The sequence below is a fragment of the Micromonospora sp. NPDC047074 genome (assembly GCF_040643815.1).
Lineage (GTDB): Bacteria > Actinomycetota > Actinomycetes > Mycobacteriales > Micromonosporaceae > Micromonospora.
The window spans coordinates 338,430-694,373 of sequence record NZ_JBEYVB010000002.1; the positions used below are offsets into that span (position 1 = coordinate 338,430).

Annotated in this window: 311 protein-coding genes, 4 tRNA genes, 1 other RNA gene and 7 pseudogenes (1 of these 323 cut by a window edge); 193 read left to right on the top strand and 130 right to left on the bottom strand. The window is 71.8% G+C overall.

Annotated features, from left to right (window positions below):
• Window positions 1-483, top strand: partial view of an acyl-CoA thioesterase gene (locus ABZ809_RS05245; protein WP_357561124.1) — the 3' portion only. It extends 36 nt beyond the left edge of the window; only the last 483 of its 519 coding nucleotides appear in the window; the start codon falls outside the window, past its left edge; the stop codon is at window positions 481-483.
• Between the two features lie 206 nt (window positions 484-689).
• Complete coding sequence (locus tag ABZ809_RS05250) at window positions 690-2,663, top strand: acetoacetate--CoA ligase (RefSeq protein ID WP_357561125.1); 1,974 nt, start codon at window positions 690-692, stop codon at window positions 2,661-2,663.
• Between the two features lie 283 nt (window positions 2,664-2,946).
• On the opposite strand, the gene ABZ809_RS05255 is transcribed toward ABZ809_RS05250, so the two are convergent.
• Window positions 2,947-3,627 (bottom strand): TIGR03089 family protein, encoded by a 681-nt coding sequence (locus ABZ809_RS05255; protein WP_357561126.1) that lies wholly within the window; start codon window positions 3,625-3,627, stop codon window positions 2,947-2,949.
• A gap of 150 nt (window positions 3,628-3,777) precedes the next feature.
• Here ABZ809_RS05255 and ABZ809_RS05260 point away from each other — a divergent pair, with 150 nt between their 5' ends.
• Both ABZ809_RS05260 and ABZ809_RS05265 read left to right on the top strand, forming a co-directional pair.
• On the top strand, window positions 3,778-4,923 hold the full coding sequence (locus tag ABZ809_RS05260; RefSeq protein WP_357561127.1) for a glycosyltransferase family 1 protein: 1,146 nt from the start codon (window positions 3,778-3,780) through the stop codon (window positions 4,921-4,923).
• A 281-nt stretch (window positions 4,924-5,204) separates the two neighbouring features.
• Complete coding sequence (locus ABZ809_RS05265; protein ID WP_357561128.1) at window positions 5,205-6,296, top strand: sugar phosphate nucleotidyltransferase; 1,092 nt, start codon at window positions 5,205-5,207, stop codon at window positions 6,294-6,296.
• Here ABZ809_RS05265 and ABZ809_RS05270 read toward each other — a convergent pair.
• Window positions 6,265-6,882: an NUDIX domain-containing protein gene (locus tag ABZ809_RS05270; RefSeq protein ID WP_357561129.1), complete on the bottom strand. Its 618-nt coding sequence runs from the start codon at window positions 6,880-6,882 to the stop codon at window positions 6,265-6,267. The two genes, ABZ809_RS05265 and ABZ809_RS05270, sit on opposite strands and share 32 nt — an antisense overlap.
• Before the next feature lie 39 nt (window positions 6,883-6,921).
• Between ABZ809_RS05270 and ABZ809_RS05275 the strand changes: the two are divergent.
• Both ABZ809_RS05275 and ABZ809_RS05280 read left to right on the top strand, forming a co-directional pair.
• Window positions 6,922-7,947 (top strand): annotated as a pseudogene (locus ABZ809_RS05275) (hypothetical protein); the annotation flags it as partial.
• A 290-nt stretch (window positions 7,948-8,237) separates the two neighbouring features.
• Entirely contained in the window at window positions 8,238-9,242 is a 1,005-nt protein-coding gene (locus tag ABZ809_RS05280) for a winged helix-turn-helix domain-containing protein (protein ID WP_357561130.1), read from the top strand.
• Window positions 9,243-9,287: 45 nt separating this feature from the next.
• Here ABZ809_RS05280 and ABZ809_RS05285 read toward each other — a convergent pair whose 3' ends face one another.
• Complete coding sequence (locus ABZ809_RS05285) at window positions 9,288-10,376, bottom strand: coenzyme F420-0:L-glutamate ligase (protein ID WP_357561131.1); 1,089 nt, start codon at window positions 10,374-10,376, stop codon at window positions 9,288-9,290.
• Window positions 10,373-11,344 (bottom strand): 2-phospho-L-lactate transferase, encoded by a 972-nt coding sequence (gene cofD / locus ABZ809_RS05290; protein WP_357561132.1) that lies wholly within the window; start codon window positions 11,342-11,344, stop codon window positions 10,373-10,375. Before cofD ends, ABZ809_RS05285 begins: the two co-directional genes overlap by 4 nt.
• A 99-nt stretch (window positions 11,345-11,443) precedes the next feature.
• On the opposite strand from cofD, the gene ABZ809_RS05295 reads away from it, so the two are divergent.
• The 4 genes from ABZ809_RS05295 (at window position 11,444) to ABZ809_RS05310 (ending at window position 16,868) form a co-directional block, all read left to right on the top strand.
• Entirely contained in the window at window positions 11,444-12,385 is a 942-nt protein-coding gene (locus ABZ809_RS05295; protein WP_357561133.1) for a hypothetical protein, read from the top strand.
• Between the two features lie 150 nt (window positions 12,386-12,535).
• A complete protein-coding gene (locus ABZ809_RS05300) occupies window positions 12,536-15,031 on the top strand; it encodes a bifunctional FO biosynthesis protein CofGH (protein ID WP_357561134.1) in 2,496 nt (831 codons plus the stop codon).
• A 431-nt stretch (window positions 15,032-15,462) separates the two neighbouring features.
• Window positions 15,463-15,837, top strand: a complete 375-nt coding sequence (locus ABZ809_RS05305) for a hypothetical protein (RefSeq protein WP_357561135.1) — start codon at window positions 15,463-15,465, stop codon at window positions 15,835-15,837.
• Window positions 15,838-16,610: 773 nt separating this feature from the next.
• On the top strand, window positions 16,611-16,868 hold the full coding sequence (locus tag ABZ809_RS05310) for a WhiB family transcriptional regulator (RefSeq protein WP_088980572.1): 258 nt from the start codon (window positions 16,611-16,613) through the stop codon (window positions 16,866-16,868).
• Window positions 16,869-16,903: 35 nt separating this feature from the next.
• On the opposite strand, the gene ABZ809_RS05315 is transcribed toward ABZ809_RS05310, so the two are convergent.
• Window positions 16,904-17,353: a metallopeptidase family protein gene (locus tag ABZ809_RS05315; RefSeq protein WP_355606491.1), complete on the bottom strand. Its 450-nt coding sequence runs from the start codon at window positions 17,351-17,353 to the stop codon at window positions 16,904-16,906.
• Between the two features lie 153 nt (window positions 17,354-17,506).
• On the opposite strand from ABZ809_RS05315, the gene ABZ809_RS05320 reads away from it, so the two are divergent.
• Window positions 17,507-17,875: a DUF3499 domain-containing protein gene (locus ABZ809_RS05320; RefSeq protein WP_357561136.1), complete on the top strand. Its 369-nt coding sequence runs from the start codon at window positions 17,507-17,509 to the stop codon at window positions 17,873-17,875.
• A 34-nt stretch (window positions 17,876-17,909) separates the two neighbouring features.
• Here the strand turns inward: ABZ809_RS05320 and ABZ809_RS05325 are convergent, their stop codons facing one another.
• Entirely contained in the window at window positions 17,910-19,256 is a 1,347-nt protein-coding gene (locus ABZ809_RS05325; RefSeq protein WP_357561137.1) for an aspartate aminotransferase family protein, read from the bottom strand.
• 879 nt (window positions 19,257-20,135) lie between these two features.
• Between ABZ809_RS05325 and ABZ809_RS05330 the strand changes: the two are divergent.
• Window positions 20,136-20,309 (top strand): annotated as a pseudogene (locus ABZ809_RS05330) (Scr1 family TA system antitoxin-like transcriptional regulator); the annotation flags it as partial.
• Between the two features lie 60 nt (window positions 20,310-20,369).
• Here the strand turns inward: ABZ809_RS05330 and ABZ809_RS05335 are convergent.
• Window positions 20,370-20,882 (bottom strand): Lrp/AsnC family transcriptional regulator, encoded by a 513-nt coding sequence (locus ABZ809_RS05335; RefSeq protein WP_357561138.1) that lies wholly within the window; start codon window positions 20,880-20,882, stop codon window positions 20,370-20,372.
• 201 nt (window positions 20,883-21,083) lie between these two features.
• Between ABZ809_RS05335 and ABZ809_RS05340 the strand changes: the two genes are divergently transcribed.
• The 7 genes from ABZ809_RS05340 (at window position 21,084) to ABZ809_RS05370 (ending at window position 29,196) form a co-directional block, all read left to right on the top strand.
• Window positions 21,084-22,268 (top strand): spermidine/putrescine ABC transporter substrate-binding protein, encoded by a 1,185-nt coding sequence (locus ABZ809_RS05340; RefSeq protein ID WP_357561139.1) that lies wholly within the window; start codon window positions 21,084-21,086, stop codon window positions 22,266-22,268.
• Window positions 22,269-22,273: 5 nt separating this feature from the next.
• A complete protein-coding gene (locus tag ABZ809_RS05345) occupies window positions 22,274-23,443 on the top strand; it encodes an ABC transporter ATP-binding protein (RefSeq protein WP_357561458.1) in 1,170 nt (389 codons plus the stop codon).
• A gap of 13 nt (window positions 23,444-23,456) precedes the next feature.
• Complete coding sequence (locus tag ABZ809_RS05350) at window positions 23,457-24,371, top strand: ABC transporter permease (RefSeq protein ID WP_357561140.1); 915 nt, start codon at window positions 23,457-23,459, stop codon at window positions 24,369-24,371.
• Between the two features lie 52 nt (window positions 24,372-24,423).
• Window positions 24,424-25,227 carry an ABC transporter permease gene (locus ABZ809_RS05355; protein ID WP_357561141.1) on the top strand — a complete coding sequence of 268 codons (804 nt, stop codon included), beginning with the start codon at window positions 24,424-24,426 and terminating at the stop codon, window positions 25,225-25,227.
• Window positions 25,224-26,795, top strand: coding sequence for an FAD-dependent oxidoreductase (locus ABZ809_RS05360; protein WP_357561142.1), 1,572 nt, complete (start codon window positions 25,224-25,226; stop codon window positions 26,793-26,795). Before ABZ809_RS05355 ends, ABZ809_RS05360 begins: the two co-directional genes overlap by 4 nt.
• Window positions 26,795-27,997: a saccharopine dehydrogenase C-terminal domain-containing protein gene (locus ABZ809_RS05365; protein WP_357561143.1), complete on the top strand. Its 1,203-nt coding sequence runs from the start codon at window positions 26,795-26,797 to the stop codon at window positions 27,995-27,997. The genes ABZ809_RS05360 and ABZ809_RS05365 overlap by 1 nt, the downstream gene beginning before the upstream one ends.
• A 353-nt stretch (window positions 27,998-28,350) precedes the next feature.
• Window positions 28,351-29,196: a DUF559 domain-containing protein gene (locus ABZ809_RS05370; protein WP_357561144.1), complete on the top strand. Its 846-nt coding sequence runs from the start codon at window positions 28,351-28,353 to the stop codon at window positions 29,194-29,196.
• Window positions 29,197-29,427: 231 nt separating this feature from the next.
• On the opposite strand, the gene ABZ809_RS05375 is transcribed toward ABZ809_RS05370, so the two are convergent.
• From ABZ809_RS05375 to ABZ809_RS05400, 6 genes are all read right to left on the bottom strand, one after another.
• Window positions 29,428-29,850 carry a DUF779 domain-containing protein gene (locus ABZ809_RS05375; protein WP_357561145.1) on the bottom strand — a complete coding sequence of 141 codons (423 nt, stop codon included), beginning with the start codon at window positions 29,848-29,850 and terminating at the stop codon, window positions 29,428-29,430.
• Window positions 29,850-31,355, bottom strand: coding sequence for an aldehyde dehydrogenase (adh, locus tag ABZ809_RS05380; RefSeq protein WP_357561146.1), 1,506 nt, complete (start codon window positions 31,353-31,355; stop codon window positions 29,850-29,852). Before adh ends, ABZ809_RS05375 begins: the two co-directional genes overlap by 1 nt.
• A gap of 39 nt (window positions 31,356-31,394) precedes the next feature.
• Window positions 31,395-32,684: a GAF domain-containing protein gene (locus tag ABZ809_RS05385; protein WP_357561147.1), complete on the bottom strand. Its 1,290-nt coding sequence runs from the start codon at window positions 32,682-32,684 to the stop codon at window positions 31,395-31,397.
• 151 nt (window positions 32,685-32,835) lie between these two features.
• Window positions 32,836-34,722, bottom strand: coding sequence for a proprotein convertase P-domain-containing protein (locus tag ABZ809_RS05390; protein ID WP_357561459.1), 1,887 nt, complete (start codon window positions 34,720-34,722; stop codon window positions 32,836-32,838).
• A gap of 217 nt (window positions 34,723-34,939) precedes the next feature.
• Window positions 34,940-36,214, bottom strand: a complete 1,275-nt coding sequence (gene gabT, locus ABZ809_RS05395) for a 4-aminobutyrate--2-oxoglutarate transaminase (RefSeq protein ID WP_357561148.1) — start codon at window positions 36,212-36,214, stop codon at window positions 34,940-34,942.
• Window positions 36,215-36,245: 31 nt separating this feature from the next.
• On the bottom strand, window positions 36,246-37,682 hold the full coding sequence (locus tag ABZ809_RS05400) for a gamma-aminobutyraldehyde dehydrogenase (protein WP_357561149.1): 1,437 nt from the start codon (window positions 37,680-37,682) through the stop codon (window positions 36,246-36,248).
• 135 nt (window positions 37,683-37,817) lie between these two features.
• Here ABZ809_RS05400 and ABZ809_RS05405 point away from each other — a divergent pair, with 135 nt between their 5' ends.
• Entirely contained in the window at window positions 37,818-39,257 is a 1,440-nt protein-coding gene (locus ABZ809_RS05405) for an aldehyde dehydrogenase family protein (RefSeq protein WP_357561150.1), read from the top strand.
• 24 nt (window positions 39,258-39,281) lie between these two features.
• On the opposite strand, the gene ABZ809_RS05410 is transcribed toward ABZ809_RS05405, so the two are convergent.
• Entirely contained in the window at window positions 39,282-40,514 is a 1,233-nt protein-coding gene (locus ABZ809_RS05410; protein ID WP_357561151.1) for an SUKH-3 domain-containing protein, read from the bottom strand.
• Window positions 40,515-40,595: 81 nt separating this feature from the next.
• Between ABZ809_RS05410 and ABZ809_RS05415 the strand changes: the two genes are divergently transcribed.
• The 12 genes from ABZ809_RS05415 (at window position 40,596) to ahcY (ending at window position 55,229) form a co-directional block, all read left to right on the top strand.
• The gene (locus ABZ809_RS05415; RefSeq protein ID WP_357561152.1) at window positions 40,596-41,009 is read left to right on the top strand and encodes a YbaB/EbfC family nucleoid-associated protein; all 414 of its coding nucleotides are present in this window, start codon (window positions 40,596-40,598) and stop codon (window positions 41,007-41,009) included.
• Window positions 41,009-41,347: a hypothetical protein gene (locus tag ABZ809_RS05420; protein WP_357561153.1), complete on the top strand. Its 339-nt coding sequence runs from the start codon at window positions 41,009-41,011 to the stop codon at window positions 41,345-41,347. Before ABZ809_RS05415 ends, ABZ809_RS05420 begins: the two co-directional genes overlap by 1 nt.
• 18 nt (window positions 41,348-41,365) lie before the next feature.
• Window positions 41,366-45,676: a toxin glutamine deamidase domain-containing protein gene (locus tag ABZ809_RS05425; protein WP_357561154.1), complete on the top strand. Its 4,311-nt coding sequence runs from the start codon at window positions 41,366-41,368 to the stop codon at window positions 45,674-45,676.
• Window positions 45,669-46,121: a hypothetical protein gene (locus ABZ809_RS05430; RefSeq protein WP_357561155.1), complete on the top strand. Its 453-nt coding sequence runs from the start codon at window positions 45,669-45,671 to the stop codon at window positions 46,119-46,121. Before ABZ809_RS05425 ends, ABZ809_RS05430 begins: the two co-directional genes overlap by 8 nt.
• A gap of 194 nt (window positions 46,122-46,315) precedes the next feature.
• Window positions 46,316-46,966: a deoxyribonuclease V gene (gene nfi, locus ABZ809_RS05435; RefSeq protein ID WP_357561461.1), complete on the top strand. Its 651-nt coding sequence runs from the start codon at window positions 46,316-46,318 to the stop codon at window positions 46,964-46,966.
• 156 nt (window positions 46,967-47,122) lie between these two features.
• Window positions 47,123-48,307 carry a hypothetical protein gene (locus ABZ809_RS05440; RefSeq protein ID WP_357561156.1) on the top strand — a complete coding sequence of 395 codons (1,185 nt, stop codon included), beginning with the start codon at window positions 47,123-47,125 and terminating at the stop codon, window positions 48,305-48,307.
• A gap of 69 nt (window positions 48,308-48,376) precedes the next feature.
• Window positions 48,377-49,762 carry a phosphomannomutase/phosphoglucomutase gene (locus tag ABZ809_RS05445; protein WP_357561157.1) on the top strand — a complete coding sequence of 462 codons (1,386 nt, stop codon included), beginning with the start codon at window positions 48,377-48,379 and terminating at the stop codon, window positions 49,760-49,762.
• A gap of 62 nt (window positions 49,763-49,824) precedes the next feature.
• Window positions 49,825-50,010, top strand: coding sequence for a Trm112 family protein (locus ABZ809_RS05450; RefSeq protein ID WP_357082993.1), 186 nt, complete (start codon window positions 49,825-49,827; stop codon window positions 50,008-50,010).
• Window positions 50,007-51,203, top strand: coding sequence for an SIS domain-containing protein (locus ABZ809_RS05455; RefSeq protein WP_357561158.1), 1,197 nt, complete (start codon window positions 50,007-50,009; stop codon window positions 51,201-51,203). Before ABZ809_RS05450 ends, ABZ809_RS05455 begins: the two co-directional genes overlap by 4 nt.
• Before the next feature lie 43 nt (window positions 51,204-51,246).
• A complete protein-coding gene (locus ABZ809_RS05460) occupies window positions 51,247-52,260 on the top strand; it encodes a cation diffusion facilitator family transporter (protein WP_357561159.1) in 1,014 nt (337 codons plus the stop codon).
• 3 nt (window positions 52,261-52,263) lie between these two features.
• The gene (gene manA / locus ABZ809_RS05465; RefSeq protein WP_357561160.1) at window positions 52,264-53,427 is read left to right on the top strand and encodes a mannose-6-phosphate isomerase, class I; all 1,164 of its coding nucleotides are present in this window, start codon (window positions 52,264-52,266) and stop codon (window positions 53,425-53,427) included.
• Between the two features lie 302 nt (window positions 53,428-53,729).
• Window positions 53,730-55,229 (top strand): adenosylhomocysteinase, encoded by a 1,500-nt coding sequence (ahcY, locus tag ABZ809_RS05470; RefSeq protein WP_357561161.1) that lies wholly within the window; start codon window positions 53,730-53,732, stop codon window positions 55,227-55,229.
• Between the two features lie 73 nt (window positions 55,230-55,302).
• Here ahcY and ABZ809_RS05475 read toward each other — a convergent pair whose 3' ends face one another.
• The 4 genes from ABZ809_RS05475 to ABZ809_RS05490 form a co-directional block, all read right to left on the bottom strand.
• Window positions 55,303-55,461, bottom strand: coding sequence for a hypothetical protein (locus tag ABZ809_RS05475; RefSeq protein ID WP_357561162.1), 159 nt, complete (start codon window positions 55,459-55,461; stop codon window positions 55,303-55,305).
• Complete coding sequence (locus tag ABZ809_RS05480; protein WP_357561163.1) at window positions 55,458-56,330, bottom strand: tetratricopeptide repeat protein; 873 nt, start codon at window positions 56,328-56,330, stop codon at window positions 55,458-55,460. The genes ABZ809_RS05475 and ABZ809_RS05480 overlap by 4 nt, the downstream gene beginning before the upstream one ends.
• A complete protein-coding gene (locus tag ABZ809_RS05485) occupies window positions 56,327-56,770 on the bottom strand; it encodes a hypothetical protein (protein WP_357561164.1) in 444 nt (147 codons plus the stop codon). The genes ABZ809_RS05480 and ABZ809_RS05485 overlap by 4 nt, the downstream gene beginning before the upstream one ends.
• Before the next feature lie 85 nt (window positions 56,771-56,855).
• Window positions 56,856-57,968, bottom strand: coding sequence for an RDD family protein (locus tag ABZ809_RS05490; RefSeq protein ID WP_357561165.1), 1,113 nt, complete (start codon window positions 57,966-57,968; stop codon window positions 56,856-56,858).
• Between the two features lie 33 nt (window positions 57,969-58,001).
• On the opposite strand from ABZ809_RS05490, the gene ABZ809_RS05495 reads away from it, so the two are divergent.
• Window positions 58,002-58,961, top strand: a complete 960-nt coding sequence (locus tag ABZ809_RS05495) for a stage II sporulation protein M (RefSeq protein WP_357561166.1) — start codon at window positions 58,002-58,004, stop codon at window positions 58,959-58,961.
• A 93-nt stretch (window positions 58,962-59,054) separates the two neighbouring features.
• On the opposite strand, the gene ABZ809_RS05500 is transcribed toward ABZ809_RS05495, so the two are convergent.
• From ABZ809_RS05500 to ABZ809_RS05520, 5 genes are read right to left on the bottom strand one after another with little or no spacing between them, the layout of a single operon-like run.
• The gene (locus tag ABZ809_RS05500; protein ID WP_357561167.1) at window positions 59,055-60,365 is read right to left on the bottom strand and encodes a DUF58 domain-containing protein; all 1,311 of its coding nucleotides are present in this window, start codon (window positions 60,363-60,365) and stop codon (window positions 59,055-59,057) included.
• Window positions 60,362-61,354: a MoxR family ATPase gene (locus tag ABZ809_RS05505; protein ID WP_357561168.1), complete on the bottom strand. Its 993-nt coding sequence runs from the start codon at window positions 61,352-61,354 to the stop codon at window positions 60,362-60,364. The genes ABZ809_RS05500 and ABZ809_RS05505 overlap by 4 nt, the downstream gene beginning before the upstream one ends.
• Window positions 61,351-62,859: a DUF4350 domain-containing protein gene (locus ABZ809_RS05510; RefSeq protein WP_357561169.1), complete on the bottom strand. Its 1,509-nt coding sequence runs from the start codon at window positions 62,857-62,859 to the stop codon at window positions 61,351-61,353. The genes ABZ809_RS05505 and ABZ809_RS05510 overlap by 4 nt, the downstream gene beginning before the upstream one ends.
• Window positions 62,856-63,446 carry a DUF4129 domain-containing protein gene (locus tag ABZ809_RS05515; RefSeq protein ID WP_357561170.1) on the bottom strand — a complete coding sequence of 197 codons (591 nt, stop codon included), beginning with the start codon at window positions 63,444-63,446 and terminating at the stop codon, window positions 62,856-62,858. The genes ABZ809_RS05510 and ABZ809_RS05515 overlap by 4 nt, the downstream gene beginning before the upstream one ends.
• Window positions 63,443-64,285, bottom strand: a complete 843-nt coding sequence (locus ABZ809_RS05520; RefSeq protein WP_357561171.1) for a hypothetical protein — start codon at window positions 64,283-64,285, stop codon at window positions 63,443-63,445. The genes ABZ809_RS05515 and ABZ809_RS05520 overlap by 4 nt, the downstream gene beginning before the upstream one ends.
• Window positions 64,286-64,485: 200 nt before the next feature.
• Here ABZ809_RS05520 and mtrA point away from each other — a divergent pair, with 200 nt between their 5' ends.
• From mtrA to raiA, 5 genes are all read left to right on the top strand, one after another.
• Window positions 64,486-65,175: an MtrAB system response regulator MtrA gene (gene mtrA / locus ABZ809_RS05525; protein ID WP_357561172.1), complete on the top strand. Its 690-nt coding sequence runs from the start codon at window positions 64,486-64,488 to the stop codon at window positions 65,173-65,175.
• Window positions 65,176-65,187: 12 nt separating this feature from the next.
• Window positions 65,188-66,969, top strand: a complete 1,782-nt coding sequence (gene mtrB, locus ABZ809_RS05530; RefSeq protein WP_357561173.1) for an MtrAB system histidine kinase MtrB — start codon at window positions 65,188-65,190, stop codon at window positions 66,967-66,969.
• Complete coding sequence (locus tag ABZ809_RS05535) at window positions 66,966-68,762, top strand: LpqB family beta-propeller domain-containing protein (protein ID WP_357561174.1); 1,797 nt, start codon at window positions 66,966-66,968, stop codon at window positions 68,760-68,762. The genes mtrB and ABZ809_RS05535 overlap by 4 nt, the downstream gene beginning before the upstream one ends.
• Before the next feature lie 47 nt (window positions 68,763-68,809).
• On the top strand, window positions 68,810-69,472 hold the full coding sequence (locus ABZ809_RS05540; protein ID WP_357561462.1) for a ComF family protein: 663 nt from the start codon (window positions 68,810-68,812) through the stop codon (window positions 69,470-69,472).
• A 245-nt stretch (window positions 69,473-69,717) separates the two neighbouring features.
• Window positions 69,718-70,356, top strand: a complete 639-nt coding sequence (gene raiA, locus ABZ809_RS05545) for a ribosome-associated translation inhibitor RaiA (RefSeq protein ID WP_357561175.1) — start codon at window positions 69,718-69,720, stop codon at window positions 70,354-70,356.
• A gap of 81 nt (window positions 70,357-70,437) precedes the next feature.
• Here raiA and ABZ809_RS05550 read toward each other — a convergent pair whose 3' ends face one another.
• Window positions 70,438-71,547, bottom strand: a complete 1,110-nt coding sequence (locus tag ABZ809_RS05550) for a GNAT family N-acetyltransferase (protein WP_357561176.1) — start codon at window positions 71,545-71,547, stop codon at window positions 70,438-70,440.
• Window positions 71,544-72,707 (bottom strand): GNAT family N-acetyltransferase, encoded by a 1,164-nt coding sequence (locus tag ABZ809_RS05555; protein ID WP_357561177.1) that lies wholly within the window; start codon window positions 72,705-72,707, stop codon window positions 71,544-71,546. Before ABZ809_RS05555 ends, ABZ809_RS05550 begins: the two co-directional genes overlap by 4 nt.
• A 160-nt stretch (window positions 72,708-72,867) precedes the next feature.
• On the opposite strand from ABZ809_RS05555, the gene secA reads away from it, so the two are divergent.
• Window positions 72,868-75,789 (top strand): preprotein translocase subunit SecA, encoded by a 2,922-nt coding sequence (gene secA, locus ABZ809_RS05560; RefSeq protein ID WP_357561178.1) that lies wholly within the window; start codon window positions 72,868-72,870, stop codon window positions 75,787-75,789.
• A 152-nt stretch (window positions 75,790-75,941) separates the two neighbouring features.
• Here the strand turns inward: secA and ABZ809_RS05565 are convergent, their stop codons facing one another.
• Together ABZ809_RS05565 and ABZ809_RS05570 are read right to left on the bottom strand one after the other, a co-directional pair.
• On the bottom strand, window positions 75,942-76,544 hold the full coding sequence (locus ABZ809_RS05565; RefSeq protein WP_357561179.1) for an Rv3235 family protein: 603 nt from the start codon (window positions 76,542-76,544) through the stop codon (window positions 75,942-75,944).
• Window positions 76,545-76,645: 101 nt separating this feature from the next.
• Window positions 76,646-76,873, bottom strand: a complete 228-nt coding sequence (locus ABZ809_RS05570) for a helix-turn-helix domain-containing protein (RefSeq protein WP_089001884.1) — start codon at window positions 76,871-76,873, stop codon at window positions 76,646-76,648.
• A gap of 216 nt (window positions 76,874-77,089) precedes the next feature.
• On the opposite strand from ABZ809_RS05570, the gene ABZ809_RS05575 reads away from it, so the two are divergent.
• Window positions 77,090-77,599 (top strand): hypothetical protein, encoded by a 510-nt coding sequence (locus ABZ809_RS05575; protein WP_357561180.1) that lies wholly within the window; start codon window positions 77,090-77,092, stop codon window positions 77,597-77,599.
• Between the two features lie 47 nt (window positions 77,600-77,646).
• Here the strand turns inward: ABZ809_RS05575 and ABZ809_RS05580 are convergent, their stop codons facing one another.
• Complete coding sequence (locus ABZ809_RS05580) at window positions 77,647-78,807, bottom strand: hypothetical protein (RefSeq protein ID WP_357561181.1); 1,161 nt, start codon at window positions 78,805-78,807, stop codon at window positions 77,647-77,649.
• 405 nt (window positions 78,808-79,212) lie between these two features.
• Between ABZ809_RS05580 and pruA the strand changes: the two genes are divergently transcribed.
• The 8 genes from pruA to ABZ809_RS05620 all read left to right on the top strand — a co-directional run bounded on the left by pruA (window position 79,213) and on the right by ABZ809_RS05620 (window position 86,981).
• On the top strand, window positions 79,213-80,841 hold the full coding sequence (pruA, locus tag ABZ809_RS05585) for an L-glutamate gamma-semialdehyde dehydrogenase (RefSeq protein ID WP_357561182.1): 1,629 nt from the start codon (window positions 79,213-79,215) through the stop codon (window positions 80,839-80,841).
• Between the two features lie 384 nt (window positions 80,842-81,225).
• On the top strand, window positions 81,226-81,741 hold the full coding sequence (locus tag ABZ809_RS05590; protein WP_357561183.1) for a PadR family transcriptional regulator: 516 nt from the start codon (window positions 81,226-81,228) through the stop codon (window positions 81,739-81,741).
• A 222-nt stretch (window positions 81,742-81,963) separates the two neighbouring features.
• Entirely contained in the window at window positions 81,964-83,085 is a 1,122-nt protein-coding gene (gene prfB / locus ABZ809_RS05595; protein WP_357561184.1) for a peptide chain release factor 2, read from the top strand.
• A 118-nt stretch (window positions 83,086-83,203) separates the two neighbouring features.
• Window positions 83,204-83,884 carry a cell division ATP-binding protein FtsE gene (ftsE, locus tag ABZ809_RS05600; protein ID WP_089001878.1) on the top strand — a complete coding sequence of 227 codons (681 nt, stop codon included), beginning with the start codon at window positions 83,204-83,206 and terminating at the stop codon, window positions 83,882-83,884.
• Between the two features lie 64 nt (window positions 83,885-83,948).
• Window positions 83,949-84,824, top strand: a complete 876-nt coding sequence (gene ftsX, locus ABZ809_RS05605) for a permease-like cell division protein FtsX (RefSeq protein ID WP_357561185.1) — start codon at window positions 83,949-83,951, stop codon at window positions 84,822-84,824.
• Window positions 84,825-84,959: 135 nt separating this feature from the next.
• On the top strand, window positions 84,960-85,439 hold the full coding sequence (smpB, locus tag ABZ809_RS05610; RefSeq protein ID WP_357561186.1) for an SsrA-binding protein SmpB: 480 nt from the start codon (window positions 84,960-84,962) through the stop codon (window positions 85,437-85,439).
• 105 nt (window positions 85,440-85,544) lie between these two features.
• Window positions 85,545-85,920: a transfer-messenger RNA gene (gene ssrA, locus ABZ809_RS05615) on the top strand.
• A gap of 98 nt (window positions 85,921-86,018) precedes the next feature.
• A complete protein-coding gene (locus ABZ809_RS05620; RefSeq protein ID WP_357561187.1) occupies window positions 86,019-86,981 on the top strand; it encodes a hypothetical protein in 963 nt (320 codons plus the stop codon).
• 9 nt (window positions 86,982-86,990) lie between these two features.
• Here the strand turns inward: ABZ809_RS05620 and mdlC are convergent, their stop codons facing one another.
• Together mdlC and ABZ809_RS05630 are read right to left on the bottom strand one after the other, a co-directional pair.
• Window positions 86,991-88,586: a benzoylformate decarboxylase gene (gene mdlC, locus ABZ809_RS05625; protein WP_357561188.1), complete on the bottom strand. Its 1,596-nt coding sequence runs from the start codon at window positions 88,584-88,586 to the stop codon at window positions 86,991-86,993.
• Between the two features lie 115 nt (window positions 88,587-88,701).
• Window positions 88,702-89,505, bottom strand: a complete 804-nt coding sequence (locus ABZ809_RS05630; protein WP_357561189.1) for an S-methyl-5'-thioadenosine phosphorylase — start codon at window positions 89,503-89,505, stop codon at window positions 88,702-88,704.
• Window positions 89,506-89,656: 151 nt separating this feature from the next.
• On the opposite strand from ABZ809_RS05630, the gene ABZ809_RS05635 reads away from it, so the two are divergent.
• The 8 genes from ABZ809_RS05635 (at window position 89,657) to ABZ809_RS05670 (ending at window position 97,814) form a co-directional block, all read left to right on the top strand.
• Complete coding sequence (locus tag ABZ809_RS05635) at window positions 89,657-90,247, top strand: YqgE/AlgH family protein (protein ID WP_357561190.1); 591 nt, start codon at window positions 89,657-89,659, stop codon at window positions 90,245-90,247.
• A gap of 82 nt (window positions 90,248-90,329) precedes the next feature.
• Window positions 90,330-90,402 (top strand) — tRNA-Ala (locus ABZ809_RS05640).
• Between the two features lie 523 nt (window positions 90,403-90,925).
• Window positions 90,926-92,122 (top strand): cysteine synthase family protein, encoded by a 1,197-nt coding sequence (locus ABZ809_RS05645; protein WP_357561191.1) that lies wholly within the window; start codon window positions 90,926-90,928, stop codon window positions 92,120-92,122.
• Window positions 92,123-92,125: 3 nt separating this feature from the next.
• Complete coding sequence (locus ABZ809_RS05650; RefSeq protein ID WP_357561192.1) at window positions 92,126-93,070, top strand: hypothetical protein; 945 nt, start codon at window positions 92,126-92,128, stop codon at window positions 93,068-93,070.
• 10 nt (window positions 93,071-93,080) lie between these two features.
• Complete coding sequence (locus ABZ809_RS05655) at window positions 93,081-94,277, top strand: hypothetical protein (RefSeq protein ID WP_357561193.1); 1,197 nt, start codon at window positions 93,081-93,083, stop codon at window positions 94,275-94,277.
• Window positions 94,267-95,520 (top strand): MFS transporter, encoded by a 1,254-nt coding sequence (locus ABZ809_RS05660; protein WP_357561194.1) that lies wholly within the window; start codon window positions 94,267-94,269, stop codon window positions 95,518-95,520. Before ABZ809_RS05655 ends, ABZ809_RS05660 begins: the two co-directional genes overlap by 11 nt.
• Window positions 95,517-96,680 carry an ATP-grasp domain-containing protein gene (locus tag ABZ809_RS05665; RefSeq protein WP_357561195.1) on the top strand — a complete coding sequence of 388 codons (1,164 nt, stop codon included), beginning with the start codon at window positions 95,517-95,519 and terminating at the stop codon, window positions 96,678-96,680. Before ABZ809_RS05660 ends, ABZ809_RS05665 begins: the two co-directional genes overlap by 4 nt.
• A 192-nt stretch (window positions 96,681-96,872) precedes the next feature.
• Window positions 96,873-97,814 (top strand): phytanoyl-CoA dioxygenase family protein, encoded by a 942-nt coding sequence (locus tag ABZ809_RS05670; protein WP_357561196.1) that lies wholly within the window; start codon window positions 96,873-96,875, stop codon window positions 97,812-97,814.
• 19 nt (window positions 97,815-97,833) lie between these two features.
• Here the strand turns inward: ABZ809_RS05670 and mgrA are convergent, their stop codons facing one another.
• Window positions 97,834-98,823, bottom strand: a complete 990-nt coding sequence (gene mgrA, locus ABZ809_RS05675; RefSeq protein WP_357561197.1) for an L-glyceraldehyde 3-phosphate reductase — start codon at window positions 98,821-98,823, stop codon at window positions 97,834-97,836.
• Between the two features lie 81 nt (window positions 98,824-98,904).
• Between mgrA and ABZ809_RS05680 the strand changes: the two genes are divergently transcribed.
• From ABZ809_RS05680 to ABZ809_RS05700, 5 genes are all read left to right on the top strand, one after another.
• The gene (locus ABZ809_RS05680; RefSeq protein ID WP_357561198.1) at window positions 98,905-99,873 is read left to right on the top strand and encodes an aldo/keto reductase; all 969 of its coding nucleotides are present in this window, start codon (window positions 98,905-98,907) and stop codon (window positions 99,871-99,873) included.
• Between the two features lie 4 nt (window positions 99,874-99,877).
• The gene (locus tag ABZ809_RS05685) at window positions 99,878-100,375 is read left to right on the top strand and encodes a hemerythrin domain-containing protein (RefSeq protein ID WP_357561199.1); all 498 of its coding nucleotides are present in this window, start codon (window positions 99,878-99,880) and stop codon (window positions 100,373-100,375) included.
• A gap of 86 nt (window positions 100,376-100,461) precedes the next feature.
• Window positions 100,462-101,901, top strand: coding sequence for a magnesium chelatase (locus tag ABZ809_RS05690; RefSeq protein WP_357561200.1), 1,440 nt, complete (start codon window positions 100,462-100,464; stop codon window positions 101,899-101,901).
• Window positions 101,902-101,903: 2 nt separating this feature from the next.
• Window positions 101,904-103,859, top strand: coding sequence for a VWA domain-containing protein (locus ABZ809_RS05695; RefSeq protein WP_357561201.1), 1,956 nt, complete (start codon window positions 101,904-101,906; stop codon window positions 103,857-103,859).
• 339 nt (window positions 103,860-104,198) lie between these two features.
• Window positions 104,199-104,663 carry a hypothetical protein gene (locus ABZ809_RS05700; RefSeq protein WP_357561202.1) on the top strand — a complete coding sequence of 155 codons (465 nt, stop codon included), beginning with the start codon at window positions 104,199-104,201 and terminating at the stop codon, window positions 104,661-104,663.
• A 16-nt stretch (window positions 104,664-104,679) separates the two neighbouring features.
• Here ABZ809_RS05700 and ABZ809_RS05705 read toward each other — a convergent pair.
• Window positions 104,680-104,963: pseudogene (locus tag ABZ809_RS05705) on the bottom strand (DUF427 domain-containing protein).
• A gap of 81 nt (window positions 104,964-105,044) precedes the next feature.
• Between ABZ809_RS05705 and ABZ809_RS05710 the strand changes: the two are divergent.
• The 12 genes from ABZ809_RS05710 to ABZ809_RS05765 all read left to right on the top strand — a co-directional run bounded on the left by ABZ809_RS05710 (window position 105,045) and on the right by ABZ809_RS05765 (window position 117,790).
• Window positions 105,045-106,445: an FAD-binding oxidoreductase gene (locus ABZ809_RS05710; RefSeq protein WP_357561203.1), complete on the top strand. Its 1,401-nt coding sequence runs from the start codon at window positions 105,045-105,047 to the stop codon at window positions 106,443-106,445.
• Window positions 106,442-107,785 carry a class I SAM-dependent methyltransferase gene (locus ABZ809_RS05715; RefSeq protein WP_357561204.1) on the top strand — a complete coding sequence of 448 codons (1,344 nt, stop codon included), beginning with the start codon at window positions 106,442-106,444 and terminating at the stop codon, window positions 107,783-107,785. Before ABZ809_RS05710 ends, ABZ809_RS05715 begins: the two co-directional genes overlap by 4 nt.
• Before the next feature lie 88 nt (window positions 107,786-107,873).
• On the top strand, window positions 107,874-108,431 hold the full coding sequence (locus ABZ809_RS05720) for a helix-turn-helix domain-containing protein (protein ID WP_357561205.1): 558 nt from the start codon (window positions 107,874-107,876) through the stop codon (window positions 108,429-108,431).
• Window positions 108,424-109,290 carry an SRPBCC family protein gene (locus ABZ809_RS05725; protein WP_357561206.1) on the top strand — a complete coding sequence of 289 codons (867 nt, stop codon included), beginning with the start codon at window positions 108,424-108,426 and terminating at the stop codon, window positions 109,288-109,290. Before ABZ809_RS05720 ends, ABZ809_RS05725 begins: the two co-directional genes overlap by 8 nt.
• 276 nt (window positions 109,291-109,566) lie before the next feature.
• On the top strand, window positions 109,567-110,379 hold the full coding sequence (locus ABZ809_RS05730; RefSeq protein ID WP_357561207.1) for a CHRD domain-containing protein: 813 nt from the start codon (window positions 109,567-109,569) through the stop codon (window positions 110,377-110,379).
• A gap of 113 nt (window positions 110,380-110,492) precedes the next feature.
• Entirely contained in the window at window positions 110,493-110,726 is a 234-nt protein-coding gene (locus ABZ809_RS05735; protein WP_357561208.1) for a zinc-ribbon domain-containing protein, read from the top strand.
• Window positions 110,727-110,998: 272 nt separating this feature from the next.
• Complete coding sequence (locus ABZ809_RS05740; RefSeq protein ID WP_357561209.1) at window positions 110,999-111,484, top strand: hypothetical protein; 486 nt, start codon at window positions 110,999-111,001, stop codon at window positions 111,482-111,484.
• Between the two features lie 50 nt (window positions 111,485-111,534).
• Window positions 111,535-112,671: a hypothetical protein gene (locus ABZ809_RS05745; RefSeq protein WP_357561210.1), complete on the top strand. Its 1,137-nt coding sequence runs from the start codon at window positions 111,535-111,537 to the stop codon at window positions 112,669-112,671.
• A complete protein-coding gene (locus ABZ809_RS05750; protein WP_357561211.1) occupies window positions 112,668-114,164 on the top strand; it encodes a hypothetical protein in 1,497 nt (498 codons plus the stop codon). Before ABZ809_RS05745 ends, ABZ809_RS05750 begins: the two co-directional genes overlap by 4 nt.
• Before the next feature lie 143 nt (window positions 114,165-114,307).
• Window positions 114,308-116,497, top strand: a complete 2,190-nt coding sequence (locus ABZ809_RS05755) for a S1 family peptidase (protein ID WP_357561212.1) — start codon at window positions 114,308-114,310, stop codon at window positions 116,495-116,497.
• A 220-nt stretch (window positions 116,498-116,717) separates the two neighbouring features.
• Window positions 116,718-117,476, top strand: coding sequence for a MerR family transcriptional regulator (locus ABZ809_RS05760; protein ID WP_357561213.1), 759 nt, complete (start codon window positions 116,718-116,720; stop codon window positions 117,474-117,476).
• A 29-nt stretch (window positions 117,477-117,505) separates the two neighbouring features.
• On the top strand, window positions 117,506-117,790 hold the full coding sequence (locus ABZ809_RS05765) for an antibiotic biosynthesis monooxygenase family protein (protein ID WP_357561214.1): 285 nt from the start codon (window positions 117,506-117,508) through the stop codon (window positions 117,788-117,790).
• A gap of 259 nt (window positions 117,791-118,049) precedes the next feature.
• Here the strand turns inward: ABZ809_RS05765 and ABZ809_RS05770 are convergent, their stop codons facing one another.
• Complete coding sequence (locus ABZ809_RS05770) at window positions 118,050-119,573, bottom strand: gluconokinase (protein ID WP_357561215.1); 1,524 nt, start codon at window positions 119,571-119,573, stop codon at window positions 118,050-118,052.
• Window positions 119,574-119,746: 173 nt separating this feature from the next.
• Here ABZ809_RS05770 and ABZ809_RS05775 point away from each other — a divergent pair, with 173 nt between their 5' ends.
• From ABZ809_RS05775 to ABZ809_RS05795, 5 genes are all read left to right on the top strand, one after another.
• Entirely contained in the window at window positions 119,747-122,125 is a 2,379-nt protein-coding gene (locus tag ABZ809_RS05775) for an acylase (protein WP_357561216.1), read from the top strand.
• Between the two features lie 241 nt (window positions 122,126-122,366).
• Window positions 122,367-123,548: a hypothetical protein gene (locus ABZ809_RS05780; protein WP_357561217.1), complete on the top strand. Its 1,182-nt coding sequence runs from the start codon at window positions 122,367-122,369 to the stop codon at window positions 123,546-123,548.
• Between the two features lie 117 nt (window positions 123,549-123,665).
• Window positions 123,666-124,076, top strand: a complete 411-nt coding sequence (gene yidD, locus ABZ809_RS05785; protein WP_357561218.1) for a membrane protein insertion efficiency factor YidD — start codon at window positions 123,666-123,668, stop codon at window positions 124,074-124,076.
• Between the two features lie 269 nt (window positions 124,077-124,345).
• A complete protein-coding gene (locus ABZ809_RS05790) occupies window positions 124,346-124,834 on the top strand; it encodes a hypothetical protein (protein WP_357561219.1) in 489 nt (162 codons plus the stop codon).
• Window positions 124,835-124,934: 100 nt separating this feature from the next.
• Window positions 124,935-125,807 carry a hypothetical protein gene (locus tag ABZ809_RS05795; protein WP_357561220.1) on the top strand — a complete coding sequence of 291 codons (873 nt, stop codon included), beginning with the start codon at window positions 124,935-124,937 and terminating at the stop codon, window positions 125,805-125,807.
• A gap of 93 nt (window positions 125,808-125,900) precedes the next feature.
• On the opposite strand, the gene ABZ809_RS05800 is transcribed toward ABZ809_RS05795, so the two are convergent.
• Window positions 125,901-126,290: a MarR family transcriptional regulator gene (locus ABZ809_RS05800; protein ID WP_357561463.1), complete on the bottom strand. Its 390-nt coding sequence runs from the start codon at window positions 126,288-126,290 to the stop codon at window positions 125,901-125,903.
• A gap of 132 nt (window positions 126,291-126,422) precedes the next feature.
• Between ABZ809_RS05800 and ABZ809_RS05805 the strand changes: the two genes are divergently transcribed.
• Complete coding sequence (locus ABZ809_RS05805; protein ID WP_357561221.1) at window positions 126,423-127,658, top strand: multidrug effflux MFS transporter; 1,236 nt, start codon at window positions 126,423-126,425, stop codon at window positions 127,656-127,658.
• 27 nt (window positions 127,659-127,685) lie between these two features.
• Here ABZ809_RS05805 and ABZ809_RS05810 read toward each other — a convergent pair whose 3' ends face one another.
• On the bottom strand, window positions 127,686-128,063 hold the full coding sequence (locus ABZ809_RS05810; protein WP_357561222.1) for a hypothetical protein: 378 nt from the start codon (window positions 128,061-128,063) through the stop codon (window positions 127,686-127,688).
• 97 nt (window positions 128,064-128,160) lie between these two features.
• Window positions 128,161-128,730: a heme-binding protein gene (locus ABZ809_RS05815; RefSeq protein WP_357561223.1), complete on the bottom strand. Its 570-nt coding sequence runs from the start codon at window positions 128,728-128,730 to the stop codon at window positions 128,161-128,163.
• 186 nt (window positions 128,731-128,916) lie between these two features.
• Between ABZ809_RS05815 and ABZ809_RS05820 the strand changes: the two genes are divergently transcribed.
• The 4 genes from ABZ809_RS05820 to ABZ809_RS05835 all read left to right on the top strand — a co-directional run bounded on the left by ABZ809_RS05820 (window position 128,917) and on the right by ABZ809_RS05835 (window position 132,630).
• Window positions 128,917-130,044, top strand: coding sequence for a sensor histidine kinase (locus ABZ809_RS05820; RefSeq protein WP_357561224.1), 1,128 nt, complete (start codon window positions 128,917-128,919; stop codon window positions 130,042-130,044).
• Entirely contained in the window at window positions 130,041-130,673 is a 633-nt protein-coding gene (locus tag ABZ809_RS05825) for a response regulator transcription factor (protein ID WP_357561225.1), read from the top strand. The genes ABZ809_RS05820 and ABZ809_RS05825 overlap by 4 nt, the downstream gene beginning before the upstream one ends.
• Entirely contained in the window at window positions 130,670-131,353 is a 684-nt protein-coding gene (locus tag ABZ809_RS05830; RefSeq protein ID WP_357561226.1) for an ankyrin repeat domain-containing protein, read from the top strand. Before ABZ809_RS05825 ends, ABZ809_RS05830 begins: the two co-directional genes overlap by 4 nt.
• Before the next feature lie 110 nt (window positions 131,354-131,463).
• Window positions 131,464-132,630: an aminoglycoside phosphotransferase family protein gene (locus ABZ809_RS05835; protein ID WP_357561227.1), complete on the top strand. Its 1,167-nt coding sequence runs from the start codon at window positions 131,464-131,466 to the stop codon at window positions 132,628-132,630.
• Here the strand turns inward: ABZ809_RS05835 and ABZ809_RS05840 are convergent.
• Window positions 132,603-133,088 carry a macro domain-containing protein gene (locus ABZ809_RS05840; RefSeq protein WP_357561228.1) on the bottom strand — a complete coding sequence of 162 codons (486 nt, stop codon included), beginning with the start codon at window positions 133,086-133,088 and terminating at the stop codon, window positions 132,603-132,605. The two genes, ABZ809_RS05835 and ABZ809_RS05840, sit on opposite strands and share 28 nt — an antisense overlap.
• Before the next feature lie 127 nt (window positions 133,089-133,215).
• Here ABZ809_RS05840 and ABZ809_RS05845 point away from each other — a divergent pair, with 127 nt between their 5' ends.
• Window positions 133,216-133,515: a helix-turn-helix transcriptional regulator gene (locus ABZ809_RS05845; RefSeq protein ID WP_357561229.1), complete on the top strand. Its 300-nt coding sequence runs from the start codon at window positions 133,216-133,218 to the stop codon at window positions 133,513-133,515.
• A 44-nt stretch (window positions 133,516-133,559) separates the two neighbouring features.
• Here the strand turns inward: ABZ809_RS05845 and ABZ809_RS05850 are convergent, their stop codons facing one another.
• Together ABZ809_RS05850 and ABZ809_RS05855 are read right to left on the bottom strand one after the other, a co-directional pair.
• Window positions 133,560-134,456, bottom strand: a complete 897-nt coding sequence (locus ABZ809_RS05850) for a phosphorothioated DNA-binding restriction endonuclease (protein ID WP_357561230.1) — start codon at window positions 134,454-134,456, stop codon at window positions 133,560-133,562.
• The gene (locus tag ABZ809_RS05855) at window positions 134,453-137,527 is read right to left on the bottom strand and encodes a DUF3427 domain-containing protein (RefSeq protein ID WP_357561231.1); all 3,075 of its coding nucleotides are present in this window, start codon (window positions 137,525-137,527) and stop codon (window positions 134,453-134,455) included. Before ABZ809_RS05855 ends, ABZ809_RS05850 begins: the two co-directional genes overlap by 4 nt.
• A 246-nt stretch (window positions 137,528-137,773) precedes the next feature.
• Here ABZ809_RS05855 and ABZ809_RS05860 point away from each other — a divergent pair, with 246 nt between their 5' ends.
• Window positions 137,774-138,214, top strand: a complete 441-nt coding sequence (locus tag ABZ809_RS05860) for a cell division protein SepF (protein WP_357561232.1) — start codon at window positions 137,774-137,776, stop codon at window positions 138,212-138,214.
• Between the two features lie 95 nt (window positions 138,215-138,309).
• Entirely contained in the window at window positions 138,310-139,065 is a 756-nt protein-coding gene (locus tag ABZ809_RS05865; protein ID WP_357561233.1) for an SLATT domain-containing protein, read from the top strand.
• 178 nt (window positions 139,066-139,243) lie between these two features.
• Here the strand turns inward: ABZ809_RS05865 and ABZ809_RS05870 are convergent, their stop codons facing one another.
• Both ABZ809_RS05870 and ABZ809_RS05875 read right to left on the bottom strand, forming a co-directional pair.
• Complete coding sequence (locus ABZ809_RS05870; RefSeq protein WP_357561234.1) at window positions 139,244-140,101, bottom strand: aminoglycoside phosphotransferase family protein; 858 nt, start codon at window positions 140,099-140,101, stop codon at window positions 139,244-139,246.
• A 35-nt stretch (window positions 140,102-140,136) separates the two neighbouring features.
• Complete coding sequence (locus ABZ809_RS05875) at window positions 140,137-141,597, bottom strand: XRE family transcriptional regulator (protein WP_357561235.1); 1,461 nt, start codon at window positions 141,595-141,597, stop codon at window positions 140,137-140,139.
• Between the two features lie 180 nt (window positions 141,598-141,777).
• On the opposite strand from ABZ809_RS05875, the gene ABZ809_RS05880 reads away from it, so the two are divergent.
• Both ABZ809_RS05880 and ABZ809_RS05885 read left to right on the top strand, forming a co-directional pair.
• A complete protein-coding gene (locus tag ABZ809_RS05880) occupies window positions 141,778-142,254 on the top strand; it encodes a hypothetical protein (RefSeq protein WP_357561236.1) in 477 nt (158 codons plus the stop codon).
• A gap of 63 nt (window positions 142,255-142,317) precedes the next feature.
• Window positions 142,318-143,166, top strand: a complete 849-nt coding sequence (locus tag ABZ809_RS05885; protein ID WP_357561237.1) for a hypothetical protein — start codon at window positions 142,318-142,320, stop codon at window positions 143,164-143,166.
• A 29-nt stretch (window positions 143,167-143,195) separates the two neighbouring features.
• Here ABZ809_RS05885 and ABZ809_RS05890 read toward each other — a convergent pair whose 3' ends face one another.
• Complete coding sequence (locus tag ABZ809_RS05890) at window positions 143,196-143,888, bottom strand: poly-gamma-glutamate hydrolase family protein (protein ID WP_357561238.1); 693 nt, start codon at window positions 143,886-143,888, stop codon at window positions 143,196-143,198.
• A 395-nt stretch (window positions 143,889-144,283) separates the two neighbouring features.
• Here ABZ809_RS05890 and ABZ809_RS05895 point away from each other — a divergent pair, with 395 nt between their 5' ends.
• The 7 genes from ABZ809_RS05895 to ABZ809_RS05925 all read left to right on the top strand — a co-directional run bounded on the left by ABZ809_RS05895 (window position 144,284) and on the right by ABZ809_RS05925 (window position 151,588).
• Complete coding sequence (locus tag ABZ809_RS05895; protein ID WP_357561239.1) at window positions 144,284-145,366, top strand: FAD-binding oxidoreductase; 1,083 nt, start codon at window positions 144,284-144,286, stop codon at window positions 145,364-145,366.
• 95 nt (window positions 145,367-145,461) lie between these two features.
• Window positions 145,462-146,769, top strand: a complete 1,308-nt coding sequence (locus ABZ809_RS05900) for a VWA domain-containing protein (RefSeq protein WP_357561464.1) — start codon at window positions 145,462-145,464, stop codon at window positions 146,767-146,769.
• Window positions 146,766-147,593: a peptidase gene (locus ABZ809_RS05905; protein WP_357561240.1), complete on the top strand. Its 828-nt coding sequence runs from the start codon at window positions 146,766-146,768 to the stop codon at window positions 147,591-147,593. Before ABZ809_RS05900 ends, ABZ809_RS05905 begins: the two co-directional genes overlap by 4 nt.
• A 211-nt stretch (window positions 147,594-147,804) precedes the next feature.
• Window positions 147,805-148,044, top strand: a complete 240-nt coding sequence (locus ABZ809_RS05910) for a hypothetical protein (protein ID WP_357561241.1) — start codon at window positions 147,805-147,807, stop codon at window positions 148,042-148,044.
• Between the two features lies 1 nt (window position 148,045).
• The gene (locus ABZ809_RS05915; protein ID WP_357561242.1) at window positions 148,046-148,624 is read left to right on the top strand and encodes a sigma-70 family RNA polymerase sigma factor; all 579 of its coding nucleotides are present in this window, start codon (window positions 148,046-148,048) and stop codon (window positions 148,622-148,624) included.
• Window positions 148,621-150,747 carry a tetratricopeptide repeat protein gene (locus ABZ809_RS05920; protein WP_357561243.1) on the top strand — a complete coding sequence of 709 codons (2,127 nt, stop codon included), beginning with the start codon at window positions 148,621-148,623 and terminating at the stop codon, window positions 150,745-150,747. Before ABZ809_RS05915 ends, ABZ809_RS05920 begins: the two co-directional genes overlap by 4 nt.
• A 16-nt stretch (window positions 150,748-150,763) precedes the next feature.
• Window positions 150,764-151,588, top strand: a complete 825-nt coding sequence (locus ABZ809_RS05925; RefSeq protein WP_357561244.1) for an AAC(3) family N-acetyltransferase — start codon at window positions 150,764-150,766, stop codon at window positions 151,586-151,588.
• Window positions 151,589-151,615: 27 nt separating this feature from the next.
• On the opposite strand, the gene ABZ809_RS05930 is transcribed toward ABZ809_RS05925, so the two are convergent.
• Window positions 151,616-151,936, bottom strand: a complete 321-nt coding sequence (locus tag ABZ809_RS05930) for a GYD domain-containing protein (protein WP_357561245.1) — start codon at window positions 151,934-151,936, stop codon at window positions 151,616-151,618.
• Window positions 151,937-152,017: 81 nt separating this feature from the next.
• The gene (locus ABZ809_RS05935; protein ID WP_357561246.1) at window positions 152,018-155,290 is read right to left on the bottom strand and encodes an NACHT domain-containing protein; all 3,273 of its coding nucleotides are present in this window, start codon (window positions 155,288-155,290) and stop codon (window positions 152,018-152,020) included.
• A gap of 310 nt (window positions 155,291-155,600) precedes the next feature.
• On the opposite strand from ABZ809_RS05935, the gene ABZ809_RS05940 reads away from it, so the two are divergent.
• From ABZ809_RS05940 to ABZ809_RS05950, 3 genes are all read left to right on the top strand, one after another.
• On the top strand, window positions 155,601-156,470 hold the full coding sequence (locus ABZ809_RS05940; RefSeq protein ID WP_357561247.1) for a sugar phosphate isomerase/epimerase family protein: 870 nt from the start codon (window positions 155,601-155,603) through the stop codon (window positions 156,468-156,470).
• 33 nt (window positions 156,471-156,503) lie between these two features.
• The gene (locus tag ABZ809_RS05945; RefSeq protein ID WP_357561248.1) at window positions 156,504-157,838 is read left to right on the top strand and encodes an AAA family ATPase; all 1,335 of its coding nucleotides are present in this window, start codon (window positions 156,504-156,506) and stop codon (window positions 157,836-157,838) included.
• 176 nt (window positions 157,839-158,014) lie between these two features.
• A complete protein-coding gene (locus ABZ809_RS05950) occupies window positions 158,015-158,521 on the top strand; it encodes a peptidase inhibitor family I36 protein (protein ID WP_357561249.1) in 507 nt (168 codons plus the stop codon).
• A gap of 19 nt (window positions 158,522-158,540) precedes the next feature.
• On the opposite strand, the gene ABZ809_RS05955 is transcribed toward ABZ809_RS05950, so the two are convergent.
• Window positions 158,541-161,147 carry a hypothetical protein gene (locus ABZ809_RS05955; RefSeq protein WP_357561250.1) on the bottom strand — a complete coding sequence of 869 codons (2,607 nt, stop codon included), beginning with the start codon at window positions 161,145-161,147 and terminating at the stop codon, window positions 158,541-158,543.
• A gap of 249 nt (window positions 161,148-161,396) precedes the next feature.
• Between ABZ809_RS05955 and ABZ809_RS05960 the strand changes: the two genes are divergently transcribed.
• Window positions 161,397-162,323 carry an S-4TM family putative pore-forming effector gene (locus ABZ809_RS05960; RefSeq protein ID WP_357561251.1) on the top strand — a complete coding sequence of 309 codons (927 nt, stop codon included), beginning with the start codon at window positions 161,397-161,399 and terminating at the stop codon, window positions 162,321-162,323.
• Between the two features lie 143 nt (window positions 162,324-162,466).
• On the opposite strand, the gene ABZ809_RS05965 is transcribed toward ABZ809_RS05960, so the two are convergent.
• Complete coding sequence (locus ABZ809_RS05965) at window positions 162,467-162,667, bottom strand: hypothetical protein (RefSeq protein WP_357561252.1); 201 nt, start codon at window positions 162,665-162,667, stop codon at window positions 162,467-162,469.
• Between the two features lie 228 nt (window positions 162,668-162,895).
• On the opposite strand from ABZ809_RS05965, the gene ABZ809_RS05970 reads away from it, so the two are divergent.
• Window positions 162,896-163,801 carry a hypothetical protein gene (locus ABZ809_RS05970; RefSeq protein WP_357561253.1) on the top strand — a complete coding sequence of 302 codons (906 nt, stop codon included), beginning with the start codon at window positions 162,896-162,898 and terminating at the stop codon, window positions 163,799-163,801.
• Window positions 163,802-163,861: 60 nt separating this feature from the next.
• Here the strand turns inward: ABZ809_RS05970 and ABZ809_RS05975 are convergent, their stop codons facing one another.
• Window positions 163,862-164,761: a cellulose binding domain-containing protein gene (locus ABZ809_RS05975; RefSeq protein WP_357561254.1), complete on the bottom strand. Its 900-nt coding sequence runs from the start codon at window positions 164,759-164,761 to the stop codon at window positions 163,862-163,864.
• A 303-nt stretch (window positions 164,762-165,064) separates the two neighbouring features.
• On the opposite strand from ABZ809_RS05975, the gene ABZ809_RS05980 reads away from it, so the two are divergent.
• From ABZ809_RS05980 to ABZ809_RS06005, 6 genes are all read left to right on the top strand, one after another.
• Complete coding sequence (locus ABZ809_RS05980) at window positions 165,065-165,739, top strand: hypothetical protein (protein ID WP_357561255.1); 675 nt, start codon at window positions 165,065-165,067, stop codon at window positions 165,737-165,739.
• A gap of 15 nt (window positions 165,740-165,754) precedes the next feature.
• Window positions 165,755-166,015: a hypothetical protein gene (locus ABZ809_RS05985; protein ID WP_357561256.1), complete on the top strand. Its 261-nt coding sequence runs from the start codon at window positions 165,755-165,757 to the stop codon at window positions 166,013-166,015.
• Window positions 166,012-166,413: a hypothetical protein gene (locus ABZ809_RS05990; RefSeq protein WP_357561257.1), complete on the top strand. Its 402-nt coding sequence runs from the start codon at window positions 166,012-166,014 to the stop codon at window positions 166,411-166,413. The genes ABZ809_RS05985 and ABZ809_RS05990 overlap by 4 nt, the downstream gene beginning before the upstream one ends.
• A gap of 71 nt (window positions 166,414-166,484) precedes the next feature.
• On the top strand, window positions 166,485-169,763 hold the full coding sequence (locus ABZ809_RS05995) for an AAA family ATPase (RefSeq protein ID WP_357561258.1): 3,279 nt from the start codon (window positions 166,485-166,487) through the stop codon (window positions 169,761-169,763).
• Between the two features lie 75 nt (window positions 169,764-169,838).
• Complete coding sequence (locus ABZ809_RS06000; RefSeq protein WP_357561259.1) at window positions 169,839-170,363, top strand: SigE family RNA polymerase sigma factor; 525 nt, start codon at window positions 169,839-169,841, stop codon at window positions 170,361-170,363.
• Window positions 170,360-171,670 (top strand): hypothetical protein, encoded by a 1,311-nt coding sequence (locus ABZ809_RS06005; protein ID WP_357561260.1) that lies wholly within the window; start codon window positions 170,360-170,362, stop codon window positions 171,668-171,670. Before ABZ809_RS06000 ends, ABZ809_RS06005 begins: the two co-directional genes overlap by 4 nt.
• A gap of 54 nt (window positions 171,671-171,724) precedes the next feature.
• Here ABZ809_RS06005 and ABZ809_RS06010 read toward each other — a convergent pair whose 3' ends face one another.
• The 5 genes from ABZ809_RS06010 to ABZ809_RS06030 form a co-directional block, all read right to left on the bottom strand.
• Window positions 171,725-172,576: an ABC transporter permease gene (locus tag ABZ809_RS06010; RefSeq protein ID WP_357561261.1), complete on the bottom strand. Its 852-nt coding sequence runs from the start codon at window positions 172,574-172,576 to the stop codon at window positions 171,725-171,727.
• Window positions 172,573-173,583, bottom strand: coding sequence for an ATP-binding cassette domain-containing protein (locus ABZ809_RS06015; RefSeq protein ID WP_357561262.1), 1,011 nt, complete (start codon window positions 173,581-173,583; stop codon window positions 172,573-172,575). Before ABZ809_RS06015 ends, ABZ809_RS06010 begins: the two co-directional genes overlap by 4 nt.
• A gap of 22 nt (window positions 173,584-173,605) precedes the next feature.
• Complete coding sequence (locus ABZ809_RS06020; protein WP_357561263.1) at window positions 173,606-174,160, bottom strand: NAD(P)H-dependent oxidoreductase; 555 nt, start codon at window positions 174,158-174,160, stop codon at window positions 173,606-173,608.
• 166 nt (window positions 174,161-174,326) lie between these two features.
• Window positions 174,327-175,178: an aldo/keto reductase gene (locus ABZ809_RS06025; RefSeq protein ID WP_357561264.1), complete on the bottom strand. Its 852-nt coding sequence runs from the start codon at window positions 175,176-175,178 to the stop codon at window positions 174,327-174,329.
• 97 nt (window positions 175,179-175,275) lie between these two features.
• Window positions 175,276-176,232, bottom strand: coding sequence for a LysR family transcriptional regulator (locus ABZ809_RS06030; protein WP_357561265.1), 957 nt, complete (start codon window positions 176,230-176,232; stop codon window positions 175,276-175,278).
• Window positions 176,233-176,462: 230 nt separating this feature from the next.
• Here ABZ809_RS06030 and ABZ809_RS06035 point away from each other — a divergent pair, with 230 nt between their 5' ends.
• Window positions 176,463-177,398 (top strand): serine hydrolase, encoded by a 936-nt coding sequence (locus ABZ809_RS06035; protein WP_357561266.1) that lies wholly within the window; start codon window positions 176,463-176,465, stop codon window positions 177,396-177,398.
• Between the two features lie 154 nt (window positions 177,399-177,552).
• Entirely contained in the window at window positions 177,553-178,524 is a 972-nt protein-coding gene (locus ABZ809_RS06040) for an MBL fold metallo-hydrolase (protein ID WP_357561267.1), read from the top strand.
• A gap of 94 nt (window positions 178,525-178,618) precedes the next feature.
• On the opposite strand, the gene ABZ809_RS06045 is transcribed toward ABZ809_RS06040, so the two are convergent.
• From ABZ809_RS06045 to ABZ809_RS06055, 3 genes are all read right to left on the bottom strand, one after another.
• Window positions 178,619-179,158: a DUF1697 domain-containing protein gene (locus ABZ809_RS06045; protein ID WP_357561268.1), complete on the bottom strand. Its 540-nt coding sequence runs from the start codon at window positions 179,156-179,158 to the stop codon at window positions 178,619-178,621.
• Window positions 179,159-179,369: 211 nt separating this feature from the next.
• Window positions 179,370-179,867: a Rho termination factor N-terminal domain-containing protein gene (locus ABZ809_RS06050; protein ID WP_357561269.1), complete on the bottom strand. Its 498-nt coding sequence runs from the start codon at window positions 179,865-179,867 to the stop codon at window positions 179,370-179,372.
• A complete protein-coding gene (locus ABZ809_RS06055; RefSeq protein ID WP_357561270.1) occupies window positions 179,864-180,796 on the bottom strand; it encodes an AAA family ATPase in 933 nt (310 codons plus the stop codon). The genes ABZ809_RS06050 and ABZ809_RS06055 overlap by 4 nt, the downstream gene beginning before the upstream one ends.
• A 439-nt stretch (window positions 180,797-181,235) precedes the next feature.
• Between ABZ809_RS06055 and ABZ809_RS06060 the strand changes: the two genes are divergently transcribed.
• The 5 genes from ABZ809_RS06060 to ABZ809_RS06080 are packed head-to-tail and all read left to right on the top strand — an operon-like array spanning window position 181,236 to window position 185,128.
• Window positions 181,236-182,834: an AAA family ATPase gene (locus ABZ809_RS06060; protein ID WP_357561271.1), complete on the top strand. Its 1,599-nt coding sequence runs from the start codon at window positions 181,236-181,238 to the stop codon at window positions 182,832-182,834.
• A gap of 31 nt (window positions 182,835-182,865) precedes the next feature.
• A complete protein-coding gene (locus tag ABZ809_RS06065; protein WP_357561272.1) occupies window positions 182,866-183,318 on the top strand; it encodes a hypothetical protein in 453 nt (150 codons plus the stop codon).
• 29 nt (window positions 183,319-183,347) lie between these two features.
• Window positions 183,348-183,530, top strand: a complete 183-nt coding sequence (locus ABZ809_RS06070; RefSeq protein ID WP_357561273.1) for a DUF2997 domain-containing protein — start codon at window positions 183,348-183,350, stop codon at window positions 183,528-183,530.
• The gene (locus ABZ809_RS06075; protein WP_357561274.1) at window positions 183,514-184,449 is read left to right on the top strand and encodes a helix-hairpin-helix domain-containing protein; all 936 of its coding nucleotides are present in this window, start codon (window positions 183,514-183,516) and stop codon (window positions 184,447-184,449) included. Before ABZ809_RS06070 ends, ABZ809_RS06075 begins: the two co-directional genes overlap by 17 nt.
• Entirely contained in the window at window positions 184,442-185,128 is a 687-nt protein-coding gene (locus ABZ809_RS06080) for a 4Fe-4S single cluster domain-containing protein (RefSeq protein ID WP_357561275.1), read from the top strand. The genes ABZ809_RS06075 and ABZ809_RS06080 overlap by 8 nt, the downstream gene beginning before the upstream one ends.
• A gap of 58 nt (window positions 185,129-185,186) precedes the next feature.
• Here the strand turns inward: ABZ809_RS06080 and ABZ809_RS06085 are convergent, their stop codons facing one another.
• Genes ABZ809_RS06085 through ABZ809_RS06100 form a run of 4 tightly spaced genes read right to left on the bottom strand, consistent with a single transcriptional unit; the run spans window position 185,187 to window position 188,205 of the window.
• Window positions 185,187-185,738, bottom strand: a complete 552-nt coding sequence (locus ABZ809_RS06085; protein WP_357561276.1) for a heme-binding protein — start codon at window positions 185,736-185,738, stop codon at window positions 185,187-185,189.
• Between the two features lie 39 nt (window positions 185,739-185,777).
• Window positions 185,778-186,521 (bottom strand): hypothetical protein, encoded by a 744-nt coding sequence (locus ABZ809_RS06090; RefSeq protein WP_357561277.1) that lies wholly within the window; start codon window positions 186,519-186,521, stop codon window positions 185,778-185,780.
• Between the two features lie 2 nt (window positions 186,522-186,523).
• Window positions 186,524-187,312, bottom strand: a complete 789-nt coding sequence (locus tag ABZ809_RS06095; protein WP_357561278.1) for an ABC transporter permease — start codon at window positions 187,310-187,312, stop codon at window positions 186,524-186,526.
• On the bottom strand, window positions 187,309-188,205 hold the full coding sequence (locus ABZ809_RS06100) for an ATP-binding cassette domain-containing protein (protein WP_357561279.1): 897 nt from the start codon (window positions 188,203-188,205) through the stop codon (window positions 187,309-187,311). Before ABZ809_RS06100 ends, ABZ809_RS06095 begins: the two co-directional genes overlap by 4 nt.
• Before the next feature lie 133 nt (window positions 188,206-188,338).
• On the opposite strand from ABZ809_RS06100, the gene ABZ809_RS06105 reads away from it, so the two are divergent.
• Together ABZ809_RS06105 and ABZ809_RS06110 are read left to right on the top strand one after the other, a co-directional pair.
• The gene (locus ABZ809_RS06105) at window positions 188,339-189,592 is read left to right on the top strand and encodes a histidine kinase (protein WP_357561280.1); all 1,254 of its coding nucleotides are present in this window, start codon (window positions 188,339-188,341) and stop codon (window positions 189,590-189,592) included.
• Window positions 189,571-190,362: a response regulator transcription factor gene (locus tag ABZ809_RS06110; RefSeq protein WP_357561465.1), complete on the top strand. Its 792-nt coding sequence runs from the start codon at window positions 189,571-189,573 to the stop codon at window positions 190,360-190,362. The genes ABZ809_RS06105 and ABZ809_RS06110 overlap by 22 nt, the downstream gene beginning before the upstream one ends.
• Window positions 190,363-190,469: 107 nt before the next feature.
• On the opposite strand, the gene ABZ809_RS06115 is transcribed toward ABZ809_RS06110, so the two are convergent.
• Entirely contained in the window at window positions 190,470-191,255 is a 786-nt protein-coding gene (locus tag ABZ809_RS06115) for a D-Ala-D-Ala carboxypeptidase family metallohydrolase (protein WP_357561281.1), read from the bottom strand.
• A 305-nt stretch (window positions 191,256-191,560) separates the two neighbouring features.
• Here ABZ809_RS06115 and ABZ809_RS06120 point away from each other — a divergent pair, with 305 nt between their 5' ends.
• Window positions 191,561-192,202, top strand: coding sequence for a hypothetical protein (locus ABZ809_RS06120; RefSeq protein WP_357561282.1), 642 nt, complete (start codon window positions 191,561-191,563; stop codon window positions 192,200-192,202).
• A gap of 50 nt (window positions 192,203-192,252) precedes the next feature.
• Window positions 192,253-192,717 carry a PPOX class F420-dependent oxidoreductase gene (locus ABZ809_RS06125; protein ID WP_357561283.1) on the top strand — a complete coding sequence of 155 codons (465 nt, stop codon included), beginning with the start codon at window positions 192,253-192,255 and terminating at the stop codon, window positions 192,715-192,717.
• Window positions 192,718-193,067: 350 nt separating this feature from the next.
• On the opposite strand, the gene ABZ809_RS06130 is transcribed toward ABZ809_RS06125, so the two are convergent.
• Window positions 193,068-193,709, bottom strand: coding sequence for an NAD(P)H-binding protein (locus ABZ809_RS06130; RefSeq protein WP_357561284.1), 642 nt, complete (start codon window positions 193,707-193,709; stop codon window positions 193,068-193,070).
• A gap of 89 nt (window positions 193,710-193,798) precedes the next feature.
• Window positions 193,799-195,031 (bottom strand): serine hydrolase domain-containing protein, encoded by a 1,233-nt coding sequence (locus tag ABZ809_RS06135; protein WP_357561285.1) that lies wholly within the window; start codon window positions 195,029-195,031, stop codon window positions 193,799-193,801.
• 78 nt (window positions 195,032-195,109) lie between these two features.
• Between ABZ809_RS06135 and ABZ809_RS06140 the strand changes: the two genes are divergently transcribed.
• The 5 genes from ABZ809_RS06140 to ABZ809_RS06160 all read left to right on the top strand — a co-directional run bounded on the left by ABZ809_RS06140 (window position 195,110) and on the right by ABZ809_RS06160 (window position 197,840).
• A complete protein-coding gene (locus ABZ809_RS06140) occupies window positions 195,110-195,703 on the top strand; it encodes a pentapeptide repeat-containing protein (protein ID WP_357561286.1) in 594 nt (197 codons plus the stop codon).
• Window positions 195,704-195,763: 60 nt separating this feature from the next.
• Complete coding sequence (locus ABZ809_RS06145) at window positions 195,764-196,384, top strand: SGNH/GDSL hydrolase family protein (protein WP_357561287.1); 621 nt, start codon at window positions 195,764-195,766, stop codon at window positions 196,382-196,384.
• Window positions 196,385-196,497: 113 nt separating this feature from the next.
• Window positions 196,498-196,935, top strand: a complete 438-nt coding sequence (locus ABZ809_RS06150) for a nitroreductase family deazaflavin-dependent oxidoreductase (protein WP_357561288.1) — start codon at window positions 196,498-196,500, stop codon at window positions 196,933-196,935.
• A 117-nt stretch (window positions 196,936-197,052) separates the two neighbouring features.
• Window positions 197,053-197,397, top strand: coding sequence for a DUF1330 domain-containing protein (locus ABZ809_RS06155; protein WP_357561289.1), 345 nt, complete (start codon window positions 197,053-197,055; stop codon window positions 197,395-197,397).
• A gap of 116 nt (window positions 197,398-197,513) precedes the next feature.
• Complete coding sequence (locus tag ABZ809_RS06160; protein ID WP_357561290.1) at window positions 197,514-197,840, top strand: hypothetical protein; 327 nt, start codon at window positions 197,514-197,516, stop codon at window positions 197,838-197,840.
• A 38-nt stretch (window positions 197,841-197,878) separates the two neighbouring features.
• Here the strand turns inward: ABZ809_RS06160 and dacB are convergent, their stop codons facing one another.
• Window positions 197,879-199,462: a D-alanyl-D-alanine carboxypeptidase/D-alanyl-D-alanine-endopeptidase gene (gene dacB / locus ABZ809_RS06165; protein ID WP_357561291.1), complete on the bottom strand. Its 1,584-nt coding sequence runs from the start codon at window positions 199,460-199,462 to the stop codon at window positions 197,879-197,881.
• 328 nt (window positions 199,463-199,790) lie between these two features.
• Here dacB and ABZ809_RS06170 point away from each other — a divergent pair, with 328 nt between their 5' ends.
• Complete coding sequence (locus ABZ809_RS06170; protein WP_357561292.1) at window positions 199,791-200,072, top strand: adhesin; 282 nt, start codon at window positions 199,791-199,793, stop codon at window positions 200,070-200,072.
• Between the two features lie 7 nt (window positions 200,073-200,079).
• Here ABZ809_RS06170 and ABZ809_RS06175 read toward each other — a convergent pair whose 3' ends face one another.
• The 4 genes from ABZ809_RS06175 to ABZ809_RS06190 form a co-directional block, all read right to left on the bottom strand.
• Window positions 200,080-201,183: a hypothetical protein gene (locus ABZ809_RS06175; RefSeq protein ID WP_357561293.1), complete on the bottom strand. Its 1,104-nt coding sequence runs from the start codon at window positions 201,181-201,183 to the stop codon at window positions 200,080-200,082.
• Between the two features lie 144 nt (window positions 201,184-201,327).
• Window positions 201,328-201,885, bottom strand: coding sequence for a PepSY domain-containing protein (locus ABZ809_RS06180; protein ID WP_357561294.1), 558 nt, complete (start codon window positions 201,883-201,885; stop codon window positions 201,328-201,330).
• Window positions 201,886-202,038: 153 nt separating this feature from the next.
• Complete coding sequence (locus tag ABZ809_RS06185; protein ID WP_357561295.1) at window positions 202,039-203,313, bottom strand: HAMP domain-containing sensor histidine kinase; 1,275 nt, start codon at window positions 203,311-203,313, stop codon at window positions 202,039-202,041.
• On the bottom strand, window positions 203,310-204,005 hold the full coding sequence (locus tag ABZ809_RS06190) for a response regulator transcription factor (RefSeq protein ID WP_357561296.1): 696 nt from the start codon (window positions 204,003-204,005) through the stop codon (window positions 203,310-203,312). The genes ABZ809_RS06185 and ABZ809_RS06190 overlap by 4 nt, the downstream gene beginning before the upstream one ends.
• A gap of 103 nt (window positions 204,006-204,108) precedes the next feature.
• Between ABZ809_RS06190 and ABZ809_RS06195 the strand changes: the two genes are divergently transcribed.
• Window positions 204,109-204,609, top strand: a complete 501-nt coding sequence (locus ABZ809_RS06195) for a septum formation initiator (protein WP_357561297.1) — start codon at window positions 204,109-204,111, stop codon at window positions 204,607-204,609.
• Between the two features lie 288 nt (window positions 204,610-204,897).
• A complete protein-coding gene (locus ABZ809_RS06200) occupies window positions 204,898-205,290 on the top strand; it encodes a cupin domain-containing protein (protein WP_357561298.1) in 393 nt (130 codons plus the stop codon).
• A 67-nt stretch (window positions 205,291-205,357) separates the two neighbouring features.
• Here ABZ809_RS06200 and ABZ809_RS06205 read toward each other — a convergent pair whose 3' ends face one another.
• Window positions 205,358-206,551: a threonine synthase gene (locus tag ABZ809_RS06205; protein ID WP_357561299.1), complete on the bottom strand. Its 1,194-nt coding sequence runs from the start codon at window positions 206,549-206,551 to the stop codon at window positions 205,358-205,360.
• 16 nt (window positions 206,552-206,567) lie between these two features.
• Window positions 206,568-207,629, bottom strand: a complete 1,062-nt coding sequence (locus ABZ809_RS06210; RefSeq protein ID WP_357561300.1) for a DNA polymerase ligase N-terminal domain-containing protein — start codon at window positions 207,627-207,629, stop codon at window positions 206,568-206,570.
• A 96-nt stretch (window positions 207,630-207,725) separates the two neighbouring features.
• On the opposite strand from ABZ809_RS06210, the gene ABZ809_RS06215 reads away from it, so the two are divergent.
• From ABZ809_RS06215 to ABZ809_RS06225, 3 genes are all read left to right on the top strand, one after another.
• Window positions 207,726-208,514: an aldo/keto reductase gene (locus tag ABZ809_RS06215; protein ID WP_357561301.1), complete on the top strand. Its 789-nt coding sequence runs from the start codon at window positions 207,726-207,728 to the stop codon at window positions 208,512-208,514.
• Between the two features lie 187 nt (window positions 208,515-208,701).
• On the top strand, window positions 208,702-208,866 hold the full coding sequence (locus tag ABZ809_RS06220) for a hypothetical protein (protein WP_357561302.1): 165 nt from the start codon (window positions 208,702-208,704) through the stop codon (window positions 208,864-208,866).
• On the top strand, window positions 208,866-209,831 hold the full coding sequence (locus tag ABZ809_RS06225) for an N-acetylmuramoyl-L-alanine amidase (RefSeq protein ID WP_357561303.1): 966 nt from the start codon (window positions 208,866-208,868) through the stop codon (window positions 209,829-209,831). Before ABZ809_RS06220 ends, ABZ809_RS06225 begins: the two co-directional genes overlap by 1 nt.
• A 434-nt stretch (window positions 209,832-210,265) precedes the next feature.
• Here ABZ809_RS06225 and ABZ809_RS06230 read toward each other — a convergent pair whose 3' ends face one another.
• Window positions 210,266-211,405: a cellulose binding domain-containing protein gene (locus ABZ809_RS06230; RefSeq protein ID WP_357561304.1), complete on the bottom strand. Its 1,140-nt coding sequence runs from the start codon at window positions 211,403-211,405 to the stop codon at window positions 210,266-210,268.
• A 336-nt stretch (window positions 211,406-211,741) separates the two neighbouring features.
• On the opposite strand from ABZ809_RS06230, the gene ABZ809_RS06235 reads away from it, so the two are divergent.
• Complete coding sequence (locus ABZ809_RS06235; protein WP_357561305.1) at window positions 211,742-212,848, top strand: FAD-dependent monooxygenase; 1,107 nt, start codon at window positions 211,742-211,744, stop codon at window positions 212,846-212,848.
• Window positions 212,849-213,004: 156 nt separating this feature from the next.
• A complete protein-coding gene (gene ctaD, locus ABZ809_RS06240) occupies window positions 213,005-214,768 on the top strand; it encodes a cytochrome c oxidase subunit I (RefSeq protein ID WP_357561306.1) in 1,764 nt (587 codons plus the stop codon).
• Between the two features lie 351 nt (window positions 214,769-215,119).
• On the opposite strand, the gene ABZ809_RS06245 is transcribed toward ctaD, so the two are convergent.
• The 3 genes from ABZ809_RS06245 to ABZ809_RS06255 are packed head-to-tail and all read right to left on the bottom strand — an operon-like array spanning window position 215,120 to window position 219,695.
• On the bottom strand, window positions 215,120-215,701 hold the full coding sequence (locus tag ABZ809_RS06245; protein WP_357561307.1) for an isochorismatase family protein: 582 nt from the start codon (window positions 215,699-215,701) through the stop codon (window positions 215,120-215,122).
• Between the two features lie 15 nt (window positions 215,702-215,716).
• Complete coding sequence (locus tag ABZ809_RS06250; protein ID WP_357561308.1) at window positions 215,717-217,003, bottom strand: nicotinate phosphoribosyltransferase; 1,287 nt, start codon at window positions 217,001-217,003, stop codon at window positions 215,717-215,719.
• Between the two features lie 16 nt (window positions 217,004-217,019).
• Entirely contained in the window at window positions 217,020-219,695 is a 2,676-nt protein-coding gene (locus ABZ809_RS06255) for a LuxR C-terminal-related transcriptional regulator (protein WP_357561309.1), read from the bottom strand.
• A 202-nt stretch (window positions 219,696-219,897) separates the two neighbouring features.
• Here ABZ809_RS06255 and ABZ809_RS06260 point away from each other — a divergent pair, with 202 nt between their 5' ends.
• The 10 genes from ABZ809_RS06260 to ABZ809_RS06305 all read left to right on the top strand — a co-directional run bounded on the left by ABZ809_RS06260 (window position 219,898) and on the right by ABZ809_RS06305 (window position 227,801).
• Window positions 219,898-221,448 carry a hypothetical protein gene (locus ABZ809_RS06260; protein WP_357561310.1) on the top strand — a complete coding sequence of 517 codons (1,551 nt, stop codon included), beginning with the start codon at window positions 219,898-219,900 and terminating at the stop codon, window positions 221,446-221,448.
• A gap of 148 nt (window positions 221,449-221,596) precedes the next feature.
• Window positions 221,597-221,887: an ATP-dependent Clp protease adapter ClpS gene (gene clpS / locus ABZ809_RS06265; RefSeq protein WP_089001780.1), complete on the top strand. Its 291-nt coding sequence runs from the start codon at window positions 221,597-221,599 to the stop codon at window positions 221,885-221,887.
• A gap of 2 nt (window positions 221,888-221,889) precedes the next feature.
• The gene (locus tag ABZ809_RS06270; RefSeq protein ID WP_357561466.1) at window positions 221,890-222,384 is read left to right on the top strand and encodes a DUF2017 domain-containing protein; all 495 of its coding nucleotides are present in this window, start codon (window positions 221,890-221,892) and stop codon (window positions 222,382-222,384) included.
• Between the two features lie 53 nt (window positions 222,385-222,437).
• Entirely contained in the window at window positions 222,438-222,926 is a 489-nt protein-coding gene (locus tag ABZ809_RS06275) for a M67 family metallopeptidase (RefSeq protein WP_357561311.1), read from the top strand.
• A gap of 72 nt (window positions 222,927-222,998) precedes the next feature.
• Complete coding sequence (locus ABZ809_RS06280) at window positions 222,999-223,346, top strand: MoaD family protein (protein WP_357561312.1); 348 nt, start codon at window positions 222,999-223,001, stop codon at window positions 223,344-223,346.
• Between the two features lie 14 nt (window positions 223,347-223,360).
• Window positions 223,361-224,326 carry a pyridoxal-phosphate dependent enzyme gene (locus ABZ809_RS06285; protein ID WP_357561313.1) on the top strand — a complete coding sequence of 322 codons (966 nt, stop codon included), beginning with the start codon at window positions 223,361-223,363 and terminating at the stop codon, window positions 224,324-224,326.
• A 301-nt stretch (window positions 224,327-224,627) separates the two neighbouring features.
• Entirely contained in the window at window positions 224,628-225,374 is a 747-nt protein-coding gene (locus tag ABZ809_RS06290; protein ID WP_357561314.1) for an MBL fold metallo-hydrolase, read from the top strand.
• A 66-nt stretch (window positions 225,375-225,440) separates the two neighbouring features.
• A complete protein-coding gene (gene rph / locus ABZ809_RS06295; protein WP_357561315.1) occupies window positions 225,441-226,172 on the top strand; it encodes a ribonuclease PH in 732 nt (243 codons plus the stop codon).
• Window positions 226,169-226,786, top strand: coding sequence for an RdgB/HAM1 family non-canonical purine NTP pyrophosphatase (gene rdgB, locus ABZ809_RS06300; protein ID WP_357561316.1), 618 nt, complete (start codon window positions 226,169-226,171; stop codon window positions 226,784-226,786). Before rph ends, rdgB begins: the two co-directional genes overlap by 4 nt.
• A 91-nt stretch (window positions 226,787-226,877) precedes the next feature.
• Window positions 226,878-227,801 carry an AEC family transporter gene (locus ABZ809_RS06305; protein ID WP_357561317.1) on the top strand — a complete coding sequence of 308 codons (924 nt, stop codon included), beginning with the start codon at window positions 226,878-226,880 and terminating at the stop codon, window positions 227,799-227,801.
• A gap of 4 nt (window positions 227,802-227,805) precedes the next feature.
• On the opposite strand, the gene hutH is transcribed toward ABZ809_RS06305, so the two are convergent.
• The 6 genes from hutH to ABZ809_RS06335 all read right to left on the bottom strand — a co-directional run bounded on the left by hutH (window position 227,806) and on the right by ABZ809_RS06335 (window position 235,985).
• Window positions 227,806-229,344, bottom strand: coding sequence for a histidine ammonia-lyase (gene hutH / locus ABZ809_RS06310; RefSeq protein ID WP_357561318.1), 1,539 nt, complete (start codon window positions 229,342-229,344; stop codon window positions 227,806-227,808).
• Window positions 229,341-230,510 (bottom strand): imidazolonepropionase, encoded by a 1,170-nt coding sequence (hutI, locus tag ABZ809_RS06315; RefSeq protein ID WP_357561319.1) that lies wholly within the window; start codon window positions 230,508-230,510, stop codon window positions 229,341-229,343. Before hutI ends, hutH begins: the two co-directional genes overlap by 4 nt.
• On the bottom strand, window positions 230,507-231,865 hold the full coding sequence (locus ABZ809_RS06320) for a formimidoylglutamate deiminase (RefSeq protein WP_357561320.1): 1,359 nt from the start codon (window positions 231,863-231,865) through the stop codon (window positions 230,507-230,509). The genes hutI and ABZ809_RS06320 overlap by 4 nt, the downstream gene beginning before the upstream one ends.
• A 397-nt stretch (window positions 231,866-232,262) precedes the next feature.
• On the bottom strand, window positions 232,263-233,462 hold the full coding sequence (locus ABZ809_RS06325) for an allantoate amidohydrolase (RefSeq protein WP_357561321.1): 1,200 nt from the start codon (window positions 233,460-233,462) through the stop codon (window positions 232,263-232,265).
• On the bottom strand, window positions 233,459-235,117 hold the full coding sequence (gene hutU / locus ABZ809_RS06330; RefSeq protein WP_357561322.1) for a urocanate hydratase: 1,659 nt from the start codon (window positions 235,115-235,117) through the stop codon (window positions 233,459-233,461). Before hutU ends, ABZ809_RS06325 begins: the two co-directional genes overlap by 4 nt.
• A 16-nt stretch (window positions 235,118-235,133) precedes the next feature.
• The gene (locus ABZ809_RS06335; RefSeq protein WP_357561323.1) at window positions 235,134-235,985 is read right to left on the bottom strand and encodes a MurR/RpiR family transcriptional regulator; all 852 of its coding nucleotides are present in this window, start codon (window positions 235,983-235,985) and stop codon (window positions 235,134-235,136) included.
• Window positions 235,986-236,215: 230 nt separating this feature from the next.
• Here ABZ809_RS06335 and ABZ809_RS06340 point away from each other — a divergent pair, with 230 nt between their 5' ends.
• From ABZ809_RS06340 to ABZ809_RS06385, 10 genes are all read left to right on the top strand, one after another.
• Window positions 236,216-237,538 (top strand): hypothetical protein, encoded by a 1,323-nt coding sequence (locus tag ABZ809_RS06340; RefSeq protein WP_357561324.1) that lies wholly within the window; start codon window positions 236,216-236,218, stop codon window positions 237,536-237,538.
• A 329-nt stretch (window positions 237,539-237,867) separates the two neighbouring features.
• Window positions 237,868-239,148, top strand: coding sequence for an O-antigen ligase family protein (locus ABZ809_RS06345; protein ID WP_357561325.1), 1,281 nt, complete (start codon window positions 237,868-237,870; stop codon window positions 239,146-239,148).
• Window positions 239,099-240,574: an oligosaccharide flippase family protein gene (locus ABZ809_RS06350; RefSeq protein ID WP_357561326.1), complete on the top strand. Its 1,476-nt coding sequence runs from the start codon at window positions 239,099-239,101 to the stop codon at window positions 240,572-240,574. The genes ABZ809_RS06345 and ABZ809_RS06350 overlap by 50 nt, the downstream gene beginning before the upstream one ends.
• Window positions 240,571-241,680 (top strand): polysaccharide pyruvyl transferase family protein, encoded by a 1,110-nt coding sequence (locus ABZ809_RS06355; RefSeq protein WP_357561327.1) that lies wholly within the window; start codon window positions 240,571-240,573, stop codon window positions 241,678-241,680. Before ABZ809_RS06350 ends, ABZ809_RS06355 begins: the two co-directional genes overlap by 4 nt.
• Window positions 241,680-242,831, top strand: coding sequence for a glycosyltransferase (locus ABZ809_RS06360; RefSeq protein WP_357561328.1), 1,152 nt, complete (start codon window positions 241,680-241,682; stop codon window positions 242,829-242,831). The genes ABZ809_RS06355 and ABZ809_RS06360 overlap by 1 nt, the downstream gene beginning before the upstream one ends.
• Window positions 242,828-243,658 (top strand): glycosyltransferase family 2 protein, encoded by an 831-nt coding sequence (locus ABZ809_RS06365; RefSeq protein ID WP_357561329.1) that lies wholly within the window; start codon window positions 242,828-242,830, stop codon window positions 243,656-243,658. Before ABZ809_RS06360 ends, ABZ809_RS06365 begins: the two co-directional genes overlap by 4 nt.
• Window positions 243,655-244,827 (top strand): glycosyltransferase family 4 protein, encoded by a 1,173-nt coding sequence (locus ABZ809_RS06370; protein ID WP_357561330.1) that lies wholly within the window; start codon window positions 243,655-243,657, stop codon window positions 244,825-244,827. The genes ABZ809_RS06365 and ABZ809_RS06370 overlap by 4 nt, the downstream gene beginning before the upstream one ends.
• Window positions 244,828-245,176: 349 nt before the next feature.
• The gene (locus ABZ809_RS06375; RefSeq protein ID WP_357561331.1) at window positions 245,177-247,195 is read left to right on the top strand and encodes a S8 family serine peptidase; all 2,019 of its coding nucleotides are present in this window, start codon (window positions 245,177-245,179) and stop codon (window positions 247,193-247,195) included.
• Between the two features lie 174 nt (window positions 247,196-247,369).
• Window positions 247,370-248,635 (top strand): DUF1800 family protein, encoded by a 1,266-nt coding sequence (locus tag ABZ809_RS06380; RefSeq protein WP_357561332.1) that lies wholly within the window; start codon window positions 247,370-247,372, stop codon window positions 248,633-248,635.
• Between the two features lies 1 nt (window position 248,636).
• Window positions 248,637-249,899 (top strand): DUF1501 domain-containing protein, encoded by a 1,263-nt coding sequence (locus tag ABZ809_RS06385; RefSeq protein WP_357561333.1) that lies wholly within the window; start codon window positions 248,637-248,639, stop codon window positions 249,897-249,899.
• A gap of 8 nt (window positions 249,900-249,907) precedes the next feature.
• On the opposite strand, the gene ABZ809_RS06390 is transcribed toward ABZ809_RS06385, so the two are convergent.
• From ABZ809_RS06390 to rfbA, 3 genes are all read right to left on the bottom strand, one after another.
• Window positions 249,908-250,960 (bottom strand): LCP family protein, encoded by a 1,053-nt coding sequence (locus ABZ809_RS06390; protein WP_357561334.1) that lies wholly within the window; start codon window positions 250,958-250,960, stop codon window positions 249,908-249,910.
• 124 nt (window positions 250,961-251,084) lie between these two features.
• Entirely contained in the window at window positions 251,085-251,708 is a 624-nt protein-coding gene (rfbC, locus tag ABZ809_RS06395) for a dTDP-4-dehydrorhamnose 3,5-epimerase (RefSeq protein ID WP_357561335.1), read from the bottom strand.
• Complete coding sequence (rfbA, locus tag ABZ809_RS06400; protein WP_357561336.1) at window positions 251,705-252,592, bottom strand: glucose-1-phosphate thymidylyltransferase RfbA; 888 nt, start codon at window positions 252,590-252,592, stop codon at window positions 251,705-251,707. Before rfbA ends, rfbC begins: the two co-directional genes overlap by 4 nt.
• Before the next feature lie 85 nt (window positions 252,593-252,677).
• Between rfbA and rfbB the strand changes: the two genes are divergently transcribed.
• Together rfbB and rfbD are read left to right on the top strand one after the other, a co-directional pair.
• Entirely contained in the window at window positions 252,678-253,691 is a 1,014-nt protein-coding gene (gene rfbB, locus ABZ809_RS06405; RefSeq protein WP_357561337.1) for a dTDP-glucose 4,6-dehydratase, read from the top strand.
• Window positions 253,688-254,569 (top strand): dTDP-4-dehydrorhamnose reductase, encoded by an 882-nt coding sequence (gene rfbD / locus ABZ809_RS06410; RefSeq protein ID WP_357561338.1) that lies wholly within the window; start codon window positions 253,688-253,690, stop codon window positions 254,567-254,569. Before rfbB ends, rfbD begins: the two co-directional genes overlap by 4 nt.
• Before the next feature lie 45 nt (window positions 254,570-254,614).
• Here rfbD and ABZ809_RS06415 read toward each other — a convergent pair whose 3' ends face one another.
• Complete coding sequence (locus tag ABZ809_RS06415; protein ID WP_357561339.1) at window positions 254,615-256,096, bottom strand: sugar transferase; 1,482 nt, start codon at window positions 256,094-256,096, stop codon at window positions 254,615-254,617.
• A gap of 300 nt (window positions 256,097-256,396) precedes the next feature.
• Here ABZ809_RS06415 and ABZ809_RS06420 point away from each other — a divergent pair, with 300 nt between their 5' ends.
• From ABZ809_RS06420 to ABZ809_RS06430, 3 genes are all read left to right on the top strand, one after another.
• Window positions 256,397-257,230, top strand: coding sequence for a class I SAM-dependent methyltransferase (locus ABZ809_RS06420; protein WP_357561340.1), 834 nt, complete (start codon window positions 256,397-256,399; stop codon window positions 257,228-257,230).
• Between the two features lie 63 nt (window positions 257,231-257,293).
• The gene (locus ABZ809_RS06425; RefSeq protein ID WP_357561341.1) at window positions 257,294-258,118 is read left to right on the top strand and encodes an MOSC N-terminal beta barrel domain-containing protein; all 825 of its coding nucleotides are present in this window, start codon (window positions 257,294-257,296) and stop codon (window positions 258,116-258,118) included.
• 97 nt (window positions 258,119-258,215) lie between these two features.
• Window positions 258,216-259,181 carry an expansin EXLX1 family cellulose-binding protein gene (locus ABZ809_RS06430; RefSeq protein ID WP_357561342.1) on the top strand — a complete coding sequence of 322 codons (966 nt, stop codon included), beginning with the start codon at window positions 258,216-258,218 and terminating at the stop codon, window positions 259,179-259,181.
• Window positions 259,182-259,229: 48 nt separating this feature from the next.
• On the opposite strand, the gene ABZ809_RS06435 is transcribed toward ABZ809_RS06430, so the two are convergent.
• The 3 genes from ABZ809_RS06435 to bcp all read right to left on the bottom strand — a co-directional run bounded on the left by ABZ809_RS06435 (window position 259,230) and on the right by bcp (window position 260,493).
• A complete protein-coding gene (locus ABZ809_RS06435) occupies window positions 259,230-259,760 on the bottom strand; it encodes a GNAT family N-acetyltransferase (RefSeq protein WP_357561343.1) in 531 nt (176 codons plus the stop codon).
• A gap of 96 nt (window positions 259,761-259,856) precedes the next feature.
• Window positions 259,857-259,939: transfer RNA gene (locus tag ABZ809_RS06440), tRNA-Leu, on the bottom strand.
• A gap of 77 nt (window positions 259,940-260,016) precedes the next feature.
• A complete protein-coding gene (gene bcp, locus ABZ809_RS06445; protein ID WP_357561344.1) occupies window positions 260,017-260,493 on the bottom strand; it encodes a thioredoxin-dependent thiol peroxidase in 477 nt (158 codons plus the stop codon).
• 158 nt (window positions 260,494-260,651) lie between these two features.
• On the opposite strand from bcp, the gene ABZ809_RS06450 reads away from it, so the two are divergent.
• Genes ABZ809_RS06450 through ABZ809_RS06465 form a run of 4 tightly spaced genes read left to right on the top strand, consistent with a single transcriptional unit; the run spans window position 260,652 to window position 263,292 of the window.
• Complete coding sequence (locus ABZ809_RS06450) at window positions 260,652-261,368, top strand: energy-coupling factor ABC transporter permease (protein WP_357561345.1); 717 nt, start codon at window positions 260,652-260,654, stop codon at window positions 261,366-261,368.
• Window positions 261,365-261,757, top strand: coding sequence for a PDGLE domain-containing protein (locus ABZ809_RS06455; protein ID WP_357561346.1), 393 nt, complete (start codon window positions 261,365-261,367; stop codon window positions 261,755-261,757). Before ABZ809_RS06450 ends, ABZ809_RS06455 begins: the two co-directional genes overlap by 4 nt.
• Before the next feature lie 6 nt (window positions 261,758-261,763).
• Window positions 261,764-262,534 carry a cobalt ECF transporter T component CbiQ gene (cbiQ, locus tag ABZ809_RS06460; protein ID WP_357561347.1) on the top strand — a complete coding sequence of 257 codons (771 nt, stop codon included), beginning with the start codon at window positions 261,764-261,766 and terminating at the stop codon, window positions 262,532-262,534.
• Window positions 262,531-263,292 (top strand): ABC transporter ATP-binding protein, encoded by a 762-nt coding sequence (locus tag ABZ809_RS06465; protein ID WP_357561348.1) that lies wholly within the window; start codon window positions 262,531-262,533, stop codon window positions 263,290-263,292. The genes cbiQ and ABZ809_RS06465 overlap by 4 nt, the downstream gene beginning before the upstream one ends.
• Before the next feature lie 175 nt (window positions 263,293-263,467).
• Here ABZ809_RS06465 and ABZ809_RS06470 read toward each other — a convergent pair whose 3' ends face one another.
• The 4 genes from ABZ809_RS06470 to ABZ809_RS06485 are packed head-to-tail and all read right to left on the bottom strand — an operon-like array spanning window position 263,468 to window position 266,312.
• Complete coding sequence (locus ABZ809_RS06470; protein WP_357561349.1) at window positions 263,468-264,547, bottom strand: hypothetical protein; 1,080 nt, start codon at window positions 264,545-264,547, stop codon at window positions 263,468-263,470.
• Window positions 264,544-265,260, bottom strand: a complete 717-nt coding sequence (locus ABZ809_RS06475; protein WP_357561350.1) for a thioredoxin domain-containing protein — start codon at window positions 265,258-265,260, stop codon at window positions 264,544-264,546. Before ABZ809_RS06475 ends, ABZ809_RS06470 begins: the two co-directional genes overlap by 4 nt.
• Window positions 265,253-265,777, bottom strand: a complete 525-nt coding sequence (locus ABZ809_RS06480; protein WP_357561352.1) for a MauE/DoxX family redox-associated membrane protein — start codon at window positions 265,775-265,777, stop codon at window positions 265,253-265,255. Before ABZ809_RS06480 ends, ABZ809_RS06475 begins: the two co-directional genes overlap by 8 nt.
• Window positions 265,778-265,808: 31 nt before the next feature.
• Complete coding sequence (locus ABZ809_RS06485) at window positions 265,809-266,312, bottom strand: sigma factor-like helix-turn-helix DNA-binding protein (protein ID WP_357561468.1); 504 nt, start codon at window positions 266,310-266,312, stop codon at window positions 265,809-265,811.
• A 194-nt stretch (window positions 266,313-266,506) separates the two neighbouring features.
• Here ABZ809_RS06485 and ABZ809_RS06490 point away from each other — a divergent pair, with 194 nt between their 5' ends.
• From ABZ809_RS06490 to ABZ809_RS06505, 4 genes and pseudogenes are all read left to right on the top strand, one after another.
• Window positions 266,507-267,151 carry a zf-HC2 domain-containing protein gene (locus ABZ809_RS06490; RefSeq protein WP_357561353.1) on the top strand — a complete coding sequence of 215 codons (645 nt, stop codon included), beginning with the start codon at window positions 266,507-266,509 and terminating at the stop codon, window positions 267,149-267,151.
• 75 nt (window positions 267,152-267,226) lie between these two features.
• On the top strand, window positions 267,227-268,891 hold the full coding sequence (locus tag ABZ809_RS06495; RefSeq protein WP_357561470.1) for a copper resistance protein CopC: 1,665 nt from the start codon (window positions 267,227-267,229) through the stop codon (window positions 268,889-268,891).
• A gap of 17 nt (window positions 268,892-268,908) precedes the next feature.
• Complete coding sequence (locus ABZ809_RS06500; RefSeq protein ID WP_357561354.1) at window positions 268,909-269,652, top strand: YcnI family protein; 744 nt, start codon at window positions 268,909-268,911, stop codon at window positions 269,650-269,652.
• Window positions 269,653-270,319: 667 nt separating this feature from the next.
• Window positions 270,320-270,535 (top strand): annotated as a pseudogene (locus ABZ809_RS06505) (hypothetical protein); the annotation flags it as partial.
• A 455-nt stretch (window positions 270,536-270,990) separates the two neighbouring features.
• Here ABZ809_RS06505 and ABZ809_RS06510 read toward each other — a convergent pair.
• The gene (locus ABZ809_RS06510) at window positions 270,991-272,259 is read right to left on the bottom strand and encodes a glycosyltransferase 87 family protein (protein ID WP_357561356.1); all 1,269 of its coding nucleotides are present in this window, start codon (window positions 272,257-272,259) and stop codon (window positions 270,991-270,993) included.
• Between the two features lie 70 nt (window positions 272,260-272,329).
• Here ABZ809_RS06510 and orn point away from each other — a divergent pair, with 70 nt between their 5' ends.
• Entirely contained in the window at window positions 272,330-272,926 is a 597-nt protein-coding gene (gene orn / locus ABZ809_RS06515; RefSeq protein WP_357561358.1) for an oligoribonuclease, read from the top strand.
• Between the two features lie 111 nt (window positions 272,927-273,037).
• Window positions 273,038-273,110 (top strand) — tRNA-His (locus ABZ809_RS06520).
• A 50-nt stretch (window positions 273,111-273,160) separates the two neighbouring features.
• On the opposite strand, the gene ABZ809_RS06525 is transcribed toward ABZ809_RS06520, so the two are convergent.
• A complete protein-coding gene (locus ABZ809_RS06525) occupies window positions 273,161-274,450 on the bottom strand; it encodes an Ig-like domain-containing protein (protein WP_357561359.1) in 1,290 nt (429 codons plus the stop codon).
• A 249-nt stretch (window positions 274,451-274,699) separates the two neighbouring features.
• Window positions 274,700-275,962, bottom strand: a complete 1,263-nt coding sequence (locus tag ABZ809_RS06530) for an Ig-like domain-containing protein (RefSeq protein WP_357561361.1) — start codon at window positions 275,960-275,962, stop codon at window positions 274,700-274,702.
• Window positions 275,963-276,148: 186 nt separating this feature from the next.
• Between ABZ809_RS06530 and ABZ809_RS06535 the strand changes: the two genes are divergently transcribed.
• The 3 genes from ABZ809_RS06535 to ABZ809_RS06545 all read left to right on the top strand — a co-directional run bounded on the left by ABZ809_RS06535 (window position 276,149) and on the right by ABZ809_RS06545 (window position 278,666).
• Window positions 276,149-276,224, top strand: a tRNA-Lys gene (locus tag ABZ809_RS06535).
• Window positions 276,225-276,592: 368 nt separating this feature from the next.
• Complete coding sequence (locus ABZ809_RS06540; protein ID WP_357561362.1) at window positions 276,593-277,864, top strand: PIN domain-containing protein; 1,272 nt, start codon at window positions 276,593-276,595, stop codon at window positions 277,862-277,864.
• Between the two features lie 100 nt (window positions 277,865-277,964).
• Window positions 277,965-278,666 carry a toll/interleukin-1 receptor domain-containing protein gene (locus ABZ809_RS06545; RefSeq protein WP_357561363.1) on the top strand — a complete coding sequence of 234 codons (702 nt, stop codon included), beginning with the start codon at window positions 277,965-277,967 and terminating at the stop codon, window positions 278,664-278,666.
• Window positions 278,667-278,903: 237 nt separating this feature from the next.
• Here the strand turns inward: ABZ809_RS06545 and ABZ809_RS06550 are convergent, their stop codons facing one another.
• The 10 genes from ABZ809_RS06550 to amcA are packed head-to-tail and all read right to left on the bottom strand — an operon-like array spanning window position 278,904 to window position 287,356.
• Window positions 278,904-279,695 (bottom strand): aminoglycoside phosphotransferase family protein, encoded by a 792-nt coding sequence (locus tag ABZ809_RS06550; RefSeq protein ID WP_357561364.1) that lies wholly within the window; start codon window positions 279,693-279,695, stop codon window positions 278,904-278,906.
• The gene (locus tag ABZ809_RS06555) at window positions 279,688-280,341 is read right to left on the bottom strand and encodes a histidine phosphatase family protein (protein ID WP_357561366.1); all 654 of its coding nucleotides are present in this window, start codon (window positions 280,339-280,341) and stop codon (window positions 279,688-279,690) included. Before ABZ809_RS06555 ends, ABZ809_RS06550 begins: the two co-directional genes overlap by 8 nt.
• A gap of 14 nt (window positions 280,342-280,355) precedes the next feature.
• The gene (locus ABZ809_RS06560; RefSeq protein ID WP_357561368.1) at window positions 280,356-281,099 is read right to left on the bottom strand and encodes a phosphotransferase; all 744 of its coding nucleotides are present in this window, start codon (window positions 281,097-281,099) and stop codon (window positions 280,356-280,358) included.
• Window positions 281,096-281,911 carry a class I SAM-dependent methyltransferase gene (locus ABZ809_RS06565; protein ID WP_357561370.1) on the bottom strand — a complete coding sequence of 272 codons (816 nt, stop codon included), beginning with the start codon at window positions 281,909-281,911 and terminating at the stop codon, window positions 281,096-281,098. The genes ABZ809_RS06560 and ABZ809_RS06565 overlap by 4 nt, the downstream gene beginning before the upstream one ends.
• Before the next feature lie 24 nt (window positions 281,912-281,935).
• On the bottom strand, window positions 281,936-282,457 hold the full coding sequence (locus ABZ809_RS06570; protein ID WP_357561372.1) for a topology modulation protein: 522 nt from the start codon (window positions 282,455-282,457) through the stop codon (window positions 281,936-281,938).
• 51 nt (window positions 282,458-282,508) lie between these two features.
• Complete coding sequence (locus tag ABZ809_RS06575) at window positions 282,509-283,543, bottom strand: hypothetical protein (protein WP_357561373.1); 1,035 nt, start codon at window positions 283,541-283,543, stop codon at window positions 282,509-282,511.
• Entirely contained in the window at window positions 283,540-285,249 is a 1,710-nt protein-coding gene (locus ABZ809_RS06580; RefSeq protein WP_357561374.1) for a carbamoyltransferase C-terminal domain-containing protein, read from the bottom strand. The genes ABZ809_RS06575 and ABZ809_RS06580 overlap by 4 nt, the downstream gene beginning before the upstream one ends.
• Window positions 285,246-286,199 carry a thymidylate synthase gene (locus ABZ809_RS06585; protein WP_357561375.1) on the bottom strand — a complete coding sequence of 318 codons (954 nt, stop codon included), beginning with the start codon at window positions 286,197-286,199 and terminating at the stop codon, window positions 285,246-285,248. The genes ABZ809_RS06580 and ABZ809_RS06585 overlap by 4 nt, the downstream gene beginning before the upstream one ends.
• 18 nt (window positions 286,200-286,217) lie before the next feature.
• A complete protein-coding gene (locus ABZ809_RS06590) occupies window positions 286,218-287,189 on the bottom strand; it encodes an NAD-dependent epimerase/dehydratase family protein (protein ID WP_357561376.1) in 972 nt (323 codons plus the stop codon).
• Entirely contained in the window at window positions 287,186-287,356 is a 171-nt protein-coding gene (gene amcA / locus ABZ809_RS06595; RefSeq protein WP_357561377.1) for a multiple cyclophane-containing RiPP AmcA, read from the bottom strand. The genes ABZ809_RS06590 and amcA overlap by 4 nt, the downstream gene beginning before the upstream one ends.
• A 442-nt stretch (window positions 287,357-287,798) precedes the next feature.
• On the opposite strand from amcA, the gene ABZ809_RS06600 reads away from it, so the two are divergent.
• Window positions 287,799-289,130 (top strand): XRE family transcriptional regulator, encoded by a 1,332-nt coding sequence (locus ABZ809_RS06600; RefSeq protein WP_357561378.1) that lies wholly within the window; start codon window positions 287,799-287,801, stop codon window positions 289,128-289,130.
• Here ABZ809_RS06600 and ABZ809_RS06605 read toward each other — a convergent pair.
• The gene (locus ABZ809_RS06605) at window positions 289,127-289,783 is read right to left on the bottom strand and encodes an HAD family hydrolase (RefSeq protein ID WP_357561379.1); all 657 of its coding nucleotides are present in this window, start codon (window positions 289,781-289,783) and stop codon (window positions 289,127-289,129) included. The genes ABZ809_RS06600 and ABZ809_RS06605 overlap by 4 nt on opposite strands.
• Window positions 289,784-291,144: 1,361 nt before the next feature.
• Between ABZ809_RS06605 and ABZ809_RS06610 the strand changes: the two genes are divergently transcribed.
• The 4 genes and pseudogenes from ABZ809_RS06610 to ABZ809_RS06625 all read left to right on the top strand — a co-directional run bounded on the left by ABZ809_RS06610 (window position 291,145) and on the right by ABZ809_RS06625 (window position 295,186).
• Entirely contained in the window at window positions 291,145-292,032 is an 888-nt protein-coding gene (locus ABZ809_RS06610) for a replication-relaxation family protein (protein WP_357561380.1), read from the top strand.
• A 381-nt stretch (window positions 292,033-292,413) separates the two neighbouring features.
• Window positions 292,414-293,334 (top strand): DUF2637 domain-containing protein, encoded by a 921-nt coding sequence (locus ABZ809_RS06615; RefSeq protein ID WP_357561382.1) that lies wholly within the window; start codon window positions 292,414-292,416, stop codon window positions 293,332-293,334.
• Window positions 293,309-293,716 carry a hypothetical protein gene (locus ABZ809_RS06620; RefSeq protein ID WP_357561383.1) on the top strand — a complete coding sequence of 136 codons (408 nt, stop codon included), beginning with the start codon at window positions 293,309-293,311 and terminating at the stop codon, window positions 293,714-293,716. The genes ABZ809_RS06615 and ABZ809_RS06620 overlap by 26 nt, the downstream gene beginning before the upstream one ends.
• A pseudogene (locus ABZ809_RS06625) lies at window positions 293,713-295,186 on the top strand (tyrosine-type recombinase/integrase). The gene ABZ809_RS06620 and the pseudogene ABZ809_RS06625 overlap by 4 nt, the downstream one beginning before the upstream one ends.
• Before the next feature lie 45 nt (window positions 295,187-295,231).
• On the opposite strand, the gene ABZ809_RS06630 reads toward ABZ809_RS06625, so the two are convergent.
• From ABZ809_RS06630 to ABZ809_RS06650, 5 genes are read right to left on the bottom strand one after another with little or no spacing between them, the layout of a single operon-like run.
• Window positions 295,232-296,851, bottom strand: a complete 1,620-nt coding sequence (locus ABZ809_RS06630; protein ID WP_357561384.1) for a serine/threonine-protein kinase — start codon at window positions 296,849-296,851, stop codon at window positions 295,232-295,234.
• A 45-nt stretch (window positions 296,852-296,896) separates the two neighbouring features.
• Window positions 296,897-300,118, bottom strand: a complete 3,222-nt coding sequence (locus tag ABZ809_RS06635; RefSeq protein WP_357561386.1) for a type I restriction endonuclease — start codon at window positions 300,116-300,118, stop codon at window positions 296,897-296,899.
• Window positions 300,119-300,154: 36 nt separating this feature from the next.
• Window positions 300,155-301,477 carry a restriction endonuclease subunit S gene (locus ABZ809_RS06640; protein WP_357561387.1) on the bottom strand — a complete coding sequence of 441 codons (1,323 nt, stop codon included), beginning with the start codon at window positions 301,475-301,477 and terminating at the stop codon, window positions 300,155-300,157.
• Complete coding sequence (locus tag ABZ809_RS06645) at window positions 301,474-303,540, bottom strand: class I SAM-dependent DNA methyltransferase (RefSeq protein ID WP_357561388.1); 2,067 nt, start codon at window positions 303,538-303,540, stop codon at window positions 301,474-301,476. The genes ABZ809_RS06640 and ABZ809_RS06645 overlap by 4 nt, the downstream gene beginning before the upstream one ends.
• On the bottom strand, window positions 303,537-305,204 hold the full coding sequence (locus tag ABZ809_RS06650; protein WP_357561389.1) for an N-6 DNA methylase: 1,668 nt from the start codon (window positions 305,202-305,204) through the stop codon (window positions 303,537-303,539). Before ABZ809_RS06650 ends, ABZ809_RS06645 begins: the two co-directional genes overlap by 4 nt.
• Before the next feature lie 282 nt (window positions 305,205-305,486).
• On the opposite strand from ABZ809_RS06650, the gene ABZ809_RS06655 reads away from it, so the two are divergent.
• The gene (locus ABZ809_RS06655; protein WP_357561390.1) at window positions 305,487-307,145 is read left to right on the top strand and encodes a DUF6119 family protein; all 1,659 of its coding nucleotides are present in this window, start codon (window positions 305,487-305,489) and stop codon (window positions 307,143-307,145) included.
• 357 nt (window positions 307,146-307,502) lie between these two features.
• Here ABZ809_RS06655 and ABZ809_RS06660 read toward each other — a convergent pair whose 3' ends face one another.
• The 8 genes from ABZ809_RS06660 to ABZ809_RS06695 form a co-directional block, all read right to left on the bottom strand.
• Window positions 307,503-309,278 (bottom strand): ABC transporter ATP-binding protein, encoded by a 1,776-nt coding sequence (locus ABZ809_RS06660; protein WP_357561471.1) that lies wholly within the window; start codon window positions 309,276-309,278, stop codon window positions 307,503-307,505.
• Window position 309,279: 1 nt separating this feature from the next.
• The gene (locus tag ABZ809_RS06665; protein ID WP_357561391.1) at window positions 309,280-311,112 is read right to left on the bottom strand and encodes an ABC transporter ATP-binding protein; all 1,833 of its coding nucleotides are present in this window, start codon (window positions 311,110-311,112) and stop codon (window positions 309,280-309,282) included.
• Window positions 311,113-311,368: 256 nt separating this feature from the next.
• Entirely contained in the window at window positions 311,369-312,310 is a 942-nt protein-coding gene (locus tag ABZ809_RS06670) for a glycosyltransferase (protein ID WP_357561392.1), read from the bottom strand.
• Window positions 312,311-312,433: 123 nt separating this feature from the next.
• Window positions 312,434-312,970: a hypothetical protein gene (locus ABZ809_RS06675; RefSeq protein WP_357561393.1), complete on the bottom strand. Its 537-nt coding sequence runs from the start codon at window positions 312,968-312,970 to the stop codon at window positions 312,434-312,436.
• Window positions 312,960-313,346 carry a carboxymuconolactone decarboxylase family protein gene (locus ABZ809_RS06680; protein WP_357561394.1) on the bottom strand — a complete coding sequence of 129 codons (387 nt, stop codon included), beginning with the start codon at window positions 313,344-313,346 and terminating at the stop codon, window positions 312,960-312,962. Before ABZ809_RS06680 ends, ABZ809_RS06675 begins: the two co-directional genes overlap by 11 nt.
• A gap of 150 nt (window positions 313,347-313,496) precedes the next feature.
• Window positions 313,497-314,024, bottom strand: a complete 528-nt coding sequence (locus tag ABZ809_RS06685) for an aromatic-ring-hydroxylating dioxygenase subunit beta (protein WP_357561395.1) — start codon at window positions 314,022-314,024, stop codon at window positions 313,497-313,499.
• Entirely contained in the window at window positions 314,021-315,352 is a 1,332-nt protein-coding gene (locus ABZ809_RS06690; protein ID WP_357561396.1) for an aromatic ring-hydroxylating dioxygenase subunit alpha, read from the bottom strand. The genes ABZ809_RS06685 and ABZ809_RS06690 overlap by 4 nt, the downstream gene beginning before the upstream one ends.
• Window positions 315,349-316,515 (bottom strand): glycosyltransferase, encoded by a 1,167-nt coding sequence (locus ABZ809_RS06695; RefSeq protein WP_357561398.1) that lies wholly within the window; start codon window positions 316,513-316,515, stop codon window positions 315,349-315,351. The genes ABZ809_RS06690 and ABZ809_RS06695 overlap by 4 nt, the downstream gene beginning before the upstream one ends.
• Window positions 316,516-317,059: 544 nt before the next feature.
• Here ABZ809_RS06695 and ABZ809_RS06700 point away from each other — a divergent pair.
• The gene (locus ABZ809_RS06700; protein WP_357561399.1) at window positions 317,060-317,191 is read left to right on the top strand and encodes a transposase; all 132 of its coding nucleotides are present in this window, start codon (window positions 317,060-317,062) and stop codon (window positions 317,189-317,191) included.
• Between the two features lie 260 nt (window positions 317,192-317,451).
• Here ABZ809_RS06700 and ABZ809_RS06705 read toward each other — a convergent pair.
• Window positions 317,452-317,652: pseudogene (locus ABZ809_RS06705) on the bottom strand (transposase family protein); the annotation flags it as partial.
• The gene (locus ABZ809_RS06710) at window positions 317,646-317,873 is read right to left on the bottom strand and encodes a hypothetical protein (RefSeq protein WP_357561400.1); all 228 of its coding nucleotides are present in this window, start codon (window positions 317,871-317,873) and stop codon (window positions 317,646-317,648) included. The pseudogene ABZ809_RS06705 and the gene ABZ809_RS06710, both read right to left, overlap by 7 nt.
• 298 nt (window positions 317,874-318,171) lie before the next feature.
• Here ABZ809_RS06710 and ABZ809_RS06715 point away from each other — a divergent pair, with 298 nt between their 5' ends.
• Window positions 318,172-319,329, top strand: a complete 1,158-nt coding sequence (locus ABZ809_RS06715; RefSeq protein ID WP_357561401.1) for a PQQ-binding-like beta-propeller repeat protein — start codon at window positions 318,172-318,174, stop codon at window positions 319,327-319,329.
• Window positions 319,330-319,412: 83 nt separating this feature from the next.
• Here ABZ809_RS06715 and ABZ809_RS06720 read toward each other — a convergent pair whose 3' ends face one another.
• The gene (locus ABZ809_RS06720; RefSeq protein WP_357561403.1) at window positions 319,413-320,318 is read right to left on the bottom strand and encodes a glycerophosphodiester phosphodiesterase family protein; all 906 of its coding nucleotides are present in this window, start codon (window positions 320,316-320,318) and stop codon (window positions 319,413-319,415) included.
• A 294-nt stretch (window positions 320,319-320,612) separates the two neighbouring features.
• On the opposite strand from ABZ809_RS06720, the gene ABZ809_RS06725 reads away from it, so the two are divergent.
• Both ABZ809_RS06725 and ABZ809_RS06730 read left to right on the top strand, forming a co-directional pair.
• Window positions 320,613-321,005, top strand: a complete 393-nt coding sequence (locus tag ABZ809_RS06725) for a hypothetical protein (RefSeq protein ID WP_357561404.1) — start codon at window positions 320,613-320,615, stop codon at window positions 321,003-321,005.
• The gene (locus ABZ809_RS06730) at window positions 321,005-323,293 is read left to right on the top strand and encodes a DUF4132 domain-containing protein (protein ID WP_357561405.1); all 2,289 of its coding nucleotides are present in this window, start codon (window positions 321,005-321,007) and stop codon (window positions 323,291-323,293) included. The genes ABZ809_RS06725 and ABZ809_RS06730 overlap by 1 nt, the downstream gene beginning before the upstream one ends.
• A 111-nt stretch (window positions 323,294-323,404) precedes the next feature.
• On the opposite strand, the gene ABZ809_RS06735 is transcribed toward ABZ809_RS06730, so the two are convergent.
• Window positions 323,405-327,157, bottom strand: coding sequence for a S8 family serine peptidase (locus ABZ809_RS06735; protein WP_357561406.1), 3,753 nt, complete (start codon window positions 327,155-327,157; stop codon window positions 323,405-323,407).
• Window positions 327,158-327,401: 244 nt separating this feature from the next.
• Between ABZ809_RS06735 and ABZ809_RS06740 the strand changes: the two genes are divergently transcribed.
• Window positions 327,402-328,355, top strand: coding sequence for a hypothetical protein (locus ABZ809_RS06740; RefSeq protein WP_357561408.1), 954 nt, complete (start codon window positions 327,402-327,404; stop codon window positions 328,353-328,355).
• Window positions 328,356-328,493: 138 nt separating this feature from the next.
• Here ABZ809_RS06740 and ABZ809_RS06745 read toward each other — a convergent pair whose 3' ends face one another.
• The gene (locus ABZ809_RS06745) at window positions 328,494-329,360 is read right to left on the bottom strand and encodes a LysR family transcriptional regulator (protein ID WP_357561409.1); all 867 of its coding nucleotides are present in this window, start codon (window positions 329,358-329,360) and stop codon (window positions 328,494-328,496) included.
• 122 nt (window positions 329,361-329,482) lie between these two features.
• Here ABZ809_RS06745 and ABZ809_RS06750 point away from each other — a divergent pair, with 122 nt between their 5' ends.
• Window positions 329,483-330,346, top strand: coding sequence for a DMT family transporter (locus ABZ809_RS06750; protein WP_357561410.1), 864 nt, complete (start codon window positions 329,483-329,485; stop codon window positions 330,344-330,346).
• Window positions 330,347-330,400: 54 nt separating this feature from the next.
• Here the strand turns inward: ABZ809_RS06750 and ABZ809_RS06755 are convergent, their stop codons facing one another.
• A complete protein-coding gene (locus tag ABZ809_RS06755; protein WP_357561411.1) occupies window positions 330,401-331,213 on the bottom strand; it encodes a hypothetical protein in 813 nt (270 codons plus the stop codon).
• A gap of 193 nt (window positions 331,214-331,406) precedes the next feature.
• On the opposite strand from ABZ809_RS06755, the gene ABZ809_RS06760 reads away from it, so the two are divergent.
• Window positions 331,407-334,253 carry a BTAD domain-containing putative transcriptional regulator gene (locus tag ABZ809_RS06760; RefSeq protein WP_357561412.1) on the top strand — a complete coding sequence of 949 codons (2,847 nt, stop codon included), beginning with the start codon at window positions 331,407-331,409 and terminating at the stop codon, window positions 334,251-334,253.
• A 192-nt stretch (window positions 334,254-334,445) separates the two neighbouring features.
• On the opposite strand, the gene ABZ809_RS06765 is transcribed toward ABZ809_RS06760, so the two are convergent.
• Window positions 334,446-336,755, bottom strand: coding sequence for a S8 family serine peptidase (locus tag ABZ809_RS06765; protein ID WP_357561414.1), 2,310 nt, complete (start codon window positions 336,753-336,755; stop codon window positions 334,446-334,448).
• 238 nt (window positions 336,756-336,993) lie between these two features.
• Window positions 336,994-337,431: pseudogene (locus tag ABZ809_RS06770) on the bottom strand (protease inhibitor I9 family protein); the annotation flags it as partial.
• A gap of 179 nt (window positions 337,432-337,610) precedes the next feature.
• On the opposite strand from ABZ809_RS06770, the gene ABZ809_RS06775 reads away from it, so the two are divergent.
• Both ABZ809_RS06775 and ABZ809_RS06780 read left to right on the top strand, forming a co-directional pair.
• Complete coding sequence (locus ABZ809_RS06775) at window positions 337,611-338,606, top strand: hypothetical protein (protein ID WP_357561415.1); 996 nt, start codon at window positions 337,611-337,613, stop codon at window positions 338,604-338,606.
• An 11-nt stretch (window positions 338,607-338,617) separates the two neighbouring features.
• Entirely contained in the window at window positions 338,618-338,833 is a 216-nt protein-coding gene (locus ABZ809_RS06780; protein ID WP_357561416.1) for a hypothetical protein, read from the top strand.
• 95 nt (window positions 338,834-338,928) lie between these two features.
• Here ABZ809_RS06780 and ABZ809_RS06785 read toward each other — a convergent pair whose 3' ends face one another.
• Window positions 338,929-340,320 (bottom strand): MFS transporter, encoded by a 1,392-nt coding sequence (locus ABZ809_RS06785; RefSeq protein ID WP_357561417.1) that lies wholly within the window; start codon window positions 340,318-340,320, stop codon window positions 338,929-338,931.
• Window positions 340,321-340,413: 93 nt separating this feature from the next.
• On the opposite strand from ABZ809_RS06785, the gene ABZ809_RS06790 reads away from it, so the two are divergent.
• Window positions 340,414-340,998 carry a TetR/AcrR family transcriptional regulator gene (locus ABZ809_RS06790; RefSeq protein WP_357561418.1) on the top strand — a complete coding sequence of 195 codons (585 nt, stop codon included), beginning with the start codon at window positions 340,414-340,416 and terminating at the stop codon, window positions 340,996-340,998.
• A 170-nt stretch (window positions 340,999-341,168) separates the two neighbouring features.
• Complete coding sequence (locus tag ABZ809_RS06795) at window positions 341,169-341,399, top strand: MbtH family protein (protein ID WP_357561419.1); 231 nt, start codon at window positions 341,169-341,171, stop codon at window positions 341,397-341,399.
• Window positions 341,400-341,623: 224 nt separating this feature from the next.
• On the opposite strand, the gene ABZ809_RS06800 is transcribed toward ABZ809_RS06795, so the two are convergent.
• A complete protein-coding gene (locus ABZ809_RS06800) occupies window positions 341,624-342,565 on the bottom strand; it encodes a 2OG-Fe(II) oxygenase family protein (protein WP_357561420.1) in 942 nt (313 codons plus the stop codon).
• A 166-nt stretch (window positions 342,566-342,731) separates the two neighbouring features.
• On the opposite strand from ABZ809_RS06800, the gene ABZ809_RS06805 reads away from it, so the two are divergent.
• From ABZ809_RS06805 to ABZ809_RS06835, 7 genes are all read left to right on the top strand, one after another.
• Window positions 342,732-343,721, top strand: coding sequence for a helix-turn-helix transcriptional regulator (locus tag ABZ809_RS06805; protein ID WP_357561421.1), 990 nt, complete (start codon window positions 342,732-342,734; stop codon window positions 343,719-343,721).
• Window positions 343,722-344,029: 308 nt separating this feature from the next.
• The gene (locus ABZ809_RS06810) at window positions 344,030-347,041 is read left to right on the top strand and encodes an amino acid adenylation domain-containing protein (RefSeq protein WP_357561422.1); all 3,012 of its coding nucleotides are present in this window, start codon (window positions 344,030-344,032) and stop codon (window positions 347,039-347,041) included.
• Window positions 347,041-347,799 carry a hypothetical protein gene (locus ABZ809_RS06815; protein WP_357561423.1) on the top strand — a complete coding sequence of 253 codons (759 nt, stop codon included), beginning with the start codon at window positions 347,041-347,043 and terminating at the stop codon, window positions 347,797-347,799. The genes ABZ809_RS06810 and ABZ809_RS06815 overlap by 1 nt, the downstream gene beginning before the upstream one ends.
• A gap of 16 nt (window positions 347,800-347,815) precedes the next feature.
• A complete protein-coding gene (locus ABZ809_RS06820; protein WP_357561424.1) occupies window positions 347,816-348,556 on the top strand; it encodes an N-acetyltransferase in 741 nt (246 codons plus the stop codon).
• Complete coding sequence (locus ABZ809_RS06825) at window positions 348,556-349,605, top strand: methyltransferase (RefSeq protein WP_357561425.1); 1,050 nt, start codon at window positions 348,556-348,558, stop codon at window positions 349,603-349,605. Before ABZ809_RS06820 ends, ABZ809_RS06825 begins: the two co-directional genes overlap by 1 nt.
• 104 nt (window positions 349,606-349,709) lie before the next feature.
• Complete coding sequence (locus tag ABZ809_RS06830) at window positions 349,710-351,437, top strand: acyl-CoA dehydrogenase family protein (RefSeq protein WP_357561426.1); 1,728 nt, start codon at window positions 349,710-349,712, stop codon at window positions 351,435-351,437.
• A 3-nt stretch (window positions 351,438-351,440) separates the two neighbouring features.
• The gene (locus ABZ809_RS06835; RefSeq protein ID WP_357561427.1) at window positions 351,441-352,073 is read left to right on the top strand and encodes a hypothetical protein; all 633 of its coding nucleotides are present in this window, start codon (window positions 351,441-351,443) and stop codon (window positions 352,071-352,073) included.
• A 27-nt stretch (window positions 352,074-352,100) separates the two neighbouring features.
• Here the strand turns inward: ABZ809_RS06835 and ABZ809_RS06840 are convergent, their stop codons facing one another.
• Genes ABZ809_RS06840 through ABZ809_RS06850 form a run of 3 tightly spaced genes read right to left on the bottom strand, consistent with a single transcriptional unit; the run spans window position 352,101 to window position 353,950 of the window.
• Window positions 352,101-352,589: a pyridoxamine 5'-phosphate oxidase family protein gene (locus ABZ809_RS06840; RefSeq protein ID WP_357561428.1), complete on the bottom strand. Its 489-nt coding sequence runs from the start codon at window positions 352,587-352,589 to the stop codon at window positions 352,101-352,103.
• 3 nt (window positions 352,590-352,592) lie between these two features.
• Window positions 352,593-353,090 (bottom strand): YbaK/EbsC family protein, encoded by a 498-nt coding sequence (locus tag ABZ809_RS06845; protein WP_357561430.1) that lies wholly within the window; start codon window positions 353,088-353,090, stop codon window positions 352,593-352,595.
• Window positions 353,087-353,950: a 3-hydroxybutyryl-CoA dehydrogenase gene (locus tag ABZ809_RS06850; RefSeq protein WP_357561431.1), complete on the bottom strand. Its 864-nt coding sequence runs from the start codon at window positions 353,948-353,950 to the stop codon at window positions 353,087-353,089. The genes ABZ809_RS06845 and ABZ809_RS06850 overlap by 4 nt, the downstream gene beginning before the upstream one ends.
• 242 nt (window positions 353,951-354,192) lie before the next feature.
• Between ABZ809_RS06850 and ABZ809_RS06855 the strand changes: the two genes are divergently transcribed.
• Window positions 354,193-355,425 carry a cytochrome P450 gene (locus ABZ809_RS06855; protein ID WP_357561433.1) on the top strand — a complete coding sequence of 411 codons (1,233 nt, stop codon included), beginning with the start codon at window positions 354,193-354,195 and terminating at the stop codon, window positions 355,423-355,425.
• Window positions 355,426-355,944 lie beyond the last annotated feature (519 nt).

Here is a 355,944-nt window from a genome sequence, read left to right on the forward strand (position 1 = left end):
CCGACTGCGTACTCCCGGGTCACCCTCAGCCGGATCATGACGGCCGTCGACGTCAACCTCTACGGCACGGTGCACGGCGGGGTGCTGATGAAGTTCATCGACGACGTGGCGGGGGCGGCCGCCGCCCGGCACAGCGGCGGCACGGCGGTCACCGCCGCCATCGACGAGATCGTCTTCGCCGAGGCGGTCCGGGTCGGCGATCTGGTGCACGCCCACGCCCAGGTGAACTGGACCGGGCAGACCTCGATGGAGGTGGGGGTCCGGGTGGTGGCCGAGCGGTGGGACTCGGCCGAGGACGAGGCGGTCCCGGTGGCCACCGCGTACCTGGTCTTCGTGGGCGTCGACGTCGGGGGCGCGCCCCGGGCGATCCGGCCGGTGCTGCCGGAGTCCGCGGAGGACGAGCGCCGGTTCCGGGAGGCGGAGATCCGCCGCGCCCACCGCCTGGCCCGCCGCCGCGCCATCCAGGCCCACCGCGCCGGCTGACAGGTGTAAGGAAGGGACCCTTCCTCTACCGAATGCGTTAGGAAGGTGCCCTTCCTAACGCGGCACCACACAGAACGGCACCGGGGCATGTGGGTTCGGCACGTGCGCCGACGGAGGTCGGGTGCGGAGAATGTCGATTTGAGGTAGGGCAAGATGGCGCCACGGCCCATTTCACAGTGTCGTGCGGGGCCAGGGGAGGGTGAGCTGTGGGTGACGTGCTGTGGACGCCGCCGGCGGACGTACGCGAGCGGTCCCGGATCGGGAGCTACCTGCGCTGGCTGCGTGAGCACCGGGGGCTGGACTTCGCCGACTACGACGAGCTGTGGCGCTGGTCGGTCACCGACCTGGACGCGTTCTGGCGGTCGGTCTGGGACCACTTCGAGGTGGTCGCGCACACCCCGCCGACCGCCACGCTGACCGACCGGGGCATGCCCGGCACCCGGTGGTTCCCCGGCGCCACCCTCAACTACGCCGAGAACGTGCTGCGGATGCCGGGCCGGGCCGACGACGATCCGGTGGTGATCGCGTACGGCCAGACCCGGGCTCCGGTCACCCTGACGGCCGCCGAGCTGCGCGACCAGGTCCGCCGGGTGGCCGCCGGACTGCGCCGGCTCGGCGTCACCGCCGGCGACCGGGTCGCCGCCTACGCGCCGAACATCCCCGAGACGTACGTGCTGCTGCTCGCCACCAGCAGCCTCGGCGCGATTTTCTCCTCCTGTGCGCCGGAGTTCGGCACCCGCAGCGTGACCGACCGGTGGCAGCAGATCGAGCCCAAGGTCCTGGTCGCGGTGGACGGCTACCGCTACGGCGAGAAGCCGGTGGACCGCAGCGGCGAGGTGGCCGCGATCCGGGCCGCACTGCCCTCGCTGGAGCACACGGTCGGCATCTCCTACCTGGACCCGGCCGGCCCTCCGCCCGAGGGTGCGCTGGCCTGGGCGGAGCTGGCCGCCGACACCGACGAGCCGCTGGCCTTCATCCCGGTCGCCTTCGACCACCCGCTCTACGTGCTCTACTCCTCCGGCACCACCGGCCTGCCGAAGCCGATCGTGCACGGGCACGGCGGCATCCTGCTGGAACACCTGAAGATGCTCGCCCTGCACCACGACCTGGGCCCGGCGGACCGGTTCTTCTGGTTCACCACCACCGGCTGGATGATGTGGAACTTCCTGGTCTCCGGGCCGGCCGTCGGCGCGGCGATCGTGCTGTTCGACGGCAACCCGGGCCACCCCGACCTGGGCGCGCTCTGGCGGCTGGCCGAGGAGACCGGCACCACGTACTTCGGCACCTCCGCGCCGTTCCTGCTGGCCTGCCGCAAGGCCGGGCTGGTCCCGAAGGAGATCGCCGACCTCTCCGCGCTCCGCGGGGTCGGTTCGACCGGCGCGCCGCTGCCCGCCGAGGGCTTCACCTGGGTGTACGAGACGGTCGGCGACCGCCTCCAGCTCCAGTCGCTCTCCGGCGGCACGGATGTCTGCACCGGCTTCGTCGGCGGGGTGCCGCTGCTGCCCGTGCACGCCGGCGAGATCACCTGCCGGGCGCTCGGCGCCAAGGTGGAGGCCCGTTCGGCCGAGGGCACCCCGGTCATCGGTGAACTGGGCGAGCTGGTGATCACCGAGCCGATGCCGAGCATGCCGGTGGGCTTCTGGAACGACCCGGACGGCACCCGTTACCGGGAGGCCTACTTCGACCTGTACCCGGGCGTGTGGCGGCACGGCGACTGGATCACCGTCAACGACCGGGGCGGCTGCGTGATCACGGGCCGCTCGGACGCCACCCTGAACCGGGGCGGCGTACGCCTCGGCACCGCCGAGTTCTACTCCGTGGTCGAGGGGCTGGACGAGGTAGTCGACTCGGTGGTGGTGCACCTGGAGGACGACGAGGGCGGCGCCGGGGAACTGCTGCTGTTCGTGGTGCTCGCCGAGGGCCTGGAACTCGACGACGCGCTGCGGAAGAAGATCTGCCGCGAGCTGCGTACCGCGCTGTCGCCCCGACACGTGCCGGACGAGATCCACCAGGTGCGCGCCGTCCCACGCACCCTGTCGGCGAAGAAGCTGGAGGTGCCGGTGAAGAAGATCCTCACCGGCACGCCGGTGGACTCGGCGGCGGCCAGGGGCGCCCTGGCCAACCCGGAGTCCCTGACGGCCTTCGCCACCCTCGCCCAACGCCGCACCACCACCCCCTAACCCCCCACCCCCCGCCCCCTCACCCCCCGCGCCCCCCTCGCTCGCACGATCTTGCACTTCCTGCCCGGACAGTTGGAACAAACCACCCAAACCGAGGGCACAAACTGCAAGATCGCGGGGGAGTGGCGGCCTCGGTGGCGTCGCTCCGCGCGATCTTGCAGTTTTGGCCCCTTGTTTGCGGCATTCGCGGCCTTTGTCGGGGCGGGAAGTGCAAGATCGCCGGGGCGGGGCGGGGCGGGGCGGGGCGGGGCGGGGCGGGGGAGAGGGTGGGGGTGGGGCGGGGTTAGGGGAGGGTGTGGGTGATTTTTTCGGTTTTGGTGCGGGCGGGTTGGCGGGTCAGGTCCTGGTTGGCGCAGAGGACCGTGGTGGCGTTGGCCGTGAGGGGCGCCAACAGCCAGTCGACCGGGTCGGGGTACGTGGCCGTGTCGACCAGGACGCGGGCGTTGTGCGCGATGCCGAGTTCGTCGGCGCGTCGCCGCGCGCGTGCCACCAGTTCCTCCCCGCCGGAGGCGTACGGGGTGAAGTGGTCGCCGTGTGCGCGTACCTCTGACACGTAGTCGGCGAAGCCGGAAGGCACCTGGCGCATCGGTAGGGCGAACGGGTCGAGCGCGAGGACGTACCGCTCGCCGGCCGACCAGGCGCCCGCCTCGTCGACCCGTGCGGTGGCGGCGAAGAGCACCTCCGCGTCGCCCGGCGTGTCGGCGACGGTCAGCCCGGCCGACCAGCAGCCGAGCAGCACGGCGGCGGTCTGCCAGTGCGGCGGCAGCAGCACCGCGGCGACGTCACCGGGACCCGCGCCCACCTCGTCGACGAGCAGGTTGGCCGTCTTGGCCACCCAGTTCGCCAGCGTCGCACCGGAGAGTTCGGTCCGCTCGCCGGTGGCGTCGTCGTACCAGGTCAGCAGTGGTCGGGTCGGGTCGGTCGCGATCGCTTCGGCGAAGACCCGGGCAATGTTGTCGGCCATCGACGCGAACGATACGCCCCGCCGGCCAGGCCCGGTGGCGGCGATGAGTCGACGTACCGTCGGGTCGCAGTCAGCGTCGGCGGCGGGCACCGGCGTAGGCTTGCCGGAAGTGTTGTTCCCCACAGTCCCGCCAGTGCAAGGAGTCGCCCCGTGACCGCCGGTCGCCCGCCCCGCGTGCTCATCGACGCCACGAGCGTCCCCGCCGACCGTGGTGGCGTCGGTCGATACGTCGACGGCCTGCTCGGCGCCCTCGGCAAGGTGTGCGGGTCGGGGGTGGAGCTGGCTGTGGTCAGCCTCCGCACCGACCTGGAGCGCTACAGCCGGATGCTGCCCGGGGCGGAGATCATCCCCGCCCCGGCCGCCGTCGCGCACCGTCCCGCCAGGCTCGCCTGGGAGCAGACCGGCCTGCCGCTGCTCGCCCAGCAGGTCGGCGCGCAGGTGCTCCACTCGCCGTTCTACACATGTCCGCTGCGTGCCGGCTGTCCGGTCACGGTGACCGTGCACGACGCGACGTTCTTCACCGAGCCGGAGCATTACGACAAGTCGCGGCGGACGTTCTTCCGCAGCGCGATCAAGACGTCTCTGCGCCGTGCCAGCCGGGTGATCGTGCCGAGCAAGGCCACCCGGGACGAGCTGATCCGGCTGCTCGACGCCGATCCCACCCGGATCGACGTGGCCTACCACGGCGTCGATCACGCCGCCTTCCACGCGCCTGGCGAGGAGGAGAAGGCCCGGGTACGGGCCCGGCTGGGGCTGGGCGGCACCAACTACGTCGCCTTCCTCGGGGCCAAGGAGCCGCGCAAGAACGTGCCCAACCTGATCCGTGGCTGGGCCCGGGCGGTGGCCGACCGGGAGGATCCTCCGGCCCTGGTGATCGCCGGTGGCCAGGGGCACGACGACGACATCGACCGCGCGGTGGCGGAGGTCCCGTCGCACCTGCGGCTGCTCCGCCCGGGCTACCTCCGTTACGCGGATCTGCCCGGCTTCCTCGGCGGGGCGCTGGTGGCCGCCTATCCGTCCTACGGGGAGGGGTTCGGCCTGCCGATCCTGGAGGCGATGGCGTGCGCCGCCCCGGTGCTCACCACGCCCCGGCTGTCGCTTCCCGAGGTGGGCGGCGACGCGGTCGCGTACACCAGCGAGGCCCCCGACCAGATCGCCGCCGACCTGGCCGCCCTGCTCGACGACGAGCAGCGGCGGTTGTCCCTGGCCAAGGCCGGTTTCGACAGGGCCAAGGAATTCACCTGGGAGTCCAGCGCCGAGGTGCACATCGCGGCCTGGAGCCGGGCCCGGTCCTGACTGTCGGCAGGCGGTGCGGAAAGCCGGCCCCGGCCCCGGGGCCGGCAGCGGCGGAACCGGCCTCGAAGCCCGCGGTGCCCGGGGCCGGTAGCGGAAGGGACCGGCCTGGCGGACCCGCGGTGCCCGGGGCCGGTAGCGGAAGGCACCGGCCTGGCGGACCTGCGGTACCCGGGCCGGTAGCGGGAGGGAGCGGCCTCCGGGCTCGTGGTGCGGGAGGTCGGTTCCGGGGCCGGCAGCGCGAGAAGGCGGCTCCGGCCGGGCGAATCGGGCATGATGTGCGGGTGATTTACGCCGTCATCCCGGCGGGTGGCAGTGGCACGAGGTTGTGGCCACTGTCCCGTGCCGGCCACCCCAAATTCCTCCATCCGCTGACCGGCTCCGCCGCCTCGCTGCTCCAGGCGACGGTTGACCGGCTGGGCCCGCTGGCCAACCCCGAACACACCCTGGTGGTCACGGGCACCGCGCACGTGACGGCGGTCGCGCGCCAGCTCACCGGGCTGCCGGAGGAGAACATCCTGGTCGAGCCGTCGCCCCGTGACTCGTGCGCGGCGATCGCACTCGCCGCCGCGGTCATCGCGCGGCGCGACCCGGAGGCGGTGATGGGCTCCTTCGCCGCCGACCACCTGATCGGTGACCCGGAGCGTTGGCGGGAGGTCGTCCGGGAGGCGGTACGCGGCGCCGAGCAGGGCCTGCTGATGACGGTCGGTATCACGCCGACCCGGGCCGAGACCGGCTACGGCTACCTCCAGACCGGCGATCCAATCGAGGGTGGACCGCTGCGACCGGTCGCCGAGTTCAAGGAGAAGCCGAGCGCCGAGGTGGCCGAGGCGTACCTGCGTTCCGGGCGGCACCTCTGGAACGCCAGCATGTTCGTCTGGCGGGTGGACGTGTTCCTCGCCGAGCTGGCCCGCCAGCAGCCCGCCCTGCACGCCGGGATCGCCGCGATCGCCGAGGCGTGGGGCACCGAGGCGCAGGACGACGTGCTGGGCACGGTCTGGCCGACGCTGCCGAAGATCTCCGTCGACTACGCGGTGATGGAGGGCGCGGCGACCGCCGGCCGGGTGGCCACCGTGCCCGGCGACTTCGGCTGGAACGACGTCGGCGACTTCCACACCCTGGGCGAGGTGTTGCCGGCCGACGCCGACGGCAACGTGGTGCTCGGCGCCGACGCCAAGCCGGGAGTGCTGCTGCGGGACAGCAGCGGGCTGGTGGTGGTGTCCCACTCCGGGCGGCTGGTTGCCGCCGTCGGCGTGTCCGACCTGATCATCGTCGACACCCCCGACGCGCTGCTGGTCTGCCCCCGGGAGCGGGCGCAGGACGTCAAGAAGGTCGTCGACGAACTCAAGGAACGGGGCGAAGAGGGGCTCGTCTGAGCGTCGCCAGGGCCGGGGCGACCAGGTGTGCCGTCCCGCCGGCCAGCGGCTCCGGCAGCTGGTCCGGCGGGAACCAGCCCAGCGCCTCGGACTCCTCGCTGACCCGTTCCACCGCACCGGGCGGGGCGAGGACGGCGAAGCGGACGTCGTGGTGCAGCGAGCCGCCCTGGCAGGCCACGGGGTGGATGTCGACGTCGATCGGGACCGGGTCGATCCGCAGGCCGGCGATGCCGGACTCCTCGCCGGCCTCGCGCAGCGCGGCACCCGTGAGGGTCCGGTCGGCCGGCTCGCAGTGCCCGCCGAGCTGCACCCACCGCCGGAACTTGCCGTGCAGGCAGAGCAGCACGCGAGACCCGGTGGCGTCGAACACCAGCGCGCTCGCGGTGACGTGCCCGGGCCGGTGCGCCCGGCTCATCGCCACCGGTCCGGCGGCCAGCAGCGCCACCGTGCGGTCCCGGGCCTCGGCGGCGGCCGGGCCGGTCGGCTCCCAGCGGCTCAGCACCGCGACCGTGTCGGCGTGCAACGCCGCGTACACGTCGGGGTCCGGCAACGGTCGGCGGGCGGCGGCGGTGGGGGAGTCTGCCATGCCGACACTGTACGAGCCGACGCTTCGTACGCTGGCCGGGTGACCCTGCGACTGCTGGAGTTCGTGGTGGCCGGCAACGAGGCCAGCGACCTGCTGCCGGTGCGTTCCGAGCCGCTGCTGCGGGCGTACGGTGCCCGCCGTGGCTTCTGGACCGTGCTGGACGAGGGGCCGGTGGAGCACTGCCTGGCCCTGCTGCTGGAACGGGACGACGGCAGCTGGTTCGCCCACCACGTGAGCGCCGACGCCGGCGTGGAGAACGGCCGTACGGAGGACGGCGAGGCGCTCGCCCACCACGACGGCTGGGTGTACGTCTTCGGCTCGCACTTCGGCTCGAAGGCGGGGCCGTTGCGCCCGCGACGCGCCTTCGTGGCCCGGTTTCGGGAGGACGACGCGGCGACGGGTCGGCTGCCGGTGCAGGTGGTCCGCAACCGGTTCCGGCTGCACCGGGCCGTCAACGACGCCCTGCTGAAGGCGGCGTTCACCCCGCTGCCGCCGGGTGACCGGGTGCGGGCCCGGTTCATCGGGGAGACCGTCGCCCGGGGCACCGCCCGGTCGAAGGGCTGGGTCGACCGCCTCGTCCCCGACGACCTGCCGCTGAACGTCGAGGCGGCCGCCTTCACGCCGGCCGGCGGCGTTCTGCTCGGGCTACGCTTCCCGGTCACCGCCGAAGGCGAGCCGATCCTGGTCGAGCTGACCGGTGTGCCGGACATGTTCGACGCCGCGCCGAGTTGGCCGCTGGCCGCGGGGGCGTACGTCCTGACCGGGGTGACCCCGCCCGGCGCGCTGGCCGGCTTCCGGGCGATCGCCCCGACGGACGACGGCGGCTTCGCGGCGATCGTCGGGTCGATCGACGCGCTCGGCAAGGGTTCGGTGCTGCTCGACGAGCATCCGACCGGCGGCGACGTCACCTCCCGGCACGTCCGGTTCCGCATGCCCGGCGAGGGGCACCTGGTCCCCGGTGAGCTGGTGGCCGACCTGGCGCCGTTCCACCACGTGGAGGGGGTCGCCGAGTGGGAGGGGCAGCGGTTCTACGTCACCGACGAGGACCATCGGGTGGCGCTCTGGACCGACCTGCCGGAGCTGGACCGACGACCGGACGGTGCCTCTGCGGAACTGGGCCGCATACCCTCGTGACACCGGCCGGTCGTCGGTCTCTCTGTCCCCCCGGGCGCCGTGGCTCCGGGCATGTGGGGGACGCGCCCGCCCCCGTGTGCGGGCATTGGAAGCATGCCGAACAGTGCCGGGGAGCGTCGAGGTTTTTCAGCCCAGGCTTAAAGACGGAGATAAGTGCCAGCCCGGGTACAGTGCAAACGGTTGCCGGGTGCCCCCTCTGCCAGGCGACACGGGAGCTGTCCATGCTGAAGATCTACTTTTCCGCCGAGGACATCCTCCGGACCAGAGTGGCTCCGGCGGCGGATCCGATGTGGGAGCTGGTTCTCAGCCTGCACCTGCTGCCCGATCGGGGTGGGGACCCGCTGCTGGCGGGCTGGCGACGCGACGTGACCCGCGTGCTGCGTGCGGGCGGCGGCTCGGCGGACCTGAAGCTCCTCATGGCACTCAACCCGCCGCGCGGCTACTTTCCCGACTTCCTCACCCCGTACGAGAGCGTGTCGGGGTTCGAGGCCGGCCTGGAGGCGGTCCGGAGCACCCCCGCCACGCGGCTGCGACGCGACCTGGCGCGGTTCGCCGTCGGCACCCGCCTGCCCGCCGGCGCCGGGGCGCTGGCCCGGGGGGAGTCCGGCGCGGTGCGCGGCCTGACCGGGGCGATGGAGCAGTACCGGGGCCTGGCGATCGACCCGTACTGGACCAGGATCCAGGCGGCGGTGGAGGCCGACCGGGCACGGCGGGCCCGGGCCCTGCTCGACGGCGGGATCGAGGGGCTGCTGGCCAGCCTGCGGCCCGCCATGCGATGGGAGGGCGGGGTCCTGGAGGTCCGCGGCTACCCGTACAGCCGGGAGTTGCACCTCGACGGGCGCGGGCTGTTGCTGGTGCCGTCGTTCTTCTGTGCGGCCACCCCGGTCGCCCTGCTCGATCCGGCGTTGCCCCCGGTCCTGGTCTACCCGGTGGATCGGCTCGGCGGCCTGGTGCCGGCCCTCGGTGTCGGCGCCGGGCCGGCCACCCCGGATCCCGGGCGGGACGCGCTGGCCGCGCTGCTCGGCCGGACCCGCGCCGCCGTGCTGGCGGCGAGCGACGACGGCTGCACCACCGGCGAGGTGGCGCGCCGGCTGAACATCTCGCCGGCCGCCGCGAGCCAGCACACCACCGTGCTGCGCAACGCCGGCCTCCTGGTCAGCCACCGTGACCGCAACACCGTGCTGCACACCCTGACCCCGCTGGGGCGGGCGATGCTCAACTCCTGAGCACCGCCGCCGGCCGGGCGGCCGGGCCAGCCGCCCCGGGCGCAGTCACAGGGCCAGGCAGGCGCTGGCGGTGGTGCCCGGGGGCGGGGGGAGCAGGACGGAGGCGACACCCTCCGCGGCCAGGGCGGTGCGGAGGCGTTGCAGGTCGGCGCCGAAGCGGACCAGGTCGGCGGGGCCGGCCGGGGTGGCCAGGGAGCCGAGCACCAGTGAGGTCGCCTCCGCCGGCCAGCCGGGCACCCGGGCGATCAGCCCGGTGCGCAGCTCGTCGTCGGCGACCAGGGTGAAGACCGTGCCGGGCGCGACCACGCCGGCGACCGCGTCGGTCGCCCGGTGCACGGCCGCCGCGTCGGGCGGGGTCGGGTTGGGGCCGTCCGACAGGGTGGCGGCAGCGGCCATCCCGGCCGCCCGGGCCTCGGCGGTGCCGAGCGAGAACAGGTCCATCGAGGCGTCCCGGACCAGCGCCGCCGCGCCGTCGCCGTCGTCCGGCCGGAGCGTGGTGAGGTAGCCGCGGATCACCGCGACCGGCACCTGGTCGCACTTGCCCTTGATCAGCTCGCCCGCGCCGGCCAACTCGTCCACGACCGCCATCTGGGTGATCTGGAGCTCGTTGCCGTACGGGTCGACCTCGCCCCGGTGGTCGCGGATGGCGTCCATCCCGGCGACGCCGAGCGCCACGTCGGTGAGCCCGTTGCGCCAGGGCCGGCCCATCGTGTCGCTGACGATCACCGCGACGTCGACGTCGTACCGGTCGCGCAGGGCGGCGCGCAGCGCCCGGGCCGAGGCGTCGGGATCCTCGGGCAGCAGCACCAGCCGGGTCTTGTCGACGTTCGAGGCGTCGATGCCGGCCGAGGCCATCACGAAGCCGTGGTGGGTCTGCACGATCCGGGTCTCGCCCCGGGTGGCCACCACCCGTGCCGTCTCGGCGGCCAGCACCTCGTCGCGCGCGGCGAGGCGTTCCGGCCCGTCGGCCGGGACGTCGACCAGGCGGCCCTCCGCCTTCGAGACGATCTTGCTGGTCACCACCAGCACGTCGCCGTCGCGCAGCCAGGGCGCGGCGGTCGCGATCAGGGCGGCCAGGTCGTCGCCCTCGGACACGTGGCCGATGCCCGGCACCGGCAGGATCTCCAGCCTCACGTCAACTCCAGCGCGGCGCGGACCATGGCCGCCGTCGCCGCCTCGTCGGTCATCCGCAACGGTGCCGCGCGGACCGTCACCTCCGGCACCAGGGTGCCCGCGTCCTCCTCGGCGACGAGCCACCCGTCGAGCAGCCCGCCGGCCGACCGGCCGCCGTAGAGCCGGCCCACGCCGGCCGCGCTGCACTCCACCCCGAGCACCGCCAGGCAGCGGTCGGCCATGCCGCGTACCGGCGCGCCGCCGATGATCGGCGACACGCCGACCACGGGGGCGGGGCCGTCGGCGACCGCCTCGCGCAGGCCGGGCACGGCCAGGATCGGGGCGATGCTCACCACCGGGTTGCTCGGGGCGATCAGCACCACGTCGGCCCCGGCGACGGCCTCCACCACGCCGGGCGCCGGCTTCGCGGTCTCGGCGCCGACGAAGACGAAGCGGTGGGTGGGGATGTCGCCGCGGTGGCGCACCCACCACTCCTGGAAGTGGATCGCCCGCTGGCCGCCGTCGGGGCCGTCCGGGCCCGGACCGGGCCCGCCGACCACCACGTGGGTCTCCAGCCGGTCGTCGGTCGCCGGCAGCAGGCGTACGCCGGGCTGCCAGCGGGTGGCCAGCGCCTCGGTGACCGCGTGCAGCGGGTAGCCGGCGTTCAGCATCGTGGTCCGCACCAGATGGGTGGCGATGTCCTTGTCGCCCAGCCCGAACCAGCTCGGCTCGGCGCCGTACGCCGTCAGCTCCTGCTTGACCGTCCAGGTCTCCCCGACGCGTCCCCAGCCCCGCTCGGGATCGGCGCCGCCACCGAGCGTGTACATGACGCTGTCGAGATCGGGGCAGACCTTGAGCCCGTGCAGGAGCAGATCGTCGCCGACGTTGACCACGGCGGTCACCTCGGCACCGGCCTCGCGGGCATACGCCCGCACGCCGACCAGGAAACGAGCGCCACCGATGCCGCCCGTCAGTACCACGATGCGCATGCCGACCATCCTCGCCTACGGGCCGCCCGCAGGACGCGCGTGGGCCGGGAGACTAGGCTCACGTCGGCAACTGTCCGCATTCGCCCCGAGGGGGAACCCGTGACCAGCCCCGCCGAGCCCGCGTCGACCGACGCGACGCAGGCCAGCCAGTTGACCAAGCCGCTGCGCGAACTCGCCGCGTTCGCGCTCGTCGGCGCGAACGCCGTGTTCCTCTTCGTCGGCCTGATCCGGCTGGTGACGCCGACTGATTACAGCACGTTCGGCGGCCGGGCGGGCAGCGCCTTCTTCGCCTTCATCGGCTTGGAAGCGGTGCTCCTGCCGCTGCTGGCCGTGCTGCTCGTCACGCACGTACGCCCCCCGGCGCCGAAGGCCAAACTGATCACCCAGGTGGCGCTGGGCGAGTACGCCGTCAGCGCGCTGTTCGGCGGATTGACCTTCCTCTTCTGGACGGTCAGCCGGCTGGCCGACGGCGAGATCCTCGACGCCTTCCTGGGCCTGCTCACCCGGGTGGCCTGGCTGGCGCTGTTCGCGGTCGCCGCGTACGTCGTGTTCAAGATCTGGCGCACCCTCTACTACGTCCCCAAGCCGAAGCCTCAGCCCGGCGTGTACGGCCAGCCCCAGCCCGGCCAGCCGCAGCCCGGGTGGCCCCAGCAGCAGGGCGGCTACCCGGCTCCCGGCCAGCCGGTTCCCGGTCAGCCGGGTGGCCAGCCGGTCCCCGGTCAGCAGGGCGGCTGGGCGGCTCCGGGCACCTACGGCGCCCCGTACGGTCAGCAGGCCGCGCCCTTCGGCGGCCCGCAGCCGGGCTCGCCGTACAGCCCGGCGCCGCAGTCGGCCCCGCCGGCCAGCCCCGCGCCCCAGTTCGGGCAGCCGCAGAGCGCCCCGCCGTTCGGGCAGCCGCCCTCGGCCGAGCCGACCCAGGCGATCCCGCGCCAGCCTGTCGAGCACACGGAGGCCACCCAGGCGATTCCGCGTCCGACGGACGGCGAGGCCGACCGCACGCAGCGGTTCAACTCCGGCGACACCCCCGACGCCCCGCGCTGACGGGCGACACCTGGATGTAAGGAAGGGCCCCTTCCTATCGCGTACGCGATAGGAAGGGGCCCTTCCTTACACCAAGCGCGGCGGAAGGGGTGCGCTGGTTCACGGCCCGCGCCGGACGGGGCGGGCCGCGCGAGCGCTTAGGCTGGGCGGATGGTTGATCGAACCCTGCCCGGCCCGACCGAAGCGAGCGTGCGGCGGGCGCTGCGCCGGGCCGCGACGGGCCGGGCGCTCGACGTCGACGAGGCCGTCGCGCTGCTGGCCGCCCGGGGCGACACGCTCGACGAGCTGCTCGACGTCGCCGGTGCGGTCCGCGACGCCGGGCTGCGTGAGGCCGGCCGGCCGGGCGTGGTCACGTACTCGAAGAAGGTCTTCATCCCCCTCACCCGGCTGTGCCGGGACCGGTGCCACTACTGCACCTTCGCCACCGTGCCGCACCGGCTGCCGGCGGCCTTCCTCGATCGGGACGAGGTCCTCGCCATCGCCCGCGCGGGGGCGGCCCAGGGCTGCAAGGAGGCCCTGTTCACGCTCGGCGACCGGCCGGAGGAGCGCTGGCCGGCGGCCCGGCAGTGGCTCGACGAGCGCGGCTACGACTCCACCCTCGACTACCTGCGCGCCTGCGCGGTGGCGGTGCTGGAGGAGACCGGGCTGCTGCCGCACCTGAACCCGGGCGTGCTGTCCTGGTCGGAGTTGCAGCGGCTCAAGCCCGTCGCGCCCAGCATGGGGATGATGCTGGAGACCACGGCGACCCGGCTCTGGTCGGAGCCGGGCGGCCCGCACTTCGGCTCGCCCGACAAGGAGCCGGCGGTACGGCTGCGGGTGCTCGACGACGCGGGCCGGGTCGGGGTGCCGTTCACCACCGGCATCCTGATCGGCATCGGCGAGACCCCGGCCGAGCGGGTCGACGCGATCTTCGCGATCCGCCGGGCGCACCGCGAGTACGGCCACCTCCAGGAGGTGATCGTGCAGAACTTCCGCGCCAAGCCGGACACGGCGATGCGCGGGATGCCCGACGCGGAGCTGCGCGACCTGGCTGCCACGGTGGCGGTGACCCGGCTGCTGCTCGGGCCGAAGGCCCGGATCCAGGCCCCGCCGAACCTCATCGCCGGCGAGTACGACCTGCTGCTGCGTGCCGGCATCGACGACTGGGGCGGCGTCTCCCCGCTGACCCCGGACCACGTCAATCCGGAGCGCCCCTGGCCGCATTTGGACGAGCTGGCCCGGCAGACGGAGAAGGCCGGCTTCACCCTGCGCGAGCGGCTGACGATCTACCCCGAGTACGTCCGGGCCGGCGACCCGTGGCTGGATCCGCGCCTGTTGCCGCACGTCGGGGCGCTCGCCGACCCGGCGACGGGGCTGGCCGTCGAGGAGGCCCGGCCGGTGGGCCGGCCCTGGCAGGAGCCCGACGAGACGTACGGCGGCCGGACCGACCTGCACGCCACGATCGACACCACCGGGCGCACCGGGGACCGGCGCGGCGACTTCGACCACGTCTACGGCGACTGGTCCGAGGTGGCCGGCAAGGTCACCACCGGGGGTGGGGGCGGGACCGACCGCGACCTGCGGGCCGGGCTGCGGCTGGCCGCCGACGATCCGGCCGCGCTGCTGGAGCCGAGGCACGCCGACGCCGCGCTGGCGCTGTTCGCCGCCGACGGGCCGGCGCTGGACGAGCTGTGCCGGCTCGCCGACGACGTGCGCCGGGCGGCGGTCGGCGACGACGTGACGTACGTGGTCAACCGCAACATCAACTTCAGTAACGTCTGCTACGTCGGGTGCCGGTTCTGCGCCTTCGCCCAGCGGGAGCGGGACGCCGACGCCTACCGGCTCTCCGTGGACCAGGTCGCCGACCGGGCCGAGGAGGCGTGGGCGGTCGGTGCCAGCGAGGTCTGCCTCCAGGGCGGGATCGACCCGAAGCTGCCGGTGACCGTCTACGCCGACCTGGTCCGGGCGATCAAGGCGCGGGTGCCGGGGATGCACGTGCACGCGTTCTCGCCGATGGAGATCGTCACCGCCGCCGCGAAGGCCGGCGTGTCGGTGCGGGAGTGGCTGACCGGGCTCCGCGAGGCCGGCCTGGACACCATCCCGGGCACCGCCGCCGAGATCCTCGACGACGACGTGCGCTGGGTGCTCACGAAGGGCAAACTGCCGGCCGCCGCCTGGGTCGAGGTGGTCGGCACGGCCCACGAGCTGGGCATCCGGTCCAGCTCCACCATGATGTACGGCCACGTGGACCATCCCGCGCAGTGGCTCGCACACTTCCGGGTGCTGGCCGGGTTGCAGGACCGTACGGGCGGGTTCACCGAGTTCGTGGCGCTGCCGTTCGTGCACACGAACGCGCCCATCTACCTGGCCGGCATCGCCCGCCCCGGGCCGACCTGGCGGGAGAACCGGGTGGTGCACGCGATGGCCCGGCTGCTGCTGCACGGCCGGATCGACAACATCCAGTGCTCATGGGTGAAGCTCGGCGACGAGGGTACGGCGGCGATGCTGCGCAGCGGCTGCAACGACCTCGGCGGCACGCTGATGGAGGAGACCATTTCCCGGATGGCCGGTTCCGGTAACGGTTCGGCGCGTACGGAGGAGCAGTTGATCGCCATCGCGGCGGCGGCGGGACGGCCGGCGCGCAGGCGCACGACGGCGTACGGCTGACAGGCATTCGCCCCACCAGCGCCACCATCCGCCCACCCGCCCACCCGCCCGCCCCGCCGACGCGCGCCCCACTCCACACAAGATCGCGCTATTTCCAGGAAGTAGTGGCCTTCCGAGCCGGAGAGGCCACTACTTCCACGAAACAGCGCGATCTTGGGGTTCGGATCGCCCGCGAGACCCGCCGGCACGGTCGACTTCGGTGCCGGCGCGAAGATCGGGGTGAGCGAAAGAGACTACGGTGGTGAGCCGTCGACCGTTGCGTGCGCGGTCATCGACGGCGGCACACTCATGACGGCCTCGCCAGGCTGAGGCGCCGGGCAGCCCAGGAGGGCGACGTGATTCGGCTGGAATTCTTCGTCCCGGAGCCAGGGTCCGCCTGGCGGGAGACGTGGCGGCTCCGGGACGGGTGCGATCCCGCCACCGTCTCGGAGATGGATCTCCGCTACAAGTACTTCGGGGCGCAGGTGGACTTCGTCATCGACGACATGACGGTCATCTCCAAGGCGGGCCACGTGACGCTGGTCGATCTGGCTCTTTCCCTGTGGCACGTCGAGGGGCGGCTGGCGTCAGGAGAGGACGCCGCGTTCGGGTTCACCGAGGATCACGAGGTCATCCGGCTCACCGGCCCAGGTCTGGTCCTCACGGTCCAGTCGTCACTGCGACCAGGAAGCGCCCGGGCGCGGCGGCAGGCGCTGATTCCGGAGCTTGCCGCGTTCAGGGAGGCCGTCTACGAGCGGCTGGTCGACGAGGTGCCAGGTCTTGCCGGCAACCCCGTCATACAGAAAATGAGGTCGCCGGCGTCATGAGCGCGTCGGGCGGGCTGCCGATGGGTGGCCCGCCCGTGGCACCACCAATCCGCCAGGCATCCGAGGCTGGACATGGCCGCCGCCCGGCACGCCCTGCGTACGGCGGCCGAGGTGACACCGGTTGTCCTGGTGGATTCGTCCGGGCACGCTGCCGTAGCCCGGTCCACAGTGCTGCCACGCCGATTCGTCTTTGGTTTCCATACCGACTGATGGGACGATGTGCATGCGCCAGCGGGATTCCCGGAGCCGGTGGAGTGGCCGCCGAATTCGTTTGGCCGAGCAGCGCGCCGCCGGTTTCCGTCTGCCCAAAGCGGGCCGTCGCACGGCCCTGGCCGTCCACATGGTGGAAGCGGAGCCGGCGTCGCCGCCCGCTCGGCGGGCGGTCGGCGGCAACTCGCGTTAACCTGTGCCCCACCAAGATCAACGGATCGTGGTGAGGGACTTTCGCGGCTTCCGCCGGCCCGGCTGCCCGGGTCGGCGATGGAGCGCCACGGGAGAAAACTCGGGCAACTCGCCGGAGAGGGCGTTACTCGGCCGGGGTCTGAATCGATAGGGCAGGTTGCGAGGCCGGGTGGCCGGGTGGCCGTCCGGAGTGTTGTCGGGAGGGCGACTCCATTATCAAGTTTGGCTTGACGGCGCACGCATTACACGCGTGTAATTTGAATGGGGTTGTTCGCGCGGAACGCAACAAATCGGGACCGTACGGACCAGCACGCCTTTCGCGTGGGGGGTTGCAGCGGCGATGACGCCGGTGCGCGACAAGGAGGCATCTGATGGACGGCCAGCTTGAGGTGGCCGACCTGCTCGGAAACGCGCCGGAGTGGCAGGAGCGGGCGCTCTGCTCGCAGACCGATCCGGAGGCGTTCTTTCCTGAGAAGGGCGGCTCGACCCGTGAGGCGAAGCGAATCTGCTCGCGCTGCGAGGTGAAGACGGAATGCCTCGAATACGCTCTCGGCCACGACGAGCGGTTCGGGATCTGGGGTGGGCTCTCGGAACGGGAGCGGCGCAAGCTCAAGCGGCGGGTTGCCTGAAAGTCGTCGGGCCGGGGCGGTGGGGGCCGCCCGGCTCAGGCCAACTCGTCGGGATCGACACCGAGCAGATTGGCCACCTGCTCGATGATCACGTCGTGCACGAGATCCGCGAGGTCCTCGCGATCCATCGCCCGGAACTCCAGCGGCCGGCGGTAGAGCACGATCCGCGGCGGCACCTCCTGCCGGCCCGGCCGGCCGGGCAGCAGCCGAGCGAGCGGCACCTCGCCGTCCTCCAGCACGTCGGAGTCGTAGACGTTGAGGTCCGGCGGGACGTCCTCCACCGCGAACTCGACCCCGGCCAACTCCTTGGCGAACCGCCGTTCGAGGGTCTCGACGGTGTCCAGCACCAGGTCGTCGAAGATCTCCGCCTTCGTACGCGCCAGCGGCACCGTCGCCGGCACCAGCCGCCCGCGCAGACCGCGCCCGTGCCGGTCGCGGTGGGCGCGCCGGCCGGAGCCGGGGCGGCGGTGTTCCGGGCTCGTCATACGGCAAAGGTTAGCTCCCGCACCGACGTGGCCCGTGGCAGCGCCTGCGGCCCGGCGCGGCGCGGCCACACCGGCCGAAATGTGATCACCACTATGGGCGTGTCGCAACGCGAAGCGGTGCGCCGGACCCGGTAATGGAGATACCCTGCCGCCGTGAGGTCACCACGGCGCTGCTCCCGTAATGGCTGCCCCAGGCAAGCAGTCGCCACGCTGACCTATGTCTACAACGAGTCGACAGCCGTGGTGGGCCCGCTGGCGGCCTTCGCCGAGCCGCACACCTACGACCTCTGCGAGCCGCACGCGCGCAGCCTGACCGCGCCGCGCGGCTGGGACGTCGTCCGGCACGAGGGTGAGTTCGAGCCGCCGCCGCCCACCACGGACGACCTGGTCGCCCTCGCCGAGGCTGTCCGCGAGGCCGCGCGCCCGGTGGCCCCCCGCCCGCCCGAGGACGACCAGGCCGTCAACTCGACTCCCCAGACGGGCCGTCGGGGTCACCTCCGCGTCATCCCGCCCAACCACTGATCTCCGCTTTCTCGACCGGCCGCGCCGGCAGCCGTCACAGGCGGGACCACGCCTCGGTGAGCACGGCCCGCAGGATCTGCTCGATCTCGTCGAACTGCTGCTGCCCGGCGATCAGCGGCGGGGCGAGCTGCACGACGGGGTCGCCCCGGTCGTCGGCGCGGCAGTAGAGCCCGGCGGCGAACAGCGCCGTGGAGAGGAAGCCGCGCAGCAGCCGTTCGGCCTCGGCCTCGTCGAAGGTCGCCCGGGTCGCCTTGTCCTTGACCAGCTCGATGCCGTAGAAGTAGCCGTCACCGCGTACGTCGCCGACGATCGGCAGGTCGTGCAGCTTTTCCAGGGTGGCGCGGAACGCCGCCTCGTTGGCCCGGACGTGCCCGGTCAAATTTTCCCGCGCGAAGACCTCCAGGTTGGCCAGGGCCACCGCGCAGGAGACCGGGTGGCCGCCGAACGTCACCCCGTGGGCGAACATGCCGGTCTCGGTCAGGAACGGCTCCATCAGCCGGTCGCTGGCGATCATCGCGCCGAGCGGGGCGTAGCCGGAGGTGATGCCCTTGGCGGTGGTGATGATGTCCGGCTGGTAGCCGTACCGGACGGCCCCGAAGTACTCGCCCAGCCGGCCCCAGGAGCAGATCACCTCGTCGGAGACGAGCAGCACGTCGTACGCGTCGCAGATCTCCCGCACCCGGTCGAAGTAGCCGGGCGGCGGCGGGAAACAGCCGCCGGAGTTCTGCACCGGCTCCAGGAACACGGCGGCGACCGTGTCCGGCCCTTCCCGCTCGATCGCCCGGCGGATCTCGTCGGCGGCCCAACGGCCGAACGCCTCCGGGGAGTCGCCGTGCTCCGGGGCCCGGTAGAAGTTGGTGTTCGGCACCTTGACGGCACCCGGCACCAGCGGCTCGAAGTCGCTCTTGATGCCGGGCAGGCCGGTGATCGACAGGGCCCCCATCGAGGTGCCGTGGTAGGCGAGGTAGCGGCTGACGACCTTGTGCTTGGTCGGCTTGCCGGTGCGCTTGAAGTAGGCGCGGGCCAGTTTCCAGGCCGCCTCCACGGCCTCCGAGCCGCCGGTGGTGAAGAAGACCCGGTTCAGGTCGCCCGGGGTGAGCGCGGCGATCCGTTCGGCCAGCTCGACCGCCTTCGGGTGGGCGTACGACCAGAGCGGGAAGTAGGCCAGCTCGCCGGCCTGCTTGGCGGCGGCCTCGGCCAGCTCGGTGCGCCCGTGGCCGGCGTTGACGACGAAGAGCCCCGCGAGCCCGTCCAGGTAGCGGCGGCCCTTGGCGTCCCAGACGTACGCGCCGTCGCCGCGCACGATGGTCGGCACCTCTCCGGCGGAGTAGCTCGCCATCCGGGTGAAGTGCATCCAGAGGTGGTCGGTGGCGTCGGCCATGTCAGCCCCATCGGGTCTCGGGCCGGTCAGGGGTGACACCGGCCGCTCTGCCCTTGGTTATCCCACAGCCCGACGAGCGCGCGCAAGTGAGATCGACGGCCTGTGGGCAATATGGCGACGAATTCGGTAACCCTGACTCTCGGCTGCAACGGATTCCGCACAACCGATCGCGCCTTGCGGCGGCTCCGGCAAACCGTGCCCGGTCGACGCTGTCGAGCTGCCCCATCTATGCGCCCACGCTGCACGAGCCGTCGCGCGCCTGTCCGCCCGCACGCCACGCGTCCGTCCTCCGCGATCTTGCACTTTCGGCCCCGCCCGCGCGCCCCTCCTCGGCGATCTTGCACTTTCGGCCCCGACAATCTTCGCGGAACACACATAAGGTGGGCCCAAAGTGCATGATCGCCGCGCCTCGGGGCGCTTTGAGGCAGCGCGGGGCGCTTCGGGGCGGGGAAAGGGGCTCGCTTGCGCTCGCCCCGGGGAAGGGAGGGGGAGCCTCGTGGAGAGGACATCTTTGGGGTCTTTCCGGGGTTCTCGTGGCGCACTTGAGGTGCCCGGAACAGGTCCCGCATCGACACGCCAACAGGCGGCAGGCTCGGGCGCGAAGCGTGGTTATCGTGCGCCGGAGCGTGATGTCGCGATGGAAGGGGTTGGCGGGTGAACGAGGCGCTGCGGGTGGCGATGGCCGAGAAGGGTGAGACGGCCGAGTCGTTGGCAGGGAAGGTGGGAGTCGACGCGAAGACGGCGGGCCGCTCATCCTGCTCCAGCTCGGCCCACGGCCGGAACCACGGCAGGTCGCGGCGGCGGAACGGCTCGGGCCACAGCTCGGCGGCGTCCCGCCCGAGCACCTCCGCGACGGCGATCCGGGTCCGAGGGTGCGGGATGCGCCCCGAGTTGAGCCCGATCTCCATCCGGTCGTACCAGCCGTCGCTGGTGCCGGGCCTGCTTCAGACCGAGGCGTACGCCCGCGCGGTGCTGGCCACCGGCGGCCTGGTGCCGGCCGCCGAGGCGGACGAGATCGTGGGCGGCCGGCTGGCCCGGCAGGCGGGTGCTCCAGGAGCTCGTCGCCCAGGGCGGGTGCCTGCTCAGGGCGGTTGCCCCCGGGAGGGCGTCCGCTCAGGCGGTGCCCCAGGAATAGGTCTGCTTGCGCAGCTTGAGGTAGACGAACGCCTCGGTCGCCAGCACGCCCTCGACCGAGCGGAGCCGTTGCAGGATCTCCAGCAGGTGGTCGTCGTTGCGGCAGACCACCTCGGTCAGCAGGTCGAACGAGCCGGCGGTGATCACCACGTAGTCGACCTCCTCCAGTTCGGCGAGGCGGTCGGCCACGGCCTCCAGGTCGCCGTTCGTACGCAGCCCGATCATGGCCTGGCGGGGGAAGCCGAGCTGGAGCGGGTCGGTCACCGCGACGATCTGCATCACGCCCGCGTCGAGCAGTCGCTGCACCCGCTGGCGTACCGCCGCCTCGGAGAGCCCGACCGCCTTGCCGATGGTCGCGTACGGGCGGCGGCCGTCCTCCTGGAGCTGTTCGATAATCTGCTTTGCCACGTCGTCGAGCAGGGCGTGGCTGGCGCCCTCGCGGACGGCGACCCGCCGTGCCCCGTTGCCGCTGTCGTGCTGCCGGTTCGTCATCGACCGCTCCCCATGTTCGTTCCGGCTGAGCCTAGCGCCACCGCGCAGTCTGGCGTATTTCGTCGTGCATCGCTATTCACGCAACGGAATCCCTTGTAACAGAGGTTTCCTCATGACAGGATCAGTCGTCCCACCGCACCTGACCTCCCGCCGGCGCGCCCCCCGTCCCGCCCTCCGGCGATGACCTCTAGGAGTCGTCACATGCGAACTCCCTATCGGCCCCTGACCCGGCGCGGGTTGCTGACCGGCGCCCTGGGCTCGGCCACGCTGCTCGCCGCGGGCGGCGCGGTGGCCGGCTGCGGCACCAAGCCGGCCACCCAGACGGAGGCCGGATGCGTCAGCGAGGACCTGTCAGGTACGGAGAAGGCCCTGACGGTCTCCAACTGGCCGCAGTACATGGACGTCGACGAGGCCGACAAGTCCAAGCGTCCGACCCTCGACGCGTTCGTCGCCCGCAGCGGCATCAAGGTCGACTACACCGAGGACGTCAACGACAACAACGAGTTCTTCGGCAAGGTGCAGAACCAGCTCACGGGATGTCAGTCGACCGGGCGGGACGTCATGGTCTTCACCGACTGGATGGCCGCGCGGATGATCCGGCTCGGCTGGATCCAGAAGCTGGACAAGTCGAAGCTGCCCAACGTCGAGGCCAACCTGCTGCCCTCGTTGCGCGGCCGGTCCTTCGACGCGGAGAACCAGCTCGCCATCCCGTGGCAGTCCGGCCTGGCCGGCCTCGCCTACAACGCCAGGGTGACCAAGGAGATCCGGACGGTCGACGAGCTGCTCACCCGTCCCGACCTCAAGGGCCGGGTGACCGCGCTGTCGGAGATGCGGGACACCATCGGCCTGCTGCTCCAGTCGAACGGCCACGACCCGGAGAACTTTACCGCCGCCCAGTTCGACGACGCCCTCAACAAGCTGAAGAAGGCCGTCGACTCCGGTCAGATCCGCAGGTTCACCGGCAACGACTACGCGCCCGACCTCGCCAAGGGCGACATCGCCGCGTGCATCGGCTGGTCCGGCGACGCCATGCAGCTCGGCCTGGAGGACGAGAAGGTCAGGTTCGTGGTGCCCGACTCCGGGGTGCTGCTCTGGTCGGACAACGTGGTCGTGCCGAACAAGGCCACCCACAAGGGCAACGCCGAGCAGTTCGTCAACTACTACTACGAGCCGGCGGTCGCCGCCCAGCTCGCCGCGTTCGTCAACTACATCTGCCCCGTGCAGGGCGCCCAGGCCGAGATGGAGAAGATCGACCCGGCGTTGGCCGCCAACCCGCTGATCTTCCCCGACGACGCCATGCTCGCGAAGTCCGCGGTCTTCATGGCCCTGGACGAGAAGCAGGAACGCGAGTACGAGACCAAGTTCCAGCAGGTCATCGGGGCGTGAGCGGCATGGGTGCGGCGACCGCCGCGGGGCGCGACACACCGGCCGGCGACCTGCGGCTGGCCAACCTCACCAAGCGGTTCGGCGCCGTCATCGCCGTGGACGACCTCAACCTGACCGTCCCGCAGGGCTCGTTCTTCGCCCTGCTCGGCGCGTCCGGCTGCGGCAAGACCACCACCCTGCGGATGATCGCCGGCCTGGAGGAGCCGACCGCCGGGCAGGTGCTGCTCGGCGACCGGGACGTGACCCGGCTGCGACCGTACAAGCGGCCGGTGAACACGGTGTTCCAGAGCTACGCGCTCTTCCCGCACCTGGACGTCTTCGAGAACGTGGCGTTCGGCCTGCGCCGGCGGGGCATCCGCGGCGTCCGCGACCAGGTCGAGCGGATGCTGACCCTGGTGCAGCTCGAAGGGTACGGCCCGCGCCGCCCCGCCCAGCTCTCCGGCGGCCAGCAGCAGCGGGTCGCGCTGGCCCGGGCACTGATCAACCACCCGCGGGTGCTGCTGCTCGACGAGCCCCTCGGCGCGCTGGACCTCAAGCTGCGCCGCCAGATGCAGGTCGAGCTGAAGCGGATCCAGTCCGAGGTCGGCATCACCTTCGTGCACGTCACCCACGACCAGGAGGAGGCCATGACGATGGCCGACACGGTCGCGGTGATGAACGCCGGGCGGATCGAGCAGCTCGGTGCCCCCGCCGACCTCTACGAGTACCCGGCCACGGCGTTCGTGGCGAACTTCCTCGGCCAGTCCAACCTGCTCGCCGGTGAGGCCGCCGGCGCGGGCGGGGACGAGGTGGCGGTCTCGGCGCACGGCGGTCGCTTCTCGGTGCCCGCCGGCCGCGCGCGGGTCGCCCGGGGGCCGGTCCACCTCGGCGTACGCCCGGAGAAGCTGCACCTGGTCGACTCCGCCGACCAGGTCCCGGCCGGCTGCCAGCACCTCGCCGGGGTGGTCACCGACGCCTCCTACGTGGGGGTGAGCACCCAGTACCTGCTGCGCACCGGCTGGGGCGGCGAGCTGTCGGTCTTCGTGGCCAACAGCGGCACGGCCGGTCCGTTGCCGGTGGGCACGCAGGCGGTGGCGTACTGGGATCCCCGGCACGCCTTCCTGCTGCCCCGGGAGCCCGGCGAGCACGACCCGAGCACGCCGGCCCGCGACGAGCCGGTGGGCGCACCCTCGTGAGCGGGGCGGCGACATGAGTGCCCTCGCGCACCTGCCCACCGGGTCGGGGCGGAAGGCGGCACCCGCGCCGGCCCGTCCACCGGGGCGGTACCGGCTCCTGCCGTACCTGCTGCTGCTTCCCGCGGCGGCCTGGCTGCTGCTCTTCTTCGCGGTGCCGCTGGTCCAGCTCGCCGCCGCCAGCCTCTACGACCCCACCGGCTCGCTCGCCACCGGCTACGCGATGACCTGGGCGTTCGGCAACTATCCCGACGCGCTCGCCGCGTACTGGCCGCAGTTCGTGCGGTCCTTCGGCTACGCCGGGGCCGCGCTGGTGCTGGCGCTGCTGATGGGCTACCCGCTGGCGTACGCCATCGCGCAGAAGGCCGGCCGGTGGAAGAACCTGCTGCTGGTCTGCGTTGTCGCGCCGATGTTCACCAGTTTCCTCGTACGCACGCTGGCCTGGAAGACCATCCTGTCGGACAACGGCTGGCTCGTCGGGCTGCTGCGTGACGTGCACCTGCTCGCCCCCGACGGTCGGCTGCTCGCCACCCCGGTCGCGGTGGTGCTCGGCCTGACGTACAACTTCCTGCCCTTCCTGGTGCTTCCGCTGTACGCGAGCCTGGAGCGGCTGGACCACCGGCTGCTGGAGGCGGCCGGCGACCTCTACGCCAGCCCGCTGCGGACGTTCCGCCGGGTCACGCTGCCGCTGTCCATGCCCGGCCTGGTCGCCGGCACGCTGCTGTTCTTCATCCCGGCCAGCGGCGACTACATCAACGCCGAACTGCTCGGCACGCCCAACGACTACATGATCGGCAACGTCATCGACTCGGCGTTCCTGGTCCGGTTGGACTACCCGCAGGGCGCGGCGCTGTCGTTCCTGCTGATGGCGGCGATCCTCGCGGTGGTCTTCGGCTACCTGCGCCGAGCCGGCACGGAGGAAGTCCTGTGAGCGCGAGGAGTGCAGCGAAGCGGAGCCCCGCAGTCGCGAACGAGGAAGTCCTGTGAGCGCGAGGATCTCCCGCTGGCTGGCTGACCGGTGGGTGACGGGCGTGGCGCTGCTGGTGCTCGGCTACCTCCTCCTGCCGATCGCCGTGGTCGCCGCGCTGTCCTTCAACCGCCCCTCCAACCGGCTGTCGTACGACTTCGACGAGTTCACCCTCGACAACTGGCGCAACCCGTGCGCCACCTCCGACATGTGCGACGCGGTGGTGCGCAGCGTCCAGATCGGCTTCGTCGCGACCGTGGCCGCCACCGTGCTCGGCACTTTGATGGCCTTCGCGCTGGTGCGGCACCGGTTCCGTGGCCGCTCCGCGACCAACGTGCTGATCTTCCTGCCGATGGCCACCCCGGAGCTGGTCATGGGCACCTCGCTGCTCGCCCTCTTCGTCTCCGCCGGGGTGCCGCAGGGCTTCTGGACCATCGTCGTCGCGCACGTGATGTTCTGCGTGTCGTTCGTGGTGGTCACGGTCAAGGCGCGGCTGACCGGGATGGACACGCGCCTGGAGGAGGCCGCCATGGACCTCTACGCCAGCGAGTGGCAGACCTTCCGGCGGATCACCCTGCCGCTGGTGCTGCCCGGCATCGTGGCCGCCGCGCTGCTCGCGTTCTCGCTGTCGTTCGACGACTTCATCGTCACGAACTTCAACGCCGGCACCACCGTCACGTTCCCGATGTACGTCTGGGGTGCCGCCCAGCGGGGCATCCCGCCGCAGGTCAACGTCATCGGTACCGCGATGTTCGTGATCGCGTTGCTGCTGGTGCTGGCGAGCACCCTGGGCGGGCGGCGGACGAAGCGGGCGTCATGACGGCGGCCCGACGTCCAGGGCGTCGGCCTTCCACGCCGCCCACTCACCGGGCGCTCGCCGACGCGGCGCCCGTACCGTACTGGCTCGACCGCCCCGACCGCCCCGACCCGCTGCCGCCGCTGCACGGCGACACCGACACCGACCTGCTGGTCGTGGGCGGCGGCTACAGCGGGCTCTGGACGGCGCTGCTCGCCAAGCGCGACGACCCCGGCCGGGACGTGCTGCTGGTCGAGGCGGGCACCTGCGGCTGGGCGGCGTCCGGGCGCAACGGCGGCTTCTGTGCCGCCTCGCTCACCCACGGGCTGGCCAACGGCGTCGAACGCTTCCCCGACGAGATCGACGTGCTGGAACGGCTCGGCCGGGAGAACCTGGCCGCCATCGCGGCGACCGTCGAGGCGTACGACATCGACTGCGACTTCGAGCCCACCGGCGAACTGACCGTCGCGGTCGAGCCGCACCAGCTCGCCGGTCTCGCCGAGGACGCCGCGCTGGCCCGCCGGTACGGCCACGACGTGCGGCTGCTCGACGGCGTCGAGGTGCGCGCCGAGGTGGACTCGCCGACCTACCTCGGCGGGCTGTGGAACCGCGACCGGGTGGCCATGCTGGACCCGGCGCGGCTGGCCTGGGGACTGCGCCGCGCCTGCCGGGAGCTCGGCGTGCGGATCCACGAGCACACCCGGGTCACCGGGCTGCGCCGCGCGGGCGGCGCGCTGCTGGCCACCACCCTCGGCGGTCAGCCGCACGGGCGCGGTGACCCGGCTTCCGGGCGCGGCGATCCGGGCGGCCGTGGCGCTCCGGGTGGCCGTGGCGCTCCGGGTGGCCGCGAAGAGACGGGCGGCCACGGCGGGACAGGCGGCCACGGCGCTCCCGGCTCGGTGCGGGCGCGGCGGGTGGTGCTCGCCACCAACGCGTTCCCACCGCTGCTGCGCCGACTGCGGGCGTACCTGGTGCCGGTCTACGACTACGCGCTGATGACCGAACCGCTCACGCCCGGGCAGCGCGACGCGATCGGGTGGCGCAACCGGCAGGGCCTCACCGACACGGGCAACCAGTTCCACTACTACCGGATCACCGGCGACGGGCGGATCCTGTTCGGCGGCTACGACGCGGTCTACCACTACGGCAACCGGATGGCCCCGGCACTGGCCCAACGACCGGCGACCTTCACCGCCCTCGCCGCGCACTTCTCCACCACCTTTCCCCAACTCGCCGACCTGCGGTTCAGCCACCGGTGGGGCGGCGTCATCGACACCTGCACCAGGTTCAGCCCGTTCTTCGGCAGCGCGTACGACGGCCGACTGGCGTACGCCGCCGGCTACACCGGCCTCGGCGTCGGGGCGACCCGGTTCGGCGCCCGCGTGATGCTCGACCTGCTGAGCGGCGCCGAGACCCCGTTGACCCGGCTCGACCTGGTGCGCCGCAAGCCACTGCCGTTCCCGCCGGAGCCGTTGCGGGCCACCGGCATCAATCTCACCCGCTGGTCCCTGGCCCGCGCCGACGCGCGTGCCGGCCGGCGCAACCTCTGGCTCCGTACGCTCGACCATCTCGGTTTGGGGTTTGATTCCTGATGCGGATCCTGCTCGTGGGCGCCGGTGGCGTCGGCTCCGCCGCCGTAGCCATCGCTGCCCGCCGTACCTTCTTCGAGACCATGGTCGTGGCCGACCACGACCCCGACCGCGCGGCCCGGGCCGTCGCCGGGCACGGTGGCCGCTTCGTCGCCACCACCGTCGACGCGGGCTCCGCCGCCGCGGTCGCCGCGCTCTGCCGCGCCTACCGGATCACCCACGTGCTCAACGCGGTCGACCCGCGCTTCGTCATGCCGATCTTCGAGGGGGCCTTCGCGGCCGGCGCCGACTACCTCGACATGGCCATGTCGCTGTCCCACCCGCACCCGACCCGGCCGTACGCGGAGACCGGCGTCAAGCTCGGCGACGACCAGTTCGCCGTCGCCGACCGCTGGTCGGCCGCCGGCCGGCTCGCGCTGTGCGGCATCGGCGTGGAGCCGGGGCTGTCGGACGTCTTCGCCCGCTACGCCGCCGACGAACTGTTCACCGACATCGACGAGATCGGGGTACGCGACGGCGCCGACCTGACCGTCGACGGCTACGCCTTCGCGCCGTCGTTCTCGATCTGGACCACCATCGAGGAGTGCCTGAACCCGCCGGTGGTCTGGGAGGCCGGGCGGGGCTGGTACACCACTCCGCCGTTCTCCGAGCCGGAGGTCTTCGACTTCCCGGAGGGCATCGGCCCGGTCGAGTGCGTGAACGTCGAGCACGAGGAGGTGCTGCTCATCCCGCGCTGGGTCCCGGCCCGGCGGGTCACCTTCAAGTACGGCCTCGGCAGCGAGTTCATCGAGGTGCTGAAGACGTTGCGCCGGCTGGGCCTGGACTCGGCCGCCCCCGTCCAGGTCGGAGGCGTGTCGGTGTCGCCCCGGGACGTCGTGGCCGCCTGCCTGCCCGACCCGGCGGCCCTGGGCGGGCGGATGCGGGGGCGGACCTGCGCCGGCACGTACGTGACCGGGTCAGGGATCGACGGCCGACCCCGGAAGGTGTACCTCTACCACGTCGTCGACAACGAATGGTCCATGCGGGAGTACGGCCACCAGGCCGTCGTCTGGCAGACGGCGGTGAACCCGGTGGTGGCTCTGGAACTGCTCGCCACGGGCGCGTGGTCCGGCACCGGCGTACTGGGCCCGGAGGCCCTACCCCCACGCCCCTTCCTGGACCTGCTGACCGCCTACGGCTCCCCCTGGCACCTCCAGGACCGCTAACCCCCCGGCCCACCCCACCCCCCTCCCCCCACCCCACCCCTCCCCTCCCTGCCTCGTCGCGCCCTGCCTAGCCGCGTCGATCTTGCACTTTCTGCCCTGACAATCCGGGTGATCTGCGCATTATGAGGGCAGTAAGTGCAAGATCGCGGGGACGGGGGCGGGGGTGAGGTCGAGGGCGGGGGGTGAGGGCTGGGGTGGCCGTCGTGGGGGGAGGGGTGTCGTGGGGGAGCCGTGTGCGGGGGTGGTTAGCACGGGGGTGGGGGTGGGTGGGGGTTATCCACAGGGCGGGGGTTGTCCACAGGAGGCGTGGGCCGGGGCGGCTCTCGGGGCGGGGATTTCCCGATGCTGGGCGCATGTCTACTCAGTTGTGGCGTGCCGACGAGCTGCTGCGGGGGCTCACCGTGAAACGGATCCGTACCCGGGTCGGCAGGACGGAGCTGGTCAGGGTGCGGAGAGGTGTCTACGCCGACCAGCCCTGCGATGACGAGGACGAACTGCGCGCCCTCATGCTCTGCCTGCCCGACGAGGCCGTGCTGACCAGGCAGACTGCCGCCCGGCGGTACGGCTTCGGTGTGCTGCGGGAGAATCTGGTCCACATCCAGTTGCCCGCGGCGGTGCCGAAGCCCCGGCTGCCGGGGGTGGCCGTGCACCACTCGGTGCTTCCCGTGCGCCCTGTCGTCGTCCGCGGACTGCCCTGCGTGCCAGCGGCCCGGTGCGCCGTCGACCTGGCGCGTACCGTCAAGCGGCTGGACGCTCTGCCGGTGCTCGACGTAGCCCTCCGCGCGGGTGCTGTCACGCCGGACGAGTTGTCGGCGGAGGTGTTCGCCCATCGGGCGCTGCGCGGCGTGCGGCAGGCCCGGGAACTCGTGCCGCTCGCGGACGGCCGGGCGGAGTGCCGGCAGGAGAGCCAACTGCGGCTGATCCTCATCGACGGGCGGCTGCCGGTGCCCGAGCCGCAGCTGTGGGTGTACGACCGGGACGGCATTCCCCGCTACCGGCTGGACCTGGGCTACCCGAAGCGGAGGATCGGCATCGAGTACGACGGGGTGTCGCACCTCAGTCGCGATCACCTCCGGTACGACCGTGAGCGGGTGAACTGGCTCGACGCCAGCGGCTGGCGGATGCGCTACTTCACCGACCGCGACCTCTACCAGCGCCCCGCCCACGTGGTCGCCACCATCCGGGCCGCCCTCTCCTGACCACCCCCTGCCCCGCCCTCGCCCCAGCACCCCGCCCCGCCCCACTCGCCCCGCCCCACTCGCCCCGCCCCACCTCGCCCTCTTCACCCCACCCCGATCCGCGATCTTGCACTTAACGCCCCGACTATTAGTACATCGCGGATAAAAGGTGGGCCCAAAGTGCAAGATCGCGGGGAAGGGGCGGGGCGGGGCGCGGGGAAGGCGCGGGGAAGGGGTGGGGAGGGCGTGGGGTCAGGGGGGTGTCAGGTGGGAGCGGATCAGGAAGCGGACGCCTTCCGGGGCCTCCAGGGAGAAGCCGCTGCCTCGGCCGGGGACCACGTCGACCGTCAGCGTGGTGTGCTTCCACAACTCCCACTGGCTCGCCGAGATCCAGAACTCGACCGGCTCGGGTACCCCGGCCACGACGAGTGACGCGAGCCGGACGTCCGAGCCGCCGGTACGGAACTCGCCGGCCGGGTAGCACATCGGGGCGCTGCCGTCGCAACAGCCGCCGGACTGGTGGAACATCAGCGGCCCGTGCTGCCCCCGCAGCGACCGGATCAGCTCGGCCGCCGCGGGGGTGACGGAGACGGGGTCGCGCCCGGTCACGGGGACGGGGTCGCTCCCGGGCACGGAGACCGGGTCACCCCCGGTCGTGGAGGCCGGATCGCGCATCAGAAGAAGCCGAGCTTCTTGGGGGAGTAGCTGACCAGCAGGTTCTTGGTCTGCTGGTAGTGCTCCAGCATCATCTTGTGGTTCTCCCGGCCGATGCCGGACTGCTTGTAGCCGCCGAACGCCGCGTGTGCCGGGTAGGCGTGGTAGCAGTTCGTCCACACCCGGCCGGCCTGGATCGCCCGGCCGGCGCGGTAGGCGGTGTTCATGTCCCGGGTCCAGACGCCCGCGCCGAGTCCGTACAGCGTGTCGTTGGCGATCTTGACCGCGTCGGAGAGGTCGGCGAAGGAGGTCACCGAGACGACCGGGCCGAAGATCTCCTCCTGGAAGATCCGCATCGAGTTGTGGCCCTCGAAGATGGTTGGTTCGACGTAGTACCCGCCCGACAGGTCGCCGCCCAGGTCCGCCCGGGATCCACCGGTCAGCACCTTCGCGCCCTCCTGCCGGCCGATGTCCAGGTAGGACAGGATCTTCTCCAACTGGTCGTTGGACGCCTGCGCGCCGATCATCGTCTCGGTGTCCAGCGGGTGCCCCTGGCGTACCGCGCGGGTCCGGTCCACGGCGGCGGCGAGGAAGTCGGCGTAGTGGCCCTGCTGGATCAGCGCCCGGGACGGGCAGGTGCACACCTCGCCCTGGTTGAGGGCGAACATGGTGAAGCCCTCAAGCGCCTTGTCGAAGAAGTCGTCGCGGGACGCGCTGACGTCGTCGAAGAAGATGTTCGGGCTCTTGCCGCCGAGTTCCAGGGTGACCGGCCTGATGTGCTCGCTGGCGTACTGCATGATCAGCCGCCCGGTGGTGGTCTCGCCGGTGAACGCCACCTTCGCCACCCGGGGCGAGGACGCCAGCGGCTTGCCCGCCTCGACGCCGAAGCCGTTGACGATGTTCACCACGCCCGGCGGCAGCAGGTCGGCCACCAGCGACAGCCAGTAGTGGATCGAGGCCGGGGTCTGCTCGGCCGGCTTGAGCACCACCGCGTTGCCGGCCGCGAGCGCCGGGGCGAGCTTCCAGGTGGCCATCAGGATCGGGAAGTTCCACGGGATGATCTGCCCGACCACGCCGAGCGGCTCGTGGAAGTGGTAGGCGACCGTGTCGTCGTCCAGCTCGCCGAGCGAGCCCTCCTGTGCCCGGATCGCCCCGGCGAAGTACCGGAAGTGATCGATCGCCAGCGGGATGTCGGCGGCCAGGGTCTCCCGGACCGGCTTGCCGTTCTCCCAGGTCTCGGCGATGGCCAGCGACTCCAGGTTCTCCTGCATCCGGTCGGCGATCCGGTTGAGGATCAGCGCCCGCTCGGCGACGGGGGTGCGGCCCCAGGCGTCGGCGGCGCCGTGCGCGGCGTCGAGCGCCTTCTCGACGTCCTCGGCGGTGCCCCGGGCCACCTCACAGAAGTTCTGACCGGTGACGGGCGTGGGATTGGCGAAGTAGCGGCCGTGGTGCGGCTTCACGTACTCGCCGCCGATGAAGTGGTCGTAGCGGGACTGCCAGTGGGTGGGCGCGTCGTACCGCGTCATGGTTACCTCCGCCGTCCGTCTCGGGTGACGGCGGGGACGTTAGTGTCGGGGACGTTGCAGCAACGTTGCGCGCGGCAGCTCGTACTCCAGGGAGAGCTGGTGGATGCGCGCGAGGGCGAGCGGCCGGCGCGGCGCGCCCGGCGGCAACGCCCGGGCCAGCGCCTGCCAGGCGGCGAGGTCGTCGGCGCCGGCCGGCGTGCCGGTCCAGGCCGCGAGCAGCGCCGGGTCGCGGGCGGCCAGCACCGCCGCGCGGACCTGGCCGTCGACCAGGCGGCGCAGCCGCGTCACTCCCGGCGCGTCCGACCCGGGCAACAACGATCCGGCGTACGCGTCGAGCGCCCCCGCCGGATCACCGCGTTCCAGCAGTTCGCCGACGGCGCGGAAGTCGGCCCGGACGGTGCCGCGCAGCCGGTAGGGGCGGGAGTCGAGCAGCTCGGGGCCGAGGATGCGGCGCAGCCGGGACAGCTCGGCCCGCAGGGTGACCGGGTGCAGCCGGTCGTCGCCGTAGAGGTCGAGGCCGAGCTGCTCGCCCGTGCTGCCCTCGGGACGGTCGAGCAGCAGCACCAGCAACTCGCTGTGCCGCCGGCCGAGGCGGACCCGCCGCCCGTCGACCCGCACCTCGGCCTCGTCCCGGCCGAGCGCGGCGACGGTGACCACCCCGGGCTCGACCGGCCGGCCGGTGGCGAGCTGTGCCTCGGCGGCCCGGGCGGTGGCGCGGACCAGGGCGAGGCTCTGCGGGTTGGCCAGGTGGTCGCCGCCGGTGATGTCGACCGCGCCGAGGAGCCGCCCGGAGTCCGGGTCGTGGATCGGCGCGGCGGCGCACGTCCACCGCTGCACGGGCCGGCTGAAGTGCTCGGTGGCGAAGATCTGGACACTGTGGTCCACCGCCAGGGCGGTGCCCGGCGCGTTGGTGCCGGCGTGCGACTCGTCCCACCGCGCCCCGGGGACGAAGTTCATCCGCTCGGCGTGCCGGAGCACCCCCGGATGCCCCTCCACCCAAAGCAGCCGCCCGTACGCGTCGCAGACCGCCATCAGGTGCGCGCCGTCCTGGGCGATCCCGCCGAGCAGGTCGCGGAAGAGCGGCAGCACCCGGGCGAGCGGGTGCGCGGCGCGGTAGCCCTCCAGCGCGTCGTCGGCCAGCTCGATCGGCGGGGTGGTCTCCGGGTCGAGCAGCGCGCCCGCCGACCGCCGCCACGAGCGGGCGACGACGTCGCGCACCTGTGGTGGGGTCGCGCCGGCGCTGAGGAACGCCTCGTGGGCGGCGCCGACCTGCGCGATCCGTTCCGCCGGATCGACGCCGAACTCCAGGGCGAGCCACGGGTCGGTCATCGGTGCCCTCCTCGCGCCCATCGTGGCGCAGGTCACCCCCGTACGCCAAGGGCCCCTCGCCCGCGGGAAGCGGTGCGAGGGGCCCTCCGGTGCGACCGGCCCCGTCCGGGGCCGGGCCCGCCCTGACGCTCAGAGGGGCAGGCCAGGACGCCTAGAGGGTCAGGGTCCAGCCGTCGATGTAGCCGGTGTCGCCGGTCGCGGCGTCCTGGACCCGCAGGTTCCAGGCGCCGTTACGGGTCTCCGTGGAGAGGTTGACCGTGTAGGTCTGGTTGATGTTGTCGGTGGAGCTGCCGGTGCGGTTGTGCAGGACGTACGCGCTGCCGTCCGGGGCGACCAGGCTGACGACGAGGTCGCCGATGTAGGTGTGCACGATCTGCACCGCGACCTTGCTGGTCGACGGGGCGGTGCCGGTGCAGCCGGCGATCGTGACGGTGCTGGTCACCGTGGCGTTGTCGGCGACGGTCACGTTGTTGGCGTTGCTGCCGGTGCAGACCGCCGAGCCGCCGCCGAGGTTCAGCGTCCAGCTGTTCAGGTAGCCGGTGTCGCCGGCGCCCGAGTCCTGGACGCGCAGCTTCCAGGTGCCGTTGGCGACCTCGGAGGAGAGGTTGACGGTGTAGGTCTGGTTGATGTTGTCGGCGGAGCCGCCGGTGCGGTTGTGCAGCACGTAGGCGCTGCCGTCCGGCGCGACCAGGCTGACGGTGAGGTCACCGATGTAGGTGTGCACGACGTTCACGGCGACCGTGCTGGCGGCGCCGGCGTTGCCGGTGCAACCCGCGACGGTGATGGTGCTCTCCACCGTGGTGTTGTCGGCCACGGTCAGGTCGGTGCCGTTGGTCTGGGTGCAGCCGGTCGTGGGCGGGGGCGTGGTGCCGCCGTCGCCGAGGTTGAGCAGCTTGTTGGGCGAGCCGGTGCCCGGGCTGGTCACCGCGTTGCTGGTGGCGTCGGCGACGAGCTTGTCGCGTACCTGCTGCGGGGTGAACGCCGGGTTGGCGGCGAGCACGAGCGCGGCGGCGCCGACCACGTGCGGGGTCGCCATCGAGGTGCCGCTGATGCTGTTCGTGGCCGTGTTGCTGGTGTGCCAGGCCGAGGTGATCGAGCTGCCGGGGGCGAAGATGTCCAGGCAGGTGCCGATGTTGGAGAACGACGAGCGGGCGTCGGTGTTGGTGGTCGAGCCGACGGTGATGCCGGCGAGGAGGCTGGCCGGCGAGCTGTTGCAGGCGTTCGCGCCGTAGTCGTTGCCGGCCGCCAGGCCGTAGGTGACGCCGTCGGCGATGGAGCGGGCCACCGCGTCGTTGAGGGCCTGGCTGAACCCGCCGCCGAGGCTCATGTTGGCCACCGCGAGCTGGCCGGCGGCGTGGTCGCCGGTGACCCAGTCGACGCCGGAGATGACGCCGGCGTCGGTGCCGCTGCCCTCGCAGTCGAGCACCCGGACGCCGACCAGCGTGACGCTCTTGGCCACCCCGTAGGCGGTGCCGCCGACCGTGCCGGCCACGTGCGTGCCGTGCCCGTTGCAGTCGTCCGCGCTGCCGCCGTCGATCGAGTCGAAGCCGGTGACGGCACGGCCGCCGAAGTCGCCGTGGGCGAACCGGATGCCGGTGTCGATGATGTACGCCTTCACGCCCGAGCCGGTGTTCGGGTAGGTGTACGAGTTGTTCAGCGGCAGGGCGCGCTGGTCGAGCCGGTCCAGGCCCCAGGACGGGGTCGGGCTCTGCGTGCCGCTGATCCGGACGGTGTGGTTCTGCTGGACGTAGCTCACCGAGGGGTCGGCGGCGAGCCGCTTGGCCTCCGCCTCGGACAGCCGGGCCTCGAAGCCGCGCAGCGCGTTCTGGTAGGTCCGGTTGACCGCGCCGCCGTGCCGGCCGGCGAGGGCGCGCGCCTTCGTCGTGACGTCGGTCCGGCCCACCGTGGCGTCCTTGAACACGACGATGTACGAGTCGGCGACGGCGGTGGCGCCGCCCGCCTGGAGGATCTGCCCCTCGGCGGGGGCGGCCGTGGCGGGTGCGCCGAACGCCACGGCGGTGGCGACGGCGGCTGTCATGACACCGGCACGCCAGCGGCGCGCGGCGGGATAGGGGAGTGTCATCCCTCGGGTGTTCCTCTCGCTCCACGACGGCGGGTCACGCCATCGATCGCAATTGATCAAAGTGAGCAAGATCGTAGAACTTCCACGGGGAAATGTGGAGATGTATGGATGCCTGGAAGTGGCGGGCGAAGCGTGGTAATGCGCCGGGGCCCGGGCCGGGCGGTCCGCCTGGTCAGCTGCGGAAGGCCGCCTCCAGGAGGTCCGCCCCCCGGTGCAGCTCGGTGTCGGAGATCACCAGCGGCGGCAGCAGACGCAGCACGTTGCCGTACGTGCCGCAGGTGAGGGTGAGCAGGCCGGCGGCGTGACAGGCCGCCGCGATCGCCGCTGTGGCGGCCGGATCGGGCTCCAGCGTGCCGGGCCGGACGATCTCCGCGGCGAGCATGGCGCCCCGGCCGCGCACCTCGGCGACGCGCGGGTCCCGCTCGGCGATGGCGCGCAGGCGGCCGGTCAACGTCGCGCCGATCCGCCGGGCCGCCCCGGCCAGGTCCAGCTCGCGCATGAGCTCGATCGACGCGAGCGCGGCGGCGCAGGCGACGGGGTTCCCGCCGTACGTGCCGCCGAGGCCGCCGACGTGCACGGCGTCCATCAGGTCCGCCCGGCCGGTCACGGCGGCCAGCGGCAGGCCTCCGGCGATCCCCTTGGCCAGCGTGACCAGATCCGGCTCGACACCCTCGTGCTCGCAGGCGAACCAGTCGCCCGTGCGGCAGAACCCGGTCTGGATCTCGTCGGCGATGAAGACCACCCCGGTCGCCGTCGCCCACTCGCGCAGCGCCGGCAGGAACCCCGGCGCGGGTACCACGAAACCGCCCTCGCCCTGGATCGGCTCGATCAGCAGGGCGGCCACGTTCTCCCCGCCGACCTGCTTCTCCACCACGTCGATCGCCCGCGCCGCCGCCTCGGCACCGGACAGCCCCCCGTCGCGCAGCGGGTACGACACCGGCACCCGGTAGACCTCCCCGGCGAACGGCCCGAACCGGTGCTTGTACGGCATGTTCTTCGCGGTCAGCGCCATCGTGAGATTGGTCCGGCCGTGGTACGCGTGCTCGAAGACCACCACCGCCGGCGAACCCGTGGCGTGCCGGGCGATCTTCACGGCGTTCTCCACCGCCTCGGCACCCGAGTTGAACAGCGCCGACCGCTTCTCGAACCCGCCCGGGGTCAGGGCGTTGAGCTGCTCGCAGACCGCCACGTACGACTCGTAGGGCGCCACCATGAAGCAGGTGTGGGTGAAGCGCTCGACCTGAGCGCGGACCGCCTCGACCACCGCCGGCGCGGAGTTGCCGACGTTCGTCACCGCGATGCCGGCGGCGAAGTCGATCCATTCCCGGCCGTCGACGTCGGTGATGGTGCCGCCCGAGGCCCGGTCCACGTAGGACGTGATCGTGCTGCCGACGCCCCGGGCCACGGCCGCGCCCCGCCGCTCGTGCAACTCCGCGGACGATGTCATGGACTGTGCCTCCGATCCGTGCGCGGGTGGGTCAGCCCTCGATGTGGTGCATGACGTGCTTGATCCGGGTGTAGTCCTCCAGGCTGTAGACCGACAGGTCCTTGCCGTGCCCGGAGTGCTTGAACCCGCCGTGCGGCATCTCGGAGACGAACGGGATGTGGGTGTTCACCCAGACGCAGCCGAAGTCGAGCCGGCGGGTCATCCGCATCGCCCGGCCGTGGTCCCTCGTCCACACCGACGCCGCCAGGCCGTACTCGACGCCGTTGGCCCAGCGCACCGCCTCGTCCTCGGCCGTGAACCGCTGCACCGTGATCACCGGCCCGAACACCTCGTCCTGGATGATCTCGTCGGCCTGGCGCAGCCCACTGGCGACGGTCGGAGCGTAGAAGTAGCCGCGCTCGCCGACCCGGGCGCCGCCGGTGTGGACCTCGGCGTGGTCGGGCAGCCGGTCGACGAAGCCGCTGACCCGGGCGAGCTGGTTGGCGTTGTTCAGCGGGCCGTAGGCCACGTCCGCGTCGTCGGGCGCGCCGGTCCTTGTGTCGCGGGCCCGCTCGGTCAGGGCCGCGACGAAGTCGTCGTGCACGCCGGGACCGGCGAGCACCCGGGTCGCCGCCGTGCAGTCCTGCCCGGCGTTGAAGTAGCCGCCGAGCGCGATGGCCTCCGCCGCCGCCTCGACGTCCGCGTCGTCGAAGACCACCACCGGGGCCTTGCCGCCAAGCTCCAGGTGGGTCCGCTTCAGGTCCGGCGCCGCCGCGGCGGCGACCTCCATGCCCGCCCGGGTCGAGCCGGTGATCGACACCAGCTGCGGGGTCGGGTGCGACACCAGCGTACGGCCGGTGTCCCGGTCGCCGCAGACCACGTTGAACACGCCCGGCGGAAGGAACTCCGCCGCGATCTCGGCCAGCAGCAGCGTCGACACCGGCGTGGTGTCGGACGGCTTCAGCACCACCGTGTTGCCGGCGGCCAGCGCGGGGGCGATCTTCCAGACCGCCATCATCAGCGGGTAGTTCCACGGGGTGACCTGGGCGCAGACGCCGATCGGCTCGCGCCGCACGTAGGAGGTGTGCCCGGCAAGGTACTCGCCGGCCGACCGGCCCTCCAGCATCCGGGCCGCCCCGGCGAAGAAGCGGAACTGGTCCACCGCCGGGGGCAGTTCCTCCTCGGCGGTGAGCGTGCGCGGCTTGCCGGTGTTGCGCACCTCGGCGTCGACCAGCTCGGCGGCGCGCGCCTCGACCGCGTCGGCGATCCTGAGCAGCGCCCGCTGCCGCTCGGCCGGGGTCGCGTCCCGCCAGCTCTCGAAGGCCGTGGCGGCGGCCCGCATCGCCGCGTCGACGTCGGCGGGCCCGGAGACCGGGGCCTGCGCGAAGACCTCGCCGGTGCACGGGTCGGTCAGGTCGGCGTAACCGCCGTCGGTCGGCTCGACGTGTTCGCCGTTGACGAAGTTGCGCAGCTGCTGCTGGTCACTCATGGCGGGATCACTCCGGTGAGGGATGCGGTCGGCGGCGGTAATCGCAATCTTCATGCCATCTTCGCTACCGAATTCGCGGCAGACAAGGTCCAAGGCGACTGTTTTCGTGGCAGGTCATTCGTCTACGCTGCTTCCGTGGAGTCCGCAGCCTTCTACGTCGCCTCCCGCCCCGCCCACGGCGAGGGCGAGCTGACCGTCCACCACCCGTACGACGGGCGGGCTGTCGGCCGTACCACCCTCGCCACCGCCGACCAGGTCGACGCGGCCGTCGCGGCAGCCGCCGGGGTGGCCACGGCGGCCGCGGCCCTGCCCGCGCACGCCCGCGCGGCGGCCCTGGAGCACGTGTCCCGGCGGCTCGCCGAGCGGGCCGACGAGGTCGCCCGACTGGTCACCGCCGAGAACGGCAAGCCGCTCAAGTGGGCCCGCGCCGAGGTCGGCCGGGCGGTCTCCACCTTCCGCTGGGCGGCCGAGGAGGCCCGGCGGTTCTCCGGGGAGCTGCAACGCCTCGACAGCGACCCGGCCGCCACCGGGCGGATCGCCCTGGTCCGGCGGGTGCCGAAGGGGCCGGTGCTCGGCATCACGCCGTTCAACTTCCCGCTCAATCTCGTCGCCCACAAGGTCGCCCCGGCCATCGCGGTCGGCGCCCCGATCATCGTCAAGCCCGCCCCCGCCACCCCGCTGTCGGCGCTGCTGCTGGGCGAGCTGCTCGCCGAGACCGACCTGCCGGCGGGGATGTTCTCGGTGCTGCCGCTGCCCAACGAGCGCGCCGCCGAGCTGGTCGCCGACCCCCGGCTGCCGGTGGTGTCGTTCACCGGCTCCGGGCCGGTCGGCGCGGCGATCCGCCGCTCCGTGCCCGACAAGCACGTCACCCTGGAACTAGGCGGCAACGCCGCTGCCGTGATCTGCGAGGACTGGAACACCGACGAGGACCTGACCTTCGCCGCGCACCGCATCGCCACGTTCTCCAACTACCAGGCCGGGCAGTCGTGCATCGCCGTGCAGCGGGTCTACGTGCACGAGTGGCTCTACGACGCGTTCCTGCCCCGGCTGGTCGCGGCAGTGCAGGAACTGCGCACCGGCGACCCGTCCGACCCGCTCACCGACGTCGGGCCGCTCGTCTCGGTCGACGCCGCCCGCCGGGTCGAGGCGTGGGTGGACGAGGCGGTCACGGCCGGCGCCACCATCGAGCTGGGCGGCCGGCGCGAGGGCGCGACCTACCCGCCGACCGTGCTGTCCGGAGTGCCGGCGGACGCCAGAGTGTCGGCCGAGGAGGTGTTCGGGCCGGTGCTCGTGGTCGCCCGCGTCGAGCACGACCGGGCCGCGTTCGCCGCCGTCAACGACTCGGCGTACGGCCTGCAGGCGGGCGTCTTCACCCACAGCCTCCAGACGGCCTTCCTCGCCGGACGCGTCCTGGAGGTGGGCGGGGTGATCGTCGGCGACGTGCCGTCGTACCGCGCCGACCAGATGCCGTACGGCGGGGTGAAGGGCAGCGGCGTCGGGCGCGAGGGCCTGCGCAGCGCCATGGAGGACTACACCGACCCCCGGGTCATGGTGCTGACCGGCCTGTCGTTGTAGGGCGAACCGCCGTCGGTGTGGCGCTCACCAGGTGCCGTCGTCGCGGACCCGCGCCGGGGCCCGGCCGAGCAGCAGGGTGGTCAACGCGGCGTCGATGTCCTCGCCGAGGAACCACTCGCCGGCCTGGTCCAACGCGAAGACCCTGCCCCGCTCGTCAACGGCGAGGATGCTGTCCTGTCGCTCGGTGCCGATGGGAAAGAGCCGTACGCCCACAAGGGCGGCGAAGTCGGCCAGCGTGTCGGCGGTGTGTGCGACCTGACGCGGACGGATGTCGAACCGGGAGATCCACACCTGTTCGCCCGGACCGCGTCGGGCGCCCACCAGGCTGGGAAAGGCGGTGAGCGTCGACACGGCCGCAGGAAAGTCGGCGTGCGCGGCGGTCCTGCCCCGGGCGGCACTGACGTCCCTGATGGCGGACAGTGCCACGATCTCGTCTCCGAAGTGGGGCCGCCAGCCGGCCGCGACGAGGGCCTGCGCGACATCCGGGGGAAACCGGCCCGGATCAGGGTCCGACTGAGGATCCGGTTGCCACGGCATCGTGAACGCCCGATCGGACCAGGGCAGCAGATGGAACTCCACGAGCAGATCGACGCACGAGTCGCAGGGGCGGTCGGCGAGCCCGCCGTGCGGATCCTCCGGTTCCCGCACCCGGAACACCTCGAATCGGGCGTCCTGGAAGAGGGCCTGTGCGTCGGCCATGTCCAGTGGGGCGATGCCCTCGGCGGCGCGGCGGTGGTCGTGGTCGTGCAGGACGTCCGAGACGACGATCAACTCGGCGTGCCGGTCGCCGCCGCGTACCAGGTGGCCGGGGGGCAACTCGTCCAGGTAGGCGCGGACCAGCGGGTGGTGGTGCAGTGTCACGTCACCCTTGGCGCCCTGGGCGCGGAAGAGGCGCCCCTCGACCGTCAGGTGCGCGGCCGTTCCGGGGGTCGGCAGCCGGCGGATCTCGCGGAGCAGTTGGCTCGCCGGGTCGACCGTGCGGGGTGCGGCGGGGCCCGCGTGCCGGCTCCGGCGGTACATCTGCTCGACCACGTCGACCGGCACGCGCGGCCAGGTCGTCACCTCGCCGGTCAGCTTGTCCACCACTGTGGTCGGCAGGTCGCCCGGCACCGTCCTCGCCTCGACGGACACGGTGGACGTGATGACGTAGCCGAGGTCGAACTCGTCCACCGTCGGGCGGCACTCGAATCCCAGGCGCTGTGACTCGCGGCGGGCCCACACGGCGGCGAGCTGTTCGGCCTGCTGGCGATCGATCACGGTTTGAAACTACCGGACCCCCACGGGTCCGTGGCGCCCGGTATGGTTCGCCCTACCGACGGTAACCGGGGGAGGGTAGCGTTGGCCGAGAGTGTGGACCGGGACGCCAACCGCGCGCTGCGGGCGCGGTTCGACGAGGTGTACGGGGACTACCAGCGACTGAGGTCCGGGTTGGACGAGTTGCAGGGCCGGCTCGCCGAGCTGCGGGTGACCCGGCGCTCCGACGACGGCCAGGTGACGGCGACCGCCGGGGCCCGGGGCGAGCTCATCTCGGTGGAGTTGCACCCTTCCGTCTACCAGGACCGCGACGCGAAGGCGCTGAGCCGGAAGATCACCGCCACGGTGCACCGGGCCGGCGAGGCGGCGGTCGCCGTCACTCAGGAGCTCGTGGCCGGCTACCTGCCCGCCGGCTCCGGGGCGGCAGACTTCCTGCGTACGGGTGACTTCGGTTCGTTGCTGGGCCGGGCCGACGCCGTGCTGCGCCGGGGCGAGTGATGGGCGGTCAGCTCTGGCTCGACCCGCAGCGTGCCCGGCGCGGCGGCACCGACCTCTCGCTCTCCGGCGAGGCGATCGTGGCGCGTCGCCGGCAGGTGGGCGGCTCGATCGCGGCGGCGAGCGCGCAGTCACCCTGGGGCAAGGACGACATCGGGGCGGCGTTCGAGCAGAAGTACCGGGGCTTCGAGGAGTTGGTGCTGCGCGTGTGGGATGGCGTGGGCCGGCACCTGGAGGGCCTCGGCGCCGACGTGATCCGGTCGGTGGACGCCAACCTGCGGACGGACGCGGCGAGCGCGGGCCGCCTCGGCCGCGTCGGCGACCAGCACCAGCAGCGCTGATCCACGGAGGAGACCGGGATGAGTCTGTTGCCGAGCCCCATCCCGCACCCGCTCGACTACTCGCCCTGGCAGTTGCCGGGGTGGGTCTACGAGGCCCTCGACTGGGTCATCGGGGTCGAGTGGCCGGAGGGGAACGAGCGGGCGGTCTGGGATGTGGCCGACCAGTGGTACGCGGTGGCCACCGCACTGGCCGGGCCACGGGCCGATGCCGTCGCCGCCGCCGGTGAGGTGCGCGGTGGATACGGTGCCGTCGGGGCGGTGGCCGCCGCGTTCGACGACGCCTGGCGCCGGGTGGCGGAGGGCGACGAGGCACCGCTGCCCGTACTGCTCGTCGTCAGCACCGAGCTGGGCCGGCTGGTGGAGGAGTGCGGCTGCGACATCGAGGGCGCCAAACTCGAGGTCTGGATCGAGCTGGGCATTCTGGTGGTCGAGCTGCTGGCGTTGGCCGTCGCGGCCGTGCTCACCGCCGGCGCGGCCTCGCCCGCCGCAGGGGCGGCGATCACCGCCACCAGGCTGATCGTGCAGCAGATCTTCAAGCGGTTGATGGCGCAGTTGGCCCGCAAGTCGCTCAAGCAGGGGCTCAAGGAAGCCGGCGAGCGGGCGGCGAAGGAAGTCACCAAGGGCGGGATGCGCGGGTTCAGCCGCCGTGCGGCACTGAGCGGCGTGTCCGAGGCGGCCGAGGAGGGCGGCATCAACCTCGCCACCCAGGCGTACCAGAACTCGACCGGCCGGCGGCACGGCCTGGACGTCACGGAGCTGGGGACCACGGCGGTCGGTGGCCTGGCCGGTGGGGCGGTGGCGCCGCTGGCCGGACTCGGCCGGCACGCCACCGGTCGGGGTGCCCGGGTCGGGGAGCACTTCGGCCGCGAGATGGCCGGCGAGGTGATGGCCGACCAGGCCGCGAGCCTCGCCACCGGCCAGGGGCCGATCTCCGTGGAGGACGCGGCCCGCGCGGCCGCCTCCGGTGTCCGCGGTTCGGCCACCACCCAGGCCGACGCGGCGTTGCAGGCGCGGCTCAGTGGCCAGATGAGCGCCCTGGCCGGGATGCCGATGACGTCGGCTGGAGGCGTCGGGCTCCCGCCGCTTCCTGGTGTGCCGGCAGCGGACGCGCCCTCGGTTGCCCTGCCCAGTGGGGCAGCGGAGTCGGCGACGTACGGGTCCGGGGCGCCGGCGAGCGCGACAGGCGAGAGCCAACGGGGCACGACCGGTGCCGAGACGGTGCCGGCACCCCGGCAATCGCCGGAGGGGCAGGCAGAAGCGCCGGGGTCCGCGACAACGACCACTGTCGGCCCTGGTGGCACGGCCGATCCGGTGGCTACCGCTGGGAGCGAGCGGGCCGGCGGGAGCACCCCGGCCGCCTCGTCAGCGTCGGCAGAGTCCACCGGCAGCCCGACGCTCTCGTCGGTCACGACGACGGCGCCCGTTTCTGTCGGCGGAGGGCACCTGACGAGCCCGGACGTCCAGACGCCCGTCTCGGGGAGCCTGCCGGGCGGGGCGGGATCTGCCAACGTCCTGCCGGCCGCCGGCCCAGCGAACGCGCCGGCACCGGTCACGGCGAGCGGGCTGAGCGCGGGCATGGGCACCGCGACCCTCGGGCCGGCCCCCACCGCATTCCCTGAGCCGAAAGCGGGCGCGCCCGCTCTGGCCGTAGGACACGTTCCGCCGGTCACGGGTCCCGACGCCACTGGGAGAGGAGCCGCCGGAACGGCATCCGAACTGCCGCACCCGGCCCCGCCCACATCGCTGCCCCCGCGCAACGTGCCCGCACCCGGTCAGAACGATCCGGCCGCGCCCCGGTTCAGGACCCCCGAGTGGTACGCGTCGCAGTGGGCCATCGAGCAGGACGCATTCGAAAGACGCCGCTACCGCGGCTACTACGAGTCGCAGCGGGCGTGGTTCGAAGACAAGCGCCGCTTCGACGAGGCCGCGCGACTGAGGGCTCTTTCAGAGGAACACCGCCAGAGGTCGCAGGACTTCGCGGCCCACGCGCTTCATCTGCGCCGGGTGGGGCAGGCGCGCCAGGCCGACGGCTGGCTGTTGGCGGCGCACGATGAGACACAGGCGTCCGGGCAGTGCCTGGACTACGCGGAAGCTGTGCTGGCCGGCAGTGCCGTGCCGTCCGTCGTGGGTGTCGTCGGCCCCACGGACTTCCGACGGATCAACGACGACGTCGGTGATCTGGCGTACGGCGCGGTGGAGACCACCGACCGCTCGGCGTTGACGGGCGACGACCACCCGCCGCCGATCGACCGGTCGCGCAGCTACGGCCAGCCCCGTGGCCTGCGCCCGCCGCTGGCCCTGCACCAGACCGACATCGAACGACGGGTGCCCCGCGAGCCCGACGGAAGCGTGCGCCGGACCCCCGATCCCCGGCGGGGCGACTGGTTCGGTTTGGTCAACGACGGCGGGCCGCGGGCCGACCCGACACGCGGCATCAACTGCATCGACTGCACCCTGTCGTTGTTCGACACCTGGCTGCACGGCCGGCCCCGGGTGGCCGCTCCCCGCACCTTCGACGGCTACGTGGCAGGTGACGTCACCCGCCCCATCGACGGCGAGCAGGACGGCATGGGGCGGGTGGAGGACGTCACCGGAGGGCGCTTCCAGCGACTCTGTCAGCCGGCCGACGACATCCAGGGCGCTGAGCGAAAGTGGGCCATCGACACCGGGTACCGAAACCTCCACCACCAACTCAGGCTCGGCGGGCACGGCAGCTTCGCCTTCGTCGTCAACAGTTGGGAGCAGGGCGGCTCCCACATCTGGGTGGCCCTCAACCAGAACGGCACGATCCTCTACCTCGATCCGCAGACCGGGGCCGTGTCGGATGCGCCCCTCTACAGGCACTGCGGCACCCCGGACCCGTACAACGCCGTCGACACCGAGGTCCTGGTGGTCGGCCCCGACGGCAGACCGATGCCGCTGGGCGGCCTGCGCCGCGGCCTGTTCAGCCAGCGACCGGACCTGCCCGAGTACCCGCCCGTCGAGACAGACCAGGGGTACGGCGATCCGCACCTCGACCGCACGTACCTGCTCGGCGAACCGGGTTCGGCCCCGCCTGACGAACCGGTGCCAACAGGGTCTCCGCCGCAGCCAGACGCAGGACAGGAGGCCGACCGGAGCGACGTACCGCCCGAGGAACTGCGGCTGGCGAGGGAACGCGCGCACGCCGACCGGTTGTCGAGGGGCCTTTCGGTCAGCGACGTCGTGGCCGGCTCGTCCGACCTGGAACGGGCGTTCGCTGCTGGGGTGACTCCGGCCGAGGTGGCGGCTGGGCTCGACCCGTCGACGCTCCGGCGGCTCGTACCGCAACTCGACGGACCCGCAGCCCAGGACGTCGCCCGGTTGTTCGCCGATCCGCGCGTGCAGCGGATGCTGGACGAGACATGGCGGGAGCCTCCCAGGGGCGAGCCGATGCTCGCCGAGAGGCTCGTCCGGCAGTTGGCACAGCAGCCGGACCTGGCGCGAATGATCCTTACGACGCCTGAATTGGCGAATTCGTTGACGGCACGTCCGGTGACGTTGCATCACTTGGCGAGCCATCAGCAGGCGGTCGATGTTCTCGGATCCGTCATCGAAGAAATTGCGGACCGAGGAGCAGGGGCAGTTGCTGCCGCTCAGGTTCCCGCGCCGGAAACCACCCCTCTGAGTAGCGGGCAGCGGCTTCTGTCGTCGGATTTTTCGAAACAGAGCGGAAGGGCTGTTCAGCCAGGGTTCGACTTTTCTCGAAGTGAAGATCTGGAATACCGTAAGCGGTATCTTGATTGGCTCTATTCTCAAGCAGCCCGAGCGCAAGTTGAGGTTGTTGCTCTGGCTGAACGGCTCGCTTTCCGGGCGTCTTCTCGTGCGGTGGCGGATGGTCGGCCGGGGCCCAAGGATAGGCAGAGGGCTGAGGACAAGGTCGAGAAGTATGAGGGAGATGCATCCCTGCTGACGGACCTTGCCGCCGCAAAGGTGACCTTCGACAAAGTGTCCGGATTGTATGCTGCCCTTTCATTGATTCGGGAGGATCCGGCAGTCGACGTCATCGAGTTTGATGACCGAATCGTCGGACCGCAGCCGAGTGGCTATCGAGATGTTCAGATGATGATTCGCACTTCGATTGGTCATGTCGCCGAGTTTCGCCTCCATCTACAGGCGCTCGATGATGTCGCCGAGTGGGAGCACGCGGTGTATGAGGTGCGGCGGGACCTGAAGGCCATCGCCAAAGAGCGGGGCCGTAAGATGTCCGACATGGAGCAGGCGATCTTCAACGGGGTCCTATTGCGGGAGCAGGAGTACTTCTGGAATGCGTTGCAAGTAGCGCTTGATGATGGGCTGAACAATGTCTGAACTGCCCGGACTGGTTCTGCCCGCATACTTCAGTTACTTCAAATCCCCGGTGAAGATGGTCCGGTCTCCCGACGGGGGAATCGCTGCCTGGAGGCTGTCGAGGAAGACCGGCGGGTGGCTGCCTGCGGATGACATTGTCGGGGAGATCCTGGGCGCTGTCGGGGGAGAGATCAGCTCGCTCACCCTGGACTCCTTCATTCAATGGACTGAGCACGACCGTGGCCGATATCTCCAAGGCGAGGGTCCGGTTTTTGCGTTGTACGAGACTGTCCGGGCGATTGTGGAGACCGCAGAGGCGGAGGGGCGGCGTTTGACGTCGACGGAACTGGCGCTGGTGCGTGGCATAAGGCGCAAGACGTTCGTCATGTTCGAGGAGCAACTCCAGCAAGCAGGTGACGCTGCGGCTGACCCACTTCTGGGAGCCGAGGACCAGGGCTCTCGCTGACTCCGCTGCGCGGGAGGCCGACCTGCTCCATGAGCTGATCCACGGCTGGATCGGCCAGTAGGCGGCGACGCCAGCGCGATCCGGGGCGGCTCGTGGCGCCGGAATAGCATGGCGAGGTGGCTGAGGCAGGCGTCGACGGGAAACCGTCGGGCTCCGGGAGTTGGCCGTCCGGTGCCTCGGCGTGGCCGGGCAGCGTGGCGGAGGCGCTGGCCGTGCAGGAGCGGTTGCGGCCACTCGTCGACCTGGTCGGGCCGGGGCCGGCTGAGCCCGCGACGGTCGCCGGCCTGGATGTCGCGTACGCCGAGAGTGGTGACCGGCTCGCGGCGGCCGTGACCGTGCTGGACGCCCGGACGCTCGCGGTGGTCGACTCCGCGGTCAGTGTGGGTCGGCCCGCCTTCGAGTACGTCCCGGGGCTCTTCGCGTTTCGTGAGCTGCCCGCGCTGCTCGACGCGCTCGACCGGCTGACCGTGCGCCCGGAGTTGCTGGTCTGCGACGGGCACGGGCTGGCCCACCCGCGCCGGTTCGGGCTCGCCTGTCACCTGGGCGTGGTGACCGGCCTGCCCGCGATCGGCGTGGGCAAGACGCCGCTGCTGGGGGAGTGGACGCCGCCGGCCGACACGCGCGGCGCGTGGGTGCCGCTGCGCGACGGGGGTGAGATCGTGGGTCGCGTGCTACGTACCCGGGCCGGCGTGAAGCCGGTCTTCGTCAGCGTCGGCCACCGGATGAGCCTCGACAATGCGACCGCCCGGGTGCTGGCGTTGACGCCGCGTTACCGGCTGCCGGAGACCACCCGCACCGCCGACCGGCTCTGCCGCGACGGTTTGGCGGCCACCAGGGGCCTCTGACGGGGCCGGTCAGGTGCCGCGGGACGCGGGACCTGCGGGGCGGCGGTCGGGGTAACGCGGCGCACATCTGGAGCCCTCAATGGCCGAGCCCCGTCAGGGGGCGGTAGTAGCCTGACCGGCGGACCCCCGCCCAGGGGGAGGAACGGCGAGGTGATCATGGCGGTACGTCGGCACGTGGCGCGGTTCGCGACGGTCAGCGCGTTGCTGTGCGGTCTGGTGGCGCTCGGCGCGACGCCGGCGCTCGCCGCTGGCGACCTGGTCCGGGTGCGGTCGTCCGGCAGCTTCACCGCCGGCGGCTCCGCCGGGGGTGCCTCGATCGAGGTCCGAAAGCGCAGCGACGGGTGTGTGCTGCTGCGTACCGCGTTGGGGCTGCGCCTGGCGGGTCTGCCAGCCGACCAGGCCCGCGTGCAGGTCAGCGTGGGTGGCAGCTGGTTTCCGGTGCCGGTCTCCGGCTCCCGGGGGAGCGTGGCCACTGCGGCCACCTCGCCGCTGAACCCGAGGCTCTGCAAGGGCAAGAGCATCACTGTGCGCTACCGGGTGGCGTTCGCGTCGGGCGTGCCGAGCGGCCGGCTGACCGTGGTCGGCGCGGCCACCGACACGCGCGGGCGGTCCATCGGCCGAGCCGCCGTGGCGTCCAAGGTGGTCGGTGGCCGGGCCACGCCGTCGCCGTCGCCCTCGAAGAAGCCGTCGCCGTCGCCGAGCGCGACCGCCGGTGAGGCGCAGGCCGGCGGGCAGGAGCCGACCATGGCCGCTGTCGCCGGCCAGGGCGCGGGTGCCACCAACAACACCGCCGCGGAGGAGAGTTCCTCCGGCGGCTCGATGATCATGTTCTTCGGCATCGCCATGGTCCTCGCGGGGATTCTGCTCATCGTCCTGCTGTTCCGCCGTTCGCGCGGCGAGAAGGAGCCCGCCGACGACCTGGGCCACGTGCCGCTGCCCCGTAACCCCGGCGGCACCACCTACCGTTCCGGGCAGGGCCCGGCCGCCGCCCCCGGCCCACCCGGCCAGGTGTACGGCGGTCAGCAGCCCGCCACCGGCGGCCTGTACGGCGGTGGCCCGTCCGCCCCGCGCCCGGCCGGCGGCGTCTACGGCGGCCCTTCAGTCCCGGAGGCCACCCAGGTGGTGCCCGGTGCGCCCGGCGCCCCGCCGGTGCCGCCCCCGTCCGGCGCCCCGGCTGCGCCCCCGTCCGGCGCCCCGAGTGCGCCCCCGCCCGGTGCCCCGGGTGCGGTGCCACCGGCGCCGGGGTGGCACGCCCGGCCCCCGGCCCCGGGCAAACCCGGTGAGCCGCCGGAGGCCGGTGGTGGCGACCACACCGTGTACATGCCCCGGCTCCCCGGCTGAGCCGGAGCGCGCGGCGCCCCTCCGATACGCTCAGGCCGTTGACGACCTGCGGCGCGAGGAGCGAAACCGGTGTCTGATCTGTCCCAGATCGTGAAGGCCTACGACGTCCGTGGGACGGTGCCGGACCAGTGGGACGAACGTGTCGCCGGGGCCCTCGGCGCGGCCTTCACGCAGGTGCTGAACGGCTTCGGTGAGCACGGCGAGGCAGTGCTCGTCGCGCACGACATGCGTGCCACCGGCCCCGGGCTGGCCGCCGCCTTCGCCGCCGGGGTGCGCGCCGAGGGGCGCACCGTCATCGAGCTGGGCCTCGCCTCGACCGACATGCTCTACTACGCCTCCGGCGCGTTGGGGCTGCCCGGCGCGATGTTCACCGCCAGCCACAACCCGGCGCAGTACAACGGCATCAAGTTGTGCCGCTCCGGCGCCCGCCCGATCGGGCAGGACACCGGGCTGGCCGAGATCCGCGAACGCGCGCAGGCCCTGCTGGAAAAGGACGAGGCCGAGCCGGTGGGCGAGCCGACGGCGCCGGCCGAGCGCCGCGACCTGCTGGCCGACTACGCGGCGTACCTGCGCGAGCTGGTGGACCTCTCCGCCATCCGCCCCCTGAAGGTGGTCGTCGACGCGGGTAACGGCATGGGCGGCTACACCGTCCCGGCCGTGCTCGGCGACACCGTCCTGCCGGCGCTGCCGCTGGAGATCGTGCCGCTCTACTTCGAGCTGGACGGCACCTTCCCCAACCACGAGGCCAACCCGCTGGATCCGGCCAACCTGGTCGACCTCCAGCGCGCGGTGGTCGAACACGGCGCCGACATCGGCCTGGCGTTCGACGGCGACGCCGACCGCTGCTTCGTGATCGACGAGCGCGGCGAGCCGGTCTCGCCGTCGGCGATCACCGCCCTGGTGGCGGCCCGCGAGCTGGCCAAGCACCCCGGCTCGACGGTGATCCACGGCCTGATCACCTCCAGGGCGGTGCCGGAGATCATCCGTGAGCACGGCGGCGAGCCAGTCGTCGCCCGGGTCGGGCACTCCTTCATCAAGGCGGAGATGGCCCGGACGAACGCGATCTTCGGCGGCGAGCACTCCGCCCACTACTACTTCCGGGACTTCTGGTTCGCCGACACCGGCATGCTGGCCGCGCTGCACACCCTGGCGGCCCTGGGTGAGCAGTCGCTGCCGCTGTCCGTGCTGGCCGGCGAGTACGAGCGGTACGTGGCCTCCGGCGAGATCAACTCGACGGTGGCCGACCAGGCCGCCAGGGTGGCCGAGGTGCGGGCCGCGTACCCGCAGGCCGAGCCCGACGAGATGGACGGACTCACCCTGCGCTTCCCGGACGGCGCGTGGTTCAATCTGCGCGCCTCGAACACCGAGCCGCTGCTGCGGCTCAACGTCGAGGCCCCGACGCGGGAGCGGATGACCGCCCTCCGTGACGAGGTGCTCGACCGGGTTCGCCGATAAGATCGCCTGCGCCGGTCGGCACCGCCGATCGGTGAAACCGCATACGTGGAAGGAGCCGCGCCGTGGCCCTGGACCCGCAGTTGCTGGAAATCCTCGCCTGTCCGGACACGCATCACGCCCCGCTCGACTACGACGCGCAGGCGCAGACGCTGACCTGCACCGAGTGCGGCCGGATCTTCGAGGTCCGCGACGACGTGCCGGTGCTGCTGCTGGACGAGGCGCGCGGCGGCCCCGCGGAGCAGTCGTGATCGACGGTACGGCCGGGGTCAGCGGCCACCGCGAGCCCGACGAGGCGCTCCTCGACAACCCGGACGCGCTCGCCGAGCACGACCCGGGCGGCATGCTGCGGCACACCGCCTCCGCCGGGGCACAGGTCCGCGAGACGGCCGCACTGGCCGCCGAGGCCAACCTCCAGGTGCTCGCCGACGAGGGCCGCCCCCGGGCGGTCGTCATCGCCGGCATCGGCACCGCCGGGCGTACGGGCGACGTGCTGGCCACCGTCGCCGGGCCGCGCTGCCCGGTGCCGGTCATCCCGCACCGCAGCGCGGGCGTGCCCGGCTGGGTGGGCGCCGCCGACGTGGTCATCGCCGTCAGCGCGTCCGGCCGCAGCCCTGAGGCGCTCGGCGCCGCCGAGGCCGCGCACCGGCGGGGCGCCAGGCTGGTCGCCGTCGGGGCGCCCGACTCGCAGTTGCAGTCCGTGGCCGAGCGGGCCCGGGCGCCGTTCATCCCGGTGCCCCGGCGTGCCCCGGCCCGGGCCAGTCTCTGGGCGCTCACCGTCCCGGTCCTGCTCGCCGCCCGTACGCTCGGCCTCGTCAAGGTCAACGAGGCGGACCTGGCGGAGACCGCGGCGCGGCTGGACGCGGACGCCGACCGCTGCCGCTCGACGGCCGAGTCCTTCGTCAACCCGGCGAAGTCGCTGGCCCTGGGCCTGGCCGGCTCGGTGCCGATCGTCTGGGGGTCGTCGCCGCTGGCCACCGTCGCGGCCCGCCGGTTCGGCGACACCCTGTCCGCCAACGCCCGCTACCCGGTGGTCAGCGGGGCGCTCGGCGAGGCCGGGCGCGGGCGGGTGGGCCTGCTCGACGGCGTGTTCGGCGGTCTGGCCGAGGGGGAGCGGGACATCTTCGCCGACCCCGACGACGAGGCGCCGGGGGGCACCCGGCTGCGGCTGGTGCTGCTGCGGGACGGCGGCCTGAACCCGGAGGACGACGCCGACGAGCCCCTCGACGTCGAGGAGCGCCGCGCGGACGCGCTGCAGACCCTCGCCGAGCGGCGGGGGGTGCGCTGCGACGTGGTGACCGCCGAGGGCGGCTCCGCGCTGGAGCGGCTCGCCTCGCTGGTCGCCGTCCCGGATTTCGCCTCGATCTATCTCGCGCTGGCGCACGGACTGGACCCGATGGCCGTGCCGGCCATCACCGAGATGAAGGAGCTGGCAAACCAGTGAGCGATAGCAGGGAACGGGCCGCGCGGCGGAACGGAGCGACGGCGTGAGCGCCAACGGTGGTACGAAGGCGATCGTCGCCGCCCTGCTGGCCAACGCCGGCATCGCCGTCACCAAGTTCGTCGCGTTCCTGCTGACCGGCTCGTCGTCGATGCTGGCCGAGTCGATCCACTCGGTCGCCGACTCCGGCAACCAGGGCCTGCTGCTGCTCGGCGGGCGGCGGGCCAAGCGCGCGGCCACCCCGCAGCACCCCTTCGGCTACGGCCGCGAGCGCTACATCTACGCGTTCATCGTGTCCATCGTGCTGTTCAGCGTCGGTGGCCTGTTCGCCCTCTACGAGGCGTACCACAAGTTCTCGCACCCGGAGCCGATCACGAGCTGGCAGTGGGTGCCGATCACCGTCCTGGTGGTCGCGATCATCATGGAGACGTTCTCCTTCCGCACCGCGATCGTGGAGTCCAACCTCGTCCGCGGCAACCAGTCCTGGGTGAGGTTCGTACGGCGGGCCAAGGCGCCCGAGCTGCCGGTGGTGCTGCTGGAGGACCTGGGCGCGCTGGTCGGTCTGGTGTTCGCGCTCTTCGGCGTCGGGATGACGCTGATCACCGGCAACGGTCGGTGGGACGCCATCGGCACCGGGATGATCGGTGTGCTGCTGGTGGCGATCGCGATCATCCTCGCCATCGAGACCAAGAGCCTGCTGCTCGGCGAGGGCGCCGAGGCGCACGACGTCACGGCCATCGAGAAGGCGGTCACCGAGGGGCCCGAGTTCGAGCGGATCATCCACATGAAGACGCTCTACCTCGGCCCCGAGGAGCTGATGGTGGCCGCCAAGGTCGCCGTGCCGGCCGGCAACACCGCGGAGGTGCTGGCCCGCAGCATCAACACCGTCGAGACCCGGATCCGGGCGGCCGTACCGGCCGCGCGGGTGATCTACCTGGAGCCGGACATCTACAGCGTCGCCGCCGAGCGGGCGGGCACCGGGAGCGCGTCGCCGTACGCCGCGTCGGGCTCCGAGCCGGGCTCCGAGTCGGGTGAGGTCGCGGAGCGGGCCGGGAGCTGACCGGTGGAACTGCTGCACGGACCGATCCGGGACTACGCCTGGGGTTCCCGCTCGGCGATCGCCGAGTTGCAGGGGCGACCGGTGCCCAGCGACGGACCAGAGGCCGAGCTGTGGCTGGGCGCCCACCCGGGCGGCCCGGCCACTGTCGACCGCGACGGTGACCGGGTCAGCCTGACCGACCTGCTGCTCGCCGAGCCGGCACACTGGCTCGGCGAGCGGCTGGTCGGCCGGTTCGGCATCCGGCTGCCGTTCCTGCTCAAGGTGCTCGCCGCGGACGCCCCGCTGAGCCTCCAGGCGCACCCGGACGCCGAGCAGGCCCGCGCCGGGCACGCCGCCGACGTGGCCCGCCCCGAGGGGCAGCGCAACTACGTCGACCCGTACCACAAACCGGAGCTGCTGGTCGCGCTCTCGCCGATGGAGGCGTTGTGCGGGTTCCGGGAGCCGGCGGAGGCGGCGGCGGTGCTGGCCGCCTTCGGCGTACCCGGGCTGGAGCCGGTGCTGGCGGCGCTGCGCACCGGCCCGGCGGGGCTGCGGGACGCCGTACGGCTGCTGCTGACCTGGCCCGCCGACGGGCGCGACGCGCTGGTGGCGGCCGTGGCGTCGGCACCGGTCGCGGGGCCGGACGCGGAGCTGGCCCGGGAGTTGGCCGCCGCCTACCCGGGCGACCCGGGGGTGCTGGTGGCGATGCTGCTCAACCGGGTGCGGCTGGCGCCCGGGGAGGCGATCTGGATGCCGGCCGGCAACCTGCACGCCTACCTGCGCGGCACCGGCGTGGAGATCATGGCGGCCAGCGACAACGTGCTGCGCGGCGGGCTGACGCCGAAGCGGGTGGACGTGGACGAGCTGCTGCGGGTGCTGCGCTTCGAGGTGCTCCACGATCCCGTGGTGCCGCCGCTGGAGGTCGCCCCGGGGCTGGTCACCTGGCCGGTGCCGGTGGAGGATTTCGCGCTGCACCGGGTGACGGTGGGCGCGGGGCTGCCGGAGGTGACGGTCCCGGTGCCCGGGCCGCGGGTGGTGCTGTGCCGCGCCGGCGAGGTCTCCGTCGACGACGGGGCCGGCGGGGTGACGCTCGGGCCGGGGCGGGCCGCGGTCGGGACGGCGGCGGGTGGGCCGCTGCGCCTGGCGGGCGCGGGTGAGGCGTACGTCGCGAGCTGCGGCCTGCGCTGACCGGCGCGCGGACCAAAGGGCAAGTCCGACTTTCCCGGAATCACTTGACTCGACGTTGACTGAATGTGACTCTGTAAGTGCGCAGCGTTACCGCGACGACGGTCCGGGAACGCGCGTGGGGGAACCAAACCGGGGGGATGCACGGGGCGGGCGGCTGGTGGACGGGGGCTCTGTCCACGACCGACCGCCCCGTGCGCTGTCCATTGATGTCTTCGTGCTCTCTTCACCGGCCGGTCCTCGTGGCGGCGGTTCGCGAGCGTAAGGTGAATGGTCGCGCAGCACATCGTCCGACAGGAGATTTCATGACCAGCACCCTCCCGGCGTCCGCCAGCGGCACGCCGTCCGAGGCCCGGCCGAGCACTCTCGCCGAGGGCGACTACAAGGTGGCGGATCTGTCGCTCGCCGAGTTCGGGCGTAAGGAGATCCAGCTCGCCGAGCACGAGATGCCCGGCCTGATGGCGATCCGGCGCGAGTTCGCCGACGCCCAGCCGCTCGCCGGTGCCCGGGTCACCGGGTCGCTGCACATGACCATCCAGACCGCCGTCCTGATCGAGACCCTCGTCGCGCTCGGCGCGCAGGTCCGCTGGGCGTCCTGCAACATCTTCTCCACCCAGGACCACGCCGCCGCCGCGATCGTGGTCGGCCCGGAGGGCACCCCCGAGGCCCCGGCCGGCGTCCCGGTCTACGCCTGGAAGGGCGAGAGCCTGGAGGAGTACTGGTGGTGCACCGAGCAGGTGCTCGCCTGGCCCGACGGGCAGGGCCCGAACATGATCCTCGACGACGGCGGCGACGCCACGCTGCTGGTGCACAAGGGTGCCGAGTTCGAGAAGGCCGGCTCCGTTCCGCCGGTCGAGTCCGCCGACTCCGAGGAGTACGCGGTCATCCTCGGCGTGCTGCACCGCTCGCTCGCCGAGGACAACCAGCGGTGGACCCGGATCGCCGCCGGCATCAAGGGCGTGACCGAGGAGACCACCACCGGCGTGCACCGGCTCTACGAGATGCACCGCGCCGGCACCCTGCTCTTCCCCGCCATCAACGTCAACGACTCGGTGACGAAGAGCAAGTTCGACAACAAGTACGGCTGCCGCCACTCGCTCATCGACGGCATCAACCGGGCCACCGACGTGCTGATCGGCGGCAAGATGGCGGTCGTGCTCGGCTACGGCGACGTCGGCAAGGGCTGCGCCGAGTCGCTGCGCGGCCAGGGCGCCCGGGTCGTGGTGACCGAGGTCGACCCGATCTGCGCGCTCCAGGCCGCGATGGACGGCTACCAGGTCGCCACCCTGGACGACGTGGTCGAGCAGGCGGACATCTTCATCACCGCCACCGGCTGCTTTGACGTCATCACCAACGAGCACATGGCCCGGATGAAGCACCAGGCCATCGTCGGCAACATCGGCCACTTCGACAACGAGATCGACATGGCCGGCCTGGCGAAGCGTTCGGACGTCGAGCGGGTCAACATCAAGCCGCAGGTCGACCTCTGGAAGTTCGCCGACGGGCACGCGATCATCGTGCTGTCGGAGGGCCGCCTGCTCAACCTGGGCAACGCCACCGGCCACCCGAGCTTCGTGATGTCGAACTCGTTCGCCAACCAGACGATCGCCCAGATCGAGCTGTTCACGAAGACCGAGGAATACCCGACCGGCGTCTACGTGCTGCCCAAGCACCTCGACGAGAAGGTCGCCCGGCTGCACCTGGACGCGCTCGGCGCCAAGCTGAGCACCCTCACCAAGGAGCAGGCCAGCTACCTCGGCATCGCCGTGGAAGGCCCGTTCAAGCCGGACCACTACCGGTACTGACCGACCCCGCCCGACCGGGCCGGCCGCCTTCCGCAGGCGCCGGCCCGGTCGGCTTTTGCGGGCGGCCCGCCGGTCAGTCCGGGCGGGAGCGGCGGCGGCCCGGACGGACCCAGCTCCACACGCACCAGACGAGCCAGGCCAGCGAGACGATGGCGGCCAGCGTGGACAGGCGCAGCGCGTCGAGCAGCAGCACCACGGCGAGAACGGCCAGCCAGGGCCAGAACGCCCTCATGCCCGCCACCGGCCGAGCACCATCCGCCGGACCAGCGGCGGAGCGATCCACGACCAGACGCAGAAGAGCAGCCAGGCCAGGCCGAACAGGCCCGCGAGGACCTTCAGCCCGATGGCGTTGAGCAGCACGATCAGCCCGACCGCGAGCAGCCACGTGCGGAACATCCCCAGCCGGTAGAGCGGGCGCAACGGCAGCAGCAGCGGGTGCGCGTGTACCCGGGACTCCCAGGCCGCGTCGGCGTAGTCGGTGTCGGCCGGGGCCTGCGCCGTCGCCTGGCCGAAGGCGCGGTGCGCGGTGCCCACCCGGCCGCGCCGGGCGGCGGCGACACCGTGCAGGGCGAGCGCCGCGGGGTTGCCGGGCCACGCCCCGAGGAACTCCTGGGCGATCCGTTCGGCCGCGCGGTCGTCGCCCCGCACGTACGCGATCTGGAACCGGGAGGCGAACACGGCCGGCGCCTCCGGTGCGAGCGCCGCCGCGCGGGCCGCCAGGCGCTCCGCCTTGTCGGTCTGGCCCACGGCGGCGCAGAGATCGGCGTACTGGCAGAGCAGCCACGGGTTCTCCGGCTCGATGGCTAGCGCGTCGAGCAGCGCCCGCTCGGCGGGGGCGTGCTCGCGGCGGTGGCGCAGCGCCAGGCCGAGCCGCCCGAGCAGCTCGGCGTCGGGGCCGCTCTCGGCGAGCCCCTGCCGGGCGACGGTGACCACGTCGTCCCAGCGGTCGAGCACGGTCAGCGCCGCCGCCCGCAGCCGGAACGCGGCCTGGCTGGTGGCCAACCCGGCGGGTAGCCGGTCGACCTCCGCCAGGGCCTGCTCCGGCCGGTTCACCTCCAGCAGTTGGGCCACCCGGGCGAGCTGCGTCTCCGGCCCGGTCACGCGGCGGCCACCAGGAGGACCAGGATCGCCTCGGCGAACCCGAGCACGAGCACCGCCCCGAGGCCCGGCAGCCACAGCGACGCGGGCTCGCCGCCGCTCAGCTCGTACGCCCGGAACCGGCGCTTCTGCGTGGCGGCGGCCACGAGCCAGACCAGCCCGCCGGCCAGCGCCCCGACCAGCCGGACAGGACGGTCGGCCCCGTCGTCGAAGATCGCGAGCGTGACCACCAACCGGGCGGCGAGCCCGGCCGACCCGGTGCCGAGAACCGCCAGTTGCTCCCGGCGGGGCACCCCCAGCCGACGCCCGTTGAGCAGGGCCAGCACGGTGCCGGCCGTCGGGCCGCCGAACACGGCGGGATAGAGCAGCGACTGTGGTCGCCACGGCGGTCGGCGCGCCTCGGCGGCCGGCGCGATCGTGGGGGTGAACAGGTCGTCGGCCACTGTGGTCCCGTCTCGGTAGGGGCGAGCCGGATCCTGCCACAGCCGGCCGTCGTGCGCCTCCCCCGGCCGCCTCAGGTCCGGGCGCTCAGGCGCCGGGCGTCGGCCCGTCCTCCCGCGTCGACGCGGCGACTGCCGGTCGTACCGCCGGCCCGGTCTGCGCGGGCACTGCGGGCCCCGCCACCAGGGCGGGGTCGGGCACGGCCGGGCGGACCGGGCCGGCGGCCACCTCAGGCCCGGGAACGGCGGCGGGCGGCGGGGCCGCCCCGGCCGCCGCAGGTGGTCCGGCCGGAGCCGGCGGTGCGGGCGGTCCGGCCGGAGCCGGCAGCGTGGGCGGGCCGGCCGTCAGCTCCGGCCAGAGTGTCGCGGCGACCGCCCGGCCCCGCCCCAGCCGGTGCCCGGCCCGCCGGTGCCGCTCGCCGAGGACCGCGGCCAGGTAGACCGACTCGGGCATGCCCGGAGGCGGAGGCGGCGTGGTCACCGCGGAGATCTCGGCCCACAGGCCGCGCCCCAGCCGCCCGCGCGCCGGCTCCGCGAGCTGGTGCACCCGGGCCAGGTACTGCCGGGCGGCCAGTGCCAGGCCGTCGTCGAGCCGGCTCAGGTCCGCCGTCGACGCCCAGCCGACCAGCGCGGGCACCGCCGTCGGGACAGGCCGCCAGGCGGTCGCCGCCCGGGTGTGCACGACAAGCGTGCCCGCCACCAGGTCGCCCAGCCGGCGCCCGCGCCGGTCGGTCAGCATCACCGACACCCCGGCCACCCAGCTCAGCAGCGGCAGCACCAGGCCGGGCCACTCGACCGCCACGCCGACCAGCGCCCGGATCAGCGACTGCCGTGCCCCGACCGGGGCGCCGTCGGCGCTGACCACGCGCAGCCCGACCGCCATCTTGCCCAGCGTGCGGCCGTGGTTGAACCGCTCGCAGAGCACCGGGTAGCCGACCAGCACCAGGATCAGACCCACCGTGGCGAGCCCACCGGCCAGCGCCTCGTCGACCAGCCCCTCGGGCAGGCCGAGCAACGCGGCGCCGACGCTCACCGTCAGTGCCAGCATGAGGGCCGCCTGAGCCAGGACGTCGAGCAGCAGCGCGAGCACCCGGGACCCGATCCGAGCAGCCCGCACGTCCAGCTCCACGGCCTCCCCGCTGACCAGCCCGGCGTCGCCCCAGTGGGCGGGCCGCACCGGCGGTCGTGGTTGCGCTCTCACCCCGACAGTGAACACTATGATCGCCGGACGGGGGTGGTGGTGGATCTCGACGCGTACGTCGCGGAACACGGCGGCGAGTGGCGGCGGCTGGAGGAGCTCGCCGGCCGGGGCCGGCTCGACGCCGCCGAGGTCGACGAGCTGGTCGCCCTCTACCAGCGGGCGACCACCCAGCTGTCGGTGCTGCGCAGCCGCTCACCCGACCCGGCGCTGGTCGGCCAGCTCTCCCAGGTGGTGCTGCGGGCCCGGGCCCGGCTCACCGGCCGCCCGCGCCCGTCGTGGTCGGCGGTCGGGCGGTTCTTCGTGGTCGGCTTTCCCGGCGCGGTCTACCGCGCCTGGCCCTGGTGGTGCGGGGTGGCGACCGGGTTCAGCCTGCTCAGCTTCTTCCTGATCTGGTACGTCGCGGGCAACCCGGAGACGGCGGGAGCGTTCATCGGCGACGAGGCGGCCGCCGACCTGGTCGAGTCCGGCTTCGCCGGCTACTACACGGAGTTCTCCGCGCCGACGTTCGCCTTCCACCTGTGGACGCACAACGCCTGGCTCGCCGCCCAGTGCCTCGCCGCCGGGGTGCTGATCGTCCCGGTGCTCTACCTGCTCTGGCAGAACGCGCTCAACATCGGCGTGGTCGGAGGCGTCATGGTCGCCTACGGCCGGTCGGACGTCTTCTTCGGCCTGATCACCCCGCACGGGCTGCTGGAGCTGACCGGGGTCTTCGTGGCCGCCGGGGTGGGCCTGCGCATCGGCTGGGCGTGGATCGCTCCGCCGACGCAGCTCACCCGGGGGCAGGCGGTGGCCCGGGCCGGACGCGAGGGCGTCCTGGTCGCCGTCGGGCTGGTGGGGCTCTTCGCGGTCTCCGCCCTCATCGAGGCGTTCGTGACCCCCGCGCCCGTGCCGGTGCCGCTCCGCGTCGCGCTGGGCGCCGCCGTCTGGCTCGCCTTCGGAGCGTACGTGGTGATCCTCGGCCGCCGCGCCACCCACCCACCTAGCTCTCGTTGATCATGACGTTGTCGCCGTGACACGCCGGGTGGACGGGCGATAACGTCATGATCAACGGGAGCTGCCGATCGGGGGCGTGGGCGCGGGCGGGGGTCAGAGTTGGCCCAGGGACTTGAGGCGGAGGTAGGTGTCGGCCAGGGTGGGGGCCAGGCGGCCGGCTGGAGCGTCTACTACCGTCACGCCGTAGCGGCCCAGGGCGGCCCGCACCCGGTCGCGTTCGGCTAGGGCCCGCCAGGCCGCCGCCGCCGCGTAGGCGTCCCCGGGGCGTTCCGGGGTGGCCGTGGTGAGGGCGGTCAGCACCGGGTCGTGCGTCGCCGCGACCACCACCCGGTGCCGGGCGGCCAGCCGGGGGAGGACCGGCAGCAGCCCCTCCCCGATGGCGCCCGCCTCCAGCGCGGTGAAGAGCACCACCAGGCTGCGCTGGCGCTGCCGGCGCAGCAGTTCGCCGGCGATCATGTCGAAGTCCGTCTCGGCCAGCGTCGGCTGGAGCGGCGCGAGGGCGTGCACCACCCGGGGGAGCAGGGTCGGCCCGCCGGAGCCGGTCACCGTGGCCCGGACGGCCGTGTCGGCGGCGAGCACGTCGACCCGGTCGCCGGCGCGGGCGGCGAGGGCGGTGAGCAGCAACGCCGCGTCGATCGAGGTGTCCAGCCGGGGCTCGTCGCCGACCCGCACCGCCGACGTCCGGCCGGTGTCCAGCACGCACACCAGCCGTCGGTCCCGCTCCGGTCGCCAGGTGCGTACCAGCACGTCGGCCCGGCGCGCGCTGGCCCGCCAGTCGATCGACCGCACGTCGTCGCCCACCACGTACTCGCGGAGGGTGTCGAACTCGGTGCCCTGCCCACGCCCCCGGCTCACCTGGGTGCCGTCGATCACCCGCAGCCGGGACAGCTTCTCGGGCAGGTGCCGGCGGGAGTCGAAGCGGGGCAGCACGCGCAGCGTCCACGGTGGGGTGGCCGGCCGGCCGGAGCGCTGCCGGAACCCGAGCCCCAGCGGCCCGAAGGAGCGGACGGTGACCGCCACCGCCGGCCGGTCGCCCCGCCGCAGGGGGGTGAGCCGGCTGGGCAGCGCCACCGTCGCGCCCGGCTCGACGTGCACGAGCCGCGCCGGGGGCACGTCGGGGCGGGCGCCGGCGGAGGGCACCCAGGCGTCGCGGACGCGCGCCCGCAGCGTACGGCCGGAGGTGTTGTGCAGCAGGAGCGCGACGGTGGCGGTGCCGCCGAGCCGGACCGCGCGGTCCCCCTGCCGGGCGGCCGTGAGCGCGGCCGGCGGCGCGGCCAGCGCCCGGTCGAGCAGCACCAGCAGCAGCACCGACCCGGTCATCACCAGCAGCCCGGCGAACGGCGCCGGCCAGGCCGGCAGGGTCAGCGCGCCGACCGCCAGCAGGAGCGCCGCCCGCCAGGTCATCGGGGCGTCGGCACGGTGGCGAGCACCGTGTCCAGCACCGCGTCCACGCTGACGCCCTCCAGCTCCACCTCGGGGCGCAGCCGCAGCCGGTGCCGCAGCGTCGGCCGGGCGACCGCCTTCACGTCGTCCGGGACGACGTGGTCCCGACCGGCCAGCCAGGCCCACGCCTTGGCCGTGGTGAGCAACGCGGTGGCACCCCGGGGTGAGGCCCCCAGCTCCAGCGCCGGGGTGCTGCGGGTGGCCCGGCAGAGGTCGACGATGTAGCCGAAGAGCGGCTCGGCCATGTGCACCCGGCCGACCGCGGCCCGGGCGGCGTTCAGATCGGCCGCGCTGGCCACCGGCCGTACGCCGGCGGCGGTCAGGTCGCGCGGGTCGAAGCCGGCGTGGTGCGCGCGGAGCACGCCCAGTTCCTCCTCCCGGCTGGGCAGCGGCACGGTGAGCTTGAGCAGGAACCGGTCGAGCTGCGCCTCCGGCAGCGGATAGGTGCCCTCGTACTCGATCGGGTTCTGGGTGGCGGCGACGATGAACGGGTCGGGCAGCGGTCGCCGGTCGCCCTCGACCGAGACCTGCCGTTCCTCCATCACCTCCAGCAGCGCCGACTGGGTCTTCGGCGGCGTCCGGTTGATCTCGTCGGCGAGCAGCAGGTTGGTGAAGACCGGGCCCTCGCGGAAGGTGAAGGCGGCGGTGTGCGGGTCGAAGATCAGCGAGCCGGTGACGTCGCCCGGCATCAGGTCGGGGGTGAACTGCACCCGCTTGGACCCCAGGTCGAGGGCGGTGGCCACGGTGCGGATCAGCAGGGTCTTGGCCACCCCCGGTACGCCCTCCAGCAGCACGTGCCCGCGGCAGAGCAGGGCGATCACCAGGCCGGTGACGACCGCGTCCTGCCCGACGACCGCCTTGGCGACCTCGGCGCGCAGCCGGTGCAGGGCCGCGCGGGGGTCGTCGGGGCCGGTGGTCAGCGGCTCGGCGGTGCCGGCGGGTCGGGTCACCGGGGTTCTCCTTCGGGTCGGTGCGGGTACGGCGGGTCGGCCGGGGGCGGCCCGTCGGCGGCCTGCGGTGCGGCGGCCGGGGGCGGCCCGTCGGCGGGCTGCGGTGCGACCGCGTTGGTCAGCCGGTCCAGCGCGCGGGCCAGGTCCAGCAGTTCCTCGTCGGTCGCGGGCGCGCCGCCGTGGAGCGTCTCGTCGGCCCAGCGGGGATCGTCGCCGGTGCGGGCGGCTACGGCGGCGGCCACCTCGGCCGGCGGGGCGGTCGGCGGCAGGTGCAGCCGGGGCAGCAGGCGGTCCAGGGCGGCGGCCCGCAGCGTCCGCGCGGTCGCGTCCCGGGCACCGGCCTTCTCGTAGAGCCGGGCGCGGCCCAGCACCGTCTCCGTTGAACGGACCGTGACCGGCAGCGGCTCCGGTGCCGGAGGGCCCAGCCGGCGCGCCCGCCAGAGCGCGGCCACCAGGGCGGCCAGGGCGAGTTGGGCCAGCAGCGCCCACAGCCAGCCGGGGAAGGCGGACCAGAGCGGGTTGGGCGGGTCGGGCCGGTCGGCCGCCTGGTCGTCGGCGTCCTCGGCGTCGCCCTCGTCCTGGCTCTCGCCGTCACCGTCGGAGTTCCCGCCCGGGCCACCACGGCCGTCCGCGCCGCCGGGGCCGTCGCCGCTGCCGTCGCCCGGCCTGCCGTGCCCGGTGGAGCCGCCCGGCGTCGGCGACCAGCCCGGGCTGCCGTCGTCGCCGGTGCCGAAGGTCGGCGGGGGCGCCGGGCCGTCCAGATCGAGCCACACCACCCGGCCCGGCGTGCCGAGCAGGGCGGTGGCGAAGGCCCGGTTGTCCCACTCGTCGATCCGGTCGTTGCGGAACGGGTCGCTGGCGCCCACGACCACCACGCTCTCGGGAACCCGGAGCAGCCGGGCCAGCCCGCCGTCGAAGCAGAACTGCACGTGCGTCGCCCGGCCCGAGGTGACCGCGTAGCGTTGCAGCCCGACCGCCGCCCGCCCGAGCTGCGCCAGCTCGGGCAGCGGGCAGGGCAGACCCCGCGCGTCGGGCTCCACCGCCTGCGCGGCCCACCGCCGGCCGGTTGGCTTCACCGACAGCGGGATTGCCTCCAGCACCCGCCGTGGCGGGTCCACGAGCACCAGCCTGGTGGCCGAGGGCAGCAAGGCCAACGCGCCGACCGTGTCCGGGTGCAGCAGGGCCGGCGCGGGCACGAAGAGCGTGCCGGGCTCGTCACGGGCGGCCCGCAGCGCGGCCAGCGTGTCCGTCTCCCGTTGCACCGTCACCCCGCGTTCGCGCAGGGCGTCGGCGAGCCGGCTGCCGCCGTCGTCGCCGGTCGCGACCGGGGAGAGGAATCCCCGGTCGCCGGGATCGGGCTGGTCGACCGCGTGGGTGACCAGGGTGGTGGTCAGCAGCAGCGCGGCCAGGCCCAGCGGGATCAGCAGCCGGTGCCGGCGACGTCGCCGTCGGGGGGTGTCGCCCGTGCGTGGCGCCGGTGGGGCGGTGGTGGCCGGTGCGCTCATGGTCGTGGCCCCTCCTCGGGGTCCGCCGGGCGGCCGGTCAGCACCCGGTCCAGGTCGGCGGCGTGTTCCCGCATCCGGCGGTCGTGCTCGACGGAGGCAGGGCGCTGGCCGTACCACAGCTCGGAGAAGATCGCGGCGGCGGCGCCCAGCGGCGGACCGAGCTGCGGCCGGGCGTCCGTCGCGGCCCGCACCACCTCGACGACGGTCATGCCGGGCTGCGGCTGCACCAACCGTCGGGCGACCAGCTCCCGGACCATCGCGCGGAGCCGCTCCCGGACGGACTCGGCGTACCTGCCCTCGGCGGCCAGCCGGTCCGCGAGCGACACGTACGTGGCGGCCGGCAGCTCCGGCTCCGGCTCGCGGGGCGTGGGGACGGCCGGCGGCGGGACGGCCGGCCGCGTGCGCTCGGGGCGACGCCGACGCAGCCGCGGCAACCTGGGCAGCCGCCGGGGCACCCAGGCCGGGAAGGTGTACCAGCCGGCCGCGACCAGCACCGCCGCGAGCACCAGCAGCAGGGCGGCCAGGGGCAGCGGCACCCGGTCGCCGAGTGCCGCCGTGGTCTCGGTCCACCATCGGCTGAGGCTCATCGCCCGACCGCCAGCAGGACGGCCTCCGGCGTGCCCTCCCGGGCCCGGGAGAGCCGGATGTCCAGTCCCTCGGTACGCATCCGGTTCTCCAGGTGCAGCACCGCGTCCAGGCAGGCCAGGGCCGGGTAGGCGACGCTGTTCACGCCCGCCCAGATCGCCATCGACAGCCACCCGGCCCAGGCCCGGTCGACCAGGTCGAGTGAATCCAGCCCGGCGTAGACGCCGATGCCGAGGCCGAGGCGGACGATCCACCAGACCAGGTAGCCGAGCAGCCGGATCCAGCCGGCCCGGCCGCCGCCCCGGACGGCCAGGGCGGCGGCGCGCAACGGGGCGCGCAGCGGGTGCACCCGGTCGACGACGAGGGCCGGCGCCACGGCACCGAGCAGGGCGAAACCGACGATCCAGACCGGCCCGAACAGCGACACCCCGCACATCAGCACGCCCACCAGGGCGGCGAGCAGCCCGGTGGCACCCCAGCGGGCGCCGGCGGGGCGGAGCAGCTCGCGCGGGCCGACGGCGCGGCCGAACAGCGCGGCCCGGGCGGCCCGGGCGGCCGGGTTGCCGAGCAGCAGGACGATCGTCGCCTCGATGGCCGCGCCGACCGCCAGCAGCAGCCAGTACACCCCGAACCGCTCGGATTCCAGGAACCAGACCGGCGGCCCGGTGTCGGCGGCGAGCCGCAGCGGGTAGAGCAGGAGCTGCTCCGCCACGGTCAGCGCGAGGGCGACCGGGACCAGCACCCGGGCCTGGCCGCGCAGCAGCAGGACGGCGGAGTCCAACAGCTCGCCGACGGTGAGAGGACGGCGTGGGAGCACGGCGGTCGGGCCGGCGTCGGGCACGCGTACTCCCTGGGGACGGTCGGCGGTGGCGCCTGACGGCGCATGCGGGGATCATGGTGACATGCGAGGTCCGATCGGGTGGACCCGCACGCCGGGACGACGCCGCCGGGCGTCGGTTGCTGGGCGGCGGCGGCCCGCGGCAGTAGCGTGCCGGGTGACGCGGATCCCATCGAACTGAACGGGATGGAAACATTAACCCCATGAGAGCCCGGGTACTGGTGGTCGACGACGACCCCGCGCTCGCCGAGATGCTCGGCATCGTCCTGCGCAGCGAGGGGTTTCTGCCCTCCTTCGTCGCCGACGGGGAGCGGGCGCTGGCCGCGTTCCGCGAGAGCCGTCCCGACATCGTCCTGCTCGACCTCATGCTCCCCGGCATGAGCGGCATCGACGTGGCGCGGTCGATCCGGGCCGAGTCGGGCGTGCCGATCGTCATGCTGACCGCCAAGAGCGACACCGTCGACGTGGTGCTCGGCCTGGAGTCCGGGGCCGACGACTACGTGGTCAAGCCGTTCAAGCCCAAGGAACTGGTCGCCCGGATGCGGGCGCGGCTGCGCCGGGGCGAGGACGTCGCCCCCGAGATGCTGACCATCGGGCCGCCCGGCAACCAGATCACCATCGACGTGCCGGCGCACACCGTCAGCCGCAACGGCGACGAGGTGAAGCTCACGCCGCTGGAGTTCGACCTGCTGGTCGCGCTCGCCCGCAAGCCACGCCAGGTCTTCACCCGCGAGGTGCTGCTGGAGCAGGTCTGGGGCTACCGGCACGCGGCGGACACCCGGCTGGTCAACGTGCACGTGCAGCGCCTGCGGGCCAAGATCGAGCCGGATCCGGAACGGCCGGAAATCATCCTCACCGTGCGGGGCGTGGGCTACAAGGCGGGCACCGGATAGCCTGGTCGTACTGTGGCGACCTCCCCGATTCCGGACCCCCCGACGGCAGCGCCGCGCCGGCTCGCCGCCGTGCGGGAGCTGTGGCGCGGCGTACGCGACCGGGTCGCGCGCCTGCTCGCCGGGCTGCGCCAGGCCTGGCGGCAGTCGCTCCAGCTTCGGGTGGTGACCATCACACTTGTCGCGTCCAGCCTGCTGGTGGGTGGCTTCGCCTACCTGATCGCCGACAAGATCACCGGCATCCTGGTGGAGAACGCCGAGACCGACGTGCGGGTGCGGCTGGACAGCGGCGTGGACTACGCGGCGAAGCAGTTCGGCCTCTACAACCAGCCGCAGGAGACGCAGCTCCAGGCGACCATCGACGGCACGGTCAACTACCTGGCCGGCGGTGACCCGCAGCAGAAGACCGGCGTGATCGTGGCGCTCACCGCCGACAACCACGCGACCATCCAGCCCCGGTCCTCGCCCGCGGTCAACGTCCGGCCGTTGCTCAGCCGGGAGCTGCGCGAGACGGTGGCCGGGGGCAAGGTCGCCAGCCAGATCCGCACCGGGCGGCTCGACGGGGAGCCCGCCAAATACCTGGTCTACGGCTCGCCGGTGCCCACCCGGTTCGGTCAGGTGGAGCTCTACTACCTCGTGCCGCTGGCCCGGCAGGATGCCACGGCCGCCGACGCCTGGGCCACCGTGGCCGCCACCGGGGCGGCCCTGGTGGTCCTGCTCGGGCTGCTCGCCGGCCTGGTCACCCGGCTGGTGGTGACGCCGGTGCGGGTGGCCGCCCGGACGGCCCAGCGGCTCTCCGCCGGCCTGCTGGACCAGCGGATGGTGGTCAACGGCGAGGACGACCTCGCCCTGCTCGCCGCGTCGTTCAACCAGATGGCGACCAACCTCCAGCGGCAGATCCTGCGGCTGGAGGAGATGTCCCGGCTGCAACGGCGCTTCACCTCCGACGTCTCGCACGAGCTGCGCACTCCGCTGACCACGGTCCGGATGGCCGCCGACCTGATCTTCGCCGAGCGGGACGAGTTCGACCCGGCGGTGGCGCGCAGCGCCGAGCTGCTCCAGGCCGAGCTGGACCGCTTCGAGGAACTGCTGACCGACCTGCTGGAGATCAGTCGCTTCGACGCCGGCTTCGCCATGCTGGACGCCGAGCCGACCGACCTGGTGCCGGTCGTGCACCGGGTGGCGGACCGGCTGGCCGGCCTCGCCGAACGGGTCGGGGTGACCATCGAGCTGGACGTTCCGGGCACCCCGGTGATCGCCGAGGTGGACCCCCGGCGGGTGGAGCGGGTGCTGCGCAACCTGGTCGGCAACGCCGTCGAGCACGGCGAGGCCAAGCCGGTGCTGATCACCCTGGGCATGGACGAGACGGCGGTGGCGATCACCGTCCGCGACCACGGGGTCGGGCTCAAGACGGGCGAGGAGAAGCTGGTGTTCAACCGCTTCTGGCGGGCCGACCCGTCCCGCGCGCGGCAGACCGGCGGCACCGGGCTGGGGCTGTCGATCAGCCTGGAGGACGCCCGGCTGCACGGCGGCTGGCTGGAGGCCTGGGGCGCGCCCGGCCAGGGCGCCCAGTTCCGGCTCACCCTGCCGTCGCGGGCCGGCGACCGGCTGACCACCTCACCGCTGCGGCTGGTCCCGTCGGACGCCACGCTGCCCTTCGGCGGCCCCCGGGCGGGCGGGCTGCTGGCCATCGGGCCCGGCAGCGGGGGCGCGCTCACGATCGGCCCGGGGACCGACGGCGCGTTGGTCGTGGGCCCGGGGCCCGGCAGCGGGGGGCACGCGGAGGTGGGGTCGTGAGGCGTCGACTGCTCGCCGGCCTGCTCGGCGGCGCGCTGCTGGTCAGCGGCGGGGCCGGCTGCGGCATTCCGGAGCACACCGAGGTCCAGGTGGAGGGGCCGGGGCCGGCGGCGCAGGGCGGCTCGATCAGCGGCAGCCGGGGGGTGCCCCCGAGCCGGAGCGAGAGCGGCGGCAGCAACGAGCAGTTCGTCGAGAACTTCCTCTCCGCCGCAGCCGGCGAGCCGGACCGGGCCTACCAGCGGGTCCGGCAGTTCATCCAGCCGGCGGAGCGCGACCGTCTCCAGGCGAGGGAGGGCAGCGAGGTCGCGCTGACCGTCGTCCGGCTCACCGAGGATCCGGTGATCATCCCCTCGCCGAGCAAGACCGAGGTCACCCTCAACGTGCAGCAGGTCGGCCAGTTGCGGGCCGACGGCACGCTCGCCCCGCCCGAGACGAGCATCACGCAGTACTCGTTCGAGCTGACCAGCATCCAGGGGCAGGAGGGCCAGCCGGACGCGGGGCTCTACGTGGCCAACCCGCCGAACGTGCTGCTGCTCAGCGTCCGGGCGCTGGAGCTGTACTACCAGAGCCGGACGATCTACTTCTGGAACTCCGACCGCAGCCAACTCGTGCCCGACCAGCGCTACCTGCCGCTCGCCGTGCCCGACGAGCGGTTGGTCAGCGAGGTGGTCAGGTGGCTGACCGCCGGTCCCTCGGACTGGCTGCGTCCCCGGGTGAGCGGGTTGCCGGACGGCACCCGGCCCATCAACAACGCCACCCGTACGGGCGAGCGCTGGGAGGTGGACCTGGAGATGCCGGACGAGAAGTCCCGGGTGGAACAGCTCGGCGTGCAGCTCGCCTGGTCGCTCTACCACCTCGACGGGCCGCTCGAAATCAAGATCCGCGGCCAGCTCCGGAAGGAGATCCCCAGCCTGGACGTGCACCGGCGGGCCCACCCGGTGTACCAGCTCGGCGAGGGTTTCCAGCGGTTCTGCGTCTACGAGGGCGCCATCCACCCGTTGACCTACCCCGGTGAGCCGAGCGGCCCGGAGCCCGTGGAGGCCAAGGCGAACAAGAAGGTCGTGTCGGCCGGGCTCAGCCGCGCGGGAAACCAGGTCCTGGCGGCGCTGGTGGTCTCCGACGCCGACCGCCAGCGGCTCTCGGTCGGCGCGGGCCCCGAGCCGGTGGCCGTGTTCACGCGCAGCGCCAAGAGCTACACCGCCATGAGCCGGCCGGTCTGGCTGCGCTCGACGAGCCAGGGGCCGCCCACCGGCCTGGTGGTCGCCGACGGCGCCCTGTACCGCTTCGACGCCCGGGCGCAGCTCACCCCGGTGTCGCTGGGCGTGCCCGGCCCGGTGACGGCGGTGGCCACCTCGCTGGACGGGCACCGGATCGCCGTCATCGCCGGCGGCGCGCTCTACGTCGCCGCCCTCGACCCCGACGGCGCGGGGGTCACCCCGGGCCCGGCCCGCCAGCTGCCCACCCAGCTGACCGGCCTGTCGGCCGTCGACTGGTACGGCGAGAACACCCTGGTCCTCGCGGGCACCGTCGGGCGCCCGGCGGTCTACGAGGTCAGCGTGGACGGCGTCCGGGAGAGCCCGCTGGAGGACAGGATCGGGGCGCGGGTGACCCATCTGGCCGCGTACCCGGCGGACGCGGTGAACCGCCTCGGTGCCGCCATGTACGAGGCGAACGGGGTGGCGTACCGGGGTGGCCCGCTCGAGCGGATCCAGCCCGAGCAGGTGCAGCAGGCCTCCCCGCCGCCGGCCGGGAGCAGCGCCGGCAATCCGACCGCTCCCTTCTTCCTCTACTGACGCCCGTGCGGGACCTCGGCGGGCTCTGGACGGATCTCACCGACCTGGTGCTGCCCGTGGAGTGCGCCGGCTGCCGGGAACGCCGGCCGGGGCTGCGGCACGGCGTCTGCCCGGAGTGCGTGGCGGCGCTGGGGGCGCTGCGGCCGAGGGCGGCGAGCCCGACCCCGGCCCCGCCCGACCTGCCGCACTGCGTCGCCCTCGGCCCGTACGCCGGCCCGCTGCGGGAGATGCTGCTGGCGTACAAGGACCACGGCCGGCACGGGCTCGCCCGACCGCTGGGTGCGCTGCTCGCCGAGGTCGTGGCGGCGGGGGTCGGCACGGCCCGCCCGGTGCTCCTGGTGCCGGTGCCGGACACTGCCGCGGCGGCCCGCGCCCGGTACGGCGACCACCTCGGCCGGCTGGCCCGGCACTGCGCGGACCGGCTGCGCGGGGCGGGCTGGCCGGTGCGGGTGCGACGTCCCCTGCGGGCCCTGCCCCGCCCCGACTCGGTGACGCTGGACAGCGCGGGCCGGGCGGCGGCGGCCGAGTCCGCCTTCCGGGTCCGCCCGCGGCCCGCACCGGCGCCCGACGGGGCGGCGGTGGTGGTGCTCGACGACATCCTCACCACCGGCTCCACCCTCGCCGCGGTGGGGCGCGCGCTGACCGCGAGCGGGCTGTCACCGACGGTCGCGGCGGTGCTCGCCGCGACCGAGAAACGGCACCCGTCGTAACCGATCGTGTTTCCGTTTCACCCCTTGGTGTATGAGCTGTGAAAAATTTGTGGCCGTCACGGCGACGGGGGGTGACTGCCGGACGAACAGGAGTTAGCGTTTTCCTGTCGAGGGTAGGAGGTCTTCCCACCCGCTCTCGGCGGTGAAAGGAGGCGTAGCCGTACTGACCGGTCGACGCCGAGTGGGCCCTCCCCGCGGCGCGACCGGATGCCGGATCGAACGACCATCCGATCAAGGGAGGTCACATGGACATCGTGGTCAAGGGCCGTAACGTCGAAGTGCCGGATCACTACCGGGTGCACGTGGCGGAGAAGCTCGCGAAGATCGAACGCTACGACCACAAACTCATTCGTGTCGACGTCGAGTTGTTCCACGAGCGCAATCCGCGCCAGGCGGACCACTGCCAGCGCGTCGAGATCACCTGCGTCTCCCGTGGCCCGGTCATCCGGGCGGAGGCCTGCACCAACGACTTCTACAGCGCGCTCGACGCGGCCATCGCCAAGCTCGACACCCGGTTGCGCCGGGCGGCCGACCGCCGCCGCGTCCACCGGGGCCGGCACGCGCCGCTCTCCGTCGCCGCCGCCACCGCCGGCCTGCCGGTCGCCGACCTCGACGGGCCGCTGGGCGCGTCCCCCGACGGCGTCCGTTCCGGCACGGCCACCGCCGTCGCCGAACGGGTCGAGGAGGACGAACACGACCAGCCCTGGCACATCGCCCGGGAGAAGGCGCACCCCGCCGAGCCGATGACCGTCGACGACGCCCTCTTCCAGATGGAACTCGTCGGCCACGACTTCTACCTGTTCCAGGACAAGGAGTCGGGACGGCCGAGCGTCGTCTACCGGCGGCACGCCTACGACTACGGAATCATCTCCCTCGCCGTCTGATCCCTCCGTGCCGTGGCGGCGGCCGACGCCGCCACGGCCGGCCGGGCGTCCCGGCGTCGCCGGGCCGGGCCGCCGCGCGGGTCAGCGGAGTTCGTCGGGAAGCAGCCCGAAGACCAGATCGTCGAGCCGGCTGCCGGCCAGGCCCGGCAGCCGGCCGCGCAGCAGGCCCTCCCGGCGGAAGCCCACCCGCTCCAGCACCCTGTGCGAGGCGGTGTTCTCGGGCACGGTGCCGGCGGTCAGCCGGGCGATCCCGGCCGGGCCGAACGCCCAGCCGGCCAGGAGCCGCACCGCCCTGGTGGCGAGGCCGCGCCCCCGTTGGCCTGGCAGGAGCGCGTAGCCGACCGACCCCTCGCCGGCGTCCTGGTCGGTGACGTTCAGCCCGCAACTGCCCGCCGGCTCGCCGGTGACCGCATCGAGGATCAGCAGGCGGGCGAGGGTGCCGGTGAGCCAGCCGCTCTCGGCCGTCCGGCAGCGCCGCTCGATCGCCGCCCAGGCCGGCGGCACCGGCGGGGCCTGGTTCGCCACCACCTCCGGCCGCGTGTGCAGGCGGTGCATCACCTCCACGTCGTCCGGGCCGAGCCGGCGCAGGGTCACCACGCCGTCGGTGAGCCGGCCGTCGGGCAGGTCGGGCAGCAGCCGGGGGGCGGGGCCGGGCGGGTCGTCGGCGAGGCGTGCCCACGCGAGCAGGTCCGTCCGGCCGCCGCCGCGCAACTGGCCGGCCGCCCGGCGTACCCCCTCGTGGCGGAAGCCGGCGGCGAGCGCCACCCGCAGGCTGGCCGGGTTCTCGGCGTGGATCAACAGCTCCAGCCGGTCGAAGCCGTGCCGCAGCGCGGAGGCCGCCAGGGCCCGCGTCGCGGCGGTGGCGACCCCGCGCCGCCGCGCCCACGGCGCCACCCAGTAGCCCAGGTCCGCCTGCCGGCGCGCCGCCACGACCGGGCCGATGCCCGCGCCGCCGACCAGCCGGTCGGTGGCCCCGTCGGCGATGGCGTACGCGGCCCCGCCGGTGGCCCAGGCCGCCGGGGCGCCCTCGGCGATCCACCAGCGGGCGTCGGCCTCGGTGTACGGCTGCGGCATGCCGGGGTTGAACCGCAGGTTGACCGGGTCGCCGCAGCCGGCGGCCAGGTCGGCGGCGTCGCCGGGGCGGAACTGCCGCAGCCGCACCCCGTCGGCCTCGATCTCCTCGGGCGTCACGTCAGGTCCCCGGCGAGCAGCGCGCCGACCCAGACGTCCACCCGCTCGTCGCGATGGGTGAGCCCGTCCCGGGCGACGCCCTCGATCGTGAAGCCGGCCTTCTCGGCGACCCGGCGGGATGCGGTGTTGCCGACGTGGGCCCGCCACTCGATCCGGGCCAGGCCCAGCGCGGTGAAGCCCCAGGCGCTGAGCGCGGTCAGCGCGGCCGACAGGTGACCCCGGCCCCGGGCCGCGGGGGCGGCCATGAAGCCGACGTCGGCCACCAACGGGTCGGCGGGGGAGAGCCGCAGGTCGATCGTGCCGGCGTACCGGTCCTCGGCGTCGGCGACCACGAAGCAGGCGCTGCTGCCGCCGGCCCAGGTGCCTCGGCCGAAGTTCAGGTACGACTCGGCGTCCGCCCGCTCGTACGGGTCGGGCACGCTGGTCCAGCGGACGGTCTCCGGGTCCCGGCAGGTGTCGACGATCGCGGCCAGGTCACGCTCCTCCATGGGGCGCAGCCGCAGCTCGGTGCCGCCGGCCGTGGCGAAGAGGACGGGCTGGGGCCCGCCGAAGACGGCGGCGCGACGGGCCTCCAGGGTGCCCGGCCCGGCCGGACCGGTCTCCCCGGGGGCGGGCACCTCGCCGGGGAGCAGGGAGCCGATCCAGCCCTCCGCACTGCCGCCGGGGGCGGGGTCGGCGAGGCGCAGCCGGCCCTCGACGCGGAAGCCCGCCCGGAGCGCGACCAGGCGGGACGCGTGGTTGCCGACTCCGGCCTGCCAGATCACCCGACGCAGCTTGAGGGCGTCGAAGGCCCACCGGGCGACGGCCCGGGTGGCCCGGACGGCCACGCCCGTGCCCCGGGCCCAGGGCGCGGTCCAGTAGCCGATCTCGCCCGAGCGCAGGCCGGTGTCGATCGAGACCAGCCCGCAGGAGGCGAGCAGCTCGCCGGTGGCGGCGTCGCAGACCGCGAACGGCGTCCCGGTGCCCGCCGCCCAGTCGGTCGTGGCGACCTCGGTCACGAACCTGTGTGCGTGTTCGGGCAGGTACGGGCGCGGTACGGTGGTCCAGCGCTGGATGTCCGGGTCCTGGCACGCCCGGTGCACCGCGTCGGCGTCGGTCGCCCGCCAGGGTCGCAGCAACAGGCCGTCTTCGGTGATCTCCACAGGCTCCACCCGAGCCATCGTGCCGGAACGTTCGCGGACGGCGTAACCGGATTACGGCGAGGCGGTGCGAGTCGAGCGCGTTATGTCGGTTTCGCCGTCACCGAGGGCCGCCACCAGTGACCATCGCGCCGATGAAGCGCCTACGATGGTTCGAGACTGTCTAGGGGAGCGTTGATCCGTGTCGATTCTGGAAAAGGTCCTCCGCGCGGGCGAGGGCCGTATGGTGCGCCGGCTCAAGGCCATCGCCGCCGCCGTCAACTCGATCGAGGACGACTACGTCAACCTCACCGACGACGAGTTGCGCGGCATGACCGACCAGTTCAAGGAGCGGCTCGCTGACGGCGAGACCCTCGACGACCTGCTGCCGGAGGCCTTCGCGGTCTGCCGCGAGGCAGCCGCCCGGGTGCTCGGCCAGCGGCCGTACGACGTCCAGGTCATGGGCGGCGCGGCGCTGCACTTCGGCAACATCGCCGAGATGAAGACCGGTGAGGGCAAGACCCTGACCTCGGTCATGCCGGTCTACCTCAACGCGCTCTCCGGCGACGGCGTGCACGTCATCACGGTCAACGACTACCTGGCCCAGCGTGACGCCGCCTGGATGGGGCGGGTGCACGAGTTCCTCGGCCTCACCGTCGGCGTGGTGCTGCCCAACCGGCCGGCCACCGAGCACCGGGCCGCCTACGAGTGCGACATCACCTACGGCACCAACAACGAGTTCGGCTTCGACTACCTGCGCGACAACATGGCGTGGTCGAAGGAGGAGCTGGTCCAGCGCGGCCACAACTTCGCCGTGGTCGACGAGGTCGACTCGATCCTCATCGACGAGGCCCGCACCCCACTGATCATCTCCGGCCCGGCCGAGCACTCCGCCCGGTGGTACGGCGAGTTCGCGGGCGTGGTGGCCCGGCTCCAGTCCGGCAAGGACGGCGAGGGCGACTACGAGGTCGACCACTCCAAGCGGACCATCGCGGTCACCGAGCGCGGCGTGGCCAAGGTCGAGGACCGGCTGGGCATCGACAACCTCTACGAGTCGGTCAACACCCCGCTGGTGGGCTACCTCAACAACGCCATCAAGGCCAAGGAGCTCTACAAGCGCGACAAGGACTACATCGTCAGCGACGGCGAGGTCCTGATCGTCGACGAGTTCACCGGCCGCATCCTGCACGGCCGCCGCTACAACGAGGGCATGCACCAGGCGATCGAGGCCAAGGAGGGGGTGGAGATCAAGCAGGAGAACCAGACCCTGGCCACCATCACCCTCCAGAACTACTTCCGCCTCTACGCGAAGCTCTCCGGCATGACCGGTACGGCCCAGACCGAGGCGGGCGAGTTCAACAAGGTCTACAAGGTCGGCGTCGTGACCATCCCGACGCACCGGCCGATGGTTCGGCAGGACCGGCCGGACGTCATCTACAAGACCGAGAAGGCCAAGTTCAACGCCGTGGTGGAGGACATCGCCGAGCGGCACGCGATGGGTCAGCCGGTGCTCGTCGGCACCGTCTCCGTCGAGAATTCCGAGATCATCTCCCAGTTGCTGCGCCGGCGCGGCATCCCGCACTCCGTGCTGAACGCCAAGTTCCACGCCCGCGAGGCCGAGATCGTCGCCCAGGCCGGCCGCAAGGGCGCCGTCACCGTCGCCACCAACATGGCCGGTCGTGGCACCGACATCCTGCTCGGCGGCAACGCCGAGTTCCTTGCCGCCAACGAGCTGCGCCAGCGGGGCCTCGACCCGCTCGAGCAGGAGGAGGAGTACGCCAAGGCGATGGAGGAGGTCCTGCCCCAGTGGAAGCAGGCCTGCGACGCCGAGGCGGAGGAGGTCGCCGCCGCCGGTGGCCTCTACGTGCTGGGCACCGAGCGGCACGAGTCCCGCCGCATCGACAACCAGCTGCGCGGCCGGTCGGGCCGGCAGGGTGACCCCGGCGAGTCCCGCTTCTACCTCTCCCTGCAGGACGAGCTGATGAAGCGCTTCCGCTCCGGTGCCGTCGAGGCGGTCATGGAGCGCTTCAACATCCCGGAGGACGTGCCCATCGAGTCGAAGATGGTCACCAAGCAGATCAAGAGCGCGCAGGCCCAGATCGAGGGCCAGAACGCCGAGATCCGCAAGAACGTCCTCAAGTACGACGAGGTCATGAACAGGCAGCGCCAGGTGATCTACGCCGAGCGGCTGCGGGTGCTCAACGGCGAGGACCTCTCCGACCAGGTCCGCAACATGATCGACGACGTCGTCGAGGCGTACGTGCGGGGGGCCACCGCCGACGGCTACGCCGAGGACTGGGACCTCGAGCAGCTCTGGACCAACCTCAAGCAGCTCTACCCGGTGGGCGTGACCATCGACGAGCTGGAGGAGGAGGCCGGCGGCTCCCGGGCCGGCATCGACGCCGACTTCCTGCTCGCCCGCCTGAAGGACGACGCGCACGCCGCGTACGGCCGGCGCGAGGAGCAGCTCGGCGAGGAGGGCACCCGCCAGCTCGAGCGGATGGTCCTGCTCCAGGTCATCGACCGCAAGTGGCGTGAGCACCTCTACGAGATGGACTACCTCCAGGAGGGCATCACGCTGCGGGCGTACGCCCAGCGCGACCCGGTGGTGGAATACCAGCGCGAGGGCTTCGACATGTTCGCCACCATGATGGACGGCATCAAGGAGGAGACGGTCGGCTTCCTCTACAACCTCGAGGTCCAGGTCAACGAGCCGGAGCCGGAGGCCGAGGAGGTCCAGCTGCTCGACAAGCCGGTCGAGATCCGGGCCAAGGGCCTGGGCCGGGCGCCGCAGCAGCAGGGTCTCCAGTACTCCGCGCCGACGATCGACGGCGAGGCAGGTGCCGGTGCCGTGGCCGTCGAGCAGGCCGAGCAGCAGGCGCCGGCGCTCGGTGTCGGTCGCCCGGCCCCGGCTGCCCCCGCCGCGCCGGGACGGACCGCTCCGGCGGCGCCCCAGCGCCCGGCGGGCGGCCTGCGCGGCCCGGGCCTGCCGGCCGGTGGCGCCCGTCGGCCGGCACCGGGGCAGGCGGACGCCGGAAACGGCCCGTCCCGCAACGCGCCGTGCCCGTGCGGCTCGGGCCGGAAGTACAAGCGTTGCCACGGCGCCCCCAACGGCGGCGCGTGACAGGTGGTTGAGCGGGGCCGAGCCCCGCAGGCAGACACAAGCAGCCGAGCCGCGTTTCCTGGAAGGGAGCGCGGCTCGGCTGCTTTTCCGACCTGGCCAGGTGTTCCCGCTGCCGGGAACTCCCGCACGGCCTCGCGGCCGTGCCGGCAGGGTCAGAGGACCTGCAGGGCGGTGCAGAGCCAGGAGCCGCGGCGGTGCTCCAGGCGCAGCGCCATCGCCCAGGTGCGCCCGCCGGTGCCGGCGAGCACCGCGGCGACCTCGACGGCGGCGGCACGCGGCTCGCAGACCCGCAACCGCCGCAGCCGGACGGTCGGCCGGGTCGACCTGCGCCGCACCGGACCGGACCGGGCGGTGGCGCGGGCCAGCTCGGGCAGCATCCCGGCCGCGCGGGCCGGGTCGAGCAACGGCCGGAGCTGCCCGGGCGGGCGGTAGCCGTTGAGCACCTCCAGGCAGGTGCAGACGAAGCGGTGGGCGGCCCGGGTCGCCTCGGCGGTGGCGGTCACCAGCGCGCCCGGCGGCAGCGGATCGGTGGCGCGACGGCCGGGCCCGGCCGGGGACGGCGACACCCGCGCCCGGCGGGCGGGTGGACGGTCGTGGTCGCGCCGGGCCGGCTCGAACAGGTCGAGGGCGAGCTGGACATGCGCCGGAACGGGCCAGTGAGCGGTGTCGTCGTCGGCGAACGGCGGCTCGAACGAGGGCGCGGGGCGCAGTCGGACGGGTGGGCGCGTCGGCCCGGGACGTCGCGAGTCTGTCATCCGGACTCCTCTGATCTTGTGTTTGCCTTCGTTTGCCTTCGGTTGACTCCATTCTCGGGCACGGGAGAGCCGCCGGTCAATGCCTGTGAGCGCCGGAGCGACTACTCAGGGTCGCGTTCCGTCAGCGGGTTGCTCCGCACCCACTCGGCGGTCTCGGCGTACTTGCGCTCGATGTACTCCTCCAGGCGCGCCCGCTCGACGCGCCACTGGCCCCGCCCGCCGATCTTGATCGCGGGCAGTTCACCGCTGCGCACCATGTGGTAGACCTGCGAATCCGACACGTTCAGCTCGGTGGCCACGTCGGAGAGCAGCAGGAACCTCGGTTCCACGGAAACTCCTGGGGTCGGCATCGTTTGGCTCAGTTTGCCACCGACGGCCGACACCGCCCAGCCTCTGGGACGAACCCCGTGGCGACGCGTTCGGTGGACACGCCGGCCGGGAGTTTCCCGTCGGCCAGGTGCCAGGTGTATGACGGTCACGACGTACGGCATGATCGGCGTCGGACCGCCGGAGGCCGGCGGAGGACCTGAGCGGGGGAGTCGACGGTGACCGAGGAGCTTGTCCGGGTGTATGTCCCGGCCACCATCCCGATGCTGACCCTCCTGCGCGGCCCCGGGCTGCCCGTGGCCGCCGCCCACGCGGTGACCCCCACCCTCCGCGAGTGGTACGCCGAGGGCGACGAGGAGGAGCTGGAGTACGTCGCCTTCACCCGTGCCGCCCAGGACGCGCTGCAACTGATCCACGCCGATTCCGACGCGCCCCGTCGCCGGGTGGTCGTCTCGGTGGACCTGCCCGCCTCGAAGGTGGGCCGGGGCGACGGCGAACTCGGCTCCAGCGCCGTCGACCTGGGTGCGCCCGTGCCCGTCGCCGCCGTCGCCGCCATCCACGTGGACGGCGCCGACGCGGTCGAGGACGTGCTTGCCGCGGTGGAGGTGGTCACCGAGGCCCTCGCGGGCGACCCGGACGCGCAGTTCACGGTCGACGGGGCCGAGGACCACGAACTGGAGTGGTACGACGTCTCCGAGCTGGACATCCTGCTCCGCGCCACATCCTGACCGTGTAACTGGCCGGTGTCACCCGACACCGGGCCGCCGCGCCCGTGTCAGGGGGTTTCGACGGCCTCAACCGGGTCGTCGTCGGAGCGGGCCGGGCCCAGCGTGCGGCCGAAGGCGATCATGGCGGTCAGCGCGCCGACGAAGAGCACCCAGATCCCGTTGTCGATCCGGGAGGTGCCCAGCGAGGTCTGCGCCACCGCGTCCGCCTCGCTCAGCGCCCCGGCCAGGTCGAGCAGGGACCGCCCGCCGACCCGGATGATCACCTCGGCGAGGAGCAGGAACAGGCCCGGACCGGCCCCGGCCAGCAGGTACGCCGGCCAGCGCGGCGCGGACGCCGCCCCGTCTTCCCGGGCGGCCCGGCGCCGGGCCCAGGTCAGGTATCCGAAGGCCAGCAGACCGGCCACCAGGCCGGCGAGCAGCGACTCGGTGCGCGACACCCACTTGGCCGCGCTGAGCAGCGACTCCTGGGTGTCCCCGGCGCCGAAGAGGTCGAAGAGCGGGTCGCGGGCCTGGCTGAAGGCCACCACGAAGAGCAGCGTGCCGAGGGCGGCGGCGACCACGGCCCCGACCACGGGCGCGTTGCGGGCGCCGGCGATCGCCCCGCCGATGGTCGCGGCGGCGGCGGTGGTGCCGGCGATCACGTTGGTGGTCGCGTTGTCCGCGTACGTCAGGTTGATCGCGAACGCGGCGGCGAGCGCGATCAGCAGGCCGCTGCCGATCGCGGCCACGAAGCGCAGGGTGACCCGGTCGCTGCCCCGGCGGGCGAGCAGGTCGACGCCGAAGAGGGCGAACGCGGCACCGGCGACCAGCGCGGCCGAGATCACCCCCGGCAGGGCGAAGGCGGAGAGGCTGATGGCGGTGAGTCCGGCGGCCGCCGAGTTGATCACCTCGCGGGTCGACCACAGCATCGCGGCCAGCCACCCGAGCGCCAGCAGCGCGAGCAGCGGCGTGCCGGGCGCGACCGCCGGAGCCGAGTCCGACGCGTCGGTCGACCCGTCCTGCGCCTCGGTCGGCTGGTCTGCCGTGCCGGTCGATCCCCGCGCCGGCACGGCCGGGCGATCGGGTGCGAGGCCGTCGTCCGCCGCGGCCGTTGGCTCGGAGGCGCTCGTCAGCTCGGGGGCGGTGTCCTGCTCGACGGGCGGCACGTCGGCGGCCGGCGCCGGCCGGTCGGACTCCGCGGGGGCGGAGCTGCCGGGCTGCTTGGTCATCGTTTTCCCTCCGACGGACGCCCGGCCCCGACGGGGCCGGCAGTTCACCGGCCACCCAGCGTACGCGCCGTCCGACCGACCCCGCCTCCACCGCGTCCCACCCACCCCACCCCCGCGCGGCGTGCCCTCCCGCACCGCGCCCACCGCGCCGCCGAGTCCCGCGCGTCCGGCACCTCGGCGCCGCGTCCTCGGGCGCGGGCCCCGGGGGCGCCGGCCCGTCCCGCACCCGGGCAGCGACGGCCAAGGCGGTGGTGTGTGGGACGGGGTGCCGGCCGAGCCATGGGAGAATCGGGGCCGGTTCCCGCCGCCGTGACCGGTCATCCCGGCGCGGCGTCCGGTGCCGGTCGTCGGCCGGTGCCCGTGGGTCCGATTTCGCCACCGCTGTCGACATCGCCAGGAGCCTTGATGGACGCCGTGTTCTCCGTACCCGAGCCGCACAACGAGCCGGTGCACAACTACGAGCCGGGCAGTGCCGACCGCGAACGGCTCCAGCGGCGGCTGACCGAGCTGGCCGCCGAGCGGATCGACCTGCCGATGACCATCGCCGGCGAGCGGCGGATGGCCGGCGGTGAGTCGATCGACGTGGTCCAGCCGCACAAGCACGCCCACGTGCTCGGCGTCACCGCGCACGCCACCCACGACGACGCCCGCGCGGCGGTGAAGGCCGCCAAGGACGCCGCCCCGATGTGGCGGGCCCTGCCGTTCGAGGAGCGGGCGGCGATCTTCCTGCGCGCCGCCGAGCTGCTCGCCGGCCCCTGGCGGGACACGCTGAACGCGGCCACCATGCTCGGTCAGTCGAAGACCGTGATCCAGGCCGAGATCGACGCGGCCTGCGAGTTCGTCGACTTCCTCCGGTTCAACGTGCACTTCGCGCGGGGCCTGCTGGAGGAGCAGCCGTTGTCGTCGCCGGGGGTGTGGAACCGCTTCGACCACCGCCCGCTGGAGGGCTTCGTCTACGCGGTCACCCCGTTCAACTTCACGGCCATCGCCGGCAACCTGCCGTCGGCGCCGGCCCTGCTCGGCAACACCGTGGTCTGGAAGCCGGGCCCGACCCAGCAGTTCGCCGCGCACTTCACCATGCGGCTGTTCGAGGCGGCCGGGCTGCCGCCCGGCGTGATCAACATGGTCACCGGGCGCGGCGAGGAGGTCTCCGACGTCGTGCTCGCCGATCCGGACCTGGCGGGCATCCACTTCACCGGCTCCACCAAGGTCTTCCAGCACCTGTGGCGGACCGTCGGCGAGAACATCGCCCGCTACCGGGGCTACCCGCGGCTGGTCGGCGAGACCGGCGGCAAGGACTTCGTCGTCGCGCACCCCAGCGCCGACGTCGACGCCCTGCACACCGCCCTGATCCGCGGCGCCTTCGAATACCAGGGCCAGAAGTGTTCGGCGGCGTCCCGGGCGTACGTCCCGCGCTCGCTGTGGGAGGGCGGGCTGCGCGACCGGCTGGCGGCCACCGCGGAGTCCCTCACCTACGGCGACGTCACCGACTTCGGCAACTTCGGCGGCGCCGTGATCGACGCCAAGGCGTTCGACCGGCACGCGGCCGCGCTGGAGCTGATCTCCGGCGACGACTCCTGCCGGGTCCTGGCCGGCGGTACCGCCGACGACTCCGTCGGCTGGTTCGTCCGGCCGACGCTGTTCGAGTGCACCGACGCGGCGCACGAGACGTTCACCACCGAGTACTTCGGGCCGATCCTCGGCGTGCACGTCTTCGACGACGCCCGGTTCGACGACGTGCTCGCCCAGGCCGAGTCGATCGCGCCGTACGCCCTGACCGGCTCGATCTTCGCGACGGACCGGCGGGTGGTCGACGCGGTGGCCGAGAAGATGCGGTACGCGGCCGGCAACTTCTACATCAACGACAAGCCGACCGGCGCGGTCGTCGGGCAGCAACCCTTCGGGGGCGCCCGGGCCAGCGGCACCAACGACAAGGCCGGCTCCTGGCACAACCTCGTCCGGTGGATGTCGCCCCGGACGATCAAGGAGACCTTCGTCCCGCCGACCGACCACACCTACCCCCACATGGGCTGAGGTGTAGGGAAGGGCACCTTATTAACGTCTCCTGTATAGGAAGGGTCCCTTCCTTGCAGATGTGGCGCGGGCGGGGTGGGTGGCGGTCACTGTGACCGACTCCACTCCGCCTCGCACATCATGGACCTGGCCCGTGCCGACGGTTGGGCGGCAGGTCGGTACGAAGTCGGGCAAGGTGGTTGGGCCGGCGGGGCGTACCCGCCTTTCCGCCGGGCGACGGCCAGACGTGGCGACGCGATTTCTACCCGGGCTGTGGGAGCCGCGTCGCCGACTGTGACCGCCCCGGGCGGACTGTCTCGCGCCGACAGTGCACTTAGGAACCCGACCGGGTGGCGAAAATGCCAAATCCTGGACGCCGCGTCGGCAAAGTGGCAGCGTAAGGGCATGGCGGAATCCGGAGTCAACCCCACAGCGGCGGCCCTGCTCGGGCTGCTCCACGAGGGTCCCATGACAGGCGGCCAGTTGATGGCCGCCGCCGAGCGCCGGCTGGCGCCGTACTGGTCGATGACCCGCAGCCAGGTCTACCGGGAGTTGCCGGTGCTGGCCGAGCGCGGCTTCGTCCGGATGGGCAAGCCCGGTCCGCGCTCCAGTCAACCGTACGCGATCACCGCGTCGGGGAAGCGAACATTCTCCCGCTGGCTGGCCGAGGAGCCGGGGCGGGACACCATCCGCAACCCGATCGCCCTGCGGATCGCCTTCGGCGACCTGCACTCGGCCAGCCAGCTCAAGAACCTCCAGGCCGCGGCCAACGAATACCACACCGAGGCCCTGGCCAGGGTCCGGGAGCAGGTCAAGAACGCCAAGAAGGAAGGCGAGACGTACGACGCCAGCGCGCTGGAGTTCGCCGTCGCCTACCACAAGGCCGCCCTGACGTGGCTGAAGGGCGCCCCGGTCGGCTGATCGCCGGGGCCTCCCGACCCTGCCCGCACACCCACTCCGCCACGAGCGGGGGTCTTTTGGTTCGTGCTGCGGGGCTCGCAGGCTCACTCCTCGCACGAGCGGGGCTTTTTTGGCTCGTGCTGCGGGGCTCGCAAGCTCACTCCTCGCACGAGCGGGGCTTTTTTGGCTCGTGCTGCGGGGCTCGCAAGCTCACTCCTCGCACGAGCAGTACCCTTGTCTGTCGTGACCGCTGCCGATTACGCCGAACAGCTCAAGGGCCTCGACGCCACCCTGCGCAACATCGAGGCGGTGCTCGACATCGACCGGCTGCGCGAGGACAAGGCCCGCCTGGAGCAGGAGGCGTCCGCGCCCGACCTGTGGGACGACCAGGCCAAGGCGCAGCAGGTGACCTCCCAGTTGTCGTACGTCAACGGCGAGATCAACAAGCTCGGCAGCCTCCGGTCCCGGCTCGACGACGCCAAGGTGCTGCTGGAGCTGGCCGAGGCCGAGTCCGACCCGGGGGTGCTCGCCGAGGTCGAGACGGAGATCGCCGGGCTGGGCAAGGCCATCGAGGAGATGGAGGTCCGCACCCTGCTCTCCGGCGAGTACGACTCCCGGGAGGCGCTGGTCGCCATCCGGGCCGGCGCCGGCGGCGTGGACGCGGCGGACTTCGCCGAGATGCTGCTGCGCATGTACCTGCGCTGGGCGGAGCGGCACGGCTACCCGACGGAGGTCTACGACACCTCCTACGCCGAGGAGGCGGGCCTGAAGTCGGCCACCTTCACGGTCAAGGTGCCCTACGCGTACGGCACGCTCAGCGTCGAGTCGGGCACCCACCGGCTGGTGCGGATCAGCCCCTTCGACAACCAGGGCCGCCGGCAGACCAGCTTCGCCGGCGTCGAGGTGCTGCCGGTGGTGGAGCAGACCGACAGCATCGAGATCCCGGAGAACGAGATGCGGATCGACGTCTACCGCTCCTCGGGTCCCGGTGGGCAGAGCGTCAACACCACCGACTCCGCCGTGCGGATCACGCACATCCCGACCGGGATCGTGGTCACCTGCCAGAACGAGAAGTCGCAGTTGCAGAACAAGGCGTCCGCCCTGCGGGTGCTCCAGGCCCGGTTGCTGGAGCGCAAGCGGCAGGAGGAGCAGGCCAAGCTCCAAGGCCTGAAGACGGACGCCGCGGGCTCGTGGGGCGACCAGATGCGCTCGTACGTCCTGCACCCGTATCAGATGGTGAAGGATCTCCGGACCGAGCAGGAGACCGGCAATCCGACCGCCGTTTTCGACGGTGACCTGGACAAGTTCCTCGAAGCGGGCATCCGGTGGCGCAAACAGCAGCAGCTCGCTGGCGACGCTGCGTGATCGACCATGGGCGGAGCGCGTCGTCGATCTCTCCCGTACGCCCGAAATGGAGGACGCGACGCGCAACGGCGGGGCGTGGCGCTTGGCTCCCCGGTTACACCGCGTAGACTCACCACCCGTGATTCAGCTTGAGCAAGTGACGAAGACGTACCCGAAGGCGTCCCGGCCTTCGCTCGACAACGTGTCCGTCTCGATCGAGAAGGGTGAGTTCGTCTTCTTCATCGGTCCATCCGGCTCCGGCAAGTCCACCATCATCAAGCTGCTGCTGCACGAGGTCTCGCCCAACAAGGGCCGGGTCGTCGTCAACAGCAAGGACGTCACGTCGATGCGGTCCTGGAAGCGACCCCACTTCCGGCGTTCCATCGGCTGTGTGTTCCAGGACTTCCGGCTGCTGCCGAACCGCACCGCGTACGAGAACGTGGCGTTCGCCCTCGAGGTGATCGGCAAGACCAAGGCGGTCGCCCGCCGGGTCGTGCCGGAGGTGCTGGAGCTGGTCGGCCTCGGTGGCAAGGAGCACCGCTACCCGCACGAACTCTCCGGTGGTGAGCAGCAGCGGGTCGCCGTCGCCCGGGCGTTCGTGAACCGTCCGCTGATCCTGCTCGCGGACGAGCCGACCGGAAACCTGGACCCGGACACGTCCATCGAGATCATGCGCCTGCTGGACCGGATCAACCGCACCGGCACGACCGTCGTGATGGTCACGCACGACTCCAACATCGTGAACCAGATGCGCCGCCGGGTCATCGAGATCGAGAGCGGCCGCATCGTGCGCGACCAGGCCCGCGGCGTCTACGGCTGAGCCGACGCCACCCCCCTGCGCAGCCTGACGAACACCTCATGCCGGAGACCCGGAGGAAATCCCGATGCGCGTGAAATACGTCCTGTCCGAGGTACTGGTCGGACTGTGGCGCAACGTGACCATGACCATCGCGATGATCATCACGATGGCGGTCTCGCTGACCATGCTCGGCGCCAGCGGTCTCATGTACCGCCAGGTCGACGACATGAAGGACCTCTACTACAAGAACATCCAGGTCTCGATCTTCCTCAAGCAGGACGTGAGCCCCGAGCAGCGTGACGCGCTGAACGCCAAGCTGGGCGGCGACCCGCTGGTCAAGGAGGTCATCTACGTCAACAAGGACGAGGCGTACAAGCGCTTCCAGGAGATGTTCCAGGACGCTCCGGACCTGCTCAGCGCCGTCAAGGCGGACAGCCTGCCCGAGTCGTACCGGCTCACGCTGAACAACCCCGAGCAGTACAAGAACATCTACGACCAGTACAAGGACACCGAGGGTGTCGACGAGATCGTCGACCAGAGTCGCCTGCTGGACAAGATCTTCGACATCCTCACCGCGATCCAGAACATCGCCCTGGCCGCCGCGATCGTGATGGCTGTCGCCGCGCTGCTCCTGGTCGCCAACACGATCCAGGTGGCCGCGTACAGCAAGCGGCGTGAGGTCGCGGTCATGAAGCTGGTGGGCGCGTCGAACTGGTTCATCCAGGCGCCGTTCGTGCTGGAGGCCGTGGTCGCCGGCCTGATCGGCTCCCTGCTCGGCCTGGGGGCCCTGATCGCGGCGAAGTACCTGCTGTTCGACGGGTCGCTCCAGGCGCTGCAGGGCCTGCTCTCGCCGGTGAGCTGGGGTGACATCCTGGTGATCTTCCCGCTGATGGCCGGCGTCGGTGGCCTGGTCAGCGCGGTCACCGCCTGGGTGACGCTCCGCTTCTACCTGCGGGTCTGACGCCCGTACGGCTCGACCAGGGCCCTCCCGCGCCAGGAACAAACGGCTCGGGAGGGCCGTTGTCGTTCGGGTAGCATGATCTCCGCTCCGCGGCCGGCCATGTCGGCGCGGACCATCGGAAAGGGGGTGGCGCCGATGCCACGGGAAAAGGGGCGCAAGGTCGTCGCCTCCAACAAGAAGGCCCGGCACGACTACTCGATCCTCGACACCTACGAGGCGGGTATGGCGTTGACCGGCACCGAGGTCAAGTCGCTGCGGGCCGGGCGCGCGTCGCTTGTCGACGCGTTCGCGCAGGAACGCGACGGCGAACTCTACCTGCACGGGATGCACATCCCCGAGTACACGCAGGGCACCTGGACCAACCACGAGCCCCGGCGGACCCGCAAGCTGCTGCTCAAGCGGCTGGAGATCGACCGGCTGATCGGCAAGACCCGCGAGGGCGGCCTGACCATGGTGCCGTTGCAGGTCTACTTCTCCGACGGCTGGGCGAAGGTGGAGATCGCCCTGGCCAAGGGCAAGAAGTCGTACGACAAGCGGCAGGACCTCGCCAAGCGGGACGCGGACCGGGAGATCGCCCGGGTCGTCGGCCGGCGCGGCAAGGGCATGGACGACTGATTTGTCCGCCGTGTCTGGTTCGGTGCGCCGGCCAGGGGCTCGGGATGAAACCCGTTGCGGCAGGCGTTAGGCTTGTCAGTGCCGCCACACCCGGCGGCCCGTCGAGGGGGTGACTGGTTTCGACTTCGTACGCAGCGACAGGGGAAGCGAGCCGAGGAAGCCGACGTCGTCTCGAGAATCGTTCGTCGGAAACCAATAAGCGCCAAGAACAATCGCGCTGACTTCGCTCTCGCCGCCTGAGGCGAGTAGTGAGTCTGTCGGCCTGGGAGTGCCTTCGACCCAGTTAGCCGGCATCAGCTAGAAGGCTGGCCAACCGGACCCGGTCGCGGGGTCCGTGCGGCGAGATCAATCAGCGACTGGGCCCGTCACACCAACTCGCTCGCGTGAGCGGTGGGGCCGAGTAGAGGCATAGCGAGCTGCGCTCGGAGAAGCCCTGACAAACCGGCGAAGGACCCGGGTTCGATTCCCGGCACCTCCACCATCAGGCGATGCGCCCCGGTCCACCGGACCGGGGCGCATCGTCGTATTCCGGAAGACCGGGTGCGGGAACCGGCGGGGAACCACGGGCGTCCAACCGACATGCGCCGTACCGCCGCCCTGCTGGGCCTGCCGCTGTTGATGATCGCCGCCGGCTGCGCCCCGGCCGGCACCGATCCGGGCCCCGCCCCGGCCGGCGACGACCCCCGCCGGGACGCGTTCGGCATGCGGGCCACCGAGGTGGCCGAGGCGTGGCGACCGCTCCCGGCGTGGAGGACCGGCTACCTGCCGATGCAGGACGCGACGGTGCTGGTCGGCGACCCCGGCTTCACCGAGGAGACCAAGAGCGCCTTCCTCAGCGGCTGGTACCGGGAGCAGGTCGACCTGCCTGCCGGCAAGCCCGCCGACGGCACGATCCGGTTCCCGGACGGCACGCTCAGCGTCCCGCTGGTCAGTGCCGCCGAGGCGTACGGGCAACTCGATCAGGGTGAACCGCCGCCGTGCCCCGGCCGCCCGAAGGACCCCGCCGGGCCGAAGTTGCCCGGCGGGCCCACCGTCGAGCCGGGGCCTGACGGCCCGGTGAGCAGCAACCCGCAGACCGCCTGTGTCCCGCTGACGGTCACCGGGGTGACGCTGGGCACCGCGCCGGTGCGCACCAGCCGGGGCGAGGCGCAGGTGCCCGCGTGGCTGTTCACCGTGGAGGAGCTCGCCACGCCGGTGGCCCGCGTCGCCGTGGCCCCGGCGGCCGTCACCGCCCTGCCCGAGCCGAACGCGCCGGCCGGTCCGGCGCCGCAGGGCGTGGTCGGCGCCCAGGATCTCCAGACCGTCAACGGCGCCGAGCTGACCTGGCGACTGGGCGTGGGCACCTGCGACACCGCGATCAGGCCACTGGTGCAGGAACACGACGACGTCGTGGTGGTCGGCGGCGGCGTGACCCCCGCCACCGGCGTGTGCAACGCGATGCTGAAGCTGGAGCCGGTCACCGCCACGCTGAAGGCGCCACTCGGCGGCCGGCCGGTCCTCGACGTCCTCACCGGTGCGCCGCTGCGACTCGCCACGAGTTGACCGGGCGGTTCACAGCAGGCGGGGCACCTCGGTGCTGACGGGCACCGGCAGCACGGTCGGGCCGTCCGCCCGTAGGCCGGTGGACAGGGCGTCGCCGAGCTGGTCCGCCGCCTCCACGACGGTGGTCGCACAGCCGTAACCGCGGGCGATGGCGGCGATGTCCAGCCCGGGCAGGTCCAACCCGGGCACCCCGGGCGTGTCCTTGAAGTCGGCGAAGGCCTTCAGGATGGCGTACTGCTGGTTGACCGGCACCACGACGACCAGCGGCAGGCGCAGCCGCGCGGCGGTCCAGAGGGCCTGCACCGAGTAGTGGAACGAGCCGTCCCCGATGACCGCGACCACCGGCCGGCCCCGGCCGGTGTCGCGTTGCGCCAGCGCGATGCCGACGGCTGCCGGGAGGCCGTACCCGAGACCGCCGCTGGCCATCGTGAAGTACGACCCCGGGCGGGTGCTGCGCAGCCGGCGGCGCAGGGCCGGCAGGTTGGACGGCGACTCCTGGACCAGGATCCCGTCGGCGGGCCAGTGCCGGGCCAGGGCCGCGAAGAGCGCGTCCGGGGCCAGCGGCAGCCCGTCCGGCGGCGGAGGCGGGTCGGGGCGTGGCGGCGGTGCCGGCCGGTCGGTGGCCGGCAGCAGGTCGACCAGGGCGGCCAGGGCCAGCCCGGCGTCGCCGAGCAGGCTGTCGCCCACCGGGGCCCGGGCCGCCTCGTCCGGGTCGTCGGTGACGTGCAGCAGGCGGGTCCCGCCGGGCAGGTGGTCGCCCGGCACGTGCGGGTAGTAGCGGAACACCGGGGCGCCGACCACCAGCACGGTGTCGTGCCCGTCCAGCGTCTCCGACAGCGGGCCGATCGCGAACGGGAGCACCCCGCGGAAGTGCGGGTGGTCCTCGGGGAAGGCGGCCCGCTCCGGGGCGGGGGCCGACCAGACGGGCGCGGCGAGCCGCTCGGCCAGCGCAGCCGCCGCCGGCCAGCCGTCGGCCCGGTCCACGGCCGCACCGAGCACCAGCGCGGGCGCACGGCTGGTGGCCAGCAGGGCGGCGAACTCGCGCATCCGAACGGGATCGGGCGCGAACCGGGTGGCCACCGTCCGCACCGGCGGCGGGGGGTCGGCGGGCTGCGCCCAGTCGTCCAGGGGCAGCGAGAGGAAGACCGGCCCGGTGGGCGGCTGCACGGCGGTCGCGTACGCCCGCATGAGCGCCGCCGGGACGTCCTGGGCGCGGACCGGCTCGTGGCTCCACTTGACGTACGGCTGGGGCAGTTCGGTGGCCCGCCGGCTGGCCAGCCGGGGCTCGATCAGCAGCATCTCCCGGGTCTGCTGACCGGCGGTGACGATCAGCGGGGTCCGGTTGTGCCACGCGGTGACCAGGTTGCCCATGCCGTTGCCCGTGCCGGGGGCGGTGTGCAGGTTCACGTGCGCCGGCCGGCCGGTGGCCTGGGCGTAGCCGTCCGCCATGCCCACGGCCGACGCCTCGTGCAGGGCGAGCACGTAGTGGAAGTCGTCCGGAAAATCCCGCAGGAACGGCTCCTCGGTGGAGCCCGGGTTGCCGAAGACGGTGGTCAGGCCGAGGGCACGGAGCAGGTCGTACGTGGTGTCGCGGACCGTTGCCATCGCCCCCCAATCTATCGGGGCAGCCCGGGCATCCCGGGCCTTTCGCCGCGCTCCAGGTGTTAGGAAGGGCCCCTTCCTATACACAAAGCGATGGGAAGGTGCCCTTCCTTACACGTCAGGGGAGCGTGAGGGGCAGGGGGATGCCGTCCAGCGACCGACCGCAGGCGCAGTCGCGCTCGGCCGGCAACGCGGCTACCGCCGCCAGCAGCAGTCCGCGCAACCGGTCGATGTTCTCGCCGAAGACCCGGAACACCTCCTCGTGCGTCACCGGCTCGCCGCCCTCCACGCCCGCGTCGTGGTCGGTGACCAGCGCGATCGAGGAGTAGCAGAGGGCCAGCTCGCGGGCCAGGACGGCCTCCGGGTGCCCGGTCATGTTGACCACGGTGCCGCCGATCGAGGCGTACCAGCGCGACTCCGCCCGGGTGGAGAAGCGCGGGCCCTCGATGACCACCACCGTCCCGCCGTCCACCGCCGGCACGTCCCGGCCGGCCGCCGCGGCGAGCAGCGTACGCCGGCCCGTCGGGCAGTACGGGTCGGCGAAGGAGACGTGCACCGCACCCCGGTCGTAGTAGGTCTGCGCCCGCCCGCTGGTGCGGTCGATGAGCTGGTCCGGCACCACGAACGTGCCCGGGCCGAGTTCCGGCCGCAGGCCGCCCACCGCACACGGGGCGAGCACCTGGCGCACCCCGAGGGAGCGCAGGGCCCAGAGGTTGGCCCGGTAGGGGATCAGGTGCGGCGGGTGTCGGTGGTCCCGGCCGTGGCGGGGCAGGAACGCCACCCGTCGACCAGCCACCTCCGCGATCGTGACGGCGTCCGACGGCGCGCCGTACGGGGTCTGCACCTCGTGCTCGGTCGCGCCGTCGAGCAGCGCGTAGAGCCCTGAACCGCCGATCACCGCGAGTTCCGCCGTGGGACCCACCGGGTCTCCCTCCGTGTCAGTCGATCAACCGCCCGTCAGACCTTAACCACCGCACCTGGGGCAGGCTATGGTGCCAGTCATGGCGTTCACAGCGCGGATGACACCGGTGCCCCCGGGCGTCCCGGTCCGGTCGGTCTGACGGGTGTCCGGCATGCAGGGAGAGGGGCAGGCGATCGGCGGGCAGGCAACGGGGTCGATGACCGGGCAGTTGCTGGTCGCCACGCCGGCGCTGAAGGACCCGAACTTCGACCGTACGGTGGTGCTGCTGGTCGCGCACGAGCCCGGCGGCGCGCTCGGTGTGGTGCTCAACCGGGCCACCGAGGTGCCGGTCGCCGACGTGCTCGGCGACTGGAGCGACCTGGCCCGCGACCCGGCGGTGCTCTTCGAGGGCGGGCCCGTGCAGCCCGACTCGGCGATCTGCCTGGCCCGGATGCGCCACCCGGTGCGGCGGCTCAAGGGTTTCCACCAGGTCTCCGGTGCGGTCGGCACCCTCGACCTGTCGGTCGAGCCGGGAGAGATGCGGGAGGGCATCACCGGCATCCGGGTCTTCGCCGGCTACTCCGGTTGGGGCTCCGGGCAGCTGGAGCAGGAGATCGAGGACGGCTCCTGGTTCGTGCTGGACGCGCTCCCCGGCGACGCCTTCGTCGACCGCCCGGACGACCTGTGGCCCATGGTGCTACGCCGCCAGGGCGGCATGATGGCGGCGGTCGCGCACTTCCCGCCGGACGTGGCGCTCAACTGAGCCCGGGGTGGCCCCCGCGAGATGACCATGCGGCGGAGCCTGTGTATAGTTCTCTCGTGCCCGGGTGACCGGGACGAGGCAAGGGGCCGTGGCGCAGCTGGTAGCGCACCACACTGGCAGTGTGGGGGTCAGGGGTTCGAGTCCCCTCGGCTCCACCCTTGCAACCACAGGTCGGCGGCTTGGTCGAGAGAGATTCGACCAGGCCGCTGAGTTGTTTTCCGGCCCATCCGGCTCACGTTTTCCCGTCTGCGTCGCGGGTCACATCCCGGGCCGTGTCGATGGTCGCCGGTTGCGGTGATGTCCGGCTTGAGCGCCCCGGCCGGCGCCGGAAGATGGCGCCTGCCGGTTCCGCTGACCATGCGAACGGTCTGCCGGGGCGAACCCACCCGCGGGAGCAGTAGGCGTTGGTGGAGTCTCGCCGATGCTCAACTCCGCCAGCCGCCGAGCGCGGCGCATCCTTCGTGCCGACCGCCGGTGGACCTGACGAGGGGCGGACCGGGCGAGGGTGCACATCCACCATGGACTAATCGCCGGGTAATGAGGCGCCTATTAGTGGACAAATCCGGTCTGGCCTATCTCCCTGAGCATACCTACATTCAGGGACGCTGGCGAAGTTCCAGTCGGATCTCCCGAACTTCACATTACGCTGCGCAACACGACTGATGCGTGGAGATACCTATGTTGAACTGGTCGGAATCGCATTCATTGACAGGTCACAGGTCGAGGCGGCCCGAGGCGCCGGATCCGGTTGGCCGCCAATACGCTGCGGCCAACGGTCTGATGACGGCGATCAGAGAAACACCGAGCGTGTTCCTGTCGTGTACGCCACGCGAGGGGGACGCGCGACTGGTGGCCAAACTGGAGTCGGCCAACCCCGGGGGCAGCCTCAAGGACCGGTCGGCCTGGCACATCGTCAGGGAGGCCGAAAGGGTCGGAGCCCTCCGGCCCGGCGGAGTTCTCATCGAGTCGTCGTCGGGAAACTTCGGAATCGCGCTCGCCATGATCGGGGCGAGCCGCGGCTACCGGGTCATCGCGGTGGTCGACCCGAAAATCACGGAAGCCAACCTCGGGCTCCTGCGCGCATTCGGGGCCGAGATCGTCGTGGTTCACGAGCGCGACGATTCCGGGTCGTATCACAAGACGCGCATCGCTCTTGCGAACGACCTGCACCGGCAGATCCCGAACTCCTTTCGCCCGGACCAGTGTTTCAATGTCAAGAACGGCGAGGCGCACTACCTGACGACCGGCCCCGAACTGCTCGATCAGGTCGGAGAAGGCCTGGCCGCCGTCGTCTGCACCGTGAGTACCGGAGGGCAACTGGGCGGCATATCGCGGTATCTCAAGCAGGTGGCGCCGCAGGTGAGGATCGTCGGCGTCGACATCGCCGGCTCCACCGTGTTCGGAGGTGCCCCGCATGCGTACCTCACCCCGGGCATGGGTCTAAGCTGGACCCCAACGAATCTCGATGACCTGGGCCGGATCGACGAGGTCTACCTGCTCCATGACGAGGACAGTTTCGTCGGCTGCCGAGCCCTCGCCCGCAACGAGGGGATCCTGGCGGGCCCTTCCACGGGGGCGGCATACCTGGTGGCAACGAAACTCGCCATGAATCTGCCCGCGACTTCGAGCGTGGCCTTTCTGGCCAGCGACCGTGGCGAACGGTACCTGCAGACCGCCTTCAGCGACGACTGGATGAGGTCGAAGGGCTTCACCGTCGATGTGACAATCGACGCTCTCCGCGCCCGCGCGCAGAAGGTGTCTCTGCGATCCAGCAGTCCGGCTCAGGACTGTGCCAACTATGACGAGACGATCGCCGAGGCGCTCGGCTCGCCGACCGTCCTGCCGACGGCTCACTACGCGACCCAAGGAAGTTGAGCGATGACCCGACCCCTCATCGTGCTGCTGGGCAACGACTACGACGAGACGGACCACGCCGTCCTGTTTCCCGAGGTGCGACGTCGTGGCGCCGACATCGTCCGGGTGCATCCCGACGAACTGGTCACGGAGTTGACGGCAACGGGCGCGCGCTTCCACTTCGAGGGCGAGGAGATCGCTCCGGATCTGGTCGTCGGCTGGGTGTACGAGGACATCCTCTACCGGGGGATGTACCAGCTCGAAGCATTCGAGCGAATGGGCGTGCCGGTCCTCAACACGGCACGCACCCTGTTCTGCGGTCAGAACAAGTATCTGAACAGCGTCATGTTGCACGCGGCTGGCGTACCGCACATGCCCGTACTGAGCGGCCGAGACGCAAAGAGCCTGGGGCGGTGGGCGCAGACCCAGACGTACCCCCTGGTGCTCAAGCCTGTCGTCGGTTTCGGTGGCAACGGGCTGCGGAAAATCGAATCCATGGCGGAGTTGTCGGAAATCGTCGACACCCTGCCTCCCGACGAGCACTACTATCTCGTCCCGTTCGTCGACAATCCTGGTCGCGACATCCGCGTCTACTGCCTGAACTACGAGCCGGTGTACGCGCACTACCGTTACGCGCCCGAGGGGCACTGGATCACCAACTTCAGCGCGGGTGGATCCATGGCCCCGTGCGACCTGACCCCCGATCTCATCGACATCGCCGCCAGCGCCTCCCGCGCGGTCGGCGCGCGCATGTCAGGGGTCGACGTGGTGGAGGACCAGAGGACCGGGACCCTCCGGATCTTCGAGGTCAACACCTGCCCCAGCAACGAACCACCCGTGTTGCCGGACTTCGCGCAGTTCCTGGTCGAAGCAGCCACCGACTTCGACCGGACTCTGGCGAGTTGGAAGCCGGAGCACGTGTTGTACGAGCCCAAGCCCACCGACAAGCTCTTCCACGACTATGCGTGATTCGGGCGGCGTGCCCCGTAGGGTCCTGGCGCTCAACTACAGCGGCGACAACGACTATCCGGCCATGCTGCCGGAGATCGCCGACCGCCTCGTGGTGCTCTCCCAGGAGCCCCTGGAGAACGCCGAGGGCCTGGCGCACTACGAGCAGATCGACAACCTGGAGGAGTCGCCGCTCGGGGCGCAGCGAGCGCGCGCCCTGCACGCCGAGGACCCCTTTCACGCCGTCATAACCGACAACGAGTACGAGATCCTGCGGTGCGGGCAACTGCGGGACGAGTGGGGTATCGGCGGCCAGTCGGCCGCGTCGGCGCTGGCCTTCCGGGACAAGGTGGCGATGAAGGACGCCGCGCGACCCGCCATGGAGGTCCCGGCGTACGCCCGCGTGGGCTCGCAAGCCGACGTGGAGCGGTTCGCCGACAGGCACGGCTTTCCGCTCGTCCTCAAGCCCGTCGACCAGGGCGGCTCGCGGGGCATCCAGGTACTGCGAGATCGGCGCGACATCACCACAGCCTGTGCGACGCCGTGGACGTACGACATGGAGGTGGAGCAGTTCGTCGAGGGGGACGTCTACCACGTCGACGCGTTGGTGACACCCGGCCTGGAGTTCATCTCCTCGGCGCGCTACAGCGTTCCGCCGTTGAGATTCCTGCAGGGTGCGCCGATGGCACACGTCCTCATCGAGCCGGATGCCCCGATCGCCAACCGGCTGCGGGACCTGCTCCGGGCGCTGCTCGTCACGATGCCGGCGCCGGACTCGGCGGCCTATCACCTGGAGGTGATCCGCACGCCCGACGACCGGCTGGTCTTCTGCGAGATCGCCTGCCGGGTCGGAGGTGCGCAGATTCCGGATCTCGTGCATCGGACGTACGGCTTCGATCTCGTCGCCGCCTCCTTCCGGGCGGCCTGCGGACTGCCGGTGGGGCAGTCCCCGGCCTTCGGAGGAAAGATCTACTCGTCGTTGATCCTGCCGTCGCCCGGTGGAACGCTGAAGGACGCGCCGACGGAGCTGCCCTTCGACTGGGTGGACCGGTACACCTTCCGGCGGGCCGTCGGGACGACGATCCCCGCCAGCCGCCACTCCAATGATCACGTGTCGTGCGTGACCTACCAGGCCGAGGACCACGCGACAGCCCTCCGACGAGCCCGCATCCTGGAGGAGTTCCTGCTGCCCCGCATGATCTGGACGGCAGCGGGCAGTGGCACGTAACCCGCTGGCCGCGGACCTGGCCCTGTTCCCGGCACGGCTCAAGGCCCTGCTCGTCGCGGTGTTCCTCACCGGCGTGACGACCTTCATGCTGATGCCGTTCCTGGCCGTGTCACTCACCCGCTCAGGTCTGAGCATCGGCCAGGCAGGCACCTGCGTCGCGGTGCTCCTGTTCGGGCAGCAGGGCCTCGGCCATGTCGTCGGGATACTGGTCGACCGGTACGGGACGCAGCGGATCCTCACCGTCGGACTGCTGCTGCGTGTCGCGGCATTCGTCGGACTGATGTCGGTGAACGGGTTCGGGGCGCTACTCGTCGTGTGTGCCCTGATCGGTGCCGGCGGCTGTCTGGTGACGCTGCCGATCCGGGTCGAGTTCATCCAGCAGGACCCCGCGATCCGGCAGCGTAGCCTCGCGTTGCGCGGAGCGGCCGTCAACGGCGCGGCCATCCTGGGGCCACCCCTTGGCACCGTGCTGCTGGCGGCGGACTTCCGGTGGGTCTGTGTCGCCGCCATGTCGACCCAGATCGCCGTACTGACGCTGCTGTCCCGCCGGTCACTGCGGACCGGAGAGCACGCCGGGCAGCGGCACGGAGGCCTGCCGTCGACCGACCGGGACGCCGGTCAGGACCCTCGACCATCGGTTGTGGCCCTGCTCAGGGACCGGCGTACGGTGACGCTGCTGCTGGTCGCGTTCACGTTCTGGTTCAGCTACTCCCAGCTGAACACGACGGTGGCGCTGGCCACCATCACCGCCACCGGCTCGGAAGCGATCCTGTCCGCCCTGTTCGTCGCCAACGCCGCCATCGTGTTGACTCTCGAGTATCCCGTCATCCGGGGGCTGTCGGCGCGGCGACCGTCGTCCTACCTGCTCAGGCTCGGGATGATTGCGATGAGCCTGGCGTTCGCGGTCCTCGCGGCGGGCGTGTCGATCTGGGTCCTCGCCATCTTCATCGTGGCGTTCTCCGCCGCTGAGATCTTCTACAGCAGCTCGGTCGACGACGTGATCGGGCGCATCGCGCCAGCGCAGGGCGGCGGGCGTTACATCGGCGTCTTCAGCCTCGGCGACGCGGCTGGCAGCGTTGCCGGAAGTGCGGCTGGCTCCGCCCTGTTCGCTCTGGCGGACACGGGTGGCTTCACCCATGCGTACTGGTTGGCTGTGGCCGCGCTCGTCGGTGCGGCGACCGTTCTGTTCGTGATCGGCGAGCAACGACGTCCGCACCTGTCGAAGGTCGAGGTTCAGGTATGACCCGGAAGCCCGTCGTCGCGCTCATCGAACCCCGACCCGCCGTCACCGAGGCTCTTCGGACACTCGATGTCCGCTGCGTCGCTGTTCGGTCGGAAGCCTGCGAACCCGACGTCCACGCCGAGACGCTGCACGTGCGGTGGGACGATCCGGCCGAGTTCGAGCGAACCGTGGCCGCGATGGCCCAGGTGGCTCCAGCCGTCGTGCTGGGCTTCGGCGAGACGTCGGTCGCTGTCGCGGCCGCACTCGCCAAGCGGCTCGGTGTAGCCGGCCCGGGGGCGGATGACGTGGCGATCACGACGGACAAGTGGCTGTTCCGGCGGCGGCTCAGCGAATCCGGGCTACCAGCGGTGGCCCAGCGGATCTGCGACAGCGCCGAGGCTCTGCGAGCCGCTGTCGCCGAGCTCGGCACACCGCTCATCGTCAAGCCACGAAGCGGCGTGGGCAGCGAGGGCGTCCAACTGCTGGCAGATCCTGACGAGGTGGATCGCCTGGCTCACAAGCTCGACTACGGGCAGGGCCACGTCGTGGAGGAGTTTCTCGTAGGGCCCGAGTTCAGTGTCGAGTCCATCAGCCGTGACGGCGCGCACGAGATCCTCGGTGTCACCCGCAAGTCGACCTCCGGTCCGCCAGGGTTCGTGGAAACGGGACACGTCCACCCGGCCCCGGACGGACCGTACGACGAGTTGCGGCGAGCCGCTGTCGACGTGCTGGACGCGATCGGAATGACGACCGGGCTGGCGCACACCGAGTTCATCCTGACCGACGGCGGGCCACGTGTCATCGAGAGCCACGCCCGTCCGGGCGGAGACCGCATCACGGACCTGTTCCGCCTGGCGACCGGGCGGGACATGTTCGTCGAGGTCGCGGCGGCCCATCTCGGGATGCCGGTGCAACCATCGCGCCAGGCCGCCCGCTACGCCGAGATCCGGTTCCTCTCCGTGCCGCCGGGTACGGTCCGGGCCGTCACCGGCCTGGCGGAGGTGGCCGCGTTCCCATGGGTCCACGAGATCTCCCTCCCACTGGCTCCCGGCGACCCGGTGCGACCCGTCGTCAGTTCCGCCACCCGACCCGGTTTCGTCGTGATCACCGGCGCCACCCCGGCTGACCTCGCCGAACGGTTCGACCGGATCGGGGAGTTGTTGCTCGTCGACGTCGTGTGACAACGGCCCCGGAGCCTTCCGCTCTCCTGCGCCGGCTTCGTGCCGCCGGCCGCGGGGGTGACCAGAATAGGGGTCCCGTCCGGCGAATGAGGCGTTGTCGCCCATTCGGCCTCGTGCCACGATCGTCGCACCGGAGGCCTTCCCCGCCTGGTGGTAGGGCTCGATCCCGTACGGCGCACGAAGGAGCCGATGGTGGACCACCCCCACGCGTTGACGGCCGAGCAACTGGACCAGTTCCGGCGTGACGGGCACCTGATCCTGCGGGGTGCGCTCCCGGCCAGGATCCTGGACGGGCTGCACGGCTCGTTCAGCCGGGTCGTCGACCACCTCGCCCGGCAGTGGCAGCAGCGGGCCGGGATCACCGAGACGTTCGCCGACCTGCCGTACGACCAGCGTTACCTGCGCCTGATCGAGTCCAGCCCGGTCCGGGTGCCGGCCGCCTGGCGGCGGATCCTGGTGGGGCAACCGGTGTACGACCTGTGGCGCAGCCCGGAGCTGCTCGGTCCGGTGCGGAGCCTGATCGGTGACGAGGTCTACGCGCACGGGGTGTGGAACGCCCGCCCGCGCGACCCCCACGGCCGCACCCAGCAGGTCGCCTGGCACCAGGACGCCTACTACTACAAGGGCTGGGACGCCGCCGTCGGGCCGCTGCTGTCGGTGTGGATCCCGCTGGTGCCCGTCGACGAGGACACCGCCTGCCTCCAGTTCGTCACCGGCTCGCACACCCGGGGCTGGATCCCCCGTGACCGCCTCCCGAACGGCGAGTACGGCACGTCGGACGCGGCGCTCGGGGACGGCCCGGTCAGCACCGCCCGGATGGAACCCGGTGACGTGGTGATCTTCACGGACACCACCCTGCACCGCTCGACGCCCAACGTCTCGGACCGCATCCGGTGGAACATCGACATCCGGTTCGCCCCGGCGGTCGACCAGGTGATCCGGAACTCGCCGCGCGGCTACCGCTGCTTCAGCGGCGCCGACCCGACGCAGGTCGAGTCGTACGAGACGTGGGCCCGCCGCTACCGGTACGAGCCGGAGGAACTGCTCACGGAGCTCACCAACTTCGAGGAGGGCTACGACCTCGACGCGCTCAAGGCGTTCTCCCGCGCGTCGCCGTACGCGGACATCTACTGACCGTGCCGTGCCGGGGGCGTCAGCCGAGGTGGCGGGCGATCTCGGCCAGTTCCTCGGCGGTGAGGTCGAGGTCGTCCAGCGCCGCGACGTTCGTCTCCAACTGCGGCACGCTGCTCGCCCCGATGATGAGGCTGGTCATCCGCGGATCGCGCAGCGCCCAGGCGAGCGCGAGCTGGGCGAGTGACTGGCCGCGCCGTTCGGCGATCCCGCCGAGCGCCCGGATGGTGGCCATCTTCTCCTCGGCGAGGTCGCTCTCGTCGAGGAAGACGCTCGTGCGCACCCGGGAGTCCGCCGGGATGCCGCCCAGGTAGCGGTCGGTGAGCAGGCCCTGGGCGAGCGGGCTGTAGGCGATGCAGCCCGCGCCGACCCGCTCCAGGGTGTCCAGCAGGCCGTCGTCCTCCGTCCAGCGGTTGAGCATCGAGTACGAGGGCTGGTTGATCAGCAGCGGCGTACCCAGCTCGCGCAGGATCGCCGCGGCCCGCTCGGTCTGCGCCGAGTCGTAGTTGGAGACGCCGACGTAGCGTGCCTTGCCGGAGCGGACGGCGGCGTCGAGCGCGCCCATCGTCTCCTCCAGCGGGGTGTCCGGGTCGAAGCGGTGCGAGTAGAAGATGTCGACGTGGTCCAGCCCGAGCCGGCGCAGCGACTGGTCCAGCGAGGAGAGCAGGTACTTGCGGGAGCCCCACTCGCCGTACGGGCCGGGCCACATCAGGTAGCCGGCCTTGCTGGAGACGACCAGCTCGTCGCGGTACGCCCGGAGGTCGGTGGCGAGGATCCGGCCGAAGTTCTCCTCGGCGGCGCCCGGCGGCGGACCGTAGTTGTTGGCCAGGTCGAAATGGGTCACGCCGAGGTCGAAGGCGCGCCGGACGATGTCCCGCTGCCGCTCGAACGGCCGGTCCGGGCCGAAGTTGTGCCACAGCCCGAGCGAGATCGCCGGCAGCCGCAGCCCGCTGCGTCCGCTGCGCCGGTAGGTCATCTGGTCGTAGCGCTGGTCCGCGGCGAGATAGGTCACGAGCGAGACCCTAACCCCGCAGGCACCGGCCGTGCGCGGCGAAGCGGCGTGCCGTCGGGGACGCCGGGGTAGTTTCGGGACATGCGGTTCGTCCAGCTCGACACCCCGAAACCCCTGTCCAAGATCGGCCTCGGCACCTGGCAGTTCGGGTCCCGGGAGTGGGGCTACGGCGCCGACTACGAGCGCCTGGCCGCCGACATCGTCCGGCGGGCCGTCGAACTCGGGATCACCGTCTTCGACACCGCCGAGCTGTACGGCTTCGGCCGCAGCGAGCGGATCCTCGGCGAGGCGCTCGGCGACGACCGGCACAAGGTCGTGCTCGCCACCAAGATCTTCCCGATCCTGCCGGTCGCCCCGGTCGTGCAGCAGCGGGCGGTGGCCTCGGCCGCCCGGCTCGGCGTCACCCACCTCGACCTCTACCAGGTGCACCAGCCCAACCCCCTGGTCGCCGACCACACCACCATGCGCGGCATGCGCGCGTTGCAGGACGTCGGGCTGGTCGGCGAGGTCGGCGTCAGCAACTACAACCTGCGCCGCTGGCAGGTCGCCGAGGCGGCGCTCGGCCGGCGGGTGCTGAGCAACCAGGTCCGGTACAGCATGGTCGACCGTGGGCCCGAGCACGACCTGCTGCCGTACGCACGGCAGGCCGGCCGCCTGGTGATCGCGTACAGCCCGCTGGCCCAGGGCTTCCTGTCCGGCCGGTACGACGCGAAGAACCCGCCGAGCGGGGCGGTGCGCCGGGCCAACCCGTACTTCCTGCCGGAGAATCTGGAACGCGGCGCGACGCTGATCGAGACCCTGCGGCAGGTGGCCGACGCGCACGACGCCACCCCCAGCCAGATCGCCCTGGCCTACCTGCTGCGGCACCCGAACGTGCTGGCCATCCCCGGCGCCTCCAAGGTGGAGCAGGTCGAACGCAACGCGGCGGCGGCCGACATCGAGCTGGCCGACGACGAGTACGCCGCGCTGGTCCGTGCGGCGAAGGAGTTCCGCCCGATCACCGGGCTGGCGGCGGCGCCCCGCCTGCTCCGGGCCCGAGCCGGAAGGTGAGCCCATGGACGACATCACCGCGCTGATCCTCGACGACCACGCCGCCTTCCGCCGGGGCTTCGCCCGCCTCGACGACGCCCGCGACGAGCACGAGCTGCTGGCCATCTGGGACGCGCTGGCCCTGCACCTGGACGTGCACGCCGAGGCGGAGGAGGCGATCCTCTACCCGCACCTGGTGCGGCACGGCGACGACGGCGAGGCCGAGACCGTCGACGCGATCGGTGACCACAACAAGATCCGTGACGCCGTCGCCGAGTCCAAGCTGCACCCCGTGGGCTCCGCCGAGTGGTGGGCGGCGGTGCGTACCGCCCGCCGGGAGAACAGCGAGCACCTCGCCGAGGAGGAGGACGAGGCCCTGCCCGACTTCCGCCGGCACGCGAGCGACGAGCTGCGGGCCGAGCTGGGCCGCCGCTGGCTGACCTTCCACGGCGAGCACAAGAACGGTCGCGACCTCGCCTTCGCCGACAAGGACCCGCAGCGCTACGTCGACGAGCACCGCTGAGGCGTCCGTCGGTCGGTCCGCTTCGTCGGCCTGTCGGTTTGTGTACCCGGCCGACGGACCGGGCGTACCCGATTATGTGAGCTAGCGTGGATCGGGTGACTGCGCCTTCCCCGGTTACCCCGGTCCCACCGGCCGACCTGCCCGGCACGCTCGGCGCGCTACGGGCGGCCGGCCACGCGTACCGCACGGTCAAGCAGGAACTCCGCGACAACCTCCTGGCCCGGATGCGTACCGGTGCCGACCGCTTCCCCGGCATCGTCGGCTACGACGACACGGTGCTGCCCGAGGTCGAGCGGGCCCTGCTCGCCGGGCACGACATGGTGCTGCTCGGCGAGCGGGGCCAGGGCAAGACCCGGCTGATCCGTTCGCTGGTCGGCCTGCTCGACGAGTGGACCCCGGTGATCGCCGGCTCGGTGCTCAACGAGCATCCGCTGCACCCGCTCACCCCCGGCTCTCGGGCGCTGGTGGCCGAGGCCGGCGACGACCTGCCGGTGGCGTGGCTGCACCGTTCGATGCGCTACGGCGAGAAGCTCGCCACCCCCGACACCAGCGTGGGTGACCTGATCGGTGACGTCGATCCGATCCGGATCGCCCAGGGGCGTACGCTCGGCGACCCGGAGACGATCCACTTCGGCCTCGTCCCGCGTACCAACCGGGGCATCTTCGCCGTCAACGAGCTGCCGGACCTGGCCGAGCGGATCCAGGTGGCGCTGCTCAACGTGCTGGAGGAGCGGGACATCCAGGTCCGGGGCTACCAACTGCGGCTGCCGCTGGACCTGTTCCTGGTGGCCAGCGCGAACCCGGAGGACTACACCAACCGGGGCCGGATCATCACCCCGCTCAAGGACCGCTTCGGCGCCGAGGTGCGTACCCACTACCCGGTCGACCTCGACCTGGAGCTGGCCCTGGTCCGGCAGGAGGCCGACCTGGTCGCCGAGGTGCCGGAGCACGTGCTGGAGGTCCTGGCGCGGTTCGCCCGCGCGGTGCGCGAGTCGCCGTCGGTGGACCCGCGCTCGGGTGTCTCCGCCCGGTTCGCCATCGCCGCCGCCGAGACGGTCGCCGCCGCCGCGCTGCGTCGCGCCGGCCTGCTGGCGGCAGCCGAGGGGGCGGTGGCCCGGGTGGGGGACGCGGTGTCGGTGACGAGCACCCTGCGCGGGAAGGTCGAGTTCGAGAGCGGCGAGGAGGGACGGGAGGTCGAGATCCTCGGCCACCTGCTGCGGACCGCGACCGCCGAGACGTTCCGGACCCGGCTGGCGGGGCTGGACCTCTCCGGGTTCACCGCCCTGGTCGAGGAGGGCGCGGTGATCGAAACCGGCGAGCTGGTCGGCTCCGCCGAGCTGCTGCGCCAGGTGGGCACCGTCCCGGGGCTGGCCAAGGCCCTGGACCGGCTCGGGCTGAGCGACGCGCCCACCCCCGAGCAGGCCGCGGCCGGCGTGGAGTTCGTCCTGGAAGGGCTGCACCTGACCCGCCGGCTCGGCAAGGACGTCACCGACAGAGGCCGGACCCGCTACGGCGGCCGGGCCTGAGCATGGCCGGCAACCGGTTCCGGTACGGGCAGTGGCAGGGCGGCCCCGACCCGCTCGCGCCCCCGTACGACGTGCGGGGCGCGGTGGACGCCGTCGGCGCCGAGGTGCTGGCCGGCGGCAGCCTCCGGGAGGCGCTGCGCGATCTGCTGCGCCGGGGCCCCCAGGGGCGTGGCGGCCTCGACGACCTGGCCGCCCGGGCCAGGCGGCTGCGCCGGGAGGCGTTGCGTCGGGGCGACCTGGACGGGGCGGTGACCCGGGCCCGGGCCCTGCTCGACCAGGCGCTCGCCGCCGAACGCGACGAGCTGCGCGGCCGCGACGACGACGCCGCGCGGTTCGCCGAGGCGGTGCTGGACAACCTGCCCCGCTCGACGGCCCGCGCCGTGCAGGAGCTGGCCGGCTACCAGTGGGCCAGCGACGAGGCACGCGGGACGTACCAACGGATCCTCGACGGGCTCCGCGACGACGTGCTCGGTCAGCGCTTCGCCGGCCTGCGGGACGCGGTGCGCGCCTCGGCGGATCCTGCCGCGCAGCGGCGGCTGGCCGAGATGATGCGCGACCTGAACGACCTGCTGGCCCGGCACGCCCGGTCGGAGGACACCACCGACGCGTTCGCCGAGTTCATGCGCCGGCACGGCGACTTCTTCCCGGAGCAGCCCGCCGACGTCGACGAGCTGGTCGACGTGCTGGCCCGGCGTTCGGCCGCCGGGGAGCGGCTGATGCGTTCGCTGTCGGATCGGCAGCGCGAGGAACTGGCCGGCCTGATGCGGCAGTCGCTCGGCGACCGGCTCGCCGGGGAACTGGCGGCGCTGGACGACAACCTCCGCGCGCTCCGCCCCGACCTGCACTCCGGTCGCGGCGAGCGGGTGCGCGGCGACCGGCCGCTCGGGTACGGCGAGGCCGCCGACGCGCTCGGCGAGATCGCCGAGCTGGACGAACTGCTGGACCAGCTCGACCAGGAGCATCCGGGCGCCACCCTGGACGACGTCGACGTCGACGCGGTGGCCCGGACGCTGGGCCGGGACGCCGCCGACGACGTACGCCGGCTGCGGGAGCTGGAGCGGGAGCTGCGCCGGCAGGGTTGGGTGAGCCGGGACGCCGACGGGCTGACCCTGGCCCCGAAGGCGCTGCGCCGGCTCGGCGGCACGGCGCTGCGCCGGGTCTTCGCCGACCTGACCGCCGGGCCGCGCGGCCAGCACGACCTGCGCTCGGCGGGGGCCGCCGGCGAGGTCAGCGGCGGATCGAGGCCATGGGAGTACGGCGACGAGCAGCCCCTCGACGTGGTGCGGACGCTGACCCGGGCGGTCCGCCGCGCCGGCTCCGGCGTGCCGGTGCGACTGGCCGTCGAGGACTTCGAGGTGGTGGAGACCGAGCGGCGGGCCTCGGCGGCGGTGGCGCTCTGCGTCGACCTCTCCTACTCGATGATCTCCCAGGGCCGGTGGGGCCCGATGAAGCAGACCGCGTTGGCGCTGGCGCACCTGATGGCCACCCGGTTCCCGCAGGACGCCCTCCAGATCGTCGGTTTCGGTCGGGAGGCGCTGCCGCTGACCCAGCAGGAGCTGGCCGCCGTCGAGCCCGACATGCAGCAGGGCACGAACCTGCAGCACGCGCTGCGGCTGGCCGCCCGGCACCTGCGGCGGCACCCGGACGCCGAGCCGGTGGTGCTGGTGGTCACCGACGGGGAGCCGACCGCCCACCTGGATCCGGACGACGGGGAGGCGCTGTTCCACTGGCCGCCGCTGCCGGAGACGATCGCGGCGACCGTACGCGAGGTGGACCGGCTGACCCGGTACGGTGCCACGCTCAACCTGTTCATGCTCGGCGACGATCCCGGCCTGCGCCGCTTCGTCGACGCCGTGGCCCGCCGCTCGAAGGGCCGGATGTTCACCCCCGACCTGGAGGATCTCGGCGAGTACGTGGTCTCCGACTATCTCCGCTCCCGCCAGCCCCGCCGGCGCTGACCGGACGGATCCGACGGACCGCGCGGCTGCGCCTCCTGGCCCGGCTCGGCGCGGCGCGGCCGAGGAGTGGTATCGCCGCGGACGCTGTCGAGCTGCCCCATCGGTGGGACCACGGCCTGTGCCGATGGGGTCGGACCTGCTGCGAAGTGTCCCGTCGGCCGCCGTCCCTGGTCCTATTGGTGGGGCAGCTCGACAGCGCCCGATCAGTCCTTCGGCCTGCGGCGCCCCGGGGCGCTTCCGACCGGTGCCTTCCGCCGGTGCCTTCCGGCCGGTCCCTTCCGGGTGAACCGTCCGTGGGAACGCCGGGCCGGGCAGCGCGGGCCGGGATTGACTGGGGGCATGGACAGCGGGGCGTTGCGGGGGGCGTACGCGGAGGTGCTCGCGGAGGTCGAGGCGGGCGGGTTCGGGCCGCCGCCGGCCGGGCAGTTGAGCGCCGAGCAGATCGTCGCGCACCTCGCCGCCAACGACGAGTTGATGACGGAGGCCACCGAGGCGGTCCTCGCCGGTTCGCCGTTCGCGTACTACGACCTGGAGACCATCCACCGTCCCCAGGTGGACGCACTGGTCGCCGAGTGCGGTGGGCTGGACGGGCTGGCCACCCTGCTGCGGGCCACGAGCCAGAAGCTCTGCGCCCTGACCGATCGGCTCGGCCCGGCCGCGCAGACCCCGGTGGAGACCCACCTGCGCGAGGGCTTCGACCTGGTCGTGGACGAGCCGTTGCCCTGGGCCCGCACGTTGGACCTGCACACCCGGGTGCACCTGCCGAAACACCTGGCCCAGTTGCGCATGCTCCGCACCGGTTGAGCCGTCGGCGTGGGCGTCAGTCGACGACCCGGACGTCCTTCCAGAAGGCCACCCGGTCGCGGACCAGCTCCGCCTCGGGCTTCGGGTCCGGGTAGTACCAGACCGCGTCGGCGCTGGTCCGCCCGTCGCGTTCCAGCGTGTAGTAGGAGGCGGTGCCCTTCCACGGGCAGACGGTGCGGGTCGCCGACTCGCGGATCAGGTCGTCGCGCAGTGCGGACCGGGGAAGTAGTGGTTGCCCTCGACCAGCACGGTGTCGTCGCTCTCGGCGATGACCAGGTCGTTCCACACGGCTCTCGGCATTGCTCCACGCTATGCCGCCGGGGCCGGCGCGGCCACCGTCGAGGTCCCACACCTCGCGCTTCTCGCGCGTACAGTGATCGCATGTGTGCGGTCCGTGTGGATCATCATCCGGTCGACCACGACGACGCGGTGGCGCGCCTGCGGCGGTCCTACGCGGCGGTGCCCGCGGGTGAGCCGGTCCGGCTCGCCAAGCGCACCTCCAACCTGTTCCGGCCCCGGTCCGCCCCGCGCGCGCCGGGCCTGGACGTCGGCGGGCTCACCGGCGTGCTCGCCGTGGACCCGGCCGCCCGCACGGCCGAGGTGCAGGGCATGTGCACCTACGAGCACCTGGTCGACGCGACCCTGCCGCACGGGCTGATGCCGCTGGTGGTGCCGCAGTTGCGCACCATCACCCTCGGCGGGGCGGTGACCGGGCTCGGCATCGAGTCGACCTCGTTCCGCAACGGCCTGCCGCACGAGTCGGTGGTCGAGATGGACGTGCTCACCGGGGCCGGCGAGATCGTCACGGCGCGACCGGAAGGAGAGCACGCGGATCTGTTCGCGGCGTTCCCCAACTCGCTGGGCAGCCTCGGCTACGCCACCCGGCTGCGCATCGAGTTGCAGCCGGTGCGGCGGTTCGTGGGGCTGCGCAACATCCGGTTCACCCGGTTGGAGGCTCTCGTCGACGCGGTCGCCGAGGTCACCGCGACGGGCTCCTGGGCCGGGCAGACGGTGGACGCGATGGACGGGGTGATGTTCAGCCCCGGCGAGGCGTACCTGGTCCTGGGCACCTTCACCGACGACGCGCCACCGGCCAGCGACTACACGGGCCAGGGCATCTACTACCGGTCGCTGCGCCAGCGCACGCACGACGTGCTGACCGCGTACGACTACCTCTGGCGCTGGGACACCGACTGGTTCTGGTGTTCGGCGGCGTTCGGCGTGCAGCACCCTGTGGTGCGGCGGGTCTGGCCGGCGCGGTGGCGGCGCAGCGACGTCTACCACCGGCTGGTCCGGTGGGAGCACCGGCACGGGGTGGCCGCCCGGATCGACCGCCTGCGCGGCCAGCCGGCGCGCGAGCGGGTGGTGCAGGACGTGGAGATCCCGCTGGAGCGGACGGCGGAGTTCCTGCGCTGGTTCGCCCGCACCGTCGGGATGACCCCGGTCTGGCTCTGCCCGTTGCGGCTGCGCGAGCCGTCGGGCCCGGGATCGGCCCGGGCCTGGCCGCTGTATCCGCTCCGGGCGGCTGAGAGCTATGTGAACATCGGCTTCTGGGGCAGCGTGCCGATCGCGGAGGGCGCCGCCGACGGCGACGTCAACCGGGCGATCGAGCGCATGGTGTCGGAGTCGGGCGGCCACAAGTCGCTCTACTCCGACGCGTACTACGACCGGGAATCCTTCGACCGGCTCTACGGCGGCGCGACGTGGCGCGCGGTGAGGGACCGCTACGACCCGGACCACCGGCTCACCGGACTGTACGAGAAGGCGGTAGCACGAGAATGAGCCTGACCGATCGAGACCAGGGGGCGGCAAGCGCTCCCGCCACCCCGCCGGCGGGGGGCCGGCGACCGGGTCCGACCGTGGCGGACGTCGTCCGCGCGCTGACCACCGGGGCCCTCCCGGTGCGGGTCACCGGCTACGACGGCAGCGCGGTGGGGCCGGCCGACGCCGGGATCACCCTGTCGATCCGTTCCGAGCGGGGCCTGACCTATCTGCTCACGGCCCCCGGCGACCTGGGCATGGCCCGGGCGTACGTCGGCGGCGACCTCGCGTTGCAGGGGGTGCACCCGGGCGATCCGTACGAGGCGCTGCGGGTGCTGAAGGACGAGTTGCGGCTGCGTACGCCGTCGTTGGCCGAGGGGCTGGCCCTGGTGCGCGGGCTGGGCTGGGAGCGGCTGATGCCGCCGCCGCCCCCGCCACAGGAGGCGCAGCCGCGCTGGAAGCGCCTGATGAACGGGCTGCGGCACTCCCGCGTGCGGGACAGCACCGCCATCTCGCACCACTACGACGTCTCGAACGCCTTCTACGAGAAGGTGCTCGGCCCGTCGATGACGTACACCTGCGCGGTCTTCCGCGGGCCCGACGACACGCTGGAGCAGGCCCAGGCGGCCAAGTACGACCTGGTGGCGCAGAAGCTGGCGCTCGGGGCGGGGATGCGGCTGCTCGACGTGGGCTGCGGGTGGGGCGGCATGGTCCGGCACGCGGCCCGCGAGTACGGCGTGAAGGCGCTCGGGGTGACCCTGTCCCGGGCGCAGGCCGAGTGGGCCCGGGCGGCGATCGAGCGGGAGGGGCTGACCGGCCTGGCCGAGGTGCGCCACCTCGACTACCGGGACGCGCCGCGCGAGCAGTTCGACGCGGTCTCCTCGATCGGGCTGACCGAGCACATCGGGGTGCGCAACTACCCGGCCTATTTCGGCGCGCTGGCCGACCGGCTGCGGCCGGACGGGCGGCTGCTCAACCACTGCATCACCCGCGCCGACAACCGCGCGCCGCACCGTTCGGGCGCGTTCATCGACCGGTACGTCTTCCCGGACGGGGAGCTGGCCGGCCCAGGGCGGGTGATCAGCGAGATCCACGACGTCGGCCTTGAGGTGCAGCACGAGGAGAACCTGCGCCTGCACTACGCGCTGACGCTGGCCGCCTGGTGTCGCAACCTCGTGGCGCACTGGGATTTCTGCGTCTCCGAGGTGGGGGCGGGCACGGCCCGGGTGTGGGGCCTCTACATGGCCGGTTCCCGGCTGGCGTTCGAGCGCAACGGCATCCAGCTGCACCAGGTGCTCGCCACCCGCAACGGCCCGGAGGGGGCGAGCGGCTACCCGCTGCGCCCCGACTGGCTGCCCTGATCCGCGTCCGACATCCGCGCCGCCCCTCGGCGCGGATGTCGCCGTTCCTATTGACAAAGAAGTTTTGTACGTACAAACTGATTTTGCCATGAGAGAGATCCTGTACCTGGAGCAGATCGAGCAGGCCGAGGTCCTGCTCAAGCCGCAGCGCGTCGAGGTGCTGCGGCAACTGGCCGAGCCGCGCACCTGCACCGAGGTCGCCGCCCGGCTGGAGCAGACGCCGCAGCGCGTCTACTACCACGTCAAGCAGCTCGTCGTCGCCGGGCTGGTCGAGCTGGTCAGCGAGCGCAAGGTCCGGGGCATCACCGAGGGCATCTACCAGGCCGCCGCCCGGTCCTACTGGCTGTCCCCCCGGCTGGTCGGCCGGATCGGCCTGCGCCGCGCCCGCGACGAGCTGAGCCTCGGCTACCTGCTGGACCTGATGGAGGAGGTCCAGGAGGACATCGCCGGGCTCGACCGCACCGCCCCCGAGCTCCCCTCGGTCGGGGTGGCCGGCGAGATCCGGGTGCCGGCCGAGCAGCGCCAGCAGTTCCTGCACGACCTGCAGACCGCTCTGCAGGACCTGTTCACGCGCTACGGGGGTGCCGAGGGAGACGCCTTCAAGCTCGCCGTGGCCTGCTACCCGAAGGGGAAAGACCGTGACTGAACCCATGAAGCTGCCCGTCCGCCTCGCCGCGCCCGTCGCGACCGTCCGTCGCGCCCTGACCGACCCGGCCGAACTGCGCGTCTGGTTCGCCGAGCACGCCGAGGTCGAGCTGCCGGACCGGTACGAGTTCTGGGGCCGGCACACCCCCGAGGGCGACGCGCCGCACCAGCGCCTGCTGCAGGTCGACGACGACACGCTGCGCTTCGCGTGGCTGCTCGACGGGGTGGAGACCACCACCGAGTTCGTCCTGCGCGCGGAGGGCGCCGACAGCACGGTGCTGACGTTGACCCAGAGCCACTTCGACTTCGCCGAGGCGATGAGCGGCAGCAGCATCCGGGGCGTGCTCCAGACGTTCTGGAGCCTGTCGCTCGCCAACCTGGCCGCCCACCTGGCGGGGCAGTCGCTGCTGCCGAAGGTCGACTTCACCTCCGCCGAGATGCGCGGCGAGCTGCTGATCGACGCGCCGGCGGCGAAGGTGTTCGAGTCGCTGACCGACTCCGAGCAGGCCAGCGCCTGGTTCGGCTACCCGATCGGCATCGAGGCATGGGTCGGCGGCCGCTATGCCATGGGCGGCTTCGAGGCGGGCTACGCGGCGAAGGTCGTCGACCTGGAGCCGGGTCGGAAGCTGTCGGTGGACTGGGGGCCGACGGGCGTCAGCACCTGGGAGCTGGCCGAGTCGCAGGGCAAGACGAAGCTGACCTTCGTGCAGTCCGGCTTCGACGAGCAGAACCCGCCGTACGGGGCGTGGGCCGGGTCGGTCTCCTCGCTGTTCGAGCTGCGCCGGTTCCACGAGATGAAGGACTGGCAGCCGATCTGGCTGCCCGCGGAGGTGCCGGGCCTGGAGCCGCAGACGGCGTGACGAGCTGACGTCCGGAAAAAGGACCCCTGCCACCCGACCGGGTGACGGGGGTCCTTTCCTGTCGAAGTGCCCCAGGAGCGGGTGCCGGCTCCCACAGCTCGCGAAGGGCGCCTGACGGCCGGATCAGGAAGACAACAACGGCTCATAGGAAATATGGGACAATTTCATCATAGGGCGCTGACCTGGACGCGCCTTCCGCCTGCGCCCTCAACGGACGGTCGACAGCCGTCCGTGAGCCCGGGCCCAGGCATCCGCCTAGAAGGAGCAGCGATGATGATGAAACGTACCCGTTTGTGGGCAGTTGCGGTGGCGGCCAGCGCGGCGGTGGCGGGGGTCGCCGTGGGAAGCGCAGCCATGGGCGACGGGCGGGACGACTCGCGCGACCGGCACGACTCGCGCGAGGCGTCAGACTCCCGCGACTCGTGGGACTGGGACGACTCGCGGAACGGCGAGAAGGACACCGTACGGGCGAAACTCAGCGGCTACCAGGAGGATCCGCTCACGATCTCCACACCCGGCTCCGGCCGGTTCGAGGCGCACATCGACGAGCGGAACAAGGAGATCAAGTGGCGGCTGAGCTACGACGACCTGAATGACGTCGAGCAGGCGCACATCCACTTCGGCGGACGGCACCAGAGCGGCGGCGTCGCCGTCTTCCTCTGCTCGAACATCAAGGACGGGAAGGGCGGCGCCCCGAAGGGCGTCCAGTCCTGCCCCACCGCGCCGGCCAAGATCGAGGGGACCGTCAAGCCCGCCGACGTGGTGGGCCCCGCCGACCAGGGCATCGAGCCGGGCGAGTTCGACGAACTCGTCGACGCGATCGAGGCCGGCGTCACGTACGTCAACGTGCACACCAAGAAGTACCCGACGGGCGAGATCCGGGGCCAGCTGAAGAGCGACCACGATCGCGGCGAGGACAAGGGTCGCGACAACGGCGGCGACCAGGGCCGTGAACAGGGCGGCGACCAGGGCCGCGACAAGGGCGACGACTGGAACCAGGAGGCGAGCGACGCCGAATGGGAGAAGAGCGGCCACTGGAACCAGGAGGCGAGCGACGCCGAATGGGACCGGCAGATGAGTGACGACTGACGTCGACAGCCGCCCGAGGCAGGGGCATCCGCTCGTCCCCGACGAGCGGATGCCCCCTCGCGTATGCCGGGCCGGGTGGTGACTACGGGGCCGGTGGTGGGTATTGCCAGGCGATGTTCTTCATCTTCGGGCTTCGTACGAAGGTCAGCCGGTCGGGCGTGATGCGACAGGTGTGCCGCAACTGCGGCAACGACGTCGCACAGGTGATCACCCGTCGGTCGACGAAGTTCAGCCTGTTCTTCATCCCGATCATCCCGATCCGCACCCGCTACGTGCAGCAGTGCACCTTCTGCGGCGCCCAGTACGACATCGCCGCGTCCGACGCCCGCCGCCTCCCGATCGGCTGAGCGCCGGTGGCCCGGTTCCTCTGCTGGCTGATCGGCCGCCAGCCCGTCGCGCCCGCCCCGGCGCCCGTGCACACCGCCCCCCGGCCGCCCTGCACGCCCGGCCGTCGGCGTCGCCGCCAGCGCCGGCCGCTGGCCGGTGCGGCCCAGCCCCGCTCGCCCTGGAACCGCTCCGGCGGGCGCTGACCCTGCTCCGGACGAGGCCCCGACCTGGCTATTCCGTTCGTGGTCGGCAGACCCTCGGCAACGTCGCCGGGTCGTGCCAGGATGTGCCGGTGTCGTATCCCCCTCATCCGCAGTACCCGCCGGTGCCCGGCCCGGTGACCCCGATGATCGCCTACCCGCACCCGATCGCACCCCCGCCGGGCTACGCGGTGCTCGTCGTCTCGGTCAACCGTGGCCCGTACATCGTTCCGGCCCCCACCACGAGCAGGTTCAAGGTCAACGGTCAGGCGGTGTCGATCCCCGGCGAGGGCACCTGGCACGTGGCCGTCCCGGCGGGGCAGCACGACGTCCGCTACACCGACTTCATGGGCATCCCGCTGATCACCACCGCGCTCGTCGCCCACCCCGGCACGGTGCAGCACCTGTCGTTCCGCTTCGGCGGCTGGCGCAACCGCGTCCACGACGGGCAGGGCACCGACGTCACGAAGTTCGGCCTGTGGTCGAACTACAGCATCATGCTGGTCACGTTGGCCGTGGTCGGGCTGCTCTGCTGCGGCGGCTTCGGGCTCGTCGCCGCGCTCTCCACCTCGCCCTGACGGCGATTCCGTCCGGCGCGGCCGGCGGTGACCGCCTATCGTGGCGGATCGTGACGAGCAGCGAGGAGCGACTGGCCGCGATCCGGGGCGGTGTGCCACCGAAGCGGCACAACGCCCGCACCATCGCCGCCCTGACCGGCAACCCGGGCTGCACCCGGCGGGCCGTGCTGGACGGCGCCGGGGTGGACAAGCCGAGGCTGGCCGAGCGCATCGGGTTCCCCGCCGGGTTCGGGCAGTCCCGGTTCGCCATCACCCGGGGCAACGCGTTCGAGGCGCAGGTCAAGGCCGACGGCGGGGCGGAGCTGCTCCGGCTGGTCGCCGAGCGGTTGGGCGTACCGGTGCCGGCGGCGGCGACCTGGACGGACCTCGGCGACGGCGGCCCGGACGACACGGCCGCCCGGCACCGGCGCTCCGCCGAACTGCTGGCCGGCGCCGCCCCCGGCGACGCCACGGACGACGCCCCCGGCAGCGGGACGGACGCCGACGCCGCGCTCTTCGACCACCCGCTGCTGGGCCTGGACGTCGCCGGCCGCCGGGTGCACCTGGAACCGGACCTGGTCGCCGCGCGGCTCGCCGGCCGGTTCCACGTGGTGGAGATCAAGTCGTTCGCGGTGGTCGACGGTCAGGCCGACCCGGCCAAGGTGTCCGCCGCCGCGACCCAGGCCGCCGTCTACGTGCTGGCCCTGCGCGAACTGCTCGTCGCCGCCGGTCACGACCCGGAACTGGTGTCGCACGACGTGGTGCTGGTCTGCCCGCGCGACTTCGCCAACCAGCCGATGGCCAGCCTCGTGGACGTGCGCAAGCAACTGCTGGTGCTGCGCCGCCAGCTCGACCGGATGGCCCGGCTCGACACGCTGCTGGCCGCCGTGCCCGGGGACTTCACCGCCGACCTGACCGCCGAGCCCGCCGAGTTGCTCGCCGCGCTGGCGACGGTGGAGGCCCGCTACGCGCCCGACTGCCTGGCGGCCTGCGAGCTGGCGTACTTCTGCCGGTACGAGGCGCGCGGCCACACCGGGGCGCTGGGCCGGCCGGTCCGCGAGGCGCTCGGCGGGATCGCGGAGGTCGAGGAGGTGCTGGCGCTGGCCGCCGGGGAACGCACCCCGGAACCGGAGCAGGAGGAGGCCGCCGCGCTGCTGCGGGCCGCCGCCCGGCTGCGCGCCGACGCCCTGGCCGGGACCACCGCATGAGTACGCTGCGCGCGCTCGCCAGGGCCGAGGCGCTCGCCGCCGGGGTGGCCCGGCCGGTGGCGACCGTCCGGCACCTGCACCTGGCCGAGCGCCCGCTGGTGCTGGTGCCGCTGGCGATGGCCGGCGAGGCGAACGCCCCGTTGGCGGCGCTGGTCGGCGACGCCCCGGACGCGGCGCGGCTGCTGATCGTGCCGCAACCCCGCAACCGCGACCAGCGGTTCGCGTTCGCCGCCGAGCTGGCCGCGCTCGTGCTGCCGTACCTGGACGGGTTCCGGGGGGTCTCCGAGGCGGTGCCGGTCGACCGGGGCAGGGACGTGCGGTACCGCTACGTCGACGCGCCGCAGCTGCTGGTGCCGAACCCGGCCGGGGTCACCTTCCTGCGGCTGCTCGGCCGCTCCACCCGCTTCCGTCGCCCCGACGGGGACTATCCGGTGCACCCGTCGGTGCCGGTGCTCGGGCGCTGGCTGACCTTCTTCGCCGAGCGCGCCGAGCATCCGGGCTCGGCGGCGCTGGTGGCGATGACCGACGCACTGGCCCTGCACTGGGCCACGGGCCAGAGCGCGGTGGAGGACCAGCACCTGCCGGCGCTGCTCGGCTGGATCGGCCCGCCGGCCGGGCTCACCGGCGTCGAGGCGGCGGCCCGGGCCGAGGACCCGTCGGTCTGCCCGCCTGCCGGCCCGGCCACCGACCCCGACTTCGACAACCGGCGGCTCGCCCCGGCCATCGACGCGTACGTCGGTGCCGAGGACGACCCGGTGGCGCGCGCCGGGGCGTACGCGGAGCTGGAACGGCTGCTGCGCGACCAGGTGGCGCCCACCTGGGAGCTGATGTGGCGCGGCGTGGGGCTGCTGCGTGGCCTGCCCCCGGGCGCCCGGGCCGCCGGCCGGTGGGACGGCGATAAGGACGCCTTCACCGGCTACGCGGAGCACGTCGACAACGGGGGCGCGCCCCAGCCCCGGCGCGACGGGGCGGTGGCCGCCGCCCAGCGGCTGCACCGGCTGGAACGGGCCCTGACCTCCTACGCCGTGCAACGCGCCTACGACGACCCGCTGGTGATGGCGGAACACCGGCTGACCGGCGAGGCGTTCGTCGGCGACGTCACCCTGGCGGACCCGAAGCGGGTCGACGACACCGGTAAGCGGCCGGTGCTGCGCCCCCGCGTCCAGGTGGTCACCACCGAGCCGGTGCCGATGCCGGTGGGGGCGACGCTGTACTCGCCGGCCCGGCCGGCGCAGAAGGCCCGGGTGGTCTTCGTCACTCCCGCGCCGGACGGCAAGACCGAGGTGGTGCTGGAGCTCTCCGGCGGAATGGGCCGGGGGCTGACCGCCCCGCCGGGCAGCGTGCCCGAGGTGGGGGAGCGGCTCTGCTACACCACGCTCTCCGACGCGTTCCTGCCGGTCGGCGCGTTCCCGGCACCGGAGGAGACGCCCTGGACGCACGGCGGTCCGCCGGCCGTCGGTTCCGACAGCGATCCCGTACCGGAGCGGGACTGACGGCACCTTTGCGGTCCTCTTGTCCCTTCTCGGGCCCCTATGCGTGCAGGGGTCTTCCCCGTCTCCGGTGGCCGATAGCATCCACCGGAATCGAATCGACCTTGGTCTGATCGCGTGTCGATTCCTTATCCATGGGGGATGCATTGTCAGTTCACCGAACGCGTCGATGGGGTGGCGCCCTGCTCGCCGCCACGCTCGCGGCAGGCCTGCTGGGTGGCGCTTCCGCCCAGGCCGTCGCGGGGGCCCAGCCGGTACCGGAGGGCACCTACCGGTTCAGCGCCAAGGTCACCTTTGGTGACCTCCGTGCCTGCTCGGGCGCGCTCATCGACCAGAACTGGGTGATGACGGCGAAGAGCTGCTTCGCCGAGGGCAGCGCGCCGGTCGCCGCCGGTGCGCCCACCCGGCCGACCACGGTGCTGGTCGGCCGCGCGGACCTCACCGGCACCGCCGGTCACCAGCGCACGGTGGTGGCTGTCGCACCGCACCCGGACCGGAACGTCGCCCTGGTCCGCCTCGCCGCGCCGGTCACCGACGTGCCCCCGGTCGCGCTCGCCAGCACGCCGCCGTCGGCCACCGAGACGCTCAAGATCACCGGCTACGGCCGTACGGCCACCGAGTGGGTGCCGGACAACCTGCACCAGGGCTCGTTCACGGTGCAGGACGTCACCGCCACGTCGGTCGGCCTGCTCGGCGCCTCGGCCGGCGCGACCCTCTGCAAGGGCGACGCCGGCGGCCCGGCGTTCCGCGACGGGTCCGCCGAGCTGGTGGCGATCGTCAGCACCTCGTGGCAGAAGGGCTGCCTGACCGAGACCGAGACCCGCGACGGCGCCACCGCCACCCGGGTCGACGACCTCGGATGGTGGATCGACTGGCAGACCACCGACGTCCACCTCTTCGGCGTCACGCATCAGCTCATGCCGGACGCCACCGTGCAGAGGCGCCTCGTCTCCCACGCCGTCGACTCCGCCACCGGCGACGTGCGAACCCGCACCGCGGACGTGCCCCTGCCCTTCGCGCCCAAGTCGATGGCCACGCTCAACGCGGACACCATCCTGTTGACCAACGGGGCCGGCGAGCTGCACCGGGTGGATGTGGCGAACACGGTCGCACTGACCTACACCATCACGAAGATCGCCTCCGCCGACTGGGCCTTCGACGAGTTGGTCTACGACGGACACGGCTCGCTGTACGGCATCATCTCGGGCTCGCTGCGTCGCTACACCGTGACCAAGGTGAAGCCGGCGGCGGCCGACTTCACGGCCCCCACCACGATCAGCAGCGGGTTCGGCCTGCAGACGCTCGCCTCGCCCGGCCCCGGTCGGCTCCTCGGCACCACGACCACCGGCTACCTGATCTCCTACAAGATCAATGGCACCGGTTCCTGGTCCCGGTCCGACCTCTACCAGACCGGCTGGGACAGGCCCAGGGAACTGGTCTCGCCGGGTGGGGGCCTCTACCTCACCATCAACCCCAGCGACGGCCTCAAGCGCTACCGCGACGCCAACCCGCTCGACGGCCGAGGTGACGACATCACGCTGATCGGCGAGGAGCCGATGAACGGCGGATGGTTCCGCCATGAGCTGCTCTCCGCGCGGCCGTGGACGGGCGTCGTGTCGGTCTTCGGCACGGGGCCGGAGGGGCGGCTGTCCCACACGACCGTCGAGCCGGGGACCGGCGCCAAGCGCAGGATGGTCTCCGCGGCGACGCTCGGCTTCACCCCGAAGGCGATGGCCGCCCTCAACGCCGACACCCTGCTGGTGACCAACACCGACGGGAAGCTCTACCGGGTGGACGTCACCGGCACCGACCCGCTGGCCTTCACCACGACGAAACTCGCCGACACCGGATGGACGCAGGACCGGCTGGTCTACGACGGCAACGGCTCGCTCTACGGCATCAACGCCGGCTCGGCGCTGCGCCGCTACACCGTGACCAAGCCGAAGCCGGTCTACGCCGACATCACCAGCGCGAAGACGATCACCGGTAACTTCACGCTGACCTCGCTGGCCGCCCCCGGCCCCGGCCGGATCCTCGGCACGACAAGCACCGGCAGGTTGATGGCGTACGCCATCGACGCCGCCGGCGTGTGGACCTCCGCGGAGCTCGCCGCGACCGGGTGGGGCGACACCACGTCGCTGTTCAACCCCGGCGGCGGCCTCTACTACAAGCGGTTCGACTCCGGTCAGGTCGTCACCTACCTGGACGCCAGCCCGTTCGACGGCAGCGGGGCGGACATCCACCCCCACCTGCCCGACGCCCGGAACAACACGGGCTGGGACCCGATCCTCTCGGCCCGCCCGTACGACACCTGGCCGGACGGCCGCCGCTGGTGACCTTCTGACCGCCCTACCGCAGTGATCGTGCGGGCCGCCCGGACCGGGGCGGCCCGCACCGTCGTTTCCGGGGCGGCTCCCTGCCCACACCCGGCCTCCTGAGGCGGGCCGGATGGCCGGTTTCCCGCGCCCGGCCCGGCGGGGCGACCGGCGGCGCAGAATCGGGCTTGACCCTCACGTAACGGCAGGCGGGAGCCTGGTGCCCGGAAGGGAGGGAACCATGGCCTACACGGTGGGACAGGTGGCGAGGCTGGCCGGGGTGACCGTGCGGACGCTGCACCACTACGACGAGATCGGGCTGCTCTCGCCCAGCGGTCGCAGCGGCGCCGGCTACCGGCGCTACGACGACGCCGACCTGGAGCGGTTGCAGCACGTCCGCTACTACCGGGAGCTGGGGTTCCCGCTGGAGGAGATCGCCACGATCCTCGGCGATCCGGCGAGCGGCCCGTCGGCGCACCTGCGCCGCCAGCACGAGCTGCTGACCGAACGGATCAAGAGGCTCCAGGAGATGGTCGCGGCGGTCGAGTTCGCGATGGAGGCGAGCAAGTTGAACATCCCACTCACCCCGCAGGAACGGTTCGAGGTCTTCGGTGACTTCGACCCGGACGCGCATGCCGAGGAGGCGGAGCAGCGCTGGGGCGGCACCGACGCGTACCGGGAGTCGAACCGGCGCGTCGCGCACTACACGAAGGACGACTGGCTGCGGAACAAGGCGGAGAACGAGGACTGGTCGCGGCGGCTCGTCGAGGTGATCGCCTCCGGCGCGCCGGCGGACAGCCCGGCGGCGATGGACGTGGCCGAGGAGCACCGGCAGCTGATCAGCCGTTGGTTCTACGAGTGCAGCTACGAGATCCACACCGGGCTGGCCGACATGTACGTGGCGGACGAGCGATTCACCGCGTACTTCGAGAGGATCAGGCCGGGAGCGGCCGCGTACCTCAGCGAGGCCATCCACGCCAACGCGATCACCCGCGCCTGAGAGGGTGCGGACGTCCCGGGAGGTCAGCAGTGCTCATCGTCGCCGGCAGTCTCTACGTCGACCCGGACCAGCGGGACGCCTACCTGGCCGACTGCGTCGGGGTCGTCCGGCAGGCGCGCTCCGCGCCGGGCTGCGTCGACTTCGCGGTCAGCGCCGACCTGGTCGAGCCGGGCCGGATCAACGTCTACGAGCGCTGGGAGACCGAGGAGGGACTGCTCGACTTCCGGGGCTCCGGCCCCGCCGGGGAGCAGGCGGTGGCGATCCGCGGCGCTGAGGTGCACCGGTACCTGATCTCCGGGGTCGAGGCACCCTGACCGGCCGGCCGGCGGCCACGGCTGCCGCCCGGCCGTCCGCCGTCGCCGGCCCCGCGGTCAGCGCCGGCCCCGTTGCCAGCGCCAGCACGGTGACGACCGCCAGCGGTACGCGGACGCGCGAGCGCGGCCGGGTGCCGCCGGCCAGGGAACGCCGGCGCGAAGATGAGTGCCGCTTGTCTGTTTTCCTCACGTTTGCACCATATGAACGTGGTTGGTGCGGACGGCGGCCCCTCGGCGGTGTCACCCGTCCGGGCGGCGGTCACTCCGGCGGCAGGCCAGGGGAGAGCCGGCGCAGCGAGGTGAACGCGGGGACCAGCGCGTCGTACAGCTCGGAGAAGAGCGGCAGCAGCGCGGCGTAGGTGGCGGCGGCGGCCGGGTCGGGGCGCGCGGTCTCCGCGATCTGCACCAGGTCGGCGGCGACGTCGACGGAGGGGATCAGCCCCAGCGCCTCCAGGCCGAGCAGCGCGGCGCCGAAGCTGGAGCCCTCGCGCCCGGCGGGAAAGCGCACCGGCATGCCGAGCACGTCGGCGAGCATCTGCCGCCACAGCGGGCTGCGCGCGAAGCCGCCACTGGCCCGGATCTCCCGGACCTCGTTGCCGGCGGCCCGCACCGAGGCCAGCACCAGTGCCAACTGCTGGCAGACGCCCTCCAGCGCGGCCCGCACCAGGTGCGGGCGGCGGTGCCCGTGGGTCAGCCCCACGTACGCGCCGCGCGGCAGCGCGCTCCAGTGCGGCGCGCGCTCGCTGAGCAGGTACGGCAGCATGATCAACCCGCCGGAGCCGGCCGGGGCGCGGGCGGCCAGCGCGAGCAGTTCCTCCTCGGCGTGCTCACCCAGCTCAGGGGCGAGTGCGTCGCTGGCCCAGTCCAGCACGATGCCGCCGTTGTTGATCGCCCCGCCGACCACCCAGCGCTGTTCGGTCAGCGCGTAGCAGAACACCCCGCCGAGCGGGTCGACGCCCGGGCGCTCCACCATCACCCGCAGCGCGCCGCTGGTGCCGATCGTGCAGGCCATCACGCCCGGAGCGACCGCGCCGAGACCGAGGTTGGCCAGCGGGCCGTCCCCGGCGCCGACGACCACCCTCGTGTCCCGGGGCAGCCCGGTCGCGGCGGCGGCCTCGGCGGTGAGGCCGGGCAGCACGGTGGTGGTGGGCACCAGCTCGGGCAACTGCGCCTCGGTGATCCCGGCGATGCCGAGGGCCTCGGAATCCCAGGCGAGCTGGTGGACGTCCAGCAGCCCGGTGGCGGAGGCGACCGAGTGGTCGGTGACCAGCGCGTCGCAGAGCCGCAGCAGCACCCAGTCCTTGATGCCCACCCAGTACGCCACCCGGCCGAAGAGCGCCGGCTCCTGCTCGGCGAACCAGAGCAGTTTGGACAGCGGCGCCATCGGGTGGACCGGGGTGCCGGTGCGGCGGTGCAGCGCCAGCCCCGACGGGACGGCGCGCAGCCGCTCGGCCTGCCGGACGGCCCGGGAGTCGGCCCAGGTGATCGACGCGGTGATGGGGTCACCGTCGGCGCCCAGCCCGATCAGGCTGTGCATCGCCGTGCTGAAGGACAGCGCGGCGATCGGGCGGTCCAGCTCCGCCACGACCGCGCGGACCGACTCCAGCACCGCCGCGTGGATGTGCCGCGCGTCCTGCTCGGCGTAGCCGGGCTGAGGCTCGTCGAGCGGGTAGCCGACCGCGTGGTTGGCGATCCGGGTGCCGTCGGCGTCGTACGCGACCGCCTTGGTGCTGGTGGTGCCGATGTCGACGCCGATCACCAGCGGGTGGCGCGGGCCGGCCAACGCTTCCACCCCCTCGCTGACCTCGGGTGCCGCTGACGTTACCCAGCGTCCGGGTGGCCCGTAGGGGGAACAACCTGTTTCCCGCTCGGGTCTTCCTCAGCGCACCTTCGGGGCGTGAGAATGCCGGCCAGTGTGAAAATCCCACACGTTCATCCCGACGGGGAGGAAACTCGATGAGGCCAAAGCCAGCCTGTGCGCTGGTCGCCGCCCTCGCCACGGTAGTCACCACAGTGGTGACCGGCGTACCGCCGGCCGCCGCGCAGCACCGTGACGGCGGCTACTCGGCGGAGATCCGCCGGGCTTCGTACGGCGTCCCGCACATCACCGCCCGCACCTTCGCCGACCTCGGCTTCGGCGTCGGCCACGTCCAGGCCGAGGACAACATCTGCGTCATCGCGGAGAAGGTGGTCACGGTCAACGCCGAGCGGTCCCGCTACTTCGGGGCGGCCGGCCCGACGGACGCGAACGTGCGCAGCGACCTGTTCCACCGCAAGGCGATCGACGACGGCACCGTGGAGCGGCTGCTGCACGGGCCCCGCGACGGCGTGCACTCGCCGTCGAACGACGTCCGCGACCAGATCCGCGGCTTCGTCGCCGGCTACAACAACTACCTGCGCACCACGGGCGCGGCGAACCTCACCGACCCGGCCTGCCGGGCGAAGCCGTGGGTGCGCCCGCTGACCGAGCTGGACATGTGGCGTACGACCTGGGCCAGCATGGTGCGGGCCAGCTCGCGGGCGGTGCTCGACGGGATCGTGGCCGCCGCCCCGCCGACGGCCACCGGTCCGGCCGCCGTCCTCGACGCGCCGGGTGCCGCGGCCGTGGTCGCGGCCAGCGACGGCGCCCCCGCCGGGGTGGGCAGCAACGCGTACGGGCTCGGCTCGCGGGCCACCACGCACGGCGGCGGGATGGTGCTGGCCAACCCGCACTTCCCGTGGGAGGGCGCGGAGCGCTTCTACCGGATGCACCTGAAGGTCCCCGGCCGCTACGACGTGGAGGGCGCGGCGCTGGTCGGCGACCCGATCATCGAGATCGGGCACAACCGCACCCTCGCCTGGAGCCACACCGTCTCCACCGCCCGCCGCTTCGTGTGGCACCGCCTCGCGCTGGTCCCCGGCGACCCCACCTCGTACTACGTGGACGGCAAGCCCCGGAAGATGACCACCCGCACGGTCACCGTGCAGGTGCCCGGCCCGGCCGGCGGCACCGTGCCGGTCAGCCGTACGTTCCACGACACCCACTTCGGCCCCGTGGTCGTCGTGCCCGGCACCTTCGACTGGACCACCAGCGCCGCGTACGCGATCACCGACGCCAACGCGACGAACAACCGCGCCTTCGACGGCTGGCTCCAGATGGGCCGGGCCAAGACGGTCCGGGAGCTGAAGCAGGTCCTCGACCGCTACCAGTTCCTGCCCTGGGTGAACGTGATCGCCGCCGACGCCCGCGGCGAGTCGCTCTACGCCGACCACTCGGTGGTGCCCCGGGTCACCCACGAGCTGGCCGCCGCCTGCATCCCCGCGCCGTTCCAGCCGCTCTACGCCAGCAGCGGCCAGGCCGTCCTCGACGGCTCCCGGTCGGCCTGCGCGCTCGGTCGGGACTCCGACGCGGCGGTGCCCGGCATCCTCGGCCCGAACAACCTGCCGGTGCGGTTCCGCACCGACTACGTCACCAACTCCAACGACAGCTACTGGCTGGCCAACCCGGAGGCGCCGCTGGAGGGCTACCCCCGGATCATCGGCAACGAGCGCACCGAGCGCAGCCTGCGTACCCGGCTCGGCGTGGAGCAGGTGCAGGGGCGCCTCGCCGGCACCGACGGGCTGCCCGGGCGGGGATTCACCACGGCCCGCCTGTGGCAGACGGTCTTCGGTAACCGCGCGTACGGTGGCGAACTGCTCCGCGACGACCTGGTGGCGCTGTGCGCGGCACAGCCCACCGCGACCGCCTCGGACGGGACGACCGTCGACCTGCGCCCGGCCTGCGCGGCGTTGCGGGGCTGGGACCTGCGCGTCGACCTGGACAGCCGGGGGGCGCACCTGTTCACCGAGTTCGCCCTGGCCGGCGGCATCCGGTTCGCCGACACGTTCGACGCCGCCGACCCGGTGCACACGCCGAGCCGGCTGAACACCGCCGACCCGCGCGTGCTCACCGCGCTCGCCGACGCGGTCCGCAAGCTCGCCGGCATCCCGCTCGACGCGCGCCTGGGTGACATCCAGACCGAGCCGCGCGGCGACCGGCGCATCCCGATCCACGGCGGGCGCGCCGAGGCCGGCGTGTTCAACATGATCATCAACCCGCTGGCGCCCGGCGTCGGCTATCCCAAGACGGTGCACGGCTCGTCCTTCGTGATGGCCGTCGAGCTGGGCCGCGACGGCCCCTCGGGGCGGCAGATCCTCACCTACTCGCAGTCGAGCAACCCGAACTCCCCCTGGTACGCCGACCAGACCCGGCTCTACTCGGGCAAGGGCTGGGACACCATCAAGTACACGGAGGCGCAGATCAAGGCCGATCCGAACCTGCGCACCTACCGCGTGGGGGAGGGCCGCCGGCACTGACCCGCCCCACCCCGTCGCGCCCGCCCGGTCCACGGTGACCGGGCGGGCGCGACCGCGTACGGGCCGGTCTGCCGGCACCGACACGCCCGACGGAGGTGGGCCGGGTCGGCGAAACCCACCCATCGTCCGATTTGATCCGCCGTTCGGCCATTTTGTCCCCTCCGGCGTGTCCCCGTCGACCGCCGCCGCAGTTGACACCTGTGACACCCCGGTTGGTGGCCTGCGCGGCGAAGGAGTCGGCGTGGCAAAGACTGATTCGACGGGTTCCACGTGGCGGTACCGGTGGGTGCACCGGCAGAACGAACAACGGCGGCGCGTGTTCCGGAGCGCCGACCGGGCCTGGCGACGGCGCGACGACGAGCTGCGCCGCCTGCGTACCCTCGCCGAGGAGTTCCAGGGCTCGGCCTCGGCGGGCGCCGGGCTGCCCCTGGAACTCGCGCCCGACGAGGTGGTCTTCTGGGTGCTGCCGGCAGCGCAGCTCGTGGAGGTCCGGCACACCACCGTGCTCCCCGCGCCCGACCTGACGGTCGCCCCGGCGGCCACGCCGCCGCGGCCCCGCCGGCCCGACGGTGTCCGGGTCGCCGACGCCGGCATGGCGGTGATCACCAACCGCCGGCTGGCCCTGCTCGGCGGGCGCGGCCGGCGCGACTGGGCGTACGGAAAGATGACCGGCCTGGCCCACGACCCGCACGCGCCGGTCACCCTGATCCAGGTGCTGGACCGACGGCGCGCCTCCGGGCTGATGCTGCCGGCCGACGTCGCGGCCGACTTCCGGTTCAAGCTGACCCTGGCCTTCGCCGACGCCATCGAGCAGCGCGGCGCGGTGCTCGACCAGCTCGACGAGGCGATCGCCGAGCACGCGCAGCTCAAGCCCTTCCGGCCGCAGATCGCCACGCCGGCGCAGGCCCGGCCCTTCGCGTACGTGCCGGGCGGCCGGCGCACCGTGGCGGTCGCCGCCGGCATCGCCCTGCTGGTGCCCGCCGCGCTCTTCCACACCGACCCGTCCGACCCGACCAGCGCCGAGGTCGCCGTCGCCGCCACCCCGGCCCCGGAGGCCGGTTCCGCAGGCGTCCCCGCCGCCCCGCCGGCCGGCCTGCCGGCCCCGCCGACGAAGGTGCCGGCCCCGCCGACGAAGTCGCCGGCGGCGTCGAAGCCCCGACGCGACAGCCCGTCGCCCTCGCGGACGCCCGCCCGGGAGCGGCTCTGCGGCGCCCCGGACAACCCCATGGGGTACGACTTCTGCGGCGGGGAGCGCATCCGCCAGCCGGCCGTCGAGATCTGCGACTGGTTCGACTGCACGCCCGAGTTCTGGGCGGGCCGGGGCTACCTGGTGCAGTGCCGCGACGGCTCGGTGAGCCTCACCGGCGGGCGACGGGACGCCTGCGAGGCACACGACGGGGTACGCCGCACGGTCTGGAGCTGAGCCTCCGGCCCGCGCCCCGCCGTGCGGACGCCCGGCGGCGGGTGGCACGTGCCGGCGTGCGGTCCACGGTGCCCTCCGCATGCGGGGCGGTGGCGTGGCCGTCGCATCATGTTCCCTGTGATCTACCTGCCGAGCGACCGGCGTCGCAAGAAGAAGAGCCGCTTCGACAACTGCGACGCCTGCAACTGCGACGTGCCCTGCTGCGATCTCGGGCTCTTCTCGACCCTGCTCACGCTGGGGGCGCTGCTCGCCCGCCTCGTGGCGCCCGCCCGTCCGGCGGCACCGCCGAACCTCACCGTCGGACAGGCGCCGCTGGTCGACCGGGCCGGGCGGGCCGCGATCCTCGGCTACCGGCGTTGGCTGTCGCACCGCTGGCCGGGGCAGTGCCGCTATACCCCGACGTGCAGCGCGTACGGGCTGGATGCCGTGGAGCGGTACGGTCTCGCCGTCGGCGGGCGGATGGCGGCGGACCGGCTGCGTCGCTGTCGGCCCGAGGTGCCACGCGGCACGCACGATCCGGTGCACTGACGGGTTCCGCGGCGCCTGCTGGTCCCGTCCGGACAACTTCCTGGAAATAGTGGGCTCCCGCGTCGAGGAGGGGACTACTTCCGGGAAACAGTGCGATCTTGGTCGGCGCGGCGAGCAGCGGGGTGGTCGGGGGGCGCCAGGGTGGGCAGGGTTGGGGAGTGCGGGGGAGTGCGGGAGCGTGCGGGGAGCGCGGGGGAGGGGTTTGTCGGGGATTCGACCGGTAGGTGTTTTTTGCCCGTGTATTTAGCGGGTTCCGCCATGATGAGGGCATGGAGATCCGCTCCGACGACGGCGCCCGGGTGAGGATCCGCCCGGTGGGCTACCAGCCCGGGGTCGCGCCGCCCGACGACCCCGACGAGGCGACGGGCTGGGACGACTGGTTGCTCGTCGAGACCGATGCCCGCACCGCCGACGGTCAGGCGTGGTCGCACTTCACGCCCTGCCTGACGGTGTCGGAGGCGTACGCGTTGGCGGGCTGGCTGCGGCAGCAGGCCGAGACGACCGGCGACCCGGTGGAGTCCTCGGCGGTGACCCGCTTCACCGAGCCCAACCTGGCCTTCCGCACCCGGGTGCTGCGCCGCCGCCGGCTGGCGTTGACTGTCGAGTTCTCGTACGAGTTGCTGCCGCCGTGGATGCGGAGGCGACCGCTCAGCACGGTCTACCCGCTGACGCTCACCGTCTCCGCCGACGCCCTCTCCGTGGCGGCCGAACAGTGGGCGCGGGAGGCCGAGGCGTATCCGGGCCGCGCCCCCTGCTGACCGGCAAACCTTCTCGCAAGTGGACTTTCCCGGCTTACCGGCCACCAGGCCGGGCCGGTGGCGGCGACACTGGACGGTACGACGAGCCGCAGGAGGCGGGATGGCCGGTGAGGAGCGCACACGGATCCGGCGGCGGGTGCGCCTGGGCTGGCTGGTGGGGCTGTCCGGCGTCGGGCTCGCCCTCGCGGTGCTGGCCGTCGCCGTCCTCCTCGTCCAGTCCTCCGACGACGATCCGAGGGGCTCCTCCGGCCAGGTCGACTATCAGGCACGGATCCGCGCCAGCCGGTCAGCGCTCTTTCCCGGCACCCTCCACGTGGAGGCCGAGCGGCGGGTGCCGGTCGACAGGGAGAGCGTGATCGCGATCTGGGCGTGCGGCCCGGACAGCGCGGAGACCTGTCCCACCGGCACGCTCGGCACGGGCCCGGCAACGTCCGCCCCCGGCGCGTCGCCCACCGGCACCGGCCCGGCGACGCCCGGCGCGAGCCCGTCGGTCGCCGGCACCCGCCCGGCACCGGAGCGTCCGCCGGTGACGGTCCCGCTCGGCGCCCGGCTGCGGATCGACCTGATCGCCGGCGACTCCGAGGCGATCACGGTCCGATCGGTCGACGCGGCCGGGGATCCCGCCCAGCCCCTCACCGAACGCGACGACGTGGCCAACTGGTCCTGGTTCGTCCGCGCCACCCGGCCGGGCACCTATCCGCTGGTCGCGAGCGTGTCGGTCCTGGCGGCCGACTCGGAGACGCTGCTGGTGCCCCGGGAGCGGGTGGACATCGAGCTGACCGTGACCAGGACGGGCGCCTACACGGCGCGCGAGGCGACCCGCGGCGGCTGGGCGGTCACCCGGTGGGTCGTCGGCACGGTGATCGCGTTGCTGGGCACCGGGCTGATCACCACGGCGACACTCGCCGGGTGGCGGCGGCGCGGCGGCCGGGCCGGCCAGGGTGAGGGTCGGGCCAGCCGGACCGGCACCTGATCCGCCCACGCGGTGCTACCTGGCGTGTTAGGAAGGGCACCTTCCTATGCGGAAAACGATAGGAAGGTGCCCTTCCTTACACCCCACGTCCGGCTAGAGCTGTTCCGCCAGGCCGTCCGCGAGGCGGCGCAGCGCCGGCGCGGCGGTGAGCAGGGCCTCGCGGTCCGGCCCCTCCAGCGCGCCGAGCGCGGCGGTGAGCAGGTCGTGCCGGTGCCGCCCGTACGCGGCGATCCGCTCCCGCGCCGCGTCGGTCAGGTCCAGCCGGACCGTCCGCCGGTCGGCCGGGTCCCGTTCCCGGTGCAGCAGACCGGAGGTGGTCAGCTCGCCGACGAGCGTGCTGACCGTGTTCGGTGCGGTGCCCAGCCGCTCGGCGGCCTCGCGTACGCCGATCCCGGGCCGCCGCTCGACCAGCCGCAGCACCTCCACCTGGGCGTCTGGCAGGGCGACCGAGCCGGCGCGCTGGCTGGCCGCCCGGCGCAGCATCCGGTGCAGGTCGCCGAGGGCCCCGCTGAGCTGGTCGATCGTCTCTTTCGTCACAGGCACGCTCTCCATACCTCAAAAGCTCTGTAGCCAGAGCTATCGTGTGCGGGCTGAGCCGCCAGCGAGGGGACCATAATGCCGCACGCCACCGCGCCGCCCGCCCGTCCAGACGAACGGGTCGCCGCGCCGACGGGGCGGTCCGCCGTCGTGCTGGTGGCGTTGCTCGGCGCGATCACCGCGGTCGGGCCGCTCTCCCTGGACACCTACCTGCCGGCGTTCCCGGACATGACCGACGACCTGAAAGCCAGCCAGGCGCAGGTCCAGCTCTCGCTGACCACCTGCCTCGTCGGGATAGCCCTCGGTCAGCTCGTCACCGGCCCGCTCAGCGACCGCTTCGGGCGGCGGCTGCCCGTGCTGGTGGGCGTCGGCGCGTACACCCTGATGTCGTTGCTCTGCGCCGTCGTGCCGTCGGCCGGGACCCTGGCCGCGGCGCGGCTCGCGCAGGGTTTCGCCGGCGGGATGGGCGTGGTCGTGGCCCGCGCCGTCGTCCGCGACCTCTACTCCGGACGGGAGGCCGCGAAGTACTTCTCCCGCCTCACCCTGATCTTCGGCATCGCGCCGATGGCCGCGCCCGCCCTCGGCAGCCTGGTACTGCGCTTCGGGGACTGGCGTGCCATCTTCGTCACCCTCGCGGTGATCGGCGCGCTGCTCGCCGCCGCCGTCGCGTGGCGGCTGCCGGAGACGCTGCCCGCCTCGCGGCGCAGCACCGGCGGCCTCGCCGCCACGGCCGCCGCCGGCCGCGCGCTCCTCACCGACCGGGTCTTCCTGGGGTACGCGCTGGCGCAGGGCCTCGCCTTCGCCGCGCTGTTCGCCTACATCTCCGGTTCGTCCTTCGTCTTCCAGGACGTCTTCGGCGTCTCCGCCGACGCGTTCAGCCTGATCTTCGGCGTCAACGCGCTCGCGCTGGTCGCCGCCGGTCAGCTCAACGCCCGCCTGCTGGACCGCTTCGAGCCCCGCCCGCTGCTGGTACGGCCGCTGGGCGTGGGGGTGCTGGTCGCGCTCGTGCTGCTCGTGGGCGCGCTGCTCGGCAGCCTGCCGCTGGTGGCGGTGGCGCTGTTCGTCTTCCTCGGGTCGCTCGGCATGGTGATGCCGAACGGCACCGCGCTCGCGCTGGACCGGCACCCCGCCCGCGCCGGAACGGCCGCCGCGCTGCTCGGCACGATCACGTCGCTGGTCGGGGCGATCGTCGCGCCGCTGGTCGGGCTCGGCGGTGAGGGCAGTGCCGTCCCGATGGCGGTCGTGGTCGCCGGGGCGGCCGTCGCGTCCCTGGCCGTGATCGGCACCCTGACCCGTACCCGCCGGGTGCCGTGAGCGACCAACCGTAGACGGTGACCGCGGTCATCCGCGGACAAGCCGGACGGCGTGGTCGGTGGGGATCAACATGACCGGGCCTGCTCCGACGGGCGGCAGCCAGGTTGCCGGGTCGGCAAGGGCAGCCGCGACCTCGGTATCGGTCATGGGCGGGGCGTCGGGCGGGTCCGCGTAGCCGGTGGCGGTCACGAGCTGGACGAGGTCGCGGTCGATCATGTTCCGGACGATGGCGACGAAACGTGGGATCAGGGGTGCGATGGCCTCGGTGTCGTCGCTGAACCTCCAGCTGCCGCCATCGTCCCGGTGGCCGAGGTAGTCGCCGATGACCTGGTTGAGCGGGGCCTCTTCGAGCGCGTTGGTCAGGACGACGCGTTCCGCGCGGCTCAGTTCGTCCCAGATGTTCATGAGCTGATGGTCGCAGTCGGTGTGTTTGATTCGCTCACCTGTGCGGGAGCGCAGGGGTTGGGCCCGGGAGCCCAACCCCTGCGGCCGTGTAGCGGTCTCAGCGGAGCGTGGCGGCTCCGGCGTCGGCGTACCGCTCGTCGAGGTCGCCCGATGGCGCGCCGCCGACCCCGATGGCGCCGACGACCTGCTGGTCGACCGAGACCGGCACGCCGCCGGCGAGGAACAGCGTCCCGGGGATGTCGCGCAGGGTGGCGCCCGACCCGGTGACCCGCCCGGCGAGCGCCGAGGTCGGCTGGCCGAAGGAGACGGCGGTGAACGCCTTGCGGGTGGCCGAGTCGGCGGTCTGCGGGCCCGCGCCGTCGCCCTTGAGCTGCACCTGGACGGCGCCCGACCGGTCGAGGACGACGACGGTGACCCGCTGGCCGTCCTTCTCTGCCGCCTTCAGGGTCGCCTGGGCCGCCCGCAGCGCCGCGTCGATGTCGAGCGACGGGTTGGCGACGACGTTGCTGGCAGCGGCCGGTTTCGCTGCCGCCACCGGCACGGCGGGCTTCGCGACGGTCGCCGGCCCGGCGGCGGAGGCGTTGACGGCGACACCGGCGACGGCGACCAGGCCCAGGGCTCCGGCGCCCAGGCCGAGTGCCGCCCGGCGGCGGATGTTCTTGATCATGTGGGTTCCTCCGGTCGAGGCGTGCGGTCGAACTGGCACCACCCACCCTCGTCGCGCCGGACGGTGCCCACATGGCGCGCCCGATGCAACCCCGATACATCGGATGGTTGATTCACCCGCCCCGAAACTGCCGTACGCTGGACTTTGTCAAGATCATCTGATCGTTTCCGGTGGGAGGTGGACCCGATGCGGGAGGACCGGCTGCGCCCGGCGATGCGGTGGGGGTTCCTGCTCCTGCTGGCCGCCGCGACCTCCCGCTACGTCGTACGCCACGACTGGGACGACCGCACCGCCCTGGTCCTGGCGCTGACCGGGGCGCTGCTGGCCGCGTACGCCGTCAACGAGCTGGGGCGGGCCGCACCCGGAACGCGCTTCGCGGCGATGCTCGTCGCGTTCCTCGCGCTGGTGCTCGTCGCGCCCAGCTTCGCCCTCGTGTCGATCCCGCTGTTCTTCGTGGGCCTGCGCCAGCTCCCGCGTCGCGCGGTCTGGCCGCTGGCCGGGCTGCTCACCGGCGCGGTGATCGTCGCGCAGGTGCGGCTCGCCGACCGGTTCGACCCCAGCCTGGTGCTCGGGCCGGTGGGCGTGGCCGCCATCACCACAGTCGTCTTCCTCGAACTCGACAGGCAGAACCGGGCCCGGCAACGCGCCCTCGACGACCTCCTGGCCGCCCGCGACGAGCTTGACCGCAGCCAGCACGAGGCCGGGGCACTGGCGGAACGGGCCCGGCTCTCCCGGGAGATCCACGACACCCTCGCCCAGGGCCTGTCCAGCATGAACCTGCTGCTCCAGGCCGCCGACCGGGACTGGGACGCCGAGCCGGCGCAGGCCCGCGGGCACGTACGGCAGGCCGCCGCCACGGCCCGGGAGAACCTGGCCGAGGCGCGCCGCTTCGTGCGTGGCCTGGCCTCGCCGGCACTCGACGGCGCCTCCCTGACCGACGCCCTGCGCCGGCTCTGCGCCGCGACCGAACGCGACACCGGGACCCCCGTCCGGTTCGCCGTGACCGGCCCGGTCGCGCCGCTCGGCGTCGACAACGAGGTCGCCCTGCTGCGGGTGGCGCAGAGCGCCCTGGCCAACGTCCGCAGCCACGCGCACGCACGGCAGGCCGCCGTGACGCTCACCTACGGCGACCAGGAGGTGATGCTCGACGTGTACGACGACGGCACCGGCTTCGACCCCACGGGCACCAGCGGGTTCGGGCTGACCGGCATCCAGGAGCGGATCGCGCACCTCGGCGGCACCCTCGCCGTCGAGAGCGCACCCGGGGAGGGCACCGCCCTCGCCGTCAGCCTGCCGCTGCGGGACACCCGGTGACGCCCCCGCTGCGGCTGATCCTGGTCGACGACCACCCGGTCGTCCGCGCCGGGCTGCGCGCGCTGCTGGGCGGCCGGCCCGACATGACAGTGGTCGCCGAGGCCGCCACGGCCGGCGACGCCGTCCGGCAGGCCGCCGCGCTGCGCCCCGACGTGGTGCTGATGGACCTGCAACTCGGCGACGGGGTCGACGGCGTCGCCGCCACCACCAACCTCCTCGCGCTGCCCGACCCGCCGCGCGTGCTGGTGCTCACCACCTACGACACCCAGGAGGACATCGTGCGCGCGGTCGAGGCCGGCGCCACCGGCTACCTGCTCAAGGACTGCCCGCCCGACGACCTCTTCCGCGCCGTGCACGCCGCCGCGGCCGGGCAGACCGTGCTGTCCCCGCCGGTCGCCGCCCGGCTGATGGACCGGATGCGCGGCCCGCAGGACACCCTCAGCGCCCGGGAGGTGGAGATCCTTACGCTGCTCGCCCGTGGCCATGCCAACAAGGAGATCAGCCGACGGCTGTTCATCAGCGAGGCGACAGTCAAGACCCACCTGGTCCGCATCTACGCCAAGCTCGGCGTCGACTCGCGTACCGCGGCGGTGCACGCCGCCGTCGAACGGAAGCTGATCCGACTGTGAGACGCCGCGCCCTGCTCGCCCTCACCCTCGCCGCCCTGGCGGCGGCCGGCTGCACGCCGCCCGAGACCACACCCGCACCGGAGGACACCATGACCGCACCCACCGACCAGGACCTGCTCGCCGCCGCGAGCGCCGGCAACCCGACGACGGTACGCGCGGCGCTGGCCGCCGGCGCCGACATCGAGACCCGCGACGAACGACGGCGTACGCCCCTGCTGCTGGCCGCCGCGAACGACCACGTCGAGGCCGCCCGGACACTGGTCGAGGCGGGCGCGGACCCGAACGCGCTCGACGACCAGCACGACACCCCGTGGCTGGTGACCGGCGTGACCGGCAGCGTCGCGATGCTGGAGGTGCTGCTGCCCGCCAAGCCCGACCTGACGATCGTGAACCGCTACGGCGGGATCTCCGTCATCCCGGCCAGCGAACGCGGCCACGTCGACTACGTCCGGCGGGTCGTGCAGGCCGGCATCGACGTCAACCACGTCAACAACCTCGGCTGGACCGCCCTGCTGGAGTGCGTGATCCTCGGCGACGGCAGCAGGCCGTACCAGGAGATCGCGGAGATCCTCGTGGCCGCCGGTGCGCGCGTGCAGCAGCCCGACCGCGACGGCGTCGACGCGCTGGAACACGCCCGCCAGCGCGGGTACGCCGAGATCGTCGCCATTCTCTCCCGCTGACCGGGGCTCATTCCCGGCGACCTGCCGCGCTGGCCGGCGGTGCTCCCGGCCACGGGCTCAGCCGGGTTAACCGGTCGCCCGGGTTCGCGTGCCGGCGGTAGCGTGCCGGCGTGTCCCGCCTCGTGACCCTCGTCCTGGTCGACGCCGCCGGTGCCCCGCTGGGCGCACTGCCGCCGTTCGACGTCCCGTCCCCGTGGTGGCAGGAGGTCGCCCCGGTGGTGGCCGAGGCCCGCCGGCGGTACGGCGTCGAGGTGGCCGTCCTGCGCCTGCTGACCGGTGAGGCGCCGCAGCCGATGGGCGGCGCGGTGACGTACCTCGGGCAGGTCGCCTCTCCGCCGGGCGGGCCGCTGCTGCCGGCGCGCGTCCCACTCGCGGCGGACCCGCTGCGCGCGCCATACGCCGAGCCCGGCGGCCCGGCGCGCAGCCTCGCCTGGGCGACGGGGGAGTTGCGGCGGCTGGGCCGACCGGCGGAGAGCGCCGCCCAGCAGCGCACCTGGAACCTGTCGGCCGTCTGGCGGCTCGACGGCCCGGGCGGCACCGCCTGGCTGAAGCAGGTGCCGGTGTTCTTCCGGCACGAGGCCGCCGTGCTGCGCTGGCTCGGCCGCACCGTGCCCGGAAAGACCACGACGCTGCTCGCCGACGACGGCGACGGCCGGATGCTGCTCGACCACGTGCCCGGCGAGGACCGCTACGGCGCACCCGTCGCGGAGCGGCTGGCGATGGCCGCCGACTTCCACCCGGTGCAGGTGCGGTCCATACCCGACGTGGCGGAACTCGTCGCGGCGGGCGTGCCCGACCTGCGCGGCCCCGCCCTGCCGGGCTGGATCCGGTCCAAACTGGCCGGGTGGGACACCTCCTCGGTGGCGTCGCTGCTGGCGGGCCTGGAGGCGCGGCTCGACGAGGTACGCGGGTGTGGGCTGCCGGACACCCTCGTGCACGGGGACCTGCACCCCGGCAACGTACGCGCCGACGGCGGCCGGAACGTGATCATCGACTGGGGGGACGCGTTCGTCGGGCACCCGGCGTTCGACGCGCTGCGGCTGGCCGAGGGGCTTTCCGACGATGCCGCCGCTCCGGTGCTCTCGCAGTGGTGCGCGCGGTGGCGGGCCGAGGTGCCGGGGTGCGAGCCGGAGCGGGCCGTGGAGCTGCTGCAGCCGGTCGCGGCGCTGCGGATGGCGGCCGTGTACGCGATGTTCCTCGCCGGGATCGAGGCGAGCGAGCGGATCTACCACGCGACGGACGTCGACACCTATTTCGCGCACGCACTCGCGCCTTGACGCGCTGCTGGCGGCGGATACAGGGACACCTGTAGGTCGGGCAGGTCGGCGAGGGCGGCCTCGACGAGGGGCCGGACCTCGGCCCAGTCCAGGCCGCCGTGGCCGCAGCCGAGCGCCGGCACCGCCACCGAGGCGATGCGGTTGTCGCGGAGGACGCGGACCAGATCGGGCAGCCCGGCCGCGACGTCGGCGAGGCGGGACCGGGAGCGCCAGTGGCCCTTCGTCGGGAAGTTGATGACGTAGCGGTGCCGGCCCGGCGTGCCCGAGTCGTACACGAACATGTGCCCGAGGCAGACGGTGCCGGCGGCGCACGCGACCCGGTAGGCGGTGAAGTTCGCGGGGTGGGCCCGCTTGAAGGCGAGGGCGAGGCCCTTGCCCATCACGCCGACGGTGTTGACGGGGTTGACGAGCGCCTCGACATCCGCGTCGAGCAGATCACCGTGCCGAATGCTGATCACGGCGTCATGGCTACCAGTCGGCTACGACAAACGCTCTAGCAGCAGGAAAGGCTCAGATCAGGGAGCGAGACATGCAGGTGGTTACGCCATAGCATTCGCGCTATGGCGTGCACGGAGGGGCGGAGCGATGAGTGATCGCGTCGACTGGAACGACCTGCGCGACCGCCGGATGGCGGAGCCGGGAGCGGCCGAGACGTACGAGGCGACGCGTATCGCCTTCGAGCTCGGGCAGGAGATACGGCATCTGCGGGAGCGCAACGGCTGGAGCCAGACCCAGTTGGCGGGGGCCGCCGGCATGACCCAGTCAGCCGTGGCCCGGTTCGAGGCGGGCGGCACCGTGCCGACTCTGCCGGTCCTGGAACGCCTCGCGCGGGCGCTCGACATGCGGCTGGACGTAAAGTTCGCTCCGAACGCCGACGCCGCCTGAGCACGCTCACGCCTTACCCCGCCGACCTCGGCCTGTGCCGTCTACTACGCGGCGAGGGGTTCGCCCTTGAAGACTTCCCGGCGGTGCCAGGAGACGTGTTCGTCGGCGGGGACCTGCGTGCCGGGGCGTGGTCGCAGCGCCCTGCCGTGCAGGTCGTAGGTCGATCGGCCAGCCGGCGTACGCGCGGTGAAGGCGGCGGAGACGTGGATGCGCAGGTCGCCGTCGAGACCGAGCGCGCCGAAGTCGAAGAGCTTGTGGTGCAGCACGCAGAGCGCCAGGCCGTTGTCGGGGCTGTCCGGCCCGTCGAAGGCCCACCAGCGCACGTGCGCCGCCTCCACGCCGACGCAGGCGTGGCCGAGCTGGCCGTCGTACCCGCAGAACGCGCACTGCCGGTCCCAGGCCTGGAGCACATCCCTCCGCCAGGCGGCGTCCCGTCGCCGGGCGGGGACCGGGGTGACGCCCGGCGCCTGGAGGATGTCGTCGGGATCGAGACCGGCAGCGGTGAGCACGTCGGGCGCGATGGTGGGCGGGAAGTGCTGCTCCACCAGGGCGCGGGCGGCGCGCCGCACCAGCTCGGGATCCCGGCGCAGGGCCGACTCGGTGGCGGCGTCGAGGCGACCCACCACGTCGTGGGTCGCCAGCGGCCCGACCAGATCCATCGGTACGTCCCGGTTCAGCGTCCACACGCCGTCGCTGCGAAGCCGGGTGAACGGGTACGCGGCGCTCTGGGCCCGCCCGGTCTTCGACGCCGGGCCGAACTCGGCGATCAGATCGCTGAGCTGTTCCTGCGCCTGCGACCACGGCAGCTCGCTGGAGCCGTCCCGGGTGAATTGACTCAGCGCCAGCAACACCAGCAACGGCTTGTGCGGTGCACGCCGGCCCCGCTGCTGGTGCAGGCGCAGGGAGGTCAGCCGCTCCAGCACCTCCTGCCGGGTGCTCATGCGGCGATCGCCCGGGCGGTGGCGTACACATCGGCGGGCAGCTCATGTGTCAGCCGCCAGAGGATCCGCATGGGCCGGTCCCCGGTGTGCTCGCGGTAGGTCATCGGGCCGGCGTAGAGGTAGGCCGGCGCGCCCAGGTCGCGGTCGGCGACCCGGGTCTCCCGCACGAACAGGTGCACCGTCGAGCCGCGCGAGGCGTGGTGGACATACCGCTGGCCGGTCGCCGACGCCGACGACGTGGTGCTCTGCGACTCCCACTGGAACAGGGTGTCGGTGACGGCCCGGTCGGCGTACATGGTGGTGGGAGAGTAGTGCTGCTCCGACTTGACCAGGGTGACGAAGAAGAGGTCGGCTTGGGCGTCGGGCAGCCACTTCACCCCCTCCCGCAGCGAGCCCGGGTTCGGCATGCCGAAGGCGGCGCACGCCTCGTTGCGGCTGTAGCGGGCGTGCACCCGCAGCGGCACACCAGCCGACAGCGGCTGCGGCGTGACCCGGTGGATGCGTTCGCGTAGCACCTCGGCCACCTGCCGCAGCTCGTCGCAGCGGGCCGGCTCCGCCCAGAGCCGCGCCAGCCGCTCGTCCCGCGAGGTTAGCGACGCGTTCGGCCCCCAGAGGTCGAAGTGCAGCATGTCCCAGAGCCGCCCGGCGCCGGGCCGCTCGCCCGCTGCCACCCGGGCCAGCAGGTCCAGCCGGTCCGGGTCGTCGAGGTGCAGCATCCGCCCGATGGCCCGGCCCAACTCCCGGTCGTCCGAACCCGGCGTCGACGATTCCAGCCCGGCGAGCCGGCGCAGCCCCGTCCACCCGCCGATGGTCGCCGACCGGTACACGTCCTCGATCTCCACGCCAGTCTCCCGCAGGAACCCGGCGAGGCTCACGTCCCCGAGGTGCCGCAGCTCCGCCAGCAGGCCGTTCTTTGATGTCGGCATGACGGTACGCAGGTTGTCGAGCACGACCCTGCGGGCGACCGGGTCGAGCTGGATGTGGCAGCCGCTGGGCAGCGACGGGAAGTCCTGCTCGACGGCGTCCCTGATCGCCCGGCGGCTGACCCCGGTCAGCGCGCGCCAGCGCAGATCGAAGCGGAAGTTGGCGTGCTGCCCGCCGATGAAGTCGAGCACCGTCAGGCAGGGCTTGTCGTCGTCCAGGCGCAGCCCCCGGCCGAGCTGCTGAAGGAAGATCGTGGCGCTCTCGGTGGGCCGCAGCATCAGGATCGTGTCGACCATCGGCAGGTCGACGCCCTCGTTGAACAGGTCGACGGTGAAGAGCACCCGCAGCTTGCCGGCCCTGAACTCCCGCAGCATGTCCTGCTGCGCGGGCCGGTCGACGTGGGAGGTCACCGCCGCCGACGGCACGCCGCGCCCGGTGAACCACTCCGCCATGAACCGGGCGTGGGCGATGCTCACGCAGAACCCGAGCGCCCGCATCCGGTCCACGTCGACCGTGTCGCGTACCGCCTTCAGCACCAGCCGCGCCCGCGCGTCGTTGCCGGTGTAGAGGCCGCTCAGTTCGCCCAGGTCGTACCCCTGGCCGCGCTTCCAGCGCAGGTGCGACAGGTCCACGTCGTCGTGCAGCCCGAAATACTGGAACGGCGCGAGCAACTGCCGCTCCAACGCCTCCCACAGGTGCAGCTCCACCGCCACGCGGCCGTCGAACCACCGCCGCACATCGCGACCGTCGGCCCGGTCGGGGGTCGCCGTCAGCCCCAGCAGTACGCGCGGCCGAAGCCGCTCCAGCAGGCCGGCGTACGTCGGTGCCTCCGCGTGATGGAACTCGTCGACGATCACCATGTCGTACGCCTCGGGGTCGATCTCCCGCCGGTGCAGCGACTGGATGGAGGCGAAGACGTGCCGCCACCTGCTCGGGGTTCTGCCCCCGACAAGCGTCTCGCCGAAGCTGCCGTCGAGCATCACCTGCCGGAACGTCGCCAAACTCTGGGTGAGGATCTGCTCCTGGTGGGCGACGAAGAGCAACGAGTCGACCTGGCCGTTGCGGTGCAGGCGCCGGAAGTCCAGCGCCGCGACGACCGTCTTGCCGGTGCCGGTCGCCATCACCACCAGGTTCCGGTGCCGGCCGTGCACCTGCCGCTCCGCGTCCAGGTCGGCGAGAATTTCGGCCTGGTACGGGTACGGCCGCACGTCCAGGTTGGCGATCTGCGTCGGCGAGTCCTCGCGCCGCTCACCGCTGAGGGCGTTCCGCAGCCGTTCGGCGTCCCTGTCGGGGTCGTAGTCCTCGAACGCCGGGTCGTTCCAGTAGTCCTCGAACGTGGCGGTGAACGTGTCGATGACGTGCGGCTGCTCGACGTTGGAGACGCGCACGTTCCACTCCACGCCGTCGATAAGCGCGGTCTTCGACAGGTTGGACGAGCCGACGTACGCGGTGCTCATGCCGTTGCCCCGGCGGAACAGCCACGCCTTGGCGTGCAGCCGGGTGGTCCTCGTCTCGTAGGACACCTTGATCTCGGCGCCCAGCTCGGCGAGCCGGTCGAGGGCCCGCTGATCGGTCGCGCCCAGGTAGGTGGTGGTGATGACGCGCAGCTTGCGGCCCCGGTCAATCAGCTCGCGGATGGCGGGCTCGACGATGCGCAGGCCGTACCACTTGATGAACGCGCAGAGCAGGTCCACCTGCTCCGCCGACGCCATCTCGTGGGTGACCTCGTGGCCGATGCGGGGCTGGTGGCGCCCGTTGACCAGCAGCGCGCCGGTGGAGAGCGGGGTAGTGGGGCGCTGCGGGAAGGCTGGTTGCGCCGGTGGGGTGGGTGGGGCGGCGATGGCGTGCAGGAGGTGCCTGGCGTCGGTGACCTGGTCGTGTGCCGTCGACGCCTGTGGGCTCTCGGCGGCGATGGCGTCGGCGATGCGGTTGGCTAGCTCGATCTGGCGGTGGAGTTTGTCGTCGCCGGTGGGGACGGCGTGGAGGGCGCGGTGGGCCAGGGTGGCGATGTGACGGGCGAGGGCGTCGGGAGCGTCGGCGGGGTCGAGCTTGTGGTGCTGGACGAGGACGGGATCGACGTGCTGGAGGCGGGCGGCCAGCTCGCGCGTGACCAAGTGCTCATAGATGCCCTGCTCAAGATCCGTCACCCGGGCACGTTAACCGCCCCAGGCATTTGATGCTGCCCCTGCCATAAGACTCGAAGGCGTTGTCGCATTTAGGACACTTTTATTCGTGATCTTGATGGGCGGGCTTAGGTTGCCTGGCGATCGAGCTGATAGCTGTCCGGGACCAGTCGGCCAGATGTGCCTGGCATGAAAGACGTCGGCGATCGAGGGTCCCGCTGCCGGGGCTCTGTCGGTAATGTCGCCAGCGCGCCTTGTGGGGAGGTGAGGGTGTCAATCGACCTCGGACTTGTGCTGCTTTTTGTGGCAGTCGTGCTTGTCTTGGTGACGTACGTTATTGTCGACCGTCGTCATGTGGCACGCCCTCGCACGGAGCAAATATGGGTCGCTTGCCGTCGCGACCATTCGTCGGACCTTGAGGGGTCTATAGCTCTAGCTGTTCGGGCACATCAATATGAAGTCAGTGCCAGTCGGGCGTCGGGTGTGCGGCTGGATGCAGCCTTGCGTGTCGCGCCTCGCGAATTCGCTGCTGCCGCCGCCGAAATTGCGAATCTTTTGCAGTCTGGTCGGGTTGTTTCCATCGACTTATCTCTAATGGAGCGCTACGAAGCGGCTCGTCTGGTTGATTATTGCCACGGCCTGACAGCTATGGCGAACGGATGGGTATTCCGTTTGGCTCGCAGTGTGATTGTAATTACGCCTGGACCTTGATGGGGGACTCCTTGCCTACGCCCAACCAGCACGATCAAGTATTGCTACTGAATCACGAGATTAGGCAGACGGAGCACGCACTTACTTATGCGCGAATGCGGCGCAAGTGGTCGAACATTTCGACGGTCTTCGGGCCGCTGCTTCTCGTTGTTCTGTACGCTCTCTTTTGGCTGCCATGGTTAAGTGGGCACTCGAAAAAGGTCGTGCTCATTCCGGCCGCTATCGTCGCGTCTCTCTTTGGTGTGGCTGCCTTTATGCTGAAGCGGGATCCGGGCGGTCCTGTTCAGTTTTCTTCAGCGGGTGATCGGTCTTACCGTCTCACCGAAGGTGATCTGGAGCTTCAGCTCGCACGCCTCCGTGACGAGCGGAAGCTCGTTGTTGCAGGTGTCACCGGAGACCTAAAGGTTCGTCGAGTGGCCTACAAGGAGGACGCCTTCGCGGACATCGACCAGCTGAGGGAAGAAAGTAAGAGCTACAGGAGAGTAAATAATCTATTTCAAGGATTTCTGATCGTCGGCTCCCTGGCTGCTACTGGTATCGCTGGCATATCTGAACAGATGACCTGGGATAGGTGGACGATTCTTGGCATCACCTTCCTCGTCGGTACGGCGAGTGGTTTTATGGGGTACTTCAAATATAAGGAGCGAAGCTTCTATCTGCAGCAGACTGCTGATGCCATTGAGGCCGAGTGGGAGGCCGTTGAAGTGGGTGTCGGGAGATATAAGCGCATTCAATCAGAAGAGGAGCAGCTGGCTGAATTCGTTGAGGAGGTGCACCGACTGAAGTCGGAGCAGAAGAAGCGCCAGCAGAATCTCGAGCAGCCTCCTGAGTCTCGCAACCATAGCGATTAGTAACGGAACCCGCTGGGGTTGGAAGGAAGTTGGCCTAGATGCTGTGCGGCGGCATGTGCGTTGCCGCCATGTGGTGCAGTCGCTCGCGGATGCATGGAAGATTGTTGCTGCTCGGATGGTGTCTGGTATTGTTGTCAGTAATTAAGAAGCAGTCGAAGGGCTGTGGCGCCCATCGGTTTCACAGGTCGGCGAATGGAGTCCATCCAGCTACGTGATCCCCGCTGCGCACCGATTCGATTCTGTTGGCGAATTCGGCGACGTGCGAGGGTGAACTGGCTAACAATGGCACGGCGGCCACTATCATCTTCAACTCGCGCACGTCTCGCAGTATTGGCCATTCCGGGTCCGAGGTGACGTCAAAGCCGTACGCTTTGGCCAGCCTGCGGTGTGCTCTAGTGCCTCCGAACCGGGCCTCGCCAACGGCCACCGCTGCCAGGTCAACCTGCCATGGGCCAGCACTCGTGGCGTCGAAGTCACACATCACCACCCGTCGGGATGAGTATCGGAGCAGGTTACCGGCATGGGCATCGGCATGGATGAGCATGGGGTCGGTCCGCTCATTGAGCGCCGTAATCGGCGGATCGAGTCGGTCGCACCACTCTAGTAGGAAGTCTCGGTCATTTCTATTGATCCCCTCCGCGTCGGCCAGTCGTCGGCGCGCGTCGTGTATCGGATCCCATACGGGCATCGGAAAGGGAGGGAGTCCAAGGGCGTGAAACTCGCGCAACACCGAGCCGAGATCCTCCACCGCTGGGGCAGGCGAGCGTGGCGGAACGTACGTCCAGATCGAGGCGACCAGGTCGCCGACCTCAACCGGCTGCTCGACGCCGGGTGCCAGGCGGATCGTCGGCGCGTCGATCTCGGCGAACCAGCGCGCGAGCTGAACGACCTTGGTCACCCGGTCGCGGAGCCGATGGCTTCGCGCGATCCGGATGACGATCCCAGAGCGGGGCAGAGCGAAGACCGCGTTATTGGTCAGTTGTAGCAGTTGGGCGTCATCCGATGGCACGCCCAGGCCGGTGGCGGTCTGACGCATCGCCGTCCTCATCGCCTGTTCGGAGAACCGCCCGCTCACTTCGCTGCCAGAGCATGAGGGGTGAGGTGACGCTCGAACTCGGCGACCTGTGGCAGCCTTCGGTGCCGCCCCAAGTCGCGGCGCAGGTTCACGACTCTATCGATGACTCGCGTAGAACTCATTGTTCGGACTTGCTCCATCACGCGGGCACCCACGACGAGCGCCTGCTCGGGCTCGTCCGCGAGGAACAACGCGCTGCACAGCCCGACCTCGTTCAGTACCGTGCTCCGTACGTTCGCGGGGCCGAAGGTGGCAATAGCACTCTCGACCCAACGCACCGCCTCGGGTGCGTGTCTGCTGTCCTGCCGAGCCTTGTCCCGGTAGACACGGCCGTACTGGGCGAACAACTCGCCACGATCGTAGAAGCCCAACCAGCCCGGCTCGCGCTCGCTGCTGATGCGTTCGAACTGATCGCTCGCCTTGCCGAGGGTGGTCACGGCGGTCCGGTGGTCGCCGAGTGCCGCGACGGAGGCGGCTTCCGCGCCCCAGAGCAGGGCCTTGATCGCCGGGGTGGCGTGTGCCCCGAGCTGAGTGTGAGCGAGTTGCAGCGTTGCGAGTGCGTCCCGGTTGTGTCGGAGGTGTTGAAGCTGTTTGGCCTGCGAATACCGGATCATCGCGGCTAGCAGGACGTCCCCAGCGGTGAGGGCAGCTCGTTCGCCTGCGACGAAGTGCCGCTGCGCGTCATGGTGTCGACCCGCGTCGAGCGCCGTCCAACCGGCCAGTTGTCGTGCTGCAGCCACCGCAGCGACAAGCCTGGGCGTCAACCCAGCCGGATGCGACCAGTCGAGCATTCGGTACACCGACTCGGCGAACCGAGCCACCTCCTGGTGCAGCAGTCCGCCGCCGCATTCATAGTCCACCGAGCGGTAGAGCTCCAGCACTGCGTTCAGTCGAGCGACATCCGCCGCGCCGATTCGCCGGGGCTGGACGAGACCAGCGCCGCCGACGAGTCCCGCGCCTGCGGCGACGGCGGCGATGCCGGCCAGCAGTGCCCGCCGCCCCTCGTCCGGTCCCGAGGACTGCTGGTTAGGCAGAGGAGTGACATGTACCGCGTTGTTACCTGCGCGGTGGGTCTGGCCCGGCAACGCAAACCACAGATGTGCCAGGGGGATACGAAGCACCTTTGCCCAATGGGTGAGTCGGTCCATGTGCATGATCGGTGGCCCGGTCTCCACTCGGCTCAACTGCGCCTGGGTGATCCCCAGCCACCCCGCCACCACGGTCTGCGGCAGCGCGGCCCGTCCGTGGTACGGGTGGCACCGGTACGCCCGGATGACCCGCCCGAGATGCCGCTCCGCCAGTGCCCGCCGCACCGGCCTGTGCTCCCAGAAGCTCGCCGGCACCACCGGCGGCGCGCTCAGCCTGTCGCGCTCGGCGGCCTGGCACGGCGCGCAGCGCCCGCTGTCGTTGTCGCGGGCCAGTCGTCCGCCGCACCGGGGGCAGTTCGCGTGTGTCACCGGCAACCTCGCCATGCGCAGGTGGCTCCGTCCATCTCGCCTCGTCGAGCCTATCCATTCAAGCCACTCCGTGCAGGCTCGGTATACGCAGCGCGCATATCGATGATCCTCACGTCGTCATCCGCCGCCGAGCAGTCGGAACACGGTCTGAGCGCAGACCCGCTCTACGGAAGGAGCGCCATGCTGCTCATCGGCGACAAGACCCGCGCAGGCCGAACCCTCGTACCGGATGAGCTGTTCGACCGGCTGACCACCCGCATCGCCCACGACCACCCCGACCTGACCCCAGACCTGCCCGCCAGGATCCTGGACCAGGCGCTGGCCTTCCTCGGCGCGTGCGCCGTCAGCGCCGAGCCCATCGGGCCGACCGATCTGGTGGACATCGGCTGGCACACGTTCATCCTGCACACCCACGACTACGCCGAGTTCTGCGACCGTGTCGCCGGCCGATTCATTCACCATCAGCCCGAGCCCGTGCCCGACGAGAACCGCCCGTCGGTCCCGGAGCCGGTCGGCACCCCGATCTCCCGGGCGGTCGCCGCGATCACCGCCGCCGGCTTCGTGCTCGACGCGCCGCTCTGGGCGGTTCGGGCGGCCGACTGCAACTCGAAGTGCAACCAGTGCCACGCCGGCTGCCACGACAGCCCCAAGGAGTAGGCCGGTTGACCAGCGGTCCCGGGCATAGACTGCCCGGGACCGCGCCGCCGGAAGGCCCACCGCATGCCACGCCACCACTGGGATGAGCTTCCCGACGGGGTACGGCGTGACGTCGAGCGGCGCACGGGTCCGATCCGTACGGCCAGCCCGATCCCGACCGGCGCCGCCAGCGACATCGCCGTCACCCTCGACACCGCCGCCGGCCCCGTGTTCTGCAAGGGTGGGCAGGTCGACGGCCGGTTCGGGTGGCTGTACCGCAACGAGGCCCGGGTCAACGCGTCGCTGCCCCTGCTGGCGCCCCGGCTGCTCTGGGCCGTCGAGCGCGACGGCTGGCTGCTCCTGGGCTTCGAACACGCCGCCGGCCGCCATCCCGACCTGTCCCCGGGCTCACCCGACCTGACTCCGCTGGCGGCCCTTCTCGGCGACCTGGCGCGACAGCTCACGCCATGTCCGCCCGTCGCCGTGCCGTCCATCGCCGACCGGTGGCGCACGCTCATCGCCCCCGAACGGGTCGACGGCGACACCCTCCTGCACACCGACATGACACCCCGGAACTTCCTGATCGAGACCCGATCGGCTGCGGGGGAGAGCCCGTCCGTCCGGCTCGTCGACTGGTCCGGTCCCGCCCGTGGCGCCGCATGGATCGACACCGCTCTCCTGCTGCACCGCCTGATCCGTGCCGGCCATGATCCGGCTTCCGCCGAGGAGCGGGGCCGGCAGGTGCCCGCCTTCGCCGAGGCGCCCGAGCCGGCGGTGACCGCCTTCGCCGAGGCCCTGGTCGTGCTCTGGCAGCGCAAGCAGCGCGCCGCTCCGGCGTCCCACCACGGTCCGCTCGTTGACGCCGCCCGCCGCTGGGCCGCCCACCGATCCTGCCCTCATGGACGGGGCAGCTCGACAGCGCCGGTGGCCTGACAGGCAGGCGCGGCACCGCCCGTCTTCTGTCAGGCGTACACGCCCTGCACGGCTGCGACGAACGCCTGCCCAATCGTCGAGGGCGGCCCGTCCTTTGTCGGGAACAGCTCCATCCGCAGGTCGTACGTCAGCTCAAGCTGAACGCCGGCACCGTCGGCGTCCTTGTTGACGAAGTTCGCGGTCGACGTGCCGGCGATGTCCGCGGGCGCGGGCTGGACGACGCTGAAGCCGGCGGCGCTCAGGGCTGTCGCCAGCTCCGCGCCGGTGGCGGTGTCCCGCCCGCCGATGTAGACGACCTTGCCCGCTTTGGATGTGCCATGCACCGACAGTGCGTGGGTCCGCTGGGCAATCAGGATCAGGCACTCCTCGACGTCCCAGTTCTCACTCGTAACGTGTAGTCGCGGGAAGTTCTGGCCAGCCGGCAGCATGCCCTTGAACTGGCACTGGGTGTGATTGGTCCCCGCGATCGCGCTCGCGATCTCGCTGGTGCGTGATTCGATCGCGCCGCCGTGCGGGGCGACGACGATCAGCGGGGAGCTGGTGATCTTCCAGCTGAGCTCGTAGGCGACGCCCGCCTGTTCGACCTTGCGTAGCGCGGTCATCGACGGATACTCGGTCACGCTGCCCACCGGGGCGGCTGCCTGCGGCGTTGGCGCGTCGCCCACCCGAGCGATGCCGTATCCCGTCAGCAAGACGAGTGGAACGGCGAGGGCGCTGAGCATCCATCGCACATGTCTGTTCAAGGGGATTCTCCTTGTGGCCGCATCGATCTCGCCTCGTCGAGCCTATCCATCGAAGTCGCTCGGTGAGGGGCCAGCACGTGAAGCGACTCCGGCGCCGCCCTCGCGCCTGGCGCCGCCGCCGGGTCGTGAGTGACCATCCGAATGCACAGCGTGTATGGCTGTCACATCATCGCGGCATAGCAGGAGCCTCGTCCGGAGCCGAAGGTCGACCCATGGCCCGGGGCGGGTGCTGGCTCCGGAACTGCGTCGATCCCCGAACGACGCAGCTCCGCTCCCGCCCGCCCCGGCGCCACTCCACCTGTTAGCAAGGGGCCCTTCCTCTACCGAATCCGTTAACAAGGGCACCTTCCTTACATCCCCGGGAGGAGTTGGGCGTGAGCACCGTTGCTGCCTGGGAGGCGGTTGCCGACAAGGCTGTCGAGCGGGGAGCCGACGACTTCTGGTGCACGCTGGAGGACCGTCGCCCCGGGCTGCTGCCCGAACGGGTCGCGCCGCTGCTCTTCGCCGGGCTTGGCCGCCTCACGGTCGGCGGCGACGATCCGGCCGGGCGGGCGGCGCTGCTGGCGGTGCTCGGCCGCGCGTACCACCGGCACGGCCTGCTGCCGCACGCCGCCACGATCGGCGACGCGCTGCTCGCCGCCGTCGCCCGGCACGCCCGACCGGTATGGACGCCACGGCACACTGACGCCTGGGAGCGCGCCGCCCGCCGCGCCGCCGAGGCCGTGCGCCACGCCGCCGCCCGCGCCGGTGACGGCCCGGCGTGGTTGCCGGCCGAGGTGATCGGCCACGACCGGCCGTGCGACACCATCGCGATCCTGACCGTACGACCGGTGCGGCGACTGCCGTACCAGCCCGGCCAGGCGGTCCCGGTCTGCACGCCGCGCCGGCCCGGCCGCTGGCGCTGGCTCTCCCCGGCCAACGCCCCGCGCTCCGACGGCACCGTCGAGCTGCACGTCCGCGCCGTCGCCGCCGGCCGCGTCGCCCACAGCCTCGTCCACGACGTACGCCCCGGCGAGCCGCTCTGGCTCGGCCCGCCGCGCGACGTGGGCCTGTGCCTGGACCCGTCCGCGCGGCGGGACCTGCTGCTCGTCGCCGGGGGCACCGGGCTGGCGCCGCTGCGCGCCCTGGTCGAGCAGGTCGCCGCCGCGCCCGACGGCCGGCGGGTGACCCTGGTCGTCGGCGCGCGCCACTTCGCCGATTTGCACGACGCGGTCACCCTGGACCGACTCCAGAGCGCCCACGACTGGCTGACCGTCGTGCCCGCCTTCAGCCATGACCAGGGCGCGAAGCCCGCCGAGCAGGGCGACGCCCTCACCGTCGCCCTCGGCCACCACCGCCCCGATCATGACGTGTACGTCTGCGGGCCGCCGCCGATGCTCGCCGGGGCGCGGCCGCGGCTACTCGCCGTCGGGGTGCCCGCCGAGCGCATCCACCTGCCGGCGGAGTTGGTGCCGTGAGCAACGAGCGCTCGCAGGCACGAGACTCCTGAGTGGAGGGACGGGCCGCCGCCCGTTAAGTCGCGAGTGCGACGATCACTAGGATCTCCGCCGTGATGATCAAACGACGGATCCCGATAGTCCTGTTAGGACTGTCGGCCGCTCTCACGACACTGGGCGTGCCTCCCGCTCACGCCGACGAGCACGAGACCGAACCCGTCGAACCGCCCAAAGTGGAGCTGGTGCTCGACGTGAGTGGTTCGATGCGCGCCAAGGACGTCGGCGGGCGTTCCCGCATCGCGGTCGCCCAGGAGGCGTTCAACGACGTCGTGGACGCGCTGCCCGAGACGACGGATCTCGGCATCCGCGTCCTCGGCGCCACCTACGGCGGCGACGACAAGAAGCTCGGCTGCCAGGACACCCAGCAGCTCGTGCCGGTGGGCCCGGTCGACCGGGTGAAGGCCAAGAACGCCATCGCCACCCTGCGCCCGACCGGCTTCACCCCGGTCGGGTTGGCCCTGCGCGAGGCGGCCAAGGACCTCGGCACAGGCGAGACCACCCGGCGCATCGTGCTCATCACCGACGGCGAGGACACCTGCGCGCCGCCGGACCCCTGCGAGGTGGCCCGGGAGCTTGCCGCCCAGGGCACCCACCTGGTGGTCGACACGCTCGGCCTCATCCCCGACGAGAAGGTACGCAAGCAGCTCGTCTGCATCGCCTCGGCGACCGGCGGGACCTACACCTCGGCGCAGAGCAAGGAAGACCTGACCCGGCGGATCAAACAGATCGTGGAACGGGCCAAGGACACCCACACCAAGACGCCGGCGAAGGTGGCCGGCACCGACGTCTGCGCCAAGGCGCCCGTGCTCACCCCCGGTGTCTACACCGACCGGGAGCGCTTCGAGGAGCACCGGTGGTACCGGATCCCGGTCCAGCCGGGGCAGGAACTGCGGGCCTCGGTGAGCATCGGCCTGGACCGGCCGTTGAACCGGGACTACGGCGTACTGCTGCGGGCCACCGCCACCGACGGCCGGGAACTGGTCCGGGGCAACGACGCCGGCAGCGGCCGTACGGACGTGCTGTCGACCGGCCTGCGCTGGTCGGCGGCGGAGGACGACGAGGACGAGGTGGAGGACGACGACAAGGGCGGCCTCTTCACCGACTCGACCGAGAAGGCTCCCGAGCCCGCCGTCGTCTGCCTGGTGGTCAGCAACTCCTTCTCCGCGAAGGCGGGCGCCGGCCAGGCTCCGGGCATGCCGCTCGAACTGACCATCGACCTGGTCGACGCGTCGCCCGCCCCGAACAGCCCGGGTCTCGGCCGGGGCTGGGTGTTGTTGGGCGTACTGATCCTCGCGGGTCTGCTCAGTGGGTTGATCGTCGGTTGGCTGACCCGTTGGTGGGTAGCGGTCTGGAGGACCCGATGACGATGCCGAAGGCCCCGATCTCGGCCCGCCGGGCGGCGGTGCTGCTCGCCGCCGCCGGTTTTGCCGTCGCGCTGCCGGCCGCCGCCAGCGCGGAGACACCCACCCCGTCGCCGGGGGCCGCCACCGTCAACAAGGCCGGCACCTCGTTCCTCACCGCCGCCGGGATCAGCCCCGGCCAACCCGTACGCGTCGGTGCCTCGGTGGGCGACTACCTGTACTGGTCGTTCACGGCCGCCGCCGGAGACACCCATCATGTGGCGGCCACCGTGTCGCTGCCCGCCGCGGCGAGCCGGAAGGGCGACTCCACCTGGACGGTCGAGGTCTTCGACGGGCTGCGCCGCCGGCAGGCCTGTGTCGCCGGGGCGCAGACTCCGGTGGCGTCGAAGAGTGCCGCCACCGTCGAACTCGACTGCGAGCTGCGCCAGGTGCGCTCATGGGCCGAGCCGTGGTCGGGTGATCCGCTGCCCGGCACGTACTACGTCCGGCTGTCCGGCATCGAGCTGCCGGAGCAGGAGCTGGGCCTGCCGATCGAGGTGAGCCTGCTGGTCGGGGTGGAGTCCGACGGCGACACCGAGCCGGAGGGCGGCAACCTGAAGGAGCCCCTGGTCCCGGCGGTGAACCCGGGCAAGGTGCTCGCCGGCGACCCGACCGCCAGCACTCCGGACCCGGCGGCGGCCGGTGACGAGGAGGACGGCTGGTTCGACTGGGTCCGGTGGCCGAGCCTGTCGTCCCGCTGGTACTGGACCATCGGGGGCGGCATCCTGGCCGCCGTCGCTGGTGTGGTCGGCTTCGCCCTGACCCGCCCCCGCCAGCGCGTCGGCTGACGATCGCGCGGTTCCGGGCCCGGTGACAGCCGGCGCACCGGAGACGAACGGGATCGACGAAGACGGCGGGGCGGGCATGACTGAACGGGTCGTGCCCGCCCCGCCGTCATCCGTTCACGCACGATGTGACGTGGCGACCAAACGCCGGGAGAGGGTCGCCCGACAGTAGAGCGTGTTACCTACTCCTTCCCCATGGCACGACACGTTGACGGTGCTGGCCGCTCTGAGTGCGAGCACCCTGACCTGGCAGTGGGCCGTGCTGTTGGTGAGCCTGCTGGCCGTCCGTACCGCGCTGGGCCTGCTCGCCGAGTGGCAGGCGCGACGTGCACTGACCGCCCTTGTCCGAGCGGTCCCCGCCGGGCTGGTCACGGTCCACTGGGAGGCCCCTGGGACTGTCCGGATGGTGTGGGGTGTCGACTCGGACCAGCGCAGCCAGCAGCCAAGGACATGATGTGGGTTCCGCGGAGTCACGGCCGAAGCTCACCAAGGCGCAGCTCGACCAGATCGAGCACTTCTACCGGCAGGAAGCCGGGGACCTGTACAGGTATGCCTGTTCGCACTCAGCCGGTCGGGAATCCGAACGGTGGGACCTGGTCCAGACGACCTTTCACGAGGCGATCCGTGCCTGGCGGAAGGTCGGCCGGTACGGCCCGGACGAGCGGCGGAGGTGGCTGCGCCGGGTGCTGAAGAACAAGGCGATCGACCTCTGGAGAAGACAACACGTGGTCGACCTGTTCGCTGACGTCTCCCATCCGCACCCGCGCTCCGACGACACGAGCGAGCGCGCGGAGTTCGCGATCGCCCTGGCCAACTGCTGGCGGGTGATCGAACAGATGCCACCGGTACGGCGGAGCGTCGTCGCCCTGTTCTGGGGCGAGTCGTGGGCCCCCAACCGCGTCGCCGGGCATCTCGGGCTGGCGCCGAGCACGGTCCGCGGCCATCTGCTGGAGGCACGCAGACAGTTGCGGGCCAGCATCGGCCATCTGGTGCCGTTCATCGACGACGAGGAAGAACAGGAGTCAGCTTCATGAGCAACGACGAGGAGCGGGCTCCGCTCACCTTCGCCGAGGTCTACCGGCGTGCCCGCGCCGCCGGGGCCGGTGCGGTCCCGTCCTTCGACTTCGAGCGCGGGCTGGCCGACCTGGCGGCGTGGATCGACCGGGAGGTCGACGTCGTCGAGGAGACGGAACAGGACCTCGCCCCTGCGGTGGCGCACCGGTCGCCGACCGAGCTTCGAGGGCGCCAGGACCTCCTGGCGGAACTGCTGGCACTGGCGGAGCGGCCTGAGCACGGCCCTGCCGTGCTCGTCGGGCAGGCCGGTGCGGGGAAGTCCGCGCTGGTCGCCGCCCTGGCTGAGCTGATGCGGGGCTGGGGGCGGCAGGTCTGGTGGATCTCCGCCGCCGACCTGGCCGGTTTCTCCATGGGTGTCGCCCGAGTGGTACGGGATCTCGGCGGGTCACTCACCGACGTGGAATCGGTCACCAAGGGGGCGGCTGACGGCCCGGACCGGCTCTGGCGCCTGCTGGACCGCTCGCCGCTGGGGTGGCTGCTCGTCATCGACAACGCCGACGATCCCTGGACCCTCGCGGCACCAGGCGCGCCGGCGGGCGTGCAGGACGGCGCGGGCTGGGCGCGCGCGTCGAGGCACGGCCTGGTCGTGGTGACCAGCCGGGAGACCGACGACCGGATGTGGACCGGGGCGCGAACCATCGGCGTCGGCCATCTGGGCGTGGCCGACGCGGCCCAGGTCCTCCGCGATCTCGCGCCGCAGGCGGGTGACGAGACCGGGGCACGGGCCCTGGCGCGAAGGCTCGGCGGCCTTCCGCTCGCCCTCCAACTGGCCGGCAGGTACCTGCGCTCCGGGGTCGCGCAGTGGCCCACCTTCACGGAGTACGACCGGGCCCTCGGCGGCCTGGAGGGAACGATGGTGGACCGTGCCGCCGAGCTCTCCCTGGACGGGCTGGCCCGGCACGGCGTTCCCCAGGCCCGGGAGCTGATGCGGCTGGCCAGCTGCTATGCGCCCGACTCGATCCCGACCCGCATCCTGCCCACGACCGGCTTGCAGGAGGCGCTGGACGGGCTGAGCGGTGTGGGCCTCATCCAGGAGAGTCCCGCGTCGATCACGCTTCATCCCGCGGTGACCGACGCCAGCCGTGCTCACCTCGAAGGACCGGAGGTCTGGCAGTCCGCGATCGGGCACCTGGTGGGCGCGCTGCGGGAGCTCAGCTTCGGCCAGCCGGAACACTGGCCGCAGTACCGGCTGCTCGGCCAGCACCTGCTGGCCCTGCTCGACACCGCCGCCCATCGGGTGGGGCACGAACATCTTGCCCTTCTCGTGGAGGCCACCGCGGAGGTGACCAGAGCCCTCATCCACAGCGGCGCGGGCAGGGCGGCCGGCACGTTGGGCCAGATCGCCCTGGCGCGTTGCGCGGCACTGGGCGAGGAGCACCGTGCGGTGCTGCGCGTCCGGCACTATCTCGCCTGGGCGGTCGCCGACGCGGGGGACCTGGCCCGGGCGGAGGCCATCTACCTGGACGTTCTCGGCGTCCGGCGCCGGGTGCTCGGTGATTCCGACCCGGACACCCTCGACAGTCGCCACGAGCTGGCGTGGATCGCCAGTCGTCTCGGCAGGTGGGCCGAGGCCGAGCAGCGCTACCGGGACACCCTTCGTGATCGCCTGGTCCTTGCGGCACCGGATGTGCGGGAGACCCTGACAACGCGTCACGAGTTGGCCTACGCGATGGCCCGGCAGGGCCGTACCGAGGAGGCGCGCCGGGCTTTCGAGGACGTGCTGCGGGACCGGCGGCGGGTCCTTTCCGATCTGGCTCCCCAGACCCTCCAGACCCAGCACGCCATCGCCTGGATCACCGCCAGGCAAGGCAGGTGGGCGGAGGCCGAGGGACTCTACCGCGCACTCCTCGACCTGCGTTCCGTGCTGGAGACCGATCATCCCCACGTGCTGCTCACCCTGCACGAACTCGCCTGGACGATCGCGCGCCAGGGCCGTCGCGCCGAGGCGGAGGCCATCTACCGGCGGGTGCTGGAACGCCGCCGCCGCACCCTGGGCGACGACCACCCCGACACCGACACGACCCGGTGGGCGCTGCGCGAACTCCAGCGGGGCCGGATCGTCGACGCCGTCCATCCCGCCTGACCACGTGGAGGTCCACATGATCCTCGTCGAGAACCTCATCGCCGCCGTCGACGCCCTGCACCTCGCTGAGCGCCCCGTCATGCTGCACGCGTCACTGCGGTCCTTCGGCACGGCGGTCGACGGTGGCGCCGACGCGCTGCTCGACGCGCTGCTCAAGCGCGGCTGCACGGTGCTGGCACCCGCCTTCACGGAGCCACAGTTCGGGCTGCCCGCGCCTCCCGACCTGCGACCGGCACGCAACGGCCTCGACTACGCCGCCCCGCCCGCAGGGAGCACCTGCCAGGAGGGAGTGCCCTACCGCGTCGACTGCGGGCTGATCAACCCCCGACTGGGCGTGCTCGCCGCGGCGCTCGTCGGGCGCGCCGGCGCCGTACGCGGCAGGCATCCGCTCAACTCCTTCGCCGCCGTCGGCCCGCGGGCCGCCGACCTGATCGACGCCCAGAGCCCCGACGACGTGTACGGGCCGATCCGCGAGTTGACCGACCACGACGGCCGGATCCTGCTCGTCGGCGTGGGCCTGAACCGCATGACGGCACTGCACCTGGCGGAGCAACGGTCCGGCCGTCGCCTGTTCCGCAGGTGGGCGCGCGACGAGGACGGCGAGATCCGCATGGTCGAGGTCGGCTCCTGTTCCGGAGGGTTCCCGCGGCTCGAACCACTCCTCGCCCCGCTCGCCCGGAGCACCGTCGTGGGCGCCTCGCACTGGCGCGCCTACCCGGCCCGGCAGGTTCTCGCCGTCGCGAGCGCCGCCATCGCCGCCCGCCAGGGCATCACCCGCTGCCCCGAGCCCGGCTGCCTGCTCTGCCGCGACGCGATCGCCGGAGGCCCGGTGGTTTCCTGACGGATTCGCGTCGACCCCGGTGGCGGATCAGGCTCCCGGCGGTTGGTACGCGATGTGCATCCGGAGTGCCTCGTCCACCTCCTCGGGGGTCAGCAGGGGACTGACCCGGGTGTCCACGCCGCGGGCCGCCCGGATCGTGACGGCCAGCGCGGCGGCGGTCCGGTGGTCCGGGAGGTCGCAGACAAGGTAGGTGTCGTACTGGCCGAAGCCGAAGTACAGCGCCTCCAGCCGGCCACCGGAGTTCTCGATTAACGCCCGGATCACCTCGGTGCGTTTCGTCCCGCCGTCCTTCATCAGCCCGTTGATCCCCTCGACCGTGTAGGTCGAGGTGAGCAGGAACTTCGCCATCCCGGCACCACCTCCGACATCCGGCCCGCGGGTACCCGGGTCGACGGTGACTAGTCCTGCCCGCTCCTCGGCGGGGCCCGCTCACTTGCGCCAGGCGGGGGCCATCCGTTCGGACATCTCGCGCCAGAACGTCCGCAGCTCCCGGCGGTCGACGGCCTGCCAGTCCGCCCGTCCGGCCGGGCGGAACCAGTGCCCGACGAGGTCGATCTGGTGGGCGCAGAAGACCTCGTCCATCTGGTACGGCAGCTCGTCGCCCTTCGGCGGCAGCGGGCAGAGCCGGAAGGGGCAGTCGTCGACGCAGGTGGAGCCGGGCTGTACGTCGTGGGCCTGGCGGCGGCTCAGGGTGACCCGCATGGCGGTGCGGTCGATGGTGAGGCACGGGGGCAGCTCGGGTCGGCTGGCCCGGGTGAGCCGGCGCGCCCGTTCGGTGCTGTCCTGGCCCCGGTCGGCGAGGTTGAGCAGCAGCATCACGTCGGCCAGGAGCCGTTGGGCGCGCGGTTCCAGGACGGCCCAGCCGTGCGCGGGCGGCAGCCAGGAGTCCTGGAGCCGGCGGATGCCGGGCTGTGGGCTGACCGTGCCGACCCGCCCGACGATCTCCCGTTCGTCGACCCAGCAGTGTCGCTCGGGGTGGCGGTCGACGAGCGCCTCCACGCACAGGTCGGCGACCTTGCGGACGAGCGGGTGGTCGGTGCCGCTGTGGCGGTGCGGGGCGCGGTCCCCGCTGCCGGCGATCGAGGTCCAGAAGCCGACCAGCCCGCGTGGGTCGGATCCGTGGCCCCGTTCACGCAGCGTCTCACCGGGGTCGCGGGGCAGGGCGAGCATGGTGAGCGCCTGGATGAGCGCCAGGTGGGAGTACCAGAACCGGGAGTGCCGCAGCGCCTTCTCCGCCTCCTCGATCAGCAGGCTGCGGTGCGCGGGGTAGACCCGGCAGTTCGCCGCCAGCCGGAAACCCTGGGCGAGGGTCAGCTCGTAGACGCGGGCCCCGTCGGTGGCGTCGGTGGCCAGGCGGTGCACCCAGCGTTGCAGGTTCTGGTGGGCCCGGTGCTGCTGGTTCGCCTCGCCCGGCGCGTGCCCGCCGTCGGTGTAGAGGAACAGCGACGGCGCGATCCATGTCCGCAGTTCCTCCAGGCGCTGCCGGCCCGGGGTGTCGACCGCCTGCGGCGGCTCGTCGAGCAGGTCGCTGAGCGCGCGGACGGCCGCGTCACCGCCGGCGGCGATCTCGCGGGCCGCGGCCAGCCGGGGGAGGTACGACGCCTCGTCGGCCATCATCGAGAAGAGCTGGTCGTACTGCGGCGTGGGGTGCCGCGGCCGGAGCCCGGTGGGCGCGGGCGGCCGGGCCACGAGCTGCCGGGCGGCGTCGCCGTACCGATGCACGAGGGCGATCTTGGCGTCTTCGAGGGGGCGGTCGGTGACGGACCCGTCGGCCTGGTAGCGGCACCAGGCGCGACGGATGGCGTCGGCCAGTCGCCGGTGCGAGGGGTGCCCGGTGGCGGCGTCCATCTCCAGCGCGGCCGCGAACATCTCCAGCGCCCGGGTGCGGTTCCGGGTGCCGGTCGCCTCGTCGCAGAGCCGCTGGACGAGGGCGACCGACCGGTTCCGGGTGGCCTTCGCGTCCCGGTCCGCCGCCGAGAGTCCCACCCGGTGCCGGACGGCGTCGCCGAGCCGGGGCAGGGCGCGGTGCCGGGCGGTCCGTCGCCCGTCGAGCTGTTCGAACGCGCCTCCGCTACAGGCGTACAGCGTCAGGGCGGACAGCAGTTCCCGCCCCGGGCCGTCGACCCGGGTGAAGGCGTGGTCGAGGAAGTCGTCGTGGCGCATCGCGGCGGTGAGGAACCGGGCGCCGAGGTACGCCTGGATCACCCCGTGCTGGAAACGCACCCCGTCCTGTCGCTTCACCACGATGTTCAGCGCGTCTCCGGTGGTCTCGGCGAGCCCCACGTCCTGCGGGTTGTCGGCGTCGAGCTTGCGCAGCCGGGCCCGCAGCTCGGTGAGGATCCACCGCCGGCCGGCGTCGGTCGCGTCGTCGCCGGTGAGTTCCGTCGTCCGCACCGACAGCCGGTTGTTGCGCAGCCCCAGGCAGGCGAGGGCGGAGAGCACCTCGATCGCGTCGGACCGTTCGACCTGCGGCATGCCGTAGTCCTCGTACAGGTCGCCGGCCACGGTGGCGTCGCACCACTGCTCCAGCAGGCACCACCGCAGGGCGGCCCGGCCCGGGCCGACCGGCGCGACGCGGTCGAGCCGGTCGACCTCGTGGAGCTGCCCGATGATCCGCAGGTAGAACGGTGAGTCGGCGACGTCGGCGGCCTTGACCAGCTCGGTGACGCGGTCCCACCGCTGCCCCGCGTCCGGGCGGCGGCTGCGGGCCCGCACGTACTCCAGCGCGGCGCCCTGGCCGAGCGGGTCCAGTTGCAGCAGCAGCGCGTCCAGCCCGCGCAGCGGATCGTCGGGCCGCGACGCGACCACCAGGGGGAGGCCCACGCGGACCGCACCCCGGATGGCCTCCCGCAGCACGCTGTCCCGGTCGGCGGGTTGGGCGGCGTCGGCGAGGGCCTCCTCCAGGCCGTCGGCGAGCACCACGATGCGGTTCTCCAGCCAGAGCCGCCGCCAGATCCGGTCGGCCTCGCCGGCGGAGCGCAGCCGGCTGTCGATGGTGCGTTCGAACTGTTCGAGGGCGAGCTGGTGGAAGTCCAGCTTCTCCGGGTCGGTGACCGTCCGCAGGTCGATCCCGACCGTCGCGACGTTGGCGGCCATCAGCATCTCCGCGAGTCGTGCCAGGGTGGCCGTCTTGCCGGTGCCGATGCCGCCCACCAGCAGCAGCGGGCGACGGCTCGCCCGGTCGCGGAGCCGCTGGACGATCAGTTCGCACAGCTCGTCGCGGCCGACGATGTGGGCCGGGTCGAGGCCCCGCTCGGCGGTGGGCAGCACCATCCGGCTGTTGCGCTGCACGTTGCGCCGGTACCAGCGGCGGACCGGGATGTACCGCCAGACGAAGAAGAACGCGAGCCCCAGCGCGGCGACCATCAGGGGCTTGACGAAGCCCTCCACCTGCCCGCAGTAGTAGGCCCGCGGCTGGCCCCCCGCGCACCACTTCGCCACCGGGAGGAAACGGGGCTCGGTGTCGACGATCATCAGGACCAGGGAGAGGGCGGTCCAGCCGAGGAACACCCAGGCGGTGGCGAGGATCGTCCACCGCACCCCGCGGCGGTGCCGCCAGCCCACCCGGCGGCTGGCCCGTTCGTCCGTACGCCTGCGGCGGTCCCGCTCGGCCCGGCGTTCCCGCCGGGTGCGCCACCGGCGCCGGCGCTGGCGCAGCCACAGTCGGGCCAGCCAGACCGGCCCGCGCGTCGGCCCGCGCATGGGCACCCTCCATGATCACATGGTCGGTTGCCGGACGAGGCGCCCCGCCTCTCCTCATGCTCACGCTAGTGTCCGTTCGCGCAGCTCAGGTGCCAGTTCCGGCATCCTGGCCGGCCCTTCTCCCCGCCCTGCCGGCGGCACTCGACAGGGTCGACGGCGGAACCATCGCAGGGCCGCCCGTTTCATCCCGCACTGCCCGGCGTCGCGCGTCCAGTGGGGCCGCACCGGAGGCCCGGTCCCGGGCACCCGGCCGCGACCGGGTGCCCTCTACAGTCGACGGATCTATCGACCCGACGGCGAGAGGGCGCGGATGCGGATCGGCATCAACACGTGGGCCTGGGCGGCACCGCTGACCGACGAGGCGCTGGCCCGGCTGGCCCCCCGGATCAGGGCGTGGGGCTTCGACGCCGTCGAGCTGACCGTCCAGGCGCCGGGAGACTGGGATCCCGCGCGGGCCGCCGACCTGCTCGCCGGGCTGGAGTTGGCCCCCGCCGTCTGCGCCGGCCTGCTGCCCGGGCACGACCTGCTCACCGACGACGAGGAGGTCCTGCGGCGTACGGAGGATTTCGTGCGGCACTGCGTGCGGGCCGCGAGCCGGGTGGGGGCCGCCGTGGTGGCGGGCCCGCTCTACGCCCCGGCCGGCCGGCGGTGGCTGCTCGACGCGGACGCCCGGCGGGCCGCCACCGCGCGCCTCGTCCAGCGGCTCCGGCCGCTCGCCGACGAGGCCGCCGGGCAGGGCGTGACGATCGCCCTCGAACCGCTCAACCGGTTCGAGACGAGCCTGCTCAACACCGTCGAACAGGCGCTCGACGTGGTGGCGGGGGTCGCCGGCCTGGGCCTCGCGCTGGACACCTTCCACCTGAACATCGAGGAACGCGACCTGCCGGCCGCCATCCGGCTGGCCGGCGACCACCTCGCCCACGTGCAGGTGTGCGGCAGCGACCGGGGCGTGCCCGGCGGGGACCATCTCGACTGGCCGGCGCTGTTCGACGCCCTGGCGGAGATCGGCTACGCCGGTCAGGTGAACATCGAGTCGTTCCTCGCGGAGCCCCTGGCCGTGCCGATGTCCGTGTGGCGGCCCCTCGCCGCCGGCCCCGACGCGCTCGCCGTCGAGGGGTTGGCCTTCCTGCGCGGGCTGACCGGGGCACGGCGCCACCCGTCGGCGGCGGGGCAGGCGTAGGGTCCCGGTGACCCGGTGGGGGAGGTGAGGTCGGTGCGTACGAGGCTGGAGCTGCCGCCGGCGGTGGAGGCGGAGCGGGTCATCGCGGCCGTCCTGGCGGACCTGCGCTCCGGCGACCACCGTGGCGTCGTGGTCGACTCGCCGCCGGGGGCCGGCAAGTCGACCCTGGTGGTGCGCGCCGCCGTCGAGCTGGCCGCCGCCGGGGAGCCGCTGATCATCGTCGCGCAGACCAACGAGCAGGTCGACGACCTCATCGACCGGCTGGCGCGCAAGGCACCGGAGCTGCGTATCGGGCGGCTCTCCGCCGCCGACTACCGGCCGTCCGACCGGGTGAAGGGCCACGAGAGCGTCCGGGTCGCCGCCAAGGTCGCCGACCTCGGCGGTCCGGCCGTCATCATCGGTACGGCCGCCAAGTGGGCCACGGTCGCCGAGGGCTCCTGGCCGTGGGCGATCGTCGACGAGGCGTACCAGATGCGCTCGGACGCCCTGCTGCGCGTGGCCGGCAGGTTCGAGCGGGCGCTGTTCGTCGGCGACCCCGGCCAGCTCGACCCGTTCTCGACGGTGGAGACCGGGCGCTGGACGGGCCTGACCTGGGACCCGATGCAGTCGGCGGTGGCGGTGCTCCTGCGGCACAACCCGGAGCTGCCCGTGCACCGGCTGCCGGTGTCCTGGCGGCTGCCCGCCTCGGCGGCCCCCGTGGTGGCGGCGGCGTTCTACCCGTTCACCGGGTTCCGCGCCGGCACCTCAGCCCCCGACCGGTCGCTGTCCCTGCGCGAGCCGGGGCCGGGGGACGCGCTGGACCTGGTGGTGGAGCTGGCGGCGTCCACCGGCTGGGCGCTGCACGAGCTGCCCGCCCGGCACACCCTGCGTACCGACGGGGAGGCCGCCTCGGCCTGCGCGGCGCTGGCGCTGCGGGTGCTGCGGCGGGGCGCGGTCGCCGTCTCCGAGCACGCCCCGCAGGGCGCGCCGGTCACCGCCGACCGGATCGCCGTCGGGGCGGCCCACCGCGACCAGGTCGCGGCCATCCGCGCGCACCTGGGCCCCGAGGGGGCCGGCATCACGGTCGACACCGCCAACCGGCTCCAGGGCCGGGAGTACGACGTCACGGTGGTGCTGCACCCGCTCTCGGGGCGGCGGGACGCGACCGCGTTCCACCTGGAGTCGGGCCGGCTCTGCGTGCTCACGTCGCGGCACCGGCACGCCTGCGTCGTGGTGGCCCGGGCCGGGATCGGTGAGCTGCTGGACGCCCACCCGTCGACGGAGACCGTGCATCTCGACGTGCCGGTGAGGTTTCCGGACGGCTGGGAGGCGAACCAGACGATCCTCGCGCTGCTGGCCGGCGTGCGAGGCTCGCGACGTGCCATATGAGCCGTTGTCAACATGGTGCGCAATCGCTGTCGGGACATTGATGGCAATCACCGTCTGACGCTTCCTATCCTGACCATGGCGTCACCCGCCGCTGTCGGCCCGACCTGGGGCCTGCCGGCCACCTGACCGGCGGTCCCTCGCCCGTCCCCTGCGCGCCCACCATCGCGAGGTGTCGAATGGTCAGTGCACTGCGTCTCCGCGCCGCCCTCGCGGCGGTGCTCGCCTGCGTCCTGCTGGTGGTGACGACGCCGGCCTCGGCGTGGGCCGCCGTACGCGAGAGGGCCGCCGCCCGCGAGGAACTGCGGCGGTACCTGTCCACCCACCCCGGCGGCACGCCGATCAACGACAACGAGATCAGCTACGGCGGCGGCACGTTCGTCGTCACCCTCCGCGCCCCGGTGGGGACGTACGGCGTGGCGGACTGCCCGCTGGGCTGGTTCTGCTTCTACGAGTGGCCCAACTACGGCTATCCCCGGGGTCGCCTCTCCGACTGCGGCCGGCAGGGCCTCTTCACCTGGCAGTGGCAGTACCGCGTCGAGTCGGCCCACTACAACCTCGGCAGCGGCTCCGTCTCGTTCTACTACTACGGCACCCGCCTGTTCGACGTCGGCGCGGCGAGCCGGGTCCGCAGCGACGCGGGCCCCTACCGGAACTGGGCCAACTACGTCGAGCGCCGCTGCTGACCGGGCCGTGCGCCGCCGCTCAGCCGCAGCTCGGGCCGGAGAGCGTGTCGGTGCGACCCCGCTTGAGGAAGAGCTGGTGGCCCAGGACGGAGTTGTCCTGCACCCGGGTCGTCTCGTGGCTGAGCAGCTCGCCGCTGCCCGGGTCGACCAGCAGGGTCTCCCGGCGGCCCTCCCGGTCGTCGGCGCTGAACGCCAGCCCCGGCCGGTCGGCGCGGTCCCGGTAGGCGCCCCGTTCCTCGATGCCCGGCGTGTCGGCCAGCTGGTGCAGCAGCGCGGACCGTTCCGCCGGGCCGAGCGGGTGGTAGCGGTTCAGCCTCGCGATCTCCTGGAGGGTCCCGGCGGCACCGCGCCGCTCGGGGGCACCCATCTGCCGCGCGAGCTGGTCGCGCAGCTCCGCCGGGTCGGTCGACGGCCATGGCGGCACCTCGGTCAGGTCGCCCTCGCCGTAGGGGGTGGGCGGTGGGCTGCTCGGCGACGGTCGCCCCTCGGTGACCACGGTGACGGTCCGGCGGCCGGCCAGGCGGGAGTTCCACGTCAACCGCTCGTCACGGTAGCTGCGCAGGTCGGTGGTGCCGGACCCCTGGTTGTCAGGGGACCAGACCCGCAGGCAGACGAAGGCGTACGCCCCCTCGTCGCGCGGCTGCACCAGCCGGGCGACCGACTGCGCCAGGTCGGCCAACGGCTGCCGCGCGGACCCGTGCTCCTGGCCGTCGGGTGACTCCGGCGGGTTCTCCCCGGCGGGCGGGGCGGGTGGCTCCCGGCGGCTGAGCACCGACGAGGAGTGCGTGGTGATGGCCGGTACGGCCAGCCAGCCGAGCGCGACCAGCGCCCCGAGCAGGACGACGGCTCCCACCGCCCGCCCTGCCGTCCCCACCCGGTCCGCTGCCCTCACCCGGCTCGCCGTCCCCGCCCGGTCCGCTGTCGTCACCCCGTCCGCCGTCCCTACCCGGGCCGCCGTCGCTGTCGGGGCGGCCGGGAGGCTCTCGCCGCGAGGGGCGGGGCGGGATCGGGGCACGAACCGGCTGCGGGGCGCGACGAGATGGCGCGGTGCCGGCCGGCTGCGGAACAGCCGGGAGCCGCCGGACGCCGCCCGGGCGGGCGGGGCGGAGGCGTTGTCGCCGACGGGCCGGTGGTGGAACGCCGGCCGGTTTCCTCCCCGCTCGGGGAACAGCGTGCGGGTCGGTTCGGTGCCGAGCCGGGGTGCCGGGGCGGAGCCGGCGCCGTGCCAGGCGGCCGGTCCGGCCGCGGTCGGCGGCCCCACGGAAGGCGCGGCGCGCGGCGGCTGCCACGACATGTCCACCCGGGTGCCAACCACCTGCTCGCGGCCGGTGGGCTGGCCCGGCCGTCGTCCGGGCGGCTCGTGGCGGTACCGGTCGGCGTCGGGCGCCACGATCGTCGCCGGCTCGTTCCGGCCGCCCCTCCACCTCGACGTGGTGCCGGCCGGCGGCGGCTCGATGGGCGGGTGGAACTCGCGCCGGTACGCCTCCAGCGCCCACGCCGCCAGCACGAAACACCATCGTCGCGCGGCGGCCGGGACGTTGTCGTAGGTGCAGCAGGTCAGCGCCTGGCAGAGCAGCGAGAGCAGGTACTGGGCCCGCCACTCGGGAACCCAGTCGTCCCTGCGGGCGAACGCGTCGCCCACCTGGCGACCGGCCTCCACCAGATCGGCGAGCACCGGGGGCAGCCGTCGCGGGCGTTGGGGGGTGGTCGGGAAGATGAGGTGGCGGGTCAGGGCCTCCGCCTGGTCGGGTGGCAGGTCCGCGACGCGCCGCAGCACCGTGGTCAGCATCAGGGTGGCCAGGTCCCGGGTCAGCGGCGCGGTGTCGTCGAAGGTGTTGAGGTCCACCAGGCGGAAGTCGTCGGGCGTGAGGCGGCCCTCCGCGTCGCGGGGCACGAGGACGTTGCCGCCGTGCAGGTCGCCGTGGGAGTTGCCGTACAGGTAGTCGATCTCCTCGGTGTCGAACGGTGAACCCGGCTCGACCGTCTGGAGCGGATTGGGCAGCATCTGCTCGCCGGCCCACTCCAGCCAGGGCTCCTCGGCACCGGGCAGGCCGAGGTCGCGCGTCGCTTCGTGGACGGCGTCCAGCGCGTCGAGGGCGGCGAGTTCCCGCTGGACGTACTCGGCGACCGTGGCCTCGGCGGTCTGCCGCCCACCGCTGTTCCAGCCGTTGAGCATCCGGTCGTGCACGATGCGGATCACGGAGACGCTCTCCTCGTCGTCGAGGTCGTGCAGCGTCACCATGTCGTCCGCCCCGTTGGCGACCTCCTGGAACATCAGGTAGCGCCCGTCGGTCAGCGGATACGGGCGATAGGGCTGGCGGACGAGGTGACGCTCGGCGAAGGTGGGGCAGGACAGCAACGCCAACTCGTGCCGCGCGGGCTCCCGACGGGCGGCGCCCGCAGCCGGCAGCACCTTGACCAGCAGCTTCCGCCCGATCAGGCGCCCCGGGCCGCCGGGCACCTTCAGGATGATCGTGAACAGCAGCGCCGGCGTGTAGCCGCGGGCGCGTCGGGGCCGGCGGGGGCGCTGCACCGTGCCGCCCAGCAGCTCGGCCCAGTCCCGCAGCGCCGCCGCGACTGTCGCATCCGGCGCGTAGTTTTCGAGGTCGTCGAGACCGTCGCCCATGTCCGTCGTTGGACCTTCCACGAGGAGTGAAAGAAGGGGTTGGACGAGCGGGGTGGATCGTCCGAAAGGTGCGCTGGTGAGCGCGGAGGTCAAGTTACCTCAACTTTCGGGCGAACGGGGCACCAGTCTGCGTTCCATCATGTACTTACCCAAAGGTAACCGAAAGATCGCTTTCGGTAGCGATTGCCGTGCGGTGGGTGACATCTAGCGATCCGAATATAGAATCGGTCACCCGAGTGGGAGGCCGCGATGACGGAGTGCACTGATTCCCTGCTCAAGCGCCAGACTCGGCCCGAGATGATGGCCCTGCTCCGGGCGATGTCGGTCTGCCACACCAGGGCGCAGCGGCTGGACAACCTGCGTATGGGGCTCTCCGTAGCCCTCGGCGTGGCTGGGGCGGTGGTGGCCCTGACCGGCGTGTCGGCGGCCGCCGTCACCGCTGTCGGCGCGCTCTGGGCGCTGGTCAACGCGGTGGGTCTCGCCTCCTGGTCGCGTGGGCAGGTCCGGCGCGCGGCCGTCCTCCAGGAGATGTTCGACGTGCGTCTCTTCGGCCTGGAGTGGAACACCGTGGCGGTGGGTGATCGGCTCGGCGCCGAGGAGGTGAGCCGGCTGGAGCGGGCCTTCCCGGGCGACGAGCGGTATCTCCGTGACTACTACGAGATTCCGTCCCTGCCCCCGCCGTACGACGTGCTGGCCTGCCAGCAGCAGAACCTCGGCTGGGGCTCCCGGGTGCGCCGTCGCTACGCGTACGCGGTGCTGGCCGGTGTCGTGACGTGGACGGCCGCCGGCGTCGTGGTCGGGGTGGCGACCGGGCTCACGGTCGCCGATCTGCTGTCGCGGTGGTTCGTCCCGTCGCTGGGCGCGCTGCTCCTGGGCCTGGAGATCTATCGCGGGCAGCGGGACGTCGCCGCCGAGCGCGACCGAGCACTGGCCATCGTGCAGCGACACGTGGTCGCGGCGGCCTCCCGCGGCGACGAGGGCGCCACGGTCGACGGGTCGATGGTCCTCGCCCGACAGGTCCAGGACCTCATCTTCCACAGCCGGCTGGTGCAGGCGCGGGTGCCCGGCTGGTTCTTCCGGCGCTACCACCCGAGCGACCGCGTCGACTTCCAGGCCGCCATGGCCGGCCTGGTCGAGATCCTGGACACCCGCGACCGGGCCGCGAGAGCCGACTGACCCCGGCCGGCGCGGCGAGCGGGGCTCGGCGAGCTCCGTGAGCACCGCGTGCCGGGATCGTCGGCGGGACGGTCCCGGCACGGGTGGCTCGTCGCGGCCTGTGCGCTGGGCGGGGCCGCGACGAGCCCAGCACCCCCGGATGCCTAGAAGTCCGCGGCCACGGCCAGGTTGAACTGATCGATTGCCTCCTTCTTCTCCGGCGGGAGCGACTCGACGTCGATCCGGTCGGTCTCGCTCCTCCCGTCGTGGGTGTCGACACCGTTCTTGAGGTGTTCGACGATGGAGTCCGCCTCGTCGGTCGTGAAGCCTGCGTCGGTCAGGATGTGCAGCGGAAGATCACTCATGCCGGCCGCCGGTACCCGTCGTCGCCCGTCTTCACACGCCTTCGGGACCCCTTCCCGCATCGGTGGGGGGTGGCCGCTTTGACGATCGGTCGATTACTTGACGTAGTCAGTTTGGAGATAATGCCTGGTCGCTTGGCTACCTACCGTGAGCGTGTCAATCGCAACGCCTCGGCGCGACCCTCGATGTGTGCGGGCTGTCGCTGCCGGGGCGACAGGCAGGAGAGCCACATGTCAGCTCAGGCAACACCCCGCCGGCCCGGCCAGGGCGCGCTCAGGGTCGCCCTCGGGTTCGCCGTCGCGGCCGTGGTGGTCGTCCCGGCCGCCCCCGCGTCGGCTGCCGTTCCCGGCCTCGTCCGGATCTCCGCGGTGAGTGTCAGCAACTCCACCGACTTCCGCAGCGTCACTGCCACCTGCCCGGCCGGGAAGGTGCTCACCGGGACGGGCTACGAAGTCAACGGGGCGACCGGCGAGGCGGTGGTCGACGACCTCCGCCCCAACGGCGGTCCGGCCGCCGCGCCGACCGCCGTCACCGTCGGGGCGTACGAGGCGGAGGCGTTCGCGGGCAACTGGTCCGTCACCGCGTACGCGATCTGCGCCAACCCCGTCGCAGGACTGGTGCGGGTCGCGGCGACCAGCGCCAGCGACTCGAACGACTTCCGCAGCGTCACCGCCACCTGCCCGGCCGGGAAGGTGCTCACCGGGACGGGCTACGAGTTGAACGGCGTCACCGGCGAGGGCGTGGTCGACGACCTCCGCCCCAACGGCGGCCCGGCCGCCGCGCCGACGTCGGTCTTCGTGGGCGCGTACGAGGCGGAGGCGTTCGCCGGCAACTGGTCCGCGACGGCGTACGCGATCTGCGCCAACCCCCTCCCGGGTCTGGTGCGCAACTCCGCGGTGAGCGTCAGCAACTCCACCGACTTCCGCAGCGTCGTCGCGACCTGCCCGGCCGGGAAGGTGCTGACCGGCGCCGGCTACGAACTCAACGGCGTCACCGGGGAGGCCGTCGTCGACGACTTCCGCCCCAACGGCGGCCCGGCCGTCGCGCCGACCTCCGCCACCTCCGGCGCGTACGAGGAGGACGCGTTCGCCGGCAACTGGACCAATACCGCGTACGCCATCTGCGCGACGGCGTAGCGGGCCGGGCCGGCCGGTGGCGCCGCCCCGATCGGGGGGTCCACCGGCCGGCTCCACGGGTCAGGCGTACGTGTCGCCGAACTCGCGTACGCCGTCGACGTCGAGGGTGATCCGGCTGTTGTCGGTCCACTGGCCGGTCGCGGCGCGCCAGCTCAGGTCGTCGCGCTCGTCGATGTCGGTCCAGCCGTTCCGGTGGTGGCGGAGCTGGATCGGCCCGGACGACGCGCCGGGGGCGAGGATCCCGTCGGTGAAGGTCAGCTCCACCCAGCCGGGGATCGGCGTGCCCGGCAACGGGTACCGGGTCGGGGTGGGGGACGGGGCCGGCGTGGGCGGGCCGCCGGGCGGCAACGGCGGCGGGAAGTACGCGAGGTCGCGCCGGATCCGGTCGCAGCCCAGCGCCGCCCAGTCGCAGTTCAGCACGAGCGAGGTGTTGCCGCCCTCGAACACCAGGTGGTAGCGCACCCGCACGGTGGCGAGGTCGAGCGGCCCGGTGCCGGTGTTGGTGACCTGGAGAGCGTGCTGGATCTGGTTGTTCGTCGGCGACCAGTCGAGGTTGAGGTAACTGACCTTCGCCCGCCCGTAGGCGGTGCGGACCGGCGTGACCGCCGAGGGGTTCGAGTAGGCGTTGGGGGCGTACGCGCTGACGACGAGGCGGTAGTCGCTGCCCGGGGCCAGGTTGGTCAGGGTCAGGGTGGTGGCGGTCGTGCTGCCGAGGCCCCGGTAGACGTGCGGGCCGAGCTGCACCCGCACCTCGTACGTGATCGGGTCCTCGCCGGCCGGCTCGCCCACCCAGGTCGAGGGCGTCCAGGAGAGGGTGAGGCGGTGCGGCTCGTCGAGCACGACGACGGGGCTGCCGGGCGTGGTGAGGGCGGGGGTGTCGTCCGCCCGCGCGACGCCGACGGCGAGCATGCTCAGCGACGCGGCGACGGCGGCGACGGCGGTGATCCGACGGACACGCATGGTGTCGATGCTATGGCCGCCGATCCATGTTTATCAATCGTTAGGGCTCCGCCCGGAGCGCGGGCCCGGTTGCCGCCGGCTCGGGTGGTCCGGGTCGTGGTCCCACCGGTGGGGCGGCTCGACAGCGGCCGGAAGCGGACATTCGGCCCGTCTCCGCCGCAGGGTGACCGGCAGCACAGTGGCCGGAATCGCGCCGCCAGCAATCACCGGAATTGATGTCGGTCTACCGATAGAACGGCGGCCCAGATGATCTATATCGGTCGATAGCGTGTCGTGGCACAGGCCGTCCACGAAAGGCGGGCCATGAACGATTCCCATTCCCCACTGTCCCGGCGGCGGGTTCTGCTCGGTGCCGCTACTGCCTCGGCGGTCACGGTCACCGGGGTGACCGCCGCCCACGCCGCACCGGCCGGCGCGGCGTCGCCGACCCGGCACCTGGTCGCCCGGGACCGGATCGCCGCCGCCCGGCTGGTCGGCGGGCCGGCCCGTTTCCAGGCCGACTTCCACGAACGCCTCGACGCCTGGCTGGCCTTCTGGTCGGCCAACTCCCCCCACGCGTGGAGCGCACCCGTCGAGGTGGAGGGCGGGGTGAGCGGGAACGGCGACGTGTTCACCCTGCTCGCCATCCGGGTCGTCCGCGACGACCAACGGCGGGACGCCTTCGCCGCCGGGCGCTCGGACGCCGCGCACCTGGCCACCCTCGCCAGCCTGCACCACCACTTCCCGGCGGTCCGCGTCGAGGCCGGTGGCGCGTTGCGGGTGACCGACGGCCCCGCCGGTTGGACCGGCTCGGCCGAGCAGGTCGCGTTCGCGGTCACCGCCTGCCGCGAGCTGTGGGGGCTGCGCGACGCCGACGCGACGGACTGGCGGGAGCACCTCGGCCGGGCCGGGCGCGGGGCCGACCCGGTCTCCCGATCCGGCTGGGCGGCATTCACCAGGGCGGGTCTGCGGCGCGGGCTGCGGACCGATTCGTACTGACCACGGAGGTAGGACATGGCACGCAGCGAGTTCCGTTTCGTCGTCGACGGCGTCGACCTGACCACCGAACAACAGAGCCTCATCGCGAGTGAGATCCAGAAGGCGGGCCTCAACGCGCTCTCCACGGCCGGCAAGCGGCTGACCAACCCGCTCGCCGTCGGGCACGCCAACCTCAAGCTCCGCCCCGAGTGGTACGGCCTGTGGGTCATCGACGGCCCGTTCGCCGAGGAACTCGGCCACAAGATCAACGACCTCGGCTTCTGGTTGCAGCGGTGACGGAAGCCGTCCACCGGCCGGACCCGCCGGAGCGGATGTGCCCGAGTACCCCCGCGGCCAACGCCACGGTCTTCCTCGGCATGATCACTCCGGCGGGGCGGGTCGCCTACGTCACGCCGCCGCTCCCGGCCGAGGTCGCCCTGGCCCAGGCCGGCACGGACGCGCCGGTCGAGTCGCGGTACCGGCTCGCCGGCCCGTGCGTCACCGCGAGGTGCGGCTTCTGGACCGGCGAGCACTGCGGCCTCGGCGAGCGGCTGGCGGCGTCCTTCCAGGAGGCCGCCGGGCCGACCGAGGACGACCTGCCGCGCTGCGCGATCCGGCGCACCTGCCGGTGGTACGCCGAGCAGGGCCGGGCGGCCTGCGCCGCCTGCTCCCACGTGGTCACCGACGCCCGCTGACGGCGCCGGTACGGCGGCCCGGCACGTAATCGACTCGCGATGTCCCACCGTTCCGCTACCGTCTGGGCGTCATGGATCCGCGGTACGACGAGGCCGTCATCGGGCGGGAGCACCCCGCGGCCCTGCTGCGCGCCGAGATCGACCGGGTGACCGCCAGCCACGGCGGCCTCGTCCTCGTCGCCGGTGAGCCCGGCATCGGCAAGACGACGCTGGTCACGGCGGCGGCGGGCGAGGCCCGCCGCCGCGGCGCGCTGGTGCTCGGCGCCGCCTGCTGGGACTCCGACAGCGCGCCCGGCTACTGGCCCTGGGTCCAGGTGCTGCGTGGCCTCCGCCGCTCGCCCGACGACTGGGCGTTGGTCCGGGAGGCGGCCGAGCCGGGCCTCGCGGCCCTGCTGGGCGAGGCGGCCGGCGGCACCGGCGGTGCGCCCACCGGCCAGCCGACCGGCGACGACCGCGCGGATCAGGAGGAGTTCGCCCTCCACGACGCGGTGACCGCCACACTCGTCGCGGTGTCCCAGCGCCGGCCGGTCGTGGTCGTGCTCGACGACCTGCACTGGGCCGATCCCGCCTCGATGCGGCTGCTGCGGTTCGCCGCGCAGCACACCTGGTTCGAGCGGCTGCTGCTGATCGGCACCTACCGCGACGCCGAGGTCGAGTCGCCGGACCACCCGCTGCGCCGGCTGCTGATGCCGCTGGTGGCGAAGGCGACCACGCTCACCCTCAGCGGCCTGTCCCGCGACGAGGTGGCCGCGCTGATGACCCGCACGACCGGCCGGGCACCCGACGCCGGCCTCGCCGACGAGGTGCACCGCAGCACCGGCGGCAACCCGTTCTTCGTGGAGCAGACCGCCCGCATCTGGCACGCCGACGGTCGAGTGGGCACGATCCCGCCGGGCGTACGCGAGGCGGTGCGCCGCCGCCTCGACCAGCTGCCGGCGGCGGTGGTCGCGGCGCTCACCGCCGCCGCCGTGCTGGGTCGGGAGTTCCATCGCCAGGTCCTCGCGGCCGGCACGGGCGAGCCGGCGGCGCAGGTCGACCGGGTCCTCGACCGGGCGATCACCGCCCGACTCGTGGTGTCCCGATCCGGCGGCCGGTTCGCCTTCGTCCACGACCTCGTCCGGGAGACGCTCTACGACGCGCTGCCCGACGACGACCGGCGCGGCCGGCACGCCGCCGTCGTCCGGGCCGTCGAGCGCGATCCGGCGCTCGCCGAGCGGCTGATCCCCGCCGACCTGGCCCGGCACGCCCATCTCGCCGGTGCCCACCTCGATCCGTCCCGGGCCGTCGAGCTGCTGATCGCCGCCGCTCGGGACGCGGGCGGCCGGCTGGCCATGGACGAGTCGGTGATGCACTTCCGCCGGGCGCTGGAGGTCGCCGACGATCCGACCCGGCGCGTGAAGATCATGATCGAGCTGGGGCAACTGCTCTACCACGCGGGTGCGGGCGACGAGGGCCGAGGGCTGCTCGCGGAGGCCGCCGCGCTGGCCGTGGCGGTCGACGATCCGGTCGTGCTGGCCCGGGTCGCCCTCGTCGTCAACAGCCGCCACGTGGACGGCTCCGGTCGCGCCGCCGACCCCGAGGGCGTGCTGCGGGAGGCGTACCGGCGGCTGATCGGCGAATCCGCGGGCGCCGTCCCGGTCGGCACGCTCGTCGCCGACCTGATCGCCGCCACCGAGTCCCTCGCCCGGCGCGGCGACGACGCCGAGGCCCTCACCTTCAGCCTGTGGGCCCGCCACGACACCACCTGGGGGCTCGGCTCGGCCCGCGACCGGGCCGCGATCACCGCCGAGATCCGGGAGGTGGCGCGCCGCGGCGGAAACCGGGAGACCGCGCTCTGGGCGACCGCGCTGCGCTGGGTCGCGCTGGTGGAGCTGGGCGACCCCCGCTACCGCGACGAGCTGACGGCCTTTCTCACCGGCGCCCGCGAGGGCGACGCCCGGCACCGTGCCTCCGCCACCGTCGACGACGCCATCACCGCGGCGTTCCGCGGCGACTTCGCGCGCGCCGACGAACTGTTCGGCGAGCTGACCGGTTTCGGCGACTGGGGCAACTCCGACTTCGCCTTCATGCGCCACCACCTGCGCTGGTCGCGGCTGGCGTTGCAGGGCCGGTTCGACGAGGTCGACGCCCTGCTCGACGGGCTGACCCCGACCGACTACCCCCATCCGGAGCTGGTCCGGGGCATCACGGCGGTCGAGCGCGGCGACGTCGGGACGGCCGTCCGGCTGGCCGCCGGCATCGAGGCCGCCGGCACGACGTACCCGGGGGCGGTCTCGCCGCTGTGGCTGCGGCTGCGCGCCGGGGTCGCCGCCGCCAGCCGCGACCCCCGGCGCTGCGCCGAGGCCCGGGAGGCGCTTCGCCCGCACCGTGGGCAGTGGCTGTCCGCGCTGTTCGGCTGCGACCTCAGCGGCCCCGTCGACCACTGGCTGGCTCTCGTGGACGCCGCCCAGGAACGCTGGGACGACGCGGTGGCCGGATTCTCCGCCGCCCGCGATTCCGCCGACCGGCTGGGCGCCCGCCCGTGGTCGGTCCTCGCCCGCGAGGCGCTGGCCGACGCCCTGTCCGGGCGGGGCCGCCCCGGCGACGCGACGGCCGCCGCCACGTTGCGCGCGACCACCACGCGCGACGCTGCCGAACTCGGCATGAGCCAGGTGACCGCTCGCCTGGCCGACGCGTCGCCCACGTCACCCGACGTGTCGTCCGCCGACCTGCTGCGGGCCGGCACCCTGGCCTCCCGGCCGGATTCGGCGTCGGCCGTCACCGGCGGGCCGCACGGACCGCAGGCCGGGCAGCAACCGGCGCCGGCGCACGAGTTCCGCCGCGACGGCCCGGTCTGGCAGCTCGACTACGCCGGCGTGCTGGTGCACCTGCCCGACGCCAAGGGCCTGCGCGACCTGCACGTGCTGCTGAGCCGGCCGGGCGTCGACGTCCCGGCGGCGGAGCTGCTCGACCCGGCCGCCGGGCCCGAACTCGTCGCGGCCCGCCGGATGGGTGGCGACCCGGTCCTCGACGACGAGGCGAAGGCCCGCTACCGGCGGCACCTGGCGCGGCTCGACGACGAGATCGACCGGGCCGCCGAGCGGAGCGACGAGCGGCGGGTGGCCGTCCTCGACGCGGAGCGCGGCGCCCTGCTCGCCGAGCTGCGCGCCGCCGCGGGACTGGCCGGCCGCAGCCGCCGCCTCGGCGACGAGGCCGAGCGCGCCCGCAAGACGGTGACCGCCCGCATCCGCGACGTGCTGCGCAAACTCGACCAGCGCCACCCGGCGCTCGCCGCCCACCTGCGCGACACCGTCTCCACCGGCAGCACCTGCCGCTACCTGCCACCCGCGCCCGTGCCCTGGCGTCTCTAGAGCCGGGCCGACACGCGTCGGTAAACCTCGCGACCTCCCGTGGTGTCTTGCTGGGTGATGAGACCAGGAGGCCAGATGCGAGATTCGCATGGCGCGGAGTTCGACGACTTCGTCCGCACCCGGTCGGTGGCGCTGTTGCGGGTCGCCTACCTGCTGACGGGTGACCGGCACGCGGCCGAGGACCTGCTCCAGGAGGTGCTGGAGCAGGTGTACGTGCGCTGGCGGCGCGTCCGGACCTACCCGGAGGCGTACGCCCGGCGCGCCCTGGTCAACCGGTCGATCAACCGGTGGCGGCGGCGCGCCCGGCGGCCGGAGCGGGCGCTGGGTGACAACGACGGGGTCGCCCGGGACCACGCCGACGACATCGCGCTGCGCCAGGCGGTCGTCGCGGCGCTGCGTGTCCTGCCGCCCCGGCAGCGGGCCGCCGTCGTGCTCCGCTACCTGGAGGACCTGTCGGTCGCCGATGTCGCCGCCACGCTGCGCTGCTCCGAGGGCGCGGTGAAGAGCCACGCCTCGCGTGGGCTGGCCCGCCTCCGGGAGGCGCTGGCCGGATCGAGTCTCGTCGTCACCCTGCCGACCGACACCAGGAGTTCGCGATGACCATGGAAGAGAGCGACGTACGCACCGCCCTGCGTCGGGTGACCGACGACCTCACCGGCCCGCCGACCCTGCTCGACGACGTACGACGGGGTGGGCGTCGCCGGTTGCTGCGCCGCCGGGCCGTCCTGGCCGCCGTGTGCGCCGTCGTGGTGGCGGTGCCTGTGGGAGGCGCGCTGCACCTGTCGGGCGACGGGGCCGCAGTCGAGGTCGCCTCGCCGTTGTTCGACGGGCCCACCCGCGGCGACCTGGCCGGCGACGAGGCGTATCTGCGGCGGGTCCGTGAGGCGTGGCGGCAGCGGGCGAGGCAACTCGGGGGCGGCTTCAGGGGCGATCCGCACGTGGTCTGGGCGGGAGACACGCCGGCCGGGCCCGCCGCCTACGTCGCCCAGCGGACCGCCGACAACGCGGTCGTGTCCTGGCCGGACGGCGCACGCGAGATCGGCAAGGCCGCGTTCGTCGAGCCCACCGCCGCCGGGCCCCGGGTCATGACGACCGAGACCCTCGTCGACACTGGTACGGACGGCCACTCCCAGGCAGCGCTGCTCGGGCCGGCACGCGACGTGCTGGTCGTGCTCGACGCCGGGCAGCCGGTGGAGTTCTCGCCGACGTTCTGGTACACGGCCGACGGCCGGATCGAGCGCACCTTCCAGCGGGTGGAGTTCCGGGACGGGGCGGCCGTCCTGCCCGTGCCGGCGCAGCGCGACAGGCTGACGGTGGCCCTGGCTCGGACGCCGGTCAGCAGGGCGAACGTCGTCCACATCGCCAACGCGATGAACATCCTCTCCGACGGCGGGAGGGGCAGCACGTCGCCGCGACAGCTCACCCACACGTTGCCCGGCGCGGAGGGGATCTGGGGCGCCGAGCCGGCCGCACAGGTTGGCGCGATCGACCACGAAACGGGCCCGCTCGCCGCCTACTTCGACTCCGTCGGCGTCCACCGGGCGGGGGAGTCCCCCCAGTTGACCGTCTACGGGGCCACCCCCGACGGCCGAATGCTGCTGCTCAAGACGATCCAGTACGACGACGATCCCGCCCGTGCGGTCGCCCTGCTCGCTCGCGGCTACGCGCCCTTCGAGGCGGTGGCCAGCGGCTTCGTCGACCGGGCGGCGCCGCTGCCGGTGCGGCTGCGGCTGCCCGACGGGCAGGGGGTTCTCGTCGCCGCCGAAGGTGCGACGCTCGGTTACCGGATCGGCGCCGGGCGATGGCACGACGCCGGGCGGGACGCGGCGCTGCTCCCGGCCGCCGCCACCGAGGTGCGGGTGACCGCCGCCGGCGGCGCGGCCACCAGGGTCCCGGTCGTCCCCTGACCCGCCGCCGGGCACCACCACCTCCGTGGCGGTGCCCGGCGTCCAATCGGCAGTTCAGCGGCGGTTGTAGCGGTACATCGTGAGCGTGCCGAAGACCACCAGGAAGCCGGCGCTCCACGCCAGCGTCCACATCGTGGCCGACGCGTCCCAGCCGCTCGACATCACCGCGCGTACGGCGGCCACCAGCTGCGAGATCGGGTTGACGTTGACGAACGCCTGGAGCCAGCCGGGCATGGTCGAGGGGTCGACGAACACGTTGCTCAGGAACGTGAGCGGGAAGAGCACCATCATGCTCACGCCCATCACGGACTTCTCGCTGCGCAGGACGAGGCCGAAGAACGTCCACACCCAGGAGAAGGCGAACGAGAAGACCACCAGCAGGCCGATCCCGGCCAGCACCCCGGTCAGCCCGCCGTCGGGCCGGAACCCCAGCACCAGCCCGACGCCGAGGATGACCACGGCCGCCAGCACGTACCGCAGCACGTCGCCGAAGATCATGCCGACCAGCGGGGCCGGCCGCCAGACCGACAGCGTCCGGAACCGGTCGAAGACGCCCTTCTCGATGTCGGTGTTCAGCCCGACCCCGGTGTACATGGTGATCATCACGACGCTCGTCACCATGATGCCGGGCAGGAAGAACTGGAGGTAGTCACGCGGGCTGTCGGCGAGCGCCCCGCCGAACAGGTACGTGAACATCAGCACCATGATGATCGGGAACGCCGTCACGTCGAACAACTGCTCCGGCACGTGCTTGATCTTCAGCAGCGCGCGCCAGCCGAACGTGAGCGACGCCGACAGCGCGTTCGGCCTGGCCGGTCGCGCGCCGGGCGCGAGGACGGTGGACAGCGCCTCCGCCGACGGTACGTAGACGGACGGGGCCGGCCCGGTCGTGGTGGCGTTGGTCATCGGGCTGCCTCCAGCTGGTCGTCCCGCTCGTCGGCCGCGACGGCGGGGTGGTCGGTCAGGGCCAGGAAGACCTCGTCCAGGCTCGGCTGGCCGAGGGAGAAGTCGTCGACGACGATGCCGGCGCGGGCCAGGTCGCCGAGCGCGCGGGCGGCCTGCTCGCTGGCCTCAAGGTCGTTGCCCTGGCCGCCGACCCGGGCGGTCAGCGCGACCGGATCGGCTTCGAGCTGCACCGGCACGCCGAGCGCCGACCGGAGCAGCCGCTCGGCCTCGGGCCGCTGCCCCGCGTCGCGCAGCCGCAGGTGGACGGTGCCGGCACCGACCGAGGACTTCAGCTCGCCCGGGGTGCCCTCCGCGATCACCCGGCCGTGGTCCACCACCGCGATGCGGCCGGCGAGCTGGTCCGCCTCGTCGAGGTACTGCGTGGTCAGCAGCACCGTCGTGCCGTGCGCCACGACCGCCCGGACGATCTCCCACACCTGGTTGCGGCTGCGCGGGTCCAGCCCGGTCGTCGGCTCGTCGAGGAACAGCAGGTCAGGGGTGTTGAGGATGCTCGCCGCGATGTCGACGCGCCGCCGCATGCCGCCCGAGTACTTCTTGACCTGCCGGTCACCCGCCTCGGTCAGCCCGAACGCGGCCAGCATGCCCTCCGCCCGCTTGCGGGCCGCCGGCTTGCTGTGCCCGAGCAGGCGGGCGAGGAGCACCAGGTTCTCCAGCCCGGTCAGGTCCTCGTCCACCGAGGCGTACTGGCCGGTCAGGCTGACCCGGGAGCGCACGGCGTCAGCCTGCGTGACGACGTCGTGCCCGAAGACCCGCGCCCGCCCGCCGTCAGGGCGCAGCAGCGTCGCCAGCACCCGTACCGCCGTGGTCTTGCCGGCGCCGTTCGGGCCGAGCAGCCCGTAGACGGTGCCGGCGGGGACCTGGAGATCCACGCCGGCGAGCGCCTTGGTGTCCCCGAACGACCGGGTCAGGCCCTCGGCCTCGATGGCCAGGCCGGTGTTGCGTGTCATTGTCCCTACCTTCCTCACGTTTTCAGGAGACGTACGGGCGCGCGGCGCGGCCGTCGCGCAGGGCCAGGCCCCACCAGCGGAGCTGATCGAGCAGGACGTCGGCGTCCCGCTCGAACCGGTCCGTGGCCGTGGGTGACGGCTCACCGCAGAGCAGGTCGACACCGACGATGTCGCGCATCGTGACCGTGTGCAGCGCGGTGAAGACCGTCCGGAGCTGGTCGACCGCGTGCAGGCCGATGGAACCGCAACCGTACGACACGAAGCCGACCGGTTTGGCCTGCCACTCGTCGTACGCGTAGTCGATCGCCTGTTTCAACGAGGCCGGGAAGCTGTGGTTGTACTCGGGGGTGACCACGACGAACGCCTCCGCCCGCCCCACCTGTGCGGTGAACGCGCGCATCGCCGGGGTCGGCTCCGCCGGGTAGCCGACGGGGAAGTCGTAGTCGGCGAGGTCGACGACCGTCACCACCAGCTCGTCGCGCCGGGTCGCCCGGTCGACGAACCAGCGGCAGATGCGGTCGCCCGCCCGTCCCTCGCGGGTGCTGCCGATGATCACGGCGAGGCGCAGCGGCGTCATGGTGCCCCCTCCCGGCTCCGGTCCCACCCGTCTGGCGCGAGACGGCGGCCGGCGTCCGCCAGATCAGAACTAGCGGGGGCGCAGGGCGGCGGCGGAGGCCTGCCGGGGCGTCAGGGAGGGAGGCCAGCCGCCGGAGACGGCTGGCCGGGCGCGCCGGCGCGTTTTGCTACGCCGGGACGTAGTCGAAGGTGTCCGGGTCCGGGCCCTGCCGACCGGTCTCGCCCCTGTCCAGCCCGGTGATCCGTTCCATCATCGTGTCGTCCAGTTCGAAGTCGAAGATCCGGAAGTTCTCCTCGATCCGCTGCGGGGTGGTCGACTTCGGGAAGACGATGTCGCCGCGCTGCACGTGCCAGCGCAGCACCACCTGGGCCGGGGTCCGGCCGACCTGCTCGGCGATGTCGACGACCGTCGGGTCGGTGAGCACCTTGCCCTGCGCGATCGGCGACCATCCCTCGGTGAGGATGTTGTGCGCCCGGCCGTACGCGCGCACCTCCTCGTTGCCGAAGTACGGGTGCACCTCGACCTGGTTGACCGCCGGTGTCATGTCGGCCTCGGCGGCCAGCCGCTCCAGGTGCGGCACCTGGAAGTTCGACACCCCGACCGAGCGGGCCCGCCCGTCGCGCTGGAACTCCTCCAGCACCCGCCAGGTCGAGACGAAGTCCCCGTCGTAGCGGGTGGGCAGCGGCCAGTGGATGAGGAACAGGTCGATGTGGTCCGTACCCAGCGCGGCCAGCGTCGACTCGAACGCCGCGCGGGCGTCGTCGGGCCGGTGGAAGCCGTTGTTCAGCTTGCTGGTCACGAAGACCTCGTCGCGGTTCAGCCCGGACTCCCGGATCGCGCGCCCCACCTCGGCCTCGTTGCCGTACATCTCGGCGGTGTCGATGTGCCGGTAACCGACCTCCAGGGCCGTGCGGACCGCCGCGACGGTGTCCCCGGGGTCGATCTGGAACACGCCGAAGCCGAGCTGCGGGATCGTGTTGCCGTCGTTCAGGGCGATGTCGGGAATGGCGTACGCCATCGGGGCTCCTTCGCGGTCGTGCGGAAGCGCTTCCACCTCCGGCGGGCCGACCTGCGCGTACCCCTGATCCGGGGTCTTCCAACCGGTGATCCGGGACTCAGGCAGGCTCGTCGAAGAGCACCGGCCAGGGCCGGGGTGCCGGCCCCGGCGGCGGTGCCGGGGGCGCCGGCCCGTCGGCCAGCACCTCCGCTGCGAGCTGGCCGAACATCGGGGCGGCCGGGTGCGCGGCCCGTCGTGGCCAGGCCGCCGAGGTGCGCCTGACCAGCGGGGTTCCGACGATCGGCCGCCAGGCGATCCGGGGCTCCCGGCGGGCCGTCGCCGCCGGTTCGACGGCGACCCCGCCGCCGGCCAGCACCAGCCCGAAGAGGAACTCCGGGTTCCGCGCCGGGCGGACCCGCCCCGGCGCGAACCCGTGCCGGCGGCAGACCGCCAACAGGTGGTCGTGCCAGCCGGGCGCGGTGGCCCGGGGCGCGGTCACCAGGTCCAGCCCGGCCAGCGCCGCCAGCTCGACCTCCCGGCTCCGGGCCAGCGGCGAGGCGCGCGGCAGCAGCACCCCCAGCGGTACGTCGACCGCGGCGCCGAGACGCAGCCCGTCGTCGGCGACGGGGTGGTGGAGCAGGCCGACGTCCAGTCGCCCCTCGGACAGCATCCGTTCCTGCTCGCCGCTGGTCAGCTCGTGCAGGTCCACGTCGAGCCCGGGCGCGCGGTCGACCAGCCGGTCGAGCAGCTCGCGCAGGGTCACCGCGGGCGTCTCCGGCGGCACGCCGGCCCGGAGCACTCCCGACACCCCGTCGCGGACCTGGCGCATCAGGTTGCGCAGCCGGCCCTCCCCGGCGAGCAGCTCCTCGGCCTCATCGAGCAGCAGTTGCCCGGCGGCGGTGAGCCGCACCTGCCGGCGGGAGCGGTCGAACAGCTCGACCGCCAGCTCCCGCTCCAGGCGCTGCACCGACTGGCTCAGCGGCGGCTGGGCCATGCCGAGGAGGTCGGCGGCCCGCCCGAAGTGCAGCTCGTGGGCGACCACCACGAAGTGCCGCAGGTGCCGGAGCAGGTCCACGGCCGGGACCCTACGCCAGCGCCCGCCCGCGTCCGCAACCGCGAACACCTCCGCGACCGCGACCGCGAACACCTCCGCGACCGCGACCGCGCCGAGATCTTGGTAGCGAAGCGCCCCTCGGGGGGCACTTTGCTACCAAGATCTGGCGTCGGGCGTCGGGCGTCTGGCGCGGGCGGCGGGCGCGGGCGGCGGGCGGGGACGGGGACGGGGCAGCGGCTACCGTGCGCAGTGTGGTGGCGGAGCGGATCGTGGAGATCTTCGAGCAGGCCGGGGTCACCGGCTGCCTGCACGTCGTCGACCTCGACGCGGGTGTGTCGGGCGGGGACGGTGGGCCACCCGGCGGCGTGCCGGGGCGGCCCGGCAGCCTGCGGGAGGTGGCCGTCCGGGCGGACGAGCAGGTGGTGATCGCCTCGATCTTCAAGGTCCTGCTGGTGCTGGAGTTCGCCCGGCAGGTCGTCGCCGGTCAACTCGATCCCCGGGAGCGGGTGCTCGTCACCGAAGACGACCGCCTCGGTGGCTGGGGCGTCGCGGGTTGCGCCGACGACGCCGAGGTGTCGCTGCGGGACCTGGCGTACTTCGCCATGTCGGTCAGCGACAACACCGCCGCCGACCTGCTGCTGCGCCGGGTCGGGGCGGACGTGCCGTCGATGCTCGCCGCCGAGCTGGGGTTGCCGCGTACCCGGGTGGTGGGCGGTCCCCGGCAGCTGGTCGAGACGATGCTCGCCGACGTCGGCGCCCGCACCGAGGCGGACTTCGCCCGGATCTTCCCCACGCTGCCGCCCGAGCGGGTCCGGGCGATGCGGATGTTCGACCCGGCGCACACCACGTCGAGCACCGCCCGGGAGATCACCCGGCTGCTGGGCCTGATCTGGCGGGACGAGGCGGGCCCGCCGGAGGCGTGCGCGATGGTCCGGGGCTGGATGGCCCGGCAGCTCTTCTGGACCCGGCTGGCCTCCGGCTTCCCGCCCGGGGTGCGGGTGGCCGGCAAGACCGGCACCCTGCCGGGCCTGCACCTGGAGGCCGGCGTCGCCGAATACCCCGACGGAGGCCGGTACGCCATCGCCGTCTTCGCCCGCGCCCCGCAGCTCGCCACCCGCCGCATCGACGTGGACCTGGCAATGGGAGAGGCGGCCCGGGCGGCCGTCGAGGCCCTGCGCGCCGGCTGATTCTCCGGCCGCGCCGCGCCGCCCACACCCCCGCTGAGCTGGCCCGATATGCCGGCCGGTATCGGTCGTGTCGGCCAAGGATCTTGGACCGGGCCCCGAGCGGGCTGATTGGCTCGGCACCGACCGATCGGCACCACGACGGGGAGGACTCCGCATGCCCAATCTCGACCGCCGTCGCTTTCTCCGCGACGCCGCCGCCAGCACCGCACTGGTGTCCGCCGGTGGGCTTGCCGGCGCCGCACTGGCCGGCCCGGCGCACGCCGCGCCGGCCGCCGCCCCGGCCGGTGGCCGCAGCGGCCCGGTCAGCTTCCGCTGGTGGGGCACGTCGGCCTGGCGCATCGACATCGGCGCCCGGACGGTCCTGGTCGACCCCTTCCTCAGCCGGATCGACACCGGCCTGTTCAGGGGCGCCTTCAACCAGGCCACGAAGTTGGAGGTCCGCACCGACGTCGTCGACTCCCTGGTGGACCGGGCCGAGACGGTGCTCGTCACGCACACCCACTGGGACCACTACATGGACGTGCCGCGCATCGTCGAGCGCACCGGCGCCCGAGCCATCGGCACGCTGACCGCCTACCACCTCGGGCTGGCGTACGGGCTGCCGTCGGAGAAGCTCATCCCGGCCCGGGGCGGAGAGGTGCTGGACTTCGGCGCTTACACCGTGGAGGTGGTGAGCTCGCTGCACAGCCGCAACGCCTCGTACTCGATGGCCTTCCCCGGCGTACGGGTCAGCCAGCCGGCGAAGCCCGCCATCATCGCCGACCTGCCCGAGGGCGACACCCTCGCCTACCTGCTGCGGGTGGCCGGCGGCCCGTCGGTCTTCTTCATGGGCGCGAGCAACTTCGCCGAGCGGAACCTGACCGGGCTGGCCGCCGACGTGGCCATGGTGGCGTTGCCGAGCAGCACCGTCACCGCAAACTACGCCGAACGGCTGCTCGACGCGCTGGACCAGCCGAAGGTCGTGGTGCCGGTGCACTTCGACAACTTCGAGACCGAGCTGCGCAACCCGGTGCCCGTCGCGCCAGCCGACCGTGAGCGGCTGGACACGTTCGTCGCGGCGGTGCGCCGGGTCTCCCCGCGCAGCCGGGTGGTCGTGCCCGAATACCACACCGCGTACCACTTCTGACCGGCGCGGGAGGGGCCCCGGGCCCCTCCCGGCTCCGCCGTCGCCCATGGGTGGAGCCGGGCCCGTCGGGATGGGGGCGGCGGGCCCGACCGGGTCAGGGCCTCGCCAGCTCCGCGAGGGCGCGCACCGAGCGCCAGTTGCGGGTGGTGGCCACCACGCCGAGCTTCTTCTCCAGATGGTTGTTGGTGAACTTCGACCGGCCGTAGCCGCCGTCCGGATAGTGCAGATAGACCTCGCGCCCGGTGACCGTGAACGCGACGTTCTCGCCGTCCGGCGCGGTCAGGGCCGACACGGCGGACCGGTCGGGCGCGGTCGCGAGGAAGACCACCAGCAGCCGCGTCGGGTCGTCCTCCCGGTCGGCGTACGGGTTGCCGCCGGCCACCGCCGCCAGCTCGCGGGCGCTGCGCACCAGCACGGGCACGGTCAGCCCCAGCTCGTCGGCGATCGCCCGCTCGATGCCCCGGGCCAGCGCGTCGGCGTCACGCACGGTGCTGCCGAAGACCACGTTGCCGCTCTGCAGGTACGTCTTCACGCCCTCGTGGCCGAGGTCGGTGACCAGCCGGCGCAGGTCGGCCATGGCCACCTTCGCGCCCCCGACGTTGACCCCGCGCAGCAGCCCGACCCACCTGTCCATGCACCCTCCTCGCCCCGCGGCCCGACAGCCAGCCTAGGCGGCAGGTCCGACAGCCCCGCCCCCATGGCGTTGATCATGACGTTGGCGGCACCCACGGAGATCCGGATCGCCGTCAACCTCATGATCAACGCGCTTCCGTCGGGGCTGTTGGAGGGGGTGCGGTTGCGGGCGGCGGGGGAGGCCGGGCCAGGGTGCCGCGGCCGGGGGGTGTTCAGAGTTGGCGGATGGCGGTGGAGGCGAGCCGGTAGCCGATGGTGCGGTCGACGATCCGGTCGACCAGGTCCGCCTTGCGTAGCCCGGCGACGCCGCGCAGCTCCAGGCTCGCGGCGAGCGCCCGCAGGTCGCGGGTCGTCCAGCCGGAGAGGTACGCCGTACCGTCGGCGCGCCGGGACATGGCCGCCAGCGTCTCCTTCGCCCGGTCCGGGTCCGCCGGGGCGGGCTGCCTTGCCGCCCTGGTCCCCGCGCTCCGGGGCCGGTGGCCGGCGGCCTGTCCGGCGGGCGTGGCGGTGGCCCGGCCGGCAGGCGTGGCGGTGGCCTGCTGTCCGGCGGGCGTGACGGTGGCCCGGCCGACGGCCGGCGCGGCTGCGGGGGCCGGGTCGACCGGCACCACCGCCAGCCGGGCCCGTCCCTCGGCCAGGGCGTCGAGGTCGGCGGCGGACAGCCCCCGCAGCAGCGCGGCCACCAGGTCGGCGACGTCGCGACGGGTCACGCGGGCACCCGCTCGGGCTGGAGGTGTTCGAGGAACTCGGTGGCGAGCTGGCGCAGCTCGTCGGCGACCGCCGGGGTGGCGATCCGGTCGCGGAGCACCACGGGCACGCCGCGCGGGGTGTTCGTGGCGAACGCGGTGACGTTCTCCCGCAGGGCGGTGGGGAAGACCGGCAGGCCGAGCGCCCGGACCTGGTCCATGTAGCCCTGGTGCGCGGCGATCGGCCGTTGCGCCATGAGGTGGATCATCGTGAACAGCACGCCGGCGACGCCCGGGGCGACCTTGTGGTGCCGGCGGGTGGTGGCGAACCGGCGGGCGTCGGCGTTGTACTGGTCGACCAGTTCGCGGACGTTGCCGTGCAGGTAGTCGATGCCCAGCGTGGACAGGTAGTCCGCCTTCGCCGGGATGACCAGGTGGTCGCTGGCGATGATGGCCGACTGGGTGACCACGTTGAAGTTCGGCGGGCAGTCGATCAGCACCATGTCGTAGACGCCCAGCGCCTCGTCGTGCAGCCCCTCGGCGAGGGAGCCGCGGACCCGGAACAGCTCGGCGTCGTACTCGTCGCCGTTGGCCACGCCCCGGGCCAGCGCCAGGTCGATGTCGACGAGTTGGAGGTGGGACGCGATCAGGTCGAGCCGGCCGGCGCCGGTGAGCCGCGCGTTGGCCGGGCCGGGGGAGACGACCAGCTCACCCAGGGTCGTCGGCGGGTTGTCCCCGCGCAGGCCGTCGTACCAGCGTTTCACCGTCCGGCCGTCACGCAGCCGGTCCCGCCAGTCGTCGGGATCGTAGAAGGCGAAGGTCAGGCTGGCCTGCGGATCGAGGTCGATCAGCAGCACCTTCATCCCGCGGTTTGCCAACTCGGCACCGAGATTGGCGGTGACGGTGGTCTTGCCGACCCCGCCCTTGTAGTTGATCACTGACACGACGTACATCGATGGCACCTCCCCAGACGGGGAACGGTAGCGGGCCGGTGATCGCCGCGCGGAACCGCTCCGGGCGCCGGCGCGGTCCACCTCGACGACCAGCACTACGACTGGCAGTACGGCCGCACCGTCGACGACGCTCACGCCGTTCCCGGCCGAACGGGTGTTGCCGCTGCTGGCCATCCTCACCGCAGCCCGCCGCTGACCACCACCCCACACCCCCCGCCCGCCCCACCCCCACCCCTGGTATTGATCATGAGGTTGGCGGGGGGAAATGCCGGAATCCGTGCTGCCAACGTCATGATCAACGGTGAGGGGGAGGGGCAGCGACGTCGTGATCAACGGCAGGGGCGGGGGAGGGTGGGGCTGTTAGAGTCGCGCTGCTCTTTCGGGGTGCAGGGGCAGGGGCAGGGGGAGGGGCGCAGTGGTGGGGGCGTTTCGTGAGACGGTGTCGCAGCTGCTCAAGGCCCGCTTTCCGGTGCTCTACGTCGAGTCGCCCGAGGAGCAGCGGGTGGTGGCCGAGGTGTGTGCCGTCGCCCGGGACGCCACGGCCGTCCGTACGCCCCGGGCGGTGTGGACGTGGTCGCTGACGACCGGGCTCGTGCAGCCCGACGGTGTCGCCCGCAAGGGCACCACCGACCCCGAGGACGCGCTGGCCATGGCGCTGCGGGTCGAGCACCCGAGCGTGCTGATCTTCAAGGACCTGCACCCGGCGCACGGCAGCGGCGAGCGGCCCGGCGCCCCCGGGGTGGTACGCCGGCTGCGGGACATCGTGGCGGCGTTCAAGGCCGGCCCGGTGCCGCGCACCCTCGTCCTGGTCTCGCCGGTGCTGCACATCCCGGTGGAGCTGGAGAAGGACGTCACGATCGTCGACTTCCCGCTGCCCACCGAAGCGGAGATCCGGCGGGTGCTCGACGGCATCATCGCCGCGAACTCCGCCAGCGGCCGGATCCGGATGGCACTGGACGACCTCGGCCGGGAACGGCTCGCCAAGGCGGCCCTCGGGCTCACGCTGCACGAGGCGGAGAACGCGTTCGCCCGCGCCATGGTCAACGACGGGGTGCTCGACGGCAGCGACCTCGCGGTGGTGCACGAGGAGAAGCGACAGACCGTACGCAAGTCGGGGCTGCTGGAGTTCGTCGACGCGGAGGTCGACCTCGGCGACGTCGGCGGGCTGGAGAACCTGAAGCGGTGGCTGGCCAAGCGGGACGGTTCCTGGCTGGCCGAGGCGGCGGCGTACGGGCTGCCCGCGCCCCGGGGCGTGCTGATCACCGGGGTGCCCGGCTGTGGCAAGTCGCTGACCGCGAAGGCGATCGCCTCGGCGTGGGGCCTGCCGCTGCTGCGGCTGGACGTCGGCCGGGTCTTCGCCGGGCTCGTCGGTTCGAGCGAGCAGAACATGCGCACCGCCATCCGGACGGCCGAGGCGGCGGCGCCCTGCGTGCTGTGGGTGGACGAGATCGAGAAGGGCTTCGCCGGCGGGCCCGGCGACTCGGGCACCTCCGCCCGGGTCTTCGGCTCCTTCCTGACCTGGATGCAGGAGAAGACCCGGCCCGTCTTCGTCATCGCGACCGCCAACGACTTCGAGGGGCTGCCCCCCGAGTTGCTGCGCAAGGGGCGCTTCGACGAGATCTTCTTCGTCGACCTGCCCACCCGCGCGGAGCGGGCGTCGATCTGGCGCGTCCACCTCGCCCGGCGGTTGCGCAACCCGGTCGTGGCGGGCGGCCTGACGTTCGACGACGCCCTGCTGGGCGAGCTCGCCGGGCTCAGCGAGGGCTACTCGGGCGCCGAGATCGAGCAGGCCGTCGTCGGCGGGCTCTTCGACGCGTTCGCCGAACGGCGACCGCTGCGCCGCGACGACCTGGTCCGGGCCCTGGTCGGCATGGTGCCGCTCAGCGTGACGCAGGCGGAACGCGTCGACGCCGTGCGCGGCTGGGCCGCCTCCCGCGCCGTCGCCGCCACCGCCGCCGAGGACTGGGACCTCGGCGGACGCCCCGGCGGCGCCGGCCCCGGCCAGCGGGGGCAGGGAGGGCGGGCGATCGAGTTCTAGTGTGTGCGTCGACAGGAAGGGAAGGGCCCCGATGAGCGTCTCACTGATTCTCCTCCCACTGGCCGTCGCCGCCGTCGCCGCGACTCACGGCGCCACCGCCGGACGGGACCGGGAGGGGCACGTCGTCTGCGAGGTGCAGACCAGGATGCGGGACGAGACACTGCTCGTCGCCGCGCTGCGCGACACCGACGCGGCGGTCGTCGCCGAGCGGGGCGAGATCACCGCGGACTGGGCCGGCGTGTGCGCCGTGTTCCGGCGCGCCGAGGACGGCATCTGGTCGGCGCACTTCACGGGCGACGTCGACGAGCGGCGGGCCGTCGAGGCCGTCCGGGCGATCGACGCCGCGTACGGTCGGCAGGTCCAGCGGGCGGTGCTGGAGCGGTTGCGCGAGCAGGCCCCCGCCGCCGGGCTGCGGCTGGAGTCCGAACAGGTCACCGAGGACGCGGCCGTCCGCCTGGTGTTCGCCGTCGAGGGCCGCTCGTGATGGGCGGGCAGCCACGGATCGTGGTAACCGTGACCAGCGAGGGTGTGGTGAGCGCCGAGACCAGGGGCGTGTTCGGCGAGGACTGTCTCGACTACGTCGCCGTGCTGGAGGACCTGCTGGCGGCCCGCACGGTGCACAGCGCGTACACCGCCGACCGCGACCGCACCGCCGTGACCGGGCGGCAGGAACACCACGATGTCGAACGCGCCTAGCCCGGGCTGGCCGCACCCGGCCGCCCCTCGGCAGAGCGCGCTGTGGCAGGTGCTGCAGAGCTGGTGGTTGCTGCTGCCCGTCCTCGGGTGCAGCTGCCTCGGCGGCCTCGGTTTCCTCTACGTCGGCCTGCGGGCGCGGCGCGCGGCGTGGTGGATTCCCGGCATCGTCTACACCGCGGTGGGCTGGACGGCGTTCCTGCTCGTCGGGCGGTACGAACAGGACACCGCCGCCAACGACTGGGCGATCGGCACGGTGATGGCCGTGTGGATCGCCAGCATCATGCACGCCGCGCTGATCAATCCGGCATGGCTGCGCTGGCTCGCCAACTGCCGGGCCGGGTATGCGCCCGGCTCCCCGGCGACGCCGTGGGCCGGCGGCCCGTACCCGCTCGCGCCGCTGCCCGGGGCGGCTCCCGCCGGCCCGCCTCCCGGGTTCCACCCGAGTGCGTCCCCGGCGTACCCGCCCGTGTCGCCGGGCCTTCCGCCCGCGCCGTCGGTCGGATATCCGCCCGCGCCGCCGGTCGGGTTTCCGCCCGCGCCGGCCGGCGGGCCGCCGCTGGCGGCCGATCCGACGATGGTGCCGTACCAGCCGGTCGACCACTTCGGGACCGGGCCGGTCGCGGCCCCCGCGTCGCAGCCTCCCCCACCGGCCGGGCAGTGGCCGGCCGGCGGGCCGCTGGACGTCAACGCCGCCGGCCCGAACGACCTCGCGGCACTGCCCGGCTTCGACCCGTTGCGGGCCCGGCAGGTGCTGGCCGAACGCGACCGGCGAGGCGCCTTCGGCAGCCTGGCCGAGTTCGCCGCCGCCGCCAACCTGGCCCCCCACGAGTACGCGCGCCTGCGCGACGTCCTGGTCTGCGCTCCGCCCCCGGGGCCGGCGCCCGGGCAGCTGCCGCCCGGCCGGGTCCTCGATGTCTGACGACGCCCGGACGCCCCGCCGGCCGACCGGGGCGGAGGCGGTCGCGCTGGCCCGGTTCCTGGCCGCCACCCGGGCCGAGGGGCCGGGCGAGCGGACCGCGGTCTGGGTGCAGGGCTGCGCCATCCGCTGCCCCGGCTGCTTCAACCCGCACCTGTGGAGCTTCCGGGGCGGGGAGCTGGTCGCCCCGGCCGACCTGGCGCGCCGGGTGCTCGACGCCGGCACGGAGGGGCTGACCCTGCTGGGCGGCGAGCCCTTCGACCAGGCCGCCCCGCTGGCGGCCGTCGCCGCCGGGGTGGCCGCCGCGGGGCGCTCGGTGATGACCTTCACCGGCTACACGAGAGCGCAACTGGACCGGGCGGTCGACGCCGGCCGGGACGACGTCGCGGCGCTGCTCGCTGCGACGGACCTCCTCGTCGCCGGGCCGTTCCTGGCCGACCGGGTCGACAACCGGCGGCCCTGGGTGGGCTCGACCAACCAGGAGTTCGTGCTGCTCGGTGACCGCTTCCCGGGCCTGCTCGACGAGCTGTCGCAGAGCCCGGACCGGGTGGAGGTGACCGTCGACGCCGCCGGCCGGATCGCGGTGAACGGCTGGGCCGAGGTCGACGCCCTCGACGAGCTGCTGGCCGCCGTGACCCGTCCCCGGCCCCGGCGGGCGGGCGCCGAACCGGGGAGACCGTAGACCGCCGTCGCGGGCACCGGGCACCGGTGACCGTGGACCGGTGGTCCCGGCACCCGGGTCACTCGGCGACCGGCAGGACGACCTCGTTGTGGCGCAGGAACCATGGCTTCCACGGCGGGTCGAAGCGGGCGTAGCGGACGGCACCGGTCGGTCGCAGCCCGGCCGCGGTGACCGCCCGGCCCAGCGCCGTCGACCGCTGGTCGAACGCCCGCGCCGTCCACCGCCCCGCGAACCGCGCGGCGGCGGCCAACTGCTCCGGGATCTCCCGGGTGTGGATCCGGGGATCCGTCGGCTCGGGCAGCGTGGCGGAGGTGAAGCCCGCCGGCATCACCAGCCACGTCAGCCAGCGGCCCGGCCGGTCCCCCTCCTCCTGCACGAACGGCGGGGTCACCGCGATCGTCCCGGAACCCGCCTCCCGCGCCGGCAGGCCGGTGTCCCGCCGGATGCGGTTGGCCCCGCCGACGTACGCGGCCAGTGCCCGGAAGGCGTCCCGGGCCGCCTGCTCGAACGCGCCCTCCGCCCGGACCTCGGCGACCAGGTGCGCCGGGTAGCGGCGCAGCTCGAAGCCGGGATGCCGCGCCACCACCCGGTACGGCTGCTGCTCGGTCATCGCGCGCTCCCCGTCCCCCGGGCCCCGTCACGAGCAACGCTACCGTCCGTCGACCCCCGGCTCAGGGGAAGTGGCGTCCTCCGGCCGGGGCCGAGGGGCCGCCCGGGTCAGCCGCCAGTACTGCCGTTTGCCGTCGTCGCGGATCACCACCCCGGAGCGGGCCAGTTCGCCACGCAGCTCCCGGGCCTCACCGCCCTTGTCGGCGTCGAGCGCCCGCTGCCGGGCCCGCAGCAGCGCGTCCGCGCCGGTCGGCAGCCCGGGCAGGTCCGGCACCCACCGCCGGTACGCGTCCCGGTGCGGGTCGCCCTCCGCCCACGGCCAGCCGTACGCCTGGAAGGCGGCGCGCAGCCGGTCGACGGCCAGGTCCGACCGCTCCCGGACCAGCTCCTCGTCGTCCGGGCCGAGCAGCACCAGATCCTTGCCGTCGACGAAGACGGCCCGCACCGACCGCCGCTCGACGTTCCGGTCCACGCGGTCGCGGCGCAGCCCGACCCGTTCGGTGCCGACGGTGACGGCGAGCCGTTCGGCGGTGCCGACGGTGGCGACCAGCAGGCCGCCCAGCGTGCCGACCGCCGCGCCGCCGATGCCGACCTGCGGGTCGGGCAGCCCGTCGAGCAGCTTGAAGAGGCCCTGCACCGGTGCCCAGGGCAGCCCGGCGATCCAGCCGGCGCCGGTGGCGAGCAGCCATCCGGCGCCCGCGCCGAGCGCCGGGATGCCGCCCCAGAGCACCGCCAGCTCCGCCGCGCCGCCGTCGACGACGGTCGGAGCGCCGTAGCCGTCCACCGTCACGACACCTCGCGGCGCAGCGTGCGGACGAGCCCCGCGACCAGCGGTACGACCAGCCACACCAGCAGCGACACCGCGAACCGCGCCCACTGGTCGGCGGTCACGTCCGGGGTCAGCAGCGGTTCCATGGTGCGGCCGGTGTCCAGCCAGCCCGCCGGCTCGCGCAGCGGCCGGATCATCCCGCCGAGGATCGTCCAGAGCGTCGGCAGCAGCAGGAAGCCGACGATCGCCAGCGGCGTGTTGAGCAGCAGCAGGCCGAAGGCGGCGCCCATCAGCACGTTGGCCACCTGGAGCACCACGGCGTGCAGCAGCAGTGACGCCTCGAAGCGCCAGGTGCCGGCGCCGCCGGTGGCCCCGGCGACCAGCGTGCCGACGGCGGCCACGCCGAGGCTCACCAGCACCGACGCGAGGGCCGCCAGCACCATCGCGGCCAGCTTGGCGGCGACGACCCGCCCCCGCCTCGGGACCAGGGCGTACGTGGTCAGCGCCGTGCGTTGGGACCACTCCCCGGTGACCGACAGGATGCCCAGCACGGGCAGCAGCAGACCGATCGGCAGCATCGACGGGAGAAAGAAGTTGGCGAAGGTCTGCTCCGCGTCGGGCGTCCAGATCAACTGGACCACCGCGATGACGGCGGCGGAGAGCCCGATGGTGATCAGCAGCCAGAGCCCGGCCCGGGTGTCGACGAGCTTGCGCAGCTCGACCCCGGTGAGTCGGAGCAGCGAGGGCCGGCGGACGTCCGACCGGCGACGGGGGGCGACGGCGGGTGGGGTGGCGGTGGTGGTCATCGGACGGCCTCCTTGGTCGACGCGCCGGCGGTCAGGGTGAGGAAGAGCTGTTCGAGACCGCCGCTGCCGGCCGCCCGCAGCTCGGTGAGGGCGACGCCGGCATCGGCGGCGGCCTGCCCGACCGCCTCGGCGGCGGCGCGGACCAGCAGCCCGTCGGTGCCGTCGGTGACCGCCAGCCCGGCCCGCTCGAGCGCCCCGCGCAGCGCCGCGGCGTCCCGGGCGCGGACCAGCGTCCCGCCGCCGGCCAGCAACTCGTCCTTCTCCCCCTGGGCCACGATCCGGCCGCCCCCGATGACCACCAGCCGGTCCGCGACCGCCTCCACCTCGCGCAGCAGGTGGGAGGAGAGCAGCACGGTGCCGCCCCGGTCGGCGTAGTCGCGCAGCAGGCCGCGCATCCAGAAGATCCCCTCCGGGTCGAGGCCGTTGGCCGGCTCGTCGAGGATCAACACCCGGGGGTCGCCCAGCATCGCGTGCGCCAGGCCGAGCCGCTGGCGCATCCCCAGCGAGTACGCCCGCACACGGCGCTTCGCGGCGACCCCGTTCAGCCCGACCAGGTCGAGCTTGGCGGCCACCTGCCGGCGGTCCACACCCATCGTGGCGGCGGCCACGGTCAGGGCCTCCCGGCCGGTGCGCCCGGCGTGCTGGGCCGAGGCGTCCAGCAGCACACCCACCTCCAGGCCGGGGTTGGGCAGCTCCCGGTACGGCCGGCCGGCGACGGTGGCGCCGCCGCCGCTGGGCGGGGTGAGTCCGCAGATCATCCGCATGGTGGTGGACTTGCCGGCGCCGTTCGGCCCGAGGAAGCCGGTGACGGTGCCCGGCTCGCAGCGGAACGACACGTCGTCGACGGCGGTGTGCCGCCCGTACCGTTTGGTGAGGTGTTCCACGCTGATCATGCCGGTAACGCTGCCGGAGCCACCTGGTCGCCCGCTGCGGCCGACGGTCTTCGCCGGGGGCTACCTTGGTCGATGCCGGGGTCTCGACTTTGGTAGCTGGTCGCTCCGTCGGGCGGCTGCCTAGCATGGGTCCGTGACCAGTGCCGCCGTACCGGAGCACCCCTGGCTGCTGCCGGGGGCGCTGGGCGTCGACCCGGTGGCACGGGCGGGTCGGGGGCCGCGTCGCACCACCCGCGACTGGGTGGTGGACAGCCTCTGCTTCCTGCTCTCCCTCGTCTGGGTCCTGCTCGCCACCGCCGACGCGGCCTCGCCCGACCCGGAGTTCGCCACCCCGCTGCCGCACGACTGGATGGTCCCGGTCGACGCGCTGCTCGGGCTCGTCTGCTGCGCGCTGCTCTGGGTGCGGCGCCGGTGGCCGCTGGGGCTCGCGGTCGCGACGCTGCCGCTGACCGTGTTCTCGATGGCGGCGGCGATCCCGTCGCTGATCGTCTTCTTCACCGTCGTGGTGCACCGGCGCACGGCCGTCGCGCTCTGGATGACCGCCGCCGGTCTGGTCACCAACTTCGCCTTCTGCTACCTGCGCCCGGATCCGCACCTGCCGTACTGGATCGCCACCGCCTGGGGCGTGGTGATCAGCCTCTCCGTGCTGGCGTGGGGGATGTTCGTCCGGGCCCGGCGGCAGCTCGTCGTGTCGCTGCGCGAGCGGGCCGAGCGGGCCGAGGCGGAGCAGCAGTTGCGGGTGGCGCAGGCCCGGCACCTGGAGCGCACCCGGATCGCCCGGGAGATGCACGACGTGCTGGCGCACCGGATCTCGCTGCTCAGCCTGCACGCCGGCGCGCTGGAGTTCCGGCCGGACGCGCCGGCCGAGGAGGTGGCGCGGGCGGCCGGAGTGATCCGGGGCAGCGCCCACGCCGCGTTGCAGGACCTGCGCGAGGTGATCGGGGTGCTCCGCGCGGAGGCCACCGCCGAGGAGGCTCCGGAACGCCCGCAGCCCACCCTGGGCGACCTGCCCGCGCTCATCGAGGAGTCCCGGTCCGCCGGGGTCCGGATCGGTGTCCGCGAGGTGGTCGCGGCGGCGGAGGAGGTGCCCGCGGGGGTGGGCCGCAGCGTCTACCGGATCGTGCAGGAGGGGCTGACCAACGCCCGCAAGCACGCGGCCGGCGCCACGGTCACCGTGGACCTGGCCGGTGCCCCGGGCGACGGGCTGACCGTGGAGGTCCGCAACCGGTGGCCGGTCGGGGGTGTCGCCGGCCCGGAGATTCCCGGCGCGGGCACCGGCCTGGTCGGCATCGCGGAGCGGGTCAGCCTGGCCGGCGGCCGGCTGGAGTACGGGCGGGACGACTCGGGCGACTTCCGGCTCGCCGCCTGGCTGCCGTGGCCGGCGTGACCGGGCCGCTGCCGGGCGGGCCCGGGGCCACCTCGGGGTCGGCCCCGGGCAGGCCCGGTTCCACCTCCGGATCGGCCCCGGGCGGGCCCGGACCCACCTCCGACCGGCCGGTGCGGGTGCTGATCGTCGACGACGACGCGCTGGTCCGGGCCGGCCTGTCGATGATCCTCGGCGGGGTGCCGGACCTGCTGGTGGTCGGCGAGGCCGCCGACGGCACCGAGGTGCCGGCAGCCGTGGCCGCCTGCGCGCCGGACGTGGTGCTGATGGACATCCGGATGCCCCGGCTCGACGGGCTCGCCGCCACCGAGGCGCTGCGCGCGTCCCCCGACCCGCCGGAGGTGCTGGTGCTGACCACCTTCGACGCCGACGAGCAGGTGCTCCGGGCGTTGCGGGCCGGGGCCGGCGGCTTCCTGCTCAAGGACACCCCGCCGGCTGAGATCGTGCGGGCGGTCCACCGGGTCGCGGCGGGGGAGGCCACGCTCTCCCCCGTGGTGACCCGCCGGCTCATCGACCACGTGACCGCCCAGGGGGCGGTCGGCGGTCCCGATCCGCGCCGGGAACGGGCGCTGCGGCAGCTCGCCGGGCTCAGCGACCGGGAGCGCGAGGTCGCCGTCGCGCTCGGGCAGGGCCGGACGAACGCGGAGATCGCCACCGAGCTGTTCATGAGCGTCGCGACCGTCAAGGCGTACGTGTCGCGACTTCTGGTCAAGCTCGAACTGAACAACCGGGTCCAGGTGGCCCTGCTGGTCCACGACGCCGGCCTCGTCTGACCGGGGGACGCCCGGCGCGACAGGGCGACGCCGGCCGGGGCACGGATGAAACACCCGCGTCCCGGCCGGCGTGGCCGTGGACCGGCCCGGTCAGTCGGCCGACCGGCTCAGTCGCCGGTGCCGACCCCGCAGTTCGGCGCGGACCAGCTGGTGGTGTTCGGGGTGTTGTCGCGGTTGTTCTCCCGCCGCGAGTCGACGTGCACGTGGTCGCCGTGGTCCGGGTAGCCCGGCCCGTAGATCCCGCTGAAGCCCCGGTTGCGGGCGTCCCGGGCGATCTGGCACAGGGAGCTGTTGCCCGCCACGATGTCGGCGGCGTTGCCGTAGAGGTGTTGGCTGTCCGACGCCCCGCCGACCTGGCTGTTGCAGGTGCGGCTGCGGAACCCGCTGCTCACCCGGAGCGGCTCGTCGCCGAGGCTGTGCCGCATCGCCTCCAGCTTCCACATCGTGCGCAGCGCGTTCTGCTTGGTCTGGGCGGCGGAGAGCGGGCCGCCGGTCCAGCCCCCGATACCGCAGCCGTTGTCCATCTCGCTGAAGGTGAAGTGCCGCGGCGTGCAGTCGTCGTCCTGGAGGTTGTAGAGCTTGGCGTACGTCTCCGGGCCGGCGATGCCGTCGACCCGCAGCCCGTACGCGGCCTGGAACCGCTTGACCGCGGCGGCGGTCTTCGGCCCGAAGCGACCGTCGATCTCCACGATGTCCCGGTTGCCGGCCCAGCCGGCCACCCGGGTCTGCAACTGTCGGACGTCGTCGCCGGAGCGCCCCTGGTAGAGGTTGCGCTTCCACGTGTAGCAGCCGTCGGCATGGGCCGCTGGCGCGGCGACCACCGTGGCGACAGCGGCTGCCGGCAGCGCCAGGGCGAATGCGACAGCCGCTCGTTTCAGGGTGTTAACGCGCACAGAAGTCCTCCCGATAGGAGTACGAATGGGGTGGCTTCCGGGACATCGACCGGGGCGTCCCGTCATTTCCACCCTGGCAGGCGGACGGCCGTTTGGCGGCGGATAACGAGAATTGTCCTCACGATTCGCTGTTCCTGTGTCCTGCCTGGGAATTGGGGCACATTGCGAAACGCCCATTCGCCGGCAATCGGCGAGGAAAGCGCGAACGGCGCGGAAGGGCGCACCGTGCCGGGCCCCGAAGTGAGGTTCCCCCACAGGTCCGACCCCGGTAACCTCAGCGCCGGCGGGGACCGGGAGGAGGCGATGTGGCACGCGGTGGCGTCTTCTGCGTCGAGGGCCAGTGGCACCGGGACCTCAACGAGCGCGGCTCGGTCCTGCCCACTCTGGAACTGCTCGAACGGCTCGGGAAGATCCGCTTCATCCACAAGGACGCGGCGACCCGCGACGAACTCTTCTATTTCGTCGACCGCTGGTTGCTCAAGCAGTACGCCGACCACCGTGTCGGCTTCTTCGCGATGCACGGCGAGCCCAGCCGACTCTGTCTCACCGACTGGGAATCCGTCCCCCTCGCCGACGTCGCGGAGTTGATGGCGGGCCGTTGCGAGGGCCGCCGGCTCTATTTCGGCAGCTGTTCGGTGCTGCGCGCCTCCGACGCGGTGCTGCGGGAGTTCCTCGACGCCACCGGAGCGGCACTGATCTGCGGTTTCACCCGGGAGGTGGACTGGGTCGAGTCCGCCGCCTTCGAAACCGTCCTGCTCGACGTGCTGGCCAACGGTCAGCGCCACAACGCCGCCGAACTGCGGATGGGCTCCGCGCACTGGGCGCCGCTCGCCTCGTACCTCGGCTTCCGGGTGATCTACGCCAACGGCCGCGCCTGGCGGCCCTTGGTCCGCCCCCGGGTGCCCGCGCAGCCCGCTGCCGGCCGGGCCGCCGCGCGACCCCGGTGACCCGCCCGGTTGCGGTCGCGGCGAGCCGGGCGCGCTGGTAGGAACGAACGATGGCACGCAGCATCGCGACGAACACCCGGGTCGACCGGACCGAGCTGATCGAGTTCCTCCGGCCACGGCACCGGGTGGTGCTGATGACCAGCCGCGCCGACGGCCGGCCGCAGTCGTCCCCGGTCTCCGCCGGGGTGGACGGCGAGGGCCGGCTGGTGATCTCCACCTATCCGGAGCGGGCCAAGGTGGCCAACATCCGCCGCGACCCCCGGGTGTCGGCGTGCGTGCTCTCCGACGACTGGAACGGCCCGTGGGTGCAGGTCGACGGCACCGCCGAGGTGCTGGACCTGCCCGAGGCGCTGGAACCGCTCGTCGACTACTTCCGCAGCGTCTCCGGCGAACACCCGGACTGGGACGAGTACCGGGCGGCGATGGTCCGCCAGGGCAAGTCGCTGATCCGGGTCACCATCGCGGAGTGGGGGCCGGTGGCCACCGGCGGCTTCCCCGCCCGCCTCGCGGACTGACCCGGCGTCCGGTCTGCCCGGCGGGCGCCTGCGGTGCTCGGCAGGCGGACCGGCAGACCCGGGCCGGGGCCGGCGGGCCGGTCAGGCCTCGCGGGGCGTGCCACGACGGGACGAGGCCGGCGCCGATCCGCCACCTGCCCCGTCTACGCGACCGGGCACCGCCCGGGTGCTCGCAGCGCGCCTGCCCCAGGTATGCAACCGGGTACCGCCCAAGTGCTCGCAGCGCAGGCACTGTCGACCTGCCCCATGCATGCGACCGAGCGTTGCCCCACCGGTAGGGGCAGCTCGACAGTGTGCGCGGGTCGACAGCGCCCGCACCAGCACCGCGGCTGCCGGGCCGGTCGCGGCACTCAGTAGGCGGCCGTGAAACGGCGGTTCTCGTGCCGCGGCTCCTCGATCTCGTCGACGATCGCCACCGCCAGGTCCTCATAGCTGAGCACCGAGCGGCCCTCGCGGTCGGTAACCGGCTCGTCGCCGCCGGTGCGGTAGTGCCCGGTGCGCTCGCCCGGGTGGAACTCCAGCGGCGGCGGTGACACGTACGTCCAGGTCACCCCGTCGGCCGAGGAGCGGTAGAAGTCGAGGGCCTCGGCCTGGCCCATGGCCGACTCGCGGTACTCCTCGGGAAAGTCCGGCTCGTCGAGGTAGCGGGTGCCCTTCGGGGTCAGCAGCGTCGACCCGCCGCCGACGTGGATGATCCGGGGCGCGGCCGGCATCCCCCGTAGCGCGCCGACCAGGTTGTACGCCGCGGCGAGCCAGAGCCCGTGCTCGCCGCCGCCGATCGCCACCACCATGACGTCCGTGTCCGGCGCCAGCTCCCGTACGCTCCGCTCGCTGGTGGCGTCCCCGGTGACCACCGTGACCGCCGGCGGCAGGTAGGAGGTGGCCTCCGGGCGGCGCACCGCCGCGGTGACCCGGTGCCCCCGGCCGACCGCCTCGGCGGTGATCCGTGATCCCGCGGTGCCACCCGCGCCGAACACGACGATGTTGCTCATGGCCGACCACCTCCCGCCCCGCCCGACGTAGTCCGCCTCCAGGCTATTGACCCGGTCGGCCGGCCGGTGCCGTTACGGTGATCCCGGGCTCAGTCGACCAGGGCGGAGTAGACGAGCTGCCGCAACTGCGGCCGGATCGGGTGGGTGCTCGACGGCATGAGCTGGGTGAAGAACAGGGCCGTGACCTCCTCCGCCGGGTCGACCCAGAACGCCGTGCTGGCCACGCCGCCCCAGTAGTACTCGCCGACGCTGCTCGGCACCCGGCTCGGCACGGGGTCGTCGATCACGGCGAAGCCGAGCCCGAAGCCGATCCCGTCGAGGGTGGTCTCGGCGAAGCCGCCGACGGAGAGGGCGGCCAGGTCCCGCCCGCCGGGCAGGTGGTTCCGGGTCATGAAGCGCACAGTGCGCGGCCCCAGCACGCGTACCCCGTCCAGCTCGCCGCCGCGCAGCAGCATCTGGGTGAACCGGTGGTAGTCGGCGGCGCTGGTGATCAGGCCGCCGCCGCCGGAGAGCAGCAGCGGCTTCTCGTACGCCAGGGCGCCCAGCTTGTCGAACCGCGCCGCCCGGCCGGTGCGCGGGTCGGGCGCGTACAGCGCGGCGAGCCGGTCGGCGGCGTCGCCCTCGGCCCACCAGTGCGTGTCGGTCATGCCCAGCGGGCGGAAGATCCGGTCGGCGAAGAAGTCGTCCAGGCGTTGCCCGGAGACCACCTCGACCAGCCGGCCGAGCACGTCGGTGGCGACCGAGTAGCCCCACGCGGAGCCGGGCTGGAACAGCAGGGGCAGCTCCCCGAAGGCCTGGCAGGCCGTGGCGAGGTCGACGTCCAACGGCGGGTACAGGTCGTAGCCGGCGGCCCGGTAGATGCCGTCGACCACCGAGGTCTGCATGAAGCCGTACGTCAGGCCGGCGGTGTGGGTCAGCAGGTGCCAGATCCGGATCGGCTCGATCGCCGGCACCGTGTAGGGCTTGAGCGCCGAGCCCTTGGAGTAGACCCGGACGTCGGCGAACTCGGGCAGCCACCGGCTGATCTCGTCGGTCAGCTCGAAGCGGCCCTCCTCCCAGAGGATCATCGCGGCGACGGAGGTGACCGGCTTGGTCATCGAGTAGATGCGCCAGAGCGTGTCCGCCTCGACCGGCGCGCCCGCCTCGGCGTCGCGCAGCCCGTACGTGGACGAGTGGGCGATCTCGCCGCGCCGGGTGACCAGCACCTGGAATCCGGCGAGGCGGCCGTCGTCGACGTACCTGCCGAAGTGCTCGTCGATCCGCGCCAGCCGGGCGGGGTCGAAGCCGATCTGGTCCGGGTCGATGCTGCGCGCCACACTCACGCCGCCGAAACTACTAGTCGGTACGCCCCGCCGGAAGGGGCGGCCCCCGATGTCGGACCCGGCCGATAGCCTGGCCCGGTGCCTGAGCTGACCGAGGACGCGACGTTCCGCGACGAGGACTGGTACGGCGAGGAGCTGGCGGACCGGCGCTTCGTCCGCTGCTCGTTCCTCCACGTCGACCTGACCGAGGCGGTCAGCCGGGGCGCGGTCTTCGACGGGTGCACCTTCGGCAACGTGCGGTTCAACGCCTCCCGGCACACCGACTCGGCCTTCACCCGCTGCGCCTTCCGGCGGTGCAACCTCTTCGAGGCGGAGTTCACCGGCTGCAAGCTCGTGGGCAGCACCTTCGCCGAGTGCGACCTGCGGCCGTTGACGATCTCGGGTGGCGACTGGTCGTTCGTCGCGCTTCCCGGCGCCGACCTGCGCGGAGTCCGGGTCACCGACGTCCGGATGCGCGAGGTCGACCTGACCGGGGCCAACCTGAGCGGCGCCACGGTCACCGGCGTCGACCTCTCCGCCGCGCAGTTGCACCGCGTCCGGCTGACCGGCGCCGATTTGCGCGCCAGCGACCTGACCGCGCTCGACCCGACGACCGTGGAGCGGGCCGGGGCGATCGTCGACGCCACGCAGGCCATGGTGATCGCGCAGGCCCTGGGGTTCGAGATCCGCTAGTGCCGTGACCAGCGCATCCACGAATCTTGACAATTTCTCGCGGGCTCGTAGCCTGTGCCGGTGATCTTTCAGCAGGGGCAGCGTGTCGTGTTCATCGGCGACAGCATCACCGACTGCGGCCGGCGGGACCACGCGGAGCCCTACGGTGACGGATACATGAGCCTGGTGCGGGCGTTCGTCACGGCTGCGCATCCCGAACTCGGCCTGAGCTGGGTCAACCGCGGCGTCAGCGGCGACACCGTACGCAACCTCGCCGCACGCTGGCAGCACGACGTGATCGAGCAGCGGCCGGACTGGCTCAGCGTGAAGATCGGCATCAACGACGTGTGGCGCCTCTTCAAGGGCCGCCCGACCGAGGCGGTGCCGATCGGGGAGTACGAGTCCACGCTGCGGGCGCTGCTGACCGAGGCGGTGGAGCGTACGGGCTGCGGACTCGTCCTCGCTGATCCGTACTTCATCGAGTCTGATCGTGACGATCCGCAGTACGTCATGACCGGCGAGTACGCCAGGGTCGTCGCGGCGCTGGCGGAAGAGTTCGGGGCGCGGCACGTGCCGACGCAGGCCGCGTTCGACCGCGTGCTCGAGACGACCCGCCCGGACGACTGGGCCGGCGACCGGATCCACCCGAACCTGGCCGGGCACGCCGTCATCGCGCGCGCGTTCCTGGCGGTCATCGACTGACGGCGGGCACCGCCAGGAAAGCAGACGCCGGCTGTCAGCTTCGCCCGGCGTCCGGCCGGGACCGGGAGTAGCGTGGTCGGGGCGACCGGGTGCGCGAGCGAACGGGAGGGCCGATGACGTCGAGCGAGCAGGTGCTGGACAGCCCGCAGAGCTGGGTGGCCGAACACATCCGGCGCTACGTCGAGACCGACGGCGCCGAGGGGCACGAGTGGCGGCCCGGGGTCTTCACGCTGCTGTTGACCACCCGGGGCCGGCGCAGCGGCACGTTGCGGCGCACCGCGCTGATCTACGGCCGGGACGGCGAGTCGTACCTGGTGGTCGCGTCGCAGGGCGGCGACCCGAAGCACCCGGCCTGGTATCTCAACCTGCTCGACGAGCCGGTCGTCGAGGTGCAGGTGGGCGCCGAGCGGTTCAGCGCGCGGGCGCGTACCGCGACGGCGGCGGAGAAGCCGGCGATGTGGACCAGGATGGCCACCGTCTGGCCGGCGTACGACGACTACCAGGCGAGGACCGACCGGGACATCCCCGTCGTCGTGCTCGAACGTCTCTGACCGGGCGGCCGGGCGCCGTTACCCCACGGGTAATCGACGCCGGGCGGGTGCGCGCGTGAGACTCGGCGTACCGCTCCGGTCGTCCGGCCGGGCGGCCGGCTCTCCGGGGGAGGACCCATGCCCGCGTTCGCGCTCGCGCACCTGCACGACGTCCCGATCAACGAGGACATCCTCACCTATATCGAACGGATCCAGGCCACCCTGGATCCGTTCGAGGGACGGTTCCGGGTGCACGGCACGACGGTCGAGGTCCGGGAGGGGGACTGGCCCGGCACCGTGGTCATCATCGAGTTTCCCGACCTCGACCGGGCCCGGGCCTGGTACGACTCGCCGGCCTACCAGGAGATCCTGCCGCTGCGCGCCCGGCACATCCCAGGCTCGACCGTGATCGTCGAGGGGGTCGGCCCCGGCTACGACGCCCGTCGGACGGCGGCCCGGATCCGTGCGCAGGCCACCGGCTGACCGACGGCTCCGCCTGCGGAGTCCACGGGCTGGGACAGTTTGTCCGTCGCGCTGTGTCGCGGCTGCCGTAACTTTCTGCTGTCCACGTCCGACCATCCCCAGTGGAGGATCGACCGATGAGCAGCACCGCCACCCGCACCGTCCGTCCGGCCGTCCTCCGGGGCGCCGGGGAGCAGTCCGGGGAGGTGCTCCGGGAGATTCCGCTGCCGCCGTACGTCACCGCCGAGGACGCCCAGTTCGCCGTGCGGGCGGTCGTGGTGCACGCGCCCCGGATCTGGTCCGGCGGGACGGTCTGCCGCAACGACGCCAGCCCGCACCCGTGCCGGCTGCACCGCTGGGGGACCCGGGTGCTGGCGCGGCGCGGCCTGCGTCCCGCCGAGATCGCCGCACTGATCGAGCGCGGCGATCCGACAGTCGAGCCTCCGCACCGTCCCGGCGCCTGAGTGCCGGCGGGGCCCCCGCACCGGGCCCCGCCGGCCCGTCAGCAGGCGCTCGGCTTCACCCAGGAGCACTCCCGGCCCTCCGGGGCCAGGGGGGTGTCGGGCGCCGCCGGGGGCGCGACGCGCGCACCGGTCGGGCCCTGCTCGGTGTACGCGGCCAGCGCGATCGCGATCTGGTCCTCCAGGTTCTTCACCGACGAGGCGAGGTAGTTGTTGAGCAGGATCGAGAACGCCAGCAGCCGGCCGTCGGCGTCGGTGACGTAGCCGGAGAGCCCGGACACGCCGGTCAGGCTGCCGGTCTTGGCGTGCACGTTGCCGGCCGCCGGGGTGCCCCGCATCCGGCTGCGCAGCGTCCCGCCCACGAAGCGCTCGGCGTCCCCGGCGATCGGCAGGGCCGCGTACCAGGTGTCGAACCAGGGTTCCGCCCGCACGGCGGTGAGCAGGTCGACGAACTCGTCGGCCGGGATCAGGTTGCGCCGGGAGAGCCCGGAGCCGTCCCGCTGCCGCAGCGTGCCGGTGTCCATCCCGGCGTCGGCGACGTACCCGCTGATCTCGGCCAGCCCCGCCGACCAGGTGCCGGAGCCGGCGAGCACCCGGCCGATCTCCTTGGTCAGCACCTCGGCGTGCCCGTTGTTCGACAGCTTGAGGAACGGCACCATCAGCTCGGCCAGGGGCATCGAGCGGTGCCGCGCCACCTCGGCCGTGCCCTCGGGGGTCGCCCGGCCGAGCACCGTCCGGCCGAGCACCCGTACGCCGTGCCGGCGCAGCGCCGACCGGAAGACGTCGGCGGCGTAGCCGGTGGGCTCCCAGACGCTCACCCAGTCGCTCGTGGACGCGGCGCCGAGCGCGATCTGCCCGGTGACCACGACCGTGTTACTGCCGTGCCGGCGCTCGAAGGAGATGGAGGTCTGCCCACCGGCGACCGTCTCGGCCCGGTTGTCGATCTTCAGGTAGCCGGTGGCGGGGGCGGTGCTGACGACCGGGCGCGCGCCGACGCTGGCGCCGGGGGCGGCCTGCACGATGACGGTGCCCGCGTCGTAGTCGGTGTCCGGCGCGACGGTCAGCGCCGAGACCTGCGCGGCGTAGTAGTACGGCTCGTCGTCCCAGGTCCAGTCCGGGCCGAGGCGGGTGCTGTCGTAGCGGGTGTCGTCGGCCACCAGGTTTCCGGTGACCACGCGTACGCCCGCGGCGGCCACCTGCGCGGCCAGCGCGTCGTAGTCGGCGGCCAGCATGGTCGGGTCGCCGCCGCCGCGCAGGTAGAGGTCGCCGGAGACCAGGCCGGCGCGGCGGGTGCCGCCGGTCCGCACCTCGGTGCTGAACCGGTGCCCCGGCCCGAGCAGTTCCAGCGCCGCCGCCGAGGTCAGCAGCTTGGTGTTGGAGGCGGGCACCAGGCGGCGTTCGCCGTTGCGGTGGTAGACGGTCGCACCGGTGGACGCGTCCTTGACCACCACCGAGACCTGCGCCCCGTCGAGCCGGCTGTCGGCGAGGATCGCGTCGATGGTGGCGTTCAGGCGGGTCGCCGCGGGGGTCGGCGACTCGGCGGTGGCGGTGGGCGCACCCGCCGTGGCCGCGGCGGCGACCAGCGCCACCAGCGCGAGCGTCCGGGGGAAGAGACGACGATGCATGGGCTGATGCTGCCATGGAGATATCTGCCAGGAAAGACCGCCGGCAGAAGGAAACTTTCCAAACGGGCTGCGTGAGCGCAGGTACGCGGTGGTCGGTTACCCGTCTCCGGCCGGTTCACGCCCGACGGCTCGCCGGCGTACGCCACTGACCGGGCTCTATTTGACGGATCCCCCGGCAGGGGGCACCGTAGGCCGTGGAGGGGCCCTCAGCTGCCCCGGAGCGCGACCGCGACCTGCGGGTCGCCCTTCCGTCGCCTCCCACGTGTGCTCGTGCGCGGGCCGATCCCGGTCCGTACCGCGAAACCGAGAATCCACGAGGAGTTCCGCCATGCTCACCATGACCGACAACGCCGTAATGGTGATCCGAGACCTCGCCACCCAGCAGGACGTCGCGCAGGACGGTGGCGTGCGGATCGCCGCCGACACCGACGCGGGCTCGCTCACCGTCGAGCTGGTCGCCGAACCGGTCGAGGGCGACCAGGTGGTCGACAACCAGGGCGCGCGGATCTTCCTGGACTCCGACGCCGCCGACCTGCTCGGCGACGCGTCGGTGGACGCGAGCGTCGACGACGAGGGCATCGTGCAGTTCGGGTTCACCGAGAAGCAGTGATCGTGGGTCAGCCCGCCCGGCGGGTCTCCCCGGGCCGGTGCGGCCGGGTGGGACGGCCGCGCTCCGGGGGCGCCTGACCGGGCGGCCACGACCCCGGTCGGGACTCCCCGCCGGGGTGCGCGAGCGTGGCCAGCACGTGCGCCAGGTGGTGCGACGTGCTCCACGCCGCCCAGTTGCTGGCCGAGCCCGCGCCGGCACCCCGCCGGGCACGCCGGAAGATCTCGTGGTCGCCCCAGGAGAACGCCGCCCCGGTGGCGGGCCAGTGCGGCGCCGAGACGACCGTGCGGCACAGGTCCGCGAACCGGTCGTCGCCCCGCCCGCCCCGCCGCGACCAGCGGTACACCCACCAGGCGCCGTCCGTGGTGTAGCGGACGGTGGGCAGCCGGTCGCCCGGCTGGTCGGCGCCGGGCACCGCGGATCCGACGCCGTAGTCGCCGTACCCGACGCCGAGATCGGCCAGCCGCTGCCAGAGCTGCCAGTCCCAGCGGTCGAGGCGTACCGGTTCGTCGGTGGGCAGGCGGGACATCGCGCCGGGCATCCCGCCCGCCGCCACGCTCACCGAGTGCCAGGCGTGCCGGCGGGCCCACTCCAGCAGCCGGCGGATCCGGGGCTCGGCCATCCGCACGTCGGCCGGGCAGCACACGTCGCCCGCGTCGAGGAGCAGGTCGCACTGCTCGGGCACCAACCGGGCGAGCCGCCAGATCCGCTCCGCCGCCGCCGTGGCCGCGTCCGGGCCGGCCCGGTCCTGGCCGACCCGGAGCCGGACGACCGCCCGGTGGGTGTGGGCCCGGGCCGCGGCGCCGTGCGCCACCAGGCGCCGGTCGCCGTCCGCGAGCCCGATCACCGGCACCAGCGGTACGCCCCAGCGGACCAGCTCGGTCTCCGGGGTGTCGGGCAGGCCGGTGACGTCGACGGCCGTGAGCAGCCCGTCGGGCAGCCGGCCGAGCATGTCCAGGGTGAACTGGTCCAGGATGGACACCTGAAGGACCGGGGCGAGCATGGGCGCGACGACGTCGTCGAGATGACCGAGCGCCTCCAGCTCACCCCGCCGGTTGGCGAGGATGGGGCGGTAGACCGGTTCCGCCGCCCGGCCCCGGTGGGCGGGCACCATACCTCAATGTAGCCAGACATCGGCGCCGGTCACAGGGGCGACCGGTTCCCGTCGTCGCCCGGGTGGCCGCTCCCCGGCGTTCTCCCCCGGCGGACACGACGACGCCGCCGCCCACGGTGGGACGGCGGCGTCGCGGGGGACGGATCAGTTGTCGTCGTCGTCCGAGTCGTCGTCGTCATCGTCGTCGTCGCGGTCGTCATCGTCGTCGTCATCGTCGCGGTCGTCGTCATCGTCGTCGTCGACCGGCTCCTGCTCGGCCTTGACCACGGTGCCGTCGTTGCGGTCGACGTCGATCTCGTGCTCGGTCTGCCCGGCCACGATCTCGACGCTCCACACCGCCCGGCCGTCCTCCGTCTCGCGCTCGACCTCGACGATCTTGCCGCTGCCCACCCGGGCCAGCGCGATCTCGCCGGCCCGCTCGGCCGTCACGGCGTCGCCACCGGTGGCCGGGGTGCTGCCGCCCGACGGGGTGCTGCCCGTGGTCGGGGTGCCGCCCGTGGTCGGGGTGCTGCCGGTGGTCGGCGTGCCGCCCGTCGTCGGGGTGCCGGTGCCGGCCGGGGTGGTCGGGGCGGTGGTGGCGGCGGCCAGGGTGGTCGCCCCGCCCTTGCCGCTGTCGGCCGCCGCGACGCCGAAGGTCGCCCCGATCACGGCGAGTACGGCCGCGCCTCCGATCGACGCCAGCATCACAGACTTGCGCTCCATCTTGTTCACCCTTTCCTCGGTTGCCGGTCCAGGATCGCGCCCGTCGGGATAGCGCCACGCTGCCCGAACGCTAAGGCCGGGTTAAGCCTGGCGCCGGGCGTGGAAACGAGGCGGGCCACCGACCGCGACCGTCCCGGGGTTCCGGCGGCGAGGTCAGCGCGGGGGCGGGCCGAGTTCGAGGCGTACCTCCGCGCCTGTGGAGGGGACCGTGTGGAGGGTGAGACGACCACCGCTGGACTCGGCGGCGCGGCGGGCGATGTCCAGGCCGAGGCCGGTGGAGCCGGCGGTGCTGGTGCCCCGGTCGATCGTGCCGGGCGGCATGCCCGGACCCTCGTCCGCCACGGTCAGCACGGCCCGATCCGCCTCCGCCACCAGCCGGACGCCGAACGCGGTGCCGTCCGGGGTGTGCGCGAAGACGTTGCCGAGCAGGGCGTCCACCGCCGCCGCCAGCTCGTCGGCCGGTACGCCCACCGGCAGCGGCCCCGGTGCCAGGTCGAGCGTCACGGCCCGGCCGGTGTCCTCGGCCAGCACCGACCAGAACGCCACCCGCTCCGCCACCACGGACGCCGCGTCGGCGCTGGCCGCCCCGGCCGTCGGCGCGCGCCAGCGGGCCTGGCGGATCAGGCCGGTGACGGCCCGCTCCAGCCCGTCCACGGCCGAGGTGACCCGGGCCGCGTCCTCCGGGTCGCGCAGCGACTCCGCCTCCAGGCGCAGCGCGGTCAGCGGGGTACGCAGGCGGTGCGAGAGGTCGGCGATCTCCTCGCGTTCCTGCACCAGCAGCACCTGGATGCGGCCGGCGAGGTGGTTGAGGGCACCGGCCACCTCGCGCAGCTCGGCCGGCCCGGCGGGCGTGACGCGGGCGTCCAGCTCCGCGTTCGCCAGCCGGTGCGACACCTCGGACAACTCGCCGATCGGCCGGACCAGGGCACGCGCCAGCCGGTCGGCGACGGCCAGCCCGATCAGCACCAGCAGCACCCCGAGCAGGGCCAGGACCAGCCAGGACCGGGTCACCCCCGCGGTCAGCTCGGCGGTCGGCACCACCGTACGGATCACCCCGGTGCCGTCCGGCCGACCCAGCACCGCGATCACCACCTCCCGGCCCTGTTCCGACTCGGCGGTGAGACTCTGGCCCCGGGCCGCCAGCGCCACCGCGGCCGTACGCGGGGCCGGGGTGCCGAGCACGGTGCCGTCGGGCAGGAAGACGGTGACCGGCCGGTGGGACTCGGCGACGAGCTGCTCCACGGTCAGCCGGATCGTCGCCGGATCGGCGGTGCCGACGACGGTGACGAGGCTCTGCGCGTCGGCCGTGGCCCGCACGGTGGCCCGGTCCTCGGCGACGGTACGCACCAGCAGCGCCAGCGGCACCAGGAAGGCGAGGAGGGTGAGCACGCTGACGGAGGCGACCAGCAGGATCAACCGGGCCCTCACCCGGCGCTCCCCGGTGCCTCCAGCCGCACCCCGACGCCCCGCACCGTGTGCAGGTAGCGGGGTGCCTGGGCGCTCTCCCCGAGCTTGCGGCGCAGCCAGGACAGGTGCACGTCCACGGTCTTGTCCGCGCCGCCGTACGGGACCTGCCACACCTCGGCGAGCAGCTCCCGCTTGGTGACCACCTGGCCGGGCCGGCCCGCGAGGTGGTGCAGCAGGTCGAACTCCCGCGGGGTCAGCTCGACCGGCTGGCCGTCCAGGGTCACCTGGCGCGAGCGGGGGTCGACCCGCAGGGAGCCGACCACCAGCGACGCGTCCTCCGGGGCGGCGCCGGCCGGGCCACGGCGCAGCACCGCCCGGATCCGCGCGTCGAGCTGTGCCGCCGTGAACGGCTTCACCACGTAGTCGTCGGCCCCGGCGTCGAGCACCCGGACTATCTCCGTCTCGTCGTCCCGGGCGGTGGCCACGATGACGGGTACGGCGCTGACGGCGCGCAGCATCCGCAGCAGCTCCCGGCCGTCCAGGTCGGGCAGCCCCAGATCCAGCACCACGAGGTCGGGCCGGTCGTCCAGGGCGTCGCGCAGGCCGGCCATGGCCGTGGAGGCGGCGGCCACCGCGTGCCCCCGTTCTCGCAGCGCCCGCAGCAACGGCGTACGGATGGTCAGGTCGTCCTCGATCAGCAGCAGGCGGGCCACAGGAGGCAAGGCTAGCCGGCCCGGGGCGTACCGGCCCGGCCGTTGGTGGTGCCTTAACCTGGTCCAAGGGTCGCCTTAACCCGCGATCGGCGACACTCGGTGGATGCGTCGCCGTTCGTTTCTCGCCGTCGCCGGGTGGCTCGCCACCGCCGTGCTGGCCACCCTGATCGGGCTGGCCGCGATCCGGCTGGTGGGGGAGAGCATCGCCGGCACCCCTGGCGGGGTGCTCAGCCAGGACGAGATCGAGCACGCCCTGGCCTCGCCCGAGCCGAACGCCACCGCGCCCACCGGCCCGCCGCCGTCCGGGGCACCGCCGTCGCCGACCGCCTCCGGGTCCGCCGGGCCGGTGGCACCGTCCGCGACGGGTTCCGCGCAGCCGGGCGTACGCCGGGCCTTCGCGACCACCGGGGGCACCGCCGTGGCCGAGTGCGGGCCGGACGGGGTCCGGCTGGTCTCCTGGGCGCCCGCGCAGGGCTATCGGGTGTCGGAGTACGACCGTGGGCCCGACGACGACGTGGAAGTGACCTTCACCGGCCCGGGCGGCGAGTTCGAGCTCCAGGTGCACTGCGTCGGCGGCGAGCCCGTGGCGTCCGTCGACGACTGACCCCGGTGGCGGTGGCTTGACGATCCGGAAGGCCCGTTCGGGGGCCGGACACGAGCGCGCGGCGCCGCTCGGATCCGTCCGGATCGGAACGTCGCCGCGCTCTGGCCGTCTCCCACCACCGCAGCCATCCGGCGGTACGTCAGCGGGGACCTGGCTCGACCGGCCACGCCGTGCGCCGGTTAGTGACTCGATCCCCGGCCGGGGCGGATCCAAACCTCGGGACCGTGACGAGTTGCACCTTCTGCGAGTCCCGGCGTGGCGTCGGGCCGCAGCGGGTATGAGGGCGACATGGAGCATTTCACGATCGCGACCGTCGCCGAGAAGAGCCCGGACTTCCGGCGGGTGCTGTGGACCGGTGAGCACACCCAACTGGTGATCATGACGATTCCCCCGGGAGGTGAGATCGGCGAGGAGGTCCACGAGGGCATCGACCAGATCCTGACGTTCGTCAGCGGTACGGGCGAGGCCCGCGTGGCGGGGGAGAAGCGCGAGGTCGTGCAGGGCGACCTGGTGGTGGTGCCGGCCGGCACGAAGCACAACTTCGTCAACACCGGCCCCAACCCGCTGGTGCTCTACACGGTCTACGGCCCGCCGGAGCACGCCGACCAGGCGGTACACCACACCAAGGAGGAGGCCGACGCGGCGGAGGCCGCCGGCGAGGACGAGCCCCCCGGCTCCTGAGACGTCAGGAAGGGCACCTTCCTATCGTTATGTGTAGCGGAAGGTGCCCTTCCTAACGCCTGACACCTCAGGCCGGCAGCACCGGTACGTCGGTCACGTCCACCGTCTCCGGGTACTTCACGCCGGCCCCGGTGTTGAGCACCACCACCCGTTCGCCGGCCCGGATCCAGCCACCGGCGCGCAGGTGCCGGGCGGCGGTCAGGCAGGCGGCCCCCTCGGGGCAGAGCAGCAGCCCCTCCCGGGCGGCGAAGTCCCGCAGATCGGCCAGGATCTCGGCGTCGTCCACCGCGATCGCGGTGCCGGCGCTGGCCCGCAGCGCGTCGAGGATCAGCTCGTCGCCGAGCGGGGCCGGCACGGTGATGCCGAACGCCACGGTGTGCGCGTCGGCCCAGGGCCGGGCCCGCTGCTCCCCGGCGGCGAAGGCCCGGACGATCGGCGCACACCCGGTCGACTGCACCGCCACCAGGCGGGGCAGCCGATCCTCGATCCAGCCCAACTCGCGCAGCTCGTGCAGCGCCTTGTGGATGCCGATCAGGCCGACCCCACCTCCGGTGGGATAGATGATCACGTCCGGCACCTGCCAGCCGAGCTGCTCGACGATCTCGTACCCCATGGTCTTCTTGCCCTCGAGCCGGTACGGCTCGCGCAGCGTGCCGGCGTCGAAGATCGCGCCGCCGGAGTCGGCGACCAGCCCCGCCACGTGCCGCCCGGCGTCGCTGATCAGCCCGTCGACCAGGCGCAGGTCGGCCCCGGCGGCCACGCACTCCCGCCGGCAGATGGTCGGCGCGTCCAGCGGCATGACGATGGTCGCGCCCAGCCCGGCCCGCGCGGCGTAGGTCGCCCACGCCGCGCCCGCGTTGCCGTTGGTCGGCATCGCGATCCGCCGTACGCCCAGCTCACGGGCCCGGCTGACGCCCACCGCCGCGCCGCGCGCCTTGAACGAGCCGGTCGGGGTCAACCCCTCGTCCTTGACCAGCAGATCCGGAACGCCGATCTCGGCGCCGTAGGCCGGGGCGCGCAGCATCGGCGTCCAGCCCTCGCCCAGCGTGGTCGTGTGCCGGGGGTCGGCCACCGGCAGCAGTTCCCGGTAGCGCCACAGGTCGGCCGGGCGCAGCGGGAACCGCTCCGGGGTGAGCACCTTCGCCACCGCCGCCAGGTCGTAGCGGGCCAGCAGCGGGGAACCGCACTCGCAGAGGTTGGCCAGCCGGCCGGCGTCGTGCTCCCGCCCGCAGCGCGGGCATTCGAGATGGGTCAGGTACACGATGCTCCTCGCCGTCTCAGCTCGGGGGCCGGCTCGCGTCGATGCTCAGCCAGCGCCGGCTGCGCCGGCCCGGCTCGTAGACCGAGTCCAGCCGCTTCGCCACCACACCGGGCAGCCCCTGCTCCCGCCCGGTCCGCAAGGCCTCCCGGCCGGTGCCGGGGAACCACGGCGGAGTCTGCCAGTGCGGGCCGGCGAGCGCCAGCGAGTCGAGCAGCTCCCGGCGCTGCCCGTAGGGCAGGTCGGCGCTGGTCACGCCCTCCATCCAGAGCAGGTCGAAGATCAGGTACTGGGCGTCGGGGGCCCGCCGCCCGCCGCGTGCCGGCCGCACCCGGCCGGCGCGGTCGATGCGGACCAGGACCCCGTCCAGCACCGCCTCCGCGGGCGCCATCTCCTCGGCGAGCTCCCGCAGCCAGGGGTACGCCCCGGAGAGGTCCTCGTCGTCCTCGCCGAGCAGCCGCAGCCGACCGCCGGAGACGTACGCGACCGCGCGCACCCCGTCCCAGCGCAACTCGTAGCCCCACTCCGGCTCGTCTGCGGGCAGCTTCGCCACCGGGGTGGGGTGCATCGGGCGGACCAGCTCCGGCATGCTCGTCCAGCCCTCCGGCGGCGGGTCGGTGCGGCGGACCATCCAGTCCCGGCCGCCCTTCCCGCCGGTGGCGAAGAGCACGTACCGCCCGGAGGTGCGCTCGCCGTCGAGCACCACGATCACCTCGTCGGCGCGCCACTTCTCGCAGCGGTAGGTGCCCCGGTCGTGGACGGTCATCCGGCCGCCGCCGTACTCGCCGGCCGGGATCTCGCCGTGGAAGTCCAGGTATTCCATCGGGTGGTCCTCGGTGTGCACGGCGAGGTGGTTGCGGCCGGTGTCGCGGGGCAGCCCGCGCGGCACCGCCCAGGAGGCCAGCACCCCGTCGTGCTCCAGCCGCAGGTCCCAGTGCAGGCTCCGGGCGTGGTGCTGCTGGATGACGAACCGGGCCGCCCCGTCGGCGGGCCGTCCGCGCCGAGGGGGTCGCTTCGGCACCGGCTCCGGGGTGCGCGCCGAGTCCCGTTTGCGCCGGTATTCCTCCAGCGGGTCAGCCACACCCGCATTCTCCGGCAATCGGGCCCGGCCCGCCGGCCGCCGGCGGGTCCGGTTCACGCGGGCATGTCGCAGGTCGGCACGGGTATGGACGAGCGCATGGATCACGAGGACCAGCCCACCGTTCTGCTCCCGGGCGACGTGCGGATGCCGCTGCTCGGCTTCGGCACCTGGCAGGCCACCGGCCGGGCCGGGTACGACGCCGTGCTCGCCGCGCTCGACGCCGGCTACCGGCACGTCGACACCGCCACCATGTACGGCAACGAGAAGGAGGTGGGCCGCGCGGTGCGGGAGAGCGGCCTGCGCCGCGAGGACGTCTTCGTCACCACGAAGCTGCCGCCGGAACGGGTCGGTCGGGAGCGGGAGACCATCGAGGAGAGCCTGGCCGCGCTCGGCCTCGACCAGGTCGACCTGTGGCTGGTGCACTGGCCGCCGGCCGACCCCACGGACACCATCCCGGTGTGGCGGGAGATGCTCGCCGCCCGCGACGAGGGGCTCGCCCGCGCGGTCGGGGTGAGCAACTTCGGCACCGCACAGCTCGACGAGCTGATCCAGGCGACCGGGGAGATTCCCGCCGTCAACCAGATCCGGTGGAGCCCCTCGCTGTACGACGGTCGGCGGCACCAGGAGCACCGGGAGCGGGGCGTGGTGCTGGAGGGCTACAGCCCGTTCAAGACCAGCGACCTCGCCGACCCGGTGCTGGCCCGGATCGCCGCCGCGCACGACGTCTCCCCGGCCCAGGTGGTGCTCCGCTGGCACGTCGACCACGAGATCGTGGTCATTCCCAAGTCGGTGACCCCGGACCGGATCCGGACCAACGCCGACATCTTCCGGTTCGCCCTGACCGCCGACGAGATGCGGGAGATCGACGCCCTGGGCAACCCCTGACCGACCCCTCCCGGTAAGCCCGGATCGTGGGTCGGGCGGGGGCCGACCCGGACCGGTTTTGCCAATTTCCTTCAGCCTGAATAGGGGCGATGAAGGGTATCGACATAGATGCTCGTGACGATATAGCGTGCGCGTCACCAGTACATCGATGAGTCGGAACCCCTCCGCCCTTGTCTGAAGGAGCGCCATGAACGCGTCCGAACCCGCCCGCCTGCCACGCCGCGGCGTGCTGGGCATGTCGGCCCTGGTGGCCACCGCGGTCGTCGTCGCCGCCAAGCCCGCCGCGGCGAGCGCCGCGCCCCTCGCCGCGCCGAAGGCCGAGTGCCTCGCCGACCTGCTCGGGGAGTCCTGATGGCCACGATTCCCTGGCTGGTGGACGTGCTGCGGGGGGCGGGCGTCCAGGTCGTGACCCACGGCGACTGGGTGAACCGGATGCGCCCGGGCGACTTCAACCCGATCGGTGTGCTCTGGCACCACACCGCCGCCACGTCCAGCGCCAGCAACCCGCACCCGGCGCTCAACGTCTGCATCAACGGCCGCTCCGACCTGCCCGGCCCGCTCTGCCAGGCGCTCGTCGACTACCACGGCGTCTTCCACGTCATCTCCGCCGGCCGCTGCAACCACGCGGGCGTCAGCCGGGGCAGCGGGCCGATCCCGTCCGGCGACGGCAACACCCTGATGATCGGGTGGGAGATCGACTACAACGGGGTCAACCAGGAGATGACGGCGGCGCAGTACAACGCGTCGATCGCCGCCACCGCCGCCGTGCTCAAGCGCCTCGGCAAGGACGCCAGCTACGCCCGGGGGCACCGGGAGACGAGCACCACCGGCAAGATCGACCCGTCCTTCATCGACCTGAACACGATGCGCGCCGACGTCGCCGCGAAGATGGCGGGCGGCGGCACCACGTGGAGCTCGGTGGTGGACAACAGCACCGCCGGCCGGTTCACCGCCAGCGCCAACTGGGGCACCTCGTCGTACTCGGCCCAGCGCTACGGGACGGACTACCGTTTCGCGGAGCCGGTCGCCGCCAGTGACGCCGCCTGGTACAAGTTCAACGTCCCGGCGACCGCGAGCTACCGGGTCGACGCCTGGTGGCCGGCCGTCAGCGGCTACAACACCGCGACCCCGTACATCGTGTCCACCACCACCGGCAACCAGACGGTCATCGTCAACCAGGCGGCGACCGGCGGGCAGTGGCGCACCCTCGGCACCTTCACGCTGCCGGCCGGGGACGCCAACCGGGTCGCGGTCAGCCGGTGGAGCTCCGCCACCGGCCTGGTCATCGCCGACGCGGTCCGGCTCACCCGGGTCTGACCGTTCGACGTACGACGCGTGGGGGCGGCTCCGGTGACCCGGAGCCGCCCCGCGCCCGACGGCCGCCCCGCCGGTTCGCCGCTGCCCCGCGAGGCGGAAGAATGTGATCCGTGCTGGGTCCCGGTGCCGTTGCGGGGACAGAGATCACCCGGACCGTCGGTGATCCCGATCGTCATCCCGGTGGAAGCCGATAATGCGCCCGGAAGTGTCTCGAGCGGCCGTCGAGGAATCCCGACGAAGCGCTTTCCCCGCGGCAAGCACCCGTTCTGGGTGCCCACACCCGACAGGGGCGACCCCACCGACCTGTAGGTCGGCCGGTGCCTGCGTACCTCAGATGGGGGCCCGACCATGTCGGGCCCCCATCTGCCTGCCAAAGGGATCGCGGTGGGGGTGGAGCCTGGGGTGATCACGCCCAGGGTTGATGGTGCGAGCTGTCAGCCCCTGGCGCAGGTGACCCCGTTGAGGGTGAAGCTGGTCGGGGACGAGTACGCCCCGCTCAGCGTGCCCTGGTAGCCGAAGCTGGCCGTACCGCCCGGAGCGAGCGAGCCGTTCCAGCCGATGTTCCGCGCGGTCACCGCCGAGCCGCTCTGGCTCACCGTGGCGTTCCACGAGCTGGTGATCTGCTGCCCGGCGGGCAGGTTGTAGTTAAGCGTCCAGCCGTTGATCGTGCTCGTTCCGGTGTTGGTGATCTGCACGTCGGCGGTGAAGCCGTTGCTCCAGGAGTTCGGCGTGTACTTCACCGCGCACCCGGCACCGCCCGGCGGGGGAGTGCTCGGCGGAGGCGTGGTGGTGGGCGGCGGGGTGGTCGGGTTGCCACCGCCGTTGACCGCCGCCGAGAACGAGGTCACCGCGAGGCCGGCACCGCCCTGCCACGGCTCGAAGCCGGCCTGGACGCTGGTCAGGTACCAGGAGTTGGTGATCGCGCCCCGGTTGCGGGTGTCGTTGATGAACGCCAACAGGTTGAGGTTCGCGCTGGGGATGGCCGACGGCGCCAGGTAGGAGATGACGTTGTTGCCGCCGTTGTTGCCCCGCCAGACCTCCCAGCTCCGCCCGTCGATGGTGGCGGTGCCGACCGGGGAGCCGATGGGCTGGATGGGGCCCTGCCGGTTGAGCCAGATCATGATCTCCATCTGGTTCACCCCGTCCCGCTTGGGCGACGGGTCGAGCCAGATGTCGTACGAGGCGTTGTAGATGGCGCCGCTGACGTACCGGTAGGAGATGTTGCTGGTGGCGCTGCTGATCTGGCTGACCTGGATCGGCAGGTTGGTGCCGGGGGAGCAGTTGGTGTAGTGGCAGCCCAGGAAGACCGACGGGTACGCCGTGGGCGCGCCGTTGGTGGGGTTGCTGCCGTTCTGGGTGGTGATCTCGAAGCCGCTGTCGGTGACGTTGATGCACTGCTGGGCGGTGGTGCCCCAGCGGTTGTTCTGCACCACGTAGCGGCCCTGGATGGTGGTCGAGCCGTACTGCTCGCAGATCTGGGTGTCGGCGCTCGCGGTGCCGCCGAGGGCGACGGCGACGATCGAGCCGGCGGCCAGCACGGCGGCTGCCGCGAGGGCCCGGAGTGGACGTTTCATGATGCTCCTTGGCTTTCTCAGGGGGACGCCGGACGAGCGGCACGGGACGCCGGACGGGCCGGTCGGACGGTGCGGTCGGATGATGCGGGAGCGCTCCCACGCTCATTCGACACATTTACATCTCTGAAACCCTGGCGCAACGGTGTCGGGTTATTGGCGTTGTAAGTGAGGTTTGTCACGCCAGGGCCGGACGGTGGGCAGGTGATCCGCCGAAGCAGCGGCCGGCCTCGCCGAGGAATGTTTCTTCTGGGACGGTTGACTCTGGTGTGTGCCGATTGCGCCGAGTAGTGTCTTGCCTCCAACGCGTGCCGAACCCCTCCGGAGGCGTACACCACCATGGGTGGCTCTCCCCTGCGCATCCTCGTCGTCGGCGCGGGCATCGCCGGCCTGGCCGTGGCCCGGGCGCTGCGGATGGTGGGCCTCCGGCCCGACGTCACCGAGAGACTGCCCCCGGGCGAGAGGGCCGATGCCGGCCTCTACCTGCCCGGCAACGCCGCCCGGGCGCTGGGCCGGCTCGACCTCGACGGGCCCGTCCGTCCGCTCGGGCACGTCGTGCACCGGCAGCGGTTCCTCGACGCGGCCGGCGCGCCGCTCTGCGAGGTGGACCTCGACGCGCTCTGGTCCGGGGTCGGTGAGTGCCGGGCACTGCCCCGGGCGGAGTTGCACCGGGTGTTGCTCACCGGTGCCGGCGGTGCCGTCCGGCACGGCGCCGAGGTGTGCACCATCGACCTGCTGCCGCACTCCGTCGGGGTCACCTTCGTCGACGGCACCGCCACCGAGTACGACCTGGTGATCGGTGCTGACGGGCCGCGCTCCTCGATCCGCGCCCTGGCCGGGCTCGGCGGCCCGCCCCGGCCCGCCGGCCAGGTCGTCTACCGCGCCGTGGTGCGCGACGGCCCCCCGGTCACGGACTGGACCGCCCTGCTGGGCCAGCGCGCCGGCTTCCTGGTCGTGCCGATCGGCGGCGGCCGGCTCTACTGCTACGCCGACGAGGCCGGCGCCGTCCTGCCGGCCGACCCGGCGGCCCGGCTGCGCGAGGTCTTCGGCGACTACGGCGGGCCCGTGCCGGCCGTGCTGGAGGCGCTCGACCGGGTGCACGTCGGGTTGACCGAGGAGGTGGAACTGGGGCGTTGGTCCCGGGGCCGGGTGCTGCTCGTCGGGGACGCCGCGCACGCCACCTCTCCGACGCTGTCCCAGGGTGCCGCCATGGCGCTGGAGGACGCCGTGGTGCTCGCCGAGTCGCTCCGGGCGGCCGGCGACGTGGAGACGGCGCTGACCGCGTACGAGAGTCGTCGCCGCCCGCGTACGCGATGGGTGCGGGACCGGACCCGGGACCGCAACCGGACCCGGGACGTGCCGCCCGCGCTGCGCGACCCGCTGCTACGCGGGCGCGGCGGCCGGATCTTCGGCGAGCACTACCGGCTGCTGCTCGGCCCGCTGTGACGCCGGTCGTCGAGCGCCCTCCGCGCCGGGGTGGTGCAGGCTACCCGACCACCCCACGCGGCACACCCACCTGCCGGGGACTATCCTCCTTGCGGATGACGGCCCGCAGATAACCAGCGCGTGCCGAGCGGGACAACCCAGAACCGGAGGCCACTCGTGACCACCGTCGCACCCAAGCCGGTCGTGACCCGGCCCTGGCCGGTCCGAGAGCCGGTCAAGGGGTCGGCCATCGCGCGGCTGCTGCGTACCACGGACGCGAAGCAGATCGGGATCATGTACATGGTCACCGCGTTCGTGTTCTTCATGATCGGTGGCCTGATGGCCCTGATCATGCGGGCCGAGTTGGCCCGGCCCGGGCTGCAGTTCCTGTCGCCCGAGCAGTACAACCAGCTGTTCACCATGCACGGCACGATCATGCTGCTGTTCTTCGCGACGCCGATCGTGTTCGCCTTCGCGAACTACGTGGTGCCGTTGCAGATCGGCGCTCCCGACGTCTCGTTCCCCCGGCTGAACAGCTTCGCCTACTGGCTGTTCCTGCTCGGCGGCTCGATGACGATGGTCGGGTTCCTCACCCCGGGTGGGGCCGCCGACTTCGGCTGGACCGCCTACGCGCCGCTGAGCAGCGTCGAGCACTCCCCGGGCATCGGCGCCAACCTGTGGGTGGTCGGCCTGGTCGTCTCCGGTCTGGGCTCGATCCTCGGCGCGGTCAACCTGATCACCACGATCCTGACCCTGCGCGCGCCGGGCATGACGATGTTCCGGATGCCGATCTTCACCTGGAACATGCTGGTCACCAGCCTCCTGGTGATCCTGGTCTTCCCGCTGCTGGCCGCCGCGCTCCTGGCGCTGGCCGCCGACCGCCTGCTGGGCGCCCACGTCTACGACCCGGCGACCGGCGGGCCGATGCTCTACCAGCACCTCTTCTGGTTCTTCGGCCACCCCGAGGTGTACATCATCGCGCTGCCGTTCTTCGGCATCATCTCCGAGGTCATCCCGGTCTTCTCCCGCAAGCCGATCTTCGGCTACAAGGGCCTGGTCGCCGCCACCATCGCCATCGCCGGCCTCTCGATGAGCGTCTGGGCGCACCACATGTTCTCCACCGGCCAGGTGCTGCTGCCGTTCTTCAGCTTCCTGAGCTACCTGATCGCCGTGCCGACCGGTATGAAGTTCTTCAACTGGCTCGGCACCATGTGGCGCGGTCAGATCAGCTTCGAGACGCCGATGCTCTTCTCGATCGGCTTCCTGGTCACCTTCCTCTTCGGTGGCCTGACCGGCGTGCTGCTGGCCAGCCCGCCGCTCGACTTCCACCTGCACGACTCGTACTTCGTGGTGGCCCACTTCCACTACGTGCTCTTCGGCACCATCGTGTTCGCCGTCTTCGCCGGCATCTACTTCTGGTTCCCGAAGATGTTCGGCCGGATGCTCGACGAGCGGCTGGGCAAGGTGCACTTCTGGCTGACCATGATCGGCTTCCACACCACGTTCCTGGTGCAGCACTGGCTGGGCAGCGAGGGCATGCCGCGCCGGTACGCCGACTACCTGCCCGGCGACGGCTTCACCACGCTGAACATGATCTCCACGATCGGCGCGTTCATCACCGGCATTTCGACCCTGCCGTTCATCTGGAACTGCTGGAAGTCGTACAAGTCCGGCCCGGTGGTCGAGGTCGACGACCCCTGGGGTCACGGCAACTCGCTGGAGTGGGCGACCACCTCCCCGCCCCCGCTGCGCAACTTCGACCGGATGCCGCGGATCCGCTCCGAGCGGCCGGCGTTCGACCAGAAGTTCCCGGAGCTGGCGGCCGGCGGTCAGAGCCTGGCCGGCCCGCCGGAGGGTGGCGCCAAGCCGCTGACCAGCGAGTCCGACGGTGGCGCGAGCTACCAGGAGGACACCGCCTCCGACATCGACAGGCAGCACTGACCCCACCCGCACCACGCCACACGACGGGCGCCGCCCCCCACCCGGGGGCCGGCGCCCGTCGCCATTCCACCTTCACCCGTCGGCGGTAGGACACCCGCGATCTGCCCCGACAGGCCGCGATCTTGCACTGTGTCCCCCGACGGGCCGCGATCTTGCACTGTGTCCCCCGGCAGGCCGCGATCTTACGCTGTGTCCCCCGGCAGGCCGCGATCTTGCACTTTGTGCCCGGGCAAAACGGGTGAAGCCGGCAAGGCGGGGGCGGAAAGTGCAAGATCGCGGCCGGGGGCCGGGGGCCGGGGGCCGGGGGCCGGGGCTGGGGCTGGGGCGGGGACGAGTGGGCTCGCCCCCGCCTCATGCCGCCCTGATCACAGGCTCCCCGCGCAGGACGACTCCGGCGCCGTCCATCGCCCGCAGGGCCACGTCGGTGGTCGGCGGTGCGACAGCGGCGGTGAGGTTCAGCAGCACGGTGGTGGCGAAGCCCTCCCGGGCGGCGTCCAGCGCGGTCGCCCGTACGCAGTGGTCGGTGGCGATTCCCACCACGTCGACCCGGTCCACCCCGTGCCGGCGCAGCCAGTCGGCCAGGCACTCGCCGTCCTCGGCGTGCCCCTCGAAGCCCGAGTACGCCGCCGCGTACTCGCCCTTGCGGAAGATCGTCTCGATCCGGTCGGTGGCCAGGTCGGGGTGGAACTCCGAGCCCGGGGTGCCCACCACGCAGTGCCGGGGCCAGGAGTCGATGAAGTCGGGCGGGTCGCCGAAGTGGGCGCCCGGGTCGATGTGGTGGTCCTTCGTCGCCACCACGTGGTCCCAGCGGTCGGGCTCGGCGGCGAGCAGCCGGGTGATCCCGGCGGCCACCCCGGCCCCGCCGCCGACGGCCAGCGAGCCGCCCTCGCAGAAGTCGTTCTGCACGTCCACGATGATCAGTGCGTTGCTCACCGGGGTGCTCCTTTCTCAGTCGGCGGGGACGACCGTGACGGGGATGGCAGGGTCGCCGGCGGAGAGCTTCAGGCCCTCCCAGGGAATGGAGATGAGGCACTGTCGCAGGTGTTCCCGTGACTCGTCCAGCGTGGGCCGGTCCACCGGCTCGCCCCCGGCCAGGAACGAGTGCTGGAGCAGCCGGTCGTTGGGCCGGGGGTCCGGCACGCCCTGCGGCACGACGATCTCCTCGGTGGCGGTGCCGGTCGGCTTGTGCCGGCGTACGGCCACCTTGCGACCGCCGATGGTGGCCTTGTGCTCGGAGCGCTTGACGACCGGGCGCCCCTCGACCTCGACGAGCTTGTAGACGAGCCCGGCGGTGGGCGCGCCGGAGCCGGTGACCACGGCGGTGCCGGCGCCGTACATGTCGACCGGTTCGGCGGCGAGCGAGGCGATGGCGTGCTCGTCGAGGTCACCGGAGACAATGATCTTGGTTTCGGTGGCGCCGAGCGAGTCGAGCAACTCGCGGGACTGCTGGGCGATGACGGCGAGGTCGCCCGAGTCGATCCGCACCGCCCGCAGGTCGGGCCCCGCCACCGCGATCGCGTTGCGGATGCCCTGGCTGATGTCGTACGTGTCGACGAGCAGCGTGGTCTCCTTGCCCAGCGTGGCGACCTGCGAGGCGAACGCGGCCCGCTCGTCGGTGTGCAGCAGGGTGAACGCGTGCGCGGCCGTGCCGGCGGTCGGGATGCCGTAGCGCTGCCCGGCGGCGAGGTTGGACGTGAACCGGAACCCGGCCAGGTACGCCGCCCGCGCCGCGGCCACGGCCGCCTCCTCGTGGGCGCGCCGGGAGCCCATCTCGATCAGGGTCCGCCCGCGGGCCGCGGTGACCATCCGCGCGGCGGCGGCCGCGACGGCGCTGTCGTGGTTGAGCACCGAGAGCACGAGCGTCTCGAGCACCACGCACTCGGCGAAGCCGCCGGAGACGGTGAGGATCGGCGAGTTGGGGAAGAACAGCTCGCCCTCCGCGTAGCCCTCGACGTCGCCGGTGAAGCGGTAGTCGCGCAGCCAGGCGGCGGCCGCCTCGTCGACCACCCCGGTGCGCCGCAGGAAGTCGACCTCGTCGGCGTCGAAGCGGAAGTCGCGGATGAGTTCGACCAGCCGCCCGGTGCCGGCGACCACTCCGTAGCGGCGGCCGGCGGGCAGCCGCCGGGTGAACACCTCGAAGACGCAGGGACGGTCGGCGGTGCCGTCGCGCAGGGCGGCACTGACCATGGTCAGCTCGTAGTGGTCGGTCAGCAGCGCGGGGCGAAGGGTGCTCACCACCCCAGCCTAGAGTTCACCCGTTCTCGCCGCCGTCGTGGCCCGGGATCGCCCGCAGGGCGGCCCACAGCTCGGCCCGACTGGTCACGCCGAGCTTGCTGTAGATCCGCTGGAGATGGTTCTCGACCGTACGGGCGGAGAGGTAGAGCTGCTCCGCGACGGCCCGGCTGGTCACGCCCTCGGCGGCGAGCCGGGCCACCTGCCACTCGCGCTCGGTCAGCGCCGGAGAGCCGGCCTGCAACGCCGAGGTGCGGACCAGATCGCACCGGCCGAGCAGGGCGGCGAGGCGCTCCCGGGCCGTCGCCGCCGCCGGGGAACGCTGCCGGCGCAGCCGGTTCAGGGCGGAGGCGGTCGCCTCCGCCGCGTAGACGGTCAGCTCCAGCGCGTCGAAGCCGTCGGCCACCGCCAGCAACTCGTCGGCGGAGCCGCTCGCGGCGGCGCGGGCGTGCCTGGCGAGCAGGGGCGGCAGCAGCCCGTCGACCCGTTCGGACAGCTCGGCGAGTCGCTGCGCGACGGTGCGCCGGCTGCCGTCGGAGCAGGTCGGGCCGAGCCGGGCGTTCGCCTGGTCCAGCCGGACCAGGTCGTGCAGCACGTGCACCTCGTGGCCGGCGAAGCCGTCCGTGCGGAGCCGGTCGGCCAGCCGGGTCAGGTGCTTCACGGCGCCGGACACGTCGCCACCGGCGGCGAGCGCCGCGCCCCGGGCCTGTTCCAGCCACGGGTACAGCACGACCATGCCCGGGGCGTGGGTGCGGTCGGCCTCCGCCATGGCCTCGGCAGCCTGCGTGGCGTCGCCGCGCAGCGCCGCCGCCTGGGCCCGCTCGGCGTGGGCCAGTCCCGCGTAGACCCGGCTGGTGGCGAGCACCGCGCAGGCGCCGAGGCTGGTGGCCAGGGCCGCGTCGCTCTGGCCCCGCAGCCGGGCCGCGTACGCCTGGAGGATGGCCAGGTAGCCGGTGCCGAGCCGGAAGTCGCCGGCCCCGGCCAGGTCCGCGAACTCGGCCGCGACGATCGCGTCGATGCCGGTCAGGTCGCCGGCGAGGGCCAGCCGGGTGCCCCGGGCCAGTTCCAGGGCCAGTTGGAGGTACGGCATGTCGGTCCGCCACCGCCCGACCTCGGCCTGCACCTGGTTGATCGCGATGGCGCTGCGGTGCAACTGGCCCTGCGCCGCCTGTAGGTGGGCGATCGTGCTGCGGGCCAGCTCCCGGGCGGCGACGCTGGCCGCCGGGCGGTCCAGCACCGTCTGCGCGAGCCGCAACGCGATTCCGGTGTCCAGCCGGTGCAGCCGCATGATGGCCTCGAAGGCCAGCACCCGGGCCTCGTCGGCGGAGTCCGTCAGGGTCGACCGGCGGGCGGCGATCTCCTCCACCGTGGACTCCCGGCTCAGGCCCCAGTAGCTGACCAGCCCCCGCACCGTCAGCCACCTGCTGAGCCGCCGCTCACCCTCGATGTCGGCGGCGACCGCGTCGAGCACCTCGAGCGCCTCGTCCGGCCGGTCGGCGAACATCAGGATGGTGGCCAGCAGCTCCGCCGCGTCGAACCCGCCGCCCGCGTCGAGCGCCGCCCGGGCCAGCCGGGTCGCCAGTGGTACGTCGTAGCGCGCGAACGCCTGCCCGGCCGCGTCGAGCAGCAGGGAGAGGTCCTGCGCGGTGCCCGAGTCGAGCCGCCAGACGGCCACCCGGAGCAGGTCGTCGCGGCGTCGCTTGCCGACCTTCTCCAGCAACTCGGCGAGCTGGGCCTGCAACCGACGCGTCCGGCTGACCGGGCAGCGGCGGCGCAACAGCTCGCCGTAGAGCGGGTGGGCCAGCCGTACGTTCGCCCGTCTGTCGTCGTGGTCCACGGCGATCAGCCCGCGCTCCTCGGCGTCCTCCACGTCCGCCGGGTCAGCGGCCTGGTTGAGCAGGTACAGGCCGAGCGGCTCGCCGAGGGCGACCAGCTCCACCACCCCGCGCACGCCGGGGGTGAGCTGCCCGATCCGGACGTCGATCAGGTCGTTGAGGTTGGGCGCCAGCTCCAGCCGGCCGGTCCACTTCCAGATCCCGTACGTGCGGGTCAGCTCACCACGGTTGGCGGCGAACACCAGTTCGCGCAGCAGCAGCGGGTTGCCCTCGGAGAGCCGGCCGAGCCGGTCGGCGGAGGTGGCGTCGACCGGTCCGTTCAGGATCTCGGAGAGCAGCCGGGTGGTGTCGGCCGCCGCCAGCGGCTTCAGCTCGATGTGCTCGGCCAGGTCGTCGGTCCACAGGGCCCGGATCGGCAGCGGGAGCTGCTCTCCGTCGCGCAGGGTGCCGATCACCGTGGCGTTGTCGGCGCGGGCGACCAGGTGCACCAGCGCGGCCGACGGCGGATCGAGCAGGTGCGCGTCGTCGACCGCGAGCACGATCCGTCGACCGGCCGCCTGCTGTTGCAGCACGTCCACCGCCCACCGCAGGATGCCGGCGGGTGACAGGCCCTGCGGCTGATCGGTCGGGAGCACCTGGATCAGCCCGCCGAAGGGCATCGCGGCGGTGGTGGCGCTGGCCGCGATCGACCAGACGGCATATCCGTCGCGGGGGAGGGCCGCCAGTCCCTCACGCAGCAGGCGACTCTTGCCGATGCCCGCGTCGCCACTGAAGAAGATCCCCCGCCCCTCCGCCCCGGTCATTGCCGCCAGCAGACGGTCGAGCTCATCCGTTCGGCCGACGAAACCCCACCGACTCATCAGGGCAGCATATCGACCGGAATCCGTCCGCGTGCAGACCGTCACGCACCGAAGTTGAGTAGTCTCGTCGTTACTCCTAAGTATCCGAGTTGTTCCGGTCGGGGTCCTCACCGCCCGTACTCTTCCGGTCATCCGGTGCTGTCACCGGACATTTCGTTGCGGCCGGCCATTGCCGGTCGTCTGTCACGGGAGGACGCTTTCGATGAAGCCCGGTCCTCTCCCTGCCGTCGACGTGCCTGACGACATGGCCGGCGCCGCGGGGTTGCCCCGCTGGGGGCGGTTGCCCACCCGGCTGGGGGTGACCGAGCCGGGCCCGGAGGAGCCGCTGGCCGTGGTCGCCATGGGCCCGGCCGGCGCGGGGCGGCCGGAGGTGCTCGCCCGGCTGCTCCAGACCGATCCCGGCATGCTCGGCGTGCCGGCCGGCGGCTGGCTCGTGGTGCGCCACGCCCAGGTGCCGACCCGGGCCGCCTACGTGCCCGGCTACCGCCGGCCCCATTCGTACGGCGCCGACCTGCTGGCCGCCGGGCCGGCGCTGGCGCGTCCGCCGCGTCGGGTCGAGCTGAGCCTGCCCAAGCCGCTGCTGCGGCACTTCAGCCTCGTCGACACGCCGGACACGGATGTCCTCGGCGCGGCCGGCGGGCAGGTGCTGCGTGACGCGGCGGGCAGGGCCGGGGCGGTGCTCTTCGTGATCGCCGCCGACCAGACCTTCACCGCCGCCGAGCTCAACCTGCTCGCCGAGGCTGCCCGGGCCCGCGTCGAGGTCTTCTTCGCGGTCACCGCCGGTTCGGGCGGCTGGGCTCAGGTGCCCGACGGCACGGTGACGACGGAGGACACGGGGGTGTCCGTCGCGCCGGCCGGGGCCGCCGATCCGACCCCGGTGGACCCGGTGGCGGTCACCGTCGAGGCGCACCGGGCCGCACTGCTGGCCGCCGTTCCCGGGCTCGCCGACGCCCGCTGGTTCCCGCTCGCCGGAGGTGACGCGGCGGACCTGCGCCGGGCTCTGGTGGGCTGGGCCGCCGACGAGGGGCTGCGGCGGGCGAGCGCCGAGCCGCCGGTGCTGCCCGGGTCGCACGGCCGGGTGCCGGTGGTGGCCGAGCCGGGCGACTGGTCGGAGCAGCTCGACCGGCAGGCCCGCACCTACTCCCGGCGGATCCGACAGCATCTGGCCCTGGAGCTGGCGAACATCCACCTCCGGGTGGTGCAGGAGATCGTCTTCGGGGCCGGCTGCGCCGGCCTGCCGCAGGTGCTCGACCGGGAGATGGAGGCGCTGTCGCTGCTGGCCACGGCCCAGTGCGACCAGGCGGTGCGCCGGCTCGTCGAGGAGGCCGCCGGCCGGGTCTTCGGCACCCCGCTGCCGGCCGGTGTCGTCAGGCGCCTGCACGCCCCGATGCGCTGGGTGTTGGCCGACCAGCAGGGCGAGCAGGAACTGGACCGCGTCATGCTGGTCACCAGCACCGGGGGCGTGGCGGGGCTGGCCGGGACGGGTGCGACCGATGCCCTGGCGAGCTGCCCGGGCGTGGCGCGCGTCGAGGTGCTCCCGCCGATCGCCGTGGCGCTGTCGGGCGGCTGCTGGCAGCACTGGCGCAGCCCCGGCAACCACGATCCCAACGCCGCCCGGGCCTGGGCCCAGCGCGCGCTGCGCGAGATCGAACTCGAGCTGTCCCGGGAGGTGTCCCGGCGGTTCGAGGTGGTCCGCCTCTCGCTGGACGGGGTGCTCTCCGATGCTGTCGACCACGGCATCCTGCTCGCCTGACGGCGGTCCCGCCGCTGCCGTGTCCGGCCCCGCGCGGGGCCGGACACCACCTGTCGCCCACGCCGGTGACCAGGTCGAACGCGGTGATCCACGCCGGGCCGGCGTTCCGGTTCCTCGGTTCGCCGAATCCGGTGGCACGATGGGGGGCATGGCGGCTCCACAGGTTGCACCCGTCGAGACGCCGGACACCGACGAGGTGCCGGCGTCCGATCGACCGTGGGTGACCATCGTGTGGGACGACCCGGTCAACCTCATGACGTACGTGACCTGGGTCTTCCAGAAGCTCTTCGGCTACAGCCGGGAGAAGGCGGAGCAACTGATGCTCGACGTGCACCACAAGGGTCGCGCCGTGGTCTCCAGCGGGGCCCGGGAGCGGATGGAACACGACGCGTCGCAGCTGCACGCGTACGGGCTGTGGGCGACGGTGGACCGGTCGTGAGCATGTTCCGTCGCCAGGGCGACCGCTACGTCGCCACGTTCGCCGTCGACGAGGTGCGGGTGCTGCGGAAGGTGGCATCCGAGGTGGTGGGGCTGCTCACCGACGGCTTCGACCACTCCGACCCGGTGGTGGGCCGGCTGTTCCCCGAGGCGTACCCGGACGACCCGTCCGGCGCCGCCGAGTTCCGTCGCTACACCGAGGGCGACCTGAAGACCGCCAAGATCGACCAGGCCGGCGCCGTCCTGGCCGCGCTGCCCGACTCCGCCGGCGGCGAGGTGCGCCTCGACGCGGAGGCGGCCGAGGCGTGGCTGCGGGCGCTCAACGACGCCCGGCTGGCGATGGGCGTCCGGTTGGAGATCAAGGACGGCACCGACCTCGGCGAGGAACTGGACGACGCGGTCGCCGAGGATCCGGCCTCCAGCCGGGTGTTCCAACTGTCGGTCTACGCCTACCTCGGCTATCTCCAGGAGTCCCTGCTCAACGCCCTGATCGACTAGGCGTGACCGCTGCCACCTTAAGGTCGCGCCAGGTACGCGTTAGGCTGGAGCACGTGCTGAGCATCGACCGGTCGATCATCGACGCGATCGTCGCCCACGCCCGTCGTGACCACCCCGACGAGGCGTGCGGCGTGGTCGCCGGTCCCGCCGGCAGCGACACCCCCACCCGGCACATCCCGATGGACAACGCGGCCCGCTCCATGACGTTCTACGAGTTCGACTCGATGGAGCAGCTACGCGTCTGGCGCGAGATGGACGACCGGGACGAGGAGCCCGTGGTGATCTACCACTCGCACACCGCGACCGAGGCCTACCCGTCCCGGACGGACATCTCCTTCGCCGGCGAGCCGGGGGCGCACTACCTGCTGGTCTCCACCCGCGAGCCCGACGCGGAGGAGATCCGCTCCTTCCGGATCGTCGACGGCGTGGTGACCGAGGAGCCGGTCCGGATCGTCGACGCGGGGGTGGATCCGCACGCCGTGCAGTCCTACATGTTCGGGCAGAGCCCGGCGACGGTCGACTACGAGTGTTCCGGCCGCTGACCCAGCGCCGCGACACCCGTCCAGTCCCGTCACCTTCCGGCACACCCGATCATCTTCAAGGAGCACGACATCATGGCCATCGAGATTCGCATCCCCACCATCCTGCGCAGCTACACCGGCGGCGCGAAGGTGGTCGAGGGAGCCGGCGACACGCTGGGCGACCTGCTCACCGACCTGGACTCCCGGCACGCGGGCCTGCGGGCCCGGCTGGTGACCGACGCCGGCGCGCTGCACCGGTTCGTCAACGTCTACGTCAACGACGAGGACGTCCGCTTCCTCGGGGCGCTGGACGCCAAGCTCAACGACGGCGACAGCGTGACCATCCTGCCGGCCGTCGCCGGTGGCGCCTTCGGCTTCGCGGCGGCCGCCGCGATCGCCCAGCAGGGTGCCGCCGCGCGTACGGCCGTCGCCGCCCGCTGACGGCGGCGGTCACCATGGCGCGGTACGACAGCCTCCTCGACGCCAGTGGCGGCACGCCCCTGGTCGGGCTGCCCCGGCTCTCGCCGACGGTGCCCGACGGGGCGCCGCCGGTACGGCTCTGGGCGAAACTGGAGGACCGGAACCCGACGGGCAGCATCAAGGATCGGGCGGCCCTGTTCATGGTCCGTGCGGCCGAGGAGGCGGGCCGGCTCCGGCCGGGCGACACCATCCTCGAACCGACCAGCGGGAACACCGGCATCTCGCTGGCCATGGTGGCGAAGCTGCGGGGCTACCGGCTGGTCTGCGTGATGCCGGAGAACGTCTCGGCCGAGCGGGTGCAGCTGCTCCGGATGTACGGCGCGGAGATCATTTTCTCGCCGGCGGCGGGCGGCTCCAACCAGGCGGTGGCCACCGCCAAGCAGATCTCGGCCGAGCACCCCGACTGGGTCATGCTCTTCCAGTACGGCAACGAGGCGAACGCCCGGGCGCACTACGAGACGACCGGTCCGGAGCTGCTGCACGACCTGCCCACGATCACCCATTTCGTGGCGGGTCTCGGCACCACCGGGACGCTGATGGGCACCGGGCGCTACCTGCGCGAGAAGGTCGAGGGCGTCCAGGTCGTCGCGGCCGAACCGCGCTACGGCGAGCTGGTCTACGGGCTGCGCAACATCGACGAGGGCTACGTCCCGGAGCTCTACGACGCCGCCGTGCTGTCCCGGCGCTTCTCCGTCGGCACCCGTGACGCGGTGCTGCGCACCCGGCAGTTGGTGGAGGTGGAGGGCATCTTCGCCGGGTTCTCCACCGGCGCCATCCTGCACGCCGCCCTGGCGGTGGCGCACGAGGCCGTCCGGGACGGCCGGCGCGCCGACGTGGCCTTCGTGGTCTGCGACGGCGGCTGGAAATACCTCAGCACCGGCGCGTACGGCGGCACCCTCGCCGACGCGGAGGAGGCCCTGGACGGGCAGCTCTGGGCCTGACGTACCGTGGCCGGGGCCATCGACGCGTGTCGGTGGCCCCGCCGCGTGTCGGTGCCCCGTCGACGTGGCCGGCCCCGCTCACGCAGCGCTACCGGCAGGCCCCCCGGCTCGTCATGCGGGCCGGACGGGCGGTGCGGCGGGGCCCGGGGCGGGTGTCGCGTTCGTGACAACTTCCAGTGGATGACTCTTGCCGCCGCGCGCGCGAGCGTAGGCTGCCCTGCGTGGCGTACGCGTCGGTAGAGATCATCGACAGAGCGACCGTCGACACGGACGCTACGCAGGGTGACAGTGAGACAACTCGATGCGACTGACTGTCCTGGGCTGCGCGGGCAGTTTCCCCGGCCCCGAGTCCCCCTGCTCGGCCTATCTCGTGGAGGCGGACGGCTTCCGGCTGCTGCTCGACTTCGGCCCCGGCTCGCTGTCCAACCTCCAGCGCTACGCCGGGCTGCACGCCCCCGACGCCATCCTCCTGACCCACCTGCACTGCGACCACATCCTCGACGCCGCGTCGTACGTGGTGGTCCGCCGCTACGCCCCGGACGGCCCCTACCCGTCGCTCCCGGTCTACGCCCCGTCCGGTGCGCCGGACCGACTGGCGACGGCCTACGGGCAGGAGGGCAGCACCGTCGAGGACGTCTACCGGTTCTACGCACTCGAACCCGGCAGCTTCCCGATCGGCCCGTTCGCGGTCACCGTCGACCGGGTCAACCATCCCGTGGAGACGTACGGCGTCCGGCTGGAGCACGACGGCCGGGTGCTCTGCTACTCGTCCGACACCGCGCCCTGCGACGCGCTGCTCCGGCTGGCCCAGGACGCCGACGCCTTCCTCTGCGAGGCGAGCTACCTCGACGGCGTGGACAATCCGCCGGACCTGCACCTGACCGGCCGGGAGGCCGGCGAGGCGGCGACCAAGGCCGGCGTGGGGCGGCTGCTGCTCACCCATCTGGTCGCCGCCTGGGGCAGCGAGGCGCACACAGTCGAGTCGGCCGGCGCCACGTACGACGGGCCCCTCGAGGTGGTCCGGCCCGGCGCCAGCTACGAGATCTGACGGGCCCCGTGCCCGACGCGGGACACCCCGGGACGACCCGATCGGGTCACCGCATAAGGTTCAGGGATGGCGCGACCTGACGGGCGGCGACCCGACGAACTCCGACCTGTGACGCTGGCCCGGGGCTGGAGCACCCATCCGGAGGGCTCGGTACTCGTGGAGTTCGGCGGGACCCGGGTGCTCTGCACCGCCAGCGTCACCGAGGGGGTGCCCCGCTGGCGCAGGGGCTCCGGGCTCGGCTGGGTCACCGCCGAGTACGCGATGCTGCCGAGGGCCACCAACACCCGCTCCGACCGGGAGAGCGTGAAGGGGCGCGTCGGCGGGCGTACCCACGAGATCTCCCGACTGATCGGGCGGAGCCTGCGGGCGTCCATCGACCTGAAGGCACTCGGTGAGAACTCGATCGTGCTCGACTGCGACGTTCTCCAGGCCGACGGCGGCACCCGCACCGCCGCGATCACCGGCGCCTACGTGGCACTGCACGACGCGGTGACCTGGCTGGCCGGGCGCAAGGCGCTGGCCGGCAAGCCGGAGAAGGTGATGCACCGCTCGGTGGCCGCGATCAGCGTCGGCATCATCGACGGCGAGCCCCGGCTCGACCTCGACTACGCCGAGGACGTGACCGCCGAGGTCGACATGAACGTGGTGTGCACGGGCGCCGGCGAGTTCGTCGAGGTGCAGGGCACCGGCGAGGCCGGCGTGTTCGCCCGGAAGCAGCTCGACGCCCTGCTGGACCTGGCCGTCGCCGGCTGCGTGGAACTGGCCGAGGCTCAGCGAAAGGCGCTCGACAACTCATGAACAAGGTGCTGCTAGCGACCCGTAACCGTAAGAAGCTGGTCGAGCTCCAGCGGATCCTCGACGGCGCGCTCGGCGCGCACCGCGTCGCCCTGCTCGGGCTGGACGACGTCGAGGAATACCCGGAGCTGCCCGAGAGCGGCCTCACCTTCGGCGAGAACGCGCTGATCAAGGCGCGGGAGGGCTGCCGGCGCACCGGCCTGCCGACGATCGCCGACGACTCCGGGCTCGCCGTCGACGCCCTCAACGGCATGCCCGGGGTGTTCAGCGCCCGCTGGGCCGGCCGGCACGGCGACGACCAGGCCAACCTCCAACTGGTGCTGGACCAGATCGCGGACCTCCCCGACGAGCACCGGGGCGCGTCGTTCGTCTGCACCGTGGCGCTGGTGCTGCCCGGGGGCAAGGAGCACCTGGTCGACGGCCGGCAGACCGGCCGGCTGCTCCGGGGGCCGCGCGGCGACGGCGGCTTCGGCTACGACCCGATCTTCCTGGGCGACGGGCAGGACCGCACCAACGCCGAGCTGACGCCGCAGGAGAAGGACGCGATCAGCCACCGCGGCAAGGCGCTGCGGGAGCTGGCCAAGCTGGTCGCCAAGGTGCTGCCGCCCGCGAGCTGACAGGCCCCGGCACGAACTGGCCGTCCCGCCCGGGGCGGGCCTGGTCGACGCACGGGCCGATCAGCGCAGCGGCGACCAGGGGAGTGACGACGTGCAAGGGGTGCTGACGGGTTTCGCCGTCATCGGCACCGTCATCGCCGTCGGCTACGGGCTCGGCCGTGGCGGGGTGCTGGGGCCCGAGGCGGCCACCGTGCTGTCCCGGGTCGCGTTCTTCGTGGCGACCCCGGCGCTGCTGTTCGGGACCGTGGCCCGCGCCGACGTCCACGCGGTCATCTCGTCCGCCCTCGTCGTCACCGTGGTGAGCACCACCGCCGTGGCATCGGTGTTCGTGGCCGTCGCGAGGCTGCGCTGGCGGCGTTCCGTACCGGAGGCGACGATCGGTGCCCTGGCCGCCTCGTACGTCAACGCGGCCAACATCGGCATCCCGGTGGCGGTGTACGTCCTCGGCGACGCCGCGCTCGTCGCGCCCGTCCTGATGCTCCAACTGGTGGTGATGGCGCCGATCGCGTTCGCCGTCCTCGAGCTGAGCACGGCCGGGAGCAGGCCGTCGCTCGGCACGGTGCTGCTCCAGCCGTTCACCAACCCGATCACCATCGCCTGCGCGCTGGGCCTGGCGGCCAGCCTGGCGGGCTGGCTGCCGCCGGAACCGTTGCTGCGGCCGATCGATCTCGTCGCGGCGATGGCGGTCCCCGCCACCCTGATCGCCTACGGCATCTCCCTGCACGGCGCGCCCGCGCCCGGCTCCGGGGACACCGGGCGGGACGTCCGACTCGCGGTCGCGCTCAAGACGGTGGTCCAGCCCACCGTCGCCTACCTCGTCGCCCGCTTCGTGCTGGGGTTGCCGCAGAGCCTCGTGCTGGCCTGCACCGTCACCGCCGCCCTGCCGACCGCGCAGAACGTCTTCGTCTACGCGCTCCGCTACGGCAGGGGAGTGGTCCTGGCCCGGGACGCGATCCTCCTGTCCACCGTGGCCGCCGTGCCCGTGCTGATCGGCGTGGCGGTGCTGGCCGGCTGAGTCGTCAGGCGAGCGGCCCGATCTCCTGCTCGATCGCGGCCCGCAGCTCGGGCCCGGCCACCACGGCCCGGGCGGCCTCCATCAGCGGGGCCAGGAAGACGTCCGGCCCGGGCTCCCCGGCGATCCCGCCGAGCGCCGCGACGGCCGCCCGCCCGGCCGGCGACGGGGCGAGCGGGGCCCGTAGCTGGAGTCCGCGTACGGCGGCGAGCAGCTCCACCGCGAGCAGGCTGGTCAGGTTGTCCAGCACGGTGCGCAGCTTCTTGGCCGCGGCCCAGCCCATCGAGACGTGGTCCTCCTGCATCCCGCTGGTGGGCAGCGAGTCCACCGACGCGGGCGCGGCGAGCCGGCGGTTCTCCGCGACGATCCCGGCCGCCGTGTACTGGGCGATCATCAGCCCGGAGTTGACCCCGGCGTCGGGGGAGAGGAACGCCGGCAGTTCCCGGGACCGGGTGACGTCGAGCAGCCGGTCCACCCGGCGCTCGGCGATCGCGCCCACCTCGGCGGCGGCGATGGCCAGGAAGTCCGCGGCGAAGCCGAGCGGCGCCCCGTGGAAGTTCCCGGTCGACTCGACCCGCCCGTCGGGCAGCACCACCGGGTTGTCCACCACCGAGACCAGCTCCCGGTCGGCCACGGTGCGGACGAAGCCGAGGGTGTCCCGGGCCGCCCCGGCGACCTGGGGGGCACACCGCATCGAGTACGCGTCCTGCACCGCGTGCGCCAGGTCGTCGCGGTGCGAGTCCATCACCCGGGAGTCCTGGAGCAGCCGGTGGATGTTCGCGGCCGAGGCCGACTGCCCGGGATGCGGCCGGATGGCGTGCAGCTCCGGCAGGAACGGCCGCTCCGAGCCGAGCATCGCCTCGATGGCGAGGGCGGCGGTGACGTCGGCCATCGTGAACAGGTGCGCGGCGTCGTGGATCGCCAGCAGCAGCATGCCCAGCATGCCGTCGGTGCCGTTGATCAGTGCCAGCCCCTCCTTGGCGGCCAGCTCGATCGGCGCCAGCCCGGCCAGGCGCAGCGCGTCGGCGGCGGGGACCCGGTCACCGGCGGGGCCGAGCACCCACCCCTCGCCGAGCAGCACCAGCGCGCAGTGCGCCAGCGGCGCCAGGTCGCCGGAGGCGCCCAGCGAGCCGTGCTCCGGCACCCACGGGGTGACGTCGTGGTTGAGCAGGTCGACAAGCGCCTCGGCGACCAGCGGCCGGACCCCGGAGCGGCCGAGGGCCAGCGAGCGTACCCGCAGCAGCATCATCGCCCGGACCACCTCGCGCGGCATCGGCGCGCCCACCCCGGCGGCGTGCGAGCGGATCAGCGCGTGCTGGAGTTCGGCCCGCCGCTCCGGCGCGACGAAGGTGTTCGCCAGCGCCCCGAAGCCGGTGGAGACGCCGTAGACCGGCCTTCCGGCGGCCTCGATGCCGTCCACGATGGACCGGCTGGTGGTCATCGCGTCCACCGCGGCCGGATCGAGGACGACCTTGGCGGCGCCGCGCGCGACGGCGAGCACGTCGGCGGGGGAGATCCCGGTGGGCTGGATGGAAACAGGCGTCATCGCGGCACTCCGTTGTGCAGGACCCGGCGGATCAGTGGCACACCCGGCCGGTAGGCCAGGTGCAGGTGGGACGGGGCGTCGAGGATCATCAGGTCGGCCCGCGCCCCCCGGGCGAGCACCCCGACGTCGTCGCGGCGCAGCGCCCGCGCACCCCCGGCCGTCGCGGCCCAGACGGCCTCCGCCGGGGTCATCCGCATCTCGCGTACGGCGAGCGCCACGCAGAACGGCATCGACGAGGTGTACGACGAACCGGGGTTGCAGTCCGTCGCCAGCGCCACGGTGACTCCGGCGTCGAGCAGCCGGCGGGCGTCCGGGTACGGCGAGCGGGTGGAGAACTCGGCCCCCGGCAGCAGGGTGGCGACCGTGTCGGCCGAGGCCAGGGCGTCGACGTCGGCGTCGGTCAGGTGGGTGCAGTGGTCGACGCTCGCCGCGCCCAGCTCCACGCCGAGCCGCACGCCCGGCCCCGGGCCGAGCTGGTTGGCGTGCACCCGCACGCCCAACCCGGCGGCCTGACCGCAGGCGAGGATCGCGCGGGCGTGGTCGACGTCGAACGCGCCCCGTTCGCAGAAGACGTCGATCCAGCGCGCGTGCGGCGCGGCGGCGGCCAGCATCGGCCCGCAGACCAGGCCCACGTAGTCGTCGGGGCGGTCGGCGTACTCGGCGGGGACCACGTGGGCGCCGAGGAAGGTGGTCTCCTCGCTGACCTCGGCGGCGATCGCCAGCGACCGGGCCTCGTCGGCGACGGTGAGGCCGTACCCGCTCTTGATCTCCATGGTGGTGGTGCCCTGCCGCATCGCCTCGCCGCGCAGCCGGCGCACGGTGGCGCGCAGCTCGTCGTCGGAGGCGGCCCGGGTCGCCCCGACCGTGGTCCGGATGCCCCCGCCGGTGTACGGCTGCCCGGCCATCCGGGCGGCGAACTCGACGGCCCGGTCCCCGGCGAAGACCAGGTGGGCGTGGCTGTCCACGAAGCCGGGGAGCACCGCGCCGCCCTCGGCGTCGATCCGCCGGTCGGCGGCCGGCGCGTCGCGGGCCGGCCCGACCCAGACCACCCGCCCCTCCTCGACGAGAAGGGCGGCGTCGCGCCGGATGCCCAGCGGCCCGCCCTCGCCGCAGGTCGGGTCGTTGGTCACCAGCTCGCCGATGTTGTCGACCAGCAGACCGCTCAAGAGGTCACCTCCCCGATGGCCGAGGTCAGCTCGGCCGGCACGTCGACCGTCAGGTGGCGGCCGTCGCGCACCACCACCCGACCGTCCACGACGACCTGCGTGACGTCGGCGGCGCCCGCCGCGAACCACACCCCCACCGGCGGTACGCCGGCCGTGCGCGGACTGTCCAGCCGTACGGTCACCAGGTCGGCGCGGTCCCCCACGGCGAGCCGCCCGGCGTCGCGCCAGCCCAGCGCGGCGTGGCCATCCACGGTGGCCGCCGCCGCCAGCTCGGCGGGGCTGAAGTGGCCGCGTCGGCGGGTACGCAGCCGCTCGTCCAGCTCCACCGCGCGGGCCTCCTCGAAGAGGTCGACCACGGCGTGGCTGTCGCTGCCCAGGCTGAGCGGCAGGCCGGCGTCGGCCATCCGCCGGGCCGGGCCGATCCCGTCGGCCAGGTCCCGCTCGGTGGTCGGGCAGAGGCAGACGCCGGTGCGGCTGTCTCCGAGCAGCGTGAGGTCTCCGCTGGTCAGATGCGTGGCGTGCACGGCGGTCGTGTCCGGGCCGAGCGCCCCGTGGTCGGCGAGCAGTCCGGCCGGGGTGCGGCCGTGCACCGCCCGGCAGGCGTCGTTCTCGGCGGGCTGCTCGGAGAGGTGCACGTGCAGTGGCGCGCCGCGCCGGCCCGCCCACCCGGCCACGGTGGCGAGTTGCCCGGCCGGCACCGCGCGCACCGAGTGGATCGCCGCGCCCACCCGGGCGTGCCCGGCGGCGGGCCTGAACGCGTCGGCCCGCTCCGCCCAGCGCAGCGCGTCGCCGTCGCCGAACCGCCGCTGCGGCCCGGCGAGCGGCTGCCCGTCGACGGTGGCGGTGAGGTAGCAGGTGTCCAGCAGGGTGATCCGGATCCCGGCCTGCGCGGCGGCCTCGACCAGCGCCGCGCCCATCACGTTCGGCTCGGCGTACGGCGTGCCGTCCGGGTCGTGGTGCAGGTAGTGGAACTCGCCGACACAGGTGACGCCGGCCAACGCCATCTCGGCGTAGACCGCCCGGGCCAGGGCCAGGTACGAGTCCGGGTCCAGGCGGGCGGCGACCGCGTACATCCGGTCGCGCCAGGTCCAGAAGTCGCCGCGCCCGCCGTGGGTGTGCCCGCGCAGCGCCCGGTGGAACGCGTGCGAGTGCGCGTTGGCGAGCCCGGGCAGGGTCAACCCGGGCAGCCGGACCGCGTCGGCGAGCACCTCGACGCCGGCCGGCGGGCCGCTCCCGGCGGTCAGCGGCGTCACGTCGGTGATCCGCCCGTCCGCCGTCGCGATCAGCACGTCGGGGGTCGGCGCGGCGCGGTCGGGCAGCCAGGCGTACTCGGCCAGCCAGCGGGTCGCGGTCATGTCGTTCGCCCCCTGTCGAGCTGCCCCGTCCATAGGACCGCCGGATCCGACCGCCCGGGCGAGCGTCGCACGCCACGGTGGCCCCGCCCCGTCGGCGACGCCACCGTGCCCAACGAACCAGCCCGTCCCGGTCGCTGCCCCGTCCGTGCGGGCAGCTCGACAGCGTCCGCGGGACGGGCTGGATAGCGGTGCCCCATCGGTGCGGGCAGCTCGACAGCGTCCGCGGGACGGGCTGGGTAGGGGTGCCCCATCGGTGCGGGCAGCTCGACAGCGTCCGCGGGACGGGCTGGATAGCGGTGCCCCATCGGTGCGGGCAGCTCGACAGCGTCCGGCGGATGGACCGGGCAAGGGCCGCGTCCGGCGACTGAGGCAGACGTGCGAGCGGCCGGCCGGCCGGTCAGCGGCATGTCAGCTCCTCCAGCACCCGGGCCAGGGCGGTCACCCCGGCGGCGCAGTCGGCGTCGGTGGCCGACTCCGCGGGCGAGTGCGACACCCCCGTCGGGTTGCGCACGAAGAGCATCGCCGTGGGCAGGTGCGCCGCGAGCACCCCCGCGTCGTGGCCCGCCCCGGTGGGCAGCACCGGGGCGCCGAGCAGCGCGGCGAGCCGGTCGGCCAGGCCGCCGTCGAAGGCGACCAGCGGGGTGGCCGACTCCTCGGTCAGCGCCAGCTCCGTGCCGTCCCGGCGGGCCCGTTCGGCGGCCTTCGCGCGCACCGCGTCGACCAGCCCCGCCAGCGTCTCCGGCTCGGCGGCCCGGGCGTCCAGCCAGCCGGTCACCTTCGACGGGATCGCGTTGGTGGCGTTGGGTTCCACCGCCACCCGGCCGACCGTGGCGTGGGCGTCCCGCAGCCGGGCCTCCTTGTTCGCCGCCAGCACGGTGAAGGCGTACGTCAGCATGGGGTCGCGGCGGTCGGCCATCCGGGTCGTACCGGCGTGGTTGCCTTCGCCGGTGAACTCGAAGCGCCAGCGGCCGTGCGGCCAGATCGCGCTGGCGACCGCGACGGGCGCGTCGGCGTCGACCAGCGCGCGGCCCTGCTCGACGTGCAGCTCGACGAAGGTGGCGAAGCCGCCGAGCAGCTCGGGCCGGGCGCCCGCCGGCCGGGCGCCCAGCGCCTCGGCGAAGCTCACCCCGTCGGCGTCGCGCAACCCGGCCGCGCGGTCCACCGGGATCTCCCCGGCGAGCAGCCGCGAACCGAGGCAGGGCACGCCGAACCGCGCCCCCTCCTCCTCGACGAACGCGCCGACCACGAGGGGACGAGCCGGCACGACGCCGGCCGCGCGCAGCTCGTCGACGGCGAGGAACGCGCTGACGATGCCGAGTGGCCCGTCGTACGCCCCGCCGTGCGGCACCGAGTCGAAGTGGCTGCCGGTCAACACCGCGTCGCCGGCCGCCGGATCGCCCCACCGGGCGAACAGGTTGCCGTTGCCGTCCTCGGTGACCGGCATGCCCCGGCGGTCGGCCTGCGCGCGGAACCACTCCCGCAGCCGCAGCTCCGGCTCGGTCAGCGCGTACCGCAGGTAACCGCCGCTGCGGCCGTCCCGCCCGATCGGCGCGATCTCGTCCCACAGCCCCCGGAACCGGCCGGCGAGGTCACTCACGGGTTGTCCCCCTCCGCCATCGGCACCCGGACGCCGGTGGCCTCCGCGACCTCGCGGGCGGCGTCGTAGCCGGCGTCGACGTGTCGGATGACGCCCATCGCCGGGTCGTTCGTGAGCACCCGCTCGATCTTCTGACCGGCCAGGGCGGAGCCGTCGGCGACGCAGACCTGTCCCGCGTGGATCGACCGGCCGATGCCGACCCCGCCGCCGTGGTGGATCGACACCCAGGAGGCCCCGCTGGCGGTGTTGACAAGCGCGTTGAGCAGCGGCCAGTCGGCGACCGCGTCGGAGCCGTCGGCCATCGCCTCGGTCTCCCGGTACGGGCTGGCCACGCTGCCGCAGTCCAGGTGGTCGCGGCCGATCACCACCGGTGCGGACAGCTCGCCGGAGGCGACCATCTCGTTGAACCGCACACCGGCCCTGTCGCGCTCTCCGTAGCCGAGCCAGCAGATCCGCGCCGGCAGGCCCTGGAAGGCGACCCGCTCGCCGGCCAGCCGGATCCACCGGGCCAGGGACTCGTTCTCCGGGAACAGCTCCAGGATCGCCCGGTCCGTCGCGGCGATGTCGGCCGGGTCACCGGAGAGGGCCGCCCACCGGAACGGGCCCTTCCCCTCGCAGAACAACGGCCGGATGTACGCGGGCACGAAACCGGGGAAGTCGAAGGCCCGATCGAAGCCGCCCAGCTTCGCCTCGCCCCGGATCGAGTTGCCGTAGTCGAAGACCTCCGCCCCGGCGTCCAGGAAACCGACCATCGCCTCGACGTGCTTCGCCATCGACGCCCGCGCCCGATCGGTGAACTCGGCGGGCTTCGCCGCCGCGTAGTCCCGCGCGTCGGCCAGCTCCACCCCCTCCGGCACGTACGACAGGGGGTCGTGCGCGCTGGTCTGGTCGGTGACCACGTCGATGTCGACGCCCCGGCGCAGCAGCTCGGGGAAGACCGTCGCCGCGTTGCCCACCACGCCGACGCTCAGCGCACGGCGGTCCCGCCTCGCGGCCAGCACCCGCTCGACGGCGTCGTCCAGGGAGTCGGCGACCTCGTCGAGGTAGCGGTCGTGCACCCGACGGTCGAGCCGGCTGCGGTCGACGTCGACGACCAGGCAGGCGCCGCCGTTCATGGTGACCGCGAGGGGCTGCGCCCCGCCCATCCCGCCGCAGCCGGCGGTCAGCGTCAGCGTGCCCGCCAGGGTTCCGCCGAACCGTTTGGCGGCGACGGCGGCGAACGTCTCGTAGGTGCCCTGGAGGATGCCCTGGGTGCCGATGTAGATCCACGAACCGGCGGTCATCTGCCCGTACATGGTGAGGCCGAGCTGTTCGAGGCGGCGGAACTCCGGCCAGGTGGCCCAGTCGCCGACCAGGTTGGAGTTGGCCAGCAGCACCCGGGGCGCCCACTCGTGGGTGCGCATGACGCCGACCGGCCGACCGGACTGCACCAGCATGGTCTCGTCGTCGCGCAGGTCGGTCAGGGTACGCACCAGCGCGTGGTACGACGGCCAGTCCCGGGCGGCCTTCCCGGTGCCGCCGTAGACCACCAGGTCGTCGGGGCGCTCGGCCACCTCGGGGTCGAGGTTGTTCATCAGCATCCGCAGCGCGGCCTCCTGCGGCCAACCGCGGGCGGTGCGCTCGGTGCCGCGTGCGGCGCGGACGGGCTGGGTCATCTCGGGTCTCCTCCGGTCATCCGAGGAACAACTGGCGGCGGGCGGCGGAGGCTTCGAATGCCTCCAGCCGGCGCTGGGTCTCGGCCGGGGCGGCGTCGCAGATGGCCTGGAGCAGCACCATGGCCAGCGTCATCGGTGCGGTGTGCAGGTCGAAGACGAGCTGCGCGCCGACGGCGGCCGGCAACACCACGTCGGCGTGCTCGGTGGCCGGACTGACCGGCGAGTCGGTGATGGCGACCACGGTGAGGCCGGCCGCCCGGGCCTCGCGCAGCGCGTCCAGGGTCTCCCGGGGGTAGCGGGGCAGCACGAAGGCGAGCAGCGCGCCCGCCCCGGCCTCGGCGGCCTGTTCGAGGCGGTCGGTGAGCAGGCTGCCGCCGTCGTCGAGCACCCGCACGTCGGGGTGCACCTTGGCGGCGAAGTAGGCGAAGTACGCGGCGAGCGGGGCGGCGGCGCGCAGGCCGAGCACCGGCAGCGGGCGGCTGGCGGCCAGCAGCTTCCCGGTCTCGGCGATCCGGTCCCGGTCGGCGAGCTGCCCGGCGAGGTGGTCCAGGTTGCCGATCTCGGCGCGTACCGCCTGCTGGAGCTCGTTGCCGGAGCCGCTGGCACCGCCGGGGGCGCCGGCGGTCAGCTCGCGGAGCCGGCGGCGCAGCGCGGGGTAGCCGTCGTGGCCGAGCGCGATCGCGAACCGGGTGACCGACGGCTGGCTGACCCCGGCCAGCTCGGCGACCTCGGCCGCCGACAGGTACGCCGCGGCTGGCGCGTGCTGCACCAGGCAGTGCGCGATGCGGCGCTGGGTCGGGGTGAGCCGGACCCCCTGGAACAGGTCCAGCACCTGCTCGGGGGGTGCCACGTCAGCTCCCTCATTCATGCTGTGACCCTATGCATAAAAACTTTCAGACGGCAAGCCGTCTGTCGGAACACCGGCGGTGCGGCCGACGCGTCGCCCACCGGCACGTGGCGCGACTTGTCGTGGCGTCCCAGCAGGTGTCGGGCCCACGACGGGCGGGCGGAAGCGCTGGCGTCGGCTCTGTAGGATCCGCACGGCGGTTGAGCAGAGGAGTTCGCATGCAGCCGGGAGGTCCCTACAGGTTCACCCACATGCTGGGTGAGTCTCCGGTGGGTAAGGCGTGGGCGGCCATCGACGAGCAGGGCCGTTTCGTCACGGTGGCCGTCCTGGACGCCACCGTCGCCGCCGCCCCCGGTTGGCGGGAGGCGTTCGTCGGGATCGCGGACTCCCTGGCGCAGGCGCCGGACGCCGTGCCCTACGCCTACGCCGACTTCTCGGCAGCCGCGCCCTGGGTGGCCTACCCGGCAGAGGTGGGGCCGGGAGCGGAGAAGCTGTTCCGGGCGCTCGGTGTGGAGTACACCCCGGACCCGTCGGCCGCGCGGCCGGTCTCCGGGGTGCCCCAGCAGGTCAGCGGGGTGCCCCAGCAGGTATCCGGGATGCCCCTGCAGGTCTCCGGGATGCCCCAGCAGGTCTCCGGGGTCCCGCAGTCGATCTCCGGGCCGCCGCACCTGCCGTGGGCGGTACAGGCAACTCCGATCTCCGCCCAGCCGGGACCGTCGACCCCGGACCCGGCCTCGGCCCCGCCGGCGGCGGGCTGGGACGCGCCGACCACCGCGATGCCGGCGCAGCCGATCGCCAACGCGACCCAGACGCCTGCCGCCGCGCCGCCTGGCGTCCCGCCGTACGACCCGTTCGCCGCACCTGATCGCCGCATCACGCCAACCGCGACGCGCCGGCGCCGTGCCGGGCTCTGGGTGGGGATCGTCGCACTGGTGTTGGTCGTCGCCGGTGGTGCGGGCGCCTTCGTCTGGATCGGGCGCGAGGGCACGACCGAGCCGACGGCAAGCCCCTCTCCCACAGGTGTGGTCGAGTCCGGCCCGTCGGGCTGGTCACCGACCGCACGTCCGCAGCAGCCGGGCCTTGAGCCGCCCCGGCCGGGGGACTGGCCCAGGTGGCAGATCTTCGGCAGGGGCGACGCGGTACGAACGCTGAACCCGGAGGGCCTGGGCTTCGAGTTCGCGGCGCCGTCCGACTGGACGTGCACTCCCGGCGGCAGCACGGAGGGGCAGGTCAAGTACAACTGCGGTGCCTCGATCGGGGACAACTCGGAGATCGGCGGCGAGCTGATCGTCCGCAACTGTCCTGACTGCGACGAGGAGCGACGCGACGCCCTGCGCAAGGCGGAGGAGGCGTGGGGGCTGCAGTGGCGCAGCGGTGGGGAGTACGTCTTCCTGGCCGAGACCTTGAGACTGAACGGCACCGAGAAGTACGGCGTTGTCGTGGTCGCCTTCTGGCGTTCGGATCCGGACGGTGCGATCGACCGCCAGCTCGTGCTGCGAATGACCTCGCCGGTGGACTGGATGGACACCATTCGGCGCGTGGTCAACTCCATCCGTGACAACGCGCGCTTCTGACGCCACCTCTATGATGAGCGCGCGAAGCCTCGCTTCGCCCCGGGCCGATCCGCCATCGGTTCCGGACTCCGCCACCGAGGCGTGAGCGAGCCCCCCGCACGACGGCACGACCAGCGCAGCTGTGGCAGCGCCTGGCCGACCAAGGCTGATACGGAGATGTCATGGTCACCGGTACGGCCTATGGTCATCCCCAGGGTGATCCACGCCATACCCCGGCAACCTGGCGCAGCGGCGGTCAGCAGCCAGTTCGGACGTACGTCGACCCGGCTGCCGGCCAGGCCGGCAGGAGCCACGGAGCCCGTGGGCCGGGCCGTCATCGAGCCCCGAGCGTGTTCACGCGCCTGACCCGGGCCGGCCGGACGCTCGCCGAGGGCCTGCGGTCTGATCCGGATCAGCGGATCGTCGCCGGACTGGCGTTCCTGGTGGCGACGCTCGGGCTGGTGCCGGTCGCCCTTGCTCCCACCGAAGTCGTCATCTACTCCGGCGTGGCGACCGGAACGCCGACGCTGTACTCGTACACCATCGCGATCGCCGTGGCGTTGCTGTTGGTCGCGCTGCACACGCGTCGTCGACTCGTCCGCGCCCTCTTCCTGTGGGTGCCGTTTTTCGGCTGGCTGGCGCTGTTCGCCGTGGTCTCCTGGGAGACGTCCCTGCGTACCCTGAGCGGCCTGCTGCACTTCTGCCTGGCGGCAATCGTGTTCGCCATCGGCAGCGCGGCCGAGCGTGCGGACCGCCGGCACTCGATTCTGCTCTGGGCCTTCGCGGCCGTGGCGTGGCTGCAACTCTTCGCGATCACCGCGGCGGTCCTCGGTTTTCCGCTGCGGCGCGTCTCCGGGACACAGGCGCTCGACGTGCTCGGGCGTGCCACGGGCCTGACGAGCCATCCGGGCGAGCTGGCGAAGGTGCTGTTCTTCTGCGGCCTGTGCGCGCTGACCCTGCCGCAGCGGACGGTGCGGCAGCGGTGGGTGGCCTGGGCGACGCTCGGTGTCGTCCTCCTCGGCGTGTCCCTCACTCAGAGCCGCACGGTTCTCGCAGCCGTGGTCTCCATGATCCTCATCTTCATGTTGCTCGAGCTGATGACCGGGCGCTGGCAGAAGAGGTACTTCGTGGTCATCGGCCTTACCGGCGTGCTCGGCGTGGCGTCGCTACCGTGGCTGGTCGAGCGATTCATGGCAGACCCCGGTGGTGGCTCCCGGCAACACCTCATTTCGGTGGCGGTGGACGTGATCCGCTCGTATCCGTGGGCCGGGGTGGGGCCCAACAGCTACGTCGCCGTCGTCGGCACCATGGACAAGCTCACCGCGAGTGGTGTCCCGGTGCACAACGTGTTGCTGCTGAGTGTCGCCGAGGTGGGCATCGTCGGCGCGTTGCTCCTCTGGCTGCCGTTCGTGCGGACGGCGACGGCGGCCACCCGCTCCGTCTTTCGTGTGCGGACCTCGGAAGCGGCACCCAGGGTGCTGGTCAGCGCACTGCCGGGTCTTGTCCTTATCGGTATGACGGGCTGGGGACTGATGCAGGGGCCCTATTTTCTGATGTTCGCGCTCGTGGCGGGCTATTTCTATGCCCGGACGCGGTTCTCAGCCGTTGCGACTGGCAATGGTCGCGACTGAGGCCAGGACACCGGCGGGGCGGCGCACGTCCCTGACGGTCGTGTCGGGCCTGCTGGGGCTCTCCACCCTGGCCACGCGGTTGACCACCCTGGTGGTCATGGCCTTCCTGACCAGAGGCGCCGGCGTCGAGGCCGTCGGCTTCTACGGGATGGCCACGCTCTCCGCGTCCTTCGCCGCCGCCGCGCTCTCCCTCGGCCTGCCGACCTATCTGACCAGGGAAGTCGCTGCGGGGACCGTCTCGCCGCCCGTGGTCGCCCGGATCCACAGCGGCCGTTTCGCCGTGTTGATGGCGGCTGCCGCCGTCGCGTACGTGCTGATCGGCGTCCTGCTTCCCCCGGAAGCGCAACTCGCCTTCTTCCTCATCTTCGTCGCCAGCCTCCTCGAACAGTGGAACGAGACGGCGTGGGTCCTCATCCGGGGCACCCGTTCGGCCTGGGCCGAACCGCTGACGAACACGTCCACCGGCCTCCTGCTCGTCGGCGCGTGCGCGGTCGACGTGTGGCTGCTGGACGGGCTCACTCTCCATGACGCTGCCGTCTACTTCGTGACGACGTCCGTCCTCAGATCGGCTGCCGCAGTTCTCGTCGTGCGGATCCTGCCGTCGCTCCGTGCCTCCCGAGGTGTCCGCTCGGCCCACCACATCAGGCTGGCGCTGCCGTACTTCGCCTCCGACCTCCTCGGTCTCTTCTACTTCCGCGGCGACGTCTTCATCCTCGCGTTCTTCGTGGCCGCCGCGGAGGTCGGAGAGTACGTGTCGGCCGCGGCCATCATCGGACCGGCGATCCAGGTCGCGGCGTCCATGGGCATCGGCGCCCTTGCCTATGCCGCGCCACAGCGGGCCTCCAGGGCCGCCCAGGCGAACGACCCGCTCACGGTCTTCCAGTTCTTCGGCCTCGCGGGCCAGGGCGCCGCCGGCGTCATGTTCATCGGCATCCCGATCGCGACCGTGGTGCTGTTCGGCGACCAGGCGGGGCGCATCCCGGAACTCGCGATGGTGCTCACCCTGTTCCTCGCACTGCGATTCGCCAACTTCGGTCTGTCCGCCATTCTGCTCGCCCGGGGCCGTGCCACCAGCCGGTTGGTGGTGCTCGTGCTGAGTATCTGCGGCAGCGTCGGACTGAACCTCGCCCTCGACGGCAGGTACGGCGCTTACGGCGCCGCCTGTGCGATGGTGCTGAACGAGCTTGTCGTGGCCGGGTCGATGCTGTGGTTCCTGCGGATCAGAGAACTGGTCTGGCCGGTCCTCATGTCGGTCGGAAGCGTGGCGGCGGCGGCATGGGCGCTCGCCGGACTCCTGGCCGTAATGGAATCCGCCCCGGCGTCCTTCACCATCGGGGGCGTCATCCTTGCTCTGGCTACCGCCAGATTTGTGGCACAACGAAGGGCCGCAGGCCAACTGCGGGCTGCGACGACGGAGGACATGTGAGGGTCGGAATAGTCGGGTGGTTCGGATCGGACAATCTCGGAGACGAGATTCTTCTCCACTCGCTCATCACCTGCGTCCGCGCGGTCAAGGAGAACGCGTCGTTCGTGGTCTTCTGCCCCAACCCGGACCGGGTCGCCGAACTGCACGGCGTGCAGACGGAGCACATGCCCGTGCTGCGGGCCCGTGGCGCCTCGGAGCGCCAGGTCGCGGTGCAGCGCGCGATCAAGTCGTGCGACCTGCTCCTGCTCGGCCCTGGGACGGTCTTCCAGGAGCGTTCCCCCAACCTGGCCTGGCCGGGCACCCTGCCGATGTTCGGCAGGATCATCGCGATGGCCAAGTTGGCGGGAACGCCTGTTGCCACTGTCGGCGTGGGCGTGCGGGAGGGGGGAACGCCGCTGGGTCGTCAGGTGCTTCGGCTCATCGGTGCCTCCTGTGTCGCGGTCGGTGTGCGCGACGAGCGGACCGCGTCGCATTTCGGCTCCGGTGCGGAGGTGATCGGTGACATGGCGTACACCCTGCCGTTGCCCGATCTGGAGCCGGTCGCTCCCGGCCGCCGCTTCGCGCTGTCGATGCGACCGCTCGCGCCCGAACTCGAGAGTTCACTGGTGGTGGCGACCTCCGGATGTGCCGCCCGGCTCCGCCAGGACGGCTGGTCGGGCAGGTTCCTTCCGATGGCCTTCGGTCGTGGCGCGCACGGCGAGGACGACCGCGTCATCTACGAGCGCGACTTCCGCGACCTGCTCACCCTGGACTCGACCCCGTTGGACGGCAGCCGGCCTCTCGCCGGAGCCCTCCGCGACTGGTTGCAGTCGCTCGCGACGAACCAGCTCGTCCTCGGCACCCGCCTGCACGCGGCCCTCCTGGCGGTGGCGATCGGCGTTCCGACGGTGGCCATCGCGTACGAGCGGAAGGTCCATGACGCCTTCGTCGACCTGGGGCTCCGCGAGTACCTGGTGCCGCCGGACGTCGACGCCGAGACGCTCTACCGCACCGCGACCGCGGCTGCCGCGTCCGCCGAGCAGTTCCGGGAGGCCGCCCAGCGGGTCGCGGCCCAGGGACGGATCGCGCAGGGGTTCGTCACGGCGCTTGTGAAGCGGCTGGGCTGATGCGGGTTCTCCTGCTCACCCCGTTCGCGCCCAACGCGCACCACCACCATGCCGCGGCCGACACGATCGTGCAGCTCACACCGCGGTTGGCGGAACAGGTCGACCTCTTCGTCTACTCGCCGGAGCACACGGCGCCAGCCGAGCGGGACGACCTGAAGTACACCTTGTTGCCCGCCACGGCCACCGCTCGTCCGAGCCACCGGGACCGTTTCCGGGTCGAACCGGCATGGCTCCGCCAGGCGTGGCCGCGGGAAGCGACCCGGGAGGCCGCCGAGCTCATCCGCCGGATTCGGCCTGATGTCGTGCACTCGGAGTATCTGCAGTCCGCCGAGGTCGTCGGGATCAGCCCCGCGTCGGTGCTGGGCCTGCACGACATCACCGAGAAGGTGATGCTGGAGTCGTACCGGGCGTCGTCCGGCCTGGAACGGCCGTACCGTCTCGCCGAGCTGCTTCGGACGCGCCGGTTCGAACGCGCGGCGATCCGGCAGGCGGCCGCCGTCATCACCCTGTCCGACGCCGACTTCGCGGTCGCCGCGGCATACAACTCGAACACCGTGCTCGCCCGGCCGGGAATTCACGTCGATGAACGGTCCTGGTCGCCGCCGGCGGCGACGGAGCGACCGCGACTGGTGTTCGCCGGGGCGATGTGGCGACGCGCGAACGCACTGGTCGCCCAGTTCCTCGCGCGCGAGGTGATGCCGCTGGTGTGGCAGAACATGCCGCAGGCGGAGCTCAGAATCGTCGGGGCGGAGCCCTCCGCCGACGTGGTCGGTCTCGGCGAGAGCGACAGCAGGGTGGTGGTGACCGGTGCGGTGCCCGACATCCGGTCGGAGATGCTCGACGCCCACGCCGTCGTCGTGCCGTCGATCGTGGGCGGCGGAGTGCTGATGAAGGTGGCGCACGCCATGGCCCTCGGCTGTCCCGTCATCACGTCGAGTGGACCGGCCGAGTCGGTCCGTGGTGACGCCTCGATGTTGTACACCGCGTCGACGGCCGACGAGACCGCGGCGGCCGTCCGGGCCGCGGTCGAATCACCCGAGGACGCCGCGCAGCGCGGTCGGCGTGCCCGCGCACACATCGAGCGGGCGTTCCGTTGGGACGACACCGTCCGCTCGTACCTCGACGCCTATGGGATTGCGAGTCGACAGTGAAAACCGCAGCCATCATCGTCTCCTACAACTCCGCCCGGGAGCTTCCTGAGAGTCTGGGCTGCCTGGGCGCCCTGCCGGTGGACCACGTCGTGGTCGTGGACAACTCCTCCACCGACGACAGCGTCGAGGTCGCGAAGTCCTTCGGGTATCCGGTCATCTCGCTGCCGAACGTCGGCTTCGGCAAGGCGATCAACGCCGCCGCGGAGACCCTCCCCGATGCCGACGCGTACTTCCTGCTCAACCCCGACTGCCACATCGCCCCCGAGTCCTTCGCGCTTCTGGTGGAGGCCCTGCAGGCCGACTCGAAGTTGGGGGTGGTCGCGCCGCTGATGCGGTACCCGGACGGGCGGTTCGGAATCTCGGCGGGGCCCGAGCCGAGCATCGCGAAGGAGTGGCTGGCGGCGCTGAAGGTCGACCATCTGGTGCCGCGGGGCCTGAAGCAGTATCTGGCTCGGACGACCCTGTTGCGTAAGAAGTTCCAGATGCTCGAGTATCTCGACGTCGAACCGACCGGCGAGGTGCGCGGGGCCGCCTGGGTGTCCGGCTTCTGCATGCTCGTACGGGGTGATGCCTTCCGGTCCATCGGTGGATTCGACCCCGGCTTCTTCCTCTACTTCGAGGACGTCGACCTGTGCACGCGGCTGCACGCCGCTGGCTGGGGCGTCGCGTCGGTCGGGACGAGTGTCGCCGAACACAAGGAGAGCACCAGCACCGCTGCGGTCGGCAAGAACAACCTGTACCGGTCCGGCATGTATGTCTATTTCGCGAAGCATGGCACGCGGAGTCAGCGACTCCTCGCGTCGGCCCTGAGGAGGCTGCCGATTTGAAGATTCTGTTTGTAGCGCCATGGATCCCGGCGTCGGTTCGCCCGCGCAGCCTCGTGATCCTGGAGATGCTCGCCGCCGAGCACGACGTCCGCTTCCTTGGGCTGGTGCACGACGAGGAAGAGACGCGGCTGGCGGAGCTCCTGCCGGTCAAGGAGCGCAACCTCGTCCCCAACCCACGCGTCGGTTCCATGCTGCGCTCCGCGCGGGCACTCGGCACCGGGGTCTCGTTGCAGACGGGGTACGCGAGCCCGAAGGCGCTCACCGACGCGCTGCGGCGTGAGTTGGACGACTTCCAGCCGGACGTCGTGCACCTCAACGTCTTCCGTACCGTCCACCTGGTCGAGGCCTGTGGCTCGACGCCGGTCATCATCGACCTGGACGAGTTCCGCAGCGAGTACTACGAGCAGCTCGCCTCGCACGGGCCCAGCCCCGCCTGGCGGGCGTTGGGTCGCGTGGAGGCACCCCGGATGCGGGCCCGGGAGGACAAGCTGGTCAGCATGGGTGTTCCCCTGTTGCTCTCCGCTCCGTCCCTGCCCGGCCAGGAGCGGCCCAACACCTTCCTCGTCAGAAGCCCCTGCGACTTCTCCGTCCAGCGGCAGGCGGGTCCGGTCGCACCGACGGTCCTGTTCGTCGGTCGGCTCAGCTACGAGGCGAACGTCAACGGCCTCATGTGGTTCGTGCGTGAGTGCTGGCAGGGAATTCGTGACGCCGTTCCGGACGCCCGGCTCCGGATCGTCGGCACGGACCCGCCCAAGGCGGTTCAGGAACTGGTCGGAAACGGCATCGAACTGCACGCCAACGCGCCCGCGGTCGAGCCCCACTATGTGGATGCCGCCGTCGCCATCGCCCCGATCTTCCGGGGTACCGGCGTCCAGTTGAAGCTCATCCAGGCGATGTCGGCCGGCGTTGCGAGCGTGACGACCAGCATGGTGGCCGACCGCGCGGGCGTGACGGACGGCGTTCACGTGCGCGTCGCCGACGACCGGGCCGGCTGGATCGCGGCGGTCAGCGGGCTGCTGTCCGCGCCGGAGACCGCCGCGCAACTCGCCGCCAACGGACGGGAGTGGGTGGTGGCGCACCACAGCTCGGCGGCGGTTCGCCGGCAGTTGCAGGCGGCGTACGCCTCGCTTCCGACCGGCGCAGGGGTCGAGGCCGCACCTGGCCGGTGAGCCGAGCCGCGGATGCCGGATGAGGACGTTGCGCGTCGGCGGGCCCTGGCCCCCCGACGCGCAACATCTTGTCCGTACAGTTCGCGGGGGCAATAGGTCTGTCCCTCGCATTTTGAGTCAAGCTCGGTGGTAATCATCCGTCATATTCGTCGGCCGCCTGGTAATAGGGGCGGGAGGCGTACCCCTTTGGCATTCGCCACCAATTAGTCCGAACGGCTGAGCCGCCGCTGGCGCTCATCGACGAAGATGGGCTGCGTCTGTGCCGAAGGGCAACGTCGTCCGCTGTCCACAGCGGACGCTCATCGTACGGGGAGTCTGGGTGTTTCAAGCTCGTCGAGTTGGTCGGTCGGTGGCGGGGCTCGCGCTCGCCGCTGTCGCGACCGCCGCAACCCTGTCCAGCGGGAGTGCCGCGTACGCGGCTCCGCCGGACGACAAGAAGGTCGCGGGGATCCTGGGTGCCGCCGACCTGGGCGCCATCAAGGACAGCTACATCGTGGTGTTCAAGGACGGCAAGGCCACGCCGGCCGAGGTCGGTGCGAGCGCCACGGCGCTGACCAAGCGGTACGGCGGGTCGGTGTCCCGTACGTACACGCGCACGATCCGGGGTTTCGCGGCGCGCATGAACGAGGCGCAGGCGAAGCGGCTGGCCGCCAGCCCCGAAGTGGCCTACGTCAAGCAGAACCGCAAGGTGTCCAAGAGCGACACCCAGTTGAACACGCCGTCGTGGGGGCTGGACCGGTTGGACCAGATCTTCGCGCCGATGAACAAGCGGTACACGTACCCGAACACGGCGAGCAACGTGCACGCCTACGTCATCGACAGCGGCATCCGGATCACGCACCAGGAGTTCGGCGGGCGCGCCAGCAACGGCTACGACTTCGTCGACAACGACCCGATCGCGAACGACTGCGACGGGCACGGCACCCACGTCGCGGGCACCATCGGTGGCACCAACTACGGTGTGGCCAAGGCCGTGCAACTGGTGGGCGTGCGGGTGCTCGACTGCGAGGGCAACGGCACGGAGGCCGGTGTCATCGCCGGCATCGAGTGGGTCACGGCGAACGCGGTGAAGCCGGCGGTGGCGAACATGAGCCTCGGCGGTGGAGGCAGCACCGCGATCGACGCCGCGGTGGAGGCCTCCATCGCCTCCGGGATCACCTACGCCGTCGCCGCCGGCAACAGCCAGGACGACGCCTGCTCGTACTCGCCGGCCCGCGCGGCCTCGGCGATCACGGTGGGCGCCACGGACGAGGTCGACTTCCGCGCCTCGTTCTCCAACTACGGGACGTGTGTGGACATCCACGCACCGGGGCATCACATCCCGTCGTCGGTGGCCACCAGCGACACCGCGATCGACAGGTACAGCGGCACCTCGATGGCCAGCCCGCACGTCGCCGGCGCCGCCGCGCTGCTGCTGTCGGCGAACCCGACCTGGGAGCCCACCCAGGTGCGTAACGTCATCGTCTACGGCGGTACCCGGCGGGTCGTGCGGAACACCGCCACCTACAACACCAGCGACGTGATGCTGCGTATCGGCACCACCGCCGTGCCGCAGGTCACCGGCCTGCGGTCCCTGACCAACGGCAAGAACGTCTCGGTCGGGGCCGGCGGCACCCAGCCGCTGACCCCCAGCCAGCCCATGAACCAGATGGGCGACCTGGAGAAGTTCACCGTGATCGACGCCGGCAGCGGCTACATCGCGCTCTCGTCCTGGGCAAACGGCAAGTACGTCACCGCCACCGCCGGCGGCACCGGCGCACTGTACGCCAACGGCAGCACCATCACCGACGCCCAGCGGTTCCAGGTCGTCATGAACGGCGACGGCACCACCAGCCTGATTGCCAAGATCAACGGAAAGTACGTCACCGCCCCGTCCGGCGGCGCCTCGCCACTCATCAACAACGCCACCACCATCGGTGTGGCCGAGAAGTTCATCTGGGCCTCACCCGCTGCGGTCGTCGTGCTGCGGGCAACCGTCAACGGCAAGTTCGTGACGGCGGCGGAGGCCGGCAAGAGCGCCCTGATCGCCAACTCCACCACCGCGACCAGCGACTGGCAGAAGTTCGACATGCTCGACATGGGTGCCGACTCCATCGCGCTGCGGTCCCACGTCAACAAGCGCTTCGTCAGCGGGCCGTCGGGCGGCACCCGGCCGCTCATCGCCAACGCCACCGCGATCGGCGCGGAGCAGTCCTTCTGGCTCTACCACTGGGGTGACGGCAACCTGCTGTTCCAGGCCCAGACCAACTACAACCTGGTGCAGGCGCCGAACAACGGCAACTCAGCGCTGATCGCCAACTTCAATCCGTCCGCGGCCGAGCCTGGCCCCTCGACGATGTACACCTACGAGGTCTTGAAGGTCGGCTGACCACCAGCGACTGAGGGCCCCGTCCTGACGTGACGGATCCGGTGGGCCGCCGAGACGCGTGCGATGCGCGTCTCGGCGGCCCTTCCGCGTCACCACGACACTCCGAGCCGGAGCTGCTGGAGTACGGGGCCCCGGGGCTCGCCCGGGTCATCGGCTTCGCATACATTTGCTGGCATGGCCGACGTCTCGTTGCTCCTTCGCCGCGCCGGCTTCGGTCCCACTTCCGCCGAGCTGGCTGCTGCGAAGAAGGCAGGCTACGAGGCAACCGTCGCCGCCCTGACAGCGCCGACAGCGCCGGACGTGGGGGCGCTGGGGGCTCCCATGCCGGGACTCGGCCCGGATCCCTTCGCCGGGTTGCCGAACCCCACTCCCAGCCAGCGGAGCAAGGGGGATGAACAGCGCCGGGAGCAGACGAAGCGGCTCACCCAGTGGTGGCTGCACCGCCTTACGGTCGCGGACCACCAGACCCGCGAGAAGCTGTGGTTCTTCTGGCACGGGCACTGGGCCACGTCGGTCCGGAAGGTGATCCGCCCGCAACTGATGCTCCAGCAGCACAGGACCCTGCGCAGCTCGCTCGACTTCTCGGTGATGGCGCACCGGATGATCACCGACCCGGCGCTCGTCTACTGGCTCGACGGGCAACTCAACTCGCGGGCCGCCCCCAACGAGAACCTCGGCCGCGAGTTGATGGAACTCTTCATGCTCGGCATCGGCAGATACACCGAACGCGACGTGAAGGAGGCGGGCCGTGCGCTGACCGGCTGGAAAATCGACTACGACCGGGGCCGCGCTTACTTCAGCCCTGCCTCGCACGACGGTGGCAGGAAGACCATCCTCGGCGTGACGAAGAACTTCGACGCCCACTCGCTTGTGGATTTCCTGCTCAATCACGAGGCCTGCCCGGGGTTCATCGCCGAACGGTTGTGGTACCGCTACGCATCGTCGACCGAGGTGATTCCGAATTCCACCCGGGCCAACATGGTGCGCGCGTTTCCGGACTCGATGTCGATGCTGCGGACGCTCTTCGGGGACGACGCATTCCAGACCAGCGCCGGCAGGCTGGTGAAGCAGCCGACGGAATGGTTCGTCGGCGCGATGCGGCAATTGGGCCTGCGGCCGGGAAAGCTGTCCGACGACGTGCTGACGTACGCCCTCAACGCCCTGGAGCGGTTGGGGCAGTTGCCGTTCGCGCCCCCGAGCGTCGAGGGGTGGCCCGCGGGAGCGGAGTGGCTGACGGTCGGGGCGGCGCAGGTCCGCCTGAACCTTGCCGGTCGGATCGCCCAACTGGTCTCGGCCCAACGGCTGACGCCGGAAGACGTGGCACACGTCCTGGCGATCGAGACGTGGACCAACAGGACGTACTCGGCCCTGAAGGGCACAACCGATCCGCAGCGCTTGTTGACCCTCGGGTTGGCCAGCCCGGAATATCTGGTGACGTGACATGGACGCATTGACTCGGCGCAAGTTCCTGCTGGCTTCCGGCGTGGTCGGCGGCGGCGCCATCGCCGCCGGGGTCGGGGGACTGGGCCTGGCTGACCTCCTCAAGACCGCTAGTGACGCGGCCGCCAGTGAAGATCACCGCAAGACGCGCAAGCTGGTCATCGTCACGCTGTACGGCGGCAACGACGGGCTCAACACGGTCGTGCCCTACACGGACCGGGCGTACTACGCGGCCCGACCCGAGCTGGCCTACGAGCCTGAACGGGTGCTTCGGATCGACGACTCGCTCGGGTTGAACCCGGTGATGAAGGGCCTGAGTCGACTGTGGGGCGAGCAGCGCCTGGCCGTCGTTCTCGGGGCCGGTTATCCCAAACCGGACCGCAGTCACTTCCGATCCATGGACATCTGGCAGACCGCCTCACCGGGCGGTCCGGCCACCTCCGGCTGGGTCGGCCGATGGCTGGACGGCATCAAGGCCGTGCCGGAGGCCGCGGTGAGCTTCGAGCCCATGCTCCCGCCCCTGCTCGTGGGGGAGACCCGTACCGGGGCCTGCGTGAGTATCGGTGGGCTCAGGTTGCCGGCCGGGGTCACCACGGAAATGGTCGGGGTGCTCGGGCGGCGGGAACCGAACGAATCCGAGATGCAGGCACGGGCGGCGGACGCCTATGCGAATCTCATCAAGATCGACCAGCTCATCCAGGATGCCGAAGCGGTGGACGCCCGGACGGACGCCCCCGTCGCACCGGAGATCACGGCCACGGGCACGGGCGGGGCGAACGTCCTCTCCGAACAGCTCTCCCGGGTGGCTCAGTGCGTCGAGGCCGGGGTCCCCACCCGCGTGTACTCGGTGAGCCTCGGTGGATTCGACACGCACGCGGCGGAGAGGCCCGGCCACGAGCTGCTGTTGCGCCAGCTCGACCAGGCGTTGACCAGCTTCGCGGGCAGGCTGGCACAGACCGAGGCTGGTCGACGGGTGACCGTGGTCGTGTACAGCGAGTTCGGTCGGCGGGTCCGTGCGAACGCCTCTGACGGCACCGACCACGGCACCGCCGGGCCCGTCTTCGTCCTGGGTCCCCAGGTCGCGGGCGGGCTCTACGGGGAGCAGCCGAGCCTGACCGACCTGGATGACGGCGACCTCAAGGCGACGACGGACTTCCGCGACGTCTTCGGTACGTTGCTGGCCTCGGTGTTGGACGCGGATCCGGCACGCTATCTCGGCGGCGGGTACGAGCCGAAGATGCTGCCGCTCCTCGTGCGCGACTGACGCTCTCCCTACTTCCCGAGGCTCAGGATGTCGGCGACCTTGTCGCGGCGGACCGCGTCGTAGAACGGCTCGGTCTTCTCCGGATTCGCGAAGACCACGCTCTCGCTGCCGACCCGCCCGGTGCCCTTCGTCGGGCTGGTCAGGAACGTGAGGTTACCGCTGCGCAGGTTGCGCAGGTCGGTTGCCATGTCCAGCAGGGACATCTTCTCGTCGACCGACACGGCGTTGGACGACGCCTTGACGAACGAGTTCAGCCGCGCCGGGTTCGTGACGATGCCACCGGTGACCGCCCGATCCATGATCGCCCTGATCACCTGCTGCTGGTGCCGGATGCGCGCGAAGTCCCCGTCGGCGAACTGCTTGCGCTGTCGCGAGTAGTCCAGCGCCGCCTCGCCGTCCATCCGCTGCTTGCCCTGGTTGAACGTGCGGAACGGGGGGTGGATCGAGGTGAAGTTCTTCTCCACGTCGACTTCGATGCCGTCCAACGCGTCGATGATCTCCTTGAAACCGGCGAAGTCGACGATCATGACGTGGTCGATCCGTACCGAGGTGAACTTCTCCACGGCCTGCACCATCAGCGGGACCCCGCCCCAGGCGTACGCAGCGTTGATCTTGGCGTCCCGGCCGCCCTGGCTGCCGTCCTTCGACCGGGGCACCGGCACCCAGGTGTCCCGCGGGATCGAGATGAGCTGCGCGCTCGAGCGGTCCTTCGGCAGGTGCGCCAGGATGATGGTGTCGGTACGGGAACCGGTCGTGCCCTCCGGATCGCGGGAGTCACTGCCGAGGATCAGGATGTTCAACGCGTCCTGAGTCACCACCTGCGGACGGCTCTCCTCCGGGACGCCCTCGAAGGCGTCGACGCGTTCGATGCCGGATTCGACCGAGCGGAGGTAGAGCCCGCCCGCGATCATGCCGCCGCCGCCGAGCAATGCCAACACCAGGAAGGTGATCAGGACGACGCGCTTCCACCGGGGACGCCGCCGGTGGCGCTTGTCGCCAGGCTCCGGCTGGCTGCCGGGAGTCTGGGTCTCGGGCTCCGCGTACTGGTGGTGATTGGGCATGGCGTGATGCTACTGATTCTGGTTCCGAACCGAGTACCCCGTCCGGCCGACCCGGGCGTGAAAACGTCCACATCATCGGGCCCGGCCAGCGTTGGTGGACCGTTCCCGCCGGGAGACGGGGAAGCTATTCCCCGCTAAAGGCGGGACCAGTTCCCGCATCCGGGCCGGCGGTGAATGCACGGCAGGTCTGGTAATCCGGCAGCAGTCCCGATTCCCGCGCCTCGGCCAGGCTCGGCGCCGCCGCGTCCCGGGCCGACAGTTGCGGTGACTCCGTCGGCCAGTCGATCGCCAGCTCGGGGTCGAGAGGGTGCACGGCGTGCTCGGCGGTGGGGTTGTACGTGGTGGAGCAGAGGTAGCTCAGGGTGGCGTCGTCGGTGAGGGCGCAGAAGCCGTGGCCCAGCCCCTCGCCGACGTAGAGGGCGCGCCGGTCGACGTCGTCGAGGCGGATCGCCTCCCACTGACCGAAGGTCGGCGAGCCCACACGGATGTCCACGACGATGTCGATGACGGACCCGCGTACGCATGTCACGTACTTGGCCTGGCCGGGTGGCACGTCGGCGAAGTGGATGCCGCGGACCACGCTGCGCGCGGAGACCGACAGGTTGGCCTGGGCGAGTCGGAGTGGATGCCCGACCGCCGCAGCGAGCTGGTCGTGGCGGTACCACTCCATGAACAGCCCGCGCGGGTCGCCGTGCTGCTGGGGGTTGATCTCCCAGGCCCCGTCGATGCTCAGCGGTCGGATCTTCATCGGTGGGTGTCCCCCGGGTGGTGCTCGGCGAGCAGGCCGAGCAGGTAGTCGCCGTATCCGCTCTTGGTCAGGGACTGGGCGAGCGTGTGCAGGTGCTGGTCGTCGATCAGGCCGGCCCGCCAGGCGACCTCCTCGACGCAACCGATCTTCAGGCCCTGGCGTTCCTCAATGACCCGCACGAACTCGGCGGCCTGCATCATGGAGGTGAAGGTGCCGGTGTCGAGCCAGGCGGTGCCGCGGTCCAGCACCGTCACCGACAGTTCGCCCCATTCGCGGTAGGTCTCATTGACCGCCGTGATCTCCAGTTCGCCACGGGCGCTGGGGGTCAGCTTGCCGGCGATGTCCACCACCCGGTTGTCGTAGAAGTAGAGGCCGGGCACGGCGTAGCGGGACCTGGGGCGGGCGGGTTTCTCCTCGATCGACAGCACGCGCCCGGCCGGGTCGAAGTCGACCACCCCGTAGTCCTCAGGGTTGGCCACCGGGTAGGCGAAGATGCGCCCACCGACCAGGTCGCCGTCACCGGTGAGCTGCCGGCCCAGGCCGACGCCGTGGAAGATGTTGTCGCCGAGGATGAGCGCCACCGACTCGTCGCCGATGAAGTCCGAGCCCAGCAGGAACGCCTGCGCGATCCCCTCCGGGCTGGCCTGCGTGCGGTACTCCAACCGCAGGCCCCACTGGCTGCCGTCACCGAGCAGCCGCTGGAACTGGGACTGGTCCTCCGGCGTCGTGATGATCAGGATCTCCCGTACCCCTGCCATGATCAGGGTGGAGAGCGGGTAGTACACCATCGGCTTGTCGAACACCGGCATCAGCTGCTTCGACACGGCACGGGTGATCGGCCACAGCCGGGACCCGGTGCCACCGGCGAGAAGGATTCCGCGCACCGGGGGAGACTACCCGCACCGGCGGGCACCTGAGAACGGCCTCACGGTCCGGCTGTCCTGGTGTTTCGCGTACACTCTACGATCCGTGAGGATCCTCGTCACCGGCGGTGCCGGCTTCATCGGGTCGGAGTACGTTCGGATGCTGCTGGGCGTGCCCGGTGGTGATGCCGCAGGGGTGCCGGCCGTCGAGCCCACAGCGGTGACCGTGCTCGATGTGTTGACGTACTCGGGCAACCTCGCCAACCTCGCACCGGTGGCCGAGGACCCCCGGCTGCGGTTCGTGCAGGGGGACATCTGCGACGCCGCCCTGGTCGACGAGGTCGTTCCCGGCCACGACGTGATCGTGCACTTCGCCGCGGAATCCCATGTCGACCGGTCGATCGATGGCGCCGCCCCGTTCGTCACCACGAACGTGCTCGGCACCCAGACCCTGCTCGACGCCGCGCTGCGGCATGGCACCTCCCGGTTCGTGCACGTCTCCACCGACGAGGTGTACGGGTCCATCGCGGAGGGCTCCTGGACCGAGGACTGGCCGCTGGCGCCGAACTCGCCGTACTCGGCCGCCAAGGCCGGCTCCGATCTGCTGGCGCTGGCCTACCACCGCACCCACGGCATGGACGTCGTGGTCACCCGCTGCTCCAACAACTACGGGCCGTACCAGTTCCCGGAGAAGATCATCCCGCTGTTCGTCACCAACCTGCTCGACGGCGGCACCGTGCCGCTCTACGGCGACGGCGGCAACATCCGGGACTGGCTGCACGTGCACGACCACTGCCGGGGTATCGCACTGGTGCAGGGGAAGGGCCGCGCCGGCGAGGTCTACCACATCGGCGGCGGCACCGAACTCACCAACTCCGAACTCACCGGCCGGCTGATCGAGGCCTGCGGCGCCAGTTGGGACCGGGTCGTGCCCGTCACCGACCGCAAGGGCCACGACCGCCGCTACTCCCTGGACATCAGCAAGATCAGCACTGAACTCGGGTACGCCCCGAGCATCGACCTGGAGCGCGGCCTGGCACAGACCGTGCGGTGGTACCGGGACAACCGGGCCTGGTGGGAGCCGCTGAAAGCAGGCACCACGCCGCTGGTCACCGCGTGAGCCGGCTGCTCGTCACCGGGGCCGGCGGCATGCTGGGCCGGGACCTGGTGGCCGTCCTGAACTCCCGAGGCGACCTCTCCGTCAGGGCCACCACGCGCGCCGAGCTCGACATCACCGACCCGCAGGCGGTGCGAGCCGCCGTCACCGGGTACGACATGGTGATCAACACCGCCGCGTGGACCGACGTGGACGGGGCCGAGACGCAGGAGGAGGCCGCCACCGCCGTCAACGGCCATGCCGTCGCCCACCTCGCCGGAGCCTGTGCCGCAACCGGCGCGCGAATGATCCACATATCCACCGACTACGTCTTCTCCGGCGACGCCACCGAACCGTACGCGGAGGATGCCGCCACGTTCCCGAACAGCGCGTACGGGCGTAGCAAGCTCGTGGGGGAACTCGCCGTCACCCGGCTCCTCCCCGACACCGGTCACATCGTGCGCACCGGCTGGCTCTACGGCGAACACGGATCCAACTTCGTCGCGACCATGCTGCGGCTGGCCGGCCAGCGGGAGCACCTCGACGTGGTCGACGACCAGCGGGGGCAGCCGACCTGGTCGCACGAGCTGGCCGAGCAACTCGTCGCGTTGACCGACGCGGCACTCGCCGGCCGTGCCGCCCCCGGCGTCTACCACGGCACCGCATCGGGCCAGACCACCTGGTACGGCCTCGCCCGCGCCGTGTTCACCCTCCGCGGCCTCGACGCCGACCGCATCCGGCCGACCACCAGCGACCGCTACCGACGCCCGGCTCGCCGTCCCGCGTACAGCGTCCTGGCCCACGACCGCTGGGCGGCAGCGGACCTGCGGCCCCTGGCGGACTGGCGCTCGGCCCTCGCCCGGGCGCTGGACACCGTGTCGCCGGAGGCTTTCGGGAGGTGACCAGCGGCGGCGCGGCCGGTCGGGTCCGGTGCCGGCCGTGCCTGGTCAGCGACCCCCGCCGCGGAACACCTCCGTCACCGTTCGGAGCACGACCTTGATGTCCAGCCAGAGCGACCAGTTCTCGATGTAGTAGTTGTCGAACCTGGCCCGGTCGGAGATCGGCGTGTCGCCCCGCAGGCCGCTGACCTGCGCGAGCCCGGTGAGCCCGACGGGTGCCCGATGGCGCATCGCGTAGTTCGGGTACTCGGCCGAGAACTTCTCGACGAAGTACGGCCGTTCCGGCCGCGGCCCGACCACGCTCATGTCGCCGCGCAGGATGTTCCACAACTGGGGCAGTTCGTCCAGGGACGTGCGACGCATGAACCGCCCGATCGGGCTGACCCGCCGGTCGTGCGCGATCGACCAGTTCGTCTGGGACTCCGTCTCGTCGACCGGGCGCATCGACCGGAACTTGATGACCTTGAACGGCTTGCCGTACCGGCCGATCCGCTCCTGGTAGAAGAAGATGCCGCGGCCGCCGTCGAGGAACGTCGCGACCGCGCAGAGCAGGAGCACCGGGCTCAGCAGCAACAACGCCACCATGGCGAAGAGCGCGTCGGACGCCCGCTTGATGGCCCACCGTGGGCCGGACAGGGTCGTGTCACCGATCTTGACGATCGGGATGGCACCGATGTGGTCGGGATAACCGGCCTGGGACCGGGAACCCCAGAGGCGGGGCACCGCCCAGAGGTCGCAGCGCGAACTGCGGGGCTGGAGCAGGGTTTCCATCAGTGTGGACTCCGGGCAGTCCGGGTCGGCGATGACCAGGACGTCACACTCCAGCAGCCTGACGAGGTGTTCGAGGTTGTCGAGGGTGCCGGTCAACGGAAGCGCCCCGACCCCCTGCCGCGACGGGGCGTCGACACAGCCGACGAACCGCAGGCCGTACTGGGGGTAACGCCGCAGCAGCCGGGCGAGTTCCACGCCGATCGGGCCGCTGCCGATGATGATGGCGTTGTGCTCCACCCACCGGCGCTTACGCGCGGTGACCATGAGCATTCTGCTGACCGCCCGGCCGAGGATCACCAGTACGGCGGAGAGTACGACGCCGCGCATGAACCCGGCCACGTACTGCACCGAGGCGTGACGTTCGGCGGCGATGATGCCCACCACCGCGGCGGCGGCGAGAAGTCGTCCGAAGAGGCTCGGCAGTTCGTCCAGGATGCTGAGGTGACGGCGGGGCCGGTAGAGCCCGCCGGCCGCGAAGATGGCGATCGTGAGGCAGGCGTTGGCCAAGGTCCCGCGCCAGTAGTTCTGGGTCAGCAGCAGCGGGGCGAGCAGCGCGACGACGTCGATGGGAGCCGTCATCATCCAGGCGCGCAGGCCGCGGGTGCTCTTCGAGGCCCGGGAACTGGCGTACGGCAGCACCGCGGTCGTGTCGAGATCGGCGCGCGTCGCGGCGGTCTCCGTCGACTCGCTCGTCAGCCGGACGGAGGGGATAGCGCCGAACGCACCCCTGTCGCCGGTTGGGTGATGCTGGGGTGCCATCGCCTGCTGCGATGGTCCGCCGACGTGCGCGGCCGTTGCAGCCGGGTCACTTACCGTCGGTTGGCTTGACATGGTCGACTCTCCCCCGTGACAGCCCCTGGGCACATCTGACAACCCAGTGGGCGATCGCAGGCTACGACCGGGTTGGCCGCCCCGCCAGATCTGGACCGGCATTTCATGCTCCTACTTTACGGCGGTCAGGTGCATGGGCAGGCGTGCCAGGACGGCCGTGTCGGTCCGGGAGCCCTATCGAGAATCTTCACCGGCGGTTGCGCCCGGTCGCCTGGTAGAACCGTTCACGTGGACGCAACGAAGCTTCGACGGGCCATCGCCCGTACCCCCCTCGCTCCCGTCGCCGCCTTCCCCAAGCGGCTGGCCCGCGTCGCCCGCCACGACGCCAAGGTGCTGCGCACCTCGGTCCGCTGGCTGGTCACCTCCCGGGAGCACCACAACTACACGTACGAGCTGACCAAGCTGAGCCGCCACCACCTCGCCTGGTTCGTCAGCGTGGTCTGCGACGTGCCCGTCAAGCAGGTGCGCGCGTACTTCGCCGAGATCGAGTCGGACGACGCGCTGCGCCGGCACATCGAGTCCGCCACCATCGGTGCCGCCCGCCGGGGCCTGGCCGACAAGCAGGTCCGCTACGCCCGCCGGATCGGCTGGTACGCCATCGTCCGCGCCACCAAGCCGGCGCACGTGGTGGAGACCGGCGTCGACAAGGGACTCGGGAGCTGCGTGCTCGCCGCCGCGCTGCTGCGCAACGCCGCCGACGGGCATCCCGGCCGGGTCACCTCGCTGGACATCAACCCCGAGGCCGGCTACCTCGCCCGGACCGCGCCCTGGTCCGAGGTGGTCGACCTGGTCATCGGCGACTCGATCGCCTCCATCGCCGCCCTGGACCGCCCGGTCGACCTCTTCCTGCACGACAGCGACCACAGCCGGGCGCACGAGAAGCGGGAGTTCGAGGCCGTCGAGGCCAAGCTCGCTCCCGGCGCGCTCCTGCTCACCGACAACGTCACCACCACCAACGTCCTCGGCGAGCACGCGGAACGCACCGGCCGGCGGTTCCTCGCCTACCGGGAGACCCCCGCCAGGCACTGGTATCCGGGGGACGGCATCGGCGTGGCCTGGTGAGGCCGTGCGGGCCGGTGCCCTTCCGGGGCAACGGCCCGCTCCGGCGGGTGGCAGGGTGAGCTGATGCGGTTGAACGCTATCCACACGTACCCCGTGAAGGGCGGCCACCGGCGCGACCACGACGCCGTGGCCGTCGAGCCGTGGGGCCTGGCCGGCGACCGGCGCTGGATGGTCGTCGACGCCGACGGCCTCGGCGTCACCCAGCGGGAGACCACCCGCCTGGTCGCCCTGCGCGCCGCACCCCGCGACGGGGGCCTGCTGCTGCGCGCCGAGGGCCACCGCGACCTGGTTGTGCCCGAGCCGGCGGGCGGCGAGCCGGTCATGGTGCGGACCTTCCGCCACCGGAAGCTGCCGGTGCCCGCGCTCTCCGCCGGCCCGGCGGCGGACGCCTGGGTCAGCACGCTCCTGGGCCGCGCCGTCCGCCTGGTCTGGCTCGCCCGCCCGACCCGGCACATCCCGTCCGGCGACCGCGAGCACGACACCGGTGACCGGGTCAGCTTCGCTGACGCCTATCCGCTGCTGCTGGCCAGCACCGCCTCGCTCGACGCGGTCAACGGGTGGCTCGCCGAGGCCGGTGCGGAGCCCGTGCCGATGGCGCGGTTCCGCCCCAACCTGGTGGTCGAGGGCGCGCCGGCGTGGGCCGAGGACGACTGGGCCGGCCGCCCGCTGCGCGTCGGCGGCGTCCGCTTCCGCGCCGCCGGGCCGTGTGAGCGCTGTGTGGTGACCACCATCGACCAGGAGACGGGGGTACGGGGGAAGGAACCGCTGCGCGTCCTCGGCCGGTTCCGCAACATCCGGCAGAAGATCGTGTTCGGGCTGCACGTCGTGCCCGAGGAGACGGGCATGGTGGCGGTGGGTGACGCGGTCCTGCCCGATTCCCGCTCGTGAGGCGGGGGCGGACCCGGCCGTCGCCACCGGCTGCCCACCCGGGCTTTCGCCCAGCCTGCTTGTCCGACAGGGCGCCCGTGCGGCAGCATCGACCGGCGTGACCGACGGTACCGCTCCCACGGAGGGCCCGCGCGGGCCCGGACGTCGCCGCGCGCCCCGTCCGCGCGCCCGCCGGTGGCTCGCCGCCGGGGGCGTCGCGGGCCTCGCGGCGGTCCTCGGCCTGACGCTGGCCCTGCGTTCCGGTGCCGCCCCGGCCTGCGCCGCACTGCCCGCCGCCGCGCCACCCGCCGCCGGTGTGGTCCACAAGGGAAAGGCCACCTTCTACGACTCGAAGGGCGCCGGCGGGAACTGCTCCTACCCGTCCGCGCCCGCGAACCGGCTCTACGTCGCGCTGGGCCCGGCCGAGTACGCGACCGGCGCGGCGTGCGGCGGGCACCTCGACGTGACCGGTCCGAAGGGCACCGTCCGCGTGCTCGTCATGGACCAGTGCCCGGAGTGCCCGGCCGGGCACCTCGACCTCTCCCGGGAGGCGTTCGCCCGGATCGCCGACCCCGTCCAGGGCGTCGTCCCGGTCAGCTACCGCGTGGTGGTGGACCCGCCGCTGTCCGGCCCGCTCACCTTCCGGATGAAGGAGGGCTCGTCGCAGTGGTGGTTCGCCGTGCAGGTCGCCGGCCACGGCAACCCGCTGCGCGCCGTCGAGGTGCGGCAGGCCGGTGCCGGGGGCTGGCGGCAGGCGACGCGGGAGGAGTACAACTACTGGCTCGTCGCCTCCGGGGCCGGACCCGGACCGTACGAGATCCGGGTCATCGACAGCCGGGGGCACCGGGTCGTCGCCACCGGCGTCCGGCTGGCGCCCGGCCAGGTCCAACGCGGCACCGTCCGGATGTACGGCCGGGGCGCCTCCGCCGTCACCCGCGCGCCGTCGCCGACGCCCTCGGCCCGGCCCAGCCGCTCCGCCCGGGCGATCCCGTCGGCGACCACGTCCTCCGCCGGCCCCGTCGTGGACGCGGCGGTCGAGCCGCGCGCCGCCGGCTCCGCGTCAGCACACGACTGCGCGGGCTGAGGTCGCCCCAGGCCCGGCGCAGGCCGCCGGCGGGGCCGAGCCCGGTGGCTACCGTGGCGGGGCGGTCAGGTCCAGCCACATGAGGACCTCGTCGCGGTCGTCGCCGGGGGAGACCCGCAGCGCGCCGGGCAGCCGGCCGACCTCCCGGTAGCCGAGCCGGCGGTAGAACCGGTCCAGCCCCAGCCCGTCCCGTACGGTCACGTGCAGCGCCTCCCAGCCCAGTTCCCGGCCGAGGCGCTCGGCCTCACGCATCAACGCCAGGCCGTACCCGTGGCCCTGGGTGTCCGGGTGGACCATCACCCGCTTCAGCACGCACCAGTGCGCCTTCAGGTCGAACCGGTTGTCGGAGAAGATCAGCGCGGCGACAGGCCGCTCGTCCGCGTATCCCACCAGGAGCCGGTCCACGCCCTCGGCGATGCCGGCGAAGGTCGGGTCCGCCGTGCGCCGGACGTCGGCGACGGTGACCGGCGGCACGAAGCCGACCGCCCCGCCGGCGTTGGTGACGTCGACCCAGAGGTCGACGATCCGGTCACGCAACTCGGGGGTCAGCTCGGGGTCGAGGACGAAGCGCAGGGTCACGCGCCAATCCTGACGGGTACGGGTCGCGCCGACCCGGGATCGTGACGCGCCCGACAGGGCGCGCGACGAAGGCCGGCCGGCACGGCCCGGGCTCGGTGCGGGAGGGGGGATTCGAACCCCCACGTCCTTTCGGACAATAGGACCTAAACCTACCGCGGCTGCCATTACGCCACTCCCGCCGACCCGCTGAGTCTAGAGTGTCGGGCCGCGCCGGTGGTGGGCCGGCCGTACCGCCGGCCCCGCCGGCGCGGCGTCCTCAGTCGAGCCCGAGGTCCCGGCGCAGCTTGGCGACGTGGCCGGTGGCCTTGACGTTGTAGAGCGCGCGTTCGATCTTCCCGTCGGCGTCGATCACGAACGTCGAGCGGATCACACCGGTCACGGTCCTGCCGTACGACTGCTTCTCGCCGTACGCGCCGTAGGCCGTCAGCACCGCCTTGTCGGTGTCGGCGACCAGCGGGAAGGTGATGGCGTCGCGCTCGCGGAACTTCGCCAGCTTCTCCGGCTTGTCGGGTGAGATGCCGACGACCTCGTAGCCGGCCGCCTGGAGGGACGCCAGCGAGTCGCGGAAGTCGCAGGCCTGCTTGGTGCAGCCGGGCGTCATGGCCGCCGGGTAGGCGTACAGGACGACCTTGCGGCCCCGCAGGTCGGCCAGCGAGAGCCTCTCGCCGGTGTCGGTGGGCAGGCTGAACTCCGGCGCGGGGTCACCGGGGGAGAGGCGGTCGGGCGCGGTCATGGCACGACCCTACCGCCGGCCCCGGCCGCCTCCCGGCGGCACGCCGTCGGCCCGCTCCGACAGGCGTACGCCGTGTTGCCAGATATTGGCAACTACGAGCATGAGAAATAGGCTGACGTCACCGGCGCGGACTGGCCCGCCGACGCGTGGGAGGTCACGTGGAAACCCTGGCGATGCACATCTCGAACGGGATCATCGACGGTCCCGTCGCGGCGGTCTTCGCGGCGGTGGCGCTGGCCGCGATGGCGTTCTGCGTCCTGCGCGGCAGGCGCGACCTGGACGACCGGCTGGCCCCGATGGCCGGGCTCGTCGCGGCGTTCATCTTCGCCGTGCAGATGCTCAACTTCCCGATCTTCACCGCGGGCGTCAGCGGTCACCTGCTCGGCGGGGCGCTCGCCGCGATGCTGGTCGGCCCGTGGATCGGGGCGCTCTGCGTGGCCGTGGTGCTGGTCGTGCAGGCGCTGGTCTTCGGCGACGGCGGCGTGGCGATGCTCGGGCTCAACGTCACCAACATGGCGGTGCTCGGCACCGCCGCCGCGTACCTGCTGATCGCGCTGCTGCTGCGGGTGCTGCCCCGCACCCCGGCCGGCCTCGGCGTGACCGCCTTCGTCTCGGCGCTGGTCAGCGTGCTGGTCGCGTCGATGGGCTTCGTGTTCCAGTACTGGCTGGGCGGTACCACCGACCTGGGCGGCAACCTGGGCAGCCTGGCCGGGACGATGGCCGTGGCCCACGTGCTGATCGGCATCGGCGAGGGCGTGATCACCGCGACCACCGTGGTCACCGTCGCCAAGGTCCGACCCGATCTCGTCTACGCGCTGCGCGGGCTGCGGTCCGCCCCCGCGTCCGCCGTCCCGGCTGTCGGAGGTGCCCGGTGAGGAAGCGTCCCTGGGGTTTCGTCGTCGGCGGGCTGCTGGTGGCCCTGTTCCTCGCCGGGGTCGTCAGCAGCTTCGCCTCGTCCCACCCGGACGGGCTGGACTCGTCGCTGCGGGAGGGCTGCACCTTCGACGCCGACGACAACATCACCGGCGGCAGTTGCCCCGCCCAGCGGGAGAAGGAGCACGAGATCGGCGGCCCGCTGGCCGACTACGGCGTGGCGGGGATCGACAACGACCTGCTCTCCACCGGCCTGTCGGGCGTGCTCGGCGTGCTGCTCACCTTCGCCGTGGCCGGCGGCGCCTTCTGGCTGGTCCGGCGTCGCGGCCCGGGGGAGGAGGTCACGACCGACCGGCAGCCCGCTTCCCGCGGCGTGCCGGGCCGCGAGTAGCGACGGATGGGCGCCGGGCACGCGCACGTGCTGTACCGGGAGCGGACCTCACCGGTGCACCGGCTCCCGCCCGAGGTCAAGATCGCGGCGATGGTGGCCTTCACCCTCGCCGTGGTCGCCACGCCACGGGCGGCGTTCTGGGCCTTCGGCGCGTACGCCATCCTGGTCGCGGCGGTGGCGGCGCTGGCCCGGGTGGAACCCGGCTGGCTGCTGCGCCGGTCGCTGATCGAGCTGCCGTTCGTGCTGTTCGCCGTGGCGCTGCCGTTCCTCGGTGCCGGCGAGCGGGTCGACGTGCTCGGCCTGCGGCTCTCCTCCGACGGGCTGTACGGGGCGTGGAACATCGTGGCCAAGGGCACCCTGGGCGTGCTCGCGTCGCTCCTGCTGGCCGCGACGACGACGACCCGGGACCTGATCCTCGGGCTGGACCGGTTGCGCTGCCCGCAGATCCTGACCCAGATCGCCGCGTTCATGCTGCGCTACCTGGACGTGCTGGTCGGCGAGGCCCGCCGGATGCGGGTGGCCCGGCTGTCCCGGGGCGACGACCCGCGCTTCCTGTGGCAGCTAAGCGGCTTCGCCGCCGGCATCGGCGCGCTCTTCCTGCGCGCGTTCGAGCGTGGCGAGCGGGTCTACCTGGCCATGCTGTCGCGCGGCTACACCGGCCGGATGCCGGCGGTGTGGCAGGGCGCGGGCGTGGCGACGGCCGGCCAGTGGCTGGTCGCGGCGACGGTGCCGGCCCTGGCGGTCACCATCGCCGCCACCGCCGTCGTGCTGACATGATCGACGTCGTGCAGACCGCCGTCTCCCTGGACGTCCGTGGCATCCGGTACGCCTACCCGGACGGGCACGTCGTCCTGCACGGGGTGGACCTGAGCGTGCGGCGCGGCGAACGCGTCGCGCTGCTCGGCCCCAACGGCGCCGGCAAGACCACGCTGGTGCTGCACCTCAACGGCATCCTCACGCCGACCGAGGGGAGCGTGAGCGTCGGCGGGCTGACCGTCAGCCAGGACCGGGCCACGCTCGCCGAGGTACGCCGGCGGGTGGGCATCGTCTTCCAGGACCCGGACGACCAGCTCTTCCTGCCCACCGTCGCCGAGGACGTGGCCTTCGGGCCGGCCAACCTGGGGCTGCGCGGGGCGGAGCTGTCCGCCCGGGTGGACGAGGCGCTCGCCGCGGTCGGCATGGGCGAGCACCGGGACCGCACCCCGCAGCACCTCTCGTTCGGGCAGCGCCGCCGGGTGGCGGTGGCCACCGTCCTCGCCATGCACCCGGAGATCCTGGTCCTCGACGAGCCGTCGTCCAACCTCGACCCGGCGGCCCGTCGCGAGTTGGCCGAGATCCTGCGCGCCCTGCCGGTGACGCTGCTGATGGTCACCCACGACCTCCCGTACGCCCTGGAGCTCTGCGACCGCTCGGTCGTCCTCGACGCCGGCCGGATCGTGGCCGACGGCGAGACCCGGGACATCCTCGCCGACGCCGACCTCCTCTCCCGCCACCGCCTGGAACTCCCCCGAGGCTTCACCCCCACCCCGCCCTGAAACCCCTTCCCCTCCCTCCCCTCCCTCCCCGCCCGCCCCCGCCCGTGGCTGTCATCGTCGATCTTGCACTTGCTGCCCCGACAAACACCGCATACCGCCCAATCCGAGGGCCGAAAGTGCAAGATCGACGGCGCGCGGCAAGCGCGGGGCGCGCGGCGCGGGGGGAGGGGGAGGATCAGGGGTGGGCGGGGGTGGGGGTGGGGTGGCGGGAGGTGGCGTGGAGGCGGAGGGCGCCGGCCGCGGTGGCACCCGCACCCGCCACGAGGACGAGGGCGATCAGGATCCGGGCCGTCGTCGCCGGCCACGGCACGGGGGCGACGGCACGGGCGAAGACGGCGGCGTTGGCCACCCCGGCGAAGAGCGCCAGGCAGGCCCCGGCCAGCGCCAGCGCGAAGTCGGCGGCCGGGCGGCGGGCCAAGGCGAAGAACCCGGCCGCGATCGCGCCGAGCCCGGTCAGCAGCGCCCAGACCTGGCCGCCCAGCAGCCCGGTCAGCACCCCGCCGACGCCCCGCGCACCGGCGTCCAGCTCGCGGCCCACGGTGAACACCACCGCGGCCACCCCGCCGAGCACCAGCAGCCCGCCGAGCCCGGCCAGCGCCCGCGCGCCCGGCCCGGAACCGGCCGGCAGCAGCCCGAGGGCCCCCACGGCGAGCAGCCCGACCGTGGCGACCACCCACCAGACGTACGCGTCGGGCGGCGGCACCCAGTCGAGGGTGCCCCGGATCTCCCCCGTCTCGGTGCCGGCGCGCAGCGGCACCGCCCAGTCCCGCACCCGGTGCTCCCGGTCGGGGGCGGCACGCACCTGCGGCGGCGGCGCCGACTCCCGCCACAGCGCCCGCTGGTCGTGCCAGCGCGCCGTGGTGGAGCCGTCGACCCGCCGCCAGTCGGGGGCGGCAGCCGGGTCGACCTCGGCGGGCAGCCTCGTGTCCCCGGCGATGGTCCGGTTCAGGTACGTCGCGGGGGAGCGGGTGTTCTCGTACACGCCGTCGGGGCCGATGCGCAGGTAGGGCTCGCCGGAGTAGCCGATCACCTCGACGGGACGGTCGCCGGTGTTGGTCAGCTCCAGCCGGGCGCCCGCCTCCACCACCCGCACGGTAACCCCGGGCAGTCCCGGGGTTACCGCGCTCACCTCGGTGCGGTAGTCAGTGCCGTCGGGGGCGTCCGCCCCGTGCGCGGCGGCCGGCCCGGCGACCGCGACCGTCGCGGCCAGCGCACCAGCGAGCACCAGACCGGCACGGGCGAGGGTGCGGATCACTTGCCGGCCGCCTCCACCGCCGCCTTGATCCCCTCCGGGCTGCGGTCGGCGACGGGCTTGCCGTCGATGAGGATGGTCGGAGTGCTGGTGATGTTGGCCTTGCTGGCCTCCTCCGTGACGTGCTCGGTCCACGGCTTGAAGGTGCCCTCCCGCAGGCAGGAGGCGAACCCGTCCCGGTCGATGCCGGCGCCCGCCGCGATGTCGGCCAGCTCGCTGTCGCTGAGCCCCGCACCACCCTCGGGCGGCTGCCGCTCGAACAGCGCCTTGGCGTACTCCCGGTACCTGCCGCCCTCCGCCGCGCAGCCGGAGGCCGCCGACGACCGGGTCGAGTACTCGGTGGTGGAGAAGCGGTTCAGGTAAGCCACCGGGTGGTGGACGACCCGGACCTTGCCCTCGCTGATGAGCTGGTCGAGGGTCGGGCCGCTGAGCTGCTCGAACTGCTTGCACGCGGGGCAGAGGAAATCCTCGTAGACGTCCACCGTGACCGGGCCGGAGCCGGCGACGACCCCGGTGCCTGCCTCGTTCGCGCCGGTCGGCGCGGTGAAGTCGTCGGAACGCTGGCTGGAGTAGACGCTCCAACCGATGAGGCCGGCGATCACCAGGACGGCGACGGCGGCCACGGAGACCCAGAGCGTCCGCTTGCGCCGTTGCTCCCGGGCCAGCTGCTCGCGGACCACCCGGGCGGAACTCTTCTGCCCCTTGCGACTACTCATCCTCGTCCTCCACGGATGCGTTCCCCGCCAGCCAGCCGTCCACCGAGACGGGGGTGCGGGGCCAGATCAGCAGGAATCCGGCCAGTGCCAGGAATCCCAGGTCCCGGAGGATCTCCGGGAGGTAGCTCGGGTTCTGCCCCTCGGCGAGTTGCCCACCGGTGCCGAAGCAGCCGCAGTCGATGGCCAGGCCCCGGGTCCAGGCGGAGACGATGCCCACGATGAAGACCACCAGCAGCGCCGTGGAGACCCCGGCGGTCAGTCGGGTGGCGAGCCCGAGGAGCAGCAGCAGGCCCAGCGCCAGCTCGACGAAGGGCAGCGCCGCGCCGATCACCGTGGCGAGGTCGTACGGCATGACCTGGTAGGCGTTGACGGCGCGGCCGGAGGCGGCCAGGTCGCCGACCTTGCTGCCGCCGGCGATCAGCCACACGGCGGCCAGGCCGAGCCGGGCGGCGACACCGAGCCAGGGGCGGACGACGGGCCAGCGGGCGGCCCGGGTTGGCGGTGCGGTCACGATCATTAGTCGGTCCGCCGCCCGCAACGGTTCCCGCTCATCCGGCGAGGGCGTCGCCGACCGCCTCGACGAGGTCGTTGCGGGCCCGGGCCACCCGGGAGCGGATCGTGCCCACCGGCACCCCCTCCACGGCGGCGGCTTCGGCGTACGACAGGCCGAGCAGTTGGGTGAGCACGAACGCCGCGCGCCGCTCGGCGGGCAGCCGGCGGACCAGGTCGGCGGCGCCGAGCTGGCCGACCGGATCCGGGTGGGGGTGATCGGTCCACGCGTTGGCGGCGAGCCGCTCGCCGAGCCGCCGGCGGCGGACGACGGTGCGCAGGTGGTCGGCGCACGCCCGGCGGGCGATGCCGAGCAGCCAGGTACGCGCGCTGGACCGCCCCTCGAACGCCGGCAACGCCCGGAACGCCCGCAGATAGGTCTCCTGGGTCAGGTCGTCGGCGCTGTCCGGATCGACGAGCGCGGCGGTGAAGCGCCACACCTCGGCCTGGGTGGTCCGGACGAACGCGGCCTGGGCGACGGGATCCCCGTCGCGGGCGGTCAGCGCCCACTCGGTCGCCGGGTCCCGGCCGCCGGCGCCCGTGTCGGCGGGCGGGCTGGCGGCGGAGTTCTCGCGCGGGGCGGGGATCACGACAGTTCAGGTTACGCGGGGCGGCGCGGCCCGGCAGGGTCCTTCGGCCCTTCCATGGCCTGCGCCACGCCGGGAACTATTCGGGTACGCCGGCCGACTATCCCCACATGACATGCGACGACGTACGTGCGGCGCTGTCGGCGCGGCTGGACGGCGAGGATCCACAGGCGGCACCGGCGGTGCTGGACGCGCACGCGGAGAGCTGCCCCGGCTGCCGTGCCTGGCTGAGCCGGGCCGAGCGGGTGACCCGGCTGGTCCGGGTGCAGGCGGTGGCGGTGCCCGACCTGACCGCCTCGGTGCTGGCGGCGGTCGCCGCCGACCCGGTGGCGTCCGGCGGCGCGCGGGCGGCGGCCCGGCGTGCCCGCCGTCAGGTGCTGCGGGTGGCGGTGGCGGTCGCCGCGGTCGCCCAGTTGGCGATCGCGCTGCCGATCCTGCTCGCCGGGCTGGGCGTGACCGTCGACCCGCACACCAGCCGCGAGATGGCCTCCTTCGACGTGGCGCTGGCCGTCGGCTTCGCGCTGGCCGCCTGGCGGCCCGAGCGGGCCCGGGCGTTCGTGCCGGTGGCGTTCGTGCTGGCGGTCTGCCTCGCCGGCACGAGCGCGTTCGACATCGCCAACTCGACCACCGCCGTGGTGCACGAGGTCGGCCACCTCGCCGCGGTCGTGCAGGCGGGGCTGCTGTGGGCGCTGGGACGGGTCAGCGACGAGTCGGAGCGCCGGGCGTCGCCCGCGCTCCTGGCCAACCATGGCTGACGCCGGGCCGGCCCGGCGGGCTTCGAGGGGGACCGGCATGGTCGGAGTCGCGCCGGACGGGCCGCGTTCGAGAGCATTGCCGGCATGAGTGTCGCCAACCACCGTTGGATCGCCCGGCTGATCGCCACCGCCGGCCTGCTGGTCACCGTCGTCGCCCTGCTGATCGCCCCCGCCGGCCCCGCCAGCGCCCACGCGGTGCTGGTGAGCAGCAGCCCGATCGCCTCCTCGGTGGTGCCGAACGGGCCGGCGGAGGTCGTGCTGACCTTCAGCGAGTCCGTGCGCAAGGTGTCGGGCAAGATCCGGGTGATCGCCCCGGACGGCTCCCGCGCCGACCAGGGCGAGCCCACCTTCGAGGGCAGCGTGGTCACCATCCCGGTCGATCCGGACGGGGCGCGCGGCACCTACCTGGTCAGCTACCGGGTGATCTCCGCCGACAGCCACCCGGTCTCGGGCGCACTCACCTACTCCGTCGGCGCGCCCTCGACGCCCCCGACCGACAGCGGGGACGACAACCGCGCCGACCCGGTCGTCGCCAACTCGATCAAGGTCCTCAAGGCCGTCGGCTATGTCGGCCTGCTGCTGCTCGTCGGGCCGGTGCTGGTGCTCGCCGCGCTCTGGCCGCGCCGGCTGTCCCGGCGGGGTCCGGCGCGCCTGGCCTGGGTGGGGCTCGGCCTGCTGGCGTTCACCACCGTGGCGAACGTCGTGCTCCAGGTGCCCTACACCGCCGGCGGCGGGGTGACGGACGTGACCGGCGAGCGGATCAGCGACGTGCTGGGCACCTCCTTCGGCGCCGCGCACCTGGTCCGGCTGGGTCTGCTGGCCGCGGCGGCGTTCCTGGTCCGGCCCCTGATGGCGGGGCCGGTGGAGCGGAGCGACCTGGTCATCCTGGGCGTCCTCGGGGTGGCGGCGCTGGTGACCTGGCCGCTGGCCGGGCACCCGGCCGCCTCGCCCGCCCCGGCGGTCTCCGTCGTCGTCGACGCGGTGCACCTGGGCAGCATGGCGGTCTGGCTGGGCGGGCTGGTGATGCTCGCCGGCTTCCTGCTGCCCCGGGCCGACGAGCGGGAGTTGGGCGCGATCCTGCCGATCTGGTCGCGCTGGGCGGCCCTGGCCGTCTCGGCGCTGCTGCTGGCCGGCATCGTCCAGGCACTGATCGAGGTGGCCACCCCGGGCGCGCTGGTCAGCACCACCTACGGGCGGCTGGTACTGGCCAAGACCGGGCTGTTCGTGCTGGTGATCGCGGTGGCCGCGTACTCCCGGCAGTTGGTGCGCCGGCGCACGGCCGCCGGCCGCCCGACTCCCATGCGGCGGGCGGTCTGGGCGGAGCTGGCGATCACGGCGGTGGTCCTCAGCCTCTCCGCCGTCCTGGTGCAGACCACCCCGGCCCGCACCGCCGGCGCCGACGTGGCCGGGGTGACGGACGGCTACTACACCGCGACCCTGGACAGCCCGAACTTCTCGGTCCAGATCGAGCTGGATCCCGCCGAGCGGGGCAGCAACACCGTGCACTTCTACGCGTACACGAAGGACAACCGGCCCCAGCCGGTGGTGGAGTGGCGGGCCACTGTCGCCCTCCCGTCGGCGGGCATCGAACCCATCCAGGTCCCGCTGCTGCGACTGACCGACAACCACGCCACCGGCGAGATCAACTTCCCGGCGTCGGGCGAGTGGCAACTGCGCATCACCGCCCGTACGTCGGACATCGACCAGGCCACGGTGACCGCCGCCGTGCCGATCAAGTAACAGGAAGGCTCGCACCCATGATCCGTCACCGGCGTTCCGTAAGCGTCGCTGCCGCCCTGGCGCTCGGCGCCGTCGCCACCGCCGTCTTCGGCTTCGCGGCGCCCGCCTCGGCCCACGTCACGGTCAACCCGCAGGAGGCGACGCAGGGCGGGTACGGCCGGTTCGCCTTCCGGGTGCCGAACGAGAGCGACACGGCGTCCACCACCAAGCTGGAGGTGGTGTTCCCGGAGAACGCGCCGGTCGGCTCGGTGTCGACCATGCCGGTGCCCGGCTGGACGGTGGCGGTGGAGAAGCGCAAGGTCGACCCCCCGATCGAGGTGCACGGCAGCCAGCTCACCGAGGCCGTCGCCAAGCTCACCTGGACGGCCGCTCCGAACGCGGGGGTCAAGCCCGGGGAGTTCCAGGAGTTCCCGGTCTCGATGGGGCCGCTGCCGCAGGTCGACACGATGATCTTCAAGACGTTGCAGACCTACTCGGACGGCAACGTGCAGCGGTGGATCGACGAGCCGCTCCCCGGCGGTGAGGAGCCGGAGAGCCCCGCCCCGGTGCTCACCCTCGCCGCCGCCGCGCCGTCGGCCGCCCCCACCGGCCCCGCCGGTTCCGCAGCCCCCCGGGCCGACGATGACGACGACGATGACGCCGAGGGCTCCGGCCTGGCCACCGGGCTCGCCGTCGCCGGCCTGGTCGCCGGCGTCGGCGGCCTGCTGCTCGGCGGGCTCGCCTACTCCCGGACGCGGCGGGAGCCCACGCCGAAGGCCTGACCCCGCACCCGCCCACCGGCCCGTCGGAACATCCGGCGGGCCGGCTGCTTTCCGGGCCCGTGCCGTGGATATCCGCTGATCAGCCGCCCCGCGTCGGTAAGGTCGGCCGGGTATCCGGCCACGGAGGGAGACGAGGCGAATGCGGTTCGTGCGGATGCTTGCCGGAATGGTGCTGGTGACCGTCGGGATCACGGCGCTGCTTGCCGGCGGAGGGCTCGCGCTGCTCGCCCGGCAGGCCGACCCGGGAGGCGCCTTCAGCGCCCGCTTCGAGACCGTGCGTGCCCCGGGGCACGCGGTGGTCGTCCGGGACGTCGACGAACTGCTGCGGACCGAGGCGCCGTTCGCCCGCGCCGGGCAGGCCCGGCTCCGGCTGGATGCCCGGACGCCCGACGGCCCGGCCTTCGTCGGGCTGGCCCCCGCCGACGAGGTGCGGCGCTGGCTCGACCAGGTCCCGCACGCCGAGGTGCGGCGGGTGGCGCTGGCCCGGGGGCCGCTGCCGGTCCGGCTGGAGCAGGCCGGCCCCGCACCCGCCGCCGGCCCCGCACCCGCCACCGCGCCGATCGGCCAGCCCTTCTGGGTACGCGAGGGGATCGGCGCGCTGGAGTGGTCCCCGGCGGAGTTGGCCGACCGGCGGCTGAGCCTGGTGGTGATGCGGCCCGACGGGCGTGCCGACCTGAGCCTGGAACTGCGGGCGGGGCTGACTGCCGGCTGGACCGCCCCGACGACCGTGGGTCTGCTGGCCGGCGGGGTGCTGGCGGTGTCGATGGCCCTGCTCCTGCTCCGCCCGGTGCGACCCCGCGAGGTGGTCTTCGTGGTCGAGCCGGACCAGGTGCCGGTGCTCGCCGGCCGCCTGGGGGTGACCTCGCTCAGTGGTCTCGGTGCCCAGCCGACCAGGGACAGCGACCGCCCCCACGTCGCGCAGCGCCAACTCGCCTCGGTCGGCGTCGGCCCCGCGGAAGCCCGGCCCGCGATCGGGCACGCGCCCGCCCGCCGTCCAGAGACGCTCGCCGACCTCGCCGGAGCCGGTCCGGCGGTCCGGCCGCCCGAGGTGAACCTCACCCTGGCCTGGCCGCCGGTCGCCCCCGGGGAGGACGATGCCCGGGCCAGCGTGGATGCCCAGCGGCCTGTCGATCCGGTCCCGACGGAGAGCCGCCTCCGCCCGGCCGCACCCCGTGCAGACCACGAACCGTCCAACTGACCCCTCGTCGGGCGGTCGGTGCGGGGCCGGACGGCGAACGGCCCTCCGCGCTGCCGACGCGGAGGGCCGCCCTTCACCGGGGGATCGGTGCTACCCGAGAGACGTCTGAGGTAGTTGCACCAGATTAGCGGTGAAGGACGCTACTCGGGAAGACTGTCCTTTTGGCGCGATTTTTCCTCGCCTCGCCGCACCGGTAGGGCCACCAGCAGCAGCAGACTCAACAGCACGTACGTGTTGCGCACCAGGAACTCGTCCACCGAGTCGGTACGCACCGGGGCGACCCCCCAGTCTTGGAAGGTCACCACGCCGTACACGATGAGGGCCGACGTGCCGACGGCGAGCGCGGCCAGCCAACGCCGCCGACGGGTGCCCTCGCGGGTCGCGGGGTCGGCGCTCAACGCCGCGTCCACCAGCACCACGACGGCCGGGATGAACCAGTAGATGTGGTGGGTCCAGGTGATGGGGCTGACCAGCGCGCCGACCAGCCCGGTGAGGGCGAGCCCGGCGAGCGGGTCCCCGGCGCGGGCGGCCCGGGCGGCACGCCACAGCCCGTAACCGGCGACGACCGCCACCAGCAGCAGCCAGTACACCTGGCTCGGCTTCTCCGGCGCGGTGATCCGGCTGAGCAGCCCGAACAACGACTGGTTTCCCGTGTAGTCGGTGCGGCCGACCCGGTCGGTCGCCCACAGCTCGTGGGTCCAGAACCGCCACGAGTCCCGCGGCGCGACCGCGGCGGCGAGCAGCGTCGCGGCGGCGGCCGTCACGCTCGCGACCGCCGCCGCCCGCCACCGGCGGGTGGCCAGCAGGTAGACGATGAAGATGCCCGGAAAGAGCTTGAGCGCCGTCGCCAGCCCGACGCCCACGCCGGCCCAGCGGCTCGCCCGGGGTACGGCGAAGAGCAGGTCCGCCAGGATCAGCACGACCAGCAGCATGTTGATCTGGCCGAAGGTGATGGTCTCGCGGGTGCTCTCGACGGCCAGCACGAGCAGCACCGCCACGGTGAGGGTGAAGACCCGGGGCAGGCCGTGCCGGTCGATCAGCGGGGTGACCAGCCAGCGGGTGGTGACCAGCACCGCCAGCCCGGTCAGGACGGTGAAGATCGTGATGGTGGCGCCGAGCGGCAGCAGCGCGAACGGGCGCAGCAGCAGCGCGCTGAACGGCGGGTAGGTGAAGTAGAGCTCGCCCTGCACCCGGTCGGGCTGGACGTAGTCGTAGAGCGGGTTGCCGGCCGCCCACCAGTCCATCGCCCGCATGTAGATCTTCAGGTCGAAGAAGTCGTGCACCAGGCCGGGCAGGTAGAGCGCCGGCAGCACGGCGGCCAGCGCGAGGACGGCGACGACCCGACGGACCGTACGGCCGCCGGTGTCGTCGTCGGTGACGGCGGGCGGTGCGGCGGGTTCGGCTGGCACGGGGGAAACCCTAGCGGTCACCTCGCGTCGCGGTGCGCGGGCGCGCGGCCGGTGGGGCTGCGCGTAGGCTGTGCCGGTGGCTGATCTTCTCGTCTGGATCGACTGTGAGATGACCGGGTTGGACCTCGGCAGGGACAAGCTGATCGAGGTCGCCGCGCTCGTCACCGATCCCGATCTCAACGTGCTCGGGGAAGGCGTCGACGTGGTGATCCACGCCGACGAGGCGGCGCTGGAGGCGATGCCGGAGATCGTGGCGACGATGCACGCCAAGTCCGGGCTGACCGAGGAGGTCCGGCGCTCCACGGTGACCCTCGCCGAGGCCGAGGACATGATTTTGGAGTACGTCGCCAGCCACGTGAAGGATCCGCGTACCGCCCCGCTGTGCGGCAACTCGATCGCCACCGACCGGGGCTTCATCACCCGGGACATGCCCCGCCTCGACGCCCACCTGCACTACCGGATGATCGACGTGTCGTCGATCAAGGAGCTGTGCCGCCGCTGGTATCCGCGGGTGTACTTCGGCCAGCCGCAGAAGGGGCTGGCCCACCGGGCGCTGGCCGACATCCGGGAGAGCATCCGGGAGCTGGAGTACTACCGGCGGACCGTCTTCGTGCCGCTGCCGGGCCCGGACGTGGAGACGGCGAAGGCGATCGCTGCCGGACTCTGAGCCGCCGGGTGTAACCCGCTGGACGGGGCGGGCGGGGGTGGGGCTATTATTGGTCCGCACCCCGCCCGGGGCGATCGACCGGGTGTGGATTCATCGGGTGTGAACGGCATGGTGGCTGTAGCTCAGTTGGCAGAGCACCGGGTTGTGGTCCCGGTTGTCGTGGGTTCAATTCCCATCAGTCACCCGGTTACGAAGGCCCCCTCCTCGCGGAGGGGGCCTTCGGCGTTTCCGGGCTCAGTTGGTCGGGGTGACCGTGGGCTCGCCGGTCGGCTCCGGGTCGGCCTCGGTCGGCGGCTCGTACGGCAGGGCGCTGCCCTTGACGTACTGCTCCCAGCTCATGTTCCAGTCCGTCCAGCCGTTGCCGTTCTGGAGCTTGCGTTCGGTGCCCTTGACGGTGATCGGGTCACCGACGCGGGTGTTGGCGAACAGCCACGCCCCGTTGGCCATCGACACGTTCACGCAGCCGTGCGAGACGTTCACCCGGCCCTGCTGCCCCTCGGACCAGGGCGCGGCGTGGATGAACTCGCCGCCCCAGGTCAGCCGCTGGGCGTAGTCGATCTTCGTGCGGTAGCCCTCCTCGGGGCCCAGCTCCTCGAAGGTGTCGAAGACCGTCTTCCGCAGCTTCTCGATGACCACCATCGTGCCGCTGGAGGACGGGGTGCTCTTCTTGCCGAGGCTGACCGGGATGGTCTTGATCACTGAGCCGTCCTTCGTGACGGTCATCCGCTTGGTCTTGTTGTCCACCGTCATGATCACCGCCGGGCCGACCTTGACGTCGACGGTGAGGTCCGCCCGGCCGTACCAGCCGCCGCCCAGCGGCAGGCCACCCGCCTGGACCCGGTAGGAGACCGTGCTGTTCGCCTGCCAGAACTCCTTGGGGCGGTAGCGGATCTCGGTCGGGCTGACCCAGTGCCAGATGCCCTCCTGGGCCGGCGAGGAGGTGACCGTCATCCGGCTCTGCACGTCGTCGCGGTAGTCCTCGGGAACGGCCCGGCTGAACTTGACGATCAGCGGCATGCCGACGCCGACGACCTGGCCGTCGCCGAGGAAGCTGCTGATCCGGATCTGCTTGCCGGGCTTCGCCATGGTGGTGAAGGTGCTGGTCGCCGTCGCCGGTCGCCCGTCGTCGCCGGTCGCGGTCACCGTCGCGGTGTACGTCTCGCCGTACTTCAGCGCGCCGCCCGGCAGCCAGCTCTTGCCGTCGGCGGCCAGCCCGCCCTCGACGGCCTTCCCGGCGGAGTCCTTCAGCTCGACGCTGGTCTCCTGCGCGTCCTTCGCGGTGAAGGTGATGCCCGTCGAGGCGGGCACGTCCTTCGCGTCGGCCGCGGGCTCGACGATGGTGGCCGCAGCCTTCGGCGGGGCGGGCTGGTCACCGCCGTTCTGCCAGGCCGACGGCTTGCCCCCGTCGGTGCAGGCGGAGGCCAGCACGAGCGTCACGGCGAGCGCCGCCACCGCGAGCCCATGGCGGCGGCCACCCCGCCGGTCGCCTCGACGCCGGATCAGCTGGTCCTGGACAGCTCGCATGATTCCCTCACAGTCGTGGTTCCCCGATTGCCCATCGTCCCTCACTGACGCACGGGGACAGATACCCGTTCCGAGGGGTGAACCGAAACACGCCGAACGAGATGTCCGAATGCTGATAAAGCTCGGGGCCGTGTACGGGGCGCTCGCCGCGCACAGCCCTGGTCGGTGACGCTGGCCGGGCCGGTTCCGTCAGAAGGCCGACCGGCCCGCGGATGCGGACCGGTCGGCCTTCGTTGCGGTACGGCTTCCTCAGAAGGCCGGGGTCTCGCCGCCCTCGGGCACCGGCACGGCGCTGCCCTTGACGTACTCGGACCAGCTCAGGCTCCACGCCGTCCAGCCGTTGCCCGAGGCCAGCCTGCGCTCGGTGCCCTTGATCGTGATCGGGTCACCGATCTTGGTCTTCCCGAACAGCCACCTGGCGTTCGCCGTGGAGACGTTGACGCAGCCGTGCGAGACGTTCTGCCGACCCTGCACGTGCTCCGACCAGGGGGCCGCGTGGATGTACTCGCCGCCCCAGGTGAGCCGCTGGGCGAAGTCGATCTCCGTGACGTAGCGGTTCGCCGGGTCCGGGTCGTCGCGGGTGTCGAAGACCGTGGACTCCTTCTTCTCCATCACCACCATCGTGCCGCTGGAGGAGGGGGTCTTCTTCTTGCCCAGGCTCACCGGCAGGGTGCGGACCACCTGGCCGTCCTCGTAGACGGTCATCTTCTTGGTGGCGTTGTCGACCTTCATCTCGAACGCCCGGCCGATCTTCGCGGTGGCCGACCGGTCGACGTTGCCGTACCTGCCGTTGCTCAGCGGGATGCCGGCCAGCGCGATCCGGACGGTGAGCGTCGTGCCGGGCTTCCAGTACTCCGGTGCGCGGTAGTAGGCCTGCGTGCCGTTCTCCACCCAGTGCCAGGCGCCCGGCTGCGGCGGGTCGGACTGCACGAACATCCGCCTCTGCACCGCGGCCCGGTCCTTCTTCGGGATCCCCGGGTGGAACTCGGCGACCACCGGCATCGCCACGCCGTAGGTCTTGTCGTCGAAGAGGTAGAGGCCGGAGCTGATCACCGACTTGGGCTTCGCCATCGTGGTGAAGGTGCTGGTGCCCTGGCTGGTCGCACCGTCGGCGCCGGTCGCCGTGACGGTGGCCGTGTAGCGGGTGCCGTGCTTCAACGGCTTCGACGGCACCCAGGAGGAACCGTCGGCGCGCAGCCGCCCCTCGACCTGGTTGCCACCCGAGGTGGTCAGCGTGACGCTGGACACCTTGCCGCCGCCGGGCAGCTCGGCGCTGATCTCGGAGCTGACCGGCCTGCTCTTCGCCCCGTCGGCCGGGCTCACCGTCAGCGGTGGACCGCTCGGCGCGGCCGGGGTGGCGGACCCGTCCGCTGCGCTCGACGCCGACGTGGCCGGCGCGGTGCCGCCGACGAATTCCGCCTTCTTCTGCTCGCTGCCGCAGCCGGTCAGTGCCAGCGACGCGACCAGGCCGAGGGCGCCCACCATCGCCCCGGCCCGCGTGAACATGCCCATCCCCACCTCTGTTCTCGCGTACCTGGCGCACATCGTGCCGCATGGTCGCTTGTTCTCCGTGCCCCCGCGTCGCCGGCCGGCCTGCTTTGTCCCGGATGCCCGTTAAGCTCGACCGAAGGGGGGAGCCGGGGATCGGATTGGAACCCCGCTCGGAGAGCGTGCTAATCTTCTCCCCGTTGCCAGCGAGCGCCGCTAGCTCAACTGGCAGAGCAGCGGACTCTTAATCCGCGGGTTCGGGGTTCGAGTCCCTGGCGGCGCACCAACGATCAAGGCCCTGACCTGGTGGTTCACACCGGGTCTGGGCCTTTTTCGTGTCTGGTGGTGGTGGGTGGTCGCTCGGTGGGTGCTCGGGAGCCGGTGGACCGGGGTGGCGTTGGTGGGACGCGGCGCGGTACTCCGAGACGCCGGTCTGTGGCTGCTGGCGCCGGATGGTCGGGCGGCCGGGGTTGCGGCAGTCGGTGGTGCCAGATCGGTTCGGTGGGCGGTTCCCGGATGGGCTCGGAGCCGCGGTCCGGCGATCTTGGCCAGCCTCATCCTTGCCGAAACGTGCTGGCCCGCGCGCACCGCGAGATGTGCTGGCCTCGCTGCCGGCAAACTGACACTGCACCCGAGTTCTGGATCTGAGAAGGTGTGCCCGCACGAGTCGGACCTGCGTGGACGGAGCCACCGCCGTTGATCATTCTAGACACCAACATCCTCTGGGGCATGAAGCCAGACAGCAGCACCGCCGACCTCCTCCGGGCGCTCAAGGCAGCCGGAGTCCGCGTCGCTGTCCCGTGGGTGGTCTTGGAGGAACTGGCCTCACACCGGGCTCTCGCGTACGCCGAGGCTCACGCAACGGCGACTTCGGCCCTCAATGAGCTGAAGGTGCATGTTCCGTGGGGAGGAGTGCCCAGCCTCGGCCAGGTCGACGCGGAGCGGCACCGGATGCACTGGCGAAACATGTACCGGCAGATGGTCGAGGTCATCGAGCCGAGCGTGGAGGTACTGCGGACCGCGCTCTTCCGGGAGTCCAACGTCCTCGCGCCGTGCAAGCGGGTTGGCCAGAAGGGCCCTAAGACTGGTTCCCGGGATACTGCCATCTGGCTGACGGCCATCGAGTACGCACGTGGCCACGAGGACGAAACGGTCTACTTCGTTAGCGAAAACACGAAGGACTTCGGCGACGGCACGGAGTACCTGGAGCCGATGAAGAGCGACCTCGTGAGCTTGGAGGACCGCTTCTATCACCTCACCGCGCTGGACGCCGTGGTGGAGCGCTTCGCGAAGCCGGCCGAGGTCGACCCGGAATTCCTCCCTGCGCTGCTGGCAGCCAAGGACTCGATCGAACTACTCACGGACGCGCTGTCCGAACATCTGCCGACGTTCGCCCACAAGAACGACTCGGGATGGATGAACGCAGGTCTTGCCCACACCCGACTCGGGGACGGCGAGAACGTGGGGGAAATCCTTGCCGGGTCGAGGTGGCTCTTCTCGCCCTCAGTCACCTTCGGTGGTGTCTCGGACGTGACTGCCCACAGCATCGACGGACAGGACTGGTACATGGCCACCGTCCGGTTGATCGCGTCCGGCTTGATGGCGCTGCCCGGACCAAACCTCATCCCCGCGGCGAACGCTCTGGAGGCCCGCGTATTGGTGACCCAGGACGAGACTGGCGCACGCCCGTCGGTCCTGCGATGCAAGCCTCCCCGTGCACTTACGGCCGAGGAAGTCAGCCGGGTTCCGAGCACGGAGGTCAACCAAAGACGGGAGTTGGCAGCGCGATTCCTATCCAACCAGCCGTCAAGGCAAGCCTCCCCCGCGACATCAGAATTTCCGCAGCCCGGCTCGCCAATCGACCTTCTCTCTACTCTGTTCACGTGGGCCGTCGCTGCCTGGACGGTGCGGGATACGTTGAAGTAGCACCTTCCCATGGAAATCTTGGGCAATGTATCCATGGTGACCGATGTGTGGTTGAGGCTGCCGGACAGACTGGATGGCGGGTCGTTCCTATAGTGCAGTCATGCGATGCACAGCACCCAGTCGGGGCCACCGCACCTCCAGCGGTGCCGCCGCGTGTCCCGTCCATGGCCGATCGTCGTCCCGGTCCTACACGTCCTACCCGTCCCCGTCCAACTACGCTTCGTCAAGCTCGTCCCGCAGCGGAGGCGGAAGCGGGTCCTCTGCGGGTGGCGGTGGGGGTCGGTCGACGCGGCCTCGGTGGTCGCCAGCTAACTCGCCCGTTGCCTACACCTCGGACGAGGTCGCGGCGCTGGACCGCTACCGCAGCAAGGTCGAGGCGGTAGGACCTCGAGCCAAGTCGTACGACCTGTTCCTCTGTCACGCCTGGGACGACCGGCGTGGGACCGCGACTGAACTGCACAACCTCCTCGAAGCCGAGGATGTGTCGGTCTGGTTCAGCGAGAAGGACATAATCCTCGGCCAGCCGTTCATGCGGGAGATCGACAAGGGTCTGGCCAAGACGCGCATCGGTCTCGTGCTCATCACGCCTGCACTTCTCAGGCGCGTCGAGAGCGGCGGGGTGTCCGAGAAGGAACTCTCGGAACTGCTGTCGCGTGACCTGCTGATCCCTGTCGCGCATGGGGTCACTTACGAGGAGATTCGGTCGGTCAGCCCGCTCCTCGGCTCCCGCAACGGGCTGAGCACAGAGGAGGACTCCCTAGAGAGCATCGCCAAGAAGATCGCCGAACTGATCGCCGTGTAACGTACCGGCGCTACTGGACGAGTCTCCAGCATTGCCTTCATGTTGATCAGGACGCGGAGTGTCGTGGGTCGGGTCAGGACCGGGTTTGCGTATCGGCTGCGCGTGGGTGACTGGAGTCAGAGGGTAGCTGCTCCAACGGAACCACAGCGTTGCTGTATGAAGCCCTTCTTGCGCAATCAAATACATAGATAGTCTTGCATCGGAAGGATCGGGGTACCAGTCACGTGGCCGTTCGGCTCACGGTCGATGTGCATGTTGCGCCGAGCTTGTGAGGAAGTCGAGAGGGGCGCAGTGCTCCAATACTTCGTTCACGACCGCGCTGAGCTGGCCGTATGCATCGAGAAAGCTCGCGCGTAGGTCTGGGCGGTGGGGCCAGACCCGAGTGGCGAGTCGTACGAGGTCGCGGGCGGGTAGGTCGTAGCGGGTGTGCTCGAAGTCGATCAGCCTGACCACTCCGTCGTCGCCGTAGATCATGTTTCGGGGCATGAAGTCGAGGTGGCATGGAAGGGCGGGCAGCGGCGCCAAGTCTCGGAGGGCTCGCATGTGCGCGCGTAGCTCGGCCCTGCGGGCGGCGGTGATGCGGTCCCCGGCTCGGTGGATCCAGTACTCGGCGCGGTCTGCGAGCCAGGCCGTCCAGTCTGGTTCGAGGCGGGGCGGTCCAGCGGCGTGGAGTGTCTTGAGTAGCTGTCCTGCCTGCCGGTAGGCGCTCTGCTCAGCCTCGAGGTCGAGTTGCCGCTCGGTGAGCGCTGCTCCCGCTACCGCGGTGATGACGATGGCCGGTGGGTCGTCAGTTATCGCGAGCAGTCGGGGTGCCCTGTCTCCGAGGGCAGGAACCCAGGTCCGGTAGGCGTGGACCTCCTGGTGGTGTCGCTCCAGGCTGCGATGGATCTTGACAACGACGTCTCCATGAGCGGACGTCGAGGTGCGGAGCACGCGAGTGCCAGCGTGCCCGGGGTGCGAAGTCACGGGCTTGGCGTCGGCATCGAGGAGCCGTTGGCAGAGCGCGAGGTGAACGTTGACGTCAGCCATGGCGGGGTTGGAGGTGTCGGGTGTCGTTGTGGCTGACGAGTTGCCAGATGGTGCGGCCGAAACGGTTGGTCGGTCGCTGCCACCGGGCGATGGAGGCATGGTCGGAGACGAATCCGAGCCGCAGGCAGGCGTTCCGGGGGAGGCTGAGGAGCAGGTTGTGGGCCGCTTCGACGGTTTCGCCGTGAGCGGCGACGAGGATTCGTTCACCCTCGTGGCGGGCGAGGATCTTCTGCAGTGCTGTGGTCGCCCGGTAGAGGTACTCGTTCCATGTCTCGGATCCGGAAGCGTACTGGCGGTCTGGGCTGTGCTGAGGTGGCCCCTGGAAGGAAGTCTTGATGTCGACCCAGGGTCGGCCGTCGGCATCGCCGTGGTCAGGGCCGCGGAGGTCCGGGTCGATGGTGGCGGGCATGTGCAAAGCTTGAGTGATGATCTCGGCGGTCTGGGTGACGCGGAGTCGGGATGTGGCGTAGAGGGCAATGTAGGGCTGTTTGGCGTGTTCGGCGGCCAGGCGGGCGGCCAGTAGCTCCGCCTGGTACCGGCCGAGGTCTGTGAGGCCGGTGCAGCCGTGTTCACCGCCGACGATTCCGGCGACGTTGCAGGCGGCTTCGCCGTGGCGAGCAATGACGAATTCGGTTGTCGGGGCCATTCGGGGGTTCCTCCTCAGGTCGGTTCGGTGAGGAACGGGTCCGGCCAAGGCCGGACGGTGGGCCAGGGGTGCCGGTATCCGTTGCGGCCGAGATATCGCAGAGTCAGCAGGTGGTGCAGCTCGGCGTACCGTTTTAAGTCGGCCGAGCTGCAGATCTGAGGCGCGACAGCGACGCGGTAGGCGCGCAGACAGCGAGTGATCGATTGGTCAGCGAGGCGGCCGTAGGTCATGGATGCGGTGACCAGGAGGCCAGCCAGGTCGTAGCCGAAGGGAGCGAGTGTCAGGTCGTCGAAGTCGACGACAGCGAACTCGTTGCCGTTCGCGAGGTAGTTCCGAATATTCGGGTCCTTGTAGAACGTCACGGGAACCGCGGTTCTGTCGAGTACGGCACCAATGACCGATCCGTGGGTGCCCGCCGCGGCAGCGGCGCGGTGTAGCGCCGCCTGACGCGGGCTGGCGAAGTCGGGGATCACGAGTCCGGTCGAGGTGGTGTGAGGTCGGTCCAGGTGGGCGGCCCGAAGCTCATATTGGTGGGCGGCAGCGTGAAGACGGCCGAGTGCTGCAGCAGCTCGAGGAAGATCTCCGACGTCCGGTGCACGCCCCGACAGCCGTTCGAACACGAGATGCCGGGCACCCCGCGCGACGAGCGCGGGCAGGCGTACGCCGGAGCCCAGGCCGGCCAGCCAGGCGTGGTGGGCGGCAGCGGCGGCGCAGCGTTCCGGGTCGTCGTACCGCTTGACGAAGAGAGCACCACTCACGGCCGCACCGCCACGGCGAAGCTGACGGTGGATCGGGTTGTGTAAGGCGGTGCGGACAGGCGCTGCTGGAGGGCCGCGGCGAGAGTAGGGATCCCGCCGGTCAGGGTGATCCGGTATTTGGGTGTGGTGATGAGGTACCGGGCGAGGTGCGTGGCGTCCACGAACTGGAAGACGTGTTCCTCGTGCTGGACGTCGATGACGGTCAGGTTGGTGGCGACGATGGTATGCAGGTTGCCGCTGTGGAAGCTCTCGTAGAGGCTCGGTCGGCTGGTGACATGCGGGTCGAGTCCGGCGGCGTGGACCAGATGGTCGAGTTCGGCGTAGCTGTCCAGGGACTTGGTGACCAGGACGGCGGTGCCGCCAGGGCGTAGGCAGCGGGCAATCTCCGCTACAGCCAGATCCGGCGTCGGCGAGTGGTACAGGCAGAAGGCGGCAACCGCAGCGTCGGCCACGCTGTCCGGCAGCGGCAGGTGGTGGAAGTCAGCGCAGACCACTGAGCCCAACGGGCCAGCGTCGCCGAGGCGGTCGCGGGTGGTGCGGAGAAGCGCGGTCGAGGCGTCGACGGCAATGAGCCGGCGGGGCCGGAGCCGGTCAGCCAGGCGCAGGGTTGTGGTGCCGCGCCCGCAACCGATGTCGAGCACGGCTGCCCCGGCCGGGACCTGGGCGGCGAGCAGGTCGGCGATTGTGTCGGCAGCGTCGCTTCCGCTGATCTTGGCGCGATGCAGCGCGCGAGTTCGGTCGGCGAGCCGGCCGTCGCCCTGGTAGAGGTCGCCGTGGACCAGCGTGGGGTCAAGAAACGGGTTGGCCGACATTCGTCGCCTCCCGTTCCGCTGCGGTCAGGTCACGGGCTGATGCCCTTCGCGGACGCGTTTGATCAGTTGGGCGGCCTGACGGCGGCTGGTGAGGGTGATCAGGTGGACGTGTGGTCCGTGTTCTCGGATGAGGTTCTGGACTCGCGGGCGCATGGTGCGCCGGTAGCCGAGGATGTAGCGGACGAAGTTCCAGGTGATGCGGTCGTAGACGCCGTCCTGGTGGTGTTGCCCGCCCCGGTAGCGCCAGCGGCGCTGGGCGATGCCCCATAGGCAGGTTCTGGCCGGTAGGTCGAGGAAGATCACGGTGTCGGCGGCGGCAAGCCGAATCGGCAGGGTACCGGCGTAGTTGCCCTCGATGATCCATCGTTCGCCAGCGACGAGTTTCTCCTGCTGGGCGGCGAACTCGTCCTGCGGTAAGGGGCTCCAGTGCTCGTCGTAGTAGGTCGCGTCGAGGTGCGTCAACGGCGCGTCGAGGATCCGGGCCAGCTGGCGTGCGACGGTGGACTTGCCGCTGCCGCCGCAGCCGATGATGGCGATCCTGTCCATGCTTCTCCAGGGTAGAGGTGTGGTGCGCTCGTCCGGTGGTGACACGGTGGGTCATGACGGCACCGACCAGGGGTGATGTAGCAGGTAGGTGAGCACCTCGAGCTGGGTCGAGAGTCGGAACGGGTCGAGGTGCCTTAGGCACCCCGCGATCAGGTTGGCGTGGTCACCGGTGCCGGCGATCTCGCTGAGCCAGCCGATGCGGTGCCGCACGTCCGTGGCGTCGCGGACGATCAGTGACGAGGGAACAAGGGCGTCGGCGCCGCGGACGTCACGAGGCAGCAGGGGCACGCAGCCGGCGAGGACGGCCTCGAAGATCCGTTGGGTCATCTGTCCTGCTTCGGCGTACCGGGCGGGAAGCAGCAGGACGGTGGCGAGCGCGTCGGCGTAGATCGCGGACACTCTGGGGAACGGAACGCGGCCGATGAAGTTCAGATCCGGCCAGCGCCTGGTGTCGGCCCACTTGCCAGCGATCAGGTGGGGCAGTTGGGCGGCGGCCGGCGCGAAGTAGGTGTCGAACGCGTGGTCGCGGTCGTACTGGTTGCCGACGTAGACGAGCGGAATCCGGCGGGGCAGGGCCGCCAGCGCAGCGGGGTCAGCGGCGTCGATGGCCGTGTCGGCGACCGGGAAAAGCAGCGGTACCGCGCCCGGAGTGGGGTGCAGAGCGGGTTCACAGACCGTGGTGTTGCGGGCACGGCGGAGGAGGTCCGTTGCGGACAGCCGGCGGTCCTTGTCCCACAGGAGCGTCGGGGTGCCGGCCTGGTGGGTGTAGTGGTCAAGCAGTTCGACCTGTCGGTGCAGGTCGCAGGTGTGGCCTGGTCGCCCGCAAACGGTGGTGTTACGACCGGGAATGGGCCAGCGCCATTCGAGGAACAGTGCGTCGAGGTCGGGCAGGCCGACGTCCCAGCGGTAGTGGCCGGTGAGATCGTCGCCGGCCTCGCAGAGGTCCCGGTTGGGTTGAAGGAAGACGATGTCATGGCCGGCTGCACGTAGCCCGTCGACCAAGGTCTGGCGGTGGCTGCGACCTCCGTCCGGGGTGTCGGTGATGCCGGGGCCGAGGAATCCCCAGAAGCTGTAGCCAATTCTCACTTGGTCACCCACCAGCCTTCGATGAGCAGCGCGTCCAGGCCGGATTCTGTGAGGCAGTCCATAGCCATGTCCGGTGTGCCGCAGATCGGCTTGCCTTTGATGTTCAGCGAGGTGTTGATCAGCACGGGGTGGCCGGTGAGCTCGCCGAAGCGGGTGAGGACGTCGGCGAGGAAGGGGTGTTGCTCGCGGGTGACGGTCTGGACTCGGGCGGTGCCGTTGACGTGCACGATCGCGGGTAGCTTGTTGCGGGTCAGCTCGGTCACGGGAGCCGCGAGCGACATGTACGGCGACGGTTGGCGTAGCCGGAAGTAGTCGGTAGCCCTGTCGGCGAGGACGACAGGGGCGAAAGGTCGGAACGGTTCGCGGAACTTGACGGTGGCGTTGAGCCGCTCGACCACACCGGCCTCCAGGGGAGAGGCGAGGATCGATCGGTGCCCCAGTGCCCGTGGGCCGGCCTCCAGCGCGCCGGTGAACAACCCCACGATCGCCCCGTCGGCTAACTGCCGGGCCAGATGTTGGACAGGTTCGGCGGGTCGGCTCGCGTGGAGTCCCGTGCGCGGTGCTGCCGGTAGTGCCAGGTCGGGATAGGTGGGGCCGAGGTAGCAGTGGTGGCGGAGGCCGGTGGGTGGGCGGCTGGTCACGTCGAGCCAGGCGTGGGCGGCGGCGCCGATCGCGGTGCCCGCATCGCCGGGGGCGGGCGGTACGTGCACCACGTCGACGATGCCGGCCTGGGCGATGAGGCCGGCGCTGACGCAGTTCATCGCAACTCCACCACCCAGGCAGAGCAGCCCGGAGGCGGTCAGCCGGCGGGCCTGCGCGGCGAGATGCAGCATCACCTGCTCGGTGCGTTCCTGCAGCGCAGCGGCCAGGTCGGCGTGCACAGGCTCTACCGGTGCGGCCGGCGTGCGGGGCGGGCACGTTGCGGCGGTGAACGCGAGCGTGACCCGGCCGTAGCGGCTGGCGAGCACCCGCAGGGCGATCAGCGCTGGGTCGAGGGTGAACCCGTCGGTGGTGAGCTGAATCGCCCGGGACATCAGCTCTCGGAACCGGGTGGGGTCGCCGAGGGCGGCCAGCGCCATCACGGTGCCTTCCTCGTCGCCGCGGCGCCAGCCGAGGTGCTCGGTGACGGCACCGTAGGCGTAGCCGAGGGAGGCCGGGTCGTCGATCGCGTGCGCCAGGTCGAGGCTGAGCCGCGAGTTGCGTTGACGGGCGTGCCAGGTGGTGGTGGTCTGCAACTCTCCGAGGCTGTCGACGATCAGGACCGCCGCGTCGTCCACACCGGCGGCGGCAAAGGCGTACAGGGCATGCGCCCGGTGGTGCGGCACCGGTTGCAGTCGAGCGCGCGGGAACCGCGCGGCCAGGTCTCGCATCCGGGCCTGGTAGCGGCGGTGGACCGTGGTGAAGCTACGAGCCCGTGGTACGGCTCGAGCGCGGCTGGCCGCCTGCCGTAGATGACTCGGCAGTTGGCCCAGTGCTCCCAGGTAGCGGCGTCCATCGAAGTTGTACGCCACCGTGGTCACGTCCGATGGCGACAGGCTGGCCTCGCCGAGCAGCCAGGTGACACCGTGTGCCGGGTAGGCCTTGCTGTGCTTGACCCCGTCGAGCCGTTCTTCCTCGACGAAGCCGACGAGATGGCCGTCGACCAGCAGTGCCGCCGCCGAGTCATGCGTGTATGCGCACAGCCCGAGCACCACATCCGCGGTCATGCCAACTCCGTCGAGACGAGAGCCGGCCGCGTGAGGTGCTGATACCAGGCGACAAGGGCAGCGCCGAGCGGTCCCGGTGTGTCATGGGCGAGCTTGCGCGCCAGGTCCCGCTGGCCAAGCTTCCAGGTCCGGTAACTGATAAGCACTTGTCCGAACGTGTCCCACGGGGTGCCGTCGGACAGGTCGCCGTCGCCACCGATGATCTGCGCGAGGACGGCGTCCAGGCTGGGCCAGTCCACGCCGAGCGGATCCATCTCGGTGACGGTCGGCTCGTGGTGGAGGCACTCAGCGGCGGCCGGCGCGTGCTCGGCGTACAGGTGCAGTGAGTCAATGTGGTGGTGGTACTCGCCGACCTCGACACCGAGCCAGCCGGCCATGAGCTCCTGCAGGAGCGTGGTCGCGAAGATGTCGTACGGGAACCCGAGCCACAGGTCCTGGCTGCGCATGGTGGTGTGCATCTCGAGCCGGCCCTGCCGGATCAGGAACCGGTACCCGAGAGTGCACGGCACATCCCGGTAGCCGCGGTGGTCACGTCCCGGGTCATAGATCTGCACGACGGCCTGCCGGGAGTCCCGGTCGGCCGTCAGCTTCCGGACGACCGCGTCGAGCTGGTCGAGGCTGCCGCCCCACCGGCGGATGCGTGGCCCGTACGCGCCCTGCAGGACTCCGTCGTCCGCGTAGCGGCGCAGGTTGTCGTTGAAGTCGAAGATCCACGGGTCGTCCGAGCCGGAGAGGATCCACAAGGCCTCGGCGACGGCGAACGCCGGGTTGATGACGCGGGTGGGAGGCACGGAGACCAGCCGGCGCCGAGGGTTGGTCAGGCACAGGTGCGCGCCGATGACCTCGGTGGTCATCATGTCGCGCGGGCAAGCCATGCGACCGTTGAGGAGTACTGCCTGGCAGGCTGCGGTGAACAACTCGCTCGCGGAGTCCGCTGTCAAGACGATCATGAGAGGCTTCCTTCTAGGTCAGGAGGTGAAGGCCGCGAGCCGGTCACGGGAGAGATTGACCAGCCAGGAGGACTGCCGGGCCATGCCCTCATGCAGGCCGACGGTGGGCCAGTAGCCGAGCAGTCGGCCGGCAAGGGTCAGGTCCGCGGACGTGGCGGGAACGTCACCGGGCTGTGCGTCGGCCACCTGAACCGGAATGTGGCGTCCGGTAACCGTGGACGCCTCCTGGATGGCGCCGCGCATGGACACGCTCGCGCCACCGCCGACATTCACAACAGCGGAGCGTGTATCGATGTGAGCGGCGGCGATCGTCGCGGAGACCACGTCGGTGATGTAGGTGAACTCCCGCCGTTGGCTGCCGTCGCCGAACAGCGTGACCGGCAGGCCGGTATAGGCCGCGAACAGCAGCCGGCCGATGGCCATGTCGGGTCGCTGCCGTGGGCCGTACACGGTGTAGTAGCGCAGCGCCACGACGCTGAGTCGGCTGTCGGGGCGACGGGCGTAGGCCAAGCACAGTTGCTCGGCGGCGAGCTTGCTCACTCCGTACGGCGAGACCGGGCTGGTCGGGTCGGTCTCGCGGCTGGGTCGCTCCGCCGGGCCGTAGACGCTGGACGACGAGGCGTAGACCAACCGCCGTACGCCGGAGCGGGCGCAGGCGTCGAGCAGCCGGTGGGTACCGAGCACGTTGGACTGGGCGTAGTCGTGGAACTCTGTGCCCCAGGAGGGCCGGACCCCTGGCCGGGCGGCCAGGTGAAACACGATGTCGCAGCCTTCGAGAGTGTCATCAAGCCGGTCGGTGGCGAGATCACGGCAGAGCGGTGTGAACAGCGGATTGCCGGCTGCGGCCGATAGGTTTTCGTCCGCGAGGGCGTCCTGGCCGAGGCGGCGGCGGTCCAGGCCGACCACCTGTATGCCTCGGGCCAGAAGTGCGTCGACGACGTGCGAGCCGATGAAGCCGGCCGCGCCGGTCACCACCACCCGCGCCGTCACCGGCGGCCACCGGTAACAGCTGGTTGCGACAGCATGCGCTGCCACACGAAGGTGAGCAGGAGGGGCTCGGTCTGGGAGACCTTGGCCCGGCCGGTCGCCGGTATCCGGGGCTGCACCGTCGGACCGGGCCCGTCCATGGAGGCGTGCCGCGAGACGTACACGGTCATGGCTTCACCGTCCGACGAGTTGCGGTTGATTCCCGCTGGTCGGTCCAGTCGTGGCGGGCCCGCCGAAGCGCCGACGGGCCCACCGTGGTGAGGCGGCGGCTAGGAGCACCCCGCCGGTCACCCGTCCGCGCAGCCCCGATGGCAGCACGCGGGCGGGGAATCACCCTCACGACTGCACCTCCGGCCGCCGCTAGAACAAGCGGCGCCTGCTTGTTGATCGTCTTGTCCGACTTCTTCACCGTGAATCCCCTGGTGTCGATGACATTGGGTTGGTGAGCTGGAGCCGCCCAGCAGCGTCCGTCGATGCTCGTCAACAGCGAACCGTCCAGCGAGACCGATGGGTACCGTCCACGACCCGTCCGCTCGCAACCAGGTAGTGACGGCCCGTAGCGGAGATGGCTAACGTGACCGTCGTCAACAGAGGACGTACGGAGGTGCTGGCATGGCCGGACGGCGCTACCCCGCCAATCGGCGGCTAGCGTGGGAGAGGCTCCAGCGGGGCTGGTCCTACGAGGAGGTCGCCGAGCGCATCCGCACGGAGATGAGCCATGCCGGGGAGACCGATACCGGGCTCAACGCCAACACTGTGCGGCGGTGGGAGACCGGTGAGCGGTGGCCTGACCCGCGCTACCGCAAGCACCTCGTAGCCATCTTCGACAAGCCGGCCAGCCAGCTCGGTCTTCTCACCCCCGACGAGCTGGCGATGCGCCCGCAGGCGGAGACACTGCACGAGTTCAGGAGGTTGTGGGAAATGATCACCGGAGGCGACGACATTGGCTGGGACCGGGCAACTGTTCTGCGCGCGTTGTTCGGCGCCAGCATGCTTCCCCTGGTGGCACCCCTGCTGTCACTCGATCCGCAGGCCGCGTACGCCCAAGCCAAGGCCATAGATCCAGACGCGTACGCCGAGATCGTGCGGTGCCAGCGCACGCTGTACTGGACCAGCCCCGCCCGGCCGCTCTACGAGGCCGCGTACGCCCACACCCAGCTCGGTAGCGGACTCGTCCGTGCGGCCACCGGCACCAGCCGGGCGACCCTCGCCAGCGCTCTCGCCGAATCGGCGGTGCTCACCGCACGACTGGCGTTCTTCGATCTCAACCAGCCCGCCGTCGCGCAGCGCTGCTATGACGTCGCCCTCGCCGCCACCCGTGAGGCCGGAGACCACGCCCTGGCCGCCGCCGTCCTCGGCCACATGGCCTTCATCCCCGCCTTCGGACGCGATCCGGCCGCAGCCCGGTCACTGATCGACGCGGCGCTCCAGCACACCTGGCACGGCGTCAGCCCCGCCGTCCGCTCCTGGCTGCACTGCGTGGCCTCGGAAGTGGAAGCCCGCGCGGGTGCGGGAGCGGCGAGCCGCCACCAGATCGATCTCGCTGCCACCGCGCTCGAAGCGCGTCCCGAAGCGCCCGCATGGTTCGACTACTACGACACGGGCCGGCTGCACTGCTTTGCCGGCTACGCGGTCCTCGCCGCTGGCGACCATGCCGAGGCCGCGCGCCACCTGACCGAATCCCTCGCTGGCTTGACCGCGACAGGCGCCAAGCAGCGCAGCGTCGTTCTCGCCGACCTTGCCTTGGCGCACGGCAGCGACGGCGACCACGCCGCCGACTACCTCAACCAGGCCCTGGACGCTTTGCACACCGACTGGTACGGCACCGGACTGGAGCGGGTCAGAGCGGTCCGTCAGGTACTCGGCGACAGCCGGGCAGGCGGCCAACTCGACGAACGTATCGCCGCCCTGGCGACCAGCCGGGCGGCTCTTCCGGGGAGTTAAGCTGCCGACGCATTGTGCCTGCGTACCAGCTCGGGCAGCTCCGCCAGCGAGTCGAGCTGGAAGAGGCAGCGGTCGCTGACGGTCTTGTCGTCGAGGATGTGCCCCCATGGGCCGCGCCTCACCAGGGCCGTCGCGAGCCCGGCGGCCTGTGCCGGTCGGATGTCGTTGTCCAGCCGGTCCCCGACGTAGAGGACCTGGTCGGCGGGGCAGCCGGCTTCGGCGACGACGCGGTCGAAGAACGCGGCCGAAGGTTTCTCGACGTTCCAGCCGTCCGAGGTGCCGATCACGTCGACCGGCAGGTCCAGGGCGCGAAGGATGGTCTCGGCTCGGGCGGTCTGGTTGCCGGCCAGGCCGACCTGCATGCCCAAATCCCGTAGGGCCGCCAGGCAGGGCCGGGCGTCCGGGTAGAGGTTCTCCTCGGAGAAGTGTTCCGGCTGTCCGGCGTCGGTCCGGCGTTGCCGCTCCTTGGCCAGGTCGAAGCCGGGCTGGAACACCTGAAACGTCTCGCGGTAGTCCAGGCCGCGGCCGATGACGGCGCCGAAGACGGCCGAAAAGGTGTGCCGTGGGACGCCGAGCCAGTCGGCCCAGGTGCCGTACTCCCGGGACTCGTCGACGATCGTCTCACCTACGTCGAAGAACACGCTCGAGATCATCCTGGGATTGTGCCTCTCGGGCTCAGGCGGATCAACGTCGTGCCGCGGTGCGGCACGGGCGTGCGATTGCCATCCGACGCGAGGTCGTCGGCCGCCTCGTCGCATCGCGGAGCCAGGATGATCCGGCCGAGATCCATCTGTAGGACGTGATGACAGACCTCCCAACCACTGGCGTCGCAGGATCGCCCTGGCACTGATCGGACGATCTCTGATCTGTCAGAACCTCAGCTGGCTGAGGCTGACGGCGTCGGCGAGCATGAGGGCTTGTGTCCGTCATCACAAGGCGCTACGGAGAATGGTCTGCTTTCGGTCGAGGGCGTCCATATCGGCCGGCTCTCCGGTAGGTGTGTTCGACCGGGACGGTCGGGTCGTGGGGACGCTGGGAACCGTTATGGCAGGTAGCGGGCCGGCGAGGACGGTCCGGCACGGTGCCTTCTCGAGGGCGTGCCGAGGCGGTCGATCGTCGGGGTTGACTTGCTTGACAGCGTCGGTCTGGTCGAGAGGTACTGGAGAAACGTTCCCCTTGCGGCGAGCTTGTTCGCCGGGCCGACTGGTCGATGAATGGGCGCCCGTTAGGGCCCTTCCTCGTCGTTGTGGCCTGGTGCGCCGGTCCGGTCGTTGGGGTGCCGACCGAGTGACAGGAGGACCGCCATGAAGGATCTTCTCCCGGCGGGTTGAGCCGACGCCGGTCCGGCCGCAGCACGGTGTGCTGCGTGACCGGAGGGAGTGTCCCTGTCCGAAACGGTGCTCGGGCGGTTGCCGGAAGCGGATGTGAGCCCGCCGGTTCGCGTCCCCGTCGCTGTTCATCTTCGTGTCCACGATCGTGCCTGTCACGGTCGTGGCGATGACTGCTGCTCTGACCCGTCTTGGGCCCCTTCCATGCGCTGCACGGAATGTTCGTTGACACCTCAACAGCGATTAACAGCGCGACTTCCCTCGCGCGGTCCACCCTGCCGGACGAACCCGCGACCCGGCAGGCGACCATCGCCGGCCGACTTCGCTCCGGTGCGAACGCGATGCACATGGCGTCCGCGTTTTGCCACGAGCGCCGTGGTCCACGGCGCCGTTCAGATCTTTGCCAAGGAGTACCCGACGTGTTGTTCCACGACTTCCGCATCGCCTCGGGATTCGGCCCGGCGGCGGTGACAGTTTCCGGCTTGGCCCCCGTTCGAGGGTCGGGCTTGGCGTCAGCGTTGACGTCAGTCTTCAGCCGGACCCCCGAACCGACCCCCTGTTTCCTCTCACACCGCAGGTCAGCCCGGCTGTCAGCGCCGTTGGCTTGTCCTGCGACAGACCCTGCCTGGTCTCGGGTCTCTCCCCCCGGGGCTGGCATTACCTACGCGGGAAGGAGGTGGTAGCCGGTGGATGATCCGGTCCTTCGGGTGCAGTCCCAGTTGACCGGTCGTGACCGTGTGCTGCTGGGCTGGTTGTACGACCACGGCGTGTTGACGTCGTTCCAGCTCGCGACCGCCTTGTTCCCGTCGTTGGACTTCTGCCAGCGGCGGCTGCGGACCCTGTACCGGTTGCGGTTGGTGGCCCGGTTCCGGCCGCAGCGGGCCGATGGCGGCTCGTATCCGTACCACTACGTCATCGACCAGCTCGGCGCCGAGGTAGTCGCCGCGAGTCGGGACGAGCGTCCACCGCGGCGGGACCACGCCCGGGTGGAGCGGCGGCGCTGGACCTCGACCCGCAGCCTCGCCCACCGCCTTGGGGTGAACGGGTTCTTCACTGACCTGGCCGGGCACGCCCGTACTCATCCGGGTACCGGCTTGGTGGAGTGGTTGCCGGAGGCGGTGTGCCAGCGCGCCGGGACGTTCACCAGCCGGCAGGATCCGGGGCTGGTGCGGGCGTATCAGCCGCGGGTCCGCCCGGACGGCTACGGCCGGTGGGTCGAGAACGGTGTCGAGGTGCCGTTCTTCATCGAGTACGACACCGGCGCCGAGCAGTTGTCGATCCTGGCCGGCAAGGTGGACGGCTATCAGGAGCTGTTCGGCACGATCGAGCGGGCGTGGCCGGTGCTGTTCTGGCTGCACTCGGCCGCCCGCGAGCGCAACCTACGCCGCGTGCTGGCCGACGTGCCGCTGGCGGTGCCGGTCGCCACCGGGGCCCGCGACCACGCCGCGACGACGGGCCTCGGCCCGGCAGAGGCGGTGTGGGCCATGGCCGGCCGGGAAGGGCAGCGGCTGCGGCTGGCCGACCTGGCCAGGTACGCCGTTGACGTCTCCAGCCGGGCGGGTGAGGCCGCGTGACCGGCGACGGCACGACAGCGGGGGACAGTACCTCCGCGGCGGATCGGACAGCAACGGCCGGCGTCTGCCACGGATCTGTCGTGAGCAGCGCGGTCGGCGCTGACAGATTCCTGGGAGCACCAGTCGTTTGCTCCCGCAGCGGCGGACCACTTCTCGCTCCGGCGTCCGCGTCGGGCGGTCCGCGACCGGTGTCCGGCACCCGTCTCGACTGTTGTCCGAAGCCGGGTCGGTCCGCCATCCGGTCCCGCCTCCTGCGACTGACGGACGAACCGGAACCCCTGTCCGGGGTCGGGGAGGTGATGGGCCACGACAGCACCGATCCCTGACGCGGACACCAGTCCGCGCGGCAGTCGCGTCGAGGGCGCCGTCCAGGTCGTCATCATGCTGGCCATCGGCGGCGCAGCCGGAGCGGCCAGCTTCACCCACGTCCACAACGTAGCCGCCGCGCACGGCCAACCCGGCTGGCTGGCCTGGGCCGACGCGATCGTCCTGGAACTGATGTCCATCGCCTCCGGCCTGGAACTCCGACGACGCAAACGCGCCCACACCCCCACCGTCTTCCCCGCCACCGTGCTGGCCTGCGCCGTCACCCTGTCCCTCGCGGCGCAGGTCGTCGAGGCCGAACCCTCGATCATCGGCTGGGTCGCCGCCGCCGTACCCGCGCTCGGATTCCTCGTCATGGTCAAGATCGCCCTCGGACGGACCAGCACCGCCACGCCCGCCAACACCGCCTGGACGGTTGGGGACGGCCGACGGGATGAGGCCGGGCGGACCGTTCCGGACAGCGGACTGGACGAGGCGACCCAGTCCGCTGTCACGGCGGGGGAGCGGCGGTCCCGGACCCGGACCGTCCGCATACCGGATGCTCGTCGCCGACACGGCGGACGGAACCGGCAGCGAGCGGACCGGGGACGGTCCGCGCAGCCGTCCGGCGACGTGGCCGAGCTGCTGCCCGCAGCGCGCAAGGTCCGGGACCGGCTCTCCGCGGACGGGCAGGCACTGACCCGGGCGGCACTCGCCGAAGCCCTCCGCGCAGCCGGTCACACCGTGTCCAACACCCGAGTATCCGAACTCCTCAAAACCCTCAAGGTCGAGTCGTCGGCACCACCTGAGCTGATCGCGAGCCCGGCCGTGCCGACCAACCCGACGCCACCGCCTCTGTCACCGGAGCGGCGCAACGGTGGCGGAGCAGCCACCCCTACGCCGGTCGACCCCGACGGGAGCACCCCCCTCCTACCGCACAGCCATCCATCTCATAACCAGGAGAACCCTGATCATGAACAGCCCCACGAATCACGCTGACCAGACAACCCGCACCACGACCGACAACACCACCGCGCCCGGCATCGGGGAGGTGTGGACGATCGAGCGCATCCGTGCGCTCGGCGTGACCACCACCCTCGCCACCACCGCCTCGGTGCTCGGGATCAGCCGGTCCCAGGCGTACCGGCTCGCCGCCGCCAACCAGTTCCCCATACCGCTGATCCGGGCCGGCAGCCGCATCATCGTCCCGGTCGCCGGCCTCCTTCAGCTCCTGCTGGTCGAGGACCCCGCTTCGACCGACGACCAGCAACGACTTGAAGCCGACGCGAAGGTGAGCGTGGATGTGATGACCCCGCCACCAGCGGATTCCACCCGACACCGCCGGCGGCACCATACGAAGCATCCAGGAGACGATGAGTGAAGGGATCCACCTTCAAACGCTGCGGCTGCCGCGACAGCGTCACGGGCCGGCGACTGGGACGCTCCTGTCCCCAGCTACGCCGGCCCGGCGGCGGCTGGTCCCGCACTCACGGCCACTGGCACTGGCAGATCGAAATCCCCGCCCGCGCCGACGGCACCCGCCGCCCACTGCGCCATGGCCCCTACGCCACCCAGGCCGATGCGGACGCCGTCCTGGACCGCATCCGGGCTGCGCTCGCCGTCCCCGATCCCACCGACCCGCACACCACCGTCAAAGACCGGCGACCTGATCGAAACCGCCGTCAAGACCGGCGCGCCCGTTCCCACTCCGGACCAGGTCCGGCGGGCGCTGCACCTGGACATCACCCCGACCGAGTTGCCCACGATGGAGGCGTACCTGACCGACTGGCTCGCCGGGCGCAAAAACATCAAGGCAGGCACTTTGCGCTCCTACGAAGGGCACATCCGGCTGTACCTGATCCCGCACCTCGGCCACCTGCGCATCGACCGGCTCCGCCCCAGCCACATCGACGCCATGTACGACGCCATCGCCGACCGCAACACCACCATCGCCGCCCTGCGCGCCAGCCGCGACCCCGCCAAACGCGACCAGGTGAAGAATCAGCGGATCGTCGGGCCGAGGACCTTGCACGTCATCCACGCCACCCTGCGCAAGGCCCTCAACGACGCGATGCGCCGCCACCGCTACATCGACACCAACCCCGCCCTCATGGTCGAACTACCCACAGCCCGACCACCCAAGCCCACCGTCTGGACCGACCAACGCGTCAAAACCTGGCGCGACACCGGCAAGACCCCCAGCCCCGTCATGATCTGGACCCCCGAACACACCGGCAGATTCCTCGACCACACCCACGACGCCGGCGACCGGCTCTACGCCCTCTACCACCTCATCACCTTCACCGGACTGCGCCGAGGCGAAGCCTGTGGCCTGCACTGGGACGACCTCGACCTCGACGCCCACACCCTCACCGTCCGCTGGCAACTCGTCCAATACGGCTGGGCCACCGCCATCGACACCCCCAAAACCACCGACAGCGAGGCCGCGGTCGCTCTCGACACCGAGACCGTCGCGGTACTGCGCGCCCACCGCACTCGGCAAAACCGCGAACGTCTCGCCGCCGGTGCCGCCTGGACGAGGACCGGACTGGTCTTCACCACCCCGGCCGGCGGGCGGCTACACCCCGCCGACGTCACCGATCACTTCCACCACCTCGCCGCTCAAGCCGGACTGCCACCCATCCGACTCCACGACCTCCGGCACGGCGCCGCAACCATGGGCCTCGCCGCCGGAGTCCAGATGAAAGTCATCTCCAACCGGCTCCGCCACTCCAGCCCACACTTCACCGCCAAGTTCTATGGCGACGTTCTACCCGAGCTCTCCCACGCCGCCGCCGAAGCAACCGCATCGGTCGTCCCACGACGCCGTGCCGCGACAAAGGCGACGTAATCCGCAGGCTGTCTGGCCGTTATTGGCTGCGCTGACCGCAGCTAGTCAGTCGCTGAGGCGGCGGAGTCTCGCAATGAAGCCGTCGATCTCGGTGAGCTCCTGAGCTTGGTGGCCTCGGTATTGCCGCACCGCGTCACGGAGAACGATCGCGGCGGCGTACGCCTGAGGGAACCGTTCGGCCCCGGCCTCCAAGCGCATGATCCGGGCGAGCGCGTCGAGATGCCGATCGATAGCTTCCTGGTCATGCGCTTCTGGCTCGTGCCGTACATACGCGCCGAAAGCCGCAAGGGCCGCCGTGGACTCGCCGAGTTCCATGCGGCACTGCGCGGCGTAGTACCGGCATTCCTGGATCAACGTGTCGTCCGCGCCGTTCCGATCGCCCAGAGCCGCGCCAACCCGCTCGAAGAGGGTAGCGGCGCTACGGAACGACCCGCCCAGGTAGTACACGTGGGCAAGCGAGAGGCTCAAGTCCTGGGCTGCGGTATCGTCCGCCGCCCGCGCTAAGGCATCCCTGAGCAGGTCTGCCGCCTGCGCGAACTGACCCGCCTCTGTGAGATTCGCGGCGCGGTCAACTGCTTCATCGCATTGATCATCGGTCAACGAACTGCTCTCGGCATGAGGCTGAGCAGGGGCGACGGTGTCTCCTGCGGCGTGGTGTGCCCACCCGCCGAAGGGTCGGGTGAACGGCCGGCAGGGATCCAGGTCTCGGCCATCTGAGGCCAGGAGCGGCAGAGTGCCCGCCGGGGTGCCCTTGAGCGCGTACGGGAGCAGCGTCTCATAGACGGCCGCCGCTGCGAGCCGCTGCTCGGACTCCTTCGCCAACATGCTAAGCAGCATTCGCTCGATCTCTTTGGGCACCTCGGGGCGCAGCGCCCTGACAGGCGGCGGCTCACTGTGCACATGATGCCAGAGATAGGAGCGGTCGTCCGAAGCGGTGAAGGGCGTGCGTCCAGTGAACAGCTCGTAAAGCACGCATGCGAGGGCGTAGATGTCTGCAGCCGGGCCAACCGTGTTGGCGAGGCTCTGCTCCGGTGAGATGTATGCGGGGGTGCCGACCGTCATGCCCTCCTGCGTGAGGTGAGGGTTCGTCCCCGCGCCGAGGAGGGCGGCTACACCGAAGTCGAGGACCTTGACTACCCCTCCAGGGGTGAGCATCAGGTTCGCCGGCTTGATGTCGCGGTGCACGATGTCCCGGCGATGGACCTCGTCCAGCACAGAGGCGATCTGCGCGCCGATGGCTGCCACCCACACGAGTGGTAGCGGATCATAGTCGTAATCTGTGTCCGAGATCAGGGTTGAGATTTCACGCCCTTTCAGGAGTTGCATGACGATGTACAGCTGACCAGTCAGGTCATCGACGCCCGTGTCGTAGACGGCTGGGATCCCAGGGTGGTCGTGGAGATCGGCGGTGGTACGGACCTCACGCAGGAAGCGCTGGCGCCTCGTTTCCAGCGCCTCTTCCAGTCCCACCCGCCCAGCCGGGTACTGGAAGGACGACCGCTCGCCGCGCATCAACTTGACCGCGACGCGCCGGTTCAGCCGCTCATCGTAGGCCTGCCAAACATCGCTCATGCCGCCGGAGCCGATCGGTTCCCTGAATCGGTAGCGGCTGGCAAGCACCCTCACCGGCCCCGCGCCGTCCTGTACCGACGTTACGACCCCCATCGGTTTTCCTCTCGCGGCGAGCGATGCACTGATCGATTGTGAGGCCTACGGCATCGCCGGGTCTATAGGCCGGTGGACGCCGCTCTTCAGTTGGGCAGCGCGCTCGGCGGTCGCCCGCTGGTCGGCCGCCCGCCGGGCCGGGCGGCGGATGAGGTTGTATGACTGAGCCGTTGCCACCTTTCTGAACAGGCGATTGACATTTTCGTCGTCGAAGTAGCGGACCAACAAGGCGTCATTGGACTGCGCCTGCTTGATGACGAAGCCGTCCATGTCCTTGGCGAGCTCGCGGCCGTAGGTGTCCGAGTCTTGGGCCAAGGCCAGCTTTTGCATGTCCGGGTCCTCGGCGATGGTCACGACGAGCTGGCCGAGTAGGATCTGGTCCGCGGTGGTTAGCCCAGACCCGTGCTCCTCATTCAGCTCGTCAATGATTTCCATGAGAGGCCGCTCCTCGACCTCCGGCGGGGCACCCGCTGCCTCCGGCACCAGTCCAGGCAGAATCTGAGCCCCGACCGCCTCCAGTTTCAGCTCTGGGGTGCCCGTCTGCTGCACCCGCATGTGGCTGGGCACAGTCTCCCCTATGTCGGCAGCGGCTGTCCCAATACGGCGGGGCAGCCGCCTCAGCAGGAAACGCCCGTACTGGAAGAGCCGTTCGAGCTCCTTGCTGTCGAAGCCGATGACATGCGACAGCCAGCCGTATGCCTTGACATACGACTCCAGCGCTCGTCGGAACTCCTCAGCCTTGTCCGGCTCCTGGGCAACCAGCGCATTGAAGCGGTCCACGGCCGGGGCGGTGTAGTGGTACAGCTTGGCGTGTGCCTTCCTGACCTGCTCCTCGCTGGCCCGGCCACCGTCGAGAGCCTCGAAGTACGCCTTGACGAGGGCGTCCATCTCGGACTCGACGAGCAGCTGGTAGGCCATCACCTCGTCCTGCCGGTCGAAGAGCAGGTTGGGATCGGTCAGCTCGGTCAGCGACGCCTCGTAGTACTTCTGGAAGGCGTCTAGGATCACTTCAGGCTTGTTGGCGAAGTCCAGGACAAACAGGTCCTCCTGGGACTTGAGGGGATGAGTGCGGTTCAGCCTGGACAGTGTCTGTACGGCGGCAACGCCGGCCAAGGGCTTATCGACATACATTGTTGTTAGTAGCGGCTGGTCGAAGCCGGTCTGGTACTTTTCGGCCACGACCAGGATGCGGTACTCCGGCTTGGGCACGGTCGGGGCGTTCGGGTCGTCTGCGCGTACGTAGTCGAAGCGGCCCGGCAGCTCTTTCTCCGGGAAGCCATTGAGCTTGGACTCGGTGTACTCGATGCCGTCGACCTTGACTACATCTGAGAAGGCCACGAGAGTGCCGCAGTCGGTCAGACTTCGCTCCTCGACGTGGCTGCGGATGGCCTGGTAGAGACGTACGGCGTGCTCGCGGCTGGGAGTGACCACCATGGCCTTGGCCCGTCCGCCGAGCTTGGCCGCGGTGTGAGATCGGAAGTGGTCCACGATGATCTTCGCTCGCGAGGCCATCGAGGCGTCTGATAGCAGGGCGGCGCGCACCAGCTTGGCACGGGTTTTGCGCGGGTCCACCTGCCGTTCGGCCTCCTCGGCTGCCGCCTGCTGCAACTTGAAGTAGGTGGTGTAGGTGGCGTACGTGCCCAGGACGTCGAGGATAAAGCCCTCCTCGATGGCCTGGCGCATCGAGTACACATGGAACGGCCCGTACTCGTCGCTGTCTGGAACCGGGACGCCGAAGAGCTGGAGCGTCTTGGGCTTGGGTGTGGCGGTGAACGCGAAGAACGACATGTTCGGCTGCTGGCCGCGCGCCAGCGCCTCAGCGGTCAGCGGGTCGCCGTTCTCGTCGATAGTATTTGCGCCGAGGGCCTTCTTCAGCGCCCCTGAGCCGTCCCCGCCCTGCGAGGAGTGCGCCTCATCGATGATCACGGCATAGCGCTGGGTACCGAGCCCGCCGACCTTCTTCAGGATGTACGGAAACTTCTGCAGTGTTGTGATCACGATCCGAGCCGTTGACCCGGTGAGCGCCTCGGCGAGCTGAGTAGAGTCCTCGTCGATCCGCTGCACCACGCCCGGGGTGTGGGTGAACTGGTAGATGGTGTCCTGAAGCTGCTTGTCCAAGACGCGACGGTCAGTGATGACGATGACCTTGTCGAACACCGGCTCATTGGTAGCCAGCCCCTTGGCACGGGCGACCTCGCCTAGATGCGCCGGATCCTCGGGAGTGTGCAGGGAGGACAGTCCGTGCGCCAGCCAGGCGATGGTGTTGGACTTGCCGGAACCTGCTGAATGCTGGACCAGATAGTTTTCCCCGGCGCCGTGCTGAGCCGCGTGTGCGGTGAGCTGCCGCACAGCGTGCCACTGATGGAATCGGGGGAAGATCAGCGGCTGGGTGTGCGCGCTGCCCGGACGGTACGACGGAGCCTTTCCGGCCTTCGCCTGTGCGTCTTCGATATGCAGGAACCGTTCCAGCAACTCCAGCCAGTTGTCCCGCGCCCAGACCTGATCCCACAGGTACGACACCTGGTACGTCTCGTCGGTCCCGGCGCGGCTGGGGTTTCCTGCGCCGCCAATCTGGCCAGGCCCGCCGGAACCCATGTTGAACGGCAGGAAGCGGGTCTTCGTCCCTGTGAGCCTGGTGGTGAGGAACGCCAGTGTCGGGTCGATGGCGAAGTGCACCAGGGTTCGTTTGGCGAAGAACAGCTCCTTTGGGTCGCGGTCGGTGCGGTACTGGCGGATTGCGTCCTCGGCGGTCTGCGGGTGCGCAGTGGTGTGGTTCTTTAGCTCGGCGGATGCTAGCGGTAGGCCGTTCAGGAAGAAGGCCAGGTCGACGGACTTGGCCGGTGTCTTCGCGGAGTAGTGGAACTGCCGTACGACGGTGAGCCTGTTGGCGTTGTAGTTGTCGAGCGCGCCCACCGCGAGGGTGTGTGCCGGCCGGAAGTATGCCAGCTTGAACTTGACCCGTTGGTCGACGACGCCGTGGCGAAGCACATCGAGAACGCCGCGAGAGTCGATCTGCTGGGCGATCCGCTTCGCAAACCGCTGGATCGAGAGCTTCTCGCCAGCACCGTACTCCGCTTGAAGCCTCAGCCAGGCGTCGTTCTGTGCAGCGCCTAGGAAAACAGCGAGCTCGGAAGTGTCGATACCAAGCTCGTGGTTATAGGTGGTGGCCAGCCCTCGCTCCCAGCCACGTGCGAGGAGGCCGTCCTCGACGGCAATCTCAAAGGCCGCCTCGTCGTCAACGCGGCGCGGACGCAGGGTCAGGGTCACGGCGGGTTGCCTCCTTCGAAGCTGCGGGCAGGAGTTCTACGAACTTAAGGAGTTAGGCGGTCGTTGTACGGCGGCGCTCACATCGACCTGTCCGGTGACGGCCGCAGTGATGAGCGCCTGGCGGCGTTCATCAAGAAGCTCTCCCCGATTCCGCAACAGTGCTGATTGCCTCTGCCAGCGTTGCTCCTCTGCATGCAAGTTCTCCACAATGAGTCTTTGATGCTCTTCGTTCGGAATGGGTATCCTGAGTTGCCTGATGAGTTCCTGGCTGAGATTCGGCTGTCCTGCACCGACTGCTAGCGTGATGATGCCGTCTTTATGTCCCCGGAACCAATAGTGGGCAAATTCAACTGAGATTTCTCCGATGGGGATAAGTGCACAGCATGCCTGGTTCAGGCAGGCGTCAATGCCAAGGATGCCAACTCGACCTTTCGTGGCGCCTTGCCCGTAGAGGGCAACGATAAGTGATCCGGTCGGGTAAATATTCAGTGCGGAGAAATCGGCGAGCGCTTCCTCGGTGACGCTCTTCTCTGTGTGCGAGACGAGCCCATCGTTAAGATCTGCACTGTTTACCCATGAGTGCGGGCCGTTGAAGTAATTTTCGTTGCTCGACGTAGGTGTGGTTCCACTTCCAGTGCAAAACTCGTGACTGATCTTGCCTAGGCGCCACTCATGGTTCATTCTCGGCATCCAGACAACTCCGGTAGGAATGCTAGGGCCGATGCCAACTGTGGTCTCTTGGCGCACCAATTCCTTAAACCGCTCAGCCATAAGTGCGACCTGGCGAGCCGTCGCCTCGCGCATCCTGTCGATGCGGGTGGTCTCGGTGTCAAGGAAGTCGGCGATCCGACGCTGCTCTTCTAGCGGTGGTAGTGGAACTGGGGCATTGCCCAAACGGTCTCTGCTGAGCTCGATCTGGTTGGTTGCGCCAACAACGAGCGCCGCACTGGCATAATCCTTAAATGCTTTTGAAGCCAACCAATAGAAGGCGAACCGAGGATGCAGCTTTTTATCCGTCGCTCTGGCGACTGTGATGTGGCCGTCAGCCACGCAAGGAGAATCGTCTGGCGCACCGATGAAGTAGCCGACGCGGCCCAATGTGCCAGTGCCTGTGGAGTTGATGAGTACGTCATTGGGGAGCAAATATCCCTTGAGGTGCCTCGGGTCACCGTCGAACTCGTGGAATCGAGTCCGGTTCCAGTTCAGACCAGCCGCCTGATTTGCGGCCTGACCGATAACACGCACCTGACCGTCATCGACATACGTCGGCGCTGCCCCCCGGTTGAGCAGTGAAGTAACGTGTTTAAGGGGAGCGGACGACCATGATTTCGGAAGGGAAACACCGAGAACTGAACTCACTGCGTCACCCCACCCAGCAACGCTTGGATCTCGTCCTCAAGTGACTTTAGTTCCGCATCGATCTCCGCCAGGGGGCGCGGTGGCTCGTACACATAGAAGTGCCGCGTGAAAGGAATCTCGTAGCCAACCTTGTAGCGTTCGGTCGTCTTGCTCTTAGGGTCTTTGAGCTCGGCGATCCACGCGTCACTGACGTGCGGCTTCACCTCCGCCTCAAGGTATTCGTCGATGTCCTGCGCCAGCGGGACGTTCTCCGCGTCGCGCAGTTCAGGGTCGTGCTCAAGCTGCTTGCCCTTTGCGTACTGCACCTCGCCCTTGGGGTCGCGTACGCCGACCGCGTCTCGCAGCGCCTTCTGGAAGGAAGCCGCGGAGGGCCAGAGCAAGCCGGCGGTGTTGACGGCCTTGTGCAGGGCGTCCCACGCCTCCGCTTTCGTCCGCCACACCTGGCCGAGCAGCGGTTTGAGTGCGTCCGCAAACTCCCGCTGTCGCCTAACCAGTTCCGTCGGATCGGTCGTCTTCTCGCCGAGGACCTTCCCGAGGGCGGCTGAGTCGGCCAGCTGAGCCAGTGTGTCCTCGGTGACCTCGAAGCGGAGCTTGAGGGGACGGTCGACGGTAATGCGCTTGTAGCCGTACTCCTCGTTGCGGAGGATCTTAATTTTGGCGTGATCGGGGTGGTTCTCGTCCGCTGCGATCTGTTCGGCGTCTCGGTACATAGCGCAGACGTGGCGGATTTGCTCCTCGGAGATCTCTTTGCGCTTCTCGCCGAGTGATTTCCGGCGCTTGACCCACTCGCCCCGTGCGTCGAGGAGAATGACCTTGCCCTTACGCTGCTTGGGCTTGCGGTTAGAGAGGATCCAAAAGTACGTCGAGATGCCGGTGTTGTAGAAGAGTTGGTCCGGCAAGCCGACGATGGCCTCAAGGTAGTCCTGCTCCAGGATCCAGCGCCTGATTTCGGACTCTCCGGAGCCCGCGCCACCGGTGAACAGTGGGGAGCCGTTAAAAACGATTGCGATACGCGAGCCGCCGGTCAACTCGCCCTCCTCGGTCCTCGACAGCGGCTTCATTTTGCGAAGCATGTGTTGGAGGAAGAGGAATGATCCGTCATTGATGCGGGGCAGTCCGGCCCCGAACCGGCCGGCGTAGCCCTTCTCTTCGTGCTCGTCCCGCACCGCCTTCTCGGACTTCTTCCACTCGACTCCGAAGGGTGGGTTGGCCAGCATGTAGGTGAACTGCCTGTCTTCGAACCAGTCGCGGGTGAAGGAGTTGCCGAAGCGGATATTGTCGGCCGCGTGTCCCTTAAGGAGCATGTCCGAGCGGCAGATGGCGTACGACTCTGCGTTGACCTCCTGCCCGTAAAGGTTGACCCTCGTGTCCGAGTTCAGGTCTTTGATGTGTTCCTCAGCCGTAGCGAGCATGCCGCCCGTGCCACAGGCCGGATCGAGGATGTCGATGACCTGACCGGGGCGAACGAATACCTCATCGTCGGGCCCCAGTAGAAGTTCGACCATGAGCTTGACGACCTCGCGCGGGGTGAAGTGCTCGCCGGCGGTTTCGTTCGAGGCGTCCGCGAATTTGCGAATAAGCTCCTCGAAGACGTAGCCCATGTCCGGGTTTTTGACACGTTTCGGGCTGAGGTCGATTTCTGAGAACTTCTGCACCACCTGGTACAGCAGACCGGCGTCGTTCAGGCGGTCGATCTGGATGTGGAAGTCGTAGCGGTCGATGATCTCGGTAGCCTCCGGGGAGAAGCCCCGGATGTAGTCCTTGAGGTTGGTATAGACGTTCTTGTCATCGCTGCCGATGGACTTGAAGTCCTGTTTCGAGACGTTGTAAAAGGGCAGGCCGGCCGTGGCCCGGAGCAGTGCGTGCGGGCGCTCCCCCGTGTACGACTCGGCGCGGTCGCGGACCGCTTGGCGAGTTCCCCTCTCCTCCAGCACGCAGTCGAGCCGGCGTAGCACTGTGAGCGGCAGGATGACCTTGGCGTACTCGGATCGCTTGTAGTCCCCACGCAATAGGTCGGCCACCGACCAGATGAAGTCGGCCAGTTCCTGGTTGGTGTCGCTCACTTGCCACCTTCTTGTGTCACATCAGGCGCGAGAGCGCCGTTGGTCAGTCCGTCGTAGGCCAGCCGGGCAGCCCGGTCGACCATCTCGGCAACTTCTTTGATCCTTCGCTCGAGCTCGCCCAGCTCGCGGAAGACCCTTCCGTACAGGCGCTGCTGTTCGATATCCATCTGCGGCAGTTGACCGCCACGCAGGTCAGCTCGGTGCGTGCCAGTACCAGAGGTGTTGCGGCGAGTGTTGCTGGCGCTACGGAGGAATCCGCGCAGATAGTACGTGTCGAGCTGGTCGCTGGTGGAGATAGCCTCGCCGTCCTCCATGCCTACCAGCCCTGCCTGGACGAGGTCACTGACCTCGACGACGCTCAGCTCGTCCATCGTCCCCACGCCGGGGCCGGGGGGCAGGGCCGGGAGCAGAGCGGCAAGTTCGCGCAACTGCTGTTCGAGTGTCCGGCGCAAGTCTGCGTACTCGGCGGGGTAGTCGGGATGATCGGCGGTGACGTACGCGGTGGGGCTGAGGTCGACGTCATCGCGGAGCAGGTGGATCAGGGGAACGTCGGCGACTTGATCCGGAGCCGGGTCAAGGGGGCCATCGGGGTCATTGGCCGTGAGGTCAACCATGCGTACGAAGCAAACTTCGTCGCCTGACATGGCAGGGCGGCGGAGTTCCCACAGCAGTAGCGGCAGGTTGTGGCTGGTCGCGAGGCCAGCGGGGAGAGCGGTAACCGAGACGAGGAGGCCTCGGCGTACGAGTTCGGTGCGGATCCGGCGACCGCTCTTGCGGTAGGCGGCGGATGATGGCAGCGCGATAAGCGTGCGGCCTCCGGCCGCGGTGTGGAAGTAGCAGTGCTGGAGCCAAGCGAGGTCGCTCTCTGCGCGCGATGGGACGCCAAGTTCCCAGCGCGGGTCGAGCAACAGATCCTCGCGTCCCCAGTCGGGTTGGCCTAATGGTGGGTCACAGACGACCAGTTCGGCCTTCAGGTCTGAGACGCGGTCGTCGCGGAGTGAGTCCCCGGCCTCCAATCGGGCTGGGGGCCCGTCGGCGAAGCCGGTGCGCAGCCGGGCTAGGCGGAGTAGAGCGGGTTGGGTGTCTTGGCCGGCGAGCAGGGTCGTACGCGGGCCCGCCACTGCAAGCAGGAGGGAGCCAATACCGCAGGCGGGGTCGTACGCCTGGCCGTTTGCCGTGCCCGCGAAGTGGGAGAAAGCACGGACGAGTCGGGCCGAGGAGACGGCCTGAGCGCCGCTTCGGCCCACGGATGCGATGTACCGACTGATCAGGTCCTCGAAGAGCTGTGGCGCGGTTCGCTCATCCACGAGCCGGTCGACAACGTTGGACAGCTCCTCCGGCAGCACCCCGGACTCGGGCTCGCCTTCGTTCAGCTTGGAGCCGATGCGGGCGAGCGCCGCGGTCATGTCGTCGCCGTGAGCGGAGCGCAGGGACTGCCAGAGGGCGACTTCGGGTGAGGCACCGCGCCCTTTGCGCTGGCCCGTGAGCCACTTCTCCACCTCCGAAAGCGAGAACAGCGGGCCTGCCGCCGTTCCGCCCTGGGGCGTGGGGAAATCATCGTGGCGCCGTCGCCAGTTTGCGACGGCAGCCCTGGTTACACCCGCGAGTCGTGCGATCTGCGCGGCCGTGACCAGGGGCGCTGAAGCGGTGTCCCCGTCAGACATGGGAGCGAGAGTACACGGCCGCAATCGTTACGTAAAGCTGTGAACCTGTTGACAGTGCTAACGCTCTGATGTCACTCTTTAGTCGTCGCGGCGAGTGCTCGCTCCACGTGATGACCGCTGCGCCATTGGTTGTATCCCGTATGCCGTTTCCTGCCGCAAGTCGCCCGTGTGACCGCGGCCCCCATCGGCGGCACCTAGCGGGCCGCAACCTGACTTTGCTCCCCCTGCATGAGCCGCTCCACCCCATCGAAGATGCCGATGCTTCGGCGAAAGGTGACAGCCGTGGCCCGCAGCAAGAAGCCCCCCACCACCCACAAGGCATCCCTATACCGCATCAGGACCCCGGAGGGTCATGACCTTGATCTGCGCACCATCGTTGCCGAGCACTACCTGACCCGCGACGGATTCAAGGCCGCCCCTTTCGACCACGACGGTCTCCAGGGCCTCCTGGTCACGGGCACCATCGCCCGTGGCCGAACCAACTGGTGCGAGGTCGCCGAGTCACTCACAGGCCTCGCCGTTCACGAGGAGAATCGCACGGCTGCTGGACTGTTGCTGGTCCGCACTCGGCGATTCGTCTACGCCCTTACGTACGGCATGGGCCATCTCATGATCGAATCGGCCCGGTTGGACTCCGGCTTCGGCCTGGAGTTCGCCATCCGCTGCCTTGACGAGAACAGCATCACTCTGGTCCGTCACCACCTCATGGATGCCCGCGGTCGCACCGACGAGAACATTGCGACGCGCGGCGAGCACATCCGTGGCTTCGGCATCGAACGGTTCGGTGACATCGTCAGCAAGATCACCGGGACTGTCTCCGACATCCCCCTCACCTATGCCCAGGACGGCAGCCGTTCTGCTCGAATCACCGGAAGTGACAACTCCATCAAGCTTCCTCTCGCCCGCACCCCTGCGGAGCTCATGAGCGACCTCTACGCCATCGAGAACGTCTGTGACCAGCCCGAGCCGCTCCCCGGATTCGACCTCGTGGCCCGCGTCCGTTCTCTCAAGGGCAGAGGCAAGACCGAACTCGTGCGACGCCTCGATCTCAAGCTCGACGAGATGTTGGCCAACTCGGACACGCCACGCATGGCCCTGAGCGCGCCGAGCGAATGCCTCGACCGCTTCGGTTTCGCCGACGCCTTCACCATCTCCAAGGGAGCGACCACGGAAGCCGTCGAAGAGCTCGAACTGGACCACCTCCTGGCCTTCGTGCGCGACCTGCCTGCCGGAAGCCGCCTGCAGACGCTCAAGGACATGCGTGTGCAGATGTTCAGTGACCAGGCCGCCGAGGAGACGATCAGCCGCAAGGTCGCGGCGCACCGCTGGCTGACGGCGGAAGTCGTGGAAGCTCCTGCCCACTACTTCTACTGGCAAGGTGTCTGGTACGAGGTGGGAGAGGAATACCTCAACGCCTTGGAGGACGGCATCCAGGAACTCCTCGACCGCCCCACCGGGATCATCCTGCCGCCGTGGCCCAAGGGCGAGAATGAGGGCTGGTACAACGAGCAGGCTGCGAAGCAGCCCGGATATGCGCTGCTCGACAAGAAGACCGTTCGGACCAAGAAGTTCAGGGGTGGCGGGTTGGAGATCTGTGATCTCGTCGGCCCCGAGGGCCAGCTCATCCACGTCAAGAAGGCTGACACGAGCACCGCCGACCTCAACCACCTCTTCGCTCAGGGCCGAGTCTCCGTCGAGGCGCTCCGGTACGACGCGCAGGTACGCGAAAAGTTCCTCGCCCGTCTCGCCGAGACTAGGTCGCAAGGCTCGATCATGGATGCGCTCAGGGCACCTACCGTTGTCTTCGCGATCCTCCTCAAGGGCGGGAAGCCCATCACCGTCGACTCCCTCTTCGCTTTCGCCCAGGTCTCGCTCCTCCAGGCGGCTACCGCGCTCCAGGGCATGGGTGCCACGGTCGAAGTCGTCGCGATCAGACGCTAACCCCAATATCGGAATCACATACGGGTGCTCCGTGGGTGCTCGGTCGCCGTGGACAGGGTCTGCGTCGGATGGATCGTGCGGTACGTCCGGCCGGTAGGACCAGCCGAAACCTGCCGGTGCGTGGACCGATGGGACGCCCAGGGACTGCGAAGCATGGAGCAACGCCGGCTCTTAATCCGCGGGTTCGGGGTTCGAGTCCCTGGCGGCGCACCAGCAATAAAGGCTCTGGCCTGGTGGTTTCCACCCGGCCGGAGCCTTTTTCGTGTCTACGGCGATGGCTGGGTGCTCGTCGGATGCTCGGGAGCCTCCGCCCCCTCCTCCTCCCCGCGCGCGGCGACAACTGCGGAGCCTTGATGATCAGCGATATGCGGCCGCCTGCAGGCTGAAGAACTCGGCGTACATCCCGTTCAGCGCCAGAAGCTCGTCGTGGCTGCCGGACTCTGCGATCCGCCCGTCCGACACGACCAGGATCAAGTCAGCCATCCGGACGGTCGAGAACCGGTGTGACACGAAGACCGTGACGCCTCCGGTACGGATCCCCACGTCACGCGCCGCGTCGGAGTACCGATCGAACAGGGCATGCTCGGTCAGCGGGTCCAAGGCGGCGGCGGGCTCGTCGAGCAACAGCAGCAGCGGATCGTCGCGCATCATGGACCGGCTCAACGCGATGCGCTGCCACTGCCCGCCCGACAGTTCAGCGCCGTTGTCGTAGGCCTTGCCCAGGTAGGTCTCCAGGCCGTTCGGCAGCCGGTCGATCACCTCCTGCGCGTCTGCTCGCCGGACCGCCCGCTCCACCACGCCTGGTTCGTCGAGTCGAGGCAGGTCACCGAGGCCGACGCTGCTTCTGGCCCGCAGCTCCAGCCGGATGTAGTCCTGGAAGCTGGCGGAGATCCGTTGGCGCCATCCCAGCGGGTCGAGCCGCCGCAGGTCGGCGCCATCTATGGTGATCTCGCCCGCGGTCGGCCGGTAGAACTGGCAGAGCAGCTTGACCAGGGTGGACTTGCCGGCACCGTTGTCGCCGACGATGGCCACGATCGTGCCGGAAGGGATGCGCAGGCTGAGGCCTTGCAGCACGTCGGTATCGGTGCCGGGGTAGCGGAACGTGACGTCACGCAGCTCGATGCCGTCGGTGAGTACGGCGGGCGGTGTCTGGACAGCCGGCGGGCCGGGTTCCGGCGGCGTGGCATCACGGATCCAGCTCAGCCAGCCGAAGGCGCGGGCGTTGCGTTGCAGCGCCTGGGCGAGCGCGACGGCGCCGGCGGCTTGCGCGTTGGTTTGCACGGCCAGCGTGATGGCGAGGACAACGTCGCCGACGGTGCGCTCGCCGCTGATAGCGGCGCGGACGACCAGGACGATGGATCCGATGTACCCGAGCGCAAAGATCAACTGGCCGGTGAACCGCAGGGCCGCGCCGGCACATTCAGCCCGGCGCAATCGGCTGTCCACCTCGCGGCGGACCACCCCATGGCGGCGGCGGAGCTCTCCGCCGAGCCCGAAGAGCCGAATCTCCTTGGCAGCGATCGAGCTGAGGGCCAGATCGAACAGGTGCCAGCTCATGCGGGTGGACTCGGCGGTCAGGAGTTCGGCACGTTCCAGCCGCTTCTCGGCCAGCCGCCCGGCGATCAGCGGGGGGACACCGAAGACCGGCAGCAGGAGCAGCCACGGCTCGATGCGGGCGAGCAGCACAGCGGTCAGGGTGATCTGGGTGAGTAGCACCCCGATCGTCAGGACGGTCTGCACGCTCTGGCTCAGCGTCCACGACTGTTGTCGGAGCAGTTCGAAGCGATCTGCGGCGTCCCGCCGTTCGTGCAGCGCCAGCCCGACCGGCCCGTGCGCCAGGTCGCCGAGCTGACGTTCGGTATCCTGCTTGTGCAGATCACCGAGCTCGAAGAAGAAGATGTGGGCGAAGTGCTCCATCGTCAAGCTGAGCAGGACACTCACGGCGGCGGCGGCCGCTGTCCAGACCGCGACATCGGTCCGCCGGTCGAGGGCCGCGTCGACTGCCACCCCCAGAAAGAGCGCCAACAGGGGGCCACTCACGGCGCCGAGCATCATCAACAGGGCGGCGGTGATCAGCCTTCCCGGGCTGAGCCGCCACGCCGAGGCCAGCGTCGCGCCGACACTGCGCAGCATTCTATTCACTGCCTTCTCCCTCTTCCTCGGTGAACCGCGCAGCCTGAAGCCGAAACAGCTCCGCGTAGCGACCGTCGAGGGCGAGCAGCTCTTCGTGGGTGCCTTCCTCGACGACGCGACCGTGTTCCAGCACGACGATCCGGTCGGCACGGCGCACCGTGGAGAACCGGTGCGAGATGACCACGCTGGTGACTCCCCGTGTCAGGTCGAGAAACCGCTCGAAGAACGCCACCTCCGACCGCACGTCCAGGTTGGCGGTCGGCTCGTCGAGGACGAGAATGCTGGCGCCACCCTCGACGGCGACGAGAGCGCGGGCGATCGCGATGCGCTGCCACTGCCCGCCGGACAGCTCGGCGCCGCCGGCGTACCGCCGCGACAGTGGAGTCTCCAGGCCGCGGGGAAGATGATTGACGAATTCCGCCGCGCCGGCCTTCTCCAGGGCAGCCCGGACCACCTTGTCGGCACGCTCCGGCTCCGTGAGCATCTCGATCGCGCCGAAGGCGACGTTGTCGCGTACTGGCAGCTCGAAGTGGGTGAAGTCCTGGAAGATCGCCGCAACCCGGCGCTGCCACGCCGTGGCCGGGAAAGTCCGGATGTCGACGCCGTCAGCGGTGATCGCCCCGGCCGTCGGTTCGTAGAGCCGGGCCAACAGTTTCACGAGGGTGGTCTTGCCTGCGCCGTTGAGGCCGACGATCGCCAGCGACCGGCCCGCCTCGATGGTGAGGTCAAGGTCGTTCAGCACCGGTGGCCCGCCCGGGTAGGCGAAGGACACCTTGTCGAATCTCAGCACCGTCCTGGGCAGCCCAGCCGGATCGCCCCTGCCGCTCTCGGTGGCGCGGGCGTCGGCTTCGCTCATCCTCTCGATCCGCTCCACCGACCGGTAGGCATTGAGGCCCTGCTCGGTCGCCACATCGGACTCGGCGATGAACCCGCCGATCCTCATGGCGGCCAGGGACGCCTGGAATACGAGTATCAACCCGCCCAAGCCGAGCAGTCCGGCTGCCGTTGCTTGGGCCGCTCCCGTCAGCAGCGCGCCCAGCAGCACGAAAGCGACAAGAACATAGAGAATGTACGGGCCGTGGAACAGCCGACGCCGGGCCCGCCAGACCGGGAGCACGGCGTCCATGGCGGCCGACGTGTACTCCTGCTGCAACCAAGGTAGAAGGCCGAAGACCCGCAACTCCTTCGCCGCCGCGGGCTGGAGCAGCATGGTGCGGAGATATTCGCTGCGGCGCCGCAGCCGGGCGGTGCTCCGAAAGACCTCCGTGAACACCGACAGGCCGAGCCGGTAGCCGAAGCGGATCGTCAGGGCCGCGACGAGCAGAGCTGGCCCGGCCCACCACACGAAGGCGACCGACGTGATCCCAGCGGCGAGCACGGTCTGTAGGTACCGCGAGATCAGCGCGATCTGACCGGCGCCCGCGGCACCCGGCGACCACATTTCGGTCCGCAGCCGGTCCTTCGCGTCGGCGACGTGATCGAGCAGCTCTGGATTCTCCATGACGGCCACGCCGCCGCTTGCTTGGGAGGCCGCCATCAGCCGGTCACGGACGAGGTCGTCGAGGCGACGGCGGATCAGGTTGCCGAGCAGTTCCTGTACCGGCAGCAGCAGCTGCACTCCGAAGAACGCGGCCGCCGCGATGATCAAGTTGGTTCGAAGATCGCTCCAGGCCACCGACCCGAGCCCGCCGGATACCGCGTCGGGCACTCGGGCGACCACGGCTGAAGTGGCGAGGATGAACGCGACCGGCAGGATCCCCGCGGCGATCTGGATCATCACGGCGGACGAAACCAGCGGCCAGCCGGCATTGGGCACCAGGTGCAGGATTCTCATTCGCCCGTCAAGGCGCGACCTGTGGCCTTGAACAAGTTCCGCCCACACAGTTCTCTCGTGCATCGTCACCACCAGGCGCCTTCCGTGCGGCTGTGAACCCTATCGGCGCATGGCAAAGCCCTGCACGTGTCGTGCCGACCGAGGCCGGCAACATCGACGACTTCGGTTAGCGCATGCGACTTCATCAATTTCGTGACGTAGGGAGGTTTAGGCATAGACGTTCAGCGAAGCGTGTCGGAACCGTCCCCAGCTCTGCCTACGCGACAGGAGCAGGGAAATCGTCCTCAACCTGAACACGTGACCCAGTAAAGGCTGCGGGGGTCGACCTTGCGCACATCTCGAACTGCTCGTAGGTATCGGTCCAGTTGGCGCCGACCGCAGGGTTGAAGATCGGCGCAAGCATGGCCTGCAGGATCACCTCGGGAGCTTCCTTGTGCAGCGCGATGAACAGGCTCAAGTTCTTTAGCCAGCCCTCGTAGACAGGCTTGTTGGGGCTCAGAGGCGGCCCTTGATGGTAGGCGAAGCTTTCTTCGTCGAAGACGATCTGCGTGCCGGAGCGCCCCAGCCTGTACCCCAACTCGGAATCCTCCAGGCCCCATCCCCGAAATTCCTCGTTGAACCCGCCGACGCGCTTGTAGTCGACGCTCGGAACAGAGACGTTGCAGGTGAAGAACAGGTGCCACGATGTCTTCAGATCACCACCGAGATCGCTCAGGCGACCCAGCAGGTCCAGTCTGATGTCGCCCTTGATCAACCCGCCTAGGAATTCCTCGGCGCCGTCTTCCATGAAGCGATCGTCGAACGCTTCCGGAGCCCGCAGGTATTTTCTGAAGCCGATGACAGCCTTTTTCTCGGGCATGACCCGGTAGTGGCGGAGATGCCGATCGGCAAATGTGGGCGGAACCAGTTGATCGCCATCGACAAAAATCAGGATGTCGCCCGTCGCCTCTTCCGCACCGCGATTTCTCGCGGCACTTCTCGACGACGTCGCGGAACGAGGCAGATGCAGGTAGCGGAACCGGGAGTCGGCTGTCATGTGATACTGCACCGTCTCTGCTGTCGGGTCGGTCGATCCGTCATCGACGATGAGCACTTCGAGGGAATCGGAGACAGCCAGCTTCTGTGCGCGGAGCGTGCGAAGGCATCTGTCCAGCAACGCGGACGAGTTGAATGTCGGCACAACGACGGATGCCTTCATCGACGGTCTCCATTCCAGATCAAAAGCCGGAATTCCCAACGTGGAAGCCGAGCATCAAGTTGCTAGAAGTTCGATGTCGAACCGCCGGCCCGACAGCCGACGACCGACGGCGCTGCTGTCGGTTCAATCCACGGTTCCGCCGCGGTCAGGTGACCCGGTCGCGCCGTCCCCTGAAGCGTGCCGGGATTCCGCGCGCCAGGTGCACCCGTCGCCTGCCTGTTCGCACGACACCGTGACGTCCGATTCGACGTAGCGGGCGGCGATGGCGGTGTTGAGTTCCTGACAGTACGGACATGGTGACGCGAAAGTCAGTTTGACGCCGGCGCTGGCGGCCTGTTTGCGGTACCGCAGGATTCCACACTCGGCGTTGCGCAGGACGGTGCCAGAGGGCTGGGGCTCGCTGGTCACTGCCGAGTCGTAGAGCAGCAGTTGGCGCTGTAGCCGGGTCATGAAGTGGACGGTGGCAGACTCTCCGGCGGGCCGCTGCGATCGCAGTAGGTCCGCAGTGATGCGCGAGTTCGCCTGGATCCACGCGGACACGCCCTCATCGCCGTGCACGCCGAGGATGAACTCTTCGGCGGCCGCCTGGGCCTCGAAGAACCGCTGGCGCCAGAGATCGACCTTGACGGCGGGGTCGAGGGGCGCAGGGTCACTGGTCATGGTCGGTGTCCTTGCCAGCGTCGAGCTCGGCGAACACCTCTTGGGCGATGCGCAGCCCGTTGTTGGCGACCGGCCAGCCCCCGTAGTAGGCGAGCTGAATGATGATTTCGACGATCTTCTCTCGTGGCATCCCGAGGTGCAGGGCGGCACCGATGTGGCCGCGCAACTCCCAGTCGGTCCGGGCCAGGGTGACCGCGGTCAGCGCGATCAACTCGCGCTCCTCGACGCTCAGGTGCGGGCGGGTCCAGATCTCACCGAACAAGTGATCGATGGTGAGCTGCAGGAAGTCGGGGTAGGAGCCTGGGCGGGGTTCACGGCCGAAGACGTGCTTGAACATGGCCTCACCCCGCTCATGTCGGGCAAGCGACTGGTCCATCGATCACTCCTTCGTGTTGCCAGGTGGCCTGTCGGACAGTGGTGAATTCCTACGACGCCACGAAGGCGACGAGCAGCGGTACGGCGCAGCCAGAACCAGACCCACCCCTGCGCGCGAAGGCTGTGTGGAGGGCAGTGTCCCTGTCAGGTCTCAGAGGATGATGCTGAGCTTTCCGTGTTCGTAAAGACTCTCGTGGTCGAGCACCACGAGACGTCTCCGGACCCGGAACGACTCGCCCTCGACGGCGAGTTCGAGCCGGCATTTTCCGACGTAGGAGTCAGAGCGCCCGTGCCCGAACCGGTACACGACGACATTCGCCGTCACATCGAGGTGCGTGCCCCGATCAGCCAGAATCTCCACGTTGCTGATCATCCGATTCGTCCGCGACCGGGGATTCTCGCACCACACCTCGCCGTTGAGGAGTTGCTCGACCCGCTGGCGCAGCCGGGCGGCGTTGTCGTCGATGAGCCCGAGCGCATCGGTCGACCCGCCCCGGACGTCGGTAGCCGGCACCAGGTAGCGGATGTCGTCGGTCAGCATCTCGTCGTACCACTCGCGTAGGCGCCACTCGTCGAGCAGCCGCGCCTCACGGAAGAGGAACTGGCTCACCCGGTGCCATAGCCGCATCTGGGCCGTCTCGTCGACCGCCGGCTTGGTGTTGATCGTGTCGGTGGTCATCGCCGTTGCGCCCCTTGCCTCTCGGCCCGTTGAGTGACGTGGTGAGCTTCCTCGTGGTCGTCGTCGCCGTGGTGCATCAGCCGGTCCCACTGCCGCCAGAACTCGCGGGCCGGGAGTTCGTCGGTGGTCTCGGGGACATCCTTGGCCATTCCGCGTGACAGGTCGGAGTAGCGGAGCGTGCGATTGAGGTAGCCCCGTTGACAGGACTCGATGATCTCGATGTCGTCGGGGGTGGCGAAGCCGGCGGGACCGAGGAAGGTCAAGTAGTGACTCTTTCGTAGTTCCCGGATGTCCGGATCCTCGTCCTTGGGGGCCAGCGCGACTGAGGTGATGGACATCTGGCCGGCGCTGACCGGGTCGATCTTGCGGATGGTGATCCCGATCGCATCGATGATCATCAGATTCGGAAAGATCATCAACGCCCGATTGGCGCCGGTGATCCGTTGAGCGCGTTCGGCGCCGAACCGTTCGACGAACCGTGCGGCCGTCGCCTCCATCCGTGACCTGACCTCGGGGGGGAACATCGGCGTCCAGTAGGCGAGCGGTCGGGCTGCCGCCGGCACCAACTCATTGGCGCCATGCCCCCGCCCGAGAGCGCGGGCGGAGCCGCCTCGTCGTCGCGGTGCCATTGTCCCAAGCGACTCGATGTAGCCCACGTAACGCTTGTGCAGGGCGCGGAAGTGGTAGATGTCGACGCTGTTCTCCATCATGAGCTTCCAGTTGGCCCGAGCCCCGTGCAATTGCGCACCTTGGATCACCTCCATTCCCACTTCGGACTGGTCGGCGATCAGATCGAGGTACTCCGTCGCGCCCGCCAAATGCTCGGTCAAGGTGCGTGGCTGCTCGGGATCGAAGGTCGCGAACACGAAACCCCGGTAACTGTCGCTACGGTGCCGCGACAGGCCGAAGTCGGACTTGCGGAAGCCTGGGCCGTACCCGTCCGGGAGCGGAACTCCGACCAGGTCCCCCCGGTTGGAGAATGTCCAGTCGTGGTACGGGCACCGGAACGACCTGGCCTGCCCGGCTGACTGCGAGCAGATCAGAGCCCCGCGGTGCGGGCAGCTGTTGGCAAACACCCGAATCACCCCGTCGGAGCCGCGCGCCATGACCACCGGGCGCCCTCCGACGTCACGTGACACGTAGGAGCCCGGCGCGGGCACCTCCGATTCGTGCCCGACGTACAACCAGCAGCGATCGAAGATCTTGGTCATCTCCTGTGCGGCCACGTCGTCGTCCGTATAGGCCCGGCGGTCCACCCGGAACGAGAAACTCTCAGGATCATCGAAGACGATCCGATCGCCCACCGGCCGCTGCAGTTCTATCGTCACTGCTCCCCCTTTCGCTGTAGCTTCTCGCCCATGCTGATGACCAGTTCTGCCGTGCGCGCGGCCGAATCGCCGCACTCGGGCTGCGCCGCGCGCAGCCGCGCCCGGTAGTCCCGGCCCGGATCAAGCAGATTGGTGACAGCGTCAGCGACCGCATGTTCTGTGACGTCGGCCGGCTCCAACGCCGTCCCGAAGCCCGCGGTTTTCACGAAGTGCGCCTGAATAGGCTGATCCACGGCCAGCGGGATCACCAGCATTGGCGTCCCCGCCCGGATCGACTCCGCCACCGAGTTGTAGCCGCCATGGGTGATGAACACATCGGCGCGCTCAAGCACCTCACGTTGTGGCACGTACGGGGCGGTGAGTACGTCAGCGGGCAGCGCGAGTTCCTCAGCGAGATCTCCGACTGAGGCGATCACCTGCGCACCGGTCTTCACCGCCCCCATGATCACCGTGTGGAGGAGGTCGGGCCGCCTGAAAAAGATCGTGCCGAAGGAGACGAACACCAGCGGCCGGCCGGGGTCGATCTCCTCCAGGCCGGGAAAAGCGACCTCGTCGCCGCGCTCGCCTGCCGCACCCGGCAACCCGACCAGCTGCACACCATCGTCGGTGACCGCTTCATCCCCGACGAGCGAGGGAATCGTCGGCATCAGATTGAGAATCGGCGAACGCGCCGAATGGGTCCGGGTCGACCACAACACTCCGCGCTTGGTCAGATAATCGCCAACCTGTTCGTCGTACAGCCAGCGACCCTGCCGACGCTCCCTTGGGCATACTCCGCCCAGATTTGCCCATATCATTCCGTACGGCACACCGGACGCCTGCGCCCCGGCCATCGCTGCCGCCAGTACCGGCAGCGAATCGAGCAGCGCGAAGTCCGGCGCCGTCGCCCGCAGCGCATCAGCCACCTGGTCCGCCACCGGTGACGACTCGAGCATCGGACCGATCTTCGCTGGATCGTCGCTCCACGGCGCCATCTGGACCTTCCCGACCATGTGGACCTCCACCGGGCCCAGGGCCTGGCGACGCTGCTCGCCGAGTGCGCCACCGTCCGCAGACAACAGCAGCAGCACAACCTCATTGCCGGCGGCTTGGAGCGAATTGACCACCGGAATGTACGGGTTGAGGTGACCATGCTGAGTCGTGGTGAGGAAGGCGATGCGCACTAGATCTCCGATTCATGGGAAAACGAACGGGCGAACTCACGATCTGGCCTGGATCAACCGCCTCGGGCACGAATGCGACACCCGGCCTTCAGGGGCGAGTCGAGACCGCTACGCACGACTGGCAGATCTCCGCCACGCAGGCGCGCAGGCACGCGAGAGCCGCACGGCAGGCGAAGGATCCATCGATGACCAGATACTCGAACAAAGTTTTACGCTCTCCCCACGATCATTGTGGGGACGCGGCCCGATCTATGTATCCTGCTCGAAACAAACTTGCTACAAGGGGCTCACCGTCTGCGCTGAGGCGACTGCGGAAAGTGTGCCCGAAGGCTTGATCAATGTCAATGCTCTGATGTTGTCGGTGCGCCCGTAACGCCGCTGACTTTGCCCGGACTCCGCCTCGACCTGCGGCACGCGGGTCCGATTCCTCCATAGCGAAGGCGTGGAGGTCGTGGGCTTAAAGCCCTTCCGGCCGAGTCGCCGGATTTCATGCAATTTCTTCCCCCTCGTAACGTGGAGGCCAGAACTTGAGGGATAGAGGTTAATGGCTGAGACGAGACGCCGGTTTGATCCGGAGTTTCGCGCGGGCGCGGTCCGGATCGTGCGTGAGACCGGGAAGTCGATCGCGCGGGTAGCGCGTGATCTGGGGCTCAGCAGCGGCACCCTGGCCAACTGAGTACAGCCCGATCGTGCCGCTCGTGGCGAGGCCGCTGCCGGGCAGCTGGCCGAGGACGAGCGGGCGGAGCTGGCGCGGTTGCGGCGGGAGAACGCCGAGTCGGCGATGGAGCGTGATGTCCTCAAGCGACCCGTGGTCCTATGGGTCAAGGAAGCGACGGGCCGGTGAGCGTGGCCGCTTTCATCTCTTCCCAGAGGACCGGGCGTGCTGTGCCGCACGCGCTGGCCTGTCGGGGCGTTGGGGGTGTCCGATTCGTGGTTCTACAAGTGTCGGCGTACGAAAGAGTCTTTCTCATCCTGGTAGCGGTCGGATTCGGTGCGGTGCAGGACGAGGATCGCCTGCACGATCGCGATGGCTCGGCGTGGGCAGCAGCGCAACATGGCCAGGATCCTCCAGGTCTTGAGGGTGGCGATCGCCCGCTCACCGCGGGGGCGGATCTTCGCGTGGGCGCGGTTCACGGCCGAAGATCCAGAATGTCGGGTACGCCCGCCGCGCCGATTTCCCGTCGTCGGAGCAGGTTCAGCAGGTCCTCCTGCCTGGGCTGGCCGAACGCCAGCCGGTACATCACCAGGTCCGACTTCAGCCGGTCGAATTTCGCCTGATCGCGGCTGAGCGGGTACGGCAGGACGTGCCGCAGATTGCGGTGACCAACAGGAGGATTGCTGTATCGGCAGTGGCCCAATGATCAGGTGTGGAAGCTGCCCGAGGGCGGCATCGCCCGGCGGCTGGCCGACCTCGGTGCCTGATTCGGCTCATGCCTCCGATGCTGTGATGCACGTTGGAGTCAGGGTGCGATCAGTGCTGCCGGCCGGCACCTGCCGTGCTTCCATGCGCCGTCAGCGGGCAACCATGGACGTTGCTTGAGCCATATGATCAGCGGCACGGCGGCGCCGAGGCAGCAGGTACGCATCCGGCACGACGCAATCGAGGAAGGACAGGGGCGCGGGGTTCTGCAACGCCGCGCCAACGGGGAGGTACGGGTGAAGTACTCAGTGAAGGTGCTGACCGCTGCCGCGGTGCTCGCGGCGACGGTGGCGATTCCGGCGGCGCCGGCCGCCGCGGCCGGCACGGGCTGGTGGGCCATGTCCGGCTACCTGGCCAGCAACAGCGCATTCAATCCCAACGAGACAAGCGTGACGGTGCCGACCGTCCCGAACCTCAAACTCAAGTACACCGGCACCCCGGCCCGGACCGGCCAGCGTGCACCGGTCGTCGCCGACGGACTCGTCTACACCCAGGACGACCTCGGCGTCACGGCCACCGACGAGGAGACCGGCGCGCAGAAGTGGCGCTTCGAGCCCGAGAACTTCCGGTGGCCTTCGCGGCTCGTCCACACGGCCGGCCAGCTCGTCTTCTCGGTGGACGACAGCGGCCCCATGCCTGGCGCCGACTCCAGCCAGATCTTCGTGCTCGACGCTATGACCGGGGCGGTGGTCCGGGACTTCGACGACGATGGCCGGGTTGTGCAGATCCTCGTCGACCGGGGCGTCGTCGTGGTCTCCGGCGAAAGCCGCTACAGCAGTGACACGCGCGCGTACCGCATCGCCGACGGGCAGCTGCTGTGGCAGAGCGGCCTGTACATGAAACAGCCGGTTTCGGCGAACGGTCGCGTCTTGCTTTCCGGATACGATGGGAACGCCGGACCCCTGAGGAGCACCATCGTCGACATCGTCACCGGCGCGATCATCCACACGACTGAGCACCGTGAGTACCGGCCGCTCGCGGCGGACGAGGCGGGGACCAAGTTCTACGTCGGGTGGGGGCACAGCCTGCAGGTCCTCGACGCGACGACCGGCACCCTGACCTGGCTCGCGTCGGACCTGCTCCCGAGGTTCGCGGTGCTCACCCCGACCAGGCTGTACGTCACCTCCGGCGAAGGAACCGTCTCCGCGGTGAACCGCAGCACCGGTGCCACGATCTGGAGCCGGAGCATTCCGGAAAGCGAGTACCAGCGGGCGATCGTCGCGGGTGGTGTCCTGTACGTCACGGCCAAGGGCGACCGGGTGCACACTCTGAACCCGGTCGACGGTGCCCCGCTGAAGGCGCCGGCGTTCACCGGCGCGGTCGACCAGCTCGTGGTCACCTACGGCAGGGTGTACGTCACCGACGGCACGAAGCTGACCGTCTACGGCCTCTAGCAATGCGGTGCTGAACGGCGGTTGACCGGATCTCGCGGTCAACCGCCGTTGCTGTCTGCGCGGTGTGGACGGTGACCCGTCGGTCAGCGCGTGATCCGCACGATGTCGCGCATGACGGCCGGGTAGTCGGTGATGATGCCGTCCACGCCGAGGTTGACGAACCTGCGCATGTCCCGGCCGTTGTTGACGACGTAGGGATTGATGCTCATGCCGAGCTCGTGCACCCGGTCGACAAGAGCCTGGTCGGTGAAGGCATTGCCGGGGTTGATCTGGTCGGCCCACCGGCTGGCCTCGACCAGGACGTCGTCGGTGGGGCGCGTCTCGAACAGGAGGCCGACCGGCACGTCCGGCAGCAGCGTGTGGATGTCCCGGACGGCCGGGACCCAGAAGGACTGGATGACCAGCTTGCCCGTCGCCAGCGCCCACGGCAGGTAGCCGGGGATGGACTTCAGTTCCGCCACGATGTCGGCCTCGATGCCCGGGTACAGGAGCGAGCCCTTGATCTCGAGCAGCAGGCCGGAACGGCGCTTCAGCGCGTCGACGAACTCGCGCAGCGTCGGCACCCTCTCCCCGGTGAACTCCGGCGCGAACCACGATCCGGCATCCAGCTGACGAATCTCCGCCAGCGTGAAGTCGTGCACCCAGTACGGCGCCCGGTCGGGAAACACCTCCTCCACGTTTGTGGTCCGCGACAGCTTGTCGTCGTGCATCACGACCAACTCGCCGTCGGCTGTTCGGCGTACGTCTGTCTCGACGAAGGTGGCGCCCTGCGTGACGGCGAACCTCGCCGCGGCGATGGTGTTCTCCGGCGCGGAGCCGGACGCCCCGCGGTGGGCGTAGTCGACGACGGCCGGCCCCTTCCGCGAGTGGGCGGGCGCGGCCATGGCGGTCTCCGCCGTGGGCACGGTGGCCCCGCCGGGTACGGCGACGACGACAGCGGACACGGCTGCCGCGAGTACGGCGATGCCGACTCGGACGATGTTGCGCACAGGGTTCTCCTCAGGTTCGTGCGGTCCCTCGGCCAGCCATGCTGATCACCTGCGGTGTTGTGGGAGTGGCCGGAGGTTGAACGTCCGGCCATCGGGTAATGATCATCGAGCCGGCCGCGCAGGCACCTGGCCGCTGAGCGCTTCCGACCGGGTCTGCCCTGGCGGGATGGGCTGCACGGCCTCCGCCACACCTTTCGGGCGCGTTGCCACCCGATACCCCGCCATCCGCCTCTCGGTCTTCGGTCCAGCGGGACGAACGGTTCGTGTCAGTGCGGCTTCCTACACTTCCCCGCCATGGCGACGGTGAGTTTCGTGGACGAGACAACGGCAGGCGATCGCACGCGGGCGCGGCCTCTGAATATCTTCGAGGAACGGCTGGCGCTGCGTGAGGTGATCCGTCGCCGCGTCCTCCAGGAGGTCGCCGAGCACAACGCCCGACAGTCGCAAGTCTTCTGCGGGCTGGTGCAGCCGGGTGATGCCGAGCGGACGCTCAACGGCTGGCGGTTGCCCAGCCCTCGGCGGCTGGATGCCGATGAGCAGTTCGGGCGCGCCATCGACGCGTTCGGGCGGAACGGTTTCGTGGTGCTCGTCGACGACCGCCAAGTCGAGGAACTCGACGCCGAGATCGAGTTACGCGACGGCGTCGAGATCTCTTTTCTCAAGCTGGTCCCGCTGGTGGGTGGCTGATGCCCGCCGCCTCCGAAGACACCCGCTATCTGGGCATCCTGGCGTCCCGACTGCTGTCGCGGCAGCCACCCGAGAAGCAGCGGGCCGCCGCGACGGACGTCCACCGGTTCCTGGAGTCGCTGGGCCGATCGTGGTCCTGCTGGGAATGTGACGACTTCGCCGCGCTGCTCACGTTCGCTCGGCAGTCCGGTGTTCCGGTGCCGGCGGCCACGGTGGCGACCGCCCGACGTAGCGTCCTGCTGCACGAGTACCAGGCGGCGGGCCTGGCCGAAGCGGTGGCCGCGCTGGAGGGACCGTTGCTCAATCCCGGCGAGGCGTGGGCCGATGCCGTGCTGGACGCACTGACCGCCGCCGGCCCTGGCTGGCACCAACTGCTGGCGCACGCGCTGACCGCCACCGGCGGCAAGCCGACCTCCCGCTGGACGGCGCGGGGGCGGACCCTGCTGGCCGAGGTGGGCGTCGGAGCCTACCGGGAGAGGGTGGTCGGGTGGTTGGCGCTGGTCGGTCGGCAACGCACGCTGCCGGTCCAGGACGACTACCGGGGGCACGACATCGGGCAGGCGTACGACCCGTACAACGCCAACGCGCTGCGCGGTCTGGTCTGGCTCCTGCCCTCGGCCGGCGGCGCGGACGGCGCGGACGTGGCCCGGACGCTCGGCGCTCTGGTGGAGACGTCGCTGCGCAAGGTCGCCGGCATCGGGCCACGTAACCCGAAGATCGCCAACGCGGCCGTGCACGCGCTGGCCGACCTCGACGGTGAGCATGCGCTGGCCCAACTCGCCCGGCTGGCCGGCCGGGTCACCTACAAGGGAACGCTCAGCCAGCTCAACGCTGCCCTGGACCGGCGGGCGGCGGCCATCGGGCTGTCCCGGGAGGAGGTCGATGAGCTGGCGGTGCCCACGTACGGGCTCAGCGCGGTGGGTCTGCGGGTGGAGCCGGTCGGCGACGTCACCGCCGAACTGGCCGTCACCGGCCCCGCCGTGCGGCTGGCCTGGCGGACGGCGGCCGGTCGGTTGGTGAAGTCGGCGCCGGCAGCGATTCGCCGGGAACACCCCGACGCGGTACGCGACCTGAAGGCGACCGCCAAGGACGTGGAGAAGATGCTGGCCGCGCAGGCCGAGCGGCTCGACCGGCAGTTCCTCGCCCAGCGCACCTGGTCGTACGCGGCCTGGCGGCTCCGGTACCTCGACCACCCGCTGGTCGGCACGTTGGCCCGACGGCTCATCTGGCTGGTTGACGGGGACCCCTGCGGCTGGGCCGACGGCGCGCTGCGCACCGTCGATGACACCCTCGTCTCCCCGCGCGACGACGTGACGGTGACGCTCTGGCACCCGATCGGCCGCGATGTCGACGAGGTGCTGGCCTGGCGACGGTGGCTGGAGCGACACGAGATGGTGCAGCCCTTCAAGCAGGCTCACCGCGAGATCTACCTCCTCACCGCCGCCGAGGAGCGGACCGGCGTCTACTCCAACCGGTTCGCCGCGCACGTGCTGCGCCAACACCAGTTCCACGCGTTGGCAGCGGTCCGCGGCTGGCGTAACAAGCTGCGGCTGATGGTCGACGACACCTACCCGCCCGCCAGCCGCGCGCTGCCCGGCTGGGGGCTGCGCGCCGAGTTCTGGGTGGAAGGCATCGGTGACGAGATCACCGGAGCCGGCTCGTACCTGTACCTGAGCACCGATCAGGTGCGCTTCTATCCCGAATCGGCACCCGAGCACAGCACCCAGGCCGGCGAGGGCCGCTACACGCAGTGGGTGCCGATCGGCGAGCGCCCCGTCGACCCGCTGCCGCTGGACCGGATCCCGCCGCTGGTGTTCAGCGAGGTCATGCGCGACGTCGACCTGTTCGTCGGCGTGGCCAGCGTCGGCAACGATCCCGGCTGGCAGGACGGTGGGCCGGCCGGCAGGTACCGCGAGTACTGGCAGTCCTACAGCTTCGGGGAGCTGTCCGCCACCGCCGAGACCCGCCGCGAACTGTTGGCCCGGCTGGTGCCCCGGCTCGCCGTGGCCGACCGTTGCGCTCTGGACGGACGATTCCTGACCGTCAGAGGTGACCTGCGCACCTACAAGATCCACCTGGGATCGGGAAACATCCTGATGACTCCCAACGACGAGTACCTCTGCATCGTCCCGAAACAGGCCGTCGAACCCACCCAGGGGCCGGTATTTCTCCCATTCGAGGGCGACCGCATGCTGGGAGTGATCCTGAGCAAGGCACTACTCCTGGCCAGGGACGCCGCGATCACCGATCCGACCATCGTCTCCCAGATTCGGCGCAGGCTGTCATAGAGGTACTTCCGGTGCGGTTCGCGCAGAGGCAGCGAGGTCCACACGGCGGCCCGGCACGGCGGACGCTCCCACCCGGCGGACCGGGTGGGAGCGTCCGTGTGGCGCTACCTGTTACCGGAGCTGGTAGGCGCGGGTCACGGTCTGCTCGACGGTGTTGCCGTCAGCGTCGGTGGCCTGCACCCGCAGCGACACGAACCCGTTGGTCGCGGCCAGCTTCGGGTGCCGGATGGTGGCCTCGAACTGCCCCGTCCGGTCGCGGTCGACGTCGGCGGACTGCCAGGTCGCGCCGTCGTCGTAGGAGACCCACAGCTTCGCGTCCCGCACCGCCGGCCCGGCCAGCCCCTTCGGGTGCCGGACGGTGAGGCCGATGTCCATCCGGGAGTCGGCCCTGGCCCGGTTGTTGAGATCGACATCCACGTCGTAGTCGACCGACAGCATCGGCACGGCGTGCCGGGCGTCCGCCTGCTGCGAGTGGAACGTCCAGGCGGTGTTGACCCTGGTGGAGGTCGTCCACCAGGCGTCTTCCCGCGCCACGTCGAGCGCCACCCGGTACTCGGCCCGCTCCGGCACGGCCGGGAAGGCGAACGTGGCGAAGTTGGCGCCGCCGAGGAGTTCGCCGTTGCGGTGGACGGTGGTGCGGATCTTGTCGGTCTGGACGACGTGCGGGGTTTGCGTGTGGTCGGCTCCGACGTCGAGCAGCGCCGAGGCCTGGACCACCACCACGTCGCCGTCGCGGTAGGCCGCCTGCGCCACATCCGGCGGCAGCGCCGTACGGACCACGGCCTCGTTCCAGGTCCGGGACAGCCGCTGGCCGGGGCGCAGCACCGTGACCGCCTCGGTCTGCGCCGACCCGCCCACCTGCCACACCGGGCCGAGCTGCGTGGCCTGCCTGGTCTGCAGTCCGGTGCTGACGTACTCGGTCCGGGTCGCCGGCATGATCAGCCGGTCCGGGCTGCCGAACGCCGTGTACTGTCGCGGCGCCCAGATGTACCGGATCTGGCCGCCCTCGGTGCCGTTGGCCGAGGCGTGGTACGAGGTCCGCAGGGTGGCCAGGTCGTTCTCCCGGACCCGGTACCGCTGGTTCGCCGGCAGGCCGCCCTTCTCCACCTGGAGCAGCTCGTAGGCGTACGGGCTGACCGTGATCCCCTTGAACTCGACCGTGACCCGGTCGCGGCGCAGCCGGTCGAGCAGTTGCCCGCCCTGCGTACCGGAAAGGGTCATCGCCGGGATCGCGGTGGGGACACGGGTCCAGAGGTCGATCCCCCACCGCTCGGGGATGTTGTTGTAGATGATCACCGCCGCCGCGCCGGCGGCGACCGCGTTGGCGAGTTGCTGCTGGGGGGTGACGGCGGCGCTGCGCTTGACCAGCGCGGTCTTGCCCCGCACGGCGAGCCCGGCGTACTCCTCGGGGGTGCCGGTGCCGGCCGAGACCACGTCGAGCCGTCGGGTGCCGTCGAACCGCACCGATCCGCCGTTGCCGCCGAAGTAGGCGGCGTCCAGCGCGGTCGCGTTGCGGCCGACGATCCGCGCGGCCAGGTCGGGCGCGGTCAGCGTCAACCCGACGTACGCCTCCAGGTTGTCGTTGGTCTGCTCCGTGGGGATCGAGTACTGCGCGGTCTCGCCACCCGACCACATCTCGAGGCCGTACCGCTTCTGCTGGTCGGAGCTGTAGCTGTTGAATCCGAGCCGGGTGCGGTCGGTCTTGGTGGGCTTCGGCGTCCGCATGGTCACCGCGGAGGCCTTGCGCCCGTCGAAGGTGATCGTCCGGTCGCTCGTGATCGACACGTTCGGCAGGATGCCCTGGGTGTACTCCCAGACCCGGTTGTAGTCGGCGCTCGGGTCGGAGATCCCGGCGTGGAGGGTGTACTCACCGGCCGGCAGGGACAGCGTGATGTTCCCGTCCGGATCCGGGTACAGCACCTCGGGCATGGCGAGTCGCTGGAAGTCGAAGAGCCGCACCTCCGCCGTGGCGAGCGCGGGCGCCTTGCCGTCCCGACCGACGACCTTGACGTCGACCTTGAACCGTTCCACGTCCTTGACCAGGCCGACAGCCGTGGAGACCACCGTCGTGCCGTCGGCGGAGACACCGGCCAGGTGGGCGCTGTAGGTGCCGGTCGGCACACCCGTGGGGTTCATGGTCACCGGCACCGTGGCGGTGCCCTTCGCCGGTACGGTCACCGTCTCGGCACCGAGGCTCAGCAGCCCGGTGGGCAGGTCGGCACCCCGCAGGGACAGGGCCAGGGTGACCGGCTGGTCGCCGTCGTTGGTGTACGTCACCTGCTTGGCCACCGGCGTGGTGGCGTCCCACTGCACGGTGCCGTAGTTGACCACGCCGGTGCCGAACACGTGCTGCTTGACGGCCCGGGACACGTCCACCCGGCCCGCGCCCTGGCTGAACACCGGGGCGCTGGGGTGCGCCTTCGCCGTGCTGATGAGCTGGGCCTTGAGCCGCTCGGCGGTCCAGTCCGGATGCTGTTGGGCGAGGATCGCGGCAGCACCGGCGACGTGCGGGGTGGCCATCGACGTACCGCTGGCCGAGGTGTGGTGCTCGTCGACCACCGTGCCCATGTCGGTGCCGGCGGCCCGGGCGGCGACGATGGCCACCCCGGGTGCGGTGATCTCGGGCTTGATCGCGCCGTCGCCGAGGCGCGGGCCACGGCTGGAGAAGTCGGCGACCTCGTCCGCGTCGTCGACCGCACCAACGGTCAGCGCCGCGTCGGCCGTACCCGGGGAGCCGAGGGTGCGCGCGCCGTTGCGGCCGTCGTTGCCGGCGGCGATGGTGAACAGGGCGCCGGTCTCGGCGGTCAACTCGTTGACGGCCAGCGCCAACGGGTCGGTGCCGTCGGTGCCCGGGCCGCCGAGGCTCATCGAGACGATCTTGGCACCAGAGCGGGCCGCCCACTCCATCCCGGCGATGATCCCGGAGTCGTAGCCCGCACCGCCGTCGCCGAGCACCTTGCCGATCAGCAGTTGCGCGCCGGGCGCCACCCCCTTGTGCTTTCCGCCCGAAGCCGCGCCGGAGCCGGCGATCGTCGCGGCGACGTGGGTGCCGTGGCCGTGGCCGTCCTTGACCTCCTCACCGGAAACGAAGCTCCGACTGTCGACGATCTTTCCGGCGAAGTCCGGGTGGCTCGGGTCGATGCCGGTGTCCAGCACCGCCACCTTCACCCCGGTGCCGTCGAGGCCCGCCGCCCAGGCGCCGGGCGCGCCGATCTGGGGCACGCTCACGTCCAGCAGCGCCTCGGCCTTGGCGTCCAACCAGACCCGGTCGATGCCACCGGCGAGCTGCGTCCGCGCCGTCCCCGCCTGCGGGCCGTCGTCGTCGATGGCCTCCCAGAACGCCTCCGCCTGCTTCTTGTCCGCCGCCACCGCCGCGCCGTTGATGCTGGTCAGCGACCGGAGCACCTGGCCGCCCGAGGGGGCCGCCGACCGGGCGGCGACACCGTTGCCCCGGTACCGCACGATCAGCGGGATCGACCCGGTACGCGCGTCGTCGTACCCCTGCTCGATCAGGCCCGTCACGTTGAACAACCGGCGGTCCAACCGTCCGGCCGTGATCAGCGCCTGGGCCTCCTGGGGCAGGACGTAGATGTCCTCGCCGACGGTGGTGATGGTGGTCCGTCCGTTCGAACCCTCCTGCCCGTTCACCGCCACCGCGGTCGGCTGGTTCGCGCCGCGCGTCACCGTGACGACATCACCGGTGAGCAGGGTGACCTGGTTGATCGTCTGCGCGGACGGGGGGACGGTGGTCACACCGCCCTGAGCGGCCCGCGGCTGCCCCTGGGCCGCCGCACCCCCGCCCGTCGCGACGAGCGCGGCAGCGACGGTGACGCCCAGCAGCGTCCGTCTACGCCATACCCACATCTCAATGACTCCCCTCTACCGACGCCGTAGGGCGCCCGGTGATCGAACAGCCTGGTCAAGGTGCCGCCGGCAGCGCTACGGTGCAGCCTGGCGAGCACCAGACATGTCGGGTCCTCGCCACGGGGCGGTGCCTTCGCAGGGGGACCGTCCGGCTGCCCGATCCCACATGCCGAGTACCTGGTCAGCGGGCCGATGGCGGTATCCGAGACTGGTGCGGCGCACGGCGGCACGTGGGAGGGGCGAGATGCTGGGTGGGTTCGGCATTGACGAGCGCGAAGAGGCGGTCTACGTCGAGATCCTGCGCCGTCGTCAGACGACTGCCGCCGAGGTCTCGGACGTTCTGAGCATGGCTCCCGAGACCGTCGGTGACTGCCTGGCCAAGCTCGTCTCACTCGGCCTGATCACCGGTCACGACAACGGAATGCACACGGCGGTGGCCCCGGACGTCGGGCTCGGCGCACTGATCGTGCAGCGTCAGGCTGAGCTGCAACGGGTCCACGGCAGGCTGGCGGAGCTGGTCGCGGTGTACCGCACCGGGTCGTCCTGGCTGGCCGGTCAGGTGGAGGCGATCACCACGCCGGAGCAGCTCGCCACGTGGATCGACACGATGGAGCGGGGCGCGCAGACGGAGATCGTGGCATTCTTCCGACCGCCGTACATCCTGAATCCCGATCTGGAGACCTTCAGCAGGTTCGCGCCGACGTACCGCTACGTCTACGAACGCAGTGCCTTCGACGATTCCCGGGTGCCCGAGGAGATCAGCGGTTTCCTGCGGAGCGGTTACGAGATCAGGATCGCGGACGCCCTGCCGAACAAGATGATAATCATCGACCGGCAGGCCGTCCTCCTGCCGATGCGCTCCGACCAGACGCGTATGCACCCCGGTTTCCTGCTGATCCGTGGCGAGTCTCTGGTCCGGTTGCTCGTCGACCTGTTCGAGCGGGTCTGGGCGGTGGCAACACCACTGCGGGTCACCGCCGCCGGCCTGGTCGACGGCGTGCAGGTCATGGACGAGGTCGACATTCTCCTGCTCACGCTGCTGTTGTCCGGGCTGCCGGACAAGACGGTCGCCGGCCGGCTCGGCACCAGCGAACGCACGGTGCAACGCCGGCTCCGTCGCCTTATGGAGTTGACCGGTGCCAACAGCCGGATGCAACTCGGCTGGTACGCCGCCCGATCCGGTCTCATTCCACTCTGACGGTCACCCGCTCGGCTCGGCTGCGGGAAAAGGCCCGGGCCGAGGCGGCCGACGGGTGTCCAGCCGGGATTCGAGAAACAGTTCCGGCGTGACGAACAATCGAGTGTCGACAAACTGTCCGGGGCGCCGTGCGGGTGCTCACCTGCCAGATTCGGCGACGTCCAGCAGGGCCCGCACGGTGGCGTCGACGGGATCGGTGTCGGCGGGCACCAGGCGCAGGACGCGGTGCGCGGGTGGGGAGATCGGGATGGCGGCCAGCGCCTGGGCGCCGGTGAGGGAGAGTTCGGGAACGACGGTCACGCCGAGTTGCTCTCGGACGAGGGCCAGCAGGGTGGCCATGTCCCGGACCCGGCGGTGGGGACGCAGCGGCTGCCCGGCGGCGTCGTACATCCGGCGCAGCAGGGGTTCGCAGCCGTTGTCGGACATCAGGAAGGGGTCGTCGGCCAGGTCGGCCAGGGTGAGGGTCGGCTGGCCGGCCAGGGGGTGGTCGGGGTCGACGACCGCGAGCATGCGGTCGCGGTGCAGCACGACGCCGCCGCTGCCGGGGGCGGTGTCGTCGTCGAGGTGGGCGATGACACCGGCGTCGACGAGCTTGTCGTCGAGCCAGGCGCGGACCTCGGAGTCGCTGCCCTCCAGCAGGACCACCGTGACATCGGGTAGCTGCTGGGCGAAGGCCGCGATCACTGCCGGGAGCAGTTGGGCGGCGCTGGGGAACGCGGCCAGCCGCAGGCGGCGACGGTGCTGGTCGGTCGCCGCGACGGCGATCTCGGTGATCCGCTCGGTGCGCTGGACCACCTCGCGGGCGTGACCGATGATCTGGCGGCCGTGGGCGGTCAGGCGCACCCCGTCGCGGGTGCGGGAGAGCAGCGGCAGCTGTAGTTCGCGTTCCAGCGAGGCGACGACGTGACTGACCCCGGACTGGGTCAGGCCCAGTGTCGCGGCGGCCCTGGTGAATCCGCCGGTGTCGACGACCGCCACCAGCGCCCGCAGTTGCGCCAGGTTCATGACCCTGCCTCATGCTCGTACGCGTCATACGTGTTGGACTTGTTCACTGTCGCGCCCGCACAGTAGCGCCCGTGACAAGCTCCCGTCTTTCCGCCGCCAGGTCCAGGACCGGAGGTGCGCCGGTGCAGGACCTGCTGATCCTGATCGTGGTGGCCGCCCTGTGGGGCGCCTCCTTCCTGTTCATCCGTGTCGCGGTGCACGATCTCGGGCCGGTGGCGCTGATCGAGGCGCGGGTCGGGCTGGCCGGGCTGGCGCTGCTCGCCGTCGTGGCGATGCTGCGCCGGCGCCCGGCGTGGCGCGATCGGCGCCGCTACCTGATCCTCGGCGCCCTGTCGGCCGCGGCACCCTTCACCCTGATCGCCGTGGCCGAACTGCACATCACCGCGTCGCTGGCCTCGATCCTCAACGCGACCACGCCCCTGTTCAGCCTGCTGCTCTCCGTCGCGTGGCTGGGCGAACCGCTCACCCCACGCAGGCTGCTCGGCGTGCTGCTCGGCGTCCTCGGCGTGGGTGTGCTCGTCGGTCTCGGGCCGGTGCGTGTCGACCCTGCCCTGGTGGCGGCCGTCGCCGCGAGCCTGCTGGCGGCCCTGCTCTACGCCGCCGGCGGCATCTACGCCAAGCTCCACTTCGTCGATACCGCGCCGATGACGGTGGCCACCGGACAACAGCTCGCCGCCGCCGTCCTGCTGCTGATTCCCACGCTGCTGCTGCCGCCCCCGCGCGTACCCGATCTCCCGGTCGCCGCCGCGGTCCTGGCCCTGGCCCTGGCCTGCACGGCGTTGGGCTTCGCCCTGTTCTACCGGCTCGTCGCCAGGCTCGGCCCGACCGGCGCACTCTCGGTGACCTTCCTCGTGCCGGTGTTCGGCTCGGCCTGGGGCGCGCTGTTCCTCGACGAGGAGGTCACGCCCGGCACCGGTCTCGGCCTGCTCATCGTGCTGGGCGGCGTCGCCCTGGTCACCGGCGCCGCCGCCCGCCGCAAGCCATGAACACGCGCGGCCGGATCCGGGCTCTCCTCGCGAGCCGGACCGGAGACCGCCAGCTCAGCCCGTGCCCTCCGGCGGCGACACCTCGCCGTTCCAGGAGCGGACCACGTACCCGCCGGTGAGGTCCTGGAGATGCCCCTGCACCTCGATCAAGGTGTTGATCTCGTCGAGCACCTCGTCGAGATCGTCGAAGCTGACCTCGAACCGCCTGTCGAAGGCGGCCATCTCGGGCAGGTCGTACGCGTCGGCGACCTCGGCGGCCTCGGCGGCGACCTGCGGCCCCGCATCGAAGGTCACCAGCATTTCGGGACCGTCGGACCACCGTACGGTGAATCGGTCGTCCTCCTCGGCCACCACCATCGAACTCAGCTTCCGCACGGCGTCGACGAGGGTGGCCTGCCCGGCGAAGTAGACGTGGAAGTGCTCGGCGTCCAGGAACTGCGACAGCGTGAGCCTGGCCCCGTCGAAGACGGCGACCGCGGCCTCGACCCTGGACTCGGCGTCGACCAGCGGCAGGCCGAGTTGCGGGTCGTAGCCGGCAAGACCCGTCGCCTCCGCCACGACGCCTCCGATCCGGTACACGCTCCGGACCACCGACTCGGCCTGTGCGCCCGTGTACCAGTACGGCACATTGACGGCAGCCTCGCCCGGCTCGACGCGGACGGTGATTCCGCTGGCCTCGTGCGTCAGTGTGCGGGCGTTGCCGTCGGTGAGCACGACCACCTCGCCGACGACGTCCCGCACACCGGCGACGATCCTGTCCCACGCCTGGGAGTCGAGCGGCTCGTCGGTGGCCTTCCGCTCGCTGTCCAGCGCCTCCTTCCAGGTCTTGCCGACGGGCTCGGGTAGCAGAACGAGATCGAAGCTCATGGCCGCAGACTAGTGCTCCGACGCCGGTCGGCACCGCCCCTCGGGTCGCGGGGGCCGTCGAAGGGGTCGTTCCGGCGGCGCCGCCTGCGACGGCGGCGCAGATCGTGCAGGTTGCTGTCGGCGTGCAGGCGGAGCGGCGCTGGTCACGGCGTCCGGCGGGTGCCTGCTCCCGCTGTGGTAGAAACGCGCGGTGATGCGGTTTGTGCTGCTGGGAACGCTGGAGGTCCAGATCGCAGGCGTGCCGGTGGCACTCGGCTCGGTCAAGCAGCGACTGCTGTGCGCGGCGCTACTGCTCGAGGCGAACGAGGTGGTCAGCGTCGACCGGTTGGTGGACATGCTCTGGGACGAGCCACGACCCGCCTCCGCGATCGCAAACCTACGCACCTACGCGCACGGCCTGCGGCAGATCCTGCGCGATCAGCCCCACGGGCCGAGCCGGCTGCACACCCGCACGGGTGGATACCTGCTGGACGTACGCGACGGCGAGTTGGACCTTCACGACTTCGAACGGGCGGCCCGACACGGGCGCGACGCCCTGGTGGCCGGGCGGGCTGACGTCGCCGAGTCCAGCCTCGAGCGCGCGATCGGGATGTGGCGTGATCGGCCCCTGGCTCCCCTGGTGCTGTCGCGGGCGCTCGCGCAGCGGGTGGGCCGCCTGGAAGAGCAGCGCGTCCTGGTCGAAGAGGACTACATCCAGGTAAGACTCGATCGCGGTGTGTCGGCGGAGCTGATCGGCCGGCTCCGCGAGCTGCTCGACGAACACCGCTTCCGGGAGCGTAGCTGGGGCCAACTGATCACCGCGCTGCACCGGACCGGAGATGTGGCAGGCGCGGTGGCGGCATACAAGTCAGCCCGTCAGGCGTTGACCGAGCACACCGGATTGGATCCCGCGCCCTGGCTGGAGGCCATTTACCAGGAAATCCTGCACCGTGATGCAAAGCTGTCGGGGAGCGGACCGGGACCGGCCGCGCTGGCGGCACCGAGTCAGCTTCCGCCCGACACGCACCCGTTCGTCGGACGCGACGAGGAACTGGCAGGGCTCGCCAAGGCCCTGGAGGCCCGGCACGGATCGAACATCTTCGTCGTGACCGGGGCGGCGGGCGTGGGGAAGACGGCGTTCGCCGTGCGCTGGGCCCATCGCGTCTCGTCCGCCTACCCTGGCGGGTGCTTGTATCTGGATCTGCGTGGCTTTGATTCACGCGGGGCGCCCCCACTGCATCCCCTGGCCGCCCTGCGATATCTGCTTCGCTCGATGGGAGTGCCCGCAGCCGAGGCGCCGCATGACGTCGACGAGGCTTCCGCCATGCTCCGGACACTGCTGACCGAGCGCCCGACCCTGCTGCTGTTGGACAACGCCCACGATGCGGCGCAAGTGCGACCGCTGCTGCCCGGCACGGGGAGTTGTGTGACGGTGGTGACCAGTCGCAGGCGGCTGGCCGGTCTGGTGGCGAGCAACGGAGCGGCATCGGTGGAGTTGCCGTTGATGCCGGCGGCGGACGCCGTCCGCCTGCTCGAACGCATGTTGGGCGACCGGGTACGCCACCACCAGAGTGCCGCGCACCGCCTGGCCGCGAACTGTGCCTATTTGCCGCTCGCGCTACGCATCGCGGCGGCGAAGCTGCTGCGTGACCCGCACCTGAGCGTCGCGGACTATGCGGACGAACTCGCCTCTGGAGACACGTTTGCCGCGTTGGCCACGAGCGACGACGAGAATCGTGCGGTGAAATCGGCCTTCGGCGTGTCGTACCGTGACCTGCCGAATGCCGTCCAGCGACTGTTTCGCCTGCTGCATCTCACGCCCGGTGCGGACTTCGACCTCAACGCCGTGTCCGCGCTCGCCGGAGTCTCGAAGGCGGTGGCCCGCCGGCTTCTCGAGCAACTGTGTGAGGTGTACATGGCCGTGGAGTACCAGCGCGACCGGTTCTCGATGCACGGTCTGCTGCGGCACTACTCTCTCGAGCGGGCGCAGTCCGCCGACACTCCGGCCATGCTGGCACAGGCGGCACGTCGGCTGGTCGACTTCTACACGGACACCCTGCGTGCGGCCGGCCCGCTGTTCATGAAGCGTCGACACGAGTTGGCCCGTCGGTCGATTCATCCACCGCCGGAACCGTTGCGCTTTCCGGACCGCGACCGCGCCTTCGCCTGGCACGACCTGGAACGGCACAACTTCGCCAACGTCGTACGGAGCGCGGCGGCGTACGGGTGGCACGAGGCGGCGTGGGAGCTGGCTGACGGCATGCTGGCCTACTGCGTCGTCCGGAGGCACTGGCTGGAGTTCAAGTCCGCGGTCAGCATCGGGCTCAAGTCGGCGGAGGCGGTGGGCGACGACGACGCGGCCGCCAGCATGCACAATCTGCTGGGGATCATCGCCAAACAGAGCGGCCGATTCGGCGACGCGTTGTTCCACTACAACCAGGGTCTGCGGCTGGCGACGGCGATCGGCGACGGCCGCCTGGTCGCCGCGTTCCACGTCAACCTCGGCGGACTGGCCATCACCCAGGGAGACGCGGTGACGGGCGTCGAGAACCTGCGGCAGGCACTCGCCGACCCGGACTACAGCCACGATCCGGCTCACGCGACCATCACCTACCTCAACTACGGCTGCGCTCTTATCGATCTCGATCGGTTGGATGAGGCGTACGAGAGCCTGACGCGTTCGCTGCGGCTGGCCGAACAGGCCGGTGACGACATCAACGCCGGCTACGTCCAGCACAACCTTGCCGAGATCTGCCTACGCCGTCATGATCCCGTCGCCGCACGGTCACACGCCGAGGAGGAGTTGCGGCTCGCCGAACAAGCAGGTGATGTGCTGCGTCGGGCGGTCGCCCTTGACATGCTCGCCTCCTGTCGGCTGTTCGACGACGCACTGGTGTCGATCAGCCTGTGGAAGGAAGCGCTGGACACCTATCGCACTCTGCGTCACCGGCTCCAGGCCGGTCTCGATGACTGGATGAAACGCCTTCGGCTGGACATGCCGACGACCGAGGCGATTCGCCTCGACGCTCGGCGGCGTCGGCTCGCCCGTCGAATGATCTGAATCCAACCTCAGTGAGATTTTGCAACGGGTCCCGTGCCGGCTTTCCGAAGCTTGTTTCGACTACGGATGCGACCTCCGTACGAAAGGGCGGCCTGAGCAGCCGCCGCCAGCAGTCGCGCCCGGAGTCGGCCGACGGGGAGGAAGGGGCCCTCGCTGACGCGTAGCGTCAGCAAGGGCCCCTTCCTTACACGATCAGTTGATGCTCACCACTGTGCCGGTTCCGTTCGGGTACTCGATGTAGCCCGTGTGCCGCCCGGCGGGCACGCCCGACCAGTTGGCGGTGACCGTCAGCGGAGTCCCCGGGGTGACCTTGGGCTTGTCGGGGGAGACCGTCAGGTTGCCGACGCCCCCCGTCCCGGCGATCAGGTTCGCCTGCACGGTGAACGGCGTCTCCGTGGTACCCGGCAGGTTCTCGAAAGTGAGAACGTAGACGGTGTACACGCCGGGTACTGGCGCGGCAGTGGCGAACCGCTGCTCGGCGGATGGGAAGCCGGAGCTGTCCACCAGGCTCAGGACCCCGTCCGTCTCCCGCGCGATGAAGTACAGCAGGCCCGCCTGCGGGTTGTCCGAGCGTACGGTGAACTCCACCGCCTTCGTGCCGGCCGGCACCGTGACCGCGTACTGCTTACCCCAGATGTCCTCGGGGCGTACCGTGCCGGGCAGCAGCGGCCCCGCGACCATGCCGTAGGTCCTGATCGGGAACTTCGTGAGCGCCGGAGTCACCTCGAAAGAGGCGGAGCCGGCGGGGCCGGTGCCCCGGATCTCGGTCGGCGCGATCATGCTCTGCGGGGTCACCACGATCGGGCTGCGTACGGCGGTGCCGCCACCCGTCCAGGTCAGCGAACCGATGGTCGGCACGCCGGCGGGGGCCGTCCTGAGCTCCATGGAGACGGTGAACTCCTTGGTCTCGCCGGCCTTCTTGAAGTGCAGGGTGGAGGGGCTCACCTTGACCTTCAACCCGGGCAGGTCGACCTTGGCGTGGTAGTTGCCGGGGGTGACGGCGGTGACCCTACGGGTGACGGTGTGGGTGCCGAAGAGCTTGCCGACCCCGATGGACGGGTAGTTCAGGTCGCTGCCCCGGATCGGCGTGACGCCGGAACCCGTCCGGTAGCCCAGCCCTTCCAGGTAGCCCAGCCAGTCCTGCTCGGACGCGTCGTAGACCAGGCCGGGGTCGAGCATCCGGGTCGGGTCGACGTGGCCCGCGCCGTGGGCGAAGACGTCACCGCTCGGCGCCCCGGTCGCGGTCTTGGTGGCGAAGGTGGTGGTCATCATGGCGGACTTGACCCGCGCCGGCGACCAGTCCGGGTGCTTGGCGAGGTAGAGCGCCGCCAGACCGGCGATGTGCGGGGCGGCCATCGAGGTGCCGGAGTAGAAGTCGAAGTTCTTGCCCTCGGCGCCTGGCGGGGCCACCGCCGCGAGGATCGCCACGCCGGGAGCCGCGATGTCCGGCTTGAGCAGGTCGGCGTGGTTCAGCGACGGCCCGCGCGAGGAGAACGGCGCCACCTGGGGGTACGGCATGCTCGGGCCGGTCGGCAGCAGGGTGACCTGTGCGCCGGCGGTCGCCGCGTACTCCTGCACAGCCTGGGTGTCGGGCCAGTTGACGTGCACGGTGGGCACGCTGTGCAGGTCACCGCTGAGGTCCTGGTCGCTCGGGTTGGCCAGCACCATCCCGACGCCGCCGGCCCGCGCGACCTCGGCGGACTTGATCGGCCGCAGGACGACACCACGGAGACAGAGGACGACCTTGCCGGCGACCTTGGCCGGGTCCAGGCTGCCGGTCATGCAGTTGTCCGCCTCGACATCTCCGACGCCGGCGGCCCGCGCCGCCCGGGAGGAGATCAGCGGCTTGGGCCCGAACGGGGCCGCGACGGTCGTGCTGGTGCCGTTGAACCGGGCGCCGTTGCCCAGCTCCACGCTCGCCGGGTACGGCTCGAGGGTGCTGGCGGCCGTCGTCATCGCCCACGGCACGGTGTTGTCCAGCGTCGACGCGGATGGCCCGGAGTTGCCGGCGGACGCGGCGACGAAGACGCCCGCCGCCGCCGCGTTGAGGAACGCGAGCTGCGTCGGGTCGTCCGGCGACGACTCCCTCGCGGTGCCCACCGAGTAGTTGATGACGTCGACGCCGTCGGCGACGGCCTGGTCGATGGCGGCGACGATGTCCGACGTGTGCCCGTTGGTCGTGCTGTCGGTGGTGCCCTGCCAGAGCGCCTTGTAGACCGCGATCTTGGCGCCCGGCGCGACGCCGGAGATGTTTCCGAAGTCGACACCCTGCTCGGTGACCGGGACCGCGGTGTTCCCGGCGGCCGTGCCGGCGGTGTGCGTGCCGTGCCCCTGCGCGTCCCGGGGCGAGACGTAGTCCTTCCGCTGCGCGGGCGGGACGGCCCGCAGCCAGGACTCCCCGAAGTACCGGGCGCTGATGACCTTCTCGTTGCAGAGGGTCGCGGCGAACTGCTCGCCGGTCTGGCAGGTGCCGGTGAACGTGCTGCCGTCGGCCTTGTGCATGACGGTGGTGGTGCCCTGCAGGTACGGCCGGTACGGGGTCGGCCGCCGTGGGCGGGGTCGCGCCGAGAGCCGGCGCGGTGAACGACGTGCTCTCCGGCCAGATGCCGGTGTCGATCACGCCGACGACGACGCCCTTGCCGGCGTTGACCGTGCCGCCGAGCGTGGACCACACGCCCTTGCTGCCGGAGAGACCGAGGAAGTCAACGGAGTTGCGGTCGTTCGTAATCTTGTGCAGCTGGTCCGGGACCACGGAGACCACGCCACCCGTGACCAGCAGCCGCACCGCCTGCGCCCGGGTCAGTTCCGCGACGAAGCTGTTCGAGGCGACGGAGTAGCTCCGGAGCGCCTCGGCGCCCACGCTGCGCGCCACCCTGGTGTGCCTGTCCCTGAGGTGGCTGCGGTAGCGCTGGGCGTTGGCGGCGCCCACGTCCACCTTCCTGCCCTTGGCGGGCCTGGTGCCGGCGATTCCGGCGACCCCGCCCTCGTAGGTCGCCAGCGGCTTCTCGGCCAGGGTGACGATGTAGGTGGCGCTGCCGCCGGAACCCGAGGGCAGCAGGGTCGGCGACGGCGGAGGCACCGGCTGGGCGGACGCCGGGACCGGGCTGATCGTGATCGCGAGGGCCGCGGCGACTATCGCCGCGCCGTACCGGGCGGTTTGCTGGATCCTGCGGGCCATTGCTCCTCTTTGGGGGGTTTGGAGACGAAGACAGCCTGCCCACACTGGCAAGATCGCCAGGTGGGATGGTGAGTAGTGAACGTCTCAGCCCGGAAGAAGTCGAGATATCTTCATGACGTCTTCGGTCACGTGGCGAATGGCGTCACGCGCCAGAGGCGCTGGTTACGGGCAGGTGGGATGTGCGGAACGATCCGGTGCTGGGTGCGTTGGGCGTCAGCGAATTCGACGAACAGGTCTACCGTCTCCTGCTGGTTCAGCCCGACCACTCACTGTCGGAGAGCGCCGGCGCCCTGGGCGTCAACCCGGCGCGCGTGCGCAGCGCCGTCACCCGACTGAGCAGGCTCGGCCTGTTGAGACGGACGGCACCGGGCAGGTACGAGGCCTCGGGGCCGCAGGCGGCACTGACAGCGCTCGTCGCCCGGCGCCGGCTGGAGACGGAAGCGGCGCTGGACGGCGTGCAGGCCGCGGTCGCGGACTTCGCCCAGTTGTTCCAGACGGCGCGGCTGCGTGATCCCGGGCGCTGGGTGGAGGTGCTGTCCGGCCGGGAGACGGTCAACCGCCGGGTGGACGAACTCCTCCGGTCCGTACGCACCCACCTGTGGGTGCTCGACCGGCCGCCCTACATGAAGCATGTGGACGGTACCCCCGACACGAACGAGGCGGAGATCGCGGAGAGCGAGGACCTCATCGCCAGAGGGGTGGACATTCGCACCGTCTACTGCCCGGAGTCCATGGGGCGCCCGGGCCGCTTCGAGCTGCTGGTCAGGCTCGCCGAGGCCGGTGAGCAGGCCCGGATGCTCCCGAGCCTGCCGTTCAAGCTACGGATCATGGACCTGCGGGTGGCGGTGGTCTCGCTCACCGGTGGGGCCTACGACAACATCGCGCTGATCCACCCCTCGGGGCTGCTCGACGCGCTGGTCGAGCTGTTCCAGGCGTACTGGGGCCGGGCCACGCCGCTCGTCGGTGCCCATCCGCCGGTCGACGACAAGCCGAGCGACGAGGACCTGCTGCTGCTCAAGATGCTCAAGGCCGGTCTCAAGGACGAATCGATCGCCCGTCAACTCGGGGTGAGTGCCCGTACCGCCACCCGCCGGATCGCGGGCGTCATCGAGCGGCTGGGCGCCACGACCCGGTTCCAGGCCGGCGTCGAGGCGTCCGCGCGCGGCTGGCTCTGACCCCGTCTGCGGTGCGGGGGACTGGTCGGCTCGCCGGTCCGCTGCTCGGGGGGCTCATCATCGACAATCTCGGCGACAGGTCGCTGTGGTCGGCGTGCGCCGTGCTGGGCACGGTGGTGGCCGTCGGCTACTGCCTGCTGCGCGGTCCGTTGCGCGCGACGTTGCACCCGACCGCGCCCCCGGTCGGCGCCCGCGAACGGGAACTGGCCCACGAAGGCCAGGGCTGAACCTGTTCGCCGGCTCTCCGGTGGCGCGCCGGGCGGTTCCGTGACCCCCGTGGGTCGCCGGTGGGCGGGCCCCCACCGGCGACCAGTTCGGGGTGTCAGCGGGCCGGGCGCGGGGTGAGGAAGAAGGCCAGGACCGCTGCGGCGACGGCGATGACGGCGCCGGTGGTGAAGCCGCGGGAGAAACCGGTGGTGCTGGTGCCCGCGATGCTCGCCGCGGCCATGCTCGACACGACGGCGGCACCCAGCGAGGCGCCGAACTCGTGGAAGGTGCTGACGATGCCGGACGCGAGACCGGCCTCGTGCGGCGCGACCTGGCCGAGTGCGACGGCGGAGGCCACGACGAAGAGGACGCCCGTGCCGGAGGCGGCGACGCTCACCCCGATCACGAGGGCCACGGTCCCGTCGACGGCGGCGGGAACAGCCATGCCGGCCGCGGCGACGAGCAGCCCCAGGACGCCGAGGGTGCGTGCCCCGATCTTACCGATGACGCGGCCGGCGGCGTTCGCGCCGAGCATGGTGGTGATCGCCACGGGCAGGAAGAGCAGCCCGGTGAGCAGGGCGCCGTAGTCCCGGTGGTTCTGGAGGTAGAACGTGCCCAGGAAGAAGACGGTGATCATCAGCGCGGTCGCGACGAGGATCAGCAGCGCCCCGGTCGCCACCGGCCGGCGGAGCAGGAGTCGTACGTCCATCAGCGGGCTGGCGGCGCGGCGCTGGCGGAAGACGAACGCGGCGTAGAGGAGTACGGCGGCCGCCAGTAGCGCCAGGATCGTCGGGCTGCCCCAACCGATGTCGCCGGCCCGGATCAGCGCGTAGATGAGCGAGCCGGTGGCCGCCGTCACGAGTACCGCGCCGAGCAGGTCGAGTCGGGCCGACGCACCGGTGGGCGCCTGGGGCGGAAGCTGCATCCGCAGGGCCACCAACAGGATGACCCCGATCGGCACGTTGACGAAGAACACCCAGGGCCAGCCCGGTCCGGCGGTGAGCAGGCCGCCGAGGAGGACGCCCAGCGCCGCGCCACCGCCGCCGAGCGCCGACCAGATGCCGAGCGCCTTGTTGCGCTCGTCGCCGTCGAAGATGGTGACGACGAGGGACAGCGCGGCGGGGGAGAGGATCGCGGCGGCGACGCCCTGCCCGATACGACCGCCCAACAGCATGGGGCCGTTCGCTGCCAGCCCGGCGACCAGGGACGCGACGCTGAACAGCAGCAGACCCGCGAGGACGAGGCGCCGGGCTCCGAACAGGTCGGCGGCGCGGCCACCGAGCAGCAGCAGGCCGCCGAAGGTGAGGGTGTATCCGCTGACCACCCAGGTGAGGGTTTCCCGCTCCAGCCCGAGATCCGCTCCCATGTGCGGCAGCGCGATCGCGACGACGGTGACGTCCAGGATCAGCATCAGCTGGGCGATGCCGACGAGACCCAGGATCCGCCAGCGCTGCGGGTGTGGGCTCGGGGTCGCGGGGGCATCGGTCGCTGTCACAGGTTCTGCCATGGCTGCCGGGCTCCTCCACTAAGTTGAACGGTAGTGTTCGAGTTACGCGATCACGTTAACTCATACACGACTGTTCGAGTTAGGGGAAGTTCCATGACTCGCCCATCGGCCAAGTCGACCCGCCGGGCTGACGCCCAGCACAACGTGGAGAGGATCCTCGACGCGGCGGTGGCCTGCCTCGGCCGCGACCCCGACGCGAGTGTGAGCGAGATCGCCCAGGCGGCGGGGGTGGGCCGGGTGACCCTCTACGGGCACTTCCCGTCCCGGGACGTCCTGGTCGAGGCCGCGCTGGCCCGGGTGCTCGCCGACGGGGAGAAGCTGCTGGCCGGCCTCGACCTGACCGGCGACCCGCAGGACGCGCTGCGCGTACTGGTCGGATCGAGCTGGCTGCTCATCGCCCAGTCGAGCGCGCTCCTGGAGGCGGCGCAGGCGTCGTTGCCTCCGGGCCGCGTGCACGAACTCCACGCCGGGCCGGCTCGGCGGGTCGACCAGCTGATCCGCCGCGGACAGGCCGAGGGGATCTTCCGGACCGACCTTCCGGCCAGTTGGCTGACCAGCGTCCTGCACTACGTCATGAAGGGCGCCGCCGCCGACGTGGCGACCGGGCAACTGGACCGGACGGAGGCGCCCCGCCTCGTCTCCGAGACGGTCCTCGCCGCCTGCCGCGCCGGCGGCTGACGAACGCCCCGGGTGCCGTTCGCTGGCGCCGACGGCGGCCCCGCCGTATCGTCGCGGTTCGATAGGGCGGGCGGGTGCCGCCCGGCGGTCGCAGCGGGGACCGGTCCCACCCGGCTCACGACGTGCCCCGACGCCGCGGCCAACCCCTGAAGCGAGTGAGAGGTGTGACGGTGACGGAGCAGAACGACGTCGCGTTCCGGGTGGTCGTGAACGACGAGGAGCAGTACTCGATCTGGCAGGCGGACCGCGAGGTGCCGGCGGGCTGGCGCGACGCCGGTCGGACGGGCACCAGGCAGGAGTGCCTGGACCACATCGAGCGGACCTGGACGGACATGCGGCCGCTCAGTCTCCGCGACGCGCTCGCCGCAGACGACGGGGCGACCACGGAGCCCCTCCGGTAGGACCGGCCACCCCTCCGGCCACCCCGCGCCGCCACCCCGCGCCGCCACCCGCGCCGCCACCCCGCGCCGCCACCCCGCGCCGCCACCCGCGCCGCCGCCCGCGCCGTCGATCTTGCAGTTTCGGCCCTCGCTTCGGGCGGAATGTGGCTTGTGCCGGGGCAGAAAGTGCAAGATCGACGAGAGGCGGGGTCGGGGGGCGGGGGTGGGGTGGGGTGGGGTGCCGGCTATGCGGAGGCCTGGTAGGTCGACTGCATCTTGTGCGAGAACCACTCACCCACGGTCACCTGGTCGAGCCCGGATCCGGCGCTGGTCGGTGCCAGCGGGCGCATCGGCTCGATCGTGGCGTCGTGGTTGGGCAGGTAGAAGAAGGGGATGGAGACACGCGAGGGGGCGTCCGTCCCCTCGGGGTTGACCACCCGGTGCACCGTCGACTTCCACCGGCCGCCGGTCCAGAACGCCATCAGGTCACCGATGTTCACCACGAAGCTGCCGGGAGTCGGGGGCACGTCCAGCCAGTCGTCCTCGCCGCGCATGACCTGGAGCCCGCCCAACTCGTCCTCCACGTAGAGCACCGTCAGGCTGCCCCAGTCGGTGTGCCGCTCCCGCCGCAGCACGCCGTCGTCGGGCGTGGGGTAGTAGTAGTTCGCGATGATCAGCGACACGTGGTCGTCGAACTTGCTGTCGAAGAACCCCTCCGGCAGGCCGAGCGCGAGCGCGAACAGCCGCATGATGTCCGCCGACAGGTCGGTCATGGCCGCGATGTACTCGTGCCAGACCGCCTTGAAGCTGTCGTCCGGCCAGATGTTCGCCGCCTTCCAGGTGGCCGGGTGCGTGCCGAGCCCTGCGCGTTCCTCCTCGCTGCGGTCACCTGTCACGTGCGCCGCGAACGCCTCGTACGGGCCGCCGGGCCGGCGGAGTCCCGCCACGCCGGAGCCACGGTTCGCGCTCCTCTCCTTCTCCTCCTCCGGCTGGGTGAAGAAGGCCTTCGTGGCGGTGTACATGCGGGACACCAGGTCGTCCGGCACGCCGTGCCCCACGACGGTGAAGAACCCCGAGCCCTCGCACGCCCCGCCGACCGCGGCCGCGATGGCCGCCCGCCCCTCGGCGGTGCCGCGATCCGACAGGTCGATCGTCGGCACGAAATCCTGGACCACTACGGTCGTCACAATTGTCCGCCTCTCTCCGGTCGCCTCCTACATTGATCGAAGCAATCATCGGTCATTGGCCGGCAAGTGTCCGAGACTCCGTACGGCCCGTTTGGGGTAATCGGTCGCCACACCTCTCGGTAATGAAATGTTGAGGGTCGAAGACATTCACATGCACGATTGCGTCGTGGGGTACGAGGATGAGCAGCGGTTGCAGATGGTCGGGACACTCGCCGAGATGGCCGTTCACGGTCCCGCGGCACTGACGGCCGGCGCGGCGCCGGGCGCCGGGCGCGGCGAGACCGTGCCGGCCCCGCTGTCCGGGGACGCCGTGACCCGGCTCGTCGTCGACGCGCTGGGCGCCCCGGTGGAGCCGGCCGTGCGGGCGCTCGTCGCCGCGGCGGGCGGGCACCCGCTGCTCCTCGCCGAGCTGCTGGAAGGCGTCCGGGCGGAGGGGGTCGTGCGGGGCACCGGGCGGGCGCGGACGCCGAAGCGGGTCCAGAACCTGGTCCGGGCCAGGCTGTGCGCCGCGCCGACCGGATCCTGGCAGCTCATCCGGGTGGCCGCCGTGCTCGGCCGGGCCTGCCGGCTGGCGGAGCTGGCGGCGATGACCGGGCGGAACACCGCCCAGATGTTGCCGGAACTGGACGCGCTGCTCGATGCCGGCCTGCTGCACTGGGTGGGCGACGACCTCGCCTTCCGCCACGAGCTCGTGTGGTGGGCGGTGCTCGACGCGCTGCCGCCGGCCGTGTGGCAGGCGCTGCGCGCCGACCGCGACCGGCTGTGCCGGCGACCGGCCGCGTCCGGCGCGGGCGAGCCGGCGGCCGAGCCTGCCGACCAGGCCCCCGTCGACCGGGCCTCCGTCGACCGGGTGCACGGCGACCGGGTCTCTGCCGACCGGGTCCACGCCGACCTGCGGAGAAGGATCGCGCTGCGCGCCGCGCCCGGTGTCGGGGACCGCCGCGGCGACGGAGGCGGCGCCTGGGAGTCGTTCAGCGGCGTCGAGCGGGCCATCGCACGACTCGTGGCCGAGGGCATGACCAACCGGCAGATCGCGACCCGGGTACGGCTGTCGCCGCACACCGTCAACTACCACCTCCGTGGCCTGTTCCGCCGGTTGGGCATCTCCTCGCGGGCCGAGCTGGTCCGGCACGTGCCGGTCTCCTCCGCGGCGTAGGCCCGGCTCGTGCCGGTGCGCCTCGCGGCGTAGGCCCGGCCCGTGCCGGTGCGCCTCGCGGCGTAGGCTGGACCTCACTTCACGCATTGTCGCGACATCGCGTTTCTCCGCGCCCTTCATGTCGAATTCGACGGCGGTTCCAGCGCGCCCCGAGGACTACTCTGATGAGTAGTGCAAATTCTCCGAGCGTGCTCATTCTGGTAGTCGGGGGAACCGGCCCGAGGCAGTAGTGTCCCTCATACCGAATTTCGTTGGGTCAGTGGCAGGTAAATCCACGGGTACGACCGTGCTCACACCCGAGGGAAAATATGAACATCCGTACGCAACCGTGTGTCCACGAACTTATCGCCGTCCGCGCGGCGTCGCAGCCCGACCGGATCGCGGTCGTACAGGGCGACGCGCGCATCAGCTACGCGGACCTGGAGAGCCGGGCGAACGGGCTGGCCCGCGGCCTCGTCGACCAGGGGGTCGGCGCGGAATCCGTGGTCATGCTCCACCTGGAGCGCTCCATCGACGCCGTCGTCGGCCTGCTCGCCATCTGGAAGGCGGGCGCGACCTACCTGCCCGTGGATCCCGCGCTGCCGGACGGCCGGGTCGAGGCGTTCGTGAAGGAGACCGGCTGCACGACCGTCGTCACCCACGCGCGGGACGTGGCGCGGTTCGCCGACCTGCCGGTCACGGCGCTCACCGCGGCCGACGCGGCCAGCGCCGCGACCGCTCCGGCGGTGGCGGTCGGCGGCGCGGACGCCGCGTACGTCATCTACACGTCGGGCTCCACCGGTACGCCGAAGGGCGTGGTGGTCAACCACGAGTCGCTGAGCTACCTGTGCGGCGAGTTGGCCGCCCGGTACGGCGTCACCCCCGAGGACCGGGTGTTGCAGTTCGGCGCGCTCTCCTTCGACACCTCCATCGAGCAGATCACGGTCGCGCTGCTCGGCGGCGCGACCCTCGTGCTGCCCGAGTTGAGCTGGGCGCCCAGCGAGCTGCCGGAACGCCTGCGGCACTACGGGATCACGGTGATGGACCTGACCCCGGCGTACTGGCGGCGGTTCCTCGCCGAGGTCGCCACGGGAGCCGGCGAGCTGCCGGTCCGGATGGTGATCGTGGGTGGCGAGGCGGTCAACGCGGAGGACTGCCGCACGGCGCTGGACCTGATGCCCGGGGTGCGGCTGGTCAACGCGTACGGGCTCACGGAGACCACGATCACCTCCTGCCTGATGGACGTGACCGCCGACGTGCTGCCCGACCGGGGCGCCGCCCCGGTCGGCAGGCCACTGCCCGGCACCACCGTGTACGTCCTCGACGAGCACGGCCGGCCGGTCGCCCCCGGCGAACGCGGTGAGATCCACATCGGTGGGCGCGGTGTGGCGCGGGGCTACCTCACCGAGGACGTCGGTCGCTTCGTGCCGGACCCGTTCGCGCCCGCCCCCGGCGCCCGGATGTACCGGACCGGCGACCTGGGCTCCTGGACCGCCCAGGGCAACCTCGAGGTGGTCGGGCGGATCGACCGGCAGACCAAGATCCGTGGCTTCCGGGTGGAGCCCGGCGAGATCGAGGCGACCCTCGCGGCGCACGACGGCGTCGACACGGTCGCCGTCACCACGTACGAGCACAACGGCCAGCGGCGGCTGGTCGCGTACCACACCGGGCCGCAGCCCCCGGACGCCGCGCGGCTGCGCGAGTTCGCGGGCCGCCACCTGCCCGACTACATGGTGCCGACGACGTTCGTCGCCCTCGACGAGCTGCCGCTGAAGGCCAACGGCAAGGTCGACCTGGCCGCGCTGCCCGCGCCGAGCGCCGCGACCGCCGCGTCCGAGGGGGCGGACGACGCCCCGACCGACCTGGTGGAACGCGGCGTCGCCCGGCTCTGGGGGCAGGTGCTCGGCGTGCCCCGGGTGCTGCCGGACGACAACTTCTTCGCGCAGGGCGGCAACTCGATCCTCGCCGCCGAGCTGCTCGCGAAGGTCCGGGGCTCCTTCGGCGTACTCATCACCCAGGTGCGTCCGCTGATCCGGCTGCTGCTGGAGGACGCGACGCCACGCGGCCTGGCGCGGGCGGTGCGCGACGCCCGGGAGGGCACGCTCGCCGGCGACGACACCCGCAAGCGGGTGGACTTCGCCGCGGAGACGCGGCTGGACGTCCCCGTCCGGCGCGACGTGCCCGAGGAGCCACGCTGGCGGGACCCCCGGCACGTGTTCCTCACCGGTGCCACCGGCTTCCTGGGCATCTACCTGTTGCGGGAACTGCTGGCCACCACGGACGCCGTGGTGCACTGCCTCGTCCGTGCCGACGGGTCGGAGCGCGGCCTGGCCCGCATCCAGGCCAACGCGCGCCACTACTTCGGCGACGACCTCGCCGGGTACGCGGCGGCGGGCCGGATCGTCGCCGTCCCCGGCGACCTCGCGGAGCCCGGGCTCGGCCTGTCCGAGGCGGCCTTCGACGAGCTGGCCCGCACGGCCGACGTCATCCACCACCCCGGCGGGGCCGTCAACTTCATCTACCCGTACTCGCACATGCGGCCGGCGAACGTTGACGGCACCCGCGAGATCATCCGGATGGCCGCGCGGTACCGCAACGTCCCGGTGCACTACACCTCGACCATGGCGGTGGTCGCGGGCTTCGGCACCGCCGGGGTCCGGCACGTCGACGAGGACACCCCGCTGGCGTACGCCGACCACCTCTCCGTCGGGTACGTGGAGAGCAAGTGGGTGGCGGAGGCGCTGCTGCACCGGGCGGCGGAGCAGGGGCTGCCCGTGGCGATCTACCGCGCGGCCGACATCTCCGGCGACCGGGTCAACGGCGCGTGGAACACCGCGACCGAGATGTGCGCGATGAAGAAGTTCGTGGTGGACACCGGCACCGCCCCGGTGGCGGAGCTGCCGCTGGACTACACGCCTGTCGACGTCTTCGCCGCCGCCGTCGCGCACATCGCGCGGACGTCCCGGCCCGCCGGCGAGGTCTACCACCTGACCAACCCCGGAAAGGTCAACATCTCGGTCCTCGTGGAGCGCTTGCGGGCGCACGGGCACGACATCCGCGAGGTGCCGTGGGCCGAGTGGCTCGACGAGATGGTGCGAATCGCGGTCGAGCAACCCGACCACCCGATGACGCCCTTCGCGCCGCTGTTCATCGACCGCTGCGCGACGGGCCAGATGAGCGTCGCGGAGATGTACCTGGAGACCACGTTCCCCGTCTTCACCCGCACCAACGTGGAGGACGCCCTGCGCGGCAGCGGCATCGAGATCCCGACGGTGGACGCGGAGATGCTCGACCGCTACATCGGCTACCTCACCCGCACCGAGTTCCTGCGGGCCGCGTGATGGGCTGGGAGACGCTCGACCTCGACGCCGCCCCCGGCGAGGGACCCGTCGCGTTCGGCGACGACCTGTCCCCGGCGACACTGCTCGGCGCCTACCGGCGAGGGTTGTTCCCGTTCCCGGCCGACACCGAGGAACGCAAGATCGTCAGCGAGTTCACCTACGCGGGCGACGTCGCCGCCGGGCGGATCGCGGTGCTGGCCGGCAGCGTCGACCCGTACGCGGTCGCCTGGTGCTCGCCGGACCCGCGCCCGGTGATCCTGGTGGACCGGGCCCGCATCCAGCGCAGCCTGCGCCGGCAGTTGCGCAACAAGGTGGAGTGGACGACGACCCTCGACGTCTGCTTCGACCGGGTGGTGCAGCACTGCCGGGTGGGCCGCGAGCCCCGGTGGCTGACCGACCGGCTCGTGTCGGCGCTGCGCGAACTGCACGCGGCGGGGCACGCCCACAGCGTCGAGGTCTGGGAGGGCGACGAGCTGGTCGGCGGCACGTTCGGCGTACGGGTCGGCGGCGTGTTCAGCGCCGACTCCCAGTTCGCCCTGCGCAGCGGCGCGGCGAAGGTGGCGGTCGCGTGCCTGGTGCGGCGCGTCGCGGACAGCGGCGGGGTGGCGGTCGACGTGCAGCACGACGGCGAGCACGCGAAGCTCATCGGCGCCGTCCCGGTGCCCCGCTCCGAATACCTGGCGCTGCTGCGCGAGCACGCCGACGACGACTGCGCCATGGCCGCGGACCAGCTGCCCGCGCGCAGCCTGGCCGCCTGACCGACGGAGGTTACCCGTGCGCGTGCTGACCCTCGCGGAGCGACCGGACCTGCTGGACGGGATGCTCCACATGGAGGCCTCCTGGCCCGAGTACATCCCGCCCGAGCCGATGGTGGTCGGCTGGGCCCTCGACCGGTATCCGCAGCACCAGCTCGTCGTGCTCGACGCCGACGACAAGGTGGTCGCCCGCGCGGCCGCCGTGCCGTTCGCGTGGGACGGCGACCCGGCGAGCCTGCCCGACACCGGCTGGGACGCGGTGCTGGGGATGAGCATGCTCGACACCGCCGCCGGCCGCGACCTCACCGCGCTGTGCGCGCTGGAGATCGCCGTGGTGCCGGGCATGCAGGCCCGGAACATGTCGGGGCGCGTCCTGGCGGCGGTGAAGGACAACGCCCGCCGGCACGGCTACCGCGACGTCGTCGGGCCGGTCCGGCCCAGCGGCAAGCACGCCGAGCCGCACGAGCCGATGCCCGGGTACGCGGCCCGGACCCGCGACGACGGGCTGCCGACCGACCCGTGGCTGCGCGTCCACGTCCGGGCGGGCGGGGAGGTCCTCCAGGTCTGCCCGGCCTCCATGACGATCTCCGGCAGCCTCGCGCAGTGGCGCGCCTGGACGGGGCTGCCGTTCGACACCAGCGGACCGGTCGTCGTGCCGGGTGCCCTGACCCCGGTCGCGGTGAACGTCGACCACGACCACGCCGTCTACATCGAGCCCAACGTGTGGGTTCGACACCCCCTCGCGGAAAGGCATGACTGATGACCAGCACTGTTCCGGCCACCCTGGCCTCCAAGATCCGCAACCGGGCCGCGCTGATCGAGATCATCGGCGGCTACATGGCCTCGCAGTCGCTCGCGCTCGCCGCCGAGCTGAAGCTCGCCGACCACATCCACGACGGTCGCGTCACGAGCGCGCAGCTCGCCGAGGCCACGGGCACCCACGCGCCGTCGCTGCACCGGCTGCTGCGGACCCTCGCGGCCATCGGTGTGCTGACCGAGCCGGCGCCGGGCGAGTTCCGGCTGACCGAGGTGGGCGACCAGCTGCGCACCGACTCGCCGAACTCGCTGTGGGCGTTCACCCGGTTCTTCACCAACCCCACGCTCTTCTCGTCCTGGCAGCAGGTGCGGCACTCCATCGAGACCGGTGAGTGCGCCTTCGACCACGTGCACGGCCGGAACGCCTACGTGCACCTCGCCGAGAACCCCGAGCTGTCCGCGCTGTTCAACGTGGCGATGGGGCAGGAGTCGAGGGCGTCCGCCCAGCTCGTCGCCGACGGGTACGACTACTCCGGTGTCCGTACCGTCGTGGATGTCGGCGGCGGCGACGGGACGCTGCTCGCCGCGATCCTCGGCACCCACGCGCACCTGACAGGAGTGTGCTTCGACAGCGCCGCGGGCGTGGCCGAGGCCGCCGGCGTGCTCGCCGCCGCCGGTGTCGCCGACCGGTGCGAGATCGTCGCGGGGGACTTCTTCTCGTCGGTCCCCGGCGACGGCGACCTGTACATCATCAAGAGCGTCTTCCAGGACTGGGACGACGACAACGCCCGGAAGCTGCTGACCACGGTGCGCGCGAACATTCCCGCCGACGCGACGCTGCTGATCGTCGGATCCGTGCTGCCGGACACCGCGAACACCGACAACCCGGTGATGTTCTACACGGACATCAACATGCTGGTGACGGCCGGCGGCCGGGAGCGCACCGAGAGCGAGTTCCGGTCCCTGCTCGCCGAGACCGGCTTCACCGTCGAGTGGTGCGGCCACGGCGCCGCGGGCCCGCTCTCGCTGATCAAGGCCGTGCCGGCGAGCTGACCCCCACGTCGAGGACCGGGCCACGTGCGCACCCGCTTACGCGAGTCGAACGTGGCCCGGTCCGTGTCCCGATCCAGACCCACCCGCGAAACGGGGAGGCACTGATGTCCAGACCGAGTTTCGGCGGCGAGCTCCTGCGCGGCAGGCTGCGGCTCGACCTGCTCGATCCGTTGCCCGACGACGGGCTCGACGCCGACGCCGAGGCGTTCCTCGCGCGGCTGCGCGCGTTCTGCACGGACAAGGTGGACGGCCGGCTCATCGAGCGCGAGGACCGGATCCCCGACGAGGTGGTCGACGGCCTGCGGGACCTCGGCGCGTTCGCCATCAAGCTCCCCCGGGAGTACGGCGGGCTGGGCCTGTCGGGGGTCTGCTACCACCGGGCTCTGATGATCGTCAGCACCGCGCACTCCGCGCTCGGCGAGCTGCTCGGCGCGCACCAGGCGATCGGCCTCATCCAGCCGCTGCGGCTCTTCGGCACCGACGCGCAGAAGCACGAGCTGCTGCCGAGGTGCGTACGCGAGCTCTCCGCCTTCGCCCTCACCGAGCCGGACATCGGCAACGACCCGTTCCGGATGCGGACCACCGCCACCCCGACCGACGACGGCGACTACCGGCTCGACGGGGTGAAGTTGTGGACCACCAACGGCACCATCGCCGACCTGATCGTGGTGCTGGCCCTGGTCCCGCCGTCGGCGGACGGGCCGGGCGGGATGTCCGCGTTCGTGGTGGAGGCCGCCGCGCCGGGGGTCACGGTGGAGCACCGCAGCTCGTTCCTGGGCCTGCGCGGCCTGGAGAACGGGGTCGTCCGGCTGGACCGGGTCCGGGTGCCGCGGCGGCACCGGATCGGTCCGGAGGGGGAAGGACTCCAGGTGGCGCTCGCCGCCCAGGACACCGGCCGGTTGTCGATGCCCGCCGTCTGCGCCGCCGCGGCCAAGTGGAGTCTCAAGATCGCCCGGGAGTGGTCCGGCGTCCGGGTGCAGTGGGACCGGCCGATCGGCGAGCACGAGGCGGTGGCGGGCAAGATCGCCTTCATCGCGGCGACCGCGTTCGCGCTGGAGGCCATGGTCGAGGTCTCCGGCCGGCACGCCGACGCCGGCCTGCTGGACACGCACACGGAGGCCGAGCTGGCGAAGCTGTTCGCCTCGGAGCAGGCGTGGCGGATCGCCGACGAGCTGATGCAGATCCGGGGCGGTCGCGGCTACGAGACCGCGGAGTCGGCCGCCGCGCGGGGCGAGCGTGGCGTCCCCGTCGAGCAGCTGTTCCGGGACCTGCGCGTCGGCCGGATCTTCGACGGGTCGAGCGAGGCGCTGCGGGTCTTCGTCGGCACCGACGCGCTCGCCGACGAGGAACGTCCGACCGACGGGCCGGACACGCCGTTCGCGCCGCCGTCCGGCTTCGGCGTGCTGGGAGGCCACCTGTCGTCCGTCGCCGCGACGTGCGCCGAGCTGGCCCGGCACCTCGACCGCGGCCGGGAACGGTGGGGCGAGGCGGTGGCGCAGCGGCAGTTGTTCCTCGGTCGGGTCGTGGACGCTGCCGCCGAGCTGTACGCGATGAGCGCCGCCTGCGTGTACGCCAAGGCGCTCGGCGGCACGGCGGTCGCGCTGGCCGACGCGTTCTGCCGCCAGTCCCGGCACCGGGTGGCCGTGCTCAGCCGGGGGCTGTGGGCCAACACCGACGCCGACGACGTCGCGGTCGCCCGACGGGTGCTGGGCGGCGACTTCACCTGGTTGGAAGAGGGCGTGCTCGACGCGTCCATCGAGGGGCCGTGGATCGCCGAGCCCGTACCGGGGCCGGCGACCCGCCCGAATCAGCACCGAAAGATCAGGAGGTGACCAGTGGACGGGTACGTCGCAGAGCTGGTGGCACAGGGCCGGCAGTCGTTGGAGTTGGCGCCCAACCGGTTCCTGGAGCAGTTGGAACGCGGTGAGGTGTCGGTCGACCGGCTGGCCGCCCTGGCCGGCGAGCTGCACCACCTGGTGTCCAGCGACCGGAGCAGTTTCGCGTTCCTGGCGGCGCGCTTCCCCGAGCCGTTGTTCCTGGCGATGGCGGGGGCCGAGGAGGAGGCGCTGCGGCTGCTGCCGGACTTCGCGGCCGCGGTGGGCCTGGGGGAGAAGGAGCTGCGGGCGCACGAGCCCCGGCCGCTCGCCCAGGCGTACCCGAACTTCATCGTCCGGACCGCCGTGTTCGGGCCGCGCGCGGCGATCCCGCTGGCGCTCCTGGTCAACGTCGAGGAGTCCGGCGGGTTCTACGCCCGGGTGGCCGACGCGCTCCAGGCGCGGTACGGGTTCTCCGACGTGGCGGTCGCCCACTTCCGCTACTTCGCCGAGACGCCCGACGAGGTGCTGGAGCAGGCGGCCGAGGTGGTGTCGACCGGCCTGGCCACGGGCGACGACCCGGCGGAGGTGCTGCGCGCGGCGCGGATGGTGCACGCGTACGAGGCGGTGTTCTGGGCGACGATCCTCGGGTGACCCCCGGCGTCGAGGTGGACCCACCCGTCAGGGCAGGTCCACCTCGATCCGGCGGTCGATCCGGTCCTCGATCCAGGTGCTGGTGTCGACGAGCCACACGCGGTCGACCGTGATCTGGTAGATCCGGTGCTCCGCCGGCGGCAGCAGGGCGGACACGGGCAGCGTGTACTCCGCCCGGCTCGCGTCGTCCGGCAGCAGGGCGTCGTAGAACACGCCGTGGTGCGTGCGCACCTCGTCGGCGGTCAACTCCCGGCAGGTGCCGGTGAACTGGGCGCCGTCGACCTCGGTGAGCCCACCGTCGCCGGTGACGAACAGGGCGCCGCTCACCGTCGGGCGGGCCGCCACGTGCCTGCTGTGCCGGGACTGTGTCGCGGAGCCGAACAGGAAGCGCAGCGGGTCGGGCAGCCACGCGTACTGGAGCACCGACGTCCACGGCTGGCGTTCGGCCGACACGGTGGACAGGGAGAGGTACTTGGCGTCGGCGAGGACGCGGTGCAGCCGGTCGACGAGGTCCATGGTTCAGCTCACCTCCGCGAGGGACGCCCCGGCGACGTCCGCGATCCTCGGCCGGGCCAGGCGTACGTAGTCCCGCGTGTCCAGGGCGATCGACATGTCGAGCCGGGCGGCGTTGAAGTAGATCTGCGGTTCGTCCAGCAGCCGGGGGTCCACCACGAGTTCCAGGTCGTCGCGGAAGCTGAACGGGATGATGGTGCCGCTGACGCAGCCGGACAGTTCCTCGGCCGTCTCCCGGGTCGCGAACGACGCGTAGGTGCCGCCCCACAGCTCCCGTAACGCGTCGAGCGCCACCAGCCGGTCGCCGGGGACGACGGCCAGCACGAAGCGGTTCACCTTCTTGCCGTGCTTCACCCGCGCGACGATGCACTTCGCCGCCTGGGACAGCGGATGGCCGCGCAGCCGGCTGGCCGGGGAGGTGACGCCCTGCGGTTCGTGCGGGATGAGGCGGAACCTCGCGCCGTGGGACGCCAGCAGCGCCGTCAGCCGCTCGTACGTGGTCATCTCCCGTACTCGTAGAAGCCCCGGCCGGACTTCTTGCCGAGCAGGCCACCGGCGACCATGCGGGCGAGCAGCGGCGGCGGGGAGTAGAGCGGCTCCCGGAACTCCTTGTAGAGCGACTCGCCGGCGGCGGCCACGATGTCGAGCCCGATCAGGTCGATGAGGCGGAGCGGTCCCATCGGGTGCGCGCAGCCGAGCGTCATCGCCTTGTCGATGTCGGTGATCGACGCCATCCCGGACTCCACCATCCGGACGGCCGAGATCAGGTACGGGATCAGCAGCGCGTTCACCACGAAGCCCGCCCGGTCCTTGGCGCGGACGACCTGCTTGCCGAGCACCTCGGTGACGAAGGCGTCGACCGTGTCGACGGTGCGCGGATCGGTGCGGACCGAGCCGACCACCTCCACGAGCGGGAGAACCGTGGCGGGATTGAAGAAGTGGATCCCCACCACCTTCTCGGGCCGGTTGGTGACGCCACCGAGCTGCACGATCGGGAAGGACGACGTGCACGAGCCGAGGATCGCCTCCTCGTCCTCGACGACCTTGTCGAGGGTGGCGAACACGTCGAGCTTGACCGACTCCTGCTCCGGTGCGGCCTCGATCACCAACTGCCGGTCGGCGAAGTCGGCCAGGTCGGCGGTGAGGGTCACCCGGGCCAGCGCCGCGTCCCGGTCCGCCTCGCTCAGCTTGCCCCTGTCCACCGCCCGGTCGAGCGACGTGGTCAGCCGCGCCAGCCCTGGCGCGAAGGAGGCGGGCCGCGACACCGCGACGAGCACGTCCAATCCGGCCCGCGCGCAGGTCTCGGCGATCCCGGCGCCCATGACCCCGCACCCGACGACGCCGACCCGGCGAATCCTGTCCATGTTCTCTGCCTCCGCACACGCGTTTCACATAATGGTTTGTCGCGGAATTCGACGAGTAGGGCGGGATCGCCGCTCCCTGACGAGTGTCGTGGCAAGGACGATAGGGTGGATCGCCGGTCTATCGCAATGATTTGCGCCTTTGTCCAGTCGGATTCGTGGCGGGTGCGAGAAATCTGTTACCCGACAGTTCCCGATCGACGCTTACCTTTCTCTTGTTCCCTCAACATCGTAGGAGGCGCACTATGGTCGACTTCAGCGCTGCCCCCACCGCCCAGATCGACAGCCGCGGCGGCAAGTGCCTGTACGCGCAGATCGACGAGTTCCGCGCGGCCGGCCCCGCGGTGGCCGTCGAGCTACCGGAAGGCATGTTGGCCTGGTCGATCACCCGCGGGGACGTGGTCCGGCGCCTGCTGACCCACCCCGGGGTCTCCCGCAACGTCATGAAGAACGTGCCCAGCTACACCCCCGGCGAGATCAAGTGGCTGGCGCCGTGGGTGGACGTCCAGTCCATGTCCACGGCGGAGGGCCGCGAGCACCAGCGCCTGCGGCAGCTCGTGGCCCCGGCGCTGACCCCGAAGCGGATCGACGCGATGCGCCCGCACGTGGAGCTCGTCGCCCGCCGGCTCCTCGACGACCTGGCCACGGCCCCGTCGGACGAGCCGGTCGACCTGCACCTCACCTACTCCCAGCAACTGCCGACCAGGGTGATCTGCGACCTGTTCGGGGTGCCGGACGACCTGCGGCCCGAGGTGCTGCGCATCCTGCGCGTGGTGCTGAACACCGACAACGTGCCGGAGGAGGAGTCGGCCGCGGTCTACGTCGACATGAACGTCGCCATGCGTACGCTGATCGACCTGAAGCGCCGCGAGCCCTCGGACGACCTGACGAGCTTCCTGATGGCGGCCCGGGTGGAGGGTGAGGAGCCGCTCAGCGAGCAGGAGCTGGTCGACATGCTGCTGCTGCTCATCGGCGGCGGCAGCCAGACGACCGTGACCCTGATCGACCACACGGTCCGTGAGCTGCTCGCCAACCCGGACCAGCTGGCGGCCCTGCGGGCGGACCCGGCCCGCTGGCCGGAGGCGGTCGAGGAGGCGCTGCGGGCGCACTGCCCGGTGGCGGCGCTGCCGATGCGCTGGGCGAAGGAGGACATCGACCTCGGCGAGGGGATCGTCATCCGGGCGGGCGACGCCATCCTCATCAGCTACCTGGCGCACGGCCGCGACCCGGCCGTGCACGAGAACCCGGGCGTGTTCGACATCGATCGGGAGAACAAGGAGCACCTCGCGTTCGGGGCGGGCCCGCACTTCTGCCCCGGCGCCCGCCTGGCCAGGCTGGAGGCGGCGGTGGCGGTGCCGGCGCTGTTCGAGAGGTTCCCGAACCTCGCGCTGGCCGTGTCGCCGGAGGAGATCCAGCCGCTGCGCTCGTTCATGGCGAACGACGTGGCGTCGTTGCCGGTGCTGCTGCGGCACCGGTAGGCGGCACACCCGGCCACCCCGTGCCCCGGCGTGGTGGCGACGCACTTCAGGCGCGGCAGTTTCCGACGGCTCACCGGCCGCCGGAAGCTGCCGCGCCTGAAGTGCTCGAGGCACCCAGGCGGTACGACCGAACACCCCCGGGTCCAGGAACGACGCCTGCCCCGCGCCTGGCCCTCACCGCCCACCCGCGCGTGGCCCTCACCGCCCACCCGCGCGTGGCCCTCACCGCCCACCCCGCGGTGCAAGATCGTGCTCGATCCTGGATCGAGTGGCCTCTCTGTCGACTGATGCCACTCGATCCAGCATCGAGCACGATCTTGTGTTTGACGGTGGACGCGTGGCGGAGCTGCCTGGCCCGGTGTCGATCAGCCGTGCGCCCATGCTGTCCCGGGGTCGTCGCGGCGGTGCGAGAAGCACGGGTGGGTTCAGCTGGCGAGTGCGGGGATTTGGATTTTGGTGTCGTGTTCGAGGATGCGGTGTTGGAGTTCTTGGAGGCTGCGGCCGGGTTCGAGGCCGAGG

Excerpts from the sequence above, each read along its gene's own strand:
- mtrA (WP_357561172.1), top strand. The coding sequence starts at position 64,486 with ATGAGAGCCCGGGTACTGGTGGTCGACGACGACCCCGCGCTCGCCGAG.
- ABZ809_RS06320 (WP_357561320.1), bottom strand. The coding sequence starts at position 231,865 with ATGACCGCGACCCGCTGGCTGGCCGAGTACGCCTGGCTGCCCGACCGC.
- ABZ809_RS06530 (WP_357561361.1), bottom strand. The coding sequence starts at position 275,962 with ATGGGCATGTTCACGCGGGCCGGGGCGATGGTGGGCGCCCTCGGCCTG.
- ABZ809_RS06810 (WP_357561422.1), top strand. The coding sequence starts at position 344,030 with ATGAACATCCGTACGCAACCGTGTGTCCACGAACTTATCGCCGTCCGC.
- ABZ809_RS06260 (WP_357561310.1), top strand. The coding sequence starts at position 219,898 with ATGAAGCCCGGTCCTCTCCCTGCCGTCGACGTGCCTGACGACATGGCC.
- ABZ809_RS05815 (WP_357561223.1), bottom strand. The coding sequence starts at position 128,730 with ATGATCAAGAACATCCGCCGCCGGGCGGCACTCGGCCTGGGCGCCGGA.
- ABZ809_RS06670 (WP_357561392.1), bottom strand. The coding sequence starts at position 312,310 with ATGAAGGCATCCGTCGTTGTGCCGACATTCAACTCGTCCGCGTTGCTG.
- ABZ809_RS06360 (WP_357561328.1), top strand. The coding sequence starts at position 241,680 with ATGCGGGTTCTCCTGCTCACCCCGTTCGCGCCCAACGCGCACCACCAC.
- ABZ809_RS06045 (WP_357561268.1), bottom strand. The coding sequence starts at position 179,158 with ATGGACAGGTGGGTCGGGCTGCTGCGCGGGGTCAACGTCGGGGGCGCG.
- ABZ809_RS06550 (WP_357561364.1), bottom strand. The coding sequence starts at position 279,695 with ATGGCTGACGTCAACGTTCACCTCGCGCTCTGCCAACGGCTCCTCGAT.
- ABZ809_RS05760 (WP_357561213.1), top strand. The coding sequence starts at position 116,718 with ATGGCCTACACGGTGGGACAGGTGGCGAGGCTGGCCGGGGTGACCGTG.
- ABZ809_RS05865 (WP_357561233.1), top strand. The coding sequence starts at position 138,310 with ATGCGGCGCAAGTGGTCGAACATTTCGACGGTCTTCGGGCCGCTGCTT.
- ABZ809_RS06415 (WP_357561339.1), bottom strand. The coding sequence starts at position 256,096 with ATGGCACCCCAGCATCACCCAACCGGCGACAGGGGTGCGTTCGGCGCT.
- ABZ809_RS05960 (WP_357561251.1), top strand. The coding sequence starts at position 161,397 with ATGACGGAGTGCACTGATTCCCTGCTCAAGCGCCAGACTCGGCCCGAG.
- ABZ809_RS06570 (WP_357561372.1), bottom strand. The coding sequence starts at position 282,457 with ATGGACAGGATCGCCATCATCGGCTGCGGCGGCAGCGGCAAGTCCACC.
- hutU (WP_357561322.1), bottom strand. The coding sequence starts at position 235,117 with ATGACCCAGCCCGTCCGCGCCGCACGCGGCACCGAGCGCACCGCCCGC.
- ABZ809_RS05500 (WP_357561167.1), bottom strand. The coding sequence starts at position 60,365 with ATGACCTGGCGGGCGGCGCTCCTGCTGGCGGTCGGCGCGCTGACCCTG.
- ABZ809_RS06055 (WP_357561270.1), bottom strand. The coding sequence starts at position 180,796 with ATGTACGTCGTGTCAGTGATCAACTACAAGGGCGGGGTCGGCAAGACC.
- ABZ809_RS06125 (WP_357561283.1), top strand. The coding sequence starts at position 192,253 with ATGGCACGCAGCATCGCGACGAACACCCGGGTCGACCGGACCGAGCTG.
- ABZ809_RS06620 (WP_357561383.1), top strand. The coding sequence starts at position 293,309 with ATGAACAGCCCCACGAATCACGCTGACCAGACAACCCGCACCACGACC.
- ABZ809_RS06525 (WP_357561359.1), bottom strand. The coding sequence starts at position 274,450 with ATGCGAGCTGTCCAGGACCAGCTGATCCGGCGTCGAGGCGACCGGCGG.
- ABZ809_RS06025 (WP_357561264.1), bottom strand. The coding sequence starts at position 175,178 with ATGGCGTACGCCATTCCCGACATCGCCCTGAACGACGGCAACACGATC.
- ABZ809_RS06725 (WP_357561404.1), top strand. The coding sequence starts at position 320,613 with ATGGCGACGGTGAGTTTCGTGGACGAGACAACGGCAGGCGATCGCACG.
- ABZ809_RS06385 (WP_357561333.1), top strand. The coding sequence starts at position 248,637 with ATGGACGCATTGACTCGGCGCAAGTTCCTGCTGGCTTCCGGCGTGGTC.
- ABZ809_RS06660 (WP_357561471.1), bottom strand. The coding sequence starts at position 309,278 with ATGCTGCGCAGTGTCGGCGCGACGCTGGCCTCGGCGTGGCGGCTCAGC.
- ABZ809_RS06200 (WP_357561298.1), top strand. The coding sequence starts at position 204,898 with ATGGAGCATTTCACGATCGCGACCGTCGCCGAGAAGAGCCCGGACTTC.
- ABZ809_RS05580 (WP_357561181.1), bottom strand. The coding sequence starts at position 78,807 with ATGACCAAGCAGCCCGGCAGCTCCGCCCCCGCGGAGTCCGACCGGCCG.
- ABZ809_RS05310 (WP_088980572.1), top strand. The coding sequence starts at position 16,611 with ATGGACGGCCAGCTTGAGGTGGCCGACCTGCTCGGAAACGCGCCGGAG.
- ABZ809_RS05850 (WP_357561230.1), bottom strand. The coding sequence starts at position 134,456 with ATGAGCACCCGGCAGGAGGTGCTGGAGCGGCTGACCTCCCTGCGCCTG.
- ABZ809_RS05590 (WP_357561183.1), top strand. The coding sequence starts at position 81,226 with ATGGCGGAATCCGGAGTCAACCCCACAGCGGCGGCCCTGCTCGGGCTG.
- ABZ809_RS05710 (WP_357561203.1), top strand. The coding sequence starts at position 105,045 with ATGTGTGCGGTCCGTGTGGATCATCATCCGGTCGACCACGACGACGCG.
- ABZ809_RS05975 (WP_357561254.1), bottom strand. The coding sequence starts at position 164,761 with ATGCGTGTCCGTCGGATCACCGCCGTCGCCGCCGTCGCCGCGTCGCTG.
- ABZ809_RS05885 (WP_357561237.1), top strand. The coding sequence starts at position 142,318 with ATGCCACGCCACCACTGGGATGAGCTTCCCGACGGGGTACGGCGTGAC.
- ABZ809_RS06740 (WP_357561408.1), top strand. The coding sequence starts at position 327,402 with ATGCTGGGTGGGTTCGGCATTGACGAGCGCGAAGAGGCGGTCTACGTC.
- ABZ809_RS05300 (WP_357561134.1), top strand. The coding sequence starts at position 12,536 with ATGGTTGATCGAACCCTGCCCGGCCCGACCGAAGCGAGCGTGCGGCGG.
- ABZ809_RS06675 (WP_357561393.1), bottom strand. The coding sequence starts at position 312,970 with ATGACCAGTGACCCTGCGCCCCTCGACCCCGCCGTCAAGGTCGATCTC.
- ABZ809_RS05845 (WP_357561229.1), top strand. The coding sequence starts at position 133,216 with ATGAGTGATCGCGTCGACTGGAACGACCTGCGCGACCGCCGGATGGCG.
- ABZ809_RS06680 (WP_357561394.1), bottom strand. The coding sequence starts at position 313,346 with ATGGACCAGTCGCTTGCCCGACATGAGCGGGGTGAGGCCATGTTCAAG.
- ABZ809_RS06585 (WP_357561375.1), bottom strand. The coding sequence starts at position 286,199 with ATGATCGTCTTGACAGCGGACTCCGCGAGCGAGTTGTTCACCGCAGCC.
- ABZ809_RS05420 (WP_357561153.1), top strand. The coding sequence starts at position 41,009 with ATGGGCGGTCAGCTCTGGCTCGACCCGCAGCGTGCCCGGCGCGGCGGC.
- ABZ809_RS06150 (WP_357561288.1), top strand. The coding sequence starts at position 196,498 with ATGACGTCGAGCGAGCAGGTGCTGGACAGCCCGCAGAGCTGGGTGGCC.
- ABZ809_RS05955 (WP_357561250.1), bottom strand. The coding sequence starts at position 161,147 with ATGGGCGACGGTCTCGACGACCTCGAAAACTACGCGCCGGATGCGACA.
- rfbC (WP_357561335.1), bottom strand. The coding sequence starts at position 251,708 with ATGAAGATCCGACCGCTGAGCATCGACGGGGCCTGGGAGATCAACCCC.
- ABZ809_RS05255 (WP_357561126.1), bottom strand. The coding sequence starts at position 3,627 with ATGGCCGACAACATTGCCCGGGTCTTCGCCGAAGCGATCGCGACCGAC.
- raiA (WP_357561175.1), top strand. The coding sequence starts at position 69,718 with ATGGACATCGTGGTCAAGGGCCGTAACGTCGAAGTGCCGGATCACTAC.
- ABZ809_RS05430 (WP_357561155.1), top strand. The coding sequence starts at position 45,669 with ATGTCTGAACTGCCCGGACTGGTTCTGCCCGCATACTTCAGTTACTTC.
- ABZ809_RS05385 (WP_357561147.1), bottom strand. The coding sequence starts at position 32,684 with ATGACCGACCCGTGGCTCGCCCTGGAGTTCGGCGTCGATCCGGCGGAA.
- ABZ809_RS06215 (WP_357561301.1), top strand. The coding sequence starts at position 207,726 with ATGGATCACGAGGACCAGCCCACCGTTCTGCTCCCGGGCGACGTGCGG.
- ABZ809_RS06100 (WP_357561279.1), bottom strand. The coding sequence starts at position 188,205 with ATGATCAGCGTGGAACACCTCACCAAACGGTACGGGCGGCACACCGCC.
- ABZ809_RS06565 (WP_357561370.1), bottom strand. The coding sequence starts at position 281,911 with ATGTCGGCCAACCCGTTTCTTGACCCCACGCTGGTCCACGGCGACCTC.
- ABZ809_RS05280 (WP_357561130.1), top strand. The coding sequence starts at position 8,238 with ATGCTGAAGATCTACTTTTCCGCCGAGGACATCCTCCGGACCAGAGTG.
- ABZ809_RS06230 (WP_357561304.1), bottom strand. The coding sequence starts at position 211,405 with ATGAAACGTCCACTCCGGGCCCTCGCGGCAGCCGCCGTGCTGGCCGCC.
- ABZ809_RS05680 (WP_357561198.1), top strand. The coding sequence starts at position 98,905 with ATGCGGTTCGTCCAGCTCGACACCCCGAAACCCCTGTCCAAGATCGGC.
- ABZ809_RS06280 (WP_357561312.1), top strand. The coding sequence starts at position 222,999 with ATGGCCATCGAGATTCGCATCCCCACCATCCTGCGCAGCTACACCGGC.
- ABZ809_RS05970 (WP_357561253.1), top strand. The coding sequence starts at position 162,896 with ATGTCAGCTCAGGCAACACCCCGCCGGCCCGGCCAGGGCGCGCTCAGG.
- ABZ809_RS05805 (WP_357561221.1), top strand. The coding sequence starts at position 126,423 with ATGCCGCACGCCACCGCGCCGCCCGCCCGTCCAGACGAACGGGTCGCC.
- ABZ809_RS05390 (WP_357561459.1), bottom strand. The coding sequence starts at position 34,722 with ATGACAGCCGCCGTCGCCACCGCCGTGGCGTTCGGCGCACCCGCCACG.
- ABZ809_RS06170 (WP_357561292.1), top strand. The coding sequence starts at position 199,791 with ATGCTCACCATGACCGACAACGCCGTAATGGTGATCCGAGACCTCGCC.
- ABZ809_RS05935 (WP_357561246.1), bottom strand. The coding sequence starts at position 155,290 with ATGCGCGGGCCGACGCGCGGGCCGGTCTGGCTGGCCCGACTGTGGCTG.
- ABZ809_RS05555 (WP_357561177.1), bottom strand. The coding sequence starts at position 72,707 with ATGGCTCGGGTGGAGCCTGTGGAGATCACCGAAGACGGCCTGTTGCTG.
- ABZ809_RS05515 (WP_357561170.1), bottom strand. The coding sequence starts at position 63,446 with ATGAGCCTCAGCCGATGGTGGACCGAGACCACGGCGGCACTCGGCGAC.
- ABZ809_RS05340 (WP_357561139.1), top strand. The coding sequence starts at position 21,084 with ATGCGAACTCCCTATCGGCCCCTGACCCGGCGCGGGTTGCTGACCGGC.
- ABZ809_RS05810 (WP_357561222.1), bottom strand. The coding sequence starts at position 128,063 with ATGAACATCTGGGACGAACTGAGCCGCGCGGAACGCGTCGTCCTGACC.
- ABZ809_RS05475 (WP_357561162.1), bottom strand. The coding sequence starts at position 55,461 with ATGAGGGCGTTCTGGCCCTGGCTGGCCGTTCTCGCCGTGGTGCTGCTG.
- ABZ809_RS06700 (WP_357561399.1), top strand. The coding sequence starts at position 317,060 with ATGGCTGAGACGAGACGCCGGTTTGATCCGGAGTTTCGCGCGGGCGCG.
- ABZ809_RS05510 (WP_357561169.1), bottom strand. The coding sequence starts at position 62,859 with ATGAGCGCACCGGCCACCACCGCCCCACCGGCGCCACGCACGGGCGAC.
- ABZ809_RS06745 (WP_357561409.1), bottom strand. The coding sequence starts at position 329,360 with ATGAACCTGGCGCAACTGCGGGCGCTGGTGGCGGTCGTCGACACCGGC.
- ABZ809_RS05820 (WP_357561224.1), top strand. The coding sequence starts at position 128,917 with ATGCGGGAGGACCGGCTGCGCCCGGCGATGCGGTGGGGGTTCCTGCTC.
- dacB (WP_357561291.1), bottom strand. The coding sequence starts at position 199,462 with ATGCATCGTCGTCTCTTCCCCCGGACGCTCGCGCTGGTGGCGCTGGTC.
- ABZ809_RS05795 (WP_357561220.1), top strand. The coding sequence starts at position 124,935 with ATGGCCGGTGAGGAGCGCACACGGATCCGGCGGCGGGTGCGCCTGGGC.
- ABZ809_RS06095 (WP_357561278.1), bottom strand. The coding sequence starts at position 187,312 with ATGACCACCACCGCCACCCCACCCGCCGTCGCCCCCCGTCGCCGGTCG.
- ABZ809_RS06130 (WP_357561284.1), bottom strand. The coding sequence starts at position 193,709 with ATGAGCAACATCGTCGTGTTCGGCGCGGGTGGCACCGCGGGATCACGG.
- ABZ809_RS06040 (WP_357561267.1), top strand. The coding sequence starts at position 177,553 with ATGCCCAATCTCGACCGCCGTCGCTTTCTCCGCGACGCCGCCGCCAGC.
- ABZ809_RS06235 (WP_357561305.1), top strand. The coding sequence starts at position 211,742 with ATGGGTGGCTCTCCCCTGCGCATCCTCGTCGTCGGCGCGGGCATCGCC.
- ABZ809_RS06665 (WP_357561391.1), bottom strand. The coding sequence starts at position 311,112 with ATGAGAATCCTGCACCTGGTGCCCAATGCCGGCTGGCCGCTGGTTTCG.
- rdgB (WP_357561316.1), top strand. The coding sequence starts at position 226,169 with ATGAACAAGGTGCTGCTAGCGACCCGTAACCGTAAGAAGCTGGTCGAG.
- ABZ809_RS05335 (WP_357561138.1), bottom strand. The coding sequence starts at position 20,882 with ATGACGAACCGGCAGCACGACAGCGGCAACGGGGCACGGCGGGTCGCC.
- ABZ809_RS06840 (WP_357561428.1), bottom strand. The coding sequence starts at position 352,589 with ATGGACCTCGTCGACCGGCTGCACCGCGTCCTCGCCGACGCCAAGTAC.
- ABZ809_RS06270 (WP_357561466.1), top strand. The coding sequence starts at position 221,890 with ATGTTCCGTCGCCAGGGCGACCGCTACGTCGCCACGTTCGCCGTCGAC.
- rph (WP_357561315.1), top strand. The coding sequence starts at position 225,441 with ATGGCGCGACCTGACGGGCGGCGACCCGACGAACTCCGACCTGTGACG.
- ABZ809_RS05685 (WP_357561199.1), top strand. The coding sequence starts at position 99,878 with ATGGACGACATCACCGCGCTGATCCTCGACGACCACGCCGCCTTCCGC.
- ABZ809_RS06815 (WP_357561423.1), top strand. The coding sequence starts at position 347,041 with ATGGGCTGGGAGACGCTCGACCTCGACGCCGCCCCCGGCGAGGGACCC.
- ABZ809_RS06290 (WP_357561314.1), top strand. The coding sequence starts at position 224,628 with ATGCGACTGACTGTCCTGGGCTGCGCGGGCAGTTTCCCCGGCCCCGAG.
- ABZ809_RS06845 (WP_357561430.1), bottom strand. The coding sequence starts at position 353,090 with ATGACCACGTACGAGCGGCTGACGGCGCTGCTGGCGTCCCACGGCGCG.
- ABZ809_RS06825 (WP_357561425.1), top strand. The coding sequence starts at position 348,556 with ATGACCAGCACTGTTCCGGCCACCCTGGCCTCCAAGATCCGCAACCGG.
- ABZ809_RS05790 (WP_357561219.1), top strand. The coding sequence starts at position 124,346 with ATGGAGATCCGCTCCGACGACGGCGCCCGGGTGAGGATCCGCCCGGTG.
- ABZ809_RS06080 (WP_357561275.1), top strand. The coding sequence starts at position 184,442 with ATGTCTGACGACGCCCGGACGCCCCGCCGGCCGACCGGGGCGGAGGCG.
- ABZ809_RS06500 (WP_357561354.1), top strand. The coding sequence starts at position 268,909 with ATGATCCGTCACCGGCGTTCCGTAAGCGTCGCTGCCGCCCTGGCGCTC.
- ABZ809_RS05775 (WP_357561216.1), top strand. The coding sequence starts at position 119,747 with ATGAGGCCAAAGCCAGCCTGTGCGCTGGTCGCCGCCCTCGCCACGGTA.
- ABZ809_RS05645 (WP_357561191.1), top strand. The coding sequence starts at position 90,926 with ATGTTGAACTGGTCGGAATCGCATTCATTGACAGGTCACAGGTCGAGG.
- ABZ809_RS05720 (WP_357561205.1), top strand. The coding sequence starts at position 107,874 with ATGAGAGAGATCCTGTACCTGGAGCAGATCGAGCAGGCCGAGGTCCTG.
- ABZ809_RS05650 (WP_357561192.1), top strand. The coding sequence starts at position 92,126 with ATGACCCGACCCCTCATCGTGCTGCTGGGCAACGACTACGACGAGACG.
- ABZ809_RS06335 (WP_357561323.1), bottom strand. The coding sequence starts at position 235,985 with ATGAATGAGGGAGCTGACGTGGCACCCCCCGAGCAGGTGCTGGACCTG.
- bcp (WP_357561344.1), bottom strand. The coding sequence starts at position 260,493 with ATGACCGCGCCCGACCGCCTCTCCCCCGGTGACCCCGCGCCGGAGTTC.
- ABZ809_RS06085 (WP_357561276.1), bottom strand. The coding sequence starts at position 185,738 with ATGACCGAGCAGCAGCCGTACCGGGTGGTGGCGCGGCATCCCGGCTTC.
- ABZ809_RS05270 (WP_357561129.1), bottom strand. The coding sequence starts at position 6,882 with ATGGCAGACTCCCCCACCGCCGCCGCCCGCCGACCGTTGCCGGACCCC.
- ABZ809_RS05695 (WP_357561201.1), top strand. The coding sequence starts at position 101,904 with ATGGCCGGCAACCGGTTCCGGTACGGGCAGTGGCAGGGCGGCCCCGAC.
- ABZ809_RS06195 (WP_357561297.1), top strand. The coding sequence starts at position 204,109 with ATGCGTCGCCGTTCGTTTCTCGCCGTCGCCGGGTGGCTCGCCACCGCC.
- ABZ809_RS06650 (WP_357561389.1), bottom strand. The coding sequence starts at position 305,204 with ATGTCTGACGGGGACACCGCTTCAGCGCCCCTGGTCACGGCCGCGCAG.
- ABZ809_RS05750 (WP_357561211.1), top strand. The coding sequence starts at position 112,668 with ATGAGTACGCTGCGCGCGCTCGCCAGGGCCGAGGCGCTCGCCGCCGGG.
- mdlC (WP_357561188.1), bottom strand. The coding sequence starts at position 88,586 with ATGGCAACGGTCCGCGACACCACGTACGACCTGCTCCGTGCCCTCGGC.
- ABZ809_RS06390 (WP_357561334.1), bottom strand. The coding sequence starts at position 250,960 with ATGCCCAATCACCACCAGTACGCGGAGCCCGAGACCCAGACTCCCGGC.
- ABZ809_RS05370 (WP_357561144.1), top strand. The coding sequence starts at position 28,351 with ATGTCTACTCAGTTGTGGCGTGCCGACGAGCTGCTGCGGGGGCTCACC.
- ABZ809_RS06005 (WP_357561260.1), top strand. The coding sequence starts at position 170,360 with ATGACCATGGAAGAGAGCGACGTACGCACCGCCCTGCGTCGGGTGACC.
- ABZ809_RS05635 (WP_357561190.1), top strand. The coding sequence starts at position 89,657 with ATGCAGGGAGAGGGGCAGGCGATCGGCGGGCAGGCAACGGGGTCGATG.
- ABZ809_RS06850 (WP_357561431.1), bottom strand. The coding sequence starts at position 353,950 with ATGGACAGGATTCGCCGGGTCGGCGTCGTCGGGTGCGGGGTCATGGGC.
- hutH (WP_357561318.1), bottom strand. The coding sequence starts at position 229,344 with ATGACGCCTGTTTCCATCCAGCCCACCGGGATCTCCCCCGCCGACGTG.
- ABZ809_RS06580 (WP_357561374.1), bottom strand. The coding sequence starts at position 285,249 with ATGACCGCGGATGTGGTGCTCGGGCTGTGCGCATACACGCATGACTCG.
- adh (WP_357561146.1), bottom strand. The coding sequence starts at position 31,355 with ATGACGCGGTACGACGCGCCCACCCACTGGCAGTCCCGCTACGACCAC.
- ABZ809_RS06075 (WP_357561274.1), top strand. The coding sequence starts at position 183,514 with ATGTCGAACGCGCCTAGCCCGGGCTGGCCGCACCCGGCCGCCCCTCGG.
- ABZ809_RS06180 (WP_357561294.1), bottom strand. The coding sequence starts at position 201,885 with ATGGAGCGCAAGTCTGTGATGCTGGCGTCGATCGGAGGCGCGGCCGTA.
- gabT (WP_357561148.1), bottom strand. The coding sequence starts at position 36,214 with ATGACATCGTCCGCGGAGTTGCACGAGCGGCGGGGCGCGGCCGTGGCC.
- ABZ809_RS05400 (WP_357561149.1), bottom strand. The coding sequence starts at position 37,682 with ATGAGTGACCAGCAGCAGCTGCGCAACTTCGTCAACGGCGAACACGTC.
- ABZ809_RS06605 (WP_357561379.1), bottom strand. The coding sequence starts at position 289,783 with ATGATCTCGAGCGTGTTCTTCGACGTAGGTGAGACGATCGTCGACGAG.
- ABZ809_RS05715 (WP_357561204.1), top strand. The coding sequence starts at position 106,442 with ATGAGCCTGACCGATCGAGACCAGGGGGCGGCAAGCGCTCCCGCCACC.
- ABZ809_RS06490 (WP_357561353.1), top strand. The coding sequence starts at position 266,507 with ATGACATGCGACGACGTACGTGCGGCGCTGTCGGCGCGGCTGGACGGC.
- ABZ809_RS05965 (WP_357561252.1), bottom strand. The coding sequence starts at position 162,667 with ATGAGTGATCTTCCGCTGCACATCCTGACCGACGCAGGCTTCACGACC.
- ABZ809_RS06545 (WP_357561363.1), top strand. The coding sequence starts at position 277,965 with ATGCGATGCACAGCACCCAGTCGGGGCCACCGCACCTCCAGCGGTGCC.
- ahcY (WP_357561161.1), top strand. The coding sequence starts at position 53,730 with ATGACCAGCACCCTCCCGGCGTCCGCCAGCGGCACGCCGTCCGAGGCC.
- ABZ809_RS06615 (WP_357561382.1), top strand. The coding sequence starts at position 292,414 with ATGCTGGCCATCGGCGGCGCAGCCGGAGCGGCCAGCTTCACCCACGTC.
- ABZ809_RS06630 (WP_357561384.1), bottom strand. The coding sequence starts at position 296,851 with ATGGGGGTCGTAACGTCGGTACAGGACGGCGCGGGGCCGGTGAGGGTG.
- ABZ809_RS05905 (WP_357561240.1), top strand. The coding sequence starts at position 146,766 with ATGACGATGCCGAAGGCCCCGATCTCGGCCCGCCGGGCGGCGGTGCTG.
- ABZ809_RS05925 (WP_357561244.1), top strand. The coding sequence starts at position 150,764 with ATGATCCTCGTCGAGAACCTCATCGCCGCCGTCGACGCCCTGCACCTC.
- ABZ809_RS06020 (WP_357561263.1), bottom strand. The coding sequence starts at position 174,160 with ATGACGCCGCTGCGCCTCGCCGTGATCATCGGCAGCACCCGCGAGGGA.
- ABZ809_RS05700 (WP_357561202.1), top strand. The coding sequence starts at position 104,199 with ATGGACAGCGGGGCGTTGCGGGGGGCGTACGCGGAGGTGCTCGCGGAG.
- ABZ809_RS05890 (WP_357561238.1), bottom strand. The coding sequence starts at position 143,888 with ATGCTCAGCGCCCTCGCCGTTCCACTCGTCTTGCTGACGGGATACGGC.
- ABZ809_RS05305 (WP_357561135.1), top strand. The coding sequence starts at position 15,463 with ATGGATCTCCGCTACAAGTACTTCGGGGCGCAGGTGGACTTCGTCATC.
- ABZ809_RS06765 (WP_357561414.1), bottom strand. The coding sequence starts at position 336,755 with ATGCACAAGGCCGACGGCAGCACGTTCACCGGCACCTGCCAGACCGGC.
- ABZ809_RS05930 (WP_357561245.1), bottom strand. The coding sequence starts at position 151,936 with ATGGCGAAGTTCCTGCTCACCTCGACCTACACGGTCGAGGGGATCAAC.
- ABZ809_RS06855 (WP_357561433.1), top strand. The coding sequence starts at position 354,193 with ATGGTCGACTTCAGCGCTGCCCCCACCGCCCAGATCGACAGCCGCGGC.
- ABZ809_RS05565 (WP_357561179.1), bottom strand. The coding sequence starts at position 76,544 with ATGACAGACTCGCGACGTCCCGGGCCGACGCGCCCACCCGTCCGACTG.
- ABZ809_RS06175 (WP_357561293.1), bottom strand. The coding sequence starts at position 201,183 with ATGGTGCCCGCCCACCGGGGCCGGGCGGCGGAACCGGTCTACCGCCCC.
- ABZ809_RS05985 (WP_357561256.1), top strand. The coding sequence starts at position 165,755 with ATGGCACGCAGCGAGTTCCGTTTCGTCGTCGACGGCGTCGACCTGACC.
- ABZ809_RS06685 (WP_357561395.1), bottom strand. The coding sequence starts at position 314,024 with ATGACCACCGACACGATCAACACCAAGCCGGCGGTCGACGAGACGGCC.
- ABZ809_RS05350 (WP_357561140.1), top strand. The coding sequence starts at position 23,457 with ATGAGTGCCCTCGCGCACCTGCCCACCGGGTCGGGGCGGAAGGCGGCA.
- ABZ809_RS06380 (WP_357561332.1), top strand. The coding sequence starts at position 247,370 with ATGGCCGACGTCTCGTTGCTCCTTCGCCGCGCCGGCTTCGGTCCCACT.
- ABZ809_RS06735 (WP_357561406.1), bottom strand. The coding sequence starts at position 327,157 with ATGTGGGTATGGCGTAGACGGACGCTGCTGGGCGTCACCGTCGCTGCC.
- ABZ809_RS06010 (WP_357561261.1), bottom strand. The coding sequence starts at position 172,576 with ATGACCAACGCCACCACGACCGGGCCGGCCCCGTCCGTCTACGTACCG.
- ABZ809_RS06790 (WP_357561418.1), top strand. The coding sequence starts at position 340,414 with ATGACTCGCCCATCGGCCAAGTCGACCCGCCGGGCTGACGCCCAGCAC.
- ABZ809_RS06220 (WP_357561302.1), top strand. The coding sequence starts at position 208,702 with ATGAACGCGTCCGAACCCGCCCGCCTGCCACGCCGCGGCGTGCTGGGC.
- ABZ809_RS06155 (WP_357561289.1), top strand. The coding sequence starts at position 197,053 with ATGCCCGCGTTCGCGCTCGCGCACCTGCACGACGTCCCGATCAACGAG.
- ABZ809_RS05995 (WP_357561258.1), top strand. The coding sequence starts at position 166,485 with ATGGATCCGCGGTACGACGAGGCCGTCATCGGGCGGGAGCACCCCGCG.
- ABZ809_RS05375 (WP_357561145.1), bottom strand. The coding sequence starts at position 29,850 with ATGCGCGATCCGGCCTCCACGACCGGGGGTGACCCGGTCTCCGTGCCC.
- ABZ809_RS06730 (WP_357561405.1), top strand. The coding sequence starts at position 321,005 with ATGCCCGCCGCCTCCGAAGACACCCGCTATCTGGGCATCCTGGCGTCC.
- ABZ809_RS05325 (WP_357561137.1), bottom strand. The coding sequence starts at position 19,256 with ATGGCCGACGCCACCGACCACCTCTGGATGCACTTCACCCGGATGGCG.
- ABZ809_RS05665 (WP_357561195.1), top strand. The coding sequence starts at position 95,517 with ATGACCCGGAAGCCCGTCGTCGCGCTCATCGAACCCCGACCCGCCGTC.
- ABZ809_RS05880 (WP_357561236.1), top strand. The coding sequence starts at position 141,778 with ATGCTGCTCATCGGCGACAAGACCCGCGCAGGCCGAACCCTCGTACCG.
- ABZ809_RS06340 (WP_357561324.1), top strand. The coding sequence starts at position 236,216 with ATGCTGGGTGAGTCTCCGGTGGGTAAGGCGTGGGCGGCCATCGACGAG.
- ABZ809_RS06285 (WP_357561313.1), top strand. The coding sequence starts at position 223,361 with ATGGCGCGGTACGACAGCCTCCTCGACGCCAGTGGCGGCACGCCCCTG.
- pruA (WP_357561182.1), top strand. The coding sequence starts at position 79,213 with ATGGACGCCGTGTTCTCCGTACCCGAGCCGCACAACGAGCCGGTGCAC.
- ABZ809_RS05345 (WP_357561458.1), top strand. The coding sequence starts at position 22,274 with ATGGGTGCGGCGACCGCCGCGGGGCGCGACACACCGGCCGGCGACCTG.
- ABZ809_RS06000 (WP_357561259.1), top strand. The coding sequence starts at position 169,839 with ATGCGAGATTCGCATGGCGCGGAGTTCGACGACTTCGTCCGCACCCGG.
- ABZ809_RS06555 (WP_357561366.1), bottom strand. The coding sequence starts at position 280,341 with ATGGCCCCGACAACCGAATTCGTCATTGCTCGCCACGGCGAAGCCGCC.
- ABZ809_RS06015 (WP_357561262.1), bottom strand. The coding sequence starts at position 173,583 with ATGACACGCAACACCGGCCTGGCCATCGAGGCCGAGGGCCTGACCCGG.
- clpS (WP_089001780.1), top strand. The coding sequence starts at position 221,597 with ATGGCGGCTCCACAGGTTGCACCCGTCGAGACGCCGGACACCGACGAG.
- ABZ809_RS06160 (WP_357561290.1), top strand. The coding sequence starts at position 197,514 with ATGAGCAGCACCGCCACCCGCACCGTCCGTCCGGCCGTCCTCCGGGGC.
- ABZ809_RS06425 (WP_357561341.1), top strand. The coding sequence starts at position 257,294 with ATGCGGTTGAACGCTATCCACACGTACCCCGTGAAGGGCGGCCACCGG.
- ABZ809_RS05440 (WP_357561156.1), top strand. The coding sequence starts at position 47,123 with ATGGCGGTACGTCGGCACGTGGCGCGGTTCGCGACGGTCAGCGCGTTG.
- ftsX (WP_357561185.1), top strand. The coding sequence starts at position 83,949 with ATGCGCGTGAAATACGTCCTGTCCGAGGTACTGGTCGGACTGTGGCGC.
- cofD (WP_357561132.1), bottom strand. The coding sequence starts at position 11,344 with ATGCGCATCGTGGTACTGACGGGCGGCATCGGTGGCGCTCGTTTCCTG.
- ABZ809_RS05900 (WP_357561464.1), top strand. The coding sequence starts at position 145,462 with ATGATCAAACGACGGATCCCGATAGTCCTGTTAGGACTGTCGGCCGCT.
- ABZ809_RS05920 (WP_357561243.1), top strand. The coding sequence starts at position 148,621 with ATGAGCAACGACGAGGAGCGGGCTCCGCTCACCTTCGCCGAGGTCTAC.
- ABZ809_RS06065 (WP_357561272.1), top strand. The coding sequence starts at position 182,866 with ATGAGCGTCTCACTGATTCTCCTCCCACTGGCCGTCGCCGCCGTCGCC.
- ABZ809_RS06475 (WP_357561350.1), bottom strand. The coding sequence starts at position 265,260 with ATGAGTAGTCGCAAGGGGCAGAAGAGTTCCGCCCGGGTGGTCCGCGAG.
- ABZ809_RS05940 (WP_357561247.1), top strand. The coding sequence starts at position 155,601 with ATGCGGATCGGCATCAACACGTGGGCCTGGGCGGCACCGCTGACCGAC.
- ABZ809_RS06255 (WP_357561309.1), bottom strand. The coding sequence starts at position 219,695 with ATGAGTCGGTGGGGTTTCGTCGGCCGAACGGATGAGCTCGACCGTCTG.
- ABZ809_RS06830 (WP_357561426.1), top strand. The coding sequence starts at position 349,710 with ATGTCCAGACCGAGTTTCGGCGGCGAGCTCCTGCGCGGCAGGCTGCGG.
- amcA (WP_357561377.1), bottom strand. The coding sequence starts at position 287,356 with ATGACCGTGTACGTCTCGCGGCACGCCTCCATGGACGGGCCCGGTCCG.
- ABZ809_RS05735 (WP_357561208.1), top strand. The coding sequence starts at position 110,493 with ATGTTCTTCATCTTCGGGCTTCGTACGAAGGTCAGCCGGTCGGGCGTG.
- ABZ809_RS05365 (WP_357561143.1), top strand. The coding sequence starts at position 26,795 with ATGCGGATCCTGCTCGTGGGCGCCGGTGGCGTCGGCTCCGCCGCCGTA.
- ABZ809_RS05980 (WP_357561255.1), top strand. The coding sequence starts at position 165,065 with ATGAACGATTCCCATTCCCCACTGTCCCGGCGGCGGGTTCTGCTCGGT.
- smpB (WP_357561186.1), top strand. The coding sequence starts at position 84,960 with ATGCCACGGGAAAAGGGGCGCAAGGTCGTCGCCTCCAACAAGAAGGCC.
- ABZ809_RS06755 (WP_357561411.1), bottom strand. The coding sequence starts at position 331,213 with ATGAGCTTCGATCTCGTTCTGCTACCCGAGCCCGTCGGCAAGACCTGG.
- ABZ809_RS05950 (WP_357561249.1), top strand. The coding sequence starts at position 158,015 with ATGGTCAGTGCACTGCGTCTCCGCGCCGCCCTCGCGGCGGTGCTCGCC.
- ABZ809_RS06760 (WP_357561412.1), top strand. The coding sequence starts at position 331,407 with ATGCGGTTTGTGCTGCTGGGAACGCTGGAGGTCCAGATCGCAGGCGTG.
- cbiQ (WP_357561347.1), top strand. The coding sequence starts at position 261,764 with ATGGGCGCCGGGCACGCGCACGTGCTGTACCGGGAGCGGACCTCACCG.
- ABZ809_RS05360 (WP_357561142.1), top strand. The coding sequence starts at position 25,224 with ATGACGGCGGCCCGACGTCCAGGGCGTCGGCCTTCCACGCCGCCCACT.
- ABZ809_RS05620 (WP_357561187.1), top strand. The coding sequence starts at position 86,019 with ATGCGCCGTACCGCCGCCCTGCTGGGCCTGCCGCTGTTGATGATCGCC.
- ABZ809_RS05800 (WP_357561463.1), bottom strand. The coding sequence starts at position 126,290 with ATGCTGCGCCGGGCGGCCAGCCAGCGCGCCGGCTCGGTCGCCCTGCCA.
- ABZ809_RS06465 (WP_357561348.1), top strand. The coding sequence starts at position 262,531 with ATGATCGACGTCGTGCAGACCGCCGTCTCCCTGGACGTCCGTGGCATC.
- ABZ809_RS06350 (WP_357561326.1), top strand. The coding sequence starts at position 239,099 with ATGCCCGGACGCGGTTCTCAGCCGTTGCGACTGGCAATGGTCGCGACT.
- ABZ809_RS05870 (WP_357561234.1), bottom strand. The coding sequence starts at position 140,101 with ATGCGTCAGACCGCCACCGGCCTGGGCGTGCCATCGGATGACGCCCAA.
- ABZ809_RS06600 (WP_357561378.1), top strand. The coding sequence starts at position 287,799 with ATGGCCGGACGGCGCTACCCCGCCAATCGGCGGCTAGCGTGGGAGAGG.
- ABZ809_RS06785 (WP_357561417.1), bottom strand. The coding sequence starts at position 340,320 with ATGGCAGAACCTGTGACAGCGACCGATGCCCCCGCGACCCCGAGCCCA.
- ABZ809_RS05730 (WP_357561207.1), top strand. The coding sequence starts at position 109,567 with ATGAAACGTACCCGTTTGTGGGCAGTTGCGGTGGCGGCCAGCGCGGCG.
- ABZ809_RS05425 (WP_357561154.1), top strand. The coding sequence starts at position 41,366 with ATGAGTCTGTTGCCGAGCCCCATCCCGCACCCGCTCGACTACTCGCCC.
- ABZ809_RS06480 (WP_357561352.1), bottom strand. The coding sequence starts at position 265,777 with ATGATCGTGACCGCACCGCCAACCCGGGCCGCCCGCTGGCCCGTCGTC.
- ABZ809_RS05315 (WP_355606491.1), bottom strand. The coding sequence starts at position 17,353 with ATGACGAGCCCGGAACACCGCCGCCCCGGCTCCGGCCGGCGCGCCCAC.
- ABZ809_RS06225 (WP_357561303.1), top strand. The coding sequence starts at position 208,866 with ATGGCCACGATTCCCTGGCTGGTGGACGTGCTGCGGGGGGCGGGCGTC.